The following is a 461,373-nucleotide window of genomic DNA, read 5'->3' on the forward strand; positions in this document are numbered from 1 at the left end:
ATACTGCGATCAAAAGCTTAGGCCGCTATGTTGCAAACTCATCGAATCTTATCCAAGTCCGCTTTGCGGCATGTATTCACCCTCTTGTTGGCGTGCGTTTTATTCGCAGGCGTTCCAGCTCACGCCCGATATGCGGCTATCGTCATCGATGCCGATAGCGGTCGCGTCATTCATGAGGTGGAAGCCACCCAGCGTTGGTATCCGGCATCGTTGACCAAGGTTATGACGATCTTCATGACGTTTGCGGCACTGGATAATGGCCGTTTGCATTTGGACGACAAGCTGACGGTTTCCGCGCATGCCGCGATCCAACCCAGTTCCAAGCTGGGATTGCGGCAAGGCCAGAGCATAACCGTGGAACATGCGATTATGGCAGTGACCACCCGTTCCGCTAACGACGCCGCGGTGGTGTTGGCTGAGGCATTAGGCGGCAGTGAAAGCAATTTCGCCGCGATGATGACAGGTCAGGCCCGTCGCCTGGGCATGTACAACACCTCGTTCCAAAATGCCAGCGGCTTGCCGAACGAAGGTCAAATCAGCAGCGCCCGCGATTTGGCCCTGTTGTCGTCCGAATTGATACGCCGCTATCCGCATTTTTACCGTTATTTTTCCGCCACCGAGTTCGCCTATAAAGGCCGGTTGTTGCCGAATACCAATAAGATTCTGAAAATCTATCCGGACGCGGACGGATTGAAGACAGGATTTACTTGTGGTTCGGGCTATAACTTGATCGCTTCCGCCAAACGCGACGGACATCGCTTGATCGGGGTGTTGTTAGGCGCGCGCAGCAGTGCGGAAAGGTTTCAACAAATGGCGAATCTACTGGATTTGGGATTTGAAAAATCCGGGGCGGGCATGGTCGGGTTGCCGGTCGTGCAGTTGGCCGACGCCGGCAGCGCGCCGCCGCCGTTTCAGCTGTCGTCCAACCATTGCGCGGGTAGCGCGGCGCAAATGGGCGCGGATACCGCTTACGGCCGGCCGGAACCCATTCGCATCAAACCGGGCAAATCATCCGTCATTAGCGCTAAAGCCGTGGTTAAGCCGCAAAAGCGGGCAAACAGTCACTCCAATTGGGTGGTCATGCTGGGCGATCACGCCCGAAAAGTCGAAGCCAACGTCAATCTAAAACAGGCCCGCTACGCTTTAGGCAGCGAAGCAAAGCGCGGCAATCCGCACATCGTGCAAATCAAGCGTCAGGGCAAGGCATTGTGGCGCACCGAATGGACCGGTTTGGAGCAGAGTCAGGCAAGGCAATTTTGCAAGAAACTGCATGCCAAAGGCCGCGAGTGCAAATTACTGCCAGGCGTCAGTTGAGGGCGTTAGACAGGAGCATATGAGCGAGGAAGAACCGGTCATCTTCGACATTCTTACCCGTCCGGCGCCGGAACTGAGACTGAGGAGCGTAGCGAGGTCAAAAAAATGGCCCGCGAATTACTGGTACTAAGCTGGCGGCAGAAAGCCGCGGCCCGCTCTCAACTCAAGCTCAGCAGCGAATACCCCCCCTGGATTCCGGTCTGCCGTGTGCCTGCACGCCATAGCGCTATCAACATAAATGCTCGGCGGTATTTGCGCATGTTTATGAGAGTTACCCGGAGCGGAATGCCCGAGTGTATGCGCAATTCAATGCGGTCAGTTAAATACCGGGCAACTTTTCGTCGGTTCCGGACTTGCGCCTATTCCTTCGTCTTGCGACGCCGGAGCCGAGATTGGCGGAAAATTTTGCGGATGTTAAGATCGTCCCGCCTGCGCGCCTACAGTGTCGTAACAGTGGTGGGGGCCTGCAGGCAGGCTGCGAATTTTCGTTCAACGGTAGGCAAGAGATGCTAAAAAACACGGCTTGGCACCGCATTAAGTTCTCGCGTAACGAATACGAATCCGGCGAATTGGCCGTGTTGTTCGGCGCGTTCAGAGCCGCATACGTGGCCGGAAACGGCCCTAAGGGCATGGCGATGTACGGCGGCTGGGCCGAAGACGGCGCCAGTTATCTGGTTTTCACCAGTCCGAGTTCGGCACGCTACATCTCGCCCTTGTTACACGCGTATTCGGCGTTTCAGACCGAGAGCCCGGACAGGTCGGCTTTATATTTGCTGTACGGCGACGATAGCGACCTGTCGGCGTCCGAGACCGGTTTTCAAGCCTGATCCGCCGCGCTGCTAGCCGTGTATAGCCTGAAGCAACTGCATGCCGAAATCGACGAGCGGGTAGCGGCGGTTCGCGCCGGCCGCCACGATTGGCCGTGCCGGCAAGGTTGCGACAGTTGTTGCCGGCGCCTGGCCGAGGTGCCCGAGCTTACCGAGCGGGAATGGCTATTGTTGCGCCAAGGGTTGGCGTCCCTGCCCAAAGACAGGTTGCAGGAAATCGGTCGCGGCATCGCCGCGCTGGCCGGCCAGTCCGCCCGGCCTTTAATTTGCCCCATGTTGGATCAGGCCGCAGGCCTGTGTTCCGTCTATGCTTACCGCCCGCTGGCTTGCCGGACTTACGGTTTTTATCGGCAACGCGACCGGGGTTTGTACTGTAAAGAGATCGACGCGCGGGTTGAGGGCGGCGGTTTGGCGGACGTGGTGTGGGGCAATCACGACGCTATCGACCGGCGGTTGCGCGAGCTTGGCGAGCTGCGCGGTTTGCCGCAGTGGTTTTCGCTAGCCGCACCCGCTATCGATTGATGCGCCGATTTTCGGCGATTCCCCGTCCACCGATTCCGGTGCGACGTCATCGTTCCCTGTTAACCGGTTCAAATTTTTGCTGCTTAAGCCCGCCGGCTCGGATATACTCGCAACCTCGATAAGGTGCCTGAAGGTTTTTTTGCTTTCAGGTTAAACGGGAAGCCCGGTGAGATGCAGCTCAGTGCATCGATTCCGGCGCAGCCCCCGCTGCTGTAAACCGGACGAATCGGCATTTTGCCACTGCACCATTATTGGGTGTGGGAAGGCGCCGATTGGTAAGAAGGTGAGCCAGAATACCGGCCTGATCGATTGTAGGGTGCCGACTCTCGGAGGGAGAGCGCAGGCTGTGCGATCGTCCGCCGGGCGGTCTTCGCTGCCCGATTTCCTTTCCTAGCCAGTCAGCTCCGTTCGTTACATTTTTTCGGGGAGTTCGACATGCTGGTTCAATCCATTTCCACCGTCTTCGATGTGCGCCTGGTCAAGGCCTACGCCGCGTTTGCGGCCGGTTTGCTTTTGGTGCTGATCGTCGGTTTCGCGCCGCTTGCGCCAATTCATAACGCCGCCCACGATACCCGCCACGCCGGCGGTTTTCCCTGCCATTAGGCCGCCGTCATGGCGAAAGGTCTGCTATTGCCGGCCGGCTTGACCGGCCTGGCCGCCGCGTTGTTGCTGTCGCTTATACAGGCGATTTGGGTAACGCCATTGATTCTGGAAGCGGAACGTTACGAAGTGCATGCCGAACACGAAGCGAGTCGCCAGGATCAAGCCTGGCAGCCGGAAAACGTTTGGCAACGCACGGCGGCGACGGCCGGCGCCAATTTGTTGCTGGCCTTCGGTTTGGCTTTGATGCTGAGTGCTGCTTATCGGTTGAAGCCGCCGAGCGCAACCTTCGACGGTGCTTTGTGGGGCTTGGCCGGTTACGCGGCGTTTTTTGCCGCGCCGGCCGTCGGTCTGCCGCCGGAGCTGCCTGGCAATGAAGCCGCCGATTTAACGGCGCGGCAAGTCTGGTGGGTGGCTACGGTTGTCGGCACCGCGAGCGGTTTGGCGTTGCTGTGTTGGTCTCCTCATCGGATTGCCGGACCGGTCGGCTGGCTGTTAATCGTGTTGCCGCATGCCATAGGCGCTCCTGAAATCGCGGCCGTCCAAGCCGGTAGCGCGCCGGACGGGTTGCAGACGCGCTTCGTCACGGCGGCGGCGCTAACCAATTTGGCGTTTTGGCTGTTGCTCGGCAGCTTGTCCGCGGCGCTGTTTCGCGCGTCGGCCGTGGATGAGGGAGGCCGGCCCAATGGTTAAGGTGTGGTTCGTCGGCGCCGGGCCGGGCGATCCGGAACTTTTGACCGTTAAAGCCCGACGCTTGCTGGAACAGGCCGGTGCGGTGCTGTACGCCGGCTCGCTGGTGCATCCGGCGGCGACGGCCTACGTGCCGGCCGGCTGCGAGATTTGCGATTCCAAAGGCATGACGTTGGAGCAAATCAGCGACTGGTTGATTACGCGGGCTGGTCGCCACGCCAGCGTGATTCGTCTGCAAACCGGCGATCCCGGCCTGTACGGCGCGTTGACCGAGATGGTAAGGCCGCTGGACGCGGCCGGTATCGCTTGGGGCGTAGTGCCGGGCGTGTCGTCGGCTTTTGCTAGCGCCGCCGCGGCCGGCGAGTCCTTAACCTTGCCGGAAGTCACCCAAACCGTGATTTTTACCCGGGTGGCCGGCCGTACCCCGATGCCGCCCGGCGAAGACTTGGAGGCCTTGGCCAAACACCGCTGCAGCTTGTGCATTTTCTTGTCCGCCACCTTGCTGGCCGAGGTGCAGCATGCCTTGCGATCGGCCGGCTGGCCGGACGACGCACCGATGCTGGTAGTACACAAGGCCGGCTGGCCCGGCGAGGAACGCATCGTGCGCGGTTGTTTGCGCGACATTCGCGAGCTGTGCCGCGCGCAAGGCATCAATAGCCAAGCCATGATCATCGCCAGCCCGGCCCTGGGAGCCCGGCATTGGCAAGACATCAATCATTCCAAACTCTACGATGCGATGTTTTCGCACCGTTTTCGCAAAGCGGAAAAATCCTCATGATAAACGCCGATTCCGAAACCGTATTGCTGGTGGGGCACGGCTCGCGCGACGAGCAAGGCAACCGGGAAGTGGAAAGTTTCGCCGCGCAATGGCGGCAATTACAGCCGCAGCGGCGCATAGAAGTGTGTTACATCGAATTCGCCGAGGTGTTGCTGGACGCCGGTTTGGACCGTGCGGCCGGCCTGGGTGCGCGGGTAGTCGTGTTGCCGTTGATTTTAAACGCCGCCGGTCACGTGAAAATGGAAATACCGGAGCACATCGAACAGGCGCGCTTGCGTCATCCCGGCGTCGAGTTCGTGTATTGCCGGCACTTGGGGGCCGACGAGGATATTTTGCAGATTTTGCGGCGCAACTTGCGGCAAGCCATGCATAGTCTGGACGTGCCGGACCCGCGCAATACCGGGGTTGTGCTGCTGGGGCGCGGTTCGTCCGACCGGGTGGCCAACGGCGAAGTCGCCAAAATGGCGCGCTGGTTATACGAAGACGGCGAGCACGAATTGATCGACATCGCCTTTACCGGCATTACCCATCCGCGTTTGGAATCGGTGGTGCAGCGCCAGGTGCATGCCGGCATGCGGCAGATCGTGATACTGCCTTATTACCTGTTCACCGGCACGCTGATCGAGCGTATTCGTCGTCAGGTCGCGCGCTTACAGGGTCAATATCCGCGCGTTGGTTTCGCGTTAGGGCCGTATTTGGGGTTCGAGCGGGAGATTTATCGGTTGCTGGATCAGCGCATCGCCGAAACGCTGGCGGCCGACGGGCCGCGCATGATGGAATGCGACGGCTGCAAATACCGTGAATTCGCCCACGATCACGGCCACGGCCAGCATCATCACGTCTGACGCTATGAATAACGTCATCACCGAACAATTGACCGCCGCCGGCCGGCAAATCGAGCACGATTCGTTCGCCATCGTCGATGCGGAGGCGGGCCCGCACCACTATACCGCCGAGCAATGGCAGGTGGTGCGGCGCATCATCCACGCCAGCGCCGATTTCGAATTCAACGGTCTGACCCGCTTTTCCGAGCAGGCGGTCTCGGCCGGGGTGCAGGCATTGTTGTGTGGCGCGCCTATCGTTGCCGACGTCGAGATGATTTGCGTCGGTTTGTCCGGACCGCGTTTGCAGCATTTCGGGGTGGTGGCGCGGCAATTCATCGCCGACTCGGACGTCATCGACCAAGCCCGGCAAGCCGGTTCCACCCGTGCGCTGCAAGCCATGCGCAAGGCGCGGAGCCTGGGATTGCTGGATGGCGGCATCGTTGCCGTCGGCAATGCGCCGACCGCGTTGCTGGAAGTAGTGCGGATGATAGAGCACGACCACCTGCAACCGGCCTTGGTGATCGGCATGCCGGTCGGCTTTGTGTCGGCGGCGGAATCCAAACTCGCCTTGAGCCGGGTACAACAGGTGCCTTGGCTGTTGATCGAAGGTCGTAAAGGCGGTTCCACGCTGGTGGTGGCGGCATTGCACGCGCTGCTAGCCTTGGCCGAGGCCCGGCAAGCGTCAGCCTGAACATGGAGCGCAAAGCCAAGGGCACGCGCACGGGTTATACCACCGGCGCTTGTTCGGCCGCCGCGGCCCGGGCGGCGGTGTTGGGGCTGGTGACCGGCGAAATTCCGGATAGGGTGGAATGCGAGTTGCCGAACGGGCAAATGGTCAGCTTTGCGGTGAGCGAGGCGTATCTGGCGGACGGCTCGGCCCATGCGGTGGTAATCAAAGACGCCGGCGACGACCCGGACGTGACCGACAAAGCGTCGCTGACCGCCGACGTCAGCCTGCTGGCCGACACGCCGGGGGCGGTCGTGTTAAAAGGCGGCCCGGGAGTCGGTACCGTGACCATGCCGGGCTTGGGACTGGAAGTCGGCGGCCCGGCCATCAACCCGGTACCGCGCCGCAACATCGAAGCCAACGTGCGGGCGGCGGCCGGCGACTGGTTGCGTCGTCGCGGTTTGCAAGTGACGATTTCGGTACCGGGCGGGGCGGAGATTGCCAAGAAAACCCTGAACTACCGCTTGGGCATCGTCGGCGGTATTTCCATCCTGGGTACCAGCGGCATCGTGCATCCCTATTCGACCGCGGCCTTTCGGGCCAGCGTGATTCAAGGGATAGAAGTCGCCGCCAACCAAGGCCGAACGGTTGTGGTACTGACCACCGGCGGGCGCACCGAAAAATTCACGATGCGCGAATTGCCGGATTTGCCGCCGGCTTGCTTTGTTCAAATGGGGGATTTCTTGAAATACGCGCTGGACACCGTGGTCAAGTGCCGGATACCGCACGTCGTGATCGGCGGTATGGTCGGCAAGTTGACCAAAATCGCACAAGGCGAAACCGTCACTCACGCCAACCGCAACGCGGTGGACACCGAGCTGCTGGCCGACATTGCCGCCGGCATCGGCGCACCGGTCTCGGTGTGCGCGGCGATACGTGCGTCGGAAATGGCCCGCTACGCCAGCGAATGCATGGAAGAGCTCGGTTTGCTGCAGCCCTTTTACCTGGCCTTGGGCCGGCGCGTCATCGACGCCTTGCGCCGGCGTTATCGCGGCTGTTTCCATTTGACCGTGTTGATGTGCGACTTCGACGGCAACAAATTGGCCGAAGTGGCCGGGGCGGTATGAGGTGAGTGCGGGAATCTGCCGCATCATCGGCGTGTTGGACGACGGTTGCCGCGGTTTGAGCGCCGAAGCCTTGGCGCATCTGGCCTGCGCCGATTTGGTCATTGCCGGCGGTAGGCTGTTGCAGAGCCTGGCGGACAGTCCGGCCGCCGCCGCCGAGCGTTGGGATTTAACCGGCCGCTTGCCGGAGGTGGCGCCGACCATCGCCCGTGCCCAAGCGGCAGGGCGCAATGTGGTGGTTTTGGCGACGGGAGACCCTTTGTGCCACGGCATCGGCGGCATGTTGTACGACCGGCTGCCGGCCGGCAGCGTGCAGGTGTTGCCGAATGTGTCCATGCTGCAATTGGCCTGCGCCCGGCTAGGCGTGGCCTGGCAGGACGCGCGCATCGCCTCGGCGCACGGCCGCGACGCCGGCGAATGGCGGCCGGGTGCCGATCCGAGTCACGGTTTATACCCGCTGCTGCAACAGCTGCGGCAGGCTGCCCTGACGCTGGTATTGACCAGCCCGGCCAATAGCCCGGACAGGATAGCCCGCATGTTGCGGCAAGAGAATTTGGTCGGCGCTTATCGCATGGCTGTAGCCTCCCGCCTGAGCCGGCCGGACGAATCGGTCAGCGGTTGGCTGAGTGTAGACGAGGCGGCCGGTCGTACTTTCGCCGAACCTAACGTGTTGTTGCTCCGCCGGCAGCCGTGCCGTTCGGAGGCACTATTCGGCTTGGCGGACCACTGCTTCCAACAACGCAAGCCGGATAAAGGCTTGATTACCAAACGGGAGGTCAGGGCCGTAGCCTTGGCCCGCCTGGCGCTTAAAGCCGATAGCATAGTCTGGGACATAGGAGCCGGTTCCGGCTCGGTCGGTTTGGAGGCCGCCCGTTTGTGTCCTGCCGGCCACGTCTACGCGGTCGAGAAAAATCCGGAAGACGCGGCCAATGCCTGGGCCAATAAAATCGCGCTTAGGGTCAGCAATTACAGTTTGTTGCAGGCTAAGGCGCCGGACGGTTTGGCGGCTTGGCCGGACCCGGACGCGGTGTTTATCGGCGGTTCCGGCGGCGAATTGCCGGAATTGATCGGCCTGTGTCTGGCCCGCTTGCGGCCGGGCGCCTGGCTGGTGATGAGCTTTGCGACCCTGGAAAACCTGGCGGGCGCGATAGCGGTCTTGAAACGCTTGAACGCGGTTTGGGATGCGAGCCAGCTGCAAGCTTCGCGCAGCAAAGCCATCCTGGACATGCACCGCTTGCAGGCCGAAAACCCGGTGTGGCTGGTCTGCGCCCAAAACGGTCAGGCCGGGGAGGCTGGCGATGAACGCTAAGCCGTTAGGCCGTTTGATCGGCGTGTCGCTGGGGCCGGGCGATCCGGGCTTGATTACCCGCCGGGCCTGGGGTTGCTTGCAGCGCGGCGACTGCCACTGGAGCTACCCGGTACGGCGTAAAAACGCCGACAGCTACGCGCTAAGCATCGCCTTGCAGGCCGGCTTGGCGTTGCCGGCCGCGCACAGTCCGCTGGTGTTTCCTATGAGTCACGATACGGCCGTCCTGGCCGGCTATTGGCTGCAAGCCGCGCAAACCGTGTTGGCGCGGTTGCGCGCCGGGGAAACGGTGTTGTTTTTGGTGGAAGGCGACGCCTCGACGTATTCCACGTTCGGCCATTTGGCCCGTACCGTCGCGGCGCTGGCGCCGCAAGTCGACATAGAAACCGTGCCGGGCGTACCGTCTTTCAATGCGGCCGCGGCACGGCTGGCGCTGCCTTTAGCCGACACCGACGATACCGTCGCCATTGTGCCGGCCGCTTACGGTATAGAGGCCCTGGACAAGCTGTTGGACGATTTCGATACCCTGGTGCTGCTCAAGGTCAAACCCTTGCTGGACGACATCGTTGCTTGGCTGCAGCGCCGCGATTTATTGGCGCACAGCGCTTTCGTCGAAAAAGCCGGCACCCCGCAGGAGCGGGTGGTACGCGAGGTGGCGGACTTACGCGGTGAAACAGTCAATTACCTGTCCTTGCTGCTGATCCGCAATCCGCAACGCCGACGCGGGCCCATGATGCGCGGTTGCCGCAACAAATCCTCAACCCCTGAAAGCCTATGAATAGTCCAACTCCCGCGCCGCGCATCCTGTTGGTGGCGATTACCAAACACGGTCTGACCCATGCCCTGCGCTTGGCCGAGTTATTGCCGGGCGCGCAGCTGGCCGTGCCGGAAAAATTTGCCGCCAACCTTGCAAACCCGCCGCATCCGGCCGAAATTGTGGCCGGGCCGTTGAGCGGGCATATCGGCCGCTGGTTCGGCGGCTTCGAACAATTGGTGTTCTTCGTGTCGCTGGGTGCGGTGGTGCGCTTGATTGCGCCGCATTTGCAGTCCAAGGAAAGCGACCCGGGCGTGTTGGTGGTTGACGACGCCGGCCGTTACGTCATCCCGGTGCTGTCCGGCCACGTCGGCGGCGCCAACGCCTTTGCCGAGCACTTGGCCGGCTTGCTGGACGCTCAGGCGGTACTGACCACTGCCTCAGACGTCGGCCGGACCATTCCGGTCGATATACTGGGCCGGGAACTGGGCTGGGAATTGCTGGCCCCTAAAATCAACGTCACCCGGGTATCGGCGCACGTGGTCAACCAAGAACTCATCGCATTCGTGCAGGAAGCCGGCAGCAAACGCTGGTGGACCAGGCCCAGCCCCTTGCCGGCCAACATTCATTTGTTCGCGCGTTTCGAGGACGTGGATTTAACCGCCTACCGCGCGGTGTTGTGGGTGACGCGCCGCCCAGTCGAAGCCGCGCACTGGCAAGCCTTGCCGGAACGGTTGGTGGTTTACCGGCCGCCGCTGGAGCAGCTGTGATGGCGTATATTTTAGGATTGGGCTGCGACCGCGATACGGCACCGGCTACCCTAGCCACCGCGGTCGAACAGGCGCTGGCTTTGGCCGGCTTGGATTACGATAGCGTGGCCGCTGTGGCCACCATAGAACAAAAGCGCGACGAAACGGCCATTCTGCAACTCGCCGCCGCGCATGCCTGGCCCTTGCATTATTACGGTGCCGAGCAATTGGCGCAGGTGCAAGTGCCCAATCCGTCGGAAACCGTGCGCCATTACATGGGTACGCCGGCCGTGGCCGAAGCCGCTGCGTTGCTGGCGGCGCAAGCGGATGTGTCCGGCTTGATTTTGGAAAAACATAAATTTCGCGGCTCGGACGGCAAGCATGCCACGGTATCCATTGCCCGCTGTCAAACGCAGCCACAACGGGCGGGGAAAATCTTGCTGGTCGGTTTCGGCCCCGGCGCGCCGGAACACATGAGTTTTAGGGCCCGCGCCGCCATCGCCGAAGCGGACGTGGTGATCGGTTACTCCACTTACATCAAGTTGGTCGAAGAGTTGCTGGCCGGCAAACAGGTGATACGCAAAGGCATGACCGAGGAACTGGACCGCAGCATCGAGGCCTACCGGCATGCCAGCGCGGGTAAAACCGTGGCCTTGATTTCGTCCGGCGACATAGGCGTGTACGGCATGGCCGGACCGACTTACGAACTGTTGTTTCAGGCCGGTTGGACGCCGGATAGCGGAGTAGCGGTCGAAGTCGTGCCCGGCGCGACCGCGCTGACCGCTTGCGCGGCCTTGGTAGGCGCGCCGCTGACCCACGATTTTTGCTCGATTTCGCTGTCGGATTTGTTGACGCCGTGGCCGGTGATCGCCCGGCGCCTGGAGGCGGCCGCCCGGGCCGATTTCGTCGTGGCGCTGTACAATCCGAAAAGCGGCCGCCGCACCCGGCAAATCGTCGAAGCGCAACGGCTTTTATTGTTACACCGCAAGCCGGATACGCCGGTCGCCGTGGTCAAATCGGGCTATCGGCGCCGCCAACAGATTCAGATCAGCACGTTAGCGCAGATGGCCGATTGCGAAATCGGCATGTTGTGCACGGTGCTGATCGGCAACAGCAGCACCTTCGTGCGGCACGGCTTATTGGTCACGCCGCGCGGCTATGCCAACAAATACGATAGCGCGACCGGGGCGACCAAGCCCGGCGAGCAGGCCGGCCGCTCGTTGAGCATGGGTTTGAACGGTTGGCACGCCGGCGTGCGCGATTTTTTGCAACGATACCCGGATTGCGGGTTGCGGGACGCCGCCGAGCATTTCGATGCGCCGCCGGCCCAAATCCTGGCAGCCTTGGCCGGGCCGGAAGCAAACGAGGCGATAGGCGCGCGCCGGGCGGATACCGGACAATTGGACGCCGTGCTGGCCGCGGCCCATGATTGGGGCGAGCTGCGAGCGGTGTTGCGTAGCGCCGGTGCGGTCGCCGAGTTGTTGCTGAACGCGGCGCAACTGAGCCGCAAAGGCCGCTGGCTGAATTTGATCGCGGAACGTCAGCATCTGCACCTGGACAGCGAAAGCGTCGCCGATCTGTGGTTTTTCAGCCATGCGGAGCGGCAGTACGGTGTCTATGTTACCGATCGCTACGGCCAAGTCGTTTTGAGCCTGTTGTTGATCCGCGGGGCGTCGGGCTGGGACGAACGAGTGTTGCGGCATTTTCGGCATGCGGCCGAGGCCTTGGCCCATCCTGTTACCCCATTTGAGCCGGACGCCGGCTATCCCGAGGAGGAATTCAATGAGTCATGAACCCGCCGGCAAACCGAAACTATCGGCTTACAAACGGCATGTATTGGTCTGTACCGGACCGCGCTGTACCCAAAACGGCGAGTCGCAGGCCTTGTTCGACGGTTTGGGCGAGCGGCTGAAACGGGCCGGCCTCGATCAGGGCGCGCTGCGGGTCAAGCGGACCCGGGTGGCGTGTTTCGCCGCTTGCAAAGCCGGGCCCATCGTTTGTGTACAGCCGGATGGTGTCTGGTATTACCAAGTCACCGAGTCGAATCTGGAACGCATCATCGAGCGGCATCTGCTTGGTGGCGAACCGGTGGAAGCCTTGATTTTTCACCGCGGACCGGACGGGCAACATGACTGACCGCGTAGCCTGCCCGGCGCTGCTGGTGTGCGCGCCGGCCTCCGGCCAAGGTAAAACCTCGGTGGCGGCGGCGTTAGCCCGCTTGCATAGCCGTAACGGCTTGCGAGTGCGCTGCTTCAAAACCGGCCCGGATTTTATCGACCCGACCATTCTGGCCAAAGCCAGCGGCCGGCCGGTCTGCAATTTGGATACCTGGATCATGGGGGTAGAACACTGCCGAGGCCTGTTGTACCAGGCAGCCGGCAGCGCCGACCTGTTGATCGTGGAGGGCGTCATGGGCTTATTCGACGGCGAGCCCAGCAGCGCGGATTTGGCCGAGGCCTTCGGCTTGCCGATAGCGCCGGTGATCGATGCCTCGGCCATGGCACAAACCTTTGCGGCGGTGCTGCACGGCTTGGCCACGTTTAGGCCGTCTTTGCGGCTGGCCGGCGCGGTGGCTAACCGGGTAGGCTCCGCTTACCACGGCGAATTGTTGCGGGCGGCCGTGCCGAAAAACCTAGCCTTGGCTTGCCTGCCGCGCTTGGCCGAAGCCGTCTTGCCGGGCCGGCATCTCGGCTTGCAACTGGCCGAGGAGATTGCCGACATCGACCGGCATTTGGATGTCTGGGCCGACAGTCTGGCAGGTAGCTGGCTGGCCGAGTTGCCGCCACCCGTGTATTTTTCCAAACCGGCCGCGCAGCCGGCACCGGCCGAATTGTTGGCCGGCAAAACGATTGCGGTGGCTCGCGACCGGGCGTTTTGCTTTTTATACCCACAAAATTTGGATTGTCTTGAGCGCTTGGGTGCGCACCTGACGTTTTTTTCTCCCTTGGCAGACAGGCATTTAGCGGCGGCCGACGCGGTGTATCTACCGGGCGGCTATCCCGAGTTGTACGGCGCGCAGCTGGCCGCCAACCTTAGTCTGAAAGCCGATTTGCAGCGTCACGCCGGGCAAGGCAAGCCGGTACTGGCGGAGTGCGGCGGCATGTTGTACGCCTTGGAAAGCTTGATCGATTGCGACGGCCGAACCTGGCCGATGCTGGGCTTGCTGCCCGGCACGGCCCGCATGGGAGCGCGCGTGGCGGCGATAGGTTCGCAGGCCGCGCTTTGCCAAGGCGTCGAGATTCGCGGCCACAGTTTCCATTACTCCACCGCCGAGGTGGGCATTAAGCCCTGGACGATTGCGCTAACGCCGGACGGCCGGGCGGGCGAAGCCGTATACCGGCACGGTGCGCTGACAGCCTCCTATCTGCATTTTTACTTCCCGTCCGCGCCGGAGTGGCTAGCCGCTTGTTTCTTATTAACCTAGCGAATTTCCGGCGCGGTTAAATCAAGGTGTTTGGGAGCGTAAGGGTTATGCATTTGTTTTCTTCGCACGATTTGCCGACACTTCAAGTTCAAGAATTTGAGTAATTTTCCCTCGGCCGACGATACCTAATTTCAAACTGCATGTTGGGATAAAGTTTCCCCCTGTTCTGCAGGGCTGAGGAACCCCAAATAGCCCTCTGCGTCGGCCTGATTCAGTTGACCATACCGATTCAAACACAAACCGACCAAGGCTAATCCTGAATGGCTGGTATAAACTTCAGTTTCAGATCGTTCCGGGATAAACCGCTTCATGAATCACTTGCTGGGTGAAAAATGGAATGCGCGTATTGTCCAGAAACAATTGTTTTAAATCATTAGGATATAGGTATGCTTGGCTTTTTAAGTCACGCATTCAGGTTTTGTGTAAGGGGGGCGTGAAAGCACCGCTATGCGGTGTATTTAGTCGTGGCAATCGCCTATGCCGCGACTGGAGGTGAGTAAGCGGCTCAACTAGTGCAATGCTATACTGGCCGCAGATTCGGTAGTTGAAATAGGCGTCAGGCCAATCCGCGCGGTCGCCCAACGAGCGGCTTGGCCGTATATGATTTGGCTGATTAGCTTTTTATCGCCGAAAATAGCCGATTTGATTGGCGCTTTGTGTAAATCCATGAAATCCCTTTATCCTGAAATCTCGCCTTTTCACAGCTTTATGCTGGAAACCGAAAGTGTTCACAAGGTGTATGTCGAGCAATGCGGTAACCCGGCCGGCAGGCCGGTGGTTTTTTTGCACGGCGGGCCTTGTTCCGGCACTAAACCCGATCACCGGCGTTTTTTCGACCCTGAGCGTTACCACGTTATTTTGATGGACCAACGCGGCTGCGGGCGTTCGTTGCCATTCGGCGAATTGGCAGACAATACGACCCAACACCTGTTGCGAGATTTGGAGCGTATCAGAGACTTGCTGCGCATCGAGAAATGGCTGCTGTTCGGCGGTTCGTGGGGGGCGACGTTGGCGCTGTTGTACGCTCAGCAATTTACCGAGCGGGTTGCCGGCATGATACTCAGGGGGGTGTTTTTGGCGCGAGCCGCAGACATGGACTGGTTTTTACTGAACGGTGCCAACAAGATTTATCCGCAACAGTGGCGTGCGCTAGTCGATCATCTTGGCGCGGCTGACGGTGCCGATATTTTACCTAAACTGTGTGCGGCGGTATTCGGCGACGATGTTGACGCCTGCCGCGGCGCCGTCCGGCTGTGGAATTCCTGGGGCGGTTTGTTGGCTTTAGGGGCGGAGTTTCAGGACAATGACGTTAGCGACGCCATGGTGGACGAGCGCGCCGTGATGCAGGCAAAAATGGAGCTACATTATGCGCGCAACCACTATTTCGTCGAGGAAGACCGGATTTTGCGAAATTGCGGCGTATTGGCCGGGATTCCGACGGTCATCCTCCACGGACAAAACGATTTGACCTGCCCGATGGAAGCGGGATACAGCTTGTATCGGGCGTTGCCGCAGGCGGAATATGTCGTGCTGCCTAATTCCGGGCATGTGGCTAAAGGCGAGGAGATGATAGACGCACTGGTCACGGCCGCCGACCGCATGGTTTGGCGATGCGTTTGAGTTTCCAATGAGCGGACGGAAAAAACGTTTGGTCATCGGGATGACCGGGGCGACCGGAGCGATTTACGGCGTTCGGATGTTGGAAATCCTCAAACAGCGGGATTGGGAAGCCCATTTGGTCATATCGTCGGCCGGGTTGGTCAATTTGAAATACGAGCTGGGTATGGACCGAGCCGCGTTGTATCGATTGGCCGATGTTACACATGGAATCAACGACATTGCGTCCAGTATCGCCAGCGGATCGTTTCACACCGAAGGCATGGTCATCGCGCCGTGTTCTATGAAAACCTTGGCCGCAGTTGCGCACGGCTTCGGCGATAACTTGATTTCCCGGGCGGCTGACGTGGCGTTAAAAGAGCGGCGCAAGACAGTCTTGGTGCCCAGGGAAACCCCGTTAAATTTAGCGCATATCCGCAACATGGCGGCCGTCACCGAAATGGGGGGAATCATTTTTCCGCCCATGCCGGCGTTTTATAATCGTAGCGACTCTATCAAAGCTATGGTGGACGAAGGAGTAGGGCGTATACTAGCGATGTTCGGCGTCGACGTAGATGGCCTGGTTACTCCTTGGCAAGGGCTTAACGAATGAACGTCGGAAAAACAGGCGGGACTGAAGAGCTTTTCCTAGATAAATAGCCGGCTTTGAATTGACAGGGCGCATCGTTCTGGATTAGAGTTGCGGCCAGTTTTTTTATTGCCCATTGACCACGGTTGAGCAATTGCTAAAGGCGATCGGGTGTTGGTGAGCGGTCCTTATAACTATAACTGTAACAATCGGAGCACATCTCATGGCAAGACCATTAATTCAAATGGCGTTGGATTCTTTAGATTTCGACCAAACCGTAGCTTTGGCCGATAAAGTAGCGCCATATGTCGATATTTTCGAAATTGGCACGCCTTGCATAAAATACAACGGAATCAACCTGGTTAAAGAATTGAGACAACGTTTTCCAAACCAACTGCTGTTGGTTGACTTAAAAACCATGGATGCCGGCGAATACGAAGCCGGTGCGTTTTATGCGGCGGGTGCGGACATCTGCACCGTATTGGGCGTTTCCGGCTTGGCTACCATCGGCGGCGTCATCAAAGCGGCGAAAAAACACGCCGCTGAAGTACAAGTTGACTTGATCAACGTACCGAACAAAGCCGAGTGCGCACGCGAATCCGCAAAAATGGGCGCGCAAATCATGGGCGTACATACCGGTCTGGACGCGCAAGCCGCCGGCCAAACCCCGTTTGCCGACCTGAACGACGTCGCTTCATTGGGCTTGAACGTTCGCGTATCCGTCGCCGGCGGTATCAAACCTGCCACTATCGATCAAACCGTTAAAGCCGGTGCCAACATCATCGTTGTCGGCGCTGCCATCTACGGCGCACCATGCCCGGCTACCGCCGCTCGCGAAATCCGCGAATTGGTCGAAGCTGCTGCAGCATAATATTGCTTGGTAAAAGTTCGCTTTTACTGAGTAAAAAGTGAAGGACGGGTGGCATAAGCCATCCGTCCTTTGTTCGTTTTATAGAGTGGCGTTTCGCCGCACTATCATCAGAGATACTAAAACAATAAGGAGACCCACATGCCTTCGCGCCGAGAATTAGCGAACGCCATCCGCGCACTCAGCATGGACGCCGTGCAAAAAGCCAACTCCGGACACCCTGGAGCCCCGATGGGGATGGCGGACATCGCAGAAGTCCTATGGAACGACTATTTAAAACACAACCCGACTAACCCGAAATGGGCCGACCGCGACCGCTTCATCCTGTCGAACGGCCACGGCTCCATGCTGATCTACTCCTTGCTGCACTTGGCCGGCTACAATCTGCCGATCGAAGAATTGCAAAAATTCCGCCAACTGCACTCCAAAACCCCGGGACATCCGGAGTACGGCTACACCGACGGCGTCGAAACCACCACCGGTCCTTTGGGACAAGGCATCACCAACGCCGTGGGCTTTGCTCTGGCCGAGCGTACCCTGGCCGGCCAATTCAACCGTCCGGGCCACGACATCGTCGACCACTACACCTACGTGTTCCTGGGCGACGGCTGCTTGATGGAAGGCATCTCGCACGAAGCCTGCTCTTTGGCCGGCTCGATGAAACTGGGCAAACTGATCGCCTTCTACGACGACAACAACATCTCCATCGACGGCGAAGTGCGCGGCCACGGCAACGTAGCCGGCTGGTTCCACGACGACACCCCGAAACGCTTCGAAGCCTACGGCTGGCACGTCATCCCCAAAGTCGACGGCCACGATCCGGATGCGGTGAAAAAAGCCATCGAAGAAGCGCGCAGCGTCAAGGACAAACCGTCCATCATCTGCTGCCAAACCATCATCGGCTTTGGTTCGCCCAACAAACAAGGCAAAGAAGAATGCCACGGCGCCGCCTTAGGCGAAGCCGAAGTCGCCGCTACCCGCGAACAACTGGGTTGGCCGCATCCGGCGTTTGAAATCCCGGCCGACATCTACGCCGGATGGGACGCCAAAGCCAAAGGCGACCGTCTGGAAAGCGCCTGGAACGACAAATTCGCCGCTTACCAAGCCGCGCATCCGGACTTGGCCGCCGAATTCCAACGCCGCATGGCGGGCGACCTGCCGGCCGACTGGGCGGAAAAATCGGCGGAATTCGTGGCGGCGGTCGACGCCAAAGCCGAAACCATCGCCAGCCGCAAAGCCTCGCAAAACACCCTGAACGGCTTTGGCCCGTTGCTGCCGGAACTGTTGGGCGGTTCCGCCGACCTGGCCGGCTCCAACCTGACCCTGTGGTCCGGCTGCAAAGACGTCTGCGCCGAAGGCTACAACGGCAACTACGTCTACTACGGCGTGCGTGAATTCGGCATGAGCGCCATCATGAACGGCCTGACCCTGCACGGTGGCTTCAAACCGTACGGCGCCACCTTCCTGATGTTCTCGGAATACGCCCGCAACGCCCTGCGCATGTCGGCCCTGATGAAAGCGCCGAGCATCTTCGTTTACACCCACGACTCCATCGGTCTGGGCGAAGACGGCCCTACCCACCAGCCGGTCGAGCAAACCGCCACCTTACGCATGATACCCAACATGCAGGTCTGGCGGCCTTGCGATGCGGTCGAGTCGGCAGTCAGCTGGAAAGCGGCTATCGAACGTAAAGACGGCCCTAGCATCTTGATCTTCTCGCGTCAAAACCTGCCGCACATGACACGCAACGCCGGGCAAATCGCCGACATCGCCAAAGGCGGTTACGTGTTGCGCGGGGAAGGCAGGCCGGACGCGATCATCATCGCCACGGGCTCCGAAGTTGAATTGGCGGTCAAAGCCGCCGAAGCGTTGGCAGCGAAAGGCAAAAACATCCGCGTGGTGTCCATGCCGTCCACCAACGTATTCGAAGCCCAAGATCAGGCTTACAAAGACAGCGTATTGCCGCCTAGCGTCAGCGCGCGGGTGGTCGTGGAAGCGGGGGTCAGCGACGGCTGGTGGAAATACGCGGGCAGCCATGGCAAAATCGTCGGGCTGGATCGTTTCGGCGAATCGGCGCCAGCCGGCCAGCTCTTCAAAGAGTTCGGCTTCACTGTCGATAACGTCGTCGCCAACGTCGAGGCTGTGCTCTAATAAGGCTTAAGCGAAATCGCTGGAGCCGGTTTTACCGGATAACTTCCGGTAAAACCGGCAATAATTAAACTGAGTGAGGTGTGCAACATGATGAAAACAATTCTGAACCAAGGACTGTTCGCCGGCTTGTTACTGGTAACCGTTGCTGCAAATGCACAAGATTACCCGGCTGCCGATTTTCAACCGAAAGTGGTATATCAAGACGAATCGATAGTTAAACAAGCCGCTGCCGAATCGGCTCCTGTTGCCGCTGCGCCCTGCGCTAGCCAAGCCGCAGCGTCCGGCGGAGTAGTCGCCGAAGTTGACCCGAAATATCCGGCTGCGAATTTCCAGCCGAAAGTTTTATACAGCGATACCAATTAATTCCATAACACGCGAACGATTGTGGCCAGTTAGTCAGAAAACATGGGCGCGGTACGTTGACGAAATGCGTTATCGCTTAAGGGCGTTTGCGCATCACTACTATTGAATGGAGTATTCTCAAATGAAACAAAGCAGTTTGATGAATAGCTTGTTTGGCTTCCTGCCGCCCTTGTTTTTCGACAAACCTAGCGGCGGCGGTTCGGTGGACAGAGATTCCGCAGCCGAGCCGGCCGAATTGACAGGCGTAGCCCGTTACCTGCAAAAGTTGGAGCCGGTTCCGGTGGAAATTCCCGAGGACCAGCTGACCGGCGTGGCTAAATATTTAGCTCAGCAGGCGGCGATAGAAGCCGCGAATAGGCCGGAACCGGTTGTTGAAATCCAGGAGGAGCCGGTTGCCGAGCTACCCGAGCCGGAACCGGAACCTCAACCCAGCGGTGTGGACAAGTATTTGTCCAAGCAAAACGAAAATCCTATTTCACGGGTTGCTCGTTATCTAATCAAACAATCCATCCTGTCTAAAGAGGCACCGGTAACCGGAGTGGCCAAATATGTGACTCGCCACGACCACGAAGTGCATACGGTGACGGGAGTAGCCAAATACATTACGCGGCAGCACTTGCTGGACGGGGATGCGCCCGGCGTGACCGGAGTTGCCAAATATTTGCTGAAAAGCGAATTGCAGGCGAAAGAGGCCCCGGCTACCACCGGCGTAGCAAAATACGTCAGCCGGCAAACCGTGATCGCAAAAGATCAGCCGAAAACCACCGGCGTGGCGGCTTACCTTAAAGCTATGGAAAAAACCGAGCAGCAAACCGTTCCCGCAACAGGCGTTGCCAAGTTTGTCGCGGAGCAAGAATTAGCGGCGAAAAAAGCCGCAGCAGCAGCTATCGTGGCGCGTTACCTCGAGCAAGAAGCCAGATTGCAGGAAGAAAAAGCCCTGCAAGTGGCGAACGACCTCGAACAAGACGTGGTTGGCGACGATGACGCCGCCGAACTAGTAGACGGGTCTAGCGTCGATAAATATCTGGCCAGACAAGCAAAAGCTGATTTATACCGTCCGACCGGAGTGGCACGCTATCTGGCCAAACAAGCGCAACTGCAAAGCCAGCAAGAGCCGTTGAGCGGCGTGGCCAAATACCTGGCCAAGCAAGCTTCGTTGGCTAAACAACAGCCTGCGATGACCGGAGTGAGCCGTTATCTGGCCAAACAGATGTTGGCGGCAAAACCTGCCGTTAGCCTGAGTTCGGTAGCGAAATATGTGCGCGAACAAGAAGTACGCGAACGCAACGCCGGCGAACCGACCGGGGTGGCCAAATACGTTTCCAAACAAAGCTTACAGATTGGCGAGCATGGTCATCAATCCGGTGTCGATCGCTACGTCAATCGCTTGGCTGCTTCGGCAGACGGCGAATTCGCCAGATCTACCGGCGTGGAAAAATATCTGCGCGGCCGGGGTTAGCGTAACCGTTTAAATCTTTTGGGCCGATACTCCTGGTGTTAGGGAGTATCGGCCTTTTTTATGCTTGCACTAACCTAGCGCGACGATAAATTGCTACAGTGTGGATTCGCTGGTTAATTGCAATCACGACAATACGGACAAAGACTGCATATGATTCGTCAACTATTTGCTCTAGGATTTGCCGTGGCTAGTTTAGCCGCGGCGCACGCAGACGACGCGTTGGAAGAGCCGCCGGCCGTACCGGAACCGCCCGAACTACCGCCGCGGGTACAATCCGGGGAGGAAATGGAGCCGGATATTACGATCATTCGTAAAGGCAAAGACACCATTCAGGAGTTTCGCCGCAACGGCCGTCTTTACATGATTAAGGTGCAGCCGGAAGTCGGGCCTCCCTACTATTTGTTGGATACCAACGGCGACGGCCAGATGGACGTCAAGAAAAACGATTTGGACAAAAACACCAACATCAACCAATGGATCCTGTTCGAATGGGATTGAACGGGCGGTTGGTGCAGTCGCGTTAGCCAGGTGGGTTTTCCAGCCTAGCTCATGACAGTGCAGATCGTCATCTTATAGCGTTGTCGGCCTAGGCGACAGTGTTGCCGTTGGTGCACCGGGTATGGGTGGCAATGCTGTTTATTACTTTAAATCATGCTGGGAGCGACCTCCTCTTGTCGCGAATTAACCTTCGAGCCGGGCTGGTGTTGCCCCCGCTTTTGATTGTCCGGACTGATTGCCATGCTTTCATGGCATAACAAAGAGTGGATTATGGAACAACTCACCGACCTGAAAGCCATCCTGCACTCCAAGCGCGCCAACATCTACTACCTGGAAAAATGCCGGGTGATGCAAAAAGACGGCCGTGTACTCTACCTGACCGAAGCCAAGGACGAAAACCTGTATTGGAACATCCCGATTGCCAATACCACCGTGATCCTGCTCGGCACCGGCACCTCGATCACCCAGGCGGCGATGCGCATGCTGGCCAGCGCCGGCGTGTTGGTCGGCTTTTGCGGCGGCGGAGGCACGCCCTTGTTCAGCGGCTGCGAAATCGAATGGTTGAACCCGCAAAGCGAATACCGCCCCACCGAATACGTGCAGGGCTGGCTGCAATTCTGGTTCGACGACGCGCAACGCTTGGCGGTCGCCAAAACCTTTCAGCAAGCTCGCATCGACTATATCTGCAAGGTCTGGAGCAAGGACCGCGACCTGCAAGCCGAAAACATCTTCGCCGACGATAGCGCCATAGTCGCCGCGCTGGACGGTTACGCCACGCAAATCGAGCAAGCCGGCAAAACCGGAGACCTGCTGCAACGCGAAGCCCTGTTGACCAAACAACTCTACCGCTATGCCGCCAAGGCTACTCAACACAACGACTTCAGCCGTGACCACGACGCCAGCGACCTGGCCAACGGCTTTTTAAACCACGGCAACTACCTGGCCTACGGTTTGGCGGCCTCGACATTGTGGGTACTGGGCATCCCGCACGGCTTCGCGGTGATGCACGGCAAAACCCGGCGCGGCGCGCTGGTGTTCGACGTCGCCGACCTGGTCAAAGACGCCATCGTCCTGCCCTGGGCCTTCGTCTGCGCCAAGGAAAAAATGAGCGAGCAGGAGTTCCGCCAACAAATCCTGCAAAAATTCACCGAGCACAAAGCGCTGGATTTCATGTTCGAGCAGGTCAAGCGGCAGGCGTTACGGGAAAACGAATAACCGGCATGAATGAAAATTACAGCGCCGTTCGTATTTCAGGGCGTAAATGCCGAGCTCAAAGGCCGTTCGCGATGAGCTCGTCGAATCGCAACCGCAAATTGGACGATTGCTTATGATGGTCACCTTCGTCAGCCAATGCCAGAAAAAAGCCCTGGCCCGCACCCGCCGCGTCCTCGACGCCTTCGCCAACCGCATCGGCGACAACACCTGGCAAACCGTGATCACCGAGGAAGGCCTGATCGCCGTCAAAACCCTGCTGCGCAAAACCGCCACTAAAAACACGGCGGTAGCCTGCCATTGGCTCAGGTCAAGGAGCAGGAGCGAGTTGGTTTGGATTGTGGGAAATCGGCGCTGTTTTAATGCGGAAGGCATCGTGCCGGTGAATCGCAGCCAAAAGACCTTGCCGACGTTCCAGCCGGAGCACCAATGGTTGTATTTGCCGCTGATCAAGGCGTTGGCGGTCATGGCGGCGCTGTTGCACGATTGGGGTAAGGCGACGCTGTGTTTCCAACGCAAATTGCAAGTTAAGCAGCCGCCCGATCCGTTGCGGCACGAGTGGGTATCGCTATTACTGTTTCGCGCGTTGATCCAAGATGCCAACAACGACAGTACGTGGTTGCAGCGGCTGGCCGAGGGAGTTTGGGATGAAACACCACTCATGTCGGCGGCCGGCCAAAACGTAAAAAAGCCGTTGCAAAAACTACCGGATGGTGCCGGATTGTTGGCTTGGCTGATCGTCACGCATCACAAATTGCCGGATTTGACTTGGGATAATGCCAAACAGTGGCGCGGCGAGCCAGTTGAGACATTGCAACAAGCCTTAGGCATCATCACCGCCGATTGGGGTTATCGCAACGAAGGTGATGACAAGCAATGCTTCCAATTCCCGCAAGGGTTGCTAAGACAATCGCAACCCTGGCTTGAACAACTGCAAACCGCCGCCAACAAGCTGTTGAAATGCCTGCCGTTGCTGGAACAGGTCATGCACAACGGCGGATACCGCTGGGTGTTGCATTTTGCCCGGCTCAGCTTGATGTTGGGCGATCACCAATATTCGTCGCAAGCCGCCGACCTGCAATGGCGGCAAACGGTTGAGCTATATGCCAATACCGATGCCGACGGCCAGCCCAAACAATGGCTGGACGAACATCTGGTCAAGGTCGCGCAATGCTCGGCCACGTTGGCGCGGCGCCTGCCGCGCCTGGAAAGCGAACCGCCATCCGCTTACGACTTAAAAAAGCTCCAGCAAAAAAGCAGCGATTCGCGCTTTCGTTGGCAAGATCAAGCCGTCGCGGCGATTCAGCACTGGCGAACGGAGGGCGCGCAAACGACGCCGCGCTACGGCTTTTTTGCGGTCAACATGGCCAGTACCGGTTGCGGAAAAACGCTGGCCAACGCCAAAATCATGCGGGCGTTATCGCCGGACGGCGATAGCCTGCGTTACGTGTTGGCCTTGGGATTGCGCACGTTGACCTTGCAAACCGGCGATGAGTACCGCGAACGCATCGGGCTGGACTACGGCGAACTGGGTGTCATGATCGGCTCGCAAGCGGTCAGCGATTTGCACCGCCAAACACAAGAAGATTCACCACTGGGTTCCGAATCGGCGGCATCGGTAGGCGAGGATAACGACATCGATTTCGATATTCCCGAACAAGCACTCAGCGTGCTCGGCACCTTGTGGACCAATCGCGCCGGCCAGGTCGATAGCCGTAAGCAAAAGCTGCTGTACGCACCGGTACTTGCCTGTACGATCGACCATTTAATGGCGGCTACCGAGACCGCGCGCGGCGGCCGATTCATTCTGCCCAGCTTGCGCTTGTTGTCGTCGGATTTGGTGATCGACGAAATCGACGATTTCGATGGCGACGATCTGGTGGCGATTGGCCGCTTGATTCATTTGGCCGCGATGCTGGGTTGTAAAGTGATGATCTCGTCGGCCACCATCACCCCGGCCTTGGCCGAAGGCTATTTCAATGCCTATCAAGCCGGCTGGCGCTTATTCGCCGCGGCTCGCGAAGCCAAACCGGCTATCGGTTGCGCCTGGTTCGACGAGAACGACAGCCGGGTTGCCACATTGCCGCTTGATGCTGTCGAAATCTACCGCGCCGGGCATCAAACCTTCATCGCCAAGCGTTGTACGTTTTTACAAAACACCAAACTTAATCCGCCCAGACGCATAGGCGAACTGATTGAAGTTGCCAAGCCAGAGGCCGGAGCCAACGATATTGAGACGGCTTATTTTTCGAACATTCAGGCTGCTGTCATCCGCCAACATCGGCGCCACGCCTCGGCGGACCCTCACAACGGCAAGCGTATTTCGTTCGGCGTGGTGCGGATGGCCAATATTCCACCGTGCATCGCGCTGACACGCTACTTGGCGCATTCGACCGACTGGCCGGCCGATGTGGACATCCGCATCATGGCCTACCACAGTCAGCAAGTGTTGCTGTTGCGACACAGCCAGGAAAAGCATCTGGACCAAGTCCTCAAACGCGTTGAACCGGCAGCGGTTTACGAAAACCCAGCGATACGTCGGCATGTCGACGCGTGCCAAGCCGAAAATTTGATTTTCATCCTGGTTGCCACACCGGTCGAGGAAGTCGGGCGCGATCACGACTTTGATTGGGCGGTGGTCGAGCCGTCGTCCTACCGCTCCATCATCCAGTTGGCCGGGCGAGTATTGCGGCATCGCCAACAGCTCCCGGATGCGCCGAATATTGGCTTGTTGCAATACAACCTGAAGGCGCTGAAACAGGCTGACGATGTGCCGGCGTTTCGCCGGCCAGGCTTCGAATCCACGGAAAACATGCTGCAAAGCCACGATTTATCCAGGCTGATTCCGTCCGAGCAGTTGGCGGCCATCAACGCGATTCCGCGCATCCGTCAATCCCAAGAATTACAGCCAACTGCCGATTTGGCCGATCTGGAACACCATTGCACCCGGCAATTGCTGAACGATTATTCCGCGACAGGGCCGGAAGCCTTGCAAGGCTGGCTGAGCGGCCATTGGTGGCTGATGGCCTTGCCGCAACGGCTGAAGCCGTTTCGCCGGCAAGACCCGCAACAAACCCTGTTCGATGTGCCGGACCAAGACGGTGAGTTTCGATTTGTCGAAAAACTTCCTCAAGGTGGTATCAATCCGATCGAGAATAGTTACAAAATCCAGCGCGTTGCGCTAACTTCACTGGAGCAACAGCGTTGGTGGCTATGGCGTGACTATTCCGAGTTATTGGAGGAACAGGCGGAACGCCACGGCTGGAGTCGTGAATATGCCGCGCTGTATTACGGCGAAATCAATGTGCGGATCAGCGATACCGACCGGCAACGGCAAACGCAGTTTAATTATTGCGAACAACTAGGGATTTGGCGCGATAGCAGCGACTAAATAGCTTTTCTGATCGCCGAGAACGGCAACACCAAACGATTCGGCGTGGCGTTCAAGCGTCTGAAACCGAACTTGTGGTAAAACTCGGCGGCGCGTTCATGTTTGGCGTCGACGATCATGCCGAAGATGCCGATTTTTTCGGCGGCCTCGTTCGTGGTTTTAAAGGCATGCATGATCAGTGCATCGCCATACCCCTGGCCTTGAAACTGTTTATCTACTGCCAGGCGGCCCAGCAAAATGAACGGCAATTCCCGGTAAGCCGTAACTCTGGTTGCATCGGGCAATTCGTCGCGTTTCACCGAACAGGCGCTGATCGAGTAATAGCCGACAATGCGTTGCGCATCCGCCAGCACATAAACGCGGCTCAGGTCGCGACTTTGGTCCTGTTGCGCAAATTGGCGCAAATAGCGGTTTAAAACGCCGTCGCCGCAATCGAAGTTTTGCCGGTCGTGAAGCTTGGGTTGCAATAACTCAAACTTCATCGCCGACGATGCGGTTATAGGTTTGCAGCGCTTTTTTCATGCGCTCGGTCGGTTCCGGTGGGTGGTCCAACAGCTCGAAAAATAGCTGCCAGTCCTCCTGGCTGAATCGGGTTTGTTGATGCTCGGCGATTATGGCTTCCGCCTTTTCCCGAACGCTCTGCCGAATGAATTTGCTTTTGTCCAGGCCAACGTATTGGCGCGCTTGTTCCAGCATTTGCAGGGTTGCCAAGTCCATACGAACTTTTAGGACGTCTTGTTTGCCGTTTTCGATAGGCATAATCCTCTCCCGATAAAGTACTCATTGTACCCACAATTTTATTAACTTTAGGGTACAAATTGAATATTGATAGGTTCTAGCTTAAACTCTGCTGCGCCATAACTCATCAAGGATACTAAAAATGATGGACCCGGCTTTGCAACAATTTTTATCCGAACGGCTGAAGAAGAAAACTTCATCTGCGCCAAACGAAGCGGAATTACAGCAAGAACTGAATGACTGGTTACCGACGGCGGTAACTAAAACCCATAAGCTGTTTCGCGTGACCCACCCCGTCAAATTCAGCCATCCCGACGTCAAAAATACCAGCGAAATTCGTGTAAGCGCCGAACGCAAACCCGACGGTTTTCTGCGCAGCGGCAATGTCGCGGTCGAGCCGGACATGGTGTTCGATACCGCCGCCAACATTCCGATTTTGAAATTTTTGAGTCTGAAATTGGCGGATGGCCTATCCATTTTGGCCCATCTCGAAAACGACAGCGACCTGGTCAAGCAACAGCTCGAACTGCCGTCGCTACCCTACACGGACATTCGGCAGGGTTTATTGCAGATCAATCAATTACCGGATAAGACAAGCACTTCGGACAAGATCAAACAAGTCTATTTCCCGGTGGACGGCGGCTACCATTTGCTATCGCTACTGACGCCGTCCGGCCTGATGTTCAAGCTCAAGGAACGAATCAACTCGATCCGCTTTGCCGAAACCACCAAGCAGGCTCGCGAAGCCCGGCGCAATCAACAGCATCACGACACGGGTTACCAGGAGTTCTATGGCTTGACCGAAATCGGCTTTGGCGGCGCGAACAAGCAAAATATCAGCGTTCTGAACAGTCAATACCTGGGAACCGCCTATCTGCTGCCGTCTTTGCCGCCGCCGCTCGCGCTAAACAAGCTGCAGCCACCGAAGACCGATTTTTTTCTCCAAAGCTTATACGCCAAGCATTTCCTGGAAAAGTTTCAGGCCTTGCATGCCTTGTTCCAAGACAACGTGCCTGCCAACATCCACGTGCGCGAAGGCCGCGACTATTGGTTGCTGCAAATCGCCGAGCAGGTGATGGAAACCGTTTGGGCGTTGCGCGAACTGCCTGGCGGTTGGTCGGAACACGGACAACTGCCTCCGACGCAGAAAATCTGGCTGGATCAAGACCATGCCGAACAACGCGAGCAAGCCGACGATTGGCTGGACGCCGTAATCGTCGCCTTGGCCGATTGGTTGGCGATTACCTATAAACACGCCATCGGCGAGCGCCAGGCCAAAGCCTTGGGAGATGCCGAGCTCAAACATTTTCGGCAATTATTGGACGACCATCGGGAGGTCTTGCGATGAACCGCATTTTGTTGATTCCGCGCTTGCGCATCCACAACGCCAATGCCTTGTCCAGCCCGTATACCATCGGTTTTCCGGCGTTGACGGCCTGGTTGGGCGGCGTGCATGCCTTGCAACGCAAACTTAATGCCGACGGCTTGCCGCAGCTCAGTTTTTCGCGCACGGCGGTTGCCTGCCACCGCATCGATTTACAGACCTACAAACATGCCGGCGATTATCTGTATTCCATCGTCGGCACCGGCAATCCGCTCGATAAAAGCGGCGACCGTCCGTCGTTCATAGAAGAAGCCCGCTGCCACCTCGACGTCAGTCTGGCGATAGAAACTCAGGGCATAGGCAAAGCCGATGAAGACGAATTCCTGGCCGCCGTCAACCGCCATCTACCCAAACTAAAATGGGCCGGCGGCGACAGCCTCGGCTATAAAGTGCCGCAGTGGCTGGCACTAGCCGGTGACAGTGAATTGGCCAATCTGACCCGAAAACTGATGCCGAGCTACGTGTTGAAACAGCGCCGCGACCTGATGGCGCAAGCCATGGCCGAAGGCCAGGATGCCATCGACGCGTTGCTGGATTATCTTGCGGTTCACTACCAAAGCCGCACCGACGATGACGGCCATGTGTCCTGGACGGCCGAGCGTAAAGCCAAGGGCTGGATCGTGCCGATTGCAGCCGGTTTTCATGGCGTCAGCGCATTGGGCCACGCCGAACACCAGCGCGATCAAATTACGCCGCATCGGTTTGCCGAAAGCCTGGTCACTTTGGGCGAATTCGTCATGCCGCATCGGCTGAAACGCCTGGACGACCTGCTTTGGCGCAGCCGCTACGATGCAGACAACTATCTGTATCTCATCGAACAACACTCCCACAACGCTTAACAGCAAGGAAAATCACCATGGCAAAAACAGACAAATTAGCCACCGCTTCGGTACTGGCCTTCGAGAAAAAACTGGTGCCCTCGGATGGACGGCTTTACGGCACCCAGTGGGATAAGCGCGATGAATCGGCGACAGTGCTCAAGCTGCAAGAAAAATCGGTGCGCGGCACCATTTCCAACCGAATTACGAAAGAAGCTGACAAAGATCCTATCAAGTTGAATGCAAAAATCGAAAAGCCCAACCTGCAAACCGTGGACAGTTGTGCTTTAGGTAGCGAACAAGACACGTTGAAACTCAGCTTTACCCTGAAAGTGCTGAGCGGCGTCCAACAGCCTTCCGCCTGCAACAGCGCGGAATTCGCCGCCAGCTACAAGCAGGCCGCCGATGCTTACATCCAAGCCGAAGGTTTTAAAGAACTGGCTAAGCGCTACGCCGCCAACCTCGCCAACGGCCGCTTCCTATGGCGTAACCGGGTTGGCGCGGAAAATATCGAAGTACGGGTGTGGGTCTGTAACGAAGGCGAACAGCGCGATTGGACCTTCAATGCCAAAACTTTCAGCGTCCGCGACTTCGACAACTTGCCGGCTGGCGTGTTGGAACTTGCCGATCTGATCGCCGATGCGTTGAGCGGCCGTCGCGAATTTTTGATGCTGTCGGTTACGGCCTATGCCCAAGTCGGTTTGGCGCAAGATGTTTACCCCAGCGAAGAACTGGTGCTGGACAAAAGCAACAGCAAATCCAAAAAAAGCAAAATCCTCTATCACATCGACGGCGTGGCCGGCATGCACTCGCAAAAAATCGGCAACGCGCTACGCAGCATCGACACCTGGTATCCGGTGGATGAAGACAGCCCCTACATCGGCCCGATTGCCGTCGAACCCTACGGCGCGGTCACCAACTTGGGCAAGGCTTTTAGAACCCCCAAAGCCAAGGTCGATTTTTACACCTTGTTCGATAGTTTCGCCCGAGGCGGTTCGCTAAGCCAGACCGAACAGCATTACGTGATGGCGGTATTGGTGCGCGGCGGCGTGTTCGGCGAAAGCGGCAAGGATTGAGCCATGCGCTTTTATTTGGAAATCACCTTGCTGCCCGATCCCGAAGTCGGGCTGAATTTTTTGTGGTCCAAAGTATTCCAGCAGTTGCACTTGGGTTTTGTCGAAATGTTGGATGCGGATAAACGCGGCGCCATTGGTGTCGGATTTCCCAAATACCGCGCGGATGGCAAGCGACTTGGCCTGGGCGACAAATGCCGCCTGTTTGCCGAGGATGAAGCTACTCTGGAACGCTTCTCCGCGCAGCAGCGCTTGGCGCGTCTTAGCGACTATGTGCATTGCACCGGCATCCGGGCGGTGCCGGACAAGCTGCTCGGGTATGCGGTTTACCGGCGGGTGCAGCCCAAGACCAATCCCGAGCGGCTGGCACGGCGCTACGCCAAGCGCCACGGCCTGGATTTGGCGACCGCGCTGAACATGACGGTGGAACTGCGAGAGGCGGGCGAGAACCCCGCGTACCCGCTGTCATTTCGCTATTGCGACATGCTCAAGCCCTCCGTGCCGTGGCCGTTCATTCGCTTGCAAAGCTTGAGCGGCGGTCAGACGTTTTGTTTGTGGATCGCCAAAACCGAGGTCGTCGCGCCGGTGGCCGGCGGTTTCAGCGCCTACGGCCTGAGCAGTGTTGCGACCGTACCGGAATTTTGACCAAATTTTTTGCGCCCTTTAACAATGTTAACTAAATCAGCCGGTTACGGCTAAGGGTTTTGCGGATGGTGAAAATAGGTCAAATCGCTCGCAACCCTTGTCGCAACCGGCTTCCCGTTTATTTATAATCAGTCCGCCGCCGCACAGGCGGCTTAGAAAACGCCATCTGCCGGGGTGCGGCGTAATTCGTTGTCCGCCGCCGCACAGGCGGCTTAGAAAATGGATCTGACTCAGCGCGTTGAAAAACTAGAGTCCGCCGCCGCACAGGCGGCTTAGAAAACGCATATGTCACGCCGCTATCGCTAGCAACGGTCCGCCGCCGCACAGGCGGCTTAGAAAAACTTGACTCGTATTGCCTGCGATATCGTGCGGTCCGCCGCCGCACAGGCGGCTTAGAAATGTCCAGCTATCTGGCCTGCGACGTGTACGATGTCCGCCGCCGCACAGGCGGCTTAGAAAAGGTGAACAGGGATATAATAATGGCGCGAGGCGTCCGCCGCCGCACAGGCGGCTTAGAAATTCCGACCTGGCTTTAAGCCTTATCGAATATAGTCCGCCGCCGCACAGGCGGCTTAGAAAAGCGTATGCATATGGCCGCAGTGCGGGCATGGGTCCGCCGCCGCACAGGCGGCTTAGAAAGATCACGTCGGTGGCAGCCTGAAAAGCGGCGCGTCCGCCGCCGCACAGGCGGCTTAGAAATTTACCTTGGGCATCGCGGAGCTGAGTTTTCTTGTCCGCCGCCGCACAGGCGGCTTAGAAAAGCTCAGTTAATAACGGTCTATCCAACATTGAGTCCGCCGCCGCACAGGCGGCTTAGAAATAAACGTTGAGGCCCAGCAATAAGGACAAACCGTCCGCCGCCGCACAGGCGGCTTAGAAAAACGAAAACGCATAATCTGTGGTCATCAGGAAGTCCGCCGCCGCACAGGCGGCTTAGAAAAATATGATTCCAAGTAATAACACCTCACTTAAGTCCGCCGCCGCACAGGCGGCTTAGAAAGTTGACTTTGTTGGGCCGTTGCAATTTGTTGGGTCCGCCGCCGCACAGGCGGCTTAGAAAGTTTATTTCGGTATGGGATGGACCTGGCACATGTCCGCCGCCGCACAGGCGGCTTAGAAATGAACAAACTATCGGCCGCCACCGGCCCGAAAGTCCGCCGCCGCACAGGCGGCTTAGAAAAATCGATGTCGCGGCCTTGGCCGAAACAGCAGGTCCGCCGCCGCACAGGCGGCTTAGAAATTTAACTGGCGCGACTCTGCGTTTTCCATATCGTCCGCCGCCGCACAGGCGGCTTAGAAAGCCTGCGCCCTGGTCGCCCGCGCCCTGCATCAGTCCGCCGCCGCACAGGCGGCTTAGAAATTATTCCAACGCTTCTTATAGTTCTCTAGCCTGTCCGCCGCCGCACAGGCGGCTTAGAAAACTGATTGCTATAGCGTTCACATGATTAGAGTGTCCGCCGCCGCACAGGCGGCTTAGAAAAGGTAAACAGAGCTATTGTCCGACCCGGAACCGTCCGCCGCCGCACAGGCGGCTTAGAAAAATCCACCCCGATCCCGGACGCCAAAATGATGGTCCGCCGCCGCACAGGCGGCTTAGAAAACAGACTGCTACCAATGACTTGATTTGGATTAGTCCGCCGCCGCACAGGCGGCTTAGAAATTGCCGTATTGGCATTTATGGGAATTGCATACGTCCGCCGCCGCACAGGCGGCTTAGAAATTTGACGGTAACGCTTATGGAATCGCGTTGCCGTCCGCCGCCGCACAGGCGGCTTAGAAATGCAAAGGCACAGGCCGCCAACCGACATCAGAGTCCGCCGCCGCACAGGCGGCTTAGAAACATCCGTGGTGTAGGCGTGCGGGGTGAACTGGGTCCGCCGCCGCACAGGCGGCTTAGAAAAACCGCTACACTGGCAGAGCTGCATAAATTGGGTCCGCCGCCGCACAGGCGGCTTAGAAAAGCGAGTTGCAGAAGCGTTTATCGACGCTTGTCTGTGACACACACCAAGCTATGTGCCAGCCGAGCGTTTTTGTTGGTCGGCCTATCCGCACCAAAGCTATGCCTGGCGCTGTTTGCGCGTTACGGGAAATAGTCCGCGGCTGGGAAGCTTGAGGCTGCTTGATCCTTGCCGGATAAGGCCGGTGCATAATCGATCGGCCATTCGATGCCGATGACGGGATCGTTCCAGGCTATGGCCCGTTCATTTTCCGGGCTGTAATAATCGGTGGTCTTGTACAAAAACTCCGCGCTGTCGGATAGAGTGACGAATCCGTGGGCGAAACCGGGTGGAATCCACAGTTGGTTTTTGTTGTCCGCCGATAGCAGTGCACCCACCCATTGGCCGAATGTGGGCGAACTTTTGCGTATGTCGACCGCCACGTCGAATACTTGGCCGGCTACCACCCTGACCAGTTTGCCTTGGGCCTTGGGCGGCAGTTGATAATGCAGGCCGCGCAATACGCCGCGTTGCGATTTGGAATGGTTGTCTTGCACGAATTCGCATGCGACGCCGGTCAGCTCGGCGAAGCGTTGGCGGTTAAAGCTTTCGAAAAAAAAGCCGCGGTCGTCTCCGAACACCGCTGGGGTCAGCAATACGACTTCAGGGATATTCAATGGCTGGGCTTGCATTAAAACACCTGTTGTTTGAGTAGATTCAACAAATATTGGCCGTAGCCGTTTTTCGCCAGGGGCAGGGCTAGTTGTTCGATTTTGGCGTCGTCTATCCAGCCGTTGCGCCAGGCGATTTCTTCCGGACAGGCGATCTTCAAGCCTTGCCTGGTCTCTATGGTTTCGATGAAGTTGCCGGCTTCGATCAGGCTGCCGTGGGTGCCGGTATCCAGCCAGGCGTAGCCGCGGCCCATGATCTCAACAGCAAGCTGCTGCCGTTGCAGATAGGTTTTGTTGACGTCGGTGATTTCCAGTTCGCCGCGGGCCGAGGGCTTTAATTCGGCGGCGATGTCGACGACTTGCCGGTCGTAAAAATACAGGCCGGTGACCGCGTAATTGCTTTTGGGTTGGGCCGGCTTCTCTTCCAGGGATACGGCTTTGCCTTCGGCATCGAAACTGACCACGCCGTAGCGTTCGGGGTCTTGTACGTGATAGGCGAATACCGTGGCGCCCTCGCTGCGCAGATTGGCATTTTGCAGTAGCCGGTGCAGATCCTGTCCGTAAAAAATATTGTCGCCCAATACCAAGGCGCTGGGAGAGTTGCCGATAAAATCGCGGCCTATGACGAACGCTTGGGCCAATCCGTCCGGACTGGGCTGTACCGCGTATTGCAAGGCGATTCCCCAGTCGCTGCCGTCTCCGAGCAACTGTTGGAACAGCGGGGTGTCTTGCGGCGTCGAGATAATCAAAATCTCCCGGATTCCGGCCAACATCAAGGTGCTGAGCGGGTAGTAAATCATCGGTTTATCGTAAATCGGCAATAATTGTTTGGAAACCGCTTTGGTGACCGGATAAAGCCGGGTGCCGGAGCCGCCGGCCAAGATGATGCCTTTGCGTGTGTTCATGGTTAACGCCCGTAGAGTTCCGTCAGCATGCGATCGACGCCGGATTGCCAATCCGGTAATGCCAAGCCGAACGCGGTACGGAGTTTGTTGGTATCCAGCCGGGAATTGAGCGGTCTTCGGGCTGGGGTAGGGTATTGCTCGGTCGAAATCGGACGCAACCCGGTTTCCGTAAGCTTTAGCGGTATGCCGCACTGCCGGGCGTAGGCAAAGACGTGCGCTGCATAGTCAAACCAGCTGGTCGCGCCGCCGGCGGTCAGGTGATAGACGCCACTGACGTCGTCGTGGCAGACGGCATGTCGCAGCGCATGCGCGCTGACATCGGCCAGCAGCTCCGCGCCGGTGGGCGCACCGAATTGATCGGCGATGACGCTCAGTTCCTCGCGTTCCGCCGCCAGACGCAACATGGTTTTGGCGAAGTTTTGTCCGCGTGCCGCATAAACCCAGCTGGTACGAAAAATCAGATGTCGGCAGCCGGAGGCCCGGATGGCTTGCTCGCCGGCTAATTTGCTGCGGCCGTAAACGTTTAACGGTGCGACGGGATCTTGTTCGCGCCAAGGTACGCTGCCGCTGCCGTCGAACACGTAATCGGTGGAGTAGTGCAGCAACCAAGCGCCGCAAAGTTTGGCGGCGCGGGCCAGTTCCGCCGGTGCGTCGGCATTCACGGTCCGGGCCGAATCGGCTTCGGATTCCGCTTTGTCGACCGCGGTATAAGCCGCGGCGTTGACGACGACGTCGGGTTTTATCTCGAGTACCGATTGGGCAACGGCGGCCGGCCGGCTCAAGTCGCCGCAGTAGGGATTGGAAGCGCGGTCCAGCGCGATCAATTCGCCCAGTGGCGCCAAGCTGCGTTGTAACTCCCAGCCGACTTGGCCGTTTTTTCCCAGCAATAGGATTTTCATCGGCTTATCCGCGGCCGGCATAATTTTTTTCCAGCCAGGATTGGTAATCGCCGGACAGTACGTTTTGCACCCAGTCTTGATGTTCGAGGTACCAGCCGACCGTTTTTCGAATGCCGGTTTCGAAGGTTTCAGCCGGCTGCCAGCCCAATTCCCGCTGCAATTTGCCGGCATCGATGGCGTAACGGCGGTCGTGGCCGGGCCTATCGGTGACGAAGGTGATTTGCTTGGCGTAGGATAGTCCGTCCGGACGCGGTTGCAGTTCGTCCAGGATGCGGCACAGGGTATGCACCACATCCAGGTTGGCTTTTTCGTTCCAGCCGCCGATGTTGTAGATCTCGCCGACTTTGCCTTTTGCCAGTACGGTGCGGATGGCGCTGCAATGGTCTTTCACGTACAACCAGTCGCGGATTTGCCGGCCGTCGCCGTATATCGGCAAGGGCTTGCCCGCTAGCGCGTTTTGGATGCATAGCGGAATCAATTTTTCCGGAAAATGGTAAGGGCCGTAGTTATTGGAGCAATTGGTGGTCAGCACCGGTAGACCGTAGGTATGGTGGTAGGCCCGTACCAGGTGGTCGCTGGCGGCTTTGCTGGCGGAATAAGGGCTGTTGGGTTGGTATTGATTGCGCTCCGTGAACGGCGGATCGGTCTTTTCCAGCGAACCGTATACCTCGTCGGTGGAAACGTGCAAAAAACGGAAGGCCAGTTTGGCGTCTTGCGGCAGTTCGTGCCAATAGCCGCGCACCGCTTCCAGCAATCGAAAACTGCCGACGATATTGGTTTGAATAAAGTCTTCCGGGCCGTGGATGGAACGGTCTACGTGCGATTCGGCGGCGAAATTGACGACTGCACGAATGGCGTGATCGTGCAATAAGGCCGACAACCGCGCAAAATCGCCGATGTCGGCTTGCACGAATAAATGCCGCGGATCGCCTTGCAGCGAGGCCAGGTTTTCCGGATTGCCGGCATAAGTCAGTTTGTCGACGTTGACTAGCGCTTCGTCGTTGGCGGCCAGCCAATCCAAGACGAAGTTGCTACCGATGAAGCCGGCTCCGCCGGTGACTAAGATGGTCATAAGTGCTGTGTTTGGGTCGGGCCGTTTAGGTCACGGCAAAAATAAACAAAATCGCGCCCCGCCGAAGCGGCTTGCGTTATCGATACTGGCATAGCCGCGCAGGCTACGGTTCTGGTGAAACGCGGCAATCTCGGCGGCGAAATACATTCCCAAACCGGTATTGCCGTGCAACCAATCGTTGCCGCCCGGGTTACGCAAATCGGCTTTCAGCCAGTGTTCCGGGTAGCCGTTACCGTCGTCTTCGATACAAAACCGGCAAAATCCGGCGTGTTCGCCGGCCGATAACAGGATGTGCCGCCGGGAATAGCGTTGCGCGTTGTTCAATACGGCTCCCAGCGCGCTGCCGACATGCTGAAAATCGCAATAGCATAGCAAATTCCGGTCGCAGTCGATTTCGATACGCTGTCCGTTAAGTTGCTCCAGTGTACCTTGTTGGGCCGCGGCTTCTTTTAAAATGTCGATGGCGGGGTATTCATCGATCTGCAGTCCGAAGGCCTGACAGTCGATTTTGTACATGACCAACAGCTGCATCAAGCTATGGTTGATACGGCTGGTTTCGAACTGCAATTGTTTGAAGTCGCCGGTTTGCGCCAGCGCCGAACGTTCGGCCAAGTGCTGCAGCAAACGGGTTACGTTGCTCAGCGAGTTTTTAATGTCGTGTACCGTGGAGCCTAGGATGAGCGGAAACAGTTCCGCCGGTCGGGTCGGGTTGCTCATGGCTTACGCGTTTGCGACTGTTGTCTCAGCAAACCGGCGAATTCGTTGCGCATTACTTTCAATTTGCCCTCATCGATGCGAATTTGTTTGGCTTTACGCAGCAAGCTCTTGGCGCGGACCAGCTTGTCGTGATCGGGGCCGTTGGCTTTCAAATCGTGTATCACGATTTTCAGCATGTTCAGGACGATGGTTTTATTGTCCGGCATGCTGGTCATCGCCTGTTCGAATAAGGCCAAAGCATCGTCGAATTTGCCTTGCCGGTACAAGGACACGCCTTTGTTGTTGGCTCTGACCAGCGCCCGTTTGGTTTTTTGAATTAAATCTTCCGAATTGCCGCCGACACCGACCTGGTTTTGCAGGGTACGAATGTCGTCGATAAACGCGTCGTCGTCGATATGGGTTTTGATCAGCTCGCCGACCAAGCAATCCGCTTGTTGCGCTTCGCCGAATTGGTAGCAGCTGCGCACCACTTCCAGTTGCAGTTCTTGAGGTAGCTTGTTGCCCAATTGCCGGCTCAGCTGCAATACCTGTTGTAAACTGGCGGCTGCGGCTTCGTCGTTGCCGCTGCTTTTGTTGAGTTCAACTTCCAGCACCGCCGCCCGTAGTTCGGCTTCGCTATCGTTGGGGAATTCGTGCCGCATCTGCGACAGTATGTGCTGAGCTTGATCGGTAGCCTGGGTTTTGCAGTACAACTTGGCTAAGTTGCTGAAATCGGCGCTGGATTTATGTACCGAGTATTTGCTTAAGCTCAATGCCGCTTTGTAGGCCGATTCCGCTATGGAAAAATCGCCGTTTTTGTCGGCGGTACCGGCCAGTTTTTTTTGCCTGAGAATGGATTGGGGCGACAATTCGACGGCTTTGCTCAACACCGATTGCACGGCGCTTAAATCGCGTTCCGCTTCCAGTGCCTTGGATAGCCAGTCGTAACCTTCCATAAACAGCGGATTGTCTTGCAGCAGGTGTTGAAAGATTTCGGCGGCATCGGCCACGTGGCCGCGCTGGTAGGCGACGATGCCCATGCCCAGGCGGGCCCAAGGCAGGTCGCGTTGTAATAGCTGATGCTGATAGATTTCGGCGGCTTTGTCGTAGTCCTCTACTTGTAGCGCCAGTTCCGCGCGGAGTTTATAGAGATGACTGCGCATGCGCGGGTTGTCTTCCGTGAGTAGCTGATCGCAATTCAGTATGGCTTGCGACAGGTCGCCGCGTTCGATTTCCTTTTCCACGTTGCGCAACGCGGCTTTACGCAGCAAATTGCGCTCCAGTCGAACGAAAAGTTGCTGTGCGTTGAAAGGTTTGGCGATGTATTCGTCCGGTTTGGCGTCCATCGCCCCCAGGACCATCGCGGCGCTTTGCTCCGCCGCGATAATGAAAAACAAGCAGTGATAAGCTATCAGTTTGCGGTGGCGGGCTTCTTCCAGCACTTGCTGACCATTGCGGCCCGGCCCCAAATTATAGTCGCACAATATGACGTCGAACTGAGTTTTGCTCATGGCGGCCAGCGCGTTGGCGCCATTGTCGGCTTCCGATACTTGTTCGGCGTCCAACGTATACAGCATGTCTCGTATCGCTTTGCGCATCGTCGAATAATCTTCGACGATCAAGACCGACTTGTCTGCCAGTATCGAGCTCATTCTTTTGGGGATGTATTGGTACCGATAGGGCAATTTTAGTCGGCCTGCGCGGAACTGTCTTTCAGCCGCTGCCTATCATCTCTAATGCCAGATTAGCCATGTTTTTCGAGCCGCCACCGGAACCCAGGCGTTGTTTTACTTGTTGTAGGCCTTCGACGCAACGGCTACGGTAAGCCGGGTCGCTCAAGAAACGCTCGATTTCGGTCGCCATATTGCTTGCGCTGGCTTCGGTTTGAATCAATTCCTTGACGATGGCTCGGCCGGCGATGATATTGGGCAAGCCGATGAACGGGATTCTTATCAACAGCCTGCCCAAATAATAGGTGAGAGGCGACAGCCGATACGCGATCAACATCGGCACGCCCAATAAAGCAATCTCCAGCGAGGCGGTGCCCGAGGTGGTCATGATGGCGTCGCAGCATTGGATGGCATCGTAGGTTTGCTGTTTCACCACGCGAATCGGCAGCGCACAGTTTTGCAAATAGGCCTGCAGATCGGCGTCCGATACGGTATCGGCTTGCGGCAACACAAATTGCAGCTGTGGCCGGCGCTCAGCCAATTGCCCGGCGGCTTGCAGCATGACGGGGAGCATGCGTTTCAGTTCGTTGCTGCGGCTGCCGGGTAAAATGCCGATTACCGGCCTTGTCGGATCTAAGTCGAACAGCGCGAAATCCTGCTGCTTGTCGCGTTGCGGATGGACTTTGTCCACCGACGGGTGGCCGACATAGCGCACCGGCACGTTTTCCGCTTCATAATAGGCGGTTTCGAACGGAAAGATCACCGCCATCATGTCTATGGCCCGGCCGTAAGTTTTTACCCGTCCGGGGCGGGAAGCCCAGACTTGCGGGCTGACGTAAAACAAGACTTTTATCCCTAGCGACTTGGCGTATTGGGCCAGTTTGAGGTTGAATTCCTTGTAATCCACGCAAACCAGAAGGTCCGGTCTTTCGTCGGCGAGAAGCGCTTTCATGGCTTGCAAGGCTTTGCGAATTTCGCCGTAGTGATTGAGAATTTCCACCAAACCGATCACGCCTATCCCGGATGAATCGACGCGAATGTCTATGCCGGCCTGACGCATTTTGTTGGCGCCCATGCCTATGCCGCGGATATCCGGACGCTGCGTCTGTATTTCCTGAAACATGTGCGCGGCGTGCTGATCGCCGGAGGACTCTCCGGCGCTGAACATAACGACGGGCGCACGATTGGCTTCAGGCATGATTCAAATCCTCGGAATGTAGCCTCAGTCGGCTGCGGAATCGTTATCGACGATGTTGACCTGGATGCGGTCTTCGCTGCCTATGTTGTATCTTCGACTTGGTTTCAGCTGTAAATCGATGGTTTCGTCGCCTTCGGTTTTAGTATCGCTTTTGGGGATGATTGCAAAGCTGGCGCTGGTGTCGCCGGCAGGAATCACGATTTTGTTGGATAATTTTTTATAGTCCTTACGGTTTTTCGCGGTACCGCTAATTCGATAATGGAGTTTGGTCTTTTTGCCGACCGGTTGTTCCAGGCTGACGGTAACCGTGGCCGGCGAGCCAGGGTCTTCCGATATCGAGGTTTGATCGACGCTGATGTTGGCGGTCGGTTTGGCGTCGCGGGCGTTGACAATGACGTATTCGCCGCCGTCTATGCTGTAGCTTGCTTCGCTACGCGGAAAACAGCTGACGTTTTGCGTGGCATAGGCCTTGTAGATGTTCAGCAGAATGACGTATTTTCCGGTTATCGCTTGCACTTCGGCCTGAGTAGGTCCGGCTTGGTCCGAATAAAGTATTTCGTTTTCGGCGCTGGCGATGAAACCGTCCTTGCAATACAGTACGCCGAGGGTTTGTTTGTAAGATAAGCCGTCTCCCAGGTCCTGGTAACGGTAAACCACGGAAATTTCTTTGTGCTTGTATTTCGCAAATGCCTCTAGCGGTAAACCGAGCGCAACGCTCAACATCGCTAGCCCAATAAAAAATCGCTGAGTTCTCATCGCGTTTATACCTGGAAGTTTCATTCGGTTAAGTTTACCCGTCGCGCCCGGCAGCGACGAGGCTTAGGCCAACGCCTGGCGTATGGTCGAGGCGATGTGTCGGACCGTCGAATCGTCGATATTGGCGCAAATCGGCAACGACAGGCAGCGAGCGGCAACGGCTTCGGTTTCCGGTAGCGAGAGGCCGGCGCATTCCTGCAAAAATACGTTTTGCTTGTGCAAGGGTACCGGGTAGTAGATCGCGCAGGCGATTTGCCGGTCGTTCAGCGCTTGCATGATGGCGTCGCGCCTGTCGCTCAACAAAGTGTATTGATGATAAACGTGTACGCCAACCCCGCTTTCGTAGGGGGTGGCTAGCGGCAATTCCGCCAACAATTCGGAATATAAATGAGCGGCGTGGCGGCGGGCGGCGTTGTAGCGGTCTATGCGTTTCAGTTTGGTTCGCAGCACCACGGCTTGCAATTCGTCCAAGCGGCTGTTGTAGCCAATCGCATCGTGGTAATAACGCACGTCGGAACCGTGATTGCGAAAGCGCTTGATTTTGGCTGCCGCGTCGTCCGAATCGGTTACCACCAGGCCGCCGTCGCCGAAGCAGCCCAGGTTTTTGCTGGGGAAGAAGCTGAAGCCGGCTGCATCGCCGAAACTGCCGGTTTGTTTGTTATCAACCGTGGCGCCGAACGATTGCGCGCAATCTTCGATCAGTTTCAGGCCGTGCTTGTCGCAAATAGCCCGTATGGCCTGCAAGTCCGCCGGTTGGCCGAACAAATGTACCGGCATGACGGCCTTGGTTTTCGGCCCTATGGCTTTGACGATGTTTTCCGGCGTGATGTTGAAGCTGGCGGGATCTATATCGACGAAGACCGGGGTAGCGCCCACGTATTTTATGGCTTCGGCGGTAGCGATAAAGGTGAATGCGCTGGTGATGACTTCGTCGCCCGGGCCTATGTCTAACGCCAACAAGGCTAAATGCAGCGCGTCGGTGCCGGACGCGCAACCTATCGCGTGTTTGACGCCTAAATAATCGGCGGCTTCGCGTTCAAAGGCTTGCACGTTGGGGCCTAAAATAAAGGCGCAATTATCTAAAGTTTCGGTAAATCCTTTAACGATTTCGTCTTGGATTTCGGCGTATTGCGCCTTCAGGTTAACCATGGGAATCATAACTACTGTCTCTAGCCGTGTTTCAAGAATCGGGTAATCGCAATGGCGGTCGCCAGCGCTTTGCGGCCGGCTTCGCCGGGTACCAGCGGATTGGCGCCGGTTTTGATGCAATGGATAAAATGTTTTATTTCTTCCAACAAGGCGTCGCCGCTTTCATATACCGATTCTTCGGTTACGATTTCCGGTATGCCGGGAAACATTTCTTTTTCTCCGGTCTTGTGCTTGACCAGAACCCGGTTCTGAAAATCGACCGAGATGTACGAAGACGGGCGGAACATCCGCATTTTGCGTTCCATCTTCATGCTGATGCGGCTGGCTGTGACATTGGCGACGCAGCCGTTTTTGAAGGTGATGCGGGCATTGGCGATGTCCGTGCCCTGAGTGAGTACCGCGGTGCCGCTGGCGTCGATTTTTTCCACTTCGGAATCCACCAAAGCCAGAATGATGTCGATGTCGTGGATCATCAAGTCCAATACTACGCTGACGTCATTGGCGCGCGGGTTGAAAGGGGATAGCCGGTGCGATTCTATGAATAACGGTTTTTCCTCCAACCCCTCCAATCCGCGTACCGCCGGATTGAAGCGTTCCAAATGACCGACTTGCAAGATGACGTTGCGTTCTTTAGCTAAGGCGATTAGTTCGTCCGCTTCTTCGACCGTCACGGTAATCGGTTTTTCCACTAGTACGTGACAGCCGGCGTTCAAAAAGTCGCGAGCTACTTTGTGGTGGGAACTGGTAGGAACTACCACGCTGACTGCATCGATGTTCCCTAACAAGGCATGATAATCGTCCATGGCTTGAGTACCGTGTTTTTCCGCTACGGTGCGGGCGGCTTCAATATTGATGTCTACTACCGCCACCAATTCGCAATCCCTTAAAGAGGCGTATTTTTCCGCGTGAAACTTACCCAAATACCCGGCGCCAATTACAGCGCATTTAAGTTTACTCATAGACACTCTAATGTAGATCCGCTACACATCCCATTTCGACTCGTAGCGAGACAGGCATAAAGCGCGTGATTATATCATTACTGTCTGTGACAAATTAAAACGCCGCGCCGCGCCCTTGCCGCCGAAATATTGAGGCTTTTTTAGTATTCGAGTTGAAACGCTTAAGAGCCCGGGCCGGCTTATTTAAGCTTATGATTTTTTTTGATTTAGTGAGTGGCAAGAGTTCACGGACACCCCATCGTTTTTCGTTCGGCATGAAACAAGGAGGACTGCATTCGCCGGTCTGGCGCTATGAACTGTGTGCAAAACGATTGGCGTCTTCCGTGCGCCAATCGAGAATGACAGCCGTTCCGTTCACTGTGTTAATCGGATAGTATCGAACGGATACGTTGGTAGGATTGTTTGATTTCTTCGCCAATCAATTTGGCTTTGGTGAGCACTTCGTCCGAGGATTGCAATGTATCGTCGCTAAGTTCGGCGCAATTTTGCAAGATGGCATCCCATTTGGGCTCCAAAGCCTCGAATTCGTCTTTGACTTCCATGGAAGCCAAATGCAGTTTTACTAAGATTTCGTCCCGCTCCGTTTTCAAGTTTTCGACCAGCGCGGCAAAGTCAGCATTGAATTCCATGAGTTTCTCCTGGTGAGATTGAGTGTGATAGAGCGAAGCGAGCGTTTGTAATTCGCGGATCGGAATAGGGCTTAGTGTCCGAAGGTTCCGGTCGGATTCGGCCATGCTTTTGCCGATCGAAAACTTGCCGCTCGCGGCAGTGTCCGCCATGTTCATTCTAGTCTAAAGTTCCGAGTCGGCCCACGCCTTTACAATCTGCTTTTGCGTCTTTAAATAGCGGCTGAAAATCGGCTCGGATTTCGAAATTTGCGGCGAACAAGATCCGAGCACATCGATTTCCATTCAGCCGTGCCTGTCGGCCTTCAGCGAGTATTGCCCTTGGTTGGGGCATTGCGGGCATCGAAACGAAACACGTCGCCGGCGTGGTTGGTATCGTTGGCCACCAGCGTGCTCACTTCCGATTCGAATGCTACGAAGCGGCCGTTGCCGTTGACGGCCGGCTTGGTGAATTTATCGGCTACTCGCTCGCTGAGCGAGCCGTCGAAGAGGCGGGTAACCGCGCCGGATTTGAGATTTTTGACGAAAATATCCGCTGAACTGTTGCTATCGCCGGCGGCCAGATTGCTGGCGTAGGAATAAAACGCGACGTAGCGGCCGTTCGCGCTGATGGCCGGATTGAAACTAAACGCGTCGGCGAGTTCGCCTTGGGCGTTGGTCGATAAATTGGCTAAGGCGCCGGTTTTTAAGTCTTTGATGTATATATCGCTTCTGAAGTTGCCGCCGTTTGCGATCAGGTTGTTGGCCGTCGAATAAAACACCAGATAACGGCCGTTGCCGCTAATTACAGGAGCTAGACTGTAACCGCCGGCTTCTTCGCCTAATGCGTTGGTCGTTACTCGGAATAAAGCACCGGTGGCGACGTTTTTTACGAAGATGTCGCTTGCGGAGTTACTATCGCCCGTCACTAAATTATCGGCCAACGAAGCGAAAGCGACTAAGCGGCCGCTCGAGTTAATGGACGGGCTTAAGCTGTGGCGATTACCCAACAGTCCGTCGGCGTTGCAGGAAACGCAGGCCAGCTTGTCGGTTTTAAGGTCTTTGACAAAAACGTCGCGAGCGGCGTTAGTGTCGTCGGCGACCAAATGGCCGGCGTCCGAGGCGAAGGCAACGAACCGTCCGTTGGCGCTGATTGTGGCCGAATCGCTGGCGCCGTCGGCTTGGATGCCGCGCGAGTCGGTGGAAACGCGGATTGTCGCTCCGGTTTGGAGATCTTTTCGAAACACGTCGACGGCGTCGTTGTTGTCGCCTATGACCAGATTGGTGGCTGCGGAGCTGAAAACCACATAGCGACCGTTGGCGCTCAGTGCCGGGCCGAAACTTGCGCCGTTGGCTTGTGTTCCGCTGGAGTGGGTGGAAATCCTGACGACCTTATCGGTATTCAGGTTTTTGACGAAAATATCCGTCACGCCGTTGGTGTCTGCCGCTACCCAATTGTCGGCGTTCGATTCGAATGCCACCAGGCTGCCCGTAGCATTGATGGACGGATTGGAACTGCCGGCATTGCCTTGTACGATTTGGTTGCTGCGGGCGATGCGGACGAGATCGGCGTAACAAGTTTCGCCGGTCGCTAGTGCCAGCAGCAGTATAAGCCGAGCCAAGGAACAGGCCGTTGACAGGCTCAGGCCCGGTAAGAGTCGAAAAGTTGTATTCGCCATAAACTGATGTGCCGCGTATATGCCTATTCATCTCGCTCCATGCTTACGTACTCATAAGCCCTGGAATTGTGAGGGCTTGAATAGACGTACCGGAATGTTGGAGCACCGATGCGGACTGTAATGGCGTAGCGTTGCGGCGAACAAGCGGCTAACGACGACTTCGTTAGCGGTTCAGCATTTTTATTTATAAGGCAACAGGCGACCCGTTAGCGTGTTGGTGAAAAGCGCCTACAGAATCGGTTGCGACCTTGCAGGGCAAACGACGCAACCGACTATGCGGATCAGGCTAGACCGAGCCTTCCGGCGTTTTGAAGTTGGCGAAAGCCCCGATCAAACCGATGACGAAAAACGCCGTGCCGACCAGAGTGAACCGCAGGTTGGACACTTCCAGGCTCAAATCGTCGGTGGCGTACAGCATGATGACGACGGCGACTGAGCCCCAAGCGAGAAAGCGCAATGTGCCGAAAGTCACGAGGTGCAGCGGCGTCTGCTTGTCTTTAATCGGTGTGTCCATGCGGTAGGCGACCGAACCGCACACGATAGCCGGTAAGATGCCCCAACGCATGTGCTGCAGAAAGCTTTCGAAAAACTCTATGTTCTCGCGGTGGTAAAAGGTGATTTCCAACACCAGTACGGCTACCGAGGTGCTGACCAAAAAGCCCAGCAGCATCATGGCCATGTAAAAGCCGTAATTGCGTTCCGAATGTTCTTGTTCCAAGGTCAAGGCCCTGGCAACGAATACCAGGGTAATCGGCAATACGTACATGGGTATTGCATAAGCAATCCAGCGCAATGTGGTGTAACTGAAATGTTTTAACGGTTTGTCGGGAAACAGCCATTCGTTGTGCAAGGAAACCGCGACTTCCCGGCCCAGCATGACGCCGACCGTGGTGAGGGCAGTGAAGATCAACACGTATTTAAAGGTATTTTGCAAGCGCACTTCGTTGACCTTGCCGCCCAGTTGCTTGACCGTTTCCCACATTTCCGTTTCGTTGGCACTGCCGAACACCACCAGACAGGCTAACAAGCGGCACAACAAGCCGGTCAGCTCGTCCAATTCTTTAATCAGCTTGACCGTTTTGGTGTAATGCGGCTCGGCGTCTTTCCACACCGCCACTTTTTCCGACATCGTGTTGTAAGAAATGCAAATTTCCCCCCATTTCAAAGAAGGTTCGTTGAAGAACCGGCGGTAAGAGGATTGGTCGGCATAATGCTGAATCTGATCGAATAACAAGCAGTTATGCGCCCATTTGTACTCGACCGTCGCGTTGGATTTGTCGAAGTCGCCGGGGTCTATGCTTTGCACCAACAACCGGTCGGAGATTTGGGTTTTGATGTAGTCGTCTATTGCAGACAGCCGCGAGGTCATCAGCGCGTTGTACACTTTTGCGGCCTTGGTCGGAATCGCAAAGGCGTCGTGCACGCTGTCCCTGAGTATCAGCAAAGGATTGAAGCGGTTTTCCCAAGCGACCAGAAACAAAAACAATCCGGCCAGAATTAACGGTATCAACGTACTGCCGTCCAGGCCGTTGAGTAAATTCAGCCACTCTCCGGCCCGGAGCGTGCGGACGATGACGGTGAACAAGGGTTGTAAAGACAGCCATTGCCAGGTCAGCAACCAATACAAACAGGCGATTAATGCGCAATACAGCAGCAGACCCGACCAGTAAGTGGCGCTGCGGCTGAAATATTGCGGAAGTGTCGGCGCATCGCCTAATTGTATGCGGCGTTTCTGAAACGATTGATAGGCAAAATACAGGGCAATGCCTGTGCCTAAACCTTGGGCGGTGAGATAGGTGAGTAGTTCTGGCGTCATCGTGAGTCGGTATGGAAGTGAGACCTCAGTGGTTACGGATAGCTCGGCATTGTTGGGTTGGATGGAGACGCATCGTGTTGTCCAGGCACAAGCCCTTCATGTCGCATCGGGCGACACCGAACCTGTTCGTCGAACGGGCTGGGCGCATACGATTCGCATGGCTGGAGTCGATGCTGTCGCGGTAGTTTGGCCGAAAAAAGCATGCGTTGCCGAATTATATGATTGCCGTCGCAGTCTGTTGCGATTTATTTCTCGCGTCCTAACGTGTTCCGTCGAAATTTTACCTGTCTTAACCCGGTGGTCCCACCAATGAACGGTTTTGCGAATCATGCAAAGATCGCATGGTGCAGGCACCTAGTTATGTTTCGGTTTCTACCGGCCTGATGAAGGTGGCTTGCATGTTTTCGGCGGGCGGCTTGACCGAGTTTTGAATCTCGCCCGGCGAGCCGGCGGCTAAGATGGCGCCGCCTGAGTCATTGCTCACAAACGCCCTTCGCTCAGGCTTATATCTGGAGTGGAAAATACTCGGCATTCGGACAACAACCTAACGGCCATGAAACTGTTGCATCTCCCAGACACATGAAACGCATTACGTAGAAGCGGCGCTAGCCGCGATCGATGGCGCGCCTACAGCGGATTTTCGGAACAACATTCAATGGCTTTTAGTAGGGTCCACCCCATTGACTGGTGTTTCGGTTGCACCTAGGCAAATACCCTTCCGGGTAGCTTGCGAGCTAACTACCCCAGAGCATCGATATGCAGATCGCGACATGTTGCCTTTGTTATTCCTGAATCCGTGACTTCAAATATTGCAATTAGCGGCAATGCCGCGCATCGAATTAGCGCTGAGTTTATTCATGATCGTGGCCTGGCGAATCGGGTTTCTGATGCGCTTGGGCCGGAGTTGTCCGGATATGGATTGCGAGCTCGTATTTGCTCGGGAAGAATGGCAAGCCGCTTGGCTCGTAGCCCGCAAGCCCTTGCCTTCGGTACCCCCAAACTGAATGAGGTCATCCGGGTGATTGCCAGCTTTGGTGGCTTTTTAGGCCGCAAAGGCGACGGTGAACCCGGCGTGAAAAGTTCCTGGCAAGGGCTTCAGCGCGTCATGGACTTCGCTATGGGCATTCGCGCGGCAAGGGAGGCGCCGAGTTGCGTATAACGAGATGGCGCTAGGGTGCAAGGTTGCGAGAGCACGAACGCTAACGCGATAAGGTGCGCCAAATAGGATGTGTCGACGTTAGGAGGCGCATCTGCCGAGTCCCAAATAAAACATGACAGAATATCGTCAATTTTACATATCGAAAGCCATTTGGTTTTTCACCGTCAATCTTGCCGAACGCAAAAACAATCATCTGTTGATTGACAAGATTGATGAATTACGAAATGCCTTTCGATATGTAAAACAACGAAAACCTTTTCATATTGATGCCATCGTTATATTGCCGGATCATTTGCATTGTATTTGGACATTGCCACCTGACGATGAAAATTTATCCGTAACATGGAATATGTTGAAAGGACGATTTTCCAGGTCAATTGACCAAGGAGAAAGAATTTTGAAAAGCCGTCAAAAACGTCGTGAAAGAGGTGTATGGCAACGGCAATTATGGACACATTTAATCGAAGATCAAGATAATTACAATCGCCATGTCGATTATATTCATTGGAATCCAGTAAAACACGGTCATGTTAAAAGTGTAATCGTTGGCCTTATTCAAGTTTTCAGCATTATGTAAAGCAGGGTGTTTATGAAGCGAATTGGGGAAATATTGAAAATCAGTATATTAACGACATTGAGTAACTCGACAGATGCGCCTCCTTGCATCGGCACCTATCAGCGACCTTATCACGATGGCGGCTTGAGCATAAGCGAAATGCGCAAGGCGTCACACATAAAACTCAGTCGGATAGTACGAAAGGGTGTGGTAATGAGTTAGTCTGTTAGAAAGAATTGACTAACGTTGCTCACCGACGGCGATGAGTAACTAAAACCTGGATAGCAGCTGACAAAGTAATTCACTCTGGCTGGACGGCGGTTGCGACACGTTTTTCGCCGACGATACGGTTTCTTATCTCGATAGTGTGAATGACAAGAGTGTCGCCTCTGGTAAGACGATAAATAATATTTCTCTGGAGACCATTCCGCATGAAATACACAAATGCGTTAATGCAAGATCTGGTCCCGTTATTTGCGTAATGATGAAAGTCTGTTCGAGTATGTTGCTTTTGAACAGGATGTAGTTATTTATTTTTGAATAAAAATATTGAACATCTTAATATTTGGATAAATGATGGTGGCTGCACGGATTCGATCAATAACAAAGGTGCAGCAAAAATATTTTACGAATTTATAAATAAAATTGCAGAATTAGGAGAACAAATTCATGGCAAGTAGCAGAAAATCATTTGAGTTAGATCAGTTAGCAGAAGCCAGTTGCGCTAATATTGAAGTTGGAGAGGATATTATATTTTAATTGGAGGCGGTGGAAAATCGCTACTTTCTATATCTCACGCTGAAGAACTAGATTCTCACTGGGAAGTCGTTACGCAACAACAAGACACTTTCAGCAGTTTTCCACCGCGTTATTCCAACGAAAAGACGACGACCCCATCAGCGGCTTTCATGCCGGCGAATATGTCTACGCCATTCGCAGCAAAAGCCAGAATATAGGTATTTAACAATGGAATTAATCGCGATTCTATTTTTTCTCGGGATTTATTTATTAATTTCAATAGGCATCGTTAAAGCCGTAATGGCATGGGCGGCACAGCATCAACGTCGGGTTTGGCTATGGAGCGGATTCGCTACTTTTATAATGTACAACCTGGTTTTTTGGGATTTAATTCCCACAAAGATTGCTTATAAATATTATTGCGACACCCAGGCGGGTTATACAGTTTTCAAATCGCCTACGCAGTGGTTTCAAGAAAATTCTAATTTACCGGCAGCGAGCTTGAAATCATCCAGAAAAAAAAATGGGATTGGCTGGTCTTACGAAAATAGAATTTTAGCCAAAAAACCTTGGAAAAAAGTAAGCCAAATTAATGAATTCATATATGAAGATATTGAATTCATGCAGCATATATGCTGCTTTTTGCCAATTAACAAAAGATCTTATTATGTAGCCGATGCGCGTAATGACGAGAAACTGTTCGAATACGTTACATTCTGGACAGGCTATGACAATTTAGAGCTTGGTAACCTTAAAAATTATTGGATGATTAACGGTGGATGTATGGAGTCTGTTAATAACGAAGACATGGTAAGTTTTAAGTTTTATGAGTTTATTAATGAAATTGTGAAATTAGGAGAAAATAATCATGACAAACAGTAGCAAATTATTTGAGTTGGCTCAGTTAGCAGAAGCAAGTTATGCAAACTTTAAAGTTGACGGGAAACCCACTGAAGATCTCTTAACCGGGGATGATGGAAAGCCGCTACTTTCTATATCTCAAGCTGAAGAACTAGATTCTCATTGGAGAGTCGTTACTCAACAACAAGACACCGCCAGCGGCTTTTCCGCCACATTATTCCAACGAAATGATGACGATCAAATTAGTGGCTATCACGCCGGCGATTATGTCTATGCCATTCGCGGCACCATGGGATTTTTCGACGATTTAGCGGGCGCCGACGGTGGTGACATCGTTATCGACGGTTTAGCTCTCGACCAGATCGTCGATCTCTATAACGACTGGCAGCGCATCAATGCCGGTCAAGGTCATACCTATCAAGCGGCCAAATTGGCTACGTTAACCACCGAAACCGCGTTGCGGCTGACCATGATGGGCTCTCCCGCCTTGGTTGCTTACGATGCCTTGATGGCATCAAAAGGCTACATCATCGATTCGCCGAGTGGCAATGTGCGAAAAGTCGAATTCGACGCATCCGATCTTGTTTTCGGCAGCAATGATCCGCGTGCGAAAGGCGATGTCAATCTGAATGGCGCGTTAGTCGATGTCGCAGGCCATAGCTTGGGCGGCCATTTGGCGGCGGCATTTACCCGTTTGTTCGGCGGTAACGCGGAAGCGTTAACCGTCAATGGCGCCGGTTACGCAACGGGCTTCTTGCCCGGCTTGGGCCTGCACGCTGGAAGCAATATCGCCAACTTATTCGAAAAGTTAAATGGTTCGGCTCAGTTTGATCCTAACGCGATTAATAACCTCTATGCCGACGCGAATCCCGAGTTCATCACCATGGATAGCGAATTGGGTTTGGTTCAGCAAGGACATACTGACGGCGTATTTGTGGAGCAAAGCCAACCCTGGCAACAGACTTTTGGCCATGGTTCAGGCCAAATGACCGATAGCCTAGCCGTTTACGATTTATTCATCCGCCTGGATAGCGGTTTGCAAGTTGGCACGCCCGGGCCGGTGCTAGAGAAACTAAAGCCGTTGTTCGAAGCCGCCAGCAACCAAGTCTCGTCCAGCCTGGAGAATCTGGTCAACGCCTTGGCGGATTTGTTCGATACCGGGGTAAAAATCGCCGACGATGCGATCGATAACCGGGAAGCCCTGTACCAAGCCGTTAACGCCATCAAAGACAACGGGGCTTATCAGTCCGCCAACGGTTTAACCGATGTGGTGTTGATTAACGACGCAGGAACGTCGCAATGCGTGGAGAAAGCCAAGCAAACGGATAGCGAAGGGATAGCCTATCGTTATGCGTTGATGCACTTGAACCCATTTGTTGTCGTCGATGCCGATTACAGCAATCACAATCTCCAAGGCGAGCTTGACCTTTACGACGTAAATTCTGGTCACGGCCAATTAACCGAACAATGGCTCAACGACCGCGCCCAACTGTTAAGCCATTTGTTGCAACGCAACCTAGACGATACTCTGGTCGCTAATTCTCTCGCTGCCGATCAAATTTTCGAAGACTATGCTTTGCCGGGTGTTTTGGAAGGCACGCATTTGATACTGACCGGCCCCGAAACGTTGGGAGACGACAGTCGCAAAATTGTTTTCGGCGACGATCAAGCAAACCAACTCCAAGGCGGCAACAAAAGCGACCATCTATACGGCGGAGGAAGCGACGACCTATTTGCCGGCGGCAAAGGCAACGACTACCTGGAAGGCGGTGCCGGCAGCGACATTTACGCATTTGTTGTCGGTGACGGCATGGACACCATTTGGGACATTGACGGAATAGGTAAAATTACCTTGGCAGGCATTCAAGCGCAAGGAAAAACCGGGGTGAATACCGAGCAGTGGATACATTCAGGAAACACTTGGCAAGATCGCCAACACCAAATCAACTATGCGGTGGTTACGCAAACGGATGGTAGTCAGGACTTATTGATTGCCACAAGAGACAATACGGTTATCGTCAAAAATTGGATTAACGGTAAGTTGGGAATCACCTTGGGCGAAGCCAATGGGCCTGGCAATGCGGAGATAATTTATTTCGGCGACCAGCACGCCCCTATCAGCGGGGAGATCTACGATTGGTCGCGCACGCTTTGGGCGGCCGACGGTACGCTGATCGGTGGCGTTGCCGAAGACGGTTTCAACGACGTGATCTATGCGACGGGCGCCGATGAATCGCTGTACGGTCTGGGCGGCAACGATGCGCTGGATGGCGGAGCGGGTAACGATAGGTTAGAGGGCGGGGCCGGTAACGATTTGATTGCTGGCGGTGCGGGTTCCGACATTATCTATGGCGGGGCGGGCCACGACGAGATCTTGAGTGCGACCGGCTTGAGCGTGCCGCAACGAGTGGGTCCGGGCGATTATTGGCAACTGCCGGCCGGTAAAACGCTTTGGATCAAGGGCAACAACTGGGGAGTCACTACGGATACGGATAATACGCGCCACAGCATTTATGGCGGCGGATCCTTGGTGCAAGACAGCGCTCCCGACATCGTGTTTGCCGGCGAGGGCGACGACCGCGTTACCGGTGGGTCAGGCGACGACTACATCGATGGCGGACTAGGCAACGATGGGCTGACCGGTCATGGCGGAAACGATATTCTCACCAGCGGTGACGGTGACGATATTCTACAAGGCGACGGCAATTCAAACCCCGACACCTATCAGTACGTTGAAGGTGTCGATCACGGCAACGATTTTCTGGACGGCGGTGTCGGTGCAGACACGCTGTTCGGTGGGGGCAAGAACGATCTGTTAATAGGAGGCCTCGGAAACGATTTTTTGTGGGGAGACGATCAAGCCGAGACCGAACTGGCCGGCGTTTATCATGGCAATGATTATCTACAGGGGGACGGCGGCAACGATCAACTGGTTGGCGGCGGCAAAGACGATATTCTGATGGGCGGTAGCGGCGACGATCTGCTTTGGGGCGATGCCCGGCTCGAAACCGAATTGGCCCTGCAATACCATGGGAATGATTATTTGGACGGCGGCGACGGCAACGATCAGCTGGTAGGTGGTGGCGGTAACGACACGCTGTCAGGGGACGCCGGAGCGGACGTACTCGTGGGCGAATCCGGAGACGATAGACTGGAGGGCGGGGCGGATAATGACGAAATCAGTGGCGGCGACGGCGTAGATTACTTGACAGGCGGCGACGGCGACGACGTTCTCGACGGCGGCGAAGGCGATGATACGTTGTTGGGCGGTGCCGGTGCCGATATTCTGCAAGGCGGTGCAGGCGACGATATTTATCTGGAATTGACTGTTGAAGACATCGTCAGCGACATAGACGGCCATAACGTTATTTACCTTGGCCAAGCCGGTGGGTTGGCGGCTAGCGGCGCATTATCCACAGGCGATCAGTATGGGGGTAAGTTGAAACTGAGCCTGGACAATGGGGAAAAGCTCAATCTCGATAATGCGTTGTTCGGTATGAACGCGATGTTGGTATTTGCCGGCGGAGATCAAATGGATTTGGAAACTTTGGTGGGTAATCAGCTAACCACTTCGGTAATGCTGCAGTTGGGCTCCTTGGGAGGCCGTCTTTACGGCGGTGCAGCCGGCGATACGTTGCTCGGCAGCGGCGTAACCGACGTGCTGAATGGTCACAAAGGCGATGACATCATGAAAGCCGGATATGGTGACGATGTTTACGAATATGCGCGCGGTGACGGTAAAGATACCATCGTAGAAACGGGCGGCGCGGATGATTTACTACGCTTTTCAGCGGAAATCAAGCCGCAGGATTTGAAATTGGTGCGTTGGTGGTCCAGCGACGGCGAAGATAGCCTTAGGATTGAGTTTCCGTTGTTGTCCGGGCAAAGTTGGCCGGACTATGTACATATCCAAAACTATTTTCAGTTGGCAAATGATACCAACCGAGTGGAACGCATTGAATTTGCCGACGGCACTAGCTGGAGTTATGAAGATATTCAACGCAAATTGTTGAACCCTACCGAGGGAAACGACGCCAACGTGACAGCGTTGGAAGGATTTGCAGAAAACGACGTGATCGACGGTTTGGGCGGAAACGACGATATCAATGGTAAAGGCGGCGACGATATTCTGTTTGGCAGTGCCGGCGATGACAATATCCAAGGAGGTCTTGGCGATGATCAATTGTTCGGAGGGGATGGCAATGACAAGCTTTACGGTTACGGAATCTGGAGTAACGACACTTCTGTCGTAGGGCTCGAGGTTGGGAACGATAGTTTGGATGGTGGGGCGGGCGATGATGTGTTGTATGGGGGAAGAGGAAACGATATTTATCGATTCGGGCGTGGAGATGGTTACGATCAGATACTCGAAACACCGAATGCCAACGGTATCAGCACCGATATTCTAAGATTCAAAGCCGGCGTACTGCCGGAGCATGTCACATTTCATCGTATTTACGACAATACCGGCTTGGGTGACGATTTACTGATAGCGATTGACGGAAGCAATACGCAAATTCTATTGGACCAATATTTTTCCACGGGTGATTACTCGGTCGAACGATTCGAATTCGACAACGGCAATGGGCCGGTTTGGTTTGCCGCCGATGTGGGCGGCCGTGTTGAAATTGGTACGCAAAATAATGTGATTGGTACGGCTGCTGACGATACCTTTGTTGTTGATCATGAATCCGACGTGATAACCGAGGCGGTTAATTCGGGTGTGGACACGGTTCTGGCATCGAGATCGTTCAAGCTGTCCGCCAATATCGAGAATCTGACGCTGACCGGATATTTGAATATAAATGCCGAAGGCAATGCATTGGATAATATTCTGATAGGTAACGCCGGCGATAACATAATAAAAGGCGGTAACGGATTTGATATTGCCTACGGCGGTTTAGGCAACGACCAGTATTATAGTATTGAACAAGTGGTGGAATATGCCGACGAAGGAATCGATACGTGGGTCAGCGCAAACGGTGGAATATTGCCTGACAACGTGGAAAATCTTTTTATGCATGGTGCCTCCGGTTATGGTTCCGGTACCGCGATTGGCAACGAATTGGATAATATTCTGACTAGCCCAGGTAACGGCTCGGGGAACAATATACTGGATGGACGCGGCGGGGCGGACACCATGATAGTCAAGGGTCAGGATAACGTCATTGTTTATATTGACAACGCTGGAGACAAAGTTATTGCCGAAAAGAAAGGTCCTTACGAAATACGTAGTTATATCGATTATATACTGTCGGAACCGGCACGATATTCTTCGGATAATAGTTACATCCAAAATAGTGTAGCCAATCGATTGATCTTGCTCGGAGATCAATCGATCAGCGGTACCGGGAATGTTTTGAATAACTTTCTGGATGGCACTCAGAATTCGGCTGCAAACAGTCTGAAAGGAGGAATCGGTGACGATACTTATTATGTATCCGAAAATGACAGCGTGATAGAATTAACTGATGAAGGTATAGATGTTATTCGATTTAATGGCGCTACAAGTAAAGAGTATACATTACCAACGAACGTCGAAAATTTAATATCTGTCGGATTAGGGATGAATTTAAATGGCAATGAACTCAGCAACACCTTGTCCGGTGATGGCTCTGATAACATTCTGGATGGCGGATTAGCGGCTGACTTATTGATAGGCGGCTATGGCAACGACATTTACCTGGTAGATAATATCGGCGATGTCGTTCAAGAGGCGGTTAATGCCGGTACCGATACGGTGAAGTCCGTTATCGGCTATACCTTGGGGGCCAATATCGAAAACCTGATATTGGTAGGCACTTCGGCGATAGACGCTACGGGAAATTATCTTAATAACGTTTTAACGGGCAATGCCTCGAATAATATTTTATTCGGTGGGACCGGAAACGATAGATATCGTTTCGGCAAGGGCTCTGGCCAGGATGTCGTTAATGCTTACGACATCACTCCCGGCAAGTTTGATTCGATTCAATTTGATTCTGAGGTATTGTCATCCGAAGTTAGGCTAAATCGCTTGGATAACGATTTGGTGCTTAGCATCGAAGGTACTGCAGATTCCCTTACGATTTTGCATTATTTCGATAATGAGGGGGTTAGTGCGTACTCGGTTGGGCAAATCAATTTTGATGACGCCGCATGGAGTGTGGCAAAAGTAATGGCGATGCTTAATAACAATGCGCCAATTCTGTCGTTTCCTATACCGGATATGGAGGCCGCCCAAGGCGAACAATTTAACTATTGGGTACCTTGGCATACTTTTACAGACACGGATTTCGAGGACTCTCTAACTTACAGCGCTTGTTTGTCGGATGGCAGCGCTTTACCGTCGTGGCTTAATTTTGATGCCGCGACGCGTAGCTTTAGCGGTGTGCCGACTGATCAAGCGAGCATCAGCGTGCGGATTACCGCAACAGATAGCGGTAATCTCACTGCCTCCGATGTTTTCGACATTGTAGTCATTGGGCAGGATTTGATAGTCAACGGCACATCGGCGGCGGATAACTTAAATGGCAACTCCGGCAACGATATTCTTTACGGGTTTGGCGGAAACGATGTGCTTAACGGTAAAGCCGGCGATGATTTGATAGACGGCGGTACTGGCAACGACGCGATGTGGGGCGGGATAGGTGATGATACTTTCATTGTAGATAGCGTAGCTGATGTCGTTACCGAAAATTTTAACGAAGGCATTGATCTCGTTGAAAGTAGCGTGACTTATACCTTGGCTGCCAATATCGAGGATCTTAAGTTGGTCGGGTTGATCGCCATCAATGGTATCGGAAACGGCCTGGACAATGTTTTGATTGGGAATGATGCGGTTAATACATTGACGGGTGCTGCTGGCAATGATTTCATGGACGGTGGCGCCGGTGCCGATAGAATGCGTGGAGGCAGCGGGAATGACCGTTATATCGTTAACACATCTACGGATGCCGTCATTGAAAGCCTTAACGAAGGCATCGATACCATCGAATCCGGCGTAACGTTTACCTTGGCTGCTAACGTCGAGAATCTGATTCTCACCGGCTCTTCCGCAATTAACGGCACCGGCAATGCGCTTGACAATACGCTGATCGGCAACGGCGCCGACAATACGCTTTCCGGCGCCGCCGGTACGGATGTTATGAACGGTGGCGTAGGCAATGACACTTATATTGTCGATAATTTACTGGATATAGTCACCGAAAACCTCAACGAAGGAACCGATCTGGTCAAGTCTAGTGTGACATATACGTTAGCGGTCAATATCGAGAACCTTACTTTGACCGGCACCGCCGCGCTCAACGCTACGGGTAATGAATTGGACAATGCTATAACAGGCAATAGCGCTGTTAATACGCTGATAGGTGGGGATGGTGACGACAGGCTTGACGGAAAAGCCGGGGCGGATAGCATGCAGGGAGGTACCGGCAACGACACATATGTCGTTGATGTGGCAGGCGACATTGTTACTGAAGGAACCAATGAAGGTATCGATACGGTAATAACCAGTCTGACTTACGCGTTAGGCATTAATATCGAAAATTTAATTATTACCGGCTCGTCTGCGAGAAATGCTACCGGGAACAGCCTTGATAACAGTTTAGTCGGCAATGGTGCGGCCAATACGCTAAACGGGGGTGCAGGTAACGACTTGTTGACCGGAGGGACGGGAGCCGATAGTTTTGTATTTAATACGGCGTTAAACGGTGACTTGAATGTGGATACTCTTCTGGATTTTAGTGCGGTAGATGACACGATTAAGCTAGAAAACGCCATTTTTACTTGCTTTACCGCAACAGGCGTATTGTCGGCTGATCGTTTTGTATCCGCTCCGGGGGCGCAGGCTTTGGATGGCAACGATTACCTCGTTTACGACAGCAATGACGGCCGTTTGTATTACGATCCGGACGGTAGTGGTGCTGAAGCGAGGATGGCGTTTGCTATCTTGACCGGCACTCCGGAAGTTACCGCCGCGGATATTTGGATTGTTTAAGCCCGTAGAGCGGGTATTGGCATATTTATGCGGATCGAACGACTTGCTATTCTTACGGATCACCAACACCAGTTCGTCGGTGCCGACATCCACGCCGGCCAACAGGCGGTGGATAGATTCAGCGGCGGCATTGATTGGGAGGTTCGTCATAATCGTTTTTTAATTCAGTTGCACTATTTACCGATTCCCGACCGCACCTACCTTCCTTGTGCATGCAGGCTCTAAGCCTCGGATACTCCACGATATGGGTGAATAGGGCGGGGGCTAATCTACGGAACAGGCTCTGGTTGATTTCCAGTCCTCAAGGCGGAAGGTCCTCCCAATAAACGATGACAGCGTAATCAGTTTTTCTGGGCTCGCAGTTGTTAAAATTCATCATACAAGGCGGATGCCCGACAAGGTGATCCGCCAAATGTTGGCTTCAACACTTTGATATAGCGGAACGTCTGACGACTTCCACCCGAATAGACGAAACCATAAACTGTCATGGTTTTTGGGAATTAACCCGTAAGAACGCAATGCGGCCAATCGCCTAGCGGCATCCGCAAGCTTATAAATTAACTTCACGGCTCAACGCCTCGCCAATCCATTGATTCAAGCTTTGGTCATTGGCGGCGGCAGTGACGATGCGGGCATGCAAATCGGCCGGAATGCGCAGGTTGATTTTACCGGAAAACGATTCGACCGGTTTTTTACCGGCGTCGCGACAAGCATCTCATAAACATCCCCGGCGAAATTCCGGCCTGACGGCTAGCGTGAGCACGCTTCAGTGTCGATACAGGATAAAATCGGTCATTTCGAGCGGAACGGGTATCAGTTCCGTCCTGAACGTAGCATCAATTTAACTATTGATTCGGCCCTGTAAAGGTTTAATAACCGCGCCGTGAGCCTGACGAACGGTCCGAACATGTAAGGGCCGGGTGCAGCAGCAAGTGATTGCGGGAGCGGCGCAACTGCCGCTCCCGGTGGCTGCCTTCATGTGCTGGGCGGTTGCCGTAGTGTCGTTACCGCTGGATAAGCGTCAATCCATCAACAAGCAAAGAGTCAATGAATAGAATCAAAGCAAAATCCCCGCGTGCCGAACGTGCCCATACTATGGTTTGCGGTTTGCAACAGCGTTTCGTGAGGCGTTTGGATGAAATCGCCATTCGTTTTGGCGCCGGCCAGCCCTTTGTACCCACCGAATGGTTGCGGGATGGGGGTATGCACGGCGGCGGCGTGCGCTATATGGCAACGGACGAGGCGGTATTCAACCGGGCTTCGGTCAATACCTCTCAGGTGCAATACGACGACGATGCCGGTAAAAAATTGGCGTCCGCTTCGGCGATTTCCAGCATCATCCATCCGCGCAATCCGCTGGCGCCGTCGGTGCATATTCATGTCAGCTGGACGGAAATGAAGGACGGCGGCGGTTACTGGCGGGTGATGGCCGACCTGAATCCGTCGCACGAGGACGTAGCGGACAAAGAACGGTTTGCCGCTTGTCTCAGACTGGCAGCGCCGGCACAGTATCAGGCCGCGGCAACCCAGGGCGATCGCTACTTCTACATACCGGTGTTGGGGCGGCATAGGGGCGTCACGCATTTTTATCTGGAAAACTACGCCAGCGGCGATTTCGATAGCGATTTGCAGATGGCCGAGAGGGTAGGGGCAGCCGCGATAGATACCTACTGCGAGATACTGGCCGCGGCGCTCGAAACGCGCATCGCGCCGAGCGAGGAAAACCGTAGGCGGCAGCTCGAATATCACACCCTGTATTTTTTCCAGGTGTTGACGCTGGATCGGGGCACCACGTCGGGTTTGCTGGTACACAATCAAAACGACGTGGGCATTTTGGCGTCGCTACCGTCCCATATCGACCGCCGTTTGCTGGCATCCTGGCTGGACAAAATGCCGCCGCCCCAAGACCGGTTGCTGCATAACCTGCTGGCTTGCCTGCCCGAATCGGTTGTCTGTCCGATTGAAGACGACAGCAAACAGGCGTTGGCGAATTGCCTAAGAGCGCATTATTCGTCCCATCCGGAGGCAATCGACATGCAAGCCAGCGGCAATGTCATCCCGCCGACGGTGAGCAATCATCGTTGAGCAAAAACAAGGCAGTGTTTTGTTCGAGCCGGCGCGGCGGGTTGTCTAAGCCCGCCGGGTTTTATTCGCCAGGTTGGCGTTGAGAATTGGCCGGTTTTGGCTATGCTGTTAGCACTGCAATTATTCAGCGAGAGCGTTGATGGAAGCGACAACGACAGGCGGGAGCCAAGCGAATCGTAGAGACGCCAGGCGCATTTATGAAAGGATCAATCTGTTTTATCGCAGGCTCCCCGTAGCGCCCGCTGCCGATGCTTACCGCCCGCGTACGGCCGCGGACGAAATGAGCTTGTCGTTGTCGGAATCGACCGAAAACGATACCTTACAAGCCAACATCAGCGCCGGCGGCATTGCCTTTACTTGCCGGGAAGAGCTATTGCCCGGCGACTATTTGCAGTTGCGCATTCTGTTGCTGGCCAGCCTGACCACGATTTCCACCCACGCCAAAGTGGTTTATTGCAAACCCAGCAATCCTTACGAAAACGATCGCTTTCCGTTTACCGTGGGCGCCCGATTCGTCAATCTCACGGACGCGGATAGGGCGTTGATAAGCCGGTACATCGACAGCCGAAATCGCCAGCGTTGGCTGTTAACGGCGCTTGCAGGCGGTTTGTTGCTTTGGATGTTGTTAGCGCCCGAGTTGGCCTGGCATCTATTGGTCGGTTTAATTCACCATTTGTTTGAAATTATCCTGCATGTGCTGCATCTGGCCTTCGAATATGCGGAAGTCGGCTTGGATCATCTGGTCGAACACGCTTTTCACACCGATACCCACCAGACACAGGTGATCGTTTTCTACATTTTGGTAGTTATCATCGGCGGCCTGGTGTTTCTAATCCTGCGGCGAGTTCCCGCTTGGTTTCGGACCTGTCTATCCTGGCTGATGCTGTTCGCCTCGCGTAAAAAATCCAGTATCCTGTATTTTTGGCAGCAACAAAGCGTTGCCGGCAAATATAAATTGATCGGTATTACCGGCGCGACGCTACTGGCTTACTTCTATTTGGCGTTTTAGCGCTGCCGGTTTTTTATCAATTTCCCTGGGCGGGTTTGAACCTTTATGCCGCAAGGCGGAAATAAGTAAGCGAGTTGGCTCGTCAGGCCAACGCTAAAACCCGGATTGGCGCGGCGTTAACGAATGGACCGGCAATATCCCGGCCCAAACTTGCGGGTGGGTCGGCTTACTTCTATGATGGGTAGCCGGCCGATTGCCGGCGGGTTTCAAACACACCGGTTTGTGTTTTGCGGGCCGGCTGTCGGGCTGAAGAAAACGTCCGGCTATCCGGTAGGGAGGGTATAAAACTTGAGTCCGCTCGAAGAACAACGCGGCCTAACATTGATAGCAGCGGTGGCGGCCAAAGACCGCAAGGCGTTCGAAGAGTTTTATTTTCTGTTTGCCAATCCGGTAGGCGGATATTTGCTGAAAATGCTCGGTCGCCACGATTGGGTGGACGAAGCGGTGAACGACGTCATGCTGACGGTTTGGCAATCGGCGGAGCGCTTCGACGCCGAACGGGCAAAAATCACCACCTGGCTGTTCGGCATTGCGCACAATAAAGGCTTGAAGATTTTGGAGCGTAACGGTCGGCATTTCCAACGCGAGGTGGCCGAGCTCGACGTGGAAGCGTTTGCCGACGAGGAAACTAACGAGGGTTTGCCGGCCGCCGCCAGTCATGCCACCCCGGAGCGGGAGTTGGCCGGCCGGCAAATGGGCGAGGCCTTAGCCTGGGCGCTGTCGGTCTTATCCGCGGAACACCGCTGCGCGATAGAACTCTGTTTTAAAAGCGGTTTGTCGTATCAGGATATCGCCGCTGTGATGAATTGCCCCGAAAACACCGTGAAAACCCGGATGTTTCATGCCCGCAAGCGGTTGGCGGAATTGCTCGAAAGTCGGGGCTACAACCTTTCCGAGCTCACAGGAGGTTAACATGGTCGATCGTCTCGGAACCGATAACAATGAACATGGCGAAATCGCCGAGCTGTTGCCCTGGTTGGTGAGCGGGGGATTGCAGCGGGCCGAAATCGCCAGGGCCGAACGCCATCTGCAACACTGCCCGGCCTGCCAAGTGCAATTGCAATTTTTGCGTAGCCTGGAGGAGACGGTCAATCGGGAAGCCGGTCAGGGGTGGCAGGCGTCGGCCGGCCACTTTGCCGGCATCCTGGCCGAAGTCGAACGGCTGGAAGCGGCCGCCCAAACCGTCCCGCTACGGGCTACGGTAAAACCCGGCCTGTTGCGCAACCTGAAACGTTGGCTGCAGCAAACGCCAAGCCCTGTATGCTGGGCCATGGCCGCGCAAAGCGTTGCGTTGCTGGCCCTGTTGGCGCTGTGGCTGGGGCCGCAGCCGGCTGTCGATCCAAGCGCTTACCAAACCTTGTCCGATCCTAAACCGAGTGCAGCGGCCGGGACCAAGACCATCCGGGTCTTGTTCGCCGCCGACGGCATAGATACGGTCGAGCTGATCGGCTTGTTGCGTTCGGCGCAAGCTCAAATTATCGAAGGTCCCAGCGACTTGGGTTTTTTCACCTTGAGTGTACCGGCCGGGCAAGCGGACGCGGTATTGGCGAGCTTTCAAGGCAATCCGCATATCCGCATCGCGCAAACGGCCGATTGAGTCGGTAGATGAACACACTGCGGATTTTGACAATCGCTTGGCGTATCGGTTTAATCGCCAGCCTGAGCGCTTGCTCGTTTCGTTTGCCGGTTGCGCTGCAAACGCCTAAACAGCTGTCGCAACATCAAATTTTGGTGACCTTGCCGGAGCGGGACCAGCGTTATTGGCCGCAAATAGCCAAGGCGATTGCCGAGGACTATCAGCTGGAAATGGCCGGCGAGTTTCCGCTGGCGTCCATAGGTTTGGATTGTTTGGTGTTTAAGGTGCCCAACTACTGGTCCATGCCCGCTTTGCTGAAATCCCTGCAGGAGGATGAACGGGTGGTTTTGGCCCAGCAAAACCAAGTGTTCGACAGTCAGCAAAGCGATTTTGCGCAGGCGTTTACCGACTTGAGTTACGCACCGGCGTTGATGCACGCGGATCGCGCCCATAAGCTGGCCACCGGTAAGGGCGTTAAAATCGCCGTGATCGATACCGGTGCCGATTACCGGCATCCGGAGCTCAGCACGACCATCGCCGAAAAGCTGAATTTTGTCGACGGCGGCGACAAAAGTTTCGGCCGCGACAAACACGGTACCGCGGTGTCCGGCGTGATAGGGGCCAGCGCCGGCAACGGCATCGGTATAGACGGTATCGCTCCCGATGCGGAAATTATCGTACTGAAAAGCTGTTGGTATGACGAATCGGGCAGCGCAGGCGCCAAGTGCAGTAGTTGGTCCTTAGCCAAAGCATTGGACGCCGCCATCGCTCAAGGTGTGCAGATTGCCAATCTCAGCTTGGCCGGACCTTACGATCCGCTGTTGGAGAAGCTGTTGCAGGAAGCGAACCGGCGCTCTATCAACCTGGTCGCCGCCACGCTGGAAAAGTCGCCGCAGCCCGGTTTTCCAGCGCAATTGGATTTCGTCGTTCCGGTGATTTCCGCCAAACGGGACGGCACAGTCAGCCGCCCCGGCTGGTTGCCGCAAGTGCCGGCGGCGGTTGCCGCCCCCGGAGTGGAAATCGTCACCACCGCGCCGGGTTCCGGTTACGACGTAGTTTCCGGGTCGTCGCTGGCCGCCGCCCACGTGACCGGAGTCATCGCCTTGCTGTTGGAGAGAGACCGGGCCTTGCTGCCGGCAACCATACAGCGGATTTTGGCGGCAGCATCCCACCAAGCGGGCCAACCGCAATCTATCGACGCCTGCCGAGTGTTGGAAGCGCTGGACGCTAACGGCGGCGGCTGAATCAATCCATTAGTGCGCCACCTCGGTTGCGCGGTACGGCCGGCCGGATGGCCGATAGCTAAACTAATCGGAATAATTTTTAAAAAAATCTGAACCTTTCTCGCCGTCGTCGGAAATAAAGGGCAGGATGCGATACGGCATCCTGATTGAAACCAACTTTTCGTTTCACGTCGGAGAATTATTATGAAAGCTAGTAAAACTTATCTGTTGCCCGCCACTATTTTGGGATTGCTAGGCTTAACAGCCTGGATGCCGGCGCAAGCCGGCGGTTACGACGAACAGCAAATCCGCTTTCCGTTAACCCGGCAGCCTTTATTGAACGAAGGCTGTTTGCCGAAAGCCAGCGGTACGGTCAAGGTTCGTTCCATCGGTAACGCGGAAATCATGGATGTCAGAGTCGCAGGCTTAAGCCCCAACACCGAATACGATTTGTTTATCATCCAAGTACCGAATCCGCCGTTCGGCATGTCTTGGTATCAAGGCGATCTGCAGACCAAACGCAACGGCGTCGGCCACGCGCGCTTCATCGGCCGCTTCAATAAGGAAACGTTTATCGTAGCCCCGGGTTCTACGGTTGCGCCGCAAATACACGATAGCGACGCCGACGAAAACCCGCAAACCGGGCCCATCCATACCTATCATGTCGGCATTTGGTTCAATTCGCCGGAAGATGCGGTCAAAGCCGGCTGTCAGGGCATTACCACGCCGTTCAACGGCGAGCATAACGCTGGCATTCAAGTGTTAAATACGGCGACTTTTCCGGACGAGGAAGGTCCTTTGCTGGAATTGGAACCTTAGCCGGTTATCCTTTCGAGCGCGGGCGGCGGCGCTGGTGCGCTGCCGCCCTCATCAGCCGGCGTTCTAATACAAAGTGGGGCTCAGCCGCCGCTCAAGGCTTGAAATAAATAGACGGTTGCGCCGTCGGCTACCCGGTCGGATAGCGTGGTTCTATCGATGACGATCCGGTTGTCTATGCTGAGATAAACGTGGCGGCGTAGCGCGCCGCGTTCGTCTAAAACGTAGTCGGTAAAGCCCGGCGCGATGGCGTCGACCGCACGCAACACCTCGGCAACCGAACCGGCGGCTACCTCGATAGGACGGTCTTTCAGCGCCGGAAAAAACCGGTAGAGATGCGAAGTCAGTCTGACCGTCGCCATGCCGCTCAGCCGAAGCGAACCGAATAGACCGGCGGAAAATGGTTGCCTAGGCATTGCCAGGATTCGCCGCGGTCCTCCGACAAATAAACGTTACCGGTGGTACTGCCGAAACACAGGCAATCGCCGTTGATATCCAGGCCGTGCCGCAATACGATGTCGTAAGCATGTTGTTGCGGTAAGCCTTTGCGCAGGGTTTGCCAGCTTTGTCCGCCGTCCGAGGTGCGTGCCAGGTATAGTCCGCCGTCTATGGCCATACGTTCGGAGTCCGCCCGAGCCGGCACCACCCAGGCGGTTTGGCCGTCGCGCGCGTCCACGGCGATCGGAAAGCCGAAATGTACCCCGCTATCGCTTGCGCTGACTTTTCTCCAGCTGCGGGCACCGTCGTTGCTGTAAAACACCCCGCAGTGATTTTGTTGCCAAAGATGATCGGGTTGGGCCGGGCAATGCGTCACGAAATGCGGGTCGTGGCCCCATTCCGCTTCCGGATCGGGTAGGTAGTCCATGCGCATGCCGCGGTTGCGGCCACCCCAGGTGAGTCCGCCATCCGTGCTTTCCAGCACGCCGGCCGAGGATACCGCAACGTAGAGATGCTTAGAATCGTTCGGGTCGACCACGATGGAATGAATGCCGGGCTCGAATACCCCGTAATCGATGCTGGCCGGGGTACCGCCCCAGCAGTTCGGGCTGGTGGCCCCGCCCGAAAACAGGTCGCCGCCGCGGGTTTCGTGATTCCACAGCGGCCGGTTGAGTTCCCAGCTATCGCCGCCGTCATCGCTGACAAACAAGCCGCCGGGGATGGTGCCGGCATACAGACGGCCGGGCTGATCGCGATTGCCGAAGGCCAGACTCCAAATTTTGTAGACGGTGGCGTCTTGGTATTCGGGATCGCCCTGCGGTGCGGCGGGATCGAAATCCGGCGTAGGCAGATAGTTGACGATGTAACGCGCGCCTTGCGGATATTTTAAGCTCAGCACGTCTTCCCAGCTCGCACCGCCGTCGCGCGAGCGCGATAACTTGGGCCCCCAATGGCCGTGATCCAACGAGGCCCATAAGGTGCCGTCGCGCGGGTCGCGGGCCGCGTAGCATACCGGAATGCCGGCATGTTGTATCGGGCGGACGCGCCAGGCCGAATCGGCGCGGTCGATCAGTACCGTACCCTTGCGGGTACCGAGAATGATAAGGTCGGACATGGGGGATGCCTCTTGTGGCTGGATGAGCCAAACGGGTTAGAAATTGAAACTAGCGTGCAAGCAAAGTTGCCTGGATGCGTTCGGCCATTCTAATCAGATACTTGGGGAAAGATCAATCAGCTTTGAATCGGCTGTGCCTTTAGAAAAGCGGCCGGCCGATTTGTTTGCTCGATGGTAAGGTCAAATTCACAAGGGAATGAGGACTAAAACGTGCCCGCTCGCTTGCGGCACCTGAGTTGGCACGGCCCTGCCCAGCAATGAGGGCCGCGCCCGGCGGGTTATAGAATATGCTCTCGGATTGCCGCTTCGTCGGCGGCAACCAAATTTTTATCCAGCGAATGGCTGACCATTTCCAGCAAATGGCTGCCGAGTACTTGGCGTAGGGTGCCTAGAAATGCCGGCGAGGCTACCAGGATCAATTGATTGAACTCGTGGTTGACGCGGCCCTGCTCCAAACGGGCTGCGATTTGTCTGGCGAAGACTTCGCCTTCGTGGTGTTTGAAGTCGGTCGGCGCTTCGAAGGTGTGGTCTCCTTCGCCGTGGCCGCCGGCGATGCCGCCTTGTCGGTCGCTGGTTTCGTCTTGCGCCCGCATCCGTCCCTCCTCGTGGATCATGCCATCCAGTTCGGTCATGGGCTGGTTCCGGCCGGTCAATGTGAAGAAGCGCGCTCTGCTGCTGTCCGCAACAATCACTTGGGTATTCATAAAACCTCCTCGATAAATCATCGGTATTTTCTAAAAACAGATACCGTCGTACGGTGTCGCAATCTATCTTGTTGCCGATTGTATGCTGTACCGGCAACCCTGTCTAAGCATCAATTTGCATGCATCATGATCCGGGTCAATGATGGCTAAGAAATTTTATTATCGGTTATCTGACGCCTGTCCGATCGAGCCGGCTAGGTTGCCTTAGTCACTGCCGGGCCGGGTGCGGTTAGCGGCAGCGCTACAGATCATTGCTCGGCTGCGCTGCCGGTTTCCAGCAATTCTCCCCAGTCGCTGCGTTGCGCCATCTGCTCCAGGAGTTCTCCGGGCAATACTGGGCGGCCTTCGCGGATTTCCCAACCTCCGCCCAAGGCTTTGTACAAGGCGATCAGATAGCCGGCGACATCGCCCTGGGCATGGGTCAGTTTGTCTTGCTGCTGGACCAGAAATTGTTGGGCGTTAAGCACTTTGATGTAGTCTTCGATACCTTCCTGATATTGGCTGAGGGCGATTGTCACCGCGCGTTGCGACGCGTCCACGCTGGCAGACAGATCGCCGATCTGTTCGCTGGATTTCAGGTAACCGACCATGGCGTCTTCGGCTTCTTGCAAGGCGGTCAACACGGTTTGCCGGTATTTGGCCAATTGTTCCTGAAATTTGGCATCCTGTACCCGTACATTGTTTTTCAGCCTGCCGTATTGCAGTATCGGCCAGGTGATGGTCGGGCCGATTTTGGCGGCCATGGCTTGCGAGCCCAACACGTCGAAAGCGTCTACGCCCTGGGTGGAGCCGGCCAGCGCGCCTATGCTGCCTTGCAGCGACAGACGTGGGAACAGGTCGGCTTTGGTCACCCCTATCATCGCGCTTTGCGCGGCCGCCCGCATTTCCTCGCGGCGAATGTCCGGACGGCGCCGTACCATGTCGGCCGGAATGCCAACCACGACTTCGGCCGGCGCGCGCGGAATCTCGCCGGGGGCGTTGAGTCGCTCGGACAGTCGATCCGGCGGCAAGCCCAACAATACCGCCAGCGCGTTTTGCGCTTGCCGCAAGCCGCTGTGCAAGGAGGTCAATAACGACTTGGTGGCATGCAGCAGCGATTTGGCCTGCTGCACGTCCAGCTCGGTAGCGATGCCGTTACGGTATTGGGCTTCGGCAATGCGCAGACTGCCTTGTTGCAAGTCCACGTTGTTTTGCGCCAACCGCAAGCGTTGTTCGAAGGTGCGAATTTGCGTGTACCGAGCCGCGACCTCGGCTGTCAAGCTGACCAGGATGTCGTCGTAGTCCAGTTCGGATACCGCCAGCATGGCCTCGGACGATTCGATGCCGCGGCGGAATTTGCCCCACAGATCCACTTCCCATAGTGCGTCCAGGCCGAAGCCGAACGAGGTGTAATAGCGGTCGAAAGTGGTGAAATTGGGTTCGTTGCCGCTGTGTTGGTTATGGAACAAACCCAGGTTGAGTTCTTGTTTTTGCGGAAACAGCTGGCCTTTGGCGATGCCCAGTTTGGCGCGCGACTCCAAAATTCTAATGGCCGCGGCCCGTAAGTCCAGGTTTTGGCCGTAGGCGGTTTCGATCAAGCCGTCCAGCACCGGATCTTGAAACAGCTGCCACCAGTTGCGAAATTCGCCGCGCTTCAGGGCCGGATGGTTGCCGTCCAGCCAGTTTTGCGAAACCTCGGCAATAGGCGGCTCGAAATCCGGGCCCAATTTCGCGCAAGCCGGGAGCAGGGCGGCGATGGGCCCCGCCAGCGCAACGACCGCAAGCAGAGCCGGCCAGCAAATCCTTCCGGGATGGTTAAGCGTGTTTGGCTTCATGTTCGTCTCCCGAGCCGGAAGCAATTTTGATCGGCACGATTGCCGGCGCCTTGGCGGTGGCCGCGCTGCCGAAGGCGGCCGGATTGGCGCGGTTGTTACCGCTGTGGCCGACCCGGACCGGTTCCAGTTTCAGCCAGGGCAAAATCAGGTAACTGACGAACAACGCGATTAATAGATTCAGCGGCCAACAGACCAGCCAGAACGGCACGCTGGCGGTTAGGTATTCGATGGCGCGCATGATGCGGATGTGTTCGCCGGTTTGTCGCAAGTAAAGTTGATATTCGTCGTGATCGAAAGCGCGCAGAAAATTCAGCAGCTGAAAGAATTCGCCGCTGCGGTGCTGTTCGTAAGCCTGTTGTAAATAGCCGTTGAGCGCTTTCAATTGCCGTTTGTGGAATTGGCTATGGCCTTGCCCTTGGGTTTGTGCCAGGTAGGAGACGACGTCCTCGACGTTTTCCGCCGCTTGCGGCAAGCTCAGATGCGGCGCCAGATAGCGCCAGATGCTCGGTCGGCTGTCGTGGGCTTGGTAGACGTGCATCAGATAGTGCAACAATACGTCCAGGGCTTCCGGGGATTCCAAGGCCAGCAAGGTGTTGAGCGCCTGGGTTTTGACCAGCAGTTCTTCCGGGGTGTGTTTCAAGGTGTCGACCAACCCGGCCAAGGCTTGTTTGTCTTCTGCATGCCAGGTCGGTGCCGAGTCGCCGACCACGGATTGGCTGGCGGTGCCGTCGTTCAAAATCAAATCGATGACGTACAAGGCTTTTTGTTTGTCGCCGATATTGGCCAGCGCCGTGACGGCCCAAGCACGGCCGAATGCATCGGAATTGCTGCGGTAGTTTTGCAGCATGCGGATAATTTCGGTGAATTTGGGATCGCTGGAACCCTGGGTGTCGCGTATGGCGAAATTGCCGGCGGCAATGGCGGCCAGGCGGCGGACTTCCGGGTTTTGGTCGCGCATTAGCTCCAGCACCAACGGCATATGGTAAGGGTTTTTCAAATAGGCCAATTGCCAGGCCAGATTGGCTCGCACGGCGGGATCGGGCGCTATCAGCAGCTTATCCAATTGCTCGGAATAGCGGCCGGTCAGAGCGGTGCGCAGATTTTGCCATTGCACTGGATCCAGTCCCAACAACACCTCGCCGGCTTCGGGCGGGCGGTTTTCGGCTTGCAATTGGCGTAAGGTTCGGCGTATGTAGTCTTGTTCGAAGGACGGCCCGGAAAACAGGTCGATGTCCGGATACTTTTTCCGGTTCAAAAAATCCGCCACTGCTTGCGCCGGCGCCGTTTGGTACAGCGTGCGTACTTTGACGCCGAATTGCCGTTCGATGAAATCGTCCAGTCGGGCTTGGGAATAGCCGATGGTCGGCAAGGTTTTGTTGCGGTAATCCAGCAAGGGTTGCAATGCCGGCTTGCCCATCGCCCTTATGCCGCGCAAGACCGCTTCCCGCTTGGCCAGATATAAATCCAGGAAAGCTTGGTTCAAGCGCTTATGGCGCGGATATTCTTCATCCAGACGGTCGTAAACGCTGATCAACGGTTTGAAAAGGCGAATGTCGCCGGCGAAATGTTTGACCATGTAGTCGATGAATTCCACTTTGTGCGATTCGTCAACTTCGGTATCGGTGACCAGTTGCAACAGGACGTGAAAGCGTTCTTCGTCCTGGCGTTCGCTAAACGCCTGTTCGTCGCGGTCCAAAAGGCTCCAGGTTTCCAGCAGGGTTTTGTAACGGGCCTTGGAGATGGCGTTTTCCTTCAACAAATCGTCCACGTTTTCCTTGTCCAGCGCGTGGCGGCGCATCGCGGTGCTGGCGACAGAGGTGGCGTTCAATTGATTGTCGAACGCGGTCAAATCCTGTTGTTGTTTTTCCCTAAGGTTTTGCAGCACTTCGCGAATTCGGGCGTCTTTTTCCATCAACGGCCACAAGGCTTGCCAGCTCAGGGCACTGCGCTCCGGCTTGCCGGGTGTCGGCAGTGCGGCGGTTTGGGCAGTGGCCGGAACAACGGCTTCGGATTGCAGCGGCAAACCCAGCAGCCATTGTTGTTTGAGTTTGTCGATTTCGAGAGGTTTGGGCCGGTTGACTGCGAGGGTCGCGAACGGTTGCTCGCCGTACGGTAGTTGCGTGACGGTATAAAGGTATCCGCACCAAAACAGTAGCAAGATCAGCAGTGATTGAAAGAACACCTTGCCCCAGAACGAGGCCAGCAGGGTTCTGAAAACCAGGAATGCTGCGACGAAAGCTGCTGCGCCGACCTGAACGCCGGCGGGAATGATGCTTTCAGCCAGCAAACACAATGTGGATAAAAACAGTACGCTGAATAAAATCAGCCGGACAACCAGTTTTTCCCGATGATTTTTCGGTCTTTGTTCGGCATTCAGCAATAAAACAGCCAGAATCACGGCGATAGTCACGACGATAGGCAACACGATGCTGTTCTCCCTACGGTTAAGTCAGTGTGCGGGCGCCGGCTTGCTGCGCCCGGGTCTTATGCCACGTTGGCCCAGGCATCGTTGTGGTGGGTCAAGTGATCGTGCAAAAACCGGCGTTGCGCGCCGTCCAGCAGGGCGGTGGGTATGGCCAGGCGGCAAGCCGTTTGCTGATTGCGGATCAGCAAATGTTCCTCGCCGGCCACATGGCCCAACACTGCCACGAATTTGCCGCCTTTGCGGAATTTGGGCAGGTCGACTAGCGTGCCCTTGTCGCGGCCCGCGCCGGGGTGTAAATGCAATTTAGCCGGCAAGTCGTGCACGCCGCCGGACAAGGGGCTGAGGGCGATGGTCAAAGTATCGTTGCCGCCCAGCGTGACCACGCCGAGCGCTTGGTGGGCCCGGCATGGCATTTCCTGGTTGAACGACAGCAAGGCCTGGCGCGGCGCCATGGTTTGCACGTGAAAATCCATGGGCGATACCGGGTGTTTGGTCGATTGGATTTGTGCCTGATTGGCGGTATCGGCTTCGCCGGTCAGATTCATCAAGTCGATGCCCATGCCCAGCAAGGCTTGATACAGCAGCATGGCGCCGGGTATCCAGCGAATGACGTCCCAAATGGCGCGGTTTACCAAGGCCTTGCGCCGTTCGCCCAACACGAATTCCACGATCAGGCCGTCGCACAAATCGATCAGACGCCGGTTGACCAGTCGCAGTACTTCCGGCGACAACCGCCCGTCGTATTGGCGGCGCAAGGACTCTAAATTGTCCGACAGCACCAGTTGGTAAGGCCGGGCTTCCCAATCGCGGGCGTCCTTGTTCATGTAATACGAGCCGGAACGCACTTTATCGCGCGATTGCGGTTGGCCGCCGTTGAAGCGGATGCCGCCGATCTGGGCGAATACCATATTTTCTTCCGAGGCGTTGTTGGCTTCTTCCACGCCCATGCGTTCGTCCGGAGTGCGGTGTATCGTCACCACGCCGCGATGAGCGCGGATGCCGAAACGATGCAGCGCGTCCTGTACCGTATCCGCCCAATAAAAAAACGGCGTGATGAAGGCCGGGGCGTTGGCAAACAAGGTGGCGTTGTAGCGTTCTATCATCCGGGCGATGTAACGTCGGTCGATATACAGCTCGGCGCGGGCGCCGATGCGTTCCCACAGCGGCCGGCCTTGCCAATAGCGGATGCCGCAATGGATCAACCACAACGCGAACAAGAACAGCACGGCGTCCAGGACGTGGGCGACGGTGGCGATGCCGGGTACGGTTTGCAACGGCGCGCTGAGCAGCGCGAACACCGGAATACCGAATACCGTGGCGATAGCGATATAGGCGGCGAACAGGGCATAGGCGCGCACGAACTCGATGGTGTTTTCGGCGCGGGCCTTGGCTTCGTGCTCCAGTGCTGCGCGGTCCGGCGAGTCTATCGGCTGTCCGGCGGCATTGCGGCCCACCCGGTTGGCGATTTCCACCTCATAGACCACGATTTGAAAATTGCGGAAGGCTTCCAAATCGGCCAGTTGCAAGTCGTGGCGTATTTCCGGTTTTTTCAGTCCTACCCTATCGCCTTGTTGCTGCAGCGCCTGCCGGGTTTCCAGTACCCTTTGCGCCAAATGCAGCAAGATTTCGGTCAGGACCGCGTGAGTGGCGACCGGAATCAAGGTGGCCGCTTCCGAACGACGTCGGCCGCAACTGCCGTCCGGCGCCCAATGGCTCAAATTGACGAAGGTGTTGGGCAATAAGGGGTCTTCGGGGTGGAAGCCTTGGCCCAGCGCTTGGGTCATGGAGTTTAAAAAACATTGACTCAGCACGAAGCAGCGTTCCGCGCCGGCCCATTCGCGTGCCTTACGAATAGCGGCCAAGGTCGATTGGGTTTGCGCCGAATTGCTGACCCCCAAAAACAGGGTTTGCGGGCTGTAGCGGCCGATACCTTCGCGGCGGGTGCGTTTCATTTCCTTCAACACGTTGCCGGAGTTTTCCGCCCGAATGCGTAGACCCGGCAATATGGAATGGAGGGCCAGACTGAATTCCTGCACCAAATCCTGATTGAAGTCGACGCCGAACAACACCAGATCGTGCTTGTCCGGTTCGCGCGTTTCGTCTTGCAGGCGTTCGAGCAGCAAGTCGGCAAAATGTTGCATGGTGTCCCAGTTTTCCCCTTGCGGGGTGAAGGATTCCCTGATTCGCCGCAACACGTAGGGGATGTCTTTGATGTCTTTGCCGACGTCTTCGGTCGGGTTGACCTCGTGCCGGGTGTGACGGTCGATTTTCGGGTTGCCGTTGACGGCGAACCAATGGCAGAACTCGGCGTGAGCCGGTGCATTCAGGACGGTGCCGGCCGCAATGACCGGGGACAGCTCCAAATCGGCGTCGGCTTGGGCCCGGTCGTAAATGCGGATCGGATCTTGGCCGGGTTGCGGCCGGTATTCCACAGTGGCGAACTGACCGTCTTGCAAATAAATTTGCAGCGCATCGTCGTCGGCGTGGCCGTGCTGGAGCGCGCTGGTGACGCCCTGCGGTTCGGCGCTGCCGAAGATTTCGTTGCGGCTGCGGTTGTAACCGATCGAAAACGCTTGCGTCAGCGAGAACACGCCCAAGCGCGGTTCCAAGGTGCTGCACACCATCAAGGCGAATTCGCCGACCAGGTCGCGCGACGCCAGACGCATCACATAGGTCAGGTCGTGATGATAAAACGCGGTTTCGAAGCGGGCGATGAACTGGTCGAGCAGGTCGGCGGCAACCACGCCGTGGGCGCGTGTCCGCAATATCTCGCGTAGGCGTTGCTTGTGGCAATCTTTCAGGTCGGCAAGCGATTGGGCGGCGGGTTTCAGACAGCGCTCAGGGTTTTGGCTGCCCAGTTTGTTCAATTCGATGTCGATCTCTTCGGCCCAGTGCAGTAACGGGTTTAGGTTGAATTTACCGGCGACGATGTCGCGGTTGTAATCCAGGCCGGCCGTGAAATAGGCATAGCGCAGGGCTTTGTACGCCAGGCCTTGAGTGAAATGAAAGTCTAGCCATTCAGCTACGCTGCGCGAGTCGGAGTTGCCTTGGGAGGTGGTGACCGGCATCGCCGCCATAAATATCGCGCGCGCTTCCATCTGGCTGAAATAGTGCCGGAACGGTTTGGCGTTCAGGGTCAAATCCAAATGCACGCCGTCCATGTCGCCGTTGTGGGCAATCATGTTGAACACCTCGCCGTTGACGTTGTGCAAGCAGCCATTCACAACCTTGTGCTGAGTCATTTGCGCGAAATGTTCGTACCAATGCGGTTGGGCGTTGTGCCAATGGGTTGCGCCGCCGGTGGCATAGCGCAAATGCAGCAGGATTGCTTCGAAATCGCCGGCTTTGCCGTAGCCTTCGCGGCGGGCTTTGGTCAGCAGCGCCGACATTTTCCGGCAAACCACTTTGACGATGTCTTCGCGTTTGCCCTTGACCGCTTTGTCGAAAATGACGGACAAGGCATCCAAACGCTTGACGATGATGGAAAAGCCGCCGGATTGGCCGCCGCGGGTCGAGGCTTCCCGGGCCAGAATTTCCACCAGTTCCCGTAGCCGGTCGGAAACCAGCTGCGGCGACGATTTATCTTCGGGATCCAATCCGTAACGCACGGCGAAGGCCGGACCACAAGCCAGTGCGGCGGCCCGGCCGTAGAGCATGGCCCGGATGTCCGGCCACGAACACATCGCCAACAGTGCGGTAGCGTAAAAACAGGTCAGCACATACAGGTCGGCAACGAGTGGCAACGGCGAGACGTCCAATATCTCCGGCTGTCGCAGAACCGCAGCCGTCAACCCGCTCAAGTTCGCGGCGATGCCGCCGGCAGCGCCCAGTCTGCATTGCCATGCCGTCAGCTTGTCCAGTTCGATGTGCGGCGTTTGCGATACACCCTGCGTAAGGTTGCCGCCGGGCAGTAGGCCGAGAATAAGTTTGTCGGCGGGAATGTTTTCCAGGATGACCGTGCGGCTCAAGTAGCGCGACGAGCGGGTGGCGAGCGACAGTGCAAACGCATGGCCCAGCCCGTGTACCAGCAAATTCAGCAGCTTGAATAGTCGCCAAGGCCAAAGCAATAGCTCCAAGGCAATCATGGGTGCGCTTAGGGCAGCATTTACTACCCGGGCGCGGCGGTTGCAACGGCGGATGCCGATCGGCGGGATTTTGGCTTTCATTTGCGACCCCACATGCGAGATAACGGTTTTGCCGATGAGTGCGTTTCTTGGCGGCACTTGCAGTGCTTACATCAGGAACACAGCTCCTCGGCGCGTTTGTTGGCCGGAAACACTTGGCCGTCGGCGGTGACGCGCCACCGATAGCGAATTTCCATGGCTTTACTGACCATGTAAGCACGTTCGACTTCCAGCCCGTCGTCGGACGAATACACATGCCAGCCCAAGTCCCGTTGGCTGTGGCGGGCTTTTTGTTTCAACAAGTCGTCGATGTTTTCCCCGTTGACACAAGGCTGCGCCCTAACCAGATTGCCGGCGGCGTCGTCATCGGCGGCGGCCGTATGGCCTAGCGCTAGGCTGAGGGCGGCGGATAACAATACTTTCAAGCGGTATTTCATGAGTCGTCTCCGAATTCGGCGTTCACTGTAACTTAATAGTAATATCGAATCAATATCAATGTGCTTGCCGAATGCCTGGCTAAATGGCGTCTTCGCCGGTTTCGCCGGTGCGAATGCGCACGCTTTGCTCGATGGTGGTCACGAAAATTTTGCCGTCGCCGATTTTGCCGGTTCGGGCCGATTTGAGGATGGCTTCGACCGCGCGTTCCACCATATCGTCGGGTACGGCCAGTTCAAGCTTGGTTTTGGGGACGAAATCCACGCGGTACTCGGCGCCGCGGTATAGTTCGGTGTGGCCTTTTTGCCGTCCGAATCCGCGCACGTCGCTCAAGGTCAGGCCTAATACGCCGATTTGCGACAAGGCATCCCGGACTTCCTCGGTTTTAAACGGTTTAATAATGGCGGTGATTAATTTCATGCAGACTCCATTAGCTATGGCGAAAAGCGTTGACAGTCGGCCATCCCCGCGCGGAAGCGAGCAGGCTGGCGCCATTCGGTCGATAGTGCGATTTCGGCGGGTCGGAACGGAGACTAAAAGTTGTAGCCTTGTTCGTTGTGCTGGGAAATGTCCAAACCTTCAGTCTCCTCGTTGGCGGATACCCGCAGCCCCAGAGTCATGTCCAGCCCTTTCAAAATCAAAAAACTGATGCCGGCGCTCCAGATCAGCACGCTAGCGACCGCAATCGCTTGCACGGTCAGTTGGCCGGCGATGCCGTTTTCGCTGAGTATGCCGATGCCGCCTAAGGCCTCGTGGGTCAGCACGGCGGTCAATAAAGAACCGACGATGCCGCCGACGCCGTGAATCGCGAATACGTCCAGGGTGTCGTCTATCGCGAAGCGGCGTTTGATCATATGAAGCGTCAGAAAACACAAACCGCCGGCCAAGGCGCCGACCAGCAAGCCGCCCAAAGGTGAGATGAAGCCGGCGGAGGGAGCGATCATGCCCAGCCCGGCGACCATGCCGGTAATCAAGCCCAGGCCGCTGGGTTTGCCGAACCGCAGCCATTCGCTGGCCATCCAGGCCAGCGAGCCGGCCGCCGCGCTCATGTGGGTGGACAGCATCGCTACACCGGCGGCGCCGTTGGCCATCAAGGCGCTGCCGGCGCTGAAGCCGTGCCAGCCTACCCAAAGGATGCCGGCACCGGTAGCGGTCATGGTCAGGTTGTGCGGCGGCATCGGCACACGCGGAAAGCCGCGGCGAGCGCCCAGCATCATCGCGCCAATCAACGCGCCGGTACCGCCGGCCACGTGCACCACGATGCCGCCGGCAAAGTCCATCACGCCCAATTTGGCCAGCCAGCCGCCGCCCCAAATCCAATGACAGACCGGCACGTAGATCAACAGCTCCCACAGGCCGACGAACCATAACAGGCTGGAAAACCTCATCCTTTCGGCGATGCCCCCGACGATCAGTGCCGGCGCGAAAATCGCGAAGGTCAGGTGATACATGCAAAATACGGTTTCCGGCAGATTATCTTTTAGCGTGTCGGCGTTCATGTTCAACAGGGTCAGGCGCGATAAGCCGCCTATCAGCGAATTCCAGCTACCGCCGTCGCTGAGCGCCAAGCTGTAACCGGCGAACAGCCAGATTACCGAGACCAATGCGGTCACGGCAAAACAGTGCATCAACACCGAAAGCACGTTTTTGGTGCGAACTAGGCCGCCGTAAAACAGGGCCAGTCCCGGCACCGTCATAAACAACACCAAGCCGGAGGCCGTTAAAATCCACGCGGTATCAGCACCGTTCAATTCATCTGCGGCGGCGGACAGCGGCCAGCCGGCGGCAGTGGCAAGCGCGATTGCGACATAAGCGGTGCGAGTAGTCATACGGTCTCCAAGCGGCGTAAGCGCACAGTAATGGTGCGAATGCCCGGTATGATGATCTACTTTGGGGCAAATGGCAAACTAATTTCGATTCGATCTCGTGCTGTTCGGTTCCATTCTTACCATCGGCGTCGGCAATGTATTACGTTTTACACAACGTTAATCCACTTGTAACTGAAAGCTCTCATTTGCTCTGGAAAAATATGCGCAAACACCAAGCGCTGTTGCAGCGCCGGATGTAAGGCATTTGCCGAGTGCAGGGAGAGTCGGCAAGGGAATAGGGATGGCACGTCCGGGGTAGGGCGAGGGAAGAGGTAGGGAGTAGGTTGGATGCGGTTCGTTTTATGGTAGCGGGGAAAGGCCGCGTTGTTTATCTGTTAGATAATTCGGCCCGCGATTTAAGGAGTGTGTAAAAGCCAAACCCGCCGCGAGGCGGGGACGGAAAGTTACAGGTCTTGCCCGGCAAGACGGCTGAACTGTCACCTCGTGTCTACGACTTTTTCAAACATGAGGAAATAGCAATGTTCAAATTTACAAAATTGGCGGTAGCGATGGCGATGCTGGCAGGTGCCGGCGCAGCGAACGCTAGCGTCATGTACTACGACGGCGGTAACAACGAAGCGTATTTGTCAGCTTACGACTGGACCACCGGTAAAACCTTCACGTTGGATACCGGTATTACTTACGACGAATTGGTGGCTAACCAGTTCAATACGTCTTACGCGTTGAATTACGATCTTAGCAACGATCCGAATTGGCAAAATTTCATTACCGGCGCCAACACCAGTGTAATCAAATACGTGGTTGCGGTCGGTAACTCGGTAGGTTTGGGCGCAGCCATCACCATGGACGGACCGCTGTACCCGACCGCCGGCGAAGACTACGGCATTTTCTGGGGTTCTAGTGTTGCATCCGCCATCGAAGGGCACGCGATCGATGTGAATGCCGGTTTAGTACAAGACCGCAACTTGAACGATACCAAATTGTCGTTGGACACCGATTCGCCGATGACCGGTCAGCACGGCTATGCCGACTCCATTTGGGGTAGCTGGATCCAAGATCCGCAAGTGGCTTATGGCGAATCTGTGGCCTTTCAATTGGGTGTGATGGACATCGTAGTCAATCCGGGCGACAACCTCACCAGCACCTTTGTGCAAAGATGGACTTTGGCCGGCAACAGCCTGACCTTCGAAGCACCTGCCGCCGTGCCGGTCCCAGGCGCGGTCTGGTTGTTCGGTACCGGCCTGCTGGGCCTGCTGGGCGCTCGCCGCAAAGCCAACGCGTAATTGCCTGAAGCCATTCCCCAAACAGCGGGGAATGGCCGCTTTCCTACCTTCAAAACTTTCATAGTGAGAAAAGTCATGAAAAACGTAGTATTGGGCGCTGCGGTTGCAGCTGCCTTGTTTGGCGGTGCGGCGCAAGCCGACGTTACTCTGGATGGCAACGGCAAAGTGGTTGTCACTCCGGCCAACACCTACGAAATTTATTTGTCCGGCGCCTCCGCGGCCTTGGAGTACATCGAGCATTTGTCTACCAGCACCACGGTAACCGCTGCCGAGCGCTTGTGCGACAGCACCAAACCGGTGTTTAAATTCAAAGACAACGGTTCGGGTAAAGACCAGGACGCTTACCTGTGTAGTTTGAACCCGCTGAACCCGCAATTGGTCGGTCTGGCCGGCGGCAAAACCAATTTGATGATTTACAAACGCAGCAAAGGCGGTTCTGCGTTCGGCGTATCGCCCATCATCGCCGAAGCCAAAGGCGCCAGTGCGAGCATCCAATTTTTGAACGTAGACCCCAGCATTTGTAGCGTACCGTCTCCGGCGCCGGCTGCCGGCGTGTTGAGTACCTCTACCTGTACTTATTCCGAAACTACCGTCGGCCAGTATCAATCCAAGGTGCCGGATTTCGGTATCTCCGACGTCGACCCGGAACAATTCCGCGGTGTTAACACCCCCAGCGGATTCGAGGCAATCAGCGCAAGCGACGTGAACTTCCTGAACGTCGAATCCGCCGGCGGCCAAGTATTCGGCATAGGCGCTACCTTGAAATTCCGCAACGCGCTGCAAGAAGCCCAGTTCGGCGTCGGCAACGCCTGCGTGGGTTCGGAAACAGAAGCCTGTATGCCCAGCCTGACCCGCGATCAAATCGCCAGCATCCTGACCGGCAAAATCGATAGCTGGCAAGACCTGAAAATCGGCACCTCCAACGTCTTCGCCAATGCCAGCGCCGCGTATAAACCGACCGGTTTCACCGGCCATCGCGTGCACGTTTGCACCCGTACCGACGGTTCCGGTACCAAAGCGCAAATGGGCATCAATTTCTTGAATTATCCTTGCGCCTCCGCCGCGACCGCGCCTAAAGCCGGTAACACGAGCGTTCCGGAAGTGGTAGCCGAAACTAAAGTTCACCAAATGTCATCCTCGGGTACCGTGTCCGAATGCATGGGCGAACTGGACTCAGGGTCCAACACCATCGGCAGCGCATTCAACAACACCTACGGTACCCGTTGGGCTATCGGCATTCAAGGCTTGGAGAAAAATGCCAGCCGCTCCGAAGACTGGCGTTTCGTAAAAATCGACGGTATCACCCCTACCCTGGAAAACGTAGCCAAAGGCAAATACCACGATTGGGCGGAATTGACCTTCCAATACAGCAAAACCCACGTCTTCGACGCCGGCGAAAAAGCCATCGTCGACGAGTTCATCAAAGCGGCCAGCAACCCGGCCGTGATCGTCACCTTGAACGCTACCAACAACCACTCGTTCGGTCAAAGCGGTTACTTGGCGTCGCCGAAAAACTACACCCCGGAAACCAACGGCGTGTTCGCAGCCAGTTATCCGGTAAACCCTTACAGCCACGCAACCACTTCGCAAAGCGTCAACAACTGCCGTATCCCTGCCGTTTACGACTTGGGTACTTCACGCGGTATTCAATTGCAGTAAGCCCCCCCGCTTACTGGCAGCCAGGGATGGCTGCAACCCGCTTCTCGAATGCCGTAGAAACAACTAGGCGCTGCGGCTGATTCGAGAAGTCAACCAAGTCAATCGCTTTCCATAAGTGATTGGCTTTTACGATTTTTACCGAGCAAGGATTTTGGGCGCGGGGGATTGGCTCGTCATCGGCCAATGCCGGTCGTCAAATTAGGGCGTCGAGCAAAATCGACGTACCGCCTTGAATTTAGCGAAAGCAACATCGTGATAGATAGATTTATTCTTCAACGCCGAATCGGGCGAGTATCCATCGGCTCAATTTCCACCAGCAACCCATGGCATAGGGGGGCTGGATCGTTACCGCATTGTAAGGCGGTATCCGGGCAATGCGTCGGTCTGCTCTTACTTGCGGCCTTATGGTTGCCGAGTGCTCCTACCTGGGCACAGGCGGAAGAGGCGAACGGCGAAAATGCTAATGATGCCGAAACCGGAACGGGCCCAGCGCAAAACGATCCTCAGCCGGCGGCAGCCCCGCGTTTCGATCTGCTGGAACTGCGGGTCAAAGGCAACAGCACTCTGGACAAAAACCAGCTGGAACGCACCCTGTATCCGTTCCTAGGTCCGCAAAAATCCATAGACGACGTGGAATCGGCCCGAGCCGCATTGGAAAAACTCTATCAGACTAACGGTTACCAGACTGTAGGCGTGGACATCCCGGAGCAAAACGTCAAAAACGGCGTGGTCTATCTGCAAGTGGTGGAAGGCAAGGTGGCGCGCTTACGGGTTAAAGACGCCCGCTATTTTTCCTTGGGCAACATCAAGGCCGCGGTACCGGAACTGGCCGAAGGCACGGTGCCCAACTTCCCGAAAATGCAGCAACAGCTGGCCCACTTGGCTACCGAAAGCCCGGACCGGCAAATCGTGCCGATTTTACGGGCCGGGGAAACCCCCGGTACCTTGGAAGTCGAATTGAAAGTCAAAGACGACATGCCCTTGCACGGCAAACTGGAAATGAACGGTCGCAACACCGCCAACACCTCGCGGACCCGCTTGGTGGCGTCGTTGCGTTACGACAATTTGTGGCAACGCATGCATAGCGCATCGTTGATGTATCAGGTTTCGCCGGAACAAAGCCAGGAAGTGGACGTTTGGGCCGGCACTTACGCCATGCCGTTGTTCGACGGCGACTCGCGGCTGGTGTTGTACGCGGTTAACTCGTCTTCCAGCGCGCAGGTGGCCAGCGCCGGGGATTTGTCGGTGATCGGTAACGGGCAAATCTACGGTATGCGTTGGATCAAGCCGTTTAAAGCGCTGGGCCGCTACCTTCATAACGGCGGCTTCGGGGGCGATTACAAGCACTTCAGCCAGAATCTGAAATTGCTCGGTGCCGACGATCAGGCCACGCCCATCAGCTATGTGCCCTTTGTCGCTCAATACGGCGGTCACTACCGCGGCGAGTCCGCCACGTTCGGCATGGACTTGGGCCTGCATTGGGCGTTTCGCGGCTTGGGTAGCGACGAAGCCGAATTCAATAAAAAACGCATCGGTTCCAACTCCAATTTTATGTACGTCACCGGTAATTTCGACTGGAGTTACGACCTGCCTTACGGTATGCAATGGGTAGGCCGCTTTGCCGGCCAGGCGGCCAGCGAACCCCTAATCAGCAACGAACAATTCTCGCTGGGCGGTATGCAAAGCGTGCGCGGCTATAACGAGACCCAAGCCCTGACCGATAGCGCGGCCGTCGGTTCGTTGGAGCTGCGCAGCCCGCATTTGGGGGCCGAGGAATGGGATTATCTAAACGAACTCAAGTTACTGGCTTTTTTCGATTTCGGCAAAGGTTGGGTGGAAAAACCGTCGTCCGGCCAGTTCAAGGACTACGTGCTAACCAGTGCAGGCTTGGGCATGCAGTTTCAAATGCTCAAGCATTTCAACGGTGTGCTGGCGCTGGGGATACCCTTAACCACGTTCAAGGAATCGCCGGATGCGGACTTAACCGGCGGTACCGTGGTGCACAGCGGCGATCCGCGGGTGGATTTTAGAGTGGCAACCGAATTCTGACGGGCTTAACCGCAATCGGTCCGGACGAGTAATACGCAACCTTCGAACAGTAGGCAATATCATGGCTAATCGCAAATCCATCGGGCTGACGGCCGTTACGCAACCGACCGTCGATCTGAAACCGTTGGCCGCCGGGATTAAATGGGTGCTGGCCGGCAGCATGATGCTGGGCGCCCCGCTGAGCAGAGCCGAATTGCCGGTGCCCGATCCGGCCCGAGGCTGGGTTGCGTCCGGCCGGGCGGACCAGGCCTTGGTCGACCAGGGGCAGACGCTGCAAATCGACCAGCACACCGATAAGTTGATTCTGAACTGGAAAAGCTTCGACGTCGGCAAGGACAATACCGTCAAATTCGTGCAGCCCGGCAGCAGCTCGATTGCCTTGAACCGCATTTACGATCAAAACCCCAGCAGCATCCTGGGCAAAGTCGTCGCTAACGGCCAAGTCTATTTGTTCAATCAAAACGGTTTTCTATTCGGCAAGGACGCGGTGGTCAACACCAATAGCTTGGTTGCAACCGCCTTGAATATCAGCGATGACGTGTTTCAACGCGGGATCACCCGCGTGTTCGACGAAGACGGCCGGGCCGCGCTGGCGATAGAAGCGGGCAGCGGCTTCAACGCCGCAACCAGCAAGATATTGATCGATGCCGGCGCCAAGATCCATGTGGATGCCGGCGGCCGTATCATCTTGGCGGCGCCGACTATCGAGAACAACGGTTCGTTGGCGGCGGACGCCAACGGCCAGATCATCATGGCGGCCAGCGAAGACAAGGTGTATTTGCAGGCGGCGGATAGCGCTAGTCCGTTTTCCGGGTTGTTGGTAGAGGTCGATACCGGCGGCAAGGTGGAAAACGTCGGCTCGGTATTGGCCAAAGAAGGCAACATCACCCTGGCCGGCTATGCGGTCAACCAATCCGGTAGGCTGACCGCCACCACGTCGGTGGACGTGAACGGCTCGATACGCCTGCTGGCGCGCGAACAGCATACCGCTATCGGCGATAAATTATCGGCCGCTTCCACCGTGCGCGGCGAAAAAGACGTTTCCACAGTCACTTTTAAAAAAGACAGCGTCACCGAAGTGCAAGCCGATCAGGACGGCGGCAGCGCGGTGGACGAGCAGGAACAGCACAAGTCCTACATCGAGGTTAACGGCCACGACGTGGCCATGATGTCCGGCTCCACCATACAAGGGCCTTCCGCGCAGGTAGAGATCGAGGCCAGCGATTCGGTAGTGGCGCCGGCCGCCGGCAACAGCGGCCGGTTTTGGATGGAAAACGGCGCCACGATAGACGTATCCGGCAGCACGCAAGCGACCGTGGCGATGGAGCGCAACATCGGGGAAATCTCGGTGCAAAGCTACGACCTGCGCGACGCGCCGTTGCAAAAAGATGGCCCACTGAAAGGCGAAACCGTCAAGGTCGATTTACGCAAACAGACCGAAATCGTCGACACCAGCGGCGCCCGGGACAGGATAAAGCGAGGAATAGAGGAGCGTTTGGCCGAGGGCGGTGAGGTCAACATCACCGCGGCCGGCGACGCCGTCATCAACAAAGGCGCCAAAATCGATATTGCCGGCGGTTCGGTACGTTATTTGGCCGGCACCCTCTCGACCACCAAGTTGATGGACCAAGCCGGGCGTATCGTCGACATTAGCGACGCCGACCCGAACGAAACCTACGTCAAAGTGTTCGATACGGTCAAGAGCGTGAACGGCGACAAGGTCGAAAAAAACCCCTTGCCGGGTAATGCGATTTATCAGGCCGGCTACAAGGAAGGCAAAGACGCCGGCAGCGTCAATATTACCTCCCGGCATTTGGCCTGGAACGGTACGTTGGCGGCCGGGGCGCAAGCCGGGGTATTCCAGCGCGCGGCCGGCGCTCAACCGGACGGCGGCCGATTTAGCTTCGATTCGAGCATAGACGCCAATGTCGCGCAAAACGTCAGTTTTCGCGCCGGCAACAGCAACGAAGACATAGCACTCGGACAGGATTTTCCGTTAGACGACCTCGGCCGGTCGCAGACGACGGTCCTATCCAGCCGGATGCTGAGTCAGTCGGGCGTCGAACACGTCGAGGTCAAAACCTACGGTAACGTCGATGTCGCCGAAAGCGCCAATATCAAGTTGGCCGCCGGCGGCGATTTTAAGGTAGAGGCGCCGAGCATAGACGTGCAGGGACAAGTGCAAGTGGCCGGCGGCACTATCGCCTTAAGCAATATAGGCAGCGGCGGCGTGCTGATAGGCCCGCGAGGCCGTTTGAATGTGTCCGGCCGTTGGGTCAACGACTATTCGGCCGGTCTCGGCGCCGATCCGCTCGGCGTGTTGGCCGTCAACGGCGGCAGCGTGATCATAAGCTCGCTAGGCGATTTAACCGTGCAGGCCGGCGCGCAAATCCGCGCCGACGGCGGCGCCTGGCTCAGTCAAACCGGCACGGTGACGGCAGGCGACGGCGGCAGTATCGCCTTGATCGCCGGCAATTCGAGCCGTCCCGGCCGCTTGAGTCTGGACGGAAGCGTATCCGCCGCGGCGATGGGCAAGGCCGGCAGCCTGACTTTAAGTAGCGACGCCATCGTGGTCGGCAATGGCGACGGCACGGGCGACGAAGCGATGCGCTTAAAGGTGACCGGCGCGGGGCGTTTCGCATTCGATCCCAAGGGCGGCTTCGGCAGCGTTGAATTAATCGGTAACGTCGGCGGAGTCTCGATAGAAGAGGGTACGGTGTTGAATTTGAAAACCGCCAACCTGGTATTGCGCGACGGCTTTTTGCAAAAACCCAGCGATAGCGACATTCGCGGTTTCAGCGATTTGGTGATGCTGCCGGAGCATTTGCGCGCCGCCACGCATTTGTCGCTGAGCGGTTTGCTGGATGTCGTACTAGGTACCGGCAGCTCGATCAGCGTCGATAAGCGCGGCAGCGTGGAGCTGGTGACCAATCGGGGCGGCATTTACATAGACGGCACGATCAACGCACCGGGCGGCTCGATTCGGGCAGCGATAGAAAGCATCGCGCTGGACCCCTACGTCGCCAGCCAGTCGGTGTGGCTGGGCGAGCATGCGCAGATATTGGCCCAAGGCACGGTGATACGCGACCCGGTCGATGCCTTCGGCAAGCAAAACGGCGAGGTGCTCGACGGTGGCGAGGTCAGCTTCGACGTGCAGCGCGGCGGCTTGGTGTTCGAGCAGGGCTCTTTGATTGACGTATCGGGTACCCATTCGGTGTTGGATGTGCCGGTGCAAGGCAAGCCGGCGACGGTCACCAAACCGACCGAGGTGTTCGGCGATGCCGGCAGCGTGGATATTAGCGTGGCCGAAGCGGCGATATTCGACGGTAAAATCGTCGGACTGGTCAGCTCCGACGGTGCGCGCGGCGGCCGTTTCAGTTTCACCTTCGACCGGGATAGACGGTTGCCGGACCCGTTTGCGCAGATTCCGTTTCCGGACGGCCCCTTGTTGTTATTGGTCCGCGACGAACAACAAGGCGACTACCGGGACGAATTCGGTTTCGGCGACGACATTCCGGAGTCGCGCATCGGCCAAGCGCTGCTATCGGCGCAAATGCTGGAACAAGGCGGTTTCAGCGACATTCGGTTGCAGTCGCCGGATAGCATCGTGTTCCAAGGGAGGGTGGATTTAACGGCCGCCGCGCGCATCGATTTGAACGCACCGGTCATTGCCGGCGAAGCGCTGAACGGCGTCGACGCCGATATTTCCCTAGCAGCGGCCTTGGTGCGCTTGGGTTCCTCGTTGACCGACCATGCGGCGACGGCGCCGCAATGGGGGAGCGGCGCGTTTTCGGCGCAAGCGCAATGGCTGGAATTGCAGGGTGCGGCCGTGTTCGACGGATTCGGTAGCGTTAAATTGAGCAGCGCTTACGACATGCGGACGGTGGGCAATTTGAACATCACGGACCGCGGTTATTTCGGGGAACTGCGCACCGCCGCCGATTTGACCCTGACCGCCAGTCAGATCTATCCGACGACCTTAAGCCAGTACCTGATCCGTATCGAAAACAACCCCCAGGGTAAGTTGACTATCGTCGGCAGCGGCAACAGCTCGGTGACGCCGTTGTCGGCGGCCGGCAAATTGACCTTGCAGGCGGCCAACATCGTCCAGGGCGGTACCCTAAGGGCGCCGCTGGGCAGTTTGCAACTGCAAGCCGGCGAATCGCTGGTTCTAGCCGACGGCAGTTTGACTTCGGTGTCGGCGGCCGGCGCGGTGATTCCTTTTGGGGTGACCCAGGCCGAGCTGGATTGGTTGTATGTCCTGGATAGCGTGCGCAATCTGGTATTCGATACGCCGCCGGAAAAATCCTTGCTGTTGCAAGCGCCGGACGTGGAATTGGCGGCGGGCAGCACGGTGGATTTGAGCGGCGGCGGCGACCTATACGCTTACGAATTTTTGACCGGGGCCGGCGGAACTTACGATTATCTGGATCCTAACAGTGCCGGCTACAGCGGCGGTTTTGCCATCCTGCCGAGTTTGGGTTCGGAGTTGGCACCGTTCGATCACTACGAAAATACCACGGTCGGCTGGGATTACGCGATAGGCAGCAAAGTGTATTTAAGCGGTTCCAACGGCCTGCCGGCCGGTGAATACGTGATTCTGCCCGCGCATTACGCCTTGTTGCCCGGCGCGTTTTTGGTGACGCCGCAAGCCGGCAGCCTGGACCAAACGCAAAACATAGCTACCGTGTCGGGTTTGTCGGTAGTCACGGGTTATTTTACCGATGCGGGTACCAATGCGCGCGACGCACGGTGGAGCGGTTTCTTGCTGGAAACCGGCGAGCAGCTGCGCTTGCATTCGGAGTACGCCGAATCCGGCGCGAACGATTTTTACGCCGACAAAGCCGCGAAGAACGAAACCGCCGTGCCGTTGCTGCCGCAGGATAGCGGACAAATCGCATTGCTGGCCGGTACCCGGCTGGTATTGCAAAGCGAGTTTCTGGCGGAGGCGTTTAACGGCGGGCGCGGTGCCCGGATGGACATAGCCTCCGGCGCCATCCGCGTCGTCAATGCCTTGAGCGAAACGCCGGAGCAAGGCGTGCTGGAGGTGTCCGCCGAGCAATTGAATGCGCTCAAAGTCGATAGCTTGTTGCTGGGCGGTGCCCGACAACGCGATAAAGCCAGCGGCGCCACCAACGTCGAGGTCTTTGCCCGGCAAGTGGTGTTTGCCGCCGGCGCGCAGTTGGCGGTCAAGGATTTGAGCGCGGCGGCCAGCGATACGCTGGCGGTGGAAAGCGGAGCCGTGCTCAGCGCGCAGGGTGAAGTCAATACCGGCGACAGCGTGTTGAACGTGGTCGGCGACGGCGCATTGCTGCGGGTTTCCGGCGACGAGCAAGTCGTGCTGCAACGCCAAGACGCGCCCGGAGCCGGCGGCCGATTGAGCATACAGGAAGGGGCGAGCCTGACGGCGTCCGGCTCCATGCTGTTGGACGCCAGCCAATCCACCTTGCTGCAGGGCGATATTGCCATGCAGCACGGCTCGTTGAATTTGAGCGCCAACAGCATGAATCTGGGCGAAGTGGACGATTTGGACGCTAACGCACTGAATTTGTCCAACCGCAAATTGTTGGACCTGCAAGTCGACGAATTGGTGTTGTCGGTACGTAACGGCCTCAACCTGTACGGCAACGTGCAATGGGTCGATAGCGCCGGTCAAGCGGTATTGGATGAGAACGGTCAGGCGCAGCCGATCAGTTTCGGCCGCTTGGTGATAGATAGTCCCATCATCAACGGCTACGGCGCCGACGGCGATCTGGCAGGCATACAAGCCGACAGCTTGCGCTTGCAAAACAGTTTTACCACCACCTCGGCCGGCGCCGGCGGCAGCGGCAATTTGCGCTTAAGTGCCGATACGGTGGAGATAGGCGACGGCAAAGTCGGTTTGCAAGGTTTTGCCGAGGTGGCTATCGCTGCGCATAAACAGCTGCGCGCCGACGGCGACGGCGGCCTAAACGTCGCCGCCGACTTGACGCTAACCACGCCGGCCATCACCGCCGCCAACGGCGCGCAGTTAGACGTCGATGCCAGCGGTCATGCCTTGAACATACAGACCGCCGCCGCGGAGACAGTGGCCGATGCCAGCGGCTTCGGTGCCCGCATTGGCTTGACGGCGGACAGTATCGCGTTCAATACCCGGTTATCGCTGCCGACCGGGGAGCTTCGTCTCGATGCCTTGCAAGGCGACATTAGCTTGGGCGATAACGCGCAAATCGATTTGGCCGGCCGCAGTTATGCGATAGCCGATAGCAAAGGCTATACCGGCGGCGGCAATTTATACGCCACAGCGCAACACGGCGGGATCGGCATCGCGGAGCAAGCCACGCTGAATCTGAACGGCGGTGGCGGCAGCGCCAAAGGCGGACAATTGCATCTGAGCGCGGTGGAAAGCAGCGTGCGGATAGACGGGCAAATTCAAAACCAACAAGGCCGGGCGTTTGTCGATGTCGGCCAATTCGCCGCCGGCGGTTTCGACGGTTTGGTCAATACGCTGGCGGAAGCCGGGGTAACCGACACGGTTTACCTGCGCAGCCGGAATGACGACCTGGTGCAAGGGGCCGGTTCCACGCTAAAGGCCGCCAACATTACCTTGATCTCGGACAACGGTAGCATCGATTCGGCCGGTACGCTGAACGCCGACGGCACCGAGACGGGCGGGGCTATCCGGCTGTATGCCGGCGACCTCATTCGCTTGAACGGCGCAACCCTCAGCGCGACCGGTATCAAAGGCGGCAGCGTGTTGTTGTCGGCCACCGACAGCGACGGCGACGGCAATAGCGGCATCGTGTTGGCGGCCGGGGCCACGATAGACGTCGGAAACGGCACGGCTACGGCTACCGGCACCACTAAATTGCAAGGCGGCGAAGTCACCTTGCGCACCTTGCGCGACGGCAACGGCGTGCTGTTGACCGATAACGGCGCCACGGTCAAAGGCTACGCGGAAAAAGCCGCGGTTTACGATGCCGACGGCCAATTGACCGAGTACGGTTACCGGCAATTTTTCATCGAAGCGGTCAAGCGCTATCAGGACGACAACGGCTTTTTAACCGCGGACGATTACGCGGCGATTCAAGCCGATACCGCCGCTTATATGAGCGCCGCCAACATGCAAGCGGTGACCGATACCTTCGGCGCCCGCTTGCTGGCCGGGGTGGAAGTGGTTTACGCCGGCGACTTGATGGTGGTCGACAAATGGGATTTGGCGGACTGGCGTTACAGCGAGCGCGACGACTGGGTGGCGATGCCGGGTAGTTTAACGCTACGCGCTGCCGGCGATGTAAGCGTTTACGCCTCGCTTTCCGATGGTTTCAAAGACGGGGTTCTGCCTTCGCCGTTCGGCGACATTCCGTTTACCGATATGTTGCAAGGCGGCGAGTCCTGGAACCTGCGGGTGGTGGCCGGCGCCGATTTGGCCAGTGCTGATTGGCAGGCTAGCGGGAACGCCGGCGATCTATTGATAGGTCCCAACGTTGCCATACGTACCGGCAGCGGCGACATCGCCTTGAGCGCCGGCGGCGACGTGGTATTCAGCGATCAGACCTCGGTAGTTTATAACGCCGGGCGCATCAGCGAAACCAATCCCTACGGCAGTATGGATCTGCTGATGGCAATTGGCGCGTTGCCTTATTTGTATTACCCGGTAGACGGCGGCGACTTGACGATTAGCGCCGGCGGCAATATTCAAGGCGCGCAGAGCAGCCAGTTCATTGATGCCTGGATGGGACGGCAAGGCAGCAGCGATAGACTGGAAGATGCTTATTTGGCTTCAGTTGCGGCGGATCTGGCATCGCTAAAAGACGATGCCGCCGGTCTGCAAGCCTATATCGATAGCTTGCCGGATAATTTGCAGAAGCATATCTACGACGGATACAAGCTGGATAGTCTGGCCTATAGCGCTGCAACGACTTGGGGTTTGAGTCTCGGCAACGGAGTATTTCAACAAAACGTAGGCTCGTTCGGCGGCGGCTCGGTCCAAATTTCAGCCGGGGGCGACATCAACGACTTATCGGTAATGATGCCGACTACCGGTAAACAAACCGGCGATCCGGCCTACGACCCCAACAACCCGAGCACCTTGGGTTTTATTACCAACCAGGTCGAGGTCAACGGCGGTGGTACGCTGCAGGTGACCGCCGGAAACGACATTGCCGGCGGCTTGTATTATCTGGGCGCTGGTAGCGGCAATTTGCAAGCCGGCGGATCGATTGTTGGCGGGGGGCAATATTCCAACGGAGCACAACTATTGTTGGGTGATACCCAAATGACCCTGCAAGCTAACCGCGAGGTGGTGTTGGCTGGTGTTTCCGATCCGATGATCATGCAGCCAGAAGCGCAGGGGTCAACCAACTTCTTTAGTTACAGTGACGGTAGTTCGCTTTCGGTGTTCTCGTTGGGAGGTGACGTACACTTAGGCGGGAATATCCAAGCTATTGAAGCTGACCTAAATACTACTCAAAAGAATTTGGCGGTAGTGTATCCAGCCAGTCTGGATGTAAGGGCGCTATCGGGTAGCGTGGTGCTGGACGACGCTATTGCTTTATTCCCTTCGCCCGATGCGCAATTGGTTGTTTTTGCCGATCAAGATATTAAATCGGATGGATTAATTCAACTGGGTATGTCCGATGCCGATCGTGCATTGTTGCCGGACGCGCTGACGCCGATTGCTGCCGGATCCGAGTTACAAAGCGTAGAGGCGCGATTGCAGCCGTTCGGTTTAAATACTTTGGTTCATGCTGCTGTTCCCGTGCATAGCGGTGACGAAACGCCGGTTTACTTGGTTGCACAAAATGGCAGCATCGAAAACGTGCAATTCAGTTTGGCCAAGAAGGCTGTGATACGTACCGGCAGGGATTTCAAGGACGTGATTTTGCAAATTCAGCACGCCAATGCCGACGACGTATCGATCTTGGCGGTCGGACGGGATTTGAAATTTACCAGCAGCCGCGACCTGAACGGGGCCCTGAACGGCAACAACTCCAAAATCAATGTCTCCGGGCCGGGCGATTTATTTATCCAAACCGGTCGGCATTTCGATTTAGGCGCAGCCAAAGGCCTGTACAGCGACGGCGATTTGATCAACACCGGCTTGGCTGACTCCGGCGCCTCAATCACCGTGATGGTGGGGCTGAACGGCGGCCAACCGGATTACGCGAAGATTGTGAGCCGCACGGTCGGCTTGGCGTCCTACGGCGACGAGCTGGCGCCGGCCAAAACCCGCATAGTCGAATACATGAACGCGCTGGTGGCTAACAATCCCGAGGCCAAACAGGCGGTAGTCGCCTATTTGCGCGACAAGTTAGCCGGCGAATTGCATGCCGACACTTACGCATTGAGCGACGAGCAAGTGCTTAAATTGTTCGACGAGCGCGGCGATTTGAAAGTGGCGGCTTTTCAGGCTTTGCCGTCCGTTTACACGTTGGAATTGCAATTGGCGCTCAACGCTTTGCCGGACTATGCGGCGGCGGTGGCGGCGCATACCAAGGCGGGCGAGCAGACACTGGTGGACGATGCCGGCCTGCAAACGGCGCGGAATTTGATCGTCAACTTCGTGCGCAACAGCAGCGGCGATGCCGACATGAGCGAAGGCGAAGCATTGCAGCAATTCGCCGCGCTGCCGGCAGACGAATACGCCGGTTTGCAGCCCTTGCTGAACGACCTGTTGCTGCCGGGCGTGTTGGCGGTGATCAAAGAAGCCGGTACCCAAGGGGCGATTTCCCGCCAGTTGGCCGATTACCAGCCGGGTTACCAAGCGATTCAGTCCTTATTCCCGGCGGCCGACTGGAACGGCGATTTGAGCATGGTGTTCAGCACCATCCAGACCTTGGACGACGGCAACATCAACTTGTTCGTGCCGGGCGGCAGCGTTAACGTCGGCCTGGCCGCCGCCGTAGAGGCTAAAAAGGATTCCGAGCTCGGCATCATCGCCCAGGGCAAAGGCGATGTGAATCTGGTCATCGCCGGTTTCCGCCCCGAGCTGCGCGGCCTCAGCTATCAGTCCGACGGTAAAAAGCCGGATGCCGCCAAAGGCAGTTTGTTCGTTAACCAGTCGCGCATCTTTACCTTGGGTGACGGCAATATTCTGGCCTGGAGTTCGGACGGCGACATCGACGCCGGTCGCGGCGCCAAGTCGGCCTTGGACGTTCCCAGCGCCATTATCACCTATGACGAAAACGGCGACGTGCAGATCCAGTTTCCGCCTTCCGTGTCCGGTAGCGGCATTCGGCCCAGCGGCCGCGGTAAACCGTTCTTGTTCGCCCCGGTCGGCAAGATCGATGCCGGCGAAGCCGGTATCGGCTGTGCGGCGGGTTGCGTGCTCGGTTCCGCGACCTTGGCCAATGCCAGCAACATCGACGTGGGCAAGGGCGGCGGCATTGGCGTGCCCAACCAGAATGCCGCAGCGCCGGCGTTGCCGGCCGGGGTAAGCAATTTGAACGCCGCGGTCGGGCAGATGGCGGAAAGTTCCGCGACCAAGGCCGGCGGCGGCTCGGCCGACAGCAGCAATCAAGCGGCCTTAGGCCTGTTGAGCGTCGAGGTGCTGGGTTTCGGAGAACCGGGCGGAGAGTCCGCCGGCGGCGCTGCGGGAAATTCGGGTTCCAACAAACCGAAAGGGGCGCTTTAATTGAATTATTAGTATTTACTAATGTTTGTTAAAATCAGTTAAAACGTCATAAAAATGTCAAATTGTGCTGACATAATTCACAAAGTTGAAATTTTTAGAGTGACGGCATGAAAACATTGGTAACCCTGGTTTTTATTCTGGCGACGCTGCCGAGTTTGGCGCAAGCTTGGTGGAACGAGGATTGGGCATATAGGAAGAAAATCAGCTTGGATGCACAGCAATTGCAGCAAACCGGCATCAAGATAGCCAATGAGGGCTTGGTGCTGGTCAGATTGCATACCGGCAACTTCGCCTATTTCGCCGATGTGGCGGAAGCGGGTAAAGACTTGCGGTTTATCGCTAACGACGACAAAACCCCGTTGAAATACGCAATCGAAAAATTCGATGCACTCAACGAAATGGCCTTGATTTGGGTGCGTCTGCCTAAAGACTTGGCGAGCAGCGCCGAGCCGGCGTTTTGGATGTATTACAAAAATCCCAAGGCGGTGGACGCTCAGGATGCTCCCGGCATTTTCGACGTGGCTCAGTTGGTCGCTTATCACTTCGACGGCAGCGCGGTTAAGGATGCTACCGCTTACGGCAATCAACCGTCGTCGGCAACTAATAGTACGGTCGATAACGGCGTGGCCGGCAGCGCCGCCGGGTTCGACGGCAATCAAGACATACGCATCGCCGCCAGTCCCTCGATCCAAATGATGCTGGATTTCGGTTGGACGGTATCGGCATGGGTCAAAATCGAGCAAGCGCAAACCGACGGGGTGATGTTCGAGCGCGACGGGCTGGTGTTGTCCGTCAGAGGGCAAACCCCGGTGTTGAATTTGAACCGCAAGGAAATCGTCAGTCCGTTCGACTTGAATCTGGCGACCTGGCATTTTTTGGCGATTACCGGCACTAACGACGGTTTTACCTTGTTTGTAGACGGCAAGCCGGCCGGCACGCTGCCGGATGCGGTTTCGGCCTTGCAGGGCGACATTGTCATCGGTAGCGCCTTGGACGGCAGCCGCGGCTGGGTGGGCGCCATCGACGAATTCGGCATAGCCAAAGCCGCCCGCGAGCAAAACGCCTTGCAATTTGCCGCCGCGTTGCAGGGGCAATCCGCAGAGCTGTTGATCTATGGCGAAGACAGTTCGCCGGACGCGGAGCAGGGCGGCAGCGAGTCGCGCATTATGGCGACCTTGGGCGACGTGACGCTGGACGGTTGGGTCATTATCGGCATGTTGGCCGTCATGCTGTTGGTCAGCTGGCTAGTGATGATTACCAAAGCCTTGGTGCTGAACAAAAATTCCAGGGAAAACAAACGGTTCGAGGATGCGTTCCTGCAGTTGCAAGCCACGGACATCGGCGATTTGAACCGTAGCGCCACGGAAGACGATGCCGACATCGAAGCCTCCCCGTTGTTGTCGCTGATGGGCAGTCACGGCCGGTTTGCCGGCTCGTCCATCTACAACCTGTACCACGTCGGGGTGGAAGAGTTGAACAAGCGCTTGTTGAAAGCGGCCGGCGCCGACGTAGCCGAACAGTCGCTGTCCGATAAGGCCATCACCTCTATCCGCGCCGCCATGGAATCGGTGTTGGTGCGGGAAATTCAAAAACTCAACAGTCAAATGGTGTTGTTGACCATTGCGATTAGCGGTGGCCCGTTTCTGGGCTTGCTGGGTACGGTGTTGGGGGTGATGATCACTTTCGGCGACATTGCCGCCAGCGGCGAAGTCAACGTCAACGCGATAGCCCCGGGGATTGCCGCCGCGCTGGCGACCACGGTCGCGGGGTTGCTGGTCGCGATTCCGGCCTTGTTCGGCTACAACTGGCTGGCTAGCCAAATCAAGTTGATTACCGCCGACATGTACATTTTCGTCGACGAGTTTTCCGCCAAGTTGTCCGAACGATACAGCTAAGGGGAATGCCGGCGATGCGTTACCAAGAAGAATTGGATAACTACGACGAGATCAACGTCACTTCGATGTTGGATTTGGCCTATGTGCTGCTGATTGTGTTCATCATCATGACCACGGCGGCGGTACAGGGTATCCAGGTCAATTTACCCAAGGCCAGCGACGCGCCCAGTCTGTCCAAGCCGCAAACCAAGGCGATCACGGTGACGGCGGACGGCACGATTTATCTGGATACCTTTCCGGTCACCATGGAGCAACTGGAAGCGACATTGATGCAATACAAGGCCGCCAATCCGGAGTTTCCGGTGGTCGTGAAGGGCGAAGCCAGCGTCGAATATCAATACGTGGTCGATATCTTGGCCTTGTTGGGGCGCTTGGAAATCACCCAAGTCGGCTTGGTCACGCAAAAACTGGTCAAGTAAGGCGATGAGTTCCGGCACACATTTTCGGGTGTATCTGCCCAGGATCATTATTGCCGGTTTGGTGTTGGCGTTTATCCTGGCCGTCGTTTTAGTCGTTAGACATTTTCTCGAGCAGCAGCCGGAAAAGGCCGAGCGCAAGATTCAGCCGATTACCTTGTTGAAACCGCCGCCGCCTCCACCGCCGCCGCCTAAAGTGGAAAAGCCGCCCGAGCCGGAGGTCAAAGAAAAAATCGAGGAGCCGGAACCCGAGCAGGAACCGGAGCCGGAGACGCCGCCGGACGAAGCACCTGCCCGCGATTTGGGCCTGGATGCCGATGCCAGCGCCGGCTCGGACGGCTTCGGGCTGGTGGCGCGCAAAGGCGGAACCGGGCTGTTCGGCGGCGGCAATCCTTATGCCTGGTACGGCAACATGCTCAAAACCCAAATCGTCAACTTGTTAAGCGGTAAAGACGAACTGCGCCGCAAAGGCTATAGCGCGGTCGTGAAACTGTGGCTGAGACAGGACGGCTCGGTGGAGCGGGTGGAATTAAGTCGGGGCAGCAATGACGCGGACATCGACGATCTGTTGCAACGCCAGTTGGCCAAACTGGACAAGGTCGCCGAGTCGCCGCCGCCGGGCATGCCGCAGCCGGTCAGGCTAAAAATTTCTTCACGTATTTAACTTTCATCGAGTAACACAATGGCGAATCAATCACGGCTGCTGGCACTGGCGGTCTGGGGGCTAATCGGCACCGCGCAAGCAGGCGAAAAAGAAGAACTTTTGAAATTGCGCAATACCACCGCTAATTTGATCCAGCAATTGGTCAAACAAGGCGTGCTGACCGAACAAATGGCGCAACAGATGATCAAGCAGGCCGAGTCCGACGCCGAACAGCAAGTCGCCGCCGCCGGCAGCAAGGCCGCCGCTAAGGAAGTGGTGCCGGAGGATGAAGTGAGGGTGGCTTACGTGCCCGATTTCGTGAAAGATCAAATTCGCCAGCAGGTGCGCGCCGAACTGCGCGAGGATGTGGTCGGCGACGTGATGGCCAAAGCCAAGAACGAACAATGGGGTATCCCCAATGCGCTACCGGAATGGGTGCGGCGTTTCAAACTTTCCGGCGACTTGCGCTTGCGCTCTCAGCACGAATATTTGGCGCAGGACAATATCGATAATGCCTTGAATCCGACTTATCTGGATCCGATGGCGGTCAACGACGCCGGCGGCGTGAGCGCGGCAGGACTGGATGCCTATTTGAACACGCGGGAAGACAGGCAACGCTTTCGCGAGCGTCTGCGCTTGGCGATCGATGCCGACATCACCGAGGGTTTAAAGGCAGGCGTGCGGCTGGCGACCGGCAATCAACGCGATGCGATTTCGACCAATCAGAGTTTGGGCAACACCGGGCAGCGTTACGCATTCGATCTGGATCGCGCCTATTTGCAATACGACAGGACGGACGAGCATAAATTTAAATGGTTAACCCTGAGCGGCGGCCGGATCAAAAACCCTTGGTATACCGGTGGCGGCGAATTTACCGGCGCCAGCGAGCTGGTTTGGGACGTGGACTTGTCGTTCGAAGGCTTTGCCGGTACTTATCGCTACAACTTGCAGGAGGACGGCCTGGTTTCGGCCAGCGATCCTTCTCGCTCGCTGTATTTAACCGCCGGGGCCTTTCCGTTGCAAGAGAGCGCCCGCAGCAGCGACAAATGGTTGTTCGGCGGTCAGGCCGGGGTGGATTGGGGATTCGAAAATCAAGACCAATTAAAAGTCGGGCTGGCCTATTACGATTATGTCAATGTACAAGCCAAACCCAATACGACTTCCGTCGGCACGTGCGATTTGAATAACGTGGCCAACAATGCGTCGCGTCCGGAATATATGCAAAGCGGCAACAGCTTGGCCACCATCTGCCGGGAAGGCAGCAAAACCAGCCCGCAAGCCACGCCGGGCATGGTGGGCTTGGCCTCCGATTTCAATATCGTCAACATCAATGCCTCTTATGAGCTGGCGCTGTTTTCCCCCTACCATCTGCGCTTTAGCGGCGATTACGCTAAAAACGTGGGCTATAAGGCCGGCGAGGTGGCTAGCCTTTTCGGCGCGCCGCGCGACGAGCAAACCTCCGCCTGGCAAGCCAGGGTCGATTTCGGCTGGAGTCGCCACACGGTGCCCGGAAACTGGAACGTGTTTGCCGCATACAAATACGTGCAGCGCGACGCGGTGCTGGACGCCTTCACCGATTCCGATTTCCATTTGGGCGGCACCAACGTCAAAGGCTGGTTTATCGGCGGCAACTATGCCTTGTTGAAAAACGTCTGGTTGACCGGCCGCTGGTTGAGTGCCGATGTGATCAGCGGTCCGCAGTACGGATTGGACGTGCTGCAGCTGGATCTGAATACCCAGTTTTGAGTATGAGCATGAAAGCGATCATTGCGTGTATGTTATTAGGCGGTGCGGGCTTAGCGCCCGGTTTGGCTCAGGCTGTGCCGCGCGAGGCCGGTCATCAGGATGCGGTCGTGTCGAAATTGCAAAGCATGGTGAAAAAACTGACTGCCGAGCGCGACGCGGCGCTTGCCGCAGCGGATAGCTTGGACGCCCGGCTCCAGCAAACCGATAGGGAGTTGGCCGAGCTTAAAAAGTCGAAAACCGGGTTAGGCGTGGAATTGGATGCGCAACGCGGTGCGGCAAGCGAGTATCGTAATCGCTGGCAATCCAGCGAAGGCCGCTACAAATCTTTGGCGGACGATTACGAAAAGCTTTCCAAAACCAAATCCGCAAGGGAACAGGAGTTGGCGGAATTCATGGCGAAACAGCAAGAAACCGCGCATCGTTTGGACGAATGCGGCCAGCATAACGTCAAGCTTTACCAAGCGGCTGAAGAGTTGTTGCAGCGCTATCAAAACAAAGGCACTTTCAGCGGTTTGTTGCAGGACGAACCGCTGCTGCAATTTCAGCAAGTCGACATGGAGAATATCCGGCAGGAATACGAGGACCGCTTGCGTGAAGGGCGCTTGTCGCAGCAATCCCAGGCTGAGCCTTAAGCGCGGCGGGCTACGGCGGACAAGCCGCCTGTTAACTATTCGGCCATGTTCGTTCTGAAAAACTATCAGCATAAGCAACGGCACGGCGCATTGAAGCCGTTTTACTCAAACCAATAACAAAGCCCCTGCCACCTTGAGGCGGCAGGGGCTGTTGTGCCTTAGCATTAGCTGGGTTGAGCTTATGCGTAAGTCGGCTGGAACGCTTGCTCCGGATCGGCGACCGGGGCGTTGTTGATGCTGTCCCAGTAAGGCGACAGTTTACGCAAGGCGGCGACGATGTCAGGCATGACTTTCAACACTTCGTCGACTTCGCGCATGCTGTTGTAACGCGAAAACGAGAAGCGGATAGTGCCGTGCGCGGCGGTGTACGGAATGTCCATGGCCCGCATCACGTGCGACGGTTCCAAGGAACCCGAAGTACAGGCGGAGCCGCTGGAAGCCGCGATGCCGGCTTTATTCAGCAGCATCAAAATCGCTTCGCCTTCGATGTATTCGAAGGCAATGTCGGTGGTGTTAGGCAAGCGGTTGTGGATGTCGCCGGTAATGAAACAATTGGGGATTTGTTCGACGATGCCGCGCTCCAGGCGGTCGCGCATGGCTTTCACCTGGTTGTTCTCGAATTCCATGTGCTGCATGGCTAGTTCGCAGGCCTTGCCCAAGCCGACGATGGACGCGGTGTTTTCGGTACCGGCCCGGCGGCCGCGCTCTTGGTGGCCGCCGCGCAACAACGGCCGATAACGGGTACCGCGGCGCAAATACAACACGCCTATGCCTTTAGGGGCGTGCAATTTGTGGCCCGACAAGCTGAGCATGTCGATTTTGGTGTCTTGCAGCATCATTGGAATCTTGCCGACCGCTTGTACCGCGTCGGTATGAAACATCACGCCGGCTGCGTGCGCCATTTCCGCCATTTGTTCGACCGGGAAAATGGTGCCGGTTTCGTTGTTGGCCCACATCACCGAGACGATAGCCACTTGATCGGACAGCAGATTTTGGTAGGTTTCCAGGTTCAAGCGGCCTTGTTTGTCCACCGGCATGCGGTGAATGATGTAGCCTTCTTTTTCCAAATGCTCGACCAAATTCAAAATCGCCGGATGCTCGACCGCAGTGGTAATGATTTCTTTGCGGTTGGGTTGGGCTTTGATGGCGGACAGAATGGCGGTCGAGTCGGACTCGGTGCCGCATGAGGTAAAAATGATTTCCGAATCGTGCTCGGCGCCTAGCAATTCCTGTACTTGCGAACGGGCTTTCTTGATCGCCTTGGCCACGCCGTCGGCAAACCGGTGGATCGAGGACGGGTTGCCGAACTGCTCGGTGAAAAACGGTATCATCGTGTCGACGACCGCCATGTCCACCTTGGTCGTGGCGTTGTTGTCCAGATATATATCAGCCATGGCTAGCCCCCTCGATATTCACCAACTGCGGCATTTGCGAAGCCGGCACGACTTTGATGAATTCACCCAGGATTTCCATCAAGCGTTGTTGGATGCCGCCTATGGTCATGGACGACATGCCGCAACCGTTGCAAGCGCCTTTCATGTTGACGTAAGCGGTATTGCCGACGACTTCCACCAGTTCGACGTCGCCGCCGTCCGCACGAAGCGACGGACGCATTTCGTCCAACACTTCTTCGATTTTCTTGATGCGTTGCACGCTGGTTAACGGACCGGTCACCGCAGTCAATTTAGGTTTAGGGGCGGGCGCTGCGGTTGGATCGAATGATTCGCCTTGTTCTTTCAACACTTTTTCCAAAATGGCTTCGATGTCTTCGTGGCAGGAAGCGCAGCCGCCGCCGGCTTTGGTGAAGTTGGTCACGTCTTCGACGGTCCGCAGTTTGTTGGCCCAGACCATTTCTTCGATCATCACCGCGTCGATGGCGAAGCATTTGCAGACCAGCGCACCTTCTTCGTGATCGTCTTTCCATTCTTCGCCGCGGTAGTTGGCGACGGCGGCTTGCAGGGCTTCGCGGCCCATGACCGAGCAGTGCATTTTTTCCGGCGGCAGGCCGTCCAGTTCGGCGGCTATGTCTTGGTTGGTGACTTTCAGCGCTTCGTCCAGGGTCAGGCCTTTGATGATTTCGGTCAATACCGAAGAAGACGCAATGGCGGAACCGCAACCGAAGGTTTGGAAGCCGGCGTCTTCGATGACTTCGGTGTCTTCGTTAACGCGTAAAGTCAAGCGCAGGGCGTCGCCGCAGCTGATGGAACCGACTTCGCCGATCGCGTTGGCATCCGCGACCGCACCGGCGTTTTTAGGGTTGAAAAAATGGTCTTTAACTTTGTCCGAATAATCCCACATGATAATTTCCTCCGCGTCTTAGGAACAGGTTTTAGGGGTGCCGCCGTTTTCGCCGGTAGAGAACGACGAGCCGCAGGCGCAGCTTTTTACTGCATTAGGATTGACGAATTTAAAACCCGATCCTTCCAGGCTATCGACGAAATCGATCGACATGCCGTCCAGTTTGGGCATGCTCAACGGATCTACGAATACTTTGACGTCGCCGCAATCGATTATGGTGTCGTCTTGGCTATGCGTTTCCTCTAATTTCAAGCCGTACGACAATCCGGAGCATCCGCCGTCGGTAACTTCTATACGTAAGCCGCCGGTAGGCTTGTCTGAATTTGAAATAAAACGGCCCACGGCTTTTACGGCGCTTTCGGTTAATGTAATCATCTTTCTCATCTCCTGAAACGGGTTGGCATTGATCTTGTAACGTTAGAAGCAACCAGCATGCCATACGCCGCCTAAAGGCTTAACTGTCTGAAATCGCTGGCGGCGGCGGGGCTGGTCCGGCAATGGGGGTGGGTCCGACACGCACAAACGAATTGTTTTTGTCGGATTTGCTACAAACTAACTGACAGGAGAATTGAATGAATATAGAAGACCTGGATTTAGGCGACGTGGTTTACGCGGCGCACAGCATTATCAACGACGGCAGCATGCCGGGTAGCGAGGAAGGTGAAGTGCTGGCCGAGCAAGGATGCCGGGGCGTGATTGTGATGAAAGGCTACGTGGAGGAAGACCCCAGTCGTAGCGTATTCTTGGTGCGCTTCGAAGACGGGGAAATGAATCTTGGTAATCCGATAGGTTGCTGGAGCGACGATTTGATGGTGATGGACGCCTGAAACGATTCGCAGCGGCTTGTAGGTCGGTTTGGTGGATTTGTGCTGCATTTCATACATATTGTAGGGTTATTGGGCAAGGCATGAATTGATTATATTTTAGGAATCAATGACATGAGATTTATTTGAATAGGCATCTTAATTGCTTGTCGTTTGCTGCCGGTTTCCCGGTTTTGATTATTTGCCGAGGTGTGAGATGTTCGAAGTTCTGATGTTTACCTTATTAATGTTGCTGTTGGCTGTTTGCGCGTTTTCGCCGTTGGGTTTTTCTTTGCTGTCGGTCTGTAAAGCGGCCGGTAAAGAATCTATAGTCGGCAAAACCGCGTTGTGTGCCGAAACGAAATCGGTTTCGATACCCGAGGATTCAATTTTGCGGCGGCATTTTTTGAGCCAATTGCAATCCGAAGTGGAGTCGGCGCTGTTTCCCCGCCCGACTGATTCGGTATTGCAGCGGCATTACGATACCTTGGTTGCCAACGAGCTGAAAAGCCGGCTGGTCACGGTTGCGGAATAATTAACCTGTCCTTTGTCATCCGGTTTGACTAGTATTCAGCTAGCGAGCCGGATCTCTTAAAATTCGACTCGGCCAAGTCGAGTAAACTTTCGCGGTCATCAGCCTGTACGTGCGTATCCGATTTAGCGTTCGGGCTTGCCGAACCGGGAAATTTTGCAGCCGTTTGCTTGTGCTGTTTGCGACAATGGCGCCGTATTACCCTTACCTCTCGTCGATGCAGTGAATTGAAGTGCGAATTTCCAGACCCGCTATTATTGATTTTGAAGCTTCCGGTTTAGGTTTCGATAGTTTTCCGATCGAAGTGGGGGTGGTACTAAGTACCGGGGATCGTTACTGTGCGCTGATCAGGCCGGAGCCGGTCTGGCAGTATTGGGACGATGCGGCTGAAAGCTTGCACGGGTTGACGCGGGCCGATTTGATTGAACACGGCAAGCCCGTAAGGCAAGTGGCTCAGGAATTGAACGCCTTTTTGGCGAATAGAGTGGTGTATTGCGACGGCTGGGTGGTCGATAAAGCTTGGTTGTCCAAGCTGTATTTTTACGCCGGCATGGAGCCGGATTTCAGCTTGAGTGCCTTGGAAATGATTTTGCGGGAAGCGCAAATGGATATTTGGAACGATGTTAATCGGCAAGTTTTGGCGGAATTGTCGTTGCCGCGGCATCGGGCCAGTACCGATGCCCTGATTATTCAAGAAACTTTTTTCCGCACTTTCGAGTTGACCAAGGAAGAAAGGACGCCCGTAGGTTGACGGTCTTCCGATCTAAAACATTGGCCTATCGTTCGAATCGCTTCGCCGATCTCGGTGCCGTGCTATGCTGTGGAGCTGCTTCCTAGCTTTTATTTCGGAATTACCACGCGTCGCCGATGAGCAAATATTTTTATCCGCTATTAATCGCCCAATTTTTGTCGGCATTTGCCGATAACGCCATTTTGTTTACCGTCATCGCGATGGTGATACAAAGCGATACGCCCCCGGCTTGGTACGTGCCGGCGCTGCAAAGCGTGTTTCTGGTCGCGTTCGTGTTGCTAGGGCCTTGGGTCGGTGCATGTGCCGATAGTCATCCGAAGGCCAAGGTGTTGATTGTCGCTAATTTGATCAAGGCTACCGGCGCAGGTTTGCTGTTGTTAGGTGTTGAACCCTTGCTGGCTTATTGCGTAGTCGGTGTAGGGGCCGCTTTGTATAGCCCGGCCAAATACGGGATTCTCCCGGAGCTCGCCGGTCATCGCGATTTGGTCAAAGCCAACAGTTGGATCGAAGGCTCGACTATCTTAGCTATCCTGACCGGTATGGTGGTAGGTGCCAAAGCCGCGGATCAATCGATTGGCATGGCTTTGACCGGCACGATGGTCTTGTTTTTAGTATCGGCGGCGACAACCTGCTTGTTACCTGCAACCGTCAGGAAAACGCTGCCGGTTGGTTCCAAGATCGTATTGTTTTACCGGGAAATTTGTCAGTTTTTGGCGTCTCCGCGTTCGCGTTTTGCGGTTTTGGGGGCGTCACTATTTTGGGCGACCGCGGCGTGCGTCAGGGTCATTATCGTTGCCTGGGCACCCTTGGTGTTGATGACCCATAACGCCAGCGATATAGCCGATCTGACATTGTTTTTAGCCTTGGGCATAATCGTCGGCTCCGCTTTGGTGCCAAGGTTGATCCCGCTGGAACATTTACGCCGGGTCAGAATACCGGCTTATTTGATGGCGTTGTTGATAGTCGGCTTGAGTTTTACCGGCTCCATATGGTCTGCTCGCATAGTATTGTTATTGATGGGTACCGCGGGCGGTATGTTTGTGGTGCCTATCAATGCTGCGTTGCAGGAAATCGGTTACCAAAGCATAGGCAGCGGAGGTGCAGTGGCGATGCAGAATTTTTTTCAAAATGTCGCGATGTTGTTGTCGGTTGGCGGTTATACGTTAGCCGCTACGTTCAACGTTGGGCCTACGGCTGCCTTATTCGGATTAGGCGCGTTGTTGTTTTTGATGACGTTTGGGGTGGTTATGCGTTTGCCGGCAGAGAGGGTAAACGCCAACCGCGAATGAAGTTTTGGACTAATAGGGTCACGGTAGCTGCGGTGTCTTCCGCGCCTACTCGTCCCAGGCTACCGTTTAGTGCCAGAATACAGGCGCCGTGCACGCCGCTCCATAGCGCTCTGGCGGTGAGGCGAATATGTTTGGTCGAGCCGTTGGGCTCGAGTTGCTTAAGCAAATCTTCCACTAGCGTAAACATTGCGGTTATTTTTGCTTGATACCAATCCGGACTGGTTTGATCGTCGATTTTGTCGAAAATCATCTGCCAACGGTTGAAATGTTGATGGGCGAAATCAACGTAAGCCGTAGCCAGCGTCAAAATGCGTTGCTCGGCGTTGTCGCCGGCATAGCCCGCTTGCTGCAAGGTTGTCGCCAATTCGTCCAGCGTGCGGCCTTTGACATGCATGGTCAGATCGTGCATGTTTTCGAATACCATATAAATGCTGCCGACCGTGTAGCCGATTTCCAATGCAATCTTGCGTACCGTCAGCGCGTGATAACCTTCCTCAACGATGATGGTTTCGGCGGCTTGGAGCACCATTTCCTTGATTTGTTCTTGGGTGTGTTCGCTTCTTCTAGCCATAACCGCACTGCGCTAAGTGAGAAATGCCATTACCATACACGACCTTTGGATTAGAAGCGATAGCTATCATGCACAATGAAATGCTTGCGGTAGTGGATGAGTTTGATAGAGAGATAGGGCGGCGTAGCAGAGCGGACGTCCATCGTTTGGGGTTAAAACACCGGGCTGTGCATGTTTTGGTGTTTAACGATAAAGACCAGTTGTTGTTGCAAAAGAGGTCGTATAGCAAGGATTTGAATAAAGGACTGTGGGATAGCTCGGCTGCCGGTCACGTCGATGCCGGCGAGGATTACGACAGCAGTGCGCCTAGGGAGTTATGGGAAGAGCTGGGTATATCGGCACCGTTAACAACCCTGTTTAAGCTTGAGGCGCTACCGAGTTTAGGCATGGAGTTTATTCGTGTCTATCGTTGCGTGCACCCCGGACCGTTTACTGTCTCCGGCGACGAGATCGACGAAATCCGCTGGTATGGTTTAGCTGAAATCGATTGCCGAGTAGATAAAGACGATCCGCTAATGACCGTGACGTTTAAGACAATTTGGCGGCATTATCGTGTCGTCACGGCTAAACCGGACGGGCCCTGACAGCCCGTCCGTATCCGGAATTACTCTATGGTCATGCGCTGGCCGACTTGTTTTTGTTTTTTTAATAAATTCAAGGTCAATACCCCGTTTTCATAACGCGCTTTACTGGCGGCTTGGTCGATATCCGCGGGTAATTGGAAGCTGCGGGATATTTCGCCGAAGTAGCGTTCGCTACGCAATACTTTATCGTCCTTTGTTTGACTGTCTACTTGGCTGACTTGGGCGCGTATATTGACTACGTTGTTTTCGATGTTTACGTGGATATTATCTTTGCCGGCGCCGGGAATCTCGGCCTCGACGATGTATTCACCCGGGTTTTCCTTAATGTCTACCTTGATTTGGGCCGGTAATGGGTCGCCATGTAAGGGCTTTATAAAGTATCCGGGATTCACATCGCGAAATAATTCGTCGAATAAGCCGCGACTGGCAAATGGACTTAAGCTATTCATATCGATTCTCCTATGCGTTGTGTAAAACAATTACCGAATGCAAGGAAATTATGGGGGCTAACGCTACAAATTCAAGGGCGTACTTGTAGCGATATTGGCAGGGACTAATGGCGGAGCGGACGGGGCTCGAACCCGCGACCCCCGGCGTGACAGGCCGGTATTCTGACCAACTGAACTACCGCTCCGCTGTTTAGCTGGGTCATTATACAGGAGTACTCAGTTGCGTCAATTTATACAGAGTGTTCGGGAGATGAAATTCGGCGTTGCATAGACTCAATCGTCGTCTTGACGAGACGGTTGTTCGGGGATCGGAAGAATTGGAATACCGTATGACGCTACGATTTTTTGAATTTCCGTTAAATTCTGCTCGATCAAGGTATTGAGCTGTTGTTTTCTATCGTTGTCCCCCTGTCTTACCCCCATGGCGATAGAAAACTCGAATTTGATGCCGGGTGCGGATGTCATCGGTAACGCAATATAGCTGTCTTTAGGGCTTTGCGCCTGTACATAGCCGGCCATAGGGCCCCAGAGAATGACCATGTCGATAATTCCCTTGCGCAAATCTTGCTCGATTTGCATGGCGACGTTGTGTTCACTATCGCCTGTCATGCTTTGATAGGGCACGCCTTGATCGAGTAAGCCGTTTTGTTGCAACCACTCTGTACCGGGGCCGCGATCGAACATGGCGATTTTTAAAGATTCCTGGCGTTGCAAGGGTAAATTGGCCAATTGCGAGGGAGCGGAAATGTCGTCCCAGCCACGGCCTTTAGCGATTAGCAATACATAGGTGGAATGGAAATACGGTTTGGTCGTTTCGGTTAAATCGTAACCGGCGGGAACCCCCATGACCACGTCGCATTTATAACCGCCGTCGTCGGTTTCCGCTTTCAGCGTATTTCGAATGAAGCCGATTCTTTCCGGCAGCCAGGTATATTCGATTTCCTGGCCCAGTTGCCTGGCAAACAACGCGGCTATTTTGTTTTCGTAGCCGGTGAGTTCTTTGGTCGAATAAGGCGGGTGCAACGGATCGGCGCAGACCCGAAATTTTTCACCGGCTTGCACCTTCGGAATTAACGCCGTTGCGCAAAGTAAACAAGCTATTGCAGCTCTTGAGTATTGAGTCATCGCGATTTCCTTAAACTATACGAGTAGTGCCGATCACCAATTTCGCCGCTCGAGTGCGGTGCGATAATTTAGCTGAAAACGATGTGGCTAAATCAGCCCGCAGACAGTAACACATAAAAAAGCCTTGGTCGATTACTCGACCAAGGCCGGTTCGAACGGATCTATCGGGTTAGATCTTAGTTCGGCAGTGCGAATACGGTCAAAGTACCGCCCAGCTTGGTGTAAGAGTTCAAGCTTCTGTATGCGCCTACAGCGCCCAAACCTTCGGTGTTGGATGAAGAATCGCCGTTATCCAAGCCTGCTGCGATACCGATACCTGCCCAACCGCCGATACCCGACAGAACGCCAACGTATTGTTTGCCGTTGAATTCCCAGGTGTTGACGTTACCGATGATGCCTGATGGGGTTTTGAATTTATACAATTCTTTACCGGTTTTGGCATCGACTGCTTTCAGGTAGCCTTCCAGGGTGCCGTAGAACACGACGCCGCCGGCGGTGGCTACAGAACCGGACCAAACAGAGAATTGCTCTTTGTTGGACCAAACGATTTTGCCGGTTTTAGCATCCCATGCGGTGAATTGGCCCAGGTTGGTGGTGCCGTCTTTTTTACCGGTGATGGCGTCGGCGCCGGCCGGCATCATGTTCAGAGTAGCACCTACGTAGGGTTGACCCGCGGTGTAGCTAACTTCGAACGGTTCGTACTCCATGCACAAATGGTTGCCTGAAATGTAGAACAGGCCGGTTTGCGGAGAATAGGAAACCGGTTGTTGGTTTTTCGCACCCAACGCGGCAGGGCAAGTACCCACGGTGTTAACGTCTTCGCCGTTGTGTTCGGTGGAGAACTCAGGCACGACTTGCGGACGGCCGGTTTTCATGTCGACGTGGGTCAGCCAGTTGACGGATTTGTCGAAGGTTTCTGCGACCAACAATTCGCCGGTTTCGCGGTCCAGGGTATAACCTACGCCGTTACGGTCGAAGTGCACAATGGTTTTGTGCATTTTGCCTTTGACTTCTTGGTCTACCAGAACGGTTTCGTTGATACCGTCGTAGTCCCATTCGTCGTGCGGCGTCATTTGGTAAACCCATTTGACTTCGCCGGTGTCGGCGTCGCGAGCCCACAAGGACATGGACCACTTGTTGTCGCCCGGACGTTGTACAGGGTTCCAGGTGGATGGGTTGCCTGAACCGTAATAGACCAGGTTCAGTTTAGGATCGTAAGAGTACCAGCCCCAGGTGGTGCCGCCGCCGATTTTCCATTGGTCGCCTTTCCAGGTGCTGGTGGAAGAGTCAGGGCCCAGCGGGGTGACTTTGCCGTCTTGCCAAGTGGTGGATTTGCCCGGTTTGATCAGGGTGTCTTTGTCAGGACCCATGCTGTAGCCTTTCCACGCCAATTGGCCGGTTTTGATGTCGTAGGCAGCCAGGAAACCGCGCACACCGAATTCACCGCCGGAAATACCGGTCAGAACTTTATCTTTAACAACCAATGGTGCGTTGGTGTTGGTCATACCCAGTTTCGGGTCGCCGTTTTGCACGCTCCATACGCGTTTACCGGTTTTGGCATCCAGAGCAGTCAGCACGGTGTCCGATTGTTGCAGGAAGATTTTACCGTCGCCGTAGGCCAAGCCGCGGTTAACGGTATCGCAGCACATGACCGGAATGGTAACGTCGGCGTCCATGGTCGGGGTATATTCCCAGATAACGGACTGAGTTTTTTGGTCGATTGCGTAAACGGTGTTGGGGAAAGGAGTGTGAACGTACAACACGCCGTTGACCACTAAAGGACCGCCTTCGTGACCGCGCAGAACGCCGGTAGAGAAGGACCAAGCCGGTTGCAGATTTTTAACGTTTTGGGTGTTGATTTGAGAGAGTTTGCTATAGCGAGTGCCGGCGTAGTCACCGCCCCACGTTGCCCAGTTGGCAGGGTTTTCGGTTAATTTTTCTACATCGCTGTTAGCATTAGAAACTGCAGGTGTTGCAATTATTGTTGCTATAGTCGAAGCAAGCAGCCAGTTTTTTACAGGCTTCATATGTTTCCTCCCGGTAATCTGCTCAAGTAGACAGAGTACGTTTTTGTTTGTTAAGACTAATATTAGTTTTAAAGCTCTGAGTTGGATGACTGCCGCCTGACCTTTCGGTTGTTTCCGAGCGTAATGGGATAGCCAAACCAGATGCGTAAATTGAAGGATTTTTTCCCAAAAGTCAACCCGAAAAACTCTGGGCTTATGCGGACTGTAGGCTAGGGTAGTCGCTATCTATCGGCCATTGTTTAAGAAGCGGTCGTTTACTTGCAATCTTCTGCCTGCGTTTGCCGACGCCAAAATGCGGCAAATTTGCGGGATCTTTAAATGCCTTAGTCGTAACATACCCCCAAACCGCCCAAGCCGCAGTATCCCAACGGATTTTTTGCCAGGTATTGCTGGTGCTCTTCTTCCGCGTAGTAAAACGGTACTGTGCGGCGGATTTCGGTGGTGATTTTGCCGAACCCGGCTTCGGTGAGCTTACTCTGGTACGCGGCGAGGCTGTGCGAGGCTAGTTGGAATTGGTTTTCGTCAGACACGTCTATGCTGGAGCGATATTGGGTGCCGATGTCGTTGCCTTGGCGCATGCCTTGGGTAGGGTCGTGTGCTTCCCAAAACACCTGCAGCAATCGGTCGTAGCTGATTTTGTCGGGAGCGAACACGACTTTGACGACCTCGTTGTGTCCGGTAAGGCCGCTGCACAATTCCTGATAAGTGGGATTGGGAGTGTATCCTCCTGCATAGCCCACGGCCGTTGAGAAAACGCCCTCTTGTTGCCAGAAGCGGCGTTCCGCGCCCCAAAAACAGCCCAGGCCGAATTGGGCTACGGCCAGACCGTCAGGGAACGGTTCTTTGAGGGGATTCCCGGTGACGAAGTGGCGTTCGGCGGTGGGTATCGGAGCAACTCTGCCCGGCAGTGCTTGTGCAGCCGTCGGCAGCGTGGTCTTGGCGAGAATTGAGCGCATAGCGATCACCGTATTCGAAGCTAAGGGAAGATCGGGATTATAATCAGCAAATCGACGAAAATATGCCATAACAACATGAAACAACAAGACTGCTTACTGCGTTTTTTATTCGAAAATCTGGGCGTGCGCGGCGAATGGGTGCGCTTGCAGCAAAGTTGGCAGCAAGCCAAACAGCATCAGTGTCTGGCCGGCCCGCTGGTCGAGTCGCAACTCGGCCAGGCGCTGGCCGCCGTAACCCTGCTGTCCGCGACCATCAAATACAAGGGCACGATGATTTTGCAGGTGCAAGGCTCAGGCGAGGTAAGAGCGATCGTAGCGCAAGCGACTCACGACAGAACCGTGCGCGGTTTGGTCCGTAGCGCCGAGACGGTGCAGGGTACAAGCTTGGCCGGAATGATGGGGGAGAATGCGCGCCTGGTGTTGACGATAGAGTCGGAGCAGGGCGAGCCTTATCAGGGAATAGTCGGGGTGCAGGAGGAATCGTTAGCGGCGGTGTTGCGCAGCTATTTCACCCAGTCGGAGCAGTTGCGCACGCGATTGTGGCTGTTCGCGGACCAACACTCTGCGGTGGGTTTGTTACTGCAGGAGTTGCCGGACGAAAAGTCGACTGACGAAGATTGGCAACGTATCGAGATTCTGGCGGACACCGTGACTGCCGAGGAAATGTTCAACCTGGATTGCGAGCCGTTGTTGCATCGCTTGTTTCACCAAGAGCAAGTGCGGATTTATGCGCCGGAACCGGTTATGTTTCGCTGCGGATGTTCCCGCGTGAAAATCGGCAGCACCTTGTACGCGCTAGGGCGGCCGGAATTGGAGGCTATTTTGCACGATCACGGCAACATCGAAGTCGATTGCCAATTTTGCGGTTCGCAGTATCGCTTCGATAACATCGACATCGAAAATTTGTTGGCTAATTCGGGGAACGATAATGAATCGCCTACCCGGCACTGAGGAGCGGATGAACAAAAGACTATTGCTTAGAATCGGTCTGGCAACCGTTTTGTCGTTGACGTTGACGGGTTGTCTGGAATGGCTGCACGCCTATCAAACCTATTTGCAAATGGAGGAGTTCGACCGTTATTTCGCGGTGACTTCGGCAGACGACTTTACCGTGCATTTCAAGGATCCCAAATTATACAGCGACGATTTTGTCGCACTGGCGAAACTACAGGCAAGCAGCGAACAGAAAACCGTCGAGGGTAAGCGTTGGCGCTATTTGTTTAGAAAAATCGATCAGAACGACAGACTGGTTAAGCCGGAAATCAGTTTTTACTGCGAATTGGTGTTTAACCGCGAAGATAAGGTGGTCGAGTGGTCGTTTTCCAAGTTGTTTTTACAAATTGCACCGCCGGAGTTTTTAGAGGCTTCCTTCCGCTCCTTGGGCGGTGCGGAAATCAACGAAGGTAAAAAACAGTTGAAAGCCAAGGCCGAGCTGATCGATAAAGTGGCGGCGGATTTGCCGAAAAAATCGGCCGTGTTGGCGCAATTGGGTCAACCCTTGGAAATAGAGCAACAAGACGAACGGCAAATCTATGCCTACAAATTTCGGTTGGACGCGCGCGATGTGGAAGAAGGCTACGAGGACAGAACGCTAAGCGAAGTGAGGCTGGCTTTTGATAACAAGAGCGACGAGCTGGTCAAGATGTCCGGTCGGTTTGCCGGTTTGAAAATATCCATCAACTATCGGGATTTACAAGAGGATGAGGATAAACAAGTCGCCTTGGCTGCTCACTGAGGAGCTCCCCATGCTTTCGAAATTGAAAGACTGCCTTTTAGAGGTTGTCGGTTCGGGTCGCTATCGCGACGGCTTCATCTTCGCTACCAAAACCATCCTTGGTTTGTCGCCCGGCTGCGGGCTTGTTAGGCTCTGCGGCCGAACATGGATAAAAAATGCGCGAATCGGCCGGCTTTTTCTTCCGTTAATTGCTGCCAGTTGAATCGCCAATGCCAGTTGCCTTCGGTAGTGCCGGGGGTGTTCATTCTGTCTGAGGAGCCCAGCAGCAATATGTCCTGCAAGGGGATGACCGCCAAATTAGCCACGGATGCCAGTACCGCATGCATCAAGGCCCACGGCATGGGCAGGCTGGACCAGCCTAGATAGTCGTAAATACGCTGCTTGTCCCCGTCGTTTAGGTTTTCGAACCAGCCAAGTGTGGTGTCGTTGTCGTGGGTGCCGGTGTAGGCCACGCAGTTATGGCTAAAATTCATGGGTAAATAGGGATTGTGCGGGTTGCCGTCGAATGCGAACTGCAAAATTTTCATCCCCGGTAACCCGAACTGATCTCTTAGCGCTTCCACCTCTTCGGTAATGATGCCTAAGTCTTCCGCCACCAAGGCCAAGGCTGGAAACTCCCGGGCGATGGCTGTCAGCAACTCGTCGCCGGGCGCTTTAACCCAATGTCCGTTAATGGCGGTTTCTTCGCCGGCCGGTATTTCCCAGGCCGCCTCCAAGCCGCGGAAATGGTCTATGCGCAAGATGTCGAATAATTCGTTTTGGCTTTCGATGCGTTGCAACCACCAGCGGTAGCCGGTTTGGCGCAAATAATCCCAGTTGTAGTGCGGGTTGCCCCAGCGCTGCCCTAGCTCGGAAAAATAATCCGGCGGTACCCCGGCTACCGTTTCCATTTCCCCGGATTTGTTTAACTTGAAAACCTCTCGGTTCGCCCAAACGTCGGCGCTGTCGTAAGACACGAAAATGGGAATGTCGCCGAACAGTAAAATGCCTTTGTCCCGGGCATAGTCTTTCAATTCGTGCCACTGCTTGAAAAACAGATATTGTTCGAACTTGATGCCCTCGATTACCGCGCTCAACAATTTGCGTGACTCCTTCAAGGCTTGCGGATGCCGGTTTTTCAGGGCATCCGGCCATTCGAACCAGCATTTGTGACCGAATACGTTGCGTAAGGCGATGAACAACGCAAAATCGTCCAGCCAATACGCCTTATCCCGGCAAAATTGCTCGAAGTCTAACTTGTCGGTTTTGCCGGCCGCTTTGCCGAATTGCTGAAAAGCTTTGCCGATTACGCAGCTTTTCCAATAGAGTTGCCCGCTGTGGCAGTCGGCGGATTTTTCCGCCGGCGGCATCCAGCCTTTGCGATCCAGCCAGTCCAGATTGATCAAGGCCGGGTTGCCGGCATGGGCCGACAAACATTGATACGGCGAGCCGTCGCCGTGCGGCATGCCTAACGGCAATGTTTGCCAAACGCTGGCGCCGACGTCGTGCAGGAAGTTTATGAAGTTAAATGCCTCTTGCCCTAATTCACCGTTTTCGTTCGGCCCGGGTAACGAGCTGATATGCAATAAAACTCCGGCACGGCGTTGTTGTAAGAGAGCACTCATAGAATCCTATAAAGTCAATATTGATTACTGCGCCGCATGGCCCCGCCCAGCGCGGGTTCGCCGGAACCCCGGGTGAAGGACAGCGCAAGGTAGGGTGGCGGCTCTTCGCCGAGCAGGCGGTACAAGTTGGTTAAATTCAAGCGGTATTGGCGTTCGAAATCGCTGACGGCTTCGCCCGGGTTATAGTCGCCGAACCACCAAAACCAATCGGAGCCTTCGCAGACGGCCAGTTGTTTTTCCGCCAGCATTAAACGATGCTGATCCAAACGGTTTTCGGCAACGGCTTGGTCGAACGTGTGTTTGACGTCGCCCAGCATGTCCCAGCCGCAATTTTTATCCGCATCGCCTATCCAGGTGGAAAACGTACCGTAGACCCAGCTGCCGGCGATCAATCGGGATAAGGGTAAAACGCAAACGTTCTGATTCAAGCATTCCGAAAACGTGGTAAGCATGATGCGCGGGTGTTCGCTAAGACGCCGATACAGCGCGCTAAGAAAATGATACCCGTTTTCCGGAAAATATTCCCAGGCATTCTCGCCGTCCATTACGATGGAGACTACCGCTTCCCGTTCGGCATAGTCGGCAATGTTTTCCAGATGCTGAATCAAGTCGGTTACCGCGTCGTCGGCGTGCCATTTCGAATATTCGAAGCCGATTAAATCGGACAAGCCGTCGTCGCGGAAAAAACAGGCGACATTGGTATCGGCAAGCCGGAACGGATGATGGATGCCGGGCGAAAGGTTGCCCGTGGCATTCAGGCTGTTGCGGAGTACGTTGCCGCCGCTGGCGGTCCATTTAAATCCGCATTCGTCCAACAATTTCAAGGTTGCTTGGCTGAGGCCGCCTTCCGAGGGCCAGCAGCCCGTCGGTTCGATACCGAAAAAATGCCGGAAGGTTTCAATGCCTTTGCGCAAGTGCCATTTCACCCGCTCGTCTCCTCCGGGGTAATGGTGCAGTTTGGGCATGGCGATAGGCGCCATCGCTTCGTGCGCACTGTTCAAGTCCAGCAGCAAGGGCATGATGGGGTGGGCGTAGGGGCTTACCGATAGCTCGATGCGGCCTTTACGGGCCAGCGCTTTGTAGCGGTATAGGATGCCGGAAAGCAAGTCGCGGATGATTTCCAATACTTCGATGCGATCGTGCATCGAGAATCCGCCGCCTTTCGCAAGCAAACGCTGCACGCGAGCATCGGTCAGTTTTACGCTTTCACCCATCCAGACCAAGTGGTACCAAACCAACAAGTCGGAGAAAAATTGGGCGTTGAGGTAGTTGACCGCGTCCTGGTGGCTTTGGATCCATTCCGATATTTCGGTGAGTTTGCGAAAGGCCGGATAGCGGTTGATTTGCCGGTCGCGATTGGCTTTTAAGCAATCGTGCAGCAAGCCCAGCCGGCGCTCCGCATCGGCCGAAACGCTGGGCTCCACCAAGGCCGCCAGCAAGGGGTCGTTGATTTTGATCCCGTCGTACAAATAGGCGTTGACCTGATTGGAATAGTCTTCGATTTGTTCCAATAAGATGGGCGCGAAATTGACGACCGCTTTGGCTCCGGGTACGGCTTCCAGGTGAAAAGCCATGTCGGCATAGTCTTTAATGACGTGCAAATACGTCCAAGGCAGTTTGAATTCGCCGCTGTGGCAGTCCCGGTATTCGGGCTGGTGCATGTGCCAGCACAGCACCAGCTTGATGGGCTTATCTGACATAGTGCCGTCTTTGGCCCAGCATTTCGCTGGTTACCAAGACGACTCCGCCCTCGCTGACGTAAAAGCGTTTTTCGTCTTCGGCCCTGTCTTCCCCGATGACGGTGCCTTCCGGTATTTGGCATGCCTTCTCGATAATGGCCTTCTTGATCCGGCAATGGCGGCCGATGTTGACCTCCGGCAGTACCACCGAATCTTCGACCGTACAGTAAGAATTGACCCTGACGGAGGAGAACAACAAGGAATGGCGCACGGTCGAGCCGGAGATGACGCAGCCGCCGGATACCATGGAGTCGATGGCTTGGCCGCGGCGGTCGTCGTCGTCGAATACGAATTTGGCCGGCGGGGTTTGGGCTTGGTAAGTCCAAATCGGCCAGGTATTGTCGTAAAGGTTCAAATCCGGTTTTACCCCGATCAGCTCCATGTTGGCCGCCCAATAAGCGTCTATGGTGCCCACGTCGCGCCAGTAGGCCTGCTGGCCGCTTTGCAGATCCAGGAAGGGGTAGGCGTTGACCCGGTATTTGTGGATCACCGACGGAATGATGTCTTTGCCGAAATCGCGACTGGAGCTTTTGGTGTCCGCGTCTTTGATCAATTGCTCGAATAGAAAGGCGGCGTTGAATACGTAGATACCCATGGAGGCCAGCGCGGTGTCCTCGCGGCCGGGCATGATGGGCGGATTTTCCGGCTTTTCCACGAAAGCCCGTACCCGGCGGTTGTCGTCGACGTCCATTACCCCGAAAGCTTTGGCGTCTTCCAGCGGGACTTCGATACAACCTATGGTCAAATCGGCTTGGTTGGCGACGTGGTCGGCCAACATCGCCGAATAATCCATTTTATAAATGTGATCGCCGGCCAGCACCAGGACGAATTCCGGATTGCGGGCGCGGAGGATGTCTATGTTTTGATAGACCGCATCGGCGGTGCCCTGGTACCAGGAGTGTTCGTCGTGGCGCTGTTGGGCCGGCATCAAGTCCACGTATTCGTCGAATTCGCCGCGTAAAAACCCCCAACCCAACTGAATGTGGCGGATTAAAGAGTCCGCTTTATATTGGGTCAATATGCCGATTTTGCGGATGTCGGAATTGATGCAATTGGACAACGGAAAATCGATAATCCGGAATTTGCCGCCAAACGGAACGGCCGGTTTAGCCCGCCAATCGGTCATATCTTTTAGGCGGGAACCGCGGCCACCCGCCAAAATTAACGCTATGGTGTTGCGGGTCAGTTCGTTGATGCGTCTCGTAGAGGCATTGTTGATGACGACAGACATAGTATCCTTCTCCAATTATGAACGGCTGCTCCGAATGTCCTAAAGCCGCGCAGCTTCGGAGGCCGGGTTTTCTACTTCTACTTGCCGCGCCGCGCCATTATCGTTACTCTTCGCACAAAAGTAAAAAATCCATCGATGCAAATGTCGTAATTCCTCCAGACATTACCGCTTCCTGTTTCTTAACAATTAAAAAATCACACCCGAGGCCCTGCAGAATGAACAAGGCAAGCACTAAACCCACGCTTGATGCCAACATCATTAGACTTATCGAAGCGAGGCACCACGATCCCTTTTCCATTCTCGGCAGACACAGCGTCGGCGATAAATCCATCATCAGAGCTTATTTACCATACGCCGAAACCGTGTGTATAGGCTCGTTCAAAGGCCCCGCCATGCGCCGCATCAGCGGTACGGACGTGTTCGAATACTATCCGAGTGCGAGCGATCAGATTCCGGATCACTATAGTTTATGCTGGAGCGACAAAGACGGTTTCGAACGGTCGCACGTCGACCCTTACAGCTTTTTGCCGGTATTGTCGGAATTCGACCGGCATTTGTTCGGACAAGGCAAACACTGGCACATCTACCAAAAGCTAGGTGCGCACCTGATGACGGTGGACGGCGTGGCGGGGGTGTATTTCGGGGTATGGGCGCCGAATGCCGAGCGGGTCAGTGTAATCGGCGATTTCAATCGCTGGGACGGCCGTTGTCATCCGATGCGCAATCTGGGCGGATGCGGGATTTGGGAATTGTTCGTGCCCGGCCTGGACGTCGGTTGCTTGTATAAATTCGAAATCCGCAACAACCATAGCGGGCAAATTTTGGTTAAAACCGATCCTTACGGTCAGCAATTCGAATTTCGGCCGCAAACCGCCGCACTCGTGGTGGCGGAAAACGCGTATCAATGGCAGGACGACGACTGGATGGAGCAGCGGCCTAAACACGACTGGCTGCACAAGCCGATGTCGGTTTACGAAGTGCACTTGGGTTCCTGGCAACGCGATTCGCGCGGCAACTTCATGAATTACCGCGAGCTGGCGGAAAAATTGGTCGAATACGTGGTGTACATGGGCTTCACCCATATCGAGCTGTTGCCGATTACCGAGCATCCGTTGGACATTTCCTGGGGGTATCAAACCACCGGCTATTTCGCCCCGACCAGCCGGTTCGGCACGCCGGACGATTTCCGTTACTTTGTCGATTATTGCCACCAAAACGGCATCGGCGTATTGCTGGATTGGGTGCCGGCGCACTTTCCGAAAGACAGTTTCGCCTTGGCCCGTTTCGACGGCACTCCGCTGTACGAACACGAAGATCCGCGTAAAGGCGAGCATCGCGATTGGGGCACGCTGATATACAACTACAGCCGCAACGAGGTGAAAAACTTTTTGCTGTCCAGCGCGTTTTTCTGGTTGGAGGAGTACCACATAGACGGATTGCGGGTGGACGCGGTGGCATCCATGTTGTACCTGGATTATTCTCGGGAAGCCGGCGACTGGATACCGAATATGTACGGCGGCAACGAAAATCTGGAGGCGATCGATTTTCTGCGCCACATGAACGCGGTTACCCATGAGCAACATCCCGGCACCGTGATCATGGCCGAGGAGTCCACCTCCTGGCCGCAAGTGACCCGGCCGACCTGGACCGGCGGCTTGGGTTTCTCCATGAAATGGAACATGGGCTGGATGCACGACATCCTGGAATATATGAAACAGGAGCCCGTCCACCGTTCTTACCACCACGATCAGCTGACCTTCGGTTTGCTCTACGCCTTTAGTGAAAACTTCATCTTGCCGTTTTCGCACGACGAGGTGGTGCACGGCAAGCAATCGATGCTGAACAAAATGCCGGGGGACGAATGGCAGCGCTTTGCCAATTTGCGCTTGTTGTACACGTTTATGTACGCCTATCCCGGCAAAAAATTGCTGTTCATGGGGTGCGAATTCGGTCAAGGTACCGAGTGGAGCGCCTCGCGGGTGCTCGATTGGTACGTGCTGGATTACGCCCACCACCGCGGTTTGCAGGCGCTGGTCAAAGATCTGAATACCCTGTACCGCGAACATACGGCGTTGCATCATTTCGATTTCGATCACCACGGTTTTGAATGGGTGGATTGCCACGATTATCAACAATCCATCATCAGCTTCCGGCGTAAATCCGCCGATGAGGAAATGATCGTCATCTTGAATTTTACCCCCGTACCACGCTATCACTATCGAATAGGCGTGCCGCGGCCGGGCGTGTATCGGGAGATTTTCAATTCGGATTCGGAATATTACGACGGCAGCAACGTCGGTAACGGCAGCGTCCATTCCGAACCGCAGCCCTGGATGAATTTGGACCATTCGATCAACGTCACCTTACCGCCCTTGGCCGCCATCGTTTTACAACATCAAGCATAAGGACATGAAAAAAATTCTATTCGCGAGCAGCGAAACCCATCCTTTGATCAAAACCGGCGGCTTGGCGGACGTGGCCGGTAGTTTGCCGCTGGCCTTAACCGGCCTGGGCCAGGACGTGCGGGTTATCATGCCGCATTACCAGGCGATAAAAAATTGCGAGCCGGGCCGCTACCTGTGCACGGTACGAGTCAATAATTGCGACGTCAATTTGCTGGAAACCCGTTTGCCGGATAGCGACGTGATCGTCTGGTTGGTGGATTATCCGCCGTTTTTCGGTGCGCCCGGCAACCCTTACACCGACGAAAACGGCAATCCGTGGCCTGACATCGGCGATCGCTTCGCGTTGTTTTGCCGCATCGTCGCGGAAGTCGCGATGGATAGGGCTTACCTGAACTGGAAGCCCGACGTGGTGCACTGCAACGACTGGCAAACCGGTCTGGTGCCGGCTTTGCTGTCTTTGGAACACTACCGGCCGGCAACGGTATTTACCATCCACAATATGGCTTATCAGGGCGTGTTTCCGGGCAGCGCCTTTGCCGCGCTGAATTTGCCGGGTCAGCTGTGGCATCCGGACGGTTTGGAATACCACGGCATGCTGTCGTTCATCAAAGGCGGCTTGAGCTATTCCGACAGGATTACCACGGTGAGTCCGACTTATGCCCAGGAAATCCAGACGCCGGAATTCGGGTACGGGCTGGAAGGATTGCTGGCCCATCGCCAGCATCAGTTGTCCGGCATCATTAACGGCATAGACACGGCGGTCTGGAATCCGGAAACCGACACGCAAATCGCGCAAACTTACAGCGTAAAGAACTTGACCGGCAAACTCAAGAATAAAACCGCTTTGCAGGAACGCTTGGGCTTACCGGTTTGGTCCGACTTGCCGCTATTCGGCTTGATAGGCCGCTTGGTCGAACAAAAAGGCATCGATTTGGTGCTGAGTTGTTTGAAAGAAATGACCAGCTTGCCGTTGCAGTTCGTGTTGTTGGGCAGCGGCGACAAAAGCATACAGGTGCGCTTGCAGGATTTTGCCCGTTTGTATCCGAATAAGGTCTCGGTGAACATCGGTTACGACGAAACCTTGGCTCACCAAATCGAAGCCGGCGCCGACGTGTTTTTAATGCCGTCGCGCTTCGAGCCGTGCGGCTTGAACCAGATGTACAGCCAGCGTTACGGCACCTTGCCCATCGTGCGCAAAACCGGCGGTTTGGCGGACACGGTCGTAGATACCTTGCCTACCACCCTGGCGGATAATACCGCCACGGGGTTTGCCTTTAGCGAGGCGACGCCCGGCGCGTTGATGGAAACCATCAAACGCAGTTTATTGCTGCATACCAATAAATCCTTGTGGCACAAGCTGCAACGCAACGCGATGACCCAGGATTTTTCGTGGGAAAACAGCGCCAACCACTACTTGGCGCTCTATCAAGGCATCTAGCCTATGGTTACTGCCATGACGCGCGCGGCTTGTTTTCCTAAATCCCGGATGGTCGGCAACCGGGTTGGCCGGCTGCGGGGTTTACTGCTGGCCGCGTCGCTGATGTGTTTTTGGTCGAGTGCGGATGCCAATCGGATGGAAGTCGTCCAACTGCAGCATCGGCCCGCCGGCGAAATTCAAGCCGGATTAGCCCCGCTGCTCGAACCGGGGGAAGCGGTCAATGCCGCCGACGGCAAGCAATTGCTGATCAACGCCGGTCCGCAGCGGCTGCAGCAAATTCGCCGCATCGTCAAAAAGCTGGATATTCCGTTGCGTAATTTGCGCATTACCGTGCTGCACAATAGTGTAAGCAGCGCGGATGAGTTGAATGCGGCTGCCGGTAGCCCAGCTCGCGGCATGCGTGGCATGAACGCCGATACCCGCGACTTGGGTGGCCAGCGCAACGAGCAACGCTTGCAAGTGGCGGAAGGTCGGGCGGCGCGTATTCAAAGCGAGCAATGGCGTTCAGGCAACAAGGTATCCGCATATGCCGGCGTTTACGGGGTAGAGAGCGGAACCACGGCGCAGTCGGCCGGTGCGGGTTTTACCATAGTGCCTTACCTGCTGGCGGACGGCGACGTGCGTTTGGATCTGGCGCCTTGGTCGGCGCGCCTGTCGGCGAACGGTAGCGTCGATTTAAACGACATACAAACGTCGATTCGAACTAAACTGGGTCAGTGGATCGAATTAGCCGGCACCGGCGCCGATCGGCAAACTACTGCCACGGGTCCGGACGGATTCAATGACCGCAGCGGCAAGCAGCAGTGGCGCACGCTAGTCAAAGTCGATTTGCTCGATTGATCGCTCCGTTTCGCTCGAAAGGATTAAGCCGATGACCGATTTTGCCGATACCGATTTATTCCAGCCCGTCGCGATAGGCGCTTGGCAACTTAATAACCGCATCGTCATGGCACCGCTGACCCGCTGCCGCATCAGCCACGACGGTATCCCCGGTCCGTTACAAGCCGAGTATTACGCGCAAAGGGCCGGCGCCGGCCTAATTATCAGTGAGGCGACCAATATTTCGCCGCAAGCTAGAGGTTACGCTTACACCCCCGGCATTTATACCGCGGCGCAAATCGAGGGCTGGAAGCTGGTTACCCAAGCGGTGCACGCCGCAGGCGGAACCATCGTCTGTCAATTGTGGCACGTGGGACGTTTTTCGCATGCGTCCTTACAGCCCGGCGGCGCCCTGCCGGTGGCGCCTTCAGCGATAGCCGCCGACGGCGAAACGTTTACCGAACAGGGCATGCAGCGGGTTTCCACGCCGCGTGCGTTGGAAACCGCCGAAATCGCCGGCATAGTCGAACAGTATCAACACGCGGCCTTATGCGCTAGGCAAGCCGGCTTCGACGGCGTGGAAATTCATAGTGCCAATTGCTATTTGCTGGAGCAATTTATTCGCGATTCCACCAACTTGCGCACCGACCGCTATGGCGGCAGTATTGAAAATCGTATCCGGTTGGTGCTGGAAGTGGTGGATGCGGTCGCTGCCGTTTGGGGCGGCAGCCGAGTCGGCATCCGTTTGTCGCCCGTCACCCCGGCGGCCGGCAATACGCCACTGGATAGCAACGTGATGGCCACCTACGGTTATTTGGTCGGCCAGCTCAACGCTTACGGTCTGGCCTATCTGCATTGCGTGGAAGGTTCTACCCGGCTGTCCAGAGAGGTGCCGGCCGGTATCAATCTGGCGCAGATCAGAGCCTTGTTTCAAGGGCCGTATATGGCCAATAATTTATACACCCGTGAACTGGCCTTGGCAGCCCGACGCGAGCAACGTGCCGATTTGATTTGCTTCGGCAGACCATTTATCGCCAATCCGGATTTGGTGGAGCGGCTTAAGGCTGATTGGCCGCTGGCCGAAGCCGATAAAGCGGTTTGGTACGGAGGCTGGTCGGCGGGGTATACCGATTGGCCGGCGTACGCTGCAACCGCCGGCTGATGCGCAGTCGCTAAACGGAATTTCCCTATGTACAAATACGACGGCTTGGTGGTGCACCAAAGCTTCGATGAAGAAGGCGTGATCGAAGTGGTCGAAAAAAGCGGCGAACGCGCGCTGCATTTCGGTTCTTCGGCCCGGCAAAGCAGTATGCTGATCAGCGCGCCGGATCGGTTGCACTCGTTGTATGCCAGAGCGATGATGGCGCTGCTGCTGTTCCAGGAGCAGCCGCGCGACGTTCTAATGATAGGTTTGGGCGGCGGTACCATCGCCAAATTCATGTTGCGTCAGTTTGCCGATTGCCGCCTGTTCGTCGTCGAGTTTCGTAGTAGCGTGTTAAAGGTGGCGCGTAGCCATTTCGGTTTGCCGTTCGATCCGCGCTTGAAAATCAAAATCGGTTGCGGCGCCCAACATGTATCGCAGCAAAGCCGCTCGTACGATTCGTTATACGATTTGGTGATGATCGATGCCTACGACCACGACGGCATGGCACCGGAAGTCAGCAGCGAACTATTCTTCGACAATTGTCGAACGCTATTGAAAAGCCACGGCATGTTGGCTATCAATCTTTGGGGGACTCAACAGGACTTGTTCAAGCAAGTCAGTTGGAATTTGGGCCGGGTGTTCGACTGGCGCCAGGTGTTTCTGCCGGTGCGCAACCGCGGCAATATCATAGCGTTTGCTTTCGGCCGGGATTTCCCCAAACCGACTTATAAAACCTTGGCGGATAGGGCTATGCGCTTGGAACAGCGCTATCAACTGGAGTTTCCGGCCTATTTGCTGGATATCAAGCGCAATAATCCGAGAAGTATCGGCAGAATCGTCAATAAATGAGCGGGAAGTTAGTCGTCGAGCAACAAGCGCATCGCTAACATCGAGGATGGGGCAAAACCGTGTTTACGATAAAAAGCTTGTGCCGTTTGGTTGTCGGTGTCGGTTAACAAGGTGATGCGCTTGCAACCCGTTGTCCGGGCCGTGGCGATTGCCGCCTCGATCAGGCGCGAACCTACGCCGCAGCCGCGCAATTCCGGTAACACCACAACGTCTTCCAATAGTGCAACCCGTGCCCCTAAGGCGGTGGACACGGTAAACAATAAATTGACCATGCCGACGATACGGCCTTGTTGTTTTGCCACCAATAAGGTCCCCAGTTCCGGATGCTGTAATATCGTTTGCAAACCCCGCTGTTGGCGGGAAACATCGGCGGCGAATTCCGTTTCCTGTGCGAACAAGAGTCCCAGCAAGCGGCATAACTCCGCTATATCGGCTGCGGCGGCGGTTTCAATGTCAATATCCGCCCGGCTGTGGTCGGCTGCCGTCATGCCGGGGGGTAGGGTTCGGCGGAGGCCAGGCTGATTTCCGCCGCTACACAGTTGCCGCAGCCTAAATAGTCCAAACGGCTGAACGCCAGACTGCGGGCCATGGCGATGCCGCGGCCGTGGTTGTCCATAATGCGTTCCATGCTCATTTCTAAAAACGGCTGCCAATCGAAGCCCTGACCTTGGTCTTGAATGGTAAAGCGCAAACAGCGATCGGCGCGGCTGAAATGGATGCTGGCTACTTTTTCTTTATATTCCGGCAAATCAAGCCGGCGCTCGATTTCGTCCGGCAAGGCCGAGTGGGCGAGAAAATGCGTCTTTTCGTCGTAAGTAAGTCCCAGATTGCCGTGTTCTACCGCATTCAGCATCAGTTCTACCAAACCTAAGTGAGCCAGTTGCCGGGAGGGGCACAAGCGCGACAGCCAATCGGCGATGTGGCGGGCTTCTTGGGGGGTGCGAAAACTGAATTGCGCTTGAGTCAGATGGGTTAAGGTATGCCAGTTTTGTTCCGATTCGCGCATATGCAGGCGTTCGGAGCGGTCGCGTACCGCGGTGGTAACGACTGCGCGGATTACTTCCGGCTTGAACGGTTTGGCAAGATAGTAAAACGCCCCTTCGTACAGGCCTTCGGCTATTTGCTCGGCAGACGAGGCGGAGGTTTGCAGAATCACCGGTAATAGCTTCAAACGGTCGTGGCGCTTGATGCGGCGGAGTAAATCCAGGCCGTCCATGCCCTGCATAAATCTGTCCAGCAAAACCGCGTCGAATTTGTCGGGATTATCGACGAGTGTATCCCATGCTTCTTCCGCACTTTGTGCGGATTCCAACAGACAACCGCTGCCTTCCAAAAATTCGGATATGGCAAATTGGTTGAAGGGTTCGTCGTCGACGACCAACAACACCGGATTTCTTTCTGCGATAGGCGAATGCTTCATCGGCCCGGACCAAGCTCAAGTCATACTGATAAAAGCCGTACGCCGGTTAGGCGTACGAAATAAACGCCGAATTCTATCAGGCTAATTTCAACCTGTAAGTTGGCATAGCCGGATGCAGCGCTAAATACCAAATCTTTATCTGTTGCTGGAGAACATACAGGTGTTGCAGCTTAAGAAAACGCTCGGCTCTCGATTAAAGGATAACTTGCTTGCAGAATATAATCAACGTTAGTAATGTTGTTGATTTTTTGGGGATAAAGCGTGTTTTTTACTTATACTTACCGGTTTGGATAAGCCTCTATGCTTAGAGAATAAACTAGCCAGCTCGCTTTCAAGCCACAGCTATTAACAACATGATGAGCGCGGTCAGCGCGTACCATGGACGGATGTCGCGAGCCTGAGACGTGTCAATCGCTAAGTCGGCGGACTCGACGAGTTGCAACAAATCGCTGTCGGACGATAGACGCCGATAGCTTAGCCCGGTTTCGCCGGCCAATTGCTGTAAATACGCTTCTTGCAGCGCGCTGAGATGTTCGCTACCGCTGGCGGCGTGTTTGCCGAACGGTGCGTTTCTAGCGTCGTAACCTTCTATTTGTTCCGGGTTGAGGTCGGAGATACCGAAACTGGAACGGTGCGGTACCTCGTCCGGACCGTAATGGCCTATGCGCCGGCCGGTTTCGTCGAATTTAGGGATGGGTACGGCCTGTAACCCGCCGCTACCTAGAATCAAGCCGGTGACTTTGCCTTTAAGTGGGGAAAAATCGCTGCGATAGCGCGAGTTGACAGGCGGAGCCTCCTGCCCGTCGCTGACGAATACCAGTTTGGCGTTTTTCCCCTGCATCAATTGCAGTGCGCTCGACAAGCCGCCGGCGATACGGCTGTCGGCCGCCCAAGCCATGCGCCAATCCAAGGCCTTGATGCTTTGCTCGAGTTCCGAATAAGCCGAGCAGACTTCGACCGGTTCAAACAACAGGGTGGAACGCCGCTCAGTAAACACGCCCAAACCGATTTCCGAACCGCACGGCAAGCGGAGTATCAATTCGCTCAAACGGTGTTTGACGAAGGCCAGACGGCTGACCGGCTGGCCGGCCAGTGAGTAATCCTCCGCATTCATGCTGCGGGTAATGTCGATCACGAAGGTCAGGCGGTAAATCGGCCCTTCTTGTTGCCGGGTCGGAAAGGCGAACAGCGTCGCCATTGCCAGCAGCGCCAACAGCAGCGTAGTGAAACGATAATCGAATAGCAGCTTGAGCATGCGGATGGCGGGCCTGATAGTGCGAAACAGTGGGCAAAGATAGAGCTTGGATTTTCAGGGCAAGCCGCGCGGAAAGCCCGGCAGACTGGTCCACAATTCGGAAGGGCGGGCAGCATCGTCGTCCGTTGCGGGACTGATTCGATCTAATTCCGGCAATAGCCGCATCGCCGTTTCCAAGTTGAATTTCGCGTCCCAGAAGCCGTCGTCCGCTGTCAATGCTTGCCGGTATGCCTGCTTGGCCAACGTTAACAGCGGTACGGCTTGATTGAGGCGGCCGGTCTCGATTTCGGCCAGTGCCTGCGAAAGGTAGAGATTGCCCAAGTTATAACGGATGCGCGCTTGCAGACGGTTGCCGTTTCCTACCTCCGCGCCGAGGTCGACGATGCGGCTCAACACCGCCAAGGTTTGGTCGTAACGGCGCTTGCCGTACAAATAATTCGCATAAGCCAGTTGCAGTTCGACGGCGGCGTAGCGGTCCGGTTCGGTGTCCGGCGTTTCGGCGCTTTGCCCGGTACCGGCGGCCGTCCAATCGGCAATGGCTTGATTGACGGCTCGGATGCGGTAAAGGTTTGCGGCTTGGACGGCCGCCAGAAACAAGCAAGCCGCTAAAGCCGCCCACAGCAAGGTATGCCGTATGCTTCTCATGCCGTTCTTACCTCCAGTAATTTGATGCCTAACAACAAGCCGATCAACCCTGCCGCCCAGGCGTAACACAGGCCGGTCAAATCGCGTCTGGGGACGGTGTCCTGATAATGCAGCGGTAAGCGTTCCAGCCGGTCGATGTCGGCGATGGCGCGTTGCATGGCGCCGGGATCTTCCGCTTCGTAAGCTTGATAGGGAATGTTCAGACTGCTGAAAAAGCGGTGCAGGTAACGCTCCGGCATGGCTTGGGCGTTGTCGTCGCGCGGGTCTTCCGGTTCCGAGAACAGGCCGGGACTGTTGGCGGTGCGCAAAAACAACCAATACAAACCTACTTGCTGTTGCTGGAATTGCACGCGCAAAGCGGCTTCGGTCTCCGGCGCAATCACCGCCGCTCCGTCCGATACCAACAACACGATGCGGGCGCCGCTGACCGGTTGTTGGCGAAAATAGCCGAGCGCCAAGGCCAAGCCCTTGCCGATGTTGGTATAAGCCAGGGCCGGGCCGGAACTGGCGGCTATCGCCGCGCGTATCGCCGCGCGGTTTTCGGTCAACGGCATGACGAATAAGGGAGAGGTGCTGTATTCGGCCAGTCCGATCAAGTCTTGCTCGCGCCGCGCTACGAATTCGCTCAACAGGCGACGCGCGGCGGCGGCTTTGGATTCCTCGCCGCCGCTCGGAGCGCCGCCGGCGAAGCTGTTGTCCATGCTGTTGCTGCGGTCCAGCAACAACACGATATGCGCACCGTGGCCTATGCGTTCCACCCGTTGCTGTTCGAGGTGCATGCCTGCCAGCCCCAGGATCAATGCCGCCAGCGCCGCAGCTCCCAATAGCCGTATCAGTAGCGTCAAGGCTTGCGACCAGGGATCGGGCGGCAATATATCCAGCCACGGGTAGACGTTCGCTTGCATGCCGCTGCGTAGCAGGGGGATCAGACTGAGCAGCAGTCCGGCTAAAATCCATGGGGTGTCGAATGCCGGCGCGTTCATAGTCGCCCGCATTCGATTTGTCGGCATAGGCGGCCGAGTTCCTGCAATTTGCGCCAGTCCTCCGCGCTGACTTGGCTTTGGCCGCCGAACAATACCCGGTCGGACAATTCGAAGAACCAAACGATGGATGGCGCCGCACGGCGGTACGCCGGTTGTGCCTGGTAAAACCCCTCCAAACCGTGGGCGAATAGCGGCTTGCCGTACAAGCTGTTAAAGGCGCGGTGTAGCAACGCCAGACCGCGTTGCGGATCGGCGATAGGCACCTTGGCCAATTCACGTTGCAAGCGTTTGAAGATTCGCCGTTTAGGCCAGACCGGAAATATCCCATATCGGTAAGCCAGATAGGCGGCGAGTGCGAATGCGCCGGTTAGGCTGGCGGAGAGCAGCTTTAGCGGGCCGGCCGCGGACAATGGTTCGGCTGCGGCATTCGGGCGGCGATAAGGCAGGCCGTCGGCGTCTTTACGTACCGCCAGTTCCTGTAACGGCGCCAAGCTGAACGGCCAAGCCGGCACGCTGTGTTCCAGCGTTTTACCGGCTTGATTGAATTGCAATTGAAATCCCGGAATATTCAGCATTTTTACTTCGTTGGCGGCGTAGAACACTTGATAAGTCAAATCGATCACGGTATGGCCCGTGTCCTCTTGGTGCGCGATAGTGGCCCGGCTGAGATGCAGCCAACGGTTCAAATCGCCGGGCGCAGGCACGCTGGCCGGGTTCAGCGTGGTGTCTTTGCGGGTTTGAAATTCGATGCGGTGGTGAATGACGTCGCCTATCAGATATCCGTATGGACGTGGCGTTTGAAAAGCGAATTCATCGATTGCCGGTGGCAGGGACGACGAGCAGCCGGCCAGCAAAGCGGCCCCTAGCAAGGCCGCGACGGTACGACATTGTAGTAGTCCGGTCCGGTTGGTCATGGCGTTGCACAGTGTCATAACGCGTGTTGCAGGAAATAGCGATTAATGGGGGCGGACCGGTAACGGCCTTCCAGGAACAAGGGTTCGCGGCCGAAGTCTCGCAAGCGTCGGCCCAGCGCCACGCGGCGCCGTTGGTAAGCCTGTTCGATGCGTTGTTTCAATTCGGGACGCAAAAACACGCTGCGGTCGCGGCCGGTTTCCGCGTCTTTCAGACGAGCCAAGCCCCAGTTCGGCAGGGTGGCGTATTCGCTTGGATCCCAACACACTACGGGTACCAGTGCGTGCCCGGCTAGCGGTGGTATCAAAGCGTTTAGTTCGGTCAACGAAAAATGAAAGTCCGACAGCAAAAAAATCAGGCTGCGCCGCTTGGGCAGCAAAGGCGCGACGCTGCGCAAGCTCCGGGCGTCGCCGCCAACTCGATAGCGACGTAACTGTTCCGCTAATTTGCGTAAGGTGTGCGGCAGATTGCAGGCAGGTACCAGCCAATCCGGCGTCGCTGATGGGCCACAACCGATAAAGCCGAAACGGTCGCCGTATTCGTAAGTGGATTGCGCCGCGGCCGCCACGAAATCGCCGACTAACGTCAGCTTGTTGCCCATGGAAGCCGACAAATCGGCAATGACGTAAACCGTCAACTGGCTGGGTTGTTGGTAAACCCGTACCCGGTAGCCGCCGAACGGGTCCAGCAGGCTGGCGCGCAGATCGATGCGGCGCGGGTCTGGGTTGGCTATCAGCGGTTCATGGCGCTTGAATAACTGGCCGGCGCCCAGCATTTGTCCGGGATGGGCGCCCGGAAATACACCAGGTAGCGCATGCGTCAAGCGGTATTGGAAACCGGCGATTTCGTTAGTCACAATCTTATTGATTCAAAATCAAATACAACGCAACGCCGGCGCCGCACAGATAACCCGGGGCCAAGTATTTGATCGGCAAGTCCATAACCAACTTAACCAGACCCGAACAACTGTTGTCCTGCCGGTGGTAGATCGATTCGCCTAACAGCCACAACAGCGAATTGGCGCAGGCGAGGGCCAAGATGGCCGGTACGCCCACGTCGCTGAACAAGAACGACTTTTCCGCCAGCAGCGTCGAGCGTTCGCTGGTGTGCAGGAAATTGGCGAGCAAAATTCCTATCATCAAACCGCCCTCGTCGAAGGCGACCAAAAAAAACGTATAGCACAGGCGGCGTAGCGGATCGGACAGCAAAGTTGCTTGCGGCCAATGGCGGGCGAGATACAGCAGCGGCAGAATGATGCCGAACAGCAATAGGCCGATCACCGCCAGCAAGATCCAGAAGTGGTAACCCACGGCGTCGTTGACCGCGCTGGTGTAATAGGCCGCGTAGGCCACGTCGGCCTGACTGTCCAAGCTTTGTGCGACCAAAGTGCCGATCAGGCCTACGCCGGCCCAGGTAAGGTAGGTTTCGGCGTAGTGGTTTAGGCCGGATTTCGGGATGATTTGTTTGGTTAGTTCTTTGAGGTTCATAGGTTTTTATTATGTGTCGCTATCGCGACGGTTTTTAATGCCGGTTCGCGCACCGGCGGGCGCGATACTTTTCTTTGCTCCGCCGAAGAACAGTATCCAAAAGCAAGGCGGCCCCGATGCCGCTTTCTTTGGGTACTTTCTTTTGGGCAAGCAAAAGAAAGTACCTCGTGTCGGGCCGAGACCCGACTGCAAAACCAAGCCGTCGCGCAGCGACACCAAATCGCAAGCCAACAATCCATAAAAGCTTTCTCCCGGAAACGCCTATCGGTTTATTCCGGGCTACACAATCTAACAATCCGTCAGCGTTATCATGGCGCGGCAATATTCCCCAAAATCCCCTTCACTAACTCCGGCATCAACTCCTCCTTCCTATACCCGTAAACCGGATTTAAAAATATCCTATGCCCCATCGTCACTTGAAAAACCGCCTGCATGTCTTCCGGCAACAGCATATCGCGGCCTTGTAACCAGGCGCGCACTTTGGCGGCGCGTAGGAAATAGCTCATACCGCGCGGGCTGGCGCCTGCTTGGATGAATTGATTCATCTCGACGTCGCTCAAGCGGATGCCGAAATCGCCGGGCCGGCTGCAGGCCTTCCACAAATCCAGCGCATAACGGTGCAGGGTGGGGCTGCTTTTGACGGCTTGTTGAATCGCGGCGCCGATGTCGTTCAATTGGTAATAAGGCACGCCGGTGGATTCGACGCCGGCAACCAAGGCGTCGACGTCGTGGAATTTGGGATCGAAGATCAAGGCGTCCATTACCGCGTCTTCACAAGGCGCGTCTATGCCGATCTCCATCATGAAGCGGTCGCGGGCGGCGGCCGGCAGCTCGAAAGTTTCCTCGCGCTCGACGCGGTTGCGGTCGGCGAATACTTGCACGTGCGGCATGCGGTATTCGCGATTGAAGGCACCGACGCTGCGTTCGGCCATCACCCTTAGCAGCAGGGAATGCACTTGCGGGCGGGCCCGGTTGATTTCGTTGAAGAAAAATATCGCCAGCTGTTCGCCTTGTTTCAACAGTGGGCCGGGATCGACGCAAGGCCGGCCTTCGCCGTTCAGGTAGGTGTAGTAAATCAGGTCGGCCGGCATCAGATCGATGGTGCCTTCGATGCGTTGATAGTATCCGCCCAAGCCTTGGGCGACGGCGCGCAACAACGTGGTTTTACCGACCCCGACCTGACCTTCCAGCATCACGTGGCCGCGGGCGAACACGGCGATGATCAGCTGGCGTACCGGCGCTTGTTGGCCGATCACGGTGCGGTTGAGTTGTTGTTCCAGGCGCAATGCTTGGTCGCGCCATTGTTGTAGTTCGGTGTCCGTGCTCATGGCTGTCGCTGGACTGATGGCTGTTTGCCGGAAAAAAGACTCCGGGCGGAGCCCGGAGAGTGAGTTTCAATCTTAAGTTTCGGGGGCGAAACCGCCCCGGCGTCCGCGCCGGGGACTTGCGGCTGCGACTTTTAAATTCAGCCGTAGCCTGGCTCGCATCCTTAGCGGGCCTGATTGGGGAAGGAACTTGGGGGCGCCGGGTTAACCCTCGACGTCGTAAACGAATTTGCCGGTTTTGTTCAGCACGTCCGTCCGTTTGGCGTTGCGCGCTTCCATTTCCTTGATCGATTGCGATTGCTTGTTCAACTCGTTCGGATCGTGTTTAGGATCGTATTTGCTGCCGGCTACTTGCGCCGGATAACCGGGTTTAGGTTCCCAGCAATTGCCGGCTTCCTTGCATTTGGTGCCGTCGTAGGCGTTGGCGGCGCCGGATAGCCCTAAAGCCAGTAATACTGTGCCTAACATTATTAGTTTGTTCATGCTGATCTCCTGATGAATTGTTGGATATGAGTTTCCTAGCGTCCTAGTTCCCACGCGCCGCGTGGGAATTCAGGGCTTAGCCGCGCTGCGGCAAAATAGTCACCGCAACGCGGTAAAACGGTGTTCCCACGCAGCGCGTGGGAACAAGTCAAACACGCGGCGTCACTTCAACCAATCGGCCTTCTTCGGGTCGCCCTTATAGATGTGGCGGATAAAGGCCATGATGTGCAGCATGTCGTCGGTGCTGAAGTTGACGTATTGCGGACCCATCATGCCGTTGGCGCCGCCGAACAGCAGTTCGAACAAGCCTTGATCGGTGGCGTTGCGCGGATAGGTCCAGTAGTCGTCGGCCAAACCGGGCCCCAGTTTGCCTTCGGCTTCGTGGCCGTGGCAGCCTGAGCAACCGGTCATGTACAGGCTTTCGCCTTTTTTGACGGCTTCGGCGTTACCGTTGTAAGGGTTTTTGCCGGTTTGCATGAACTGCTTGAACTGCTCGGTATTGCCGCCTTTCTTGGCGAAACTCAAATCCAGGGTTTCGCCGGTCAAGGCGTGGCGCAGGGTAATGTCGGCTTGGGCAGTGGATAAAGCGGCCAACGACAAGCCCAGAACAGCGCCGGTCAAAAGGTTTTTCGATTTCATTTAAACAAAGTTCCTAAGGGTTCATGGATAGGGCGACTTCGGGTTGTTCCAGCAGCGGGATGCCTTCTTCCGCCAGCAGCTCCTCGATGTCGTCCTGATGTGTGCGGATCAAATGATTCAATTGCTCCAGTAAAGCGATTTCGCCTTTACGCACGCCGATGGCGGTACTGTATTGAAAGCCCACTTGCTGACCGTCGGCGCGGTGCGCGTCGTCCGGAATCAGGGTCATGGTAAGCGGGGTGGCCGAGGCTTTGACATAGCGCGCGGCGGCCGGGCCCCACAGAATGGCGATTTCGGCTTTGCCCGAGGCTACTTCGTTCACCAGTTTGTCGTTGTCGTACTTGACGTACTGGTTGCGTTTGGACTTGAAGCCGACCAGTTCCTGTTGGTAGTTGAACATGTCGTTGTAACGGCCGATCGCCCGCAACATGGTTTCCGCCGGGGTGCCGGGCGCAAACGCGATGCGTTTGGCGGTCTTTAGCGCCGGACTGTCCCAGTTCTGCAAATCCAAACCGTCTTGTTCGCGGCTGATGAACACGTAACCGGAGCGGTAGTACGGCGCCGTGGTCAGCAAGCGCGGATCGCCGGCGTCGACGCCCATCACCACGTCGCACAGACCTTTATCCAGATAATCTCTTATGTAATAGCGCGGATCGGTCCAGCTTACCGTTGCCAGCTTGCGGCCCAATTGTTCGGCGACATAGTGCGCCAGCTTGTTTTCGAAACCTTCGCCGGCTTGATTGGAGTAGGGCATTTCGTTTTCGGCGGTGCAGACTTTCAACACCGGTTGTTCGGCTTGGGCGGATGCCAAACCCAGGCCCAAGGTCAGCGAGGTTAATAGGTGTATTGATGCTTTCATGGGTATGCTTTAGATAACTTAGGGTATGGTTCCCACGCTTTTGCGTGGGAACCCTCACGGGGACACTCCCGCGTCCCGAACCGCAGAGCGGTTCAGCGTGCATTCCCACGCGGAGCGTGAGAACGAGTCCGATCTACAGCGAGAACACCATCACGCCGCCGCCCATTTGGGTGTAATGCGCCAATTCCTTGAACGCACCCACCGCGCCCAGACCCGCGGTCGGGTCGGCCAGGTCGAATACCAGGCCAACGCCGGGCCAGCCGCCGACACCGTAATAAATCGCAACGTATTGTTTGTTGTTGTGTTTATAGGTAATCGGGTGACCGATGACGCCGGAAGGCAGTTTGAACTTCCACAGCTCTTCGCCGGTTTTGGAATGACGGGCCTTGATGTAGCCGTCCAGAGTGCCGTAGAACACCAAATCGCCGGCGGTGGCCATGGTGCCGCCCCAAACCGCGAATTTTTCCTGAACTTCCCATTCCATTTTGCCGGTCACCGCGTTCATGGCCTTGACTTGCCCCAGGGTGCCTTTAGGACCCGGATACATGTTCAAAGTCGCGCCGACGAAGAATTGGCCGGCCCGGTAAGGCAGCATGAACGGTTCCCAATCCATACAGATGTGGTTGACGCCCATGAAGAACAGCTGCTTGTTCGGGTCGTAAGACTCGATGCCCTGGTTGTGGTAACCCATCGCCGACGGGCAGATGCCGGTAGCTTGGTGGTCCATGTGAGTCGAATATTCCGGATCGCGCACCGGCAGACCGGTTTTCAGGTCGACTTTCTTAACCCAGTTGACGGTGTCGTCGATCTTGAAGGCGTTGATCAGATCGCCGTTTTCCCGGTCCAGGGTATAGACCAGACCGTTGCGGTCGGGATGAGTCAGCAGTTTGCGTTTTTTGCCGTCCACCACTTGCTCGGACAAGCCCATGTAGTTGACGCCGGCGTAGTCCCACTCGTCGTGCGGGGTTTTTTGGTAGCCGAATTTGGCTTCGCCGCTGTTGATGTCGCGGCCCCAGATGGTCATGGTCCATTTGTTGTCGCCGGGACGCATGGTTTCGTTCCACGGCGCCGGGTTGCCGGAACCGTAGTACAACATCTCCAGGTCGCTGTCGTAGGCGTACCAGCCCCAGTTGGTGCCGCCGCCTATCTTCCAGGCGTCGCCTTCCCAGGTTTTCAGACCCAGACCGAACTGGCCGTAATGCGGGTTGTGGCTGTTAAAGTCTTTCGATAATTTGATGTCTTCGTCGGGACCCGTGGCATAGACCCGCCACTCTTGCTTGCCGTCCTTGATGTTGTAGGCGGTGGCGTAACCGCGCACGCCCAGCTCGGCGCCGGAGGAACCGACGATGACTTTATCCTTGGCCACGAACGGCGCCACGGTCAAGGTGGAGCCCATCGCGATGTCGGAGTTTTCCATTTTCCAGCGCAGCTCGCCGGTCTTGGCGTTTAGCGCCACGACATGGCCGTCCAACTGATTCAAAAAGATCGTGGCCGGATAATCCTTGCCGGCCGGCGCATAGGCCAGACCACGGTTGACCACGTCGCAGCAGGCGACCGCACGGGCCGCCGGATTTTGCTTGGGCTTGAACTGCCATAAAATCTTGTCCGGCTCCTCCAGGCTGATCGCGAACACGTTGTTCGGATACGGGGTATGCACGTACATGATGCCGTCGACTACCAGCGGGCCGCCTTCGTGTCCGTTCAATACGCCGGTCGAGAACGACCACGCCACCTTCAGGTTTTTGACGTTGTTGGCGTTGATGTCGATCATTTCGCTGAAATGGGTGGAGCCGTAGTCCTTGGTTTGCATGACCCAGTTGGTATTCTGCTTGGACAGTTGCTCCAGTTCTTTATTGGCCGAAGCGGGCTGTGCCACGCTCAAAATGCCGCCCGCCACCAGCGCCGCCGTTTTCCCTACGGTGCGCAAATCGAGTTGTTGCATGTTTCCTCCAGGATGTTCTTATCGTTAAGAGGCGCGGCGGCCCGGCCGATCGTTTAAAGAAATCAGCTTTGTTGATCAAACCGCATCACAGAAATAACCGGTCCGCCACGCTGGCGCACATGGTAAAGAAAGGCCGCCGCAGGCCGTTACGGAACTATCCATGGATTCTGTGGGAAAAAAGCGAATTCAGCGGCGGAAAAAATCCCGCTTCGAAAAGGGCGGATAACATTGTAAAAAGGAAAAGCTCCCATGGTTAAACGCGGCGAAACTCGGCACCATTTTTAACAAGCCGGTAACCGCCGGCCTTGTTATAGAGGAGTGTTAAGTTTGACCGGTAAAATCGACGTGTTGCTGGTGGACGACCACGCGGTGGTTCGTGCCGGTTACAAGACTTATTTGTCGCTTTCCGAGCGTATCGGTGCCATTTACGAAGCCGATCGCGGCGAGACCGCGTGCCAACTGTACTCGCGCCACCATCCCAATGTGGTGGTGATGGACTTGTCCATGCCCGGCTTGGGAGGTATGGAGAGCATACGGCGTTTGTTGAGCCGGCATAGCCAATGCAAGATATTGGTGTTCAGCATTCACGATGAATTGGTTTATGTGACCCGGGCGATTAAAGCCGGTGCCAGAGGCTACATCACCAAAAATAATGCGCCCGAGACCTTGGTTACCGCAGTGTGTTTGATTGCGGAAGGCGGTACCTTCGTGGAGCCGGCCATTGCTCAACAATTGGCGGTCAGCATGGCGGTGGACCTGGACGAATCGGCCAGGATCAAATCCTTGTCGCCGCGCGAATTCGATATTTTTTGTTTGTTGGCATCCGGCATGAGCACCCGGGAAGCCGCGGAAAGCTTATGTTTGAGTTATAAAACGGTGGGTAATCACAGTACCGCCGTCAAGGAAAAGTTGGGCGTTAAAACCTTGTCGGAATTGGTCCTGATCGCTTGCCGACACGGCATCGTTAAAAGCGGTCAGGCTTGAAGCTACAAGCGGCGGACTGTAACAAAACTGCTGCAAGCTATGTTTTTTGGGCGGGGATAAGCAAACGCCGCCGGCAATCCGGCGGCGTTTATGCGTGCCTAGCCAGGCGGTACCGTTCAATCGTTGCGATGCCGGGTGATGTATTTGCTGACCCCGGTCGCGGGTTGCGCGGCCGCCAATTTTTCCAAATATTTGCTGACGCCGGTTTGCGGCGCGGCGAGTCGCCGCAGATAGTGTTCCACTCCGGTAACCTGGTCATCGGCGGCCGCTTCCGGCAATCGAGCGGAACCGTTGCGTCGGCGGGCCGTTGCCCATAGCGCCAGACCTATGCCTGCCAAGCCGGCTATCAGCCATTCAAGCGAGAGCGGGCTGCTTGCGGATTGGTTTTGTGGTTGAACTTCGCGACTGTCGGCTTGCGTTTCGGGCGGCAGGCGCTGGGCGGCTTGCGCGGCGGCGGGAAGCGCGGCTCCTGCCTGTGGCTCGGCCGGCGTTTGAGCCGGCAAAGCGGAGACGGTTGAATTCGCGCTTTCAGGTTCGGCAGTGCTTGAATTCTCTGTTTCCGGTGGTGCGGAATATCTGACCTGAGGGTGATAGGGTTCCGGCTCGTAGCCGTCGGCGGCTAGGGCTGTCACGACGCATAAGGTTGCCGCACAACCGAGCGTAAAGCGAATTGGTATGATTGAGCGCATGGATTCCTCCCCTGGGGTTAGGTTATTGTTTAGATTCGACCCGGCTTTTCAAGCCGTTTAATCCCTGCTCGAAAAATTCGGTCATGGCTTGTACTGCCGCGGCATCGTTCAGGTTATCCGGCGGGGTGTTGCCGGTGTCGCCGCGATAAAAGCGGCTTTTCAACGTGACTACGCTGGTGTTGGGGGCTTCTCCCGCGGCGACTTTGAGCTCCACGCTGTGGGAGCTGGTCGGAAAAGCGGCCGGATTTTCCGTTTTCAGCCGGTAGCTGTATTCGCGTTCGGCTTCGTTGTAATAATCCAGCTCCTCGACGATACTCCCGCCGTTGACGAACACCAAGGTGCGCTTGCCGCCGGATTGGTTGCTGCCGTCGCCTTCGCTGCTTTTGACGCCGGGGTGCCAGGAGGCTATCGCGTCGAACTGTTTGACGGTTTGCCAGACCTTGTCGGCAGACGCCGCTATGGTGACCGATTGCTTGGCTTTTTGCGGAGTAGGGCCGTGGGCGTGTGCCGAAAAACCGATGGCGATAAGGCTTAAAAACGCGAACAATGCTTGCATGATGGCTCCGTGTTGATGAGAGCCGATATTATCGGTTGCCGGGATGCGGCAGCCTTGGGAAAAGCTCCCGAGTTGGTCCGGGATATTGTCTTTTTCGCCGGCGGCGCAGACGGCCCGATTAGCCCGGGGCAGGAAATTGGCAGTTGAACCGGCTGTAGTACGGGGTAGATTCCAGGCAGGCGGTCAGGCGGATTTTGGGACCCAAGCTGAATTGAATTTCGTCGCCGACCGCGTATTTGCCGCCGTGCAAAAATACTTGCGGGTTGGGGCCTTGTTCGCCGATTAACAAGGCGTGGCCGTTTCCGGCGATAGGGTAACAGGTGCAGGTGCCCGGAATGGGTTCCAACAGCAGTTGACAGGCGTTTTGATTGTCGACTTGTTGGCGGATGATGGATAGCGTCAACGGGTGCTGTTCGCGGTATAGCAGGCCTAAATCGCCGGTGCGAAAATCCAGGTTGCGGTTTTCGGCAATGAGGTATGCGCCGGAAGTGGTTTTCATCACGTTGACTTGCCGGCCACCCTGCTGTTTTTGCAATAAGTTGGGCGGCATGGCGAAGGTGCTGCGTTGGTGTTCCAACGGTACCAGCGAATATCCGTAGCTTCGGGCGTCGTCGTTTCGCAATTGTGCACTTAAGTCCATGATGCGCAATAGCTTGTTCAATTCTTGCACGAAGTTGCAGATGTCGGCGAAACCGCCTATCAGTCTCGAAGGCAGCGGCGGGCCGGGCACGATGGCGTTAAATACTTTGCGGTGGCCGGTAAAGGCTAGCGCCAACCGGTTCAGGCTGGCCGTACTCAAGCGAGTGTGCATGGTGCCGAGTTGCAACTCCTGTCCCAGGCGTTGTACCTCTAAAAACACCGCACTGAAGGATACCGGTTTGCGCGGGTGCGGGAGCAGCATAGGCGCATAAATTTTGTCCACTTCCCAATAAAAAATCGTGTCGTTTTGCCGTTGCGGGCTGATCTGCAACAGCTCGGCCAACTGGCCGGCTAACCCGAACGCCGCTTCGGTTTCCTCGGCGCAGAGTGCTTGATGAGTAAATAAACTGAACAGCAGGTTGCGTTTCAGCACCGACTCTATCGTGCTTTGCGGTTTAAATTCCGGAATCTTGCTGGTTTGAATCTGCTTGAACACCGGGTCGGCAACGCTGTGACGATAAAGAAAGGCGGTTTTTTTCCACAAGGTCGTGGACGGCGTTTCTCGGCACAACGCATGGCAGCGCAGTGCGTGTCCTATCATTTGCAGTGCGTAATAAACCGCCTGACCGCTAGTGGCAGCGCTTAGCGATTTGCTCTCTATCAGTTGACAGAGCAATAAACTCATTTGTTTGGGCAACTGCAGGATTAACTTGGCCAATTTGAGGGCTTTGCCGTTTTGCAGCGGTTCGGCAAGGGCGGCAGCCGGCAAGTTGTGACAAAAATGCAGGGTGAGCGGACTGAGTTGCTGCAAAGTTTGCAGCAACTGCTCGGGAGCGATAGGCGCCGATTTCAATTCCTTTAAGGCATGGTGCAGTTGATGAGCGGCCTGTACTTGCGGCAGGCCGCCTAATTCGCTGAGCCAAGCGGCTATTGCATTGGCATTCACATCGGCGGGAAACATGTTGTCGGCCATCGGTTTAGCGTTTGCTTTTCAATAAGTTCAAGTCTAATGCATTATGCAGGATTCGATGTCAGCGATTGCTTACATTCGCGAACGCCTTCAATGCTTAATCGCGCCGCCGCTTGGCGGATAAACGCGCTGCAGCCGCGTATGCCGCGAGCGTCAATAGTAGCAACCCCGCAAACAAGCGCTTATCGCCCAAACGGGCATAAGGAGTCAAGCCGCCCATGGGCAAAATTTCCCCGCTGACCACTGTGGGACTGAACATCGGCGCTTGTGCGATCAGTGTGCCGTTCGGTGCTACGATGCCGGTCAAACCGGTATTGGTGGCGCGCAGCAAATAGCGGCCGTATTCCAGCGCCCGCATTTGCGCCATCTGCATGTGTTGGTGCGGTTGCTCGCTATCGCCGAACCAGGCATCGTTGGTGACGTTGAGCAAATAAGCGGCGGCTTCGATTTGGCGGCCGACCAACTCGCCGAACGTGTCTTCGTAGCAGATGGTCGCAACAAACGGAAAGCCGCCGGCCCGGAGCAAGGCTTGGTTTTCGCTGCCGGCGGCGAAATCGCCGAGCGGAATATCCATTTGTAATAGCAACCAGCCGGACAAGGGTTGTAAGGGCAGGTATTCGCCGAACGGCAATAAATGGATCTTGTGGTACAGCGCGGCGGTGTTGCCCAGGGTCAGGATGCTGTTGTAATAGCGTTTGCTGCCGTCCTGAGTCGGCAAGCCCAACACGATGTCCGTGCCGTGTTCGCGGGCGGCATTATGTAGAGGCAGCAGAAAATCGGCTTCCACTTCGTGCAAAAAGGCCGGTACCGCCGTTTCCGGCCAAACGACGACATCCGTCTTACCCCAGAGTTGTTCGGTTGCTTGCCGATATAGATTGAGTGTGCGGGTGCGTTGATCGGCTTGCCATTTTTGATCCTGGGAGACGTTGCCCTGGATTAACGCTACCCGGATCGGGCCGCCTATCGCCTGTGTCCACTCTATACCGCGCAAAGCCCAACCGCCGCTCCAGATTAAGCCGAGCAGGACGATTGCGGAAATCGCCGGTAGTTCGCGGCGCGCCGCCTTTTCCAGCGAAATCGCCGAGACGCTTAGCAAAAAACCTAGACCGAACACGCCGGTTAGCGGCGCGTAGCCGGCCAAAGGGCTTTCGAGTTGGCTATAACCGGACAGCAGCCACGGAAAACCGTTGAAAGCCCAAGTTCCGCGTAAATATTCGCTCGCCGCCCAGGTCAGCGCTCCGGCCAAGATTTGAAAATAGGCCCCCGGCAGTTTGAACAGGCGGGCGCAAATGAAGGCGTTAAGCGCCGGAAACAGCGACCAGGTCGCTACGACCAAGGTCGTCAACAACACGCCTACGCCGGCGGGTGCGCCGCCGAAATCGTGGATGCTGATGTAAGACCACCAAAGCCCGCTGCCGAAATAGCCCAAACCGTATACAAATCCCAGCCAGGCGGCGCTGCCGGGCCGGAGTGTGCGGCAGCAACGGTAATACACCGCTAACGACAATAGCGGCAAATAGTAAAAATCATAGGGGGCAAAGCTAAAGGTCATCCAGGTTCCGGCCAACAGTGCCGCCAGTTCCCGTTTCCAGGTGCGTATTTTGAGCATGCGATTCGATCAGTATCGGGCTAATTCCAAGTCTTATCGGCTTCGGGTTTTGTTGCTTTCGCCGGGAACGGGGCTAATCGGGCTGGGGTATTGCGAACGCATCGTCGTCTTAGTCTATCGGACATGTTTGCGAAGTCAGCCGGCCGCTCCAACCGGGCATTATCGCCGGAATTCTCGATAGGCCAAAACTTTGGCGCTTGCGCTTATTCGAAACGCCGGCCGGTCGCGTTGGTCCGCATTCGCCCCGGCATAACGCAGGGTGGATTGTTTGTCAGCGCAATGTAATGCAATTCACGCAACCTTAACGCAGCCTTCACGGAACCGACGTTTACGCTTCCTACAATTCCGAACGCGATTGCCATGGCCATGGATAGACTGGCAAAACCGGGTCATCGAGCGTTTGTCTGGTGCGCTAACGGCAATCGGTCAGGCATGCGCAATGCCGGCCACTGATGTGGTTAGAAAGACCCGGCGGGGAAACAGCGGCTGCTTCGCAAACCCAATCTCATGTCAACGCACCTGGTCGGCGGCGACATTAATCCGCGCCCGCAGGGCTTAGGCCCGGCGGGATGGATACAACCGGCTGTCAGCCTTTCCTGCGGGAAGGGCGGCGAAAATCCACAACTTATTTTGAACTGACGAGCATGAACACACTTTTTGATAGACCGAAAAATGCGGAGTCGAAAACCGGCTCTTGCGTTGCTGTTGTTGAGCGGCGAATTAAAACCGCCGGCGTACCGCTGGGTTTGCTGACGCTGTTGCTGACGGCCCCACTGTCCGGTTATGCCAATGAAGCGCCGGTGGCTTTGGACAGAAGCAAAACCTTGAGGGAAGATAAAACCGCGCGCATCGTATTGAAAGCGAGCGACGCGGATAAAGACAAGCTGACCTACAGCATCAGCCAAAATCCGCAGCACGGCACGGTAAGCTTGAACGGTAAAGTCGCCAAATATACCCCGCAAGCGAACTATAACGGCAGCGACAGCTTTCAATACCTGGCCAACGACGGTACGACGGATTCGGCGGCGGCTACGGTAAGTTTGACCGTAAAGGCGGTCAACGACCGTCCAGTGGCCACAGCCGCCTCGCAAAATGTGCTGATGGGGGCTGCTTATAGTTTCGATTTGCACGGCAGCGACGTCGAGGGCGATCCCTTGACTTTTCGCATAGTCCGCAAGCCCAAAAAAGGCAAAATTGTTTTGGACGGCGATACGGTCACCTATACGCCTAAAAAAGCCGATTACCAAGGCGCGGATTTTTTTACCTTCCGGGTTAGAGACGGTAAAAAAGTCTCTAAAGTGGCCAGAATCGATTTAAACGTGACCGACACAGTGGATGAGGTCGCGCAAGTGAAACTCAACGATACCGGGGTCGTGACATGCGCTAACGCCACCGACAACGGTTTGGACTGCCCGCAAGCCGGTTTCCCCGGCCAGGATGCCGAATACGGCGCCGATGTGTTGAGCAATAGCAATACCGACGGTTACGCCGGTTTCAGCTTCACTAAATTGGGTGGCAACGGCCAAGCGTTGGCCACGCAAAACGCCGCCTGGGATGCAGCCGGCAGCGAAGCGGCAGGCAGCCAATGGGCTTGCGTGCGCGACGAGGTGACCGGGTTGGTTTGGGAAAACAAAACCGAAAGCGGCTTGCACGACAAAGACAACACCTATACCTGGTATCAAACCGATACCGGCAACAACGCCGGTTTTGCCGGTAAGGCCGACGGCGGTGCCTGCGACGGTTCGACTTGCGATACCCAAGCCTATGTACAAGCGGTCAATGCTCAAGCCTTGTGCGGATTCGAAGATTGGCGCATGCCCAATGTCGAAGAATTGGCCGGGTTGGCGGCATTGGACGGCAAAAAACCGGCGATAGACGGCGGTTTTTTTGCCAACAGCGTCGGCGGGATGTACTGGTCGAATAATCCTTATGCGCCAAGCGGCGATTACGCATGGTCGGTGGATTTCGGCCAAGGCTACGTCGCGGCTGGTGCCAAGTTGTTCCCCGGACGGGTGCGTCTGGTGCGCGGTGCTCACTAAATTCGGCCGGAAATTTTCAGTCGCGGCCTTAAGTCAGCTTATTTTTTGACTACCACGAGACCGGCCGGGGTGATTGCCGCTTAAGCTTAGTCGTTATACGATAGCTGCGGCAATGGAATACTTTCATAGTCTGCTGAAGGTTCAGAAGTGGTTTCAAGCGCCCAAGGTCGATTCAATTTCAAATTTGGAGTAAACAAAATTATGTCAAAGCTTAGTAACAGCCTGTTATGCCTGTCCTTGGGATTGGCCTTGAACGTGCAGGCTCAAACGTGCAAAACGGACTCGATTAGCGCCTCTTTCCCCAACGAGCGATTCACCGAACACGGTGACGGAACCCTGACCGACATGAAAACCGGTTTGATGTGGAAACGCTGCAGCGAAGGACAAAGCGGCGACGCTTGCCAAACCGACAGTGCCGAAACTTTTACCTGGGAAGAAGCATTAACAAAGGTTAAAACCTTGAACGACGCCGGCGGCTTCGTCGGCAAAACCAACTGGCGCTTGCCCAACTTGAAAGAACTCCGCAGTTTAGTGGAAGTGCAATGCTCCAACCCGGCCATCAATCTGGAAGCGTTTCCGGCGTTTGCTTCGCTGTTTTATTGGTCTTCCACCACGGTGGCGAACGACGGCGGACAAGCCTGGGGCGTGCGCTTCAGCGACGGCAGCGACGGGGCCAGCCCGAAAACCGCGGCGGTTGATTCGCCGTTGCGCGGTGCGGTCTTGTTGGTGCGCGACAGAGAGTGATATCCCGCTTTGTGTGCCGGCGCGCGGATGGTTGCGGGCCGGCATAGCCATAAAAAATCCGGACTCGATCCGGATTTTTTATGGCTTGGATTCAGGCCTTTGCCGGGCGGCGGCGAAATTCTCCCGCTAACGGGCGCGCTGCATGTAAAATCCGGTTAATCCCTTCCGCACCTTAAACCCGCAAACGATACACTACCGGAATGCCGTTATTTTCTTATAAAGCCGTTAACAACCAAGGGTTGAGCGAAGAAGGCGTGCGCGACGCCCGGGACGAGCAAGCCTTGCTGTTGGAATTGCAGCGGCAGGGCTTGATACCGATACGGATAGTACCGGCTAAAGACCGAACCTTTCTCGGATTTCGGCTGAAATCCTCGGCGTTGCGGTTGAAACACAAGGAAATAGGCATGCTGACCGGCGAGCTGGCAACCTTGCTGGAGTCCGGCTTGCCGCTGGACCGCTCGCTGACCATCTTGCTGCAATTGACCGAAGAAAACCCCAAACTGAACAAACTGGTGGCCGACGTATTGGAAAAAGTCAAAGCCGGCAAGGCCTTGGCCGACGCTTTGGAAAGCCAGACCGGCGTGTTCTCCAAGTTTTACTTGAATATGATACGGGCCGGGGAAATGGGCGGCAATTTAGGCGGGGTGCTGCAGCGTTTGGGCGACTATCTGGAGCGCAGCCAGGAACTGAAAGATACGGTCAGCACCGCCTTGATTTATCCCGCCATTTTGTTGCTGATGTCCTTGGTGTCCTTGTTCGTGATGCTGACTTTCGTAGTACCGCAATTCAAGGAAATGTTCGACAGCGCCGGCCAGGCTTTGCCGATACCGACCCAGATCGTGGTGGGCTTGGCCGAGTTTTTACAGGGCTATTGGTGGCTGTTGGCCTTGCTGGCAGCGGCCGGCGTGCAATTCGCCAAAGCGCAATTGACCGATCCCGTTAGCCGCAAACAGTGGGACGGGCGCTTTTTACGCATGCCCTTGTTCGGCGATATTGTCATCTGCATGGAAACCGCCAATTTCAGCCGGACCTTCGGTACCTTGCTCGGCAACGGCGTGTCTATCTTGAAATCCCTGGGCATCGTGCGGGAGACCGTGACCAACGGCGTGTTGGCGGATTTGCTGGCAGTAGCCGAAGAGCAGCTGAAACAAGGCCGCACCATGTCCGAAGCCTTGGGTAAACAAGCGCTGTTTCCCAAATTGGCGGTGCAAATGATTAAAATGGGCGAGGAAACCGGCCGGCTCGAAGAAATGTTGATGCGCGTAGCCGTGATTTACGATAAGCAACTGAAGACGACCATTCAGCGCATGCTGGCTCTGTTGGAACCGGCGTTGATCATATCCTTGGGGCTAATGATAGCCGGCATCATCGTATCGATATTGTTGGCTATTTTGAGCGTCAACGATCTTGCCGTATAACCATAATCAGGAGGAATTACATGAAAAACAGGTTTACCCCGCAATACCATCCGCGCCGTTCGTTCGGTTTCACCCTGCTGGAAATGTTAGTGGTGTTGGGCATCCTTGCTGTGCTGGCGGGTATCGTTGGGCCGCAGGTCATGAAACACATGGGCGCGTCCAAAACCAAGGCCGCCAAGGTGCAGATCGAGGATTTGGCGTCGGCACTGGATATGTATAAATTGGACGTGGGCCGCTATCCCAGCCAGCAACAAGGTCTGGACGCTTTAATCGAAAAACCGACCGACGCCAAACGCTGGAACGGCCCGTATCTGCGTAAAGAAAAAGTGCCGCAAGATCCCTGGTTGAACGACTATCACTACGTTTACCCCGGCCAGCACGGCAGTTTCGACTTGTTTAGCTACGGTGCCGACGAAAAAGAGGGCGGCGAAGGCGAAGACCAGGACATCAACAGCTGGGAATAAGCCGCCGTGCCGCTACGTTCGGCCGTTAAATCCGAGCGGGGTTTTACCTTGCTGGAGCTGATTATCGTGTTGTTCGTGATGGTAGTCGGTTTCGGCGTGGTTGCCAGTAATATCAACAACGGCGGGCAAAACACCCGCTTGCAGGCTGCGGCCAGGGATATTGCTTCCGCTTTGCGTTACGCTCACGGTCTGGCTTTGATGACCCGGCGGCCGGTCGCCGTCGCGGTCAACCTGGAAAACAACAGTTACCGCATCGGCAATGCCGGCAAAATCTATTGGTTGGACGAAGGAATAGAAATTTCGCTGACCGTCGCCGAAGACCAGTTCCGTGAAGGCCAAGAAGGCGCGATTTTGTTTTTCGGCGACGGCTCGTCGACCGGCGGGCGTATCGTATTGGAGTCGGGCAAGCTAAGCCGGCAAATCGACGTCAATTGGATTACCGGCGCGGTCAACTTGTCGGTTTGGCCTGTGTGGCATGCGGCGGCATAAAGGCTTTTCCTTGCTGGAAATTCTGGTCGCGTTCGCGGTGATGGCGATTGCCTTGACCATCGTGTTGCGTATTTTCGGCTCCGGGGTCAACGCGGCGGTCGTATCGGAAGAGTACATGCTGGCGACGCAAATCGCCGAATCCCTGATGGCCAGAACCGGCGTGGAAACCCCGTTGCAAGTAGGCGAAACCAACGGCGTCGAAGGCAACCGGTTTTATTGGCGCATTCGGATTACCCGGGTCGCCGGTCCGCCGGTCAATCAGGCCCGGTTCAAATCGCAGCAGCAGGAAACGCCGCCGGGGTTGGAATTGCTGGCGGTCAACGTGCGGGTCAATTGGGGAGAGGACGCGTTGCGGCAACGCTGGCTGGAATTGGATAATCTGAAGTTGTTCAGGGAGCAGGCGCCGCTGTGAGGACACCGGGCAGCCGCGGTTTTACCTTAATTGAAGTGTTGATTGCGATGACCTTGTTGGGCGTCATCGTGGTATTGCTGTTCGGCAGTTTACGCATCGCCGCGCAAAGCTGGTCGGCCGGCGAGCGGCGTATCGAGCAGGTCAATCAAAAAGCCGTGGTCTACCAGTTTTTCAAACGGCATTTAACCGCGGTCAGGCCGGTGCAAGCGCCGGAAAACAATGATGCTTTTGCATCGGAAACCGACCATGCCTTTCTTGGCTTGCCGCAACGCATGCGTTTCGTAGGGGCACTGCCGGCCAGTTCCGCGCGTAAAGGTTTGCAAATCTTCGATATTTTTGCCGATCCGCAGCGGCCGGGGGCGCTGCTGGTCACGCTGACTCCCTACCGGGACAGCGACGAATTACCGCCGCCGGAACCGCCGGAAGTGTTGCTGGACGGGGTCGCGGATTTCAAATTCGCCTATTTCGGCCAAACCGAAGACGTCGCCGAACGCGTCTGGCGGGATAAATGGGATGCGGCCGACCGCTTGCCCAAGCTGATTAAAGTATCGATTTTGTTGCAAGACGGCAGCTATTGGCCGGACATGATTTTTGCCTTGAAAATTACCCAAGCCGCCAATCCGGACGAAGTGGCGGACGACGATACGGATAACGACGAGAATGACGGCGCCGATGCGGACGATGGCGACGAATAAAAGGACAGTGGCGCTACGGGCGCCGAGAGCCGATCTGCTGCCGGGGCGTTATCGGCGGCAATCCGGTTTGGCTTTGGTGATCGTGATTTGGATTTTGACCTTGCTGACCTTGATGGCCGGCAGTTTTGCGATGACCATGCGGCGGGAAAGCAGCGTCAGCAATGCGATTCAAGCTAATGCCAGAGCGTTGGCTCTGGCGGAAAGCGGTATAATCCTGGCCGAGTTTCATCTGCAGCAACCCGACGCCCGCCGGCGTTGGCTGGCGAACGGGAGTGTTTATCAAATTCTGCGCGGCGACGAGGCGATCAGGATTAGAATTTTCGCCGAAAGCGGCAAAGTCGATATCAATACCGCCGGCGAGGCTCAATTGTCAGCCTTGTTGCAATGGGCGATAGGTAACGACGGTTTCGAGCAACAACGCTTGCTGAACGCTATATTGGATTGGCGCGACGCGGACGACGAAACGCGGATGCAAGGGGCCGAGCGGCGTCAATATCGCTTGGCCGGCCGGTCCTACGGGCCGAGCAATACCGCGTTTCAAACCCTGGAAGAACTGCAACTGGTACTGGGCATGCATCCGGCTCTATTCGAGCGTATGCGTCCTTACCTCACGGTGTATTCCGGCGCCGCGGAACTCGACGTGCGCAACGCGGCTCCGGAATTGCTGGATATTTTGGCTAGCGGTTTAAAGCAGCAGAATATTCGCGATCAAGCCCTGGAAAATCGGCTCGACGAAGAAGAGGACGGGGACGAAGCCGAGGCCGCGCCTTTAGGCGAGAACCAAACTTATACTATTATTGCCGAAGCGCTGTTGCCCGACCGGGCTTCGGCGGCACTGGAAACGGTTGCGCAAACCCAAGATATAGACGACGGCGAGAGCGCTTTTGCGGTGCTCGATTGGAGGGCGAATCTTCAAGGTCAATCGTTGTTCGACGAGGCAATGGATTACGCGGTAATTAACGTTCAAGATGAATTTAGATACAGCGATTGAAATCGACCTGAAAGGGTTTTTCCGGTGGTGGGCGCGCGAGCTGGCATTCTTGGTGCCCAAGTCTTTGCGCCGCCGCTTGAGCGACCGCTACGGCAGCGTGCTGTTGCGGTCGGCGGCGAACGGATTCGAACTGGATTACGCTGACGAAGACGGCGTTTCGCTGGTCAGACAGCGTTTCGAATTCGCGGCGCCGGAGGCGTTTCAAGCATTCAAAAGCCAATACCCGGCTTTGGACAAGGCCGAATTGGTGTTTCGATTGGCCAGTGGGCAAGCTCTGGCTAAAACGGTTTATTTGCCGCTGGCCGCCCAGGAAAACCTGCAACAAGTGGTCGGTTTCGAACTGGACCGTTACACGCCGTTTAGCGCCGATCAGGTATATTTTTCCGCCATGCCTTTGGGTAAGACCGAATTCGGTCAGATTCAGGTATTGCTGGTGGCGATACCGAAAGCCAACTTGGACGAACCGCTTAGGCAACTGGATTTGTTCGGTTTACGTCCGCACAAAGTGGAATATCAAGCCGCCGTGGAAGAATACGGCGAGGCTTGCGCCGGCTTCAATCTGTTACCCGAGCAGTATCGGCAACACCCCAGCGCGTTGAGTCAATCCGTACATTGGCTGGCGTGGGCCGCGATCTTGTTGTTGTCTCTGGCCGTGTTGATCTGGCCGGTATGGCTGCAAGCGCAGGCGGTCGATACTTTGAAGGAAAAAGTCAAACAATTGGAAAAGCAAAACCGTGCGGTCGATGCGCAACAAACCGAAATCGACGCCTTGCATGCGGAAACCCAAAAATTAATCGACATCAAACGCCGGTCTCCGGCGTTGCTGAGCGTGTTGGACGAGTTGAGCCGCTTACTGAACGACGATACCTGGCTCACCCACCTGAATTTCGCCGACAATCATTTGCAAATTCAGGGGCAATCGCCTGCCGCCTCGACTCTGATCGGCTTGCTGGAAGACTCGGCCTATTTCAACAATGTCAGCTTCGTATCGCCGTTGACCCAGGACAAGAACACCGGCCGTGAACGGTTCCAGATCAGCATGGACGTCGCCATGCCGGCGGCGGACGGTGCGAGTCCCGACGCGGAGGATGCGGGCGAGGCTGAGCTCAAGCCGGATTCGGCCGTCGGCCTCGACAATGCGGAGACGGCCGATGAGTAAAGTGCGGTTTCAGCGCTGGTTGGCGGTGGGCTTGTTGCTGACTGTGGTGGCGGTGTTAGTGTTCGCAATCATTGTTCCGGTGTTGTCGGCCGGCATCGCGTACAACGACGAAAAAAACGATTTGATGTTCCGCTTGCACCGGCAGCAGACCATCGCCGGCCGCGAGGCCGGCGTGGCGGAAAATTTAAAGGCCATCAAACAGGCCTTTACCGCTCAAGGCTATTTCAGCACCAGCAACACCGAGGCTTTGGCCTCCGCCGAGCTGCAAAACATCGTCAAGACCGCGGTGTCGGAAGCCGGCGGCCAGCTGACCAGCACTCAGGGCTTGCCGGGCAAATTGTCCGACGGTTTTTTCCGGGTCGCGGTCAAGGTGCGGATGACCGCGACCATGGAGGCCTTGGTCAACGTGTTGTTGCGAATCGAATCCGAAATTCCGGTGTTGGTGGTCGATCAGTTGGACATCAACCCGGTACGCGGCACCCGTAACCGCAAAACCAATAAAGTCGAAGCCAGCGAGCAGCTGAATGTCAGTTTTCAGGTGGTCAGTTTCATGCGGAGCCCGGGATCGTGAACAGCAGATTACTGAAATGGCAGTTGTCGGCTTGCGGCTTGCTGAGCGTGGTATTGGCGGTAGAATGGCGCTTGGGAGTGATGGCTCAAGAAGACCTGGTGGCCATGCTCAACCGTAAACTGGCTAGCGAATACGATACCAGCGAATTGCCGGCATTGAAGTTACCTCAACGTAGCGCGGAAAATTACTTGGCAGTCATCGAGCGTCCGCTGTTTTTAGAGGGCCGCAAACCGTTGCCGCCGGAACCCGATCCGCAGGACGCGCCGCAGGCGGCCGAAACCGGCGAAATCGACGACTGGCAGTTGATCGGCATTTATCAAACCAAAATACGTAAATACGCCTTGTTTCGTAAGCAGAACGAGGCCAAAAAATTTGTCAAATTGTACGAAAACCAAGCGATTTCCGGTTGGCAGTTGCAAAACATCCAATCCGACCGGGTGATATTGCAGCAGAACGAGCAGCAAAAATCGCTGATGCTCAGAAAACCGCGTCCGCAATTGCCCGCCGCACAACCGCCCAAGAAAAATGCGCCGGCCCCTGCGCCAGGGAAACCGCCGGTTCCGGCACGAACCCCACCCCCCGAGAACAAAGACGATGAAACGTAACACAAGTCGAATAACGCCGTTGTTGGCGTTAGCGCTGACGATGACGGGCTGTGAATTTCTCGGCCCGCAGTTGCACCAAAAAATGCCGTTGCCCGTGGTAACGCCGTTGCCGGACGATCCCGCGCCGGAGCAGCCGAAAGTCGAGCAAAAAGTGACCAAGGTTGAAGTGTTTCCGAACGAGGAAGCCAGCATAGGCTCGGGGTCTTCGGCATTCGCCCCTAAACTTAGCGGCGGAAAAGGCGAGTACAGCCTGAATTTCGACGATGCCGATCTTGGCGAAGTCGCGAAAGTGATTTTGAGCGATATTTTGGGCAAAAATTATACGCTCAGCCCGCAAGTGACCGGCAAGGTCACGCTGCAAACCACGCAAATGCTCAGCAAGCAGGACTTGATCCCGACGCTGGAGATGATACTCAGCTTGAACAACGCGGCGTTGGTAGACCAAAACGGCATTTATTTGATTAAGCCCACCAACGAAGCGGTGTTCAGCAGTTCTTTCAAAACCCTGGGCAGTTCGCGTTTGCCGTCCGGTTACCAGACGCGGGTCATTCCGGTCCGCAACGTATCGGCCAATGAAATTGCCGATATATTGAAACCGTTGTTGCCGGAAAAATCGCTGGTGGTTGCCGATCCGAACCGTAACATCCTGGTGGTGTCCGGTTCCGCCAACGAATTGGACAGAATTTTGGACGTGGTGCAAACCTTCGATATCGACATGCTGAAAGGCCGCTCGTTTGCGTTGTTTACTCCGGCCCACGTCGACGCGACCAAAATCATCGAAGAACTGGATCAAATCTTCGGGCGGCAGGGCATCGCGGCGGAAGGCGACAAACCCGCGGCAAATAATGCCGGCGGCAACGGTTTTTTCCGGTTTTTCGAAATCGAAAGGCTGAACGCGATTTTGGCGATTACCCACAACCCCAAATACTTGCGCGACATCGAAACCTGGGTGTACCGCCTGGACCGCACCAATAACGACGCCAATAACGGCGTTAACGTCTATCGCGCGCAGCACGTCAACGCGGTGGATTTGGCCAATACCTTGGGCAACATCTTCGGTACCGGCGGTGTTCGCGGTTCCAACTCGGCATCCATCGCCTCCGGGCGGCGTTCCACATCGGCCAGCAATCGTAGCGGCAGTTCCGGATTCAGCAGCTCCGGCTCCGGTTCGAGCGCAAGTTCCGGTTCCACTATCGGCAGTTCCGGTAGCGGCACCGGCAGTTCCTCGGCTCGCACGACGTCGGGCACGGACAACCGGGCCTTGGCGGACCGCAACAACGAGCGCAACAACAGCGGGTTCGGCGGCAGCACAATCGCCGGTTCCAACGTGAATACCCTGGGCGGTACCGGTTTCAACAACCTCAATCCGGAAATGGCCAACGTGCGGATTATTCCGGACGAAACCAACAATGCTTTAATTATTGTGGCCGGTTCGCAAGAGTACGCCAAAATCGAAAAAGTCATCAAACAGTTGGACGTACTGCCGTTGCAAGTGTTGATCGACGCGACCATCGTCGAAGTCACGCTGAACAACGACTTGCAATACGGTATCGAGTGGTTTTTCAGTCACCAGAACGGCGGCATCAACGAAGTTTCCGGCGGTTCGCCCGGTAAAGACAGCGGCGGCATCAGTTTGAGCGACATCGGTACCGCTGCAGCGACTAGCGGGTTTTCCTACGCTTTCGCCAGCAATACCGGCGACATCAAGGCGGTGTTGAACGCCGCCGCCAGTAAAAACAACGTCAACGTGATTTCGTCGCCGTCGCTGATGGTATTGAATAACCAGGAAGCGTCGATACGGGTCGGCGACTCGGTGCCGATTCGTTCTTCCGTGACCAGTAATACCAGCAGCACCACGACCACAAACGGCATCGTGCAGACCAGCTCGATACAAATGATAGATACCGGGGTCAATTTGCAAGTGCGGCCAAGGGTTAACGCCGGCGGCTTGGTGCTGATGGATGTGTTGCAAAGCGTCGATCAGGCGGTAAAAACCGATACCAGCGAAAGCATCGATTCTCCCACCATCCAAAAACGCGAAATTCAAACCCAGGTGGCGGTACAAAGCGGGGAAACTTTGGTATTGGGGGGCTTGATTAAAGAAGACAACACCTATAACAAGTCCGGCGTGCCGTTGTTGCACGAGATTCCGCTGCTGGGACCGCTGTTCGGCGCTACCACGCGCAACAAAGACAAAAAAGAACTGGTGGTGATGATCACCCCGCGGGTGGTCAACAGCCGGGTGGATGCGCAATTGATTACCGACGAATTCCGCCGTAAATTGTCGGCAATATACGACGTGCCCAGGGAACCGGCACAGCCGGTGGTGCAGTAAGTGAAAAGGCATCCGGCCCGGCGCGGGTTTCGTCGGCGATAATTGCAATAGGCCGGATTTTCTGACAAGCGAATAACGGCTATTTGCATTCTGAGGTTGGAATGAAAGCCACTGGGATGTAATGTTGAGTCCGGTTATTTGGTTGGATTTCAGTGCTCGGAAAATTCACCGTTTGGCAGGGCAAGGCATGATCGTCTTGTCTATAGTGCCCAACTATGTGTAGAGACAATTTACTATGCCTTTTTGTGACGGATAAACGGCGTTAATATCCGAGGCCGGTTGGCATCGCTTCCGCGATGAATTTTGCAAACACGATTGGGTTAGAAATACGCGGGATTGATGAACGCGCAAGGAGCGATTTTATCGCTACCCTCCTATTCCGACGAGATTGGCTAGCGTCGCAGGGGGGTATGAAACAAGGGGATTGGATGGAAGATCGGGTTTGAGCGATGGGCAAATATTGCCTCGAACCCGCGTCGTAAGGAATGCCGTTCACCATCCCCATCGGCCATGATCCCATTTGTTCTCTACAAACAAGCTGAAAACTTCCTCGCAACCGCGTATAATCCCCTCTCTTGTTTAAGCAGGGATCAGGTTCGCAAGCAACGATGAGGCAATCAACCGTGCCTATACTTTATCGATGCAATTTGCGGCCTACATATTCCGTTCCATATTGCGCCCTTAGCTCAGCTGGATAGAGCGCGGCCCTCCGGAGGCCGAGGCCAGAGGTTCGAATCCTCTAGGGCGCGCCATTTTGACATCTACCCCCAAACCGCATTTTGGCTCTGTGCCCTGGATGTGCCTCTTTGCCTAACTGCCAAAAATTCGGTTAACGCCGCCGGTAAACAGCAGCACATCCTCGGGAAAATACTGCTGTCCCAGCGTCACAGCCTGCGTATTGATGGGTAAGCGGTAACAACGCACATCGTCCTCGTTGGCTTTGATTTTTTGTTCAATCCGTTCCAACAAGCGACGCAGTTTTGGGCGCTTCATTACCACGGTAAACACCGAATACTGCACCGGCAAGCCTTGTTTCTTCAAAATCCGATGGACTTTGCCCAATCGTCGTGGATCGGCAATATCATAGGCAATCAAATACAAACCCAGCTGGCTATCGGCCATCAGCTCACCGACAACAAAAACTGCTGCAATTTGTTGATGGTACTGCGGAACAATAAATAACCACGATCGGCACGCTGCTGAAACAGTTCCGCCATGGCCCGCATCGACGAGGCATCCGGCTCGGTACTAGAAGCCAACAACAGCGGATAAAAATCCCACAACAGCAAACGGCTTATAAACCCGGATAAATCCGGATCGTTGACCATTAATGCTTCATCGTCTGCGCAAAATCCGGCTTCCGGCAGCCAAACCAGCAACTCGGCGTGCAAGATATTTTCCAGCAGATTGGCACGGTACCGCCCCTCGCTGCCCAAACTAACCAACAGTTGCCGACGTAATGTCGGCACCGGCACTTCCCGCCAATCCAACAAACCGACGCGCCGGGCAAAACTGCGGGCAGCCATTTTTTCCATGGCCAAGGTCCAGTTTTCAAACAGCCCCGGACCATCGGCGCGGGCCAGTAAATCGACTAAACGCTGCGTCAAGGATTGGCGTTCGCTGGCACGTCCCAACCAGCGGGCACGCATTTCGCCGTTTTTCTCCAAAAACAACACCGTAATTCCGGCATCGGCGCAAGCCAATAATGCCGACATCGACCAATCCACTAAACCCTTGCACACCACGCGCGACACTCTGGATAGCGGGAACAACTGATCGGCCTTATCCGCCAAGGACACCCGTAGCGCAGGCTCATCCAGCACCACGCGGCAACCCGTCGAGCCGTCAATGTATAGCGGCCGCATCAGCGTGACTCATAGGCCAGTTGATAACGCTTGCTCAATGCATGCCCATAACGACGCAGCAAACGCCGGGCTGCCGCCGCATGCGATTCATAAAACGCATAAAAATGTGATCGGCCGGTTTTGTTCAGCAAACAGCGACCATTGTCGTCGCTGAAATGCTCCAAGCGCAGGGTTCGCTCCCGAAACATCTGCCATACCCAGCCGTCCAGCAGCGGCCGCAACGGTTCCATCAAATCGCAAGCCAGCGACTCGCGGCCGAAACTGACGTCGTGGTAAAACCCCAACATACTGTCCAAGCCGACGATATGACAGGCTCTCACCGCATCGTAATGCAACAGCGTATAGCCTAGCGACAAACAGGCATTAACCGGATCGGGCGGCGGACGCTTATGACGGCCGTTAACATTGAGCGACGGTGCAAACAATTGGGTAAAACCGCCAAAATACGCAGCTGCGGCAGCACCTTCGTAACCGCGCAAACTGTCCAGCGTAAAAGCCGACTGTTCATCGCGTAACCGACCAAGGATACCGGCCAGGGTTTGGCTAGCGCTGGTCAACGGGTGGCGCAAATCAGGCCGCTCCGCCAGTGCCCGTTTAATCAGGCGCAGTTGCGCACGCACTTTGACCAACACCAGCCAGCGCGCCAGCGGCATCCGACAATCCTCATCCATACTGGTGCGATATTGCCCCAAACGCCGGCTACTGTCGCTGTGGCCCCGCCCGGCCAGCATCGCCGTGGCTTCGGTATTGCGCCCGGACAGCACCAGCAAACCGATATTTCGCTCGCTCAAAGCACCCAACACCCGGCTTTCCAGTTGCACGTTGCCACGCAGCACCACCCGGTCCAGTAAATGCAACGGCACCGAGCCCTTGCGCGCACCATCCTCATACAAAGCCAACGCCTGACCATCCAACTTGATGCCCAGATTCTTGCGATCCAGATACAAACTGCTCATCCATTACCCCACGTAATAAAACGATCCATCCTGAGGCGGAACCGCCTTGCCCAAGGTGCGCACGTGTTTGGCGCCCGCCAGGCGCAACACGATAAAGCGGTCTTCTTCAGGGTTTATGACGAAGGCTATCTCTTCCAGCAGTTGGCGCTTTTCCGCATCGGTCAAAAAGCACTCGAACACCGACTTTTGTCCGCCCGACGCATAAGCGCGCAAGACATACAGCGCCTTGCGCAGGCGCCGGTTGCAGGAAATGTCGTAAGCCGCCAGATAGAGATGCCGTTGAGTCATGGCCGCAATATACCCGGAACCGAGCCGTCGGCCGGCATTGGCAAGCTTGCGAGGATTGAGGTAGCGGCGACGCCAGTCGCGATTTGCAGGGTTTCAATCGCGACGACGCGTCGCTCCTACGACAGCTTTTTCCATCTTAATCCCTTCTTTATAAGGTCTGTTATTTAAATTTTGGGGGTCGATAAAAAAAGAGATGAGCGCCTCGTCTTAATCCCTTCTTTATAAGGTCTGTTATTTAAATTTGAAAGATTTTGGGGCTGATCATTCGGCTGATATGTCTTAATCCCTTCTTTATAAGGTCTGTTATTTAAATATACTTTAACCGTGCTTTAGATAAACACACCGGTCTTAATCCCTTCTTTATAAGGTCTGTTATTTAAATAAATACAGCGGCAAGTATTGGTCAATCGCAAAAAGGTCTTAATCCCTTCTTTATAAGGTCTGTTATTTAAATCCATTTGGGATGAAATTGTCGCTAACGAAGGGTCTTAATCCCTTCTTTATAAGGTCTGTTATTTAAATAAAAAACCATGAAAATTATGCATATAAAGCGATGGTCTTAATCCCTTCTTTATAAGGTCTGTTATTTAAATACTTCTACACATATACAGATAGGTTCCAAACTGTGTCTTAATCCCTTCTTTATAAGGTCTGTTATTTAAATCTGCTAATCTTGCGGCTAAAGCAGAATGTTCTAGGTCTTAATCCCTTCTTTATAAGGTCTGTTATTTAAATCGAAAGATTATTATATAGTTTAAATACTGAGGTCTTAATCCCTTCTTTATAAGGTCTGTTATTTAAATAAGTCATTAACATGGCCAATAACATTTATTGGATGTCTTAATCCCTTCTTTATAAGGTCTGTTATTTAAATTAGCCGGAATAGCTTATACAGCTGTTTACGAAGGTCTTAATCCCTTCTTTATAAGGTCTGTTATTTAAATGCTAGCTGGTGCTGACTTAGCTGGTGCTAACTGTCTTAATCCCTTCTTTATAAGGTCTGTTATTTAAATATCTAACGGATGCTAACCTAACGGGAGCTAATTTGTCTTAATCCCTTCTTTATAAGGTCTGTTATTTAAATAACTCTATGAGGAAGACTGTTGAGCAAGCAGTTAGTCTTAATCCCTTCTTTATAAGGTCTGTTATTTAAATAATAATAGCCAACCAGTTAACTAAAAAAACTGGGTCTTAATCCCTTCTTTATAAGGTCTGTTATTTAAATGGATCTTTCCGTGTTGAATCGGTGGCTTACTGGGTCTTAATCCCTTCTTTATAAGGTCTGTTATTTAAATATTTTAAAATGGCTACTAAAAAAACCCCAGCTCCTGTCTTAATCCCTTCTTTATAAGGTCTGTTATTTAAATAAAAAGGTGAACAAAAATGAACGTAATCGTAAAAAGTCTTAATCCCTTCTTTATAAGGTCTGTTATTTAAATATAAAGACAGTTGCAGCATATACAGCCTAGAAGCATGTCTTAATCCCTTCTTTATAAGGTCTGTTATTTAAATAACGAAGCAGTCATGAGTCAATACACGAAGCATCAGGTCTTAATCCCTTCTTTATAAGGTCTGTTATTTAAATGAAACAAATCCCCCTGCAATAACTCCAGCCGCTTTGTCTTAATCCCTTCTTTATAAGGTCTGTTATTTAAATTTTCGGAACGATAGATCTTGTCCTGTTTCAGGATGTCTTAATCCCTTCTTTATAAGGTCTGTTATTTAAATAAAATGGCCACTCAATCTCAACCTAAAAAAACGTCTTAATCCCTTCTTTATAAGGTCTGTTATTTAAATAGCTGACCTTGTCGATGTTAGATACGCTTATGGTCCGTCTTAATCCCTTCTTTATAAGGTCTGTTATTTAAATATCCGGTTTCAGTCAAAACAAGCGTTCCAGTGCCGTCTTAATCCCTTCTTTATAAGGTCTGTTATTTAAATTACCTTTCTCGAAAAGGCTGCAATAGAGGGAATCGTCTTAATCCCTTCTTTATAAGGTCTGTTATTTAAATCGGTGGCAAAAGGGGTTTTTCACCGCTAGGGAAGGTCTTAATCCCTTCTTTATAAGGTCTGTTATTTAAATCCTTAACTTAAAGTAGCCGCAAGGACGCGGCGCCCGTCTTAATCCCTTCTTTATAAGGTCTGTTATTTAAATAAACAGCGCCGATTATTTTCATATCAGAAAAGGTCTTAATCCCTTCTTTATAAGGTCTGTTATTTAAATCACAGTTACAGCATGGGTCCGTGGTCTGAACGCGTCTTAATCCCTTCTTTATAAGGTCTGTTATTTAAATGTCTCACGACGCCAACCTAACCGACTGGTTAGGTGTCTTAATCCCTTCTTTATAAGGTCTGTTATTTAAATGCAACAATCGTTTCAGCATTAATCGAATGGGCGGCGTCTTAATCCCTTCTTTATAAGGTCTGTTATTTAAATTCGACGCGGTTACGATATCATAACCGAATAAACGTCTTAATCCCTTCTTTATAAGGTCTGTTATTTAAATTGGTTATAACTCAAGACTATGGCTGAATACGTCTTAATCCCTTCTTTATAAGGTCTGTTATTTAAATTACGATGTTAAAGAAACCTTGCACTTAGAACTACGTCTTAATCCCTTCTTTATAAGGTCTGTTATTTAAATCGCTTGATGGTATTCTCCTTTTGGTTTCAATGGGTTGGAAATGGGGTTGCCAAGATTTTTCATTTTTCTACTGTTATCTATCGGCTGTCAGCCAGTCATGCAGGTGATGTTGTAAATTTCTCAGGTCGGTTTTGCAGCAGAGTGCGATTTTCAGGTCCCTGGCGCGGGCGCGCGTGGCTTTGCCGGGGTCGTTAAAACTAACCAACATGGCTTTGGCTTGCAGGCCACCGATCAAGTCGCGCAGGCTGTCGAGTTTATACAAGACGTCGGCGTTCTTTTCAAATTGCTTGGTTTTGCATTCGATCAAGTGCAGGCGGTTGGCCCTGATCAAACCTACGTCGATCTCATTTTTAACCGGGGTTTTTCCGGCGGGTTGGCGTTGAATAGTGACGTTGCAGGCGATATCCTGAATATTCAACGTTTTTTTCAGATTCAAACAAATCCCGTAGGTATGTAGCTCCAGCCAACCGCCGTTGGTCATGAAACGGGCGTCGGCATCGGTAAAGCGCAGGCGATGGCCGCTGATACGACACGTACCTGCTCGTTCGAATAATTCCAATAATTCCCACAGCATGGGTTTCGATTGCGGTCCGTGCTCCACTTCGACCGTCAGCGTGGGATTGTCAGCCTTATAGGCCAGGTAATTGAGCGCACCCAGGTCGTCGGCGTAGCGCTCTATGTCGGTTAGCAGAGTTTCGGTTAGGGTTCTGATTTCGGGCCTGACGCCGTGCGGTTCCGGAATGTCGACCTGGCAGGCGCCGTAAGCCATTAGATATTCTTTAAGCTTTAGCCTGTCCGCCAGCTCGTGCGACGCCTGTTTGGGCGATAACCACAGCAGACTGTCTCGCTCGGGGTGAACGTAATAAATGGGCGCATTCATACTCCGAAAGGCTTCATACGCGGCGATGCTCATCAGTTTGGTGCCGCCGGTGGCATTGAGGGCCAGTTCGCCGTCGGCGGTTGCTCCGAGGATGTCCAATACCGCATCGCTGATTTGGCTGGCGTCCCAGGCATCGTCGATTGGGTATTGTTCGACGTTAATGCCGCGCGGTTTAAAGATCGCTTCCAGGGCGTTGGCGCGTTCGCACATGTCCGGGCTGACCAACATCAACACTTTTTTTGGTTTGATGGCTTCATCCAGCATGGGGGTGAGGTTGGGGATCGGCTGGGCGGAGACGAGAATCAGGTGGGCTGTGGGTTTCATGGGTTTTGCCTGGTTTGCTGGCGATGGTTGCTTGTAGGAGCGACGCACAGTCGCGATTTTAAAGAACCAGCCGCGACAAGCACCGTTAAAATCGCGACTGGCGTCGCTCCTACCAATAAGGACATCAAAACCATATCGCATCCCAATGAGGATAGTCGCCGATGCGTTCCACTAATCCGGCGCGCAAGGGATTGGCGATGATGTAGCGCGCCAGGTTTTTCAATTCCTCCTCTTGGCGCACGGCATGGTCGTGAAAACCGGCTTGCCAGACGGGGTTGCCTATTTGTTTGGCTGATGCGGCTTTGACGGCCTGTACCAGTTGCGATAGCGATTTACTTTGTCCCAGCGTTAGCAGCCAATGCAAATGGTCGGGCATGACCACGTAAGCCAGGGTATCGGCGGTCATGCGGCGTTGCTCTGCGATCAAGGTCTGGACCAAAAGCCGTGCAGCGCGGAAATCGGCGAAAACCGGATTCCGATACTGAGTAACCGTGCTAATGAGATAGATTTGTCCCGGAATGGAAACCCGGCCTTTGCGTAAATTGCCACCCTCGGGTTTTTGTAGGGGCGACGTACAGTCGCGATGATTGTTTGAATCGCGACTATGCGTCGCTCCTACAGGCGCTCTCGCAGGCATGGGCCAATCAGCCTCGATAGACATCAGGCAATTGCGGCGGCATTTGTTTGATGCCGGCTTTGGTGGCCTCTTCAAGCAGCATGGGGATGAAATGCTCGTTAAGCCATTGTTCGATGAGTTGCCAGTTGGCGCGACTGATCGGCTCAAAGCCGTGCGCCAGAATAGAGTTGTTGCGGATTTTCAAATGGTTCAGCAACTCTTTTTCCTGTTGCCGGATTAACTGCGCGGCGGGGCCTTGGGTGTGGTGTTTGACCAACTGCCAGGCATCGAATAAGCCGACTTGATATTTGCCGTCGCGGTTGGGTTTTAAATTCATTGCCGCGGGGATTTGTTCGGCCTGTATATCCCCGGTTTTGAGGTTGCATTGGGTTTGCAGTAGCCATTGCGCCGTCCATTCGATCAGCCGATAGATACGGGCGATGGCGTCATCGTAACGACCTTGGGCGGCGCGGCGCTGGGCGTTGCGATACAGATCGAATAGGCGGGCGGCATCGCGTTTCTCGGGTTTTATATCATTTAGGGCCCGCGCGACATTCAGGTAGCGGTTGAGCGATTCTGAAGCATAGTGCTGCAAAATCTGGAATGCGGTTTGATGGTTAAAGTTATCCCATTCGGCAAAGGCCCGGCTCAATTCTCGCAAGCGGGTGTATTCGTTTCTCATGCCTTTGGGCGGTTTGAATTGCTCCAAACCGGCAACGGCTTCGCTGTAGGCATAACGGCTCCAGGTTTGCCGATACGGCGCACTCAGTCGTTGGTAGCGAATTTGCTGACAATCCGCACTGTCGGAGAATTGCGAGCCGTCCTGGACTTTGATCAAATCGCTGCGGGTACCAGTGACCAGTTTCAGTTCGACATCCGGGTGTTCCAGCGCAGCCATCACCAAACCGGCGCTCATGGATTTGGTGCCGCCGGTGTAATCGGCGGCAATTTTGGCAGCGGGGTAGCGGGCAGTTAAGTCATCTATAACTTGGCTACAATCAAGATAAATACGATCCAAATCGTCGGCCAGAGTGATCTTGATCTCGAACTGATTGGGATTGAGGCCAGTTTGGGCGGGAATGTTGGGCAGACTGGGTTTTTCATCCGCAAACTTGTCTTTGATGCAACTGCCTGTTCCCTCTATTTGTAAATTGGAGCCCGCTTTACCGGTAGCCGGATCTTTGTCGGTGCAGATAAACGCTACGTAATCCGGGCGCAGGTCGTTAATCGCGCTAACGATGGGTTGGTGGCTACCGCCTACGGTGCAGATGAGGATTTGGGTCATGGGTTAGTTATTGGTTGAGTTGTTGTAGGAGCGACGCCAGTCGCGATTCCAAATCAAATTCGCGACTGGCGTCGCTCCTACAAGTGGTTCCGACATTCAGTAATGGTATCGGCATTGCACGATAGTCACGGTGGCAGCATCGGTCTTGTAAACCAGTCGATGTTCGCGGTCTATGCGTCGGGACCAGTAGCCGGACCAATGGTGTTTAAGCGGTTCGGGATCGCCAATGCCGGTGAAGGGGTGGCGTTTGATGTCTTCGATCAGGGTGTTGATCCGTTTGAGCTGCTTTTTATCGGTAGCCTGCCAATACAAGTAATCGTCCCAAGCGGCGGTCGCCCAAGCCAGGATCATGGCTCGATCAAATCATGGGTGACGGCTTTCCCCGCCTCCACTTCCGCGATGGCCTGGTTCAACCGCTGTGCATTGACCGGGCTGGCCATTAAATACGCGGTTTCCTCAAAGGACTTGTAATCTTCCAAGGACAAAATCACCGCCGGTTTGCCGTTTTGGCGAGTGACCAACACCGGGTTATGGTCGTCGTTGACTTTATCGAGGATGCTGGCGAGGTTGCTGCGCAGCGTTGAATAATTGATGGTATCCATGAGCGGCTCCGTGTTTATATGCCTGTCGGCATTGTAAGAGTACTTATTTTTGTACGCAATTGGCGATTTCTGACCGAGTTTGGCAACGGTGCGCGTAGGAGCGACGCCAGTCGCGATCTTGATTTGAAATCGCGACTGGCGTCGCTCCTACAAAATAACCCTTAATCACTCCAGGCCTGGCGGCGTCGTTAGCTCGTCGTTCCAGCCGGGTACCGCATTCGGCCATTTGCGCGGCGCTCAATTCCTGCCCCCGCCATTGTTCCGGCGCGTTCAGCGATAGATGCAAATAAACCGCGCTTTTGTTACAGACTTTCGCCGCCAAATTGACCGGCAAACTGCCGATGATGGTGTCGCCCGGCTGAACGAGATCGATGTCCAGATGAGCGATTTGCCGATCCACGCTGATGCCTTGTTGCTCGGCCCAGGCAATAGCGCCGGGGTGGCGGGGGATGAAGTAGGTGGGCATGGTTAACCTTGCAGGTATTTCAATACTTTCTGGCTACGTTCTTTGAGTTTCACTTTCTGTTTGTTATCTCCGGCAAAATCCGGCATCCATTTACCTGCCGTCTGCATGAGTGCTTGCACTTTTTGAGCGACGATTTTCGCCTCTTCACTTTGCCAGCGGCCTTTTTCCAGCTCTTGTAACAAGCGGGTGTCGTGTTCCGCCAATTGAATGGGTTTTAGAAAGGCTTCGAGTTCCTGATCCAGTGGACTTAAGTTTGCCAGACGCGCTTGTTCGGCTTCGGCTTTCAGGCGTTCTTGTTCGGCCTGTTCCTGTTCTGCCTGTTTTCTTGCCTGTTCCTGCTGTTGCCTCAATTCCGCTTGCTGTTTTAGCGCCCGTTGCTTGTTCAGTTGATTTTGCATCCAGTGGGTTAGTTCGGCGTTGTTGCTTTCCAGCCAATGCTGTAATTGAACGTCGGGGGATTTGGGATCGATTTCAACCAACACCCAGCCGAAGGGTAGTAAGTTACGCTTGTCGCTGATGCCTTCAGACGCTAACCACCAGGTTTTTGGCGTACTCGCGAAATCGGGCTTTTCACCTCGCCCTTTCATGATTTTGATGCTTCTTACACCGTTCAGCGTCAACCCCTCAGCCCCACTGTGATGGCCCAAGCGCAGCAAAAACGTATCGCCGTCATTGAGTCGTTTCAACAAGCCACCCTCCAGTATTTGCTGCATGGTGTTTTGCCAATCGGCTTGCAAGTAGCCTTGTTCCTTCATGCCCTGCAATTCCTGCCAGAACAAATGCATGTAGAAGGCATTACAGGCTTTGGCAATGTCTTTGATAGTCCAATGCAGGTTTTGTTTGGGCAGTTTGCGGTCGTCTTGGCCGATGCTTTGGGTGTTCAGCAAGGTCAGGCTGCCGGTAAAACTTTGATAATGCTTGGGAACAATACATTCCAGTAATTGGTAAAGATTGCTGGCTTCGGCTTGGGATAGCACCGGTTTACCATCCTTCATGACCGGTTTGCGCTTGCGATTCACGGCGAATTGGATTTGGCAGGCGGGCCTGTCGATACTTCCATGCCAGGAAGCATCACCAAGCGAAATCAATCGCATGGGGTCGGTATGAAATTTACCGTCTCCAAATAAGCGTTGCTGTAATTGTTGGTTTCGTTCGTTTCGTTCCTTCAACGGTTTTTCGTCGTTGAGTCCGTCCAATAATGCGGTTCTGATTGCGCCTTTGATACTACTGCCGGGTAACAGCGGGGTTCCATCAACCGGGTTATAAAAGGTGCGATCGATTTCCAGTTTATTGATGACTCGTTTACCTTGCCCCTCATGCTGAGCAACCTTACCAATCCGTTTTTCATACAAGTTTTTGATACCCGTGGCGGTTGGCACAGGCGCGTTGGCAAACGCCAGCAATTTTTCACTATGCCGATGAAAAAACGCCTGAACGCTGGTCAGCATGGCATCGTCCGGCTTGCCGTTGACGATGGCCAGCAATTGCTGTCTTTCGGCGGCGCTCAAGCCTGCTAGCGCTGCGCTGCTGTCAAAACCGTACAAGGCGCCTGCTTCTTCATCGATCACATAATTGCCCGGTTGGTAGCTTTCATCGGTGCCAATGTGTACGGGTGATAGCGGGGTAAATTTCAGGGTGTAGTGTTGTAAAAAATGGCTCATGAGCATTCCCGGCCTAATTCTATGATGATGCAAATCTGCTGTAGGAGCGATGCATAGTCGCGACCTGACAGCATCCAATCGCGACTATGCGTCGCTCCTACCAAGTGTTACCCCGATTACTGGTGAATAGCCTTGCTGTACCGTGGACGACAGGGTTTTCGATAACTCGCCGTTGCCGCCAATGCCTTGACCGATAAAACCGGATTCCGGCGGCTGGGTGGCAAATATGGCGGCGGTTTGCGCCAGCAATACCGGATTTTTGAACGGCTTGCCTGCCTGATGCACCGCGATGTCGCCGTGGCGGCCAAAGCGGGTGAACAACTGATAAAAGCTGTTTTTACCGTCAAATCCCAGGCCTTGCGGTGCGCAAGGCGCCAGGGTCAGACAGGCGTTGGCCGAGGCTTGGCCGGGCAGCGGCAGTGCGTCGAAGGCTGCAAGGCTAAACTTGCCCAAACCGATGCTGGCGTCGCGACCGAAGCCAATATTGCCGATGTCCTGCAGACATTGTTTGCAGTCATCCGCACTGAGCCGCTGAATATCCAGCAGTACATAAACCGTCCAGGCCATGCCGGGGATAAACCATTCCTGTTCGACGCTGTATGGGGCAAAGCCGTCTTTGCCGGTGGTATTGGTCTGGCGGTTGATGGTGTTGTGGGGTTGCGGATGTTTTTCGCTGAGGATGCTGGGTTTTAATCGCGACGGGGCGTCGCTCCTACAAATATTTTCGGCCAGTGTTTTGGCGTCTACGGCGTGATGAAGCCAATCTGGCAAGGGTTCTGCCACAGCGGTTAACGGCAGCCAGCAACGCTTTTTTACCGCTTTGCGGTCTGCTGCATTGACAGGACGAAACCAGTGTCCCGGTAATTTCGGCAGTGGCAGGAAGCCTTGCGGAAAGGCATCGGAAACGACCGCAAATGGCCGGTTTTGCGTGTATCCGGCCAAGACATCGCTTAAACGGTCTTCGCCGAAGCGGTTGCGAATCGCCCAGCACAGCTGTCCAAACAGGGTGTCGCCCTTCATCGGCGTGGCAAATGCCGATAACGGTATCAGCGTGACGGAAAAGCTTTGCATCAGGCCGCCTCTTGTAAATTGACTTGTTCCAATCTGGCTTGAATGTCTTCCCCATCCAGCTTTAAATCCCGGAACGCGATTTTGCCGTAACCGCGCGAGCCGGAGCCGCCCAGACCGGTGAGTTCAAGTAATTTCAGTCCAACCAGAATCGTGTCGATCAAGTCTTCGTGGTCGTGGACTCGAAGGGTGAGGTTGAAGTCGAATCGGGCAGTGGCGGGTACGCGTTCGGTGTTGCGGGGATGTTCTGCAGTCCCCTTGATGCGGTCGATCATGTTTTCCATTTTAGTTTCAGTCAGCAACAGGTTTTTGCTGTCCATCTGTTTCGCCCAATCCGGTTCCAGAGCGCAGTCCCAAAAGGACAAGCGGCTAGGACCGATCTCGCTCAATAAATCCGGCGAAATGTCGCCGTCCGGCGCACCGCCGAATAATTTGATCAGGTTTTTGGCCTTATCCAGGACCTTGCCATCCAGTTTTTTCAAATGTTTGAAACTCAATGGCTGACCGTCGGTATGACCTACCACGCCGAGCTGCCATTCCAGCAGACTGCGCATCTTGCCCTTGATACTGGAACCTGGAATATAGGGGTGCTGGGTAATCGGGTTTTTGATGACCGGATTGTCGGTGCCGCCGATATGAATTTCCGTGTTGCCGCTACCGATATGCAAGCCGCTCAACAATTCGATTTTGCCGGTGATTTTTTGGATATGGGTTAATTGCATCAGTCTGGCTCCGATTAGTTAGGGCGTTCTTGCTTGTAAAAGCCCATGAAGGCTTCCATGAATAATTTGAAGGTATGTAAGGTTTCCGCACTATCGACTTGTTTAAGGCCGTGATTTAAAAGCCCGACAAAGGTCGGGTCGACCAGTTTTCTGCCTTCCGCATAGGCCACTTTGGCATTGAGCATTTTGATGAACGGCAGATATTCATCAAAACTCTCCGGTTTTAAGTTGGTTTTCTGATCCCACATCACCAATTCGTCGTAAAACTTTCTGAGCTGGGTGGCCTTGTTGACGCGATCCCCGGCACGGGCAACCTGTTTAGCGGCGTCTAGCGCAATACTGTTAAACAGCTCCGGATTGAGCTTGTCATTGGTCTTGCTGAGTTTGAAATCCATGTTGATCTCCTGTCGTAAAATTTTGTTATGCCGTTAAAAATCGGTAGCTTGTAGGAGCGACGCATAGTCGCGAATTAACGCATTAAATCGCGACTATGCGTCGCTCCTACGGTCCAAACTTCAATCGCGCTGTTGATACAAATGACAAAATAACGCGACCCGATAGTTGCCGCCGTGCCGGATGATGCCGGCATTGGCGATTTCCTCCGCCAATTCTTGCTGACGGCGTTTGCGTTGTTCCCTATCCAGGTGCTTGTTTCTTTCCAGCATGCGTACCGTCCTATAGGCGAAGTAACTGTGCCAAAGGGCGTTTTCCGGTTTTTCACCAACCTTTTCCGCCATATCGATCAAATTCAGCAAGCCATACACATAACCGGTACTTAAATTCAATTCACTGGCTAATTCGTCCAATCGCACACTGCGTAATTGCACCGCATCGTATTCCGACCAGAACATCGTCTGATTAAAACAACTAACCGCATTTTTAGGGGCTATCTGTTCATGATTGGGGTTATGCGTTTTAGCTTGCTCCAAAACCTCTTCGGCCATTTCGCCCAGTTGATTGATCGGCAAACCGGGCTTGGTGGTGCTGATGCCAGCGGAAAAGTGTATGTGCCGGTTATCCGCCACATAGGTTTGAAAAGCTTGTCGCATGTCGCTTGCCAATCTGATTTGAGACAACCAGGGGCCGATCAGGAAAAAGTCGTCGCCGCCGGCAAATACCGTGTAGGTGTTTGGATACTGGGTTTTGCAGAGCCAAGGCAAATACACCGTGAAGAAGGCATTGATTTGCCGCGACAGCGCGGCGGTTTTGCTGAAGCTGGTATCGTTGCCGAGGCCGGACTGGAAAATCATGCCTAAGTTGTCCACGTCGCCTTTCAAGGTAGACAGGGCGCTGATGCCGCGCCATTGGTGATTTTCCTGAAAGACCTGATCTTCGCAGGCGATGTGATTCAAGGTCTTGGCGTCGCCAAGTTCCAATAGATCTTCGTCGGCATACTTACCCAGCGCCGCTTCGGCATGGGCTTTGTCATCGTATAAAGGAATGTACGCGTTGATGTTACGCCGGGCATAGCCGGTCCAAAGCGCTTGCTCGGCAGATTGGGGCAAGGAGAAATCCCAGGCGCGCAGTAAATTGCCGTTCCTGGCCTGTTCGCCGAATTTGCCCTGTTCTTCGGCGCTTTTGGCAAAACAGACGTGATAGCCGAAGATCGGGATTTTCAACGCATGCTCCATGCCCAGCGATTGGCGGGTGATCAAGATGCGCTCTCTATCCTCCCTTGCCAGCCAACTGCCAGTGTTTATTTGGTCGTTGGCCAATTCACTAACCCAGATATCGTTATTGAGAATTTTAGCCGGCGAGCGGCCGTCTATTTTGCACTCGCCATGCTCGAATTCATCGAGAAAACCTTTGAATACGATTTGTGGGCTGTTGCAGAGATCGAAACGCTGGGATTTCTTGATGTCCATCTGCTCGAACAGTTTGTCGATCAATTGGCGGTAGGGGCTGCGGTCATCTGAGCGCGACGAGGAGGTCGCTCCTACATGGCGGCGAAAATCATTGCAGGCCGCTTCGGTCCAGGCCAGACCGAAGCCAGCTTGGCCGTAACTATGCTCGAGAAACCATTGATCGAGTTCTTGCTGTACTTGCTGCAGCTTGGCTTTGGTTTCGTCGGTGTTGGGTGCCACGATCATGAACTTGCCGGCAGCATTGATGACTTGGCTGGTCGAAGGCAAATCCAAAGCATCCAACACTTTGAGTGCCGCGCATTCACTGAGCAGAGACACGTAAAACGAGCGGCCGCGCAGCAATTTGGCGGCACGCTTGTTGGTTTCGCCGCCATTGGCAAAGATGAAATCCTGGATGCCGAAAAAGTCGCCCTGTATCAGCAGAAATTTTTGCTCTTGCCAGCCATCAGTTTGATCGCTGAGTTGCTTGCGGGCGTTGTCGTCGGTTTGTTTGTTTTCATGATGGTAACGCCACAACGCAGTCGCCAAAGCCGCTGTCACGCGCGAATGGTCGTAAAGAGAGACATCGGGACGGACATTGAAGGCTGTGGCGGACGGAATGGCTTGGGTATAGACGCCCCAAACGGTTTCGAAATGATCGAGCCACAATGACCAGTTTTGCCGGTGAGATTTCGGCATTTTTTGCAACGCTTGCAAAAAGCCGTCCCAGAGTTGCCGATACTCCTGTTGAGCCTTTTGTTTATCGTTATGTTCGTAACCTTCGGCTTTAACCGGAAAAATGCTGTCCGGTGACAAGGGCTTGAGCGGGTAGCGATATTTAAAATCGGTTTCAGCCATTTCAGGCTGATGGATTTGTTCGAATAGCGTCAACTGCCTTGCGGTGTAATGGTTTTTTCCAGACCGAGTTTTATCTTCACCTTGGTTATAGAGTTCGAATTCTTCCCGGTCGAAACCCGATGCCACCCGGTCGGCAGTCGCAATGAGCCACTGTAAAAAGCTCTCCGGTTTGTGATGTTTGGCGGCGGCATTGATGAAGGAATCGTCGACGTCCTTGGTTTTCCATGAGCCAAACGGGGCGAAATCTTCCCCGGTTAAATCCGGCAAATAGCCTTCTATCAGGTCCATTGCCAAACCGGTATAGGCCGCGTGAACGTGAGTGAAATGGCCTTTGGCATCGGTTAATGCTTTCGGATGCGGACAATACAACTGTTTATTTACATCCAAGGTTGCCTGATCGACGGGCAACTTTGCCCGCTCGGCAAACTTGCCCAAATCATGCAAAAAAGCCGCCAGGGCAATGCGGCTGGATTGTTCCAACAAAGGGCTGATACCCATGTTTGTTCTCCCATTTAAATGTATTGTTTTCGATTCAATTAGTTGTAGGAGCGACGCCAGTCGCGATTTTAGGGCGTTTCCAATCGCGACTGGCGTCGCTCCTACGAGGTATCTACGCTAATCTGTTCCGGCTCGAGTTTTATCGAGTATCGGGTTCTCGGCCTCTTTCCTTCCGCCTGTATCAAATAAGCCTGAGCCGCATGCGACAAGGCTTGATTAATAGCCTTGTTGATCCGCGACTTGCGCTGCTCGAAGAAGGTCTTGCTCATGCCGTTTTGCAAGGCGGCTATGGTACGGTCGGCGCCGCCCAGTTCGCCGTTGATGCGGCGGTATTGCTGCAAATACTGGGCGGCATAGTCTCGTTCCGGCGCGCCGTCGCTGGGGCATTGCGGCGCGGGTTGTCCGTCGGCTTGCCGTTGCAGTATCCACAGGTAAAACGCTAGGTCAGCGGGTATCTGCTTGACCGGGGTTCCTTGTGCGATCAGCATGCGTTTGGCTAAATCTATGATTAGGTTTGCGGGGCCTAACGCTTGTTGGGCGTTGGCCACGGTCTGGCTGAAGCTGGTTTTGCCGTCCAACAGGGCTTGATCGAGGCCGTGACGTAATCTAACAAACGGGATGTCGGCCAGCATGACTTCGGCTTGCCGGGTGTCCAGCGGTTTGCGGCTGGGGTCGTTACCGTAGATGACTTGGGAATAGGGCGTTGGGTAATAAAATTGCGGGTGCGATTCGTAATCCGCCGCCACCAGCACGTGGCTGAGTTTGTCCTGACTGCGGCCATACAGCGATAAGGCGTAGCCGGCGTAAAAGCCCATGGTCTTGCGGCCGCCGGCGATGGAGACGTGCAGCGCGGTTTCGGCATCGGCGGTAAAGGTTCTGATCCATTCGGTGATGCCGTCGGCCATGGCTTGGTTGTCGGCTTGGCTGCGAATGTCGTTGAGCGGGTCGCCGTTGGCATGTTGCAGGATATGGATATGCTCTTCGGAAAACCGGACTGCCGGCAAACCATAGTCTTTATAAAATCGGGCCAGCCAGCCGTCGTTGATCAGGGTGAGTTTGGCGCGTTGGCAGCCTTCCGCCGTGGTCAGAATGTGGATGGCGACAGGCATGTCGCCACCCTGGCGATGCAAGGCATACAGGGTTTCGGTGACGACCTGCGGGGTTAAACCGGTGACAGCGAGCAAGATGCTTTGATTCATTGGGCTTTTGTGGCGTTACCGTTGGAATGGTAGGAGAGACGCACAGTCGCGAATCGAAAGTCTGTCATCGCGACTGTGCGTCGCTCCCACGCTGGCCATGTTAAGGGATCGATGCTTCATCATCCCCAACTGGCAAGCTTGCCGGCTTTACTGAATAAGCCCCCAGGCCCATGCTGGTGGCCTTGCCGACATGCGTCCACTGGCCAAGCCAGAGATAGGGCCAGAAGGCGTCCAGCCCTTTAGTGTCCAACTTGATGCTGCCGACCAAGCCGCCCAGATTCATTTCGGTTTGCTGGCGCGACGAATAACGCGTCCAGTCGTACCATTGCAGTTGTTGTTCGACAATTTCGATTTGTCTGGCTTGGACGGTGAGTCCGGCAAAATCCGTTTCCAGCGGGGTGTCGGTATGAAAGTAGCTGATCATCGAGATGCGCCGCAGCAAGGTGCTGAACAGTGCACCGAAATTGAAATCGCTTGGCGTCAGGTTTTTTTGTTCGTGCTTGATCCGCAACGGGCTATGAAAGGTCAGTTCGACGCATGCCGGCATGTCCGGTACCGGCGGCGACAGGGCAGGTTGTTGCGGCAACAAAGCCCCGTTTTGGTAAATGCTCCGGCTATTGCCTTGCGTGTCAAGTTCGTCGATTTGGATTAGATCAAAGACTTGGCGCTTACCGCCTATGCCGTCTTTGCCTGCTGTTTGTAGGGCATGAATCAAGTAAGGAAAGTAGCGCTGACCATGGCCGAACAGGATCAAATCGAGGTTGTAATTCGAGTCGATAGACGAGCTTTCCGGCAAACGTAAAACAAAAGGGTGTGGCGCCGCAGTGTATTTGCGCATTTTTTCGGCATCGGCCGGCGGCGGCGTTTCAAATACATAGCTGTATGCACAGGCATTTTTTAATAAACACTGGCTGCAGGGCGTATTTCTAACCACGCAGACGGTTCGTTTTAGTGCATGACCTAGTGCGCCGCGCCAGGCTGAGCCGGGGTAATCAGGTAAGCGGACGGGCTCTATGGTCTGGAAAAAGAAGCGGTAACTCTTAAGTGGAACAATAGGGTAAGCCGAAGACATTGTGTAACCTCCTTGTTAACATTGTGCCAAATCTAACAACCATGTTCTTTCTTGGCAAGCTTTTCACTTAGCGTTCGCAGTCGGTCTTCACCGGTAAAGCTTGTGCTTGTATTAACGCCTCAGGTCCTGTTGTAATTCCGCCAAAGTGGGCGGTGTTGCCCATAACTGGCGGTATAGGCTCATTGCAACGCCCCAGTGTGCCATAACACAATCGGAATCGAGTTCGGCGATGTGAGCAAAGGTTTTCTTGGCTTCGTCCTACCAAAACGAATGTAGCATCGCGACCGCGCGGTTAAATTCTAGCTGCGCTGCCGGTGAACAGGAAACGACAAAGTTCGCCGTACCCAGTTTTTCCTGCCCGATGCCTTGTATCGTGGTGATCGCCTTCGGCCAAAAGCGGCGCAGACGCAAGTAGCGCCAGCCAAGCTATTAGGTTTTTCATTGTTGTCCTCCAGATGCTTGTGGGGGGGGCTTCGAGTCGTTCGGACCAAACTCAACCATACCGGCTGTTTATAGCGAATAACTACATGCTATTAATGCCAATATGCATAGATAAATTTGGAAAGCGCCCTTGAATTTTATCGCTGTCATATGCGCGGGGCGAAGAAGGAGGATTATTCAAACAGCAATTGAGCGATGTACAGCTTTGTATCCTATTTCCGACCATACCGAAAAGCATCCTTTGTCCGCTTATGGTCGATCCAAGGCATTCAAAATCCGGTTGGGTTTGTATCGGAACCGGTGGCGGTTTTGAAATTGGACTCAGTGGTGGTTTTGATCGGAATACGTAAACAGGGAGAACCGTCCCCGATCCTCCCTTTTCATGACCGCTCGTTGCCGATCTTATGCAAGCATCGATTTACGCCGACTACGCAGCCCCAGGCCTAACACAGCGCTAGCAAACAACCCGGCAGCGCCGGGCAACGGCACTTGCGACACGGTGATGGTATCGCCGTTCAGCGCGAAATGCAGGGTATCCGAGCTAAAAGTAATTCTATAGTCGCCGTGATCCAGAATCGGATCGACATACCCGTTGGGCGCGGAAAAACTGTCGCCGGCATTGATTCCGGCCGCCGCTTCCGCATCGGTCAAGCGATAATCGGCAATCACGTATTGGTAACTACCGGCCGCCAGGGTAATGTCGAACGCGGGATCGCGGCGAAAGTGAATCGAGCCGTCCGCCGCGCCTTGCGCTTGAGTCAGGCTGGTCAAACTAAGCGTACTATTGCTGACCGCCGTGCAATTGTTGGCAATGTCGTCGCATCGGGCCAAATGATTCGCGGCGCTCAGCGGATTAGCGGAACCGTCGTCCAAATACCAATGCGTATCCGGGTCCAGCCAAGTCAGCTCGCCGTCGCCGTTTAAATCGGCCGTGTAGTAACCGGCGGTCGAAATATTGCTTTGCGAAGCCTCGTAAGCCAGCAAATTCACGCTAAAGCTGCCGGCGACCGGCATGTCAATCTTCCAGACATCGAAGGTGGTGCCGTCTTCCTGCAAAAACAAGGTAGCGTCGATCGTCAAAGTATTGGCTTGGACCGGCCCGGCAGCCGCTGCCAGCAAAGCGGCCGCAATCGCGGCGCGTAATACAAAATTCATTACCATCTCCTATGTTGAAAATAAAAACGACGTTCCGTCAATCCGGCGCACATTGCCGGCGCAGCCTATCCGAACCACCACGCCACTGTCGTTAATCCCAAACCTAGGCGGTCGCATTGGATGCGGTTGGGGGGCGTCGTGAAAAAGCCTTGTCTTGCTGAAGCCAGCCACCGACCGGCGCCGCCGTAAACCGATACTTAGCCGGACGCGGTAAAGCCCTATCAATAACGCAAAAACCGGACCAATACTCAATTCCTTATTCGGCCAGCCTCGGCCGGCAAACATACAGACTTAAGGCGCTAGTCGCTATGGCAAACGACGCAACTTGGGTGAAATGCCACAGCCGCACTGGGTTTCACGCCGACGGCCAGACATACGCAAACCAGCGAAACCGGAGGGGGGCTTGTCCCGCGCCGAACGCGCAAAAAAACCGCCACGCTACGTAGGCCCGCTTTCCGATTTATGAAAATACGGCTTGAGCTGCCAAGCCGAGGTCATGCAAGACTCGATATAAAAGCACGCACAATATATGAATAATGCCGGCAACTTAGCCTTATCGCCAATTAATATAAACATCTCTAATAATATCGTTTTGCATCGCCGACCAATTTGAATAAACTCTGTTCCAACTTCAAATTAAACGGGAAAAAAGATGTTAGCGAATATTCTACAAACGCTTACCAGCGAGCTTGAGCAAACCTTATACCTTAATTTAAACGAATTTCGCCTGGAAACCAGCGATGATGAATTACTCAGCCGATATATCGGTCTGAAATTACGTAGTGAATTTCAAGCGATTTTCGAAATCGGTAACCCGGATGGGCTGATAGGCTACGAAGCCTTGCTCAGGCCCTCGACCGGCATCGACGCCGTGTCGCCCGGCTTCGCATTCACGATAGCGGACAACGAAGGCAAATTGGTCAAGCTGGATCGGGTAGCCCGCACCCTGCACATGCTGAATTATCTGACCTTGCCGGATAAACGCGGCTTGTTGTTTTTGAATGTACACCCCAAGCTGATCAGCAGCGTTTCCGCCCACGGCAAGGTCTTCGAAACCTTGTTGCATCGCCACTCCGTGCCGACCCGGGAAGTCGTCATCGAAGTCAACGACGGCGAGTTGCAAACCGCTGCAGGCTTGCGCGACGCCATTGACAGTTATAAAGACTGCGGATACCGCATTGCCATCGATCAGTTTGGCAACGCGCTATCCAAGTTGGACCGCTTATGGCGCCTATCTCCGCATTTCGTCAAGTTCGATCCGTGCGTCGTCAAGCAAGCCGAGCGAGACGGCAAATTCCGTCGCGCCCTGCCTAAGCTGATCGAATGGGTGGAAGCGATGGGCGCCCGTTGCGTAATCACCGGCATAGAAAACGAAATCCAATTGGACATCGCCAGCAATGCCGGCGCGCAATTATTACAGGGCTACCATTTGGCCAGGCCGGCGTCCGCATCAGCCATCGGCCGCGCCGCACCGCCGGCTCGCCAGCATGCGCCGATGAGCGGCGAACCTCACCATTTCGGCAGCTTTAGCGTGGCCGTGCCCAGCCTTAAGTCGGCCGAACGCAAACCTCTAAGGCATTGACAGCCTGCTTATTCGAACCTGAATCCGGAGTTGAACATGCGACATTTAAGCTCATCGATACCGCGAAAATTGGTCTTTCCCGCCTTATTCAGCCTGGGCGCAACGGCATTTCCGCTTGCGGCCGCGAGCGACGATGCCAAGCAAATCGCCCAGCGGCACGCCGACAACTGGACGCAAACACTGGAGGCCGCGCAAGGCGAGGACATCATGGAGTTGTACGCTTCTTCCAAACCCACGGTCATTTTTCCCAGCGGCCGGGTAGTGGATTCCCAACCGGAACTGGAAAACTTTTGGCACGGCTTTTTGGATTCAAAAGGCGCGAAGACTCGGATGACCGTTGCCGACGCGCACTTCAACAGCACGGGCGGCCGTGAACAATCCAACGTGGTCGTCGCCAAATACCTGGTGGTTCGGGAAAATCAGCGCCGGCCCTACCTATTTACCCTGAATAAAACCCAATGGCGGCTGGACACGGTATTGACCCGCCAAACCAACGGCCAGTGGAAAACCCAATTGCAAAATTGGCATTAGCATTAGGCGCCCCCGCCACTTTGTCCCGCCTGTTACGGCGGGATTTTTTTTGCCGCAAAGACGCCGTTGCCGTTCCGTTAAGCAACGGCCTAGCGGCCTTTGCACCTCAATTTACCGCCTGTTATGCCCGAAAACTATATCGATATAATAATTCAGCATATCACCGGTTTCGCATTGATTATCTATATTTATCGTTTTATGCAAAAACACAGATTAATTAAACTATATTTCAAGCGGTAAGCAACTGAAATCAGGCTGAATGATATTGATTAAAAACGCTAGTCAAACTGAATTCAGCTACTCCTAATTCATTCCATGAAACCAGAATAAGACAAGGCACAATAATGAACAAGCAGTTAATTTCACGACACGGCAAATACTTATTGGCCGCTTTAGTAATAGCGCAATCGGCGCACGCCGAAGATTACTACCGTAAAACCAAAGCTTACCGGCTGGAGCCGGAACCGGACCCGCCCAGTTACGTGCGCAATCTGAGTAAGACTCAGTTCGAGCAATTCCGGGACGTCGAATGGCTGGACGTCGGCCTGGATTTTCGTACTCGCTACGAATACCGGGAAAACGATTTGCGCCGCCGCAACGATCCGACCACCGGCGCTACCTTGGACAAATACCGCGCCGATCCGGATAACCTGTGGCTGCTGCGCACTCGGGCTTACCTGGGCGTCAAGGACATTCTGGACCCGTTGCGTTTCGCGGTGGAATTCGAAGACGCCAGAAGCTACAACGGCCGCTACGAACGCACCGACGCCGACATCAACGAATTCGAATTGATCCAAGGTTACGGCGAGTTGTATTTCGACAATGCCTTGGGCCCCAACCGGCCGATCAGCATCCGTGCCGGCCGCCAATCGCTGGAACTATTGGACCGGCGCCTGATAGGCAATAACCAGTTTCGCAACACCACCAACAATTTCGAAGGCTACCGAATCCGTTTCGGCAAGAAACAAAACAACTGGGACCTGGATACCTTCGCGCTGCAACCGGTAGAACGTTTGAAATACGACTTCGACCGGCCGGACGAAGACACCTGGATTTACGGCGCCGTGCTCAGCCTGAAACAATGGTCCGAATACGTCACCATCCAGCCGTATTTTCTGGGCCGTAAGGTTAACGGCGACCCTTACAATCCGGTCAAGCTCCATCGCAAAAACGATATGGACATCTACGCGCCCGGCCTGCGGGTTTACGGTTTGTTCGGCGACAGCGGCTTCGATTTCGATGCCGACATCAACAAGCAATTCGGCCGTTTCGGCTACACCCGTAGCGGCGTCAAGGAACAGTTGATGCTGCAACACGACACGATTGGTTATGCCTTGGAACTGGGGTATAGCTTCGACCACGCCTGGAAACCGCGTGCCAGCGTGTTTTACGCCTACGGCAGCGGCGACAAAGACCCGAACCGCTTTGCCAGCAGCGGAAGTAACGAACGCTTCGACGCGTTTTACGGCTTCAATCAACCCTGGTCGCGCAACGATTATTTTTCCTGGGATAACATCCACGCGCCTAAAGCCCGTTTGGAATTTGCCCCTTACGACGGAGTGCGGATAGACACCGGCTATAACGCCTATTTCCTGGCCAGCGAGACCGAAGCCTGGAACCGCGCGAATCTGCGCGACGTGACCGGTAAAAGCGGCAGTTTTCTGGGCCACGAGTTCGACATCCGCCTGCGTCACAAACTTAACGCTTACGTGGACTGGAGTTTGAGCTACGCCCGCTTTACCCCGGGGGATTTCACTCTATCCCAAGACGAAAGCAGTTCCGCCAACGGACCTTTTACCACGGAGCCCAGCAACTTCTTTTATTTCGAAGTGTCGCTCAACGCCTTCGGCGACGGCAAGCCCAAATACCGCTAGTCCGCCTTATTCGGCTTAGGCGCTTGCCGCCTAAGCCGGAACGCAGTCTTGACGCTTTTTATATCTTATTTTGTGATATTTATTTCTAATTAAATCGCTTTTTATCAATAAAAACTCTGGCTACGATACGTACAACCTTACTTAATTCAGGAAATCGACATGACAGCGCATCATCCTCTCAAGCCACTGCTATTGGCATTGGCGCTATTTGCCGGCAGCGGCAGTGCCGGCGCGGACCGGACTTTACTCAACGTCTCCTACGATCCGACCCGGGAACTTTACCAAGCCTTCAACAAGGAATTCATTCAACATTGGAAAAGCAAAACCGGCGAAGACATCGAAGTGCAACAATCGCACGGCGGCGGCGGCAAACAAACCCGCGCCGTGATCGACGGTTTGGAGGCCGACGTGGTAACCCTGGCCTTGTCGTATGACATCGACCAAATCTCCGCCAAGGCCGGCTTGCTGCCCAAAGACTGGCAAAATCGCCTGCCCAACCACAGTGTGCCTTATACCTCGACCATCGTGTTTTTGGTCCGCAAAGGCAATCCCAAACAAATCAAAGATTGGGACGATCTGGCGAAAGACGGGGTATCGGTGATTACCCCCAACCCTAAAACCTCCGGCGGCGCCCGTTACAACTACTTGGCCGCATGGGCCTTTGCGGAAAAACGTTACGGCGGCAAAGAAGCGGCTAAGGACTTTGTCAAAAAGCTGTTTAAAAACGTGCCGGTACTGGATTCCGGCGCGCGCGGCTCGACCACGACCTTTATCCAGCGCGGTATCGGCGACGTGTTGATCACCTGGGAAAACGAAGCCTTTTTGGCGCTGAAGGAATACGGTGCGGCGGAATTCGAACCGGTAGTCCCGCCGCTGAGCATCAAGGCGGAAACTCCGGTCGCCATAGTCGACAAAATCGTCGACAAAAACGGCACCCGCGACTTGGCCGAGGCTTATCTGAATTATCTGTACACGCCGATAGGACAAAAATTGGTAGCCAAGCACTTTTACCGCCCGGCCTTGCCGGAACATGCGGAGGCCGCCGATCTGGCGCGCTTCGCCAAGCTGGAACTGATCACGGTGGACGGCCAATTCGGCGGTTGGGTCAAAGCTCAAGCCGAGCATTTCGACGACGGCGGTAGCTTCGATCAAATTTATACGCCTTAACGATCATGAAGGCCTGGCAATCGCCCCGGCAAATGAAAGGGAGTTGGTAGGAGCGACGTCTAGTCGCGATGATGGCCTTGCGAATCGCGGCTATCTGTCGTTCCCCCCATAACTTTCATAGTAAACCCTTTAAGCGGACAAGTTGTTGCCCCCAACTCGACTCTAGGAACGTTATGCCTCAAAGCTACATCATGCCCGGATTCAAACCGGCACTGGGTTTCACCCTGCTGTATCTGACCCTGATCGTGCTGATACCGCTGAGCGCCTTGCTGCTGAAATCCTTGCAACTCAGCCCGGACCAATATTGGGCGCTACTGACCAATAAGCGGGTACTGGCTTCGTTTCAGGTCAGCTTCGGCGCCTCGCTGCTGGCCGCCGCCGTCGCCGCCGCGCTGGGATTCTGCATTGCCTGGACCCTGGTGCGTTATCCCTTCCCCGGCAAGAAGCTGTTCGACGCGTTGATAGATCTGCCGTTCGCGCTGCCGACCGCGGTCGCCGGCATCGTATTGGCGACGCTGTACGAGCCCAAAGGCTGGATAGGCAGCTGGTTGCTGCAAGCCTTCGGCATACACGTGGCTTATAAACCCTTGGGGATAGTCGTGGCGCTGATTTTCATCGGCCTGCCGTTCGTGGTGCGCACCGTAGAACCGGTGTTGCAGGAGTTCGACAGCGCAATGGAGGAAGCCGCTGCCAGCTTGGGCGCCGGCCGCTTGCAAACCTTTTTGAAAGTGATTTTCCCCAACGTGCTGCCGTCGGCCATCACCGGCTTCGCGTTAGCATTCGCCCGCGGTGTCGGCGAATACGGCTCGGTGATTTTCATTGCCGGCAACATGCCGTACGTGTCGGAAATCGTGCCGCTGTTGATCATTACCAAACTGGAACAGTACGACTATGCCGGCGCCACCGCAATCGGTTTGACGATGTTGTTACTGTCGTTTTTGTTGCTGCTTTTGGTTAACAGCCTGCAGTGGTGGGTACGCCGCCGCGGCGGGCAATTGTAAGGAGAAACCAACGTGAGTACTTCGACTGCCTATTTCAATCGCCGCAGCGCGCAAACCGCCGATCCCGCCTGGCTGCGTTATGTCTTGATCGCCGTTACCTTGGGCGTGATCGGCCTGTTTTTGATCCTGCCGTTGGCCGCGGTGCTATTGGAAGCTTTCGCCAAAGGCTGGTCGGCCTACGCGGACAGTCTCGGCCAGCCGGACACGTTGGCCGCAATACGTCTGACCCTGTTAACGGCAGCTATTGCCGTGCCGTTGACCGCCTGGTTCGGCATTTGCGCGGCCTGGGCCATCGCCCGCTTCGAATTTCGCGGCAAAAGCCTGTTGCTGACCCTGATCGATTTGCCGTTTTCGGTTTCGCCGGTCATCGCCGGCCTGATTTACGTGCTGGTATTCGGCGCCCAAGGCTGGCTGGGCCCGTGGCTGTCCGCGCACGACATCAAAATCATTTTCGCGGTGCCCGGCATCGTGCTGGCCACGCTGTTCGTGACCTTTCCGTTCGTGGCCCGCGAATTGATTCCGTTGATGCAGGAAATCGGCCACGAAGAAGAGGAAGCCGCCTTGTCGTTGGGCGCCAGCGCTTGGCAAATGTTTTTCAAAGTCACCTTGCCCAACGTCAAATGGGGCTTGCTGTACGGCGTGTTGCTGTGCAATGCCCGAGCGATGGGCGAATTCGGCGCGGTCTCGGTGGTTTCCGGTCACATTCGCGGTTTGACCAACACCCTGCCGCTGCACGTTGAAGTCAGCTACAACGAATACCAATTCGTCGGCGCCTTCGCCGGCGCTTCGGTGCTGGCCAGCCTGGCCGTACTGACGCTGCTGGCCAAAACCGCGCTGGAATGGCGGCAACGCAAAACCTTGAAGGCTTTACGCGCCGGCCGTCTACCCGATTAACGCATCCCACGAGAACTTCGCCATGAGCATACGTTTAAAACACATCAGCAAACAATTCGGCGCTTTCAACGCGTTGCACGACATCAGCCTGGATATCCCGGAAGGGGAACTGGTGGCCTTGTTGGGCCCGTCCGGCTGCGGAAAAACCACGCTGTTGCGCATCATCGCCGGTCTGGAAACCGCCGACCGGGGCGAAATCTACTTGCTCGGCGACAATGTCACCGCACAACCGGTCAAAGAACGCCGAATAGGTTTCGTATTTCAACATTACGCCTTGTTCCGGCACATGACGGTGTTCGACAACATCGCCTTCGGCTTAAGGGTCAAGCCGCGCAAATTGCGCCCCAGCGAAGCGCAAATCAGAGACAAAGTGCACGCCTTATTGCAGTTGGTGCAATTGGATTGGCTGCACGACCGGTTTCCGGAGCAACTGTCCGGCGGCCAGCGGCAAAGGATAGCCCTGGCCCGCGCCTTGGCCGTGGAACCCTCCGTATTGTTGCTGGACGAACCGTTCGGCGCATTGGACGCCAGCGTGCGCAAAGACTTGCGGCTGTGGTTGCGGCATTTGCATCAGGAACTGAACGTCACCAGCATTTTCGTAACCCACGATCAGGAAGAAGCCATGGAAGTCGCCAGCCAAATCGTGGTGTTGAACCACGGCAAAATCGAGCAAAAAGGCAGCCCCGGCGAAATTTACGACCACCCGCACAGCGATTTCGTCTCGCGCTTCATCGGTCATACCAACGTACTGCACTTCGGCCGGGACGATGCGCCGTGGTTGCAAAACATAGACCTGGCTGTAGGCGACAAACAGGGCAACGTCGCCCATGTGCGTCCGCACCATATCGAAGTCAACAAAGCGGACCATTCGCCGATCCGGGTTAAGGACTGGCAGCATTTGGGCGGCTTCATCCGCCTGGAATTGCAACGGGAAGACCCTAGCGACCCAAATGCCACGCTGTACGCCGAGGTGGCGGACGAGCAATTTAAAACCCTTAACTTGCAAAAAGGCCAGCCGGTCAAACTGCGCATCAAGCAAGCGCGTTGGTTTGCCTAGCACTTTATCCGATCAGCAGCGCACACGGGAACGCGAACCATGAACTTTAGCCAATTGGAATTGCTGCGGGTATTGCAAGCCACCGCTTTCAACTTGTCCAAAGCCGGCGACAAATTGAATATCGTGCAATCGGCCGCCAGCCGACAAATTCAGTTGTTGGAAGACGAACTGGGTAATCCTTTGCTACACCGAACCGGCAAGAAAATCGTCGGCTTCACTCGGCTGGGCGAACGGGTGCTGGCGCAAATCGAGGCGATCGAACTGGCTAAACGCAATATTCTGAGCATCGCCAGGGAATACAAAAATCACAGAGACGGCGAATTGCGCATCGCCACTACTCATACTCAGGCCAAATATTTTCTACCCGGCCCTATCCGCTGTTTTCGCCAGCAATTTCCGCACATCCGAATTTACATGGTACAAGCGTCGCCGCATCAAATCGTCGACTTGCTGCACCAGCACGAGGCGGATATCGCGATATGCACCGAAAAACTGGACGAAGACGAACAGTTGGCGGTAGTGCCTTGTTACGAATGGCACCATATCGCCGTGGTACCGCACGGTCACCCGTTCGCGGAGCAAGCGGTCAGCCTGCAAAACCTGGCATCTCACCCGCTCTTGACTTACTCGCCGGGCTATACGGGTTACAGCAACATCGCCAAAGCCTTTCAACAAGCGGGCTTGCAGTTTAATGCGGTACTGTCGGCGGCCGATTCCGACGTGATCAAAACCTATGTTCGGCAAGGCGCAGGAGTGGGCATCATTGCCGGTACTTCATACGAAAGCGCGCTGGACGGCGATTTACTGCGCGTGGATTTATCGTCGCTCATCCCGCGCTCGCAAACCAAAATCGCCTATTTGAAACCGCTGTATTTGCCGGGCTTTCTGCAACATTTTTTACAACTCTTACAAGACGGCAACGCCGGCGCCACCAACGTGAAGCCGCTACGGCAAATGCGTAGCGCTTAGTAAATGCTCATGCTTTGCGGGCGCAAAATGGAAATTACGTCCAAGGATTGGAACATCGCTTCGTCGGCGACGTCGGCGATTTCCTCGACGCTAAGTTCTAAACGTTCCAAAACCCCCGGCAAAAAATCCTGTGCCGCGATGCGGGTACGAATATCGCAGATTTCGTGTCCGACCGAAGGTTGAATCGTGCTGGAAACCGCCAGCGCGACGTGCATCACGCAAGCGTCGGTCTGTCTCTCCGCGCAGTCCATGGGTTTTAGCTGGTAGGCAATCAATTCCCAGATGTCGGCCGGTAATTGCCAGACTTTCAATAGCTCGGCGCTGACTTCGCAGTAATCGAAACCGAATTCGGCTTGTTCGGCTTTGGCCAGCGCCATTTCGTCCAATTCGCCGCTGCCTATTACCTTGGCCGACTCGGCCGGAAAACGGCTGTACAAAATCAACTTGCCCAGACAGCTCAATAAGCCGGCAATAAAAAACCGTTCCGTATTCCCTAACTTTAAGCGCACCGCCAAATCTTTGGCCAATATCGCCCGCACCACGCTGTGGTTCCAGAAAATATCCATATTCACCAATTCGGAGGCAATATCCTTGAATTGCTGAGTAACCGAAGTGCCGATGACGATGGCTTTCAGATCGTTCAGCCCGATGATGGAAATCGCCCTGGACAAGGTGTCGATTTTGCTCGGAAAACTATATAGCGCGCTATTGACCATTTTCAATATGGCAGCGGTCAGGCCGGGATCGTGTAATATCGTGGCTTCCAGCTCGGCAAAATCCGGCTCCGGCGCCATCAGCAGTTGATTGACCCTGATCACGATATCAGGCAACGAAAACACGTTGTCGACTTGTTTAACTAACGATGCTGCGTTCATTCATTTCCCCAAATCTATGTCGTCGGAACAAACCGCCGGCAACGTCGGCCTAGCCGCTAACACCGGACTTCGATAGTCTACTTGCCACCGAACCGGCCCAAGCTTTCCGGCTAACCGCACTGTTGCGCCTACCTCCCATAAAATTAGATGAAGTTTGCCAAATTGCCGACCGCTAATCGACTTTTAGCAAGTTGGGCCGTACAACGGCGCTAGCATGTGACGTGACACAAAGAGCGAAGAGCAAAGGTTGTCAAACTCCGCTTGAGGGTATTGACGGCTTATTTCCTACAGTCGGGTGTACGAATATTTTATCCTGTCTTGGTGTATGCCGGCTTTCCGCCACGGTTTCAAACGCCAGTTGGATAGACTGCGCTGCGCTGCGCGGCCAGGCGGGGAAGGGCAAGGATGTGGGCGGGCAGTTACAAGACGGGTTTCTAAGCTGGAGGCACGAACATTAAGCAATAAATTTTTTGCCAAGTATTTTGACAAAAAATTTATTGCTTAATAACATGGCAGTAAAAGTTTTGCCGGGAGTCTGTCGTGCCTCAATACCAACCTCTAACCGATGTGTTGCAAGTGCTGACCGAGCGTTTGCTTGCAAGTGAAAACGTCATTCTCAGCGGTCATCGCCGCATCGGCAAAACCCAGTTAATGCAATATCTGGAAGCCAATGCGCCGGAGGCTTTTCTTCCGACTTACGTGATCGTGGAATCGGCGGATACCGTCGACGAGTTCTATCGAAAGTTGCTTTCTCATTTGGTCGATCAAAGTTTTTTGAATCGTTGGGACGCCTTGGGATGGCAAATCAGTAGCCGCTTCAAAACGATCAACGTGCAAGAGGTGGGTAAAAGCGTCAGGTTCGGCGATGCCAAGGCGCTGGATTATCACGCCGAGTTTTGCCGATTACTGGAACATCTTGAACCGGGCCGGCCCATCGTATTGATGCTGGACGAATTTCCGCAAGCCTTGGAGAACGTTCGAGCGAACGAGGGCGATCAGCAAGTCAGAAAATTGTTGACTACTCAGCGCGAGCTGCGGCAAGAACCCCGGTACAAAAGCAAAATCCAGTTTCTTTATGCGGGTTCCATCGGTTTGCAAAACGTCGTGGAGGGCATGGGGTTTACCAAACACATCAACGACCTGCGCGAAATCAAAATGCGCCCGTTCCGCCGCGACGAGGCTCGGGATTATCTAAAGTGTTTACTGGATAAAAAATCGCTACAAGCCAGCGATGCCTGGTTGGAAACCTTGCTGGATCGTATCGATTGGCTGGCGCCGTTTTACATCAGTTTACTGGTCGACGAGCTTCAGGCATCGCCGCTGGCGGAACAACATATCGACGAGGCCTTTCAAGCCATGATCGGCCATCGCCACAATTTCGAGCACTGGCACAACCGGCTAAAGCCGCAAGCGCTCACTAAACAGGAATATCGTTTCTGCAAAACGCTGCTTAGCTCGGCGGCCGACCCGGAGCGCCTGGGTATCGATTACGGCGAAGCCTGCAATTTGGCGGTACAACACGATGTCATCGACGAAGTCTCCCGTTTGTTGAACATCCTGCAACACGACGGCTATCTGGCCCGCGACCAGCACAATCGCTTCCGTTTCATCTCCCCGGTGCTGCGCGCCTGGTGGTGGAAAGAAATTGCCAACTGACCGGAGTTCGAACATGACTGTCGCCGCCATTTATAACCCGCAGGAAATGCAGGAAGACTTGTTCGTCGAACGTTTCGTGGTGCGCCGCGATACTTTGGCGGAACTGCTACAACGCATACGCGAAACCGAGCCGGAGCAAAGCTTCAAACACACCATCATTCAAGGCCTGCGCGGCCAAGGCAAAACCACGCTGCTGCGCAAGTTGTCGATTTGCGTGCGCGACGATGCCGAATTGTCGCCTTGGCTGATACCGGTACTGTTCCGCGAAGAAGAATACTCGGTGACTTCGCTATGCCGGCTTTGGGAATTGGTTGGCGACTATCTGGCCGAACGACCCGAGTTCGAAGCGTTGCCGGATCGGTTCGAAGAGGCCTATGCGTCGCCGCATTACGAAAAGGATTGCTTTTCGATTTTGGCCGATGCCTTGCAGCAAGCCGATAAAAGCGTGCTTTTGCTAATCGACAATCTGGGCGAAATGCTGGAAAAATTCGACATTCGCGATCAGCAACGCCTGCGGGAAATCCTACAAACCAATCGCCGCGTCCGCATCGTTGGCGCCTCCGCGGTGATGCTGGAACAGCATTACGACCAAGGTAAACCGTTTTTCCAGTTTTTTACCGTCAAAACCTTGGCTGGCCTCAATCGCGAGGAAACCCACGAATTACTGTTGGGCTTGGGCAACGCCGAGCAGACCGCCAAAATGCGGGAAATTCTGCAAACCAAGGCCGGCAAGATCGAAGCCTTGCGCCGTTTGACCGCCGGCGTACCGCGCACGATGATTCTGTTGTTCGAAATCTTTCTGGACGACCACGGCAGCGCGTTGGACGATTTGGAAGTGCTGCTGGATCGAGTCACGCCGCTGTACAAACACCGCCTGGACGACTTACCGACCCAGCAACAAGCCATCGTCCATGCCATTGCCCTGGGTTGGGACGCCATGTCCACTAAGGAAATTGCCGCCAAAACCAAACTAGCCAGCAAATTGGTTTCCGCACAATTGAAGCAGTTGGAAAAAAACCGGTTGATTCGCTGTATCCCCACCTCGACCAAGAACCATCTCTATCAACTGGAAGAGCGATTCTTCAATATCTGGTGTTTAATGCGACTGGGGCGGAAGAACGACAAGCAACGGGCGATTTGGTTGGTCAAATTTTTAGAAAGCTGGTGCGACGAGCAAGAGTTGGCGGAACGGGCCGAACGGCATATGGATGCGTTAAAAGAAGGCAAATTGGCGCCGCGTCATGCCTTGTTGTGGAGTCAGGCGCTGGCGCAGAGTTTGCGGGATTTGGATTTGCAGCAGCGGGTTTTGGATACGACACGGGAATTCTTGCCGCAAATTTCTGAGAGTTTGCCTGAATCCGACTATTCGCTATTTGATCGGGCGGGTGAGTCGTATAAACATGGGAATCTAAAGGAAGCGTTGCGCCTGGTTTTACCTTTGGCTGACAAAGGTTATTCATTCGCAATGAGCGGTTTGGGATTGATTTATCAAGCACAAGGTAAATTTGAATTATCTGAACAATACTTTTTAAAAGCCATCGATAAAGGATTTCTTGGGGCTATGTTTGGTTTAGCAAACTTATATGGTGACCATGGTAAGCTTGACCAAGCCGAATATTACTATTTGAAAGCTATAGAAAATGGTCATATAAAAGCGCAAACAGGTCTCGCTGAGATGTATATACAACAGGGTAAATGGGAGCAAGCCGAGCAATATTATTTGCCTGGAGCAGATAATGGTGACGTCGTTGCAATGCGTGGATTGTCCTTGGTCTATTTTATACTTGGAAAGTGTCCGATAGATGCTTTGAGGTTGCAACGCAGATTCATCGAAACCGAACCCAATCTTGGAGCTCCGGATTACGGGTTACTGGGGCTTCTGGCGTTATGGAATGAAGAATACTCCGAGGCTTTCTCGGCAATTAGAGCGGCACTGACCAACATTATGGGGGACACAGATGATGATGCACCTATTACTGCTTCAATCATGATGCTAGTGGCGAAAGGTCAAACTGCTTTTGCCTTGAGCTTATTCGCCGATGATTGTTATCGACATCTGAACCTAAAAGAACGTTTTAAACCCTATTACTACGCCATCTTGCAGGAAATCGGCGAGTCTCGACGTGACGAAGCTTTGCGTATGGGGCCTGAGTTGGAGCAAACGATTGCCGAAATCCGGACACTAATCCAAGGATTTCGGTTGAGGTACTTCTTACCGACACCCAAATCCGTTGACCCAAACCCCGTATAATCGCCCGCTTTTTACCTGCTACATCCGATGTCCTCAGCCGAAACCCTGAAACAACTTTCCCGAAATCTTGCCAGCTGTATGAGCGCCGATCGTCACGGCTTCAAGCGGCAGCTTGACCGGTTGCGCAACGAGGCGGGCAAAGGCAAAGATGTTACCGGGCAGGTACAGCAACTGGCCGAGAAGATCGAACGCTCCATAGGCCGTTGTAATCAGCGGCGGGCATCAGTGCCGGCGATTAATTATCCGGATTTGCCGGTCAGCGGCAAGAAAGATGAGATTGCCGAGTTGATCAGGAACAACCAAGTAACGATAGTCTGCGGCGAGACCGGTTCCGGCAAGACCACGCAGTTGCCGAAAATATGTTTGGAAATCGGCCGCGGCATAACCGGCATGATAGGTCACACCCAGCCGCGGCGGATCGCGGCGCGCACCGTGGCCGACCGCATCGCCGAAGAATTGGGTCAGGCCATCGGCAACACGGTCGGTTACAAAGTGCGTTTCCACGACCAGACCGCGCCGAATTCACTGGTCAAGCTCATGACCGACGGTATTTTGCTGGCCGAGACCCAGAACGACCGCTATCTGAACCAGTACGACACGCTGATCATCGACGAGGCCCACGAACGCAGCCTGAACATCGATTTCTTGCTGGGCTATCTGCGCTGGCTGTTACCGAAGCGGCCGGATTTGAAAGTCATCATCACATCGGCCACCATCGACCCGGAACGCTTCGCCAAGCACTTTAACAGCGCGCCCATCGTCAACGTCTCGGGCCGCACCTATCCGGTCGATATTCGCTACCGGCCCATCGAACTGATCGAGGAAGACGACGAAACCGATGCCGACTTGCAGCAGGCCATTCTGGATGCGGTCGACGAGCTATACCGGGATTTGCGCGGCGACATTCTGATCTTCCTGAGCGGCGAGCATGAGATCCGCGAAACCACCGAATCGCTGCGCAAGTCGCATAATAACGGCCGCTACGAGGTGTTGCCGCTGTATTCCAAGCTCAGCGTGGCCGAGCAGGAGCGGGTGTTCAAACCGTCCGGCAACAAGCCGCGTATTGTGCTGGCCACCAACGTCGCCGAGACTTCGCTGACCGTGCCGGGCATTCGTTGCGTGATCGACTCCGGCCATGCTCGCATCAGCCGCTACAGCGCCAAAAGCAAGATTCAGCGCTTGCCGATCGAACGTATTTCGCAAGCCAGCGCCAACCAAAGGGCAGGGCGTTGCGGCCGGGTTGCGGAAGGTATCTGCATCCGGCTGTATTCCAAGGAAGATTATCTGGCGCGGCCGGAATTCACCGATCCGGAGATTTTAAGAACCAATTTGTCGTCGGTGATTTTGCAGATGGCGGCGCTGAAGCTGGGCGACATCGAGGAGTTCCCGTTCGTCGAGCCGCCCGACGAAAAAATGGTCCGCGACGGCAAGACCTCGTTGTTCGAAGTCGATGCCTTGGACAAACAAGGCAATCTGACCGAAACCGGCCGGCAATTGGCGAAGATTCCGACCGACCCGAAACTGGCGCGGATGCTCTTGGCGGCTGCGCAATTGGGTTCGCTGCACGAAGTGTCTATCATCGTCTCGGCGCTCAGCATCCAAGACCCTCGCGATAAGCCGGCCGACAAACTGCCGCAGGCCGAAGCCAAACATGCGCAGTTCAAGGCCGAGGACTCGGACTTTCTGACGCTCTTGAATCTTTGGAATGCCTTCGAGGGACAAAAAAAGCATCTGACCAACAGCAAGCTGCGTAAATACTGCCAGGATAATTTTTTGTCGTATATCCGTATGCGTGAATGGCACGACATTCACGTCCAGATCATGCAGGTGGCGCGCGGCGACTTGGGGCTCAAGACCAGCGGCAATCCGGCCAATTACGAGCAAATCCACATGGCCTTGCTGCCGGGCTTGCTGTCCAACATCGGCTTCCGTCACGAGCAATACGAATACCTGGGCGCACGCGGCCTGAAGTTTTTTATATTTCCCGGTTCCGGCCAGCACAAGGCGCGGCCGAAGTGGATCATGGCCGCCGAGCAGGTCGAGACCAGCAAGGTCTACGCCCGCACCGTCGCCAAGATCGAGCCGGAATGGATCGAAGCCTGCGCTCAGCATCTGGTCAAACGCAATTACTACGACCCGCATTGGGAGAAAAACGCCGGTCGCTGCGGCGTGTTCGAGCGCACCTTGTTATATGGCTTGACCTTGACGGCCAAACGCAAAGTGCCTTATGAAAACGTCGATCCGAAAGCGGCGCGGGAGATGTTCATCCGCCACGCGCTGGTCAATCAGGATTACCACTCCAACGCGCCGTTCTTCAAGGCCAACGAAAAGCTGCTGGAGGAGGTGGGTTACATCCAGCACAAGGGCCGCCGCGTCGATTTGATCGAGGACGAGGAATGGCTGTATCAGTATTACGATAAGAAGCTACCGGCCGAAATCGTTAGCGGCATTACCTTGGACCAATGGCGCAAGCAGGTCGAGCGGGATAATCCCAAAATCCTGTTCCTGACCAAAGAAGACCTGACCCGCACCGACGACAACCAAATCAACGACTGGGATTTTCCGGACAGCAAGAAAGTCGGCGATCTGACCATCGAGTTGCATTACCGCTTCGAGCCCGGCCACGACGAGGACGGCGTTACCGCGATCGTGCCGGTGCACCAGCTCAACCAAATCCGGCAAACCCCGTTCGACTGGCTGGTGCCGGGTATGCTGGAGGAAAAGGTCGTGGCTTTGATCAAGGGCCTGCCTAAGCATCTGCGCAAACATTTCGTGCCGGTGCCGAACACCGCCAAGGCTTGTCTGGAAATCGAGCCGGATTTCAAAGGTTCGCTGTACGAATGGCTGAGTAACCGCTTGCGCAAATTGACCGGCGAGGCGATTCCGCTCAACGAATGGCAGCCGGACCAATTACCCGAGCACTTGAAGATGAATTTCCGGGTGGTGGACGATGCCGGCCGGGCCATCGGTTACGGCCGCAATCTCGCCAAATTACAGGCTCAGTTCGCGACCAAGGCCGGCGACAGTTTCGACAAGCTGGCGCAAGAGGAAATGAATTACACCGGCTGTATCGCCTGGGCCTTCGACGACTTGCCGGAGACCTGGCAGTTCATGCAAAAAGGCCAGAGCTTCATCGGTTTTCCGGCCATCGTCGACGAGGGGCCGACAGTCGGCGTGAAGATTCTGGAAACCCAGCACAAGGCCGAACTGGCCCATTTCGACGGTCTGACCAAGCTGTATCAATTGGTCTGCAAAAAGGATGCGCAATACATTTTAAAAAACCACGGCGTGGCCCCAGCCTTGCAACTGGCTTATAACCAGCTTCCGCCGCATCCGCTATTAAAGGACCGTGCCGGCGGCGAGTTCAAGGACGATCTGTTGTATGCGATTTTCAGCGCGGTGTTTGTCGAGGATAAAAACATACGAACGCAGCAGCGATTCGAAACGGTACTGGCCGAGCAAAAATCGGCGTTATTGACCACTTGCAACCAAATAGGCAAGCAAGTTGGGGAAATCTTGGCAAACTACCAATCGTTGCGCGCCCGCTTGCAGCAACCCGGTATTGTGCCGGCCTTGCGCGAGGATATAGAACAGCAATTGGCGTTGCTGTTGTTCAGGGGCTGTTTACGTCACACCCCGGCCGCGCAGTTGCCGGCCCTGGTGCGCTATTTGAAGGCCGCGGAGTTCCGGCTGGAAAAACAAAAGCCGGACACAACCGAAACGCAAGGATTGAAACGCCTGTGGCAACGCTATTGGCAGCAAGTGGAAAAGCAGTTGAAAACCGGTCAGCCGACCCCGGAACGTCAGTTGTTTCGTTGGCAAATGGAAGAGCTTAGGGTGTCGCTGTTTGCGCAGCAATTGAAAACCGCTTACCCGGTTTCCGTACAACGTTTGGAGAAGGCGTGGAACGAAATGTTTTGAGCTAACTCTTAACTTGGGTGCTAACTTGACTTAAGGAAACCCCAAATGATACCGATCAGAGATTCTATCCCTTGTTCGATCACGCCTTATGTGACGTGGACCATCATGGGCATATGCGTGTTGGTGTTCCTGTCCATGATTGCGATGCCCGATCCCATGGCTCAGCATTTTTTATACAAATACGGCATGGTGCCGATTCGCTATACCAATCCGGTGTGGGCGCAGCATTTCGGTTTGCCGCCGGATCATTACTTTTCCTTTCTCAGCAGTTTGTTTTTGCACGGCGGCTGGGCCCATTTAGCTATCAATATGATGTTCCTGTGGATATTTGCCGATAACATCGAAGATTTGATGGGACACGGTCGGTTTTTAGTCTTTTACCTGATTTGCGGTTTGCTGGCCACTTTCGCCCAATGGTATTTTTCGCAAAATTTGGTAGTACCGGTGGTCGGGGCGTCGGGTGCGATAGCCGGGGTTTTAGGCGCTTATTTTTTCCGTTTTCCGTATGCGCAAGTGGCCATCGTGGTGCCTATCTTGTTCTTTCCGCTGTTTTTCGAAATTCCGGCCATCGCGTTTTTAGGGGTATGGGTTATCTTGCAATTGCAAGAGCTGACCGCATCCGCCGTATTTCCGGGGGTGGGCGGCAATTCCGCTTGGTGGGCGCATTTGGGCGGCTTCGTAGTAGGCGCGCTGATTCATCCCTGGTTCATCGAAAAATTGCCGGCGCGGGATATGGATCAGGCCGCGTTAGAGTAATCGCAAGTGTATTGGGGGGAGATTCAATGGCAACGGACATTTTAAGGATGTAAGCGGGGCGGGCTATGCTGCTCGCTCCGCTTACCGGGACGAATCGGGTAGCCGATTAGCATCCCGGCGTCTAAGCGCTAGTCACGTTTCGGCGCCGGGATAGATACAAGCAGGGCAGGGTTAATGTCCGCCGGTTCCGTTACCGCCGGATTGGCTGCTCACGGCGGCTTGCTCCGGTGGCTTGTGCAGTTGCGCTTGGCCGGTCGGTACGTCGGTGAAGCTTTTTTGCAGGCTATGGCACAAATCGCATCCTATTACCTGATCTTTGACGATCTTGACGGTTTTGCCTTTAGCGTTGATCAGCTCCCTATTGACTAAGGAGCGCGACAAACGAGTACCTTTGTGGTCCGCGCCGTGGCAGGCCGCGCATTGGTCTTCACCGTCCGGGCCGGGTTTTTTGGCCATGTCGTTATGCCAGCCGCCGTTCAGCTCGTCCTTGTGCTTGCCTTTGCTGGTGTTGGTGCCGGCGCCCTCGGCGTGAGCGTACCAGTAGGGGTCGCCAACAGGATGCATGCCGTGCGGTCCGGCCAAGTAGGCATTGCCGGAGCCGGTCGGCGCGACGACTTCGCCTTCCCGATAGCCTTGCGCTACGCTACGCGGTCCTGCAGTGGCCACCAAACCGGTTTTGAAGTCGTCCTTGATGTGGCAGGTCGAGCATTCGGCTATGTTGCCGTCGTAGCCTTGTAACTGCTTGGAAGTGACGTTGTCGTTGGCGTTCGGGTCTTTGTTGGGCCAAATCGCGTGTGAGCCGCCGTGACAAGTCGAACAATACAAATTACCGTTGGCGCCGCTACCGTGTACGTCGTAACTTTTCCGGTACAGTGCTTGGGAAATGGCCCGGTCGACATAGCTGGTTACGCCGCTGACGGTTTGTTTTTCCTTGATGGTTTCCACGCTTGGCATCACCGCAAAGCGGGCGTTGACCGGAAAGATGGATGCGGCCGACGGGTCGTTGTCCAGCCAGGCTTGTTTTAACGCACCGGCACTAAAGTAATGATTCAAGCCGGCTTCGCCGTCTTTATCCAGATTCGCATCGCCCACGTGGCAGGAGCCGCAATCGGGTTCGTCTATCCATTGCCGGCGCCAATCGCTCGCGCCCAGACTATGCGGATCGTCCTCGCCCAGCATGCCGGCGTAAGTGCGGTTGCCGTCGTACATTTCGTTGGGGTAGCTTTGGCCGACCGCCAGCATGCCGCCGTGGCAGCTGTCGCATTTCATGCCGGCGGCATGGTGGATATCGCGGTAGCTCTTCTCGGTATTGCCGGTATGGCAGGTCAAGCAGTTTTCTTCCATAGCAATATTTTCGCCGACCGGCAGCATTTCCCGGCCCAAGGCATGAGCGGGAAATTGCTCGGGAGCCCAGTTGTTGCGATGGTAGAACGGCAATACGTCTTGTTTGACCGTGTAATTGCCGTCGGTATCTTTTTTGAGATACAGGCCTTGCGCGTCCAGGTTGGCCGGATCCCAGCCGCGGCCTCCGAGCATGATAGGGTGGCCGCGCTCGTTGCGAATCAGCTCGCCTTGTTGATGGGCTTGTCCGTCCGCCGCTTCGCTGGCCGAGACGTCGCGTTTATAGACTTGCATCTTGCCGTGAAAGGCATGGGTGGTTCGGGTCCACAGCGATAACACCGTGGTGGTGTTCAAGGCCGCCGCGCCGGTGTCCAGTTTCAGGGTGCTGCCGTGGTGCGAAGCGCACATGGTGACCGTGTTGCGCGTGGTCGTGTACTGATCATCGGCAATTTCGGCGAAGATGTCGTCGCGGGTATTGCGGTAATTGATCGGCGTCATGTAGTCGTGCATCAACATGGTGTTCCAGCGCGCGGCTTTTTCCCGGTTTTGCCAGGTATCCTCGCCGTAGTAAGAGGAGTCCCTGAACGCTAGACGGATTTGCAATTTCCAGCTGGGATCGTTAGTCGGATTGGTCTCAGCGGTGCTGCCGTCCGGCTTCAGCCAGCGCGATTCCGCTACCCGGTCTTTGCGGATGCCGTTGGCGTCGAATTCCAGTTGAATACCGTCGGCTTGCATTTTCAGGCTGGGATCGAGCGGAAACTTGTTGTCGAAGGTGTTATGTACCGCCGGACCGTAACCGTAAGCTTTAAAGTTGGCAATAGGATCGTCGGTCAGCTCGAAAGTCGCCGGATCGGGGTCGGCGCCTTCGAACGGAAACTCGCCCTTACCGGTGGCCGGGCCCAGTGTGCCGTCCGCATTCACCAGCTCGGTGATCCTGACCGGGGTGCGCCAGACTTTGTCGTCCGACCCTTTCTCGCCTTTGTAATGGCAGGCGACGCAGCCGGTTTCGGAGGCGGTGGTATACACGCCGTCGGTAGCGGCCACGGTTTGGTTGCCGGTTTTGGCTTCGACCCGCAACAGCGGATAGGGGTTGATGCGGCCTTGGTCGTCCACGTTGGTTAGCGGGATGTTTTGGGCCACGAATAAATTGCCGGTGTAATCGAAAGGCTTGGCTTCGTTCGCCTGGTAGGGATTGTCTATGCCCGGCATTTCTCGAACTCCGGCCGCAGAGTCCGAATTGCCGCGTATGCCCTGATCGGGTTTTATCAAAGCGGCTCCGGCCACGCTGTTTTGGGTATCGGCTTGCGATAAGCCTTTTTCTACCGTTGGCGTGGTCAATTTGCCGGCATTCGGCTGACGGGCTTTATCCCAAAACTCGGTTTTAGCGATGATGGCGTTGGTAAATTCGTGTCCGTTTTTATAGACAGTCTCGCCGGTCGTGGACGCGGCGGCGACGGTGGCGTCCCAGTCGAAGTTAGCGCCGATGCCGTCGGCAAACAAGTTTTGGCTGGTGGAGTTGATCGAATCGTTGCCGGCCGGGTCGGTTGGATTGATGGCGGCCGAGTAATACACCGAAATGTCGTTGGAGTTAACCAGGACGGGTTTGTGCTCGATTTTTTGGACGACCTGGGCGTTCATCGCGTTATACGGGAATAACGGGTTGAACGGAATGTTGATCTGGCTACCGCCTTCCATGCCCATTTCTTCGAACGGAAACACCACGTAAGCGTTTTCGTCGTTGCTGCCGTCCGCATTCGGCATGCCCGCTGCGGTTTTGGGGCGGGCGGCCGCTTCGGCCACGGTAGCGTAAGGATTGCTGCCCGCGGCCGGGGCGACCGACACTGTGACGGCATCGCTGCAACTGTCGCCGCCGCTATTAGCGCCTTCCACGCTAACTCGGTACAAACCCGGTTGACTGAAACTATGGCTGACCGAGCTGCCGGTCGCGGCGTCGGCTAGCGTACCGTCTTCGGCCAGCGGATTGTTGGCGCCGAAGCTCCAGGCGTAAGTCAGATTTTTATTGGTTTTGCCCTTGCCGGGTGCGACGGTAAAGGTTTGCACGCTACCGGCGCTGACAGAACGGTTTCCGCCGTCGATGGCGCAAGACGGTTGGACTTTGCAGGTCTTGTCGGCGCCACGCACCGCGAGGTTGGTTTTGCTGTCGCCGACTACGATTTGCAGGCCGCAGGGTATGGCGTCTTGGGCGAATTGAAAGTTAAACCGCGATTTTTGATCGCTTTGCCCGGAATACAGTAAGCGATGGTCAGAAACGTCGTAAACATTGACCATCGTTTGGGAGGTAATCCCTTTGATTTTTCCGTTGACGACCAGTTTATTCAGTTTTTTGTCCAATTTGGCTTTCGCGCTGATCTTAGGTGGACTAGCCGCCTCGGCCGCTTGCAGGGGAATTGCAAGATTGGCCGCGATCATCATTGCCAATACCGTATGACTTAGCCGGGGGTGGCCGACTGCAGTGTTCGATAGTTGCATGAAATGACTCCGTTCTTTTAATTGTGAAAGGTGCCGGCTGCATGGTGGTTCTGAGAGGGCTTGTTTGCCTTCGAACTTGGAAGGCCGGCGCTTTTGGCAAGCCGTAGGCTTGCGAAACAGACCGAACGGTGAGTTCGGGCTGGGCTTTTGGAGTCATCTAGTGTGCCAATACAGACTTTTGTATTAATATCAATATTTTGTAGATTGATTGTCGACGAACGGGTGACCGCGGAGTAGGTGATTTCCCACAGCATTGCGGTATTTGCCGCGAGCAGGTCGGTCAATACCGCTAAGCGGGAAGGAGAGGGTTACAAAGAAACACGGACGGTGGCGGCTAGGCTGGGGTAAGGCTTGGTAAAGGGATGTGCGGGGGGTACGGAGCCTGCAACCGTGAGTTGTCGGAGACGAAAGCGAAGATAGGGGGTGTGGTTAGGTTTCGCCGGCTTCGCCGTCGTCCTGGGTCATTTCGGAGATTTGTTTCAGGCGCGCCACCGCTTCGAAATTGATGGTACCTTGGGGATAGTTGCCTTCGGCGTCGGCTACCCCGGCTTCTCTATTCATCAACAAACATAGGGTTTCATCAACGCTGGTGACCGTGTAAACCGCAAACAGGCCTTTGCCGACGGCGTCTATAACTTCCTGGTTCAGCATCAAATTCGGTTTGTTCGAGGCGGGGATGATCACGGCTTGCTGCCCGGTCAGGCCGCGGGCCGCGCAGAGCTTGAAAAAGCCTTCGATTTTTTCGTTGACGCCGCCGATGGCTTGAACTTCGCCGTATTGGTTGATCGAGCCGGTCAGTGCAATGCCTTGTTTGATCGGAATCCGGGTCAGCGCCGAAATCAAGCAGCACAGTTCGGCTAGCGAAGCGCTGTCGCCGTCGATGTAACCGTAGGATTGCTCCATCGCGATACTGGCGGAAATGGCCAGCGGAAATTGCTGGGCGTAGCAATGACCTAGATAACCGGTCAATATCATCACGCCTTTGGAGTGTATGGGTTGTCCCAATTCCACTTCGCGCTCGATGTCGACGATGCCGCGCGAACCGGGATGCACGGTGGCGGTGATGCGGGCCGGCGCGCCGAAACTGCTGTCGCCGATATCGATTACGGTCAGGCCGTTGACCTTGCCGACCGCGTCGCCGGCGGTGTCTATCAAAATGGTGCCGTCCAGCATTTCTTCCAGTATGGCTTCGGCGATACGGCCGTTGCGTTGTTCGCGGGCCTTGAGCGCCAACTCGATTTGCGCTTGGTCGATGTTGGGGGCGTGGGTCTGCCGGGCCCATAAATTGGCTTCGACGATGATTTCCAGGCATTGATTGACATGGGCCGACAAGCGCTGCTGGTGTTCCGCCACGCGGCAGCTGTGTTCGATCAAGCGCAGCAATGCGGCGTCGGTTAAGGGTTGGGTGCCTGCGTCGCGGGCGTGGTTCAGCATTAATTGGCTGAATTGGGCCAAGTTGTCCGGATTGCGGTTGAGATAATCGTCGAAATCCGCCAAGACCCGAAACATTTCATTGAATTCGCTATCCAGCTCTTCCAACAGGTAATAGGTGTCGCGCGCGCCGACCAGTACGATTTTGACGTTGAGCGGAATCACCTCGGGTTTCAGGGTAATGGTATTGACGCCTAACTCCGAGTACGGCGATTCGATCTCGATTTTGCCGGCTTTCAAAGCGCGCTTCAAACCTTCCCAGACGAAGGGGTAGGTCAGGATTTTTTCGGCGTCCAATATCAGATAACCGCCGTTGGCGCGGTGCAGCGAACCGGGGCAGATGCGCCGGTAATGGGTGACCAGAGTGCCTTGATCGTTTTGATATTCGATGCGCCCGAACAGATTCTGGTAAGTGGGATGCGGCTCGTAGACCACCGGGGCGCCGCTGTCGTCGTGTTTGTAATCGACCAGGATGTTGGGCAGATATTGTTCTATCAGCTGCAGGCGTTTGGCCGCATGCTCTCTGTTATCGGGGTTGCGGTTGGGCAGCAGGATGTCGCCGACGGTATTGCCCAGGTTTTTCTCGATTTCCGCCAGATAGGTGATGACGTCGTCGACGTTTTGGTATTTGTCGTTCAACGAGGTGAACAAAGGTTCTAAGGCTTGCTTGATCGTGTCGGTGTCCAATTGGCGCAATGCGTCGGCCAGTTCGCGCCGCCACTGGGGCAATTCCAACAATACCTCGCCCAGATATTCTTCCAATTGTTCGGTGTGTTGGTGAAAGGCGTCGCGTTCGCTTTGCGGCAATACCGCGAATTGTTCGTCGTCCAGGGCTTTGTTGTCGCGTATCGGTAAAAAGCTGATGCTGTCGCTATCGCGGTACAACACTACACCGACTTCGCGCGCTTTGTCGTCTACCGAGTCGAGCGCGGCGTTATAGCGCTGGTTGAATCGGCGCTCTATGGCGGTGCGCTTTTGCTGGTAACTCGGGCTTTCGAAAGCGGCCGGGAAGGTGGCCAGCACGTTGTCTATCAGCTTTTCTATGTCTTTGCAAAATTCATGGCCTTCGCCGGACGGCAGCTCCACCAACACCGGCTCGCGCGGGTTTTCGAAGTTGTCGACGTAGGCGTAGCACAAGGGTCTGTCTTGCTGTTCGGCGAAACCGGTCAGGTATTGACTGACCAAGGATAAACGGCCGGTCCCGGATTCGCCCATCACGAATATGTTGTAGCCGGGCGCCTTCATGGCCATGCCGAAGGCTAGCGCCGCTTGCGCGCGCGGTTGGCCGACTATGCCTTGCGGTCGCACGGCGTGCGGCAACACCAAGTCGTTTGTGTCCACGGCCAGCTTGAGCGCTGAGGCCGGCAATTTCAATTGTTCCAACATCGGGCGGCTATTTTTTGTCCGGCACTTTCAGTAAGTGGCGCATGCGTTCCATCTTGGTTTTCAGATAGCCGAGATTGTCGTGATGTACGTGGGTTTGAATGGGAATTCGCTCGCTTACCTGGATCCCGAGTTTGGTCAATTCGTCGATTTTCTGCGGATTGTTGGTGATCAGCCGGATCGAACGGACTTTGAGTGCGTTCAAAATCAACGCGGCGATGTCGTATTGGCGTTCGTCCGCCAAATGGCCCAAGTGGATGTTGGCATCCACGGTATCCAGGCCTTGATCCTGCAAGTTGTAAGCTTGCAGTTTTTTCAACAAGCCTATGCCGCGGCCTTCTTGGCGCAGATAGATCAGTACCCCGTAACCGGTTTGGTTGATGATGTCCAAAGCCATGTCCAGTTGTTCGCCGCAATCGCAACGCCGCGAGCCGAATACGTCGCCGGTGAAGCATTCGGAGTGGATGCGCACCGGTACGTTGTTTTTGTCGGCTACTTCGCCCTTGACTAAAGCGACATGCTCTTTGTCGTCCAGGGTGTTGCTGTAGTAGTGCAGAATGAATTCGCCGTGTTTGGTGGGAATCCGGGTTCGAACTTTGTCTTCTATGCTTGCTTTCACTGAGTATGCATTCCTTAACGGGGGCGGATCAGAGTGCCGCACCGGTGCTGCGCGTCGCGGCAGAGCCTTTTGCAATCGCCTCGGCTGAAACGATTGCAAAAGGCTCCGCGCCGGGGTGCTTGGCTTTGCGGCGGTATTGGCGCTTGTCGGCGAAAATTTGTGCCTTGTTGAAGCGTCCGGCGAACTTGGCGACCGGGTTATTGACGGGGCTAGCGCCGCCGAGTTTGGCTTTGCGTTGTTTTTTCATGCTTTTTTCTCTGTAAGCTATTAAAATGTGGGCTTATTCCGAACCGTGTATTTGAACATAAATTGCCTGTGAAATTCCAGAAAGACTTTGACGTAATCGTAGTCGGCGGCGGTCACGCCGGCACAGAGGCAGCGCTGGCGGCGGCCCGTTGCGGCGCGCAGACCTTGTTGTTGACGCAAAATATTGAAACCCTGGGGCAAATGAGCTGCAACCCGGCGATAGGCGGCATAGGCAAGGGGCATTTGGTCAAGGAAGTCGACGCTTTGGGCGGCATCATGGCGCAAGCCATCGACAAAGGCGGCATACAATTTCGCATCTTGAACGCCAGCAAAGGGCCGGCGGTGCGGGCGACGCGTGCCCAAGCCGACCGCCAGCTTTATAAGCAAGCGGTGCGGACCGCGCTGGAAAATCAACCCAATCTGGCTTTGTTTCAGCAAACCGTATCCGACTTGCTGGTGCAGGGCGAACGGGTGATAGGGGTCAAGACTCAAATGGGCTTGGAATTCAACGCTCAAGCCGTTGTGCTGACTGCCGGCACGTTTTTAGGCGGGCGCATTCACATCGGCCTGGACAACTACAGCGGCGGACGCGCCGGCGATGCGGCCTCTATCGCCTTGGCGGAACGCTTGCGCGAGTTGCCGTTTCGGGTCGGTAGGCTAAAGACCGGGACGCCGCCGCGCATTGACGGTCGCACCATCGATTATGCCAAGCTGCAAGAACAGCATGGCGATATCCCGCTGCCGGTGTTCTCCTTTCTGGGTAGTCGCGATCAGCACCCGAAGCAAATCTGCTGCCATATCACTCGTACCAATGAGCAAACTCACGACATCATTCGCTCGGGGTTGGATAGGTCGCCGATGTATTCGGGTATCATCGAAGGCGTCGGTCCGCGTTATTGTCCGTCGATAGAGGATAAAGTCGTGCGGTTTGCCGAGCGCGACTCTCATCAGATTTTCGTCGAGCCGGAGGGGCTGACTACCAACGAGGTGTATCCGAACGGGGTGTCGACCAGTTTGCCGTTTGACGTGCAGTACCGTTTTATCCGTACCATGTTGGGGTTCGAGAATGCGGAAATCGTGCGGCCCGGTTACGCCATCGAATACGATTTTTTCGATCCGCGCGATTTGAAAGCCTCGTTGGAAACCAAGTATATGCACGGCTTGTTTTTTGCCGGGCAAATCAACGGTACCACCGGTTACGAGGAGGCCGCGGCGCAAGGTTTGATTGCCGGCTTGAACGCCGCCCGTTTGAGCAAAGGCTTGGAAAGCTGGTGTCCGGGCCGGGAAGAAGCGTATATCGGCGTGATGATTGACGATTTGATTACCCGCGGCACTTCGGAGCCTTACCGAATGTTTACCAGTCGGGCCGAATACCGTTTGCAATTGCGCGAGGACAATGCCGATTTGCGCTTGACCGAAAAAGGCCGCGAACTCGGCTTGGTGGATGATAGTCGCTGGCAGCGCTTCGAGGAAAAACGCGAGGCGATTGCCAATTTGCAAGGCAAGCTGGCGAAAAAATGGATACGCGCCGAATCCGACGAAGCGGGGTTGGCCGAACAATACTGGGGTAAAAAATTACTCAAAGAAGCCAGCTTGATGGATATGTTGCGGCGGCCGGAAGTCGACGTAGAGAATCTGCTGCGTTTCACCGACGAAATAGAGGTTGCCGAGGACGTGGCGGAGCAGGTGGCGATACAAGCTAAATACGCGGGCTACATCGACAGGCAACAGACCGAAATCAACCGCACGCAACGTTACGAGCATTGGCGCTTGCCGGAAAATGTCGATTACAGTTTGGTGTCCGGTCTATCCAACGAAGTCAGCGAAAAGTTGAAAAAACAGCGTCCGGAAACCTTGGGCCAAGCGTCGCGCATTCCCGGGGTGACTCCGGCTGCGATTTCGCTGTTGTTGGTTCATTTGAAAAAGAAAAGCGCTTGATGACGGCTTGCCGGGTAAGATTGGTCGACGGGCTGGCGGCTCTGGGGCTAAGCCTGTCCGAACGGCAGCAGACGCAACTTTATGATTTCGTTAAGTTGATCGAGAAGTGGAACAAGGCTTACAACCTGACTGCGGTGCGCGATCCGCTGCAAATGGTCGATCTGCATATTTTGGATAGTCTGACGGTGCTGCCTCACCTTAAGCCGCCGAAGGTGGCGGATGTCGGTACCGGCGCGGGTTTGCCGGGAATTCCGCTGGCGATATGTTTGCCGGAATTTCAATTTGTACTGATCGATACCAATTCGAAGAAAACCCGTTTCGTCCGGCAAGCGGTATTGGAGTTGAAGTTGCGCAATGTCGAAGTCGTGCACGGGCGGGTCGAGGAATTACGGCTGCAACCCTTATGCTCTACCGTCATCTGCCGGGCGTTCGCGGCCATGAGCGACATACTGAAATTAAGCGGTCATCTGTTGGCGGAAAACGGCGTGCTTTTGGCCATGAAAGGGCAGCTGCCCGAAGACGAGTTAATCATGTTGAATTCGCAATATGCTGTACTACCACTTTCCGTGCCCGGTGTCGAAGCCGAGCGGTGTTTAATTCGATTGGAGAAGGCTGCACATGGCTAAAATTATTGCCGTCACCAATCAAAAAGGCGGGGTGGGTAAAACCACGACCAGCGTCAATTTGGCGGCGGCCTTCGCGGCCACCAAGCGCAAGGTGCTGTTGGTGGACCTCGACCCGCAAGGCAATGCGGCTATGGGGTGCGGGGTCGACAAGGACAATATCGAGCATTCCAGCTGCGAGCTGTTACTGGAGGAAGTGTCGGTCGGGCGGGTGGTGATCCAAAATCCGGAACTGGGTTTCGATCTGATTCCCGGTAATGCCGATCTGACCGCCGCTGAAGTGCAATTGATGAGCGCTCAGCACCGGGAGCGGCGGCTGGCGGATGCTTTGTTGCCGGTTAAGGCGCAATACGATTACGTGTTGATCGATTGCCCGCCGTCGCTGAATATGCTGACGGTAAACGCCATGGTCGCCGCGGATAGCGTGTTGATCCCCATGCAATGCGAATACTATGCCTTGGAGGGTTTGTCGTCGCTAATGGCGACCTTGCGCAATATTCGCGACTCGGTGAATTCGGGTTTGGTTTTGGAGGGCATTTTGCGGACGATGGTCGACAACCGCAGTCGCTTGGGCAAAGATGTATCCGACCAGTTGCTGGAGTATTTCGGCGATAAAGTGTTTCGGACTACGATACCGCGAAATATCCGGTTGGCGGAAGCTCCCAGTCACGGGGTGCCGGTGCTGGCTTATGATAAGTCCTCTCGCGGTGCGGTGGCGTATATCGCATTGGCGGGCGAAATGATCAGACGAGAAAAAGCAGCGAAAAAATGATGCAAAAAAAACGCGGGTTAGGGCGGGGGTTGAGCGAGTTGTTGGGGGAGGCGGTCTCTGCGCCTGCGCCCGAGAAGCCGCAAGACGTACAAAAGTTGCCTATCGAATTTTTGCAGCGCGGACGCTACCAGCCGCGCAGAGATATGGATCCGGAAAAATTGCAGGAATTATCCGATTCCATTGTGGCGCAAGGGATTATTCAGCCTATCGTGGTGCGCAAAATCGAGGCGGAAAAATACGAAATTATTGCCGGCGAGCGGCGTTGGCGGGCTGCTCAATTGGCCGAATTGGCGGAAGTTCCGGTGTTGATTAAAGACATAGACGACCGCTCGATGATGGCTGTGGCCTTGATCGAAAATATCCAGCGCGAAGACTTAAACGCGTTGGAGGAGGCCGAAGCCTTGCATCGTTTATTGGATGAATTTGAATTGACTCACCAGCAAATCGCCGAATCGGTAGGTAAATCGCGGACAACCGTGACCAATTTGTTGCGCTTGTTGGATCTGGCTGTCGAAGTAAAAACCATGCTTAGCCGAGGTCAGTTGGAAATGGGGCATGCTAGGGCCTTGTTGGGCTTGGAAGAGAGCAAGCAAATCGAGATTGCCCAAAAGGCGGTCAAACAAGGTCTGACTGTTAGGGCGGTTGAAAAGCTGGTCAAGCAATTGCACGAAGAGAAGTCGGCGGCAACCGGGAAGAAAGCCGATCCGGATATCGTGCGGCTACAGCAAGAATTAAGCGCGCGAGTAGGTGCGAAAGTGGAAATTCAGCATCAAGCCAACGGCAAAGGCAAGTTGGTGGTGGGTTATACCTCCTTGGAGGAGCTCGAAGGGATTATCAATAAAATTCATTAGTAATGAAATTGTTGTCGATTGTAGCGATTACGACGACAAAGCCTGATAAATTGTGTGGTTTATGACAGGTTGGGGATGGATCAGGAGGTATTTTTAATATAAATCAAAAACTTGTATGTTGGCATTTATTTTGCTTATTTTATGCAGCCAAGATTTGAAGTGTTAACCTATAACTGTCTTGTCCGTGTGGAGCGCGCCTTGGGTGCATGTTCTGCAGGCGATGCCTCCTTGCTTTGCCTATGAGGGCTAGTTATAATTTCGACGCTTAACGGTCGTAGAGAGTTGAAATGGTAGTTGAAAATCGGTTTTCTACAATCGGCAAAATCATATATGCGCAAATCCTGATGGCTACCATAGTGGCGTCAGGATTTTTAGTGATGGGCGATTGGAAATCGGCATTGTCTCCGTTGATTGGGGGGGCGATTGCTATAGTGCCTAACTCCTATTTCGCACTTAAGGTCTATCTTGCCAGGCAGGGCGAAGCGTCCGGTATTCTTCAGGCTTTTTATGCCGGCGAAACAATCAAATTGATATTGACTGCCGCGCTGTTTGCGGTCGCTGTGCGGTTGCCCTGGGTGGATTTTCCGACTCTGCTGGCAGGCTATATAGCCGTATTATCTGTTTTTGGATTCGCGTTATTTTACTGGCGCGATTGAAATTTATAGCGAGGAAAAATGGCTAGTGAAGGTGGTGCTACCGGTTATATTGTCCATCATTTAACTCCGCTGTCGGTTGGCGAGGGGTTTTGGACTTTACACTTGGATACCCTGTTTTATTCCACTGTACTAGGTGGTTTGTTTATTTGGTTCTTCAAATCGGTTGCTGAAAGAGCTACCGCCGGAGTGCCTGGGATGGCGCAAAATTTTGCCGAGATGATCGTCGAATTCGTCGATACACAAGTCAAAGACACTTTTCACGGACGTAGCGAATTGATCGCACCTTTAGCGCTGACCATCTTTTGCTGGGTATTTCTGTGGAATGCGATGGACATGTTGCCGGTCGATTTATTGCCGATGATAGGCGGCTTAATGGGCATGGAATACATGCGCGTGGTCCCCAGTACCGATTTGAACGGTACGTTTGCATTGTCTATCAGCGTGTTTTTGTTGATTTTCTTTTACAGCATCAAAGTCAAAGGATGGTGGGGGTTTGCCAAGGAGATGACGTGCACCCCATTCGGCCCCAAAATGCTGCCCTTCAATTTGTTGTTAAAAACAGTTGAAGAATTGGCTAAACCGATTTCTTTGGGACTACGGTTATTCGGAAACCTGTATGCCGGCGAATTGGTATTCATCTTGATTGCCTTGTTGCCGCCCATCGTGCAACCGTTGTTGGGTTTCCCCTGGGCCGTTTTCCATATTTTGGTCATTACGCTGCAAGCTTTCATTTTCATGGTGTTGACCATCGTCTATCTCAGCTTGGCCTGCGAAGATCATTAACCGATTTATTTTTTACATTCACTTGATAATTACTTAGGAGACATTATGGAACTCGCTACTTTAATCGCCAACATTCAAGGCTCTACCGTTATTGCTGTCGGCATTATTTTGGGCTTGGGCGCTATCGGTACCGCTATCGGTTTCGGTTTGTTGGGCGGTAAATTCTTGGAAGGCGCTGCTCGCCAACCGGAATTGGTTCCTATGTTACAGGTCAAAATGTTCATCATTGCCGGTTTGCTTGACGCGGTAACCATGATCGGCGTTGGTTTGGCCTTGATGTTGACTTTCGCCAATCCGTTCTTGTCTGCTGTTCAGTCTGTTGCGGGCTAAATCAAGCACTGATTTCGTTGCTCGGGGCTGCCGCCTGGAAGCCTGCAAAGGGCTGCGCACGATTGCGTAAGGCGGAGCGAACGATAACAGCACTAAAGAGGAAACCACGATGAGTATCAATGCTACTCTGATCGGGCAGATGATCACCTTCACGCTTTTGGTGTGGTTCACCATGAAGTATGTTTGGCCGCCGATCATCGCTGCCTTGGAAGAGCGAAAAGTCAAAATCGCCGAAGGCTTGGCCGCGGCGGAACGAGGCCAGGAAGAAATCAAACTGGCTGAGAAAAAAGCCGTTACCGTTCTTAAAGATGCTAAAGATCAGGCGTCTGAAATCATTGCTTCTGCGCAAAAACGCGCCAATGAACTGGTAGAAGAATCTAAATTGCAAGCCGAAAAAGAAGGCGAACGTTTGTTGGAGGCTGCCAGAGCGCAAATCGAACAAGAAGCGTTGCAAGCTAGAGAAAATCTACGCAAAGAAGTCGCTGCGCTGGCTCTGCGTGCTGCAGAACAGATTTTGAAAGAAGAAATCGACAAAGCCAAGCATCAGGATCTTTTGAATAGAACTGCGGAACAATTAGGGTAATCATGACTGAATTAGCGACACTAGCTCGTCCCTACGCAGCGGCCGCATTCGATCGAGCGAAAGAAAGCGGCGCGACTGAGCAATGGGCGCAAGCACTGCAGTTTTTGGCGTTAGTGCTCGAAGATCCTAATATGACGGGTATCGTCAGTAATCCACGGGTCGGAGCCGACAAACTTTTACAACTACTTTTGGATATTTGCCAGGACCAAGTTGCTGAAGAAGTAAAAAATCTTCTGAAGTTACTGGTGCAAAACGGCAAATTGAAATTGCTGCCAACCATATCCAAGTTGTACGAGGAATGCAAAGCCAACGACGAAGGCTACGTTAATGTCGATCTTTTCAGTGCCTATGCCCTAACCAAGACCGAACAAAATAAATATGTCGCCATGCTGGAAAAACAGCTCCGCAAAAAAGTAAACGCTACGGTGCATGTCGATAAAACCTTGATCGGCGGCATTTTAGCCAAAGCGGGCGATAAGGTATTGGACGGTTCGGTCAGCGGCCAGCTTCAACAATTAGCCAAAAGGCTCTAAGAGCTAGATCGGGAAAATAAAATGCAATTAAATCCATCTGAAATAAGTGATCTGATCAAGAAGAAGATCGAGAATTTCGACGCCCAATTGGAGGCGCATTCGGAAGGTACCGTAGTTAGCGTAACCGACGGTATCGTTCGTGTACATGGTTTGTCGGACGCCATGCAGGGCGAGATGCTGGAATTTCCTGGCGGTTCTTACGGCATGGCATTGAACCTGGAAAGAGACTCCGTCGGTGTGGTCATGTTGGGCGCATACCAACATATTTCCGAGGGCGATACGGTCAAATGTACCGGCCGCATTTTGGAAGTGCCGGTTGGCGATGCTCTGCTCGGCCGCGTAGTCGATGCCTTGGGTAATCCTATCGACGGCAAAGGTCCCATCGACACCGATTTGACGTCTCCGATCGAAAAGATTGCACCAGGCGTTATTGCCCGCCAATCGGTAGACCAACCGGTACAAACCGGTTTGAAGCCTATCGATTCCATGATTCCTATCGGCCGCGGCCAACGGGAGTTGATCATTGGCGACCGCCAAACCGGTAAAACCGCGATTGCGATCGATGCGATCATCAACCAAAAAGGCACCGGAATTAAATGCATTTACGTGGCGATCGGTCAAAAACGCTCGTCGATTGCTAACGTAGTCCGCAAATTGGAAGAACACGGCGCGATGGATCACACCATCATCGTCGTGGCATCGGCTTCCGAATCCGCCGCGTTGCAATTTATCGCGCCTTACACCGGTTGCTCTATGGGCGAATATTTTCGCGACAAAGGTGAAGATGCGCTGATTATTTATGACGATTTGACCAAACAAGCCTGGGCTTATCGGCAAATTTCCTTGCTGCTGCGCCGCCCTCCGGGCCGCGAAGCTTACCCCGGCGACGTGTTCTACATTCACTCGCGCTTGCTGGAACGCGCCGCACGTATCAATGCCGATGAAGTCGAGAAATTGACCGGCGGCAAAGTCAAAGGCAAAACCGGTTCGTTGACTGCGCTACCGATTATCGAAACTCAAGGCGGCGACGTGTCCGCGTTCGTACCGACCAATGTGATTTCGATCACCGACGGCCAGATATTCCTGGAAACCGGTTTGTTCAACTCCGGTATTCGTCCTGCAGTTAACGCCGGCTTGTCGGTATCGCGGGTTGGCGGCGCGGCGCAAACCAAGATCATCAAAAAGCTGGGCGGCGGTATTCGTCTGGACTTGGCGCAATTCAGAGAATTGGCGGCCTTCGCTCAGTTTGCTTCGGATTTGGACGAAAGCACTCGAAAACAAATCGAGCGTGGTCAGCGAGTCACTGAATTGATGAAGCAGCACCAATACGCGCCGATGTCAGTCGCGGAAATGGCGGTATCGCTTTACGCTGCAAACGCCGGTTTCCTGGATAGTATCGAAGTCAAAAAAGTGCGCGATTTCGAAGCGGCATTAATGTCATTCATGAAAGCCGAAGAAGCCGAACTGATGGCCAAGATCAACGAGAAAGGCGACTACAACGACGACATTCAAAAAGGCATGCATGCCGCTATTGAACGCTTCGTCAAAACGAGTAGCTGGTAAAAGGATCATCGATGGCTGTTGGCAAAGAAATACGTAGCAAGATTGCGAGTATCAAAAATACTCAAAAGATCACCCGCGCCATGGAAATGGTGGCCGCGAGTAAAATGCGTAAAACTAAGGATCGCATGCAGGCCACTCGCCCATATTCCAAAAAAATTAGTCAGATCATCAACCATCTGGCGCACGCCAATCCGGAATACAAACATCCTTACATGCTGGAACGTGAGGTTAAAAGGGTCGGAGTTATTGTGGTCAGTTCGGATAGGGGGTTGTGCGGCGGTTTGAACGCCAACCTGTTTCGTTCCGTGCTGAATCATATGCAGCAGTGGAATGCGCAAAACCTCGAAATCGACGTTTGTGTGATCGGCAGCAAGGCGGCCCAATTTTTCAGCGGCATCAACGCGCGGATAATAGGCCAAGTCGTCAAATTGGGCGATACGCCGCACCAAATCGACATCGTCGGCGTTATTAAAGTGATGCTGGACGCTTACGAGACTGGTGCTATCGATCAGCTGTACGTGTTCAATAACGAATTCGTGAACACGATGACGCAAAAACCGGTTAGAACTCAGCTGTTGCCGGTAATCGCCGGCGATCTGGAAGACGATTTGAAAGGAATCTGGGACTATCTGTACGAGCCGGGCGCTAAAGAGGTGCTTGATCATTTGCTGCAGCGTTATGTGGAATCCATCGTTTATCAAGGCGTAGTCGAAAACAATGCTTGCGAGCAGGCGGCGCGTATGGTGGCCATGAAAAGTGCATCCGATAACGCCGGAAACATCATTAAAGAGTTGCAGCTGGTCTACAACAAAGCCAGACAGGCGGCCATTACGCAGGAAATCTCGGAAATCGTCGCCGGTGCCGCAGCCGTTTAACGCATTTACAAGTTTCAGAAAGTTTATATAGAGGACGACATAATGAGTTTGGGTAAAATCGTTCAGATTATCGGGGCGGTCGTAGACGTCGAGTTTCCGCGTGAAAGTATGCCTAAGGTATACGACGCACTGAACGTCGCGGGCGGTCTGGTCCTGGAAGTTCAGCAACAATTGGGTGACGGCGTGGTGCGTACCATTGCGATGGGCTCTACCGACGGCTTGAGCCGCGGCGTAGACGTCAGCAACACTGGCGATGCCATTAAAGTACCGGTCGGTAAAGCCACTTTGGGCCGTATCATGAATGTGCTGGGCGACGCCATCGACGAAAAAGGCCCGATAGGCGAAGAAGACAAGTGGACGATACACCGTAGTGCGCCATCCTACGACGAACAAGCTCCGGCCAACGAATTGTTGGAAACCGGCATCAAGGTTATAGACTTGGTTTGCCCGTTCGCCAAAGGCGGCAAAGTCGGCCTGTTCGGCGGTGCCGGCGTAGGTAAAACTGTCAACATGATGGAATTGATCCGCAACATCGCGATCGAGCACAGCGGTTACTCGGTGTTCGCCGGCGTGGGCGAGCGTACTCGCGAAGGTAACGACTTCTACCACGAAATGACCGATTCCAACGTTATCGACAAAGTATCGCTGGTGTACGGACAGATGAACGAGCCGCCCGGCAACCGTCTGCGCGTAGCGTTGACCGGTCTGACCATGGCCGAATACTTCCGCGACGAAGGTCGCGACGTATTGTTTTTCGTCGATAACATTTACCGTTATACCCTGGCCGGTACCGAAGTATCGGCGCTGTTGGGCCGGATGCCGTCCGCGGTAGGTTACCAACCGACATTGGCGGAAGAGATGGGGGTACTGCAAGAGCGGATTACTTCAACCAAAACCGGTTCCATTACTTCTATCCAGGCGGTATACGTACCGGCCGACGACTTGACCGACCCATCGCCTGCTACCACTTTCGCTCACTTGGACGCGACGGTGGTGTTGTCACGGCAAATCGCCGAGTTGGGGATTTATCCGGCGATTGATCCTTTGGATTCCACCAGCCGCCAGCTGGACCCTTTGGTGATCGGACAAGAGCATTACGACACCGCCCGTTCGGTACAAGGTATTTTGCAGCGCTACAAAGAACTGCGCGACATCATCGCCATCCTGGGTATGGACGAATTGTCGGAAGAAGACAAATTGACCGTAGCCCGCGCGCGTAAAATCCAACGTTTCTTGTCGCAACCCTTCTTCGTCGCCGAGGTATTTACCGGTTCTCCCGGCAAGTACGTGTCTTTGAAAGACACCATCGCCGGTTTTAGGGGAATCATCAGCGGCGAATATGACCACTTGCCCGAGCAAGCGTTCTATATGGTCGGCACCATAGACGAAGCGATTGAAAAAGCCAAAAACATGTAGTCCGACTCGGCAGAGGAGTAAGTAGATATGGTAATGACCATTCACGTCGACATCGTCAGCGCCGAGCAGGAAGTGTATTCCGGTTTGGCGGAGATGCTGTTCGCCCCTGCTGAATTGGGCGAAGTGGGTATCGCGCCCCGCCACGCGCCGTTGATCACCCGTTTAAAGCCGGGAGAGGTGCGGGTGAAAATCAGCGATAAGGAGAGCCAAGAGTTTTTCGTATCGGGCGGTTTATTGGAAGTGCAACCGCATGTGGTGACCGTGTTGGCGGATACCGCCATTCGCGCCCGCGACATCGACGAAGCTCAAGCTTTGCAGGCTAAAGCGCGTGCCGAGGAGATGTTAAGCGACAAGTCCGGCAAGATAGACTATGCTATTGCCCAGGCGCAACTGGCGGAAGCCGTGATGCAGTTGAAAACCTTGGAACGCTTGAGAAAACGCGGTTCGTAACCCGCCGGTTTTATCATCAGTATCAAAGCCCGATAACGTTAGCGTCATCGGGCTTTTTTCATTTTGGGAACAGACATGCCTATCAAAACCATTATCCTCGCTGCAGGGCAAGGCACCCGCATGCGCTCGGCATTGCCGAAAGTCTTGCACCGGATTGCCAATAAGCCGTTGTTGGAGCACGTTTACGACACTAGCCTAGCCATTCCGGAAAATTCCGTATACATCGTCTACGGTCATGGCGGCGATATCGTCAAGCAACAGCTTGCGCATCTGGATGCCGTCTGGATCGAACAAAAACAACAATTGGGGACCGGTCATGCGGTTCAACAGGCTATCGGTTACGTGGAAGACGCCGATACCGTTTTGATTTTGTATGGCGATGTGCCGCTGTTAAAAGCCCAAACCGTGCAAAATCTGCTGAAAAATGTCAGTGTCACGTCGCTGGCGTTGCTAACGGTCACGTTGCAAGATCCAACCGGTTACGGGCGTATCGTGCGCGATAAAGATCACGCCGTGATCAAAATCGTCGAACAAAAAGATGCCAACGAAGTGGAACTGCAGATTGGCGAGGGTAACACCGGCATTCTGGCCTGTAAAGGTAAGCAATTGAAGCAGTGGTTATCCGGCTTGAGCAACAGCAATGCCCAGGGCGAATATTATTTGACCGACGTGATCGAAATGGCGGTTGACGACGGTTTGACCATAGAAACCAGTCAGGCCGGCACGACGGACGAGGTGTTGGGCGTCAATAATCGCCAGCAACTCGCGCATTTGGAACGGGTATATCAACAAGAACAGGCGGATAGGCTAATGTTGTCCGGCGTTACCTTGCGGGATCCTAACCGATTCGATTTGCGTGGAGAGTTGGTCGAAATAGGGCAGGATGTCGACATAGACGTGAACGTCATATTCGAAGGCGTGTGTCGAATTGGTTCTAATGTGAAAATCGGCCCGAATTGTTTGATCAAAAATGCAGAAATCGGCGACGATGTCGAAGTTTTAGCCAATTGCGTCATCGAAGACGCGCACATCGGTAGCGGTTGCCGTATAGGCCCGTTTGCCCGTTTGCGGCCGGACAGCCAACTGGCCGATCACGTTCACATCGGTAATTTCGTGGAAGTAAAAAAATCCAGCGTAGGTAGTGGCAGCAAGGTTAATCACCTAAGTTACATAGGCGACAGCGAAATCGGTGCCAAAGTGAACGTAGGCGCTGGTACCATTACCTGCAACTACGACGGCGTCAATAAATTCAAAACCGTTATCGAAGACGGCGCCTTCATCGGTTCAGACACCCAGCTGGTGGCCCCGGTTAAAGTGGGGAAAAACGCGACCATAGGTGCCGGCTCGACGATCACTCGCGATGCGCCGGCAGAGCAACTGACTTTGAGTCGATCCAAGCAATTTACGGTTGCCGGTTGGCAGCGTCCCGTTAAAAAGGAGAAATGATCCATGTGCGGCATCGTCGCAGGCATAGCCCAACGCAATGTAGTTCCTATTCTTATCGAAGGCCTGAAGCGCTTGGAATACCGGGGGTACGATTCCGCCGGCTTGGCGGTCATCAACCATAACGATATTTTTCGCAAGCGCGAACTGGGTAAGGTCAAAGGTTTGGAAGCTTTGATAGACAAAGATCCCATCGAAGGCCGCATCGGCATTGCTCATACCCGTTGGGCGACGCACGGCAAACCCAGCACGCAAAACGCTCATCCGCACGTTAGCCGTGATCAGGTAGCCGTGGTGCATAACGGCATCATCGAAAATCACGAAACCCTGCGCACCGCCTTGCAGCAAAACGGCTATGTGTTTACTTCTGAAACCGATACTGAAGTCATTGCCCATAAAATTGCCGAGGAACTGCAAAATTCGGCCAATTTGCTGGATGCCGTAAAAAACACGGTCGCAACCTTGCAAGGCGCTTATGCGCTCGGCGTGGTCTTCGCCCAGCAGCCGGATATCCTGGTGGCTTGCCGTAAAGGCAGTCCGCTGGTCATCGGCATCGGCATCGGCGAATATTTCATCGCCTCCGATATTGCCGCGTTGCTGCCGGTGACCCAGCGATTCATCTTCCTGGAAGAAGGCGACATTGCCGAGTTGACCATCAACGGCGCGACTATTTTCGATCAAAGCGGCCGCCGCGTGGTGCGTCCGGTCATCGAAAGCCAACTGAAAGCCGATTCGGTGGACAAAGGCAAGTACCGCCATTACATGCTTAAAGAGATCCACGAGCAGTCGTGGGCGATTTCCGAAACCCTGGAAGGCCGCTTTATCGATAACCGCTTGTTGGATACTGCGTTCGGTCACAACGCAGCGCAGGTGTTCGATCACATCAAATCCGTGTTGATATTGGCTTGCGGCACCAGCTATCACGCCGGCTTGGTAGCGCGTTACTGGTTGGAAAAACATGCCCGCGTGCCGTGTGCCATCGAAGTTGCCAGCGAATTTCGCTACCGCAACCCGGTGATTTCCCCGGATACTTTGGTGGTAACCATCTCTCAATCCGGCGAAACCGCCGACACCTTGGCCGCATTGCAGGAAGCCAAACAACTCGGCGTCAAACATTCGCTGGTGATTTGCAACGTGCCGGAAAGTTCGCTGGTACGAGAATCCGATCTGGTGTTGATGACCCGCGCCGGTCCGGAAATCGGCGTCGCCTCGACCAAGGCCTTTACTACGCAATTGGTGGCATTGTTGATGTTGCTGATCGCGGTCGGCCGTCGTTTTCAGCTTAGCAAGGAGTTGGAAAATCAAATCGTTTCCGAACTGTTCGCGCTGCCCGGCAACATCGAAAAAGTATTGAAGCTGGACGAAGCCATAGAAGTGTTGTCGCAGCGTTTCGCCGATAAACACAACGCGCTGTTTCTGGGGCGCGGTACGCATTACCCGATTGCAATGGAGGGAGCGTTAAAGCTCAAGGAAATTTCCTACATCCACGCCGAAGCTTATCCGGCCGGCGAATTGAAGCACGGCCCCTTGGCGTTGATAGATGCGGAGATGCCGGTCGTCACCGTAGCGCCGAACAACACGTTGTTGGAAAAACTGAAATCCAATATCCAGGAAGTTAGCGCGCGCGGCGGACAATTGATCGTGTTCATGGACGAAACTTTGGCCGAAACCGGCGGCGACAACGTGCAAATCATCAAAATGCCCAGCGTCGCCAACATGGTTTCACCTATCATTTATACGATTCCGTTGCAACTTTTGTCCTACCACGTCGCCGTGCTCAAAGGCACGGATGTCGACCAGCCGCGCAACTTGGCGAAATCAGTGACGGTGGAATAGGGAATTAGCAAACCGACTAGGTTTGTGTTGCGAGAATAAAGTCATAAAAATTGGTTCTACCAGCCGTGCTCCTTAAAGGGCTACGGCTGGTGTAAGCGCATGCGCTCTAATGCCTATCGCTGTATTGGCAGTATTTGATATCTATAATTGGTTTCACGTAAGCTCAGGATATTGGGCGGATACTTAACAGCGCCTAGAGCTAACCTTCCTATCGCCGGAACTCTTCCTCCCAGAACGAAATGTGACAAAGTAGAATTAATAACCTTACAAAACTCGTTAGGTATTCAAAGGCCACACGCTTCTATCTGAAATCAATGCGCCGACGGCAGTTCAGGACTCCGCCAAGCCTCCAATACAAAGGCAGCCAATTCGGTAACGCATAAGCGAATGAGCTGAAAAACGGCGATCAGCAGAATGGCAGCAGAAAAAAGCACGGTTATAGCTACTAATAAAACTTTCATAAAGCCCTCCATCAAACCAGTCATGTTGGCGATGGCGCGCATTCTTTCAGTTTTTATTCAAATTTCAAGTCGATACGGCGCAACAAGCTGTTGCGTGACTAAGGCGATTCCGCTCACTTCAATGGGTTGGCTGACAAACTTGAGGTGAAATATTTTTTGGAAATGACCTTGTACAAGACGCAACCTTACAGGCACCGACTGGCCGGTGATTAATTGCAGTCCAATCGACAAACCCGCGCGGGTTCAACGCCCTTACAGAACGTTGGCGACCACCCAGTAAATCGCGGCTATTTCCAGAACCAGTGGTAGAAGATAAAAAAAGGGATGCCGCACTCTGGTCGACAATAGCGTTCCCCTTATCCGACCGGGCTTTGGCGGGAAGGAAGGATTGGCGACGTAGGCCGAATCACAGTCCTCTGATGGCGCCGTATAAACGCTACTGATAAAGCAATCGTCATTGTCGAAGATTGAATTAAAGACATCATCCAACTTTTTTTGGTTGTCGAATAAGCTATTTAAAACCAAGGGATCGATAGCGGTAGCTGACATGACACAAATCTCTGATTGTTTCGTTCAAGGTCAGGCTAACGAACTCGCGAAAATTATTCCGGGAACATTGTCATGTTCTGATGAAAAGATCAGGCTTCCTCCTATTGCCGGCGGAGAGCTTCAAGCTGGTGATCCAAAATTGATAAACCGCTGCGGCGCTTGCTTCAGCAACGTCGAAAGGGTAAAACCGTCCCCCATCACACACAAAACAGCTCCTCGATTGTGGGTTTGGCGATTGGGAAAAAAGCACAATCGCGTCGTTTGCCAATGCAAGCTTCATTTCGCGCAGCAACGCCTCAAGTGTTCTGATTTCTTGATTCGAGCTTACTGCCGTGGGCAACCAGCAAACAATGAAGGCATAGCGGCTTATTCAATGTCGACATGAATTTCGTTGCGGCGCAGCATGGGTAATGTCCACGGCGGATCGTAGGCTGCTGAGCGTGCTGAAGAAATCGGCTTGAATGATTGTTGGTTTAGCCATTCCAGCAATTTTTGACTGTTGCGGGTAATGGCTCCTTCGCTCAGCGATCCGCTGTATTGCAGAACGGCCACTTTTTTTGCCGGTAGCTGATGCAACTCGACGTGGGTGTCGAGCGGAATCGGCAAGGTCTCCAGGCTATAGCCCGCGGGCATGACGAATGACATGCGCCACAGTCGCCCGTCGGTTTGTTGCAGCACCGGCGCGGTCATTGCAATTTCTTCGCCTTCTGCTTCGCGAAGCACCGGCGTGGTCATCACCACTTTTTCTCGACGGGTATTGCCGCCGAAAATATAGCCGGCCAGCCGCTTGAAACCGATACTACCCGCTTCCGGGTAGTCGGCGGCGGCGAGGGTTTCGGCCACCAATAGGGAGGGGTAAGCGCGTATTTCGAACTCGCCATCCCGCAACAGGACTTGGTATTCGGGCTCCGGCGCATTTCTAATGCCCATCACGCTACATCCGGCCAGCCAAAGTCCCGACAACAGGGAAACTATTTTTTTCATTGCTTGGGTCATCCTTCATTCATTATCACATGTGACATTGGCCGTGTTGCCAAGGTTTCCCGACTCATAGGCTACCCAGTGATTTTCAAACTCGAGCAAACCATGAAATCTGAAAGGTGTCGGGAGATAACTGCTCGGCAAACATCAGAAGTTGTTATTTGCCGCCCCACCGGTTAAACAAAATCCGCATGATTGCCGCGTTAGCCAATCGCCGATCAAATCGCTCCGGGTCAAATTCGCCATCAGCCCATGCACGTAAATATGCGGCTTCTTCAGAATCCGGTCCTTCCTGCAATACTTCCAGAAAATCGGCATAACCCTCAGGGCCGCCGACATCTTCCGGTGGGCAGGCGCGTGCCCCATCCAACACCCAGGCGCCACCTTTGGGATCGTTATCTAAATTTTTTCGAATGTCTTCCACGGTGACCAGATGTTCCCAGTTATCGCCCAGATCATAGCGATAGAGCATGGTGTCGTTGGTGGCCAGCAAGCGATTCAGATAGGCTTTGCGCTCGTCCAACAGTCCCAGGTCATCTTCGGGATCGGGTAGCGCGTAGATTTGGTCCCGAATTTTAAATTGGTGTAAGTGATAGTCACTCCAGCCAAAGGCAGCCTGAATAAAGTGGTGGAGTTTCGCCAAGCTGACACGGCCATCGACTTCCAGCCTTCGCCATACCGGCGGACGTATTTCACTGGGCCGTAGCTCGATATGCAAGGTGTATAAGCACGGTTGGCTTGTGCTGCTGGCGTGTTTTTTACCGACGGGCTTTTGTTCGGCCATAGCAAATCTCAATAAAAGTCATGCGCTGTAGTTTAACCTCAAGGCAGCCAAATGCGATTTCGCATGTTGTCGCGCGTTTTGATAAAGCGGCTTACACTACGCGCTTGAATGATTCACCCGCTCAGGAGCCTTCAGATGTCTTTGTCGATGTACGTTATTACAGTTTCCCCGATCATTCGCAGTCTGACGCAATTACGACAGATTTTGGAAAAAGCGTCCGATTATGCGGAGGTTAAGAAGATTGATCCATCGGTGTTGATCAACGCACGTCTATATCCCGATATGTACCCATTGAAGCGCCAAGTGCAGATTGCCAGCGATGTCGCCAAGGGTGCCGTTTCCCGATTAGCCGGACAAGAACCGCCCAAATTTGACGATGTTGAAAACTCTCTTCTTGAGTTGATCGAGCGCGTTGATAAAACGCTGGCACATATCCATTCGTTTACGGCTGAGCAAATTGATGGTGCTGAAGCCAATACCATATTGCTACCCAGGCATGACCGGACATCGACCTTTACCGGCTTAACCTACCTGACAGACTTCGTGCTGCCAAATATTTATTTCCACGTCACAATCACCTATGCCATTCTGCGACATAACGGGTTAGAAATCGGCAAGAACGATTATTTGGGCGATGTGGGGTGATTCGATACGGTTATTCGTTTGGCATGGCTAGCGATGCTATTTTTCGGCCATAAGTGACCGGATCATTTGCCAAATAGCGGCTATCCGCATGTCGAAATTGGCTAGTTTCAGAAAACCACTGTCATTAGATGTAGATAAAAACACTCAGTAGAATACCCAATAACTTTGTGGTAGAAATCACAAAACACGAGCAGCTAAACCTATCGTGAGGTAGAGACGGAAAGTCGCGGGTCCCTAAATTCGGAAAGCCGGAATGCCGAATTCGACGTCGTTAACGTCATTTTTGGTAGTCCGGCTTTTTACTGCCGAATTGAAAGTATGGCGATTCACACGCTAGCTATTAAACCGTTTTAGATGCATGTTATTTACCCGGCTGGCTTTTGTGCTAGCCACTGACTCCAAAGGTAACCGTATGAAATATGCCTTCGCACTGGTATTGACAGCCTCATTGATCAGCTTTACCGGTTGTGTAAGTCGAGACATCCATGAAGCCGTCGAAGACCGCGGCCCGCAAGTGGCCTTTGCACCGTTGCCGCAAGCCAGCCGCCTGACGGTGGCGGTGTCCCGCTTTACCAACGAATCGGTCTATGGCAGCGGCTTGTTTACCGATCAATCCGGCGATCGGATTGGCAAGCAGGCGGCCGATTTGTTGTCGCGCCATCTGATGGCAACTCAGCATTTCAATGTCGTGGAGCGGCAGGACATCAGTAAACTCAAATCCGAAGCCGAATTGATGGGCAAGAGCGAACCGGAATTCAAACAAAATCTGCTCGGCGTCGATGCCTTGATCATGGGCTCGGTGGTGGAGTTGGGCCGCGATACCACCGGTGGTGTCTGGCTGATCGGTAAGGAAAAAACCCAACGGGCGCGGGCGCGGGTGGTGTTGCGCTTGGTCGATCCTAAAACCGGCCAAGTGTTCTATAGCCAGGAAGGCAGCGGCGAAGCGTCGATCTCCTCGACCGCGACGCTGGGATTTGGCGGCACGGCAGGCTTTGATTCGACGCTGGAAGGCAAGGCCATCGATGCGGCCATTGTGAATATGATCAACAACGTGGTCAGTACCTTGGAAGCACGCGGCAAAGCCCAGCCGTAAACCTTTCAAAGTAGGGAAGCGGATGATGCTTAACCGTCTCGGGACAAGGTATGTTGGCGAGTCCGCTATTGGAATCGCCATGCTGTTGGCGCTTTCCGGCTGCGCGCCGCAAGGCTTGTTTTATTGGGGGGACTACGAAAGCAGTCTCTACGAACGCTATGTCGACAATAACAGTCAGCATACCGATGCCTATTTGCGCGATACGATTACTGCAGCCGAGCAGCATCAGCGCCGCGTGCCGCCGGGTGTGTATGCCGACTACGGTTTTTTATTGTACACCCGCGGCGATAAAGCCAGCGCCATCGCCTACTTTCAGAAAGAACGCACGCTGTATCCGGAATCCACGGCGTTGATGAACAAATTGATCGAGAAAATTCAGCAGCAGGGAAAAACGCCGGAGCCGAACAGCGAAACCGCCGTACTTCCCACGCAACAGCGGGCCGCGCCATGAGAATTGGGTTTAGTCTGTTAATCGTCTGCCTGTTGCAAGCGTGCGTCGCGCCGCAGCATCTTAATTTGGACGCGTTTTATGCACATCCGCCCCGTTCGATCGTGGTGGTGCCGGTGGTCAACGAGTCGCCGGAAGTAACCGCCAATTCAGTTTTCATCACCACTATCACTCAACCGCTGGCCGAACGCGGCTATTACGTGTTTCCGGTGTATTTGACCGACATGATTCTGCGCGATTTCGGGCTGGTAGAAGCGGGACATATTCACTTATTACCGGCCGAACGCTTCTACGACCTGTTCGGCGCCGACGCGGTGCTGTTGGTGACGATCAGGGATTGGAGTACCAAGTATTTGGTACTGGCATCGTCGGTCGTAGTGGAAATGGAATATGTCCTAAAAGACACCAGGACCGGCACCGTGCTTTGGCATAACCAGCAAACTTATGCACAGAGTTCCGGTGGCAGCGATCCTATCGCGATGGCGATTTCAGCGGCAATCAATGCCCTGATCACCGATTATTTGCCATTGGCCAGGCAAGCCAATTTCATGGCGTTCCAACCGCCAAAGGGTCTTCCCGCCGGGCCTTACCATCCGGAGTATCAACAAGACAAAGGCAAGTTTTGAGGGTTTGCAAGGAAGTACTTTTCAAAAGCCTTACCCTGGATGCCGGATAGGGCGATGGCTTGGCCAATCCGAGTTGCAGTCTTGCCTGAGCGCCGGCATCTGTAGTTCCTAACGCGTCCGGGTTTCCAAGCGATTGGTTGCCTGAATCGGCGGCATTCAGACCTGTTCGGCTCGGCGGTCCAAGGCGCTAATGCTCAATTCCCTAGTTTTGTCGAAGATGCCTAACAGGGCGCAGTTATTATTCCGACACTGCAACCTAACCCGGCAGACCGGCTTACCCCGGCCAAATTCATCGCAACGTTCTGTTGGAATGTTTTGCGGAGTTAAAATCAAGGCGTTATCTGCTTGAACCTGCCGCTCCTGGTGTGTGTGATAGTGATAAGGATGTCGGGTATTTCGGACACCGCTCGATTGCACGCGCAGCAGCCTTTGATCGCATTCACGTCGGTAATTTCACACCCCTTAATTATTGGCTGGACAATTCGTTAATCAACCTTTGCCCCCAATACCTTGGGTTTGCGGCATTTTTTACCATGGGCGCTGCGTCGGTTCAGCAGCTGGGGCGCTGAAACTTTTATCTGTTCTTTACAACCGTCGTTCATTTTTTTACGACATTTTTATCGGCTAATCCTTATATTGACCATCCGTTAAAGCTTTCAATCTTGTGATTAGGAGAATCCGATGGATGTCCTCTATTTATTGTTAACGGCGGTCTTCTTCATCGCTAGTGTATTTTTAGTAACGGGATGCGGCGCACTCGGGGAGCAAGCATGAGCTGGATTTATCTGTTAAGCGGCGGGCTGGCCTTGGCCGTGTTTGTCTATCTGCTGGTCGCGCTGTTTTACCCGGAGAAATTCTGATGAACGGACCGGGTTTTTTGCAAATCGCTAGTTATCTGATCGCGTTGATTGCACTAGCCAAACCGCTGGGCAGTTATATGGCGCGAGTTTACCAGGACGAGTCGGTCGGATTGAACCGCTGGTTCGCCGGGGTCGAGCGGCTGTGTTACCGTCTGAGCGGGGTCGATCCCGAGCAAGACATGCGCTGGCAGCAGTATGCCTGGGCGGCCTTGGCCTTCAACCTGTTCGGCTTGCTGGCTGTCTATCTGTTGCAACGCTTTCAAGACGTGCTGCCGTTGAATCCGCAAGCCTTGCCGGCGGTGCCCCCGGATTCGGCCTTCAATACCGCGGTCAGCTTTGCCAGCAATACCAACTGGCAAGGCTACGGCGGGGAAAGCACGATGAGCTATCTGACGCAAATGTTGGGGTTGGGTGTGCAAAATTTTTTGTCGGCGGCCAGCGGCATGGCGGTATTGGTCGCGTTGATTCGCGGCTTCACTCGCCGCAACGCCCGGGGCATAGGCAATTTCTGGGTCGATTTGACCCGCAGTACCTTGTATATCCTGCTGCCGTTGTCGTTCGTGTTGGCCCTAGTGCTGGTCGGCCAGGGCGTGGTGCAAACCTTCAACCCGTATCAGACTGTAAGCTTGTTGGAAACCTCGAACAATACGGTTGATGCGAAGTCTATGGGTTTAGCTCCCTCTCCTGCTGGAGAGGGTAGGGGTGAGGAGAATCAAACTGGCAAACCGACTAAACAAACCCTGGCCTTGGGTCCTGCCGCCTCGCAAATCGCCATTAAGCAATTGGGCACTAACGGTGGCGGTTTCTTTAGCGTCAACTCCGCCCATCCGTATGAAAACCCGACACCGCTGTCCAATTTCCTGGAAATGCTGGCGATCCTGCTGATCCCGGCGGCGCTGTGTTATAGCTTCGGGCTCATGGTCGGCGACACCCGCCAGGGCTGGGCGATTTTGGCGGCGATGACTTTGGTGTTCGTCGCCTTGGTGTGCGTCACGGTGCCGGCAGAACAACGCGGCAATCCGGCCCTGACGGCGTTGGGCATCGATCAAAGTATCGGCGCGCAACAAGCTGGCGGCAATATGGAAGGCAAGGAAACCCGCTTCGGCATCGTCAATTCCGGATTGTGGGCGGTAGCGACGACGGCTGCTTCGAACGGCTCGGTCAACTCGATGCACGATTCCTACACGCCGCTCGGCGGTTTGGCGCCGATGTGGCTGATGCAACTCGGCGAGGTGATTTTCGGCGGCGTCGGCTCCGGCCTATACGGCATGATCGTGTTTGCCATCGTCGCCGTGTTCATCGCCGGCCTGATGATAGGCCGCACCCCGGAGTACCTGGGCAAAAAGATCGAAGCCTTCGAGATGAAAATGGCCGCCATCGTCATCTTGATCCCGCCCTTGATGGTGCTGGGCGGCACGGCATTGAGCCTGATGCTGGACGCCGGCAAGGCCTCGATCTTCAACCCCGGTGCCCACGGCTTCAGCGAAGTGCTCTACGCCTGGTCGTCGGCCGGCAACAACAACGGCAGCGCCTTTGGCGGCTTGTCGGCCAACGTGCCGTTTTATAACCTCTGGCTGGGGTTGGCGATGCTGTTCTCCCGCTATTGGCTGATGGTTCCGGTGCTGGCGATTGCCGGCTCGTTGGCGGCCAAAAAGACGGTACCGGTCGGTCCCGGCACCCTGCCGACGCATACGCCCTTGTTTGCGGTGTTGCTGATAATCACCGTGCTGATGGTTGGCGCCTTGACCTTCGTGCCGGCACTGGCCCTGGGTCCGATCGTCGAACATTTACAAATGCTCAGCCAACACTAACAAGCGATGGGACATTCCATGACCAGCAAACCCGTTTCAACGTCCTTGATGGACCCGCAAATCCTGCAACAAGCGATTATCGGTGCTTTTGCCAAACTGACGCCACGCCGGCAATGGCAAAATCCGGTGATGTTCGTGGTTTATCTCGGCAGCATCCTGACCAGCGTATTGTGGCTGCAAGCCTGGAACGGCGGCGGCGAGGAACCGGCCGGCTTCAGTCTGGCGATTACGCTATGGCTGTGGTTCACCGTGCTGTTCGCCAATTTCGCCGAAGCGGTCGCCGAAGGCCGCAGCAAAGCCCAAGCCGCGTTTTTACGTAGCGCCAAGCGCGACATTGCCGCCAAAAAGCTGGATGAAGCGAAATACGGCAGCAACTACAGCAAAGTCGCCGGCTCCAGTTTGCGCAGGGGCGATGTGGTGCTGATCGAAGCCGGCGACTTCGTACCCGGTGACGGCGACGTCATCGAAGGCGTGGCCTCGGTCGACGAAAGTGCGATTACCGGCGAATCGGCCCCGGTGATCCGCGAGTCCGGCGGCGACTTCAGTTCGGTGACCGGCGGCACCCGCGTGCTGTCCGACTGGCTGGTGGTGCGCATTTCCACCAACCCCGGCGAAAGCTTTCTGGATCGGATGATCGGCATGGTGGAAAGCGCCAAGCGCCAAAAAACCCCGAACGAAATCGCCCTGACCATTTTGTTGGTGGCCTTGACGCTGGTGTTTTTAATGGCGGTCGTCAGCTTGCTGCCGTTTTCCATTTACAGCGTAGAAACCGCCGGCAGCGGCCGCCCGATCAGCGTCACGGTATTGGTGGCATTGCTGGTCTGCCTGATCCCGACCACCATCGGCGGCCTGTTGTCGGCCATCGGCGTGGCCGGTATCGGCCGGATGATGCAAAAAAACGTCATCGCTACTTCCGGCCGCGCGGTCGAAGCCGCCGGCGACGTCGATGTATTGCTGCTCGATAAAACCGGCACCATCACGCTGGGCAACCGCCAAGCTTCCGGCTTCTTTCCGGTCAAGGGCGTCAAGGAGGCGGTTTTGGCCGATGCCGCGCAACTGGCCTCGCTGGCCGACGAAACCCCGGAGGGCCGCAGCGTGGTGATACTGGCCAAGCAAAAGTACGGTTTGCGCGAACGCGACATCCATTCTCTGGGCGCCACCTTCGTCCATTTCAGCGCCCAAACCCGGATGAGCGGCGTGAATTTGCCAGGCGACCCCAACAAACCGGGCGAGCCGTGCCGACATATCCGCAAGGGCGCGGCCGATTCCATCCGCCAGCACATCGAAACCCAAGGCGGCAAATGGCCGGCCGAACTGAAAACCCTGGTCGACGACGTGGCTCGGCGCGGCAGCACGCCGTTGGTGGTGGCGGAAGGCGACAAGGCTCTGGGCGTGATCGAGCTGAAAGACATCGTCAAGGGCGGCATCAAGGAGCGCTTCATCGAATTGCGGCAAATGGGCATCAAGACCATCATGATAACCGGCGACAACCGGCTGACCGCCGCGGCGATTGCCGCCGAAGCCGGCGTCGACGATTTTCTGGCTGAAGCCACCCCCGAGGCCAAGTTGGCGCTGATCCGCCAGCACCAGGCCGAAGGCCGCCTGGTGGCGATGACCGGCGACGGCACCAACGACGCCCCGGCGCTGGCGCAAGCAGACGTGGCGGTGGCGATGAACAGCGGCACCCAGGCCGCCAAGGAGGCCGGCAACATGGTCGATCTGGATTCCAATCCGACCAAGCTGATCGAAATCGTCGAAACCGGCAAGCAGATGCTGATGACCCGCGGCGCGCTGACCACCTTCAGCATCGCCAACGACGTCGCCAAATATTTCGCCATCATTCCGGCCGCGTTCGCGACGACTTATCCGGTATTGAACGTGCTGAACGTGATGCACCTGGCCACGCCGGCCAGTGCCATATTGTCGGCGGTGATATTCAATGCCTTGATCATCATCGCCCTGATTCCGTTGGCCTTGAAAGGCATCAAATACCGCCCGGTCGGCGCCGAGCAACTGCTGCACAACAACTTGCTGGTCTACGGCGTCGGCGGCTTGATCGTGCCGTTCATCGGCATCAAGGCAATCGATTTATTTTTGGTTGCTATGAATTGGGTGTAAGGAGCGAACATGTCCAATTATTTACGACCCGCGGCGCTGATGCTGCTGTTATTGACCCTGGCCACCGGCGTTGTTTATCCGGCCTTGGTGACCCTGGTCGCCCAAACCGTATTTGCCGAGCAAGCCAACGGCAGTCTGATCAAAAATTCCCAAGGCGAGGTGGTCGGTTCAAGCCTGATCGGGCAAAGCTTCAGCGATCCGCAATACTTTTGGAGCCGGCCGTCGGCCACCGCAAACTATCCTTACAACGCCGCCGCCTCCGGCGGTTCCAACCTGGGGCCGACCAATCCGGCCTTGAGCGAAGCCGTTGCCGCCAGGATTCGGGCATTGAAGGACGTCGATCCCGGTAATCACTTACCGATCCCGGTCGATCTGGTCACCGCTTCCGCCAGCGGCCTGGATCCGCATATCAGTCCGGCGGCGGCGCAATACCAAGTCCAACGCATTGCCAAGCGGCGAAAAATCGATGAGAGCAAAATTCGGGAGTTGATCGCAGCCCATAGCGAAGGCCGGCAATGGGGCGTATTCGGCGAACCCAGGGTCAACGTGTTGCAATTGAATCTGGCGCTGGATCGGGTCGGCAAATCGTGAGCACGGGAACAAGTTCGTGAATATGCGTTTCAAGCGGGCTCCAATCGGTATGACCACCTTGCTGATGCTGGCAGCCACTGTCCCAACCGCCGTTGCCGGGGACTGGCAAATGGGTGCCGCCATCGATTTGAGTTACGCCAACGCGTTTCAGAGCGGCGACCGGTTGGCCTTTCGCAGCAAGGCGACGACGATGCGCTTGAACGCATTCAGCCCGAATATGGGTATGTTTTACCTAAGGAAATTGGCTTCGGAAAACTCGCGCTGGGGCGTGGATATTGGCGCTCATGCCGGTTACGACACCGACGGCCAGGTGCCGGGCAGCGACCGTTTGCCCGGCTACAGTATTCTGCGTTATCTGTCGCGCGCCAATGTCAGTTATCTGGCGCCGATCGGCAACGGTTTGAGCTTGACTGCGGGCTTGATGAACAGCTTTATCGGTTTCGAGTCGCTCTATGCCAAGGATAATTTCAACTACACCCGTTCCTGGATAGCCGATTATTCGCCTTATTTGCTGATCGGCATGGGCGGTCAATACGCCGTTGCCCGGGATTTGAGCGTCAGTTTGTACCTGGTCAGCGACTACGACTATCTGGCCTACCGCAGCGATCAGCCCAAATATGCCGGGCAACTGGCCTGGCAATTTGCGCCCGGCTGGAAACTGACCCAAAACCTGTTTGCCGGCCCGGAACAGAAACAAACCGATACCGCCAACTGGCGCTATTTTTCCGATTCGATCGTACAGTGGTCCGGCGAGGACGTGACGGTGGCCTTGGCCTACGACGTGGGTACCGAGCGGGTGGTAGAGCAAGCCGGCAAACAAGTGTTGTGGATGGGGTCGGCCTTGTTCAGCCGCTGGCATGTCGATGGCCCCTGGAGTGTGGCGCTGCGTCCGGAAATTTACTGGGACGGCGACGGCCGCCTGACCGGCAATCGCCAGTTGATCAAATCCGTCACCGCAACCCTGGAATACAAAATCCCGTTGGATTCGGCCGCGATAGCCTTGCGTAGCGAATATCGCTATGACGACTCCTCCGGCAGCCAAGGCGGCTTTTTCAGATACGGCGGGCGGGACGAGCTGATCGCCGGCCAGCATAGCGTGTTTCTATCCTGTCTTTTTAGTTTTGACCGTTCGTTCTGATCGGCCGCCTGGCAACGTTTATCTAACGATCATGAAGGCATGGCAATCGCCCCGGCAAATGAAAGTCGACGCTGTTCTGTCGCTAGTGTTTTGGGCGGCCGCCTAGTGACTTTCAGAGTAAAGGCAGCAGGCCGAGCCGGCCGGAAATGAACACCCTCCAGGCATCATCAAATGGCTTGTCCGTAAATTCGCCTGACCGTCCGGTAAAACCAGCGCGGCCGGCTCAGGATGATCGCAAAGGCGACCACCGGTGTGACCGGTACCGGCGCGATGTCGATCACGAACAGCGTCGCCAGACTGGCGAAGGTTTTGATTCGCGCTCCGCGGGTTTCGGCGGCAGTTACGAAATCTATATCGTGCGGATAGTCGTAGATGCCCCGCACTAGCCGGCGAAACCAGTCCGGACGCTTGGCCACGACAAACATGCCGATTAAACAACCGGGAGAAATCGGACCGAAACCGACGATCGCGAATATCGCGAACACCGACAGGGATTTTAGTTGGGCGGCATTAAGCATGTTGCGGAACAGATCTGAACGAAGAGCGGACATGATAACGGGAATTGGTCGGGCGACCGGCATTGTATCGTCATAAAGCTGCAATATCGGCAGCCAAGGGTACGCGTCGCGTGCCATAACATTACAGTAAGGAAGCTCTGGTTAATTCAGGCCCATGGTGGGCAATTTGCCCACCATGGGCCGTGAGTGCCGGGTGGGCCTAAATCGTGCCCACCTTACCGGACTGGATAACGACTTGGGATCGCAATCCGGTTCCAAGCATTGATCACGACACCGAGCCACTCGACTGCCGCAATTTCTTCAGTTGACAGAACGGCTGCAGCTTCGTTGTATACGGACTCGGGAACCTGCCCCTCAGCAACTAGCGTCACCGCCTCGGTAAGCGCGAGGGCCGCGCGTTCTTTCTCAGTAAAATATTGCGTTTCGCGCCATGCTGGTAAGATGCTGATGCGGTCGTTGGACTCGCCGCAAGCCAGTGCATCTCGAGTGTGAAGCCTGATACAGAACGCACACTGATTGAGTTGAGATGCACGAAGCCTCAACAAGTGCGCGAGCCCTTCAGTAATTCCAGCAGATGCGGCGTATTCATTTGCTAGACGATCAATAGCGACAACAGCTTGATATAAATCCGGGGCCGCCTTGCCTAGGTTGACTCGATTTTCCATTGCAGACAACTCCGCTGGTGTTGGATTCCGCCTAACGCCAAGCTAACCGGAGCGAGCGTCACGGTATGCGTGATGTTTGATGTTACTTCCATACACTTTTTTGATGGGAATCGAGTCCAAATCTATACCTTCCAAGCACCGGACATTGACCGCCCATCCATCGAAAGGCTTGGAGCCTTCGAGGATTTCTTCAGGCGTTGGATCGCTTGGGCGTCTGAAAGGCAGGATGCCGCAAGTGGGACAAAAGAAATCTTTCGCCGTTTTGCTTCCCCATTGATACAAAACAAGGTCTTCCCATGGAGTAAGCAAATTTAGTTTCTCTTTCGGAATCCGATGATTCAAGGCCCCACGTTTTTTACAAATAGAGCAATCGCAAACGCGCACGTGATCTATTTCAGCTTCAATCTCGAAGCGAACCCTTCCGCAATGGCAGGAACCTTTGTATTTAGTCATTACACATAATTCTCCGTGAGGCATAACGTGCCGTTGAGCCGCGCCGGAGCGCGCAGCGCGGAGGCGTCGGCTCCAACGGCTGGTTAGGTTTCATCTCGGTTCTCCAAGGGCGCGAAACCCTCGCTTCGGCGGTCTTGCCTGGCACTTCTCGAAAAGGCGCTCAAACGCGGCTTCAGGCTGCACAAGGAAGGCCTCACCGGCCGAAACAAGATCTGCTCTCAAGTGTTCAAACGGGAGCAAGTCGTCGTATGAGAATCCCGGATATTGTGCGGTGACGCCACAGGCCCACATGTAATCTTCATGGGACAGTGTGACCTCTCCTACCGAATAGGCAACATTCCCCAGAGAATGTCGGTAGCTGAGCGAAAGTGCTCGGCGTCTTTTCCGGAATGCTCCTTGGGCATAGTTTCCGCCGGAGCTTTTGCCATGGTCGGTTATGGAGAATGTGAATCCCGCTTCGCTCAGCATAGGCTGGAGAAGATCGGCCCCTCTCAGGAGCACTGCCACTGGGTCTTTCATCGCCGACGCCTCGATTTTTCGGTATGAAACCTAACAAGAAATTAGATAGTTAACCGTATATCCACCCGAAAATGCTCTTCGATACGATAATTTATTGATCTGCATATAAATTTCCTTTCCGTTTATCATTGAGGACGGGCGGCCGCGTGACGCGGTCATCGAATCGGTCTGCATTGAATCAGAATGCGCGGTAGAAGGCAACGGGGCGGCGGATGTGCGCGCAAACAAATCCAGCGCCCCATTTCGGCGGTTGTGCCGGCCGCTTGGGCAAATTCATGCCTGTTTACCCCGCAATCTTTACGATATTTTTACCGGCTTGTTCGTAAACTTATGTTGTTCCATTTTTTCCGCGCCGGCAAAGACAGTCATGAACAACGAACGTCCAGACCCCGATCAATTACTCGCCCGTGTCGAGCGCGATCAAGCCAGAGCCCGGCGTGGCCGCTTGAAAATTTTTTTCGGCGCGGCGGCAGGCGTCGGCAAAACCTTTGCGATGCTGTTGGCCGCCAGGGAACGGCGGGCCGAAAATCTGGACGTGGTGGTCGGCGTGGTGGAAACCCACGGCCGCAAGGAAACCAAAGCCCTACTGGAGGGCCTGGAAGTATTGCCTTTGCGTAAAATCGAATACAAAGGCACGGTGCTGCAGGAGTTCGATCTGGATGCGGCGCTGAAGCGGCGCCCGGCCATCATTTTGGTCGATGAGCTGGCGCATTCCAATGCGCCGGGTTCCCGCCATCCCAAACGCTGGCAGGATATTCACGAATTGCTGGATGCCGGTATCGACGTGTATAGCGCCTTGAACGTGCAGCATCTGGAAAGCCTGAACGACGATATTGGTCAGATTTCCGGTATTCGGGTTTGGGAAACCGTGCCGGACACGTTTTTCGAAGATGCCGACGAAGTGGAACTGGTGGATTTGCCGCCGGACGAATTGCTGCTGCGCCTTAAGGAAGGCAAGGTGTACCTGCCGCAGCAGGCCCAGGAGGCCATCCATCATTTCTTCCGCAAAGGCAATTTGATTGCCTTGCGGGAATTGTCGTTGCGGCAAACGGCCAATCGCGTGGACGCGCAAATGCTGGATTACCGCGAAGACAACGCCATCCGCGAGGTTTGGCAGGTCGGCGACCGTATCCTGGTGTGTATAGGTCCTAACGAATTGGCCGAGCGCCTGGTACGGGCCGGCAAGCGTTTGGCCAACAGCCTGCGCGCCGAATGGATAGTCGCTTATGTGGAAACCCCGCAATTGCAACGGATGCCGGCCGAAAAGCGCGACGGCGTGCTGCGCATCCTGCGCCTGGCCGAGCAACTCGGCGCGGAAACCGTGACCCTTAGTGCGCCGGAGATGAGCACGGCCTTGATTCGCTTTTCCCGCGAACGCAATATCAGCAAGATCGTGATCGGTAAACCCAGTCGGCGCGGTTGGCGGCGTTGGATATTGGGATCGGTGGTGGATGCCTTGATCAGCCGTGCCCACAATATCAATATTTACTTGCTGGGCAGCCCGCAAACACGGGAGCGCGGTGACAGCCAGCCGGAACTGTCGCTATTTAGAAAAAGCTCTTTGCCGGGTTTGAAACAACGTATCCCTTCCAAGACCAAGCGGCGCTATGCGGGTTATTTTTGGGCCGTTGCGGTTACGGTGTTGAGCACGATACTCGGCCGTTTGATGATAGGCCGCCTGGAGTTGGCCAATTTGGTCATGGTTTACTTGTTGGGCGTGGTGTTCATCGCCACCCGGTTCGGACGCGGGCCGTCCATTTTGGCTTCCGTGCTGAGCGTCGCTTGTTTCGATTTTTTATTCGTGCAGCCTTTTTACAGTCTGTCCGTTTCGGATAGCCAATATCTCATTACCTTGCTGGCCTTATTGGTGGTCGGAATCGTGATTAGCAGCTTGACCGCCAACGTGCGTTCGCAGGCTAAAGTGGCCGCGCATCGAGAACGCCGGGCCGCGGCGCTGTACTCCATGAGCAAGGAGCTCAGCAGCAGTCAATCGGAAGAGGAGGTGATGCGGGTTGCCGTCAAGCATCTCTATTCGGAATTCAGCAGCCGCAACGTGATATTGTTTCCCAATAGCCAGGGGCGCATGGTGTTTCCGAACAAGCAAGCCCTTGCCGAATCGTTGCTGGGCGCCGATTTGAGCGTGGCGCAATGGGTTTTCGACCACAATGAAATCGCAGGTCAAGGTACCAATACGTTGCCGGGTGCTTCGGCCGTCTATTTCCCTATCCATAATGAAGATAAGGTGTTGGGTGTGTTAGCGTTATTGCCGGTCAATCTGCGTCGGGTATTTTTGCCGGAACAACAAAAACTGTTGGAAACCTTTTTACGTCAGATCGGCCAGGCTGTTGCCAGAATCCGCTTTTCCGAACAGGCCCGCTCGACCTTAATGCAAATGGAAGCCGAGCGCTTGCGCAATTCGCTGCTGAGCGCGATTTCTCACGATTTGCGCACGCCACTGGCCACCATTATCGGCTCGGCCAGCGCCATCGTCCAAAATGACGAGAAATTACGGCCCGCAGACCGAATCGAACTGGGACAGGGCATTGTCGACGAGGCCGAACGGATGTCCAATCTGGTCAATAGCATTCTGGACATGGCCAAATTGGAGACCGGGTTACTGGAATTGAATAAACAATGGTATCCGCTGGAAGAAATCATTGGCACCGCGCTGACCCAATTGCATGGTCAATTGGCCGGCCGGCCGGTCAGGGTCAAACTGCCGGAAGGCATTCCGATGGTGTTGGCCGATGCGGTGATGATAGAGCAGGTGTTGATCAATCTGTTGGAAAACGCGGTGCGCTATACGCCCGTCGGGAGCGCTTTGGAGATTGTCGCCGAGATCGGCGAAACCTCGGCCGAAATTGCCGTGCTGGATCATGGTCCCGGTATTCCCAAAGGCCAGGAAGAACGGTTGTTCGAGAAATTTTATCAGGCACGCCATGAAAGCGCGCAAAGCGGGGTCGGGTTGGGACTGGCCATTTGCCGAGCCATCGTCGAAATTCACGGTGGCCGAATTGTTGCCCGCAACCGGGCGGAAGGCGGGGCGGCCTTTAGTTTCACCCTGCCGTTGGATCAAGCGCCTCCCAGCGTGGAAGCCGAGGAATAATGCCTTTATCGACGCGTCGCTCACTATGTCAAAATCCGATCCCGTCATCGTCGTCATTGAAGACGATCCGTCCATTCGACGTTTTCTGCGTACCAGTCTTGGCGCGCACGGCTTTAAGGTCTTCGACGCCGAGACCGGTAAACAAGGTCTGGTCGAAGTGGGCGTGCGCAAGCCCGATTTGGTGATTCTGGATCTGGGATTACCCGACATGGATGGCGTCGATGTGATCAAAACCATGCGATCCTGGTCGTCCGTGCCTATCATCATTTTGTCGGCGCGCAGCGGCGAGCAGCAGAAAATCGAGGCCTTGGATGTCGGTGCCGACGATTATTTGACCAAGCCCTTCGGCTTCGGCGAATTGTTGGCGCGAATCCGGGTTGCTTTACGCCATGCTGCCAGGCTACAGGAACCTACCCAGGACAATGTCTTTATTACGGGTAACCTCAAAGTGGACCTGGCTAACCGCTTGGTCAGCGTGGAGGCGCGGGAGGTCCACCTCACGCCGATTCAATATCGTCTTTTGATGGTACTGGTCAAAAACGCCGGAAAAGTCTTAACGCATCAACAAATTCTGAACGAAGTCTGGGGGCCGGCCTACCGGGAAAACGCCCATTACCTGCGGATTTACATGAGCCAATTGCGGCAAAAACTGGAAGCCGATCCGACCCGGCCGACATTTTTGCTGACCGAGTCCGGTGTGGGTTACCGGTTGAAAATAGGTGAACGCAGCGAATCCGGCTAATACATCGTGCCTATGTTGACGGATTTCATCGGCGCATAGGCCCGGCCGCCGATGTATTCGCGAAATGATCGTCTAATATTGGCCTGGAAGCGTCTAGCGGCAATCTTGAGCGCAACTTCGTAGTGATCGCCGGAGCGTCCGCTATTGGATGCTTTGTGATTCATGCCGGTTTTGACGTCGGCGGCAGGTGGAGAAAGAGGTCTGCCGTTAAAACAACGGCAGACCATGCGGAGCAAACTTTTTCTCAACAACGGTATCGAAACACCCGGGATTTTTTTTGCGACGTAGTAAGCATGGAACTCGACGAATACATCAAACTACTGGCCGGACTATTGTCGGTCGTTGACCCGGTTGGGGCTATTCCTCTGTTCATCAGCCTGACCGAGCAGCGTAGTTCCTCCGAGCGGCGGCGGATCGCATGGGTTTGCTCAATGTCGGTCGGGGCCGTGCTTATGCTGGCCCACACAGGCGGTAGCGCGTGGTTGGCATTCTTCGGTATCGGTATCCCGTCGTTTCAAATCGCCGGCGGCATTATCATCCTGTTGATGGGAATTTCCATGGTCAAAGCGTCCCATGACCGTTCCAGAAATACTCCGGAAGAACGGGCCGAATCGGTCGAGAAAGATTCGATTGCCGTGGTGCCTATGGCTATTCCCCTGTTAAGCGGGCCGGGCGCGATGAGTACCGTCATCGTCAACCATAATTTGAATCCATCCTGGGATTACGATCTTTTGGCAACTTGTGTGATTGCCACGGTGGCGCTGATCGTACTGGTTTGTTTGTTGATGGCGGAAACGATTGCCAATTTACTGGGCAGAACCGGGATCAACGTGATTACCCGCGTATTCGGTTTGATTATTTTATCGCTAGCCGTGGAGTTTATTACCCGGGGCTTGGCGGAGGTTTTTCCCATATTGGCGAAAACGTCGATTTAGGCAGTCTGAATAATTCGGGCCGACAATCATTTTGACTTAGGGGGTATTGATGAAACGGTTAGCTTCCATGTTGAGCGCCGCCGTTTTGCTCGCGACGACCGCGTACTGTCATGCGGATGTTTATAAATGCCGGCGTGCCGGGCAAGTCTTCTATCAACAACGCCCGTGTAAAGACAATTCGGAAACGGGCAAGCTGGACATAGCGCCGCAAACGCAGGCTGAAAAGGCAATCGCCCGGGAAAAACTGCAAGCGATTCGGAGGCAATTCGATGCCGGAAAAGCCGCGGCGGAGCAAGCACGAGCTGCGCAGGGGGCGCCGGCCCAGCAGGCTGAGCCGGAAAGTCCGCCGGTGCGGCGCATGTACATGTTCGGCAATCCTTTAAACGAGCCGGTTGACCCCGATGTTCCCGTAGATCCGAACCAGCCGGTACAAATTATTTATCCGTGGGGCAATCCGCGCCATCAGCCTGAAGAATGAGACGGTTTCAGGCCGGTTCCGCCGTGACGCGTCGGTTTTTTTCGAGCAAGGCGTAATAAGGCAACAAAGCGCCCATCAGTGCTTGATAAATGGCGAAAGCATCGGTTGGATCTTTCTGTTTGAGTTCGGCAACTTCGTTTAGAAAGCGATGCAGCATTTTGAACAAATTCTCTATCGTCATTGCCAGCCAGGCATCGTTGGTAATCCATTTGTCGATGAATTCGTCCAGCCGGGCGAAAGTCAGTTTCAGTAGCGGATAAGAAGTTTGCGTTTCCTTGAATTCCCGTAGCGTCATATATTCTATATAAGCCCGGTCGGATGCCAGCCGCGGCTGATTGGTGATACTAAGGTAAGTAGCTTTGTAGTCTGCGTGGGCGGCATCGAATTTTTCGCAAAATTCGGTTTCGTTAGTAATTTCGAGCCAAGGTAAAACATTCACAAGGGTTACGGCATAGCACTCGCCTATCGCCGCCAGCATTTTGTCGAATTGCTCGACGAAAGCCGGTTTGGTCAGTTCGCCTTTAATCAGAGTTTCAAGCGCGGCTAATTCGTGCGCAGTAACGCCAACCGTGGCCAATTCCCGCGTGAGTTTGAGTTCGACTGCCATATTGCCGATACCTATTGTTGCTGGTCTGGAGAAAAGTTAAACATCGCTCGCCGTGTTTTGCCTCATTCGGTCAGATCGACCACTTCGGCAACGCAGGCATTGTCTTTGACGGTATGCAACGCATTGTCGAATACCATAGGCGAGTTGTATAAAATGCTTTTAACCAGAATGCTCCCGCCGGCATCCTTGATCACGAAAAACGTGTCGCCCTCAGGCACTTTGCCGGCGGCGATTTGGTTGCTCATTAACGAGCCGGTCCTCACTTCCTTGATTGCCTGCATGGCTTCCTCCTTGTTGTCGTAATCGCCGCTCATCAATATCAGTTCGCCGCTACTGTTGAGGAAGTTGAAAAAATACTGCTTTTCGTCGTTGGTTTTCAGTTCGAAAGTGGCTGGCATGTTTTTTTCCGCTAGTGTTCGGTTGGAATGGATTGTTCGCCGATCGACTATTTGTCTACCGATTCCTCACGAATTACCGGAAAGCCCTGCGGAGAAGGAATCACAATGTACGAGCGGCGCCTGCAATATCCCCGACGCAAGCATTATGCCAAGAAAAAGTCCTTTGTAATCAATGCAAAGAGTGCGCTAGCGTGTTTCTTTGTTGGTTTTGCTACACGACATTGACCGGATTTCGTTAGTTTTGGAGCTGTATCATGGCTGTGTAGCGTTTGAATGTCTGAGAAGCGACAAAGGCCTTGTAACGGCAACCCAGCCATGCTGGATAGTCACAGCTGGGTTTTAGTAGTCATTCTCATAATCCAGGCGGTAACAATGTCGATGGTTGTCGGTATAGAATGCCGCTTTAGTGTCTTTTAAGCAGTTTGCCCCGCTAGTTCCATGTCGCGATTTATGTTGAGATTATCCTTTCTGTGCTTGGCGCTATTGTTGCCGGCCGTTTCCATAGCGGCAGCCAATGCCGAGCCGCCCGCATCCGCCGCGCCGCGGCAATTATCCTTGGCCAACGAGGCTTGGTCGGGCGATTTCGAACAAATGCTGGATAGGCGTTTGATCCGGGTGTTGGCACCTTATAGCCGCACTTTGTATTTTCACGACAAAGGCCGGGAGCGCGGTTTGACCGCCGAGCTGGCGCGCAATTTCGAGCGTTACATCAATCGCAAATACGCCAAGCGCCTGCAAAAACGCCCGGTTACCGTAGTGATCGTGCCGGCTACCCGCGAAAGGTTGCTGGAAGACTTGAACAACGGTTTGGGTGACATCGTGGCCGGCAATTTGACCGAAACCCCGGAACGTCTGGAAGTCGCGGATTTTTTGGCGCCGGACGACTTTTCGATATCCGAACTCGTTTTGACCGGCCCGGCTGCCATGCCGGTGGATAGCGTCGAAGAGCTAGCCGGCAGAACCGTGCATGTGCGGCCGTCGTCCAGTTATTACCAAAGTCTCGCGGCGTTGAATCAACGGCTCGGCTCTGCCGGCCGGCCGCCCGTCAATATCGTTTCGGTACCGGATGCCATCGAAGACGAGGATTTGATGGAAATGCTGAATGCCGGCGTGATCGGCATTAGCGTGGTCGACGATTGGAAAGCCGACATTTGGGCCAAGGTGTTGCCTAACATTACCGTCACCGACGTAACCGTTCGTTCGGCCGGCCGCATCGGTTGGGCGTTTCGCAAACAAAGCCCCCAGTTAAGGGCCGCATTGCAGGATTTCTATGTCAGCGACGTCAAAAAACACCGGCTGATAGAGCAAAGCGTGATTGCCTTTAACAAAGGTATCAAGCAAATCGGCAACAACACGGCGGACAGCGATTGGCGGCGCTTTGCCGACATGTTGAAGCTGTTCGAAAAATACGGCGGTCAATACCGTTTCGATCCTTTAATGCTGGCAGCCCAGGGATATCAAGAATCGCAGCTCAAGCAAGAGGTGCGCGGCCCTAGCGGCGCCGTCGGCGTGATGCAGATATTGCCGTCTACCGGCAAAACCCTGAAGGTGGGCGATATTCGCTTGTTGGAGCCCAATATCCATGCCGGCGCGAAATACTTGGACGACTTAATGGCGCGCTACTTCGCCGGGGTCGATTTCAACGAGGACGACAGAACCCTGTTTGCCTTTGCCAGCTATAACGCCGGACCCGGCACCATCAACCGGCTGCGTAAGGAAGCCGAAAAACGCGGTTTGGACCCGGACCGCTGGTTCAATAATCTGGAGTTGGTGGTGGCCGATCAGGTCGGTTGGGAGACGACTACCTACGTGCGCAACATTTACAAATACTATGCCGCCTATAAATTGCAGTTGGCAGTCCAACAATATCAGCGTCAGGCTAGAGAGCAATTCGTGCCCTAAGCCGGGCGCGGTCTTACATCAAGCAGGCGCTAAAGATGATACCGAGATTAGCCTCACCGCTGTTTTTCGCGCTTGTTATAATGCGGCCCTTTTCAATGCCAAGGCGGGCTAGGCACCGCAATGAAAAAAGCCATTCAAAACATTTATACCGGACTATCCCAGTCGGCCTTGGCGCAAAAAGCGCAAGCGCATTACGCCGCCGGGCGCTATAAGGAAGCCGCCGATGCATTCAAGGAACTTCTGAAGCAAGCGGATAACCCCGAATATAGGCGGTGTTTGGCGGATTGCTACTTGCAACGCGCGCGGACCATGGCGGAAAAAGGCATGTTCAAGGAAGCTTGCGTGCTGTGGGAAAATTACGCGGCATGCGGTCCGGAGCCGCTGCAAGGGCGCGACGGCTACGTCATTTGGCTGCTGGCCGGCAAAAGCCATGCTAAGGCTTATGCCGAGCTGGCGAGTTTCGACGCCCGCCGGTTGGAGGAGGATTACCCGGAGTTTGCCGCTTATCTGGGCGCTTTGTTGCTGGCCGGCATGAGCGAATTGTTGTCGCACTTGCCTGAAGATGCACCGTTGTGTCGGCATTGGCAATCGGTTGAACAGGCCTTGGCCGCCTTGCGCAGCGGCGACCGGGAGGCCTGCGAGCGGGCCTTGAAAAATCTGCCGTTCCGCTCGGCATTTCGCGATTTGCGTACCGTGCTAAAAGCGCAAATGCAGGCGGGGGATGCGCTCGATGCGGCGGCGATGCTGGCCAAAATCCCCCAGGCTTCGCCTTATCGCCCGCTGGCCGACGCTTGTCTGGCCTACCGGCGGCAGGGCGCGGAGTTCGTTGCCGCTCTGGCCGCTCTGGAATACCAGCAGCGCCGCACGCTTGCGCATGCCGGACGGCTGACTGCCAAGCAACTGAATTTGCTGGATAGCCTGATCAAACATAGCGCGCAGTTGAACGACAAAATGCGCTTCAATTTGGTATTGCAGTATCGGGAATTGTTCGGTAGCGCGGCCGCCCAAGCCTATTGTCTGGGGGCTTTGCAGGATTATCCGGCCGGTCAAAAAGACTACCTCAAGCACTTTGCGGTCACGGATCCGTTCGAACAAAACCGCTTGCAGGCTTTACTGTACGAGCGAGACAAAAAATTTTTCGATGCGGCCTTTCATTGGGAACGGTGCCTCGAAATCCTGAAACGGCAGCGTCCCACGCACGATAAAAAAGTCGCGCTGATCTTAAGACACATGGCCGAGTACGCGCCTTGCCGCGATGCCGCGACGTTTTTGGCCGATAGCCTGGAATACGATCCCGACGACCGGGACACTTATTTGGCCTTGCTGGCGCTCTATCAGGGGCGGTTGGCGGATCCGGCCAAATACCAGCATTGGCTGGAAATCGGCTTGGCGCGTTTTCCCGGCGATACCGACTTGCTGGTGCGGGCCGCCAAATCGGCGGCCGAGCGGAAAGCTTTCAAAAAAGCGGCCGGCTATGCCAAAGCCTTGTTGAAGATCGATCCCGTCAATACCTTGGCCAAACAATTGCTTTTCGCCAATCACATGGCGCATGCCCGCCGTTTGCTGAAAGGCGAAAAATTTCATTTGGTGGAAAAAGAACTTCAAGCGGCCGAGGGTTTGAGCGTCGACAAAGGTTTACGCCGCCAAGCCGAATTGTTGCGCGGTTTTTACCGTTGGCAGGCGCAAGACAAGAAACAAGGCTTGCAGTTGATCGTCGATACTTTGGCAACGCTCAACGGCGATCCGCTCAATATGCAATTTCAGGCGCACATGGAAGCCGGCTTGTTGGACTTGCCGACCGCGGCCTTGACCCGTGCCTTGCCGCCGGTCAAGGCCTATTTGCTGTCGGCGCCGGAACTGCAGTGCTTGATCGACTCGCTGGAATATTACGACGAGCAATTGGAAGATAGAACCTGCTTGTTCAAAGCCTTGGATAAAATCAAGGCGCCGTTGAAGAATTCGCTGCCGTGGTTGCTCGGGCACGACGAATTGTTGTTGTCGTGGTGCCAAGTATTGGCCCAGATCGGCTATTACGAGTTATTGAAGCACTGCACAAAATTGCTCAACGACAAACGGCGAAAACCGCTGTGGACTTATTACCAGATCCTGGCGGAATGCCAAGGCGATGCCGGGCGCATGGATATCATGGCGCCGTATCACTTACATATAGCATTGGAGCAGGCGCGGACGGAGAACGACCGTAAGACCGCCATTTTGATAGAGCGTTTGCTCGATCAAGCCACTGGGCTAAGAAATCCGTTTTTGTTCGAGGACGATGCCGACGATTTTGAGCAAGCATTCGACGACGATCCGGTAGACGATTTGTTCGGGCACTTGCCTGCACCCTTGATGCAGCGGATCGACAAGGGGCTGGAAAGCTTGATGAAAAAATATTCCTCGGAGCAGTTTGCCGACAAAATGCTGAGTGATTACGGCGCTCGTATAGGGCGGCAACGTATGGCGGTGCTCTTGATGAACGAAGACTTTTTCTGGACGATGGCGTACTACGCCGCCGCCGAAGCCTTGAAGCTAGACACCGGCGTCACTATCGAAGACATCGTAAAACACTTCGAAGACGATACGCCGCAATTTCAGTTGCCTTTCAATTGAGTCACGATGATTTCACCGTATCGCGCCCTGGGCGTCAGCGAACAAGCCTCCGACGCCGAGATTAAACAAGCTTATTTGCAACAGGTTAAAGAGCACCCGCCCGAGCGCGATCCTTTGCGGTTTCGGCAAATTCAACAGGCCTACGACGTCGTCAAAGACCAAAATAGCCGCCTGCGCTATGCCTTGTTTCATCTGCCCGAGCTCGATTTCGACGCATTGCTGGCGCTGGCTTTCAACCATGACGGCGCCGACAGGCCTATGGCTACCGACGATTTCCTCAAGCTTTTGAGCACGATGTCGATCGAAAAAACCCTCGCGAAATACAACAAAACGCCTTCATGACCGCAGAAAATCCGCACGATCCCTTACTGGAAGCCTTACAGCAGTATTTGCAGGAAACCGATTTCGCCCATCTGACCGCCTTCGATCAGCCGGATTTGACGGCCTTGTTCAGCGATCTGGCCGGACTTAAAACCGAAGTCAAAGCCGAATCGCGGCAATTCAAGGCCACGCTTGACGCCCTGAGCGTAGCGGTCGAAGCCCTCAAAACCGACAATCAGGCTTTGGCCGGCGAATTAACCAAGTCCGCCGAGCGCCTGCAACAACAATGCAAACAACTGGAACGAGCGATGCTGCTGGAATGGATCGATTGTTACGACCGTCTCAGCGCCGGCTATGAAGCGCTGCAAAACTACCGGCCGGCCGCCGGCTGGTTCAAGCGCTCCCGGCAAGCCGACGTCCGCTTTATCGACAGCCTCAGACAAGGGCAGGAAATTACCCTGAGGCGTCTGGAACAAGCGCTGCAGCGTCGGCAAGTGTATGCCATGGCTTGCGTCGGCAAGCCGTTCGATGCGCACAGTATGACCACCATCGCGGTCGGCAGCGACCCCAGCCGGGAAAACGCCGTCGTATTGGCAGAACTGCGCAGAGGTTTTCTGCTGGAAGACCAAGTGCTGCGGCTGGCCGAAGTCAAAGTCAATAAACTTTAATTTAATAGCATCATTATGAACGACATCATTATCGGCATAGACCTGGGTACTACCAATTCGGAAGTTGCGGTGATCGAAAACGGCAACGTCACCGTGATTGCCGATCACGGCAATAAAATCCTGCCGTCTTTCGTCGGCATCGACGACCAGGGTGAAGTTCTGGTCGGCGAAACCGCGCGCAACCAATATCTGATTTATCCGGAGCGCACGGTCAAATCGATCAAGCGGTTGATGGGGCAAGATACCCGCGTCACGATGGCCGGGCAGCAATACACGCCGCAGGAAATTTCAGCGATTATTCTCAAACGCCTGAAAGCGATTGCCGAAAGTTACGCCGGCCGGCCTATCAGCAAAGCGGTGATTACCGTGCCGGCCTATTTTTCCGATGCACAACGCCAGGCCACCCGCGAAGCCGGTGAAATCGCCGGGCTGGACGTGGTGCGGATGATCAACGAGCCGACCGCGGCCGCGCTGGTCTACGGCGCCGGCCGGGAGGATGCGAAACGCATGCTGGTTTACGACTTGGGTGGCGGCACCTTCGACGTCTCGGTGGTCAACGTGCAAAGCGGCGTTGTCGAAGTGCTGTCCAGCCACGGTGACAATCACTTGGGCGGCGACGATTTCGACCAATTGATCGTCGATCACATGGTCGAGCACCTTCGCCAGCAACACGGCGTCGAGCTCGAAGAACACGGCAAGGCGATGGCGCGCATCAGCCGCGCCGCAGAACAGGCCAAGCGGCGCTTGTCCGACGAGCCTTTTGTACAAATCGAGGAGGAATACCTGCTGGAACATCGGGGTACGCCTATTCATTTGAATTTGGAGCTGGCGCGTTCCCGCTATGAAGACATGATAGCCGACCACATCAACGCCACGATGGACGCCACCCATATCGCATTGAAAGGCGCCAGGCTGACCGCCTCCGACATCGACGAAATCATCCTGGTCGGTGGCTCCACCCGTACCCCGTGCATCCGCGAACGCTTGTTCGACGAATTCGGCTTCGAGCCGCACGGCGAGGTCGATCCGGATTTGTGCGTGGCGATGGGCGCGGCAATGCAGGCGGCGATGATTAACGGCCAACAGATCGATACGGTATTGGTCGACGTCACTCCGTATACCTTCGGTACCAGCGCACTCGGCTACCTGGACGGCATGCCCTATCCTTACCAGTTCGTGCCTATCATTCACAAGAACAGCGTGTTGCCGGCGCGCAAGTCCGAAGCCTTCATGACCTATCAGGACAATCAACGCGAAGTCATGGTGAGGATTTTCCAGGGCGAAGACCCGGATGCGTTGAATAACGTCGAAATCGGCGAGTTTCTGGTCGAAGACTTATTGGATGTGCCGGCCGGCAACATCATCACCTTGACGCTGGATTTGGACTTGAACGGTATTTTGCACGTCTCGGCTCGGGAAAAAGCCTCCGGCAAAGAAAAAACCATCACCATCAACAACGCGATTTCCCGTTTCGAATCGACGGAATTGAGCGCCGCCAAACAACGCATCGACGGCCTGTTCGGCGCGGCGGACGGCGAGTCGGAAAGCCCGGCGGCAGCGGAAGCGCGCAAGCTGATCCAAAAAGCCGAAGCACTGTTCGATAGCGTGTCCGCAGAAGACAAGGACGATATGGTCGACTTGATCGAAGCCATTACCGATTGTCTGGCCAGCGGTGACGATAACGGATTAAAAGAGCCGGTCGAGCGCTTGAGCGACATCCTCTACTACTTGGAATCCTGATGCAGCGCTGCCCGGCCTGCAATGCTAGGCTAGGCTCGGCGCCGGTTTGCCCGCGCTGCGGTGCCGAGCTAAGCCGTATCCTGCGTAGCGAACGCTTGGGCGAACAATGGCTGAGCGTCACCTTGCAAAGTCTCGGTGCCGGCAGGGTAGCGCTTGCGGCGCCGGCCGTCATGCGTTCGTTGAGTTTCAAGCAAACGCCGGCGGGCCATTTGTTAAAAGGCTTTTTGATAAAAACCTTGTATCGGATGTTGTACGATAGCTTGGGCAGTCAACATTGGCAGGAAGCAGCTAAGCTGTTAGGGCTTTTGCGCTGCTTGCAAGGCGAAAACCCGGCCTTAACCCGCTTTGCCGAGATGATAGGCCATCTGTCGACGCCGCCTAAGCACGAGTGAGCGGCGAGTAAGCCGGCGCCGAATTGATTCAATAACCGGCAAAGTCCGGACACCGGTTCATCCCGGGGATACAGCGGCGCTTCGCCGAACTGCACTATGCTGAGAACGGGCATGGCTAAAAACATCGAAATAAAAGCTAGATTGGACAGCATTGCAGCTGTATTGCCACTTGCGGCGCAACTGGCGGATCAGGGGCCCTTCGAGATTATCCAAGACGATACGTTTTTCGTCTGCGCCAACGGCCGATTGAAATTGCGCGAATTTGCCGGCGGCGACGGCGAGCTGATTTTTTACCGGCGTCCGGACGCTTTAGGCCCCAAAGCTTCGCACTATCTGCTTGTCCCGACCCGCGAGCCGGAAACCCTTAGGCAGGTTTTAACGCAGGCTTACGGCCAAATCGGCCGGGTACGCAAGCATCGCACTTTGTTTTTGGCCGGCAGAACCCGTATCCATTTGGACTGCGTGCAAGGGTTGGGCGACTTTCTGGAACTGGAAGTCGTGCTGGCGGAGCACGAGGCGGAGGCGGCGGGTGTGGCCGAAGCTGAAGACTTGCTGGCGCGTTTGGCCATTAAGCGAAATCAGCGGATAGAGGTGGCTTATCCGGATTTGCTAAGGCAAACCGGCGATGCCTGTTGAATGCTGAGCACAGCGTCCGAAGTCGATGCCGGAATCGCCGCACATGTGTCGCCGAATGAGGACGCTTGCCGGGCTTGGGTAGGGGCGGTAGAGAGTTCCGATTAAGCAAAGTTGCTGCCGGGGGGAACTGCCGCGTTGCAGTCTGCGCCGGTAAATTATCAGCTTTTGTTTCAGGGAGAGCACGGTTTATGAACGCAACGATCGCACTGTTGGGCGAATACTCGCCGTCCGGCCGCACGGGCAATAAGCGTTACAGGCTATGCGAGGAAACCGTAGCGGCTATTCTGTTCCGGCACTAAGCGGCCGTCAGTCATTTTTGAGACCTGTTATGTACATACCTAAACATTTCGAAGAACCGCGCCTGGACGCGATGTTGGCGTTGATACGGCGTTATCCGCTGTCTACCTTGGTTGCGAATGCGCCGGGCGGCTTGAATGCCGATCATATTCCGCTACATTGGATAGGCGACTCGGCCGCGCCGTACGGCACCTTGCGCGGTCATTTGGCGCGGGCCAACCCGCTGGCGAGTGAGCGGCTGCCCGAGGGTGAGGTGCTGGCCATCTTTCAGGCCGAGAATGCCTATATTTCGCCAAGCTGGTATGCCGGCAAGCAGGAAAGCGGCAAAGTGGTGCCGACCTGGAACTACGCAACCGTGCATGCCTACGGCTTCATGCGATTGATCGACGATGCGGAGTGGATACGCGCCGAACTGGCCGCGTTGACCGACGCGCAGGAAGCGGGCTTGCCTCATCCTTGGACTTTGTCGGACGCGCCGGCCGATTTTGTCGAGCAGTTGTTCGGTCAGGTGGTCGGCGTTGAAATCGTTGTGAGCCGTTTATTGGGTAAATGGAAGGTCAGTCAAAACCAGCCGCCCGCTAACCGCGACGGAGTAGTACGCGGTTTGGCCGAGGCCGGCCACGCCAAATTGGCGGCCTTGGTAGCCGCCGGTGCGGGATAACACACTTGAAAACCGGGAAAGGAAATGAGCACATTATTCGTAAGGCAAGCGTTGTTGTCCGATCTGCCGCAACTGGTGCCGCTGTTCGACGCTTATCGGCAGTTTTACGGCAAAGCCGCAGACCCGACCGCTGCCCATAGTTTTCTGTTGGAGCGGATAGAGCGCGCCGAATCGGTGTTGTTCTTGGCCGAGGACGGCGGACAGGGTTTGGGCTTTGCCCAGTTGTATCCCTGCTTTTCCTCGGTGGTGCTGGCCAGAACTTATATTCTCAACGATTTGTACGTCGACGCCGGTTGTCGGCGGCAGGGTGTAGCCAAACGTCTGTTGGAAACGGCGGCCGATTACGCCGCCTCGGCCGGCGCGGTACGGTTGACGCTGGCGACCGCCATCGGCAACGCCGAAGCCCGGGCTTTATATCAGGCGGTCGGTTGGCAGCGCGACGAGCAATTTTTCGTCTATCACTTGCCGATCACCAATTGAGATGGGCAGGCGCGGACATCGCCGGTCTGCTGCATGCCATGCTTTCATGCGCCTTAGGTTACGAGTCGGTAACGCGCGGGTGTTGAACAACTTCTTGATATACGGGTGCCGCTGTTCGGTGATAATCGCCTTTCTTCCGCACGTCTCGGCAGCGTTTGCGTTTTTCGAATTCTGAAAAAAGCTATGAATTTATTTGGCAAGTGGAGTTGGTACGGTTTAGGCAACGCGATATTCGCCCCCAAAGCCGACGGATTGGAAGCTAAGCTGGACGAGGTCAAGCAAAAGCTGCCGATTCCGGTGTTTTGGTTGTTAGGCAAAGCGCAATCAGGCAAGACTTCCATCATCCGTGCCTTGACCGGCAGTGCGGATGCGGTTATCGGCAACGGTTTTCAGGCTTGCACGCGGCGGTCGCGGTTTTACGATTTTCCGTCGTCGTCGCATCCTTTGATCCGTTTTCTGGATACTCGCGGTTTAGGCGAGAGCGCTTACGATCCGGCCGAAGATTTAGCCTGGTGCGCCGAACAAGCGCATTTATTACTGGTGGTATTGCGGGCAAGCGACATGAATCAGGCCGACGTGGTCGCCGGCGTCGCCGAGATTCACGCCAAACACCCGAAATGGCCTATCGTCGTGGCGCAGACCGTGCTACACGAGGTTTATCCCGCAGCAGACGACGAACATATTCAACCTTATCCTTATGCACAGTCGCCGTTGCCGCCGCAGGTTCCGCATCGATTGGTGCAATCGTTACTGCACCAGCGCGCCTGGTTTAAAGATTTGCCGGCGCAGTTCGTGGCTTTGGATTTCACCTTGCCGGAAGATGGTTTTACTCCGGCGAATTACGGTTTGGAGGCCTTGTGGGATACGGTGGAAGCGGTGTTTCCGGACGGCGTGCTGAGCTTATTGCGCGGCAGCGAGCAGCATAGGGAATTGATGGATTTTCATGCCCAACTGGCGCAACCGCATTTAATCGGTTATGCCTTGCTCAACCTTGGAGTGGGGGCGATTCCGTTGGCCGGGTTGCCGCTGGTGTTGGGCGTGCAAGCCAAGTTGTTTCACAGTATCGCCTCGCTGTACGGCTTGCCATTGACCCGCAGCTTGTATCTCGAATTCACTACCTTAATCGGCACCGGCGTCGGTGTGGGAATGTTAGGCCGCGAGGTCTTGAAATGGCTGCCGGTATATGGTTGGGCGGTGGCCGGCCTTTATTCCGGCGCGATGACTTATGCCTTGGGCAAGGCGTTTTGTCTGTATTTGCAAGGCGTCAAACGCGGCGCTTTGCCGGATGAGGCGGCGATACGCCTGACCTATAGCGATGCGTTCAAGCAAGCCAAGCAATTGTTGAAACAGCGACGGGACACTTAAGCATGCCGTTTCGATTGACCGGTTTCAGTATTTTTTTACTGGTGTTGTTTCTGTTGCCGTGGCTGGTGTTGATCGGCTTGGGCGGGTATTGGCTATGGTTGCACGATTGCTTGTATCAAGCGATCGGCCTGTTGACGGCTAATTCGCTGCTGGGGTATGCGCTGCTCAAATGGCGGCAAAGTCGAGCCAAGCCTTTGTTGACCGAACCGTTCAGCATACCAGCCGACGCTAACTGGCCGGATCAAGGCAGGCTGGCGTTCGACGGTTTACAGCCCATCATCGACGCTTGGCAAGACGAAGCCGATTTGTTCGTGAGCGCCGATAAGTTGCTACGTCTGAGCAACCAGGTGTTAACGACAGTAGCCCGGCAGTTTCATGCCGAATCCAAATACCCTATTCTGGAGTTTCCGCTGCCTTATCTACTGCGGTTGGTGGTATTGGTGTGCGAAGATTTGCAGCGCGAGGTGCTGGACAAAATTCCCGGTAGTCACGCGGTCAGTATCGGAGATTTTTACCGCGCCAAAGATGCGCTGTCGACTTTGAAAACCGGTTTCTCGTTTTTGAACGTCGGCGGCTGGTTGTTGAATCCGGCCGGCGCGGCACTGAACAAAGCGCGCAGTGTGTTGCTCGGCCGCGGCTTTGTCAAACTCGGCGAAGAGATTTCCCGCCGTTTGGTCGGCGTGTACGTCAAAAAACTCGGCTATTACGCCATTCAGCTATATAGCGGGCAAATTACCTTGGAGACCATCGTACCCACCGAGGTATTAACCGGCTATTCCAATGCCGATTTTGCCGCCGCCCAGCAGCCGGCCGACAGTCCGGAGCCTTTGCGTATTTTGCTGTTGGGTCAGGTGAGCAGCGGTAAATCGACCTTGCTCAACGCTTTGTTCGGCGAAATCAAAGCCGCCGAAAACTGGCTGCCAACTACCGCTAACGTCACGCCTTATGTGTTGGAACGCGAAGGCTTGCAGCGGGCCATCATCCTGGATAGCGCCGGTTACGGCGGTTTGCGTCACGCCGAAGCCGTAACCGCCTTGCAACGCGAATGGGCCCAAGTGGACTTAATTTTGTTGGTGTGCCACGCCGTGCAAGCCGCCAGACAGGCGGATCGGCAGCAGCTTGACGCGATTCGGACTTACTTTCGGCAAAATCCGCAACGGGCGATGCCGGTAGTGATCGCAGTCGCCAGCCACATCGACCAATTGCGCCCGTTGCGCGAATGGCTGCCGCCCTACAACATCCGGCAACCGGACAATGCCAAAGCCGGCAACATACGTGCGGTCTGCCGGGCAATTGCCGCCGAGTTGCAGCTGCCGTTGGAATGTATCGTGCCGGTGTGTATGAATCCGGTTTACCAGTATTACAACATCGACGACGGTTTGTTGCCCTTGATTTACGAACAGTTGGACGACATTCGGCGGGTGCGTTACTTGCGCTGTTTGGGTTCGCAACGGAGCAACCGTTCCTGGGCGCAATGGCGTAAGCAGCTGGCGGCTTTGGGAAAATTGTTTTAACCAATAATGATAATTCCCCAGGTTCCTCCGGGGGGCCGCCATAGTTCGATAGCAATTAGTGCTTGAAAGAAAACGCATTTTCCTAAAAATTCTGTCGGCTTACCCAACCTAGCGTCAGCTGTTTTTCGGCGCGGGCCGGCATTTTTCTGATTGCGCGTCAAGCGGTCATTCCGGACGAATGTTGTCCGCCATCTGCCGTTTTTAAGCGGTTTTTTTACGATCCTCATTGTCGCTGCGCTGCGTGCCGTTCTATGGGTTGAGCTTGAGATGAAAACTGTCTGACCAACCCGCGCTTTATCGCCGGGATAAAACAGGATTGACAAACGCCAATCAATAAATGAGAATCTTTATCAATTGTGTATTATTCGTCTTCGGCCAGCGCGGATTTACCGGTTTGCATCAGTAAAAGCCCCACGTAAATCACAGGCTTGACGTAGGCTTGCGTCCGACCGCATAAGCTTTTCCAACTGTCCGGGGCAAACTGCTTTGTCGTCCGTGCCATTTTCAAACTGCCATGAATAGTGCAAAAGCAAACTGTCGATTTCCGATTCGCGTGACAAAGTCTTAATACGCGGATCGCGGCTAACCGGGGGGGTGAGGCGAATTCACTTTGTTAGTAATAATAATGATTATCATTTAAATGTCAACAGTGGATTTTTCCCTTTAACCGCGATCACCGCAATAGGGCTTGCTTTCAACGGAGTCGGTCAGCGGCAACAGGAAAGTGCGAAACCGATTCGGCAGCGCGCTCGACGACGGAACTCCGCGTGCCAGTCTTTTCGGTTTCGGAGCCGCTTGCTTGGCGCATGGGGAAACAGCCGGCGTCGGTGCGGCGGAAAAGGCGGCGGCGATGTGCGGTGCGCCGCAACCGTGCCGGTGTTCGCATGGCGGGTGGGTGAAAGGGAAAGGCCGGTGGCGTTGTTACGAGTGGCTGTTGCAAAGCGCGCCCGGCATCGGTGTAGCGCCGCGGTTCGAACCGCGCTGAATGCTCTAGGAGCGTCAGGACGCGATCTGTAAATCCCGCAGAATCTTGTCGGCCGCCAATTGGCCGGACAATGTGACCATCGGCATGCCGCCCCCCGGATTGACGCTGCCACCGACGAAGTACAGGTTCGCCAGTTCCGCGCTACGTTGCGGGGCTTTGAAACCCAGGTTGAGGTTGCGGTCGGCCACCACGCCGTAGATGGAGCCCTGGTTGGAATAATAGCGGGCTTCTATATCCTTGGGTGTCCAGTATTCCTCGCAAACGATATGCCGGCGCAGATCGGTAAGCCCCATGCGTTCCAACTTGGTTAACACGCGTTCGCGCATGGCTAAATAATCCGCGTCGCTGAGAGCTTGCTGCGGATTTAAGTGCGGGATGTGCGGCAGGACTTTGATCACCTCGCAGCCGGCCGGCGCTTGGGCTGGGTCGGTTTTGCACGGCGCCACCAAATAAATGGTCGGATCGTCGGATAAGCGGCCGCTTTTAAACACCGCGTCGAAATGCTCGCGCGGATGGTCGGAATAAAAGAAATTGTGGTGGGCCAGCTGCGGGTATAAACGGTCGACTCCCAGATGCAGCACCAGCCCGGAGCAGCTGGGTTGAAAGCGGCGCATTTTTTTCAGCGCGGACGGCGAGCTATGCAACAAGCGCTGCATGGCCGGGATGACTTCCATGTTGGAGACTACGATGTCGGCCGGGAAGAATTCGCCGCCGTGTAAACTGACGCCGCTGGCTTTGTCGCCGTTGCGGCGGATCTCGGCCACTTCCGCCGACAGCCTGATACGCACGCCCAGTTCCTCGGCACATTTCTGCATGGCCGTCGCCAGGCCGTACATGCCGCCGTTGACGTACCACAAGCCGTAGCGGTACTGAATGTCGGGCAACAGGTTCATCAAGGCCGGCGCGGCGTAGGGCGAGGAGCCGACGTATTTGATGAAGTAATTCAGGATGTCGACCAGTTTCGGCTCGGAGATAAAGCGGCGCACGCCTTGGTCCATGGTGCGGAACACGTCGAATTTCAAGCTGCGCAGCGGGCCGTAAAATTTCAGCAAGTCCCAAAATCCGTCCAGGCCGGCGGCGAAATAACCGGCTTCGGTTTGTTCGGCCAATTGGCGGGCGTAGGCCATAAAGCGCAAAAAGTCGGCGTAAACCTCAGGGCCGAGCGCATCCAGTTGTTGCTTTTGCCGCGCCGGGTCCGGACACAAATCCACCACGCTGCCGTCTTCGAAGAAATTGCGCCAATGCGGGTCTACCGCCTCTATCGCCACGTAATCGCTCATGCGCCGGCCGGCCCGCTGAAACAAGGTTTCGAACACCTGCGGCATGGTCAGAATGGATGGACCGAGATCGAAGGTGAATCCGTCGCGGCTCAAAATGTTCAGCTTGCCGCCGACCTTGTCGTTTTTCTCCAGAACCTCCACCTGAAAACCGGCAGCGGCCAAGGAAATCGCCGCCGATAAGCCTCCTAGTCCGGCACCGATGACCACGGCTGTTTGCTGAGTAGGCAGTTGCGCCATTAATATCCTCGCTTGAATGTCAGTTTTAATTTGAGATTGTGCCAACGCTGGGTGAAATCCACAGCCGAATAGGCTTTTAGTGCTTGTAAGGCTGGCCAGTTGCGTTTGCCGCGTTGTACCCAATTACCGTCGCCGTGGACGAAATCCATATAGCCCAGCAAATCGCGGTAGCCTTGCAAGCGATGCGGAAACCAATTGGGCTCCCCGGGCAAGCGACTGCGGTTGGTCAAACCGGCGACCGGATAGCTGAAGGCCAGTAAGCCTTCGGCGCCGTGGTAGCGACCGAACCCGCTGCGTTTGACGCCGCCGAACGGCAAGCCGGCGTGACCGATGTTTTTGATCACGTCGTTCACCGCCCAATTGCCGACCTGCAAGACACGGGCGACGCGTTCGGCTTTATCGATGTCGCGGCTCCAGACGCTGGCGTTCAGCCCGCAATCACAGGCGTTGGCCAGTGCTATTGCGTCCGCTTCGTCGTCGAAAGCCATCACCGGCAACAATGGCCCGAAGGTTTCTTCGCGCATCACCCGCATCTCGGGAGTGACCTTCCATAACAGTACCGGCTTGACGAAACGGCCGGCCCGTTCGAACGGGCCGGAGGCTGCGGCGCCTTGCGCAATCGCGTCATCGTAATGCGCTTTGACCCGTTCGATTTGTCGCTCGGATACCATGGCCCCCAAGTCCGCGTCGTCGTCCGGACCGGTACGCAGCGCTTGCAGGCCGGCGCGCAATTGCGCTAAAAACGGCTCGACTATCGACCGCTGCACCAATAAACGTTCAACCGACACGCAGACTTGGCCGCTGTTGGCGAAGGCGCCGTACAACGCGCCGCTGGCCGCCCGGGTCAGATCGGCGTCGGCGAATACCAGCATCGGGTCTTTGCCGCCTAACTCCAGTATCACTGGAATCGGGTGTTCTGCGGCCCGCCGCATCACGGCTTTGCCGCCCTCCAGGCCGCCGGTGAAAAATACCAGATCCGGGCCGGCATCGACCAAAGCCGTGCCGACCTCAGGGCCGCCTGCTACCCATTGCAGCAGGCCTTCGGGCAAATCCAGCCCGGCAAACAGCTGCACGATCAGCTCGCCGGTCGGCAGTGCCAGTTCGGACGGTTTGAGGATGACGGCGTTGCCGGCGATCAGCGCGGTTAAAAGCGGTGCCAAGGCCAGCTGAAACGGATAGTTCCAAGGCGCGAATACCGCGACCAGGCCGAAGGCTTTGCGCTCGACTTGCGCGGTCGAGCCGGGAAACAGCAACGGCGAAGTCGCAACCCCGTAGCCGGCTAATACGCGCTCGGCGTGTCGCCGGTAGAAGGCCAACAGCTCCAGTACCGGGTAGAGCTCGCCGGTCAGGGCTTCGTTCCGGGTTTTGCCGCTGCATAGCCTTATGCAATCGACGATGCGCTCGGCGTCGCCGATCAAGCGTTGCCGTAATGGTTGCAAGCGTCGCAAGCGTTCCGGCACGGAGACAGCGCTCCACAGCGAGGCCGCGCGCCGGCCGGCGGCGATTTGACGCTGCAACCCGGCTGGGTCGGTTTCCGGAAAATCACCCAGATGGCGACCGTCCAACGGCGAAAACGCTGAAAGCTGAACCACGGGAAACCGGCTTTAGCGCAGCCAACGGCTGGCGGCATTGTCCTCGAAGGCCGCGCCGTGCCGCCGGCTGATCAGGTTGGCGGAAATGCGCGCCGATTCGTAAATGGTCGGCAAGCCGCTGCCCGGATGGGTGCCGCCGCCGACCAAATAGCAATTGGCCAATTCCTCGAAACGGTTATGCGGGCGCCAGTACAGCATTTGCTTAAAGTGGTGCGCCAGACTGAAAGTGGCGCCCTTATACACGTACTCCTCGCTTTCCCAGTCGCTGGGCGTGATGATTTTTTCGCAGGCGATTTGAGCGCGCAAGTCGTGCAGACCCAGGCGATCAGTCAGCGTGTCCAACACTTGTTCCCTCACAGCCGCCCTGTGCAGGTCCCAATCCAGACCGCTGTCGTTATTCGGCATCGGTACCAGCACGTACAACGCCGACTTGCCGGCCGGCGCCAAGCCGGGGTCGCTGGCGCAGGCGTTTTGCACGTAGAAGGAAAAATCTCGGCTCAAGCTTTTGTCGGCAAAGATATTGCCGATGTTGGTCCGGTAATCCCGTGCAAAGGCGATGGTGTGATGCGGCAAGTCGTAGGTTTTGTTCAAACCCAAATACAGCATGAACGTGGAGCAGGAGTAATCCAGCTTTTTTAACCGCTCCGGCGCGTATTTTTGCAAGCGGCCGGGTTCCACCAGCCGGCTCATCGCGTGGGCGAAGTCGGCGTTGATGACGACCTCGTCGGCCGGAACGGATTCGCCGCTATCCAACTTGACCCCGGTGACCGCGCCGTTTTCCACCCGCAACGAGGCGACGCCGGTGCCGGTATGAATTTCCCCGCCGTTTTCGCGGATGACTTGCGCCATGGCTAGCGCGATCTTGTTCAAGCCGCCTTTGACGTGGTAAATGCCGTATTCGTGCTCCAAATAGGGCAGCATGGTAAACAAGGCCGGACATTGCCAGGGCGACATGCCCAAGTATTTGGATTGAAAGCAGAACGCCAGGCGCAGATGTTCGCCTTTGAAATACTGGCCGAGATTGGCGAACACGCTTTTCGGAAACGCCAACCAAGGTAAGGCTTTCAACAAATCCCAGGATAAAAACGAGCGCAGGCTGGAATAGTCGCGGGTGATGCAAGGATATAGGGCTTGGAAGCGCCGGCGTTCATTGGCCATAAACCGGTGGTAGCCTTCGCAGCCTTCGTCGAAAACCCGCTGCAGCTCGCCGCGCATAGTGTCGCGGTCGGAATAAACCGAAATCGCTTTGTCGGCAAACTGCAAGCGGTACATCGGCGACAACGGCATGAATTCCAGATAGTTGGCGCTATTGCGTCCGCACAGTTCGAACATTTCGTCCAGCACGCCTTTCATCAGCAAGAAGGTCGGGCCGGTATCGAAAGTGAATCCGTCCATCCGGATCGGCCGGTTGCGGCCGCCGACCTCGGCATGCTTATCGAATAGGGAAACTTTAAAGCCGCGTTGGCTCAGTAACATACCGGCGCACAGCCCGCCCGGGCCGGCTCCGACGATGACGATGTGTTTGCGTGTGGTCATTAGCGCGCAGGGTTGGAAAACGTCGTTCAACCTGCTTAGCGGGCAGGCGGTTAAACTGACAAGCTTACCAGTCAAGCCCGGATTCGACGATTTTTTTAATGACCGATTCAGCTTGTGCTCGCTGTGCGGGTAGAAATAGAGCGGTGGGAGTGTCGAGGATTGTTACAACCCGATGAGATGCACATAGGCTGCCGACGTTAGGAGGGGCGCATCGATTGAGTTGCCACAACTAGCGCATTGGCAAGCCGGTCTTGGTGTTTGATTGTTAGGTTTAGGGGGGAGTTGTCGAGAAATTTTACAGTGTGCGGGAGGCCGCCTTGCCGGGCAAAAACAGGGATAAAGCGGCTGGCTGCCATGTTTTGCGGCCTTGGGAATGAGATGTCGGTTAAATGACCGAGTAGAAAATAGCACTAACGTACCAAGTGATTGTAAAAACGGGTTTACATAACGTAAAGATTAATAAATGATGAAAATTTTGTAAATAATTCAATATTATGACGAATTTTTTATTGGTTTTAATTTTGCTTTAGCATAGAAGCCGCGTAGATGGTAAGTTGTTAGATCGACTTAGGCTTCATGCGGTTGTAATCAAATCCTCATTTCACCTCTCATCCTTAAGATTCAAGACATCAGGAGTGTCACTATGACTTTAACCAGCTTGAAATTACCTTTAGCTGCATCCTTGTTAATGCTTTTCGGAACCAGCCAATCCGCTTACGCGTCATCGTCGGCCTATGCCTATATCGACTGGGGCAGTTTGAACATCGAGTATTTCGATTTGTCCGACGGCGAGAATGCACCCACGCTATCTTGGTACGGTGGCTCCGGCCAAGCGAGCTCCAATGCGTATACCGCTTATTTGAATCACAGTAATAGCGACTCCATGTCGGCCAACGACTTGACCAGCGAGTTGTATACCGACGCCGATACCGCGTCGGCGCAAAGTTCTTCGGTGCGCGACGAATACGAGCTTAGCGCCTATGCCGATTCGCAAACCAGCGACGATATGCCGTTCGATTGGTGGACTATGTATAGCAACAACGCCGGCTCCAGTGCTTCGAATTACGTCAATTTCGAATTAACCGGCCATGGCATCGCTTTGATCACCCTGGATTGGGAGTTAGGCGGCGAATCGGATTCCATTTATTACTACGGCAACGATTACGCTAACGCTTCCGTCAACATATCCGGGCAATTCAGCGACGGTAACAACAATACCGGCACGGCGAATACCTCGTTGAACGAATACACCTGGGACGGCGCTTTTTACCAAGAAGGTACGTTTGTAATGGCCATTTTCAGCGACGGCATCCATACCGTCACGGGTAGCTTGTCGGCAGCACTCTCCGCTTACGCCACTAGCCCGGCTACCGGTTCGGAAATCGCCCCGGTCCCGGTGCCTGCCGCCGCTTGGTTGTTTGCTAGCGCCTTAGGCGTATGGGGCGCCGGCCGCCGCCGCGCGCAAATCTGCTGATTTTCGCTGAGCTTGTTTTAAACCTACGGGAGTCTCGCCATGGAGGGCATTAAAAACTATAAGGGCTTGAGGGGGATTGGCTGTTTACATTAGGTACAATCCGCCCTAAAACCATGCGGCGCAACTTGGTTTGACGAAACAACCGTTTGCTTGAAAGGAGGCGGCTCAAGTAATACGGTAAGCCGTTGTTTTAGCGATTGCCGTACAACCGGGATGAACGCTTTTATTTGTATTGATGCCTGCGGATCAGCGAATTTGCTCGGCATGAAGGCTGCAACCATCATCAGTCCGATGCATGGCCTTTGATTAAATATTGTCATTTAACACGGGTTTCGCGATCTCGTATGTTATGGCTCACCCATTAACTTACGGAGACGCCGATGAACCGGGTCACCCTGTCCTGTACAGCCCTGCTGTTTGCGGTCTTTACGGCCTCGGCCGAGACCAAGTCCGATTTCGACGTATTCGCCAATCTCGACACCGGGCCCGGCAATGTCACGGCGACTCAAGCGGGCGTATCATCATGAGTCAACATCAGTTTTACCAACCGCAATACACGGTGGTCGAGTATAAGGACCGGACCCTGCTGCCATTTCCGAATTGGGAAATGTCTGCGGCCGATTCGACAGCGCCGCTCAAGCTCGACTCGGTGCTGGGCATACGTTCCGATAGCAATGGCGTGGTCTGGATGCTGGACAACGGTATGCGTAGTGGCGTCACGCCCAAGCTGGTCGGCTGGAATACTAAAACCAACAAGTTACAACGCTTGATTTATCTGCCGGCACCGATTGCGCCGAAAGATGCGTTCGTCAACGATTTTGCCTTGGATACCATCCACAATCATGCCTTCATCAGCGATCCGGCCGGCGGCATCAATGCGGCCTTGATTGTGGTCAACTTGTCGACCGGAGCGGCCCGGCGGGTGCTGCAAGGCCACTATAGCGTGGTGCCGGAAAACGTCGATTTGCTCATCGATAATGTGCCGATTCAGGTAAAAACTCCGGCGGGCGAATTAGTCAGGCCGCACATCGGGGTGAATCCCATCACCGAGGACTTGGCTAACGAATGGGTGTATTTCGGGCCCATGCACGGCCTTAGTTTGTACCGGATTAGAGCCGCCGACTTGATCAACGCGTCGTTATCGGCCGAAGAACTTGCCGGCCGGGTTGAGCGCTACAGCGACAAGCCGATTTCGGACGGCATCAGCATCGACCGGAACAACAATATTTATTTGGGCGATTTGGCCAACAACGCGATTGGCGTCATCGATCCCACTCGCAAGTATCGGCAGTTGGCACAATGTCCGCGCCTTTCCTGGGTGGATTCGTTCAGTTTCGGTGCCGGCGGCCAATTGTATGCGGTGGTCAATCGCCTGCATCGCTCGGCCACCCTAAACGGCGGCGATAACCAAGCGAAACCGCCTTATTTTCTGTTAAAGGTTAAAGCCTTGGCAGCCGGTCTGCCAGGGCGTTAAAGTTCGAGCGGGGATGCGCCAATTGTTCGGGCGACACGGCTGATTTGCTCGCGCAGCCAGCCGTGGGCCGGGTCTTTTTCCCATAACGGATGCCAGATCATCGCCAAATCGTAGTCGGGCAATTCGACCGGTACCGGCCAAATGCTCAGCGGCACCAGTTTCCGAAAGGCTATTGCCAAGCGATACGGCAAGGACAAGATCATATCGGTTTGCGCCACAATCAAAGGGGCCGACAAAAAATGCGGCACAATGCAATGAATATGGCGCTCGGCGCCGGTTTCGGCCAGTTTATCGTCTATCACCCCCAATTTATCGCCGGTTCTGGAAATCAGCATGTGCGTCGCCGCCAGATAATCCGCCAGCGACGGCGGCGCTTTGATCCGCGGATGATCCTGCCTGACCACGCAAGCCATGCGATCTTTGAACAGGATTTCGCAGTGCAAATGCGCTGGCGGATTCAGTACCGAGACGAAACCCAGCACCACATCCAGGCTGCCGTTTTCCAGTTGTGGCAAAGGAAAAGCGGATTCCGTGCGTTTGACGTGAATATCCACGCCAGGCGCTACCCGCTCTATCATTTGCGTTAGCGTCGGCAACATCAGAAATTCCATGTAATCGGTCGCTGCAATCGTAAACCGGCGTTGGCTGGCAGTCGGGTCGAAGGCTTGCGGCGTTTCGAGCAGACGCTCCATTTCCTTCAACAGACTGCGCACCGGCTCGACCAATGTCAGCGCCAGTGCGGTCGGCTGCATCCCGCCGGGCGATTTGACCAGTACCGGGTCGTTGAGATGCTGGCGCAAGCGATGCAGAGTGTGGCTCATGGCCGACTGGGTAACGAACATGGATTCCGCCGCGCGGGTGACATTGCGTTCCCGCATCAATACGTCGAAAGCCAGCAACAGGTTCAGGTCGAAGGTGCGTAGATTGGCCATCGGCAAATGTCCTCAATGATTTGCCCCCGCATCCTAAACAAATTCGCGGCCGGGCGGTATGAACAGTCTTCATCGATCCGAATGAAATTTCACCATTTCACAGCGCGTCGAAACATCCCTACCTTATACCGCGAGCGCGGCTATCGACCAATCCGGTTTAACTCCCCAAGGGTGGCTTTTAGGCCGGTGGCGCGCTCAAACCATCACATCGACAGTCGTTTGCGACGGCACCATTCGGGGGTATCACTTTATGTCCGCACACATTCCTATTTCCACATTCAAACCTTACCAGGGCGAGAAAGCCCGGCTGGTCAGAGCTTACGATTATCTGATCCTGGTCCTGGCCCTATTCTTGTTCATCGGCTCGTTTCATTTACATTTTGCCCTGACCGTCGGCGACTGGGACTTCTGGGTCGATTGGAAAGATCGGCAATGGTGGCCATTGGTGACGCCGCTAATCGGCATTACTTTTCCTGCCGCCGTACAGGCGGTGTTGTGGGATAAATTCCGTCTACCGTTGGGCGCCACCCTCTGCGTCGCGGCCTTATTGCTAGGTACCTGGGTCACCCGGGTATTTGCCTACCACTACTGGAATTATTTCCCCATCAACATGGTGTTGCCGGCCACCATGGTGCCCGGTGCATTGGTATTGGATACCTTGTTGATGCTCACCAACAGCCTGACCATCACCTCTATTTTTGGCGGGGCTGCGTTTGCCTTGTTGTTCTACCCCACCAATTGGCCGATCTTCGGCATGTTCCACCAACCGGTCGAATACCACAACAGCCAGCTGACGGTGGCCGATGTGTTCGGTTTTCAATACATCCGCACCGGCATGCCGGAATACTTGCGCATCATCGAGCGCGGTACCTTGCGCACCTATGGCCAGTACGCCACACCGTTGGCGGCCTTTTGTTCGGCGCTGTTATGTTCGTTGATGTATCCGCTCTGGTGGTATATCGGTAAATGGTTCGCCGATACCCGTTATCTGAAAAGCATTTAAGGAGACCAGCCATGAAAGTACTTTTTAAACCTTGGCTGTTGGCATTGCTTTGTTTGAATGTGTTGTCGGTGTTGACAGTACCCACCGCTCAGGCCCATGGCGAAAAAGCCTTGGAGCCGTTCATTCGGATGCGCACCATCCAGTGGTACGACGTGCAGTGGTCCACGCAAAAATTCAACGTCAACGATGAAGTCAGTGTCAGCGGCAAGTTTCATGTTGCCGAAGACTGGCCGATCAGTGTGCCAAAGCCGGAAGCCAGCTTCTTGAATATCTCCACGCCGGGACCCGTGCTGATTCGTACCGAGCGCTACCTAAACGGTAAACCTTGGACCAATTCAGTGTCCCTGGAGCCTGGTGGTGACTACGAGTTCAAAGTGGTCTTGAAAGGCCGTTTGCCTGGGCGTTATCACATTCACCCGTTTTTTAATTTAAAAGACGCGGGACAGGTGATGGGCCCAGGGGTGTGGTTGGACATTGGCGGCGATCCCGGCGACTTCCGCAATACGCTTAAAACCATTAACGGCGAAGTGATCGACATGGAGAGCTTCGGCTTTGCCAACGGCGTATTCTGGCACCTGTTCTGGGGGGTGTTGGCTGCCGGTTGGTTGTTGTGGTGGGTGCGTCGTCCCTTGTTCATCAGCCGTTACCGCATGCTGGATGCCGGTTTGGAACAGGAGTTGATCACCGCTCAGGACAAACTCATCGCTAAAGCCGTGTTAGTGGGGGTGCCGGTATTGGTATTGGCGCTGAATGCCGTCACTGCCAACCGTTACCCGGACGCTATTCCGTTACAAGCGGGACTGGATCGGATTTTGCCTTTGCCGGCTCAAGTCAATGCCGGAACGGTCAATGTGGACGCCATCAAAGCGGAATACAACGTCGCTCAACGAGCCATGCTGTTGCAGGTGAGTGTCGACAATCGCAGCCAAGGGGCGGTCAGAATCGGCGAGTTTTCCAGCTCTAACGTGCATTTCATGAACGCCGAATTGGCCGATGTGGGCCACATGCCCGCCAAGGATGACGTCAGCAATAACGGCCTGAGCCTGGATAACAATGCGCCTATCGCACCCGGCGAACAACGCACCGTCACGATAGAAGTGCGCGATGCGGCCTGGGAGTCGGAAAAGCTGGACGGGCTGATCAAAGACGCGGACAGCCGTGTCGGCGGTTTGCTGTTCCTTTACGACGATGTGATGGGAAAACGCTATATCTCCAGTATTTCCGCGGCCGTCATCCCCAAATTCAATTAACTCAGGAGCAACCATCATGGCTACCACGACAGAACACGTTAGCTTAAGCAGCGAAAACCCTAAATCATTGCCTTGGTATTTGATCGACTTACCCAAATATTTAAAGGGCTTTGGCATATTGACCGTGATCTATGTCGGTTTACGACTGTATCAGGGCGCTTTTGCCGTCGCCCACGGCCTGGATTCCACGGAACCCGCGTTCGAGCAATACTGGATGCGGCTGTTTTATATCGAACTGGCGATTATCGCCGCCGTCGCCAGCGGTTTTTGGGGTTACTTATGGACCACGCGCGACCGGAATTTGGATCAATTGGCACCCAAGGAAGAAATTCGCCGCTATTTCACCTTGACCATGTGGATCAGCATTTACACCTTTGCGGTGTATTGGGCCGGCAGTTATTTTGCCGAACAGGACAACTCCTGGCACCAGGTGGCGATACGCGACACGCCGTTTACCGCCAATCACATCATCGAGTTTTATTTCAACTTCCCGCTTTACGTGATCTTGGGCGGCTGCGCCTGGCTATACGCCAGAACCCGCTTGCCCTTGTATGCCAAAGGCATCTCGTTACCCTTGACCTTGGCGGTGTTCGGGCCTTTCATGATTTTGGTCAGCGTCGGCTTCAACGAGTGGGGGCATACCTTCTGGTTTAGAGAAGAATTCTTCGCCGCGCCGATTCATTGGGGGTTTGTGATCGGGGTGTGGTTTGCGTTGGGCGTGGGCGGCATCCTGCTGCAAGGGGTAACACGGCTGATTGAACTGCTGGACAAAATCGAAGACGCCGAATAAGTCTGTTTTCAAATAAACCCTCACGAAAATGTTTAAGTCCTTAGCAACAACGCCGAAGAGCCATGCCAATACAGTTCACTATGCCTGGGTAATACTCGCAGTCACGTTTCTGTGCTTGTTTGTGGCATCGGCACTGCGCTCTGTTCCAGGGATCATCATGATGTCCCTGGAACAGGAGTTTGATTGGAATAGGGAAACCATTAGCGGCGCGATTTCGCTAAACCTGCTGTTATTCGGCCTTGCAGGTCCATTTCTAGGTAGGTTGATGGATGTCTACGGCGCAAAACGCATCAGCGTTATCACGTTGATTTTATCGGTGACAGGCGCCGGTGGCAGCGTTTTTATGCGGGAATCCTGGCAAATGTATTTGTTTTGGGGATTGCTGATTGGAGCAGGTTCGGGCGGCACGTCCATGATTATGGGTTCGGCGTTGATCAATCGTTGGTTCCATAAGCACCGGGGACTAGCATTAGGCATATTGGGCGCGGCCTTCTCTTCCGGCCAGTTAGTGTTCACTCCGGTTTTAATGCAGATCAACGTTCATGAAGGCTGGCGTGCGGCGACGCTGTTGATCGCCGTCGCGTTAGGCTTGCTGGTTTTGCCGTTGATTCTGAAATTTTTAAGAGACGATCCCGAATCAAAAGGCCTGTTGCCCTGCGGCGACAATGGCGTACACACAACAATACTCAAGCCCGATAGCAATCCCATGCGCTCGGCCATGAGCAGCCCGCAATTCTGGCTGTTGGCTTCGAGTTTTGGCATTTGCGGTTTAACCACCTCCGGGCTTTTTCAAACCCATTTGATTCCACATGGCATCGAACACGGCTTCAGCGACATGACCATGGCCATGTCGCTGGGAGTCATGGGCGCGGCCGATGTGTTCGGCACGATTTTCTCCGGCTGGCTGTGCGACCGCTACGGCAAGCGCTGGCCGCTGGCGTTTTATTACGTGGTCAGAGGTGCCACGCTGATACTGCTGCCCGGCATCGATAGCACCGGACAATTAATGATGTTCTCGATTATTTACGGCATGAATTGGTTGTCGACCATTCCGGCCACCTCGGCATTGACCGCGGACTTATTCGGCAAACAAAACGTCGGCGTGGTGTTCGGCTGGATTTGCTTTGCACATCAAATCGGGGCGGCCATCGCCGCCTACACCGCCGGTTACGCCCATAGCCTGATCGGCGACTACCGCTTGGTTTTCATCGCGTCGGGCCTGTTTGCCTTTCTCGCAACCGGGATCGTTGTGTTCATCAGGGACCCTGAAGCTGTTCGGTTTTAAATTGATGGGGAAAATGCCGTGGCTGTAGCCCGGATTGCGGTAATAGTAAGAACAATGGGCGCGGAAGAAAAAGTCGAAAATCGCTGATTGATTTTTTGGGAGCGTTAACGAGGTTCTACCAAGACCGCGCGGTTTTATATTTGCGTTAACCAATAAAACTGAAAACCTTGCAACACAATGTGTCTATCGTATTGCGCCGGTTGCCGCCCGCTATATAAATCGACGAATCGGGTAAACGGATCGATACCCTTGCTTCTGAGCAGAGCCAGGTCGAGATATTGCGGACTGGCGGCGAAATTGGCTACCACCAACACCCGTTCAGAGGGCCGTTGATGATCGAAGCGGAGGTAACACAATAGATGCTGGTTATCGATGTCTACCAGTTCGCGATTGTTAAAATCGGCAAACGCCGAGGTTTCTTTGCGGATTGCGATCATTTTCTTCATCGCGTTGAATAAGACGTACTCCGTCGTTCCCTGTTTTTTGCGCAACTCGGCACGTTCCCAATTGATTTTGGGGCGGTGTATCCAACGGTTGTCGTTACTTTTATGGGGATCGTCGCGATAGCTGTAGTCGTTGATTACCCCTAATGCATCGCCGTTGTACAGCAAAGGGATGCCGCCGAACGATAAAATCAGGCTGTGCAGCAACACTATTTTTTTGACCGCGTTATCGATCAACGCTTGGTCGTTTGTTTCCTGACCGGCTTCCAAGCCGACCAGCGAGGCCATTGAACCGCTGATGCGGGCGTCGCCGGTGGTTTCGTTGTGCATGAACACCATGCCTCTGGCCGGTGAGCCTTCGAATTGGCCGCTGAAATAATTGACCAAAAATTGCCGGTGCGCGTACGGGTCGTAACCGGCGGCGCGGATGTCGTTGTCGTCGAAGCCGAAACCGATGTCGTCGTGACAACGCACGTAATTGAGCCAAGTGGCTCGTTCCAGTTTTGCCGGCAGATTTTTAACGCCTTGATAGAGTAATCTGGCGTTTTGTGTGGCGATACCGTCCCACAGCAAAGCCATTAGCGTGGCGTTGTAGGCAATTTCGCATTCCTTGGCGATGATGGCGTCTTCGCCGAAATATTTGATCATTTCCACCGGCGTGACGATGGCTTCGGCGATGAACAGTACGCCGGGCGCGGTGACTTGGCAACAATCCTTCATCAGTTGCAGAATCAAGTGCGCGTTGCGCTCGTTTTGGCAGGTGGAGCCGATCTTCTTCCACAGAAAAGCCACGGCGTCGAGCCGCAGTATGTCCACGCCTTGATTGGCCCAAAACAAGATGATGTCGAGCATGGCTACGAACACTTCGGGATTGCTGTAATTCAAATCCCACTGGTAGTTGTGAAACACCGTCATCACCCATTTTTGCATCGCCTCGTTCCAGGTGAAATTGCCGGGATTGCTTTCGGGGAAAATCTCCGGCATGGATTGCTCGAACATGTCCGGCACTTCGCGGTTGCCGAACACAAAATAATAATCCTGGTAACGTTGCTCGCCGTTGATGGCTTTTTGCGCCCATTCGTGTTCGTCGGAGGTATGGTTTAACACGATGTCCAGCACCAACAAGATGTCGCGCTTTCTGAACTCCTCGGCGAGGCGCCGCAAATCGTTTAAAGTTCCCAGCCTGTCGTCGATTTGTCTGAAATCGCTGACCGCGTAGCCGCCGTCGCTTTTGCCGGTGGGGCACATCAGAATCGGCATGATGTGCACCATGTTGATACCTAGTTCTTGAAAGTATTGGGTTTTGTTAGCTAGGTCGGCAAGATTGTCGGCAAATCCGTTGGTGTAAAGTGCCATGCCCACCCATTGCTGCGATAAAAACCAGTTGTGGTCCTGTTCCCGGGCGATGTCGCTTTGTTCCAATTCCGCGCTGCGGGCGATATAGCCTTTGGCCATGGTTTCCACCAATCGCAACATTTGCGTTTTGAAATCGTCGCGCTGTCCGTATAGCGTGAAAAATAAAGAATAGATGGCGTAAAAATTGGCTCCCAAGCGCGTATAGAAGTGCCTGATGTCTTGGCGGCGAATTTCCGGTTTCAGATCGTCGAGGATATTGTTCAATAGCGAGTGGGAAACTTGTTCGTACATAAGTAGTTCCTGGGGGTTTACTCGGGCCGATAGTGGCCGAGTTTGTATCGACTTTGCTTAGCTTTTTTTCACCTGCTCTCGGTGTATGCCTGATGCCGGCCGGGATCAGCGCTGCCTTGCTTGTGGCCGGAGGTTAAAGATTAAAAAAGTCGTAATGTTCGATCGCTTCTAAAATACCCCAAGCGTGGGCTCGCATCGCGAAATAAACGTGCTCCATTTCGGCCAGGGTCGATAGCTCCCCGCTGTGGCGGTTGGCGACGACGACGCCCAGGGTGTTGCCGCGCAGCATGTCTTCATCTCCACCGGAACCGCCGGTGGCTAATACGCGTTGTAACGGAATGTCCCGTTGTCTGACAATGTAGCGCAAGGCTTGCCCCTTGGAGGCCCGGGCCGGAACGATGTCCAAAAATTGGCCGAAGGACAAGGTGACGTTGACTGAAAAATCCTGCTTATGTAATAGGCTGTTGATCTCTTCGATGCTAGGTGCGGTGGCGGCGTCGTAGAAATAGGACAGTTTGAAACGGCTTTGCTCGCTTTTTGGCTGCGGCTTGAGTCCCGGTAGATCTTCAAATAGCCGTCGTAACACGTGCGGCGTCCAGCCGTGGTCGATGTGATAACTCCACGAAATGTCGGAAATCAGCTGTTGGGCGTAATGAATTTCCGTACCCAAACTGGTGATTAAAATATCGGGTTTAGGTACCTTGTGCGCTTTTAAAATGGCCAATGCCGAATCCAGGCGCCTGCCCGAGCCGATGCAAAACAAGAATTTTTTGCGTTGCTCGCGGATCAGCTTGACAAGTTGTTCCAAACCTTCTGCGTCGCCTAGCAGCGTATTGTCGATCTCGGTGCAAATCGCCAGCTTGCGGTAGCGGCTGGCTTGGGTACGCGACACGGTCTTCGGCAATAATTCGAAGCCTTTGGGCAGCCCGCGAATTTTGCTCAAGTAAGCGCGGGCGTGCGCTTGCCACAAATAATGTTTTGCGACGTTTTCAATGCCGGACGCGGAATATTGTTGCCACAGCGCCGGATTCTCCAGCACGGTTAATAGTGCGTCGGCGAACCCCTTCACGTCGAACGGGTCGATCAGCAAGCCGTTTTGGCAATTGCCGATAATATCTACCGGGCCGCCGTTTTCGGTAGCGATTAACGGTAAGCCGCTGGCTGCCGCTTCCAATAGCGTCAAACCGAATGGTTCGGTGAGGGCCGGATTGACGAACACGCCGTGCGAGGTCGAAGCCAGGCGGAAAATTTCACCAACCTGTTCGGTACTATGGTGCTTGGGTATCGCCACCAGACCATATAAATCGTAAAAATCGATCACCATTAATAATTCGGTCAGCACCCGTTGCGGACCGTCGGCCATTTCGCGGATGTCGTCGCGATTGCCGGCTACGATGACCAAATTGGCCAGTGCTTGCAAACGCGGCGACTCGCCGTAGGCCTCCAGCAACGCAATAATGTTTTTGCACTCGTCGGGACGGGATAAAGCCAAAATGATAGGTTTATCCGGGTGACTGAGAAATTTACGCAAGTGCGGTAAGTAGCTAGTGCCGTCGCCGATCGCCGACGGTGGATGGAACTGGGTTAAATTGATGCCGGGGGGTATGATCGCCATTTTCTCCGGTGCGTAGCAGTCGTAAAGCTCGTATTGATCCTCGATTTCGTTTCGGGTGCTGGCAATCACCAACGCGGAGGCGGCTAGCGTATCTTCTTCGGCGTCGATGCGGCGAAGTACGTGGTAACGTTGTTCAATGTCGTTGAGAATCATCCCGGTGGCAAGCAGGCGCCGGCATTTGTCCCGGCCCAACGAATGACCGGTATGAACCAGCGGTATGCCGGTTAGCTGGGAAATATGTAATCCGACGTAACCTGCATCGGCGTAGTGGCTGTGCAAGATGTCGGGTAGGCGGGGTTGCTGGTGTAGCCAGACCAATAAATTGTCGGTGAAACCGTCCAAATAGTCCCATAGTTGTTCCTTCGGAATGTAGTCGTCCGGCCCGCACTCGATGCGCACGATTTGCGCGTTGCCGGCCAAAGTTTCCAGCGGCTCGGCATAATCGGTACTCACGCTATCCGCCCGAATCAAGCGGGTCACCAAATCGACCCGTTCGATATCGGTCTGTCCGGACAGTGCTTTTGCGAGTTCGATCACGTATTTGGTTTGTCCGCCGGTATCAGGATCTCTGCCGAGTTCCAAGTCGTTGCCGCGAATCAGCCCATGTATGCTAATCAATACGATATAAAGCGCTTCCGGCGAATCTTGCTCTGACATGAGGCTATCGTCTCCCGCTGATAGGGACTTGAAGTCCGTGTATTTCGCGTTGCGAGCAACAGTGTTTGCTTGAACAGCTTTGGCGAATCTTACTACGTTTCCGGGCACAACCCTAAATCCAACTGCCGGTGACAAAGCACAAGCTGTTGATTTATAAATAATTCATCCAAATCCAATGCGGGTTGGCCGTTTTGAGCCGCTCAAATCCGCGGCACAAGCGCAACATCAGTACCACCACGACAAGCCATATCGCATAAACGCTAGCCAAGCCGTAACCGTAATCGGCAGGCAAATTCGGCGACCAAATGCCGCCGCCGGCGATTTCTCGCACCGGACCGCCTGTTATCGCCGCCAAGCCGACTGCCAGGCCGTGAATGACATATAGGTGAATTAAATAAAAAAATAGCGGCGTGCGGCCGAATAACAGCAAGGGATGTTGCAGGTGTAACGACTTTTGATGCAGCAAGCCTAACAGTATTAGGGCCGGACCTAACGTCATCGATAAATACAGCAAAGAAGGCGGGTATTTGTGGCAATTCAAAAACGACAGTAGCGTAAACGCGGGCGTGGTTTGTACTTGCCAAGCATCGGGGTCGCCGTAAACGTTGGCGTAGCGCAGGGCGATGAATAAAAGGCTCAATCCGGTCCCGGCGGTAATCAATTTGAATGGGGTACCCGGTTCGTTGCGCTGCAGCCAGCTGCCGAAACCGAAACCCAGCGCAATCACCCCTATCCACGGCAGCAGCGGGTAGTAGGGATTAATAGACCAACCGTTGCCTAAAGCCACATCCTCGCCGGTATGCAAGATCGCCCACCACGGCGCGAAGCCGCCCAAGTCTTGCGCTCGAATGCCGTCCAGAGCATTGTGTCCGGCCACGATGGTCAGTCCGATCAAGCCCACTATCACCACCGGCAGTTTGGCTAAACCGGCCAATACGATCATGGACCAGCCTATAGCCCATAGCACGCCGCCGTCGACTTGCCGGAAATCGTTCAGAAAATTCCACGACCACGCCTCCACGGTACAAGTCAGCAGTAACAGCAGCAGCCCGCGTTTCAGCAAAAAACCGCTGATCGGTGCATTCCGGCCTTTGCGGGCGAACCATAAAAACGCGCTGGCGCCTGCCAAAAACACGAACACCGGTGCGCAAAAATGCGTGATCCAGCGGGTCAGAAACAAGGCGACGTTGGTTTGCTGCAAATCGGTCGGCTTGAAGTGAGCGTCGCTGAAGAAATCGCGGGTGTGATCCAAGGTCATGATGACCATGACCAGACCGCGCAGGGCATCTATAGACGTTAACCGGGCGGAAGCGGGTTGGACATTCAATGGCTTACCTCGACAATATTGCTTTAGTGTGCACTGCTTGCGCGGCAGGTTAAGATGGTTGGCGGAACTATTCAATCTTACGACTATTTGCAAAATTGGTTTGGAAAGTAACTTAACGATCTATAACATTAAGTCGAATCAATTGGCTGGAATTCGGTTATCGGGAAATAATCGGCTCGGTTGGGTAAGGCATGATCGTCTTGTCTCGACCCCTATGTATAGTGCCCAACTATGAGTAGCCGTATATTGCGATCGGTGGCAAAGTCTGATTTTACTGGTCTTTCAGCCAATCCTTGGCTAAAAAGCTTTACATAATTTTGCAAGGGTTTTGATGTGAAAATTTCTTCACTTCAGAAAATTCAATGATCCTTGCCGACTAACACATTTACACTTGCCTGCTTGAGTGCCAATTGGCAGCCTTTGTTGATGGTTTTATGCTTCGTTTGGTTGAATATTGCCATGCACCAACTCCGTTTCTAGTTATCAACCGGCTAGAAATGAATCGACTCAGTTTTAAAAGCATCAAAACTATGTATAGCGCTCTGCTGGTAATCGCTAATAACACGTAGGATGCAGATCAAAATAAATCGCTTCTATTCATAGTTGGGCACTATACATAGGGGTCGCTATGGATAGCTATCCATAGCGACCCGTTGCAGCCTATCGTCTAATCTGATTCAATGACCGCAGTTTGATGTTTACCAGTCATGCCTACTAGGTTCCGATGATATGCAGAATGGAAAATCGCATGTTAATCAATAAATTATCGGTTCTAGGAATGATTTTCGGTAGATATACAGAACTATCTAATTACTAGTTAAAAGGCTGTCAAAGGTATGGGTAAGTTCAAGCATCACAGCTACTTTCAAAAAGAAAAGCATATTCAGAGCTATCTCTTTCCGAATTTATGCTTTAAATGCAGAAAGAGCTTTAAGAAGCCTCAATCTTCAATCCCAAGAGTTTGCCCAGAATGTGGTGGCCCATTGATCGAGGTTAATCGGAAGTTTTCCGCTCCGAAAACCGCAGATAAAGCGCAATGGGAGAAAGTAAAATATCTCGTGGAGCACGGATTCTTCTTTCATTCAGTCTATGAACGGCGTGAGGACGGAGGCTATTATAAAATTTCTTACCCAGAATCACTCGATGAAGCAAAAGATTTTGTTATCAGATACAAAGAACAAGCCGTCAACCAAGCCTTTTAACACGGCGCTCAACGGGACGCTCCGCTTCGCTGCGCGCCCATTAGCTGGGCGTTAGGCGGGAAGGAAGACATGCCTTTTACACCATTTCACATGGGGCCTGGAACAGCAATTAAAGCTATAACAGGCCGCCATTTTAGCTTAACAATCTTCGGATTCGCTCAAGTTGCTATTGATATGGAGCCGTTAATAAGAATTGTGCGGCACGATAGCGTGTTGCATGGTTTTACGCACACGTATCTAGGCGCATTCATAATTGGTTCGCTTACTCTTTTTATGGGCAAATTTGTATGTCAATGGTTACTTCGTACGTGGAATGCCATATTCAATTTTAAATACTTGAAATGGCTGCAAGTGAATTCACACATTTCGTGGGTTGCGGCTTCTACAGGTGCCTTTATTGGTACATTTTCACATGTATTGTTGGACAGCATTATGCATGCGGACATACAACCATTTTGGCCAATTAGCCCAAATAACGGATTGCTAAATTTTATACCAGGAGCTTGGGTCTATCTACTGTGTACCATTCTGGGTGTAATTGGACTAATGAGCCTATTTGTTATAGGTTTATGGAACAAATGGGCAATCGACATAGAATGAATGGCGTAAATAAACCAAGTAACTCGCAGTTACCAATTTGGCCTAACAAGCGGGTAAACTTGACCGGCAAAAGCTACGCTCCTATCGTCGCTACGCTTTCGCCGGCAAGTTACCCTTTTCGTTATGTGTTACGGAGAAACTACAGGTGAGTGATTCGATTATCCTGGCAGGATTTAGCAATTTGGAGTTAGTGGATTTCCATTACCATATTGAATGGGAATCGTGGAAGGATAGCTTCATTGACCTCTCTGCTAAAAAAGGTGAAAAAACTCGCCGTCTACGTTTTAACGGTGTCAGCAATCTGAAAATTCAGGAAGGTTTTTCAGGGTCTTTGTCGGGAATGCTGGTCGTGGACATCTCCGCGCGGCAATGGGACTCCTCGCGCATAGAAGTGCAGAATATCGAGCAAGACCCTGGAATCACGTTCTTTGCGCACAGCATGGAGATCATCAATGACACATAACGATTGCGTCAACGTGACCGGTTTTCCGCTCGCGCTCCAAACCGGCCCGTTACGCTGGCGTTAGCTACCTCATGAGTTTTTCGCTACTTGGTTGGCTGTTCGCGCTTGGCGTTGTAATACACAACACCGAGGAGGCGCTGTTTCTCCCAGCTTGGTCAACACGTGCTGGTCGTTGGCATGTTCAGGTTGGCGCATTCCCTTTCCGCTTTGCCGTTGTCGTTTTATCCATTGCTGTCATTTTTGCCGCATGGCTCTCTTCGGTTAGTGGCGCACACAGCTATGGGGCTTACTTCCTTACAGGCTATGCTCTTGCAATGGTGCTTAACGTCTTATTCCCCCACGTTTTAGCAACTGTAGCGCTACATTCATATGCACCAGGCACCGCCACTGCGGTGCTTCTCAACCTGCCTCTTGGTAGCTACCTCATTTATCGCTCGCTTACCGAAGGGTATGTTGACCAACAGGTATTTGCGGTTTCTGGCCCAGCCACTGTTGTTGGTATCATTGCCTCAATTCCAATTTTGTTCACGGTGGGTAAAAAGCTAACTCATCCATCAAGCGGGACGCTGCGCTAACGCGCATCGCCCCTTATGTCAAACGTGTGTGCCGGGCATGGCACGGCGGCTTAGTAAGTTTGGGTGGTAACACGGAGTTCGGCGTGTACGCGGTTAGCGGAAAAAATCAGTTTGTTAGGCTGGGGATTTACCGGATACAATGCGACAGGCGCCTAAAACTGTGAGCGGGTTCTAGAATTTTATTCAAATCTCATCAGGTTTGCCGTTTTATCGGCGCTGCTACGGAAAGTGCTGATACACATTCGATTGGCCGTGACAATACCTGTCAACACGCAATAGGCTGTCGCTTACCGCTTGTAATGTGGATAAAAGCTAACAACGACATTGGATGTTTAACTGCTGCATCAACATAATAAAGTCAAGAGGTGTGTCGTGAATGTAATCAAAACCAAGCCCAATCCTATTCTTCACGCAAAAGCAGGCGTGAAAACGCTGGCCGGCTGCTCGGCATTAATGTTAGCGCTATGTGCTGCGGGTTCGGCCTATGCGGCTCCGGTACTGTACAAGGATAAAGCGGCGTTCGATGCCGCCGTGGCCGGCATCGCCAATACCGATGTGTCGGTGCAAAATTTCGACGGCATAGCCGGGGGGACTACCTTCGCTTCCGGTGCTGCCATCGGCGGTCTTAACTTGACGTATACCCTGGGCGACTCAGTGGTCGGCGACGCCATCGACCCTGCCGCAGGCATACGCAGCATAGGCGGTACTTCCGGTGCCAACACCTTGGCTTACGAATACGCTGGCGCCTTTGGCGGATTTACCTTAGGGGATACGCTGAATTTCGGTTTTACCGTACCGACTTATGCCTTCGGCTTTTATTTGGTGCTGGGAGACATCAATTTCGACTTTTTCGCCGATGATGCAATCCTGTCGTTCGGCGGAGCCACGCTCTCGGTGGCCGATGCGGACGTCGCGACTTCGGTTAACGGCACGCCGGCCTTGTTTCTCGGGATAGTCGATACGGCGCAAAAATACAGCAGCGCCAGCGTGGTGTTTAATACGCCGTTGGAACTCGACGACTTAATTACCGTAACGGACAAAGTCACCAATCCACCTAACCCACTGCCGGCGCCGGGAACGCTGTTGTTGTTACTGCTGGGAGGAACCCTGCTGTCCGCCGGGAAGCGTTATGGTAGAGAATTGAGCGGTCAAGCTTGAGATTTTACCTTTGCGGTTGGATAACGGCCGTCAGCGTGTCTGTGATGGTCTTTGTGGGAGCGACGCTCCGTCGCGATTAAGTGTCGTTTCCACAGTCAATATTTTTTGCTCGTTCGGGATGCCGAGACCGCTTTAAGTTTGTTAGACGGTTAAGGCTGCCGGTTTTCCCGTTACTGGCTTTGATAGAGTGGCAACGCGTTGATGCGCGCATGGATTTTTTCCAGCATTTGCCGATAGTTCTCCCCCTGTAAGCCGCCAAAGCGCTGTTGGAATTCGGCTTCCGGCATAAATTCCGGTAAATCGGCGGTTGCGGGCATGAATTCGCTTTCCTGCGCGTTTGCCATGCGGGTTTGCAGGCGTTTGGCTTGATCCGGATCGGCTACCGCCATTTCTCCCAGGCGCCGGCCGGCCAAGTCGGCGGCAAGATCGTTGAAGGAAAAGCCGCTGCCGCCGCGCGAATCTTCGACTTCCTTGTAAAGGCCTACCGCGTCCGCTAGCGGGGTACCGGCGTATGCGGCCAACAAGGCCGATACCGAAAAATGTTTGCCGAAATCGTCCCGGCCGTTCAAGAGTACCGGTCGCCAGTTGGGAAATTGGCCGATCTTGGCGGCGGTGATGTAGCGGCCGAGTTCGCGGCGGGTGCTGTACAAAGCCATCAGCAAAACGACTGTCCGATTTTCGGCAATCGGATCGCCTTGTACGCTGCGTTCCGCCGCCAGGCGAAACAGCGGTCCGGCAATGACGGTCAAGGAAATCGGTTGGCGAGCCGTGCGTATGACCTCGACTATCTTGGCTTGGTAAATGCCGATGCGTTGCCGCTCGACTGGGTTGTCCCAAAGGATGGCGGATAATTTAGTCGGCAAGTCGTGTTGCCAGCGGTAGGCGGCCGTCATCACCCCGGGTTTGAATTCGATTTGTTTGAGACTGGATAACAAGGTTTTACGCTCGTTGTCCGGAATGAGCGCGGCAATTAAACGGTCGGCAAGCGCGTGGGCCAACCAGCCGGGTATCGGCAAGCTGCCGAGTTTTGCGCCGGCGATTTTCGGCAATTTGCCGTTTTGCGCCAAGACCAGGGTTAAGTTGGCGTAGCGGCCGACGGCCGGTAACGGGGCAGTGGCCCGGATGCGGGCGCGGCGCTCGCTGATCTTCAGCTCCGCTGCCCCGTTCACCAATTGATTGGCGGCATAATTGAGGGCGAGATCCAACTGCTTTTGATTGAGCCGCGCTAGCGCGGTGCTGCCGGAACGCAAGCGGCGCGGGTCGTTGATTGCCAATTGACGTTTAACGTCGGCTATTTTTTCCGGACTTAAATCCGCATGCCGTTGCAGCGCCGGACGGCTGTCCAGCGCTAACCAGACCAGTAGTATCGGAACTAAGATAACGCCGGCCGAAAATAGTGCAATGGATCGAGACAAGGAGATGGGCACGGATGGTCAGTATGGGGTTGCTACTCTAGGTTCAGGGCGTGTAAGCAGCATGCGTCAGCGGGGCGCTCCGGGTACGTTGGGCGACAGTTTAGCCGAGCTACTATAGCGATGGGTGGCAACGAATGCGGTAAAATGCCAGGTTGTCGCCGCTTATCGTCTCGCCGGGTACGCAACCCGAATTCATTTATCGTCTTAATTCATGAAGTTACTCGCTGTAGAAACCTCCACGGATGCCTGTTCGGCGGCTTTGTTCATCGACGGTCAAATATGCGAACGGTTTCAAATCGCGCCTAGACAACACACCAAACTGATCCTGCCGATGCTGGATGAACTGATGGCCGACGCCGGCTTGCGCCCCGGGCAATTAGATGCCGTGGCCTTAAGCCGGGGGCCCGGTTCGTTTACCGGCGTGCGGATTGCGACCGGCGTGGTGCACGGCATTGCCTTAGGTGCCGATTTGCCGGTGGCCATGGTGTCTACCTTGGCCGCTATCGCCCAGGATTTTTTCAATAACGGGGAACAGCGGCTGGCGTTTACCGCGCTGGATGCGCGTATGGACGAAGTGTTCTGGGGCGTTTATCAACGCGACGAGCTGGGATTGGCGCGCTTGCTGGGGGAAGAGGCGGTTGTCCCGGCCGCCGACGTGCGGTTTCCGGATCTGGCCGGACATGGAATAGGTTCCGGATGGGCGGCGCACGCGGATATTCTGGCACGGCGCTTGGCCGATCGGGTGTTGGGGATAGACGCTGGTGTTTGGCCCAGGGCAGGCTGTGTGGCGCAATTGGGGGCTTATCAAGTCGCAAACGGTTTGACGGTGCCGGTAGAATTGGCGCAGCCGGTTTATCTGCGCGATAAGGTCGCTAAAAAACAGGGTGAGAGATAAGGTAAACTAGCCGGCTTTTGCATTGAGATAAAAGCGCCCCGATGGCCGAATACCTGGAAATCCATCCGCAAAATCCGCAGCCGCGTTTGATTCAACAAGTAGTCGGTGTGATACGCACCGGCGGGGTAATCGTCTATCCTACCGATACTTCCTACGCCTTGGGCGCGCAAATCGGCGATAAACACGCGATGGACAGGATACGGCGCATCCGTCGCCTGGACGACAATCACAACTTTACCTTGTTGTGTACCGATTTGTCGCAAGTTTCCACCTTTACCAAAATGGGCAACGACGCGCACCGTTTGATCAAACATTTAACGCCCGGGCCGTTCACCTTTTTGTTGGATGCCACCCGGGAAGTGCCGCGCCGTCTGCAGCATCCTAAAAAGAAAACCATAGGGGTGCGCATCAGCGACAACCGCATCGCGCGGGCGATTTTGCAAGAATTGGGCGAACCGATTTTATCCACGACCATGATCTTGCCGGGTGAAGAAGAAGCGCTGGCCGATCCTTACGACATTCGGGAAAAACTGGAGAAAGAATTGGATTTGATCGTGGACGGTGGCATTATTCCGTTCCAGCCAACCACTATCGTGGCCTGTATGGACAGCGGAATCGAAATTGTCAGGCAGGGCGTGGGTATCGCCCGCATGCTGGAGAAATAAACATGATGGACGAATTGACGCTGGTGCAGCGGATTGTGGTTTGGATTTTGCCGGTGATATTCGCGATTACCGTACATGAGGTCGCCCACGGCTGGATGGCTAAACAATTTGGCGATAAAACCGCCTATCAGCAGGGCCGGTTAACCTTGAACCCGATGCGTCACATCGATCCGGTCGGTACGTTAATTTTGCCGGCTATATTATTGCTTACCTTTACTGGATTTATTTTCGGATGGGCCAAGCCGGTGCCGGTAGACGCCCGTAATTTTAAACAGCCGCGCAAAGCGATGATGTTGGTGGCCTTGGCCGGGCCGGTTTCCAATTTGTTGATGGCCGCCGCCTGGGCGCTGCTGGCGCGGATAGGCGTGATGTTGCAGGTCGAATTCGTCTCCATGCCGTTGATTTACAGCGGAGTTGCCGGCATTTCCATCAATCTGGCCCTGGCCTTGATTAATTTATTGCCTATTCCGCCTTTGGACGGCAGCCGGGTTGTGTCCGGCTTGCTGCCGGATTACTGGGCGTGGCGTTACAATCGATTGGAGCGCTTCGGATTTATAATTTTGCTGGTGTTGTTGGCGACTAACGGCTTGGGCCTGATTCTGGCTTATCCGATGTATTATGCGCATCAGCTTTTTTTTGATTTGGCGGGACTATGAGCGTCTTGGCTAGTCTGGTGCCGGGCCGGTTTAGGCCGGGTTCACCGTTAACCCGATGAGCGATTCCGAACTTCAAGCCCAAGCCGAAGTGTTGTCGCCGCTGGCGCTGGTGCAAGGCCAACCGTTCGACGATTTGCCGGAGGATTTGTACATCCCGCCGGATGCGCTACGGATATTTCTGGAAACGTTCGAAGGCCCTTTGGATTTGTTGCTGTATTTAATCAGGCGGCAGAATCTGGATATTTTGGATATTCCGATTGCGCCAATCACCCGGCAATACATAGGCTACATCGAAATGATGGATAAGCTGCGCTTGGAGCTGGCCGCGGAATATTTGGTCATGGCGGCGTTGTTGGCCGAAATCAAATCCCGGATGTTGTTGCCCCGGCAACCGGAATGCGAGGAAGAGGAAGACGATCCGCGGGCGTTTTTGATACGTAAGCTACAAGAGTACGAAGCGATCAAGAAGGTCGCCGAGGCGCTGGATGAATTGCCCAGGGACGAACGCGATACTTTTCCGGCCACGGTCGACGTGTCTACCGTCAGCGTGCAGCAAGCGTTGCCGGACGTGCCGCTCGAAGAGTTGTTGTTGGCGTTTCAACAGGTATTAAAGCGCGCGGAGCGACTCAGTCATCACCATATCAGTAAAGAGCCCTTATCAGTCCGTGAACGAATGGCAACCATTTTGGAAAAACTTAACCGGCAAGATCAGCTCCCTTTCGCAGCGTGTTTTACCCGAAGTGAAGGAAAAGGCGGGGTGGTTGTCGCGTTTCTTGCCGTCCTCGAACTCTCCAAGGAGCGAGTCGTCGACATCGTCCAGCCTGAACCCTACGCCGGAATTTTCGTCAGACTCCGGGTCGATAGCAGCAGCGGCGACTGAAGTCGAGTTTGAACAGCGTTCGGAATTGTATGAGCCTGTCGAAACCAAGCCTGCAACGCGAAAACCTCGCGCCAGATCCAGGACAGCAAAGCCGACGCTCAAACAGCGCCACCCGGTTGTCAGATTTCCGCGTCAGTGGCCTAAAGCGCTGCATCGCCAGCCGCCGGCGCGGCTGGTCACTACCGCGCGGGTTCGGCGACAGACGGTGCGCATACCGCGTGCATGCGCACCGGCAATCCGCAACAGCGCGGTTATTGCCGCAAAACCGGAGTCCAAGCGGCGCAACAGGGTGGTCAGATTGCCTCGCCAATGGCAAAAGAGCTTGCATCGCGCGCCTCCTGCACGTGTTGAGGCGGCGATTCGAACTAGCGCGGTTGAAATGGATGTTAGCGGAAATCGAGGCGTGCCGGGTTTTGTCTCCGTGTCAGCGCGGAAGTGCGACGTGAACACCAAGCGCATCGTGGAGGCGATATTGTTTGCCGCCAACAAACCCTTGACTATTCGGCAAATTCAGGACGCGTTTCCGGAGCTGGAACGGCCGGATACCTTGGAAATACAGACCGCTCTGGAAACGATAGCGCAGGATTATCAAACCCGGCCGATAGGCTTGAAACAGCTGGCTAGCGGTTATCGCTTCCAGATCCGCGAAGGTTTGGCGCCCTGGGTGACGCGCTTGTTCGAAGAAAAGCCGGCCCGATATTCCCGAGCCTTGTTGGAAACCTTATCCATCATTGCTTATCGGCAACCCGTCACCCGCGGCGAAATTGAAGACATTCGCGGAGTCAGTGTCAGCAGCTCCATTGTGCAAACCTTGCTGGAACGGGAATGGATACGCGTGATCGCCCATAAGGAAGTACCGGGCCGGCCGGCCTTATACGGTACGACTAAACAGTTTTTGGACTATTTTAATTTGACGTCGCTAAGCGAACTGCCGCCTTTGGAAGAAGTCGGCAGTTTGGATTTCGGCGACTCAGCAGCCACTCAGGAAGCCAGTGAAAGACCGCAAACCGAATTCGCCCAAGTCTCCGTCTTATCCTCCGACCAACCGGAAGCCGAACCCGAATCGCAAGCCCAAATCGGCGCCGAACGTCGGACACTCCACTAACACGATAGCCGGCGGCGAACGCATTCAAAAATTGCTGTCGCGGGCCGGGATCGGCTCGCGGCGGGAAATCGAACGCTGGATAGAAGAAGGCAAGTTGCTAGTGAACGGCGTTCAGATTAAACCGGGCTACCGGTTGCAGGCCGGAGATAGATTGCAGATCAATGGCCGCATCGTCAAATGGGAAAAATACGCCGAGCAGCCGACCCGGGTGTTGGTGTACCACAAACCGTTGGGGGAATTGGTTACCCGGCGGGACCCGGAGGGCCGGCCGGTGATTTTTACCCAATTGCCGCGCTTGCCGGTGGGGCGCTGGATTGCGGTGGGACGTTTGGATATCAATACCTCCGGTTTGATTTTAGTCACCAATAACGGCGAATTGGCTAACCGGTTGATGCACCCGGCCCGGCAAGTGGAACGCGAATACGCCGTGCGCATTTTAGGCGAAGTCGACCAGGCCATGATGGAGCGGTTGAAATCCGGCGTGGAATTGGACGATGGCCCGGGCCGTTTCGACGAGGTGCGGTTTTATGCCGGAGAAGGGGCCAACAAATGGTTTTACGTGACGGTCAAACAAGGGCGTAACCGTTTGGTGCGGCGCTTGTGGGAATCGCAAGGCGTCAAAGTCAGCCGCTTGATTCGGGTGCGCTATGGCGACATTACCTTGCCGGAACGGATTAGGGCGCACTCGTTTTACGAGCTGGAGGAACCGGAATTGAGCATGCTGATGCAATCGGTGGATCTCTAGTTGCCAGTGGCCTTTTTCTATTGGGCGGGCGGATGCGACAGCGGTTTTTTCCGTAACGCTTTAATCTCGAACAGATAAGCCAGCCCTACATAAGCCGTTAGACCCATTGCACCGCTTAACCAAGGGGCGATAGCCGTATGGTCGATCAGCTGCAGGTGGGCAAAATAAAGGCCTATGCCTAAACCGCTGTAGGCGCCGATTGCGGCTAGCGGGTAAGGTATCGGGTAATACAGCCGGCCCAGCAGCCAAGACAGGCACACCATAAAGGCATAGCAGGCCAAGGTCGCCCAAGCCGAGCCGACATAGCCCCACAGCGGAATCCAATACCAGTTGAGCAACGCGGTCAGCGCGGCGCCGGCCATGGCGACCCAGGCACCCAGGCCGGTGCGGTCGCTGAGTTTGTACCAAACGGAGAGATTGACGTACACGCCCAATAACAAATTTGCCAACAGCAATATGGGCACTACCGCTAATCCGCTCCGAAATTCGGGACCGATGAAATACTTGAAAAAGTCGAGGAACAGCGTCACCGCTAAAAAGATCAACAGGCCGGCGATGACGAAATAGCGCAATACCAAGGCATAGCTGCGTTGTGCGTCTTCCCGGCCGGCGTAAGCGAAAAAAAACGGTTCGCCGGCATAGCGAAAAGCCTGCACGAATAAACTCATCAAGATCGACAATTTGTAGCAGGCGCCGTAAATGCCGAGCATTTTCAAATTGGTGTTCAGGTCATAAGGCAACAACAGTTTCAAAATGGCGCGGTCCAGCATTTCGTTGACCATGCCGGCCAAACCTATCGCCACCATGGGTAAGGAGTATCGGGTGAGCGGTAATGCGATCCCGGCCTGTACATTCACGGGCACTCGGCGAAACTGGGGGAGCAATAACAAAAACTTAAAGGTACTGGCGGCCAGATTGGCCAGAAAGATATAGCCGACGCCCAACTTCGGGTTGTAGTAAGCCGAAAACCCGTTGTCCGGCCACAGCGTTATCAACTTAGGACAAAGCAGCAGAAAAAACAGGTTCAAGCCTATGGTAACGGCAATTTCCGCCAAGCGTATTCCCGCGAAGCGCCAGGCCCGGTTCTCGGCCCGCAAACGGGCGAACGGTAGCGCGGTAACCGCGTCTACCGCCAAGATCACGCTAAACCACAGCAAATATTCCGGGTGATCGGAGTAGCCTAAAGTTTGGGCAATGCTTGGAAGGTAGCAATATACGCCGAGTACGAACAGTAAGTTGGCGACGACGATTAAACTCAAGGCATTGGCGTATACAGCCTCGCCGGCGAATTCCGGTTTTTGCCGAAAGCGGAAATAACCGGTTTCCAGGCCGAATACCAGTAATACGGCGAAAAAGCCGGCATAGGCGTAAAGCTCCGATACCACGCCGTATTCGCTCGCGCTAAAGGTATAGGTGTAAAGCGGGACCAGCAGATAATTGAGAAAGCGGCCGACGATGCTGCTCAGCCCGTATATCGCGGTTTGCGATGCTAATTTTTTTAAGACGCTCAAGGCCGCTTACTTTTTGATAAAAATCAAATCCCACACGCCGTGCCCCAACTTCAAGCCGCGGTTTTCGAATTTGGTCAAGGGCCGGTAATCCGGGCGCGGGCAATAGTCGCCGCCGGGGCTGGCGTTTTTCAAGCCGGTATCGGCGCTAAGCTGGCTCAGCATGTCTTTGGCGTAATCCTGCCAGTCGGTCGCCGCATGAAAATAGCCGCCCGGGAGCAGCTTTTGGTTGAGTAAATGTATAAAACTCGGGCGGACGATGCGGCGTTTGTGGTGGCGACGTTTGTGCCAGGGGTCGGGAAAAAACAAATGTACGCCGGCCAGGCTGGCGTCGGCGATCTTTGTCTCCAAAATTTCGATTGCGTCGTGGTGGTAAATGCGAACGTTGCCGATACCGCGTTCTGCCAACAACATCATCAGGTGACCGACGCCGGGCCGGTGTACTTCTATGCCCAAATAATTCAAATGCGGGTTGGCGGCGGCCATATCGGCCAGACTGTCGCCGTTGCCGAAGCCGATTTCGACAATTAATGGCGCTTGCCGGCCGAAGCTTCGGTTTGGCTCGAATGCGCTTGTAGTGGCAAGACAGTATTTAGTCCAATGCTGTTCCAAAGCGATGCGTTGGCCGGTGGTGGCGCGGCCTTGCCGGCGGATGAAGCTGCGGATGCGTTCGGGGTCGATAATGCGTGATTCGCTCATGCTGGGTAGGTACCGCTTGCCAGCACAAGCGGTTGTATTTGAGTTGAAAAAAACTTGGATTATTGACAATCGAATTGTTTGGGCCAGTCCCGGTAATTGAATACCTGGCCTTGTTCGCGCACCGTGGCGACGGCGGATAGATCCAAGTCGGCGTATACCCATTGCACTTGGTTGTAACTCCCTATCGCCAGGATGCCGTTGTTAGGGAAGCCGCGGTCGACCGGGGTATAGACGGCGGCGGCACCGCAATTGACGTCTACCGCTTCCGACCAATCGGCATTGCCGACCAGCGAGGCTTGCGCCACGTAACATTGGTTTTCCAGCGCCCGGGCTTGGCAACCGATCCTAACCCGGTAGTAGCCGGCTTCGGTGTCGGTGCAACTGGGGACCAGGATCAACGTGGCACCGCGTTCGGCTTGCCGGCGGGCGTAATGCGGAAATTCGCTGTCGTAACATATGTTGATCGCGACCTTGCCGAACACGGTGTCGAACAGTTTGATGTCCAGACCGCGTGAGATATGCCATTGTTCGTTTTCGAACCGGGTCATGGTCAGCTTTTCCTGATAATCCACGTCGCCCTGCGGAGTAAAAAAGTAAGCGTGGTTACGGAATTCGCCGGTGGGGTGTTTGACAGGATAGGTGCCGGCTTGAATGTACACCCGGTGCTGTTCCGCCAGATCTTGGAACAGCTGCAGGAAAGCCGGCAGCAGGGTTTGCAGCGCATCCAGTTGGCCGGACAAGGAAGAGTAGACAGGTTTGGGGAACAAGGACGCCAGTTCCATGCAGGCGTATTCCGGGAATAGCAAAATATCGGCTTTATTGGCGGCGGCGTCCTCGACCCAACGGCGGGTTTTGGCTTCGAAATTGTCCCAGGTCTCTAAAAAGCTGATGTCGTATTGAGCGGTAGCGAGTTTAGGCATGGTCTTCCTTCAGCCAGAATGTCATGGGTTTGGGAGTTTCGGCGCTGTCGTCGAGATCTTTCCAGGAATAAGTGGTTTTCAGTTCCGGATGTTTGAAGTAACCGCGTTTGTTCCAGAATGCGTCCAGCGGTACATAATCCGCCGGGCGGCGCGGATGGTCGGCCGGTCGTTCCACGCAGCAGAAGGTTATGTGCTTGAAGCCGCCTAAATCTTCGGCGTGCGCTTCGCGTTGTTCGAAAAATTTCACCCCTATGCCTAGCCCTCGATAGGCTTTATTCAATACCGATTCGCCGCAATAAAACACCTCGTCCGGATGGTAGCCGTGTTCGACGAACGGCTTTTTGACTTCTTCGGTTTCGTGTTTCAGCGGAATCGCGGTGGAGGCACCGACGATGGCGTCTCCGTCGAAGGCTAACACGATCACGCTCTCCGGGCAGTCGATATAGGTTTTGAGATATTTTTTTTCGTATTCGTAATCACCGTCGTACAGATAAGGAAAGTCTCGGAACACTTCGATACGCAGCCGGGCCAGTTCCGGAATGTATTGAAGTAAGGCTTTGCCGCTGAGGCGGGTGATGCGGATGTCTTTACTCATGAGTGATTGAAGTCATTGGCTATAAAACGACAGTCCGCTACGAATTGTGGGACTGTAGTAGCATATTGTATTGCACGCGGGCGGCGCTTGCCTATGTGCAGAAAGGGAAGATTGCCTATCGGGGCGTGGGGTGTTTTACCCTAAACTTAGGGGGCGGCCGAATTTGGCGCGCGTGGTCTAATTGAACGATGGATTTGGATAGAGATGGTTAAATCAGTGGTTTTTGCAATGTTGATTGCCGGTTTTTTGATGCCGGAGCGGATTGCGGCAGCTGCCAAGCAAACGATTAAAATTGCGTATCTTTCCGAAGAAAAGGACGCGCCGCCGGCCTTGTCCAATTTGGACCCGTTCATTCAAAACAAAGGGCTGCACGGCGCGGAATTGGCGATAGCGGATAACAATACCACCGGCCAGTTTACCGGTCAGCACTATGAGTTGCAGAAGCTGATCGTGCCGGTGGGCGGTGACGTGATCAAGAGTTTCGATAGTCTGGCCGACGACGTGGCCTTCGTGGTGCTCAACCTGGATGCCCGGCATATCAACGCGTTGGCGGACGCTCCCAAAGCCCGCGAGCGCTTGTTGTTCGACGCAAGTACCAGCGATGATGCTTTACGCGGCGGCGAATGTCGTCACAACGTATTGCATTTATTGCCCAGCCGGGCCATGCGCGCCGACGCCTTGGCCCAGTACATGCTGAAAAAGCGCTGGCAGAAATGGTTTCTGGTCGTAGGCCCGGCGCCGGAAGACAATTTATATGCGGAAGCCATCAAGCGGGCCGCTAAACGATTCGGCATGAAATTGGTAGCCGAGAAAGTTTGGAGTCACGATTACGACGCGCGCCGTTCCGCCCAGTCGGACGTGCCGGTGTTTACCCAGGGCGAAGAATATGATGTGTTAGTCGTCGCCGATGAGCAAGGCTTGTTCGGCGAATATTTGGATTACCGTACCTGGTTGCCGCGGCCGGTGATAGGCACTCAAGGCTTGGTCGCGACTGCCTGGCACCGCACCCACGAGCAGTGGGGGGCAGTGCAATTGCAAAATCGATTTCTCGAAGCGGCGGGACGGCGCATGGAAGAACAGGATTACGCGGCTTATTTAGCAGTGCGGGCCATAGGTGAAGCCAGTGTGCGCAGCAAATCCAATCAGATGCCGGCGGTCAAAGATTATATGCTGTCGGATGCTTTCGCTTTACAAGGCTATAAAGGCAAGCCACTGTCTTTCCGGCGTTGGGACGGACAGTTGCGTCAACCAATTCTATTGGCTGCGCCGCGTTCTTTGGTCAGCGTAGCGCCTATCGAAGGTTTTTTACACCCCGTTACCGAACTGGATACCCTGGGTTACGATCAACCCGAAACCAACTGCCACTAGGAAGACCTATGTTGAAATTAAGCTGTATCGTTTGGCCGCTGGCGCTGTGTTGCGCCGGTATCGCTCATGCCGAAACCGTGTTTGTTACCTTGGAAAAAGATAATGCTATTGCCATTGTCGATCCCGCCGAGGGCAAATTGCTGAAGACTGTGGATGTCGGGCAACGTCCGCGCGGAATAGCGCTTGGCCAGGACGGCAAGTCGTTGTTTGTGGCGACTAGCGACGACGATACCATCAAGATCATAGATGCCGATACGTTGAAAGAGACCGGCCGTTTGCCTTCCGGCGAAGACCCGGAAACTTTTGCCTTGAGTGCTGACGGCAAAACCATGTACGTATCCAACGAAGATGACAGTGCGGTTACCGTGATCGATTTGGCGACGAAAAAAGCCGTTCGGCAAATCAAGGTTGGGGTGGAACCGGAAGGGATAACGGTCAGCCCGGACAACCAATGGGCTGTGAGCGCTTCCGAAACTACCAATATGCTGCACTGGATAGACACCAAAAGCGGCAATATCGTCGAAAATAGCTTGGTCGATCCGCGCCCGCGCGCTGTGACTTTTACCGCCGATAGTCAGCAGCTGTGGGCGACTTCGGAAATGGCCGGTACCGTCACCGTCATAGACGTCGCCGACAAGCAAAATCTGCGGACGTTGCTATTGGACGTGCAAGGGGTGAGTTCCGATTTGATCCAGCCGGTCGGTGTCGTAGTAGATAAACAACGCCGTTACGCGTATATCGCGTTGGGGCCGGCCAACCGGGTAGCGGTGGTCAATGCACAAACCTTGAAGGTGGAAAAATATTTGCTGGTAGGCCAGCGGGTATGGAATCTGGCATTTTCGCCCGACGAAAAGCGCCTTTACACCACTAACGGAGTTAGCAACGATATTTCCATCATCGATCTGGAAGAACACAAGGTGACCAAATCGATAGCCGTGGGCCGTTATCCTTGGGGCGTTGCGGTAAAGCCATGACCGAATTCGCATTGAAAGTAGAGGGCTTGAGTTTTGCCTACGGCGCAAAAAAAGCCCTGGATGAGGTCTATTTTTCCGTGCAAGCGGGCGAATGCGCCATTCTATTGGGGCCGAACGGCGCCGGTAAAAGCACCTTGTTTTCCCTGATTACCCGCTTGTACGACAGTCGGGAAGGCCGTATCGCGATATGCGGTTTCGATGTCAAAAAGCAAAGCCGCTTGGCCTTGGCCCAATTGGGAGTGGTGTTTCAACAGACCACCTTGGATCCTGATTTGTCGGTGATGCAAAATTTGCGCTATCACGCCGCATTGCACGGCATCGGCCGGAGAGTGGCCGACAAGCGGATACAGGAAGAATTGGAGCGGTTGCAGATGTTCGAAAGGCGTAAGGAAAAAGTGCGTCAGTTAAACGGTGGGCATAAACGCCGGGTCGAAATTGCCCGGGCTTTACTGCATCAACCCAGCGTATTACTTTTGGACGAACCGACAGTGGGCCTGGATGTGCCCAGTCGCCAGGCTATCGTCGAGCATGTGCATCAGTTGGTCAAACGGCAGCGTTTGGCCGTATTGTGGGCCACTCATCTGATAGACGAGATCGCGGAGGAGGACAGTTTGATCGTATTGCATCGAGGCCGGATCAAAGCCGGCGGCCCCCTGAAATCGGTCTTGGAAACGGCCGGATGTAGTAACGTCGGCGAGGCGTTTCGAAAACTGACCCAAGGAGCGGCAGCATGAGGCTGATGCATTATTGGCGGGCGATGCTTGGCATTATCGGCCGGGAATTATTGCGGTTTTTGCATCAACGGGAGCGTTTCGTTTCCGCTTTGGTACGGCCATTGGTTTGGTTATTCGTATTTGCGGCCGGTTTTCGTGCCGCTTTGGGGATAGCCATTACCCCGCCATACGAAACGTATATTTTGTACGAAGTCTATATCACGCCGGGGCTAATCGGCATGATCCAGCTATTTAACGGCATGCAAAGCTCTTTATCGATGGTTTACGACCGCGAGATGGGCAGTATGCGCATGTTGATGGTGTGTCCGTTGCCGCGCTGGTTTTTGCTGCTCAGCAAACTGATTGCCGGTACTGCAGTATCGGTGTTGCAAGTGTATGCGTTTTTGGGGATAGCGTGGCTGTACGAAATACAGGCACCCCTCATGGGCTATTTGTGGATTGTGCCGGCGTTGATGTTGTCCGGCATGATGTTGGGTGCGCTGGGTTTGTTGTTGTCGTCGTTTATTAAGCAACTGGAAAACTTTGCCGGGGTCATGAACTTCGTCATTTTTCCGATGTTCTTTATGTCCACCGCATTGTATCCGCTATGGAAAATCAAGGAATCCAGCGAGTTGCTGTATCAATTGGCGCAGTACAACCCGTTTTCGCAAGCCGTGGAGCTAATCCGTTTCGCCTTATATGAGCAATACAACCAGGAGGCTTTGCTTTACACGGCAGCCGCGTTTTTGCTATTCATCAGTGCGGCTATCGTGGGATATAACCCGTCCAAGGGCATGATGGTCAAAAAAGGCGGCGGCGGAGATTGACGGCGCGCAGTACTTATTCCCCGTCTTGCGGTTTAACCGCGTCCTGAATACCGTGTTTACCCAAAAGACTGTACAAAGTTGGCCGGGTGATGCCCAACAAGCGGGAGGCTTCGGCGATATTATTGTCGCTGTAGTGCAAAGCCCGTTTGATAGCTATCGCTTCGGCAGTTTCCCGAACCGTCTTAAGATTCAGCGGCATGGAATTGTCGGTTTGCGCTTGGATTTCCAAGTCTTCCAGCGATACCACGTTGGAATCGGACATGATCACGGCGCGCTTCAGTTTGTTTTCCATTTCCCGTATGTTGCCGGGCCAACCATAGCTTTCCAGAGCTTTGGCTGCTTCGTGAGAAAAGCGTTTTTCTTTGCAGTTGTATTGTTTGCAATAGCGTTGCAGCAAGGCGTTACCGATGGCCAATATATCGCCTTCGCGCTGACGTAGCGGAGGAATTTCTACGGTAATTTCGCTGACCCGGTAATACAAATCGCTCCTAAAGGCTTGCTGATCGATCAATTCCTGCAGGTTTCTATGGGTGGCGCAGATGATGCGGACGTCGACGGGAATCTCTTTGCGGCCTCCTAAGCGTTCCAGTACCCGTTCCTGGATAAACCGTAATAATTTAGCTTGCAGCGAAAAGGGTAAATCGCCGATTTCGTCCAGAAAAAAAGTCCCTCCTTGCGCATATTCGATTTTACCTTTCGTTTGAGCCACGGCGCCGGTAAACGCACCTTTTTCGTATCCGAATAATTCGCTTTCCAGTAAGGATTCCGGGATCGCCGCGCAATTGACCGCGACGAAGGGTTGGCCAGCTCGATTACTGTAGTTGTGTATCGCTTTGGCCAATACTTCCTTGCCGGTGCCGCTTTCACCGTGCAACAACACGGTTGCTTGTGTCGGGGCAACCCGTTCTATCATACGCATGACGCTGAGCATCTGCGGGCTGGTGGCGATGACACCGGAGGACGAGAACTGTTGCTGCTGCAGGTTTTTATAGTCCTTTTCCAATTCGGCCAAGTGAAAAGCGCGGCTGATAATCAGATTCAATTCGTCCGGCTCCACCGGTTTTTGATAAAAATCGTATGCGCCCAGTGCGATGGCTTCTATCGCATGGGTTCGGTCGTCATTGCCGGTTACCACGATTATTTTAGTTTCGGGCGCTAGCGACAATATTTCCTTTAACGTGGCCAGACCTTCGCTAGCGTTGGTTGGATCGGGCGGCAAGCCTAAATCCAGGGTTACAACCAACGGGGTATGGCGCCTGAGCGCAGCGATTGCTTCCGTGCGATTGTTGGCGATGATGATTTCGTATTGGTCCAAGCTCCATTTCAATTGTTTTTGTAAACCCGGATCGTCTTCGACGACAAGTAGTAGATTGGATTGACTCATTAGGTTCCCGAATGTGCCAGTGGTAAAAGCAAAGTAATGGTCGTCCCTTGTCGAGGTTGGCTTTCGACTTCGAATTTGCCCTGCATGCTGCGTTGTACATAATCGCGGGCTTCGTATACGCCTATCCCCATGCCGGCGTTGCCTTTTGTGGTATCGAAAGGTTTAAACAGACGCTCGGCGATAAAAGTAGCGTCCATGCCAATTCCATTGTCGATGATCTTTATTACAGCATATTCATGCTGCCGAGTTAACAGGAGTTTGACATATCCATTTTCGGTCTGGCTGGTGGCGTCCTGAGCGTTTTGAATCAAATTGGTCAAAATGCTGGTTAATTTGGTGGGATCGGTTTTGATAGCGCAGTGATTGGTCAATATTTCGACCTGCAAAGGCGGACTGCCTTTGTGATGGCGCTGAATATTTTGGATGACGTCGGTTAAATTAATCACGGATGCTTTTGTGGGGCCTGACTTGCCTTGCCGCAGTTGGTCGACGATGTGCTGCATTTTCGAAACGACGTGCGTCAGCGTTTCCAGGGTATCATCGAAGAACTCGGGATTGTGCTTATGTTTGCCGGCGTTTTTTACGATCAACGCAATCTGCGCAGTCACGTTTTTTAGATCGTGCACCAGAAAGGCGGATAAGCGATGGTAAGCCTCGAATTGGCGGCTACTGGCCAAGGATTCGCTGGCGCGGTGCAAGGCGACAGCGTTAGCCAGTTGCATGCCTACGGTTCTCAACAAATCGTGATCTTCCCAATTTAATTTGCGGGCTACTCGTGGCTGGGTCAATATCACAAACGCTTCCAGGTGATTAAGGTAAAACAAGGGTACGATTAACCAAACTTGACTGTCTTCGTAGCACCAAGGCGAGAGATCGATGTCGTCATATACTTCCGGTGCGTGCGCTAATTCGATGAAGTCAATGACCCATTGTTTTTTGGCCAGGTAGTCCGGTAAATCGTGGCCGTGCTTTAAATATTCGACTTCTTGTGGCGTTAAATGCAGGTTCTGCTGCGCCGCTAAAAAAAAATTGCCTTGTTCGTCGCGTAGCCATAAGCCGCCGCCGCTGCTTTCCACCAAATCCATTAGGGTGGACACGATAAAATGTTTCAACTCGTCGACAGAGGTGTGTCTAGCAAGCGCTTTACTGATCTTAAGCCATTCTTCACGATAATCGTAGCTGTAGTGAAAAAAATGCTTGCCAAAATAGACCTTGGCTAATGCCCGTACTTTGCCCGACGAAAAGGTGATCACCAACAGCATTAGTGCCAAAAAAACGAAGATAGATTGGGCGGTTTCTCCCCATTCTTCGTTAAATTCTCTGAGGTAATAGCCGGTGATGGACATCAACAACAGATAAATGCCGCATCCGAACAAGATTGTGGTGTAAAAAACAGTCTTTCTAGGAGTGTGTTGGCTTGCGTCGATCTGTAATGATTCCAGGCGTGATAGCGAAACCGCTAAAAACGGTACTAATAATGCGTGTATTAAGCCGCGCGATTGCCACAGGGAGATATCCAGGCGCTTATACAGTAACGATTTGCTGTAGATGACCAAATCGACAGCAAACATTGCTCCCATGCATAAGCACAGAAATTTTACATGCCAGCGCTGATTTAGCGGTGTATTTCGATAGAGTTGTTCGCTTAGAATAAGACCTAGCACTGCGAAAACGACGTGAGCTACGAAGCGGGGATCGGTGTCGGTCAAACCAATGACAAAACCCAAGAGTCTGGGAAAAGTCTCTATACTAATCACGGAAGCTGTGTATAGGCCGAAAATTAGACTAGGTTTGGAGAACAACACGAGTGCCGTGCGGTTTTGCTTATGTCTAACCAGTAGCAAGGTCAATACGTAAAGCCACGCGACACTCCGCAACGTTTCGAAAACCAGGGTGTCTGCGAGAAAGGAGGGATTGCTTTTTGCCGTCAACGCCACGTCGATGCTCCAGCAAAGCGAAATCAATGCGGCAAGGGCGATTGCGAGAAGGCGATTTCTTCTAAAGCTGGCAAGTAGGAATAGAAAAAAGTAAGCAATAGAGCTAATTATGTAGCTTGTAAAAAGTAAGTGATCCATTAACAGAATTTGAGTTGTCGACAGTTCCTACAAAACTTTAATATGTAAATAGTATAGCTGTAAGTTTTCCGTGGTAAGGTTTGTCTAATTTATTAGGTGATGTTCGGCTATGAAGGAAATCCTAGACGAAATATTGAATACCCCGCAATTTTCGGAGGGCTCCGCTTGGAAGCGGCGTCTCTATAAAGCGGGTGAAAAAATTATAGACAAAGGAGAGGTTGGAAACTCTTTTTTTATGATCGAGAGTGGTCAGGTGCGCGTGCTAGGCGGTGCTGAAATTGATGGAAACATTAGAGTTACTCCCGGGCTTTGCGATCTAGGCAAAGGAGCAATTTTTGGAGACATCTGCCTATACGGTTCACACAAAAGGATCGCTTCCGTTGCGGCATTGACGGATGCTTGTATTCTGGATATTCGTAGTGACATGTTGAGTATCTATTTAGACGATCACCCCGTCCAAGGCTATTTGTTTTTGAAAGCTTTGTTCGAAATTATGGCTAGTCGGCTTGAATTGGCAAATGAAAGAATTGAAAGGCTTTTAGCATGGGGTATCAAAGCGCATGATATCGATAAATACCTTTGAATTATCTAAAACTGGAAGAGTTGCCTGATGAGTGAAGAAGCCAATCAAAAATTGGTTGAAAATTTCGAGCACTATTTTCGAATAGTTTTAGCCAGCAGCCAAGCCGAAAAAGATCAGGTATATGGAATTAGATATAGAGTGTATTGTGAAGAGTTTAAATACGAAGCGCTAGACTTGTTTCCTGATAGGCTGGAAGTTGACGAATACGATCCGTATTCAAAGCATTGCCTTATTATCCATAGAAATTCCAATTTACCCGCCGGCTGTGTGCGGTTAGTGCCGGCGATGGGAGAGACTGAATTGGCACCGCTGCCCCTGGAAAAGTATTGCAATAACAGTATCGATCATGAGCAAGTAGCCAGATTGAATCTAAAACGTGACACAGTTTGCGAAATTTCACGATTGGCTGTCGATACCGCATTCAGAAGAAGAACCGGTGAGTCGCTAACCAGATTTGGCGAGCTAAACGGATTACATTTTTCTCCTCAAGAACAGCGCACGTTTTCACTGATTGCGGTCGCGTGTTTCCTGGCGGCTACAGCGTTAACGGAATTAGACGGGAGAACGAATGTGTTCGCGATGATGGAGCCATTCCTACCGCGACTGATGCATAGATCGGGTATAGATTTCCATAGAGTGGGAAGAGATGTAGATTATCATGGTATCCGGGCCCCGTATTTTATCACGACTCAATCTGCGCTTGAAAATATGGACGAAAATTTACGAGAGTTATATAAATGGATAAAAGTTAGTTTGGAGAATACTTGATTTTAATAATCATGGTTAATGAATTTATTGCAATTTAATCGGAATAATTGTTTAGGAATTTGGTGCTAAACGTGATTGATAGGTATAACAATAAAAAACTGCTCCAAGCATTAATCTTAAGTGCGATGATGGGATGCGAATCAGCTGACGAGCAAGCTGCTCGCCATCTCGAAAAAGGTAAGGATTTGCTTGCAAAAGGAAACTACGATCAGGCGATTCTTGAGCTAAAGTCGTCTAATCAGGCAAATGATAAGAGAGGCGAGACATATTATTATATGGCATTATTGGACGAGAAAAATAAAAATTTCAAGTCTATGAAGGAGAATTTGATCAAGGTTGTCGAATTAGAGCCTGATAATTTAGAGGCTATAAAAAAACTAAGCAAGCTGCATTTGTTATTCGGTGAGTTTGATAAAGCACTTAAGCAAGCGGAATATCTGTTGGAAAAGAACGCAGCAGACGAAGAAGCGAATTTATTGAAGGCATCTGCGTACGTTAAGACCGGAAAAAAAGTTGAGGCATTGACTTTAATTGATAAAGTACTTCAGGGAAATCAAAAAAGCATAGATGCCCTATCTTTAAAATCTGCACTCAAATATGAGGAAGGAAATGTCGATCAAGCGTTATCGTTAGTGGATAACGCATTGAGTATAGAAGAAAAAAACATCCCATTAAGAATTTTTAAAATAAAAATAAATGCAAAAAATAATAATATATCAGGTGTTATTGATGATTATAAGAAGTTAATAGAGTTATATCCGGATGTTGATAATTTTAAATTGAGTTTGGCATCCATATATGCAATGCAAGATAAGGTGGATATGGCAGAGGGTTTGCTACGTAGTATGTTGGCAAATCAGCCGCAAAAAGTGGAGCCGAAACTGATATTATTAGAATTTATCAATGCGAAAAATAAATCCAGGCTGGAAAGCGAGTTTTATTCGTTATTGGATAGCTCTAAAGAAAATCCTCAAACAATATTGGAACTATCTAAATGGATGTTGGCTAATGGTAATTTGGAACAAGCAAAAAAAGGTTTACAGATAGTCATAGATGGTAAAAATAATGGTAAAGCCGCCTTAAGCGCTATGGCGATACTTGCTGATTTGGAATTGAGTAAACAGGATTATGTTTCGGCAGAAAAGAATATCGAAAATATTCTTTTGGCAGATCCGGATTTTTTAGAAGCAAATTTGTTAAAAGCGAAATTTTTTCTGCTGAAAAAAGAGCCTGATAAAGCAATAGAGTTATTAAATAAGTTAACCTGGTCGAAAAACGATTCCGATGCGGCATTTGCTTTGATGGGGCAGGCTTATCAATTTAAAAAAGATAGAAAACAGGCTGATCAAAATTTCAAACGAGCTTTGGAGTTAAATCCGGCGAATATGCAAGCATTTGCTCCGGTATATAACGGATATTTGCAAGCGAATCAGTTTGAAAACGCACGCTTGTATTTAGATAAAGCTTTAAAGTCGAAGCCGAATCAATCGGTATTTTTAACTAATAAAGCGGAACTGGATATTCAAGAAAAAAAATGGGACGATGCACAAGATACGGTGCAAAAGCTAGGTTTATTTTCTAAAAATAAGGCTATACCATTATATTTGCAAGCTAACATATTACAAGGAAAAAGTAATTATAAAGCTGCGATAGAGTTGTATCAGAAATTGTTATCCGATTATCCTGGACATGTTAACTCAATGGTTAACTTAGTAAAGTGTTATGAAGCGTTAAAGCAAACAGATCAGGCTATTGTATTTTTAGAATCGCATTACAATAAAAATAGGTCGAATTTAGCTACGGTTGGGGTATTGGCTGACCTGTATGCGGCAAATAATAATTTAAATAAAGCCAAGCAGCTTTTATTGCTGCAGCTTAAAGAAACTCCGGATAAATCAGCTTCGGTCTATTTGGCACTAGCTAAAGTGGAAGCCGCGCTGCAAAAAGACGTAGAAAGTGCAAAACAAGTGTATATTAAAGGATTAGAGGAAAATCCCGGAGATTTACAATTATCTATGGCTTTAGCCGGTCTTTATGAGCAAACCGGTAAAATTAACGAAGCAATACAACTTTACCGAAATATAGTAGATAAAAATCCTGATACCTTACTAGCGATAAATAATCTTGCAGCATTATTGCTGGAATCAAGTAATGATAGCGATTTGGCCATGGGTCTACAGTTAGGCGAGAAGCTAAAAGATTTCGATAATGTGTATTTCCAAGATACTTATGCTTGGTCTCTCATTAAAAATGGCAGGAATAAAGAGGGTCTTACGATTTTGGAGTCATTGATCGTGAGGGCTCCTAAAATTCCCGATATGCACTATCATTTGGCGATTGCTCAATTGAATGCCGGAAATAAAGCAACAGCGATAATTGAGCTTAAACAAGCTATTAGTTTGGCTGATAAGTATAAGACTGGTTTTGCGATAAAAAATCAAGCGTTAAAGTTATTGAGCGAATTAAAAAACTAGTTACGATTAAGTAAGGATAGGGTTTTGGTGCAACATTATGATGTATAAGAATATTTTTTTTATAGTAATTTTGGTTTGTTTTTCTTTTGGATGCTCGCCCCCGTTATTAGAAGATTTAAAACAATCTTCAGATTATACCTATCAAATTGGGCCCGGAGACGGCCTGAATATTTTTGTCTGGGGTAATCCGGAGCTGACTACTATAGCCAGCGTTCGGCCTGATGGAAAAATTACCGTTCCCTTAGTGGAAGAGCTTTTGGCGAGTGGTAAAACTCCATATCAGTTAGCGAGAGACATCGAAAAGGTTTTAGCGACATATGTGAAAAGTCCGCAAGTTGTCGTAATGGTTTCGGAGTTTAAAGGGGTAAGGGATCAACAAATACGCGTAATAGGCAGAATTGGTGGCGGTGTTGGCGGAGGTGGTTCCGGCAATAGTTCAACGGGTGGTGGGTCTCTTGGCGGCAGCGGATCTACAGGAGGAGGAAGTGTAGGTGGGTCCAGATCCGGTGGAATAGGTAGATATCAAGGTAAAGCAATACCTTACGAACGAGGTATGACATTGTTGGACGTTATTATCCAGATTGGGCTAAACCAATATGCTGACGGTAATAGGTCTACGGTAATTAGGAATGTAGATGGTGAATTAAGAGCCTATCGAGTCCGGATAGATGATCTGATAGACGACGCGGATTTAACAGCGAATGTATTGATGATGCCCGGTGATATCTTAATTATCCCTGATACCTATTTTTGATTTTATTTTTTACAACTCGCGATGCAACAAGAGTTAACTGAAGTTTATTTTTACGTCAAAGGTACTTTAAAGTATAAAAGGATCGCAATTGTGCTTGCGCTTTTGGTTTGTGTGGCGGGTTGGGCATTTGTATTTCTTATGCCTGACAAGTTTGAATCAAAGGCGAAGGTGCATATAGATTCATCTACTGTTATTCGTCCTTTGATGCGAGGTATGGTAATAGATCCGGATATTTCTTCGTTGATACGTATTATTCAGCAGTTAATGTTCACTAGACCGAATTTGGAGAAAATTATCCAACTTTCCGAGCTAAAACCGGAAGCAATAAATGGTTTAATATCTAATGATTATTTGGAAGAGTTTAAAAAAGACATAACTATTTCGGCGGCTCGAGATAGAGATATATTCGATATCGGTTATGCATCTACCAATCCGGAAGTTGCACAAAGTGTCGTTCAGGCTGTATTGACAGTGTTTTCGGAACAGGCACAGGGTAAAGCGTTGGCTGATGCTAGTGATGCTCAACGGTTTATAGAGCAGCAAATTCGTGATTATGAAATACGCTTACAAGAAGCCGAAAAAGCAAAAGAAGACTTTAAACGTGCAAATATAGATTATTTGTCTGGTGAAGCCGATCAGTTTCAAATGTTAAATCAATTAAAAGAGCAATTGAATGTAGCGTTGCAAAATCTACAGCAAGCCGAAGCCAGAAGAAACGTGATTGCCGAGCAGTTAAAAACAATTCAAGAGTCTGATGAAGATTGGGGCGTAACCAATTTGTCGGAATCCGCATCTGTGGAAGATTCCCGTATTGCGGAACTAAAAAATAAAAAAACAGATCTATTAATTAAGTATACCGACAATCATCCGGATATTGTGGCTATTGATAGATTAATTGAATCACTGGAGCAAGAAAAGCTACAATCGAGTAAAAGTGAAAACGGCGAATTTGATTTAATTGGTCCTCAGAAAATGTCGAATCCATATGTGCAAACTCTGAAAATTTCGCACGATAATGCATCGGCTGATGTGGCATCAAGCCAAGCCCTTGTCGATTCTATAAAAAATAGAATTGGGCGTCTACAACAGGGGTTGAATGAGCGTCTCGCAATAGAAACGGAAATGAAGAATCTCAATAGGGATTACGAGACAATTAACTCTCAATATTCTGAACTCTTGGAACGCAGAGAGCGAGCACATATAACGGAACAAGTTGATGATCAAGCTTCTCGGTTAAAATTCAAAATTGCTGATCCACCAACAAAACCAACTAAGCCGTCAGCACCTAACCGCAAATTATTTTATTCGGTTGTACTTGCCGGCGGGATTGTAGCCGGTTTTGGTATAGCCTTCTTAATGTATTTTATTCGTCCAGTGTTTATGTCTGCTCGCCAAGTAAGAGTGGTTACAGGTTTGCCTACTTTAGGCAGTATATCTTTGACGAATGAGGCTGAGTCTAGGGCAAGAAAAATTGATTGGATATTATGGTCAACAATGACATTCATAACAGTTGGATATGCTGGAATAATGATATACGAATTTTTTAAGTAACTATGAGTATAATTGAAGACGCTTTAAAAAAAGCCAACAAGTTGGAGCTGCAAAATAGAGAGCCTATCAATAAGGTTACGGAAGATTTATCAAATAATTCCAACATTACCAAGCATACTGAAAATGCTAATCTCGAGAATAACTTTGTTAAAGTCAACTGGGATGGGTTGACTGCGGACGGATTTTTGAACGGGGTGGATACCAAATCTCAATTAGCTGAAGAATTTAGAGTAATTAAAAGACCATTAGTCAATAACATTCAAGCATCGACTGCAAATGGAATATCCAGGCCAAATTTGATTTTGGTATGTAGTAGTCTACCGGGCGAAGGGAAAACTTTTGTATCCATTAATTTGGCGCTTAGTATTGCAAATGAATTGGATAAAAGTGTACTCCTAATCGATGCGGACGTGGAAAAACCGAGTATATCTAAACATTTGGGAATAAAGCAATCACTGGGACTAATAGAATATTTAGAGAATGATAAAGTAACTTTTTCAGATATTTTTCTTAAGACAGACCTTCCTAATCTAAGCGTGATTCCAGCCGGTAAAAGGCACAAATATTCTACGGAATTATTATCTAGTCAAAGAATGTACTTGTTTGCTGAAGAAGTGAGCCGTCGTTATAACGATAGAATAGTTATTTTTGATTCGCCACCACTATTGGTAGCTACTCAGGCACAAATTTTAGCTGAATTGGTTGGACAGGTGGTGTTGGTAATTGCGGCCGAAGAAACACCGCAAAATGTAGTAAACGATTCGATTGCGAAGTTAGCGAATTGTGATGTTGTAATGACTCTTTTAAATAAAACTAAAAGAGATTTAGGATTGTATGGCTATAACTATGGTTATGGAAAATATGGACACCCATAAATTTTTTCGTATGCAAGAAATTGCAAAGTTTTTTTACTCCATACTAAGTATTACGCCCTTATCCTTTACTTTATCCAACAATGCATTGGCAGTTGATTGGTATATCCGTCCGTATCTGTCTATGTCTGAAATATTTTCCGATAACTTGAAATTGACCGACGTAAATAAGGAAGCCGGATTTGTCACTGATATTTCTCCGGGTATATCGATTAATGGTATTTCCCCTTGGAGTAATTCAAATATTAATTATAGGTTACAAGAATTATATAATGCAGGAGGAAATGACTCTTTTAGCACTAAACATCAGTTGCAAATGGATAGCTTGTTTCAGCCTGTCAGAAATACATTTTTCATTAAGACTTCCAGTGCAATTACTCAGCAAAATTTGAATAGCTCTCTTATTTCCACCGATAATATTTCCGGAGGTGGTAATAGAAGTGATGTCAAGAATTTTACTATTGCTCCCTACTTGACTCCACATTTTGGCCAATATGCAACCGGATTATTCAAAATAGAGTACAGTAAAACTACGTTTGATAATAACAACACTTTAAATATACCGAATATTGTTTCGGATACCGAAAGTTTTTCAAAACAATTCGGCCTCTCTAGTGGAAGTAAGTTTTCTCATTTGCGTTGGAATTTAAATTATTCTTCAAATGATCAGTATAGGGCTTCTGGGAATGATGTTCTATTCGAAAAGTATAATGCTAATTTGCGGTATTTTTTAAGCCGTAAGTTTAATTTATTTGCTCTAGGCGGTTATGAAAATAATCAGTTTCAGTCTTTGTCAGATATAAGTAATGGAGCGTTTTATACTATTGGAGGGCAATGGAGTCCTAGTCTTTGGTATTCTGTAGAGGCTGGTTATGGTAATAATAAACATATTACTTTAAGATTTAACCCATCTGATAATTTGACGTCTAGCGTCACTTATCAGCATAGAGAGATTGGATTAAATACGGGAAGTTCTTGGGATATATTTCTAAATTATCGAATGCAAAATGCGAATTTGATGTTGAAATATTTTCAAGATACGCTATCTATCCAACAATTAGTAATTAATCAGATTTCGTCATCCTTTTCGGAGTCCGGTAGCGTTGATAATGACACTACGGGTGATGTATTTACTATTTTTAACAACTCTGCCGTTTTGGTAGATGATGTGGTCGTTAGAAAACGAGCCGATATTTCTTGGTTATATCAGTCCGGTAAAAGTTCTTATTCAGCTACACTTTATAACGAGCGACGTCAGTATGAATCGTTAGGACAGCAGGACGATGTATACGGGGTTTCCGGTTTTTGGCGTTGGCAGTTTTTGCCTAGAATTAACCTGTATTTTAGGCCAAACTGGCAAATTGTGGACAATACGCTAACTAGCAACAACCGATATGATCTCTCTTTCGGCTTGAATCGCTCTTTCCCAATTAATTTAGGTAGGCCGTTATTGATGAATACTAAAATAGAGTTTCGCCACATTAATCAAAACTCGAGTTCAACATTGACTAATGATTATATTGAGAACCGGGCGACCGCAAATTTTGCTGTTCGCTTTTGATTTGTTATGTACGACGGTTTTTATAATCTTTCGCAAAAGCCATTCCAGCTTACTGCAGATCCGGATTTTTTCTTTCAAAGTACAGTTCATAAACGTGCCTTAGCCTACATGCAATACGGCCTTACTCAGGGAGAAGGTTTTGTGCTTGTGACGGGAGCTCCTGGTACTGGCAAAACAATTTTAGTTAAAAGTTTAACGAAAAATCTAAATAAAGATAAGTTACTTATCGGAGTAATGGTTACTTCGCAAGTCGGACCGGAAGATACGCTTAGGCTTGTAGCGTCGACATTCGGGTTTCAGTATCTGTATAACGATAAGGCTAGTTTATTGTCGAGTTTTGAGAAATTTATCGTAGAAAAAGCTCGAGAAGGTAAACGCTTACTTTTGATCGTTGATGAAGCGCAAAATTTACCGAAACAGTCGTTAGAAGAACTACGCATGTTAACCAACATTGATGTTAATGGTAGTCCGGTGTTTCAGGTATTTCTTGTCGGACAACCGGAGCTGAAGCGTACTATTTATGCAGCTGATATGGAGCAGTTAAAACAACGTATTGTTTCTACTTATCATTTAGAGCCGCTCGATCTCGAAGAAACTAAGGAATATATTTTCTTCAGGCTTCAAACTGCAGGTTGGCAAGGTAAGCCGGAGTTTCACGCAAGTGTTTTTTCCGATATTCATTCATTTTCAGAAGGTATCCCCCGCCGTATAAACACCTTATGCGATAGATTGCTGTTATTCGGCTATTTGGAAGAGTTAAGCGTTTTAGATGGGCATGCTGTTGATAAAGTCACCAGTGAAGTCAGTGAAGAAATGTTGCTGGAATCAGGGGAGTTATCCGGGGGGGGCACTGAAGAGTCCAAAGACTTATATCAAGAACTTCAGTCCGGCAGTTTGGATGAACGCCTATCTCGGTTAGAAAAACAATTACAGAAGTTGAATGATAGTATGAATAAAGAAAAAGCTCTTCTGAGAAAGGCGATATTAATTCAGCTCGATATGGATTCGGTATATGACGATAACTCACGGTGATGAGTTTATGCCCAAACCCTTGGTATGTGTGGTTGGAGCTAGGCCTAATTTCATGAAAATTGCGCCGATATTTCGGCAATTCAATTCGGTTAAACATCTTATTTCCCCCTATCTGGTTCATACGGGTCAGCATTACGACCAGAGTATGAAAGATACTTTTTTTCAGCAATTAGGTATACCGGAGCCGGATCGAGACTTAGGTGTCGGCTCCGGTACGCATGCGGTTCAAACGGCTAATGTCATGCTTGGGTTTGAGCCGGTACTGGACGATATTAAGCCTTTTGCGGTACTCGTGGTGGGTGATGTAAATTCCACGATTGCCTGTGGACTCGTTGCGGTTAAAAAGCAGATTCCATTGATTCATGTAGAAGCGGGGTTGCGCAGCTATGATAAAACAATGCCTGAAGAAATTAACAGAATATTAACGGATCAAATTTCCGACCTGTTGTTTACTACCGAACGATCTGCCGTTCATAATTTAAAACAAGAAGGCATTCAGGAGGAGCGTATATGTTTCGCCGGCAACGTTATGATCGACAGCTTGCTGGCAAATTGTCAGAAAGCCGAATCGTTAGCCGCAATTTCGGAGAAATACCAACTCCGGTTCGGGCTTGAAGAGCGAACGTTCGCGTTATTGACTTTGCATAGGCCGTCGAACGTCGACGATATTGATACACTACAACGGCTTATTTATACAGTTATTCGTATAAGTGAAGATTTGCCGGTTATTTTTCCTGTCCATCCGCGTACTCAACAAAAAATAGTCCAAGCGGGGTTGAACAATTTACTTGAAAATGCCAAGGTTTTATTATTACCGCCAGTAGGGTATTTAGAAATGCTTGGATTATTGCGGGGGGCAAAAGTCGTTCTCACCGATTCCGGAGGGCTGCAGGAAGAATCTACTGCCCTAGGTGTTCCTTGCATTACCCTGCGGGAAAATACCGAGCGGCCTGTTACGGTAGATGAAGGCACTAATACGGTGGTAGGTACGGATCCTGAAAAAATTTTAACCAGCTTTATGGATGTAATGGTAACGGGTGGAAAATCCGGTCGCATTCCGGAGTATTGGGATGGACAGGCCGCTCAACGAATTGTAGACGAAATAGTTCGACGGTATTTTTAAAGAGGTATCTGATGGGTAGTCAACCCCTACGCAATGCTATGACGGTCGACGTTGAAGACTATTTCCAAGTTTCTGCATTTGAGAGGCATATTTCCAGGCAAGATTGGGATGGCATTAAGCCTAGGGTTTACGAAAATACTGCCAAGATTTTGGATTTGTTCGGTCAATATCAGATTCGTGCGACATTTTTTACTTTGGGTTGGGTTGCGGAACGGTATCCTGATTTGATTAAACGCATGGTTGCCGAAGGGCACGAAGTCGCCTCTCACGGATTTGAGCATGTTCGAGTAACGGAGCAGACGCCGGAGCAATTCAAATCGGATGTGACTAAAACCAAGATGCTCCTGGAAGATATAGCCGGCTGTCCGGTGTCCGGGTACAGAGCGGCCAGCTACTCTATCGGTGCCAAAAATTTGTGGGCTTTGCCTATACTGGAGGAAGCGGGTTATCGCTACAGTTCGAGCATTTATCCGGTAAAACACGATTTATACGGCATGCCGGATGCGCCTCGCGTGGCTTTTAAACCGGAAAATACTGTCGATTTATTGGAGATACCGATCACGACCATTCACTGCTTCGGACGAAATATGCCCTGCGGTGGCGGGGGGTTTTTTCGCTTATACCCTTACGTATTATCTAAATGGGCTTATCGTTATATTAATTCGGTAGAAAAACAGCCCGGAATATTTTATTTTCATCCGTGGGAAATTGATCCGGACCAGCCAGTTCAAGCAAATTTACCCGCTAAAACTCGATTTCGCCATTATCTGAATTTAAACAAAATGGAGAATCGGTTAAGAAGTTTGCTGAACGATTTTTCCTGGGACACCATGCAACACGTCTTTTTAAAATCTTAATTTTTAAGCCTTCATGATTAAGCTCCTCGAACCTGCCGAGCGTCAACGGTGGGATGACTACGTCAATGCTTCGGAAAACGCTACTTTTTTTCATTTGTCGGCTTGGCAGGCCGTTATCCGGCAAGCTTTCGGGCACCCAACTTACTACCTCTACAACGAAGTAGAAGGGGAAATTACCGGAATATTACCTTTGGTGCATATTAAAAGCCTGTTGTTTGGAAATGCCTTAATTTCCAATGCATTTTGCGTGTACGGAGGCATCTTGGCGCAAAATCAAGAAAGTTTCCAAGCGTTGGCCAATAAAGCTAGCGAATTAGCTAAAGAACTCGGAGTCGACTATTTGGAAATGCGTAATCGGGTTCAGCAACATTCGAATTGGCCGCATAAAGAATTGTATGTGACATTTCGTAAAAGCTTGGATTCCGACCATGAAAAAAATATGTCGGCGATACCTCGTAAGCAGCGGGCAATGGTTAGAGCCGGAATTAAGGCCGGTTTGGTCAGCGTTGTCGACGACTCGATTGAGCGCTTTTACCGCGCTTATTCGGAAAGTGTCAGGAATTTAGGTACGCCGGTTTTTCCAAAACGTTACTTTCAAATTTTGAAAGAAGTATTTGGCGATGCCTGCGACATTATTTCTATCGAACACGAAGGTCAAGCAGTGGCCAGCGTGATGAACTTTTACTTCAAGGGTGAAGTGTTACCGTATTACGGTGGCGGCACCGAGCAGGCCCGAGACATAAAAGCCAACGATTTCATGTACTGGGAAGTGATGCGGCGAGCGGTGGAGCGCGGTTGCACAGTTTTCGACTACGGCCGCAGTAAAGTTGGTACAGGTTCTTATCGGTTTAAAAAGCATTGGGGCTTCGAACCCGAGCCTTTGTATTACGAAGTTAATTTAGTAAAGGCGCAGACAATTCCTGAGATTAATCCGCTAAATCCGAAATATCAATTATTCATTGCTGCCTGGAAGAGATTGCCGTTGCCGATAAGTCAAATTATCGGGCCGCTGTTGGCTAAAGATTTAGGATAGACGCAATGGAAAGTTTGCTCTATTTAGTGCACCGAATTCCATATCCGCCAAACAAAGGCGATAAAATTCGTTCTTATCATTTTCTGCGAGCAATATGCCAGCGTTATAAAGTGTATTTGGGGACTTTCGTTGACGATCCGGAAGATAAAAAATACATTGGAGACTTGCAAAATTATTGCGAGGAGATTTTTTGTCCGGATTTAAACCCTAAACTCGGCAAGCTAAAAAGCTTATCCGGTTTACTATCCGGCGAGGCCTTGAGTTTACCTTATTATCGTAATACTGCCATGCAAGTCTGGGTGGATAAGACGATTGCCGCTCAATCAATCAAGAAGGCTTTAATATTTTCTTCCCCAATGGCGCAATACTTGGAAGGCCATCCTGATGTAAAGTTGATAGCCGATTTTGTCGACGTCGACTCCGATAAATGGCGCCAATATGCAAGCAGCAAGGCTTGGCCGGCGAGTTGGATTTATGGTCGCGAATCCGTAAAGTTATTGCAATTCGAGGCCGGTATCGCACAGCGAGCCGACGCTACCTTGTTTGTATCGGAACAAGAAGCCGAATTGTTCAAACAATTGTTACCTGACGTGGCTAGCAAGATTGGCTATGTTTGTAATGGGGTCGATACCGAAGCATTCGATCCAAGCGCTTGCTACCCCAATCCATTTGCCGAAACGGAACAGGCAATAGTATTTACCGGTGCCATGGATTATTGGGCCAACGTAGACGCGGTAGTATGGTTTGCGCAGGAAGTGTTTCCGAAAGTCAAGGCTGGATTCCCCGGTGCGCGTTTTTATATCGTCGGCTCGAAACCCGATAAACGCGTACTCGAACTGTCGCAAACGGATTCGGACGTCGTTGTCACCGGACGCGTGGACGACGTGAAAACGTATCTGGCCCATGCCCGAGTAGTCGTAGCCCCTTTACGGATTGCACGAGGTATACAAAACAAAGTTCTGGAAGCCATGGCGATGGCCAAGCCGTTGGTCGTCACATCGGCGGCCATGGAAGGGATATCCGGCAACGGAGACATCGAAGTGTCTGTTACCGATGATGCCGACCGTTTTGCCGCAGCCGTCGGCACTAGCTTGCGCGCTGAAATGGCGCCGTTATGGCTGAATCGCCGCTTTGTACAAGAAAATTATGCTTGGGCTTATAACGGCTCGAGATTATGCGAATTTCTGGCCGCAACGGGGACAGGCCATGAGCGCTGAGCCGATCTTGATCGTGCATATAATTTACCAACTGGGCGTAGGCGGGCTGGAAAACGGTGTGGTGAATTTGATTAACCGCTTACCGAAGGATCGCTATCGGCACGCCATCATCAGCTTAACCGACAGTACCGATTTTAGCGCCCGAATCGAGCGCCCCGACGTGGCCGTATTTGAGATGCACAAACAGCCGGGTCAAGATTGGGCTTCGTTCGTCAACGTTTACAGAATTCTGAAGCGCTTAAAGCCGCAGATAGTACATACCCGCAACCTGGCGCCTTTGGAATATCAACTCTGTGCGCTTGCTGCCGGCGTCCGCTACCGGATTCACGGAGAGCACGGTTGGGATGTGTTCGATCCTGACGGCAGCAACCGCAAATACCAGTGGCTAAGGCGGATTTTAAGTGTGCTGGTGCACCGCTTCATCCCTTTATCCCTCCAATTGCAAGACTATTTGCTGCATAAAGTGGGTATTCCCGCCGACAAAATAACCCGGATTTGTAACGGCGTCGATACCGACAAGTTCTACCCGGCTGAGCACGCTAAAGTCCCGGTCAAGGATTGCCCTTTTTCTGCGCAACATAAAGTCGTGATAGGCACTGTAGGACGCATGCACGGTGTAAAAGACCAATTGACCCTGGTCCGGGCTTTCATTCAGGCATGTCAACAGTCTCAGGCGTTCGCAGACCAGTGCTGCATAGCGCTAATCGGCGAGGGGCCGTTGCGTGCGCCGGCCCGACAACTGTTGAACGAGGCCGGCCTGGCAGATAGCGCCTGGTTGCCTGGGGAGCGTAATGACATAGCCGATTTACTGCGTAGTCTGGATATATTTGTGTTGCCGTCCAAGGCGGAAGGCATTTCCAATACCATTTTGGAAGCCATGGCCAGCGGCTTGCCAGTGATTGCGACCGAGGTCGGCGGTAACGCGGAACTGGTTGTGCACGCGGAAACCGGATTCCTGGTACCGCCGGAGCACGTAGACGAGATGGCTCGGGCGCTGATCGACTTGGCATCGGATCGCGCTAAGCGCCAACAATTCGCCCAAGCCGGGTTGGAACGCATCCGTCAGCATTTTTCTATTGCAAACATGTTGGCCCAATACCAAGCGGTTTACGACCGCGCTTTCTAAAATCTGTCTGAGGGAAACACTATGTGCGGAATCGTCGGAATTTTCGACATTCAAGGCAACTGCGAAATCGATCGTGACTTATTGTCGCGCATGAACGAGTCGCAATTCCACCGCGGCCCGGACGAAGGCGGTTTACATACCGAGCCGGGATTGGGGTTCGGTCACCGGCGTTTATCCATCATCGATTTGTCCAGTGGCCAGCAGCCCATGCACAGTCCGGACGGCAACGTGGTGTTGACCTACAACGGGGAGGTTTACAACTTCCTGGAATTGCGAACGGAGCTCGAAGCGCTCGGCTTTGTTTTTCGTACCCATTGCGATACCGAAGTCATCTTGTATGCCTGGCAGGCTTGGGGAGAGGCTTGCGTTGAACGGTTGCGCGGCATGTTCGCATTCGCGATTTGGGATCGAGCTAAACAAACGTTGTTTTTGGCCAGAGACCGGTTGGGCGTTAAGCCTCTGTTTTATTCCCTGCTGGCAAACGGGCAGTTTATTTTCGGTTCGGAATTGAAAGCGTTAGGCCAACATCCGTTGCTGCCCCGAGAAATCGACCATAGTGCAATCGAAGACTATTTCGGCTTCGGTTATATACCGGATCCGAAAACCATTTACCGCGGGGTGATGAAATTGGAGCCCGGTTATTGCTTGACGATACGGCACGGGCAAACCGCGTGGCAACCTCGGCAATATTGGGATGTTAGGTTCGAAGCCGGCCCTAGTCGAGGTGTTGAAGAAACCGGCCGCGAATTGATTGAGCGTTTGCGCGAAGCGGTCAAGATTCGAATGGTGGCGGACGTGCCGCTAGGGGCTTTCCTGTCCGGGGGGGTGGATTCCAGTGCCGTGGTGGCGATGATGGCGGGGTTGTCGGCCGATCCGGTCAATACCTGCTCAATATCGTTCGGTGATCCCAAATTCAACGAATCCGAATTTGCCGCACAAGTCGCTACGCGCTACCACACGGCGCATCGGGTCGAGCAAGTCGATCCGGACGATTTCAGTTTGATCGATCGGTTATCAGATTTATACGACGAACCTTACGCCGACAGCTCGGCGCTACCGACCTACCGCGTTTGCGAACTGGCGAAGAAACAGGTTACCGTGGTGTTGTCCGGCGACGGTGGGGACGAAAATCTAGCCGGTTATCGCCGTCACCGCTGGCATACCTACGAAGACCGGATGCGCGCCTTGTTGCCCGATGCCGTTCGGGTGCCGATCTTTTCAAGCTTGGGACGGATTTATCCGAAACTGGATTGGGCACCTAAAGTATTGCGCGCCAAATCCACGCTGGAATCGATAGGCCGCGATTCCATGGCCGGGTATTTCCACAGTGTGTCGGTCATGTCTAACGACATGCGGGCCAAATTGTTCAGCGCCCGGTTAAAGTCCGAGTTGCAAGGCTATCAAGCGATCGAAGTGTTTCGTCGCTACCGGCAAAGCGCGCCGGAGCATCCTTTGTCCATGGTGCAATACCTGGATTTGAAAACCTATCTGGCCGGCGACATTTTGACCAAAGTCGATAGAGCCAGCATGGCCCATGCCTTGGAAGTACGGGTACCGATATTGGACTACCAATTGGTGGAGTGGATGGCGACCATCCCGCCGGAATTGAAATTGAACGGACGCGAAGGCAAGTATGTATTCAAGAAAGCATTGGAAAGTTATTTGCCCAATGATATTTTGTATCGGCCTAAGATGGGTTTTTCCGTTCCGTTGGCCGGTTGGTTTCGCGGCCCGTTAAAACAGCGGGTGCAGGATGCCTTGCTGGGCGATACCTTGCGGCAAACCGGCTGGTTTGATCCGTCCTTTCTGCAACACATCGTCTCGCAACATCAAGCCGGTTTGCGCGACTACAGCTCGCCGATTTGGTCGCTATTGATGTTCGAGGCATTTCTTCGCAAGAATCTCGCCTGATAACGGTTTCATCGTGTTTGCAACTTCAAGCGGCGCGGGTTAGCCTCACGGCTTGACCGCACCGCCGGCGAACAAGCGATAAGCCGGATTGGCGGTTGCTTGTTCGTATGCCAATCCTAAGATTTGCAGACATTGCTCGAACGCGGCGCGTTCGCGATCGTCGATCTGCAAGCCTATCAATACCTTGCCGAACGCCGCGCCGTGGTTGCGATAATGAAACAGGCTGATGTTCCACTGACTGCCTAAAGACTGCAAAAACTTCAACAAGGCGCCGGGCCTCTCGGGAAATTGCAAGCTATACACGCATTCCAGCAGATGGCTGGGCGCGTGGCCGCCTACCATGTGGCGGATATGATCTTTAGCCAAGTCGTTTTCGGTCATATCGGTTACCGAAAAACCTTCGGTTTGCAAGTGGGCTACGAGCTGCTGGCGGTCGCCTTCCGCGCCGCTGCTGGAAATGCCGACAAACACCTGCGCCATATGATGGTCGAAATACCGGTAATTGAACTCGGTGATGCTGCGCTTGCCCAGCTGTTTACAGAATTTAAGAAAACTGCCCGGTTCTTCCGGAATCGCAACCGCCAATAGAATTTCTCGGTGTTCGCCGACTTGGGTTCTTTCCGCGACGTAACGTAGCCGGTCGAAATTCATATTGGCGCCGCTGTCGATGGCGATCAGGGTTCGATGGCTGAGTCCGCGTTGTTCGGCATATTTCTTCAAACCGGCCACCGACAAGGCGCCGGCCGGCTCCGCTACCGAACGGGTGTCGTCGAATATGTCTTTGATGGCGGCACAAATTTCGTCGGTGCTGACCGTTACCACCTCGTCGACGTACTGGCGGGCAATCCGAAACGGTTCCTTGCCGATTTGTTTTACCGCCACGCCGTCGGCGAATAAGCCGACCTGCGTCAGTTCGACCCGGCTGCCGGCTTTCAGGGCCTGATTCAAGCAATCGGCATCGTCCGGTTCTACTGCAATGACTTTCACTTCCGGCCGGACGAATTTCACGTAAGCCGCAACGCCGGCCACCAAGCCGCCGCCGCCGACCGGTACGAAAATGGCGTGGATGTCGCCGGGGTGCTGGCGCAATATTTCCATGGCGACCGTGCCTTGCCCGGCTATGACCTCGGGATCGTCGTAAGGCGGTATAAAGGTCATGTTTTTTTCCGCAACCAGTTCCATGGCGTGGGCAAAAGCGTCGTCGTAAGAATCGCCGTGCAATACGATTTTAGCGCCGCGGGCTTTGACCGATCTGACTTTGATTTCCGGCGTGGTTTTAGGCATGACGATCAAGGCTTTGATGCCCAAGCGTTTCGCCGCCAGCGCAACCCCTTGGGCGTGATTGCCGGCCGAGGCGGCAATCACGCCGTTTGCGGCTTGATCCTGTGACAAAGAGGCGATTTTGTTGTAAGCGCCGCGCAGCTTAAAAGAAAACACCGGCTGTAAATCTTCGCGTTTCAGAAACACCTGGTTGTTTAACCGCTCGGACAAAGTCGACGCATAATCCAGCGGAGTTTCCTCCGCCACGTCGTAGACGCGGGCGCGTAAAATCTTCTCGATATAACTATGCATGCAGCTCCTCGGCGAGGCGGTGGCGCCTTGTCGCATCGGTCGGTAAATAGGAAAATTCTCAGCGGATGAAATCGGCAAAAACTGCTGAGAGTTTGACGTCAATCGGTTATTATCCCATAGATTCACGGCTGCCACGCCGTGTCGCCAGTACCAGATAATCATCACAATCAGGAAGAAAAACAATGACTCAAGACGAATTAAAAAAACAAGTAGCGGCGGCTGCATTACAGTACTTAAAAAACGTACCGATTATCGGCATGGGCACCGGTTCGACCGTGACCCATTTGATCAACCAATTAGCCGATTGCGACTTCAAATACGAAATCGAAGCGGCGGTATCCAGCTCCATCAAAACTACCGAGCATCTGCAATCGATCGGAATTAAAGTGCTGGAGCTTAACCAAACCGGCGATTTGGAAGTTTACGTCGACGGTGCCGACGAGGTCACGCCGCACAAAAAAATGCTGAAAGGCGGCGGCGGCGCTTTAACCCGGGAAAAAATCATTGCAGGTGCCAGTCGAAAATTTGTTTGTATCGTCGACGAAAGCAAATGCGTCGACGTGATGGGCAAATTTCCTTTGCCGGTGGAAGTATTGCCGTTGTCGCGCAGCTTTGTTGCCCGGCAATTGGTCAAATTGGGCGGCCAACCGGAATTGCGCATGAATAAAGACAGCGGCGCGCCTTACATTACCGACAACGGTTGCGAGATTTTGGACGTGTACAATTTGAGCATCGTCGATCCGGTCGGCTTGGAACAAGCGATCAACAATATCCCCGGCGTGATCACCAACGGCTTGTTTGCGATGCGCGACGCCGATGTGGTGTTGGTCGGCAAAGGCTCGGAAGTCATCAGCTATTAACGGCAAACGTTTATGCCGGAGTCCTTAGTCTTTGCGTCTAATAGTCCGGATAAACTCATGGCCCGCTTGTGCGGGCTATTTTTTGTCGGGATTTCGCCGGGCCATTCAGCGGGTGATCCATGTCGGAATCCCTAGGGCAGCCGTTGATCGACAGCGCCGAACTCAAGGTACTGAAGGCCATTTTGGAGGGAACCGCCCAGTCGACAGGCGAAGAGTTTTTCCGCGCACTAGTCAGTCAATTGTGTATCGCTACCGGTGTGGCGAATGCGTTCATCGCCGAGTTGCTGCCCTGCAAACAGCGTATCCGCACCCTGGCGTTTTGGCAGAGCGGGGGATTTTTGCCGGCCAGCGAATGGGCTATCGCCGGTACGCCGTGCGAACAGGTGATAGCCGGCAAGTTGTGCCATTATCCGTCCGATGTCTGGAAGTTGTTTCCGGACGAAGCCGGGGTGGAAAGTTACCTCGGGGTGCCGCTGGTCAGTAGCGAAGGCGTGGTGATGGGACATTTGGCCATGTTCGACGCTGTTGATATGCCGGCGGAGCCGCGTCTGCTATATACCTTCAAAATTTTTGCCGCGCGTGCGGTTGCCGAGTTGACGCGCTTGCGCACCGCCGAGCAACTTAAACTCAGCGAGCAACGGTTTCGGGATTTGTTCGACGAAGCGCCTATTGCCTACGTGCACGAAGACGTGGAGTCGCGTTTCATCAGCGCCAATCGGGCGGCGTTAAGGATATTGGGGGTCAAGCCGGAAGAGGTGAGCAGTACCGTCGGCATGTCCCTGGTTCCGGATACGCCGGAAGCGCAGCGCCGGGTTAAAGAGGCATTCGCCTCGGTCGGCCGCGGCACAGATACCGGCGGCGTGGTGTTGGAGCTGCGCCGCAAAGACAATGGCAAGCCGATCTGGATTCAGTGGTGGTCCAAGCCGGACCCCAGCGGCAGCTATACCCGCACCATGTTTATCGACATTACCGACAAAGTGTTGATGGAGCGGGAACAAGAGCGCTTGCTGGCCGAGAACTCGTATCTGAAGCAAGAAATTCAGTGGGCGCATCAGTTCGACGAAATCGTCGGCAACAGCGAGCCGTTGCAACACGTAGTGGAAAAGATTCGCCGGGTTGCCGTGACCGACGCTTCGGTGCTGATTCAAGGCGAATCGGGTACCGGCAAGGAATTGATCGCCAGGGCCATCCATAGCGCCAGTAAACGGAGCGGCAAGCCGTTAATCAAAGTGAATTGCGCGGCCTTGCCGGCGGCATTGGTGGAAAGCGAGCTGTTCGGCCACGAAAAAGGCGCGTTCACCGGGGCTATCGCCAAACATATCGGTCGCTTCGAACTGGCCGACGGCGGTACTCTTTTTTTGGACGAAATCGGTGAAATTCCGCTGGAGACTCAAGCCAAATTGCTGAGGGCGTTGCAAGAACGCGAATTCGACCGGGTCGGCGGAAAAATCCCGGTGAAAATCGACGTGCGGGTGATTGCCGCAACCAACCGCAATTTATTGCAAGCCGTTGCCGAAAAAACATTCCGCGACGATTTGTATTACCGCCTGAACGTGTTTCCGATCAGCATGCCGCCGTTACGCCAGCGCAAGGAGGATATACCCGCGTTGGTGGCGCACATGATCGCAAAATTCTCCGCCCGGTTGGATAAAGCCTCGCAACATATCGGCGTACAGTCGTTGCGGCTCCTGCAAGCTTACGCTTGGCCCGGCAACATCCGCGAACTGGAGAACGTGATCGAACGGGCCATGATTCTGAGCGACGGGCCTAACGTGGAAATTGATCCGGCCTGGTTGCCGGGTGCGGAGGCGGCAAGCCACCATTGCGCGAGCTCTGAAACTTCGGCCGGCCCCGCCGCTACTCAGCTAGAACAGGTCGAGCGTCAGCACATCATTACGGTCTTGGCGCAATGCGGTTGGGTGATAGAAGGCGAGCGCGGCGCGGCGCGGGCTTTGGGTTTGCACCCCAGTACCTTGCGGTACCGGATGAATAAATTGGCGATAGCCAAACCGCGTTAACTGATTTGTTTGCCGCGCGCTCAACTTTTTCGCTGTCAGGCCGATAACCAAGCATCAGTTGATCGACGGCGAGGTGGCGTCATGATTATCGACAATGCTGCGATTCGGCTGCAAAGCCGGCACGAACAATTCACTCAATCCGTTCAGCGCGAATCGTTGGATATTCGCTTCGAGTGGCCGGCCCGGCAAGACCGCAAACCTGAAGCGCGCGAAGACGCCGTTCGCCTCAGCTCCGAAGCCAAAGCCTTGCCGCAGCAGGCCGCCCAAGCGTCGACAGACGAAGAGCTGGATGCCACTCACAGTTTGACGTTACAAATCCTCAAGCAGTTGATCAAGCATTTGACCGGGCACGACTTCAAACTGTTTTCCCCCAAGGATCTGCAAAGCAGCGCCGATCAAATCAGTTATCAGGCGCCACCGGCCGCGCCGGAGCAAGCCGCAAGCGCTGCCGGCGACGGTTTCGGCCTGACCTATCAAAAATTCTCCAGTTACCGGGAGGTTGAGCAGACGCAGTTTTCGGCGCAAGGCGTCATCAATACCAAAGACGGCAAACGCATAGAATTTTCCCTGTCCCTGAATATGAGCCGCGAGTTTTACCAGGAACATAGCGAAACCTTACGTCTCGGCGATGCCGCTAAGATCGATCCCTTAGTGGTCAATTTCGACGGGAACGCGGCCGAACTGAGCGACAGCCGCTTCGAGTTCGATTTGGATGCCGACGGCAGTTTGGACCAAATCGCCTTGTTGAAATCCGGCAGCGCGTTGTTGGCGCTGGATAAAAATGCCGACGGCAAGATCAACGACGGCAGCGAATTGTTCGGCACCCGTAGCGGCGACGGTTTCGCCGACTTGGCCGCATACGATGTCGACAACAACCAATTCATAGACGAAGCCGATCCGATATACAGCAAGCTGCGGTTGTGGCAACGTCATGCAGACGGCTCGCAACAGCTTCTGGCTTTAGGCGATAAAAATATTGGCGCGATCTATCTGGGACACACCGCCACTCCGTTCCAGTTGAAAACCGCCGACAATCAATCGCTGGGCGAGGTGGTCAGCAGCGGCGTGTATCTGAACGAGCAAGGCGGCACGGGTAGCGTGCAACAAATCAATTTGACCGCATGAACGGCTAGCGGTTTAAAGCCGATCCTGCTTGGTTTTTTCGTCCGGGTTCAGGGCCATCGCCACGGCGGCGGCCCGGGTCGAAACGCCCAGCTTTTCGAACACGTGTTCCAAGTGTTTGTTGACGGTGCGCGGACTGCTGTTCAAGATGATGCCTATTTCCTTATTGGTTTTTCCGCGCGCTACCCACATCAAAATCTCCGCTTCGCGGCAGGTCAATTTCAATTTATGCCGCAGGGTTTGCGGCTCCCAAGCGTCTTCCTCCGCTACCCGTTGCAATAATAATAAGTATTCGTCCGGTTGTTCGCAGGGATTGCACTCTACGCAAAAGCCCGGCGCTAGGTCTGGCAACGAAGCGGCCTGTCTGTCCTTAGCCAGCCATTGCTGAAATGCCGCCAATAGCGGAGAAGGTAGCGGCGCATTCAAGCCGCTGTGTTCCGGCAAGCCGCAGGCTGCGGCAAATTCCTGTAACCATTGACTGGCGGCCGGAGTCAGCCAGACCGGACGGCCCGATGCGTCGACCGCCGCAACGGCGATTTCGGTTTCCGCCAACAAGCGTTCCGCTCGACGCAGGTTACGGGTTTGACTTAAATGCACCTCGATACGGGCCAACACTTCGGCCGGGCGTATCGGTTTCACAATGTAATCCAACGCGCCTTCGCCGAAACCGCGCAATAAATGGTCGAGTTCGCTCAAGCCGGTCATAAACAACACCGGTATACCGGCCGTGGCAGGGTTGGCTTTCAAGCGGTTGCACGTTTCGAAACCGTCCAGACCGGGCATCAACACGTCCAGCAAAATAATGTCCGGTTTAACGTATTGAATTTGTTCGAGGGCGGATAGACCGTCGGTGGCGACTAATACCCGGTAATGCGCTTCGAACAAGGTATCGGATAGTAAGGCCAGGTTGCCGGGTGTGTCGTCCACGATTAATACAATGCCGTTGCCGGCGGCTTCCAGCGTCATGGTTGCTCCTGTTTTCCGTTCATATTCAACAGTGCCCTGATTTCGCCCAGGCGAAATTGATCGGCCAGCGAGGTGAGTTTGGCAAAAAAATGGCGGTACTCGACGTGTTGCGCAGCCAAATCGGCCAGATGCCGTTTCAGCCCGATCAAATCGCCGATACGGGTGTAAGCGACGCACCCCTCCAGCAGCGGCAGCGGCGGTACCCGCAACGGCGGCGGTTCGGCTGTGGTCGGCTGGGGGGTACCATCCTTATAAACCCAGGCTAAGGCCAGATACAGTTTGAGTTTTTGCATCAACTCCGCCACTTTCAGCGGTTTGGCCAGAAAATCGTTGCAGCCGGCGTTTAAAGCGGCCTTACGGTCGTCCGGATAGGCGTTGGCACTCAACACGATAATCGGCATCTGCAAGCCGCGTTCGCGCAGGCGAATGGCGGTCTCGATGCCGTCGATGCCGGTCATCGAAATATCCAATAAGATCAGGTCCGGGTTTTCGTCGCCCACTTTGATGCAGCAGTCTTCGCCGGAATCGGCCTCGCTCAAGTAAAAACCCAAGGGTTCCAGAATCGATAATAGCACTTCGCGGTGGTCGGTTTGGTCGTCGACCACCATGATGCGCCGGCGCCGACCTTGATAACCGATGACGGCTTCCGCGGGTTCGTTGAGGCCGGCGCCGGCGTGGCTGACGCTGGGCAGCAGCAAGCGCACGGTAAAAGTCGAGCCTTTGCCGACCTCGCTTTGTACGGTCAGCTCGCCGCCCATCACTTCGGTTAAGGTTTTGCTGATGGTCAAACCCAAACCGCTGCCGGTTGTCGCATTGCCGGTCCGGTTGTCCAAGCGTACGAACGGCTGGAAAATATTTTGCAATTGTTCGGGAGCTATGCCGCTGCCGCTGTCGCTGATTTGAAAATTGGCGACCCCGCCGCTATAGCCGATGCGGAACGCAATGCCGCCGCGTCCGGTGAATTTGATCGCGTTACCGAGTAAATTCATCAACACTTGCCCGACCCGTTTTTCGTCGCAGCGCACTCGCTGCGGAATCGCGCTAGTCAATTGGCAGGTAAAACTTAAGCCCTTATCTTCTGCCTGCGCTTTGTACAGATGTACCAAATGTTCGATGAACGCTTGAAAATCGATGGCTTGGCTTTTGAATTCGAACTTTCTGGCTTCGATGCGGGCAATGTCCAGAATGTCTTCGATTAAAGAGGCCAAATGTTCGCCGCTGCGTTTCAAGGTTTCCACCGCCTGACGTCTATGCGCCGGTATCGCTTGATCCTGATGCAAAATGTGGGCGTAACCGATGATGCTGTTTAGCGGCGAGCGGATTTCGTGGCTCATGTTGCTGAGAAAGCGACTTTTGGCTTGGTTGGCGGTATCCGCTACCTTGCGTGCTTGCTGCAATTTCAAGTCGGTTTTTTTATGTTCCTCGATTTCCTGCACCAACAACTGAGTTTGTTTGGCGGTTTCTTCGTGGGCCATGCGCCGGCTTTCCGCGTTCAAGATCAGCCACCAGGTACACAAACCGATGAATACCAGCAGCGAGGCGTATATTTTCAGAAAATTATTGATCAACAGGCCGAATGCCGGCGGATTGTGCTGTACGCTCAACAAATCTTGGTAATAAATGATGCTGACGAATATCCCGGTCAAAATACTTAAAAACGCGAACAACAAGCCGAAGCGCAACAAGCGCAAACGCGCGCTGATGTCGAACAGGGAAGGTAAAAAACGGCCGGCGGTGCGTTCCAAATAATCGTCGAAACGAAAGCCGACTTTGCAGGAGTCCAAACAGCGTGCGTCCAAGGTGCAGCACAAGGAACAAATACTGCCGCCATAGGCCGGACAATAGGCCAGGTCTTCATGTTCGAACCCATTCTCGCAAATCGAACAGGTTTCTTCCCCGCCGTGTCCGTGATAGTGGTTGGGACGTGCTAAATAGTGTTTGCCGCGGCTGATCCAAGCCACCAACGGTACCAACACGAAAGCCAGTCCCAAGGCGATGAAAGCGGAAAACGCTTGCGGATAGGCGCCGAACAAGCCGACGTAGGCCAAAATAGACACAACGGAGGCGACGAAGGTTGCGACGATGCCGACCGGATTCAAATCCGACAAATACGCGCGTTTGAATTCCACTTGCCGGGGACTGAGGCGTAGCGGTTTGTTGATGATGAATTCCGCCGCCACCGTGCTGATCCAGGCTATCGACATGTTGGAAAACAATCCCAGCACTTTTTCCAGCGCGCCGAACACGCCGAACTCCATCAGCAGCAAGGCGATCAACACGTTGAAAAACAGCCAAACCACCCGGCCGGGGTGACAATGGGTCAGGCGCGAAAAGAAATTCGACCAGGCCAAAGAGCCGGCGTAGGCGTTGGTTACGTTGATTTTGATCTGGCTAAGCACCACGAATAACGTGGTGGCGGCCAAGGCCCAGCGTGGGTCGCTGAACAGCTCGCCGTAAGCGACTAAGTACATTTGCGTGGGTTCGTGCGCGTGATGAGGGTCTATACCGTGACGTATCGCCAAATGAGCCAGCAGCGCACCGGCGATTTGCCGCAACATGCCGAAGAAAATCCAGCCGGGGCCGGCCGTCAGCATCGCCCCCCACCAACGCCAACGGTTTTTCCGGGTTTTATCCGGCAAAAAACGCAAAAAATCCACCTGTTCGCCGATTTGCGCCACCATAGAAAAGGCCACGGTGGCGGCGCTGCCGAACGCTAGCCAATCGAAACCCTGACCGCTGCCGGCAATCCAAAAATAACTGCTCAAGGTCAGGGCCGCTTCTGATTCGGTCTGCAGCACCGCGACATAAGGCGCTATCAGCAAAGCCAGCCACAACGGTTGGGTCCACAGCTGCATACGGCTGATGGTGGTAATGCCGAAGGTTACCAGCGGAATCACGATCAGCGCGCTGACCACGTGTGCGTAAGCCAAGGGCATGCCGAAATACAGTTCCAAGGCCAGAGACATGATGGAGGCTTCCAGCGCGAACAAGGTAAACGTGAAGGACGCATAAATCAGCGAGGTAATCGTGGAGCCGATGTAACCGAAACCGGCCGCGCGGGTGAGCAAATCGATGTCGATGTGGTGGCGGGCCGCGTAGTAGCTGATCGGCAAGCTGGTCGCGAAAATGATCAGCCCGACGATAACAATGGCCCAGCAGGCATTGGTGAAGCCGTAATTGATGGATAAAAATCCGCCTATGGCTTCCAACACCAAAAACGAGGTGGAACCGAACGCGGTGTTGGCAATCTGAAATTCGCTGAAAGTCCGGAAGCTGCGCGGCGCATAGCGTAGCGCATAGTCTTCCAGGGTTTCGTTGGCGACCAAAGCGTTGTAGTCGCGGCGAATTTTAGTAATGTTTTGATAGATGGTATTCACGTTACCGACAGCAGGTCATAAGGTTCAACGGTACGGTTGGCGGGTTACCCTCAGGTTTGATGGCCGCGTATGCCCAGAGTATTCCGGTTTACCGCTCCCTGTAAAATCTTTGCGGTGCTTGCGACCATTTTCTATGTTTGGGGTTATACATAGGGGGTAAGCGGCTTGCTAGCGCAATATTGTCCCGGCTGGCTTTGCTCGTGCCAAGGCAATGCCGGTCATCATCAGGGGGTGGTCAATCATGCCGCGCCTACCTCTTAAGTTTTTCTTTAACTAAGCTTTTTATACTGAAATCCGGATCGCTTCTTGACCGGCAAACGCCTAAGCGGCGTTTGTCGAACGGAAAATCGCAGCGGAAGCGCCTTCATCCACTACACACTAGGTACCGAATATGAATACGAAAACTCTGTTATTGACCATCGGCATCTGCAGCCTGTTGTCCGCTTGCGACTCGGGCGACAAACCCGCCGCCACCGAAACCTCGGCAGTGACCGCACCGCCGCCGGCCAGCACGCCGGAAACCGCCATGGGTGAGGCGTTGCAATCCGCTCAGTCCGTGCAACAGCAAGTGGAAGGCGCCGCCGCGGCCATGGACAACGCCTTGCAACAAGCGGCCGACGGCGCGGCGGGTGCGGTCGATAGTGCGCAAAGCGTCGCAGCCGAAGCGGTCGACGCCGGTCAAGCGGCTGCCGCCAATCTTGAGGGTGCTGCCGAAACCGCTCTGGACCAAGCGAAACAGACCGGCGAACAAACCGCGCAACAGGCACAAGCCGTAGCCGAACAGACGAAAGCCAAAACCGCCGAAGCCCTGGATGCGCTTACTCCCCCAACAGAAAGCGTTACGCCAGTCGGCGAAAAAATTCCGGCGGTGAAATAGCTGCAAACGCTGTGACGGGGCGGGCAAATATCTTGGTGTTGATGTTCAATCCTCGTGGTGCGGCGCTCCGTCGCGATGCGCAAGGCTATTTGCAACGAGGGTGCGGCTCCTTCGATGACTTTCACAGTAACGATCATGAAGGCCTGGTAATTGCCCCGGCAAATGAAAGCTCGTTTGGTAGGAGCGACGCATAGTCGCGATGACGGCCTTGCGAATCGCGGCTATGTGTCATTCCCACCATGACTTCCAGCGTAACACCCTCATTTCCTTTCATGTCCGAAGGTAAAGATCACCGGGTTACCCTGGTTATGGATGATGATCTCTTTCTTCAATTCGACGTTGCTGCTCGAGTCGTCGCCGTTTGCCGGTGCTAGCGGTTTCAGTTCGCCGCCGGCCGGCGCCGCGACCGGCACTTCTTTGACTTCCACCCGCACGTCCGGCATCCAGCTGGGTTTAAAACTGCCGGTTTGCGCGCGGCGTTGCGCCATGTCGGCGGAGCGCGGCAAGTCTTCCAGTAGATTCAAACAGGCGGTGCCGATTTGATCGATCAGCTTTTCGCTGACCAAGGCCTTGCCTTTGCTACGTGCCAACGGCCGGGCGCTGAAAGTCGATTTGGCTTGCGCCAGCATAGCCTCGTTGTCGCTGCGGCGTAATTCGCAACTGACCGGAAGTACGTCGGCTTTTTGAAAATCCAATGCCCGTGGGTCGGAATTACCGCTGGAAAAGGAAAAGCCGACCGGCGTGTCGCCGTGTTCAACCTTGCCGATTTTTGCGTCCAGTTTATGGCTGTAAGGGCCGTTATCCGGAAACGGATATTGCCATTGGGACAAATTGCGTTTGATTTGTCCACCTAGTTCGTCGGCATCCAAATCTAAGCCGAACTGCTCGAGATGGGTGGGGTCCAGCTGAAATTGAATGGCGTCGATACGGTCGCCGTCGGCGGCCGGGGCGCCGCGCAGCAAGCCGGCCAGCAAGACCGCTAGCGCCACACGGCGCAGGTTGCGAATGCTCATAGTTAGTCTCCTCGTTAGGCATGCACTGTACGAGAGCCGGAATGCTCCGGCCATACGTCAAATAACTGATCAGTCATTCGCCTGATTGTGACGCATGCACGCAAAAATCAACAATGTCCTCGAAGTTTTTTTGCCGCGGCTCACAGGCTGAGGCGAGTTTCAATCCGGACAGGGGATACTAAATGAGCGGTTCAGAACAACAGTTGGCGATCGGGCGGCAGGTGCGCCTGATTTGCAGCACCACCATGGCGTTTTTGACTTTGGGTTATGTAGCCGATACGCAAGCCGGCGCGACGTTCAAAATCGACGACACCAAATGGGTCAGCGTCGGCGCAGGTTTGCGTACCAGTTTTAGGGCTCAGGAAAGCGCGGCCGGTGGCGACGGCGACAAATGGAGCAACGACTTCAATTTGGACAACATCCGTTTATACATCAACGGTCAGGTCCACAAATATTTGAAAGTCGAATTCAATACCGATTGCCAAACCTGCAGTAACGGCGGCGAGGTGCGGGTATTGGACGCGATCGGCAAATTCGAGGTGAACCCTTACGCCAATTTGTGGGTGGGCCGGATGCTGGTACCGGCCGAGCGTCGCGAGATGAACGGTCCCTTCTATAGCGCGGTGTATAACATCTTTTCCGCCGGCACCCCGTTCGAACCGTCTGATTACAACCTGGTGATCAAGTCCGACGGCACTTCGGCCGGATCGTTCGGCCGCGACGATGGTGCCACGTTCTGGGGCGCGGCTTTAGATGGCCGTTTTCAATATGCGGTGGGTTTCTTCCGCGGTTTGCGCGGCGGCGCCAATGCCGACGACAACATCTTGTATGCCCAGCGTTTCGCCTACAACTTTTGGGAAGTGGAGAAAAACCCCGGTTATTACACCTCCGGCACGTATTACGGCAAGGGCGGCGACATCCTGACCGTCGGCGTGTCCAACCAATATCAGGAAGACGGTGCCGGCACGGCGCTCGACGCCGGCAACTTTCGCGGCACTACCGCCGACATCCTGTTGGAAAAGGTCTTGCCGGGCGGCGGGGTGATTACCTTGAACGGCGAATACAAGAATTACGGTATTTCGCAAGGCTATAGCCAAGCTTCTCGCGACGCCGGCGGCGGCTTCGACATGTTCGAAGGCAATGCCTTCGATGTCAGCGGCATGTATCTGTTTCCGCAAAAAATCGGCATCGGCCAATTTCAACCCTTTCTGCGCTATGTCAATGTCGCGCCCAGCACCAGCGCGACCCGTGAAGTCTACGAAGCGGGCCTCAACTACATTATCGACGGTCACAACGCCAAAGTTTTCGCCAGCTACCAATACGGCGACCTGTTGAGCAAAGGCCTGAATTACAAAACCACCGCCACCGGCGAGGACGTCAGCCAGATGATGGTCGGCTTTCAATGGCAAATTTAACGGCGTAGGGGGCGAAATCATTCGCCCTGCATGTTGAAAGACGGGCGAATGAATTCGCCTCTACGATTTCTCCTCACTTAGGACTATAACGATGAAAATACTGAGCAATCCCTTTCGTAAACTGGCGATAGGCGCCGCCCTGTCGTCGCTACTGTTGGTCGCTGCGACGCCGGTACGCGCCGAAGGCGAAGACACCATCAAGGTCGGCGTGTTGCATTCCCTGTCCGGCACCATGGCTATTTCGGAAACTACGCTGAAAGACACCATGTTGATGTTGATCGACGAGCAAAATAAAAAAGGCGGTTTATTGGGCAAAAAACTGGAAGCGGTGGTGGTCGACCCGGCTTCCAACTGGCCGTTATTCGCCGAAAAAGCCCGCGAATTGCTGACCAAGGACAAAGTCGCCGCAATCTTCGGCTGCTGGACTTCCGTGTCGCGTAAATCGGTATTGCCGGTGATCGAGGAACTGAACGGCATTCTGTTCTACCCGGTGCAATACGAAGGCGAAGAATCCTCCAAAAACGTGTTCTACACCGGCGCTGCCCCCAATCAGCAAGCCATTCCTGCGGTCGATTATTTGATGAACGACTTGAAGGTCGAACGCTGGGTGTTGGCCGGTACCGACTACGTCTATCCGCGCACCACCAACAAAATTCTGGAAGCCTATTTGAAAGACAAGGGCGTCAAGGATAAGGACATTATGATCAACTACACGCCGTTCGGTCATTCCGACTGGCAAAGCATCGTCGCCGACATCAAAAAGTTCGGTTCGGCCGGCAAGAAAACCGCGGTGGTTTCCACCATCAACGGCGACGCCAACATTCCGTTCTATAAGGAACTGGGTAACCAGGGCGTATCGGCACAGGACATTCCGGTGGTGGCGTTCTCGGTCGGCGAGGAAGAATTGTCCGGCATGGATACTAAACCGCTGGTCGGCCATCTGGCGGCCTGGAACTACTTCATGAGCGTGGATACCACCAAAAACGCCGCCTTCATCCAGCAATGGAAAGACTACATCAAAGATCCGAAACGGGTGACCAACGACCCGATGGAAGCGCATTACATCGGCTTCAATATGTGGGTAAAAGCGGTCGAGAAAGCCGGCAGCATCGATTCGGACGCGGTACAAAAAGCCTTGATCGGCGTCGAATTTCCCAACCTGACCGGCGGTACCGCCAAAATGCTGCCTAACCACCACATCAGCAAACCGGTGTTGATCGGCGAGATTCAAGACGACGGGCAATTCGTCACGGTCTGGCAAACCAACAAAGTGGTTGACGGCGACGCCTGGTCCGACTTCCTGCCGGACAGCAAACCCATCATCGCCGACTGGACCGCCCCTATCAACTGCGGCAACTACAACACCAAAACCAAAAAGTGCTCCGGCCAAAATTACTAAGGCGTGCAGGGCGGGTACCTCAGTACCCGCCCGTAACGGTTATCACCCCGGTGGGCGCACTGCGCCCACCCAACCTGCGGATATACGGAACATGCTAAAACCTTTATCGGAAAACCTTTGGAAAACACCGTCATTTCGCAGTCCCGGGATGCGTCAGCTTGCCTTTCTCGTCGGCACAGTGGCGCTGAGCGCCGGCGGTGTTTTCCAAACGCTTTCGTCGACAAACGCTATCGGCCGGGCGCGCGGACTTGGCGCTTTACAGCTCGCCATGACACTGCTGACCGGCATTTTGCTGTTGCTACCGGTTGCCGGCACCGCGCTGGCGCAAGAGATCGATCCCTATGCCGCTGCTTTGCAGCAATTGCGGGTCGGCAGCATGAATGAACGCGAGCAAGCCATCGAGCAATTAGCGGAAGATCCGCGTAGCCTGAGGTTGTTGCAAGCCTTGCAAGACGGGCAACTTTACGACTGGAAAGCGCAAGAAAAACTGGTGATTGCCGGCGAGAGTGCCAAAGGCTACAACCTGCGCGATCCTTTCGACGGCAAGCTGGCGTTGCCGGAAGTCGAGCGCGACGCCGTCGCCAAAATCAGTCTGACCAATAAATTACGGACTAGCTTGCGTAAAGCCATCGGCTTGTTACAACTGAACGCCGGCAATGCCGATGTGCGCTTGGCGGCGGTCAAAGCCATCGGCAAAGACCCCGACGCCAAGATCGTCGAGTTGTTGCGCAAGCGTTTGCAGAAGGAAGACGACTATAAAGTTTTGACGGCCTTGCAGGAAGCATTATGGTTACAGGATCTGGCCGGCGACGACAAAGCCGGCAAACTGGCGGCCATCGCCGAATTGAAAGATCACGACAGTCAGGAAGCCTATAACCGTTTGCGCCAGTTGGCCGAAGCGGACAGTCAAGCCGATGCCGAAATCGTGGAACAGGCCAAGGCTGCGGTCAAGAAAATCGACAGCCGCCTGCAAACCTACGCGGCGATCGAAACCGTGTTCTTCGGCCTGAGCCTGGGTGCGGTGCTGGTGCTGGCCGCCATCGGTTTGGCGATTACCTTCGGGGTGATGGGTATCATCAACATGGCCCACGGCGAGCTGATGATGCTCGGCGCTTACACCACGTACGTGATGCAGCAACTGCTGCCCAACAACCTGGGTACGGCGTTGATTCTGTCGATTCCGATGGCTTTCCTGGTCGCGGCCTTGGTCGGCATCGCCATCGAGCGCGGCATCATCCGCTTCCTGTACGGCCGGCCGTTGGAAACCTTGCTGGCGACTTTCGGCGTCAGCCTGTTCCTGCAACAAGCGGTGCGCTCGATCTTCTCGCCGCTGAACCGCAGCGTCTCCACCCCGGAATGGATGAGCGGCTCCTGGCAGATCAACGACTTTCTCTCACTGACCTGGAACCGCTTTTACATCCTGATCTTCTGCCTGCTGGTGTTCACCGCGCTGCTGCAAATCCTGAAGCGCACCAAACTGGGTCTGGAAGTCCGCGCCGTTGCGCAAAATCGCGGCATGGCCAGAGCAATGGGCATACCCACCGCCAGAGTCGATGCGATGACGTTTGGTTTGGGCTCCGGCATCGCCGGCGTGGCCGGGGTGGCCTTGAGCCAGATTACCAACGTCGGGCCGAATTTGGGTCAGGCTTACATCGTCGATTCCTTCATGGTGGTGGTGTTTGGCGGGGTAGGGAATTTGTTCGGAACGTTGGTGGCCGGGTTTTCGTTGGGCATCGCCAATAAGGTGTTGGAGCCTTATGCCGGGGCGGTGTTGGCGAAGATTCTGGTGCTGGTGTTCATTATTTTGTTTATTCAGAAGAAGCCGCGGGGGTTGTTTCCGCAGAAAGGCAGGGCGGCGGAATCTTGAGGTTTTGGGGTTTGCGTTTGCTGGTTCCCCTGTGCCGCGTGGGAATTAGAAGGATTCCAAAATATGTAGGTTGGGTTAGGCGATAGCCGTAACCCAACGCGTCGGCTGGTGAGGTATTTGACTTTGTGCCGCTACCGCGACGGGCTACTTTTGAAGTCGGCTGTCGGGCCGACACCCGACGTAGAAAAAACCGTCGCGATAGCGACACCAAACCCAGGCAGTCAAATGAACCTACAAAATCTGACTCAAGACAAAACCTACGCCACCACCCTAACCACGCTGGCGGCGATAACCCTCTTGATCCCCCTGTGCAACCTCATCTTCCCCGAAGATTCCGCCTTGCATTTCTCAGCCTATTCAGTCTCCCTAATCGGCAAATACCTCACCTTCGCCCTGCTTGGCCTGTCGCTAGACATGGTCTGGGGCTACGCCGGGATTCTGGTGTTGGGGCAGGGGGCGTTCTTTGCCTTGGGCGGCTATGCCATGGGCATGTATTTAATGCGGCAGATCGGCACCCGCGGCGTGTACGGCAACGCGGAGTTGCCGGATTTCATGGTGTTTTTGAACTGGACCGAACTGCCCTGGTACTGGTACGGCTTCGGCAACTTCGGCTTTGCCATGCTGATGGTGTTGCTGGCGCCGGGCATCTTGGCCTTTGTATTCGGCTGGCTGGCGTTCCGCTCGCGGGTCACCGGCGTGTATTTGTCCATCATTACTCAGGCTTTGACTTACGCTCTATTGCTGGCCTTTTTCCGCAACGAAATGGGCTTCGGCGGCAACAATGGCCTGACCGATTTTAAAGACATCCTCGGCTTCAACATCCAATCCGAAGGCGTGCGTTCGGCCTTGTTGTTTTGCACCGGCCTGAGCCTGATCGGCGCCTTGCTGCTGTGCCGTTGGATCGTCAATAGCAAGTTGGGCCGGGTAGTCACTGCGATTCGCGACCAGGAATCGCGGGTGCGCTTTTTGGGCTACCGGGTGGAATTGTTCAAACTCTGGGTGTTCGTGTTCGCGGCAATGCTGGCCGGGTTGGCCGGGGCGTTGTACGTGCCGCAGGTCGGCATCATCAATCCCAGCGAATTCTCGCCGCTCAACTCGCTGGAAATCGTCATCTGGGTGGCGGTCGGCGGGCGCGGCAGCTTGTACGGCGCTATCATCGGCGCGGTGCTGGTCAATTACGCCAAAACCGTGTTGACCGGTCTGATGCCGGATGCCTGGCTGTTTTGCCTAGGCGGCGCCTTTATTTTGGTCACCCTGTTAATGCCCGACGGTATCGTCGGCCTGCTGCGCCGCCGCGGCAAACCCAAACCCCTAGTCGCCAGCCCGGCAGGAGAACCGGCATGAATTCGCACATCGTCAATTTTCCGGGCAATGCGGGTCCGCAATATCAAAACGTTATCGATACCAGCCACCGCACCATTTTGTATATGGAAGACGTTAGCGTCAGCTTCGACGGCTTTCGCGCGCTGAACCATCTGTCGTTGTATATCGACGACGGCGAACTGCGCTGCCTGATCGGCCCCAACGGCGCCGGCAAGACCACCTTGATGGACGTGATCACCGGCAAAACCAAGCCCGACAGCGGCTCGGTGTTCTTCGGCCAGACCATCGATTTGCTGGAGCTGGACGAACCGGCCATCGCCCAGGCCGGCATCTGCCGCAAGTTTCAAAAGCCCAGCGTGTTTGACGCCCTGACCGTGTTCGAAAATCTGGAACTGGCCTTGAAAACCGACAAACGCACCTGGCCGACCTTGTTTCATAAACTCAACAGCGAGCAACGCGACCGCATTCAGCAAGTGTTACTGATTATCGGTTTGGCGGGGCAACAAAAAAATCTAGCCGGCGCGCTGTCGCACGGCCAGAAGCAATGGCTGGAGATCGGCATGCTGCTGATGCAAGACCCGAAAGTGATGCTGGTCGACGAACCCATTGCCGGTATGACCCATCAGGAAGTCGAGCGCACCGCCGAGTTATTGCTGTCCCTGCAAGGCCAGCATTCCATCGTGGTGGTCGAACACGACATGGAATTCGTCCGCAGTATCGCCCGCAAAGTCACGGTGCTGCATGAAGGCTCGGTGCTGACCGAAGGCAGCATGGACGAGGTGCAAAACGATACTCGCGTGATTCAAGTTTACCTGGGGGGATAATGTTAAATATCAGCGCATTGCAACAATACTATGGCGCCAGCCATACCCTGTGGGATCTGGATTTGCGCGTACCCGCCGGCGCCTGCGTCTGTCTGATGGGCCGCAACGGCGTCGGTAAAACCACGCTTTTAAAAGCCATCATGGGCCTGCTGCCGGTGGCCGACGGCAGCATTCAATTCGACGGGGTGGAACTGGCCAAAGCCAAGGCCGAATCCCGTGCCGAACTGGGCATCGGTTACGTGCCGCAAGGCCGGGAAATCTTTCCGCTGTTGACCGTGGAAGAAAACCTGAAAACCGGCCTGCGCGCCGCCAACAAACACGGCATCAAAAAAGTCCCGGACAGCATTTTCGAGATTTTTCCGGTTTTGAAACAAATGTTGAAACGCCGCGGCGGTGACCTGTCCGGCGGCCAGCAACAGCAATTGGCTATTGGCCGGGCGCTGGTATTGAGTCCGCGCCTGCTGATTCTGGACGAACCCACCGAAGGCATCCAGCCCAATATCGTCAGCGAAATCGGCGACGTAATCATTCGCCTGAACAAAGCGCGCGGTGTGGCCACGCCAAGCCCCAAACCGGAGACCGGCGAGATCCATCAAGCCATAGACCGCATCCACAAAGAACTGGGCGTGACGGTGTTGCTGGTCGAACAAAAACTGCCGTTCGCCCGCAAGGTGGCCAATCAATTCTGCATCATGGACCGCGGCCGCCATGTGGCGGTGGGCGCGATGGGCGAATTGGCGGACGATATGGTGAAGCGCTATTTGACGGTGTAGTATCGTGTAGGAGCGACGCATAGTCGCGATTTGAAGCGCAACGATCGCGACGATGCGTCGCTCCTACCAAGATCCTTTAACGCTTAACCGGTTGTTTCATGCGCCCCACCTTTGTTACAGACAACTCTGACTTTTTTCCAACTTCCCACTGGGAAGCGGAACTCACTTTAGACTTTGCCCCGCGCGGAGCCAAAACCGCGCTGGTCAACCGTGCTCATCGTGGCCCGCTGACCGTACAAAGGCCGTTTTATCCGGAAGGCGAAGTCTGCCACGTCTACCTGCTGCACCCGCCCGGCGGCGTAGTGGCCGGCGACCGCTTGACCATCAACGCCAGCGCTGGATCCGGAGCCCAGGCCCTGATCACCACACCCGCCGCCGGCAAGTTCTACCGCAGCGGTGGCGGCGAGGCACGGCAAACGGTGATTTTAAATGTCGCCGACGGCGCCAGCCTGGAATGGCTGCCGCAGGAAACCATCGTCTACGATGGTGCCCGCTTGAATGCCAACATGCACATCGACCTAGCCGAACAAGCCCGCTTCGTCGGCTGGGAAATCACCGCCCTTGGTCGACCTGCTGCCAGCGAAGGCTTCACAAACGGCCACGCCGAACTCAACTGGCGCATCCGGCGCGGCGGGCGCTTGTTTTATCTGGAACGCCAGCATCTGAATGCCCAAGCGTTTCAAGCGCGCTGGGGTTTGTTTGGGCATTCGGCGTGCGGGACGCTGTTTGTTTATCCGGCTACGCCAGTGCAGTTGGCGGCGGTGCAGGCATTGATTGGCGATGAGCCGAATCGCGGCGTGACCATGATTGAGGGCTTGTTGATTTGTCGGGGCTTGGATGCTCGGGCGGATTTGTTGAAGGTTTTTTTTGAGCGGGTTTGGGGATTGGTGCGCGGGGATGTTATCGGCAAGGCGGTTTGTTTGCCGAGGATTTGGGCGACGTGAGGTTTTGAATTTTCTTGGGGTTTTTCGGGGTTGGGTGATAATGATGTCGTAGTGTGACAGCTGTTTTAGAAGTCGGTTCGCGGACCGACAAACCGCGATACTTTCTTTTGTTTGGCCGAAAGAAATTGGGACTAGTTTCCGGTATGGGGGTATTGCTATAACTGGGTTACCAAAGTAGCGCGCAGCCTGGGTTCAAATTTGACCAAACCGCATTCGTGTGCGATTCGATAACTCATACTTGTAGGTGCGACATAGGAGGCGATGACCGTTTTAAATTAGGGGAGTCGCGGTTGTGCAAAGACGCACATTTAAGAAAGACGAGAAATTTCTTCAGAATTCCACATGTGAGTTAAATTTTAGCCGTTCCTATGGCGCACGGGGTTCAGCCGCCGTGCGTCATTCCTTTTGAGGTGTTGGAGGCCACCCGACCAACAAGCTTGGCTTGTGATGTCCGGAGTAACGCAGCCTAGCTAAGGCAGCAGAGGCAAGGGTTAATTTCTAATTGTTCGGTACCGGTAGTTTGCGCACGGCTTCGGCCACTATATCCATCAAATCGCCGCCGCCTTGGTTAAGGTATTGAATGATTTGCTTACGCATCCTAGGCTCCCAAAAATTCTTGATATGCTGTTCCACGCCTTGAATAGCAAGGTCTCTATCGGGTTCGGATTTGAAAAACGCGCCAATATCGTTGGCCATTTTGACTATGTTGCTGTGATCCATATTACGCGACTGATGCTTGTAGATGTTGTAAACGGTGGGGGTGAGTGTAAACCACGTGGTTGTCGTTGCGGGCAAAACCGATCAGGGTCAATCCGGATTCTTGCGCCAGTTGAATCGCCAGCCCGGTAGGTGCGGAGATGGCCGCTAACAAAGTGATGCCGACGCTGGCGGCTTTCTGTACCATCTCGTAACTTGCCCGGCTGGTGACGATCAGCCAGCCGGCATTGAAATCGCAATCTTGCTTGGCTAATGCGCCGATCAGCTTATCCAATGCATTATGTCGGCCTACGTCTTCGCGAACTGCGGTGATGCCGCGATCCACGCTGAGCCAAGCGGCCGCGTGCACCGCGCCGGTCAATTGGTTGAGAGATTGTTTGTTCGGCATGTCCTTAAGCGCTGAGCTAAGTATGCGGGCGTCCAAGACTAGACCGGGGCCTACCGGTTTGACCTGCCGGATGGCTTGTTCCAAGGTGCTGGCACCGCACAGTCCGCAACCGGTACGTCCGGTCATATTCCGCCCTTTGCCGGGCATGGCCTCGAAGCGTGCGTCCGGTATGGTCATGCGAACTTCGACCCCTTTAGAGCGCTGCACCACTCTGACGGCATGCAATTCGCGGGAGTGCCGGATGATGCCTTCCGTCAAACTGAAGCCCAAGGCGAAATCCTCCAGGTTTAACGGCGTCGCCAACATCACCACATGCGGGATGGTGTTGTAAACCAGCACGACGGGAACTTCTTCCGCGACCGAATCTTCCGCCGCTTGGTGGGTAGGGCCGCGCCAGACGTCGAAGGTCCCCCTTCGATAGCTGGCCCAGCCTAGCTCGCTGATTGCGTCCATTAGCAAAGTCGAACGCTCAGTTGGTACTGGCAACTATCCGGTTTTCCAACAAAGACAACTGATCGTCCGAAAAACTACGGTATTGTTTTTGCCATTCCGAAGGTTGCGCAACTTTGGCGACGTGCACCGCGGTGACTTTGTATTCGGGACAGTTGGTGGCCCAGTCCGAATTGTCGGTCGTGATGACGTTGGCGCCTGAATGCGGGAAGTGGAAAGTGGTATAAACCACGCCGGGTTGCATGCGGTCGGTGATTTTCGCGTGCATGACGGTTTCGCCGGAGCGGCTTTTCACGCCCACCCAATCGCCGTCCGCGATGCCCAATACTTCGGCATCGTGCGGATGGATCTCCAAGCGGTCTTCGTCGTGCCAGGCCACGTTGTCGGTACGGCGGGTTTGAGCGCCGACGTTATATTGCGACAGGATGCGGCCGGTAGTCAGAATCAGCGGATACTGGCTGTTGGTGCGCTCTTTGGTAGGCACGTATTCGGTCAGCATGAACCGGCCTTTGCCGCGCACGAAATGATCGGCGTGCATGATAGGCGTTCCCTCAGGGGCTTCGTCGTTGCATGGCCACTGGATACTGCCCATTGCGTCGATTTTTTCGTAGCTTACCCCGGCGAACTGCGGCGTCAGGCTGGCGATTTCCGCCATGATTTCCGACGGATGGCGGTAGTTCATCGGGTAGCCAAGTGCGTTGGCCAGGTCTTGAGTTACTTGCCAATCCTCTTTGCCGGCCAGTGGCGTCATGACCCGACGTACCGGAGAAATGCGCCGTTCGGCATTGGTGAATGTGCCGTCCTTTTCCAGGAATGACGAGCCGGGCAGGAACACGTGGGCGAATTTGGCGGTTTCGTTCAGGAACAGATCCTGTACGATCAGGCATTCCAAGGAACGTAATGCATGGTGCACGTGTTGGGTATCAGGATCCGATTGGGCGATGTCTTCGCCTTGCACGTACAGGCCCTTGAAAGTGCCGTCGATAGCGGCCGCGAACATGTTGGGTATTCGCAAGCCGGGTTCCGATTCTAAGGCGACGCCCCAAGCGGCTTCGAATTGGTTACGCGTCGAGATGTCGGAAACGTGGCGGTAGCCGACGAATTCATGCGGGAACGAGCCCATGTCGCAAGAACCTTGCACGTTGTTTTGCCCGCGTAGCGGATTCACGCCCACGCCTTCGCGGCCGATATTGCCGGTCGCCATGGCCAGATTAGCGATGCCGATTACAGTGGTTGAACCTTGGCTGTGCTCGGTAACGCCAAGTCCGTAATAAATGGCACCGTTTTCGGCCGTAGCATACAAGCGGGCTGCCGCTCGCAAGGTTTCAGCATCGATGCCGGTGATTTCCGAAACCGCTTCGGGCGAATTTTGCGGCAGGGCAACGAAAGCTTTCCATTTGCTGAAGGATTCGACATCGCAACGTTCCATTGCGAATTGTTCGTCTGCTAGGCCCTCAGTGACGATGACGTGGGCCATGGCTGTGACAACCGCGACGTTGGTGCCGGGACGTAGTTTCAGATGATAATCGGCTCGTACGTGCGGGCTATTGCTGACCAAGTCGATGCTGCGCGGGTCGACTACGATCAACTTGGCACCTTGGCGCAAGCGGCGCTTCATCAAGGAGCCGAATACCGGATGGCCGTCGGTCGGATTGGCGCCGATTACCATGATGACATCTGATTTCAGCACTGAGTCGAAGGTTTGGGTGCCGGAAGATTCACCGAAGGTGCTTTTCAAGCCGTAACCGGTCGGCGAATGGCACACGCGGGCGCAGGTGTCGACGTTGTTGTTGCCGAAACCGGCACGGATCAGTTTTTGTACTAAATAGGTTTCTTCGTTGGTACAGCGTGAGGAAGTGATGCCGCCGACCGAATATTTTCCATAGGTGGACTGAATGTTTTTTAGCTTGTCGGCCGCAAATTGAATGGCTTCTTCCCAGCCTACTTCGCGCCAAGGATCGGTTATGTTTTCGCGTATCATAGGTGCGGTAATCCGATCTTTGTGAGTGGCGTAACCGAATGCGAAACGGCCTTTGACGCAAGAATGACCGTGGTTGGCCTGGCCGTTTTTATCCGGCACCATGCGTACCAACTGTTCCCCTTTCATTTCCGCTTTGAACGAGCAACCGACGCCGCAATAGGCGCACGTGGTGATTGTGCTGTGTTCGGGTTGACCGTAATCGATGACTGATTTTTCCATCAAGGTTGCGGTAGGGCAGGCTTGAACACAGGCACCGCAGGATACGCATTCGGAATCCATGAAGGCTTGGTTTTGCCCCGGAGAAACTTTGGATTCGAAGCCGCGGCCGTCTATCGTTAAGGCATACGTGCCTTGCACTTCTTCGCACGCACGCACGCACCGCGAACAGACGATGCATTTGGACGGGTCGAAGCTGAAATATGGATTGCTGCCGTCTTTTTCGGCACTCAAATGGTTATCGCCGTCAAAACCGTAACGGACTTCGCGTAAACCGACCGCACCGACCGTATCCTGCAGCTCGCAATTGCCGTTTGCCGAGCAGGTCAAGCAATCCAGCGGATGGTCTGATATATACAACTCGGCAATGCCGCGCCGAACATTAGCTAGCTTGTCGTTCTGGGTGCAGACCTTCATGCCTTGGCCGACCGGCGTGGTGCACGAAGCGGGATAGCCGCGCGCGCCCTCGATTTGCACCAAGCACATGCGGCAGGAGCCGAAAGGCTCCAGATGGTCGGTCGCGCACAATTTGGGAATGCTGATGCCGGCTTCGGCCGCAGCACGCATCACCGAGGTACCAGCGGCGACCGTGACTTTATGACCGTCGATTTCCAGTGTGACTTGATCGGTAGACGCGCTGGCTGGCGTGCCGTAATCGATTTCTTGATTGATAGACATAATGCTCTCCTGTAATCGATCAGGCTTTGGCTGTAGGTAGACCAAAGTCTTCAGGGAAATGATTCAACGCGCTCAACACCGGGTAAGGTGTCATGCCGCCCATCGCACACAATGAACCGCAAAGCATCGTGTCGCACAAATCACGCAGCAATTCGGTGTTTTTTTGTTTTTGCTCGTTGCCGACGATGCGATCTATGACCTCTACACCGCGGGTGGAGCCGATGCGGCAGGGTGTGCATTTGCCGCAGGATTCTTCGACGCAAAATTCCATTGCGTAACGGGCCATCTCGGACATATTGACGGTATCGTCATGCACCACAATGCCGCCGTGGCCGAGTACGCAAGCGATAGCGGCGAAGGCTTCGTAGTCTAACGGTGTGTCGAATTGTCCTTCATGTAAATACGCGCCTAACGGCCCGCCGACCTGCACGGCACGAATGGGGCGTCCGCTGGCCGAGCCGCCGCCGTAATCGTATAAGATTTCGCGTAACGTCATGCCGAAGGCGGCTTCGAACAAGCCGCTATGCTTGATGTTGCCGGCTAACTGCAGCGGCAAGGTGCCGCGCGAGCGGCCCATGCCGTAATCCCGGTAGTACTCGCCGCCCTTATCCAGAATGACCGGAATCGAGGCCAACGAAATGACGTTGTTTACGATGGTGGGTTTGCCGAAAAGGCCGACGATGGCGGGTAACGGCGGTTTGAAGCGTACCAAGCCGCGTTTGCCTTCCAGGCTTTCCAATAAAGAAGTTTCTTCGCCGCAGATATAGGCGCCTGCGCCGCTACGTACTTCCAGATGGAAAGTCTTGCCGCTGCCTTGTATGTTTTCGCCCAAGTAGCCGTGTTGATAAGCGGCTTCTATGGCTTGGTTCAAGGCGATTTTGGCGTGGGGGTATTCGATACGCAGATAGATGTAGCCTTGGGTCGCGCCTACCGCCAAGCCGGCAATAGTCATGCCTTCGATCAATACGAAGGGATCGCCTTCCATAATCATACGGTCGGAGAAAGTACCCGAGTCGCCTTCGTCCGCATTGCAGACGATATATTTTTGCTCGGCCGGTGCATTCATCACGGTATTCCATTTAATACCGGTCGGAAAAGCTGCGCCGCCGCGGCCCCGCAGCCCGGAATCGGTCACGTGCTTAACGATATCGACAGGTTGCAAGGCCAAGGCATTTTTTAAACCGCGATAACCGTCGTGGGCAAGGTAATCCTCAAGGTTGACCGGGTCGGTCAAACCGACGCGAGCAAACGTCAGGCGGTTTTGATGCTTGAAGAATGGGTGTTCCTCGATATTGCCCAGCGACAGAACATGTTGTTTGCCGTCCAGGAATCCGGCCTCGACAAGCGTGGCAAGGTCTTCGGGCTGTACCGGGCCGTAAGCCACTCGACCGGTGGAGGTTTCGACTTCGACCAAAGGTTCCAGCCAAAACATGCCGCGCGAGCCGTTACGCACGATTTCGATGTCCAGTCCTTTGGTATCGGCTAGTTGCTGCAATGACTGAGCGACTTGTTCCGCGCCTAAGGAAAGCGCGGTTGAATCACGGGATACGAATACACGAGTCATGATTTATTACCTTTGCAGGAGGCCACGAGGCGATCGAATTTTTCCGGAGTGACACGGCCGTGTACTTGATCGTCTATGGTAATGGAGGGTGAGCAGCCGCAATTGCCGAGGCAATAGACCGCCTCCAGCGAGAATTGTTCATCGGTCGTGGTTTGGTGAAAATCAATGCCCAGGGTTTGTTTAGCATGTTGTTCCAGAGCTTTACTGTTCATGGCCTGGCATGATTCGGCCCGGCAGATGCGAATAGTGTGTTTGCCCGGCGGGGTGGTGCGAAAGTAGTGGTAGAAGCTGATGACTCCGTGAACTTCGGCTTTGGATAAGCTCAGATCTTTGGCAATGTCTTCTACGGCCGCCGGCGGAATATAGCCCAAGGTATCCTGAATGCCGTGCAGAATTGGCAGCAGGTTGCCAGGCATGGTCCGATGGCTAGCCAATATATCAAGCACAATGGGTTTTTGGCTTTGGTAATCTTGCATCATGGGCTCTTCTAAAAGATGGAACATTTAGCAGACTATTTAAACACGAACAATTAACGCAACGCAACGCAGTCTATCAGCGCCAAGCGGCGGAAAATCTAGGCTGGACGCGGATTTGCGCGATTGTCAAAGCTGCTGCATTGATACTTAGTCAACAAACAGTAAACAAAGAGGCCGACGATTGATGCCGTTGGGTAGACAAATTTGCATGCATGATCTCTACGAAATTGTTCCTTGGATAAGTAGCGTTTATTGTGATTGATGGAGGGGATGGTACCCCTAACTTGGATAATTTCAAGCGTTTGAACTTTATGGTTATTGCGGGTTGTAGCCAATTGAATCGGGTGTGGCAGGAATTTGAACTTGTACCGTAGAACCGATGGGGTTATAGTCCGCTATGAGGCCTATGGTCTTAATTTAACAACAAAAACTAAAAAAAATGAGGAGGTTGCTATGGGTGGTGTGTTTGAGCTAGGCATTGTGATGCTGATCATCGCCTTTTTTGCATTTGCACCGTTGGGCTATTTCATTTACATGTACACGATGAAAAATGGCGAGCCTTTTGGCGATATCGAACCACATGGCGATAGCGAGTCGCCAGTGTTGAATATGGCCGAGAAATTAATAACCACGGTTAAAGGCTTACTCGCTAAAAAATGACTTAATTGTTAGCGCCGAGTTGGAAAAAAGCCGGGTATTTCCCGGCTTTTTATTAGACAGAATGGCCGCAGCAAGGACAATGCGGGTTTTTTTTCAAGCGTAAATTTTGCCATTCCATGCTTAATCCATCCAGCAGCAATAGACGGCCAACCAAGGGTTCTCCACAGGAAACGATTAGCTTGATGGTTTCCAGTGCTTGAACGCATCCGATAATACCGGTGATAGGCGCGATAACGCCATTAGTCGCGCAGTTTTGCAGTTCTTCGCCCTCGCTCTGATATAAGCAGTTATAGCAAGGGCTTTCCCCTTTACCCGGCGTAAATACGCTAATTTGTCCTTCAAAGCGTATGGCGGCTCCTGAAACCAAAGGTTTTCGGTAGGCTACGCATGCCTTGTTCACGGCAAAGCGGGTGGTGAAATTGTCGCTGCAATCTAAAACCACATCGGTATTTTTTACCTCGTTTAACAGGTTTTCCCCTTCTAATCGTGCCTTGCGAGCGACTACCGCAATTTCCGGATTGATGTTTTTTAAGCTGTCGCGGGTTGAAATGACTTTGTCCAACCCTATATCGGCGGTGCCGTGGGCGATTTGGCGTTGTAGATTGCTTAGATCCACTTGGTCGTTATCGTAGAGCGTCAGGTGGCCTACGCCGGCAGCCGCCAAATACATGGCTGCCGGGGAGCCTAGTCCGCCGGCCCCGACGATTAATACCTTGGCATCCAATAGTTTTTGCTGACCCTCGATATCCACTGGGGGCAGCATGATTTGTCGGCTGTAGCGCAACAGTTGTTGGTCGTTCATGTTTAAAGCTTCCGAGAAAGGCGGTTGATAATGCCAAAGAGCTTGACAGAGTGCAAAACCTCGCTATTATTAGCACTCGTTACAAGAGAGTGCTAATAAATTTAGTTTGATCTTTAACCTGTATCTACATAAAGGAGACATTGATGAAAATTCGTCCGTTACATGACCGCGTTGTCGTTAAGCGTGTGGAAGAAGAAACCAAAACCGCAGGTGGCATCGTACTGCCCGGTTCCGCTGCAGAAAAACCGAGCGAAGGTGAAGTTTTGGCAGTTGGCGAAGGCAAACCTCTTGATAACGGCCAGGTGCGTCCAATGGCAGTTAAGGTTGGCGACAAAGTATTGTTCGGTAAATATTCCGGTTCCGAAGTAAAAGTCGGCGGCGAGCAGTACATTGTGATGCGCGAAGACGACATTATGGGTATTTTGGAATAATCCAAATCGATATTTATCAATTACATAAAAACGATTAAGGAATAAAAAATGGCAGCAAAAGACGTAAAATTCGGCGGTGATGCGCGCGCTTTGATGGTTGCGGGCGTCAACATTCTAGCAAACGCGGTAAAAGTGACCTTGGGTCCTAAAGGCCGTAATGCCGTATTGGACAAAAGCTTCGGTGCTCCCACCATTACCAAAGACGGCGTGTCGGTTGCTAAAGAAATCGAATTAAAGGATAAATTCGAAAACATGGGCGCACAAATGGTTAAAGAAGTTGCGTCCAAAACTTCTGATGTCGCCGGCGACGGCACTACCACTGCAACCGTGTTGGCTCAAGCAATAGTCAACGAAGGTTTGAAAGCGGTTGCGGCCGGCATGAATCCCATGGATTTGAAACGCGGTATCGACAGCGCCGTGACGGCAGCGGTAGCGGCTATCGAGAAAGCGGCGATTCCATGCAGCGACAGCAAAGCGATTGCTCAAGTCGGTACCATTTCCGCCAACTCCGACGAATCGGTCGGCGCAATTATCGCCGAAGCGATGGAGAAGGTCGGTAAAGAAGGCGTTATCACGGTAGAAGAAGGTACCGGTTTAAACAACGAATTGGACGTGGTCGAAGGCATGCAATTCGATCGCGGTTATTTGTCTCCGTACTTCATCAACAAACAAGACAGCATGAGCGTCGAGTTGGATGATCCGTTTGTCCTGCTGTATGACAAAAAAATCTCCAATATTCGTGAAATGCTGCCGGTATTGGAAGGCGTAGCCAAATCCGGCCGTTCGCTGTTGATCATTGCGGAAGATGTTGAAGGCGAAGCCTTGGCTACCTTGGTTGTCAACAACATGCGCGGTATCGTAAAAGTGTGCGCAGTAAAAGCGCCCGGTTTCGGTGATCGCCGTAAAGCCATGCTGGAAGACATTGCGATTTTGACCGGCGGTACCGTTATTTCCGAAGAAGTCGGCTTGTCATTGGAAAAAGCCGACGTAGACATGCTGGGTACTGCCAAGCGTGTACAAATCAATAAGGAAAACACCACCATCATCGACGGTGCCGGCGACGAAGAGCAAATCAAAGGTCGTGTCGCACAAATCCGCGCCCAAGCCGACGATGCTACTTCCGATTACGATCGGGAAAAACTGCAAGAGCGCCTGGCAAAACTGGCCGGCGGCGTGGCGGTGATCAAAGTGGGTGCTGCGACCGAAGTCGAAATGAAAGAGAAGAAAGCCCGTGTCGAAGACGCACTGCATTCAACTCGCGCAGCCGTCGAAGAAGGCGTGGTTGCCGGCGGTGGTACTGCTCTGGTCCGTGCTCTGGCTGCTTTGGAAGGCCTGAAAGGTATCAATCACGATCAAGACGTCGGTATCAGCATCCTGCGCCGAGCGATGGAAGAGCCTTTGCGTCAAATCGTCAGCAATGCCGGCGATGAAGCGTCCGTGGTATTGAACGAAGTCAAAAAAGGCAGCGGTAACTTTGGTTATAACGCGGCCACCGGCGAATACGGCGACATGATCGCTATGGGTATTTTGGATCCTGCCAAGGTTACCCGTTCCGCTCTGCAAAACGCCGCATCGGTTGCCGGTTTGATGATCACCACGGAAGTCATGGTCGCCGAAGCGCCGGCTGACAGCAAAGCTCCTGCGATGCCTGACATGGGCGGCATGGGCGGCATGGGCGGCATGATGTAAGTTTCGCTCAGTTCATACTGTCATATCGAAGCCCCGGTATCTAACATGCCGGGGCTTTTTGTTTTTATAAACCGAATTTTCTGTGTAAAGGACGCAGGCGGGGGAGCTTTTGATATGGGATGGGTTATTGATGCACGACTAGGTTCTCGATATTTCGCGGCAAATCGCGCAATCGCTCGCTTATTTAACATAGATTTATTTTAGCTTTGCTGACACCAAGGCTGTTTGTCTTACATTGCCATCAAAAATCGAATCTAAGCGCGCAATTATCGATTTAAGTTTGGTGCTTTCCGCGTTTATTAGAAGGGGGGGAGTGCGTTGTCTCGATTATCGGTTAGGTATCTTCTGAATAGTTGGCCTTGAAAGGATTTACAAAGCGACTTTGTTTTCCGTTTTGTGGTGCGAATATTGCTTCATACGGCTTGATTTATTCCAAAAGCATCATCAGGAGAAAAATGTGGCAATGAACAAAGTCGATAGAAGGCAGTTTCTATTCATGGGCGCATCAGTGGGTGCGTTAACGGTGGCAGAGGCGATGGTAGGGGGAGGGCAAGCATTAGCGGCAGTCACTCTACCGGATTCCGGTATTTTTACCTTGCCTGAATTGCCTTATGCACAAAGTGCGTTAGAGCCTTATATTTCGGCAAATACCGTGAGTTTTCACTACGGAAAGCATCATGCCGGTTATGTCAAAAACTTAAACGGTTTGATTGTCGGTACCGCCTACGAAAATATGAGCTTGGAACGAATCATTAAGGCCACGAATGGTAAGCGTTTGATTCCGGGGCTGATATTTAATAATGCTGCGCAAACGTGGAATCACACATTTTATTGGAATAGTTTGCGTCCGGGGGCGGGGGATGCGGAACCGCCAAGCGGTAAATTAGCGAATTTGATTAATAGTCAATTCGGGCATTTTTCCGATCCTGGTACCGATGCGAAGGGAAATTGGACAAACCCGGGGTTCAAGCAGAAATTGTTCGACGCGGCGAAAGGGGTATTTGGTAGCGGCTGGGCTTGGGTGGTTGTCGACGGCGGACGCTTGGAAATCGTAACGACCGGGAATGCCGGCAATCCGTTGGTAATGGGAAAAAAGCCCTTGCTGGTGATTGATGTTTGGGAGCACGCCTATTATTTGGATTATCAAAACTTACGCACCGCCTATCTAAACACTATTTTGGATAAGTTGATCGATTGGCAATTTGCCGGCGAAAACCTGCCGTCCAGGCTGGCTTAGCGTTTAGTTGTCGATAGTATTAATAACCTAGGTGCGGATATGAAATTTTTAATTTATTCAAGCGTTACTTTTGTGGTTTTGGCAGGTTCAAATGGTGCCTTCGCCGGATTTTCCGGTTCTTATCAGCCGCAAAATTGGTCGATTTATACCGATGGCGGCAGTATCGATACTGCCGTTGCCCCCGATTGGATTTCGATTACCAGCAGCGATGATCAGTCCGGGGAGTTAAACAAATACCAGCAAATTATCATTACAGCAGTTTATTCCGGTCAAGTGAGTTTTAACTGGCGTTATGACACTTTGGATATCGATGGTCCGAGTAATGACGATTTCGGTTGGCTGTTGAATGGCGAATTCAGCTTGTTATCCGATCCGGACGGAGATATTAGTCAAGCCGGGAGTTTCGTGGCGGATATCGTTGCCGGGGATATATTCGGTTTTCGGATTTATTCGCTGGATTCGCTAGGGGGTGCCTCGACCGCATTAATCAGTCAATTTTCCGCTCCGGGTACATCGCCCGCGCCGGAACCAATTCCCATACCCACCGTTGCTTGGATGCTGCTGTTGCCGATGGTGGCGACGCTAAGACTTAAGCCTGCGAGAGCTTGATAGGGGGGAGTAGTAGGAGGAAGAGGGGCTTCAGGCATAAAAAAGCCCACATTACGTGGGCTCCGTCCGGTTACTATTGTTATTGTGTGGACGCCTGCTACCGGGTAGCAGGTTGAATTGCTGCGCTTATTGTTATTGTTGTACCGTCGAAACGGTCGCTTCCTCCTCCCTCATTCTTACGCACTTAGCGGCGCATTGACCTCTATCAAGGTGTGCGCATTATACTGTCCGAATGTTGGGATGTCTACAAAAAACGCGACAATTTGCCGCATATTTTTTATTGAACTTTATAAATCAGAGGTTTAGTTACGTCGGTTTTGCGATTATTGGTAGAGGCCTGCTGGATAGACGGTTGGCAGGTATTGATTCTCTATCAAAAAATTCAAAATTATGCCCTTAACAGTAATGAGATAGGTAAAGCGGGCTGAATTCACGTTATCTGCAGATGGCATAACGTGCGGATTGATACGCTATTCAACGGATGGATTGAGTGCAACGGTTTCTTGCAATATTCTGCTGAAACTCGGCGAATGCGGTAGAATCCACCTCCCTTTACGGATACAGTGGGCATGCAGATAACGGCAATCTATCCCGGGACATTTGATCCCATTACAAACGGTCATTTAGATTTGATTTGCCGCGCCTCGAATCTATACAAGACCGTTATCGTCGCGGTCGCGGAAAATTTGGCGAAACAGCCTTTGTTTTCGCTGGTGGAACGGGTGGACATGATAGAGCGGGTTGTAGGCGGCTTTAGCAACGTTCGAGTGCTAGGGTTCAATAATCTGTTGGTCGAGTGCGCTCAGTTACACCAAGCCAGCGTCATCATCAGAGGCCTGAGAGCGGTTTCGGACTTTGAATACGAATTTCAAATGGCAAGTATGAACCGCCGTTTGGCGCCTAATGTCGAAACCGTATTTTTAACCCCATCAGAACAATACGAATTCATTTCTTCCAGTATGATTCGGGAGATAGCCCGTTTGAACGGCGATGTTTCCAGTTTTGTACCGGAGTTAGTCAACAAGCGTTTAATTGAAAAGTTTAAATCGGAGTGAACCATGGCTCTTTTAATCGGCGACGAATGCATTAATTGCGACGTATGCGAGCCGGAATGTCCCAACGGCGCGATTTCCCAAGGTGAAGAAATTTACGTGATCAATCCGTCATTGTGTACCGAGTGCGTCGGACACCATGATAAGCCGCAGTGTATGGAGGTGTGTCCGGTCGATTGCATAGGGAAAGATCCGGACAACGTCGAAGATCGCGACAACTTATACGCAAAATACATGCGCTTAACCGCCTAGGGTTTATCGCCCGGAATTAAGCAAAGACAGCAGTGGCCGGCTGGGCCTTTAATGCTGATTTTTTCGTTACGCTCTTTTTACCCGCCTGTTTTTTCCCTCAACTTGTGAGATTTTTATGGCCGAAAACATTTCAAATAACGCGTTGATTTTGGCGTTGCTATCGTTAAATGGCGAAATTGCCATCCAAAAAGATTATTTGGATTCAGGCGAAATTCCTGAAGAAGAACTGGCGGACGAGCAGGAAGTGCTGGACGATTTGGAACAAGCCTTCATGGAATTTGTGGATTTATATAAAAACAGGGCGCGTGCCGATCGTTCGTTGCCGGAATTGGAAGAGTTATTGGCTGGCGAAAGCCAAGCCTAGTGCCGGGATATGCCGTTATTCGCCGATTGGCTTTTGCGGTCGGCGATTAAGGCCTCAATAACCATGTCGGAAGCCCCATGAAATATCGAGATTTGCGCGATTTTATTCAGCAGTTGGAAAAGCTGGGTGAATTAAAACGCGTTAAGGTGGAGATCGATCCCTATCTGGAAATGACGGTTGTCTGCGATCGGGTATTGAAACAGGGCGGGCCGGCTTTATTGTTCGAGAAGCCCAAGGGTGCCAATATCAGTGTGTTGGGCAATCTGTTCGGCACGCCGAAACGCGTTGCGTTGGGTATGGGGGCGGAAGACGTGTCGCAGCTGCGTGGAATAGGGGAGTTGTTGGCATTTTTGAAAGAGCCGGAGCCGCCGAAAGGCGTTAAAGATGCGCTGGATAAATTGCCGGCGTTTAAGCAGGTGCTGAATATGGCGCCAAAATTGATAACCGCGCCCGTATGTCAGGAAGTCGTGCGCATCGGTAGCGAAGTGGACTTGGCGGATTTTCCGATTCAAACGTGTTGGCCGGAAGATGCCGCGCCGCTGATTACTTGGCCTCTGGTGATAACCAAGGGTCCAAACAAAGAGCGGCAGAATCTGGGGATATACCGGCAGCAAGTCATCGCTAAAAACAAAGTCATTATGCGTTGGCTGGCACATAGGGGCGGCGCTTTGGATTTTAAGGAATGGCAGGAAAAATATCCGGATAAGCCGTTTCCGGTCGCGGTGGCGCTGGGCGCTGATCCGGCGACGATACTGGCAGCTGTCACGCCCGTGCCGGACCCGCTATCGGAATATGCTTTCGCCGGGTTGCTACGCGGTAGTAAAACGGAAGTTGCGCATTGCTTGACTCCGGGGCTCGACGGTTTGCAGGTGCCGGCGAGTGCGGAAATTGTGTTGGAAGGTTTCATTTATCCGGGGGAAACCGCGCCGGAAGGGCCGTTCGGCGATCACACCGGCTACTATAACGAAGTGGATGAGTTTCCGGTTTTTACCATCGAACGAATTACTCAGCGTCAGGTGCCGATTTACCATTCCACCTATACCGGTAGACCGCCGGACGAACCGGCCATTTTAGGCGTTGCCTTGAACGAGGTATTCGTGCCGATATTGCAAAAGCAATTTCCGGAAATCATCGATTTTTATTTGCCGCCGGAAGGCTGTTCGTACCGGATGGCCGTCATCAGTATGAAAAAGCAATACGCCGGCCATGCCAAGCGGGTGATGTTCGGAACCTGGTCGTTCTTGCGGCAATTCATGTATACCAAATTCGTCATTGTGGTGGACGACGACGTGGATGCAAGGAACTGGCAGGACGTCATTTGGGCGATTACTACCCGAATGGATCCGGCGAGAGACCTGACGATTCTGGAGAATACGCCCATCGACTATTTGGATTTTGCCTCGCCGGTGTCGGGCTTAGGCTCGAAAGTCGGATTTGACGCCACCAACAAATGGCCGGGTGAGACTCAGAGGGAATGGGGCAAGCCGATCGTGACGCAGCCACAGGTGGTGGCCAAAATCGACGCTATCTGGGCAAGTTTATTTGATTAGTCGGTGACAGTTCGGCTGATGTATGCAAGCGAGGGATAGTGTGCAATGGTATGGGTTCGATTTCGATCATTAGCCCGGGCGGTAGGGTTGTAGTGTCTACTAGGCTTAGTGCCTCGAAGTCTGCGGTTTCCATAGTTGCGACTGCGGAAAAATTAATCGGTAAAAGCTAAGCCATGAGAATTTTGATCGTCGACGATATTTTGGAAAACAGGCTGTTGTTGGAGCGCTTGTTAACTCGAATGCGCCACCAAGTCTTGCAGGCGGAAAATGGTCAACACGCTGTGGATGTTTATACCAACCAGGCTTTGGATCTGATTTTGATGGACGTGATGATGCCGGTTATGAACGGCTTTGAAGCGATACAGATCATCAGAGCTTTGCCCAGCCAAAAATGGGTGCCGATTTTTCTGGTTAGTGCGTTAACGGACGTCAAAGATATTATCGAAGGGTTGAAAGTCGGGGCGGACGATTATCTTCCCAAACCCATCGATTACGCCATCTTGAGCGCAAAAATCGATTCGGTAGAGCGCACGTTGGAAATGCAACGCCGGATTATCGCCGATACCGAGCAGCTGAGGCGCTACCGCGAACAAAACGAACGCGAACACGACTTTTTGCAAGCCATTTTTGAACGCTTGTTAAAGTTAAACGAAATCAACGAAGAGCAGGTGCAATATTGGTTGACGCCCGCTCAACGTTTTAGCGGCGATTTGGTATGTGCGCACAAGACCGATCAGGGCTTGATCTACTTTATGCTGGCCGACTCGACAGGGCACGGTTTGGCAGCCGCACTGCCTACGGTGATTGTTAATCAAGTTTTTCGCGGCATGGCCAAGAAGTCTTTATCGGTTAAACTCATCGCCAGGGAGATAAACGGTCAGCTATATAGTCAATTGCCACCCGGCCGTTTCGTTGCGCTTACGTTAGGAGTAGTCAACGAAGCCGATTGCAGTATCGAGATATGGAATGGCGGTTTGCCCGAAGGTTTGCTGATTGCCGACGACGGCAGCGTCAAACATGCGTTTCGTTCGCTACATACTTTTGCCGGGGTGCTGGATGACGAGTCGTTCGATGACAGTACCGAATATTATCGAACGAACGAGTCTTGCGAATTGTTTTTGTATTCAGACGGGGTGATAGATGCGACAAATCGGCAGTTCAGTCGTTTCGGCACCGAAAAATTAAGGGCGGAGCTGTCTACTTCCGCGCCGGGGCAAAGGGTTGACGCCGTCAGACAAGCGTTGGAAGCGCATATGGTGCGCGATGAAGCCCAAGACGACGTGTCGTGTTTGGCAATCCGCTTAAAATTGGCTTCCTCCTTGAGCCCGATGGGATAGTATTGATGGCTTCTTTACAGCCGAGTATCTACCCCAAGCTGCGCGGCATATTATCTTTCCGAATTGAAGACCTAAGCCTTGTTCGATTCCACCTGCTCTAAAATCACGTCGGACGCTAACAACAAGCCGCGTTTGTAAGAGTCGCAAGCCCGGTCTTTATCGCCTTTGTCGAATAATACGTCGCCGAGTAAATGGCAGGCCCCTACCGTAGCCTCTTTGTTAAGGGTTTTCAGTAGATATTGTTCGGCTTTTTCCAGTTGGCCGGCTTGATGGGCGAGTTTTCCCAGCACCTTTAATAGAACGGGATCGTTGGGATAGACGCTCAACCATTGCTCCGCGGTTTGTAAGCGTTTTTCCTTGCCTTCGCTTTGGATGGATGAGAATAGTTCGAGTAGCGTAGCGTCCCAATGGCGGCCCAGTTGAGCAATCGCTTGGTCTTCGATTTCCGACCCGGCACCGGCGGCTATCATCGCGGCGAAATAAATATTGGCTATGCCCGGTAAGCGGCGAATGTGTTCCGGAACGTCGTTCCAGCAACGCCGGATGGCATCCGGGTTTCCTTCGCGTTGTGCCTGTTTGAGCAAACTGCTGTAGGTTTGAGTCTCCAGCAACTTGACTTCGGCTTCCATCAAAATTTTGTGTTGTTGCAGCGACGGGAGAAGTTTGCTTAACGATTCCCAATCGCCTAGGTGTTGGTAGGCCTGATGCATCATGCGCAACACTCGGGCATGCCCCGGATTGATTTCGTTCAGGGTTTCCAGCGTCTTTAACGCTTGCTCGAACTGTTGTTCGGACAGGTGCAGTTCGGCTTGGGTAAGTCCTACCGTCAAATTGCCTTCATGGGATTGTTCCAAGGCCTTTTGCAGGTATTCGTCGCGTTTATCCAGGGCGCCGCGGGACTGGGCGGCCCGCGCGGCGGTCAGGTAATGTAGAAGAGGAGCGCCGCTGTTGGCGGCATGTTTGATCAGGGTTTTTTCGGCGCTTTCGAAATTTCCGTCAGCGGCGTCGAATAAGCCGGCGATTAAAGCTTCTTGCGATCGGTTGAATTTAATGTTTTGCCGGCGTTTGGACAATCGGCCGGGCAGGCGTAACAGCACGCCCAGCAAACGGAATACGCTGTACAGTATGAAGAAAGTAATCACCAGACCGACCGTGAATACGGTCAACGACGTTTCCAAAGACCAATGCCCGAAGCCGATTAAAACGTAGCCTGGATCGTTATGTTGCGCAAGCCAGCTATGCAAAGCGAACGCCACGGCCGCCGCTGTAACTAGAGAAGCCAGAAAATACGCTATGTTTTTCTTCATGTGCCGGCCTGCGTTATGGCTGAGGTGTTACAGCTTGATCGGGTTTTTCTGGATCAGCCGGGGTGGAGTTTGCGGTATCCGAAGATAGGGCCTTGTCGGTTTCGATCCGGAGTTTGCTGATATCGCGCATCATTTTTAGAGAACCGCTGACATCCGGGAATTGGCTTTTCAAGCGGGCTCCGGCTAATTTATCCAGCTCTTCGACAAATTGTGCGGTTTGCAGATTCTCGGCGAAGTTTTTCTTCAGCCAGTTTTTGGCATCGGCGATACTGCTGGTGAACAGGGTATCGTCTTGCCGGACCAGGGCGATTTCTATCATTTCCAAGCGCACTTTCAATTGTTGTTTAATGAAATGAGCTTCTTCGGGCGTCAAAATTGCGTTGACCGGTTGTTCGGTATGGCGTAATACCACGTAACCTTCCAATTGTTTCGCCACTTGACCCAAGATTTCGTGGCCTTCTTTGGACAAATCCTGCGATGCCGCGGATTTTTCCGGCGCTTTACCGGCATGCGGCAAGAATACCGACAAGCCTTCGACCGCTTCTTGCAGGTGTTGCAATTGCGAGTAAATTCCAACGATGTCGGGTACGTCGACATGAGTCAATAGTGCAATTTCTTTGGCGATTTGTTCGCGGACTTTGAACACCGAGGCATCGCCGCTTTCCCGTAAGCGTTGGTCGGCCGCTTCCAGGGCTTGGCGGGTGGTTTCCACGTCCCCGACCAGATGTAGGCGCTGGTTGGCGACGCTCAACAAATACTCGGCATCGGCTAACAGCCAATCGCCGCGGGTTTTTCCGAGTTGGCGTTGTAAGCCTAAAATGGAAGCTTCCAACTCTTTACGGGCGGTGGCGAGGTGTTCTTCGTGTAATTTGGAAAACTCCGCCAGCGTTTGCGTGAAGTGGTTGTCTTTGCCGGTCAGTTCGGTATTGACGTTAGCAATTTGCGCTTGCAAGGTCGAAAGCTGTTGCTGCAAGTCGTTCAGTTCCTTGTCGATTTCCAGCATGCGCTGGGTGTCCTGATTGTTGTCCGTATCCTGATTGGTTCTGATTTGCTGGACGACGAATACCCCGGCGACCGCAAGAGCCAAGACCAGCAAAATAGCGATCATTCCTATCCATAGGCCGGCTTTGGATTTTTTAATGACGACTTGCGGCGTTGGGTTTTCCTGTTGTTCAATGTCTTCGGCCACTGTTTTCCCCGGTAAATAACATGGTCAATGTTTCTAAAATCGCTGAATCCGACGCTTGAGCCGTAACGGCTATGCTTTGAAAGCCGGCACGGCGCGCCTGTTCGGCAATACGCGAACTGACGACCAATAGCGGCAATCGCTGCATTTTAGCGAGGGTTTCAGGCGTTAACATCGTTAATAAGTTTTGCAACGCTTCACCGCTGGTGATGGTGGTTGCGTCCAGATTTCCAGCCAATATGGTCTTTTGTATGGCCCGGTTGTCGTTTGCCGGCGCGTAGCGGCGATAAAGCTCTAAACAAGTCACCTGAGCGCCGCGGGCCGTCAATTCTTGAGCCATCACTTCTCTTCCGCCCAGCCCGCGGACGATGGTAATCCGCTGACCGGCAACGTCGCTTAGCGACGATTGTGCCAATAACCCCTCGCTGCTGAAATCGGTATCAGGACAGCTGGTTAAATTCAGAGCCGCCTGTTCGAGTGCGGCGGCGGTTGCTTTGCCTACGGCCGCAATGCGTTTGGATTTCAGCTCGGTTATTTTTCCGGCTAGCGCTTGTAGAGCGAATTTCACTGCATTGGTACTGGTAAATAGTAGCCAATCCGAGGCCAGAGCGTTTTCCAGCGATTTCGGATCGACCGGCATTGGGGCAATTGCCAAGGTCGGAAAGCGTAGCGGTTTGCCGCCGTGTTGTTCGATCAGGCGGCACAAGGGTTCGGCTTGCGCCGTAGGCCGGGTAACCAAAATTTGCGCGCCGCCTAAATCGCCGGTCACTGGTAGAGCTCCTTTAGGATTTGCTCGGCGCCTTGCGCCAGCAAATCGTCGGCTACAGCGAAACCGAGCGCTTGCGCTTGTTCCAGTGGATATTCAGCTTGCGCGCGAAACAGCTTGCTACCGTCCGGACTACCGACTAGTCCGCGTAGAAACAGCCGGTCGTCGCGAATTTCCGCAAAGCCGGCGATGGGTACTTGGCAGCCGCCGTTTAGGCGGCTATTCATCGCCCGTTCGGCGCTGACCCGCAGGCTGGTACTTTCGTCGTGCAATACTTGCAAATAACGGTGAATGTCGGCGTCGTCTATGCGGCATTCGATGCCAATTGCGCCTTGTCCCATGGCAGGCAAACTTTCTTCGCCGGATAGTCTCGCGGTAATGCGCTCGGCCATGCCTAAACGTTTCAAGCCGGCGGAGGCCAAGATAATGGCGTCGTAGTCGCCGGCGTCGAGTTTTGCCAAGCGGGTGTTGACGTTGCCGCGCAAGCTGAGGATCTGTGCATGCGGAAAACGGGCCTTGATTTGGCATTGGCGGCGTAAGCTGGAGGTGCCGATGCGGGCGTCGACGGGCAATTCGGACAAGCTGCGGTAACGGTTGGATACGAATGCGTCGCTGGGGTCTTCGCGTTCCAGAATGACGGCTAGATGTAAACCGGCCGGAAACTCCACCGGCACGTCTTTCATCGAATGCACCGCGATGTCGGCCGTGCCTTCGAGCATGCCTTGTTCCAACTCTTTGACGAACAAGCCTTTGCCGCCGACTTTCGCCAAAGGCGCATCCAAAATCTTATCGCCGCGGGTAACCATTTTGACCAGTTCGGTGCGCAGGCCGGGGAAGGCTGCAGTCAATCGAGCTGCAACGTGTTCGGCTTGCCATAAGGCGAGAGGGCTTTGTCGGGTCGCGATTCTAATTATTCTGTCTGTCACCTTTGCTCCTGCTTGTTAACGACGCGAGTCGATCGGGAATTTCGTCTGTCCGTGTGCAAAATTTCATTATTGTAATCGGTTTTATGCCGAATTTAACGGATTAGTTTCGGAGTTCGGCTGTGGCGCGGCAGGAAAGCGCCGGCCTAGCCGGCGCGATTCGATTCGGTGCTTTGTGCAGTCGGATCTACCGGGTCGAGCGGACTGCGGACGGATGAAGTCCGCCTGATTAACCCATAACCGACGTCGCTTGCAAGTTTCGACTTTAGAATGTCCCAGCCGGGCGGCGGGCATGCCGCGGAAAAATCCCGTTCGAATTCCAGATAGACTATGCCGTTGGCCGATAAGGCATCGGCCTGGGCTATCGCTTGGCAGATTTTGGGTATCCAGCTCTGATTAAACGGTGGATCGAGGAATACCAGGTCGAATTTTTTCTGACAGTGCTTTAAAAAGGTTTCCGCATCGGCTTGAACGATTTCGATGTTGTCGCTATGGAATCGGGCGAGATTTTCCCGCAACTTACGGCAGGTTTGGCTATTGCTGTCGACCAGAGTGACGTGGCGTGCACCGCGCGAAGCCGCTTCGAACCCCAAGGCGCCGCTGCCGGCAAATAAGTCCAGGCAGCGGCTGCCTTCGACCTGCATGCGCAACCAATTGAACAGCGTTTCCCGCACTCGGGCCGGGGTGGGCCGCAAGCCGGGGGCATCGTCGAATTTGACCACCCGGCTGCGCCATTCGCCGCCGATAATGCGCAATTGATTGCTCACGGATTAATGCGTTTTCGTTGCGCCGGCGCTGTTGCCTACCGTGACGGTTTGCAACCACTCCGGGCGAATCCGGCGCTGAAACGCGTCTTTGATTTGCTCCAACGTCACCGCCTCCACTTTGGCTGGGAAGGTATCCAGGTAATCCAGAGGTTGTTGGTAAAATCCTATCATTGTCACGTATTCGGTCAGTTTGCTGTTGTTGTCGGTACGCAAGGCAAAACCGCCGGTGATGTTTTTCTTGGCGGCTTCAAGTTCGGCGGCGCTAGGACCGTTCTCGATAAAGTCTTTCAAGGTTTGGTCCATCACGGCTATCGCTTGCGCAGTTTGGTCGTTGCGGGTTTGCAAACTCATCACAAACGGGCCTTTGCGAAACAGCGGTACGAATTGGCTGGAAGCGCTGTACGCCAGACCGCGTTTTTCCCGAACTTCGTCGAACAAGCGCGAGACCAAGCTGCCGCCGCCTAATATGTAATTGCCGACATAAAGCGTGAAATAATCCGGATCTTTACGCTCCACCCCCGGCAGGCCGGACAATACATGGGTTTGGCTGGACGGAAATTCGATGTGTTGCATGCCGGCTTTAGCAGGCATTTCCACCGGCGGCAGTTCCGTGGGTTTTTCGCCGACCGGTAGACCGGACATCAGCTGTTCGGCAATCCGTTGGGCTTGGTCTTTTTGCATGTCGCCGACGATGACCACGATAGCATTGGCTGCCACGTAATAGCGGCGGTGAAACTGTTTCAAGTCGTCGGTAGTGAAACCGGCCACAGTTTCCACCATGCCTTCTTCCGGATGCGCATAGGGGTGGTCATGGTACAGTGCCTTGCCGAAAGCGATTTGCGCCAGTGCGCCGGGCGATTCCTCGCGGTGTTTCAATGCGGCCAGCATGCGGCTTTGCTCGCGTTGAAAATCGGCCTCGCTGAAACGCGGTTGGGTCAACAGCGTTTGGAAAGTGGAAAGGGCTTTTTCCAGCAAAGGTTTTTCGGTCAAGCTGCGCAAAGACAGCCACCCCGTGTCTTCGGATACGCCGGCGTCGAAGGCCGCTCCCACCGATTCCAGCCGGCCGGCGATTTGATCGGCGTCCCATTCGCCGGCGCCGGTATCCAGCATGGCCGAAGTCATCGCCGCCAAGCCGAATTGGTCGCCGTCGCGCGCGCTGCCGGCATCGAAGGTTACGCGGATGTCGACCATCGGTAGACTGGGGGTGGGCACGAAATAAACCCGGCTGCCTTGCGAGGTTTGCCAGTGTTGAATGTCGACGCCGGCGTGCGTGATCGGGCCGATCAACATCAAACACAGGGCATATAAGTTAAAACGCATGGCGACCTCCTGCTGTCTTGTTCGGTTTTGCCGTTTCGTTGATGGGTTGCGGATCGAGATAGGCGACCGTCAGGCTGTCTTCGATCAGGTATTTTCGGGCAACCGCTCTCACTTGTTCCGCCGTCACTTGGTTGATTTTTTGCACGTATTCGTCGGCTTTTTGCCAACCCAGGCCGATGGTTTCCAATAGACCCAGTTGCATGGCTTGATAGAAATTGGAGTCTTTTTGGAACACGTCGTTGGCCGCGACTTGGGCTTTAACGCGCTGCAACTCGTCGGGGGTGACCAGATCGTTCTGCAATTGCGCCACTTCGTCCTTCAAGGCGTATTCCAGGTCGAACACACTTTTGCCGTCCGCCGGGGTGCCTTCCAGCAAGAACAAATCCTGCAACCGGGAGGTCATGTCGTAATCGGCATTGGCCGAAACGGCCAGTTGCTTGCCGCGAATCAAGCGGGAGGACAGACGGGCGCTATTGCCGCCGTCCAGGATGCCGGCCAACACTTCCAATGCGTAAGCTTCCCATTCCGGCCTAGCGGTTTTCAATACCGGAACTTTGTATCCCATCATCACGTAAGGCAACTGGGCCGGGGCTTTGACGGTGAGCTTGCGCGGACCGACTTGCGGGATTTCGTCCTGCGGTTTTGCAGGTTGAATTTCGCTCGGTTTCAAGCCGCCGAAATGCCGGGTCGCCAACCCGATTACGTCGTCGGCTTGCACGTCGCCGACCACCACCAAGGTGGCGTTATTGGGGGCATACCACTTTTGGTACCAGGCTTGCAGGTCTTCGATCTTGTACCGGGCGATGTCCGACGGCCAGCCGATCACCGGATTCTGGTAGGGGCTGTTGGTGAAGGCGACCGCCGCGAATTGTTCATGGGTTTTGGCGCGCGGTTTGTCGTCGGTCCGCATCCGGCGTTCTTCGGTGACGACTTGCAGTTCCTTTTCCAGTTCCTCGGCTTTCAAATCCAGGTTGCGCATGCGGTCGGCTTCCAGCTTGAAACTGATTTCCAAGCGGGATTTTTCCAAGGTTTGGAAATAAGCGGTGTAATCGGCGCCGGTAAATGCGTTTTCCTGGCCGCCATTTTCGGCGACGATGCGGGAAAACTCTCCGGCCGGGTAGTCTTTGGTACCTTTGAACATCATGTGTTCCAGCATGTGCGAGATACCGGTTATCCCGCCGGGTTCGTAACTGCTGCCGACTTTGTACCAGACTTGGGAGACTACCACCGGTGCGCGATGGTCTTCTCTAACCAGTATTTTCAGTCCGTTCTCCAGCGTATGTTCGTAGACTGTGCCGCTTTGCGCCTCAGCCGTCGACAGGGGGCTTAGCAGCATCAATGCTGTCATCCCCGGGGTTAGCCATTCCAGTTTCATAACTCCCTCGTTTCCAAAAAATTGAGCGCCTGTGACGATTTTAATTATCAAAGGTTCACTGTTATTCTATAGCTTTAAAGCTTCGTAAACTATTCGTAACCGAATGACAGACAAAAGCGTGACCTTATCTTGGCGAAATTATTACGAACTCTGTAAACCCAGGGTGGTGGCGTTGATCGTGTTTACCGCAATCGTCGGCATGTTGCTGGCCGTGCCCGGTTTTCCGCCTCTGGGCAATTTCGTATACGGCACCCTGGGCATCGCCTTGGCGGCGGCTTCGGCGGCGGCGATCAATCATTTCATCGATCGGAAAGCCGATGCGCAAATGGCCCGTACCAAGCACAGGCCTTTGCCGTCCGGTGAGTTGAGCTCAAAACATGTGTTGATTTTCGCCGGCGTCATCGGTACGTTGGCCATGGCGCTGTTGATCGTCAAAATCAATGCGTTGACTGCGTTTTTGACGTTTTTGTCGTTGATCGGTTACGCAGTGATTTACACGGTTTATCTGAAAAAAATGACCCCGCAAAACATCGTGATCGGCGGCATCGCCGGTGCTGCGCCGCCACTTTTGGGCTGGACGGCGATTACCGGGCAGATCCATCCGCACGCGTTGTTGCTGGTCTTGATTATCTTCGTCTGGACGCCGCCGCATTTTTGGGCTCTGGCTATCGCCCGCCGCGACGAATACGCCAAAGTGGCGATTCCGATGTTGCCGGTGACTCACGGCGTGGAATTCACCCGGTTGCAAATCCTGCTGTACACCATTTTGCTGTTGATCAGTACCTTGTTGCCGTATTTGACCGGCATGAGCGGATTGTTGTACTTGCTGGCCGCCATATCGTTGAGCATCGGTTTTTTGTACTTTGCGGTACAGTTGATTCGTAAGAAGGACGATAAAACCGCGATGCGCACCTTCGGTTATTCCATCATTTATCTGATGCTGATTTTTGCGGCGTTGTTAATCGATCACTATTTCCCTTTATCCATCCGTCATGACGCTAACCCAAGCTGAACACCCGTTTGCCGAATTCATCAAAATCTTGGGCAAGGGTAAAAAAGGCGCCCGCCCGTTAACCCAAGACGAAGCCTATCGGGCCATGACGATGATTTTGGCCGACGAAGTGTTGCCGATACAGCTGGGCGCTTTTTTGATGTTGATGCGGGTCAAAGAGGAAACCTGCGAGGAATTGGCCGGCTTTGTGACGGCGGTGCGTGAATGCTTGCAATTCACCCCAAGCATTCAGGTAGACCTGGATTGGTCGTCCTATGCCGGTAAACGCCGCCACTTGCCCTGGTTTTTGCTATCTACGTTGCTGTTGGCCGAAAACGGGATCAAGGTATTCATGCACGGTGCCGGCGGCCATACCCAAGGTCGGGTCTATACCGAAAAGGCGTTGGAGAGTTTGGGCATTGCCGCCGCCGAATCCTTGCAGCAGGCCGAGCAGCAACTGGTAGCGCGCAATTTCAGTTATTTATCGCTGGAACATATCTGCCGGCCGCTGTTCGACATGATCAACCTGCGGCCGACCATGGGGCTGCGTTCCCCGGTGCATACGTTGGTGCGTTTGTTGAATCCCTTGGCTGCCAGCCACAGCATTCAGGGTATTTTCCACCCCGGTTACCGGCAAGTGCATCAACACGCCGCGTTGCTGCTGGGTGAGAAAGACATGGCGGTGTTGAAAGGCGAGGGTGGTGAAACCGAACGCAACCCGGATGTGGACTGTTTGGTCCAAAGCGTCGCGGCCGGAGAACTGTCGGACGAGACTTGGCCGGCCATGTTCCCCCGCCGGCATATGAAAGAGGACGAACTGGATCCGCAACGCATGCTGGCGCTGTGGCGCGGCGATTGGCAGGACGAATATGCCGAGGCCAGTGTGATCGGCACATTGGCGATAGCGCTGAAGTTGTTGCAAAAAGCTGCATCGCAGGACGAGGCGCACGCGCTGGCGAATACGTACTGGCATTCCCGGTCGCGAGGGTATTTAGGCGCATGAGTGCGGCGGCGAATTTTAATCCGCCCGATCCGTTTGTCGCCGCCTAAGTAAAATCGCCGAAATTTTTTGCCAGGTTTTCAGTCCGAGACAGAGGCTCGCTTTAGCGTTCAGGCCCGCCCATTTCAGGGTGCGCGCTCGGGCCCTGGTTTAGCAGGAGTAACCGTGCTGTGAGGCTATTTCCATTGTACGTTTGCGCGCTGGCCGCGCTTGTTCCGGCATGCGCCACCTTGCCGCCTAAAAACACCAACGACCTCTGCCAGATTTTTCGCGAGAAAGACGACTGGTATCAGGCCAGTCTGGCGGCGTCGCAACGTTGGGGTGTACCTATCGCGGTGCAGATGTCGATCATGCACCAAGAATCCCGCTTCGTATCCGACGCCCAACCGCCGCGACCGACCATTTTGGGTTTTATTCCCTGGTTTCGTTCCAGTAGCGCTTACGGCTATCCGCAAGCCAAAGACGAAACCTGGTCGGATTATCAACGGCAAAGCGGCAACTATTGGGCGGACAGAGAGGATTTTGCCGATAGTTGCGATTTCGTTGCCTGGTATTGTGCGACTACGCATCGGGTCTTGAACATACCGATTTCCGATGCGCGCAATTTATATTTGGCCTATCACGAGGGCCTTACCGGTTACCGGCGCGGCACCTACCAGGCGAAAAACTGGTTGTTGAGCACGGCGCAAAAAGTCGACCAACGCGCTTGGCGCTACGACAAGCAGTTGGCTGCATGCAGACAGGAGCTGGAAACGGAAAATTGATAAACTTAGACAGGAATCGCGCCAAGTTCGGCCGGTTACCGCTATATCCAACCATTCGATAACCATACGTTCAGGGAGGTCACTTTGAACAGCACCAAAAAACGCGTCCTCGCAACCCTTTTTGCTTTTTTTACAGGATTTATCATGTTTTCCATGGCTAACGCCACCCCCGAAGAAAACAAAGCCGCCGGCGAGAAGTTCTTAACCGAAAACGCTCAAAACCCCGAAGTCAAAACCACGGGTAGCGGTTTGCAGTACTTAGTGCTGACTGAAGGCAACGGCGCTTCGCCTAAAGCGACCGATAACGTGACGGTGCATTACAAAGGTACTACCATCGATGGCAAGGAGTTCGACAGTTCCTATAGTCACGGCGGGCCGGCCACTTTTCCGCTGAATCGAGTGATACCCGGCTGGACAGAAGGTTTGCAATTGATGAAAGAAGGCGCCAAATACCGGTTATTCATTCCAGCCAATCTGGCTTACGGCGAACGCGGCGCGGGCCGGGCTATTGGGCCTAATTCCGCTTTGATTTTCGACGTGGAGCTGTTAAAGGTCAATTGATGTCGCTGTAGCTGCGGCCGGCGTAAACCGGCCGCATCGTTTGCTTAACGCACCGTCACTTCGACCCGGCGATTTTTCGGTTCGTCGGTGTTGTCGGGGGTGGCAATCAACAGATTTTTTTCCCCGTGCGATTCTATGCTGATTTTGTCGGTGTCCGGCAGGGTCTCGGTAAACAAAGTCGCAATCGCTTCGGCGCGCTGCAAACTCAGTGCCGCGTTTAGTTTTTCATCGCCCACGGTATCGGTATGACCGACGACCGAGATATCGGGTACCGGGCGCCGTTTGATTTCCGCGATGATTTTTGGGACGTCGGCAGCGGATTCCGGCGTCAATTGCGTGCTGCCGCCTTCGAAATACAAATAATAAGACAAGGGTTTCTGCGGGCTGGAAGCCAAGGCGGAACCGAAATCCTGCTGAATCCGGGCTTGGCTTACCGCGTAAACTTGACCCGCTGAGCCGGATAAATCCGCGCCTTCCAGGTTTTTTTCCAAAACCGTGCTGCCTTGGTTGTTGGTGACGCTGACTTTGCCCAGGCTGCCGTCTTCGTCCGCCAGCAACACTACGTACGACTGTGAACAAGCGTTCAGGATCGGCAGCAGCGAGGCGGCGAACAACGCGCGCCAACGCGTTTGCTTGAACGACGCATTTTTGATCATCATTCGCCCTCCGTTTTGACTAAAAAGCGGGTACCTCTGACTCCGATCACCCCGGTAGGCGTTTTAACCGACACGGCTTCCGGTTTGAGTTTGGCGATAACGCCGGAAATGTAATGCAAAGTGCCTTTGGCCAAGCGCGCGACTAATTTCAGCTCGCCGTTCGCCGGCGCATACAAATATTCGTCTACGGTGACTTCGGTATCCGGGCCGAAGGACATCACCGTATTGTCTTTGAAGGTGATGCCCAAGCTGCCGTCTTTACCCGTTTTCAATACATTGCCCAAATACAACGAGGCTCCCGGCTTGGCGGCGACGCTAGTGGCGGCGGACGTGATCGTCGCTTCGCCTTCGACGATTTTGACGAAACCGATAATAGTTTGATCCGCTTGTGCGGTTGCGAATAGCGCATTTGCGCACAGAGCAAGCGGTATCGCTAGCTTCCTAATCATTCCTACCCTCCTGTAAAGGGAAAATGTCATTAACTGTACCGGATCGGTTCGGTTCGCCTTTAAAATCAATTACAGTCGACGGTTAAGCGGACTATTGTCTACACTAAGGCCTTCAGCCATGCAAACACGCAACAAAAACACTAGAGTCTTTCAGTGAATTCAGCCGGATTATCAGAAACCGCCGTCACCCTAATCAACGGAAGGCTGTTGGTGTGGGCGGATGCCGACACCGGCCTAGCCTTGTGTCGCGACCTCGCCGGATTGCTTGGCAATTGCGGTCTTGAGCTAGTCACCGACCGGAACCTAATCGAATCCTCGCTAGCCCGATACCCGGCCGATGTGCTGTTGATCGATACCGATGGCTTGGGCGATGGACTCGAGCCGGCCTTGCAGCGCATCCGGGGAATTTATCCCGCCGAAGCCTTGACGATCGTGCTCGTCGGGAATCCGGGCACGGTCGATTGCGACTCGCTATTGAGTCTAGGCGCTATCGATTGTTTATACAAGCCGGTGAGCCGTGCCGAGCTGGGGCTAAGGCTAGCCAACATTCTGAGTTCTCTAAATCGGCTGAAAGCCGAGCGAACGGCGCGGCAGGACTTGGAGCGGGAAATTCAAGCGCGTACCGCCAAGCTCAATCTGTTGATCGATAGCGGTTTGATGATGGGTATGGAACGTAGCCGCGCCAAGTTGTTACAGCATATTTTGCGCGAGGGGCAAAAATTGCTGCATTGCGACGGTGCGACCATGTATTGGGTTACGCCGCAAGGCAATTTGAAGTTTGCCGAGCGCACCCGTACCGATTGTTTGCCGGTCAATGAATTGCCCCTATACCGCGCCGATTCCGGCAGTCCTAATGACAATTACGTCGCTATCTATGCGGCGGTGCATAACAAACCGGTCATCATCGACGACGTGTACCGGGAAACCCGCTTCGACTGCAGCGGTACTCGGGATTTCGATACGCAAAGCGGCTACCGGACCGTATCGTTATTGACCGTGCCGATGGCGCCGCGCAACGGTGCGGTGATAGGGGTATTGCAGTTCATCAACGCTTTGGATCCGGGTAGCGGGGCAGTCATACCGTTTCCGGTAGACGTGGTCGAATTGGTGGAAGCCTTGGCCGCTCAGGCTGCGGTTGCCTTAGACAATTTGCAATTGATTCAAAGTCAAAAAGATACCACGGAAAGCATCATACAAGTCCTGGCCGCGGCTTTGGATACCAAGAGTCCGCATACCGGCCATCATTGCGTGCGGGTACCGGATTTGGCGATCATGCTGGCCAAGGCGGCATGCCGGGAAAGCAGCGGTCCTTTGGCGGATTTCGATTTCAGCAACGAAGACCAGTGGCTGGAGTTTCGGGTAGGGGCGTGGCTGCACGACTGCGGCAAAGTAACTACGCCGGAATACGTGATAGAAAAAGCCACCAAATTGGATATGTTGTACAACCGCATTCACGAAGTCAGGATGCGGTTCGAAGTGTTGTTGCGCGATGCGCAGATCGAACGTTTGGAAAATCTGGCGAACGGCATGCCGAGCGGCGACGCGGACGATCGATACCGGATGCGGAAAACTCAGTTGTTCGACGACTTTGCCTTCATTGCCGAATGCAACAAAGGCCAGGAAAGCATGCAAGACGCCGATTGCGACAGAATCCGCGCCATTGCGGCAAACAGCTGGTTGCGTTATTTCGACGACACCTTAGGCTTGTCCGAAGACGAAGACCAGCGCTTGCGCGGTAAACCCAAGCCGCCGTTGCCGGTCAGCGAACGCTTATTGGCCGATAAGGCAGCGCATATCGTGCCGCGCGCCGCCTGGCAAACGCCCGATCCGGCCTTGGAAATCAAAATGCAGGTGCCGGAGAATTTGTTCAACTACGGCGAAATTTATAATCTGACGATACAAAAAGGCACATTGACGGCGGAAGACCGCTATAAAATCAACGAGCACATCATCGAAACCATTAAATTGCTGGAAAAAATTCCGTTTCCCGACTTTTTGAAGCGTGTGCCCGAATACGCGAGCACCCACCACGAAACCTTGGACGGTAAAGGCTATCCGCGCAAGTTGACCGAGCGGCAGCTGTCTATTCCGGCCCGGATCATGGCGATAGCCGATATTTTCGAAGCCATCACGGCGTCGGACAGGCCGTATAAGCGTCCCTACAAATTGTCGCAAGCTTTGAAAATCATGTGCGATATGAAAAACAACCGGCATATTGACGCGACGTTGTTCGAACTGTTCTTAACCTCGGGCGTGTACCTGGAGTTTGCCCGCAAGTATCTCTATCCGGAGCAGATAGACGCCGTGGACATCGGTCAATTTTTGAGTGCCTCGGTCGAATCGGTTTGCGGCGCCGGCTCGTCAGACCGATAACGGCAAACATCCGGCGTTGCGCGCAATCAATCGCATTGGCTCTGCGAACCGATGAAAGCGAGGCGCTATGTTGAATAATCGCTCGCCGAGCGGCTTGTCCGGCTACCTGCCGGTGGCGGCTATTGCCGTCGCCGGGTTGATGCTATGCTTGACCGATCCCATCGCTCTGCAATTGCTGCGTAATGCTACTTTTGACCAGTTTCAGCGCTGGCAACCGCGCGCCGCAACGGAGAGTCCGGTTCGGGTCGTGGATATAGACGACGAAAGCTTGAGCAGGCTGGGCCAATGGCCATGGCCGCGCACGCTGATTGCCGATTTGTTGCTGCGCTTGCAAAACGCGGAACCGGCTTGCATTTCGTTCGACATGATATTTGCTGAACCGGACCGTACCTCGCCGGTTAACATGAAGCGCTTATGGCGTTTGGACGACGCGGCCGGCCCGTGGCTGGATAGCTTGCCGGATCACGATAGCGTGTTGGCGCAGGCGGTCAAACGGGGACGGGTCAGTCTGGGTTTTGCATTGCAAGCGGACGGCGGCGAACACGATCGCTTGCTTTCCAAGGCGCGCTTCGTGTTCCTGGGTGCTCCGCAATTTTTCAAGATGCCAAGCTACGGGCATTCGATAAGTTCTCTGCCGACATTGCAAAATGCGGCGGACGGCAACGGGACCTTGAGTGTGACGGCGGACGCCGACGGTGTGATCAGGAGGCTGCCGATATTGATGGTCTACCAAAACAAGCCGGTGCCTTCTTTGGCGGCGGAAAGCCTGAGGGTGATGCAGGCCGGGCAAAATTTTACCCTGGATACCCGTAGCGATAACGGCTCCGGTTTGGCCTTGTTAAAAGTCGGACGCATTTCCGTACCGGTTAACGAGCAAGGCGAAGTTTGGCTGCATTTTTCCGCCCATGCCGGTGCCGGACATATTCCAGCTTGGAAAATTCTGCAAGGGCAGGTTGCGGCCGACGAGTTGGCCGGTAAGTTGATCTTGATCGGTACCTCGGCCCAAGGCCTGATGGATATGCGCTTCAGCCCGCTGGGAAAAGTCATAGCCGGCATAGACATGCATGCGCAAGTCTTGGAGCAAATTTTAGCCGGCCAGCATTTGCTGAGGCCGGCTTGGGCTGCCTCGCTGGAAGCCGTTGTGCTGGTGATCGGTAGCCTGACCGTCGGCGCGCTGGCGTTAAGCCATGCCGCACTGACGTCTTTCCTATTGTTTGTGCTGGCGCTGGCGGCCTTGTGGCTTGCAGCCTGGCGGGCCTACGCCGATTGGCATTATTTAATCGATCCCATGGTGCCTAGTCTAATTGCGGCGGCGGCCTTCCTGTTGGGCAGCATGTTTCGCCACATCTACAGCGAACGCCGGCAACGCTGGCTGAAGCGAGCCTTCTCCCGTTACATCTCGCCGAATCTAGTAGAGCATTTGGTCAGGCATCCCGAAGCGTTGGAGTTAGGCGGACGCAGACAAATTTGCAGCTTCGTGTTCACCGACCTAGTCGATTTTACCGGCTTGATGGAACATCTGGACCCGTCCGACGCGGTCAGTTTATTGAACGATTACCTGGAAAACATGATCGCGATTGCGTTTCGCCATCAAGGAACTTTGGATCGCATCGTCGGCGATGCAGTGGCTATCATGTTTTCCGCGCCGGTTTCTCAGGCGGATCACAGTTGCCGAGCTATTGCTTGCGCGTTGGACATGCAGCGTTTCGCCAACGAATATTGCGAACAATTGCGCGCGCGCGGTATCGAATTCGGCCGCACGCGCATCGGGGTTCACAGCGGTGAAGTCATCGTCGGAAACTTCGGCGGTAAGACCATATTCGATTACCGGGCGTTGGGCGATGCGGTAAATACCGCGTCGCGCTTGGAAGGCGCGAACAAGTATTTAGGGACTTTGATTTGCGTATCGGAAGTGACTTTGGCTGGCTGTCCCGGCCAGCTCGCGCGGCCAATCGGCCGTATTTTGCTGAAGGGCAAAACCCTTCCTTTGGCAGTATTCGAACTATTGGCGACAGAGCAGGCCGATGAGTTTCGCCTGGCGGAATACCTGGCCGCCTACGCATTGCTGCAACAGCAGGACCCTGCCGCCGAACAGGCATTTCGCGCCATTTTGCGAAATGCTCCGGAAGACAAATTAGCGACGTTTCACCTGCATCGGCTGCAAGCCGGCCGATTGGGCGATTTGATTGAGTTGGAAAATAAATAGCGCTACCTGGCTCATCCGCTATAGCCGGCAGGATGGATGACCGGGAGTTGCTTAATCCAGTCGTTGCGCGCTTAACTTACTGGCGCCCGAAATCATGATTTGAGTCGGTACCGACACGGCTTGACCTTCAATTTGGGTCAGCAAACCGATATTAACCGCCCCTGTCACAGTTGCACTGATTTTGCTGGGGCAACCGTCGGTAGCGTCCAGTTTAGCGCTGCCGAAGATTGATAATTCGCCGGAGTTTATGCTGTAAGAGCTGCCCTCGCTTGCCGAGAAATTGGCAGTAGTAAAGAATTGCGAGGTTTTGTAAACCCCTTTTTTGGAGGTACGGACTTGGTTGATGAATAGATTGAAGCTATCGGAGACCGTGACGATTTCGGTAGTGTTAGCTGTATCGTACACCACCAATTGTGCGGTTCCGGTATCGCAGTCGTCTATGCGTAATGCCAATATCGTGGTGTTTGCGATGGCCTCGAAGGGGGATTTATCTTGCGCAATATTTACTAAGCTGCTTTGGGATTGCGATACTTTTAGTACTTTGATGTTTTCAGTGTCCGATGGGTTTTCTATTAATGTCTTCAAATTCAATTTGGCCTTGTAGTAAACCGATTCGGCTTGAGCCGCACCGACTTGGGCGATGCCTGCGATTAGGCTTAGTGCGGTAAGAGTGTGTTTGAAGTTATTGCTCATGATAGGCTCCGTTGTCTGTTTGAGTCGGTCGTTTCAGATTCGGTACCCGATGCGTTCCTTGCGGGGCTGAACTTTTCGGGCCGGGGTGGGCGTGAATGATAGTTAGCCGGTTAAGGCTGCGCTATTTCCAAGTGCCAAAAGCCGCGACTGGTTCGCAAACAGGAGCCGATATGCGATAGCTGGACGCCGCAGCCGCTTGGCGCGCATTTTGCCAAAACGGTTAGCGCCGATTTTCAGGGCTTAGTCAATCGCCGGCAGGCTGGCTAGGCATTTCTTAGCGACTCGATCGAGATTGGCGCGAATTGACATTGAGCGCCCTGAAAGTAAAATGACCGGCTATTTTGTTTAGCTCCGGCGTGAAAATCTTCATGCCGTTCAACCAAGGAAAATCTAAATGAGTCACACCCTGTATGTTGCGAATACGCCGCGGGTTCAACGCTGCGAATTGGCGGTGCCCGGTTCCAGTCCGGAAATGTTCGAAAAAGCCTTGAAAAGCGGTGTGGACTACGTATTTTTGGACTTGGAGGATGCCGTCGCGCCGGACGACAAGTTGCAAGCGCGCAAAAACGTGATTCAAGCCATCAACGATTTGGATTGGGAAGGCCACGGCATTACCTTGTCGGTGCGTATCAACGGTCTGGATACTCAATTCATGGTGCGCGACGTGGTCGATTTAGTCGAACAGGCCGGCGCCAAGATCAAAACCTTGTTGGTTCCCAAAGTCGGGGTATACGGCGATGTTTATATGGTCGAAGCGATGCTGAACCAGTTGGAAATGCAACAAGGCCTGACCAATAAAATCGGCATCGAATGTTTGATCGAAACCGCGTTGGGCATGGCTAACGTGGAAGACATCGCCAAACAAGGCGCGTTAGGCGGCCGGGTGGAGGCCCTGCATTTCGGGGTGGCCGATTATGCGGCCAGCAACCGGGCTCGCACCGTCAACATCGGCGGACTGAATCCGGATTATCCCGGCGATCAATGGCATTACGCGATCAGCCGCATGACCGTGGCGTGCCGCGCGTACGGTCTGCGCCCCATCGACGGTCCGTTCGGCGACATCAAGGATCCGGAAGGTTACAAAGCCGGCGCCCGCCGTGCCGCCGCGCTGGGTTGCGAAGGCAAATGGGCGATACATCCGTCGCAGATCGCGCTGGCTAATGAGGTGTTCACCCCGCCGCCGGCAGAAGTCGAAAAAGCCCGGCGCATCTTGGCGGCTTTGCAGGAAGCCGCGGCCCAAGGCAAGGGCGCGGCGGCTTTGGACGGACGGCTGATCGACGCCGCTTCTGAACGTATGGCCAATAACGTAGTGCGTATGGCACAAGCGATTGCGGCCAAAGGCCAATAATAAACTTCGGCCGGGATTGTCCGGCCGTCAAGGTTGACCTGTCGGGTTCTAGCTAAGTCGAATCCGACCTGCATTTTTATCTAGTAAGAGAGAGTCCATGGATATTCATGAGTACCAAGCGAAACAATTGCTGGCCGAATACGGCGTGAGAATTGCCGCCGGTGGCTTGGCGTACAGCCCGGAAGACGCGGTGCAGCGCTCGCGGGAAATCGGCGGCCACGTTTGGGCGGTCAAGGCGCAAATTCATTCCGGCGCGCGCGGCAAGGCCGGTGGCATCAAAATTTGCAAAAACCACGACGACGTCAGCGACGCCGCCAATGCCTTGTTGGGTAAACGCTTGGTGACCCATCAAACCGGCCCGGCCGGCAAACAATGTTTGCGCCTGTACGTGGAAGCCGGTACCGAAATTCTGAAAGAGTTGTATTTCAGCTTGTTGATAGACCGCGCCCATGAGCGCATCGTCATGGTCGGTTCGGCGCAGGGCGGTATGGAAATCGAAGAACTGGCGGAAAATAATCCGGACGCGATCAAAAAAATCTATATCGAACCCGCCGTGGGTTTGCAGGACTTTCAAGCGCGGGAAATGGCGTTCGCTTTGGGCTTGAACGCCGATCAAGTGCCGCAAGCGGTCAAGTTGATTCAAGGCTGCTACCGGGCGATGCGCGATCTGGACGCCAACATGGTGGAAATCAACCCGTTGGTAATCAACAACCATGACGAATTGTTAGCCCTGGATGCGAAAATGGGCTTCGACGACAATGCCTTGTTTCGCCGGCAAAAAATTTCCGAGTTGCGCGACAAGACCCAAGAGGATCCGCGGGAAATGGCCGCGGCCGACCGCGGCTTGAGCTACGTCGGTTTGGACGGCGACATCGGCTGCATGATCAACGGGGCCGGTTTGGCGATGGCGACCATGGACATGATCAAACTGGCGGGCGGCGAGCCGGCCAATTTTTTGGATGTAGGCGGTGGCGCTTCGCCGGAACGTACCGAAAAGGCCTTCCGCATGGTGTTACAGGATAAAAACGTCAAAGCCATGCTGGTCAATATTTTCGCCGGTATCAACCGTTGCGACTGGATTGCCGAGGGCGTGGTGCAAGCGGTCAAGAATATCGACATGAAAGTGCCGCTGGTGGTGCGTTTGTCCGGCACCAACGTCGACGAAGGCCGCAAAATCATCACCGACAGCGGTTTGCCCATCATCATGGCGGAAACGCTGGCGGAGGCGGCCGAGAAAGCGGTCGAAGCGCGTAACAAAGTTGTGGCTGCGGCAGGTTAAGGAAACGACATGGCAATTTTTATCGATCAAGACACTCGTATCATCGTACAAGGCTTTACCGGCAAGATCGGCAGCTTCCACGCCCAAGAAATGATAGATTACGGCTCCAACGTGGTTGGCGGCATCACGCCGGGCAAAGGCGGGCAAACGCATTTGGGCCGTCCGGTATTCAACACCGCTAAAGAAGCGGTGGAACAAGTCGGGGCCGAAGCCAGCATCGTGTTCGTGCCGCCGGCTTATGCGGCCGATTCGATCATGGAAGCCGCCGACGCCGGTATCAAATATTGTGTATGCATTACCGACGGCATTCCGACCCAGGACATGATGAAGGTCAAAAGCTTTCTGCGTCGCTTTCCGGCTGCGCAACGCATGGTGCTGACCGGCCCGAACTGCGCCGGCACCATTAGCCCGGGCAAAGCCATGCTGGGCATCATGCCGGGTCACATCTACATTCCCGGCAACGTCGGCATTGTCGGCCGTTCCGGTACCTTGGGCTACGAGGCGGCCGATCAGATGAAACGCATCGGGATCGGCGTATCGACTTCGGTGGGCATAGGCGGCGACCCGATCAACGGCAGTTCGCATCGCGACATCTTCGAGCGTTTCGAACAAGACCCGGAAACCAAGGTGGTGCTGATGATAGGCGAGATCGGCGGCCCGCAAGAAGTGGAGGCCGGCTTGTTCGCCAAGGAACACATGAGCAAACCGGTGGTGGCTTATATTGCCGGTTTGACCGCGCCGAAAGGCCGGCGCATGGGCCATGCCGGCGCGATTATTTCCGCTTCCGGCGAATCGGCGGCGGAAAAAGTCGAAATCCTACAAGAATTGGGCGTGACTATTGCGCCTACCCCGTCCGCAATGGGGGAAACGGTCGCCAAAGTGCTCGCAAGCCTGTAAGCTGACAGGTTGCCGGCAAAGCCCGCTACGCGCGGGCTTTTTTATTTTGCACATTTTTTCCGTATCTATCGTTCATGCATCAACCTTGTAGAGCCAAGTTGCTGGAAGCTTATCGCACCTTACCGGCCGATTTGCAGGCCGTCGTTAATCTATTGGCGGTGTACCACGGCTATTGTTCCTTGACCAACATCGCCAAGATGTTGGCAGGCCTTGGTATCAAAGAAGGTAATCGGATATTGAAGTCCGAGACGGTCAAGGCTCGTTTGCGGCCGCTGATTGCCGAAGGTTTGCTGGAGGAAAACGTTAGACCCGGGGGGACTCGTTGCTCGCGTCTGTTGGTGGAGACGCTGACTCGGCAGTTGATCGCAGACAAAGAATTCGAAATCTACGCGGCCGAAGTGTTGGCTTCCAGTCCGCAGGGCAATAGCTATTACCGCTATAACACCGCCGAGGATTGTATCCGCGAGGCGCGCATTTACTTCCACCGCGGCGATTATCAGGAAATGCAAAATTGTCTGGAAACCGGCCGGCGTTATCCCGGCAATTTGCCGTCCGGTGTCGATTTGTATTTGTCCTGGTTTATGAATCCCCTGGACGTCGCCTGGTTTCAAGAGCGGCACGGCTTGATTTTGGGCAGTTTGGCCGATTATGCAGCTTTGCACCAAAAAATTTATTTGTACGCGCAAGCCGATTTGGACGGTTTTTATGCCGCCTATTTGGCCTCGGACGAAGGTCGAAGCAATACGGCAGCCGTGACTTCATATTTGGAATTGCAGTTGTTGCGCGGCAACTGGCGGCAGGTCGGCGCAAGTCTGATCGGAGTCGACGATCCGGAGCTAGTGGCTTTGGCGGCGGCTGTGAAATTTTTGCACGGCAATTTCGCCGAGGCGCTTGCCGATTATGAGCGGGCTTTGGCGGATTTGCGCAAACTTCTCGGTCAACGCAATGCTTATTTTTTAGGCCTGGCCGGGATTTTTTATCCGTTAGCGATTTTGAAACAAGGCGAGGGTAAAGCGCGGGCTAAATTGGCGACCTTGTTAAACCAAGCGGCCAAGGAAAACGGTTACTGGACCCTTGCCTACCAGTATTTGCAAGCGTTTTTGTGTTACCAGCAAGGCGACTTGCAGGCTAGAGATCGATTGCTGAATACGCCGTTTTCGTACCGGGTATCCAGCGGTTTTCGCGATACCGGTATGCCCGATTCGGTGGTACATACGCCGATTTTTTTAGCGGTGCTGTTTTTGTTGGTTAAATTTTGGTGCAAAGCCGATTTTACCAACCGGGTCGATGCCGTAGAACGCCAGCTGTACAGCCATTTGTTGAACAACGGTTATGCTTGGCCGGCGGCGGAATTGGCCAAACTGTTTGCTGCGTTGCAGCCGAGTAGCCAGCCGCAATGGCCGCAAGATTTTTGGGAACCGGGGCGGCAAGCGTTAGCGGATTTGTTCGTCAGCCGAGCCGATTGGGAAGTAGCACTGGATGCGTTGCTGCATTTGCAGGTAGCCGACAAGAAACCCGGGCCGGCCGAAGCCGGCGACAAGGCGACCCGTTTAGTGTGGTTGTTGACGTATACCGACGGCGGCTCCGTCAAGATAGAACCGCGCGAACAAAAGCAGCAAGCCAAGGGCGGTTGGAGTAAGGGGCGAGCGGTGGCGCTAAAGCGTTTAGCCCATGAGCGCGACAGCTTCGATTACCTGAGCGAAGCGGATTTGAAGCTGTGCGACTATATCAAAGAGTATCGCGAATCCGGTTGGTACGGCGCCGGCACGTTTTTCGAATTCAGTAGCGGCGCGGTATCGGCTTTGATCGGTCATCCGTTGTTGTTTTGGGCCGGCGCGCCTGAGGTGAAAGTCGAGGTGGTCAAAGGCGAGGCCGAGCTGAGAGTCAGCAAAAGAGCCAACGGCAAAATCCACATCAGTTTGGAGCCGAATCCGGGTTACGAACAGAAATATCAGGTCATTAAAGAATCGCCGACCCGCTTGCGCGTCGTCGAATTCAACGCCGATCATCACCGCATTTTCGGGGTATTGGGCCCCAAAGGCTTGGAAGTTCCGGCCTCCGCGATCGAAAAAGTGTTGCAGACTTTGACCAGCATTTCCAGCTTGCTGACCGTGCATTCGGATATCGGTGCCAGTTCGGCTACCGCCGAGCAGGTCGAGGCCGATCCTACGCCGCGGGTGCACTTATTGCCGCACGGCGAAGGTCTGAGAATCGCGGTTCTAGTGCGGCCCTTCGCGGCCGGCGGTGCCTATTTTCAGGCAGGCCAGGGAGGCGCTAGCGTGCTGGCCGAGGTGGACGGTAAGCGATTGCAAGCGCAACGCAACTTCGACCGCGAACACCGGTTGGCTGCCGCGGTCGTCGAGGCCTGTCCTAGTTTACAAGCCGCGGACCGCGATGCTTCCGGTGATTGGTTGTTGGCGGAACCGGAAGCCTGTTTGGAATTTTTGTTGCAGATTCAAGCCTTGCCGGAAGGACAGGCGATATTGGAGTGGCCGGAGGGCATAAAATTTAAAGTATTGGGGCAGACTAGCGGCAGCGGCATGAGCGTTTCGGTCAAGCGCGACAACGATTGGTTTTCGTTGCAAGGCGAATTGAAGATAGACGATCAAACGGTGTTGGACATGCAGCAGTTGTTAGGTTTGTTGGACCAGCGACAGGGTCGATTTATGCAATTGAAAAGCGGCGAGTTTTTAGCGTTGACCGACGAATTTCGCCGACGTTTGGAAGATTTAAAAGCCTATGCAGATTTCAACGGCAAAAAACTGCGCTTGAATCCCTTGGCGGCATTGACCCTGGAAGACTGGCAGCAAGACGACGGTTTTAAAGCCGACAAACATTGGCAGGCCTACATCGGACGTTTGCAAGCGGCACGGGAATTTCAACCGCAGTTGCCGTCAACCTTTCAGGCGGAATTGCGCGACTATCAACTGGAAGGCTACCGTTGGTTGTCGCGTTTGGCGCAATGGGGTGTAGGCGCTTGTTTAGCCGACGACATGGGCTTGGGAAAAACCGTACAAGGTTTGGCCTTGCTGGTGGAACGAGCGCCGCTTGGCCCGGCCTTGATCGTAGCGCCAACCTCGGTATGTGCTAACTGGCAGGCCGAAGCGCATCGTTTCGCGCCGACATTGAATCCTATCGTATTGGGAGCCGGCGACCGTCAACAATTATTGGGCAATCTGAAAGATTTCGACGTTTTGATTTGCAGTTACGGCTTGTTGCAGCAAGAACAAGTGGCCGATATGTTGGCGGATATAGCATTCGCCAGCGTAGTACTGGACGAAGCGCAGTGGATCAAAAACGTCGCTACCCGTCGTTCGCAAGGCGCGATGAACTTAAAGGCCGGTTTCAAATTGATCATGACCGGAACGCCGTTGGAAAACCATCTGGGCGAATTATGGAATCTGTTTCGTTTCATCAACCCCGGCCTGTTGGGTTCGATGGAACAGTACAACAAGCGTTTTGCCGGGCCGATAGAGCGTGACCGCAATCAGGAAGCCCGTTACCGTCTGAAAAAATTGATCCAGCCTTTCATTCTGCGCCGCACTAAAACCCAGGTATTGCAGGAACTGCCGCCGCGCACCGAAATTCCGATTTATGTGGAATTGAGCGCCGAGGAACATGCGTTTTACGAAGCCTTGCGGCGCGACAGCCTGACCGGATTGACGGAAGCGGCGGACAGCAGTCCGGGACAAAAGCATTTGCAAATTTTGGCGGCCATTACCCGTTTGCGGCGCAGTTGCTGCAACACCCGCTTGGTCAACCCCGCCTTGGAATTGCCCAGCAGTAAATTGGAAGCTTTGGGCGAGATCATCGACGAGCTGTTGGATAACAAACATAAGGCTTTGTTGTTCAGTCAATTTGTCGATCATTTGCAGCTGATTCGCCAATTCATCGAACGGCGCGGTATCAGCTACCAGTATTTGGACGGCTCCACGCCCGCCAAGGAGCGGCAACAGCGGGTGGATGCGTTTCAGCGCGGCAAAGGCGATTTGTTTTTAATCAGCTTGAAAGCCGGCGGTGTGGGGTTGAACTTAACCGCCGCCGATTTCGTGATTCACATGGATCCTTGGTGGAATCCGGCGGTGGAAGATCAGGCCAGCGATAGGGCGCACCGGATGGGGCAGCAGCGTCCGGTGACGATTTACCGGATGATCGCTAAAAACACCATAGAAGAAAAAATCGTGGCTTTACACGGCCACAAACGCGATTTGGCGGATAGTTTGCTGGACGGAACCGACGTTAGCGGCAAAGTATCCGCCGACGAATTGTTGAACTTGATTAAAAGCGAAGCTTAAACTGCGCTCGCTGCCGGCCGCGTCTGTTTGAGGCGGACGCGGCCGTAGTTTTGCGTCTATCTGACAATCGGTAGTGCAGTGTCAGGTTGCCGTTAAGCAAACGCCTGTTATTTTGCCGCCACGCCCCGGGCTTCCGGCGTCGCCGCTTGCTTGCCGGCGCCGGCCGCGCCTGACAGATTCAACAGCCAGCCATCTTGGGCGATACATTCGCCTTCCAACGCTTTAGCTTCGATATGGATACGGGCGTAAGTATCGCGTAATTCCGGCGGCAGCTTGGCACTGACGAAATAAAAGGTCTTTTTATCTACGATTTCCAGTTTCAACGGAATTTGCTTGGCGCTGGCGGAAATATGCAAGGGGTCGGCCAGCCGGTTGACGTGAAAGCTGATTTCGGAACCCGGCGCCGCTTGCGCATGGTTAGGCGGCGAATAGTCGCGGAATTTTGGTTTGATGCATTTCTTATCGACTTCTTCGGCCGGGGTAACCGCGAACGCCGTACCGGTGCAGCTTAAAGTCAATAACAGCAGGGCTTGTCTCCAGGTGGGGAATGGTTTCATAGCGAGCCTCTTGATATTGTTGTTATTATGTTCAGCAGCCGAACTTTAATCAGTTTTAGCCTGTATGGCAATGCCGATATAACCTTGATAACTGTCCGGATACTTTAAACTGCTGGCTTAGCACAGCATAGAACGGGTAAAATGGCGCGTTTTTCCGCAGATCGAGCAGGGCAAATTCATGGAGATCAGAGGTACGACCATATTAGCCGTCCGGCGCGGCGACAAAGTGGTTATCGGCGGCGACGGGCAAGTCACTTTGGGCAACACGGTTATGAAAGGCAATGCCCGCAAAGTCAGGCGTTTGTACCACGATAAAGTCATCGCCGGGTTTGCCGGAGCAACCGCGGATGCTTTTACCTTATTCGAACATTTCGAAGCCAAATTGGAAAAACATCGCGGCAATTTAACCCGGGCCGCGGTGGAAATGGCCAAAGACTGGCGTACCGACCGGGCGCTACGCAAATTGGAAGCCTTGCTGGTTATCGCCGACGCCAACACCTTGTTGACCATTTCCGGAACCGGCGACGTGATAGAGCCCGAACACGATTTTATGGCGATAGGCTCCGGCGGGGCATTTGCGCAAAGCGCGGCGCGGGCCTTGTTGGAAAATACCGAGCTGTCCGCCCGGGAAATCGTGGTGAAAGCCTTGAACATCGCGGCCGATATTTGCATTTACACCAATCACAATCTGCGTATCGAAGAATTGGACGCGCTGCCGCGGGCGTCCGAGCAGGCGCAGTAATCGATTCGCAAACCAGCGAAACACGGAATTATGAGTCAGATGACACCCAGAGAAATCGTCAGCGAATTGGACAAACACATCATCGGTCAAGCCGATGCCAAGCGTTCGGTGGCGATAGCCTTGCGTAACCGTTGGCGCCGCAGTCAGGTGGCAGCGGAATTGCGCGAGGAAATTACCCCGAAAAACATTTTGATGATAGGCCCGACCGGGGTGGGTAAAACCGAGATTGCCCGCCGCTTGGCCAAATTGGCCAATGCGCCGTTTATCAAGATTGAAGCGACCAAATTTACCGAGGTGGGCTACGTCGGCCGCGACGTCGAGTCCATCATCCGCGATTTAGTGGACACTGCAGTCAAAATGACCCGCATGTCGGCGATGGAAAAAGTACAAAACCGGGCGGCGGATGCGGCCGAAGAGAAAGTATTGGATATTTTGCTGCCGCGCGCCGAAGGCGGCATGTTGTCTGACAGCGAGGAATCGACCCGGCAGAAAATGCGCAAAAAGCTGCGCGAAGGCGATTTGGACGATAAGGAAATACAAATCGACGTGGCTTCGCCGCCGGTAGGCGTGGAAATCATGGCGCCGCCGGGCATGGAAGAAATGACCAGCCAATTGCAAGGCATGTTTCAGCACTTGAACACGGGCCGTACCAAAGCGCGTAAAACCAAGATCAAAGACGCTTTGAAGTTGTTGCAGGAAGAAGAGGCCGGCAAGTTGGTCAACGAAGAGGAGATCAAGCAAACGGCCTTACAAGCCGTCGAGCAGCACGGTATCGTGTTTCTGGACGAGATCGACAAAATCTGCAAACGCCAGGAGGTCAGCGGCGGGGAAGTGTCCCGCGAAGGCGTGCAACGCGATTTGTTGCCGATAGTGGAAGGCAGTACGGTCAGCACCAAATACGGTATGATCAAGACCGACCATATTCTGTTTATCGCTTCCGGTGCATTTCACTTGACCAAGCCGTCCGATTTGATCCCCGAACTGCAGGGCCGGTTTCCGATTCGAGTCGAGCTGAGCCCGCTCAGCGCCAACGATTTCGTGCGGATTTTGACGGAACCCGACGCGTCATTAACCGAGCAATACCAAGCCTTGTTGGCGACCGAAGGCGTCAAGCTGGCGTTTTCCGCAGACGGGATACAGCGCATCGCCGAACTCGGATGGCAGGTCAACGAAAGCGTGGAGAATATCGGCGCACGCCGCTTGCACACTATTTTGGAAAAATTGTTGGAAGACATTTCGTTTTCCGCGCCGGATCTGCCGGACAAAACGATCACGATAGATGCCGCTTATGTCGACGCCCATTTGGGCGAACTGGCCGCGGACGAAGATTTAAGCCGATACATTTTGTAACCATGCGCATACATACGACGCCTTGCCATTGCAATCCGACCGAAATCAAATTGCATAAACTGTCGGCAATGTTGGAAATTCATTTCGACGACGGCAGCATTTTCGAAATGCCGGCCGAATACCTAAGGGTTTATACTCAATCGGCCGAAGCGGTCGGCCACGGGCCTGGCCAGGACGTGCTGCAGACCGGTAAGGAAAACGTCAGCATTGTCGACTTGAAACCGGTAGGCAATTACGCCATTGCCTTGACCTTTAGCGACGGACATGACAGCGGCATCTATTCTTGGGACTTACTGTACAAATTGGGTGCGGATTTCCCGTTGTTATGGGGGCAATACCTGGAGGCGCTCAAAGCGGCCGGTATCAGCCGCAAACCCACCATTCACAACTGACAACGGCTTATGAGCAACGACAACACTACTCATTTCGGCTTCAAGCAAGTCCCGGTACACGAGAAAGTCACGCTGGTGCGCGGAGTCTTCGATTCGGTCGCAGGGCAATACGACGTGATGAACGACTTGATGTCGTTGGGTATACACCGAATCTGGAAGAGAGTAGCGGTGCAGTTGGCTAACGTACGCGAAGGCGAACGCGTGCTGGACTTGGCCGGCGGTACCGGCGATCTGACCGTACTGTTCGAAAAGCGCGTCGGCAGCAGCGGACAAGTGGTATTGGCGGATATCAACGCCGCCATGCTGCGTACCGGCCGTGATCGTTTAATCGATCGCGGTTTGGCGGCCAACATCCGTTATGCGCAAGTCAATGCCGAATGTTTGCCGTTTGCCGATAACAGTTTCGATTGCGTCTGTATCGGTTTCGGTTTACGCAACGTCACCGATAAGGAAGCCGCGTTGCGCTCCATGCATCGCGTGTTAAAACCGGGCGGGCGGGTCATCGTGCTGGAATTCTCGCATCCGGTCGATCCGGTCACGGAGAAGGTTTACGACTTCTATTCCTTCAACATTCTGCCGAAAATCGGGGCTTTCGTCGCCAAGGACGAGGATAGTTATCGTTATCTGGCCGAATCTATCCGTATGCATCCCAAACAAGACGAGTTGAAACGCATGATGGAAGCGGCAGGCTTGGAACGTTGCGAATATTTCAACATGAGCCAAGGTATCGTAGCCGTACACCGCGGTTACAAGTTTTAAAGGTTTTATGCCGGCATTGGTTGGCGACCACCCGGATTGCGTGCACGGGCAGGCGGTGGACCCAGTCTATCGCAACTTTTGCCGCCGCATGTTTGCCTTGATACCGCATCGAACAGCCGCTTCGCTTGATCACGCTTATTTCTTCCAATCCTGATGTCCGGCGACTTTTTGCAAATTAAACCTTTATTGCTCAGCGCCTTGGAGCGCGCGCTCAACGGATATTTGGCGTTGGACGCACACTATCCGGACCTGTTGACGCCGCTGCAAGGGAAAGTGATCGCCATCCACGTCACGCCTTTCGACGAAACCTTATACGTTTGTCCGGGTGCGGAACGCATCCAATTGCTGGAGAGCTACGGCGGGACGGCAGACGCCCGTATAAGCGGTTCGTTGTCGGCTTTAGGCTTGATGGGACTGAGCGCGACACCGATGCGCAGTTTGTTCCGCGGCGAAGTGCGCATCGAGGGCGATATGCAAGCGGCGCATAAGCTGCAACGATTGTTCGAAAAATTGGACATCAATTTGCAAGCCAAATTGGCTCGTTACACCGGCGAAAGCTTCGCAGTCAAGACGGCCGAACTGTTTCGAGGCAGCCGCGCCTGGACTCAGCACAGCTTGACCGGTTTTCGATTGAATTTGGAAGAGTTTCTGCAAGAAGAAACCAGGGAATTGCCGGCTAAAGCGGAAGCCGAGCTCTGGTGCGAGGATGTCGATGCTTTACGCTCCGATTACGATAGATTGGAAGCGCGCGTGGCGCGTTTGGAAGCGCGCGCCAACAACAATTTAGAAGCTGAATAAACTGCGAGGACGGTTTGAAGTGATTCGTTTGAAAATCCTGACTCGCTTGATGCGCATCAATTGGGTGATGATGTCTCACGGTTTGGACGAAATCGTGCTGAAAACCCATTTGCTGCGGCCGATTCGGTTTTTAGCATTGTTGTCGCCCAACTATTGGCTCAGCAAATCCAAGTTGCCGCGCGGTTTGCGTATCCGCCGCGCTTTGGAAGATTTGGGACCGATTTACGTCAAATTCGGGCAAACCTTGTCGACCCGCCGCGATTTGTTGCCGGAAGACATCGCCGAAGAGTTGGTCAAATTACAAGACCGAGTGCCGCCTTTCTCCGCGGAAAAAGCCAGAAATATTATCGAAAAACAACTGGGGCAAACCATCCAACAGGCGTTTTTGGAGTTCGATACCGAACCCATGGCCTCGGCCTCGGTGGCGCAAGTGCACGCGGCGACCTTGTTGACCGGCGAAAAAGTCATCGTCAAAGTGTTGCGGCCGGACATCGAGGATAAAATCCATTCCGATGTAGCATTACTTTATGAACTGGCCCGCTTGGCGGAACGCTTTTGGTCGGACGCTCGCCGTTTGCGGGCTACCGAAGTAGTCGCCGAATTCGAAAAAACTATTTTGGACGAGCTGGATTTGCTCAGGGAAGCGGCCAATGCCAGTGCCATCCGCAGCAATTTCAAAAACTCGGAGCTGCTGTACATACCGGAAGTCCATTGGCCGCTTTGCCGGCGCAAGGTATTGGTCATGGAGCGCATACACGGCGTTCCGGTCGGCGACATCGCTGCGTTGCGCGCCGGCAATGCGGACTTCAAAAAACTGGCGGAGCGGGGGGTGGAAATTTTTTTCACCCAAGTGTTTCGCGACAATTTCTTCCACGCCGACATGCATCCGGGCAACATTTTCGTGGAATTGCCGGATAAATATTTGGCGGTGGATTTCGGCATCGTCGGCAGCTTATCGGATTCCGACCAGCGCTATTTGGCCGAAAACTTTTTGGCCTTCTTCAATCACGATTATCGGCGCGTCGCCCAAATGCATATCGAGTCGGGCTGGGTGCCCGGCACTACTCGGGTAGAGGAGTTCGAAGCGGCGATACGTAGCGTGTGCGAGCCTATCTTCGAAAAACCGCTGAAAGACATCTCTTTCGGCCTGTTGCTGCTGCGCCTATTTCAAACCGCCCGACGCTTCGACATGGCGGTACAACCGCAGTTGGTACTGCTGCAAAAAACCTTGCTGAATATCGAAGGCCTGGGGCGGCAATTGTATCCGGATTTGGATCTGTGGCAGACTGCCAAACCTTATTTGGAAAACTGGTTTAAAGAGCGTATGGGGCCCGCCGCTAAGGTGAAGGAACTGTTCGGCCAGTTTCCGCAAATTACCGAGCATTTGCCGGAAATGCCTAATCTGGTGCTGCAAGCCCTTAATAGTCATGCGCAGTTGCAGTCCCACTTAAAACACCAAAATAGAGAACTGGAACAGCTGCGTAAGCAGATGCAGCGCAACAATCAGCGCACGCTGTGGGTCATCGTCGGCAGTACGTTGATGATTACCGCCGCTTTAGTGCTGCATTCACCGTTCATACGCGGCTTGTAGACTCTTTGCCGCATAAGCTCGACCTTCCGCCAAGATAGAGAACTTTGGCAACTCGAATGCGTGGGTCGAACTTGCATGAGTGCGGCTAGCCGGTGTGCAAGCAGAGTGTTATCTCATCCCCAATTTACGGCATCCATTTACATTTCTTTACATCCCGCGTGTAACATAAAAAGCGTCGTTTAATTCATACGGGGAAACAAATGAGTAAAAGTGCAGTTTCATCTATGTTGGCGTTGGGCATGGTCGGATTGTTGACGGTCAGCCAAGTGGAAGCGGCACCGCCGTCGGTAGCCGGCACCAGCTGGGATTTGAGCGGAAAGCTGAAGGGGCGGCTAAGCGTAAAATGTAAACGCACGCCGGGGATCAGCACCCCCATTGCCAGCGGAACGGTATTGGACGGCGCGATACAGTTCGACGACGGGGAAGTGGAAGGCGACGGCGAAGGCACGTTTATCATGACGGATGCGTATTTCACCGTGCAAACCGCCAGCGGAACCTGGAGTCAAAAGGGCGCTAAGCTGAATCTGGCGTTCGATCATTGGTACGATTCGCCGATGGCTGTGTTTGCGTTCGCGTTTGCGCAAGTATCGGACGAGATTCAATTCGACGATAACGGGGTTGTCGGTTCGGCCGGTGGTTTTAAGATCACGCAACCTTTGACCGTCAAGGGTACCATCAATAAAAAAGGTACGCGTTTAACGCTTAACGAGGGCTTGGGATTTAAATTTACCGCCTCTGCCGCCGCGATGGGCGGCTCCAATACCTGTACCTATAAAATGAATGGCTTGGGCCGTAAATATACCGGGGGGCCGCAGGAATAGCCGGAAAACTTCTAAGCAAGGCGGGATTATCCCGCCTTTTTTGTGTTCTCGGTGAAAGGTTTCCGGTTAGGCAAAGATACTCAGTAAGCCGTTACTGGCTACCGCCCGGCCGGCTTCGATTTCGTCAACCAGCGATTGAGCCGGGTTTTGCATGGGCTCTTCCTCTTGTTGTTGCCGGCTGTGACGAGCGTCCGATTCCGCACCCATGTGTAAAAATTCTCTGTTGGTTTGGCGTTGATCACTCTGCTGTTGCGATACGTTGACATCGACCAGATTCAACTGCTGGCCGGAAAACATGTCGCGCAATTTCGGAATGGCGTTCTCTATGGCTTCTTTGACTGCCGCATGCTGTGCGGTAAAACTCACCGTCGCCTGATCTTGGCTGACGTCGACTTTGATGTGAATCGGGCCCAAGTTTTCGGGGTTCAAACGGAGTTCGGCCGACGGTACTCCTTGGGTATTCATCCAAATCACTTTATTTCCTAATTCCTGATTCCACGCGGCATCGCCGAACGGGCGGTTCATGCTCAGGGTTTCGGGCTTGGCGGACACGGGTGCAGAGTTATTCGGTAGCGCTTGATTTAAGCGAAAAATATCCTGAGCGGCGCGGCTCGATGGGTTGGGTTCGGTATTCGGACTGCCGTCCAATTGTGGATTCGAGGTTAAATCCGGTTGGGGATTTTGTCTGTTGCCGTCGAAAGTTTGCTTTGCGAATTCGGTTTGATTATCGGTGTTCCAGGCAAGCGCTAGACTGTGTTCCAATTCGTTTTGGCCGGATTCTGCGGGGGTTTTGCTTCCGTCCGGCAAGCGTTGAGCGGCTTTAAACGGGTTAGCGGCGGCGAATTCCTGCCGCGTGGATTCCACGTTCCCGGCGAGGTGCTGCGGGGTTTTTGGCGGTTGGGTATCGCCGTTGAGTAGGGGGGCGGAAGGTTTTTCCGGGGTGGTGGGTAAATCGGCTTGCTTGAGGCGGTTCGCTGAAGTGCCGGCAATGATGCTTGCGGAAATTTCAGGGCTTTCCGGCTGCGATACCACAGGCGGCGCGGCTGTCGGCAGACTGGGTGTAACAGCAGCGGTGGCCATTTCATCCGAATGCTCTTGGTCGCTTGCTTGCGCCGACATGCGGTGTTGCCGCGCGGCAGGCAACCCCGTGTCGGCGAGCGGGTCGATTTCAGGAGTGTCGGGATTCAAAACCGTATCGGTGGGCATAGTGGCCAGTTCCGGACTCTGCGTTGCTTTGGTTTCGATAACGCCCGGTTTGGCGCGATGAGTAGGGCGCATGAGATTGTCGGTGCCGTTAGCCTGTGGTATCGGCCGGGTTGGCGAATCAGCGCTGATAGGCTCGAAATGGTTCGATGCCTGTACCTTCGAATTCGGATTTTGTTCGACAGCGGCTTTGAGCTCGGGGGGAGGCAAATCAGTTGCAACTGGTTCGGGCAAATTTACTTGATAGTTTACGGGAGCGACATTGCCGTTCGCCGGTGCGGCCGCCGTTTCCGGAGCGGTAATCGTGCCTTGTACTTCAGACAAGCGAATTGACGGATATAACACCGTGTCGTCGCTGCTAGCATTCGTGTCAGTAGTCGGCGTGCTTACATCAGTAGTCAGCGTACTTACATTGGTTTCGCTTGCCGCAGCCGGTTCGTCGCTTTCCAATTGCCGCAATTGTTGCATGACTCCGGCCAAGGCTTTCATGGTGGCTTGCAAATCAATCGCGCCGTTTTCAGGATGGGCGGCCGGCAAGCGTTTGCCGAATAGGGCGGCAAAGTTTTGCAAATCGGTCGGCAATGGTTCGATCTCCGTTTCCGGATCGGCGTTTGCGCTAGATACCCAGGTTTGCAGGGCATTCAAATTGGCCGATGTCAATTCGGCGTTCGGCGTGCCGGCGCTATTCAACAGATTCAGTTGAGACCAGAACTGGGCTGCGAAGTCGTGGGTGCCGGATGCGTTACCTGGAGTAACGGCATTGTTCAAGGGCGGAATCTGCCCGCCGGTCGTTAGGATAGAAAACAAGCTGTTGTCTGGCATATTCATGTTGATTCTCCTGCACTTTCAGCTATTCAAGCATTATTTGCGCCATCCTTGCGGGACGAACGGGCGGCTCTGGCGTCTTGTTCGGATTGTTCGCGCTTGATTTCCAGTTGAGTTTCTTCGGCGACTGCGATTTCTCCCAGGCGCAGCAAGCTTTTGCTGCGTTGATGACTCTCCTGCCATTTGTCGCGCGCCTTTTGGCATTCGCGTTCCTGCTGTCTTACCGTCAACCGTTGACCTTCGATGGCCTTGTCCAATTTGTCCGCGAACGCGCGCAACTCCAATAATTGATTGACATTCATGCCGGTTTTTTGACGTTCCAGCAATTTATTCAAATATTGTTGACGATAATTCAGCAAGTTATCCAGTTGCGCTTGCTGTTCGTTCAGTTGTTGTTGCCGGCGTCCCAGCAATTGCAGCGCTTCGTTCTCCTGGCGTTGTTGCAGGTCTATGATGATTTGCAGGCGTTGCGAACGTTTCATTAGCTGGCCAAGACTTGTCGTAATTCGTCTACGCTACGCGGCAAATCCACGGCTTCGTCCATGTCTTGCTGCAGGAATTCGGCTATGGCCGGTTGTTTGGCGATTGCGCGGTCTATGCGCGGGTCGGAACCGGCCCGGTAGGCGCCGACGCTGATCAAGTCGCGGTTTTGCCGGTAAGTGGAGTAGAGGCGTCTCAGTTCGCGCGCCAACTGTAAATGCTCCGGTGTCGCAATGTCCGGCATTACCCGGCTGATAGAAGCCTCGATGTCTATGGCCGGATAGTGTCCGGATTCCGCCAGGCTGCGGGACAGCACCACGTGGCCGTCCAACACGCCGCGGGCCGCGTCGGCAATCGGATCGTTGGTATCGTCGCCTTCGGCCAGCACGGTGTAAAAGGCGGTGATAGAACCGCCCTCGACGTCGCCGTTGCCGGCGCGCTCCACCAATTGCGGCAATTTGGCGAAAACCGAAGGCGGGTAGCCCTTGGTAGCCGGCGGCTCGTCGATAGCCAGGGCGATTTCTCGGTAAGCTTGGGCGTAGCGGGTTAGGGAATCCATCAGTAACAACACATCCAGCCCTTGGTCGCGGAAATATTCGGCAATGGCTGTGGCCCGCAACGCGCCGTGTACCCGCATCAGCGGCGAGTCGTCGGCGGGGGACGCGACCACGACCGCACGTTTCAAGCCTTCTTCGCCGAGTATTTTCAATACGAATTCGTTCACCTCGCGCCCCCGTTCGCCGATTAGTCCGACTACCACGATGTCGGCGTTGGTGAACTTGGTCATCATGCCCAGCAGCACGCTCTTGCCGACCCCGGTTCCGGCGAACAAGCCCATGCGTTGCCCCCTGCCGACGCTGAGTACGGAGTTGATGGCGCGCACGCCGACGTCCAAGGCATCGCGGATCGGTTTGCGCGATAGGGGATTGATCGGTGTGCCGGCCAGGGAAATACGCGCGTCGGTATCCAATGAGCCTTTTCCATCCAGCGGTCGGCCGGCGCCGTCGAGGACCCTACCCAGCAAGCCGAAGCCGACGTTGGCCAGACTGTTTTTGCCTTGCGGGATCACCCGGCAGCCGGGATCCAAGCCCTGGGTGTCGCCGGTCGGCATCAAGTACAGGCGGCCGCCGGCAAAGCCGACTACTTCCGCGCCTATGCTTTTGCCGTTTTTGGTGACGATTTGGCATAAAGAACCGATGGCGGCCCGGCAGCCTTCGGCTTCCAGGGTAAGGCCGACCATGCGCGATAACTTGCCTTCCACCACTAATTCCGGCGGTTCGTTGAGGCGCTGCCGGTAGGGTTTCAGGCGTTCCAGCCAGGCGGTTGCCCGGTTGACGTCCGGCATCATGGATTGACGTCCTGTTGCCGATCCCCGCCCAATACCGTGGCGATGACCGCGGATAGACGTTTTTCCAGACTGGCGTCGACCGAAGACACTTCAGTCTGCACCGTGCAGCCGCCGCGAGTCAGTAGGGGATTTTCTTGAATGCGCCATGGCGGCATGGTTTCGTCCAAGTGCAAGACCGATTTCACCAATTCCGCGTCTTCCGGGTGCAGCGTCAGGGTGATTTTTTGCGACGATAAGGGCAGCACGTTGACGGCTTCGCGGATCACGGCAACGATTTGTCCGGGATCGTGTTTGAGTTCGCGGCGTATGATCAATCCGGCGATGGCGATGACGAGTTGGACCAACTCTTTTTCCACTTCCTCGTCCAGGTTTCGAAACGGTTCGGCTAACGATTCCAACAGCATGCCGAGCTGTTTGACCTGATTTTGCACCAGATGCTGGCTTTGTTCGTAGCCTTTGGTCATGCCTTGTTCCAAGCCTTGTTGCTGACCTTGTTGGAAACCTTGCTCCAGGCCTTGCTCGTATCCTTGTTGCCGTCCCAGTTCGAAAGCTTCGTCGTAAGCCTGCTTTTGCATGGCTTCGATTTCTTCCACCGTCAAAATTTGGGTGGCTTGCTCTAAAGCAACGTTTTCCGAACGCGGGGTGCTGAAATCCTCCAGATCGGTCCAGGTATCCAATGCCTGCAGTTCGGCAGGCGAAAACTTTTGGTGTTTAGACGAACTCATCGCCACCGCCACCGCCGCCTAACGCGATTTCACCGGCATCCGACAAGCGTTTGGCGATAGACAAGATGTCTTTTTGCGCCGCTTCCACTTCGCTCAAGCGGGCGGGCGGGGCGGCTTCCAGATCGTCGCGCAGCATTTCGGCGGCCCTGCGCGACATATTGGAGAAGATTTTGTCGCGCAGGCCGGTATCCACGCCGCGTAAGGCCAACAGCAATTGATCGGTCGATACCTCGCGCAGCAGGGTTTGAATGCCGCGGTCGTCGACGGCGATCAAATCGCCGAACACAAACATTTTGTCTTGAATGCGTTGCGCCAAGTCGGAATCGGCTTCGTTGATGTCTTGCATCATCGGCTCGCTGACGGCGCTTTCGATGAAGTTCAAAATATTGGCGGCCGCGTCCACGCCACCGATTTGCGAAGATTTGACGCCGTCGCTGCCGGTCAATTGTTTTTCCATGATGTCGTCCAATTCGCGTAGCGCGGCCGGTTGCACGCCTTCCAGTGTGGCGATGCGCATCAAAATGTCCGAACGCATGTTTTGCGGTAACAGCGTCAATACTTCGGCGGATTGGTCCGGATCCAGCAAAGACAGGATGATGGAGATGATTTGCGGGTGTTCCAGGCGGATCAAATCGGCGATGGAGCGGGTATCCATCCATTTGAGTTGTTCTATGCCTTTGCTGTTGGCGCCCAGCAAGATGCGGTCTATGATGTTGCCCGCCTTGTCGGCACCCAATGCGCTGGTCAGCATGTTGCGGATGTATTCGTCGGAATCCAAGCCTAGGCCGGTTTCGTTCTTGATCTGGATGATGAATTCTTCCAATACTTCGTCGACCATGCCGGACGAAATCGGCCCCAAAGCAGCCATGGTCGAACCGATGAGCTGGACTTCCTTGGGACCCATGTGGCGCAACACGGTGGCGGCTCGGTCTTGGCCTACGGCCAGCAGCAACAGAGCGGCGCGTTGCGCGTGCGATAAATCTTTACTTGTTTCAGCCATCGTCTTTCAGCCAGGTTTTGATGACTTGGGCGACCAGTTTCGGGTCTTCGTCTATGAGTTTTTGTACGTATTCCAAGCGTTTTTCGTAGCTTTGCGGTGCTTCCAGCAACAGTAAATCTTCTACGCCGGCCGACAATGCCAAAGGTTGGCCGTCTTCGTCTTCCACCCTGACTGCAACCGGTTTGCCTTCTTCGTCGAAGCGTACTACCCCGCCCATGGCTTCTGCGGCCAGACGGGCTTCTTCCAGTTCTTTGAGTCTTTGCTCGGCTTCGTCTTTGCCGATCAGGGTGGCAAAGGCCGGGCGTAATACTTTCAGTATCAGCAAGGTCAGCACCAGGGCGGCGACGGCCAGCTTCATGACGTCCATGAACCAGGGTTTTTCCCAAATCGGTTCCGATACTTCTTGCAAAGCGTCCGGGGTTTTGAAGGCGACGTTGGTGACCGTTACTTGATCGCCGCGGCTGTTGTCGTAGCCGACGGCTTGTTTGACCAAGTCGCGCAGTTGGTTCAATTCTTCCTGCGAATAGGCTTGCTGGGCATTGTTGCCGTCCAGCAGTACGTGTTTATCGTCCACCACCACCGCGACCGATAGCCGCCGCAAGGCGCCGGTGGACTGGCGGGTATGGGTGATGGTTTTGTCCAATTCGTAGTTGCGGGTAGCCCGTTTGCTGCTGGAGCCCGATTCGGCGTCGGCTTGTTTCTCCTGGCCGCTGGCGACTTCCGGGGCAACCCCGGTCGGCGGCGGTTGGTTGGATAGCGCGCCGGGCACGCCTTGGATTTTATTGACGGAGTTTAGATCTTCTTGAGTTTGTTCGCTACGTAGGGCGGGCAAATCCGGATTGAACAGTTCCTGGGTTTTTTCGGTGACGGTGAAATCCACGTCGGCGGAAATCTGCGCCCGCATGCCTTCGCTGCCGACCAGCGGTGCCAGGATGTTTTCTATGCGTTGCCGCAGATGTTCTTCAATATTTTTCTTGTATTCGAATTGCTTGGTGCTTAGCGACAGGTCTTCCGGAGTGTCTTTACTGTTGAGTAAGCGGCCTTTGTGATCGACTACGGTGACTTGCCCCGCTTCCATAAGCGGGACGCTGGAGGCGACCAAATGAACGATGGACTCGACTTGTTCTTTTTCCAGGCTGCGGCCTTGGTAAAGTTCGACGATCACCGACGCGCTGGGTTTTTTGCGTTCGCGGACGAATACCGATTGTACCGGCAATGCCAGCAAGACTTTGGCGGATTTGACGCTTTGTATGGTTTGTATGGTCAGGGCGATTTCACCTTCCAATGCGCGTTGGAAGCGCATCATTTCCACGCTCTTGCTGGTACCGAAACCATTGTCTTTGTCCAGAAGTTCGTAGCCCAAGCTGGTGCTGCGCGGCAGACCTTGCGCCGCCAGTTTCAATTTCAATTCCCTGACGTCGCCGGTCGGCACCATGACGGCGCCGCTGCCGGGCTCGACCTTATATTCCACGCCCATTTTATCCAGCGCTTCCAGAATTTCGGCGGCATCTTTTTCCGCGACGCCGGTAAACAGCAAATCGTAATTGGGCGCTTGCGCCCACAACACCACCGCCATGCCGATGGCGATGCTGGCCGCTAAGGCCAGCATTAAGCCGATTTGCCGGCTGAGCGGCAACTTCAATAAATTGCGGACGGCAGGGTGGAGATTATCGTTTTCTTGTTTGACGGCCTCGTGCGCTAGCGTTTCGACCGGGAAGTTGTTATTGGCTTCGCTCATGGCTTATCGCGCCTTAGATCGACATGCCCATGACGTCTTTATAAGCGTCGACCAATTTGTTGCGCACTTGCAACATGGCTTGGAAGGATACGCTGGCTTTTTGCGAAGCGATCATGACTTCGGCCAGACTGACGTCGGATTGACCGGTTTCGAACGCGGTTGCCATTTGGCTCGAAGTTTGTTGGGTTTGGTTGACTGCATCGATGGACTGTTTCAGCAAGGCGGCAAAGTCGTTGGAGTCGTTGCCTACCTGTTCGCTCAGCGTCGGCTTGCTGCTCGCTTCCACAGACATGGCCCGCATTTGGGCCAATAAGTGATTGACATTAATATCTGACATTTTCGTGACTCTCGCTTAGCGTTTTATTCTAAACAAGCACTTTTCAAGCCATGTTAATTCAGCAAGGCACGGGTAGTCCGGCTTCTTTCATACGGGCGATTTTATATCTTAACGTGCGCGGACTGATACCCAATTTTTCCGCGGTGGCTTTGCGGTTGCCTTGCGCGTCCTGCAGACTTTGCAGGATGATTTTTTCTTCCGCCGAGCGCACACCGTCGCCCAGGCTCACGCTGTCCGCCGCATCGCCGTCATTAACGGGAATGTCTAGGTCCGGCCGGTACGGAGAGGTTTCGGCATACGGGCAGCGCATGCCGGTATCGATTTCGTCTTCGAACAGCAGGCATTCGCTGCTGATTAAACCGTTCGTTTGCAAGATCAAGGCGCGTTGCACGACGTTTTCCAATTCCCGGACGTTGCCGGGCCAGTGGTAGGCCTGCAATTTGTCGATGGCTTCCGAATCGAATCGGTAAGCCGAATGGCTGTGCGGGCTATGTTTGGCCAAAAGCTCGTAAGCCAGCGGCAAAATTTCGCCGATGCGTTCGCGCAACGGCGGAATTCTGAGTGGAAATACGTTCAAGCGAAAATATAAGTCTTCCCGAAACAGGCCTTGTTTGACGTAGTCTTTGAGCTTGCGGTTGGTGGTTGCCAAAATTCTGACGTTCAACTGAATTTTTCGTTGCCCGCCCAAGCGTTCGACTTCTTTTTCCTGTAATACCCGCAATAGTTTGGCTTGCAAACTCAAGTCCATTTCGGAAATTTCGTCCAAAAGCAGGGTGCCGTTTTGCGCTTGTTCGAATTTACCGGGCATGGCTTGCGTGGCGCCGGTGAATGCGCCTTTTTCATAACCGAACAACACGGCTTCCAGCATGTTTTCGGGTATGGCCGCGCAATTGATCGCTTCGAAGGGGCCGGCGTGGTAATGCGAATTGCGGTGAATGTAGCGCGCCATGACTTCTTTACCGCAGCCGCTTTCGCCTTCCAATAATATGCTCACCCCGGTTTTAGCCACCTTACTGGCCAAGCCGTAGAGTTTTTTCATTTGCCCGTCGCAGATGACCCGTTCAGGCTCGCTGCTCGGGGCCGGTACTATCAAGCCGGCTACTCTGTTAACCAAGGTGGCGGCTTCGAACGGCTTGATCAAATAATCCGCCGCGCCGGCTTGCATGGCTTCCACCGCGCGGGGAACGGTACCATAGGCTGTCATTAACAGCACCGGCAAACGATCGAATTTTTGCCGAATGTTTTGCAGCAGCTCCAGGCCGTCCATGACCGGCATTTGCACGTCGCTAATGACTAGGCCGAACTCGAATTTATGTAGCAGGCTCAAGGCTTCCGTGCCGTTTTGTGCGGATTTGACGCTGTAGCCTTTTAGCTCCAAAGTGTCGCATAGGGCTTCGCACAAAGAAAGATCGTCTTCCACGATCAAAATGTCATGCCGTCTCATGTTGATGCTCCTTGAGTTTCGCTTGATGGGGGCGTTGCGTTGCACTGGATAGGTTGATAGGGGGTTGCACGATAGGCAAGCTCAGGTGAAACGTGCAGCCTTGATCGGGCCGGTTATGGCAATCTATCCGGCCGTTGTGGGCGTTGACCACGCTTTTGACCACGGCCAGACCCAAGCCTGTTCCGCTGATTTTGGTGGTGAAAAAAGGTTCGAACAAGTGTTGCAATGCTTCCGGTTGGATGCCCGGGCCGTTGTCGGCAATCAGAATTTCGACGTTAGCGCCGCTTTGTTGGGCAGTCAGTTTGACGGTGGTGGCGCCGGCTTCGATGGCGTTATTGAGAAGATTGAGCAATGCGCCGCGCAGTGCCGCTTCGTTGCCCAGCATGTCGTCGTCTATGACGCGATTGTCCAGCTCGAAGGTACCGTTAAACTGCGCCATGCGTTCGGCGCTTTTCGCCAACAATTCCAGCCAAGAAAAGCCCTGCATCGCTAAACGGCCTTGCTTGGCGAAAATCAGCATGTCGTTGACTTCCCGTTCCAGGAAGTGCAGACGTTCCAAAATTTTCTCCGCAAACGGTTGGTATTTTCTGAGCGGCAGTTGGGTAGTGGCGAGTTGCGAGGCGTACAAAATCGCCGTCGCCAACGGCGTTCTGACTTGATGGGCCAGACTTGCGACCATTTCGCCCATGGCGGATAAATGTTTTTGTTGGGCCAAGGCATCTTGTAGTTGTCTCAGTTCGCTGACGTCGGACAAAAGAATGATGCGTTCGTCGGTTTCGCCGAGGCGGTTGACGGTCATGGCGACGACCCGACCGTCGGCCAACAGATGTTCGTGCGGCGAATTGGACGGGTGTAAGCTGCGGGCGGATACGGTTTGCCAGTCCAAGCCTATCAGCGGTTCGCCAAGCAGGCTGACTGCTTGCTGGTTGCAGTCGACGATATGGTCTTGGGCATTCACGACTAGCACGCCGGCCGGCAATGCGGCAAGTATCTGTTGTAAGCGCGCGGCGAGTTTTTCCTTTTCTATCAAGGTCGCCATGCGCTCGCTGCGGGCGGCGGCCAATTGGACGTTCAGCCGGGCAACTTGCTCCTGCAAGCCTTGATAAGACTGCGCTAAATGTTCCGACAGTTCGTTGAAGATGCGAAAGGCGTCCGCCAGACGTTCGGATTTTTGCTGAAACTGGAAGTGCGGATTAGTCATGGCAAAGCGGAAATTGGCTGTTTCCGGAGAAAAAGCAATTTTCAGGCCATATATAATTTAGAATTTATTCAATGGGTTATAATTTGTTGGCGAGTTTTTGACGCGTCGATTATTGGCTGTCGGTTTTACGCAGTTTTTCTACCAGCGTGGTACGGCGCATGTTCAACAGCTTGGCGGCGTGGGCGACGACCCCGTTGCATTCCTCTAAAGCCTGACGAATCAGTTCGTTTTCCAATTCGTTTAGGTATTCCTTTAGATCGATACCTTGTTCCGGCAATTGAATAGTGCCGCCTGGGGCGAAAGCCAACATAGGCTGTTCGGCGTCGGATCTGAATGGCAGCGGCGCTGGAGCGGCGGCGGGCTCGGGATCGCTCCAATCCAGTTTACTATCGTCCGGAAGCTGATAACCCTGGAATTTTTCCGGCAAATTGGCGGCGTCGACCATGCCGTTAGGATAGATAATCGCTAAGCGTTCGATCAGGTTGGATAACTCCCGTACGTTACCCGGCCATTGATGTTGCATCAGCAAGGCGATTGCTTCCCGGCTCAAACGTACCGAGCCGCGCTTGTCGGCTTCCATGCGGGCAATCAAATCGCTCACCAGATAGGGGATGTCCTCCGGCCGCTCGCGTAACGCCGGAACTTCGATGGGAAATACGTTCAGACGGTAAAACAAGTCTTCCCGAAACCGCTTTTCGGCGATTTCTTGTTCCAGATGCCGGTGGGTGGCGGCGATGATGCGAACGTTGCAATGGATGGTTTTATTGCTGCCGACCCGTTCGAAAGTCCGTTCTTGCAGCACGCGTAGCAGTTTGACTTGCATGGGCATCGGCATGTCGCCGATTTCGTCCAAAAACAAAGTGCCGCCTTCGGCCAGTTCGAAGCGGCCCTGCCGGCTGGTCAATGCTCCGGTAAACGCGCCTTTTTCGTGGCCGAACAGTTCGCTTTCCAGCAGTTCGCCGGGTATGGCGCCGCAGTTGACCGGGACGAAGGGCTGATTTTTGCGTAACGAGGCTCGGTGCAATGCTTGGGCAATCACTTCTTTGCCGGTGCCGGATTCGCCTAAAATCAGCACTGTGGCATCGGACTTGGCGACTTGATCGATCAAGTCGCGGGTTTGTTGTATCGCGGGACTGCGTCCGACTAAGCCTTTGTGTGACGCTTTCGGACTGTCGGCTTCTCGGCGTAGCGGGAGAGTGTCGACGAATTCAATGAATTCGGAATATACCGTAGGCCAGGTCAAACTATGGGTGATCAGTTGCTGGATGGCGCTGCTGATCGGCGGCGTTTCCTTATCTTGCAGTAACACTACCGGTGTGCCGTGGCACTTCTCGTCGACATTGCGCAATAAGGCCGCCTGTTTGTCCGGCGTGCTGCCGACCATGATAGCGTCGAAGTCGTTGGGTTCCTCCAGTGAAGAAGGGAAATCGATGCTGGTGGTGACCGTAAGCGGGTATTCCAAAAATTGAAGAATCGTGCGAACTTGCTCAGTCCTGGAGGCGCTATCGTCGATTAACAAAAAGGATGGAAAATCCATACGGGTATTCACGGTTGAGACCGGTCGGAGTGCTGGGAACTTTTAAAGTTAAGCATCGAATCGTAAGCTTGTCAAAATGCAATCTATTTCAATATTTTGGAGAATAAATCTTAACGCCTGTGTTAGGAATTGTGCAGATAGACGCTCGATTAAGCCAGCCTTATCGACTTGACAAATAGCGGTCTACGTAGAAACATAACCTCATGTTTTGTAATCTTGAGCGCTCTCTTTGAACGACATTCCCTTAAGTGTGCTGTTTGGCATACTCGCTGTTTTATTGCTTCTTTCCGCATTCTTTTCCGGCTCCGAAACCGCTCTGATGACGTTGAACCGTTACCGGTTGCAGCATCTCGTGAAAAAAAAACACCGGGGAGCCATTAAGGCTCACGATTTGCTCAAACGCCCGGACCGTTTAATCGGGCTGATATTGTTGGGGAACAATTTCGTCAACATTGCGGCCTCTTCGATAGGCACGTTGATTGCCATCCGCATAGGCGGAGAAGAGATGATTGCTCCGGCGGCAGTCGTTCTGACGATCGTGGTATTGATCTTCTCCGAGGCGACCCCTAAAACTCTGGCCGCACTCAAGCCCGACTGTTTGGCTTTTGTTTCCGCTTGGATTTACGTGCCGCTGCTCAAGTTGTTTTATCCGGTCGTTTGGGTGGTAAACGTAGTATCCAATTTGCTGCTGCGCATGGTCGGCATGAATCCGAACAAGGTCAAGAAAGACTTATTGGATAAAGACGAACTCAAATCCATCGTGTCGGATACCGGTCACTTGTTGCCGGCCCGCTATCAAAATATGGTGCTGAGCATTTTGGATTTGGAGTCCGCCAGCGTCGAAGACATCATGACGCACAGAAAGGATATTGTCGGTATCGATATGGAAGATTCGATCGAAGAGATTATCGAACAGTTGCGCAATAGTCCGCATACCCGCTTACCGGTCTACAAAAAAAATATCGACCGGGTCATAGGTTTTCTGCACATACGTTCGGTGTTGTCGCGTATCAGTTTGGTCGACTTCGACAAACAAATCATTATCGACAGTTTGACTAAACCGTTTTTCATTCCGGCCAGTACGTCCATCCACAAACAAATGCAGATATTCAAGGCCGAAAAACTGCGCATCGGCTTGGTGGTGGACGAATACGGCGATGTGCAAGGCTTGGTCACCTTAGACGACTTGCTGCAAGAAATCGTCGGCGAATTGATTGCCGAGGAGCCGGCCATTCAGGCGCAAAAAGACGGAAGCTATGTTGTGGACGCCGGCATCAGCATACGCGAGTTAAATAGGGTAACTCATTGGGATTTGCCCACCGAGGGACCGAAAACGTTGAACGGCTTGATTTTGGAATATATGGAGACCATTCCCGAGCCCGGTACCAGCATCCGTTTGCACGGATATATCTTGGAAATCATTCAACGCGACGACAATACCGTAAAATTCGTCCGCTTCCATCCTATCGACGATTAACTCTTGGACCTTGCTGTTACTCGCGGGATGGCACGCCTGTGACGAATAACCGAGTAATATAGTAAGATATAGATCAACCCTTTCGACCGCTAATGCTATGACAGAAAACGTTCATCCCCACGAAATTCATAAATTCGGTTCGCAAGCCGAACGTTGGTGGGACCCGGGTGGCGAGCTTAGGACCTTGCACGAAGTGAATCCTTTGCGGTTGGAGTTTATTCGCCGATTCGCCGATATTTCGGATGCAAAGGTAGTGGACGTCGGCTGCGGAGGCGGCATTTTGACTGAAGGACTCGCACAGGCCGGGGCTAATGCGTTAGGCATCGATCTTAGCGACGAGCTGATCGACATCGCCGATTTGCACGGTTTGGAGACCGGGTGTAATGCCCGTTACGAGAAAATTAGCGCCGAGGCCTTGGCGGAACGCGAGCCGGCCGGTTTCGATCACGTGACTTGCATGGAGATGTTGGAACACGTCCCCGATCCCGCTTCCGTGGTTAGCGCTTGTGCACGTTTGGTCAAGCCCGAGGGGATGGTATTTTTTTCTACCTTGAATCGGGTGCCTAAAGCCTATTTATTGGCAATCGTGGCGGCTGAACATGTGTTGAAGATGGTGCCTAAAGGTACGCATGAATATAAAACCTTTATCAAGCCCTCCGAACTTAGCCATATGGCCCGGAGTAACGGCTTGGAACTGAAAGCGATGATAGGTATTCAATACAATCCGTTCAGTAAGCGGTTTAGTTTGGGCAAAGATGTGGACGTCAATTACATTGCCGCGTTTCAGCGTGTAGGCTGAGACGGATATGCCGGGATTTGATTTACAGTGCGTACTATTCGATTTGGACGGGACTCTGGTCGATACTGCGCCGGATTTGATCGCTTGTTTGCAGCGGACCTTGTTGCAATTCGGTTTGCCTGGTGTGGACAGTGCTACGGTCAAGCCGCAGATTTCCAGCGGTGCCTTGGCGATGATACGGCAAGCGGCGCCTGCCGCCGATGACGACGCGCAGCAAGAAATGCTGGCTTTCATGTTGACTTGTTATCAGGACAATATCGCAACCCACAGCCGTTTGTTTCCCGGTTTTTATGAGGCATTAAGCGCGATAGAGGCTTGGGGATTGAAGTGGGGGGTAGTAACCAATAAGCGTCAGCGTTTTACCCTGCCTTTAATGGAAGCATTGGGTTTAACGCCGCGTGCAGCTTGCATAGTCAGCGGCGACAGTACCGGCCACAGTAAACCGCATCCGGCGCCGATGTTCGCCGCGTGCGCCAGCGCCGGAGTCGGGCCGAAAAACTGCGTCTACATCGGCGACGCTTTGCATGACATTACCGCGGGTAAGAGCGCCAACATGAAAACGCTGGCGGCGACATACGGCTATCTAAGGTTAAACGATGAGCCTCGGTTTTGGGGCGCGGACGGTTTGATCGAGAACGCCGAGCAATTAACCGGTTGGATCAAGGATTCGCTATGCCGTTAACCTCGCAAATCATTTTAATTACCGGAGCGGGCGGAGGTCTCGGCGGCAGCGCGGCGTTGGCGTTGGCAAAACAGGGCGCCGAGTTGATTCTGCTTGATAAAAGCATTCCGAAACTGGAAAAAGTATACGACGCCATTGTGGAAGCGGGCGGGCCGGAGCCTGTCATGTATCCCTTCGATTTGGCGGGAGCGAACGAGGCGCAATATCAGGACATGGCGGATGCAATACAGCAGCGCTACGGCGCTCTCCAGGGCTTGTTGCATTCTGCTGCCGAATTTAGCGCTTACACGCCGATTACGCTGCACGGTACTAAGGAATGGGGACACACTCTCAACGTGAATTTGAACGCAGCTTTCTTATTGACCAGGATGTTGCTGCCTTTACTGCAAAAAAGTGTACAGGCATCTATTGTGTTTACCTCCGATTCGGCGGTCAGGCGAGGGCAAGCCTATAGCGGCGCCTACGGGGTATCCAAAATTGCGCTCGAAGCTTTGGCGCGCATTTTGGCGGCGGAATTCGAGGCCGGACAAAAAATACGGGTCAATACCCTGGTTCCGGGGCCTGTGGATTCGCCGATACGGAAAAAAGCGTATCCCGGCGAAGATAAATCCCGGTTGCGGGAACCTAATTGTATGGATGCACTGTACTGTCATTTGTTTGGCGCGACGAGTATCGGCGTTACCGGTCAAGTTTTTGACGCGCAAACGTTTACCTTTTAATAATCGTTATGGCAGAAAGAGAAGTTGTTTGTTTAACGCGGGATGTCAATATCGTCACCATACCGGACGGTTACCACGGTATCCTGAACAAAGGCCAGGAAGTCACGATACATCAATCCTTGGGTAGTAATTTTACCGTGGTAACCGACTACGGGCACATGGTGCGGATAGCCGGTAGCGATGCGGATGCTTTGGGCAAAGAGGCGCATGCGCTACATACCTTGGTGTCCGAGACCGATGCCGAAGCGGTGGCTAAAAATTGCTGGGAGGTGTTGAAGACCGTCTATGATCCCGAAATTCCGGTCAATATCGTCGATTTGGGGTTGGTCTACGGATGCGACGTCACGGCGGCGGAAGGTGGGAACGACGTGCGTATCCGCATGACGCTCACCGCCCCTGGTTGCGGTATGGGGCCTGTGTTGCAATCCGATGTGGAGAAGTCGATCAGAGCTTTGCCCGGAGTCAATTCTGTCGATGTGGAAATCGTGCTGGATCCGCCGTGGTCCAGAGACATGATGTCCGAGGTGGCTCAGGTGCAACTCGGCTTGTTTTAACCGTAGCGCTTAGCTTGATTGCTTTTTTCGAGCTTGGGATATCTAGGGAAAGCGAGTCTGCATTAGTGGCAAAAAATTGCCACCTTCAGCATTGTCAAACTGTAATGAATTGTTTTATATGAACAATTAACAACTGGCACGCTTGTGGCTTTGTATGGGTAAATACCTGTTCAAGGCCAGAGGATGTGTCATGAAAGAAAAAGCCGTTGAATTAGCCGTTGTCAGTAATAAAAGCTTCGAAGCGTCGGCTGCGGTCAATTTACACCATTACGATATCAGTAGTGCGCTGCAAACGACTTTGGAGTTCAGCGAACTGATTTCTATTTTCGGCAACAAAATTCAAGCCACCATTCCGCATAACAGCGTGGAATATATCAACCGCGAATTCGACTTGGCATTTAAACGGGGAGCGGTCGGCCGCCACTCATGTTGCTATGGCTTGAAAGTCGAAGATCAGCAACTCGGCGAATTGAAACTTACCCGCAGCCAGCGCTTTACAAAAGATGAGCTAAGGATGCTTGAAAGCTTGCTATGTTGTTTGATTTATCCTCTGCGCAATGCAACCTTGTTTCAACAAGCCTTGCAAAAAGCGTATACCGATACATTAACGCAAACGCATAATCGGGCGGCATTCAACGACACCTTGATGCGCGAAATCAAACGTGCAGCTCGCGCCGAGCGGACGTTATCGTTAGTTTTCGTTGATATCGATCATTTTAAGCGTATCAACGACAATTATGGTCATGCTTGCGGCGATCTGGCCCTATCTTCTCTGGCCGGCTGGATCAAAGAAAGTATTCGCGGCAGCGACGCGGTTTTTCGCTACGGCGGCGAAGAGTTCGTGATTTTGTTGCCCGATACCGGTAACGATGAAGCGGTTTTAATTGCGGAACGAATTCGTGCCGGCATTGAAGCCCATACCCTCGCTTACGGTATGACCGTGCTGAATATCACGGCAAGTCTGGGAGTTAGTTCTTTGCGTGAGGGCGATTCTATGGAAAGCTTGGTAAAAAGAGCGGATGCCGCTATGTACAGGGCAAAAATCGGCGGTAGAAATCAAGTGCAGACATGCCCGGTTTGATAGGCATACGTGGTTTGGGGTTTTAGTGGCGGACAGGTTTGGATTATTGTCCGCGCAGGTTTCTAAGCTGTTTTTGAATGGCGCTAAGCAGCGAATCCGGATCGAATTTGGCTAAGAATTCGTTAGCGCCGACTTTCTGTACCATGGCGGTATTGAACACGCCGCTTAGTGAAGTGTGTAAAATTAAATAAACCTCACGCATGGCCGGATTGGATTTGACTCGGGTGGCCAAGGTGTAACCGTCCATGCGCGGCATTTCTACGTCCGAGATGATCATTGAGTATTTATCTTGAATTCTGACGCCTTCTTCCGCTAATTTGGACAAATGCTCCCAGGCTTCTAAACCGTCTTTCAATAAGGTACACTCGATACCGATTTGGTCGCAGACGCGTTTGACTTGATTGCGCGCAACGCTGGAATCGTCCACCACCAGGATGTGGTCGTTTTGGCAAGTCAATTCGTTATCGATGGTTTCCGCCGCAGCTTCCTCGCGGCCTCCCATCACTTCTTTCATTACTTTTTCCACATCGATCACTTCTATTAATTCTCCGTCGACCTCGGTTACCGCAGTCAGGTAGCTTTCCCGGCCGGCGCCCTTAGGCGGAGCTTTAACCTGCTCCCAGCCGATATTGATAATACGGTCGACCGAACCGACCAAGAAACCCTGAATAGAGCGATTGTATTCGGTGACGATCACATAGCAGCCGGTGTCGCGAGGTAAAGAACGCATGCCTATCGCCATCGATAAATCCAACACCGGAATAGTCTTGCCGCGTAAATGGGCAACTCCGCAGATTACGGAATGTGCTTTTGGTATCTGCGTCAACGGCGGGCATTGTATGACTTCTTGCACTTTAAATACGTTGATGCCGAAGCGCTGCCTGCTCACTAATCTGAATAGTAATAATTCGAACCGGTTATGTCCCGCCAATTTAGTACGTTGATCAACCCCGTCTAAGACTCCGGCCATACATTACCTCCCGCAAATTGATAGTCATCAAATTATAGTCAGTTTGAAATTGCTAACTTGAATAAATTTCTTGGTATGGATTCTGCTTCATTTTCAATAAAGTCAATTATCCGTCTGTGTCATGAAAGCATTAAGAAGATACATCCGATGGTTGTGGCCGTTGCTTGCAATTCAGCCGTGTTTTGCGCAAACCGAGCAATCGCTGCAAGCGATAGAAGACACGGTCTATCAATTTGTCACCGGTTCATTGGAGCCGAACGGAAATTACCAAATTTCCAAACCTTCGTTGGATCCCAGGCTGAGTTTGCCTGCCTGTGATTCGGTTTTAGACGCCGCCGTGCAATCGGGCAATCTGCAGGCTGGCCGCAATACGGTTAGCGTCAGCTGTAACGGCACTAACCGCTGGACGATTTATAGCACTGTTTTCATTAAGTCCTATAAACAAGTATTGGTGACGGTTAAGCCACTGGCCAGAAACGATGTTGTATCGGCCGGAGATTTGCGACTGGAAGCCAAAGACGTTGCTCTATTGCAAAAGGGTTATCTAAGCGATGCTAACGAGGCGCTGGGTAAGCAAAGTGTTCGCTTTCTACCGGCCGGAAGCGTGCTCTATCAGGGGCTTTTTGCCGAACCCGCGCTCGTCAAGCGGGGGGAAGCGGTTAGCATTCAATCCGGGAAGCCCGGGTTGTTAATTTCTTCTACCGGTATAGCCATGATGGACGGGGTAAAGGGACAACAGATTAGAGTCAAAAACGTCTCGTCTAAACGCGTGATCCAAGCCACGGTGATTCAACCGGGTTTGGTAAATGTTTATTTCTAAAAACCGTTAAAGGATAAGACAATGTGGCCGATACTAGTTGCAAGCAAAAACACCACAGGACTTCAGTCATGGCAATACAATCGATCAATGCAAATGCTCCGATTAATGCGACTGCGACGGCCAAAGCTGCTACCAACAAAGTTAACGTTGAAAGCAAGGAACCGTCGCCGGGAGGCGTGGCGGAAGACGATACGGTTAGTCTTACCAGTACCGCCCAAGATCTTAAAAAGGCCGAAAATGTTATTGCCGCCACTCCCGTCGTAAATGATAAAAAAGTCGCTGATATCAAAGCCGCTTTACAAGCCGGCACTTATCAGCCTGATTTTGAGAGAACAGCCGGCAAAATGCTGGATTTTGAAGCTAAGTTATCGAAGACGACGTGATGATATGATAGATAAAACCTTTCCTATCGCTGAAAAACTGTTAGCGAACGGCGACAAGCTGACGCAGCGTTTAATGGATCTTCTAACCAAAGAGCAAGAACAACTACAGCGAAAATTCGATCCCGCGTCCATAGCTGCCGTCGCGGCCGATAAAAAAGAGGTGGTGGCCCATCTTGAGCAGTTCGCCAAACAGCTTAGCCAAGTTTTAGCCACTGAAAAATTAACTCTGGCTCAGCAAGGGGTGCAGCACTATTTAACTAAAGCCAGGGCAAGCGGTATTGACATCGAAGAGCCGGCGAAATGTTGGGCCAACATAGGTAATTTGTCTAAGACCTGTCGTCAGTTGAACGAACAAAACGGCGCCGGCATCGATATATTGAGCCGGCATACCCAGCGCTCTTTGGCGATTCTGCGCGGCAAATCCCCCATCGCGACTACCTACGGCCCCGACGGTAGTACCCGTAGCGAGCTATTTTCACACACTTTGATTTCGGTGTAGACTGAACGTATAAACAATCTGTCAGACTGGATTATATGTTCGATAAAATTAAGCGTATGTTTTCTCAAAAAGATGTCGCGGTAGATACGGACGACAATTACGAGATAACTCCGTTTGAAAATCCAAACTTCATTACCGATCCTATCAAAATAGCCGGTTTGTTATCCGAGATCGAAGTCAGCTCTCCACTTTGCTCCGTTCAGATCGAAGGTAGTCAAAACGAATATAATTCATCGATTTTAGGTATTAAATTAGATAAAAATCTGATTGTTTTCGATGAGCTGATCCCCAAAGACGGGAATTTCGAAATTCAAAGAGCGCCATCGGTCAAAATGTCGACTTTTCATAAAGGCGTGCATTTGTCGTTTAATTTGACCGGTGTGGAAACCGGATACTCCAAAGGGATTACTTATTACCGCGCATCCATTCCGGATCGCATTTATTATCCGCAACGCCGGCGGGCTCCCAGAATTGAAATTAGTTCTATCGACATTGGTTTTTCCGGGATTTCCGAACGCACCGGCATTTCGGTGACCGGTTATTTGTTCGATCTCTCCCGTGGTGGAGCGGGTATCGACGTTCCTGTGAACCGCGCGAGGGTTCAGCGTGGCGACAGAATTAAAAACTGTCAATTGGTGTTGGACGAATACACCATGGATTTCGATTTTTCGGTACGCTTTACCAAAGCTGTGCCTATCAGTCCTAATCGGGTACAAATAGGCGGATTTTTCGAAAATCTTTCCAGTAAGAGCGAAGCCAAGCTGTCTTATTTTGTCGCGTCGTTAGAGCGAGTCGAGATACGAAAACAAAAAGCCTAAGGTTTACTACCTCGTCCTTGAGGTAAGGGCAAAGAGCAAGCTTATTAGCGTAAGGAAATCGGTTGTACTTCCCGCATCGGAACGCCTTGGTAAAGCTGTCTTGGGCGGCCTATTTTCAGTTCCGGATCGGATATCATTTCGTCCCATTGCGAAATCCAGCCTACCGAGCGTGCCAACGCGAAAATGGCGGTAAACATTTCCGTAGGAATGCCAAGCGCGCGTAACACGATCCCCGAATAGAAATCGACGTTGGGATACAGCTTCCGGTCGACAAAATATTCGTCTTCCAAGGCGATACGTTCCAATTCCATCGCTAATTTGAACAAAGGATCGTCGTTTAAATCCAGTTCGTCCAAAACCTCATGACAGGTTTGACGCATCAGTTTGGCTCTAGGGTCGTAATTTTTATAGACTCTATGCCCGAAGCCCATTAAGCGGAATGGATCGTTTTTATCTTTGGCTTTTGCGACATATTCGGGAATATTGGAGACGCTGCCGATTTCTTCCAACATATTCAGCACCGCTTCGTTTGCTCCACCATGCGCGGCACCCCACAAGCAGGCGATGCCGGCTGCCACGCAAGCATAAGGATTAGCGCCGCTGGATCCGGCTAATCTGACCGTGGAGGTGGAAGCATTTTGTTCATGATCGGCGTGCAGGATCAGAATGCGATCCAAGGCGCGAATCAATACCGGATTTGGTAGATATTCGTCGCACGGGTCTCCCATCATCATGCGCATAAAGTTTTCGGCGTATCCGAGTTTGCGTTTCGGATAAATGAAGGGCATACCGATGCTGTACTTGTAACACATGGCGACGATGTTAGGCATCTTGGCGATCAAGCGTATCGCCGTGAGGTATCTGTCGTCTCTATTATTGATGTCGATGTGATCGTGGTAGAAAGCGGATAAGGCGCCGACTACGCCGACTAACACTGCCATAGGATGAGCGTCGCGTCTGAACCCGCTGTAGAAGCGGGTTAATTGTTCGTGAACCATGACGTGCTGACTGACCATGGTCACAAATTCTTTCATTTCGGCACCGTTTGGCAATTCACTGTTTAGCAGCAAGTAGCAAACTTCGAGAAAATCACAACGTTCGGCCAATTGTTCGATGGGGTAACCGCGATACAGCAATATGCCGGCGTCGCCGTCGATAAAGGTGATTTTTGAACGGCAACTAGCGGTAGAAGTAAAGCCCGGATCGTAAGTAAAACACCCGGTTTTGGCGTAAAGAGTGCGGATATCGATTACCGATGGCCCTAAAACACCCGGTATGACAGGCATTTCGCAAGCGGGCTTATTCGGATCCGTCGAGAGGGAAACGAGTTTTTCCGTCATAAATTTCTCCCAGAATGTATTTTCGGCTACGCGAAGCGCAGCCATTGTATTCTATGCGATCAGAGATTCGGCAACTAGTTGGCGATTGTTTAGCATCGGTTACTAAGCTATTTCCAGCCGATCATGGGTTTATCGCTACATCATTTTTAAATCGGCGCAATTCGGCTTGTTCCGGCTGATTTTGCGCAGCCATTAAGTTTTTTGATGCCAGGGAGGATGGATTGATAAACAGTGGCGGTAAGCCGCTTCGCTAAAGGCGGGCGAGCATCATTACAAACAAATCGGATTAAAGCGCTGCCGAGCCGGTACCGGTTCGATACAGCGCTTTGTGCGGGGAACCTTAGCCTTGGCCGGGTAGCATGCCTACCGAACCCGGTTTGATGCGTTTACAGGTGACGACGACATCTTCTTGGTGGCATTTTTGTAGATCCGTCTGAGTGCCGCAAGAGGTACAGACGGTAGTACCTGCCGTTTTGATTTCTTCTAAATGCCAACCGTAACCTTGGAATTGGCAAAAACGTTTGCTGTAACGAGTTAAGGTATATTCGCGCGACGCGGCTTCCTTGGCTTTGGTTTCCGAGCTGCACTGTGCGGATGGCAAGGTGTTAGCCATTAAATCCCGGAATATGTATTCAGTCGCTTCGGCTTCGAATTGGAAGCAGGCCATTAATAGCGCCGTTAAGGCAAGTTGTTTGGTCATTGTGAAACCTCGCGCTCGTTGATGATGCGAATATTCATTTGCTGAATCTCTTCGCTTAATTGTTGCTTGATAGGGGCGAATTTTTCGGTTTCGCTCATCTTCACCGCTAAAATCGTGCCGACTAAAGCAATGGCCGCAAGCACCATATAAAGCACAAAATGGTCTTTTTCTAGGGTTTGTGTCGTTTCGTTCATGTCAGTGCCTCAGGATTTCAAATCCGCTAACGCGGCGCCGAAATTGATATGAAAAACATGACCCTCTACCACCAGGGCCGGAACCGATTGCACCCCGGCGGCTTCGGCTTCGGCCAAGCGCTGTGATTGTTCGCCGACGTGCACGACTTCCAGCGAATATTTATTTGGATCGATCACGTTTAGTAACATTTGTTCGGCCGTTACGCAGACCGGGCAGCCCGCGTGGTAATACCTTGCGCTAGTCATAATGTCCCTCCTCGGTTAATTGATAGCGATTCGAAACTTACTACAGAGACTTGTGCTTGTCAAATTATATCGATTCGATATTTTTAGAGTAGTGCAAGGACGCCGCTTGCTTGTCATATTTCCGTCATATTTTTGGCTTAGGATTTCAGGCAGATGAAACAGGATGAGTGAAACCGTAGTTGTTGGTGCCGTTTAGTCTATTGGCCTTAAATGGCGGAGATAGGAAAACCAAAAAATAATCCGGAATTTTTGAGTTTCAGAAGAGGATCGTTAACGTATGACGCAACACACACTGAAAGCGTTTGACGCTGAGTTAAAAGAACTGCATGCGCTAATCGTCGAAATGGTGAGTTTACTGGTTTGCCAGTTGGAGCAGACCTTGGCTGCATTGGATGACGGCGACATGGAAATGGCGTTAAAAATCAACGCTGACGATGCTAAAGTTAACAGCTACGAACACTTGATCGACGCTCAAGTGATTAACGTGTTGGCTAGACATTGTCCGGTTGCCGACGATCTGCGAACCGTCATTTCTATCGCCAAAATCAGTTACGAATTAGAAAAGATAGGCAATGAAATTGCCGATTTCGCCCGTTTGGTCAGCGTGTTGTTCGACCCTAAAACCAGCGATCCCAACCGTAATTTGTTGGCGGACATCGTCAAAATCGCCATATTGGTTAAAAAGATGTTGTCGAAATTGCTGTTGGCCTTCGATAAGGCGGAATCCGAGCAAGCCTACTTGCTTTTACACTATAACCACGAGTGCGAAGCGGAATTATTGGCCGGCATCAAGCATCAATTGACTTATGTGATGAACGATGTCCGGCTGATCGGTCGGGCAATGGATATCATGCACATTTTGAAATCCTTGGAGCGTTGCGGCGAACATAGCCGAAACATTGCCGAATATTTGATCTACATGCTGGAAGGCGTAGACGTGAGGCATTCCGGCATTTCTTACGACATGGAATGAGACTGCCCGACCGGCGGATCGAAGCAAGACTCGGTTATTCGCTTGGATGTCAATTAGCCGACAAAGTCGGGTATCATGGCGGAGGTTACTCAAACCGGCTGTCCGGAGTCGCTATTGGCTTTACATACTGTCATCGATCTATTGAAAAAGCACCGTCTGGTCGAAGGGATGGTGCAAAACCAACCCTTACCCCGCCGCAAATTAGTCGTTTCCTTAGTTCAAAAACAGCATTTGGCCGAACTGCGCGGTTTGTTGGAGCGGTTAAACGCTGTCGAAATCGGCCACATTCTGTCCGCCTTACCGTTGGATGATGCGGAATTGGTTTGGACGCAAATCGAGGAATCCCGCCAGGACGACATATTGTGGGAAATTTCCGACGGTCTGCGGCAACAGCTGGTGGGCGATCGAGAACCGCATTGCGGCGACGGGCAAATATGCGCGTTCGAATTGATCGAAGGCCGGCTGGCCAAGGTTTCCATTACCTGCCGGCACGATTTGTTGGGAGGCAAGCCAATTTGGATAGATTTGTTGTCGCCTACCAAAGCTCAGCGGCAGTTGATAGGCCAACATTTCTCCGTAGATTTGCCGGACCCGGACGAACAAACCGATTTGGAAGCCAGTGCCCGGTTTTATGTCGAGCAAAACGAAATCCATATTCATTCGGATTTTTTGCTGGATAGAGAAGGTAAGTCGCGCAGCGTTCCGGTCGCATTCGTATTGCGCGACGAGGTGTTGTTCTCGGTTAGAAACGAAGAATTACCGGTATTTCGTCTGCAACGTCTTAGGGCGAGAACCCAGCCCGGCTTCGTAACCGACAGTAGGGATTTGTTGCTGGATCTGTACGGCGCCGAAGCGGAATATTCCGCGGACGCATTGGAAAATATTTATACCGAGTTAGAAGCCGTCAGCAAAAAGGTATTGAGCCAGAACGTCAGCGACGCTGAGGCCGAACGCATCCTGGCCGACATCGCCGAAGAGGAAGATTTGAACGGTCGCATCCGCCGCAACATGCTGGATACTCAACGCGCGGTGTCTTTCCTGATCCGGCGCAAACTGTTGTCGCCGACTCAGCTGGAAGATGCGCAGCAGATTTTGCGCGATATTGAATCCTTGAACAGTCACACGGCGTTTTTGTTCGACAAAATTAACTTCCTGATGGACGCGACGGTTGGTTTCATCAATATCAACCAGAACAAAGTCATCAAAATCTTTTCGGTCGCATCGGTAGCGATGCTGCCGCCCACCTTGATTGCCAGCATTTACGGCATGAACTTTCAACACATGCCGGAATTGGAATGGATGCTAGGTTATCCCTTCGCCTTATTCCTGATGGCGTTTTCCATCGTGTTGCCTTATTTGTACTTTAGACGCAAAGGTTGGCTCAGGTAGAAGCGGGTTGGCAAGCGCTCAAGCCGTTTCCGCACGACTCGTTATCCTCTTTATCGCTATATAGCCAAGGCAATCGCCCGGCACCAACAGGTAGGTAAAATTCAGTTAACCGACGCTAACCCGACTGAGTTGTGCGGCTCATGTCTCAATCGGCCGGGCGTTCTGCGTTATAGTACCAACCGATGTTGTAAGTGGGGCGGATACCATGGCTATGAAAACTTTAACTACGATATTTTTGTGCGTTTGTCTGTGTTTTGAATACGGCAGCACCACGGTTTTGGCGGCTGAACAGGCCGGCATTGTGATAGATGCGCAACAGTCCGGGCGCGTCATCCCTCGATTATTGTTCGGCTCCAATTTGCAATGGGAGGCCAACGGCGACGGCCTTATTGTTTCGGATAACGGCCAAGATTCGTTGGTGCCGGCGGTGGTAGACACTGTTAAATCCGCCGGGGTGAGCGCTATTCGCTTTCCCGGCGGCGCGTTGAGCAATACCTATCAATGGCAAAACGCAATCGGTCCGCTGGCGGAGCGTAAGGTCGGCGTCACCTATAGCGGCCAGCCGGCCCCGTCTAATTTCGGTACCGACGAGTTCATTCGGCTTTGCCGCTTGACCGGTAGCGACGCCGTGGTGACGGTGAATTTTTCAGCGGATCCGGCCGACGCGGCGCATTGGGTCGAGTATCTGAACGGTTCCCCGCAGAGCGAATGGGGGGCGTTGCGGGCTAAAAACGGTAACCGGCAAGCCTTGGGTGTGCGTTATTTCGAAATCGGTAACGAAATCTATTCGCCGAACGAACCCGGTCATACCAGTGCCTCCAATTACGCGGCGCGCGTTAAAGATTTTGCTAAAGCGATGAAAACGGTCGATCCGTCGATAAAAGTCGGTGTGGCCTTGGAAGCGTCTTTTACCCAAGCTGCATGGATGGTCAATGTTTATCCGCATTTGTTAAGTTGGAACGAACAAGTGATTAAACACTTGGATGCCTCCTTAGATTTTGTCGTCGTGCATTTTTACGCTCCCTTCGACAAGATGTTTTTCAATAACGATTTAAAGCGCTTGGTTTTGGCCGGGCCTATGGTGTTTGCGCAAAATTTGGCTAGCGTAAAAGGCTTGCTGGCCACCCATCAACGCGACCGGATGGAAATTGCCGTTACCGAATACAACACGTTTTTCGGCGAAAAAGTCGTGTTGGATAAACGCATATCCAGTGCCGAAAGCGCATTGTTCAATGCGATGATGCTGTTCGCCATGATGCGCGACGACAAAGTCGTTCTGGCCAATCATTGGTCTTTACTCAACAACAGCAGTTTCGGGATGTTGCAGTATCAAGACGGTGTATTGCTGAAGCGGCCTAATTACGATGTGATGACCTTGCTATCGCAAATGGCGCAAGGCAGCGTGCTGGACACCAAGGTGCAAAGCCCCGCGTATTCGATAGACGCCAAGGGAAATTTGCCGGCATTAGCGCAGGTTCCCTATTTAGATGCCATTGCGGTTATCGGTGCCAATAAGGATTTGTTGTTGGCTGTCGTCAATCGAGGTCTGGAGGATAGCGTACCGACCGCCATCAGCTGGTCCGGGTTTAGTGGCACTAACGGCGAGCTTATTACTTTGATCGACGATCAAGATGGCGGCTGGACCCGTAACGAGAGCGTGCTGGCAGTATCCGCTAATCGGTTCAATGTCAGCTTTCCGGCTCAATCTCTCAGCTTGATACGGTTAAAACCGAGTGTCCGTTAGCGCGCATGTCTCGCACCGTTTTTACATTCTTTAGCCGGCAATCCTCAGCGTGTCGTCGCGTGCCTTAACGCATTTTGCTAACGTCCTGATCTCGCGGTTAGCGCTACCGCTTGGGGCGCTACTCATATTAATAGTTCTGGGCAGGGTGTCTACCGAGCTGCTGGGACGTTACGCGTTGGTAACGACGTATTTCTTCATCTTACAAACCTTGCCGCTGCTGGGGTTGACGCCCTATGTGATGCGTGAAGTCGCCAGAAAACCCGAGTATGCGGCGCGCTATTACGTCAGCGTTGGTTTGTTGGCATTGATATCGGCGTTATTAATCAATTTGGCGATCTTTTTCGGCCTCGGCTTTAGCGTTTACCCCGACGACATCCAAGCGGGCATACGGGTAGTCGGTTATTGCATTGTTCCGGGCATTTTGGCGTTTACCGCCGAAATCGTGTTAACCAGCTTACATAGAACGGCATTCATCTCCCGTTTGGCATTAGCGGAAAATTTTTTGCGCGTTGTAGCCAGTATTGTGTTAGTCCGCCAAGGCTACGACGTCGATGCCTTGATGTGGGTGCTGTTTTTGACTAAGAGTCTGTTGTGGCTCAGTTATTTGGAAATATTAAGCGATATTTGTCCGGGATTTTTAAAAACGCTGCCGCATGGCCGGACATTGCGCGAGATATTTCGAGTCGTTCCGGTGTTTTTACTGAATACCGTGTTGGCGTTGGTGATCAGTCGCCTGGATTTTGTGGTTTTATCGCTCTATCAGTCGGCCGAAGTGATAGCCCATTACGCGATTGCTTACCGTTTGTTCGAAATCGGCATGATGGTGATTACGGCGTTGATGACCAGCCAGTTTCCCAGCTTGTCTCGGCGGCATTTGCAGGGCGTCAGCATCAGCCGGGCAATGTTCAGGATATTTTTAACGGCTTTTTTTATCGTCATGCTGCCGTTCGCGCTCGGCTTATATTTCGCCGCGGACGGGTATGTACAGCTGTTGTTTCCGCATCAATATCCTTTGGCCGTGCCGCTGGCCCAAGTTTTTATGTTGATTTTGCCCTTGGCGGGATTCGATTGTGCCGCCAACTTTATGTTGAATGCCATGGATAGGCAGCGCGACGATACCTTGGCTTTGTTGTTCGGTTCGCTGGTATACGGGCTGGCATTGCTCATTTGGGTCCCCGAATATTCGATCTACGGTGCGTTTTGGGCTCTGTTTGCGGCCTTGCTGGTACAGTTATCGGCGCGTTTTTATTTCATAGGGCGGCGTTATCACGGCGTTTTGAGCGGCTTCGAAATCGTTTTTTACTTAGCGTTGTTGATTGGCATTTGGAGTGTTGTGCTAAGCAGGCAAATCCCGAGTCTAACCGTGCAAGTCTTGCTGGTACTCGGCTTATTCGCGGCTTTGCCGGCGATATTGATGCTTTCCGGCATGATCCAGCCGCTGCGGTTGCTGCGTTTTTTGAGCGGAACCTCGAAACGGCGCAAGCAGGATGGCGACGTGAATTCGCTAGCCGGCTTGCTCAGGTTTATCGGCGAAGACGCCAGACGCAACGTGGTCTGGCGCAGATTCAAATATCCTTTGCCGGAAGATAGAAAGCACATCGTCAACTTCGGCTTTAACGCCGTGTTGCTGTATAGGATTTCCCGCTTTTTGTTGTTACGCGGGCTTGGTCGGCTGTCGTTTTTCGTGTGGACGGCCAATAAATTGACGACGCGCTGCGATATTCAGCCGGATAGAAAGATAGGTCCGGGTTTAGTGTTGGATGCTCCGGCCGTTGTGGGCATATCCGGGCAGGTAGGCAGTCATGCCTGTTTTATGGCAAGCACCGCTATCGGCCGCTCCGGCCCGGCCAATCGGCATACGCTAGATAGCCCGGTCGTAGGCGATAAGGTCTTGTTTTTGCCGGGCGCTTGCATTCTGGGCGGCTTTTTAATTGCAGACCATTCGGTTGTGCCGCCGGGTGCCAAAATACGCAGTCTTAAAGATTTCCAAGCAGCCGGGCTACAAGCTAAAGATAGAAGCGCGGAAGCGGTTTGATAAAACGCGTGGCCGGTTGGACATAGTCCGGTTTTCACCAATATGTCGCACAGGTATTTTTCCTTGCATTGGGCCGGCGAAATAGACCCGGCAAGAGAAACCGATAGGCGGGTTGAACAACGTGAAGCCCATTCTGGAGTGGAGGTGGCTTGTGATGGACTTCCCGCGTCGACACTCCACATCCCTGAGTCTCCCCGATTTTCTTAGACTGTCCCCCCTATAAGCTTGTCGACGGACCGGTTTGTACAAGCTTCGACAATTAACAGCCAAGTTGCCGATTAAGAACAACGCTAAAGCCGGGCGTATTCGGCCGGCATTTCACCTATTTTCCGGTTTGTTCTGCGGCATATCCCGTGGTTTTTCCAGGCTCCAAACTTGAATTGTATTTAACTAATTGAAATTATTGTGATTAATTGTCGGTGTAGATATTGCATAGCACCTTGCGGTTTAGCTGTTAACCATTCGCACAATAATTATTCAAACATTCAAGAGGGGGCGGACATGCGCGCTTTATTCAATCCCGGCGGCCTGTTTACGGTGGTAGGACTGGTCATATTAACCGGGTTACTAGCAGGATTGCCTTGCGATGCCGAAGCCGGGCAATTGCGGTTGAGCAAGGCTCAGTGGCTGGCTAAAAAAGCTACGCTGACGATCAGCGGCAAACTCGGTAAGGCCGATGCGGGCGCCGGTGTCGAGCTGTACGATGTCAACGGCCGATTTTTAGGTGCCCCTACGCTAAGCAGCAAGGGCAAATTCAGCTTGTCTCTGAATCAAGACGCTTTGCCCGCTATTCCGTGCGGTATCAGAGCCAAATCGGGCGATCTTGACGCTTTAAAAAGCGTGATAGGCGCGCCTAAATCTTGCCGCAAAGCACCGCAATGCAGTATCGCCACACCGCTGGAAGGCGCACAGCTGAGCGTGAATCAAGCTACCGATTTTAAAGCTACGGTTAGCCTTAAAGATAAGAAGACTACTATCGTTAGTCAGGAGTGGGATTTTGCCGGCGGTGCTTTGCAAACCGAGGCTTTTCGGAAATCCGGCGCCGAAACGTCGGCGACTTTCGTCCGCGACAACAGCAACTATCGGGTTCGCTTTGTCGCTACGGATAGCAACGGCCGCCGTTGCGAGGACGCCGTGAACATCGCCGTGGGCAATCCGCCCGGCGAGCTGCCGGCCAAAGTAAGCGAACAAACCGCCGCCGGCTTGGGTGCGGAACTGGACGGCGTCCTGGACGACTTGGTGGTGCTGCCGGTTGCCGAATGGTCGATGATGCATGCCAGCGACGCCAGGGTGAATCCCAATCTATACGCTTCGTTTCCGCCGTTAAACACCACACTGAATGCTTACGTCTATAAAAAGGCCTTGAAGCCGGTGTTGCAGACCACCAACGATGTCGACATTCAATACTCCGCCGCATCGAATCCCAGCGACCCGGTTGGCGCCGGTTCCATCAATTCCACCAGCCAAAATTGGCCGCTGGATGCCGCTTTTAGCGGCGCGCAAATCCGTAAATCCGATTTTTGGGAAACCTATACCCGTGCCGAATCGGAAAAAGGCGACGGTTACCGTAGCCTGTCCTGGATGGCGATGGCGCCTTGGAGCTGGTCCTGGAGCAACGCCACCGACGACTTTCCCGATCCCGACGAAGGTTATTATCTGGACGGCACGATCAATTTTTCCGCTAATCCGGCGGAGCCCGGCAGTCAAATGCCCGGTAAAACCAACCCTTACGTGACCAATACCCCCAGGGAAATGGCGGCGGCCATGGGTACCACCACCGGCGGCTCCGTGCGTTCGCTGCCGATCACGGACGTTGACGATAAAAACAGGATCAATCCTTATCCGTTGGTGCGCGTGCAAGTCAAGGAGAACGGTAGCGTCAAAGCCAGCACCGACGGCGTGTTGACTAGCGGTAAAGACTTCAAATGCCGAGAGTGTCACGCCAAGGGCGGCATAGCGGCCAACCCCAATGCGCCGCATACCCGGGATGCGTTTTGGTCGTCCGCTTGGGTTAAATGGTATATCGCAAAAAACCCGGATAAGGCGCCTGCCGCGGAAGATATTCTGGATAAACCGCAGTTCTTTGACGCGGCCGGCGACAGTATCGAAGATCAGGAATACGCCGCTGCGCTGAATTACACCAGTCTGCACGATTTTTACGACAACATGGGGCTGTTGAGTTCCATGCTATACGGGATGAGTCACGACGGTAACAACAAAAGTACGGGGGACAGTCCTTTCAGTTGCGAGGCGTGCCACGGTTCCGCGATGGCATTTTTGACCCGCGACGATGCCTGGTGGCAGTGGGAGCAACACAACTACACCACTCCGGATTTCGACCCGGATTATTCGCCCACCATCCACCGCTTCCACGGCATGTTGCAGTACAAAAGCGCGACCGACCACAGCGACATCAAACGCACTGCCACCGGCATGTACGAGCGCTATACCGGTACCGGTTTGAATGCGTTGAGTTTGTTTCCGATTTTCGACGGCAACGGCATGCAGGTACCGATGGAAGAGAATTGCCTGAAATGCCATGCCGGGCATCGCGAGCCGCTGTACCGCGACCGCATGTATACCGCCGGGGTCACCTGTTACGACTGTCACGGCGACATGCTGGCGGTGGGGCAAAACACCAAGAAACCGGTAGAGCGCATTAGCGCCGACGGCAACCAATACCGGGTGCCGTGGTTCGACGAGCCGGATTGCGGCTCCTGCCATACCGGGCATAGCATGGCTACCCCGCAAACCGATAGCGGCTATTTCAGTGCCGGCGTGATGAAGCGGGCGTTCGACGCGGGCGACTATTCCGGCTTGTCGCGTAAGGTCGATTTGACCGATCCGGATGCCGCGCGGTTTGCGGTAAGGCCGTTATACGATCTGGGGGTTAGCGATCCGGCCAAGGCTATCAGTATCGGCGCCACTCAATACAACGCCGACACAGACACGCTGGATAACGTCGACAGAAGCCTGAAAGTCTTGGTGCCGTTGTATCGGGAAGGCAAGGACAGCCACGGCAACGTACCGTGCGCGGCGTGTCACGGGGTGGCGCACGAAGTGTGGCCGAACCGCGACCCGAACGCTAACGACAACGTCGCCGCATTGCAGCTGCAAGGACATACCGGCACCATCTTGGAATGTAACGTTTGCCACGACAAAGACTCGTTCAAGCTGATGGACGATCTGGACGGCGGTACCTACAGCGGCGACGACGTCGAACACATTCTCGGCGGCCCGCACAACATGCATCCGGTCAACGATCCGTACTGGTGGAGCGAAAGCGCCGGCGGCAACGGCGGCTGGCACAACGAATACGCCAAGATCTCGGGCAAGAACGGCGAAGACCAATGCGCGGCCTGCCACGGTGCCGATCATAAGGGCACGCGCTTGTCCAAAACTCCGGTCGAACGGGTATTCGTCAACGACAAGGCCAAAGGCGTCAAACGTAAAGTGGTGGTGCCGGCCGGTACGCCTATAGGCTGCGATCTGTGCCATAGTCTGGAAAAAAGCTTTCCGCAACGCACGCAGTCGGCGGCCATCGCCGGCAGCGGCCAGCAATCCGGAAACTCGAATCAAACCTCCGGTTCAGGTTCTGGCTCCGGTTCCATGAACGGATCAGGAAGCATGGGTTCCGAGCGTTAGTGAGCCGGTACATTGAGAGGGGCACTGTGTGCCCCATTTTTTGTTTTTCGGTTTTTGTAGTCTCGAATAAGGTGTCCAGGCTCGTCCCGAATTCCATAACGTCACGGCATTGCGATAGGTTACGCGTGCCGGGTAATGCTTTTCTCTGCAAGTCGCTACGAAACTGCCTTCATTTGCCGGGGCGACTGCGAAGCTTTCATGATCATTACTAGCCATTATTCTACACAGCTAACGGCGCTTTAAGACGTACCGACGTTTTGTCTTACAACGACGGAAGACATCACCCCGACCCCGCCGGCTAACGGCAGTCAGGGCTATACGATACGACCCATCCGGCTTCATCACCGGCTACGGCAGTTTTACCGACCGCTACGGCGCCGACCGCACCCTGATCACATTCACCCAAGCCGCTAACAGGGCCGTAGATACCGTCTCTCAAGTCAACGTTAAATTGCAAAGTCACCGTAAAAAATAACAACCGCCCGGCACCCGATAACGTCGATAATTCGGCATAGATTGTCACGTCTTTCGTAGGGCGGAAAAGCGATAGCGCATTCCGCCAAATTACCCCAGCCAAACCCAAACCAACCGCAACCGGAAAACTTCAACCCAAAATTCACGGCCAAACGCTCCGAAATGTCGGATTTCGCTGTGCTCATCCACGGTTCTGCAATAAGCGGATTGCTCCGCGAATCACCGGCAATATCACAATAATCCGCCGCCCGGTCGTAGGCGATTGGCAATCCAAATGCCACCATACGGCGGAACCGCGATGCGTTCCACCTTACGGCCTTAAAACCCATGGCGACAATCTGCTGCTTTTATGCCGGCGCGGCGGCCTTACTGGCCGGTCCAAAACGCAAAGCCTACGATCCGCAACTGGCGGCGCATTTCATTGACGCTTTGGGGCTGTACCAACCGGGCGACATCGTAGAATTGAATGGCGGCGAACTGGCCGTGGTGAAGACGATTTGGCTACAAACCCCGCGGCGAGCAACGGTGCGGCTACTGACCGATCCGCATAAACGTTTGTTGGAAAATCCGCAGGAATTAAGACTTTATTTGTCGGCCGCCAAAGCGCAAGCCATTGCGCGCATTTTAGCGGCCGACGAGCCCATCTTAGATCTGCTGACACAGCAGGCCAAACGCCAAACTGACAACTAGCCGGGCCACCCCGCCTATCGCTAAATTTGTACCGGTTGCGACGTTTAGAATTCGTATTTAAACCCCGCTTGCACCAAGCGCGGCATACCCGACTGAATACCACGCACCCGGTCGGTAATGTAGGTATTGTCCAGCATGTTTTTCATAGCCACATACAAAGTCAAATCCTTCTGCACTTTATAAGAAGTCGCAAAATTGACCACCACGTAATCGTTGATTTTGCCGTAAGAACCGGTGCGAGCGCTTAGACTGTTCGGTCCGTCAGGATGATCGGCCCCGCTTTCCAGATTCATGAAATCGGCATATTGTTCGCTGACGAATGCCGCTTCCAGATGGGCATCGAAACCGCTGGGATGCGAGTAGCCCAAAGTCGCGGTCAACAGGTTTTCAGGCGCATACGGCGCACGCTTGCCGGCGGCCGAGCCTCTCACGTAACCACCGGGACAATTCGCCGGCGTCGCACCACTGGACAGCGTCACACAGTGGAATGCCTCAGTAGTTTCAGCCGTCGGCAGCCACATGTAGGCTATCTGCGCATAGGGATTATGGGTCCAGTCGAACACATCTCCGAAGTCTGCACGCGCCATCAACTCGATGCCTTCATACAAGGCTTTGCCTTGCGCAACCGGCGTGCTACCGCCGCCTACCGTACCCAACACCGTCAAGGCGTCGAAATCATTGTGAAAATAGGTCAAGTCCGCTTTAACACCGCGCATAGGCCTTGTCCGGATGCCGAATTCCGTATTCCAGCTGATTTCGGCACCGATTTCGGCAGATCCGCCGGTATCGTTGTAAACGGCATCCTCGACCCTAGGCGGCGCAAAACCGCGGTGGATGCCGAAAAACAAGGTGGCTTCGTCGATAGGACTATAGGTCATGGCGAATGACGGCAAGATTTCCGTCAAACTGCTTTGGCCTTGCGCACCGTTTAACAAATTCTTGCGCTGGTAGCTGACGGATTCGACGCGTACACCCGGCGTAAACGTCCAATCGTCCAAAATGAATTGATTTTGGAAAAAGCCCGAATAGGCATCGGCAAAACGCTCGTTATTTTCCAATACCTGGCCGTCGCGAGCGTTTGGCGAATTGCCTCTGATCATCTCCCGATATTGGTTTTCGAAATGCGCCCGGAAGCCGGCATCCAGCCGGCTCTCGATGCCGAACAAGTCGTGCTTGGCGTGCAGTGTCGGCGCAATCCCCCAAGTCTGGTAATTACGCTTGCGACCTACAGTGTAGTTACACAAATCCATATCGATCGGGGTGCCGTTCAGGCGATCTTGCACATAAGTTGGGTAACTGGCCGTGCATTGATTCTCGGTCGGAAATTCATTCTGCTGCCGCCACCAGTTACGCTCGTAGGACGACCAGTAAAAATTGGTTTCCAGCGACACGTCGTTGTTGAAACTGTGCTCGTAGGTGGCCGAGGTGGACCAGCGGTCGTTGATGAAACTGGCGTTCTTGTCCGGATTGTAGCGGGCGCCCAGTTTGCGGTATTCGGCGTCGGTCAAACCGAAGGCTGCGCCTTGTTCGTCCTGGTGGTAAAAGTCGCCGCGCAAGGTCAGGCGGTTACGGGCATCGAAATCGATGATGCTCTTCAGGTTGGCGTCGTCTACGGTAGCAAAGGTGTTGTCTCGGTTTTCCATGCCTTCCTTGTGGATGTAATCCACTACGCCGCCCACGGCGTCCAGGCCTTGAACGTTTTTGACCATTCCGCCGTAGCGGGCATGGCCGTTGCGGTAATCCCGGTTGCCTCCCATAAAGCTGACGAAGCCGCCGGGCTCGACCGGTACTTTCGGCGTCAGGTAATTGACCGCGCCGTTGATGGTCTGCGGGCCGAATTGGGTCAAATCGGCGCCCTTGTAGATTTCTATGCCGTCGTAGCGTTCGATCGGCGGATGGTAATAGATGTCGTTGTCGCCGTAGGGCGCAAAGTTGAACGGAATGCCGTCTTCCAGGAACAACACTTTGGTGGAACGGAACGGGTTTTGGCCGCGAAAGGCGATATTCGGCCGCAAGCCGAAGCCTTCCTCGTCGCGCACGTAAACGCCGGGCGTCTTGCGCAAGGCTTCGTTGACGGTGAACACCTGGTCGCGTTCCAGGGTTTGCTTGTCTATGACCGAGGTCGAGCCGGAAAAAGCCGAGGCTTTTTCCACGCTTTCCACCACTTCGACGGTGGATAATGCGTCGGCGGCGTCATCGGCTTGTTTGGTGTTGGGGGCCGGTTGGTTGGCCGCCACGCCTTGGCTGATCAGACTCAGCAGTAATGCCGGTAAATATCCCTGTTGTTTTTGCATGTGCTTCACTTCGCTTCGAGTTGGAAAAACGCTGTTCCGCTCGGCCGGCGAGCCGATTGGGATGCGTTTTGCCAATGTAACGAATAGGGCTGAATCGAACCTGAAAAGACCGGTGGATAAAACTCAACGGCTAGCGGCGTAGCGGCAAACTGACGGTTGCCAGGAATCCGCCTAATGTCTTACTGCGCCCGAACGCCAACTGACCATGATAGCCTTCGACGATGTCCGCCACGATGCCCAAGCCGAGTCCGTGTCCCTGCATGGCCTCGTCCAAGCGTTGGCCGCGCTGAGTCAGATGGCTCAAGTCTTCGCGCTCGCAACCGGGGCCGTCGTCGGCGACTCGAATCACCAGCCCGTCCTGTAGGCTGAGCTCGACGTCGACCTGTTTGCTCGCCCATTTGCAGGCGTTGTCCAGCAGATTGCCCAGAATTTCCATCATGTCTTCCCGGTCGAAATGTACCTGGTGATTCGGCGCGGTCACTTGAATATCCAGCGGTTTGCCGGCGTAAATGGCGCGCAAGGTCTTTTTTAGCGCAATCATTTCCCGGCGAGGATTGAACGCAGTTGCGGCTGGTTGATCGCCGGCGATGCGGGCGCGTTTCAGTTCGCGTTCGATATAACGATGGATAATTTCGGTTTGGGTGTTGAGCTGCAGGCGCAGTTCGGGATGGGCATCCAACAAGGAGGCTTCGCTGGCTCTGAGTAACAGGGTGATGGGCGATTTCAGCGCGTGTGCCAGATTGCCTAGCGCTGTGCGGGATTGTTGCAGGCGCCGAACGATGAGTTCCAGCAAGTGGTTGATCTCTGCGACCAGCGGCACGATTTCCTCCGGCACGTCCGAATCGATTTTTTGCCGGGTACCGCCGGCGACCTGTTCCAGTTCGCGGCCCACCGCGAGCAAAGGTTGTAACGAGCGGCGGATGTCCCGGCGCAATAAGCCGATCGCACTGAATAGAATCAGCATGGTAAGACCGAAATAGGCCAGCCGAATCGAGGTAATGTCATGGTCTACTGCCGACAAATCTTCGGCGACGCTGATGTTGATTCTGTGGCCGAACCTGACGGCCCCTAGAGTCAATACCAGCAGGGGGTTGCCGCGCGGACCGGTCAGATGATAGCGCTTGGATTGATCCGGTCCGACCGGTTCGACCGCCAGTGGGAAATCCAGCAAGGAAGGGGACGGATAGGCGTGAGCATCCACTTTCACCAGGTAGTAGTGGCCGGACAAGCGCCGGTTATACACCGAACTGATATGGAAGCTGTTGAAGCTTACCCGGTCGTCGTCGCTATAGGTCAACGTTTCCAACAAGGAATAGCCGTCGTCGGCCAGGCGATTGGCCATTTGTTTCTCGGCGGCGCTGCGTATGACCCAGTCGGCGGCAAACCAATGCAGCACGAAGATCGCGCACAGTACCGCCATTAGGCCGCGGCCCAGGCGTTTTTGTAACGACATCATGCTTTGAATCCGAACAAATAACCTTGACCGCGGCGGGTTTGGATCAATTCGCTGCCGACAATCTTGCGTAAACGTTTGACGTACACTTCCAGAACGTTGCTGTCAGGTTCGGCCGATTCGCTGTAGATATGCTCGCTCAACTGAGCTTTGCTCAATACCTTGCCGGCGTTCAACATGAAATAGCGCAACAGGCGAAATTCGATTGCGGTCAAGGCGTGGGCGGTATTGCCCGCTACTACGGCGGTTTGTTCGTCTTCGTCCAGCTCCACGCCCAGGACTTTCAGCTTGGCTTGGTTCAGATTGTTGACCCGTTTCAAAATCGCCTGTAACCGGGCCAGCAATTCTTGCGGGTGAAACGGCTTGCAAACATAGTCGTCGGCACCGGCTTTAAACCCGTCCACTTTCTCGAACCAGGCGTCGCGCGCGGTTATTACGATCACCGGAACGCGGTTGTCGGTCTGACGCCATTGTCTTAACACCTCGAGTCCGCTCAGCTTCGGCAGACCCACATCCAAGATCACCGCGTCGTAGGGTTCTGTGGCGCCCAAAAACTCGCCTAACTCGCCGTCGGTAGCGGTTTCCACCACATAGCCGGCATTGGCTAAGTCCGCTTGCAGCGAACGGGACAACTCGGCATCGTCTTCTATCAGTAATAAACGCATTGAGATTTGAGTTGAAGCTGCGCAATAGCAAGCCTGAGTGAGGGGAGGTATGAAACAATTCGGTAGTGACAGGCCCAAAACTAGCGAATTATCTGCAAATGCAATGGGCAGTCGGACAAAAGTACAGCCTTAGCGAAAACGCTGCAGCTGTACGGTTTGAAGCTTACATAAATTTTTTCAGGTTTTGAAAGCCTTCTTTAGCGGCTTTCAATTCTTGTTCGGCCGTGGAAAAGTCCGATTTTTTGGCGGCGTTTCGCGCGTTTTTCAATTTGGCCATAACCTTATCGCGTTCGAATTCAAATTTATAATTGGCATTCAAATCCCCGGCGTTTTCGTTGGCGGCTTTGATGAGTTCCGCTAACTCTTGCGCATTCGCGGCCGGAATTGCGTTCAAAGCGGCTTGTATCTTAGCGTCCACCTCCTGAAGTACTTGGGGAACCGGTTTTTTGATTTCTTTAGCGAAGGTAGGCGTAGATAAGCTCAGCAACGCGAATAACAGGCCAAGTAAAATATAAAAATTTTTTAATTTCATAAAACGTGTTTGTTAATTTGTAATTTATATGTTTATGTTGGATTGTTTAATTTAAAAAAATAAAAATTATTAAAATACCCCCGGGCTATTGAATTAATTGAAGTTGGTGTTTGCTGATAGCTAATTATGTTTTAGCGCCAATTTCAGTTGGTGCATTGATATTGGTAAATAAAATGTTTGACAAGTGCGGCACCGGCAATGCCCAGCGCTAGTAACGCTAAGGTCGTCGAGGCAAAGCCTGCGGTAAACGAGATACTGTCTTCATCCAGCCAAATATCGTAAGCATGGGTGTAACCGTGCAATACGGCAAAAACTACGATTACCAGGCCGGACAGCAAACGTGGTATATAGGACGCGAAAATTAAGCCGGCCGCAATCGTAATGGCAAGGAAAACCATGAGATGCTCGGCATGCGGAATTTCTATGGCGGCTAAAGTTAAGCCGGTACCGGCTAACATCGACAATATAAACGCCGAACAGGCTATTTTAATTTTCCCGGTATGTTGCGAAATTAAAAAACCGACCGCCAACATGGCAATAACATGGTCCAAGCTGGTTAACGGATGAATCAAACCGTTTATGATGCCGAAAGAATCGCTAAACCCATGCCCCGGATGGGCGACTGCGGAATAAGACTGAAATATTAAGGTCAGGGCGAATATCAACAATGTTTTTATGTTGTTTACCATGGTTTTCTCCTACTAATGCAATTGATTGGAAAGGTGTTTGATCACATCGAATGCAATTTGTAATCGACGCGAGGGTAGCCCTTTTTGTCTTTGGGGTCCAAGGCGTCGGACGCTTGCTCGCCGCGCTGCGCAAGCTGGTTTGAAAGCATTTGTTCCCAATTGTCGAAGTTGGCCAGCTCTGTCATGCCGGCCGCCTTGTTTTTCGCGAAAATCGCTTTTCCCAGTTCTATAATGCCGGCGGCATTCTGTTGATCGATCGATTTTAAAAATTCGACGTCGTCCTTGATATGATTGCGAATTGTCCAATAGGCAATTTCAAATTCGACGCGTTGATTTTCGGGTAAACGTTCTTTAATGAAGGCTACCGATTTAATCGCCGTTTTCAGACTGTGCGCATTGACTTGGCTGGCGTTTGTGCAAGCGTTGGCAAACAGGCAGGTTGATAAAATGAATATACTCAAGCGTTTCATAATTATTTTAGTTAACCATTGCAATACAATCTTTAAAATTGCTGATTGGAAAATGGATTGAAATTAGGCCGGATAACCCTATTGAATCCGAAATCGGTGGCTTGGTGGCAAGCGTTGCAAGCCGCGGTTAAATTGTCGTAACCGGCGGAGAAGGCCTGCGAGTTTTTATTTTTGACGGCTTGCTCCAACTCTTTGAGCGGTTGGTCCATATACTCCGGGATTAACTCGGTCAAGGGACGCTTAATTTCCTTGTGCGTGGGGTGATATTTGACCGCATCTTCAAAACCTTCGAGTAACTCGTCTACTTCATAAGCCGCCAGTTCCCAATTTTGCGCTTGCCCGGCCAACCCAAGCTTGGCGTGGCGGGTGGCACTCATGGCCATAATTTCGCCCAATCCCGGAGTAAAGTTGTCCGTAACACCGGCTTGATGAGTATTGGCGGTACAGGCGGGTAATAAAATCAATACTAGTGACCAACGAAGGACTTTAATCGAGTGTTGCTGCATAAATGCTCCTTTATTAATAAGGCTAATTCAATGTTGGCCGTTGTCGGATGCCGGTTTTAATAAACGCGGTAACCCATAAGCCAATACGGCAATCAAAATGCCTAAACTGACAAAGATAATCGTCAAACCTTTTTCGCCGCCGGATTGTTCGGTTACTAAGGCCACCGTCAACGGAATATGTAAAGCAGTGGATTGCAAAGGCAGACGCAAATCGGTGTCGTCCACGCTCAGCACCGCTTGATAGTTGCCGGCGGTTTTCAGATTGGCGGTTACCGACAACACGCCTTGTTTAAATACCGCCATGGGGACATTGGCGATAGTGGTGCCGTCTTCGCCGAGGATTTTTAACCCCACCGGTTTTTTGCGCACGTCCAAGTCCAACAAATCGATAGAGATTTGGGTATTGCCGGTCGTCGGTATATCGGTGCATTCGGCTTCAGGTAGGGATTTGCCATCTTGAGCTTGATCGGGGGCGAGCTGATAAGCGGCAAAATTGACCACGTAGTAGTCGTTGCTGTACATGCAGCCGTACAAATCGTAACTACCGCCGACGCCTTTGCGGTTGCCGCCCAAAGGTACGGAGGCCTGCGACTGTGCGATTATCAGCAGGGTCAAACAAGCGGCTGACAGGGTGCGTAACGACATCATGGTTTTACCTCGGCTAATGCGGCTTTATCGACGACGGAAAATTTGGTTATGCCGCTAACGACCAGGCCATCTTCGGTAATGACCCGATAACGGACGGCGTACCCGCCCGGTGCCAGTGGCGTTGTGGTCGCCGTCAGGCGGTGTCGTTCGCCCAGGACCAAGCGGCTATCGCGCTTATCCACCCGGTTGCCTTGGCTATCGACCACCACCACGGAGGGGGAGCGTTCGCCGACGTTACCGCTAAACCACAATTTGACGGTGCCGTCGAAATCGGCGATTTCGCTGTTATGCTTGGGGTAGGATTTAATCAGTACGCCTTCCGCGTGGCTGGATAATCCGGTTAATGACAGAAATAGCCCTGCAAAGCAGGTAGTAACGGTTTTTTTCATGGTTCCACTTAATAAATGCCGAGTAAATCGGCGATAAAGAGGACGATGGGATCGGAAATTGGGTGAAAGAATCCCAGCGTTATCGCGAGCAAACCGACGACGAATAGTCGCGTCCAAACTTTTAGCGATAGATCTTGCCGGCGCCACAAGCAATGGAAAATCAACCAGCTGACCAGCCATACGGCTATAGCCAAGGTTTCCTTGCCGGTATAAGAGCCTATGCTGCCGTCGGGGCCGCTGCCGGTGGAGCCCGGTATCCAGTGACCGTAAGAGTGAATGATTTTGTCCAGTTCCTTGGTCAGCCTGGAAATATGGTGGCTGACCATCAGCGTGAAAAAGGCTAATAGCAGCGCCAAAGTGGCGGCGACCAGCGGACCGGAATAGATTTTCGGATTTTCGGTGTCGTGTTGCATGTCGATTGTGGTTTCAAACAAAACGTAATTTGGCCAAAACTAGGCCCGCTACAAAACCCAGCATTAAAAAACTCCAGGAAATGAGCAGGGTAATGCCGAGAAAGCGGGCGATGTCTCGGCGGTATTGCATGGATTTTCCGTAATAGAACAATGCAAAGCAGGCGGCCACCATCAGGGGAAACGGAAACAAGGAGGCAAATTCCTTGAACTCCATCAATACGTTGTGAAAGGAGGGCACGTGAGCGAGTATCCAGTCGCGTGGCCCTTCCTGGCCGCGATAACGCATATAAATCCAGTTGCCGCTGACGGCCCCGGCTAGATTTAAAACGGTGGCCGTCATGACCCACAAACGCAACGATTCGAAACGGACCTGCATGCCTTTTATCAGCGGAATCGCCCGATGCGTCAGATAAGTGCCGACGATGACCGCGAGTATCGCGCTAACGCCGTGGATGCCGGCTTTGAGGTTATAAGCGGTCGGATAGAAAAAATTCGCTGCCGGCAATAACAGCAATAAACTCAGCGCAATCGCTATTTGAGTGCGAATGACCGCTTTGCCGAAGTGATCGTGTCGGTATTCTCCGGTAGGCATAAAACTCTCCTGCTTAGTCGATTTTAAAAATTGCGAGTGATCGAGTTCCTTGACGCCGGCGGCTTATATCGGTGCTTGCAACCGAATCGCTGGGTCTGGACGGATGGATGGCCGGTAGGCGGAACTCGCCACCGGCAAAATTTAAAGAGTTTCGAGCCGGAAAGTCCGCAGGCGCAATCAACCGGTGGCGAGAAAAAGCGCGATGTGCGGCAAGAGAGTTGAAACCAGGCTTATGAAAACCGCCGATACCGTAAAAGTATGGGGCGGGATAAGGCGAATCGGGGTGGGATAAGGCGGCGATAGCAAAAAGCGCTATGACTTTTTCGGCTTGGCCGGCGACAATCGGGGAGGTACAAACAACGGGCTGAAGCGGTACGGCAGTGTCGGCAATGGGCGGCGAGGTGAGGCCGACTCCACTACTCGATAAGCCGATGCCCGGCGTGAAATTAATCTCCGGAAAGTAATACTTGAAGCGATAAGCCTGCAGTTCGCATGCGTGCTCGGATTGCCTGCCCGCTTCCTTCCGGATTGCGGCCGCGGCTGGTTGGCTGCCCAGGCTGCGGTAAAAGCCGGCCCGGGAGCGTTCCGGCACACCTTGCGTCTTGCTAACGGCGTCCGGCGCCCCGCTCGACGCAAGACCGTCGTCAAGCGCTTGAGGCGTTAACGCGAGATTTTCCGCGTTCGGAGCGATGGCTTTAAGCCGCTGCGATGCGCCGTGGTCATCCGTGCGAGCGCTCAAGTCGTTGAGATAATGCGGAACAGGGCCGCTAATGCCGAAAGAATAGGCAAGCGCTTGGTCGCCGCTATCGGCTGGCAGGTGTTTAGCCAGGACCGGATTCGAAAATAATGCGGTCATCAACAAGGTGACCGAGAACACTACCAGCTTTGCTACCAATATGCCGGTGCCGTGCAACAACAAGGTGGCGAGCATGAAACCCAGCGTGTAGGAAATCAGACTGGCGGATGCGGAAATTTCCTGGCCGTGGGCGAAACCGTGAAAAAAAGCGAAAAACGCCACAATCGCCAGGTTGACGTGGGTGCTGAAGCGGACCCGCCGGCAAATCAGCAGGCCGAACACGGCGCAGGACAGCAAAATGATGCCTTCCGCACTCGGCAAAGAGAGGCCGGCAGCCCCGGCTAAGCCGCCCAAACTCATCACGCCGACAAAAGCGGCGGGTAACATCCAGATAGCCCGGCCGCGTAACTGCGCGGCCCACACGCCGACCGCCAACATCGTCACCAAGTGGTCCCAGCCGGTTAAAGGGTGTTCGAAGCCATGGTGCCAGCCCAGCGCGTCGAACCCCACGCTATGCAAAAACACAAAGCCGGCCGCGCAGAGAGCGGGCAAGCCGATAGACAGGACTAGCCAAACTATTCTTAATGTTGAAGCGCCCAAGGGTTGCGCGGCTTTGGCTTGCATTTGGCTTAGATGTGAATCGAGTAAAAATCGCGGCAAATCATACTGTAAAAATTCCGGGTACGGGAAGCGGTTTTATTAACCGTCGTTTGCCATGGCCGCGGTGCTCATGCCGCCGGCTTTCTATATACCCGTGCGGACTCGGCTATAGTGGGCACAATGGCGTGGGGCTTCACCTGCGAATCGCAGCGGCGCGGCTACCCCCTGCATGTATGCCGGGTTTTGCCAAGCCCTGCCGAATCGGTTAAGTGACTATCGACATCGGCGGGTTGCCTCTTTCAATTTGACGAAAAAATGATGAATACAGCGTCTTCCTCAAACCTTCCCGACAAATTAGTTGCGCCGGCGGTCAAGCGTGCGATAGCCAGACATCGCTTATATGGCTTATTGAATTCGGCGAGGCAAAGCTATCGCTTGATATGGCTGCCGGCCCCCGCCGGGTCCGGGAAAACCACTCTGGCGGCGACGTATGCCGAACACGCCGAATGTCCGGTGCTTTGGTATCGGTTGGATGCCGACGACAGCGATCCGGCCGCATTTTTTCAGCATTTTCTGATGGCAGCCGAGGCCCGTTTCGGTTTGGCGGCGACGCCGGCAACCTTCAATCCGGGATTCTTGAATAACCTGAGCGCCTATTCCAGGCAGTTTTTCGGTTCGATATTGCACAACGACACCCGCCAGCGCCTGATCGTTTTCGACGATTATCATGCGGTGCAGGATTTCGCCTTGCTGCAACAGGTGTTGGAGGCCCTGTTCCGGACGGCCGCGGACAACTACCGGATTCTGGTGTTTAGTCGCAACCATCCGCCGGCCTATTGTTTGAATTTGCTTTACAACCAGCTGACGGTCGTACCGGCCGGGGTGTTGAGCTTCAGCGCGCAGGAAGCGGCGCAGTTGTTGGCGGCGAAAGACGTTAGGTTGGAAAGTGCCCGCTTCGCGCAGTTGCTTGCGCAGACCGGCGGTTGGGCCGCCGCTCTGGCCGTGATTTCCAAGCAAGCCCAAGCGGACTGTGAACCGGGGGCGCCGTTGCCGGAAGATCCGGCGCAACAAGCCTGGCTGGGGTTGCCGGCCCAAACCCGACGGCGTTTGTTGGGTATCGCGCTGCCGCAAACCGTCAGCGAAAGCGTGGCGATCGAACTCACCGGCGAAGCCGAGACAGGCATCACCTTGTTCAATTTGGCGGAAGATCAATACTTGTTGAGCCGAATCGAGTCTGACCCGCCCATCTACAAATTGCATCCCTTATTGCGCCAATTTCTGTTGGAGCAGTTGCGCGGCCTAACCGACACGACAAGGTATGCGGACCGCATCAGCGAGGTTGCAGGGATTTTGCAGCGCAACCATCAGTTGGGTGAAGCGGCCGAGCTCTATGCGCAAGCGGAAAACTGGGCTTGCTTGAGCGGCATGATTCTGACCCACGCGCCGGCCGAGTTGGCGGCCGGACGTGCGGTCAGGTTGTTGAGCTGGCTGGAAAGCCTGCCGGAAACGGAACGTCAAGATCCTTGGTTAGCTTACTGGTATGCTGCGGCCAGCCTGCCTTTCAATCCTAAGCGGGCCCAAGCGTTTTTTGAACGGGCACATGCCGGGTTCGGCTCCGACCCGCTTGGCCGTTTGCTCAGTGCGGCCGGCGTGGTGACCGCCATGTATCTGGCTTGGGATGATTTTATCGAGGCACCGGGCTGGTTGCGGGAATTGGCCGAACTGGATGCGTTTCGCGCCGGTCTGAACGACCCGGAAGTGGATACCTGGGTGTTGGGCTGCGGCAATATGCTGGTCAATCTGGATTCGGACCACGGCTTGCTGCAAAACTGGATTACCCGCGCGGAAACCTTGATTCAGGTTCATGCCAAATCCGATCAGTTGTTCCTGGTGAATTTTTTATTGCAAACCCGTATTTGGCAAGGCGATTTTTCCGGTTGCCGCGCCTTGTTGATGCAAATTCAGACCGAACAATCGGCCGACATGCCGTTGATGAAAATCACGCTGCTGATTTGGAGTGCGGTCAACGCCTTTTTGGAAGCCGACCATGCCAAGGCGTATCAAACCGTGGAGCAGGCGCGCATTCTGGCGGAAAATTTCGACCTGCGGTTTTTGCTGCCGCAAATCTACGGCCAGGAAATCTACACGGCCTTGTCCTGTCACGATGTCGACCGGGCCGGTCAGGCGCTGCAAAACATGTATGCCAGTCTGTTGCCAGACCGGTGCCAGGATCGCGGTTTTTATTTGCATGTAAAATCCTGCTGGCTGTTGTTACGGGACGAACTGGCTCAAGCCCGCAAGGAAGCCGAAGCTACCTTGCAAATCAGTCTGGATACCGGCGTTGCCTCCAGTGCCAGTCTGGTAGAGCACGTGCTGGCGCAAATCCTGATTGCCGAATGCGATTGGGCATGCGCCAAGCCGCGTCTGGACAGGATAGAAGCTTATTGCCGTCAAAGCGGCTTTCACTACATTCTGTTCATGCTGCAATTGACCCGAGCCGGCGGGTTGTTGTCGGCGGGTGACGAAGCGGCGGCAATAGAAGTATTGCAAACCGCATTGCCGCTGGGCCGCAGCCGGCGCTACCTGAACGCGCATCCGCAATGGCAGATCCACAGCATTAGCCGCTTATGTGCCTTGGCGCTGGAGCGGCAAATCGAACCCGATTACGTCCGTTTGTTGATCAGGGAACGAAAGCTGCCGCCCGGCAACGACGCCCGCGAAAGCTGGCCGTGGCCGGTTAAAATCCGAACGTTGGGCGGTTTTCGGGTCGATGCGGCCGGACAGGCCGTGCAAGCGGGTAAAAAAGACAACAAGCCGTTGCTGCTGTTGCAGCTACTGATCACCATCAACCCGGACGGCGTTCCCCGTCAGGTATTGGCCGATCAGATATGGCCGGACGCCGATGCCGATACCGCCCTGCATGCCTTTGAAGTCAACCTGCAACGTTTGCGTAAATTGCTGGGCAGACAGGATGCGCTCATCCTGTCCGGCGGCAACTTGTATTTGAACCGAAATCTGTGCTGGCTGGATATCTGGACCCTGGACGAACTGAGCCGCCGGCTTGATCAACAACTGATCGCGGCGGAAACCGTCGTGCGCCGTTTATTGGCTATTTGGCGAGGTCCGTTCCTGCCGGGTCAAACCGGCCCCGGCAGCGAAGCCAAGCGTCTGTTGCTGGCCGCGAAATTCGTCCGGGTGATGACGCAAATCGGGCTAACCCTGGTCGACCAAAACAAGCCGGAGTGCGCCATCGAGGCTTTTCGCAAGGCCGTCGAAGTCGAGCCGTTGGCCGAACAACTGCATTATCGGCTGATAAAAATCCTGCTCGATCAAGGCCGGCCATTGGACGCGTTGGCCGCTTATCGCTTGTACGCATCCATCCATAGCAGTCATTGGGGGCACCAAGCCTCGGATACCTTGAAGCTCTGCCGGGATTTGTTGAGCCAAACCTGAAGGCTGCAGCAGGTTGCGGTTTAAAACGCAGTTGTGAGTTTTTTGTGAGTATCGCCGCTTTAGTATGTTGATCGTTCTTACTCCACAGATCAATCAGAGCAGGGGGATACCACGATGCACAATCTCGCACAGCCGCGCATTATGCGCGGCGTTTGGCTTTTCGGATCGGCTTTTTTGCTGATGTCTGTATTGACAGCTCAGCAGGCCTTGGCTTCGACGCGTTACGAAACCTACGCCAGAGTCTACGACAGCTCCGGACCGCGCACGGTCTGCAACGATTTTTTTTGCAGTTCCACCACAGTGATACCGCCGGTTGATATTGTCGACCGGCACAGCGGTGCCGAACCTAACCCGTCCTCCCCGGCTGGTGTATCCATACATTCGAATGCAAACGCGGTGGTCGGTTTAGCAGGGGCAACTGCCACTTCCGTCATTTATGACACCGGTTTAATCCGCGACGCGATCAAAATCGGCGTATCCGCATCCAGCCAGCGCTCGGGTTACCTTTTAGGCGAAGCACATGCCAGAGCCGAGATTACTTTTGGAATCACCGTCGAATTCAATTTCCCGGACGATCCTTTCCTCGCGGCCCATGCCATTTCGCATTGTGGCGGAGGTTGCCCGCTGGCCATGGACTTTCAGCATCAAACCACCGGTCGGTTCAGCTTTTCAGGCGTTCCCGGTCAAGGCGCAGAAGCGTATTTTTCCGAAACCTTGAGCATGGACAGCGGGGCCAACCTTTCGGGTGAAGCCAGCATCGCCGCCGATCCGCTGAACGGTAACAGCCTGACGCCGGGAGTCAACGGCCTGTGGAGTGCTAGCGACTTTTACCCGCCTCAAACCGGCACGGGCGGAACCGAGCTGGCATTTAATCATTTCGAGTCCATTACCAATCAATTTTCGATTTTCAGCGTCAACTTTTGTACCGAATTGAACACCGGGCTTTGTTTGCTGGGCAATTACACGGTCAGCATCGAACAAGCTGCCGCAGCCGGATTTAGCGGTAATTCCGAGTACACCACCGGCGGCGGGGTGACTAGCGATTTCGCCCATACCTCTGAATTCAGCCCCGTCCGACATTACGATCCATCCGGTCTTTTGGATCTGAGCGATGCGCAAGTCAACATCCGTTTCTTCGATCCGGCTCCGGTGCCCCTGCCGGGCGCATTCTGGCTGTTTGCCTCGGCATTGGGGGCTTTCAGTCTAAAGCGCGTGCGCGATTCGGACAGAAAGCGCGCTCAATAGCGCAGCTGAGAGATTGAGCGACAATCTAACGCTGCCGCTGAGGTAGGCGGTGGCATCGCCCATCTAAACCGGGCTTTCGGCTTTTCCGGTATCGGGAGCAAGCAACGGCCGCTGCGTTGATGTTCGCTCAAAAAGATTAAAAAACCGATTTTGTGAGTTTTTTGTGGGTGTGCTTGCGCTACAACCGGATACGCAGCTCATTTTTCCCGTTATCAAACATCAGCGAATACCGAGGATTTACATTATGATCAGACTCCATGCATTTTCACCGACGCAATTGAGTGCCGCCATACTTTCGCTGCTATCGCCCGGTTTGGCTCCGGCTGCGCAAATCGACTGGACGGCCGGCAGCGGTTTTTGGGATGTCGCCGGCAACTGGAATTCATCGCCCGCCTTGCCCGGCGCGACGGATGACGTGATCGTCGATGTTGCGGGCACGCAAACCGTCACCATCCGCTCCACCGGCGGCGGGCAAACCGTCAACAGCATCAATATGAATGGTGGGGATGAAACCTTGGCTATCAGTTCCGGCAGCCTGACACTGACCGGTGCAACAACCACTAACAATGCCAGCGGTGCTTCCGCCGTTTCCCAATTGACACATAGCTCCGGTACATTGAATGGCGCCGGTAACCTGACTGTCACCGGTGCCGCAAGCTTGGGCGGCAATCTGGAGGGCAGCGGCACCTTGATTACGCAGGGCAGCACCAACGTAAGCGCCAGCCTTGCGCTGGACGGCGGTCGCGTCTGGCAAAACGACGGTACCGTGATCAAAACCGGTCTCGGCAGCTTTAATTTAAACGGCGGTAACAGCGGCAGCAATGCCGGCGTGGCCGGCCGCATCGTCAACAACGGTCTGTTCGATCTGCAAAATGACGGCGGCAACACCTGGAACTCGAACCAGGGCGGCACCGGCGTGATCGACAACGCCGCCGGCGCGACCTTCCGCAAATCCGGCGGCAGCGGTAGCTCGAATATTCTGGCCACGTTCAACAATGCCGGCACGGTCGAGGCGCAAAGCGGCACTTTGAGTTTGAGTGCAGGCGGCACACATAGCGGCGATTTCACGGTGGCTGACGGCGCCACCCTGCAATTCGGCGGCGGCACCCACGATTTGAATGGTGGCGGAATGAACGCCGACGGCCGGGTGCTGTTGTCAGCCGGTACGGTCAATGTGAACACCGTTTACACCATCGCCGGTCAAACCGAACAGACCGGCGGTACTTTAGTGTTCAACGCAAACGCCAGCACCGGAAGCCTGATCCAAACCGGCGGTACGCTAAGTGGCGCCGGTAACCTGACTGTTACCGGTGCCGCAAGCTTGGGCGGCAATCTGGAGGGCAGCGGTACCCTGGTTACGCAGGGCACGACCAACTTAAGCTCGAGTCTCGCTCTTGACGGCGGCCGCGTCTGGCAAAACGACGGTACCGTGATCAAAACCGGTCTCGGCAGCTTCAATTTAAACGGCGGTAACAGCGGCAGCAATGCCGGCGTGGCCGGCCGCATCGTCAACAACGGTCTGTTCGACCTGCAAAATGACGGCGGCAGCACCTGGAACTCGAACCAGGGCGGTACCGGCGTGATCGACAACGCCGCCGGCGCCACCTTCCGCAAATCCGGTGGCAGCGGTAGCTCGAATATTCTGGCCACGTTCAACAATGCCGGCACGGTCGAGGCGCAAAGCGGCACTTTGAGTTTGAGTGCAGGCGGCACACATAGCGGCGATTTCACGGTGGCTGACGGTGCCACCCTGCAATTCGGCGGCGGCACCCACGATTTGAATGGTGGCGAAATGAACGCCGACGGCCGGGTGCTGTTGTCAGCCGGTACGGTCAATGTGAACACCGTTTACACCATCGCCGGTCAAACCGAACAGACCGGCGGTACTTTAGTGTTCAACGCAAACGCCAGCACCGGAAGCCTGATCCAAACCGGCGGTACGCTAAGTGGCGCCGGGAACCTGACTGTTACCGGTGCCGCAAGCTTGGGCGGCAATCTGGAGGGCAGCGGTACCCTGGTTACGCAGGGCACGACCAACTTAAGCTCGAGTCTCGCTCTTGACGGCGGCCGCGTCTGGCAAAACGACGGTACCGTGATCAAAACCGGTCTCGGCAGCTTTAATTTAAACGGCGGTAACAGCGGCAGCAATGCCGGCGTGGCCGGCCGCATCGTCAACAACGGTCTGTTCGACCTGCAAAATGACGGCGGCAGCACCTGGAACTCGAACCAGGGCGGCACCGGCGTGATCGACAACGCCGCCGGCGCGACCTTCCGCAAATCCGGCGGCAGCGGTAGCTCGAATATTCTGGCCACATTCAACAACGCCGGCACGGTCGAGGCGCAAAGCGGGACATTGGCGTTCTCCGCAGGCCTGTCCAATCTCAGTGGCAATACCCTCACCGGTGGGGTGTGGCGTGTCCAGGCGAACGACGGGCAAGTGGCTACCCTGGATTTTCAACAAAACAATTCGGTCATCACTACCAATGCGGCGGATATTTATCTGGTGGGGGCGGGCGCTGTTTTTCAAGCGCGTAATACCGGCAATCAGGGCAGAACCCTGGACGAAACCCTGCAAACCAACCAGGGCGCATTGCGCCTGCAAAACGGTCGTAGCTTTAGCGCCAGCGCCAACAACGGCAATTTCAGCAACACCGGCATTCTGGAATTGAGCGACAGTCTGTTTATCGCTAATAGTCTGGTCAACGACGGCACGCTACAGAGTTTCGGTAATAGCGCGCTACGCGGCGATAACCCGATGAGTGGCAGCGGCAGCATAGTCGCCAGCTTTGGTCGTCTGCTCATCAATGGCGGCCTCGACATGAGCGAGGGCTCGTCGCTGACCAGCAATGACGGAGCCCAAATCGATTTATCCGGCGCAACCCAAGCTAGTCGCATCGGGACCTTGAACAACAACGGCAGTCTGAACTTGGGTTCGCAAAATCTGCTGGTCACTCGAGACTACGGCAATGCCAACTTTGTCAGCGGCAATGCCTTTGACGCCAGAGCCAACATCAACGGCAGCGGGCAAATTCTGGCGGCCGGCGATACCGCCCAGCAGCTGAGCGGCGACATCAGCAATGGTGCCGGCAACGCTCCCGGGCTGGATTTCGGCAACATTCATATCGGAGACACGCTGACCCGCAATTACCGCGTCGCCAACAGCGGTAGCAATGGCAGCAGTTTGCGCGGGGCTTTGCAAACCGCAGCTAACGGCGGCAATCTGAGCGATAGCCGTCTGAGCGGCAGCGGCGTCACTGCCGCCAATTTCGGGCCACTGAGCAGCGGCACCGATAGCGGCGATCTGGCGGTTACTTTCACCGGCAGCACGGCAGGCGCGCTCAGCGGTCAGACGGTCGCCATCGTCAATAACTTCGATAACGTAGGCGAACAAGTGCTGAGTATCGACGGCGCGGTGTACCGATACGCCGCACCCGGTTTGTCGGCAACGGAAATTAACTTCGCCAATGCGCACGTCGGCGATGTATTGAGTCAAAACCTACTGCTTAGCAATCTGGCCGTGAACGACGGTTTTTCGGAAAGTTTAAATGCCTCGTTTGGCGCCGTCTCCGGTAATGCCGGCCACAACGGCCAAGGCATTACCCAGCTGGGAGCCGGGCAAACAGCGGATAATCTGGCCGTGCTTCTGGATACCGGTGCTGCCGGGGCGCGCAGCGGCTCAGTGTCCGTCAATCTGGCATCGGACGGCAGCGGTAACAGCGGATTGGGTTTGACCGAGTTAAACGGCAGGTCGGTGCGAGTCAGCGGTAATGTCTATGGCTACGCCGACCCGCTGATCCAAACCGCCAGCCTGGACCTGGGCGCCCGCCGGGTCGGCGATGCGGCCACGGCCGCCACGATCGTCATCCGCAATCAAGCGGCTGCCGACGGCTTCCATGAAGGGCTGGATGCTGCGGTTTCCGCGGTGCCCACCGGTTTTTCCGCCGGCGGGTCCAACGTCGTCGATCTGGCCGCCAATCAGCAAAGCGGTTTGACGGTGCAATTTGACAGCAATACCGCCGGTTCCTATTCCGGCGATGCCACGCTGGCTTTTACCTCGAACGGCACGCTCGGCGGGTTGGCGAATACGGCTTTGGCCGATGGCCAGGTCAATCTGAGCGGCCGGGTCTATGCCGCCGCTGCCGCCGACCTGTCCGCGTCCGCGCTTGATTTCGGCATTGTGCACGTAGGGGATAGCGTGGCCAATCGAAGCATTTCGCTAAGTAATACGGCCACGGGCGTCTTGACCGATAACCTGTCCGCAACGATCGCCGCCGCACCCGCGGCGGCTTTCACGCTTAGCGGCGATTTGAGTGCTGTTGCCGCCGGTAACAGTACCAATCTGGCGGTAGCGCTGGATACTTCGGCCGCCGGCATTTTCAGCGGCAACGCTGCCTTGTCCTTGCGCAGCAGTAACGCCGAAATGAGCGACCTGGATCTCGGCGAAGCCGGCTTGGCGTTGAGCGCGCAAGTCAACAGCTACGTCAATCCGGAACTACTGCTGGTTGCCGGTAACGCGGATCTCGATTTTATCGGCGGCGAATATGTACTGGATTTCGGCAACCTGCAGCACGGTTCGGCACCGGTAACCATTTCGCTGAGTCTGGCCAATTCGGTAATCGGTCCAGCCGATACCTTGCGCGGCAGTTTCGATACCGGCGCGGTCGACGCATTCAGCCTGACCGGTTTCAGCGGTTTTAGCGGCATTGAAGCCGGACAAGCCCTGGACGGTTTGTCGGTCGAGTTTTTACCCGCCACGCTGGGAAACTTTCAAAATTCGGCCAGCTTGTCTCTGTTCGGTTACAACGCCAGCGGCTACGACGCCCATATCGCCGACATTCGCTTGGTGTTGAACGGTCAGGTATCGGCGGTACCGTTGCCGGCATCCGCCTGGTTCATGTTGTCCGGCTTGGGGTTGTTGGTGGGAAAACGCCGTAAGGATACCGTCGCAATTAACTTCCCGAAATTTAAAGAGCACCATTTATGCAAGGCTGTAGGCTTTTGAGTCGCTATCGCGACGGCTTGATTTAACGTCGCTTCCCGCACGGACAGGGCGGTTGGGAGGCACGAACCCCAATATTTTTACCGGTTGCTGATGGTTGTATTGGTCGCGATGTCTCGCTACGCTACGAAACCTTGGAAACGAAGCGATAGCGAGAGACGGTTGAGTCATGTAGATACGCATCGCGTACCTTATTGATTCTGTTGATATTGGTTGGTGTTGAAAAATGGTATGCAGTGCATACGTGACTGTTCGGGCGACTTCAAGATCATACCGATCAGATAATTTTTCATGGCTTCGCTTAAAATCCGGTACCGGCAGGCGATGGAGGTTAACTGCGGCGGGCTTTCGTTCATCAAAAAAACGGCAAACCTGTTGGTAGACAGCTCGTAGATAATCTGCCCCGCCGTGAGTGCCGGTAAGGGGCGGCGTGTTTTGTGCCGCATGCCGTTGGTGCTCTTTTTAAAGATTATGGTTACCCAAAGGGCGTATTCAACGTATACGGTTAAACTCGACTGATTTTTAGGATGATCCAGCTACGTCAAGTCTATAAAGCCTACCCGCAAGCCGGGGAAATGCACACCGTGTTGCACGGCATCGATTTGCAGATTGCCGCCGGCGAATTCGTCGCTATTGTCGGCCCGTCGGGCAACGGCAAATCCACGTTGCTGAATTTGCTGACCGGCATAGACCATCCCGGCAGCGGTGCGGTCGTCGTTAACGGTGCGGCCTTGCAAACCTTGAGTAACGCCAAGTTGACGGCTTGGCGCGGAGCCAACGTCGGCATTGTGTTCCAATTTTTTCAATTGTTGCCGACTTTGAATCTCTGGCAGAACGTGGTGTTGCCCATGGATTTTTTGGGTAAATTGGCAAAGCGGCACCGTCGTGAACGAGCCATGCAGTTGTTGGAACGGGTCGGCTTGGCGGACATGGCCGAACGCCTGCCCAGTCAATTGTCCGGCGGCCAACAACAACGGGCCGCAATCGCGCGGGCGCTGGCCAACGATCCGCCGCTGATCGTTGCCGACGAACCCACCGGTAATCTGGACGCGGCTACCGCCGACGCGGTATTCGAACTGTTCGCGCATTTACGCGACCAAGGCAAGACCTTGGTGATGGTCACTCACAACGAGGCGTTGGCCGACGCCGCCGGGCGCAAGCTGGAAATTCGTAGCGGCCGCATCCACGCCGACAGTGTCGGTCGTTTATGAGCGTATTGCGTTACAAATTGTGGGCGGACTTGCGCTTGGCCAAGTCGCGTAGCCTGTTGGCGGCGGTCAACATGGCCATCGGCATTTTTTCGGTGGGAATGTTGTTCGGCATGGTAGCCTTGATGTTGAACAACATGGACGCCGCACACCGCGCTTCGCAGCCCTCACATATCAATTTGATTCTGCGCGGGGCAGCGCCGGTTAAGCTGTTGCAAGAGATTTCGGCCGTGCCGGGTGTGGCCGGCGTCGACACCATCAATCCGTTACCCGTTCGTTATCGCAAGTCCGGCAGCGACGAGTGGCTGGACGCGACCTTGATGCTGCGCGACGATTACCGCGCCCAGCGTTACGATTTGACCGAACTGCAAGCCGGCAATTGGCCGGCGGCCGGCCAGCTGGCAGTGGAAAATCTGTCGCTGGCGCAAACCGGTTTGGCCCTCGGCGACAGTGTGGAATTTCAAAGTGCGTCCGGTTCGCAAACCTTCGAATTGTCCGGCGTGCTGCGCCATCCTTTCGTCAAACCGCCTAAGTTCGGCGGGCAGGTACATTTTTTCGCCAGTCGCGAAGCAGCCAAGACTTTCGGTCTGCCGGCCGGATACTTCCGCCAGTTGCTGGTTCAGCTCCGGCCGCCTTACAGCGCAGAGGCGGCGGCCGAGCTGGCGACGCGGCTGAGAATTTTGTTGGCGGCGAAGCAAGCGCCGGTTGCGGTCACCTTGCTGCAAGACCCGGACCGGCATTGGGGACGCCGCTTCGTTGCCGGCATCAATGCGGTGTTGCAAGTGATGGCGCTGGCATCCTTGGGATTAGCCGGCGCCTTGATTTTCAATACGGTGGCTGCGCATTTGGCCCAGCAAACCGAGCAAATCGGCGTGATGAAAGCTTTGGGCGGCGGCAGTTTGCGGATTGCATGGCTGTATTTGAGCGAAGTGGCGCTACTGGCGGTGGCGGCGCTTGCCATGGCGGTGCCGCCGGCCTTGTACGGTGCAGACTGGGCGGCGCGGCGGCTATTGGCCTTGTTCAACGTGCCCGGCGGTGCGTTCCAGGTCTCGAACGAAGCGATCATCTGGATGGTCGGCGGCGGCCTGGCGGTGCCGCTGCTGGCCGCTTTACCGCCGGTCTGGCGCGCCTCCGGCATGACGGTGCGCGAGGCCTTGGCGCATTACGGTTTGCCTGCCGATTTCGGCGCCAACCGCTTCGATCGCATGGTGGAAGCGGTCGGTGCCCGCTTGTTGCCGACGTTGTACGCCACGGCCTTGGGTAACCTGTTCCGCCGCAAAACCCGTTTGTTGTTGACCCAAAGCGTGCTGATTGCAGCCGGGGTGATGCTGATGGTGTTGTGCGCCCTGATTGCTTCGTTGAACTTGACCCTGGACAACGAAGCGGCCCGCACCCGCTACGCGCTGAAATTGAGTTTTAGCCCGGATCAGGCGGAAGACAAGGTGTATGCGATTGCCGGATCGGTGCCGGTGGTGCAGGGGGTGTCGATCTGGCAACGGCTGCCGGTGGAAATCGGCAGACAGGGGCAAGCGTTAACCCAAAGCGGCAGTTTGGGCATGCAGATAATGGCCTTGCCGGCCGCATCCGCTTTGTACCAGCCTTATATCGAAGCCGGCCGTTGGCTGCAAGCCGACGACGCCGGAGAACATCGCTTGGTGTTGAATGCCGATACCGCAGCCGCCAACCGCATTACAACCGGCGACAGCGTTGACGTCACGATAGACGGCAAAGTGCAGCGCTGGCAAATCATCGGCTTGTACCGCTGGCTGGCCGGCAATAATTTCATGGTGGAACCGGTCTACGCCCCACTGGAGACGATACGCAAGCAGCAGGGCGGCAAACGCTTGGCGTCCTATGCCTTGTTGGCTGCGGATGCGGAAGACGAGTTGCAGGAACAGGCATTGTTGTGGGTATTGAAACAGCGTTTCGAGGCGGCCGGCGTGATGTTGGACAGCTACGGCAGCGAAGCCAAACTGGCGCAACGGCAATTTAGCCGCAACCAATTCGAATCGGTGCTGGGCACTTTGTGGGGCTTGGCGGCGATGGTCGCCGCCATCGGCGGCATCGGCTTGTCCGGTACCTTGAGCATAGGGGTGCTGCAACGGGTGAAAGAAATCGGGGTGCTGCGGGCGATAGGCGCGCCGTCGCCGGCGGTGTTTCGCTTGTTCGCGCTGGAAGGCTTGCTGCACGGCATCCTGGCCTGGTCGCTGAGCGTGCCGCTGGCTTACCGGGCCGGCCACCCGTTGGCCGACTTATTGGGGCGCACCATGATGAACGTCGAGCTGGATTACTGCTTTGATCACGCCGCGGCCGGGTATTGGTTGCTGATCGTATTGACCCTGTCGTTGCTGGCAGCCTATTGGCCGGCCCGGCAAGCCGAACGGCTGACGATACGCGAATGTTTGGCGCATTGATTCCAGGCGTGCGTTCGGCCTGCTTATCGATAGGGGTTTGACTATACTGGGGGGCTGGCATTTGCGGCTTTTTTTCATGCGGACAGGTGGGCCATGAAAATATACATTTCCTCGACTTTTCGCGATTTGCAGCAACACCGAAGCGCGGTGGCGGCAGTGCTGCGGCGCATGGGCCATCAACCGATAGGCATGGAAGATTACGTGGCCGAGGGAGCGCGGCCTTTGAGCCGTTGTTTGCTGGACGTCGAAGCATGTGACCTTTATCTGGGCATTTTCGCCTGGCGCTACGGTTACGTGCCCAAGGATTTCGGTGTGAGCGAGCCGAGTTTGCCCACCGGCACGAGCAAGGGCGAAACCTCGGTCACCGAATTCGAACTAAAACAGGCCGAATTCAGCAAAAAACCGGTATTGGCGTTTTTACTGGACCCGGAAGCGGAATGGCCGTCCAGCCAGTTCGATGCGGTCAACGGCGAAAACAAACAGGGCAAGGCGATTGCCGATTTACGCCAGTATCTCAGTCAAACCTATTTGATCAACCACTTCCGTACCCCGTCCGACTTGGCGAGTCTGGTCAGCGCGGCCGTGTATCGCGAGGAAATCGGCCGGCAAATGAATTTGGAGTCGTTGCAGGTGGACGTGCGCCTGAACCAACCCAGCGTGCGCACCTATTCGGTATCCGACAGCACGATACAGGAAATCACCCAAATCATCGCCGGGCTCGCCGGCTCGCAGGCGTTGCAGATCGACATCGGCGGCGGCAATCAATGGTGGGCCAGCCGCTTGTATTTGATGGCGGCGCTGGCGGCGGACTTGACCAAAGCGGAAATCATGGTGTTCGTCGGCGAACAAGATAGCTTGATCGGGGTGGTGCATCCCAAAATCGTCAAAGAACGTTTGGCAGCGATGTTTCCCGCGTTGCGCCGTTTCGAAGAAAAATTGCCCAAGATCGGTAAAGCGGTGCCCGATTGCGCCGGCGAAGTCGGTCGCCGCGCCGGTTTGTGGAGCGGGCATATGCAGGAACACGGCGGCGAGGAGAACGCGCCGGTATTTGTGGGCAAAGCCGATTTGCAACAATGGCTGGCGCCGTATCTGATCGGCCAAGCCATAGACGTGCTGCCGGGCGACAATCCGGCCTTATATATGCAGCGTTTGTTGGACTGGCCGATGCGCTTCGTGCCGGTGTCGGAACAGGGCCGCTTCGCCCGTATCGTCGACAAACAAGCCCTGGCCGAGCAAATCGCCCGCATGTTCGTGCGCGAACAGGTCTCGCGGGCGCTGTCGATGACGCGGTAATGATTTGGGGTGGGACAATCAATAGTTACGAGTCGCTGTCTCGAAAATTGATTAGCCAAAGCCATTTGTTTGCGCATAAATTGTGCGCATTATGCAAATCGCCGTTAACCCGACTGCCCCGAAAAAAACCGCCAATCTCAGCATCAACAGTGAGCTGCCAAGCCAAGGATTTGCAAATTAACTTTGTCGGCCACTCTGGAACGCGGCCTGATCGAAGCCGAAGGCTGTTTCAGCGATAGCTTGCGGCGTTTTTGATGGCGCAGTTCGTCCTGTACCGAAATACCAACCGGCAAACCCAAGGCCGGTACCCCTTTCTACTCGACGTTCAGAGCGATTTCCTGGACGGGCTGAAAACCAGGCCGGTAATTTCCGCCGTTAATCTGGTCGAGCAAAAACCCATTACTCGCTTGAACCCGGTTTTTGAATTCGAGCGACAACACTACCTGCTGGCAGTGCAGGAAACGGCCGTCATTCCGGCGAACAATCCGGGTGGCAAAGCAACCGAATTGGACGCGCTACGAGGCGAGATTTTAGCGGCGGCGGATTTGCCGATTACCGGGATTTAATCGATCACATCCGGCGGCAGGTGTTAACCGGCGCCTCACACTAGCCGAACAGCGATCCCTGCATGAACTGCAACCCTTGCTTGACAGCGACTGCGGCGATTTAGCGCAGGCCGGGCTCCAAGCAGCCGCGTTGAATTGTCTGTTTGCTTTTCATCTCGTTTCAAATGACAAGCGTTACTCTGAAAGTCATAGTGGCAGCGACGCCCTCGTCGCGACGAGGGCGTCGCTGCCACAGAAAAACTTTTGCTTGCTGGGGTGATGCCGCTTTTTCATGAGCGTTAGGCTAAAAATATTTTCCGGATACAAATTCGGTGAGCGCCAAAAAACGTTAACTGGTCTACACTTTTTAAGCTAATGACTATAACGACACAGGAGTGAGTTTAAATGCCGATCCGTTGTTTATGTGCTAACCGTAAGGCGAGCGATGTATCCGCCGCCCGCTAATATCGCGCTGGCCGCCGCTGACGGCGGACCCTGGCAAGCCCGCCGGGTGTTGCTGTTCAGCGGCCACATGGTCGACGCGCCGGACAGAGCCCGCCCGCGCTTTCCCGCAAGCAAGCAGGCCGCCGCCGCTATCGCCGTTGCCAGCGCGTTAGACAGTCTGCAAGCGGGCCCGGACGATTTGGGCTTGACTCAGGGTGCGTGCGGCGGCGACATCCTGTTTGCCGAAGCCTGCTTGGCGCGCGGGGTGAAACTGCAGTTGTTGCAGCCGTTTACCGAAGCGGAATTCATCGCGCATTCGGTGCTCCCCGGCCAAGCCGATTGGTTGCCGCGCTATCAAGCCATCGTCGCACAATTGCCCAATCCGCCTTTGGCGGCGCCGCACGCGCTAGGCCCGCTCGCCGAGAGCGAAAATCCTTACGAACGCTGTAATCTTTGGTTGCTGCACACCGCGCTGGCGGCCGGCCTGGCAGCGCCGGCGTTCATGTGTTTGTGGGACGGCGGCGGCGGCGACGGGCCGGGCGGCACCGCGCATATGGTCGCCGAGGTGGAACAGGCGGGCGGCAGGGTGGTTTGGCTGGATACCCGCACCTTATGAACGCCAGCGCTGCAGCCGGTTTTTCGACTTCGCAAAGCGGCGTGCCGGCATTTGCCGATGCCGATTGGCTGGCATTGGAGCAATCTTTAAGCGAAGGCAACGTGATTCCGGTGATAGGCCCGGATGCGTTGTTGGTGGAGTACGCCGATGCCGCCGGCATTGTCCAAACCGCACCCTTCTATCGCTTGATCGCGTGCGACTTGCTGCAAACTTTCGGGATGGACGCCGAAGCGGCGGGTTTACAACAAACTTGGGCCTTGCATAAAGCGGTCGATTGGATTTTGGCGAGCCAGCAAGGCCGGCGGGTGGAAGACCGCATCCGCCGGGAGATTTCCCGCTTGATCGGACAGTACGCCGGCCAAGTGCGGCTGGCGGATAGCTTGCAACGCTTGGCCGAGGTGGGGGCCTTCTCCTTGTATGTCAGCCTGACGCCGGACAATTTGTTGGAGCGCGCCTTGCAATCCGGCGAGAGCGGGCCGAGCGTGCCCGGCAACAGTTTTTCGCTACGCGATTCCTCGGCGGCTTTGGCCGGCATGCATGCGCTGCAGCCCGGCCGTTTGGGGGTGTTTCAAATGCTGGGTAACAGCGCCAATTTTATCGGCGGTTTTGCCATACACGAAGAGGATACGCTGGAATATCTGTACCGGCTGCAATCCAACCCGGCCGGGCCGTTTAAAACCCTGTTGGCGGAGATGCAACGCCGCGACAAACTGCTGATCGGTTGCAACTTGCCGGATTGGTTCGGCCGGGCCTTGATTCGTTTGCTGAACGACGAGCGCTTGTACAGCAAAGCTACCTTCGAATATTTATCGCCCAGCATCAGCGACTTGGGCCTGAAAAGCTTTTTAACCCAGTACAGCCCCAACACGCTTAGCTTCGACGGCCCGACGGAAGGGTTCATCGACTTATTGTGGCGGCGTTTTCCGCGCCGCGCCGCGCCGACAGCCGCCTCAACCCGGCCGATAATGACTAGCGGCGGCCCCAGTGTGTTCGTCAGTTACGCCAGTCAGGACGCGGTTTCGGCCCGTTTGCTGGCCGACAGTTTATTCGGACTGGGTTTTGCCGAGGTTTGGCTGGACCAAAAAAAGTTGATAGGCGGCGACGATTGGTCGGACCGGATCGAAGACGCCATCGAAAACTGCGATTTTTTCATGCCGCTGTTGTCGGCGCAGGCCAACGCCCGCCGCGAAGGGGTGTTTTGGCAGGAATGGAATCTGGCGGTGGCCCGTTCGCGGCGCATTCAAGACGCCTTTCTGCTGCCGGTCGGCATAGACGCGGAGCCGGCCGGCAAAAGCCGTTATCCGCGTATCGCCGCCGGCGAGACCCGGGCGTTTTTCGACCGGCATTTGCTGCACGCGCCGCAAGGCGTGTTCGACGCCGAGGCACAAGCCGCGCTGCGCGAACGCTGCCGGCGGTTTCCGGATGACGAGCGTGGCTGACGCAACCGGCCTGGACGCCGAACATCCCTGGCCCTGGCTGGAAGCCTTTCCGGAAAGCGCGCAAGCGTTCTTCAACGGCCGCGACGAGGAAAAAGCCGCGCTGCTGCGCTGCGTATTGTCCGCGCCGGTGACGGTATTATTCGGTAAATCCGGGTTGGGCAAATCCTCGTTATTGCAAGCCGGCTTGTTTCCCAAATTGCGGGAGCAGCGCTTGCTGCCGGTTTATCGGCGCATCGACCACGACGCTAATGCCGTTGATTTGTCCGTTCAGCTGGCCAAACGCTGGGCCGAAGAAATTCATCTGACCCAAACGGACGACAAACAGCCCTTGAGTTTTCGCTACAAACAGCCGGCGGACGGCGACGACGAAGCGATTTTGCTGAGCGACGATTTATGGAGCGACTTACACCGCGACGACATCGAATTGGTCGACGGCGGCGGGCGGGTCTGGCAGCCGGTGTTCGTGCTGGATCAGTTTGAAGAGATGTTCACCCGCGGCGCGCAGCAACCGGAGCGGATGCAGCAGTGGCTGTTTCAACTGGGCGATCTGCTGGAAAACCGCATTCCTAGCGAACTGGCGGAGAAACTGAACGACGACGAAGGTTGGTGCGATCAATTGAATTTCGACATCCAGCCCTACCGGTTTTTGCTTTCGTTGCGAGAAGACTATCTGGCCGAGTTGGAGGAATGGAGCGAGTTGATCCCCAGACTCGCGCAAAACCGTTTCCGCCTGGCGCCGATGTCGCGCGACCAAGCCACACAGGCCGTAGAGCGTACCGGCGGCAGCTTGGTCAATCATGCGGACGCTAAGAACATCGTCCAATATTTATCCCAAACCAAAAACCAGACCTTGAGTTGCAGCCTGAAAACGCGCGGGCCGGGGCAAATCGAGCCGGCCCTGCTGGGCCTGCTGTGCGCCGGCTTGAACGACGAGAGGCTGCGCGCCGGTCAGGCCAAACTCAATACCGATAACCTGGCGCAGGCCGGCGGGCAAATCGTCGAACGTTTTTACGATCAAGCCTTGCAAGGCTTGCCGGCCGCGGTCGGCGAGTTTGTCGAGCAATTTTTGATTACCGCGGACGGCGTGCGGCTGGCTTATCCGGCCGACTCGATAGTCGCCGAAAAACGGGTCAGCGCCGAGCAGTTGCAAACCGTGATCGACCGGCGCTTGCTGCGGCGGGAAAGCCTGGAAAGCGGCGATCGTATCGAACTGGTGCACGATAGGCTGGCGCAAGTGGCGTTGCGGCGCAGGCAGGACAGCGAGCGGCGCAGGGAACAGGAACGGGAACAACGACGCCGCCGGCAGTGGTTGTTTGGAACGATATCCGCGTTGTTGTTGTTTGCCGGGGTTGCTTTGTACATGTGGCGGGCAAAGCAGCAGGCAGTGGAGGCGGAACAGCAAGCGCGGCGAGCTGAGATTTCGGCAACGGCGATTCGGATCGGTGTGGAAGGAAACGCGATAACCTCGGGCGTACGCCCGGGCGGAACATTAGTTGGTCTGCTTAAGGTGCTGTCGAGCCACCGAATTGTGCAGACGCTAGTTGGGCATCCAGTCGGTTTAGTTGATGAATCGCTACAAACCGAGTATCTGAAATTTCCCGGTTTGTTATTTTTACGAGAGATGCCCGATAAGCTTACCAGCGTCGGCTTTAGCCCCGACGGCAAGACGTTAGTCACCGGTAGTTGGGATAAATCGCTCAGATTATGGGACGTGGTTACAGGCCATCAGATTGGGGTGCCGTTGGAGGCTCATGACAAGGCTGTACTGAGTGTAGCGTTTAGTTCTGATGGAAAGCGATTTGCATCGGGCAGCGGGGATAACTCGATAAGAATTTGGGCGCTCGCTAGCTTAACAGCTGCCCCAGTTACACTGAATGGCCACGATAATGCGGTACTGAGCCTGGGGTTTAGTCCGGATGGGAGGTCGCTAGTTTCCGGTGGTGGGGATAATACGCTGTTGTTATGGGATTTGGAATCTAACAGCATTGCAGCTAGGAATCGAGAGGGAGGGTTCGTATCCAGCGTAACTTATAGCCCGGATGGGAAATCTATCGTATCGGCTAGCGAAAACGGCATCGTTCGGCTACGGGACAGCAAGGCGTTGACAGAAAAAATGTCTTTGCTAGGGCATAGTGAAGTGGTTTGGGGGGTCGCCTTTAGTCCGGACGGTAATCGTATCGCTTCGGCGAGTTGGGATAAAAGCTTGCGTTTATGGAGCAGCAAGGACGGCAAATTGATTGGTTCGTTAGGCCATGACGACGCCGTTTGGAGCCTAGCGTTTAGCCCGGATGACACCCGCATAATATCGGCAAGTACGGATGAAAAGTTTCGAGTTTGGGATGCGAAAACCGGCGAGGCGTTGGGTTCGGTGTTGAGCGGACATATCGGACCGGTACGGAGTATTGCGTTCACTAAAGACGGCAGCTATTTAGCATCCGGCGGTTGGGACGGGACACTGCGAATTTGGAAAGCTGATTTCGGAAAGGCTCTCGATCCGCCTGTTTTTACCGTGAACGATGCAGCATCGATCAAGGTAATCAGTCCGGATAATAAAATTCTCGTCACGAGCAAATCCGGCGAATTGCAACTATACAATTTGGAAACGGGGCAACCGATCGGCGATCCGATGGCCGGGCATAACGACTATATTGCAGCGGCGGCATTCAGCCCAGACGGTAAAATGCTGGTAACCGCCAGTGCCGACCATTCCTTGCGTTTGTGGGACGTTGGGTCCCGCCGGAGTATAGGCGATCCCTTGCAAGGGCATAGTGAGGTAGTGACTGCGGTGGCATTTTGTAGCGACGGAAAGCGCATTGTGTCCGGTAGCAAAGATAAAACGGTACGCTTGTGGGATGTTAGGGCGGGCAAACCGATTAGGCGGCCTTTTGAGGGGCACCTCGATTCCGTATCTAGCGTGCTTTGTAGTACGGACGGCCAAACGATCGTTTCCGGAAGCCTGGACAATACGATTAGGCTCTGGAATTCCGATACAGGCATGGCAATAGGAAAGCCTCTAAACGCGCATACCAACTGGATTTCAATGTTAGCTATTAGCCCAAGCGGAAAGCAGCTAGTCTCGGCTAGCGGGGATCGAAGCTTGCGTGTTTGGGACGTCGATACCGGAGATGAAGTCGGAACGCCGATGCGCGGTCACACCGAATCTGTAGAAGCGATAGCCTTTAGTCCTGATGGTAAACGCATCGTTTCCGGTAGTTGGGATAAGTCAATACGTATTTGGGATGTCGAAACTGGAGCCTTAATAGGCACTCCGTTAATGGGGCACGACGGTGCGGTTACCAGCGTTGCATTCAGCAGTGATGGTAGCCAGATAATTTCTGCCAGCAATTACGATAAAACTCTTAGAACCTGGCCCGTATTCGACGGCTGGGCCGACCAACTCTGCAAAAAACTGCCGCGCAACCTCAGCCGTAAAGAATGGCGGGACTGGGTGTCGGCGGACATCGACTACATCGAACAATGCCCCGGTTTGCCGATACCCCCGGACCCGTTCGAGAACGGGGCGACGGCAACATTCTCTCAACCCTAAGCACGATCTTTCAGGAGGCGCTATGGCCCAAGCAATCAACGAACTGGACGACCGTTTCTGGAACCGCTTGATCAAAGCCATAGACGACGGCCGGGTGGTGCCGGTAGTTGGCGGCCAATTACTGAGCTGGCAAATAGGCGGTTCTACGCAGACCTTACAGCAGCGGATTGCCGCCAAACTGCTGGCAAACAACGATTTCGACCTGAACGGCCGGGTGCTGGCACCGATGCAGGAATTGCATCATGCGGTCAGTTTGTTGAAAGCCGACGCCGACATCAACGTCGATAACCTGTATGCCGACATCGCCGATGCGTTGGAAGCGGAATGCGCCGGCCCGGATTTTCAGTTGCCGACCGCGCTACAGCAATTGGCGGCGATCAGCTCTTTTAAACTGTTAGTCAGTTTGACAGCGGATACCTTGTTGGCGCAGGCCTTGCGCAAACGGGTGGCGGTCAACGAAATCGTGCATTCGCCGTATTTGCCGACCAGCGAAGCCGGCGATTTGCCCGCCGATTGGCTGAAACGGCCGGGCGAAGCGAATGTGCTGTACTTGTTCGGCAAGGCGCAAGCGGCCCAGGTCTACGCCATTCATGACGAAGACACCCTGGAATATTCGCACAACCTGCTGGCGCGCGGCGCCAACGTGCCGGCGCGGTTTTTAGGCGAGCTGCAACAGCGCAGCCTGCTGTTTTTGGGCAGCCAGTTTCCGGATTGGCTGAGCCGGTTTTTGTTGCGCTTGACCAATCAAAACCGCTTGTCGGAAAAACGCACCAGCGCCTGGCTGGTCAACGATGCGGTCAGTCAAAGCGAATTCAACACGTTTTTACAAGAATTCAGCCGGGAGACCAAACTGATCAATCAGTTGCCGCCGGCCGCGTTTGTGGACGAACTGTACCGGCGCTGGCAAGCCAAACATACCCCGGCCGCCGAAGCGGCAGCCGGTCAAGAGCAGAACCAGGGCGGCGATCCGGCCTCGGTAGCGTTTTTCATCAGTTACTCGCGTGCCACCGATTTGCCGGCCGCGGAAAAATTGTTCCAAATCCTGCAGGAGCAAGGTCTGACCGCCCGGGAAATCTGGTTCGACCGCGAGGCCATAGAGCCCGGCGGCGATTTTCAAAAGCTGATTTTCGACGGCATCAAAAGTTGCCGCTATTTCCTGCCGCTGATTTCCGCTGCAGCGGACCGCTTCGACGAAAAGTTTTTCTACCGGGAATGGGACGCAGCGATAGACCGCAGCAAAGCGATACGCGGCCGCGAATTCATTTTACCCATCATTCTGGACGAGGATTACCGGCCGCAGGCTTATAGCCGGGTGCCGGACGAGTGGCGTTCGCGCATCGATTTCGGCCACGCGCCGGGCGGAGTGGCCAACGAGCGCACCCGGGATCATCTGAAAAACCTGATCCGCGAATTGCGCCGCCGGGAGCAAGTATGAACGCCGTGTCCGAATCGACAGACGATTTAACCGCCGCCACCGGCTTGCATCTGACGCCGCAAAACCCGTGGCCGGGTTTGGCGACTTACGACGAAAGCTCGCACGATTATTTCTACGGCCGCGAGGCCGAAGTCGAGGAATTGCTGCGCTTGATCAAGCTGTCGCCGTTGACGGTGCTGTACGGCAAATCCGGCCTGGGCAAAAGTTCGCTATTGCAAGCGGGTTTGTTTCCGGTTTTGCGGCAAGCGCATTTTCTGCCGGTGTACATCCGGCTGGATGTGGCCAGCGGCGGGCAGGTGCCGTTTAGCGAGCAAGTCGGTTATTGGTTGCGGCAAGCCTTGAGCGATGCCGGGGTCGACTACTTGCCGTTCGCTTACCAGGACGACTTGTGGACTTATCTGCACCGGCGCGACATGGAGATCTGGAGCCCCGACAATCATTTGTTGACGCCGGTACTGGTATTTGACCAATTCGAAGAAGTCTTCGCCGGCGTCCATCCGCAGCTGCCGGCGCCGCGCGTGCTATGCCAGGGCTTGGCGGATTTGATCGAAAACAAGTTGCCCGCCCATTTAGCTTCCGGGCAGGTCGATAAAGCCTTGACCGAACAATTGGATACCCGCTCGCAACGCTACCGGGTGTTGTTGTCGTTTCGCGAAGACTTTCTGCCGGCCTTGAAAAACTGGGAGCAAGACGTTCCCTCCTTGCTGAAAAACTGGTGTCAATTGTTGCCGATGTCGCGCGCTTGCGCGATCGAAGCCTTGATTCGTTCCGGGGCGGACATACTGGCGGACGGTGCGGCGGAAGGTATCGTGGACTTCGTCGGCAACCTGGATGCCCGGCAATCCGGCGGCGAAATAACGATAGAGCCGGTGCTGCTGAGTTTGTGCTGCTATCAGTTGAACTTGAAACGGCAGGCCGCCAAGGCCGAATGGATAGATAAAGAGTTATTGAGCCGGGTAGGGCAGACCATATTGGAAGACTATTACCGCAACGCCTTATCCGGCATGGGACAAGCCGCCGAGTTCATCGAGCACAAATTGATTCAGGGCAATCAATACCGTAGCAGTTACCCCGTGCAACTGGCCTTGGACGAAAACCTGATTACCCGAAAACAGTTGAGCGAGCTGACCGACAAACACCGCTTGCTGCGGGTAGAACAGCAAATGGGTACGCCGCGGGTGGAACTGATCCACGACCGCTTGGTGTCGGTGGTGCGGCGGGTGCGGGACAAACGGCAGGCGGAATGGGCGGTGCGGCGCGTGCTGGCAGGCGCGGTTTGTCTGTTGGTTTTGGTGATCGGCTTGGGTTACTGGAATATGCTGCAGGATCAAGAACAAGCGGATCAATACGCCACGCTTTACTACGAAAGTAAAAGCCGGCATGCGGACTCCGACACGGGAGAGGAGCCTGCCGACAACCCTAGTCCGTCGGAGCAGGCGCCGGCGGACGACGGTTCGGCAACCACCACCGCCCCGAAATCGACTAAGCCCGTCGCCAAGCAACTCATCTACATACAAATCCGCAGCCCTAAGCAAAAACCCGACGCCAACCGTTTACGGGCCTGGTTTAAGCAGCAAGATTACCGAGTACCTATGATCCAGTTGCTTTCCAAAGGCCCGTCCACTACCGAAGTCCGTTACTTTCGCAGCAATGACGCCACTGCCGCTGACGTCTTGGCCAAATTGTTGCTGCAACAGCGGGTTGCCAACGTCTCCACCAAATACATTTCCGGATTCGAAAACTCCACGGTAATCCCGCCGGGACAATTCGAAATCTGGTTCGCACCGGACGCGTTTTCCACCACCCCACAATAACAATAGCGTAGGAGGACCCAGTCTATGGCTGACGACAATCAAGAAAACAGCGCGCTGACGGCGTTAAAGCAACAGATCAAGGCGTTAAAAGCCCAGTTCCGCTTCGGCGACGCCAGACGGGCACTGGAACAAGTTCCCAAGGAGCTGGCAAGCGAAACCTGGGTCATCCAACAACTGGCTTTGTGTACTTATAAAGACGAAGAATTGCACACCGAAACCCGCTTGCAGACTGCTTTAAACTACCTGGAAAAAGCCAAACTACGCGATGCTAACACCGCCGATCCGGAAACGCTGTCTCTGGGCGGAGCTGTATATAAGCGTTTATGGGAATGCAAAGGTCAATTGGAGCATGTGTTCGAAAGTTTGGCGTTTTACCGGGCCGCTTACGAGCGCAATCTGACGGCGGACGGCTGTTACGGCGGCGCTAATGCCTGTTACTTACTGGACGTTCTGGCCGCCCGCGCCCAAGCCTTGGAAAACCGTAGCGGCTTGCCATCGGCGGACGCGCTGCGTTTGCGCGGCGAAGCGGCCGATTTGCGCAAAAGAATTAAAGTCACCCTGGACGCCGCGTTAAAAGCCGACGCGAAATTAAAAAAGGATTACTGGTTTCAGGTGACCTTGGGCGAAATACATTTCGGTTTGGGTGAATACCCGCAAGCCGCAGCATGTTTGGACAAAGCGGTCAAGGCCGAGCATGACGAATGGATGTTGCAAACCACCTTCCGGCAATGGGTGCAACTGGCCCGTCAAAAAGGCATTCCCAGTCCGGCGGAAGGACAGAAGACCGAAGAATGGCACGAGGCCTGGCAAACCCTCAGTCATTTGCTCGGTGCCGACACCGCCGAAGCCCTGGCCTGCCATCGCGGCAAGGTCGGTTTGGCTTTGTCCGGCGGCGGCTTTCGCGCCTCGTTTTTTCACCTGGGTTTGCTGGCCCGTCTGGCCGAGGTCGACGCCTTGCGTAGCGTCGAAGTGTTGTCCAGCGTATCCGGCGGCAGCATTTTAGGCGCCCAGTACTATCTGGAAGTACAGCGTTTGCTGGAAGACGATAGCAAGACTTTGTGCCGTCAGGATTACATCGATTTGGTCGCCAAATTGCAGCAGGATTTTCTGCGCGGGGTGGAAAGCAATATCCGCATGCAGGCCTTGGGCGATTGGAAAGTGAACGGGCAACTGGTACTCGGCAATTCGAGGTTATCGAAACGCTTGTTCAAGAAAACCTATACGCGCAGCCATAAGTTGGGCGAGTTGTACGAAAAAAATCTGTATTCCAAGGTAGAAGACGGCAGGGGCGTTCAGCCGCGACATATGCCGGATCTATTGGTCACTCCCAAGCACGGCAGATTTCAATCGGCCGATTTCAAGTTGAAATTCCACAACTGGCGGCGGCGAGCCAAGGTGCCGATGCTGCTGTTGAACACCACCTCGCTGAACTCCGGGCATAGCTGGTTTTTTACCGCCAGCTGGATGGGCGAACCGCCGACCGCGTTGGACATCGATTGCAACGAGCGCTATCGGCGCTTGTATTACCACCAAGCCCCCAGCGAGGATTTGCAACATTTCCGGCTAGGCTATGCGGCGGCGGCTTCGTCTTGCGTACCCGGCTTGTTCGAGCCCTTGGTATTGGACGGATTGTTTCAGGACCGCACGGTGAAATTGGTCGACGGCGGCGTGCACGATAACCAAGGCGTGCAGGGTCTGCTGGAAGAGGGCTGTACCCTGATTTTCTGCAGTGACGCTAGCGGCCAGATGGCGGATTCGCATCAACCGGCCGGCGACCCGGCCGGCGTGCTGCTCCGTACCGTATCGGTATTGCAAGACCGGATACGCGAAGCCGAATACCAGGATATGGCAAGCCGGCTGGACAGCGGAGCGCTGCAAGGCTTGTTTTTCGTGCACACCCAAAAAGGTTTAGTGCCGCAGCCGCTGGATTGGCTACCGGACGACATAACACCCAGCGACGATAGCGGCCTCACCGATTATCGGATCGCCAAAGACCTGCAGCGCAAAATCGCCGCGATTCGCACCGACCTGGATTCCTTCACCGAAGTGGAAGCCTATGCGCTGATGGCCAGCGGTTATCTGATGACCGACAGGCAGCTGCGGGATTTGGACGCTCAGCACCGCAAAGACGGCAAAGCTGGCCGTTGGGGTGGATTCGAGATCGAAGCCGAGCGGGGTAACTGGGAATTTCTAAAACTGGAAAAACTGTTAGGGCAAGACAAAAAACAACCATCCGCGCAACGCGACGATCTGGTCAAGCAACTGGACGTGGCCGGCAAGCTGGCGTTCAAAGCCTGGCATTTGATTCCGCAATTGAAAGTCGCGGCACTAGCGCTCGGTCTGGTGGCGGCTTATTTTTTGATCAAAGGCTTAATCGCTTTGTGGGGTACCAGCTGGACGATCAACGCGACCGTAGTCATCGTCGGCATAGCATCCCTATTAGGGACGATAGTAGCGCCTGCATTGCGTTGGCTCAATCCCAAAGCCGAAGCCGAAAGTTTCCTGATTAAGTTGGGTATTGCCGTGGCCGGGTATGTGGTCGCTAAAATCCATCTGTTGTTGTTCGATCGCTGGTTTTTACAAAGAGGCCGGTTGCAGCGCTTGTTAGGCTTGCCGGCAGCGGCCGCGACTAGCCAAGAACCGGCGGCGGAAGACAGGGCAGGTTAGCGGCGCGCTTAGCTTTTGGGAACGGTTGTTACGCGTGTGATCCAGCCTCGATTCACTCGTATTCCCGAGTCGATAGTCTCATTTGAAGGAGTTTTATCTAATGTTGAAAACCATAGACGTGTTATTGGGCCTCAGCGTGGTGATGTTGATTGCCAGCATGGTGGTGACGGTCCTCACCCAATTCGTGACCAATCTGGCCAATACCCGCGGCAAACACCTGGCGCGCGGTTTGGCCGATTTACTGCAGCAAATCGATCCGGCTTTACAGCGCGACATCGCCGACAAAGTGGCCATTACCGTATTGACCCACCCGATGATCAGCCACCTGCGTAGCATACCGGTGTTGGGGGTGAAGCTGGGCGATACCATCCATAGAGAGGAATTTACCGCGATGCTGCTGGATTTATCGCAGGGGCAAAACTTCGGACTGGACGACAACGTGTTTACCCCGGCGGTGCAAACGGCGCTGTTCGAGGTGCTCAAGAAAAACGGCATCGACGATCCGGCCGGCACTTTGAATAACGTGCGCGAGTTTGCTTTGCAATTGGAAAAAGCCAATCCGGACATGGCCGCCGGCGCCCGGCATAGCGCGGCGATGCTGCAGGAAGCCGGCAGCCAGTTGCTGGCCAAGGTCAACAGCTGGTTCGACCAAACCATAGACCGGGTGGCCGACCGTTTTACCGCCAGCACCCGCGTCATCACCGTGCTGTGTTCGGTGCTGGTGGTCTGCGCGGCGCAGCTGGATACGCTGGACGTGATCAATCGGCTGGCGATGGACGACCAGTTGCGCGCGCAGTTAGTGGGTCAGGCTATCGCACTCAATGCAGAAGAAATGCAGGGCAAACAGCCGGAAGCCGGCGCGGCCGCTGCGGGCGGCGTGGACGTCCAAGCCTTAAAAAGTCAAGTCGGCATGTTGCAAGACGCCGGCCTGATCAACGTAGTCGGGCGCGGCAACGTCAAATGGTGCAAAAACTGGGAAAACGTCAGCCTATTCGGCATTTTGCTGTCCATCGTACTGGTCAGTTTAGGGGCGCCGTTTTGGTACAGCGCCTTGAAAAACCTGCTGAAACTGCGCGGCACTTTGGCCGGTAAAGACGACGCGCAACGCCTGGTGCGCGAGAGCGCACAAACTCAGGCCGGCGGCGGTAAGGCGAAAGCGGCCAACCCCGCGGACGCGGCATTGAGCGGCGAACGCGGCATTATGGGCTAGGAGGTAGTCATGCTGAAACAATGGACGCCTTGCGCGCCGGAAAATTTTCGTAAAGGCCGGGGCGGCCTGACGCCCTCGGCCGTGGTGATTCACGCCTATCCCAGCCTGCAGGATACTGACAGTTTGTTCGCCAACCCCAAAGCCGGCGAATCCTGCCACTATGTAGTCGCAGACGACGGTAGCGTGCATCAATACGTGGACGAACACGACACGGCTTTTCACGCCGGAGTCGTCGTAAGCCCCAGCTGGAACGGGGTGCGGCGCGGGGTCAACCCCAATTTGCATACCATAGGCGTGGCAGCCGCGGTGCCGGCCGGCGCGGGATGGAGCGACGCCCAATATGCAAGCGTTGCCCAATTGCTTAATGAAATTGCCGAGCAGTGGCATCTCGCCATGGACGCCGAGCACGTGGTGTTGCATTCGGAGATTCGCGCCTCCAAAAACTGCACGGGAGCCAGCTTTCAGCGCGACAAACTGCTGCAACTGCTGGCCGCGCAAGCGGCTGCCGCGCCGGCCGAATTCGCCACCCGCTTCGTGCATATCATTAAAAATGCCAATCTGCGCGACGCTCAGCCCAGCACCCGCGCTCGCGTCTTGCGTACCTTGACCGCCGGCAGCGATTTGGAAGTGATCGGCTTTACCGAGCGCGGCGAACGTTTGCGCGGCAACCCGGTGTGGTATCGAACCGCCGAAGATGCTTATTTGTGGGCCGGTTTGACCGACCAGCCGCAACCGGTAAAAGCCGAAACTCCGCTCGCTCCGCCAGCCGCACCGGCTAAACCGGCGGCGCTGGCCGATGCTAAACCCGCTGCCGCCGGTGGTCCGTTGTTGTCGGGCATCGCCCGCATCGACGATCTGCGTAGCGGCAAAAATAGCGCGGCTTTAAGCAAAGGCGAAGCGGTCGGCGACGGCGTCGGCGCGATACAGGATTTGCTGTCCGGCCACGGTTTCAAAGGCATGCCCAACATCCTGGCCAGCAGCTACGGCAATTTCGGCAGTAAAACCCTAGCCGCCGTACAAGATTTTCAAGGCCGGCAGGGCTTGCCGGCCGGCGGCAACGTCGACGCTGCTACCTTGGAAAAATTGCTGAGCGTGCCGGCGGTCAAGCCCTGCATCTCCCAGGTGTATTTGAGCTTGGTGTTGGGCATCGCTTATCAAGGCATGCAAAAAGTGCTGGGCATCGTCGCGCAAATGGAAGGGGTGGGCAAATTCGGCGCTCTGAATCTCAATACCGACAAAGCCGGGCTGTCTTACGGCATCATTCAATGGGCGCAAAAGCCCGGTCGCTTGCCGGAAATTCTGAAAGCGTTTTCGGCGGCGGACCGCGAGTTGTATATCGACATCTTCGGCGACGGCGATGCCAATTTAGCCGATGGCTTGATCGCTCACGTCAGCCGCCCCAGCGGCGGGGTAAACTCGAATACCGGTGAAACCACCAACAACAAATTCAACTTAATCGCGCGCCCTTGGACCGATCGATTCGAGAAAGCTACCGTGCAGCCTGTATTCCAAACAGCTCAGGTGCAAACCGCAACCAAGGTATTTAAAAGTTCGTTAGCGGGTATTCAGGGTTATGCGCCCGACATCCGTTCCGAACGCGGCATCGCCTTTATGCTGGACGTGGCCAACCAGTTCGGCGACGGCGGCTTGAAAAAAATCTACCAGCAAGTACACAGAGCCGGCATGCAGGAGTTCGACATCCTGGAAGCCATCGCCGACGAAACCGTAGAACGCATCGCCGACAAATTCAAACACGGCGTGCGCGCCCGCCGCGACGGGTTTCTGGAAACCAAACGCTTGTCGGACAAGGCGGTGGATGTGGCGAGTTTGGGTTGACGATTCGAATGCAAATCTGTAACGCAGCTGTCATGCGAATACCGAACAATGCGCTTTGGTCGCTGTTAGCCTTTTTGCTGGCGGCCAATATCGTGCTGATGATTGTGTTGGCGCCCATGGGCGAGATTTTGAAAGGTAGCGGCACCGACGTCGGGATTTTTCAGTTCGAACTGGCCGGTTCCATAGAAAACGCCGAACGAATTATGGGGAGCTGGCGCAAGGCCGGGTTGGAAGCCGTCGCCCGTACTAGCATCTGGCTGGATTTCGCTTTCTTGCTGGCCTATCCGCTATTGCTGGCCATTGCCGGCTGGTTGCTCGCAGCAAGCGGCCCGCCGGGGCTAAGAAAAATCGGCAATGGCATGGCCTATACCGTGCTGGCCTGCGCGCCCTTAGATGCCGTGGAAAATATCGGCATGTTGCGCATGCTGGATTTCGGCGCGGATTTGAACACGGTGTATGTGACGACGGTTTGCGCGGCGCTCAAATGGCTGTTGGTCTCCATGGCCTTTGCTTGCGTCGTCGTGCAATTGATCGCTATTGGTATCGTTAAACCCTTTTTTTCAAACCGTAATGAGGAATAACCATGAGTCAATCCATCCTAGAACGCATGCAAGCGCCAGGACCTAAGAAAATACTCGCCTGCGACGGCGGCGGGATTCTGGGTTTGATGAGCGTGGAAATTCTGGCCAAGTTGGAATATCAGCTGCGGGTTGCCCAGGGTAAAGGTCCGGATTTCGTGTTGGCCGATTATTTCGATTTCGTCTGCGGCACCAGTACCGGGGCGATTATTGCCGCCTGTATCGCCAGCGGCATGTCCACCGACAAGATTCGCCAGTTTTATCTGGACAGCGGCAAGCAGATGTTCGACAAAACCTCGCTACTGAAGCGCCTGCGTTTCAGCTACAACGACGAGCCTTTGGCCCGCTTGCTGAAGAAAGCGTTCGACGATCAGCTGGTGGAAAGCAACGCCACGCTAGGCAGCCAGAAATTGCGCAGCTTGCTGATGATGGTCATGCGCAACCACAGTACCGATTCGCCCTGGCCGGTGTGTAACAACCCCTTGGCCAAGTACAACGACCGCAGCCGCAAGGATTGCAATCTGGATTTGCCCTTGTGGCAGCTGGTGCGGGCCAGCACCGCCGCGCCGACCTATTTTCCGCCGGAAGTGGTCACCTTCGCCGAAGGTACGCCGGAGGAATACAACTTTATTTTCGTGGACGGCGGGGTGACGACCTACAACAACCCGGCCTATTTGGCCTTCCAAATGGCGACGGCCGCGCCTTACAAGATCAATTGGGCCACCGGCGAGGACAAGCTGCTGATCGTTTCGGTTGGTACCGGCGGTGCGGCCAAGGTATTGGATAAGAAAACCGGCGTCGACGATTTGAACATCATCCATTTTGCCCAAAACGTGCCCGGCGCCTTGATGAACGCGGCTTCGGCCGGCTGGGACATGGTGTGCCGCACCGTCGGCGCCTGCCGGCACGGCGCGGCTATAGACCGGGAGATCGGCGACATGGTGGTGAAGGCAGGCGAAGCCAATTTTACCGGACCCAAGTTGTTCACCTACTTGCGCTACGATCCTTCGGTGTCCCGCGCCGGTTTGGACGCGCTGGGTCTTAACGACGTCAAGCCGGAAAACGTACAGACCTTGGATTCGATAGAGCACATGGGCGACATTCGCCGGGTCGGCATCGAATATGCCAAGCTGCACGTGGAATCGGCGCATTTCAAGGGGTTTGTGTAATGACTAAACAATGTTTCGTAGTACAGGGTTTCGGTAAGAAAACCGATTACACCGACGGCCGGGTGTTGGATTTGAACGCGTCGTACGAAATCATCAAGATGGCGGTGGAGTCGGCCGGGTTGCAATGTGTGCGCGCCGACGAGATCGTGCATGCCGGTACCATAGACGTGCCGATGTACGAACGGCTGCTGAACGCCGACGTGGTGATCGCCGATTTATCGACTTACAACGTCAACGCCGCCTTCGAATTGGGCGTACGCTACGCATTAAAGCCCTACACCACCATCGTGCTGGCCGAGGAAGGCTTTAAAAACCCGTTCGATTTGTCGCATATCGTGATCCGCCGCTACAAGCATTTGGGTGAGGAAATCGGATTTAGGGAAGCGCAAAAAATGATGGCCGAGCTGAAGGCGGCAATACAAACCATCGCAGGCAAGCCGCAGACCGACAGCCCGGTTTACACCTATTTGCCGCAGTTGCAGCCGCCGGTAGCAACTGCGGTGGTGACGCCGGCCGCACCGGCCGCGGCTGCTGCCGACGGCGGCGGGGACTCGGCGGCCGGCAGCGCAAAAGCCATGCTGGACGCCGCCATGCAGAAGATGGCGGCGAGCGATTTTGTTGCCGCCAAATTCTTTTGGGAAGAAGTTAGAAAAGTGCGGCCCGCCGATTCTTTCGTGCTGCAGCAACTCGCATTAGCGACGTATAAAAGCAAGCAGCCAAGCGTGGTGGAAGCGTTGCACGCCGCGCAGGAGATTTTGCGCGAGTTGTCGCCGGATTCCTCCAATAATCCGGAAACCTTGGGCTTGTGGGGCGCCGTGCATAAGCGCTTGTGGGAAGAGTGCGGCCACCCCGAATGCTTGGCGGAAAGCATATCGGCTTACGAGCGTGGATTCTTTTTGAAGCAAGATCACTACAACGGCATCAATCTGGCGTTTTTGTTGAATCTGCGTGCAGTACAAATGTTGAAAAGCGGCAATGCGGACGAAGCCGTCGCCGACTTTATCTTGGCGCAACGCATCCGCAAGCAAGTCATCCGCTATGCGGACAAGTTGCTGGACTGCACCGAAGACGCCAATAAAAAATATTGGGTGTTGGCGTCATTGTACGAAGCGGCCTTGGGTTTGGGCGACAGCCAAGCGGTTGCGGACTGGGACGGCAAATGCCGGGCGATGAACGTTGCCGAGTGGATGCAGGATACCCGCGTCCAGCAAGCCGACAAATTGCAGGCGCTGCTGAGCGAATATGCCAGGTTGCGAAATCCCGCGGTTTGAGTCGGCAGCAACAATGTGCGGCGTATTAGTAACGCATCGCGGCCGGGATAAACCGGCCCGTCGATTTTTGCGGCAATAGGCACCGAAATGGCAAATTTAGACGGACAAATTTTTTTCGCCTTGTTGGCCGCCATGCTGTTGGCCTGGTTGGTGAGCTTAGTCGTAGCTCACCGTTATACCGCCAAGCTGTTGCAATGCATGCAAAGCGGTTTGGCGCCGGACGAAAACGCCGCGGCTTCTGCGTCTGCCGATTTCGCCTCGGCGCCGGCTGTGCCATGCGCTGTCGATTTAGGGCCGGGCATTCGTTTCGCCCGGTTTCGCTTGTGGCTGGCTATCGTGCTGTTGTCGTTGGCGTTTGCCGGCGTGATCGCCGCAATAGTGCAAGCAGCTTACATCCAAGCTGAGTTCGGTTGGCGGCGCTGGTCGACCCTGGTTTTGGTTTACGCCTGGCCGGTGGTGCCTAGCATCGGCTTGTTGGAGCGCTGGTCACGGCTCAAAATTAGCGTTTGGTCTGTATTTTATCTTTCCCTGGTTGCAGCGGTGGTGATGGCCAATTCCACTGCGGAACAACCCTTCCTGGGCGTGGTGTATTGGCTGCTTTCCGAACAAGCTCCGTTGTTGATTTATGTGTTTGTATTCACCGGCCCCACATTGCGCAGCAGCGGGCCGTATTTGATACCGTTGTTGTTTTTGTTGTGCCTGTCGTCGCTAGCCGGCTTGCAGGTATTGGCCGGCGGACTGGAGCAGGGTTTGCAAGGCTGGGCAGCCGATTTGCCGCTGTTATTGGGAGCGGAGGGGGTGTTTGCCTTATTCGTCCTGGCGCCCTGGCTATTAGCCTATCCGATTGTACGCGGCTCGGCGCGTTGGCTGGCCGGCGCGTATCGGCGGCAAGCGTTTTCCGAACCCTGGTACTTGATAGGCGGTTTGTGGCTGATCGTATTGTTGTTTCAGGCGATGCGTCTCAGTCATAGCGTGGGTGCCTCGTCCTATTGGATACTGGCTGCATTCGGGTTGATGCCGATTGCGGTGACGGCCCTGCGGCGCAGTTTAGCCCCAACCGGGCCGGTGCCTGGTTTGCTGGTGTTGCGGGTTTTTCGCGCCGACCGCGACATCGAGCATTTGTTCGATCAGGTGATAGAGCGCTGGCGCTACGGCGGCCACACCCTGTTGATTGCCGGCAAGGATTTGGCGTTGCGTAATCTGGAGCCGGACGAGTTGTTCGCATTCATGGCAGGCCGTTTGCGCGAACGTTTTATCGACGACGAAGCAAGCTTGCGCGCCGCATTGCAGGCCTTGGCTAGCAATGCCGATGCCGACGGCCGGTTTCGGGTGAACGAGTTTTTTTGTTTCGACCACACCTGGAAAAAGGTGTTGATGGCTTTACTCGGCCGCGCCGACCGGGTGTTGATGGATTTACGCGGTTTCAGCGCGCAACGCTTGGGCTGTTGCCACGAATTGTCGGTACTGGCAGGCGCTAAGCACCTACGCTGCTGGGTGATCGTTTTTGATCGAACCACCGACAGACAAACGGCGGAACGGCTAGTGGCGGCTAGTCGGATTCGTCCGGTTTGGCTGGATAGCCGGCAAGCAGACGCCGGCCGGTTGGCGTTACAGGCCTTGCTGGAAGCCAATTACGGGTAGAGCCGGCATACATGTAAAAATAGGACTTAAGGCATCCCGTTATACATATTTCGTAGCCTCTCTTGCAGCTGCATCACCGTCGCCACAACCACCGCATCATCCTTAACAATCATCCCTACTCGTAGCGAAAAATCAAACCGGCTTAGGTCGCCCAAATCCTCGGTGCACAAACCGCTGCCGGCGCGGGAATAGCTTTTTGCAGGCTTAGGCTAATCGAACAGCGCCATGGCTTTTTTCAGGGTGGAACTAATGCCCCAAAGCAGCGGGATGGACACGTACAGCCAAAACACCAGCAAGGCCAGCCGAGAAGTTTGTTTGGGTTTTTCGGTTTGCATAACCGCCTCGCTTAATGTTGGTCGGCCGGATAAATACCGTCCAGTTCGTCGAAATCGCCGTGTTTCATGTGGTGTTTTTCGTGCACCGGCTTAACCAGCAAATTGCTGACGAAACCCAGCAACAAAATACCGGCCATGATGTACATGGTGACGTTATAGGCCTCCGCTTTCGCTACGCCTTGTTCGATTTGGAATTCGCGCAGATAGTTGACCAGCACCGGCCCCAACACCCCGGCGGTAGACCAGGCGGTCAACAAGCGGCCGTGGATGCCGCCGACGTACAAGGTGCCGAAAATATCGGCCAGATAGGCCGGAATGGTGGCAAAGCCACCGCCGTACATGCTCATGATCAAGGCGTACAACAGCACGAACATCGCCATGTTGCCGATTTGCCCCATGCCGGGCACCGCGGCGTATAAGCAGGCGCCGAGCAGGAAAAATACGAAATAGGTGTTTTTCCTGCCCAGATAGTCCGAAGCGGACGACCAAAAAAACCGTCCGCCCATGTTGAACAAGCTTAACAGACCGACGAAGCCGGCGGCGGCGGCCGGGGTCACGGCGCCTTTGAACATTTCTTGTATCATCACCGAAGCCTGTCCCAACACGCCGATGCCGGCCGTGACGTTCAAGCACAACACCAGCCACAAAAAATAAAACTGCGGGGTTTTCAGCGCCTGGTCGATATGCACGTGATTGCGGGTGATCATTTTGTTAGCCACTTGCGGCGGCTGCCAACCCTGCGGCTGCCAACCTTGCGGCGGTATGCGGATGGTCAACGCGCCTATCAGCATAGAGGCGAAATACAGGGCCCCCATGACCATAAAGGTTTCCATCACTCCGACCGATTCGGCCGATTTGAACCAATCCATCAGCAGTACCGACAAAGGCGCGCCTATCATGGCACCGCCGCCGAAACCCATGATGGCCATGCCGGTGGCCATGCCGCGCCGGTCGGGAAACCACTTGATCAAGGTAGACACCGGCGACACGTAACCCAAGCCCAAACCGATGCCGCCTATCACACCGTAACCGAGATATATCAGCCAGATCTGATGCCAATAAACACCCAAGGCCGACACCCAAAAGCCGCCGCCGAAACAACAAGCCGCGACGAACATGGTCAGGCGCGGCCCGACTTTCTCCAGCCATTTGCCGCCGAACGCGGCCGACAGCCCCAAAAACACGATGGCCAAACTGAATATCCAGCCTAAGGTGGTCAGCTTCCAATCGTCCGGGGTGGACGAGTTGATGCCGATTACCTTGGTCAAGGGGTCGTTGAATACGCTGAACGCATAGGCCTGGCCTATGCATAAATGCACCGACAAAGCGGCCGGCGGCACCATCCACCGGTTGTATCCCGCTCCGGCTGTGATGCGCGACTTGGAAAAAAAGCTGGACATACTGGGCTCCGAATCGATCCGATCAAAAACAAAACCGGCCAACTATAACAAGCCGGCCGGTAAAGGTCACGGTACAAGCGCTTGCAGCCTGCTTTATACTGGCCGCATTTTATTCGCAACTATTCGTCTCTCTGCCGCTGCAGCGCAGGTAAATCGGCTGTTTTCGGTAGCTGCTGAATAGCGACCTCATTCTTCCCAGGCCAAACGGAGTCCGAATGTCGAAACCCAAAGTGCTTATCACCCGGCGCTGGCCGGAATCGGTTGAACTGAAACTGCAACAGCGCTACCAGGTAACCCTGAATCCGGACGATCACCCGTTCAGCGCCGAGGAACTGAAACAAGCCTTGCAGCAATACGATGCGGTCTGCCCCAGCGTCTGCGACAGCCTGCCGGCCGAGGTGCTGAACGTGGCCGACAAGCGTTGCAAAATTCTGGGCAATTTCGGGGTAGGCTACAACCATATCGACATCGCCGCCGCCCGGCAACAAGGCCTGACGGTCAGCAACACGCCGGGCGTATTGACCGAAAGTACGGCCGATATCGCGATGACCTTGTTATTGATGTCCGCCCGGCGCGGCGCCGAAGGCGACCGGCTGGTCCGATCCGGAGGCTGGAGCGGCTGGTGCCCGACGCAAATGATGAGCAGCGACGTCACCGGCGCCACCTTGGGCTTGATCGGCTTCGGCCGCATCGCCCAAGCCATGGCCGGAAAAGCCCACCACGGTTTCGGCATGAAAATTTTATACGTCAAACCCAGCCCGGCCGATCCCGCCACCGTCGCGGACCTGCAAGCGATACGCTGCAATAACGTGGAACAGATGCTGCCGCAATGCGACTATGTATCCCTGCATTGCCCGGGCGGCGCCGAAACCCGGCATTTGATCAACGCCGAGCGCTTGCGCTTGATGAAGCCAAGCGCGCATCTGATCAACACGGCCCGCGGCGACGTGGTGGACAGCCAAGCCTTGATAGACGCCTTACGCGAACGACGGATTGCCGGGGCCGGCCTGGACGTCTACGAGAACGAGCCTAAGCTGCATCCCGGATTTCTAAGTTTGGAGAACGCTACGCTGCTACCGCACTTGGGCAGCGCCACCATTGCCACCCGCACCGCCATGGGCGAGAAAGTGCTGGCTAACCTGGAAGCGTTTTTCGCCGGGCGGGAATTGCCGGATAGAGTGGTTTAAACGACGCCGCCGGCAGTTGCGGCGAAAGCGCAGGCCGCGGGTGGCGTTGGATTTGCCGTAAGGCCTCGTATTCAAGCTGCGGAAAAAACGTTCCGTCGGTGCGTTATCCCAACAATTTCCCTTGCGACTCATCGTTGCTGCATCTCCATCACCGCCGGATGTTGCCCATATTTCCGGCCGGCATACTGGCGGCCACGGCCGGAATGATGCAGCAGTAGCAGGGTGGCGGAGTATCGAGCGCTATGCTAACGGCGGTAGCCGGTGGTTCGTGCTTGGAACGTAACGAATCCCAGCAGGCACAACAGCCCACCCCACAACAACTCCGGCATCAGATAAAAATGCCGTTGGTAAAAAGTCGTCTGTGGTTCGGTGACGAACGGCACCCGGTAGGCGTTGGCCCAGCGGGCGTCGGACGGCGATTGTTCCAGCAGCGAGCCATCGGCTAGCGCCACGGTGGAAATGCCGGTATTGGTCACCCGCAATACCGGGCGGCGAAATTCCACGCCGCGCGCCAAGGTCATGTACAGGTGTTGGTAGGGCTCCTGCCAGGTGCCGTACCAGGAGTCGTTGGTGACGTTGACGATGAATTGCGCGCCTAAATCGGCCAAACCTTTGGAAAACTCCGGAAACAGGCTTTCGTAACAAATTTGCGGGCCCATTTTGTAGCCGTTCAGTTGCAGCAACACGGTAGGCCCGGGGCCGCGGCCGAATTCGCTGACCATCGGCAAAAGTTTCTTCAGCCAAGGAAAAGTCTTCGCGCCGGGAATGTATTCGCCCAAGGCCAACAAGATGGTTTTGCTGTAATGCGGTTCGATGAGGCGGCCGTTAGCGTCTAACGCGAACAGAGAGTTGGTGATGGCATCATCGGCATCTTTACCGTAGGCGCCGGTAATCAAGGGCAAATTGCGGTTGCGCAAAAATTCGCCCAACAGTTCGGCGTAAAAGTTGTGTTGATACTGCTCGCCGAGCAGCGACGGAAAGGCGGTTTCCGACCACATGGCGAAATCGACGTCCGGATGTCGGGCCAGGCCTTGGTCGGTGCTGCGGAAATATTCGGTCAGGATCGCGGCCTGGTAGCCGGCTTTGCCATGTTCCATCGCTTGTTTTTCCGAATTGCCGATGTTGGCTTGCACCAAAAGTACCTTGGCGGCGTTGTCCGGTTGCGGCAGACGTTGCTGCAACCACAGGCCGCCGCCGTTCAACCCGGCGAAAACGGTCAGGATGCCGGCTAAGGCCAGTTTGCCGCTCAAGCGCTTGCGGTTGAGCCAGGCATACAAAAACGGCAGGTTGGCCACTATCGTCAACATGCTCAAGCCGGTGAAACCGACGATTTCCGCCCATTGATACAACGGCAGGCCGGCGCCGTACCAGCTGTAGCCGAAATTCCATTTGAACAGCATCGGCAGGTGGTATTCGACCAAGGCGGTCAACAAGGCCATCAAGGCGAACGATTGCCAACGCTCCATAGACCAGCGGCGCCTCAAGCCAAACCACAAACCGCCCGCCACCGGCAAAAACAAATGCCCGAACAAGGCAAACAAGACCATGCCGACAGCGGATAGCAGCCAGTTGACCTTGGCAAATTCGTGCAGGGTGTAGGTAACCCAGTTAAAGCCGATCAGCGTATACACGAAACTGGTCAGCACCCCGGACCATATGACCGGTTGCCAGCGGGTTTGCTGTTGCCAAAACAGCCACAAGGGCAGCATGCCGAAGGCCGAAGCCCAGGGCGGGAAGGGAATGTAGCTGGTGCCTATGAATACGCCGGACAGTATCGGCAACCACCAGTGGCAAGTGTTCCGTTTGCTGGTTTGCATGGTTACCTTTCCCGTTCGCAGTGTAAAGCGGCGCATTGTAGCCGATTGCCTGCACGCCGGCTTGCCGGCGACGGTCGCGAATTTGTTTTATTCGCCGCTAGCTAACACGTTAAAATGTAGCGTTTTTTCCGGCCTTTCCGTCGCGGCTGCCGCTGGCGCGCGGTTGGCGGCCGGCCCGCTAATAGTGTGTTACGTTTAAGGAGACGGAAAACGTCATGTCAGACATAGAAATTGCCCAACAAGCCAAGATGCGGCCCATCATCGAATTGGCCGGCGAAAAATTCGGCATTCCGGCCGAACACTTGGACCCTTACGGCCATTACAAGGCCAAAATCTCGTTGGAATATGTGAATAGTCTGCAAGACAACGCCGAAGGCAAGCTGATTTTAGTCACGGCGATCAGCCCGACCCCGGCCGGCGAAGGCAAAACCACCACCACGGTCGGCTTGGGCGATGCGCTGAATCGGGTCGGCAAAAAAACCATTATCTGTTTGCGTGAGCCGTCCTTAGGCCCCTGCTTCGGGGTCAAGGGCGGTGCGGCCGGCGGCGGCTATGCGCAAGTGGTGCCGATGGAAGACATCAACCTGCATTTTACCGGCGATTTTCATGCGATCGGCATCGCGCATAATCTATTGGCGGCTTTGATCGACAACCACATCAACCACGGCAACAAGTTGGACATCGACCCGCGCCGCATCCAGTGGAAGCGGGTGATGGACATGAACGACCGCGCCTTGCGCAAAATCGTGGTCGGCATGGGCGGGGCGGCTAACGGTTATCTGCGCGAGGACGGCTTCGACATCGTGGTCGCCTCGGAAGTGATGGCGATTTTATGCCTGGCCACCAGCCGCGCCGATTTGAAAGAACGCTTGGGCCGGATCGTGATTGGCTACAAATCCGACAAGGTCACCCCGGTCTACGCCAGCGATTTGAACGCCCACGGCGCGATGGCGGCGGTATTGAAAGACGCGATCAAGCCGAATCTGGTGCAAACCCTGGAAAACAATCTGGCCATTATCCACGGCGGCCCGTTCGCCAACATCGCCCACGGCTGCAACACCGTCACCGCCACCAAAACCGCGTTGAAACTGGCCGATTACGTGGTAACCGAGGCCGGCTTCGGTGCCGATTTGGGCGCGGAAAAATTTATCGACATCAAATGCCGCATGTCCGGCCTGAAACCGTCGGCGGTGGTGCTGGTCGCCACGGTGCGGGCATTGAAATTCCACGGCGGCGTGGCCAAGGACGAGTTAAACCGGGAAAATCCGGCCGCCTTGGAAAAAGGCTTCGCCAACCTGGAACGGCATCTGAGCAACATCCAAAACCACTATGGCCTGCCGTGCGTGGTCAGCATCAACCATTTTACCTTCGACACCGACGCCGAAATTGAATGGCTGAAAAGTCAATGCGAAGCGCTGGGTGCGAAATGCGTGATCGCCAAACACTGGGCGCAGGGAGGAGCAGGGGCGGAAGCCCTGGCGCAGGAGATTTTGCAAATCGTCGATAATCGGGAACCTGCGTTCAATTACGTCTACGACGACGAACTGCCGCTTTGGAACAAGATCGAAGCCATCGCCACCAAGCTCTACGGCGCCGGCAGCGTCAGCGCCAGCCCGAAAGTCATGGCCGACATTAAGGCCTTGCAAGCTAACTACGGCCACTTCCCGATCTGTATGGCCAAGACCCAGATGTCGTTTTCCACCAACCCGAACGCCAAGGGCGCACCGTCCGGCCACAACGTGGAGATCAGCGAAGTGCGCTTGGCGAACGGGGCGGGCTTTATCGTCGCCATTGCCGGCGACATGATGACCATGCCCGGCCTGCCGAAAGTGCCGGCCGCCGAGCGCATCGACATCAGCGACGACGGCGTGATCAGCGGTTTGTTTTAACGTTAACCGGGTTCGGGTATACCGTTGTCACTCGCCCTGAACTTTTCTAACAGCGAGTGAGGACGGGTTTAGTCCACCTCGGAATGCTGCGAAATGCGGGGTGGGCGGTTGAGAAGCCTCCAATCCGTTATTAGCAGGGAGCCTACAAAGAGCAGTTGCCATGTGTTATAGACCGTTCGTGCCGAGCAAAGTCTAAGTGCGGACGGTCTGTAACACACGCACCGGCGGGGTATTTTTAAAATCCCGTTCACCCTTCGACAAACTTCGGACAAACCGGATTTTTCACGACTCGACTCTTCTGGTTAGGATGATGGGGGTTTAATTCGGCTTTGTCCGATTGGACTGGTTGACTTTCTTTACCTAAACCGGAGCATTTCAAATAACAAGGAAAGGCTGCGTAAAGCCGTTGCGAAAGTCGTGTCTCGGCCCGACAGGCGAGTTTCTTTCTGTTACGAAAACCATCCCTGGTTTTCGACTTGCGGGCCAGCCTATCGGTTGTGCAAATGTTCTCCAGACTAATTTGTGCTCGGGCAAAAGAAAGACCGCAAAGACCAACCCGCCGGGAGCGGGTATGGAGGCCAGCGGCGTACCCAGTGCGAGCGCCTGGATGGCGCGAGGCAGCAGACTGCCCCGTATACGGCCTCAATCTTGTGCTTCTCGTAGATTTGGCCAGGGTTTTTCAAAGCGGCGCCCCAGGTCCTGCGGGCGGTTCACGCCATATACTGCGATGGTCGGGGCGATCTGAGAGGAGCGTGCACCCCCCGCCTGTGGCGAATTATGTATTTTGTGAGCCGACAAAATCGAAGCAAGGGCCGGGATGAAAATGCGATTAGCGCCTACCGAGCATTAATTCGATTTCTTCGACAATCTCTTCCTGGCGCAGCCGATTTCGTTGGCGGTGCAGGTCCTCGCCGCTCTGATCCAGATAGTGCAACGCCGTTTCCATTTGTAATAAACGCATATGGTTTTCGACCCGGATAGCGTTTAACAGCAATGCCAGCAGACTGTGGTAAAGATAGTGTTCCGCCACTTGCGCAGCGACCTGGGCGGGTGGAGCGTATGTTAGCGGCGATAGTTTGGCGCTGTCGACACGGGTATGGGGCAAGGGCCACAGGCGGATACTCCGCGCGCCATCTTCGTCGCGATAGCAGGCAACCAGGCCGAAACCGTGTTCGTCTCGCAATTGCTCGATGGCATTCAAGATTGGGTCGATGATATTGTAAGCGGTCATACTGCTTTCGGCGCCGGCCAGTTTCACGATCGATGGGCGCTGGTCGAACCAGGCGTGTAAGCGTTCTCCCAGGAGAATCAGCGGGCCGTCGGCCTTAGCGCGGTCGCGCCAATAGGCTACTACGTCTTCGTTGAAACTGCCGCAGAAACCGCGCACCGAACCGAATAACAGCCCAATGTCGTTGGCGGACGAAACTGCGGCTTCGGGCTGTGTCGCCCAGTCGGCAGCGAGGTCGTCGAATGCGCTGCGTACTGCGGTCATGACCTTGTGTTGGGCTTGCTCGCGTTGGTTGACATTTCGCAGTTCCGCCAAAGCGAAGCTGCGCATCGCCCCCAGAATTCCGGTCAAATCTTCGTACAAGGCCAAACGCGCCTCGATTTCCCGGCGCTGGCTCACGACAGTCCGTCGAAAACGTCGCGCAAGGCCGCCAGCCATTGCGATTTGGGCGCGTCCAGTTTCAACGCGGGTAGATTCGCTACTAGTGCATTAAGCGCAACTTCGACCCGGTGCGGCGGGATAGAGTCGAACAGTCCGTCGCCGTAGGCCAGCAACCAAGCCAGATGTGCTTGTTCGGACCAGGGCTGCAGCCGGTCTTGTTTCAAAATCTCCCGCAGCAATCGGCCGCGCCGCAACTTTGCCTCCACGCTGGCCTCTAGCCGGGTACCGAAGCGGGCGAACAATTCCAGTTCCAGAAATTGCAGATAGTCCAGGCGGATATGCGCCGCCGCGGCTTTTATGGCGGGATGTTGCGCTTTGCCGCCAATGCGCGATACCGAGCGGCCGATGTCGATCGCCGGCAGGATGCCGGCAGCAAATAATTTGCTTTCGAAATAAATTTGCCCGTCGGTAATCGAGATCAAATTAGTGGGGATATAGGCCGACAACTCGCCCTGGCGGGTTTCGATGATCGGCAAGGCGGTCATGCTGCCGCCGCCGCAGGCCGGCGCCAACACGGTCGAGCGTTCCAGCAGGCGCGAATGCAGATAAAAAATGTCGCCCGGATACGCCTCGCGGCCCGGCGGCCGGTGCAGCAGCAGCGATAATTCCCGATAAGCCTGGGCGTGGCGGGTCAAATCGTCGTACACCACCAAGGTATCCCGGCCCAATCGCATCCAATATTCGGCGATGGCACAGCCGGCGAACGGCGCCAGATAGCGAAAACCCGGCAAGGCGTTGGCTTCGGCAACCACCACCACGGTGAAATCCAGTGCACCGGTTATCCGCAAGGTCGCCACCGTACCGGCGACCGCGGCGCGCGGTTGGCCGATCATCACCAGCACGCACAGTACGTCGCGGCCGCGTTGATTGATTATCGCATCCAAGGTCAGCGCGCTTTTGCCGGTGCCGTCGTCGCCGATGATCAATTGCCGTTGGCCCTTACCGATCGGAATCAGGCTATCGACGATTTTGCAGCCGGTGTAGATCGGGTCGGTAACGAAGTCGCGTTCCACAATGGTCGGCGCGGCAGCTTCCAGTGGCCTAAACTGGCGGTATTGCAGCGGCGGCAGTCCGTCCAGCGGATTGCCGAGCGGATCGATGGTGCGTCCCAGCAAGGTGTCTCCGACGCCGACTTCCAGTTTGCGGCCGATATGCTGTACCGACATGCCGGCGGTGACGCCGCGGCTTTGCGATAGCAAAATTGCTCCCAGCATGTCCTTGCCTAGCTGAAATACC

General features: G+C 54.4%; 392 protein-coding genes, 2 tRNA genes, 2 pseudogenes, 2 CRISPR repeat arrays and 3 riboswitches (1 of these 401 cut by a window edge). Of the genes and pseudogenes, 237 read left to right on the forward strand and 159 right to left on the reverse strand.

Annotated elements, in window-relative coordinates:
- The first annotated feature begins 27 nt into the window (after positions 1-27).
- The 15 genes from AB0A83_RS06975 to AB0A83_RS07045 all read left to right on the forward strand — a co-directional run bounded on the left by AB0A83_RS06975 (position 28) and on the right by AB0A83_RS07045 (position 13,579).
- Positions 28-1,314: a D-alanyl-D-alanine carboxypeptidase family protein gene (locus tag AB0A83_RS06975; RefSeq protein ID WP_150047577.1), complete on the forward strand. Its 1,287-nt coding sequence runs from the start codon at positions 28-30 to the stop codon at positions 1,312-1,314.
- Positions 1,315-1,820: 506 nt separating this feature from the next.
- Positions 1,821-2,141 (forward strand): hypothetical protein, encoded by a 321-nt coding sequence (locus AB0A83_RS06980; RefSeq protein ID WP_150047578.1) that lies wholly within the window; start codon positions 1,821-1,823, stop codon positions 2,139-2,141.
- Positions 2,142-2,159: 18 nt separating this feature from the next.
- Positions 2,160-2,663 carry a YkgJ family cysteine cluster protein gene (locus AB0A83_RS06985; protein ID WP_150047579.1) on the forward strand — a complete coding sequence of 168 codons (504 nt, stop codon included), beginning with the start codon at positions 2,160-2,162 and terminating at the stop codon, positions 2,661-2,663.
- Between the two features lie 104 nt (positions 2,664-2,767).
- A riboswitch (cobalamin riboswitch) is annotated at positions 2,768-2,983 on the forward strand.
- 115 nt (positions 2,984-3,098) lie between these two features.
- Positions 3,099-3,266, forward strand: coding sequence for a CbtB-domain containing protein (locus AB0A83_RS06990; RefSeq protein ID WP_150047580.1), 168 nt, complete (start codon positions 3,099-3,101; stop codon positions 3,264-3,266).
- A gap of 9 nt (positions 3,267-3,275) precedes the next feature.
- Positions 3,276-3,956 (forward strand): CbtA family protein, encoded by a 681-nt coding sequence (locus AB0A83_RS06995; RefSeq protein WP_367155853.1) that lies wholly within the window; start codon positions 3,276-3,278, stop codon positions 3,954-3,956.
- Positions 3,949-4,731, forward strand: a complete 783-nt coding sequence (cobM, locus tag AB0A83_RS07000) for a precorrin-4 C(11)-methyltransferase (RefSeq protein ID WP_150047582.1) — start codon at positions 3,949-3,951, stop codon at positions 4,729-4,731. Before AB0A83_RS06995 ends, cobM begins: the two co-directional genes overlap by 8 nt.
- Positions 4,728-5,576, forward strand: a complete 849-nt coding sequence (locus tag AB0A83_RS07005) for a sirohydrochlorin chelatase (RefSeq protein WP_150047583.1) — start codon at positions 4,728-4,730, stop codon at positions 5,574-5,576. The genes cobM and AB0A83_RS07005 overlap by 4 nt, the downstream gene beginning before the upstream one ends.
- Before the next feature lie 4 nt (positions 5,577-5,580).
- Positions 5,581-6,246, forward strand: a complete 666-nt coding sequence (locus AB0A83_RS07010) for a precorrin-8X methylmutase (protein WP_367155854.1) — start codon at positions 5,581-5,583, stop codon at positions 6,244-6,246.
- A 2-nt stretch (positions 6,247-6,248) separates the two neighbouring features.
- Positions 6,249-7,349 carry a cobalt-precorrin-5B (C(1))-methyltransferase gene (locus AB0A83_RS07015; RefSeq protein ID WP_150047585.1) on the forward strand — a complete coding sequence of 367 codons (1,101 nt, stop codon included), beginning with the start codon at positions 6,249-6,251 and terminating at the stop codon, positions 7,347-7,349.
- A 1-nt stretch (position 7,350) separates the two neighbouring features.
- Entirely contained in the window at positions 7,351-8,655 is a 1,305-nt protein-coding gene (gene cbiE, locus AB0A83_RS07020; RefSeq protein WP_150047586.1) for a precorrin-6y C5,15-methyltransferase (decarboxylating) subunit CbiE, read from the forward strand.
- On the forward strand, positions 8,645-9,430 hold the full coding sequence (gene cobI / locus AB0A83_RS07025) for a precorrin-2 C(20)-methyltransferase (RefSeq protein ID WP_367155855.1): 786 nt from the start codon (positions 8,645-8,647) through the stop codon (positions 9,428-9,430). The genes cbiE and cobI overlap by 11 nt, the downstream gene beginning before the upstream one ends.
- Positions 9,427-10,176, forward strand: coding sequence for a cobalamin biosynthesis central domain-containing protein (locus AB0A83_RS07030; RefSeq protein WP_367155856.1), 750 nt, complete (start codon positions 9,427-9,429; stop codon positions 10,174-10,176). Before cobI ends, AB0A83_RS07030 begins: the two co-directional genes overlap by 4 nt.
- Complete coding sequence (gene cobJ, locus AB0A83_RS07035) at positions 10,176-11,948, forward strand: precorrin-3B C(17)-methyltransferase (protein WP_367155857.1); 1,773 nt, start codon at positions 10,176-10,178, stop codon at positions 11,946-11,948. The genes AB0A83_RS07030 and cobJ overlap by 1 nt, the downstream gene beginning before the upstream one ends.
- Complete coding sequence (locus AB0A83_RS07040; RefSeq protein ID WP_367155858.1) at positions 11,938-12,291, forward strand: ferredoxin; 354 nt, start codon at positions 11,938-11,940, stop codon at positions 12,289-12,291. The genes cobJ and AB0A83_RS07040 overlap by 11 nt, the downstream gene beginning before the upstream one ends.
- A complete protein-coding gene (locus tag AB0A83_RS07045) occupies positions 12,284-13,579 on the forward strand; it encodes a cobyrinate a,c-diamide synthase (RefSeq protein WP_367155859.1) in 1,296 nt (431 codons plus the stop codon). Before AB0A83_RS07040 ends, AB0A83_RS07045 begins: the two co-directional genes overlap by 8 nt.
- 509 nt (positions 13,580-14,088) lie before the next feature.
- On the opposite strand, the gene AB0A83_RS07050 is transcribed toward AB0A83_RS07045, so the two are convergent.
- Positions 14,089-14,247 (reverse strand): hypothetical protein, encoded by a 159-nt coding sequence (locus AB0A83_RS07050; protein WP_190303268.1) that lies wholly within the window; start codon positions 14,245-14,247, stop codon positions 14,089-14,091.
- Here AB0A83_RS07050 and pip point away from each other — a divergent pair.
- From pip to cas3f, 9 genes are all read left to right on the forward strand, one after another.
- On the forward strand, positions 14,246-15,199 hold the full coding sequence (gene pip / locus AB0A83_RS07055) for a prolyl aminopeptidase (RefSeq protein ID WP_150047592.1): 954 nt from the start codon (positions 14,246-14,248) through the stop codon (positions 15,197-15,199). The genes AB0A83_RS07050 and pip overlap by 2 nt on opposite strands.
- Before the next feature lie 7 nt (positions 15,200-15,206).
- Entirely contained in the window at positions 15,207-15,788 is a 582-nt protein-coding gene (locus AB0A83_RS07060) for a UbiX family flavin prenyltransferase (RefSeq protein ID WP_150047593.1), read from the forward strand.
- 199 nt (positions 15,789-15,987) lie between these two features.
- Complete coding sequence (gene hxlA / locus AB0A83_RS07065) at positions 15,988-16,635, forward strand: 3-hexulose-6-phosphate synthase (RefSeq protein ID WP_150047594.1); 648 nt, start codon at positions 15,988-15,990, stop codon at positions 16,633-16,635.
- A 138-nt stretch (positions 16,636-16,773) separates the two neighbouring features.
- Entirely contained in the window at positions 16,774-18,783 is a 2,010-nt protein-coding gene (gene tkt / locus AB0A83_RS07070) for a transketolase (protein ID WP_150046805.1), read from the forward strand.
- 87 nt (positions 18,784-18,870) lie between these two features.
- Complete coding sequence (locus tag AB0A83_RS07075) at positions 18,871-19,146, forward strand: hypothetical protein (protein WP_232056805.1); 276 nt, start codon at positions 18,871-18,873, stop codon at positions 19,144-19,146.
- Positions 19,147-19,267: 121 nt separating this feature from the next.
- Positions 19,268-20,605 carry a hypothetical protein gene (locus AB0A83_RS07080; protein WP_367155860.1) on the forward strand — a complete coding sequence of 446 codons (1,338 nt, stop codon included), beginning with the start codon at positions 19,268-19,270 and terminating at the stop codon, positions 20,603-20,605.
- Positions 20,606-20,788: 183 nt separating this feature from the next.
- A complete protein-coding gene (locus AB0A83_RS07085) occupies positions 20,789-21,103 on the forward strand; it encodes a DUF2782 domain-containing protein (protein ID WP_232056806.1) in 315 nt (104 codons plus the stop codon).
- A 270-nt stretch (positions 21,104-21,373) separates the two neighbouring features.
- Positions 21,374-22,318, forward strand: coding sequence for a type I-F CRISPR-associated endonuclease Cas1f (gene cas1f / locus AB0A83_RS07090; RefSeq protein ID WP_367155861.1), 945 nt, complete (start codon positions 21,374-21,376; stop codon positions 22,316-22,318).
- A 112-nt stretch (positions 22,319-22,430) separates the two neighbouring features.
- The gene (cas3f, locus tag AB0A83_RS07095) at positions 22,431-25,706 is read left to right on the forward strand and encodes a type I-F CRISPR-associated helicase Cas3f (protein WP_367155862.1); all 3,276 of its coding nucleotides are present in this window, start codon (positions 22,431-22,433) and stop codon (positions 25,704-25,706) included.
- Here cas3f and AB0A83_RS07100 read toward each other — a convergent pair.
- Positions 25,703-26,188 carry a GNAT family N-acetyltransferase gene (locus AB0A83_RS07100; protein WP_367155863.1) on the reverse strand — a complete coding sequence of 162 codons (486 nt, stop codon included), beginning with the start codon at positions 26,186-26,188 and terminating at the stop codon, positions 25,703-25,705. The two genes, cas3f and AB0A83_RS07100, sit on opposite strands and share 4 nt — an antisense overlap.
- Positions 26,178-26,465 carry a DUF1778 domain-containing protein gene (locus AB0A83_RS07105; RefSeq protein ID WP_367155864.1) on the reverse strand — a complete coding sequence of 96 codons (288 nt, stop codon included), beginning with the start codon at positions 26,463-26,465 and terminating at the stop codon, positions 26,178-26,180. The genes AB0A83_RS07100 and AB0A83_RS07105 overlap by 11 nt, the downstream gene beginning before the upstream one ends.
- Before the next feature lie 121 nt (positions 26,466-26,586).
- Between AB0A83_RS07105 and csy1 the strand changes: the two genes are divergently transcribed.
- The 4 genes from csy1 to cas6f are packed head-to-tail and all read left to right on the forward strand — an operon-like array spanning position 26,587 to position 30,364.
- Complete coding sequence (csy1, locus tag AB0A83_RS07110) at positions 26,587-27,792, forward strand: type I-F CRISPR-associated protein Csy1 (RefSeq protein WP_367155865.1); 1,206 nt, start codon at positions 26,587-26,589, stop codon at positions 27,790-27,792.
- Entirely contained in the window at positions 27,789-28,667 is an 879-nt protein-coding gene (gene csy2, locus AB0A83_RS07115; RefSeq protein ID WP_367155866.1) for a type I-F CRISPR-associated protein Csy2, read from the forward strand. The genes csy1 and csy2 overlap by 4 nt, the downstream gene beginning before the upstream one ends.
- Positions 28,668-28,684: 17 nt before the next feature.
- Positions 28,685-29,722 (forward strand): type I-F CRISPR-associated protein Csy3, encoded by a 1,038-nt coding sequence (gene csy3 / locus AB0A83_RS07120; protein WP_367155867.1) that lies wholly within the window; start codon positions 28,685-28,687, stop codon positions 29,720-29,722.
- A gap of 3 nt (positions 29,723-29,725) precedes the next feature.
- Positions 29,726-30,364 carry a type I-F CRISPR-associated endoribonuclease Cas6/Csy4 gene (gene cas6f, locus AB0A83_RS07125; protein WP_150047607.1) on the forward strand — a complete coding sequence of 213 codons (639 nt, stop codon included), beginning with the start codon at positions 29,726-29,728 and terminating at the stop codon, positions 30,362-30,364.
- A 131-nt stretch (positions 30,365-30,495) separates the two neighbouring features.
- Positions 30,496-32,324: a CRISPR direct-repeat array (repeat unit 28 nt; unit sequence GTCCGCCGCCGCACAGGCGGCTTAGAAA).
- 120 nt (positions 32,325-32,444) lie between these two features.
- Here cas6f and rfbC read toward each other — a convergent pair.
- The 14 genes from rfbC to AB0A83_RS07195 form a co-directional block, all read right to left on the reverse strand.
- The gene (rfbC, locus tag AB0A83_RS07130) at positions 32,445-32,993 is read right to left on the reverse strand and encodes a dTDP-4-dehydrorhamnose 3,5-epimerase (RefSeq protein ID WP_367155868.1); all 549 of its coding nucleotides are present in this window, start codon (positions 32,991-32,993) and stop codon (positions 32,445-32,447) included.
- Complete coding sequence (gene rfbA / locus AB0A83_RS07135) at positions 32,993-33,877, reverse strand: glucose-1-phosphate thymidylyltransferase RfbA (protein ID WP_150047609.1); 885 nt, start codon at positions 33,875-33,877, stop codon at positions 32,993-32,995. Before rfbA ends, rfbC begins: the two co-directional genes overlap by 1 nt.
- Before the next feature lie 2 nt (positions 33,878-33,879).
- On the reverse strand, positions 33,880-34,776 hold the full coding sequence (rfbD, locus tag AB0A83_RS07140) for a dTDP-4-dehydrorhamnose reductase (protein ID WP_367155869.1): 897 nt from the start codon (positions 34,774-34,776) through the stop codon (positions 33,880-33,882).
- Positions 34,777-34,780: 4 nt separating this feature from the next.
- Positions 34,781-35,848, reverse strand: a complete 1,068-nt coding sequence (rfbB, locus tag AB0A83_RS07145; RefSeq protein WP_367155870.1) for a dTDP-glucose 4,6-dehydratase — start codon at positions 35,846-35,848, stop codon at positions 34,781-34,783.
- Between the two features lie 30 nt (positions 35,849-35,878).
- A complete protein-coding gene (locus AB0A83_RS07150; RefSeq protein WP_367155871.1) occupies positions 35,879-36,565 on the reverse strand; it encodes a sensor histidine kinase in 687 nt (228 codons plus the stop codon).
- Complete coding sequence (locus tag AB0A83_RS07155; RefSeq protein WP_367155872.1) at positions 36,562-38,196, reverse strand: response regulator; 1,635 nt, start codon at positions 38,194-38,196, stop codon at positions 36,562-36,564. Before AB0A83_RS07155 ends, AB0A83_RS07150 begins: the two co-directional genes overlap by 4 nt.
- Positions 38,197-38,257: 61 nt before the next feature.
- A complete protein-coding gene (gene lpxB, locus AB0A83_RS07160; RefSeq protein ID WP_150047614.1) occupies positions 38,258-39,412 on the reverse strand; it encodes a lipid-A-disaccharide synthase in 1,155 nt (384 codons plus the stop codon).
- A 24-nt stretch (positions 39,413-39,436) separates the two neighbouring features.
- The gene (locus AB0A83_RS07165) at positions 39,437-40,168 is read right to left on the reverse strand and encodes a Calx-beta domain-containing protein (RefSeq protein WP_367155874.1); all 732 of its coding nucleotides are present in this window, start codon (positions 40,166-40,168) and stop codon (positions 39,437-39,439) included.
- A gap of 63 nt (positions 40,169-40,231) precedes the next feature.
- A complete protein-coding gene (locus AB0A83_RS07170) occupies positions 40,232-41,326 on the reverse strand; it encodes a DegT/DnrJ/EryC1/StrS family aminotransferase (protein WP_367155875.1) in 1,095 nt (364 codons plus the stop codon).
- An 11-nt stretch (positions 41,327-41,337) separates the two neighbouring features.
- Positions 41,338-42,276: a Gfo/Idh/MocA family protein gene (locus AB0A83_RS07175; protein ID WP_367155876.1), complete on the reverse strand. Its 939-nt coding sequence runs from the start codon at positions 42,274-42,276 to the stop codon at positions 41,338-41,340.
- Positions 42,277-42,638: 362 nt separating this feature from the next.
- The gene (locus AB0A83_RS07180; protein WP_367155877.1) at positions 42,639-42,905 is read right to left on the reverse strand and encodes a hypothetical protein; all 267 of its coding nucleotides are present in this window, start codon (positions 42,903-42,905) and stop codon (positions 42,639-42,641) included.
- Between the two features lie 302 nt (positions 42,906-43,207).
- The gene (locus AB0A83_RS07185) at positions 43,208-44,503 is read right to left on the reverse strand and encodes a TolB family protein (protein WP_367155878.1); all 1,296 of its coding nucleotides are present in this window, start codon (positions 44,501-44,503) and stop codon (positions 43,208-43,210) included.
- A gap of 343 nt (positions 44,504-44,846) precedes the next feature.
- Entirely contained in the window at positions 44,847-46,376 is a 1,530-nt protein-coding gene (locus tag AB0A83_RS07190; RefSeq protein WP_367155879.1) for a hypothetical protein, read from the reverse strand.
- A gap of 358 nt (positions 46,377-46,734) precedes the next feature.
- Complete coding sequence (locus AB0A83_RS07195) at positions 46,735-46,860, reverse strand: hypothetical protein (protein WP_367155880.1); 126 nt, start codon at positions 46,858-46,860, stop codon at positions 46,735-46,737.
- 430 nt (positions 46,861-47,290) lie between these two features.
- Here AB0A83_RS07195 and AB0A83_RS07200 point away from each other — a divergent pair.
- The 5 genes and pseudogenes from AB0A83_RS07200 to AB0A83_RS07220 all read left to right on the forward strand — a co-directional run bounded on the left by AB0A83_RS07200 (position 47,291) and on the right by AB0A83_RS07220 (position 57,893).
- Positions 47,291-47,535, forward strand: a pseudogene (locus AB0A83_RS07200) (IS4 family transposase).
- A gap of 112 nt (positions 47,536-47,647) precedes the next feature.
- Positions 47,648-48,112: a transposase gene (locus AB0A83_RS07205; protein ID WP_367155881.1), complete on the forward strand. Its 465-nt coding sequence runs from the start codon at positions 47,648-47,650 to the stop codon at positions 48,110-48,112.
- A gap of 945 nt (positions 48,113-49,057) precedes the next feature.
- Positions 49,058-49,711: a hypothetical protein gene (locus AB0A83_RS07210; RefSeq protein ID WP_367155882.1), complete on the forward strand. Its 654-nt coding sequence runs from the start codon at positions 49,058-49,060 to the stop codon at positions 49,709-49,711.
- Positions 49,698-57,668, forward strand: coding sequence for a calcium-binding protein (locus tag AB0A83_RS07215; protein WP_367155883.1), 7,971 nt, complete (start codon positions 49,698-49,700; stop codon positions 57,666-57,668). The genes AB0A83_RS07210 and AB0A83_RS07215 overlap by 14 nt, the downstream gene beginning before the upstream one ends.
- Before the next feature lie 27 nt (positions 57,669-57,695).
- Positions 57,696-57,893: a hypothetical protein gene (locus AB0A83_RS07220; RefSeq protein ID WP_367155884.1), complete on the forward strand. Its 198-nt coding sequence runs from the start codon at positions 57,696-57,698 to the stop codon at positions 57,891-57,893.
- A 325-nt stretch (positions 57,894-58,218) separates the two neighbouring features.
- On the opposite strand, the pseudogene AB0A83_RS07225 reads toward AB0A83_RS07220, so the two are convergent.
- A pseudogene (locus tag AB0A83_RS07225) lies at positions 58,219-58,368 on the reverse strand (toxin-antitoxin system HicB family antitoxin); the annotation flags it as partial.
- Positions 58,369-58,715: 347 nt separating this feature from the next.
- Here AB0A83_RS07225 and AB0A83_RS07230 point away from each other — a divergent pair.
- The 6 genes from AB0A83_RS07230 to AB0A83_RS07255 all read left to right on the forward strand — a co-directional run bounded on the left by AB0A83_RS07230 (position 58,716) and on the right by AB0A83_RS07255 (position 64,380).
- Positions 58,716-59,753 carry a coproporphyrinogen III oxidase gene (locus AB0A83_RS07230; protein WP_150047622.1) on the forward strand — a complete coding sequence of 346 codons (1,038 nt, stop codon included), beginning with the start codon at positions 58,716-58,718 and terminating at the stop codon, positions 59,751-59,753.
- A gap of 139 nt (positions 59,754-59,892) precedes the next feature.
- Entirely contained in the window at positions 59,893-60,762 is an 870-nt protein-coding gene (locus AB0A83_RS07235; protein WP_150047623.1) for a PilZ domain-containing protein, read from the forward strand.
- Positions 60,763-61,050: 288 nt separating this feature from the next.
- Complete coding sequence (locus tag AB0A83_RS07240) at positions 61,051-61,674, forward strand: sigma-70 family RNA polymerase sigma factor (protein WP_150047624.1); 624 nt, start codon at positions 61,051-61,053, stop codon at positions 61,672-61,674.
- Position 61,675: 1 nt separating this feature from the next.
- A complete protein-coding gene (locus AB0A83_RS07245; RefSeq protein WP_190303271.1) occupies positions 61,676-62,359 on the forward strand; it encodes a zf-HC2 domain-containing protein in 684 nt (227 codons plus the stop codon).
- An 8-nt stretch (positions 62,360-62,367) separates the two neighbouring features.
- A complete protein-coding gene (locus tag AB0A83_RS07250; RefSeq protein WP_367155885.1) occupies positions 62,368-63,582 on the forward strand; it encodes a S8 family serine peptidase in 1,215 nt (404 codons plus the stop codon).
- A 183-nt stretch (positions 63,583-63,765) separates the two neighbouring features.
- A complete protein-coding gene (locus AB0A83_RS07255; protein WP_367155886.1) occupies positions 63,766-64,380 on the forward strand; it encodes a hypothetical protein in 615 nt (204 codons plus the stop codon).
- Between the two features lie 80 nt (positions 64,381-64,460).
- Here the strand turns inward: AB0A83_RS07255 and AB0A83_RS07260 are convergent, their stop codons facing one another.
- The 9 genes from AB0A83_RS07260 to AB0A83_RS07300 form a co-directional block, all read right to left on the reverse strand.
- Positions 64,461-64,739: a hypothetical protein gene (locus tag AB0A83_RS07260; RefSeq protein ID WP_367155887.1), complete on the reverse strand. Its 279-nt coding sequence runs from the start codon at positions 64,737-64,739 to the stop codon at positions 64,461-64,463.
- 5 nt (positions 64,740-64,744) lie between these two features.
- Positions 64,745-65,929 (reverse strand): sialidase family protein, encoded by a 1,185-nt coding sequence (locus AB0A83_RS07265; RefSeq protein ID WP_150047629.1) that lies wholly within the window; start codon positions 65,927-65,929, stop codon positions 64,745-64,747.
- A gap of 278 nt (positions 65,930-66,207) precedes the next feature.
- Positions 66,208-66,633 carry a host attachment protein gene (locus tag AB0A83_RS07270; RefSeq protein ID WP_150047630.1) on the reverse strand — a complete coding sequence of 142 codons (426 nt, stop codon included), beginning with the start codon at positions 66,631-66,633 and terminating at the stop codon, positions 66,208-66,210.
- Positions 66,634-66,881: 248 nt separating this feature from the next.
- Complete coding sequence (locus AB0A83_RS07275) at positions 66,882-68,447, reverse strand: efflux transporter outer membrane subunit (RefSeq protein WP_150047631.1); 1,566 nt, start codon at positions 68,445-68,447, stop codon at positions 66,882-66,884.
- Positions 68,428-70,872 (reverse strand): HEAT repeat domain-containing protein, encoded by a 2,445-nt coding sequence (locus AB0A83_RS07280; protein ID WP_367155888.1) that lies wholly within the window; start codon positions 70,870-70,872, stop codon positions 68,428-68,430. Before AB0A83_RS07280 ends, AB0A83_RS07275 begins: the two co-directional genes overlap by 20 nt.
- A gap of 59 nt (positions 70,873-70,931) precedes the next feature.
- Positions 70,932-75,038 (reverse strand): hypothetical protein, encoded by a 4,107-nt coding sequence (locus AB0A83_RS07285; RefSeq protein ID WP_367155889.1) that lies wholly within the window; start codon positions 75,036-75,038, stop codon positions 70,932-70,934.
- A 71-nt stretch (positions 75,039-75,109) separates the two neighbouring features.
- Positions 75,110-75,433 carry a hypothetical protein gene (locus AB0A83_RS07290; protein ID WP_150047634.1) on the reverse strand — a complete coding sequence of 108 codons (324 nt, stop codon included), beginning with the start codon at positions 75,431-75,433 and terminating at the stop codon, positions 75,110-75,112.
- A 79-nt stretch (positions 75,434-75,512) separates the two neighbouring features.
- Positions 75,513-75,851: a P-II family nitrogen regulator gene (locus AB0A83_RS07295; protein ID WP_150047635.1), complete on the reverse strand. Its 339-nt coding sequence runs from the start codon at positions 75,849-75,851 to the stop codon at positions 75,513-75,515.
- A 113-nt stretch (positions 75,852-75,964) separates the two neighbouring features.
- On the reverse strand, positions 75,965-77,260 hold the full coding sequence (locus tag AB0A83_RS07300; RefSeq protein ID WP_150047636.1) for an ammonium transporter: 1,296 nt from the start codon (positions 77,258-77,260) through the stop codon (positions 75,965-75,967).
- 402 nt (positions 77,261-77,662) lie between these two features.
- Positions 77,663-77,741, forward strand: a riboswitch (cyclic di-GMP riboswitch).
- A gap of 37 nt (positions 77,742-77,778) precedes the next feature.
- Between AB0A83_RS07300 and AB0A83_RS07305 the strand changes: the two genes are divergently transcribed.
- From AB0A83_RS07305 to AB0A83_RS07345, 9 genes are all read left to right on the forward strand, one after another.
- A complete protein-coding gene (locus AB0A83_RS07305; protein WP_190303272.1) occupies positions 77,779-78,543 on the forward strand; it encodes a PEP-CTERM sorting domain-containing protein in 765 nt (254 codons plus the stop codon).
- A gap of 75 nt (positions 78,544-78,618) precedes the next feature.
- Positions 78,619-80,202: a hypothetical protein gene (locus AB0A83_RS07310; RefSeq protein WP_150047637.1), complete on the forward strand. Its 1,584-nt coding sequence runs from the start codon at positions 78,619-78,621 to the stop codon at positions 80,200-80,202.
- A gap of 408 nt (positions 80,203-80,610) precedes the next feature.
- On the forward strand, positions 80,611-82,251 hold the full coding sequence (locus tag AB0A83_RS07315; RefSeq protein WP_367155890.1) for a ShlB/FhaC/HecB family hemolysin secretion/activation protein: 1,641 nt from the start codon (positions 80,611-80,613) through the stop codon (positions 82,249-82,251).
- Positions 82,252-82,312: 61 nt separating this feature from the next.
- Positions 82,313-92,866 (forward strand): filamentous haemagglutinin family protein, encoded by a 10,554-nt coding sequence (locus AB0A83_RS07320; protein WP_367155891.1) that lies wholly within the window; start codon positions 82,313-82,315, stop codon positions 92,864-92,866.
- Positions 92,867-92,973: 107 nt separating this feature from the next.
- The gene (locus tag AB0A83_RS07325) at positions 92,974-94,761 is read left to right on the forward strand and encodes a DUF2341 domain-containing protein (protein ID WP_367155892.1); all 1,788 of its coding nucleotides are present in this window, start codon (positions 92,974-92,976) and stop codon (positions 94,759-94,761) included.
- Between the two features lie 14 nt (positions 94,762-94,775).
- Positions 94,776-95,180: a biopolymer transporter ExbD gene (locus AB0A83_RS07330; RefSeq protein WP_150047641.1), complete on the forward strand. Its 405-nt coding sequence runs from the start codon at positions 94,776-94,778 to the stop codon at positions 95,178-95,180.
- Between the two features lie 4 nt (positions 95,181-95,184).
- A complete protein-coding gene (locus AB0A83_RS07335) occupies positions 95,185-95,841 on the forward strand; it encodes a TonB C-terminal domain-containing protein (RefSeq protein ID WP_150047642.1) in 657 nt (218 codons plus the stop codon).
- A gap of 18 nt (positions 95,842-95,859) precedes the next feature.
- Entirely contained in the window at positions 95,860-97,566 is a 1,707-nt protein-coding gene (locus AB0A83_RS07340; protein ID WP_150047643.1) for a putative porin, read from the forward strand.
- An 8-nt stretch (positions 97,567-97,574) separates the two neighbouring features.
- The gene (locus AB0A83_RS07345; protein ID WP_150047644.1) at positions 97,575-98,198 is read left to right on the forward strand and encodes a hypothetical protein; all 624 of its coding nucleotides are present in this window, start codon (positions 97,575-97,577) and stop codon (positions 98,196-98,198) included.
- Positions 98,199-98,377: 179 nt separating this feature from the next.
- Here AB0A83_RS07345 and nifS read toward each other — a convergent pair whose 3' ends face one another.
- Genes nifS through AB0A83_RS07360 form a run of 3 tightly spaced genes read right to left on the reverse strand, consistent with a single transcriptional unit; the run spans position 98,378 to position 100,871 of the window.
- Complete coding sequence (gene nifS / locus AB0A83_RS07350; protein ID WP_150047645.1) at positions 98,378-99,592, reverse strand: cysteine desulfurase NifS; 1,215 nt, start codon at positions 99,590-99,592, stop codon at positions 98,378-98,380.
- A complete protein-coding gene (gene nifU / locus AB0A83_RS07355; RefSeq protein WP_150047646.1) occupies positions 99,585-100,496 on the reverse strand; it encodes a Fe-S cluster assembly protein NifU in 912 nt (303 codons plus the stop codon). The genes nifS and nifU overlap by 8 nt, the downstream gene beginning before the upstream one ends.
- Before the next feature lie 18 nt (positions 100,497-100,514).
- Positions 100,515-100,871, reverse strand: coding sequence for an iron-sulfur cluster assembly accessory protein (locus tag AB0A83_RS07360; RefSeq protein WP_150047647.1), 357 nt, complete (start codon positions 100,869-100,871; stop codon positions 100,515-100,517).
- A 197-nt stretch (positions 100,872-101,068) separates the two neighbouring features.
- Here AB0A83_RS07360 and AB0A83_RS07365 point away from each other — a divergent pair, with 197 nt between their 5' ends.
- The 4 genes from AB0A83_RS07365 (at position 101,069) to lplT (ending at position 103,871) form a co-directional block, all read left to right on the forward strand.
- Entirely contained in the window at positions 101,069-101,323 is a 255-nt protein-coding gene (locus AB0A83_RS07365) for a nitrogen fixation protein NifZ (protein ID WP_150047648.1), read from the forward strand.
- Between the two features lie 193 nt (positions 101,324-101,516).
- A complete protein-coding gene (locus tag AB0A83_RS07370; protein ID WP_150047649.1) occupies positions 101,517-101,834 on the forward strand; it encodes a hypothetical protein in 318 nt (105 codons plus the stop codon).
- A gap of 229 nt (positions 101,835-102,063) precedes the next feature.
- Positions 102,064-102,582: a hypothetical protein gene (locus AB0A83_RS07375; protein ID WP_150047650.1), complete on the forward strand. Its 519-nt coding sequence runs from the start codon at positions 102,064-102,066 to the stop codon at positions 102,580-102,582.
- A 116-nt stretch (positions 102,583-102,698) separates the two neighbouring features.
- Entirely contained in the window at positions 102,699-103,871 is a 1,173-nt protein-coding gene (lplT, locus tag AB0A83_RS07380; protein WP_367155893.1) for a lysophospholipid transporter LplT, read from the forward strand.
- Here the strand turns inward: lplT and AB0A83_RS07385 are convergent.
- Positions 103,828-104,442, reverse strand: a complete 615-nt coding sequence (locus tag AB0A83_RS07385) for a TetR/AcrR family transcriptional regulator (protein ID WP_150047652.1) — start codon at positions 104,440-104,442, stop codon at positions 103,828-103,830. The genes lplT and AB0A83_RS07385 overlap by 44 nt on opposite strands.
- Positions 104,443-104,510: 68 nt before the next feature.
- Here AB0A83_RS07385 and AB0A83_RS07390 point away from each other — a divergent pair, with 68 nt between their 5' ends.
- Positions 104,511-105,026, forward strand: a complete 516-nt coding sequence (locus AB0A83_RS07390) for an NUDIX domain-containing protein (RefSeq protein WP_150047653.1) — start codon at positions 104,511-104,513, stop codon at positions 105,024-105,026.
- A gap of 20 nt (positions 105,027-105,046) precedes the next feature.
- On the opposite strand, the gene AB0A83_RS07395 is transcribed toward AB0A83_RS07390, so the two are convergent.
- The 5 genes from AB0A83_RS07395 to msrA all read right to left on the reverse strand — a co-directional run bounded on the left by AB0A83_RS07395 (position 105,047) and on the right by msrA (position 109,583).
- A complete protein-coding gene (locus AB0A83_RS07395) occupies positions 105,047-105,475 on the reverse strand; it encodes an Hsp20/alpha crystallin family protein (RefSeq protein ID WP_150047654.1) in 429 nt (142 codons plus the stop codon).
- A 108-nt stretch (positions 105,476-105,583) separates the two neighbouring features.
- A tRNA-Asp gene (locus AB0A83_RS07400) sits at positions 105,584-105,660 on the reverse strand.
- Positions 105,661-105,748: 88 nt separating this feature from the next.
- Positions 105,749-106,600 carry a quinoprotein dehydrogenase-associated putative ABC transporter substrate-binding protein gene (locus tag AB0A83_RS07405; RefSeq protein WP_367155894.1) on the reverse strand — a complete coding sequence of 284 codons (852 nt, stop codon included), beginning with the start codon at positions 106,598-106,600 and terminating at the stop codon, positions 105,749-105,751.
- A gap of 176 nt (positions 106,601-106,776) precedes the next feature.
- A complete protein-coding gene (locus AB0A83_RS07410; RefSeq protein ID WP_150047656.1) occupies positions 106,777-108,627 on the reverse strand; it encodes a methanol/ethanol family PQQ-dependent dehydrogenase in 1,851 nt (616 codons plus the stop codon).
- Between the two features lie 323 nt (positions 108,628-108,950).
- Positions 108,951-109,583, reverse strand: coding sequence for a peptide-methionine (S)-S-oxide reductase MsrA (gene msrA, locus AB0A83_RS07415; RefSeq protein ID WP_150047657.1), 633 nt, complete (start codon positions 109,581-109,583; stop codon positions 108,951-108,953).
- A 75-nt stretch (positions 109,584-109,658) separates the two neighbouring features.
- On the opposite strand from msrA, the gene hslO reads away from it, so the two are divergent.
- Both hslO and AB0A83_RS07425 read left to right on the forward strand, forming a co-directional pair.
- Positions 109,659-110,534 (forward strand): Hsp33 family molecular chaperone HslO, encoded by an 876-nt coding sequence (gene hslO / locus AB0A83_RS07420; RefSeq protein WP_150047658.1) that lies wholly within the window; start codon positions 109,659-109,661, stop codon positions 110,532-110,534.
- Positions 110,535-110,541: 7 nt separating this feature from the next.
- Positions 110,542-111,318 (forward strand): hypothetical protein, encoded by a 777-nt coding sequence (locus AB0A83_RS07425; RefSeq protein ID WP_150051842.1) that lies wholly within the window; start codon positions 110,542-110,544, stop codon positions 111,316-111,318.
- Between the two features lie 125 nt (positions 111,319-111,443).
- On the opposite strand, the gene malQ is transcribed toward AB0A83_RS07425, so the two are convergent.
- Genes malQ through glgC form a run of 3 tightly spaced genes read right to left on the reverse strand, consistent with a single transcriptional unit; the run spans position 111,444 to position 115,892 of the window.
- Positions 111,444-112,922, reverse strand: a complete 1,479-nt coding sequence (gene malQ, locus AB0A83_RS07430; RefSeq protein WP_367155895.1) for a 4-alpha-glucanotransferase — start codon at positions 112,920-112,922, stop codon at positions 111,444-111,446.
- A 14-nt stretch (positions 112,923-112,936) separates the two neighbouring features.
- A complete protein-coding gene (locus AB0A83_RS07435; protein WP_367155896.1) occupies positions 112,937-114,622 on the reverse strand; it encodes a glycoside hydrolase in 1,686 nt (561 codons plus the stop codon).
- Positions 114,612-115,892 (reverse strand): glucose-1-phosphate adenylyltransferase, encoded by a 1,281-nt coding sequence (gene glgC / locus AB0A83_RS07440; protein WP_150047661.1) that lies wholly within the window; start codon positions 115,890-115,892, stop codon positions 114,612-114,614. The genes AB0A83_RS07435 and glgC overlap by 11 nt, the downstream gene beginning before the upstream one ends.
- Positions 115,893-116,107: 215 nt before the next feature.
- Between glgC and glgB the strand changes: the two genes are divergently transcribed.
- The 5 genes from glgB to AB0A83_RS07465 are packed head-to-tail and all read left to right on the forward strand — an operon-like array spanning position 116,108 to position 122,547.
- The gene (gene glgB / locus AB0A83_RS07445; RefSeq protein ID WP_150047662.1) at positions 116,108-118,297 is read left to right on the forward strand and encodes a 1,4-alpha-glucan branching protein GlgB; all 2,190 of its coding nucleotides are present in this window, start codon (positions 116,108-116,110) and stop codon (positions 118,295-118,297) included.
- Between the two features lie 4 nt (positions 118,298-118,301).
- The gene (glgA, locus tag AB0A83_RS07450) at positions 118,302-119,735 is read left to right on the forward strand and encodes a glycogen synthase GlgA (RefSeq protein ID WP_367155897.1); all 1,434 of its coding nucleotides are present in this window, start codon (positions 118,302-118,304) and stop codon (positions 119,733-119,735) included.
- Positions 119,736-119,750: 15 nt separating this feature from the next.
- A complete protein-coding gene (locus AB0A83_RS07455) occupies positions 119,751-120,575 on the forward strand; it encodes a type II and III secretion system protein (protein WP_367155898.1) in 825 nt (274 codons plus the stop codon).
- Positions 120,576-120,606: 31 nt separating this feature from the next.
- Positions 120,607-121,716, forward strand: coding sequence for an alkene reductase (locus tag AB0A83_RS07460; RefSeq protein ID WP_367155899.1), 1,110 nt, complete (start codon positions 120,607-120,609; stop codon positions 121,714-121,716).
- Between the two features lie 27 nt (positions 121,717-121,743).
- Complete coding sequence (locus tag AB0A83_RS07465) at positions 121,744-122,547, forward strand: spermine synthase (RefSeq protein ID WP_367155900.1); 804 nt, start codon at positions 121,744-121,746, stop codon at positions 122,545-122,547.
- Between the two features lie 8 nt (positions 122,548-122,555).
- Here the strand turns inward: AB0A83_RS07465 and AB0A83_RS07470 are convergent, their stop codons facing one another.
- The 13 genes from AB0A83_RS07470 to AB0A83_RS07530 form a co-directional block, all read right to left on the reverse strand.
- A complete protein-coding gene (locus AB0A83_RS07470) occupies positions 122,556-123,035 on the reverse strand; it encodes a GNAT family N-acetyltransferase (RefSeq protein ID WP_367155901.1) in 480 nt (159 codons plus the stop codon).
- Complete coding sequence (locus tag AB0A83_RS07475; RefSeq protein ID WP_367155902.1) at positions 123,032-123,967, reverse strand: response regulator; 936 nt, start codon at positions 123,965-123,967, stop codon at positions 123,032-123,034. Before AB0A83_RS07475 ends, AB0A83_RS07470 begins: the two co-directional genes overlap by 4 nt.
- 331 nt (positions 123,968-124,298) lie before the next feature.
- Entirely contained in the window at positions 124,299-125,222 is a 924-nt protein-coding gene (locus AB0A83_RS07480) for a vWA domain-containing protein (RefSeq protein WP_367155903.1), read from the reverse strand.
- A gap of 54 nt (positions 125,223-125,276) precedes the next feature.
- Positions 125,277-125,867 carry an MxaK protein gene (locus AB0A83_RS07485; protein ID WP_367155905.1) on the reverse strand — a complete coding sequence of 197 codons (591 nt, stop codon included), beginning with the start codon at positions 125,865-125,867 and terminating at the stop codon, positions 125,277-125,279.
- Complete coding sequence (locus AB0A83_RS07490; protein WP_367155906.1) at positions 125,864-126,850, reverse strand: vWA domain-containing protein; 987 nt, start codon at positions 126,848-126,850, stop codon at positions 125,864-125,866. Before AB0A83_RS07490 ends, AB0A83_RS07485 begins: the two co-directional genes overlap by 4 nt.
- On the reverse strand, positions 126,847-127,782 hold the full coding sequence (locus AB0A83_RS07495) for a nonribosomal peptide synthetase MxaA (RefSeq protein ID WP_367155907.1): 936 nt from the start codon (positions 127,780-127,782) through the stop codon (positions 126,847-126,849). Before AB0A83_RS07495 ends, AB0A83_RS07490 begins: the two co-directional genes overlap by 4 nt.
- Positions 127,779-128,618, reverse strand: a complete 840-nt coding sequence (locus AB0A83_RS07500) for a DUF58 domain-containing protein (protein ID WP_232056809.1) — start codon at positions 128,616-128,618, stop codon at positions 127,779-127,781. Before AB0A83_RS07500 ends, AB0A83_RS07495 begins: the two co-directional genes overlap by 4 nt.
- A 4-nt stretch (positions 128,619-128,622) precedes the next feature.
- The gene (locus AB0A83_RS07505; RefSeq protein WP_150047672.1) at positions 128,623-129,249 is read right to left on the reverse strand and encodes an MxaP protein; all 627 of its coding nucleotides are present in this window, start codon (positions 129,247-129,249) and stop codon (positions 128,623-128,625) included.
- 308 nt (positions 129,250-129,557) lie between these two features.
- On the reverse strand, positions 129,558-130,577 hold the full coding sequence (locus AB0A83_RS07510) for an AAA family ATPase (protein ID WP_367155908.1): 1,020 nt from the start codon (positions 130,575-130,577) through the stop codon (positions 129,558-129,560).
- Between the two features lie 201 nt (positions 130,578-130,778).
- Positions 130,779-131,057, reverse strand: coding sequence for a methanol dehydrogenase [cytochrome c] subunit (locus AB0A83_RS07515; RefSeq protein ID WP_150047675.1), 279 nt, complete (start codon positions 131,055-131,057; stop codon positions 130,779-130,781).
- Between the two features lie 162 nt (positions 131,058-131,219).
- Positions 131,220-131,696, reverse strand: coding sequence for a cytochrome c(L), periplasmic (gene moxG / locus AB0A83_RS07520; RefSeq protein WP_150047676.1), 477 nt, complete (start codon positions 131,694-131,696; stop codon positions 131,220-131,222).
- A 13-nt stretch (positions 131,697-131,709) separates the two neighbouring features.
- The gene (gene moxJ / locus AB0A83_RS07525) at positions 131,710-132,555 is read right to left on the reverse strand and encodes a methanol oxidation system protein MoxJ (RefSeq protein WP_367155909.1); all 846 of its coding nucleotides are present in this window, start codon (positions 132,553-132,555) and stop codon (positions 131,710-131,712) included.
- A 133-nt stretch (positions 132,556-132,688) separates the two neighbouring features.
- Positions 132,689-134,497 (reverse strand): methanol/ethanol family PQQ-dependent dehydrogenase, encoded by a 1,809-nt coding sequence (locus tag AB0A83_RS07530; protein WP_150047678.1) that lies wholly within the window; start codon positions 134,495-134,497, stop codon positions 132,689-132,691.
- A gap of 327 nt (positions 134,498-134,824) precedes the next feature.
- Here AB0A83_RS07530 and AB0A83_RS07535 point away from each other — a divergent pair, with 327 nt between their 5' ends.
- On the forward strand, positions 134,825-135,481 hold the full coding sequence (locus AB0A83_RS07535; protein WP_150047679.1) for a response regulator transcription factor: 657 nt from the start codon (positions 134,825-134,827) through the stop codon (positions 135,479-135,481).
- 116 nt (positions 135,482-135,597) lie between these two features.
- Here AB0A83_RS07535 and AB0A83_RS07540 read toward each other — a convergent pair whose 3' ends face one another.
- The 4 genes from AB0A83_RS07540 to lnt (AB0A83_RS07555) form a co-directional block, all read right to left on the reverse strand.
- Entirely contained in the window at positions 135,598-136,170 is a 573-nt protein-coding gene (locus AB0A83_RS07540) for a hypothetical protein (RefSeq protein ID WP_367155910.1), read from the reverse strand.
- Positions 136,171-136,192: 22 nt separating this feature from the next.
- On the reverse strand, positions 136,193-136,726 hold the full coding sequence (locus AB0A83_RS07545; RefSeq protein ID WP_367155911.1) for an SRPBCC family protein: 534 nt from the start codon (positions 136,724-136,726) through the stop codon (positions 136,193-136,195).
- 118 nt (positions 136,727-136,844) lie between these two features.
- A complete protein-coding gene (locus AB0A83_RS07550; RefSeq protein ID WP_367155912.1) occupies positions 136,845-138,338 on the reverse strand; it encodes a hypothetical protein in 1,494 nt (497 codons plus the stop codon).
- A 94-nt stretch (positions 138,339-138,432) separates the two neighbouring features.
- Positions 138,433-139,944, reverse strand: coding sequence for an apolipoprotein N-acyltransferase (lnt, locus tag AB0A83_RS07555; protein ID WP_367155913.1), 1,512 nt, complete (start codon positions 139,942-139,944; stop codon positions 138,433-138,435).
- A gap of 644 nt (positions 139,945-140,588) precedes the next feature.
- On the opposite strand from lnt (AB0A83_RS07555), the gene AB0A83_RS07560 reads away from it, so the two are divergent.
- The 13 genes from AB0A83_RS07560 to AB0A83_RS07620 all read left to right on the forward strand — a co-directional run bounded on the left by AB0A83_RS07560 (position 140,589) and on the right by AB0A83_RS07620 (position 152,618).
- Positions 140,589-141,983 carry an Ig-like domain-containing protein gene (locus AB0A83_RS07560; RefSeq protein WP_190303274.1) on the forward strand — a complete coding sequence of 465 codons (1,395 nt, stop codon included), beginning with the start codon at positions 140,589-140,591 and terminating at the stop codon, positions 141,981-141,983.
- Between the two features lie 201 nt (positions 141,984-142,184).
- Positions 142,185-142,727 carry a DUF1566 domain-containing protein gene (locus AB0A83_RS07565; RefSeq protein ID WP_150047684.1) on the forward strand — a complete coding sequence of 181 codons (543 nt, stop codon included), beginning with the start codon at positions 142,185-142,187 and terminating at the stop codon, positions 142,725-142,727.
- A 200-nt stretch (positions 142,728-142,927) separates the two neighbouring features.
- A complete protein-coding gene (locus tag AB0A83_RS07570) occupies positions 142,928-144,145 on the forward strand; it encodes a type II secretion system F family protein (protein WP_150047685.1) in 1,218 nt (405 codons plus the stop codon).
- Positions 144,146-144,165: 20 nt separating this feature from the next.
- Entirely contained in the window at positions 144,166-144,609 is a 444-nt protein-coding gene (gene gspG, locus AB0A83_RS07575; protein ID WP_367155914.1) for a type II secretion system major pseudopilin GspG, read from the forward strand.
- Between the two features lie 6 nt (positions 144,610-144,615).
- Positions 144,616-145,098: a GspH/FimT family pseudopilin gene (locus AB0A83_RS07580; RefSeq protein ID WP_150047687.1), complete on the forward strand. Its 483-nt coding sequence runs from the start codon at positions 144,616-144,618 to the stop codon at positions 145,096-145,098.
- A complete protein-coding gene (locus AB0A83_RS07585) occupies positions 145,085-145,510 on the forward strand; it encodes a prepilin-type N-terminal cleavage/methylation domain-containing protein (protein ID WP_150047688.1) in 426 nt (141 codons plus the stop codon). The genes AB0A83_RS07580 and AB0A83_RS07585 overlap by 14 nt, the downstream gene beginning before the upstream one ends.
- Complete coding sequence (locus tag AB0A83_RS07590) at positions 145,507-146,205, forward strand: prepilin-type N-terminal cleavage/methylation domain-containing protein (RefSeq protein ID WP_150047689.1); 699 nt, start codon at positions 145,507-145,509, stop codon at positions 146,203-146,205. The genes AB0A83_RS07585 and AB0A83_RS07590 overlap by 4 nt, the downstream gene beginning before the upstream one ends.
- Positions 146,192-147,196 carry a general secretion pathway protein GspK gene (locus AB0A83_RS07595; RefSeq protein ID WP_367155915.1) on the forward strand — a complete coding sequence of 335 codons (1,005 nt, stop codon included), beginning with the start codon at positions 146,192-146,194 and terminating at the stop codon, positions 147,194-147,196. Before AB0A83_RS07590 ends, AB0A83_RS07595 begins: the two co-directional genes overlap by 14 nt.
- On the forward strand, positions 147,174-148,355 hold the full coding sequence (locus AB0A83_RS07600) for a PilN domain-containing protein (protein ID WP_367155916.1): 1,182 nt from the start codon (positions 147,174-147,176) through the stop codon (positions 148,353-148,355). The genes AB0A83_RS07595 and AB0A83_RS07600 overlap by 23 nt, the downstream gene beginning before the upstream one ends.
- On the forward strand, positions 148,348-148,926 hold the full coding sequence (gene gspM, locus AB0A83_RS07605; protein ID WP_150047692.1) for a type II secretion system protein GspM: 579 nt from the start codon (positions 148,348-148,350) through the stop codon (positions 148,924-148,926). Before AB0A83_RS07600 ends, gspM begins: the two co-directional genes overlap by 8 nt.
- Complete coding sequence (locus AB0A83_RS07610; protein WP_367155917.1) at positions 148,923-149,531, forward strand: hypothetical protein; 609 nt, start codon at positions 148,923-148,925, stop codon at positions 149,529-149,531. Before gspM ends, AB0A83_RS07610 begins: the two co-directional genes overlap by 4 nt.
- Complete coding sequence (gene gspD, locus AB0A83_RS07615; RefSeq protein WP_367155918.1) at positions 149,521-151,866, forward strand: type II secretion system secretin GspD; 2,346 nt, start codon at positions 149,521-149,523, stop codon at positions 151,864-151,866. Before AB0A83_RS07610 ends, gspD begins: the two co-directional genes overlap by 11 nt.
- A 675-nt stretch (positions 151,867-152,541) precedes the next feature.
- Positions 152,542-152,618 (forward strand) — tRNA-Arg (locus tag AB0A83_RS07620).
- 58 nt (positions 152,619-152,676) lie between these two features.
- Here the strand turns inward: AB0A83_RS07620 and cas2 (AB0A83_RS07625) are convergent.
- The 18 genes from cas2 (AB0A83_RS07625) to AB0A83_RS07710 form a co-directional block, all read right to left on the reverse strand.
- Positions 152,677-152,988 (reverse strand): CRISPR-associated endonuclease Cas2, encoded by a 312-nt coding sequence (gene cas2 / locus AB0A83_RS07625; RefSeq protein WP_150047695.1) that lies wholly within the window; start codon positions 152,986-152,988, stop codon positions 152,677-152,679.
- Positions 152,988-153,731: a CRISPR-associated endonuclease Cas1 gene (locus tag AB0A83_RS07630; RefSeq protein WP_150047696.1), complete on the reverse strand. Its 744-nt coding sequence runs from the start codon at positions 153,729-153,731 to the stop codon at positions 152,988-152,990. Before AB0A83_RS07630 ends, cas2 (AB0A83_RS07625) begins: the two co-directional genes overlap by 1 nt.
- Positions 153,731-154,687 (reverse strand): CRISPR-associated endonuclease Cas1, encoded by a 957-nt coding sequence (cas1, locus tag AB0A83_RS07635; RefSeq protein ID WP_150047697.1) that lies wholly within the window; start codon positions 154,685-154,687, stop codon positions 153,731-153,733. The genes AB0A83_RS07630 and cas1 overlap by 1 nt, the downstream gene beginning before the upstream one ends.
- A gap of 3 nt (positions 154,688-154,690) precedes the next feature.
- On the reverse strand, positions 154,691-154,975 hold the full coding sequence (gene cas2 / locus AB0A83_RS07640) for a CRISPR-associated endonuclease Cas2 (protein WP_150047698.1): 285 nt from the start codon (positions 154,973-154,975) through the stop codon (positions 154,691-154,693).
- Positions 154,976-155,108: 133 nt separating this feature from the next.
- A CRISPR array of direct repeats spans positions 155,109-157,620; the repeat unit is 37 nt; unit sequence GTCTTAATCCCTTCTTTATAAGGTCTGTTATTTAAAT.
- 73 nt (positions 157,621-157,693) lie between these two features.
- Complete coding sequence (locus AB0A83_RS07645) at positions 157,694-158,824, reverse strand: DUF1887 family CARF protein (protein ID WP_367155919.1); 1,131 nt, start codon at positions 158,822-158,824, stop codon at positions 157,694-157,696.
- A 124-nt stretch (positions 158,825-158,948) separates the two neighbouring features.
- Positions 158,949-159,461 carry a transposase gene (locus AB0A83_RS07650; protein WP_367155920.1) on the reverse strand — a complete coding sequence of 171 codons (513 nt, stop codon included), beginning with the start codon at positions 159,459-159,461 and terminating at the stop codon, positions 158,949-158,951.
- A gap of 7 nt (positions 159,462-159,468) precedes the next feature.
- Positions 159,469-160,725 (reverse strand): TIGR02710 family CRISPR-associated CARF protein, encoded by a 1,257-nt coding sequence (locus AB0A83_RS07655; RefSeq protein ID WP_367155921.1) that lies wholly within the window; start codon positions 160,723-160,725, stop codon positions 159,469-159,471.
- A 96-nt stretch (positions 160,726-160,821) separates the two neighbouring features.
- A complete protein-coding gene (locus AB0A83_RS07660; RefSeq protein ID WP_367155922.1) occupies positions 160,822-161,076 on the reverse strand; it encodes a Txe/YoeB family addiction module toxin in 255 nt (84 codons plus the stop codon).
- Positions 161,073-161,327 (reverse strand): type II toxin-antitoxin system Phd/YefM family antitoxin, encoded by a 255-nt coding sequence (locus tag AB0A83_RS07665; protein WP_367155923.1) that lies wholly within the window; start codon positions 161,325-161,327, stop codon positions 161,073-161,075. The genes AB0A83_RS07660 and AB0A83_RS07665 overlap by 4 nt, the downstream gene beginning before the upstream one ends.
- Positions 161,328-161,370: 43 nt before the next feature.
- Positions 161,371-161,793: a CRISPR-associated protein Csx16 gene (gene csx16, locus AB0A83_RS07670; RefSeq protein ID WP_367155924.1), complete on the reverse strand. Its 423-nt coding sequence runs from the start codon at positions 161,791-161,793 to the stop codon at positions 161,371-161,373.
- A gap of 2 nt (positions 161,794-161,795) precedes the next feature.
- Positions 161,796-163,454 carry an RAMP superfamily CRISPR-associated protein gene (locus AB0A83_RS07675; protein WP_367155925.1) on the reverse strand — a complete coding sequence of 553 codons (1,659 nt, stop codon included), beginning with the start codon at positions 163,452-163,454 and terminating at the stop codon, positions 161,796-161,798.
- 84 nt (positions 163,455-163,538) lie between these two features.
- Entirely contained in the window at positions 163,539-164,525 is a 987-nt protein-coding gene (locus AB0A83_RS07680; RefSeq protein ID WP_367155926.1) for a CRISPR-associated protein Csm7, read from the reverse strand.
- On the reverse strand, positions 164,525-165,244 hold the full coding sequence (csm3, locus tag AB0A83_RS07685) for a type III-A CRISPR-associated RAMP protein Csm3 (RefSeq protein ID WP_367155927.1): 720 nt from the start codon (positions 165,242-165,244) through the stop codon (positions 164,525-164,527). Before csm3 ends, AB0A83_RS07680 begins: the two co-directional genes overlap by 1 nt.
- Before the next feature lie 14 nt (positions 165,245-165,258).
- Positions 165,259-165,639 carry a type III-A CRISPR-associated protein Csm2 gene (gene csm2, locus AB0A83_RS07690; protein ID WP_367155928.1) on the reverse strand — a complete coding sequence of 127 codons (381 nt, stop codon included), beginning with the start codon at positions 165,637-165,639 and terminating at the stop codon, positions 165,259-165,261.
- Between the two features lie 120 nt (positions 165,640-165,759).
- Positions 165,760-168,444, reverse strand: coding sequence for a type III-A CRISPR-associated protein Cas10/Csm1 (gene cas10, locus AB0A83_RS07695; protein WP_367155929.1), 2,685 nt, complete (start codon positions 168,442-168,444; stop codon positions 165,760-165,762).
- 101 nt (positions 168,445-168,545) lie between these two features.
- Entirely contained in the window at positions 168,546-169,643 is a 1,098-nt protein-coding gene (gene csm6 / locus AB0A83_RS07700; RefSeq protein WP_367155930.1) for a CRISPR-associated ring nuclease Csm6, read from the reverse strand.
- 100 nt (positions 169,644-169,743) lie between these two features.
- Positions 169,744-170,715 carry a CRISPR system precrRNA processing endoribonuclease RAMP protein Cas6 gene (gene cas6, locus AB0A83_RS07705; RefSeq protein WP_367155931.1) on the reverse strand — a complete coding sequence of 324 codons (972 nt, stop codon included), beginning with the start codon at positions 170,713-170,715 and terminating at the stop codon, positions 169,744-169,746.
- An 843-nt stretch (positions 170,716-171,558) separates the two neighbouring features.
- A complete protein-coding gene (locus AB0A83_RS07710) occupies positions 171,559-172,311 on the reverse strand; it encodes a hypothetical protein (RefSeq protein WP_367155932.1) in 753 nt (250 codons plus the stop codon).
- 652 nt (positions 172,312-172,963) lie between these two features.
- Here AB0A83_RS07710 and AB0A83_RS07715 point away from each other — a divergent pair.
- The 8 genes from AB0A83_RS07715 to AB0A83_RS07750 all read left to right on the forward strand — a co-directional run bounded on the left by AB0A83_RS07715 (position 172,964) and on the right by AB0A83_RS07750 (position 181,386).
- Positions 172,964-173,893, forward strand: a complete 930-nt coding sequence (locus AB0A83_RS07715) for an EAL domain-containing protein (RefSeq protein ID WP_367155933.1) — start codon at positions 172,964-172,966, stop codon at positions 173,891-173,893.
- 36 nt (positions 173,894-173,929) lie between these two features.
- The gene (locus AB0A83_RS07720; RefSeq protein WP_150047713.1) at positions 173,930-174,424 is read left to right on the forward strand and encodes a hypothetical protein; all 495 of its coding nucleotides are present in this window, start codon (positions 173,930-173,932) and stop codon (positions 174,422-174,424) included.
- A 344-nt stretch (positions 174,425-174,768) separates the two neighbouring features.
- Positions 174,769-176,298, forward strand: a complete 1,530-nt coding sequence (locus AB0A83_RS07725; protein ID WP_367155934.1) for an alginate export family protein — start codon at positions 174,769-174,771, stop codon at positions 176,296-176,298.
- 159 nt (positions 176,299-176,457) lie between these two features.
- Entirely contained in the window at positions 176,458-177,465 is a 1,008-nt protein-coding gene (locus tag AB0A83_RS07730) for a sulfate ABC transporter substrate-binding protein (protein ID WP_150047715.1), read from the forward strand.
- A gap of 173 nt (positions 177,466-177,638) precedes the next feature.
- A complete protein-coding gene (gene cysT / locus AB0A83_RS07735) occupies positions 177,639-178,466 on the forward strand; it encodes a sulfate ABC transporter permease subunit CysT (protein WP_150047716.1) in 828 nt (275 codons plus the stop codon).
- Positions 178,467-178,478: 12 nt separating this feature from the next.
- Complete coding sequence (gene cysW / locus AB0A83_RS07740; protein WP_150047717.1) at positions 178,479-179,360, forward strand: sulfate ABC transporter permease subunit CysW; 882 nt, start codon at positions 178,479-178,481, stop codon at positions 179,358-179,360.
- Between the two features lie 22 nt (positions 179,361-179,382).
- A complete protein-coding gene (locus tag AB0A83_RS07745) occupies positions 179,383-180,417 on the forward strand; it encodes a sulfate ABC transporter ATP-binding protein (protein WP_150047718.1) in 1,035 nt (344 codons plus the stop codon).
- Positions 180,418-180,456: 39 nt separating this feature from the next.
- Positions 180,457-181,386: a LysR substrate-binding domain-containing protein gene (locus tag AB0A83_RS07750; protein WP_367155935.1), complete on the forward strand. Its 930-nt coding sequence runs from the start codon at positions 180,457-180,459 to the stop codon at positions 181,384-181,386.
- Here the strand turns inward: AB0A83_RS07750 and AB0A83_RS07755 are convergent.
- Positions 181,383-182,261 carry an HDOD domain-containing protein gene (locus AB0A83_RS07755; protein ID WP_367155936.1) on the reverse strand — a complete coding sequence of 293 codons (879 nt, stop codon included), beginning with the start codon at positions 182,259-182,261 and terminating at the stop codon, positions 181,383-181,385. The two genes, AB0A83_RS07750 and AB0A83_RS07755, sit on opposite strands and share 4 nt — an antisense overlap.
- Before the next feature lie 540 nt (positions 182,262-182,801).
- Between AB0A83_RS07755 and AB0A83_RS07760 the strand changes: the two genes are divergently transcribed.
- Genes AB0A83_RS07760 through AB0A83_RS07775 form a run of 4 tightly spaced genes read left to right on the forward strand, consistent with a single transcriptional unit; the run spans position 182,802 to position 190,845 of the window.
- Positions 182,802-183,917: an AAA family ATPase gene (locus AB0A83_RS07760; RefSeq protein ID WP_367155937.1), complete on the forward strand. Its 1,116-nt coding sequence runs from the start codon at positions 182,802-182,804 to the stop codon at positions 183,915-183,917.
- A 13-nt stretch (positions 183,918-183,930) separates the two neighbouring features.
- Positions 183,931-186,168, forward strand: coding sequence for a tetratricopeptide repeat protein (locus AB0A83_RS07765; protein ID WP_367155939.1), 2,238 nt, complete (start codon positions 183,931-183,933; stop codon positions 186,166-186,168).
- A gap of 27 nt (positions 186,169-186,195) precedes the next feature.
- The gene (gene hrpA / locus AB0A83_RS07770) at positions 186,196-190,089 is read left to right on the forward strand and encodes an ATP-dependent RNA helicase HrpA (protein WP_367155940.1); all 3,894 of its coding nucleotides are present in this window, start codon (positions 186,196-186,198) and stop codon (positions 190,087-190,089) included.
- 45 nt (positions 190,090-190,134) lie between these two features.
- A complete protein-coding gene (locus AB0A83_RS07775) occupies positions 190,135-190,845 on the forward strand; it encodes a rhomboid family intramembrane serine protease (protein WP_150047724.1) in 711 nt (236 codons plus the stop codon).
- A 171-nt stretch (positions 190,846-191,016) separates the two neighbouring features.
- On the opposite strand, the gene AB0A83_RS07780 is transcribed toward AB0A83_RS07775, so the two are convergent.
- The 4 genes from AB0A83_RS07780 to AB0A83_RS07795 all read right to left on the reverse strand — a co-directional run bounded on the left by AB0A83_RS07780 (position 191,017) and on the right by AB0A83_RS07795 (position 198,356).
- Entirely contained in the window at positions 191,017-194,676 is a 3,660-nt protein-coding gene (locus AB0A83_RS07780) for a PKD domain-containing protein (protein ID WP_367155941.1), read from the reverse strand.
- Between the two features lie 429 nt (positions 194,677-195,105).
- Positions 195,106-197,493, reverse strand: a complete 2,388-nt coding sequence (locus tag AB0A83_RS07785; protein WP_150047726.1) for a Lon protease family protein — start codon at positions 197,491-197,493, stop codon at positions 195,106-195,108.
- A gap of 7 nt (positions 197,494-197,500) precedes the next feature.
- Positions 197,501-198,109 carry a GTP cyclohydrolase II gene (gene ribA / locus AB0A83_RS07790; RefSeq protein WP_150047727.1) on the reverse strand — a complete coding sequence of 203 codons (609 nt, stop codon included), beginning with the start codon at positions 198,107-198,109 and terminating at the stop codon, positions 197,501-197,503.
- A 28-nt stretch (positions 198,110-198,137) separates the two neighbouring features.
- Positions 198,138-198,356, reverse strand: a complete 219-nt coding sequence (locus AB0A83_RS07795; RefSeq protein ID WP_150047728.1) for a hypothetical protein — start codon at positions 198,354-198,356, stop codon at positions 198,138-198,140.
- 68 nt (positions 198,357-198,424) lie between these two features.
- Between AB0A83_RS07795 and mnmG the strand changes: the two genes are divergently transcribed.
- The 15 genes from mnmG (at position 198,425) to glmS (ending at position 213,007) form a co-directional block, all read left to right on the forward strand.
- Entirely contained in the window at positions 198,425-200,293 is a 1,869-nt protein-coding gene (gene mnmG / locus AB0A83_RS07800) for a tRNA uridine-5-carboxymethylaminomethyl(34) synthesis enzyme MnmG (RefSeq protein WP_150047729.1), read from the forward strand.
- Complete coding sequence (gene rsmG / locus AB0A83_RS07805) at positions 200,293-200,919, forward strand: 16S rRNA (guanine(527)-N(7))-methyltransferase RsmG (RefSeq protein ID WP_367155942.1); 627 nt, start codon at positions 200,293-200,295, stop codon at positions 200,917-200,919. The genes mnmG and rsmG overlap by 1 nt, the downstream gene beginning before the upstream one ends.
- Entirely contained in the window at positions 200,912-201,688 is a 777-nt protein-coding gene (locus AB0A83_RS07810; RefSeq protein ID WP_150047731.1) for a ParA family protein, read from the forward strand. The genes rsmG and AB0A83_RS07810 overlap by 8 nt, the downstream gene beginning before the upstream one ends.
- Complete coding sequence (locus AB0A83_RS07815) at positions 201,685-202,539, forward strand: ParB/RepB/Spo0J family partition protein (protein ID WP_367155943.1); 855 nt, start codon at positions 201,685-201,687, stop codon at positions 202,537-202,539. The genes AB0A83_RS07810 and AB0A83_RS07815 overlap by 4 nt, the downstream gene beginning before the upstream one ends.
- A 287-nt stretch (positions 202,540-202,826) precedes the next feature.
- The gene (locus AB0A83_RS07820) at positions 202,827-203,195 is read left to right on the forward strand and encodes an ATP synthase subunit I (RefSeq protein ID WP_367155944.1); all 369 of its coding nucleotides are present in this window, start codon (positions 202,827-202,829) and stop codon (positions 203,193-203,195) included.
- 18 nt (positions 203,196-203,213) lie between these two features.
- Positions 203,214-203,978: a F0F1 ATP synthase subunit A gene (gene atpB, locus AB0A83_RS07825; protein ID WP_150047734.1), complete on the forward strand. Its 765-nt coding sequence runs from the start codon at positions 203,214-203,216 to the stop codon at positions 203,976-203,978.
- A gap of 45 nt (positions 203,979-204,023) precedes the next feature.
- Positions 204,024-204,308 carry a F0F1 ATP synthase subunit C gene (atpE, locus tag AB0A83_RS07830; RefSeq protein ID WP_150047735.1) on the forward strand — a complete coding sequence of 95 codons (285 nt, stop codon included), beginning with the start codon at positions 204,024-204,026 and terminating at the stop codon, positions 204,306-204,308.
- 109 nt (positions 204,309-204,417) lie between these two features.
- Positions 204,418-204,891 (forward strand): F0F1 ATP synthase subunit B, encoded by a 474-nt coding sequence (locus AB0A83_RS07835; RefSeq protein WP_150047736.1) that lies wholly within the window; start codon positions 204,418-204,420, stop codon positions 204,889-204,891.
- Positions 204,892-204,893: 2 nt separating this feature from the next.
- Positions 204,894-205,424: a F0F1 ATP synthase subunit delta gene (locus tag AB0A83_RS07840; protein ID WP_150047737.1), complete on the forward strand. Its 531-nt coding sequence runs from the start codon at positions 204,894-204,896 to the stop codon at positions 205,422-205,424.
- 21 nt (positions 205,425-205,445) lie between these two features.
- Positions 205,446-206,987 (forward strand): F0F1 ATP synthase subunit alpha, encoded by a 1,542-nt coding sequence (gene atpA / locus AB0A83_RS07845; protein WP_150047738.1) that lies wholly within the window; start codon positions 205,446-205,448, stop codon positions 206,985-206,987.
- 11 nt (positions 206,988-206,998) lie between these two features.
- Positions 206,999-207,862 carry a F0F1 ATP synthase subunit gamma gene (gene atpG, locus AB0A83_RS07850; protein ID WP_150047739.1) on the forward strand — a complete coding sequence of 288 codons (864 nt, stop codon included), beginning with the start codon at positions 206,999-207,001 and terminating at the stop codon, positions 207,860-207,862.
- Between the two features lie 42 nt (positions 207,863-207,904).
- Positions 207,905-209,278, forward strand: coding sequence for a F0F1 ATP synthase subunit beta (gene atpD, locus AB0A83_RS07855; protein ID WP_150047740.1), 1,374 nt, complete (start codon positions 207,905-207,907; stop codon positions 209,276-209,278).
- Between the two features lie 27 nt (positions 209,279-209,305).
- Positions 209,306-209,728, forward strand: coding sequence for a F0F1 ATP synthase subunit epsilon (locus AB0A83_RS07860; RefSeq protein ID WP_150047741.1), 423 nt, complete (start codon positions 209,306-209,308; stop codon positions 209,726-209,728).
- Positions 209,729-209,803: 75 nt separating this feature from the next.
- Positions 209,804-211,174, forward strand: coding sequence for a bifunctional UDP-N-acetylglucosamine diphosphorylase/glucosamine-1-phosphate N-acetyltransferase GlmU (glmU, locus tag AB0A83_RS07865; protein ID WP_150047742.1), 1,371 nt, complete (start codon positions 209,804-209,806; stop codon positions 211,172-211,174).
- A gap of 3 nt (positions 211,175-211,177) precedes the next feature.
- The gene (gene glmS, locus AB0A83_RS07870) at positions 211,178-213,007 is read left to right on the forward strand and encodes a glutamine--fructose-6-phosphate transaminase (isomerizing) (protein WP_150047743.1); all 1,830 of its coding nucleotides are present in this window, start codon (positions 211,178-211,180) and stop codon (positions 213,005-213,007) included.
- Positions 213,008-213,318: 311 nt separating this feature from the next.
- Here glmS and AB0A83_RS07875 read toward each other — a convergent pair whose 3' ends face one another.
- The gene (locus AB0A83_RS07875; protein WP_150047744.1) at positions 213,319-213,510 is read right to left on the reverse strand and encodes a hypothetical protein; all 192 of its coding nucleotides are present in this window, start codon (positions 213,508-213,510) and stop codon (positions 213,319-213,321) included.
- 210 nt (positions 213,511-213,720) lie between these two features.
- Positions 213,721-214,017, reverse strand: coding sequence for a hypothetical protein (locus tag AB0A83_RS07880; protein WP_150047745.1), 297 nt, complete (start codon positions 214,015-214,017; stop codon positions 213,721-213,723).
- Here AB0A83_RS07880 and AB0A83_RS07885 point away from each other — a divergent pair.
- Positions 214,016-214,402, forward strand: a complete 387-nt coding sequence (locus tag AB0A83_RS07885; protein WP_367155945.1) for a hypothetical protein — start codon at positions 214,016-214,018, stop codon at positions 214,400-214,402. The genes AB0A83_RS07880 and AB0A83_RS07885 overlap by 2 nt on opposite strands.
- Here the strand turns inward: AB0A83_RS07885 and AB0A83_RS07890 are convergent.
- Positions 214,384-215,001 carry a heme-binding protein gene (locus AB0A83_RS07890; protein WP_150047747.1) on the reverse strand — a complete coding sequence of 206 codons (618 nt, stop codon included), beginning with the start codon at positions 214,999-215,001 and terminating at the stop codon, positions 214,384-214,386. The two genes, AB0A83_RS07885 and AB0A83_RS07890, sit on opposite strands and share 19 nt — an antisense overlap.
- 154 nt (positions 215,002-215,155) lie before the next feature.
- Positions 215,156-215,782, reverse strand: a complete 627-nt coding sequence (locus AB0A83_RS07895) for a plasmid pRiA4b ORF-3 family protein (RefSeq protein ID WP_150047748.1) — start codon at positions 215,780-215,782, stop codon at positions 215,156-215,158.
- A gap of 135 nt (positions 215,783-215,917) precedes the next feature.
- Between AB0A83_RS07895 and AB0A83_RS07900 the strand changes: the two genes are divergently transcribed.
- The 9 genes from AB0A83_RS07900 to AB0A83_RS07940 all read left to right on the forward strand — a co-directional run bounded on the left by AB0A83_RS07900 (position 215,918) and on the right by AB0A83_RS07940 (position 225,112).
- Positions 215,918-216,427 (forward strand): DUF1993 family protein, encoded by a 510-nt coding sequence (locus AB0A83_RS07900; protein WP_367155946.1) that lies wholly within the window; start codon positions 215,918-215,920, stop codon positions 216,425-216,427.
- A 183-nt stretch (positions 216,428-216,610) separates the two neighbouring features.
- Positions 216,611-216,688, forward strand: a riboswitch (cyclic di-GMP riboswitch).
- A 151-nt stretch (positions 216,689-216,839) separates the two neighbouring features.
- The gene (locus AB0A83_RS07905; protein ID WP_150047750.1) at positions 216,840-217,520 is read left to right on the forward strand and encodes a CsgG/HfaB family protein; all 681 of its coding nucleotides are present in this window, start codon (positions 216,840-216,842) and stop codon (positions 217,518-217,520) included.
- 79 nt (positions 217,521-217,599) lie between these two features.
- On the forward strand, positions 217,600-217,971 hold the full coding sequence (locus tag AB0A83_RS07910; RefSeq protein ID WP_367155947.1) for a DUF4810 domain-containing protein: 372 nt from the start codon (positions 217,600-217,602) through the stop codon (positions 217,969-217,971).
- Entirely contained in the window at positions 217,968-218,594 is a 627-nt protein-coding gene (locus AB0A83_RS07915) for a GNA1162 family protein (RefSeq protein WP_150047752.1), read from the forward strand. Before AB0A83_RS07910 ends, AB0A83_RS07915 begins: the two co-directional genes overlap by 4 nt.
- A gap of 770 nt (positions 218,595-219,364) precedes the next feature.
- Positions 219,365-219,454, forward strand: a complete 90-nt coding sequence (locus AB0A83_RS07920) for a potassium-transporting ATPase subunit F (protein WP_140911723.1) — start codon at positions 219,365-219,367, stop codon at positions 219,452-219,454.
- Entirely contained in the window at positions 219,454-221,265 is a 1,812-nt protein-coding gene (gene kdpA / locus AB0A83_RS07925) for a potassium-transporting ATPase subunit KdpA (protein ID WP_367155948.1), read from the forward strand. Before AB0A83_RS07920 ends, kdpA begins: the two co-directional genes overlap by 1 nt.
- An 18-nt stretch (positions 221,266-221,283) precedes the next feature.
- The gene (gene kdpB, locus AB0A83_RS07930; RefSeq protein WP_367155949.1) at positions 221,284-223,383 is read left to right on the forward strand and encodes a potassium-transporting ATPase subunit KdpB; all 2,100 of its coding nucleotides are present in this window, start codon (positions 221,284-221,286) and stop codon (positions 223,381-223,383) included.
- 9 nt (positions 223,384-223,392) lie between these two features.
- Positions 223,393-223,974: a potassium-transporting ATPase subunit KdpC gene (gene kdpC, locus AB0A83_RS07935; RefSeq protein ID WP_367155950.1), complete on the forward strand. Its 582-nt coding sequence runs from the start codon at positions 223,393-223,395 to the stop codon at positions 223,972-223,974.
- 22 nt (positions 223,975-223,996) lie between these two features.
- Positions 223,997-225,112 (forward strand): outer membrane beta-barrel protein, encoded by a 1,116-nt coding sequence (locus AB0A83_RS07940; protein ID WP_367156154.1) that lies wholly within the window; start codon positions 223,997-223,999, stop codon positions 225,110-225,112.
- Positions 225,113-225,279: 167 nt separating this feature from the next.
- On the opposite strand, the gene AB0A83_RS07945 is transcribed toward AB0A83_RS07940, so the two are convergent.
- The 3 genes from AB0A83_RS07945 to AB0A83_RS07955 all read right to left on the reverse strand — a co-directional run bounded on the left by AB0A83_RS07945 (position 225,280) and on the right by AB0A83_RS07955 (position 226,748).
- Positions 225,280-225,630 (reverse strand): hypothetical protein, encoded by a 351-nt coding sequence (locus AB0A83_RS07945; protein WP_367155951.1) that lies wholly within the window; start codon positions 225,628-225,630, stop codon positions 225,280-225,282.
- Positions 225,631-225,845: 215 nt separating this feature from the next.
- Positions 225,846-226,295: a carboxymuconolactone decarboxylase family protein gene (locus tag AB0A83_RS07950; RefSeq protein ID WP_367155952.1), complete on the reverse strand. Its 450-nt coding sequence runs from the start codon at positions 226,293-226,295 to the stop codon at positions 225,846-225,848.
- 42 nt (positions 226,296-226,337) lie between these two features.
- Positions 226,338-226,748, reverse strand: a complete 411-nt coding sequence (locus AB0A83_RS07955; protein WP_367155953.1) for a GFA family protein — start codon at positions 226,746-226,748, stop codon at positions 226,338-226,340.
- Between the two features lie 886 nt (positions 226,749-227,634).
- On the opposite strand from AB0A83_RS07955, the gene AB0A83_RS07960 reads away from it, so the two are divergent.
- Both AB0A83_RS07960 and AB0A83_RS07965 read left to right on the forward strand, forming a co-directional pair.
- Positions 227,635-230,373 carry a DUF4118 domain-containing protein gene (locus AB0A83_RS07960; RefSeq protein WP_367155954.1) on the forward strand — a complete coding sequence of 913 codons (2,739 nt, stop codon included), beginning with the start codon at positions 227,635-227,637 and terminating at the stop codon, positions 230,371-230,373.
- Positions 230,374-230,398: 25 nt separating this feature from the next.
- A complete protein-coding gene (locus tag AB0A83_RS07965) occupies positions 230,399-231,115 on the forward strand; it encodes a response regulator (RefSeq protein ID WP_367155955.1) in 717 nt (238 codons plus the stop codon).
- On the opposite strand, the gene AB0A83_RS07970 is transcribed toward AB0A83_RS07965, so the two are convergent.
- On the reverse strand, positions 231,112-231,279 hold the full coding sequence (locus AB0A83_RS07970; protein ID WP_367155956.1) for a hypothetical protein: 168 nt from the start codon (positions 231,277-231,279) through the stop codon (positions 231,112-231,114). The two genes, AB0A83_RS07965 and AB0A83_RS07970, sit on opposite strands and share 4 nt — an antisense overlap.
- 129 nt (positions 231,280-231,408) lie before the next feature.
- On the opposite strand from AB0A83_RS07970, the gene AB0A83_RS07975 reads away from it, so the two are divergent.
- Positions 231,409-232,050 (forward strand): MarC family protein, encoded by a 642-nt coding sequence (locus tag AB0A83_RS07975; protein WP_150047764.1) that lies wholly within the window; start codon positions 231,409-231,411, stop codon positions 232,048-232,050.
- Positions 232,051-232,099: 49 nt separating this feature from the next.
- Positions 232,100-232,528: a DUF4124 domain-containing protein gene (locus tag AB0A83_RS07980; protein ID WP_367155957.1), complete on the forward strand. Its 429-nt coding sequence runs from the start codon at positions 232,100-232,102 to the stop codon at positions 232,526-232,528.
- Positions 232,529-232,535: 7 nt separating this feature from the next.
- Here AB0A83_RS07980 and AB0A83_RS07985 read toward each other — a convergent pair whose 3' ends face one another.
- Both AB0A83_RS07985 and AB0A83_RS07990 read right to left on the reverse strand, forming a co-directional pair.
- Positions 232,536-233,135: a hypothetical protein gene (locus AB0A83_RS07985; RefSeq protein ID WP_367155958.1), complete on the reverse strand. Its 600-nt coding sequence runs from the start codon at positions 233,133-233,135 to the stop codon at positions 232,536-232,538.
- 62 nt (positions 233,136-233,197) lie between these two features.
- Positions 233,198-233,533 carry a DUF1508 domain-containing protein gene (locus tag AB0A83_RS07990; RefSeq protein ID WP_150047767.1) on the reverse strand — a complete coding sequence of 112 codons (336 nt, stop codon included), beginning with the start codon at positions 233,531-233,533 and terminating at the stop codon, positions 233,198-233,200.
- Positions 233,534-233,983: 450 nt separating this feature from the next.
- On the opposite strand from AB0A83_RS07990, the gene AB0A83_RS07995 reads away from it, so the two are divergent.
- From AB0A83_RS07995 to AB0A83_RS08045, 11 genes are all read left to right on the forward strand, one after another.
- Positions 233,984-235,435 carry a transporter substrate-binding domain-containing protein gene (locus AB0A83_RS07995; RefSeq protein WP_197737421.1) on the forward strand — a complete coding sequence of 484 codons (1,452 nt, stop codon included), beginning with the start codon at positions 233,984-233,986 and terminating at the stop codon, positions 235,433-235,435.
- A gap of 120 nt (positions 235,436-235,555) precedes the next feature.
- Positions 235,556-238,045, forward strand: coding sequence for a tol-pal system YbgF family protein (locus tag AB0A83_RS08000; RefSeq protein ID WP_367155959.1), 2,490 nt, complete (start codon positions 235,556-235,558; stop codon positions 238,043-238,045).
- Positions 238,046-238,051: 6 nt separating this feature from the next.
- Positions 238,052-238,387 (forward strand): DnaJ domain-containing protein, encoded by a 336-nt coding sequence (locus AB0A83_RS08005; RefSeq protein WP_150047770.1) that lies wholly within the window; start codon positions 238,052-238,054, stop codon positions 238,385-238,387.
- Positions 238,384-239,034, forward strand: a complete 651-nt coding sequence (gene grpE, locus AB0A83_RS08010; RefSeq protein WP_150047771.1) for a nucleotide exchange factor GrpE — start codon at positions 238,384-238,386, stop codon at positions 239,032-239,034. Before AB0A83_RS08005 ends, grpE begins: the two co-directional genes overlap by 4 nt.
- Positions 239,035-239,049: 15 nt before the next feature.
- Positions 239,050-240,774: an Hsp70 family protein gene (locus AB0A83_RS08015; protein WP_150047772.1), complete on the forward strand. Its 1,725-nt coding sequence runs from the start codon at positions 239,050-239,052 to the stop codon at positions 240,772-240,774.
- Positions 240,774-241,166, forward strand: coding sequence for a hypothetical protein (locus tag AB0A83_RS08020; RefSeq protein WP_190303278.1), 393 nt, complete (start codon positions 240,774-240,776; stop codon positions 241,164-241,166). Before AB0A83_RS08015 ends, AB0A83_RS08020 begins: the two co-directional genes overlap by 1 nt.
- A gap of 111 nt (positions 241,167-241,277) precedes the next feature.
- Positions 241,278-241,802 (forward strand): class IV adenylate cyclase, encoded by a 525-nt coding sequence (locus AB0A83_RS08025; RefSeq protein WP_367155960.1) that lies wholly within the window; start codon positions 241,278-241,280, stop codon positions 241,800-241,802.
- 328 nt (positions 241,803-242,130) lie between these two features.
- Positions 242,131-242,760: an FMN-binding negative transcriptional regulator gene (locus tag AB0A83_RS08030; protein WP_367155961.1), complete on the forward strand. Its 630-nt coding sequence runs from the start codon at positions 242,131-242,133 to the stop codon at positions 242,758-242,760.
- A gap of 24 nt (positions 242,761-242,784) precedes the next feature.
- Positions 242,785-243,240, forward strand: a complete 456-nt coding sequence (locus AB0A83_RS08035; protein ID WP_150047776.1) for a GNAT family N-acetyltransferase — start codon at positions 242,785-242,787, stop codon at positions 243,238-243,240.
- Positions 243,241-243,423: 183 nt separating this feature from the next.
- Positions 243,424-244,605, forward strand: coding sequence for a GTPase (locus tag AB0A83_RS08040; RefSeq protein ID WP_150047777.1), 1,182 nt, complete (start codon positions 243,424-243,426; stop codon positions 244,603-244,605).
- Positions 244,606-244,607: 2 nt separating this feature from the next.
- Positions 244,608-246,119, forward strand: a complete 1,512-nt coding sequence (locus AB0A83_RS08045; protein ID WP_150047778.1) for a GTPase — start codon at positions 244,608-244,610, stop codon at positions 246,117-246,119.
- Between the two features lie 361 nt (positions 246,120-246,480).
- Here the strand turns inward: AB0A83_RS08045 and AB0A83_RS08050 are convergent, their stop codons facing one another.
- The 4 genes from AB0A83_RS08050 to AB0A83_RS08065 all read right to left on the reverse strand — a co-directional run bounded on the left by AB0A83_RS08050 (position 246,481) and on the right by AB0A83_RS08065 (position 251,749).
- Positions 246,481-246,621: a hypothetical protein gene (locus AB0A83_RS08050; RefSeq protein ID WP_190303279.1), complete on the reverse strand. Its 141-nt coding sequence runs from the start codon at positions 246,619-246,621 to the stop codon at positions 246,481-246,483.
- A 497-nt stretch (positions 246,622-247,118) separates the two neighbouring features.
- Positions 247,119-248,621, reverse strand: coding sequence for a phytoene desaturase family protein (locus tag AB0A83_RS08055; RefSeq protein WP_367155962.1), 1,503 nt, complete (start codon positions 248,619-248,621; stop codon positions 247,119-247,121).
- Positions 248,621-250,213, reverse strand: a complete 1,593-nt coding sequence (locus AB0A83_RS08060) for an aldehyde dehydrogenase family protein (RefSeq protein WP_367155963.1) — start codon at positions 250,211-250,213, stop codon at positions 248,621-248,623. The genes AB0A83_RS08055 and AB0A83_RS08060 overlap by 1 nt, the downstream gene beginning before the upstream one ends.
- 12 nt (positions 250,214-250,225) lie before the next feature.
- The gene (locus AB0A83_RS08065) at positions 250,226-251,749 is read right to left on the reverse strand and encodes a phytoene desaturase family protein (RefSeq protein WP_367155964.1); all 1,524 of its coding nucleotides are present in this window, start codon (positions 251,747-251,749) and stop codon (positions 250,226-250,228) included.
- 643 nt (positions 251,750-252,392) lie between these two features.
- Between AB0A83_RS08065 and AB0A83_RS08070 the strand changes: the two genes are divergently transcribed.
- The 3 genes from AB0A83_RS08070 to AB0A83_RS08080 all read left to right on the forward strand — a co-directional run bounded on the left by AB0A83_RS08070 (position 252,393) and on the right by AB0A83_RS08080 (position 254,697).
- Positions 252,393-253,223, forward strand: coding sequence for a VPLPA-CTERM sorting domain-containing protein (locus tag AB0A83_RS08070; protein ID WP_367155965.1), 831 nt, complete (start codon positions 252,393-252,395; stop codon positions 253,221-253,223).
- A gap of 380 nt (positions 253,224-253,603) precedes the next feature.
- Complete coding sequence (locus AB0A83_RS08075; protein WP_367155966.1) at positions 253,604-253,750, forward strand: hypothetical protein; 147 nt, start codon at positions 253,604-253,606, stop codon at positions 253,748-253,750.
- Complete coding sequence (locus AB0A83_RS08080) at positions 253,747-254,697, forward strand: L-dopachrome tautomerase-related protein (protein ID WP_367155967.1); 951 nt, start codon at positions 253,747-253,749, stop codon at positions 254,695-254,697. The genes AB0A83_RS08075 and AB0A83_RS08080 overlap by 4 nt, the downstream gene beginning before the upstream one ends.
- Here AB0A83_RS08080 and AB0A83_RS08085 read toward each other — a convergent pair.
- Positions 254,694-255,629: a LysR family transcriptional regulator gene (locus AB0A83_RS08085; protein ID WP_367155968.1), complete on the reverse strand. Its 936-nt coding sequence runs from the start codon at positions 255,627-255,629 to the stop codon at positions 254,694-254,696. The genes AB0A83_RS08080 and AB0A83_RS08085 overlap by 4 nt on opposite strands.
- A 250-nt stretch (positions 255,630-255,879) precedes the next feature.
- On the opposite strand from AB0A83_RS08085, the gene amoA reads away from it, so the two are divergent.
- Genes amoA through AB0A83_RS08105 form a run of 4 tightly spaced genes read left to right on the forward strand, consistent with a single transcriptional unit; the run spans position 255,880 to position 259,957 of the window.
- Entirely contained in the window at positions 255,880-256,632 is a 753-nt protein-coding gene (amoA, locus tag AB0A83_RS08090; RefSeq protein WP_367155969.1) for a bacterial ammonia monooxygenase, subunit AmoA, read from the forward strand.
- Between the two features lie 11 nt (positions 256,633-256,643).
- Positions 256,644-257,882, forward strand: a complete 1,239-nt coding sequence (gene amoB, locus AB0A83_RS08095; RefSeq protein WP_367155970.1) for a bacterial ammonia monooxygenase, subunit AmoB — start codon at positions 256,644-256,646, stop codon at positions 257,880-257,882.
- 16 nt (positions 257,883-257,898) lie between these two features.
- Complete coding sequence (amoC, locus tag AB0A83_RS08100) at positions 257,899-258,672, forward strand: bacterial ammonia monooxygenase, subunit AmoC (RefSeq protein WP_367155971.1); 774 nt, start codon at positions 257,899-257,901, stop codon at positions 258,670-258,672.
- A 28-nt stretch (positions 258,673-258,700) separates the two neighbouring features.
- Positions 258,701-259,957 carry an MFS transporter gene (locus tag AB0A83_RS08105; RefSeq protein WP_367155972.1) on the forward strand — a complete coding sequence of 419 codons (1,257 nt, stop codon included), beginning with the start codon at positions 258,701-258,703 and terminating at the stop codon, positions 259,955-259,957.
- A 134-nt stretch (positions 259,958-260,091) separates the two neighbouring features.
- Here AB0A83_RS08105 and AB0A83_RS08110 read toward each other — a convergent pair whose 3' ends face one another.
- From AB0A83_RS08110 to AB0A83_RS08120, 3 genes are all read right to left on the reverse strand, one after another.
- Positions 260,092-262,047: an alpha-amylase family glycosyl hydrolase gene (locus AB0A83_RS08110; RefSeq protein ID WP_367155973.1), complete on the reverse strand. Its 1,956-nt coding sequence runs from the start codon at positions 262,045-262,047 to the stop codon at positions 260,092-260,094.
- 133 nt (positions 262,048-262,180) lie between these two features.
- Positions 262,181-264,319 (reverse strand): HAD-IIB family hydrolase, encoded by a 2,139-nt coding sequence (locus tag AB0A83_RS08115; RefSeq protein ID WP_367155974.1) that lies wholly within the window; start codon positions 264,317-264,319, stop codon positions 262,181-262,183.
- A 151-nt stretch (positions 264,320-264,470) separates the two neighbouring features.
- Positions 264,471-265,646 carry a DUF1624 domain-containing protein gene (locus tag AB0A83_RS08120; protein WP_367155975.1) on the reverse strand — a complete coding sequence of 392 codons (1,176 nt, stop codon included), beginning with the start codon at positions 265,644-265,646 and terminating at the stop codon, positions 264,471-264,473.
- An 836-nt stretch (positions 265,647-266,482) separates the two neighbouring features.
- On the opposite strand from AB0A83_RS08120, the gene AB0A83_RS08125 reads away from it, so the two are divergent.
- The 5 genes from AB0A83_RS08125 (at position 266,483) to AB0A83_RS08145 (ending at position 269,644) form a co-directional block, all read left to right on the forward strand.
- Positions 266,483-266,848 (forward strand): hypothetical protein, encoded by a 366-nt coding sequence (locus AB0A83_RS08125; RefSeq protein WP_367155976.1) that lies wholly within the window; start codon positions 266,483-266,485, stop codon positions 266,846-266,848.
- Between the two features lie 69 nt (positions 266,849-266,917).
- The gene (locus AB0A83_RS08130; RefSeq protein WP_367155977.1) at positions 266,918-267,448 is read left to right on the forward strand and encodes a metal-dependent hydrolase; all 531 of its coding nucleotides are present in this window, start codon (positions 266,918-266,920) and stop codon (positions 267,446-267,448) included.
- A 145-nt stretch (positions 267,449-267,593) separates the two neighbouring features.
- Positions 267,594-267,911: a hypothetical protein gene (locus AB0A83_RS08135; protein ID WP_367155978.1), complete on the forward strand. Its 318-nt coding sequence runs from the start codon at positions 267,594-267,596 to the stop codon at positions 267,909-267,911.
- A 71-nt stretch (positions 267,912-267,982) separates the two neighbouring features.
- Positions 267,983-268,486 (forward strand): HXXEE domain-containing protein, encoded by a 504-nt coding sequence (locus AB0A83_RS08140; RefSeq protein ID WP_367155979.1) that lies wholly within the window; start codon positions 267,983-267,985, stop codon positions 268,484-268,486.
- A gap of 372 nt (positions 268,487-268,858) precedes the next feature.
- Positions 268,859-269,644: a hypothetical protein gene (locus AB0A83_RS08145; RefSeq protein ID WP_150047796.1), complete on the forward strand. Its 786-nt coding sequence runs from the start codon at positions 268,859-268,861 to the stop codon at positions 269,642-269,644.
- A 170-nt stretch (positions 269,645-269,814) separates the two neighbouring features.
- Here AB0A83_RS08145 and AB0A83_RS08150 read toward each other — a convergent pair whose 3' ends face one another.
- Positions 269,815-271,071 (reverse strand): hypothetical protein, encoded by a 1,257-nt coding sequence (locus tag AB0A83_RS08150; RefSeq protein WP_232056817.1) that lies wholly within the window; start codon positions 271,069-271,071, stop codon positions 269,815-269,817.
- Between the two features lie 199 nt (positions 271,072-271,270).
- On the opposite strand from AB0A83_RS08150, the gene tsaB reads away from it, so the two are divergent.
- The 6 genes from tsaB (at position 271,271) to rluB (ending at position 276,005) form a co-directional block, all read left to right on the forward strand.
- Positions 271,271-271,954 carry a tRNA (adenosine(37)-N6)-threonylcarbamoyltransferase complex dimerization subunit type 1 TsaB gene (tsaB, locus tag AB0A83_RS08155; protein ID WP_150047797.1) on the forward strand — a complete coding sequence of 228 codons (684 nt, stop codon included), beginning with the start codon at positions 271,271-271,273 and terminating at the stop codon, positions 271,952-271,954.
- A 41-nt stretch (positions 271,955-271,995) separates the two neighbouring features.
- Positions 271,996-272,619, forward strand: a complete 624-nt coding sequence (locus tag AB0A83_RS08160; protein WP_150047798.1) for an L-threonylcarbamoyladenylate synthase — start codon at positions 271,996-271,998, stop codon at positions 272,617-272,619.
- Between the two features lie 2 nt (positions 272,620-272,621).
- A complete protein-coding gene (locus AB0A83_RS08165; protein WP_367155980.1) occupies positions 272,622-273,275 on the forward strand; it encodes a site-2 protease family protein in 654 nt (217 codons plus the stop codon).
- A 55-nt stretch (positions 273,276-273,330) separates the two neighbouring features.
- Entirely contained in the window at positions 273,331-274,155 is an 825-nt protein-coding gene (locus AB0A83_RS08170; RefSeq protein WP_150047800.1) for a ScpA family protein, read from the forward strand.
- 442 nt (positions 274,156-274,597) lie between these two features.
- On the forward strand, positions 274,598-275,260 hold the full coding sequence (gene scpB / locus AB0A83_RS08175; RefSeq protein WP_197737422.1) for an SMC-Scp complex subunit ScpB: 663 nt from the start codon (positions 274,598-274,600) through the stop codon (positions 275,258-275,260).
- A 4-nt stretch (positions 275,261-275,264) separates the two neighbouring features.
- A complete protein-coding gene (gene rluB / locus AB0A83_RS08180; RefSeq protein ID WP_150051858.1) occupies positions 275,265-276,005 on the forward strand; it encodes a 23S rRNA pseudouridine(2605) synthase RluB in 741 nt (246 codons plus the stop codon).
- Positions 276,006-276,022: 17 nt separating this feature from the next.
- On the opposite strand, the gene AB0A83_RS08185 is transcribed toward rluB, so the two are convergent.
- The 4 genes from AB0A83_RS08185 to AB0A83_RS08200 are packed head-to-tail and all read right to left on the reverse strand — an operon-like array spanning position 276,023 to position 279,727.
- Positions 276,023-277,516 carry an oligosaccharide flippase family protein gene (locus tag AB0A83_RS08185; protein ID WP_150047802.1) on the reverse strand — a complete coding sequence of 498 codons (1,494 nt, stop codon included), beginning with the start codon at positions 277,514-277,516 and terminating at the stop codon, positions 276,023-276,025.
- A 6-nt stretch (positions 277,517-277,522) separates the two neighbouring features.
- Positions 277,523-278,212 carry a tRNA (guanosine(46)-N7)-methyltransferase TrmB gene (trmB, locus tag AB0A83_RS08190; RefSeq protein WP_150047803.1) on the reverse strand — a complete coding sequence of 230 codons (690 nt, stop codon included), beginning with the start codon at positions 278,210-278,212 and terminating at the stop codon, positions 277,523-277,525.
- A 59-nt stretch (positions 278,213-278,271) separates the two neighbouring features.
- Positions 278,272-279,132 carry a carbon-nitrogen hydrolase family protein gene (locus AB0A83_RS08195; RefSeq protein ID WP_150047804.1) on the reverse strand — a complete coding sequence of 287 codons (861 nt, stop codon included), beginning with the start codon at positions 279,130-279,132 and terminating at the stop codon, positions 278,272-278,274.
- Entirely contained in the window at positions 279,125-279,727 is a 603-nt protein-coding gene (locus AB0A83_RS08200) for a GNAT family N-acetyltransferase (protein ID WP_367155981.1), read from the reverse strand. The genes AB0A83_RS08195 and AB0A83_RS08200 overlap by 8 nt, the downstream gene beginning before the upstream one ends.
- A gap of 204 nt (positions 279,728-279,931) precedes the next feature.
- On the opposite strand from AB0A83_RS08200, the gene AB0A83_RS08205 reads away from it, so the two are divergent.
- From AB0A83_RS08205 to AB0A83_RS08220, 4 genes are read left to right on the forward strand one after another with little or no spacing between them, the layout of a single operon-like run.
- Complete coding sequence (locus AB0A83_RS08205) at positions 279,932-281,095, forward strand: ABC transporter substrate-binding protein (RefSeq protein ID WP_150047806.1); 1,164 nt, start codon at positions 279,932-279,934, stop codon at positions 281,093-281,095.
- Positions 281,096-281,103: 8 nt separating this feature from the next.
- The gene (locus tag AB0A83_RS08210) at positions 281,104-282,069 is read left to right on the forward strand and encodes a PQQ-dependent catabolism-associated beta-propeller protein (protein WP_150047807.1); all 966 of its coding nucleotides are present in this window, start codon (positions 281,104-281,106) and stop codon (positions 282,067-282,069) included.
- Positions 282,066-282,803 (forward strand): ABC transporter ATP-binding protein, encoded by a 738-nt coding sequence (locus tag AB0A83_RS08215; RefSeq protein WP_150047808.1) that lies wholly within the window; start codon positions 282,066-282,068, stop codon positions 282,801-282,803. Before AB0A83_RS08210 ends, AB0A83_RS08215 begins: the two co-directional genes overlap by 4 nt.
- On the forward strand, positions 282,800-283,609 hold the full coding sequence (locus AB0A83_RS08220; protein ID WP_150047809.1) for an ABC transporter permease: 810 nt from the start codon (positions 282,800-282,802) through the stop codon (positions 283,607-283,609). Before AB0A83_RS08215 ends, AB0A83_RS08220 begins: the two co-directional genes overlap by 4 nt.
- Positions 283,610-283,622: 13 nt before the next feature.
- Here AB0A83_RS08220 and prsR read toward each other — a convergent pair whose 3' ends face one another.
- Both prsR and prsK read right to left on the reverse strand, forming a co-directional pair.
- Complete coding sequence (prsR, locus tag AB0A83_RS08225; protein WP_150047810.1) at positions 283,623-284,993, reverse strand: PEP-CTERM-box response regulator transcription factor; 1,371 nt, start codon at positions 284,991-284,993, stop codon at positions 283,623-283,625.
- Complete coding sequence (prsK, locus tag AB0A83_RS08230; RefSeq protein WP_367155982.1) at positions 284,993-287,068, reverse strand: XrtA/PEP-CTERM system histidine kinase PrsK; 2,076 nt, start codon at positions 287,066-287,068, stop codon at positions 284,993-284,995. The genes prsR and prsK overlap by 1 nt, the downstream gene beginning before the upstream one ends.
- Positions 287,069-287,177: 109 nt before the next feature.
- Between prsK and AB0A83_RS08235 the strand changes: the two genes are divergently transcribed.
- The 14 genes from AB0A83_RS08235 to AB0A83_RS08300 all read left to right on the forward strand — a co-directional run bounded on the left by AB0A83_RS08235 (position 287,178) and on the right by AB0A83_RS08300 (position 303,930).
- Positions 287,178-287,651: a Crp/Fnr family transcriptional regulator gene (locus AB0A83_RS08235; RefSeq protein ID WP_150047812.1), complete on the forward strand. Its 474-nt coding sequence runs from the start codon at positions 287,178-287,180 to the stop codon at positions 287,649-287,651.
- A gap of 27 nt (positions 287,652-287,678) precedes the next feature.
- Positions 287,679-288,419, forward strand: coding sequence for a PEP-CTERM/exosortase system-associated acyltransferase (locus AB0A83_RS08240; RefSeq protein ID WP_150047813.1), 741 nt, complete (start codon positions 287,679-287,681; stop codon positions 288,417-288,419).
- Between the two features lie 71 nt (positions 288,420-288,490).
- Positions 288,491-290,893, forward strand: coding sequence for a tetratricopeptide repeat protein (locus tag AB0A83_RS08245; RefSeq protein ID WP_232056818.1), 2,403 nt, complete (start codon positions 288,491-288,493; stop codon positions 290,891-290,893).
- 37 nt (positions 290,894-290,930) lie between these two features.
- Positions 290,931-291,647 (forward strand): polysaccharide biosynthesis/export family protein, encoded by a 717-nt coding sequence (locus AB0A83_RS08250; RefSeq protein ID WP_367155983.1) that lies wholly within the window; start codon positions 290,931-290,933, stop codon positions 291,645-291,647.
- 21 nt (positions 291,648-291,668) lie between these two features.
- Entirely contained in the window at positions 291,669-293,198 is a 1,530-nt protein-coding gene (locus AB0A83_RS08255; RefSeq protein ID WP_150047815.1) for an XrtA system polysaccharide chain length determinant, read from the forward strand.
- Between the two features lie 2 nt (positions 293,199-293,200).
- The gene (locus tag AB0A83_RS08260) at positions 293,201-294,073 is read left to right on the forward strand and encodes an XrtA-associated tyrosine autokinase (RefSeq protein WP_150047816.1); all 873 of its coding nucleotides are present in this window, start codon (positions 293,201-293,203) and stop codon (positions 294,071-294,073) included.
- On the forward strand, positions 294,045-295,631 hold the full coding sequence (locus tag AB0A83_RS08265; protein WP_367155984.1) for a TIGR03016 family PEP-CTERM system-associated outer membrane protein: 1,587 nt from the start codon (positions 294,045-294,047) through the stop codon (positions 295,629-295,631). Before AB0A83_RS08260 ends, AB0A83_RS08265 begins: the two co-directional genes overlap by 29 nt.
- Before the next feature lie 6 nt (positions 295,632-295,637).
- Entirely contained in the window at positions 295,638-296,663 is a 1,026-nt protein-coding gene (locus AB0A83_RS08270; RefSeq protein WP_367155985.1) for an XrtA/PEP-CTERM system-associated ATPase, read from the forward strand.
- Positions 296,644-297,786, forward strand: coding sequence for a non-hydrolyzing UDP-N-acetylglucosamine 2-epimerase (gene wecB, locus AB0A83_RS08275; RefSeq protein WP_367155986.1), 1,143 nt, complete (start codon positions 296,644-296,646; stop codon positions 297,784-297,786). The genes AB0A83_RS08270 and wecB overlap by 20 nt, the downstream gene beginning before the upstream one ends.
- A gap of 38 nt (positions 297,787-297,824) precedes the next feature.
- Positions 297,825-298,643 carry an XrtA system polysaccharide deacetylase gene (locus AB0A83_RS08280; protein WP_367155987.1) on the forward strand — a complete coding sequence of 273 codons (819 nt, stop codon included), beginning with the start codon at positions 297,825-297,827 and terminating at the stop codon, positions 298,641-298,643.
- 13 nt (positions 298,644-298,656) lie between these two features.
- The gene (locus AB0A83_RS08285; protein ID WP_367155988.1) at positions 298,657-299,676 is read left to right on the forward strand and encodes a FemAB family XrtA/PEP-CTERM system-associated protein; all 1,020 of its coding nucleotides are present in this window, start codon (positions 298,657-298,659) and stop codon (positions 299,674-299,676) included.
- A gap of 5 nt (positions 299,677-299,681) precedes the next feature.
- Positions 299,682-300,893: a TIGR03087 family PEP-CTERM/XrtA system glycosyltransferase gene (locus AB0A83_RS08290; protein WP_367155989.1), complete on the forward strand. Its 1,212-nt coding sequence runs from the start codon at positions 299,682-299,684 to the stop codon at positions 300,891-300,893.
- Positions 300,883-302,019, forward strand: coding sequence for a TIGR03088 family PEP-CTERM/XrtA system glycosyltransferase (locus AB0A83_RS08295; RefSeq protein ID WP_150047820.1), 1,137 nt, complete (start codon positions 300,883-300,885; stop codon positions 302,017-302,019). The genes AB0A83_RS08290 and AB0A83_RS08295 overlap by 11 nt, the downstream gene beginning before the upstream one ends.
- A 21-nt stretch (positions 302,020-302,040) precedes the next feature.
- Complete coding sequence (locus AB0A83_RS08300; RefSeq protein ID WP_367155990.1) at positions 302,041-303,930, forward strand: XrtA/PEP-CTERM system amidotransferase; 1,890 nt, start codon at positions 302,041-302,043, stop codon at positions 303,928-303,930.
- A gap of 45 nt (positions 303,931-303,975) precedes the next feature.
- Here the strand turns inward: AB0A83_RS08300 and ilvA are convergent, their stop codons facing one another.
- On the reverse strand, positions 303,976-305,538 hold the full coding sequence (gene ilvA / locus AB0A83_RS08305) for a threonine ammonia-lyase, biosynthetic (protein ID WP_367156155.1): 1,563 nt from the start codon (positions 305,536-305,538) through the stop codon (positions 303,976-303,978).
- Positions 305,539-305,684: 146 nt separating this feature from the next.
- Here ilvA and rpiA point away from each other — a divergent pair, with 146 nt between their 5' ends.
- The 3 genes from rpiA to AB0A83_RS08320 all read left to right on the forward strand — a co-directional run bounded on the left by rpiA (position 305,685) and on the right by AB0A83_RS08320 (position 309,505).
- The gene (gene rpiA / locus AB0A83_RS08310) at positions 305,685-306,362 is read left to right on the forward strand and encodes a ribose-5-phosphate isomerase RpiA (protein ID WP_150047822.1); all 678 of its coding nucleotides are present in this window, start codon (positions 305,685-305,687) and stop codon (positions 306,360-306,362) included.
- A gap of 119 nt (positions 306,363-306,481) precedes the next feature.
- Positions 306,482-308,380 (forward strand): sigma-54 interaction domain-containing protein, encoded by a 1,899-nt coding sequence (locus AB0A83_RS08315; protein ID WP_367155991.1) that lies wholly within the window; start codon positions 306,482-306,484, stop codon positions 308,378-308,380.
- Positions 308,381-308,461: 81 nt separating this feature from the next.
- A complete protein-coding gene (locus AB0A83_RS08320; protein WP_367155992.1) occupies positions 308,462-309,505 on the forward strand; it encodes a hypothetical protein in 1,044 nt (347 codons plus the stop codon).
- A 12-nt stretch (positions 309,506-309,517) separates the two neighbouring features.
- On the opposite strand, the gene AB0A83_RS08325 is transcribed toward AB0A83_RS08320, so the two are convergent.
- Both AB0A83_RS08325 and AB0A83_RS08330 read right to left on the reverse strand, forming a co-directional pair.
- Positions 309,518-310,468 carry a response regulator gene (locus tag AB0A83_RS08325; RefSeq protein ID WP_150047825.1) on the reverse strand — a complete coding sequence of 317 codons (951 nt, stop codon included), beginning with the start codon at positions 310,466-310,468 and terminating at the stop codon, positions 309,518-309,520.
- Complete coding sequence (locus AB0A83_RS08330) at positions 310,465-313,845, reverse strand: ATP-binding protein (protein WP_150047826.1); 3,381 nt, start codon at positions 313,843-313,845, stop codon at positions 310,465-310,467. The genes AB0A83_RS08325 and AB0A83_RS08330 overlap by 4 nt, the downstream gene beginning before the upstream one ends.
- A gap of 391 nt (positions 313,846-314,236) precedes the next feature.
- Between AB0A83_RS08330 and AB0A83_RS08335 the strand changes: the two genes are divergently transcribed.
- Positions 314,237-314,722 carry a hypothetical protein gene (locus AB0A83_RS08335; RefSeq protein ID WP_367155993.1) on the forward strand — a complete coding sequence of 162 codons (486 nt, stop codon included), beginning with the start codon at positions 314,237-314,239 and terminating at the stop codon, positions 314,720-314,722.
- A gap of 260 nt (positions 314,723-314,982) precedes the next feature.
- On the opposite strand, the gene AB0A83_RS08340 is transcribed toward AB0A83_RS08335, so the two are convergent.
- The gene (locus AB0A83_RS08340; RefSeq protein WP_150047828.1) at positions 314,983-315,735 is read right to left on the reverse strand and encodes a hypothetical protein; all 753 of its coding nucleotides are present in this window, start codon (positions 315,733-315,735) and stop codon (positions 314,983-314,985) included.
- Between the two features lie 182 nt (positions 315,736-315,917).
- Between AB0A83_RS08340 and AB0A83_RS08345 the strand changes: the two genes are divergently transcribed.
- The 7 genes from AB0A83_RS08345 (at position 315,918) to AB0A83_RS08375 (ending at position 324,280) form a co-directional block, all read left to right on the forward strand.
- Positions 315,918-317,150 (forward strand): hypothetical protein, encoded by a 1,233-nt coding sequence (locus AB0A83_RS08345; protein WP_367155994.1) that lies wholly within the window; start codon positions 315,918-315,920, stop codon positions 317,148-317,150.
- 91 nt (positions 317,151-317,241) lie between these two features.
- The gene (urtA, locus tag AB0A83_RS08350) at positions 317,242-318,549 is read left to right on the forward strand and encodes an urea ABC transporter substrate-binding protein (protein WP_150047830.1); all 1,308 of its coding nucleotides are present in this window, start codon (positions 317,242-317,244) and stop codon (positions 318,547-318,549) included.
- Positions 318,550-318,697: 148 nt separating this feature from the next.
- Positions 318,698-320,416 carry an urea ABC transporter permease subunit UrtB gene (urtB, locus tag AB0A83_RS08355; RefSeq protein ID WP_367155995.1) on the forward strand — a complete coding sequence of 573 codons (1,719 nt, stop codon included), beginning with the start codon at positions 318,698-318,700 and terminating at the stop codon, positions 320,414-320,416.
- 225 nt (positions 320,417-320,641) lie between these two features.
- The gene (gene urtC, locus AB0A83_RS08360) at positions 320,642-321,760 is read left to right on the forward strand and encodes an urea ABC transporter permease subunit UrtC (RefSeq protein ID WP_150047832.1); all 1,119 of its coding nucleotides are present in this window, start codon (positions 320,642-320,644) and stop codon (positions 321,758-321,760) included.
- Positions 321,761-321,843: 83 nt separating this feature from the next.
- Positions 321,844-322,563, forward strand: a complete 720-nt coding sequence (gene urtD, locus AB0A83_RS08365) for an urea ABC transporter ATP-binding protein UrtD (protein ID WP_232056859.1) — start codon at positions 321,844-321,846, stop codon at positions 322,561-322,563.
- Complete coding sequence (locus tag AB0A83_RS08370) at positions 322,563-323,336, forward strand: ABC transporter ATP-binding protein (RefSeq protein WP_367155996.1); 774 nt, start codon at positions 322,563-322,565, stop codon at positions 323,334-323,336. The genes urtD and AB0A83_RS08370 overlap by 1 nt, the downstream gene beginning before the upstream one ends.
- A gap of 98 nt (positions 323,337-323,434) precedes the next feature.
- Complete coding sequence (locus tag AB0A83_RS08375; RefSeq protein ID WP_150047834.1) at positions 323,435-324,280, forward strand: urease accessory protein UreD; 846 nt, start codon at positions 323,435-323,437, stop codon at positions 324,278-324,280.
- A 498-nt stretch (positions 324,281-324,778) separates the two neighbouring features.
- On the opposite strand, the gene AB0A83_RS08380 is transcribed toward AB0A83_RS08375, so the two are convergent.
- Genes AB0A83_RS08380 through AB0A83_RS08400 form a run of 5 tightly spaced genes read right to left on the reverse strand, consistent with a single transcriptional unit; the run spans position 324,779 to position 330,750 of the window.
- Positions 324,779-325,000, reverse strand: coding sequence for a formate dehydrogenase subunit delta (locus AB0A83_RS08380; RefSeq protein WP_150047835.1), 222 nt, complete (start codon positions 324,998-325,000; stop codon positions 324,779-324,781).
- 1 nt (position 325,001) lies between these two features.
- A complete protein-coding gene (gene fdhD, locus AB0A83_RS08385) occupies positions 325,002-325,838 on the reverse strand; it encodes a formate dehydrogenase accessory sulfurtransferase FdhD (RefSeq protein ID WP_150047836.1) in 837 nt (278 codons plus the stop codon).
- Between the two features lie 16 nt (positions 325,839-325,854).
- On the reverse strand, positions 325,855-328,710 hold the full coding sequence (gene fdhF / locus AB0A83_RS08390) for a formate dehydrogenase subunit alpha (RefSeq protein ID WP_150047837.1): 2,856 nt from the start codon (positions 328,708-328,710) through the stop codon (positions 325,855-325,857).
- A gap of 19 nt (positions 328,711-328,729) precedes the next feature.
- Positions 328,730-330,274, reverse strand: coding sequence for a formate dehydrogenase beta subunit (locus tag AB0A83_RS08395; RefSeq protein ID WP_367155997.1), 1,545 nt, complete (start codon positions 330,272-330,274; stop codon positions 328,730-328,732).
- Entirely contained in the window at positions 330,271-330,750 is a 480-nt protein-coding gene (locus tag AB0A83_RS08400) for a formate dehydrogenase subunit gamma (RefSeq protein WP_150051874.1), read from the reverse strand. Before AB0A83_RS08400 ends, AB0A83_RS08395 begins: the two co-directional genes overlap by 4 nt.
- Before the next feature lie 363 nt (positions 330,751-331,113).
- Here AB0A83_RS08400 and AB0A83_RS08405 point away from each other — a divergent pair, with 363 nt between their 5' ends.
- A complete protein-coding gene (locus AB0A83_RS08405) occupies positions 331,114-331,410 on the forward strand; it encodes a hypothetical protein (protein WP_332095565.1) in 297 nt (98 codons plus the stop codon).
- 52 nt (positions 331,411-331,462) lie between these two features.
- Here the strand turns inward: AB0A83_RS08405 and AB0A83_RS08410 are convergent, their stop codons facing one another.
- Entirely contained in the window at positions 331,463-332,212 is a 750-nt protein-coding gene (locus tag AB0A83_RS08410) for a molybdopterin-synthase adenylyltransferase MoeB (protein WP_150047839.1), read from the reverse strand.
- Between the two features lie 143 nt (positions 332,213-332,355).
- On the opposite strand from AB0A83_RS08410, the gene groES reads away from it, so the two are divergent.
- From groES to AB0A83_RS08455, 9 genes are all read left to right on the forward strand, one after another.
- Entirely contained in the window at positions 332,356-332,643 is a 288-nt protein-coding gene (gene groES / locus AB0A83_RS08415; RefSeq protein WP_150047840.1) for a co-chaperone GroES, read from the forward strand.
- Positions 332,644-332,691: 48 nt separating this feature from the next.
- Positions 332,692-334,332 (forward strand): chaperonin GroEL, encoded by a 1,641-nt coding sequence (gene groL, locus AB0A83_RS08420; RefSeq protein WP_150047841.1) that lies wholly within the window; start codon positions 332,692-332,694, stop codon positions 334,330-334,332.
- Between the two features lie 535 nt (positions 334,333-334,867).
- Positions 334,868-335,569, forward strand: a complete 702-nt coding sequence (locus AB0A83_RS08425) for a superoxide dismutase (protein WP_150051878.1) — start codon at positions 334,868-334,870, stop codon at positions 335,567-335,569.
- A 39-nt stretch (positions 335,570-335,608) separates the two neighbouring features.
- Positions 335,609-336,178 carry a hypothetical protein gene (locus tag AB0A83_RS08430; protein WP_150047842.1) on the forward strand — a complete coding sequence of 190 codons (570 nt, stop codon included), beginning with the start codon at positions 335,609-335,611 and terminating at the stop codon, positions 336,176-336,178.
- Between the two features lie 569 nt (positions 336,179-336,747).
- Positions 336,748-337,233, forward strand: coding sequence for a pantetheine-phosphate adenylyltransferase (gene coaD / locus AB0A83_RS08435; protein ID WP_150047843.1), 486 nt, complete (start codon positions 336,748-336,750; stop codon positions 337,231-337,233).
- Positions 337,234-337,236: 3 nt separating this feature from the next.
- Positions 337,237-337,482 (forward strand): YfhL family 4Fe-4S dicluster ferredoxin, encoded by a 246-nt coding sequence (locus AB0A83_RS08440; RefSeq protein WP_150047844.1) that lies wholly within the window; start codon positions 337,237-337,239, stop codon positions 337,480-337,482.
- A 115-nt stretch (positions 337,483-337,597) separates the two neighbouring features.
- The gene (locus tag AB0A83_RS08445; RefSeq protein WP_150047845.1) at positions 337,598-337,846 is read left to right on the forward strand and encodes a hypothetical protein; all 249 of its coding nucleotides are present in this window, start codon (positions 337,598-337,600) and stop codon (positions 337,844-337,846) included.
- Between the two features lie 77 nt (positions 337,847-337,923).
- Positions 337,924-339,396, forward strand: a complete 1,473-nt coding sequence (gene ubiD, locus AB0A83_RS08450; protein WP_150047846.1) for a 4-hydroxy-3-polyprenylbenzoate decarboxylase — start codon at positions 337,924-337,926, stop codon at positions 339,394-339,396.
- Positions 339,397-339,569: 173 nt separating this feature from the next.
- Positions 339,570-340,733 carry a SpoIIE family protein phosphatase gene (locus tag AB0A83_RS08455; protein ID WP_150047847.1) on the forward strand — a complete coding sequence of 388 codons (1,164 nt, stop codon included), beginning with the start codon at positions 339,570-339,572 and terminating at the stop codon, positions 340,731-340,733.
- A 71-nt stretch (positions 340,734-340,804) separates the two neighbouring features.
- Here the strand turns inward: AB0A83_RS08455 and AB0A83_RS08460 are convergent, their stop codons facing one another.
- The 7 genes from AB0A83_RS08460 to AB0A83_RS08490 all read right to left on the reverse strand — a co-directional run bounded on the left by AB0A83_RS08460 (position 340,805) and on the right by AB0A83_RS08490 (position 348,338).
- The gene (locus AB0A83_RS08460; RefSeq protein ID WP_150047848.1) at positions 340,805-342,040 is read right to left on the reverse strand and encodes a heme biosynthesis HemY N-terminal domain-containing protein; all 1,236 of its coding nucleotides are present in this window, start codon (positions 342,038-342,040) and stop codon (positions 340,805-340,807) included.
- Between the two features lie 13 nt (positions 342,041-342,053).
- Entirely contained in the window at positions 342,054-343,229 is a 1,176-nt protein-coding gene (locus AB0A83_RS08465) for a uroporphyrinogen-III C-methyltransferase (protein WP_150047849.1), read from the reverse strand.
- The gene (locus AB0A83_RS08470; RefSeq protein ID WP_367155998.1) at positions 343,213-343,995 is read right to left on the reverse strand and encodes a uroporphyrinogen-III synthase; all 783 of its coding nucleotides are present in this window, start codon (positions 343,993-343,995) and stop codon (positions 343,213-343,215) included. Before AB0A83_RS08470 ends, AB0A83_RS08465 begins: the two co-directional genes overlap by 17 nt.
- On the reverse strand, positions 343,992-344,918 hold the full coding sequence (gene hemC / locus AB0A83_RS08475) for a hydroxymethylbilane synthase (RefSeq protein ID WP_150047851.1): 927 nt from the start codon (positions 344,916-344,918) through the stop codon (positions 343,992-343,994). Before hemC ends, AB0A83_RS08470 begins: the two co-directional genes overlap by 4 nt.
- Before the next feature lie 143 nt (positions 344,919-345,061).
- The gene (gene rsmD, locus AB0A83_RS08480; RefSeq protein ID WP_150047852.1) at positions 345,062-345,682 is read right to left on the reverse strand and encodes a 16S rRNA (guanine(966)-N(2))-methyltransferase RsmD; all 621 of its coding nucleotides are present in this window, start codon (positions 345,680-345,682) and stop codon (positions 345,062-345,064) included.
- Positions 345,683-345,685: 3 nt separating this feature from the next.
- Entirely contained in the window at positions 345,686-347,002 is a 1,317-nt protein-coding gene (locus AB0A83_RS08485) for a pitrilysin family protein (RefSeq protein WP_150047853.1), read from the reverse strand.
- Positions 346,992-348,338: a M16 family metallopeptidase gene (locus AB0A83_RS08490; RefSeq protein ID WP_367156156.1), complete on the reverse strand. Its 1,347-nt coding sequence runs from the start codon at positions 348,336-348,338 to the stop codon at positions 346,992-346,994. The genes AB0A83_RS08485 and AB0A83_RS08490 overlap by 11 nt, the downstream gene beginning before the upstream one ends.
- A 142-nt stretch (positions 348,339-348,480) precedes the next feature.
- On the opposite strand from AB0A83_RS08490, the gene cyoE reads away from it, so the two are divergent.
- From cyoE to AB0A83_RS08510, 4 genes are all read left to right on the forward strand, one after another.
- Positions 348,481-349,389: a heme o synthase gene (gene cyoE, locus AB0A83_RS08495; RefSeq protein ID WP_150047854.1), complete on the forward strand. Its 909-nt coding sequence runs from the start codon at positions 348,481-348,483 to the stop codon at positions 349,387-349,389.
- Positions 349,370-350,371, forward strand: coding sequence for a glycosyl transferase family protein (locus AB0A83_RS08500; RefSeq protein ID WP_367155999.1), 1,002 nt, complete (start codon positions 349,370-349,372; stop codon positions 350,369-350,371). The genes cyoE and AB0A83_RS08500 overlap by 20 nt, the downstream gene beginning before the upstream one ends.
- Before the next feature lie 167 nt (positions 350,372-350,538).
- Positions 350,539-351,132 (forward strand): transglycosylase SLT domain-containing protein, encoded by a 594-nt coding sequence (locus tag AB0A83_RS08505; RefSeq protein ID WP_150047856.1) that lies wholly within the window; start codon positions 350,539-350,541, stop codon positions 351,130-351,132.
- A gap of 144 nt (positions 351,133-351,276) precedes the next feature.
- Positions 351,277-351,693, forward strand: coding sequence for an FKBP-type peptidyl-prolyl cis-trans isomerase (locus AB0A83_RS08510; RefSeq protein ID WP_150047857.1), 417 nt, complete (start codon positions 351,277-351,279; stop codon positions 351,691-351,693).
- A gap of 44 nt (positions 351,694-351,737) precedes the next feature.
- Here AB0A83_RS08510 and AB0A83_RS08515 read toward each other — a convergent pair whose 3' ends face one another.
- Both AB0A83_RS08515 and AB0A83_RS08520 read right to left on the reverse strand, forming a co-directional pair.
- A complete protein-coding gene (locus tag AB0A83_RS08515; RefSeq protein ID WP_367156000.1) occupies positions 351,738-352,352 on the reverse strand; it encodes an OmpA family protein in 615 nt (204 codons plus the stop codon).
- Positions 352,349-352,798 (reverse strand): FecR domain-containing protein, encoded by a 450-nt coding sequence (locus tag AB0A83_RS08520; RefSeq protein ID WP_150047859.1) that lies wholly within the window; start codon positions 352,796-352,798, stop codon positions 352,349-352,351. The genes AB0A83_RS08515 and AB0A83_RS08520 overlap by 4 nt, the downstream gene beginning before the upstream one ends.
- A gap of 153 nt (positions 352,799-352,951) precedes the next feature.
- Here AB0A83_RS08520 and AB0A83_RS08525 point away from each other — a divergent pair, with 153 nt between their 5' ends.
- Positions 352,952-355,171 carry an HD domain-containing phosphohydrolase gene (locus AB0A83_RS08525; RefSeq protein WP_367156001.1) on the forward strand — a complete coding sequence of 740 codons (2,220 nt, stop codon included), beginning with the start codon at positions 352,952-352,954 and terminating at the stop codon, positions 355,169-355,171.
- 67 nt (positions 355,172-355,238) lie between these two features.
- Complete coding sequence (locus AB0A83_RS08530; RefSeq protein WP_367156002.1) at positions 355,239-357,377, forward strand: CHASE2 domain-containing protein; 2,139 nt, start codon at positions 355,239-355,241, stop codon at positions 357,375-357,377.
- A gap of 51 nt (positions 357,378-357,428) precedes the next feature.
- On the opposite strand, the gene AB0A83_RS08535 is transcribed toward AB0A83_RS08530, so the two are convergent.
- The gene (locus tag AB0A83_RS08535; RefSeq protein ID WP_367156003.1) at positions 357,429-358,070 is read right to left on the reverse strand and encodes a hypothetical protein; all 642 of its coding nucleotides are present in this window, start codon (positions 358,068-358,070) and stop codon (positions 357,429-357,431) included.
- A 394-nt stretch (positions 358,071-358,464) separates the two neighbouring features.
- Here AB0A83_RS08535 and AB0A83_RS08540 point away from each other — a divergent pair, with 394 nt between their 5' ends.
- From AB0A83_RS08540 to AB0A83_RS08555, 4 genes are all read left to right on the forward strand, one after another.
- The gene (locus tag AB0A83_RS08540; RefSeq protein ID WP_367156004.1) at positions 358,465-359,418 is read left to right on the forward strand and encodes a CoA ester lyase; all 954 of its coding nucleotides are present in this window, start codon (positions 358,465-358,467) and stop codon (positions 359,416-359,418) included.
- A gap of 97 nt (positions 359,419-359,515) precedes the next feature.
- Positions 359,516-360,697 (forward strand): malate--CoA ligase subunit beta, encoded by a 1,182-nt coding sequence (locus AB0A83_RS08545; RefSeq protein ID WP_150047863.1) that lies wholly within the window; start codon positions 359,516-359,518, stop codon positions 360,695-360,697.
- A gap of 9 nt (positions 360,698-360,706) precedes the next feature.
- Positions 360,707-361,594 (forward strand): succinate--CoA ligase subunit alpha, encoded by an 888-nt coding sequence (gene sucD / locus AB0A83_RS08550; protein ID WP_150047864.1) that lies wholly within the window; start codon positions 360,707-360,709, stop codon positions 361,592-361,594.
- 74 nt (positions 361,595-361,668) lie between these two features.
- Entirely contained in the window at positions 361,669-365,889 is a 4,221-nt protein-coding gene (locus AB0A83_RS08555) for a DEAD/DEAH box helicase (RefSeq protein WP_150047865.1), read from the forward strand.
- A gap of 107 nt (positions 365,890-365,996) precedes the next feature.
- Here the strand turns inward: AB0A83_RS08555 and AB0A83_RS08560 are convergent, their stop codons facing one another.
- On the reverse strand, positions 365,997-366,446 hold the full coding sequence (locus AB0A83_RS08560) for a hypothetical protein (protein WP_150047866.1): 450 nt from the start codon (positions 366,444-366,446) through the stop codon (positions 365,997-365,999).
- 178 nt (positions 366,447-366,624) lie between these two features.
- Here AB0A83_RS08560 and hslV point away from each other — a divergent pair, with 178 nt between their 5' ends.
- From hslV to AB0A83_RS08595, 7 genes are all read left to right on the forward strand, one after another.
- Positions 366,625-367,188: an ATP-dependent protease subunit HslV gene (hslV, locus tag AB0A83_RS08565; RefSeq protein WP_150047867.1), complete on the forward strand. Its 564-nt coding sequence runs from the start codon at positions 366,625-366,627 to the stop codon at positions 367,186-367,188.
- Between the two features lie 30 nt (positions 367,189-367,218).
- Positions 367,219-368,538, forward strand: a complete 1,320-nt coding sequence (gene hslU / locus AB0A83_RS08570) for an ATP-dependent protease ATPase subunit HslU (RefSeq protein WP_150047868.1) — start codon at positions 367,219-367,221, stop codon at positions 368,536-368,538.
- A gap of 2 nt (positions 368,539-368,540) precedes the next feature.
- On the forward strand, positions 368,541-368,930 hold the full coding sequence (locus AB0A83_RS08575; protein WP_150047869.1) for a DUF971 domain-containing protein: 390 nt from the start codon (positions 368,541-368,543) through the stop codon (positions 368,928-368,930).
- A 9-nt stretch (positions 368,931-368,939) separates the two neighbouring features.
- Positions 368,940-369,689, forward strand: coding sequence for a bifunctional demethylmenaquinone methyltransferase/2-methoxy-6-polyprenyl-1,4-benzoquinol methylase UbiE (ubiE, locus tag AB0A83_RS08580; protein WP_367156007.1), 750 nt, complete (start codon positions 368,940-368,942; stop codon positions 369,687-369,689).
- A 153-nt stretch (positions 369,690-369,842) separates the two neighbouring features.
- Positions 369,843-370,487, forward strand: a complete 645-nt coding sequence (locus AB0A83_RS08585; protein WP_150047871.1) for an SCP2 sterol-binding domain-containing protein — start codon at positions 369,843-369,845, stop codon at positions 370,485-370,487.
- A gap of 19 nt (positions 370,488-370,506) precedes the next feature.
- On the forward strand, positions 370,507-372,078 hold the full coding sequence (gene ubiB, locus AB0A83_RS08590) for a ubiquinone biosynthesis regulatory protein kinase UbiB (RefSeq protein WP_190303284.1): 1,572 nt from the start codon (positions 370,507-370,509) through the stop codon (positions 372,076-372,078).
- A gap of 200 nt (positions 372,079-372,278) precedes the next feature.
- Entirely contained in the window at positions 372,279-372,899 is a 621-nt protein-coding gene (locus AB0A83_RS08595) for a hypothetical protein (RefSeq protein ID WP_367156008.1), read from the forward strand.
- A gap of 66 nt (positions 372,900-372,965) precedes the next feature.
- Here the strand turns inward: AB0A83_RS08595 and AB0A83_RS08600 are convergent, their stop codons facing one another.
- The 10 genes from AB0A83_RS08600 to AB0A83_RS08645 form a co-directional block, all read right to left on the reverse strand.
- On the reverse strand, positions 372,966-374,930 hold the full coding sequence (locus tag AB0A83_RS08600) for a flagellar hook-length control protein FliK (protein WP_367156009.1): 1,965 nt from the start codon (positions 374,928-374,930) through the stop codon (positions 372,966-372,968).
- A gap of 26 nt (positions 374,931-374,956) precedes the next feature.
- The gene (gene fliJ / locus AB0A83_RS08605; RefSeq protein WP_150047874.1) at positions 374,957-375,409 is read right to left on the reverse strand and encodes a flagellar export protein FliJ; all 453 of its coding nucleotides are present in this window, start codon (positions 375,407-375,409) and stop codon (positions 374,957-374,959) included.
- Complete coding sequence (gene fliI / locus AB0A83_RS08610) at positions 375,409-376,755, reverse strand: flagellar protein export ATPase FliI (RefSeq protein ID WP_150047875.1); 1,347 nt, start codon at positions 376,753-376,755, stop codon at positions 375,409-375,411. Before fliI ends, fliJ begins: the two co-directional genes overlap by 1 nt.
- Complete coding sequence (gene fliH / locus AB0A83_RS08615) at positions 376,752-377,480, reverse strand: flagellar assembly protein FliH (RefSeq protein WP_150047876.1); 729 nt, start codon at positions 377,478-377,480, stop codon at positions 376,752-376,754. The genes fliI and fliH overlap by 4 nt, the downstream gene beginning before the upstream one ends.
- Positions 377,467-378,480 (reverse strand): flagellar motor switch protein FliG, encoded by a 1,014-nt coding sequence (gene fliG / locus AB0A83_RS08620; RefSeq protein WP_150047877.1) that lies wholly within the window; start codon positions 378,478-378,480, stop codon positions 377,467-377,469. The genes fliH and fliG overlap by 14 nt, the downstream gene beginning before the upstream one ends.
- Positions 378,473-380,218, reverse strand: a complete 1,746-nt coding sequence (gene fliF, locus AB0A83_RS08625) for a flagellar basal-body MS-ring/collar protein FliF (RefSeq protein WP_150047878.1) — start codon at positions 380,216-380,218, stop codon at positions 378,473-378,475. Before fliF ends, fliG begins: the two co-directional genes overlap by 8 nt.
- Positions 380,219-380,231: 13 nt before the next feature.
- Complete coding sequence (gene fliE, locus AB0A83_RS08630; RefSeq protein ID WP_150047879.1) at positions 380,232-380,555, reverse strand: flagellar hook-basal body complex protein FliE; 324 nt, start codon at positions 380,553-380,555, stop codon at positions 380,232-380,234.
- Positions 380,556-380,613: 58 nt separating this feature from the next.
- Positions 380,614-381,999, reverse strand: coding sequence for a sigma-54-dependent transcriptional regulator (locus AB0A83_RS08635; protein ID WP_367156010.1), 1,386 nt, complete (start codon positions 381,997-381,999; stop codon positions 380,614-380,616).
- Complete coding sequence (locus AB0A83_RS08640) at positions 381,986-383,200, reverse strand: ATP-binding protein (RefSeq protein WP_150047881.1); 1,215 nt, start codon at positions 383,198-383,200, stop codon at positions 381,986-381,988. Before AB0A83_RS08640 ends, AB0A83_RS08635 begins: the two co-directional genes overlap by 14 nt.
- Before the next feature lie 109 nt (positions 383,201-383,309).
- A complete protein-coding gene (locus tag AB0A83_RS08645) occupies positions 383,310-384,737 on the reverse strand; it encodes a sigma-54 dependent transcriptional regulator (RefSeq protein WP_150047882.1) in 1,428 nt (475 codons plus the stop codon).
- A 229-nt stretch (positions 384,738-384,966) separates the two neighbouring features.
- On the opposite strand from AB0A83_RS08645, the gene AB0A83_RS08650 reads away from it, so the two are divergent.
- The 6 genes from AB0A83_RS08650 to AB0A83_RS08675 all read left to right on the forward strand — a co-directional run bounded on the left by AB0A83_RS08650 (position 384,967) and on the right by AB0A83_RS08675 (position 390,049).
- Positions 384,967-386,214 (forward strand): HlyC/CorC family transporter, encoded by a 1,248-nt coding sequence (locus tag AB0A83_RS08650; RefSeq protein ID WP_150047883.1) that lies wholly within the window; start codon positions 384,967-384,969, stop codon positions 386,212-386,214.
- 97 nt (positions 386,215-386,311) lie between these two features.
- Complete coding sequence (gene ubiG / locus AB0A83_RS08655; RefSeq protein ID WP_150047884.1) at positions 386,312-387,013, forward strand: bifunctional 2-polyprenyl-6-hydroxyphenol methylase/3-demethylubiquinol 3-O-methyltransferase UbiG; 702 nt, start codon at positions 386,312-386,314, stop codon at positions 387,011-387,013.
- Between the two features lie 7 nt (positions 387,014-387,020).
- Positions 387,021-387,695 (forward strand): HAD family hydrolase, encoded by a 675-nt coding sequence (locus tag AB0A83_RS08660; RefSeq protein ID WP_367156011.1) that lies wholly within the window; start codon positions 387,021-387,023, stop codon positions 387,693-387,695.
- Positions 387,686-388,414, forward strand: coding sequence for an SDR family NAD(P)-dependent oxidoreductase (locus tag AB0A83_RS08665; protein ID WP_367156012.1), 729 nt, complete (start codon positions 387,686-387,688; stop codon positions 388,412-388,414). Before AB0A83_RS08660 ends, AB0A83_RS08665 begins: the two co-directional genes overlap by 10 nt.
- 8 nt (positions 388,415-388,422) lie before the next feature.
- Complete coding sequence (gene sufT / locus AB0A83_RS08670) at positions 388,423-388,968, forward strand: putative Fe-S cluster assembly protein SufT (protein ID WP_150047887.1); 546 nt, start codon at positions 388,423-388,425, stop codon at positions 388,966-388,968.
- A 190-nt stretch (positions 388,969-389,158) separates the two neighbouring features.
- Complete coding sequence (locus AB0A83_RS08675; protein WP_150047888.1) at positions 389,159-390,049, forward strand: GGDEF domain-containing protein; 891 nt, start codon at positions 389,159-389,161, stop codon at positions 390,047-390,049.
- Between the two features lie 43 nt (positions 390,050-390,092).
- Here the strand turns inward: AB0A83_RS08675 and AB0A83_RS08680 are convergent, their stop codons facing one another.
- Entirely contained in the window at positions 390,093-391,019 is a 927-nt protein-coding gene (locus tag AB0A83_RS08680; RefSeq protein ID WP_150047889.1) for a chemotaxis protein CheV, read from the reverse strand.
- 121 nt (positions 391,020-391,140) lie between these two features.
- Here AB0A83_RS08680 and flgA point away from each other — a divergent pair, with 121 nt between their 5' ends.
- From flgA to AB0A83_RS08700, 4 genes are all read left to right on the forward strand, one after another.
- Positions 391,141-391,839 (forward strand): flagellar basal body P-ring formation chaperone FlgA, encoded by a 699-nt coding sequence (gene flgA / locus AB0A83_RS08685; RefSeq protein ID WP_150047890.1) that lies wholly within the window; start codon positions 391,141-391,143, stop codon positions 391,837-391,839.
- A gap of 68 nt (positions 391,840-391,907) precedes the next feature.
- The gene (gene flgM, locus AB0A83_RS08690) at positions 391,908-392,222 is read left to right on the forward strand and encodes a flagellar biosynthesis anti-sigma factor FlgM (protein WP_150047891.1); all 315 of its coding nucleotides are present in this window, start codon (positions 391,908-391,910) and stop codon (positions 392,220-392,222) included.
- Positions 392,223-392,226: 4 nt separating this feature from the next.
- The gene (locus AB0A83_RS08695) at positions 392,227-392,721 is read left to right on the forward strand and encodes a flagella synthesis protein FlgN (RefSeq protein WP_367156013.1); all 495 of its coding nucleotides are present in this window, start codon (positions 392,227-392,229) and stop codon (positions 392,719-392,721) included.
- Positions 392,722-392,777: 56 nt separating this feature from the next.
- Entirely contained in the window at positions 392,778-393,539 is a 762-nt protein-coding gene (locus AB0A83_RS08700; protein WP_232056825.1) for a flagellar brake protein, read from the forward strand.
- A gap of 44 nt (positions 393,540-393,583) precedes the next feature.
- On the opposite strand, the gene gltA is transcribed toward AB0A83_RS08700, so the two are convergent.
- The 4 genes from gltA to AB0A83_RS08720 form a co-directional block, all read right to left on the reverse strand.
- Positions 393,584-394,879 carry a citrate synthase gene (gltA, locus tag AB0A83_RS08705; RefSeq protein ID WP_150047894.1) on the reverse strand — a complete coding sequence of 432 codons (1,296 nt, stop codon included), beginning with the start codon at positions 394,877-394,879 and terminating at the stop codon, positions 393,584-393,586.
- 340 nt (positions 394,880-395,219) lie between these two features.
- Entirely contained in the window at positions 395,220-395,579 is a 360-nt protein-coding gene (locus tag AB0A83_RS08710; protein ID WP_150047895.1) for a hypothetical protein, read from the reverse strand.
- Positions 395,576-395,773 (reverse strand): hypothetical protein, encoded by a 198-nt coding sequence (locus AB0A83_RS08715; RefSeq protein WP_367156014.1) that lies wholly within the window; start codon positions 395,771-395,773, stop codon positions 395,576-395,578. Before AB0A83_RS08715 ends, AB0A83_RS08710 begins: the two co-directional genes overlap by 4 nt.
- A gap of 9 nt (positions 395,774-395,782) precedes the next feature.
- A complete protein-coding gene (locus AB0A83_RS08720) occupies positions 395,783-396,019 on the reverse strand; it encodes a thioredoxin family protein (protein ID WP_150047897.1) in 237 nt (78 codons plus the stop codon).
- 277 nt (positions 396,020-396,296) lie between these two features.
- Here AB0A83_RS08720 and phoU point away from each other — a divergent pair, with 277 nt between their 5' ends.
- The 5 genes from phoU (at position 396,297) to AB0A83_RS08745 (ending at position 405,805) form a co-directional block, all read left to right on the forward strand.
- A complete protein-coding gene (phoU, locus tag AB0A83_RS08725) occupies positions 396,297-396,992 on the forward strand; it encodes a phosphate signaling complex protein PhoU (RefSeq protein WP_150047898.1) in 696 nt (231 codons plus the stop codon).
- Between the two features lie 75 nt (positions 396,993-397,067).
- Positions 397,068-398,381 carry a magnesium/cobalt transporter CorA gene (corA, locus tag AB0A83_RS08730; RefSeq protein WP_232056826.1) on the forward strand — a complete coding sequence of 438 codons (1,314 nt, stop codon included), beginning with the start codon at positions 397,068-397,070 and terminating at the stop codon, positions 398,379-398,381.
- Between the two features lie 211 nt (positions 398,382-398,592).
- The gene (locus AB0A83_RS08735) at positions 398,593-400,125 is read left to right on the forward strand and encodes an alpha-L-arabinofuranosidase C-terminal domain-containing protein (protein ID WP_367156015.1); all 1,533 of its coding nucleotides are present in this window, start codon (positions 398,593-398,595) and stop codon (positions 400,123-400,125) included.
- Positions 400,126-400,174: 49 nt separating this feature from the next.
- Positions 400,175-402,160, forward strand: coding sequence for an oligosaccharide flippase family protein (locus tag AB0A83_RS08740; RefSeq protein WP_269473500.1), 1,986 nt, complete (start codon positions 400,175-400,177; stop codon positions 402,158-402,160).
- A 501-nt stretch (positions 402,161-402,661) separates the two neighbouring features.
- Positions 402,662-405,805, forward strand: coding sequence for a cytochrome c3 family protein (locus tag AB0A83_RS08745; protein ID WP_150047901.1), 3,144 nt, complete (start codon positions 402,662-402,664; stop codon positions 405,803-405,805).
- A 446-nt stretch (positions 405,806-406,251) separates the two neighbouring features.
- On the opposite strand, the gene AB0A83_RS08750 is transcribed toward AB0A83_RS08745, so the two are convergent.
- A complete protein-coding gene (locus AB0A83_RS08750) occupies positions 406,252-406,608 on the reverse strand; it encodes a hypothetical protein (RefSeq protein WP_367156016.1) in 357 nt (118 codons plus the stop codon).
- On the opposite strand from AB0A83_RS08750, the gene AB0A83_RS08755 reads away from it, so the two are divergent.
- Positions 406,607-406,969: a hypothetical protein gene (locus AB0A83_RS08755; RefSeq protein ID WP_150047903.1), complete on the forward strand. Its 363-nt coding sequence runs from the start codon at positions 406,607-406,609 to the stop codon at positions 406,967-406,969. The two genes, AB0A83_RS08750 and AB0A83_RS08755, sit on opposite strands and share 2 nt — an antisense overlap.
- 44 nt (positions 406,970-407,013) lie before the next feature.
- Here the strand turns inward: AB0A83_RS08755 and AB0A83_RS08760 are convergent, their stop codons facing one another.
- The 12 genes from AB0A83_RS08760 to AB0A83_RS08815 all read right to left on the reverse strand — a co-directional run bounded on the left by AB0A83_RS08760 (position 407,014) and on the right by AB0A83_RS08815 (position 417,040).
- Positions 407,014-409,263: a TonB-dependent receptor family protein gene (locus AB0A83_RS08760; protein WP_367156017.1), complete on the reverse strand. Its 2,250-nt coding sequence runs from the start codon at positions 409,261-409,263 to the stop codon at positions 407,014-407,016.
- Between the two features lie 130 nt (positions 409,264-409,393).
- A complete protein-coding gene (locus AB0A83_RS08765) occupies positions 409,394-410,719 on the reverse strand; it encodes an ATP-binding protein (protein ID WP_367156018.1) in 1,326 nt (441 codons plus the stop codon).
- Positions 410,716-411,381: a response regulator transcription factor gene (locus tag AB0A83_RS08770; protein WP_150047906.1), complete on the reverse strand. Its 666-nt coding sequence runs from the start codon at positions 411,379-411,381 to the stop codon at positions 410,716-410,718. Before AB0A83_RS08770 ends, AB0A83_RS08765 begins: the two co-directional genes overlap by 4 nt.
- A 163-nt stretch (positions 411,382-411,544) precedes the next feature.
- A complete protein-coding gene (locus tag AB0A83_RS08775) occupies positions 411,545-411,913 on the reverse strand; it encodes a hypothetical protein (protein ID WP_150047907.1) in 369 nt (122 codons plus the stop codon).
- Between the two features lie 143 nt (positions 411,914-412,056).
- Positions 412,057-412,602 (reverse strand): HupE/UreJ family protein, encoded by a 546-nt coding sequence (locus AB0A83_RS08780; protein WP_367156019.1) that lies wholly within the window; start codon positions 412,600-412,602, stop codon positions 412,057-412,059.
- 41 nt (positions 412,603-412,643) lie between these two features.
- Positions 412,644-413,072 (reverse strand): hypothetical protein, encoded by a 429-nt coding sequence (locus AB0A83_RS08785; RefSeq protein ID WP_367156020.1) that lies wholly within the window; start codon positions 413,070-413,072, stop codon positions 412,644-412,646.
- A gap of 32 nt (positions 413,073-413,104) precedes the next feature.
- A complete protein-coding gene (locus AB0A83_RS08790) occupies positions 413,105-413,578 on the reverse strand; it encodes a hypothetical protein (protein WP_367156021.1) in 474 nt (157 codons plus the stop codon).
- Positions 413,579-413,605: 27 nt separating this feature from the next.
- On the reverse strand, positions 413,606-414,226 hold the full coding sequence (locus tag AB0A83_RS08795) for a hypothetical protein (protein WP_150047910.1): 621 nt from the start codon (positions 414,224-414,226) through the stop codon (positions 413,606-413,608).
- Positions 414,223-414,615: a copper resistance protein CopC gene (locus tag AB0A83_RS08800; protein WP_150047911.1), complete on the reverse strand. Its 393-nt coding sequence runs from the start codon at positions 414,613-414,615 to the stop codon at positions 414,223-414,225. The genes AB0A83_RS08795 and AB0A83_RS08800 overlap by 4 nt, the downstream gene beginning before the upstream one ends.
- Before the next feature lie 8 nt (positions 414,616-414,623).
- Positions 414,624-415,028 carry a hypothetical protein gene (locus AB0A83_RS08805; RefSeq protein WP_150047912.1) on the reverse strand — a complete coding sequence of 135 codons (405 nt, stop codon included), beginning with the start codon at positions 415,026-415,028 and terminating at the stop codon, positions 414,624-414,626.
- A 13-nt stretch (positions 415,029-415,041) separates the two neighbouring features.
- On the reverse strand, positions 415,042-415,620 hold the full coding sequence (locus AB0A83_RS08810; protein WP_150047913.1) for a hypothetical protein: 579 nt from the start codon (positions 415,618-415,620) through the stop codon (positions 415,042-415,044).
- A 13-nt stretch (positions 415,621-415,633) separates the two neighbouring features.
- On the reverse strand, positions 415,634-417,040 hold the full coding sequence (locus AB0A83_RS08815; RefSeq protein WP_367156022.1) for a HupE/UreJ family protein: 1,407 nt from the start codon (positions 417,038-417,040) through the stop codon (positions 415,634-415,636).
- A 294-nt stretch (positions 417,041-417,334) separates the two neighbouring features.
- Between AB0A83_RS08815 and AB0A83_RS08820 the strand changes: the two genes are divergently transcribed.
- The 3 genes from AB0A83_RS08820 (at position 417,335) to AB0A83_RS08830 (ending at position 426,716) form a co-directional block, all read left to right on the forward strand.
- Complete coding sequence (locus AB0A83_RS08820; protein WP_367156023.1) at positions 417,335-420,469, forward strand: BTAD domain-containing putative transcriptional regulator; 3,135 nt, start codon at positions 417,335-417,337, stop codon at positions 420,467-420,469.
- Positions 420,470-420,583: 114 nt separating this feature from the next.
- Positions 420,584-421,714 carry a hypothetical protein gene (locus tag AB0A83_RS08825; protein ID WP_367156024.1) on the forward strand — a complete coding sequence of 377 codons (1,131 nt, stop codon included), beginning with the start codon at positions 420,584-420,586 and terminating at the stop codon, positions 421,712-421,714.
- Positions 421,715-421,958: 244 nt separating this feature from the next.
- A complete protein-coding gene (locus AB0A83_RS08830) occupies positions 421,959-426,716 on the forward strand; it encodes a choice-of-anchor D domain-containing protein (protein WP_367156025.1) in 4,758 nt (1,585 codons plus the stop codon).
- 188 nt (positions 426,717-426,904) lie between these two features.
- Here AB0A83_RS08830 and AB0A83_RS08835 read toward each other — a convergent pair whose 3' ends face one another.
- Positions 426,905-427,159: a hypothetical protein gene (locus AB0A83_RS08835; protein ID WP_367156026.1), complete on the reverse strand. Its 255-nt coding sequence runs from the start codon at positions 427,157-427,159 to the stop codon at positions 426,905-426,907.
- A gap of 81 nt (positions 427,160-427,240) precedes the next feature.
- Between AB0A83_RS08835 and AB0A83_RS08840 the strand changes: the two genes are divergently transcribed.
- The 16 genes from AB0A83_RS08840 to AB0A83_RS08915 all read left to right on the forward strand — a co-directional run bounded on the left by AB0A83_RS08840 (position 427,241) and on the right by AB0A83_RS08915 (position 451,840).
- The gene (locus AB0A83_RS08840) at positions 427,241-427,924 is read left to right on the forward strand and encodes an ABC transporter ATP-binding protein (RefSeq protein ID WP_367156027.1); all 684 of its coding nucleotides are present in this window, start codon (positions 427,241-427,243) and stop codon (positions 427,922-427,924) included.
- Positions 427,921-430,335, forward strand: coding sequence for an FtsX-like permease family protein (locus tag AB0A83_RS08845; protein WP_367156028.1), 2,415 nt, complete (start codon positions 427,921-427,923; stop codon positions 430,333-430,335). Before AB0A83_RS08840 ends, AB0A83_RS08845 begins: the two co-directional genes overlap by 4 nt.
- A 93-nt stretch (positions 430,336-430,428) precedes the next feature.
- Positions 430,429-431,628: a DUF4062 domain-containing protein gene (locus tag AB0A83_RS08850; RefSeq protein ID WP_150047920.1), complete on the forward strand. Its 1,200-nt coding sequence runs from the start codon at positions 430,429-430,431 to the stop codon at positions 431,626-431,628.
- Positions 431,629-431,882: 254 nt separating this feature from the next.
- On the forward strand, positions 431,883-432,194 hold the full coding sequence (locus AB0A83_RS08855) for a CcdB family protein (RefSeq protein ID WP_150047921.1): 312 nt from the start codon (positions 431,883-431,885) through the stop codon (positions 432,192-432,194).
- A 424-nt stretch (positions 432,195-432,618) separates the two neighbouring features.
- A complete protein-coding gene (locus AB0A83_RS08860) occupies positions 432,619-433,233 on the forward strand; it encodes a hypothetical protein (protein WP_367156029.1) in 615 nt (204 codons plus the stop codon).
- Positions 433,230-434,672, forward strand: a complete 1,443-nt coding sequence (locus AB0A83_RS08865; protein ID WP_150047923.1) for a toll/interleukin-1 receptor domain-containing protein — start codon at positions 433,230-433,232, stop codon at positions 434,670-434,672. The genes AB0A83_RS08860 and AB0A83_RS08865 overlap by 4 nt, the downstream gene beginning before the upstream one ends.
- Positions 434,665-438,219 carry a hypothetical protein gene (locus AB0A83_RS08870; protein ID WP_367156030.1) on the forward strand — a complete coding sequence of 1,185 codons (3,555 nt, stop codon included), beginning with the start codon at positions 434,665-434,667 and terminating at the stop codon, positions 438,217-438,219. The genes AB0A83_RS08865 and AB0A83_RS08870 overlap by 8 nt, the downstream gene beginning before the upstream one ends.
- A gap of 22 nt (positions 438,220-438,241) precedes the next feature.
- Complete coding sequence (locus AB0A83_RS08875) at positions 438,242-439,654, forward strand: toll/interleukin-1 receptor domain-containing protein (RefSeq protein ID WP_232056827.1); 1,413 nt, start codon at positions 438,242-438,244, stop codon at positions 439,652-439,654.
- A complete protein-coding gene (locus AB0A83_RS08880) occupies positions 439,651-441,468 on the forward strand; it encodes an ATP-binding protein (RefSeq protein WP_150047925.1) in 1,818 nt (605 codons plus the stop codon). Before AB0A83_RS08875 ends, AB0A83_RS08880 begins: the two co-directional genes overlap by 4 nt.
- 24 nt (positions 441,469-441,492) lie before the next feature.
- A complete protein-coding gene (locus AB0A83_RS08885) occupies positions 441,493-444,135 on the forward strand; it encodes a patatin-like phospholipase family protein (RefSeq protein ID WP_367156031.1) in 2,643 nt (880 codons plus the stop codon).
- 100 nt (positions 444,136-444,235) lie between these two features.
- Positions 444,236-445,345: a hypothetical protein gene (locus AB0A83_RS08890; protein ID WP_367156032.1), complete on the forward strand. Its 1,110-nt coding sequence runs from the start codon at positions 444,236-444,238 to the stop codon at positions 445,343-445,345.
- Between the two features lie 9 nt (positions 445,346-445,354).
- Positions 445,355-447,181 carry an N-acetylmuramoyl-L-alanine amidase gene (locus AB0A83_RS08895; RefSeq protein ID WP_367156033.1) on the forward strand — a complete coding sequence of 609 codons (1,827 nt, stop codon included), beginning with the start codon at positions 445,355-445,357 and terminating at the stop codon, positions 447,179-447,181.
- A 32-nt stretch (positions 447,182-447,213) separates the two neighbouring features.
- Positions 447,214-447,762 (forward strand): hypothetical protein, encoded by a 549-nt coding sequence (locus tag AB0A83_RS08900; RefSeq protein WP_367156034.1) that lies wholly within the window; start codon positions 447,214-447,216, stop codon positions 447,760-447,762.
- Between the two features lie 2 nt (positions 447,763-447,764).
- On the forward strand, positions 447,765-448,928 hold the full coding sequence (locus AB0A83_RS08905) for a patatin-like phospholipase family protein (protein ID WP_150047930.1): 1,164 nt from the start codon (positions 447,765-447,767) through the stop codon (positions 448,926-448,928).
- Positions 448,928-450,199, forward strand: coding sequence for a TRAFs-binding domain-containing protein (locus AB0A83_RS08910; protein WP_367156035.1), 1,272 nt, complete (start codon positions 448,928-448,930; stop codon positions 450,197-450,199). Before AB0A83_RS08905 ends, AB0A83_RS08910 begins: the two co-directional genes overlap by 1 nt.
- A gap of 87 nt (positions 450,200-450,286) precedes the next feature.
- Positions 450,287-451,840: a hypothetical protein gene (locus tag AB0A83_RS08915; protein WP_367156036.1), complete on the forward strand. Its 1,554-nt coding sequence runs from the start codon at positions 450,287-450,289 to the stop codon at positions 451,838-451,840.
- 209 nt (positions 451,841-452,049) lie between these two features.
- Here the strand turns inward: AB0A83_RS08915 and AB0A83_RS08920 are convergent, their stop codons facing one another.
- Both AB0A83_RS08920 and AB0A83_RS08925 read right to left on the reverse strand, forming a co-directional pair.
- Complete coding sequence (locus AB0A83_RS08920; protein WP_269473501.1) at positions 452,050-452,175, reverse strand: hypothetical protein; 126 nt, start codon at positions 452,173-452,175, stop codon at positions 452,050-452,052.
- An 11-nt stretch (positions 452,176-452,186) separates the two neighbouring features.
- Complete coding sequence (locus AB0A83_RS08925; RefSeq protein WP_150047933.1) at positions 452,187-453,575, reverse strand: OFA family MFS transporter; 1,389 nt, start codon at positions 453,573-453,575, stop codon at positions 452,187-452,189.
- A gap of 215 nt (positions 453,576-453,790) precedes the next feature.
- On the opposite strand from AB0A83_RS08925, the gene AB0A83_RS08930 reads away from it, so the two are divergent.
- Positions 453,791-454,762, forward strand: coding sequence for a 2-hydroxyacid dehydrogenase (locus AB0A83_RS08930; RefSeq protein ID WP_367156037.1), 972 nt, complete (start codon positions 453,791-453,793; stop codon positions 454,760-454,762).
- A gap of 245 nt (positions 454,763-455,007) precedes the next feature.
- Here the strand turns inward: AB0A83_RS08930 and lnt (AB0A83_RS08935) are convergent, their stop codons facing one another.
- Complete coding sequence (lnt, locus tag AB0A83_RS08935; protein WP_367156038.1) at positions 455,008-456,579, reverse strand: apolipoprotein N-acyltransferase; 1,572 nt, start codon at positions 456,577-456,579, stop codon at positions 455,008-455,010.
- 215 nt (positions 456,580-456,794) lie between these two features.
- Here lnt (AB0A83_RS08935) and AB0A83_RS08940 point away from each other — a divergent pair, with 215 nt between their 5' ends.
- Positions 456,795-458,468, forward strand: coding sequence for a formate--tetrahydrofolate ligase (locus AB0A83_RS08940; RefSeq protein ID WP_367156039.1), 1,674 nt, complete (start codon positions 456,795-456,797; stop codon positions 458,466-458,468).
- Positions 458,469-459,297: 829 nt separating this feature from the next.
- Here the strand turns inward: AB0A83_RS08940 and AB0A83_RS08945 are convergent.
- Both AB0A83_RS08945 and AB0A83_RS08950 read right to left on the reverse strand, forming a co-directional pair.
- Positions 459,298-460,095, reverse strand: a complete 798-nt coding sequence (locus AB0A83_RS08945; protein WP_367156040.1) for a F0F1 ATP synthase subunit gamma — start codon at positions 460,093-460,095, stop codon at positions 459,298-459,300.
- A protein-coding gene (locus AB0A83_RS08950) for a F0F1 ATP synthase subunit alpha (protein ID WP_367156041.1) crosses the window boundary here: on the reverse strand, positions 460,092-461,373 show its 3' portion. It continues 152 nt past the right edge of the window; only the last 1,282 of its 1,434 coding nucleotides appear in the window; its start codon lies beyond the right edge, outside the window; its stop codon occupies positions 460,092-460,094. Before AB0A83_RS08950 ends, AB0A83_RS08945 begins: the two co-directional genes overlap by 4 nt.

The sequence above is a fragment of the Methylomonas sp. HYX-M1 genome (assembly GCF_040741385.1).
Classification (GTDB): Bacteria; Pseudomonadota; Gammaproteobacteria; order Methylococcales; family Methylomonadaceae; genus Methylomonas; species Methylomonas rhizoryzae.

Excerpts from the sequence above, each read along its gene's own strand:
- AB0A83_RS06975 (WP_150047577.1), top strand. The coding sequence starts at position 28 with ATGTTGCAAACTCATCGAATCTTATCCAAGTCCGCTTTGCGGCATGTA.
- AB0A83_RS06980 (WP_150047578.1), top strand. The coding sequence starts at position 1,821 with ATGCTAAAAAACACGGCTTGGCACCGCATTAAGTTCTCGCGTAACGAA.
- AB0A83_RS06990 (WP_150047580.1), top strand. The coding sequence starts at position 3,099 with ATGCTGGTTCAATCCATTTCCACCGTCTTCGATGTGCGCCTGGTCAAG.
- AB0A83_RS06995 (WP_367155853.1), top strand. The coding sequence starts at position 3,276 with ATGGCGAAAGGTCTGCTATTGCCGGCCGGCTTGACCGGCCTGGCCGCC.
- cobM (WP_150047582.1), top strand. The coding sequence starts at position 3,949 with ATGGTTAAGGTGTGGTTCGTCGGCGCCGGGCCGGGCGATCCGGAACTT.
- AB0A83_RS07005 (WP_150047583.1), top strand. The coding sequence starts at position 4,728 with ATGATAAACGCCGATTCCGAAACCGTATTGCTGGTGGGGCACGGCTCG.
- AB0A83_RS07010 (WP_367155854.1), top strand. The coding sequence starts at position 5,581 with ATGAATAACGTCATCACCGAACAATTGACCGCCGCCGGCCGGCAAATC.
- AB0A83_RS07015 (WP_150047585.1), top strand. The coding sequence starts at position 6,249 with ATGGAGCGCAAAGCCAAGGGCACGCGCACGGGTTATACCACCGGCGCT.
- cobI (WP_367155855.1), top strand. The coding sequence starts at position 8,645 with ATGAACGCTAAGCCGTTAGGCCGTTTGATCGGCGTGTCGCTGGGGCCG.
- AB0A83_RS07030 (WP_367155856.1), top strand. The coding sequence starts at position 9,427 with ATGAATAGTCCAACTCCCGCGCCGCGCATCCTGTTGGTGGCGATTACC.
- cobJ (WP_367155857.1), top strand. The coding sequence starts at position 10,176 with ATGGCGTATATTTTAGGATTGGGCTGCGACCGCGATACGGCACCGGCT.
- AB0A83_RS07040 (WP_367155858.1), top strand. The coding sequence starts at position 11,938 with ATGAGTCATGAACCCGCCGGCAAACCGAAACTATCGGCTTACAAACGG.
- AB0A83_RS07045 (WP_367155859.1), top strand. The coding sequence starts at position 12,284 with ATGACTGACCGCGTAGCCTGCCCGGCGCTGCTGGTGTGCGCGCCGGCC.
- pip (WP_150047592.1), top strand. The coding sequence starts at position 14,246 with ATGAAATCCCTTTATCCTGAAATCTCGCCTTTTCACAGCTTTATGCTG.
- AB0A83_RS07050 (WP_190303268.1), bottom strand. The coding sequence starts at position 14,247 with ATGGATTTACACAAAGCGCCAATCAAATCGGCTATTTTCGGCGATAAA.
- AB0A83_RS07060 (WP_150047593.1), top strand. The coding sequence starts at position 15,207 with ATGAGCGGACGGAAAAAACGTTTGGTCATCGGGATGACCGGGGCGACC.
- hxlA (WP_150047594.1), top strand. The coding sequence starts at position 15,988 with ATGGCAAGACCATTAATTCAAATGGCGTTGGATTCTTTAGATTTCGAC.
- tkt (WP_150046805.1), top strand. The coding sequence starts at position 16,774 with ATGCCTTCGCGCCGAGAATTAGCGAACGCCATCCGCGCACTCAGCATG.
- AB0A83_RS07075 (WP_232056805.1), top strand. The coding sequence starts at position 18,871 with ATGATGAAAACAATTCTGAACCAAGGACTGTTCGCCGGCTTGTTACTG.
- AB0A83_RS07080 (WP_367155860.1), top strand. The coding sequence starts at position 19,268 with ATGAAACAAAGCAGTTTGATGAATAGCTTGTTTGGCTTCCTGCCGCCC.
- cas1f (WP_367155861.1), top strand. The coding sequence starts at position 21,374 with ATGGAACAACTCACCGACCTGAAAGCCATCCTGCACTCCAAGCGCGCC.
- cas3f (WP_367155862.1), top strand. The coding sequence starts at position 22,431 with ATGATGGTCACCTTCGTCAGCCAATGCCAGAAAAAAGCCCTGGCCCGC.
- AB0A83_RS07100 (WP_367155863.1), bottom strand. The coding sequence starts at position 26,188 with ATGAAGTTTGAGTTATTGCAACCCAAGCTTCACGACCGGCAAAACTTC.
- AB0A83_RS07105 (WP_367155864.1), bottom strand. The coding sequence starts at position 26,465 with ATGCCTATCGAAAACGGCAAACAAGACGTCCTAAAAGTTCGTATGGAC.
- csy1 (WP_367155865.1), top strand. The coding sequence starts at position 26,587 with ATGATGGACCCGGCTTTGCAACAATTTTTATCCGAACGGCTGAAGAAG.
- csy2 (WP_367155866.1), top strand. The coding sequence starts at position 27,789 with ATGAACCGCATTTTGTTGATTCCGCGCTTGCGCATCCACAACGCCAAT.
- csy3 (WP_367155867.1), top strand. The coding sequence starts at position 28,685 with ATGGCAAAAACAGACAAATTAGCCACCGCTTCGGTACTGGCCTTCGAG.
- cas6f (WP_150047607.1), top strand. The coding sequence starts at position 29,726 with ATGCGCTTTTATTTGGAAATCACCTTGCTGCCCGATCCCGAAGTCGGG.
- rfbC (WP_367155868.1), bottom strand. The coding sequence starts at position 32,993 with ATGCAAGCCCAGCCATTGAATATCCCTGAAGTCGTATTGCTGACCCCA.
- rfbA (WP_150047609.1), bottom strand. The coding sequence starts at position 33,877 with ATGAACACACGCAAAGGCATCATCTTGGCCGGCGGCTCCGGCACCCGG.
- rfbD (WP_367155869.1), bottom strand. The coding sequence starts at position 34,776 with ATGAAAATCCTATTGCTGGGAAAAAACGGCCAAGTCGGCTGGGAGTTA.
- rfbB (WP_367155870.1), bottom strand. The coding sequence starts at position 35,848 with ATGACCATCTTAGTCACCGGCGGAGCCGGCTTCATCGGTAGCAACTTC.
- AB0A83_RS07150 (WP_367155871.1), bottom strand. The coding sequence starts at position 36,565 with ATGAGCAACCCGACCCGACCGGCGGAACTGTTTCCGCTCATCCTAGGC.
- AB0A83_RS07155 (WP_367155872.1), bottom strand. The coding sequence starts at position 38,196 with ATGAGCTCGATACTGGCAGACAAGTCGGTCTTGATCGTCGAAGATTAT.
- lpxB (WP_150047614.1), bottom strand. The coding sequence starts at position 39,412 with ATGCCTGAAGCCAATCGTGCGCCCGTCGTTATGTTCAGCGCCGGAGAG.
- AB0A83_RS07165 (WP_367155874.1), bottom strand. The coding sequence starts at position 40,168 with ATGAGAACTCAGCGATTTTTTATTGGGCTAGCGATGTTGAGCGTTGCG.
- AB0A83_RS07170 (WP_367155875.1), bottom strand. The coding sequence starts at position 41,326 with ATGATTCCCATGGTTAACCTGAAGGCGCAATACGCCGAAATCCAAGAC.
- AB0A83_RS07175 (WP_367155876.1), bottom strand. The coding sequence starts at position 42,276 with ATGAGTAAACTTAAATGCGCTGTAATTGGCGCCGGGTATTTGGGTAAG.
- AB0A83_RS07180 (WP_367155877.1), bottom strand. The coding sequence starts at position 42,905 with ATGGAATTCAATGCTGACTTTGCCGCGCTGGTCGAAAACTTGAAAACG.
- AB0A83_RS07190 (WP_367155879.1), bottom strand. The coding sequence starts at position 46,376 with ATGACGCCAGAACTACTCACCTATCTCACCGCCCAAGGTTTAGGCACA.
- AB0A83_RS07205 (WP_367155881.1), top strand. The coding sequence starts at position 47,648 with ATGACAGAATATCGTCAATTTTACATATCGAAAGCCATTTGGTTTTTC.
- AB0A83_RS07210 (WP_367155882.1), top strand. The coding sequence starts at position 49,058 with ATGGAATTAATCGCGATTCTATTTTTTCTCGGGATTTATTTATTAATT.
- AB0A83_RS07215 (WP_367155883.1), top strand. The coding sequence starts at position 49,698 with ATGACAAACAGTAGCAAATTATTTGAGTTGGCTCAGTTAGCAGAAGCA.
- AB0A83_RS07220 (WP_367155884.1), top strand. The coding sequence starts at position 57,696 with ATGCGGATCGAACGACTTGCTATTCTTACGGATCACCAACACCAGTTC.
- AB0A83_RS07230 (WP_150047622.1), top strand. The coding sequence starts at position 58,716 with ATGAATAGAATCAAAGCAAAATCCCCGCGTGCCGAACGTGCCCATACT.
- AB0A83_RS07235 (WP_150047623.1), top strand. The coding sequence starts at position 59,893 with ATGGAAGCGACAACGACAGGCGGGAGCCAAGCGAATCGTAGAGACGCC.
- AB0A83_RS07245 (WP_190303271.1), top strand. The coding sequence starts at position 61,676 with ATGGTCGATCGTCTCGGAACCGATAACAATGAACATGGCGAAATCGCC.
- AB0A83_RS07250 (WP_367155885.1), top strand. The coding sequence starts at position 62,368 with ATGAACACACTGCGGATTTTGACAATCGCTTGGCGTATCGGTTTAATC.
- AB0A83_RS07255 (WP_367155886.1), top strand. The coding sequence starts at position 63,766 with ATGAAAGCTAGTAAAACTTATCTGTTGCCCGCCACTATTTTGGGATTG.
- AB0A83_RS07260 (WP_367155887.1), bottom strand. The coding sequence starts at position 64,739 with ATGGCGACGGTCAGACTGACTTCGCATCTCTACCGGTTTTTTCCGGCG.
- AB0A83_RS07265 (WP_150047629.1), bottom strand. The coding sequence starts at position 65,929 with ATGTCCGACCTTATCATTCTCGGTACCCGCAAGGGTACGGTACTGATC.
- AB0A83_RS07270 (WP_150047630.1), bottom strand. The coding sequence starts at position 66,633 with ATGAATACCCAAGTGATTGTTGCGGACAGCAGCAGAGCGCGCTTCTTC.
- AB0A83_RS07275 (WP_150047631.1), bottom strand. The coding sequence starts at position 68,447 with ATGAAGCCAAACACGCTTAACCATCCCGGAAGGATTTGCTGGCCGGCT.
- AB0A83_RS07285 (WP_367155889.1), bottom strand. The coding sequence starts at position 75,038 with ATGAAAGCCAAAATCCCGCCGATCGGCATCCGCCGTTGCAACCGCCGC.
- AB0A83_RS07290 (WP_150047634.1), bottom strand. The coding sequence starts at position 75,433 with ATGAAATACCGCTTGAAAGTATTGTTATCCGCCGCCCTCAGCCTAGCG.
- AB0A83_RS07295 (WP_150047635.1), bottom strand. The coding sequence starts at position 75,851 with ATGAAATTAATCACCGCCATTATTAAACCGTTTAAAACCGAGGAAGTC.
- AB0A83_RS07300 (WP_150047636.1), bottom strand. The coding sequence starts at position 77,260 with ATGACTACTCGCACCGCTTATGTCGCAATCGCGCTTGCCACTGCCGCC.
- AB0A83_RS07305 (WP_190303272.1), top strand. The coding sequence starts at position 77,779 with ATGTTCAAATTTACAAAATTGGCGGTAGCGATGGCGATGCTGGCAGGT.
- AB0A83_RS07310 (WP_150047637.1), top strand. The coding sequence starts at position 78,619 with ATGAAAAACGTAGTATTGGGCGCTGCGGTTGCAGCTGCCTTGTTTGGC.
- AB0A83_RS07320 (WP_367155891.1), top strand. The coding sequence starts at position 82,313 with ATGGCTAATCGCAAATCCATCGGGCTGACGGCCGTTACGCAACCGACC.
- AB0A83_RS07325 (WP_367155892.1), top strand. The coding sequence starts at position 92,974 with ATGAAAACATTGGTAACCCTGGTTTTTATTCTGGCGACGCTGCCGAGT.
- AB0A83_RS07330 (WP_150047641.1), top strand. The coding sequence starts at position 94,776 with ATGCGTTACCAAGAAGAATTGGATAACTACGACGAGATCAACGTCACT.
- AB0A83_RS07335 (WP_150047642.1), top strand. The coding sequence starts at position 95,185 with ATGAGTTCCGGCACACATTTTCGGGTGTATCTGCCCAGGATCATTATT.
- AB0A83_RS07340 (WP_150047643.1), top strand. The coding sequence starts at position 95,860 with ATGGCGAATCAATCACGGCTGCTGGCACTGGCGGTCTGGGGGCTAATC.
- AB0A83_RS07345 (WP_150047644.1), top strand. The coding sequence starts at position 97,575 with ATGAAAGCGATCATTGCGTGTATGTTATTAGGCGGTGCGGGCTTAGCG.
- nifS (WP_150047645.1), bottom strand. The coding sequence starts at position 99,592 with ATGGCTGATATATATCTGGACAACAACGCCACGACCAAGGTGGACATG.
- nifU (WP_150047646.1), bottom strand. The coding sequence starts at position 100,496 with ATGTGGGATTATTCGGACAAAGTTAAAGACCATTTTTTCAACCCTAAA.
- AB0A83_RS07360 (WP_150047647.1), bottom strand. The coding sequence starts at position 100,871 with ATGATTACATTAACCGAAAGCGCCGTAAAAGCCGTGGGCCGTTTTATT.
- AB0A83_RS07365 (WP_150047648.1), top strand. The coding sequence starts at position 101,069 with ATGAATATAGAAGACCTGGATTTAGGCGACGTGGTTTACGCGGCGCAC.
- AB0A83_RS07370 (WP_150047649.1), top strand. The coding sequence starts at position 101,517 with ATGTTCGAAGTTCTGATGTTTACCTTATTAATGTTGCTGTTGGCTGTT.
- lplT (WP_367155893.1), top strand. The coding sequence starts at position 102,699 with ATGAGCAAATATTTTTATCCGCTATTAATCGCCCAATTTTTGTCGGCA.
- AB0A83_RS07385 (WP_150047652.1), bottom strand. The coding sequence starts at position 104,442 with ATGGCTAGAAGAAGCGAACACACCCAAGAACAAATCAAGGAAATGGTG.
- AB0A83_RS07390 (WP_150047653.1), top strand. The coding sequence starts at position 104,511 with ATGCACAATGAAATGCTTGCGGTAGTGGATGAGTTTGATAGAGAGATA.
- AB0A83_RS07395 (WP_150047654.1), bottom strand. The coding sequence starts at position 105,475 with ATGAATAGCTTAAGTCCATTTGCCAGTCGCGGCTTATTCGACGAATTA.
- AB0A83_RS07405 (WP_367155894.1), bottom strand. The coding sequence starts at position 106,600 with ATGACTCAATACTCAAGAGCTGCAATAGCTTGTTTACTTTGCGCAACG.
- AB0A83_RS07410 (WP_150047656.1), bottom strand. The coding sequence starts at position 108,627 with ATGAAGCCTGTAAAAAACTGGCTGCTTGCTTCGACTATAGCAACAATA.
- msrA (WP_150047657.1), bottom strand. The coding sequence starts at position 109,583 with ATGCGCTCAATTCTCGCCAAGACCACGCTGCCGACGGCTGCACAAGCA.
- hslO (WP_150047658.1), top strand. The coding sequence starts at position 109,659 with ATGAAACAACAAGACTGCTTACTGCGTTTTTTATTCGAAAATCTGGGC.
- AB0A83_RS07425 (WP_150051842.1), top strand. The coding sequence starts at position 110,542 with ATGAACAAAAGACTATTGCTTAGAATCGGTCTGGCAACCGTTTTGTCG.
- malQ (WP_367155895.1), bottom strand. The coding sequence starts at position 112,922 with ATGAGTGCTCTCTTACAACAACGCCGTGCCGGAGTTTTATTGCATATC.
- AB0A83_RS07435 (WP_367155896.1), bottom strand. The coding sequence starts at position 114,622 with ATGTCAGATAAGCCCATCAAGCTGGTGCTGTGCTGGCACATGCACCAG.
- glgC (WP_150047661.1), bottom strand. The coding sequence starts at position 115,892 with ATGTCTGTCGTCATCAACAATGCCTCTACGAGACGCATCAACGAACTG.
- glgB (WP_150047662.1), top strand. The coding sequence starts at position 116,108 with ATGAACAAGGCAAGCACTAAACCCACGCTTGATGCCAACATCATTAGA.
- glgA (WP_367155897.1), top strand. The coding sequence starts at position 118,302 with ATGAAAAAAATTCTATTCGCGAGCAGCGAAACCCATCCTTTGATCAAA.
- AB0A83_RS07455 (WP_367155898.1), top strand. The coding sequence starts at position 119,751 with ATGACGCGCGCGGCTTGTTTTCCTAAATCCCGGATGGTCGGCAACCGG.
- AB0A83_RS07460 (WP_367155899.1), top strand. The coding sequence starts at position 120,607 with ATGACCGATTTTGCCGATACCGATTTATTCCAGCCCGTCGCGATAGGC.
- AB0A83_RS07465 (WP_367155900.1), top strand. The coding sequence starts at position 121,744 with ATGTACAAATACGACGGCTTGGTGGTGCACCAAAGCTTCGATGAAGAA.
- AB0A83_RS07470 (WP_367155901.1), bottom strand. The coding sequence starts at position 123,035 with ATGACGGCAGCCGACCACAGCCGGGCGGATATTGACATTGAAACCGCC.
- AB0A83_RS07475 (WP_367155902.1), bottom strand. The coding sequence starts at position 123,967 with ATGAAGCATTCGCCTATCGCAGAAAGAAATCCGGTGTTGTTGGTCGTC.
- AB0A83_RS07480 (WP_367155903.1), bottom strand. The coding sequence starts at position 125,222 with ATGCTCAAGCTGCTATTCGATTATCGTTTCACTACGCTGCTGTTGGCG.
- AB0A83_RS07485 (WP_367155905.1), bottom strand. The coding sequence starts at position 125,867 with ATGAGAAGCATACGGCATACCTTGCTGTGGGCGGCTTTAGCGGCTTGC.
- AB0A83_RS07490 (WP_367155906.1), bottom strand. The coding sequence starts at position 126,850 with ATGAACGCGCCGGCATTCGACACCCCATGGATTTTAGCCGGACTGCTG.
- AB0A83_RS07495 (WP_367155907.1), bottom strand. The coding sequence starts at position 127,782 with ATGACACTGTGCAACGCCATGACCAACCGGACCGGACTACTACAATGT.
- AB0A83_RS07505 (WP_150047672.1), bottom strand. The coding sequence starts at position 129,249 with ATGAACCTCAAAGAACTAACCAAACAAATCATCCCGAAATCCGGCCTA.
- AB0A83_RS07510 (WP_367155908.1), bottom strand. The coding sequence starts at position 130,577 with ATGAGCACGGACACCGAACTACAACAATGGCGCGACCAAGCATTGCGC.
- AB0A83_RS07515 (WP_150047675.1), bottom strand. The coding sequence starts at position 131,057 with ATGAACAAACTAATAATGTTAGGCACAGTATTACTGGCTTTAGGGCTA.
- moxG (WP_150047676.1), bottom strand. The coding sequence starts at position 131,696 with ATGAAATCGAAAAACCTTTTGACCGGCGCTGTTCTGGGCTTGTCGTTG.
- moxJ (WP_367155909.1), bottom strand. The coding sequence starts at position 132,555 with ATGAAAGCATCAATACACCTATTAACCTCGCTGACCTTGGGCCTGGGT.
- AB0A83_RS07530 (WP_150047678.1), bottom strand. The coding sequence starts at position 134,497 with ATGCAACAACTCGATTTGCGCACCGTAGGGAAAACGGCGGCGCTGGTG.
- AB0A83_RS07540 (WP_367155910.1), bottom strand. The coding sequence starts at position 136,170 with ATGCGCTCAATCATACCAATTCGCTTTACGCTCGGTTGTGCGGCAACC.
- AB0A83_RS07545 (WP_367155911.1), bottom strand. The coding sequence starts at position 136,726 with ATGCAAGCATTGTTCGCGTTTTTAAGCCTTATCGCCATCGGTTTTTCG.
- AB0A83_RS07550 (WP_367155912.1), bottom strand. The coding sequence starts at position 138,338 with ATGGCCGACAACATGTTTCCCGCCGATGTGAATGCCAATGCAATAGCC.
- lnt (WP_367155913.1), bottom strand. The coding sequence starts at position 139,944 with ATGCTCAAAATACGCACCTGGAAACGGGAACTGGCGGCACTGTTGGCC.
- AB0A83_RS07560 (WP_190303274.1), top strand. The coding sequence starts at position 140,589 with ATGAACACACTTTTTGATAGACCGAAAAATGCGGAGTCGAAAACCGGC.
- AB0A83_RS07565 (WP_150047684.1), top strand. The coding sequence starts at position 142,185 with ATGTCAAAGCTTAGTAACAGCCTGTTATGCCTGTCCTTGGGATTGGCC.
- AB0A83_RS07570 (WP_150047685.1), top strand. The coding sequence starts at position 142,928 with ATGCCGTTATTTTCTTATAAAGCCGTTAACAACCAAGGGTTGAGCGAA.
- gspG (WP_367155914.1), top strand. The coding sequence starts at position 144,166 with ATGAAAAACAGGTTTACCCCGCAATACCATCCGCGCCGTTCGTTCGGT.
- AB0A83_RS07585 (WP_150047688.1), top strand. The coding sequence starts at position 145,085 with ATGCGGCGGCATAAAGGCTTTTCCTTGCTGGAAATTCTGGTCGCGTTC.
- AB0A83_RS07595 (WP_367155915.1), top strand. The coding sequence starts at position 146,192 with ATGGCGACGAATAAAAGGACAGTGGCGCTACGGGCGCCGAGAGCCGAT.
- AB0A83_RS07600 (WP_367155916.1), top strand. The coding sequence starts at position 147,174 with ATGAATTTAGATACAGCGATTGAAATCGACCTGAAAGGGTTTTTCCGG.
- gspM (WP_150047692.1), top strand. The coding sequence starts at position 148,348 with ATGAGTAAAGTGCGGTTTCAGCGCTGGTTGGCGGTGGGCTTGTTGCTG.
- gspD (WP_367155918.1), top strand. The coding sequence starts at position 149,521 with ATGAAACGTAACACAAGTCGAATAACGCCGTTGTTGGCGTTAGCGCTG.
- cas2 (WP_150047695.1), bottom strand. The coding sequence starts at position 152,988 with ATGGCCGATAGCCAGCTGGGTTTGTATTTGATTGCCTATGATATTGCC.
- AB0A83_RS07630 (WP_150047696.1), bottom strand. The coding sequence starts at position 153,731 with ATGCGGCCGCTATACATTGACGGCTCGACGGGTTGCCGCGTGGTGCTG.
- cas1 (WP_150047697.1), bottom strand. The coding sequence starts at position 154,687 with ATGAGCAGTTTGTATCTGGATCGCAAGAATCTGGGCATCAAGTTGGAT.
- cas2 (WP_150047698.1), bottom strand. The coding sequence starts at position 154,975 with ATGACTCAACGGCATCTCTATCTGGCGGCTTACGACATTTCCTGCAAC.
- AB0A83_RS07645 (WP_367155919.1), bottom strand. The coding sequence starts at position 158,824 with ATGAAACCCACAGCCCACCTGATTCTCGTCTCCGCCCAGCCGATCCCC.
- AB0A83_RS07650 (WP_367155920.1), bottom strand. The coding sequence starts at position 159,461 with ATGCCTGCGAGAGCGCCTGTAGGAGCGACGCATAGTCGCGATTCAAAC.
- AB0A83_RS07655 (WP_367155921.1), bottom strand. The coding sequence starts at position 160,725 with ATGACCCAAATCCTCATCTGCACCGTAGGCGGTAGCCACCAACCCATC.
- AB0A83_RS07660 (WP_367155922.1), bottom strand. The coding sequence starts at position 161,076 with ATGATCCTGGCTTGGGCGACCGCCGCTTGGGACGATTACTTGTATTGG.
- AB0A83_RS07665 (WP_367155923.1), bottom strand. The coding sequence starts at position 161,327 with ATGGATACCATCAATTATTCAACGCTGCGCAGCAACCTCGCCAGCATC.
- csx16 (WP_367155924.1), bottom strand. The coding sequence starts at position 161,793 with ATGCCCACCTACTTCATCCCCCGCCACCCCGGCGCTATTGCCTGGGCC.
- AB0A83_RS07675 (WP_367155925.1), bottom strand. The coding sequence starts at position 163,454 with ATGAGCCATTTTTTACAACACTACACCCTGAAATTTACCCCGCTATCA.
- AB0A83_RS07680 (WP_367155926.1), bottom strand. The coding sequence starts at position 164,525 with ATGCAAAGCTTTTCCGTCACGCTGATACCGTTATCGGCATTTGCCACG.
- csm3 (WP_367155927.1), bottom strand. The coding sequence starts at position 165,244 with ATGCAATTAACCCATATCCAAAAAATCACCGGCAAAATCGAATTGTTG.
- csm2 (WP_367155928.1), bottom strand. The coding sequence starts at position 165,639 with ATGGATTTCAAACTCAGCAAGACCAATGACAAGCTCAATCCGGAGCTG.
- cas10 (WP_367155929.1), bottom strand. The coding sequence starts at position 168,444 with ATGGGTATCAGCCCTTTGTTGGAACAATCCAGCCGCATTGCCCTGGCG.
- csm6 (WP_367155930.1), bottom strand. The coding sequence starts at position 169,643 with ATGAATCAAAGCATCTTGCTCGCTGTCACCGGTTTAACCCCGCAGGTC.
- cas6 (WP_367155931.1), bottom strand. The coding sequence starts at position 170,715 with ATGTCTTCGGCTTACCCTATTGTTCCACTTAAGAGTTACCGCTTCTTT.
- AB0A83_RS07710 (WP_367155932.1), bottom strand. The coding sequence starts at position 172,311 with ATGAATTTTGTATTACGCGCCGCGATTGCGGCCGCTTTGCTGGCAGCG.
- AB0A83_RS07715 (WP_367155933.1), top strand. The coding sequence starts at position 172,964 with ATGTTAGCGAATATTCTACAAACGCTTACCAGCGAGCTTGAGCAAACC.
- AB0A83_RS07720 (WP_150047713.1), top strand. The coding sequence starts at position 173,930 with ATGCGACATTTAAGCTCATCGATACCGCGAAAATTGGTCTTTCCCGCC.
- AB0A83_RS07725 (WP_367155934.1), top strand. The coding sequence starts at position 174,769 with ATGAACAAGCAGTTAATTTCACGACACGGCAAATACTTATTGGCCGCT.
- AB0A83_RS07730 (WP_150047715.1), top strand. The coding sequence starts at position 176,458 with ATGACAGCGCATCATCCTCTCAAGCCACTGCTATTGGCATTGGCGCTA.
- cysT (WP_150047716.1), top strand. The coding sequence starts at position 177,639 with ATGCCTCAAAGCTACATCATGCCCGGATTCAAACCGGCACTGGGTTTC.
- AB0A83_RS07745 (WP_150047718.1), top strand. The coding sequence starts at position 179,383 with ATGAGCATACGTTTAAAACACATCAGCAAACAATTCGGCGCTTTCAAC.
- AB0A83_RS07750 (WP_367155935.1), top strand. The coding sequence starts at position 180,457 with ATGAACTTTAGCCAATTGGAATTGCTGCGGGTATTGCAAGCCACCGCT.
- AB0A83_RS07755 (WP_367155936.1), bottom strand. The coding sequence starts at position 182,261 with ATGAACGCAGCATCGTTAGTTAAACAAGTCGACAACGTGTTTTCGTTG.
- AB0A83_RS07765 (WP_367155939.1), top strand. The coding sequence starts at position 183,931 with ATGACTGTCGCCGCCATTTATAACCCGCAGGAAATGCAGGAAGACTTG.
- hrpA (WP_367155940.1), top strand. The coding sequence starts at position 186,196 with ATGTCCTCAGCCGAAACCCTGAAACAACTTTCCCGAAATCTTGCCAGC.
- AB0A83_RS07775 (WP_150047724.1), top strand. The coding sequence starts at position 190,135 with ATGATACCGATCAGAGATTCTATCCCTTGTTCGATCACGCCTTATGTG.
- AB0A83_RS07780 (WP_367155941.1), bottom strand. The coding sequence starts at position 194,676 with ATGCAACTATCGAACACTGCAGTCGGCCACCCCCGGCTAAGTCATACG.
- AB0A83_RS07785 (WP_150047726.1), bottom strand. The coding sequence starts at position 197,493 with ATGTTGGAACAATTGAAATTGCCGGCCTCAGCGCTCAAGCTGGCCGTG.
- AB0A83_RS07795 (WP_150047728.1), bottom strand. The coding sequence starts at position 198,356 with ATGAAAAAACAACGCAAAGCCAAACTCGGCGGCGCTAGCCCCGTCAAT.
- rsmG (WP_367155942.1), top strand. The coding sequence starts at position 200,293 with ATGACGGCTTGCCGGGTAAGATTGGTCGACGGGCTGGCGGCTCTGGGG.
- AB0A83_RS07810 (WP_150047731.1), top strand. The coding sequence starts at position 200,912 with ATGGCTAAAATTATTGCCGTCACCAATCAAAAAGGCGGGGTGGGTAAA.
- AB0A83_RS07815 (WP_367155943.1), top strand. The coding sequence starts at position 201,685 with ATGATGCAAAAAAAACGCGGGTTAGGGCGGGGGTTGAGCGAGTTGTTG.
- AB0A83_RS07820 (WP_367155944.1), top strand. The coding sequence starts at position 202,827 with ATGGTAGTTGAAAATCGGTTTTCTACAATCGGCAAAATCATATATGCG.
- atpB (WP_150047734.1), top strand. The coding sequence starts at position 203,214 with ATGGCTAGTGAAGGTGGTGCTACCGGTTATATTGTCCATCATTTAACT.
- atpE (WP_150047735.1), top strand. The coding sequence starts at position 204,024 with ATGGAACTCGCTACTTTAATCGCCAACATTCAAGGCTCTACCGTTATT.
- AB0A83_RS07835 (WP_150047736.1), top strand. The coding sequence starts at position 204,418 with ATGAGTATCAATGCTACTCTGATCGGGCAGATGATCACCTTCACGCTT.
- AB0A83_RS07840 (WP_150047737.1), top strand. The coding sequence starts at position 204,894 with ATGACTGAATTAGCGACACTAGCTCGTCCCTACGCAGCGGCCGCATTC.
- atpA (WP_150047738.1), top strand. The coding sequence starts at position 205,446 with ATGCAATTAAATCCATCTGAAATAAGTGATCTGATCAAGAAGAAGATC.
- atpG (WP_150047739.1), top strand. The coding sequence starts at position 206,999 with ATGGCTGTTGGCAAAGAAATACGTAGCAAGATTGCGAGTATCAAAAAT.
- atpD (WP_150047740.1), top strand. The coding sequence starts at position 207,905 with ATGAGTTTGGGTAAAATCGTTCAGATTATCGGGGCGGTCGTAGACGTC.
- AB0A83_RS07860 (WP_150047741.1), top strand. The coding sequence starts at position 209,306 with ATGGTAATGACCATTCACGTCGACATCGTCAGCGCCGAGCAGGAAGTG.
- glmU (WP_150047742.1), top strand. The coding sequence starts at position 209,804 with ATGCCTATCAAAACCATTATCCTCGCTGCAGGGCAAGGCACCCGCATG.
- glmS (WP_150047743.1), top strand. The coding sequence starts at position 211,178 with ATGTGCGGCATCGTCGCAGGCATAGCCCAACGCAATGTAGTTCCTATT.
- AB0A83_RS07875 (WP_150047744.1), bottom strand. The coding sequence starts at position 213,510 with ATGCGCGCCATCGCCAACATGACTGGTTTGATGGAGGGCTTTATGAAA.
- AB0A83_RS07885 (WP_367155945.1), top strand. The coding sequence starts at position 214,016 with ATGACACAAATCTCTGATTGTTTCGTTCAAGGTCAGGCTAACGAACTC.
- AB0A83_RS07880 (WP_150047745.1), bottom strand. The coding sequence starts at position 214,017 with ATGTCAGCTACCGCTATCGATCCCTTGGTTTTAAATAGCTTATTCGAC.
- AB0A83_RS07890 (WP_150047747.1), bottom strand. The coding sequence starts at position 215,001 with ATGAAAAAAATAGTTTCCCTGTTGTCGGGACTTTGGCTGGCCGGATGT.
- AB0A83_RS07895 (WP_150047748.1), bottom strand. The coding sequence starts at position 215,782 with ATGGCCGAACAAAAGCCCGTCGGTAAAAAACACGCCAGCAGCACAAGC.
- AB0A83_RS07900 (WP_367155946.1), top strand. The coding sequence starts at position 215,918 with ATGTCTTTGTCGATGTACGTTATTACAGTTTCCCCGATCATTCGCAGT.
- AB0A83_RS07905 (WP_150047750.1), top strand. The coding sequence starts at position 216,840 with ATGAAATATGCCTTCGCACTGGTATTGACAGCCTCATTGATCAGCTTT.
- AB0A83_RS07910 (WP_367155947.1), top strand. The coding sequence starts at position 217,600 with ATGCTGTTGGCGCTTTCCGGCTGCGCGCCGCAAGGCTTGTTTTATTGG.
- AB0A83_RS07915 (WP_150047752.1), top strand. The coding sequence starts at position 217,968 with ATGAGAATTGGGTTTAGTCTGTTAATCGTCTGCCTGTTGCAAGCGTGC.
- AB0A83_RS07920 (WP_140911723.1), top strand. The coding sequence starts at position 219,365 with ATGAGCTGGATTTATCTGTTAAGCGGCGGGCTGGCCTTGGCCGTGTTT.
- kdpA (WP_367155948.1), top strand. The coding sequence starts at position 219,454 with ATGAACGGACCGGGTTTTTTGCAAATCGCTAGTTATCTGATCGCGTTG.
- kdpB (WP_367155949.1), top strand. The coding sequence starts at position 221,284 with ATGACCAGCAAACCCGTTTCAACGTCCTTGATGGACCCGCAAATCCTG.
- kdpC (WP_367155950.1), top strand. The coding sequence starts at position 223,393 with ATGTCCAATTATTTACGACCCGCGGCGCTGATGCTGCTGTTATTGACC.
- AB0A83_RS07940 (WP_367156154.1), top strand. The coding sequence starts at position 223,997 with ATGCGTTTCAAGCGGGCTCCAATCGGTATGACCACCTTGCTGATGCTG.
- AB0A83_RS07945 (WP_367155951.1), bottom strand. The coding sequence starts at position 225,630 with ATGCTTAATGCCGCCCAACTAAAATCCCTGTCGGTGTTCGCGATATTC.
- AB0A83_RS07950 (WP_367155952.1), bottom strand. The coding sequence starts at position 226,295 with ATGGAAAATCGAGTCAACCTAGGCAAGGCGGCCCCGGATTTATATCAA.
- AB0A83_RS07955 (WP_367155953.1), bottom strand. The coding sequence starts at position 226,748 with ATGACTAAATACAAAGGTTCCTGCCATTGCGGAAGGGTTCGCTTCGAG.
- AB0A83_RS07960 (WP_367155954.1), top strand. The coding sequence starts at position 227,635 with ATGAACAACGAACGTCCAGACCCCGATCAATTACTCGCCCGTGTCGAG.
- AB0A83_RS07965 (WP_367155955.1), top strand. The coding sequence starts at position 230,399 with ATGTCAAAATCCGATCCCGTCATCGTCGTCATTGAAGACGATCCGTCC.
- AB0A83_RS07970 (WP_367155956.1), bottom strand. The coding sequence starts at position 231,279 with ATGAATCACAAAGCATCCAATAGCGGACGCTCCGGCGATCACTACGAA.
- AB0A83_RS07975 (WP_150047764.1), top strand. The coding sequence starts at position 231,409 with ATGGAACTCGACGAATACATCAAACTACTGGCCGGACTATTGTCGGTC.
- AB0A83_RS07980 (WP_367155957.1), top strand. The coding sequence starts at position 232,100 with ATGAAACGGTTAGCTTCCATGTTGAGCGCCGCCGTTTTGCTCGCGACG.
- AB0A83_RS07985 (WP_367155958.1), bottom strand. The coding sequence starts at position 233,135 with ATGGCAGTCGAACTCAAACTCACGCGGGAATTGGCCACGGTTGGCGTT.
- AB0A83_RS07990 (WP_150047767.1), bottom strand. The coding sequence starts at position 233,533 with ATGCCAGCCACTTTCGAACTGAAAACCAACGACGAAAAGCAGTATTTT.
- AB0A83_RS07995 (WP_197737421.1), top strand. The coding sequence starts at position 233,984 with ATGTTGAGATTATCCTTTCTGTGCTTGGCGCTATTGTTGCCGGCCGTT.
- AB0A83_RS08000 (WP_367155959.1), top strand. The coding sequence starts at position 235,556 with ATGAAAAAAGCCATTCAAAACATTTATACCGGACTATCCCAGTCGGCC.
- AB0A83_RS08005 (WP_150047770.1), top strand. The coding sequence starts at position 238,052 with ATGATTTCACCGTATCGCGCCCTGGGCGTCAGCGAACAAGCCTCCGAC.
- grpE (WP_150047771.1), top strand. The coding sequence starts at position 238,384 with ATGACCGCAGAAAATCCGCACGATCCCTTACTGGAAGCCTTACAGCAG.
- AB0A83_RS08015 (WP_150047772.1), top strand. The coding sequence starts at position 239,050 with ATGAACGACATCATTATCGGCATAGACCTGGGTACTACCAATTCGGAA.
- AB0A83_RS08020 (WP_190303278.1), top strand. The coding sequence starts at position 240,774 with ATGCAGCGCTGCCCGGCCTGCAATGCTAGGCTAGGCTCGGCGCCGGTT.
- AB0A83_RS08025 (WP_367155960.1), top strand. The coding sequence starts at position 241,278 with ATGGCTAAAAACATCGAAATAAAAGCTAGATTGGACAGCATTGCAGCT.
- AB0A83_RS08030 (WP_367155961.1), top strand. The coding sequence starts at position 242,131 with ATGTACATACCTAAACATTTCGAAGAACCGCGCCTGGACGCGATGTTG.
- AB0A83_RS08035 (WP_150047776.1), top strand. The coding sequence starts at position 242,785 with ATGAGCACATTATTCGTAAGGCAAGCGTTGTTGTCCGATCTGCCGCAA.
- AB0A83_RS08040 (WP_150047777.1), top strand. The coding sequence starts at position 243,424 with ATGAATTTATTTGGCAAGTGGAGTTGGTACGGTTTAGGCAACGCGATA.
- AB0A83_RS08045 (WP_150047778.1), top strand. The coding sequence starts at position 244,608 with ATGCCGTTTCGATTGACCGGTTTCAGTATTTTTTTACTGGTGTTGTTT.
- AB0A83_RS08050 (WP_190303279.1), bottom strand. The coding sequence starts at position 246,621 with ATGGCACGGACGACAAAGCAGTTTGCCCCGGACAGTTGGAAAAGCTTA.
- AB0A83_RS08055 (WP_367155962.1), bottom strand. The coding sequence starts at position 248,621 with ATGGCGCAACTGCCTACTCAGCAAACAGCCGTGGTCATCGGTGCCGGA.
- AB0A83_RS08065 (WP_367155964.1), bottom strand. The coding sequence starts at position 251,749 with ATGACCACACGCAAACACATCGTCATCGTCGGAGCCGGCCCGGGCGGG.
- AB0A83_RS08070 (WP_367155965.1), top strand. The coding sequence starts at position 252,393 with ATGACTTTAACCAGCTTGAAATTACCTTTAGCTGCATCCTTGTTAATG.
- AB0A83_RS08075 (WP_367155966.1), top strand. The coding sequence starts at position 253,604 with ATGAACCGGGTCACCCTGTCCTGTACAGCCCTGCTGTTTGCGGTCTTT.
- AB0A83_RS08080 (WP_367155967.1), top strand. The coding sequence starts at position 253,747 with ATGAGTCAACATCAGTTTTACCAACCGCAATACACGGTGGTCGAGTAT.
- AB0A83_RS08085 (WP_367155968.1), bottom strand. The coding sequence starts at position 255,629 with ATGGCCAATCTACGCACCTTCGACCTGAACCTGTTGCTGGCTTTCGAC.
- amoA (WP_367155969.1), top strand. The coding sequence starts at position 255,880 with ATGTCCGCACACATTCCTATTTCCACATTCAAACCTTACCAGGGCGAG.
- amoB (WP_367155970.1), top strand. The coding sequence starts at position 256,644 with ATGAAAGTACTTTTTAAACCTTGGCTGTTGGCATTGCTTTGTTTGAAT.
- amoC (WP_367155971.1), top strand. The coding sequence starts at position 257,899 with ATGGCTACCACGACAGAACACGTTAGCTTAAGCAGCGAAAACCCTAAA.
- AB0A83_RS08105 (WP_367155972.1), top strand. The coding sequence starts at position 258,701 with ATGTTTAAGTCCTTAGCAACAACGCCGAAGAGCCATGCCAATACAGTT.
- AB0A83_RS08110 (WP_367155973.1), bottom strand. The coding sequence starts at position 262,047 with ATGTACGAACAAGTTTCCCACTCGCTATTGAACAATATCCTCGACGAT.
- AB0A83_RS08115 (WP_367155974.1), bottom strand. The coding sequence starts at position 264,319 with ATGTCAGAGCAAGATTCGCCGGAAGCGCTTTATATCGTATTGATTAGC.
- AB0A83_RS08125 (WP_367155976.1), top strand. The coding sequence starts at position 266,483 with ATGGGTAAGTTCAAGCATCACAGCTACTTTCAAAAAGAAAAGCATATT.
- AB0A83_RS08130 (WP_367155977.1), top strand. The coding sequence starts at position 266,918 with ATGCCTTTTACACCATTTCACATGGGGCCTGGAACAGCAATTAAAGCT.
- AB0A83_RS08140 (WP_367155979.1), top strand. The coding sequence starts at position 267,983 with ATGAGTTTTTCGCTACTTGGTTGGCTGTTCGCGCTTGGCGTTGTAATA.
- tsaB (WP_150047797.1), top strand. The coding sequence starts at position 271,271 with ATGAAGTTACTCGCTGTAGAAACCTCCACGGATGCCTGTTCGGCGGCT.
- AB0A83_RS08160 (WP_150047798.1), top strand. The coding sequence starts at position 271,996 with ATGGCCGAATACCTGGAAATCCATCCGCAAAATCCGCAGCCGCGTTTG.
- AB0A83_RS08165 (WP_367155980.1), top strand. The coding sequence starts at position 272,622 with ATGATGGACGAATTGACGCTGGTGCAGCGGATTGTGGTTTGGATTTTG.
- AB0A83_RS08170 (WP_150047800.1), top strand. The coding sequence starts at position 273,331 with ATGAGCGATTCCGAACTTCAAGCCCAAGCCGAAGTGTTGTCGCCGCTG.
- trmB (WP_150047803.1), bottom strand. The coding sequence starts at position 278,212 with ATGAGCGAATCACGCATTATCGACCCCGAACGCATCCGCAGCTTCATC.
- AB0A83_RS08195 (WP_150047804.1), bottom strand. The coding sequence starts at position 279,132 with ATGCCTAAACTCGCTACCGCTCAATACGACATCAGCTTTTTAGAGACC.
- AB0A83_RS08200 (WP_367155981.1), bottom strand. The coding sequence starts at position 279,727 with ATGAGTAAAGACATCCGCATCACCCGCCTCAGCGGCAAAGCCTTACTT.
- AB0A83_RS08205 (WP_150047806.1), top strand. The coding sequence starts at position 279,932 with ATGGTTAAATCAGTGGTTTTTGCAATGTTGATTGCCGGTTTTTTGATG.
- AB0A83_RS08210 (WP_150047807.1), top strand. The coding sequence starts at position 281,104 with ATGTTGAAATTAAGCTGTATCGTTTGGCCGCTGGCGCTGTGTTGCGCC.
- AB0A83_RS08215 (WP_150047808.1), top strand. The coding sequence starts at position 282,066 with ATGACCGAATTCGCATTGAAAGTAGAGGGCTTGAGTTTTGCCTACGGC.
- AB0A83_RS08220 (WP_150047809.1), top strand. The coding sequence starts at position 282,800 with ATGAGGCTGATGCATTATTGGCGGGCGATGCTTGGCATTATCGGCCGG.
- prsR (WP_150047810.1), bottom strand. The coding sequence starts at position 284,993 with ATGAGTCAATCCAATCTACTACTTGTCGTCGAAGACGATCCGGGTTTA.
- prsK (WP_367155982.1), bottom strand. The coding sequence starts at position 287,068 with ATGGATCACTTACTTTTTACAAGCTACATAATTAGCTCTATTGCTTAC.
- AB0A83_RS08235 (WP_150047812.1), top strand. The coding sequence starts at position 287,178 with ATGAAGGAAATCCTAGACGAAATATTGAATACCCCGCAATTTTCGGAG.
- AB0A83_RS08240 (WP_150047813.1), top strand. The coding sequence starts at position 287,679 with ATGAGTGAAGAAGCCAATCAAAAATTGGTTGAAAATTTCGAGCACTAT.
- AB0A83_RS08250 (WP_367155983.1), top strand. The coding sequence starts at position 290,931 with ATGATGTATAAGAATATTTTTTTTATAGTAATTTTGGTTTGTTTTTCT.
- AB0A83_RS08255 (WP_150047815.1), top strand. The coding sequence starts at position 291,669 with ATGCAACAAGAGTTAACTGAAGTTTATTTTTACGTCAAAGGTACTTTA.
- AB0A83_RS08260 (WP_150047816.1), top strand. The coding sequence starts at position 293,201 with ATGAGTATAATTGAAGACGCTTTAAAAAAAGCCAACAAGTTGGAGCTG.
- AB0A83_RS08265 (WP_367155984.1), top strand. The coding sequence starts at position 294,045 with ATGGTTATGGAAAATATGGACACCCATAAATTTTTTCGTATGCAAGAA.
- AB0A83_RS08270 (WP_367155985.1), top strand. The coding sequence starts at position 295,638 with ATGTACGACGGTTTTTATAATCTTTCGCAAAAGCCATTCCAGCTTACT.
- wecB (WP_367155986.1), top strand. The coding sequence starts at position 296,644 with ATGACGATAACTCACGGTGATGAGTTTATGCCCAAACCCTTGGTATGT.
- AB0A83_RS08280 (WP_367155987.1), top strand. The coding sequence starts at position 297,825 with ATGACGGTCGACGTTGAAGACTATTTCCAAGTTTCTGCATTTGAGAGG.
- AB0A83_RS08285 (WP_367155988.1), top strand. The coding sequence starts at position 298,657 with ATGATTAAGCTCCTCGAACCTGCCGAGCGTCAACGGTGGGATGACTAC.
- AB0A83_RS08290 (WP_367155989.1), top strand. The coding sequence starts at position 299,682 with ATGGAAAGTTTGCTCTATTTAGTGCACCGAATTCCATATCCGCCAAAC.
- AB0A83_RS08295 (WP_150047820.1), top strand. The coding sequence starts at position 300,883 with ATGAGCGCTGAGCCGATCTTGATCGTGCATATAATTTACCAACTGGGC.
- AB0A83_RS08300 (WP_367155990.1), top strand. The coding sequence starts at position 302,041 with ATGTGCGGAATCGTCGGAATTTTCGACATTCAAGGCAACTGCGAAATC.
- ilvA (WP_367156155.1), bottom strand. The coding sequence starts at position 305,538 with ATGCGACAAGGCGCCACCGCCTCGCCGAGGAGCTGCATGCATAGTTAT.
- rpiA (WP_150047822.1), top strand. The coding sequence starts at position 305,685 with ATGACTCAAGACGAATTAAAAAAACAAGTAGCGGCGGCTGCATTACAG.
- AB0A83_RS08315 (WP_367155991.1), top strand. The coding sequence starts at position 306,482 with ATGTCGGAATCCCTAGGGCAGCCGTTGATCGACAGCGCCGAACTCAAG.
- AB0A83_RS08320 (WP_367155992.1), top strand. The coding sequence starts at position 308,462 with ATGATTATCGACAATGCTGCGATTCGGCTGCAAAGCCGGCACGAACAA.
- AB0A83_RS08325 (WP_150047825.1), bottom strand. The coding sequence starts at position 310,468 with ATGACGCTGGAAGCCGCCGGCAACGGCATTGTATTAATCGTGGACGAC.
- AB0A83_RS08335 (WP_367155993.1), top strand. The coding sequence starts at position 314,237 with ATGAATACGAAAACTCTGTTATTGACCATCGGCATCTGCAGCCTGTTG.
- AB0A83_RS08340 (WP_150047828.1), bottom strand. The coding sequence starts at position 315,735 with ATGAGCATTCGCAACCTGCGCCGTGTGGCGCTAGCGGTCTTGCTGGCC.
- AB0A83_RS08345 (WP_367155994.1), top strand. The coding sequence starts at position 315,918 with ATGAGCGGTTCAGAACAACAGTTGGCGATCGGGCGGCAGGTGCGCCTG.
- urtA (WP_150047830.1), top strand. The coding sequence starts at position 317,242 with ATGAAAATACTGAGCAATCCCTTTCGTAAACTGGCGATAGGCGCCGCC.
- urtB (WP_367155995.1), top strand. The coding sequence starts at position 318,698 with ATGCGTCAGCTTGCCTTTCTCGTCGGCACAGTGGCGCTGAGCGCCGGC.
- urtC (WP_150047832.1), top strand. The coding sequence starts at position 320,642 with ATGAACCTACAAAATCTGACTCAAGACAAAACCTACGCCACCACCCTA.
- urtD (WP_232056859.1), top strand. The coding sequence starts at position 321,844 with ATGGAAGACGTTAGCGTCAGCTTCGACGGCTTTCGCGCGCTGAACCAT.
- AB0A83_RS08370 (WP_367155996.1), top strand. The coding sequence starts at position 322,563 with ATGTTAAATATCAGCGCATTGCAACAATACTATGGCGCCAGCCATACC.
- AB0A83_RS08375 (WP_150047834.1), top strand. The coding sequence starts at position 323,435 with ATGCGCCCCACCTTTGTTACAGACAACTCTGACTTTTTTCCAACTTCC.
- AB0A83_RS08380 (WP_150047835.1), bottom strand. The coding sequence starts at position 325,000 with ATGGATCACAGCAACATAGTCAAAATGGCCAACGATATTGGCGCGTTT.
- fdhD (WP_150047836.1), bottom strand. The coding sequence starts at position 325,838 with ATGGACGCAATCAGCGAGCTAGGCTGGGCCAGCTATCGAAGGGGGACC.
- fdhF (WP_150047837.1), bottom strand. The coding sequence starts at position 328,710 with ATGTCTATCAATCAAGAAATCGATTACGGCACGCCAGCCAGCGCGTCT.
- AB0A83_RS08395 (WP_367155997.1), bottom strand. The coding sequence starts at position 330,274 with ATGACTCGTGTATTCGTATCCCGTGATTCAACCGCGCTTTCCTTAGGC.
- AB0A83_RS08400 (WP_150051874.1), bottom strand. The coding sequence starts at position 330,750 with ATGCAAGATTACCAAAGCCAAAAACCCATTGTGCTTGATATATTGGCT.
- AB0A83_RS08410 (WP_150047839.1), bottom strand. The coding sequence starts at position 332,212 with ATGAACGACCAACAACTGTTGCGCTACAGCCGACAAATCATGCTGCCC.
- groES (WP_150047840.1), top strand. The coding sequence starts at position 332,356 with ATGAAAATTCGTCCGTTACATGACCGCGTTGTCGTTAAGCGTGTGGAA.
- groL (WP_150047841.1), top strand. The coding sequence starts at position 332,692 with ATGGCAGCAAAAGACGTAAAATTCGGCGGTGATGCGCGCGCTTTGATG.
- AB0A83_RS08425 (WP_150051878.1), top strand. The coding sequence starts at position 334,868 with ATGGTAGGGGGAGGGCAAGCATTAGCGGCAGTCACTCTACCGGATTCC.
- AB0A83_RS08430 (WP_150047842.1), top strand. The coding sequence starts at position 335,609 with ATGAAATTTTTAATTTATTCAAGCGTTACTTTTGTGGTTTTGGCAGGT.
- coaD (WP_150047843.1), top strand. The coding sequence starts at position 336,748 with ATGCAGATAACGGCAATCTATCCCGGGACATTTGATCCCATTACAAAC.
- AB0A83_RS08440 (WP_150047844.1), top strand. The coding sequence starts at position 337,237 with ATGGCTCTTTTAATCGGCGACGAATGCATTAATTGCGACGTATGCGAG.
- AB0A83_RS08445 (WP_150047845.1), top strand. The coding sequence starts at position 337,598 with ATGGCCGAAAACATTTCAAATAACGCGTTGATTTTGGCGTTGCTATCG.
- ubiD (WP_150047846.1), top strand. The coding sequence starts at position 337,924 with ATGAAATATCGAGATTTGCGCGATTTTATTCAGCAGTTGGAAAAGCTG.
- AB0A83_RS08455 (WP_150047847.1), top strand. The coding sequence starts at position 339,570 with ATGAGAATTTTGATCGTCGACGATATTTTGGAAAACAGGCTGTTGTTG.
- AB0A83_RS08460 (WP_150047848.1), bottom strand. The coding sequence starts at position 342,040 with ATGAAGAAAAACATAGCGTATTTTCTGGCTTCTCTAGTTACAGCGGCG.
- AB0A83_RS08485 (WP_150047853.1), bottom strand. The coding sequence starts at position 347,002 with ATGCGTTTTAACTTATATGCCCTGTGTTTGATGTTGATCGGCCCGATC.
- AB0A83_RS08490 (WP_367156156.1), bottom strand. The coding sequence starts at position 348,338 with ATGCTGCTAAGCCCCCTGTCGACGGCTGAGGCGCAAAGCGGCACAGTC.
- cyoE (WP_150047854.1), top strand. The coding sequence starts at position 348,481 with ATGACAGACAAAAGCGTGACCTTATCTTGGCGAAATTATTACGAACTC.
- AB0A83_RS08500 (WP_367155999.1), top strand. The coding sequence starts at position 349,370 with ATGACGCTAACCCAAGCTGAACACCCGTTTGCCGAATTCATCAAAATC.
- AB0A83_RS08510 (WP_150047857.1), top strand. The coding sequence starts at position 351,277 with ATGTTTTCCATGGCTAACGCCACCCCCGAAGAAAACAAAGCCGCCGGC.
- AB0A83_RS08515 (WP_367156000.1), bottom strand. The coding sequence starts at position 352,352 with ATGATGATCAAAAATGCGTCGTTCAAGCAAACGCGTTGGCGCGCGTTG.
- AB0A83_RS08520 (WP_150047859.1), bottom strand. The coding sequence starts at position 352,798 with ATGATTAGGAAGCTAGCGATACCGCTTGCTCTGTGCGCAAATGCGCTA.
- AB0A83_RS08530 (WP_367156002.1), top strand. The coding sequence starts at position 355,239 with ATGTTGAATAATCGCTCGCCGAGCGGCTTGTCCGGCTACCTGCCGGTG.
- AB0A83_RS08535 (WP_367156003.1), bottom strand. The coding sequence starts at position 358,070 with ATGAGCAATAACTTCAAACACACTCTTACCGCACTAAGCCTAATCGCA.
- AB0A83_RS08540 (WP_367156004.1), top strand. The coding sequence starts at position 358,465 with ATGAGTCACACCCTGTATGTTGCGAATACGCCGCGGGTTCAACGCTGC.
- AB0A83_RS08545 (WP_150047863.1), top strand. The coding sequence starts at position 359,516 with ATGGATATTCATGAGTACCAAGCGAAACAATTGCTGGCCGAATACGGC.
- sucD (WP_150047864.1), top strand. The coding sequence starts at position 360,707 with ATGGCAATTTTTATCGATCAAGACACTCGTATCATCGTACAAGGCTTT.
- AB0A83_RS08555 (WP_150047865.1), top strand. The coding sequence starts at position 361,669 with ATGCATCAACCTTGTAGAGCCAAGTTGCTGGAAGCTTATCGCACCTTA.
- AB0A83_RS08560 (WP_150047866.1), bottom strand. The coding sequence starts at position 366,446 with ATGAAACCATTCCCCACCTGGAGACAAGCCCTGCTGTTATTGACTTTA.
- hslV (WP_150047867.1), top strand. The coding sequence starts at position 366,625 with ATGGAGATCAGAGGTACGACCATATTAGCCGTCCGGCGCGGCGACAAA.
- hslU (WP_150047868.1), top strand. The coding sequence starts at position 367,219 with ATGAGTCAGATGACACCCAGAGAAATCGTCAGCGAATTGGACAAACAC.
- AB0A83_RS08575 (WP_150047869.1), top strand. The coding sequence starts at position 368,541 with ATGCGCATACATACGACGCCTTGCCATTGCAATCCGACCGAAATCAAA.
- ubiE (WP_367156007.1), top strand. The coding sequence starts at position 368,940 with ATGAGCAACGACAACACTACTCATTTCGGCTTCAAGCAAGTCCCGGTA.
- AB0A83_RS08585 (WP_150047871.1), top strand. The coding sequence starts at position 369,843 with ATGTCCGGCGACTTTTTGCAAATTAAACCTTTATTGCTCAGCGCCTTG.
- AB0A83_RS08595 (WP_367156008.1), top strand. The coding sequence starts at position 372,279 with ATGAGTAAAAGTGCAGTTTCATCTATGTTGGCGTTGGGCATGGTCGGA.
- AB0A83_RS08600 (WP_367156009.1), bottom strand. The coding sequence starts at position 374,930 with ATGAATATGCCAGACAACAGCTTGTTTTCTATCCTAACGACCGGCGGG.
- fliJ (WP_150047874.1), bottom strand. The coding sequence starts at position 375,409 with ATGAAACGTTCGCAACGCCTGCAAATCATCATAGACCTGCAACAACGC.
- fliI (WP_150047875.1), bottom strand. The coding sequence starts at position 376,755 with ATGATGCCGGACGTCAACCGGGCAACCGCCTGGCTGGAACGCCTGAAA.
- fliH (WP_150047876.1), bottom strand. The coding sequence starts at position 377,480 with ATGAGTTCGTCTAAACACCAAAAGTTTTCGCCTGCCGAACTGCAGGCA.
- fliG (WP_150047877.1), bottom strand. The coding sequence starts at position 378,480 with ATGGCTGAAACAAGTAAAGATTTATCGCACGCGCAACGCGCCGCTCTG.
- fliF (WP_150047878.1), bottom strand. The coding sequence starts at position 380,218 with ATGAGCGAAGCCAATAACAACTTCCCGGTCGAAACGCTAGCGCACGAG.
- fliE (WP_150047879.1), bottom strand. The coding sequence starts at position 380,555 with ATGTCAGATATTAATGTCAATCACTTATTGGCCCAAATGCGGGCCATG.
- AB0A83_RS08635 (WP_367156010.1), bottom strand. The coding sequence starts at position 381,999 with ATGAGACGGCATGACATTTTGATCGTGGAAGACGATCTTTCTTTGTGC.
- AB0A83_RS08640 (WP_150047881.1), bottom strand. The coding sequence starts at position 383,200 with ATGACTAATCCGCACTTCCAGTTTCAGCAAAAATCCGAACGTCTGGCG.
- AB0A83_RS08645 (WP_150047882.1), bottom strand. The coding sequence starts at position 384,737 with ATGGATTTTCCATCCTTTTTGTTAATCGACGATAGCGCCTCCAGGACT.
- ubiG (WP_150047884.1), top strand. The coding sequence starts at position 386,312 with ATGACAGAAAACGTTCATCCCCACGAAATTCATAAATTCGGTTCGCAA.
- AB0A83_RS08660 (WP_367156011.1), top strand. The coding sequence starts at position 387,021 with ATGCCGGGATTTGATTTACAGTGCGTACTATTCGATTTGGACGGGACT.
- AB0A83_RS08665 (WP_367156012.1), top strand. The coding sequence starts at position 387,686 with ATGCCGTTAACCTCGCAAATCATTTTAATTACCGGAGCGGGCGGAGGT.
- sufT (WP_150047887.1), top strand. The coding sequence starts at position 388,423 with ATGGCAGAAAGAGAAGTTGTTTGTTTAACGCGGGATGTCAATATCGTC.
- AB0A83_RS08675 (WP_150047888.1), top strand. The coding sequence starts at position 389,159 with ATGAAAGAAAAAGCCGTTGAATTAGCCGTTGTCAGTAATAAAAGCTTC.
- AB0A83_RS08680 (WP_150047889.1), bottom strand. The coding sequence starts at position 391,019 with ATGGCCGGAGTCTTAGACGGGGTTGATCAACGTACTAAATTGGCGGGA.
- flgA (WP_150047890.1), top strand. The coding sequence starts at position 391,141 with ATGAAAGCATTAAGAAGATACATCCGATGGTTGTGGCCGTTGCTTGCA.
- flgM (WP_150047891.1), top strand. The coding sequence starts at position 391,908 with ATGGCAATACAATCGATCAATGCAAATGCTCCGATTAATGCGACTGCG.
- AB0A83_RS08695 (WP_367156013.1), top strand. The coding sequence starts at position 392,227 with ATGATAGATAAAACCTTTCCTATCGCTGAAAAACTGTTAGCGAACGGC.
- AB0A83_RS08700 (WP_232056825.1), top strand. The coding sequence starts at position 392,778 with ATGTTTTCTCAAAAAGATGTCGCGGTAGATACGGACGACAATTACGAG.
- gltA (WP_150047894.1), bottom strand. The coding sequence starts at position 394,879 with ATGACGGAAAAACTCGTTTCCCTCTCGACGGATCCGAATAAGCCCGCT.
- AB0A83_RS08710 (WP_150047895.1), bottom strand. The coding sequence starts at position 395,579 with ATGACCAAACAACTTGCCTTAACGGCGCTATTAATGGCCTGCTTCCAA.
- AB0A83_RS08715 (WP_367156014.1), bottom strand. The coding sequence starts at position 395,773 with ATGAACGAAACGACACAAACCCTAGAAAAAGACCATTTTGTGCTTTAT.
- AB0A83_RS08720 (WP_150047897.1), bottom strand. The coding sequence starts at position 396,019 with ATGACTAGCGCAAGGTATTACCACGCGGGCTGCCCGGTCTGCGTAACG.
- phoU (WP_150047898.1), top strand. The coding sequence starts at position 396,297 with ATGACGCAACACACACTGAAAGCGTTTGACGCTGAGTTAAAAGAACTG.
- corA (WP_232056826.1), top strand. The coding sequence starts at position 397,068 with ATGGCGGAGGTTACTCAAACCGGCTGTCCGGAGTCGCTATTGGCTTTA.
- AB0A83_RS08735 (WP_367156015.1), top strand. The coding sequence starts at position 398,593 with ATGAAAACTTTAACTACGATATTTTTGTGCGTTTGTCTGTGTTTTGAA.
- AB0A83_RS08745 (WP_150047901.1), top strand. The coding sequence starts at position 402,662 with ATGCGCGCTTTATTCAATCCCGGCGGCCTGTTTACGGTGGTAGGACTG.
- AB0A83_RS08755 (WP_150047903.1), top strand. The coding sequence starts at position 406,607 with ATGGCGACAATCTGCTGCTTTTATGCCGGCGCGGCGGCCTTACTGGCC.
- AB0A83_RS08750 (WP_367156016.1), bottom strand. The coding sequence starts at position 406,608 with ATGGGTTTTAAGGCCGTAAGGTGGAACGCATCGCGGTTCCGCCGTATG.
- AB0A83_RS08760 (WP_367156017.1), bottom strand. The coding sequence starts at position 409,263 with ATGCAAAAACAACAGGGATATTTACCGGCATTACTGCTGAGTCTGATC.
- AB0A83_RS08765 (WP_367156018.1), bottom strand. The coding sequence starts at position 410,719 with ATGATGTCGTTACAAAAACGCCTGGGCCGCGGCCTAATGGCGGTACTG.
- AB0A83_RS08770 (WP_150047906.1), bottom strand. The coding sequence starts at position 411,381 with ATGCGTTTATTACTGATAGAAGACGATGCCGAGTTGTCCCGTTCGCTG.
- AB0A83_RS08775 (WP_150047907.1), bottom strand. The coding sequence starts at position 411,913 with ATGAAATTAAAAAATTTTTATATTTTACTTGGCCTGTTATTCGCGTTG.
- AB0A83_RS08780 (WP_367156019.1), bottom strand. The coding sequence starts at position 412,602 with ATGGTAAACAACATAAAAACATTGTTGATATTCGCCCTGACCTTAATA.
- AB0A83_RS08785 (WP_367156020.1), bottom strand. The coding sequence starts at position 413,072 with ATGAAACGCTTGAGTATATTCATTTTATCAACCTGCCTGTTTGCCAAC.
- AB0A83_RS08790 (WP_367156021.1), bottom strand. The coding sequence starts at position 413,578 with ATGCAGCAACACTCGATTAAAGTCCTTCGTTGGTCACTAGTATTGATT.
- AB0A83_RS08795 (WP_150047910.1), bottom strand. The coding sequence starts at position 414,226 with ATGATGTCGTTACGCACCCTGTCAGCCGCTTGTTTGACCCTGCTGATA.
- AB0A83_RS08800 (WP_150047911.1), bottom strand. The coding sequence starts at position 414,615 with ATGAAAAAAACCGTTACTACCTGCTTTGCAGGGCTATTTCTGTCATTA.
- AB0A83_RS08805 (WP_150047912.1), bottom strand. The coding sequence starts at position 415,028 with ATGCAACACGACACCGAAAATCCGAAAATCTATTCCGGTCCGCTGGTC.
- AB0A83_RS08810 (WP_150047913.1), bottom strand. The coding sequence starts at position 415,620 with ATGCCTACCGGAGAATACCGACACGATCACTTCGGCAAAGCGGTCATT.
- AB0A83_RS08815 (WP_367156022.1), bottom strand. The coding sequence starts at position 417,040 with ATGCAAGCCAAAGCCGCGCAACCCTTGGGCGCTTCAACATTAAGAATA.
- AB0A83_RS08820 (WP_367156023.1), top strand. The coding sequence starts at position 417,335 with ATGAATACAGCGTCTTCCTCAAACCTTCCCGACAAATTAGTTGCGCCG.
- AB0A83_RS08825 (WP_367156024.1), top strand. The coding sequence starts at position 420,584 with ATGCACAATCTCGCACAGCCGCGCATTATGCGCGGCGTTTGGCTTTTC.
- AB0A83_RS08830 (WP_367156025.1), top strand. The coding sequence starts at position 421,959 with ATGATCAGACTCCATGCATTTTCACCGACGCAATTGAGTGCCGCCATA.
- AB0A83_RS08835 (WP_367156026.1), bottom strand. The coding sequence starts at position 427,159 with ATGCGGCACAAAACACGCCGCCCCTTACCGGCACTCACGGCGGGGCAG.
- AB0A83_RS08840 (WP_367156027.1), top strand. The coding sequence starts at position 427,241 with ATGATCCAGCTACGTCAAGTCTATAAAGCCTACCCGCAAGCCGGGGAA.
- AB0A83_RS08845 (WP_367156028.1), top strand. The coding sequence starts at position 427,921 with ATGAGCGTATTGCGTTACAAATTGTGGGCGGACTTGCGCTTGGCCAAG.
- AB0A83_RS08850 (WP_150047920.1), top strand. The coding sequence starts at position 430,429 with ATGAAAATATACATTTCCTCGACTTTTCGCGATTTGCAGCAACACCGA.
- AB0A83_RS08855 (WP_150047921.1), top strand. The coding sequence starts at position 431,883 with ATGGCGCAGTTCGTCCTGTACCGAAATACCAACCGGCAAACCCAAGGC.
- AB0A83_RS08860 (WP_367156029.1), top strand. The coding sequence starts at position 432,619 with ATGTATCCGCCGCCCGCTAATATCGCGCTGGCCGCCGCTGACGGCGGA.
- AB0A83_RS08865 (WP_150047923.1), top strand. The coding sequence starts at position 433,230 with ATGAACGCCAGCGCTGCAGCCGGTTTTTCGACTTCGCAAAGCGGCGTG.
- AB0A83_RS08875 (WP_232056827.1), top strand. The coding sequence starts at position 438,242 with ATGGCCCAAGCAATCAACGAACTGGACGACCGTTTCTGGAACCGCTTG.
- AB0A83_RS08880 (WP_150047925.1), top strand. The coding sequence starts at position 439,651 with ATGAACGCCGTGTCCGAATCGACAGACGATTTAACCGCCGCCACCGGC.
- AB0A83_RS08885 (WP_367156031.1), top strand. The coding sequence starts at position 441,493 with ATGGCTGACGACAATCAAGAAAACAGCGCGCTGACGGCGTTAAAGCAA.
- AB0A83_RS08890 (WP_367156032.1), top strand. The coding sequence starts at position 444,236 with ATGTTGAAAACCATAGACGTGTTATTGGGCCTCAGCGTGGTGATGTTG.
- AB0A83_RS08895 (WP_367156033.1), top strand. The coding sequence starts at position 445,355 with ATGCTGAAACAATGGACGCCTTGCGCGCCGGAAAATTTTCGTAAAGGC.
- AB0A83_RS08900 (WP_367156034.1), top strand. The coding sequence starts at position 447,214 with ATGCGAATACCGAACAATGCGCTTTGGTCGCTGTTAGCCTTTTTGCTG.
- AB0A83_RS08905 (WP_150047930.1), top strand. The coding sequence starts at position 447,765 with ATGAGTCAATCCATCCTAGAACGCATGCAAGCGCCAGGACCTAAGAAA.
- AB0A83_RS08910 (WP_367156035.1), top strand. The coding sequence starts at position 448,928 with ATGACTAAACAATGTTTCGTAGTACAGGGTTTCGGTAAGAAAACCGAT.
- AB0A83_RS08915 (WP_367156036.1), top strand. The coding sequence starts at position 450,287 with ATGGCAAATTTAGACGGACAAATTTTTTTCGCCTTGTTGGCCGCCATG.
- AB0A83_RS08920 (WP_269473501.1), bottom strand. The coding sequence starts at position 452,175 with ATGCAAACCGAAAAACCCAAACAAACTTCTCGGCTGGCCTTGCTGGTG.
- AB0A83_RS08925 (WP_150047933.1), bottom strand. The coding sequence starts at position 453,575 with ATGTCCAGCTTTTTTTCCAAGTCGCGCATCACAGCCGGAGCGGGATAC.
- AB0A83_RS08930 (WP_367156037.1), top strand. The coding sequence starts at position 453,791 with ATGTCGAAACCCAAAGTGCTTATCACCCGGCGCTGGCCGGAATCGGTT.
- lnt (WP_367156038.1), bottom strand. The coding sequence starts at position 456,579 with ATGCAAACCAGCAAACGGAACACTTGCCACTGGTGGTTGCCGATACTG.
- AB0A83_RS08940 (WP_367156039.1), top strand. The coding sequence starts at position 456,795 with ATGTCAGACATAGAAATTGCCCAACAAGCCAAGATGCGGCCCATCATC.